The 461,373-nt window shown below is 56.3% G+C and carries 361 protein-coding genes, 2 tRNA genes and 1 other RNA gene (1 of these 364 only partly in view); 162 read left to right on the forward strand and 202 right to left on the reverse strand.

From position 1 onward, the window contains the following. The 3 genes from ABD890_RS14685 to ABD890_RS14695 all read left to right on the forward strand — a co-directional run. The coding region (locus ABD890_RS14685) for a hypothetical protein (protein ID WP_345090961.1) at positions 1–187 on the forward strand (187 nt) is incomplete at its 5' end. Positions 188–677: 490 nt separating this feature from the next. Next, positions 678–1,103, forward strand: a complete 426-nt coding sequence (aroH, locus tag ABD890_RS14690) for a chorismate mutase (protein ID WP_345090964.1) — start codon at positions 678–680, stop codon at positions 1,101–1,103. A 353-nt stretch (positions 1,104–1,456) separates the two neighbouring features. Beyond that, positions 1,457–2,368, forward strand: coding sequence for a cysteine peptidase family C39 domain-containing protein (locus tag ABD890_RS14695; protein ID WP_345090966.1), 912 nt, complete (start codon positions 1,457–1,459; stop codon positions 2,366–2,368). On the opposite strand, the gene ABD890_RS14700 is transcribed toward ABD890_RS14695, so the two are convergent. Together ABD890_RS14700 and ABD890_RS14705 are read right to left on the reverse strand one after the other, a co-directional pair. Beyond that, on the reverse strand, positions 2,365–2,961 hold the full coding sequence (locus tag ABD890_RS14700) for a 5-formyltetrahydrofolate cyclo-ligase (RefSeq protein ID WP_345090969.1): 597 nt from the start codon (positions 2,959–2,961) through the stop codon (positions 2,365–2,367). The two genes, ABD890_RS14695 and ABD890_RS14700, sit on opposite strands and share 4 nt — an antisense overlap. A gap of 3 nt (positions 2,962–2,964) precedes the next feature. Then, a complete protein-coding gene (locus ABD890_RS14705) occupies positions 2,965–3,393 on the reverse strand; it encodes a hypothetical protein (RefSeq protein ID WP_345090972.1) in 429 nt (142 codons plus the stop codon). A gap of 403 nt (positions 3,394–3,796) precedes the next feature. Here ABD890_RS14705 and ABD890_RS14710 point away from each other — a divergent pair, with 403 nt between their 5' ends. After that, complete coding sequence (locus ABD890_RS14710) at positions 3,797–7,132, forward strand: PVC-type heme-binding CxxCH protein (protein ID WP_345092412.1); 3,336 nt, start codon at positions 3,797–3,799, stop codon at positions 7,130–7,132. Between the two features lie 92 nt (positions 7,133–7,224). On the opposite strand, the gene ABD890_RS14715 is transcribed toward ABD890_RS14710, so the two are convergent. From ABD890_RS14715 to ABD890_RS14730, 4 genes are all read right to left on the reverse strand, one after another. Continuing rightward, complete coding sequence (locus ABD890_RS14715; RefSeq protein WP_345090975.1) at positions 7,225–8,193, reverse strand: CE1 family esterase; 969 nt, start codon at positions 8,191–8,193, stop codon at positions 7,225–7,227. Between the two features lie 157 nt (positions 8,194–8,350). Then, positions 8,351–9,127: an SDR family NAD(P)-dependent oxidoreductase gene (locus tag ABD890_RS14720; protein ID WP_345090978.1), complete on the reverse strand. Its 777-nt coding sequence runs from the start codon at positions 9,125–9,127 to the stop codon at positions 8,351–8,353. Between the two features lie 71 nt (positions 9,128–9,198). Beyond that, positions 9,199–12,498: an efflux RND transporter permease subunit gene (locus ABD890_RS14725; protein WP_345090981.1), complete on the reverse strand. Its 3,300-nt coding sequence runs from the start codon at positions 12,496–12,498 to the stop codon at positions 9,199–9,201. Between the two features lie 2 nt (positions 12,499–12,500). After that, positions 12,501–13,853, reverse strand: a complete 1,353-nt coding sequence (locus ABD890_RS14730; protein WP_345090984.1) for an efflux RND transporter periplasmic adaptor subunit — start codon at positions 13,851–13,853, stop codon at positions 12,501–12,503. 132 nt (positions 13,854–13,985) lie between these two features. Here ABD890_RS14730 and ABD890_RS14735 point away from each other — a divergent pair, with 132 nt between their 5' ends. Together ABD890_RS14735 and ABD890_RS14740 are read left to right on the forward strand one after the other, a co-directional pair. Further along, positions 13,986–14,660 carry a TetR/AcrR family transcriptional regulator gene (locus ABD890_RS14735; protein WP_345090986.1) on the forward strand — a complete coding sequence of 225 codons (675 nt, stop codon included), beginning with the start codon at positions 13,986–13,988 and terminating at the stop codon, positions 14,658–14,660. Between the two features lie 70 nt (positions 14,661–14,730). After that, complete coding sequence (locus ABD890_RS14740; RefSeq protein ID WP_345090989.1) at positions 14,731–16,020, forward strand: outer membrane protein assembly factor BamB family protein; 1,290 nt, start codon at positions 14,731–14,733, stop codon at positions 16,018–16,020. A gap of 6 nt (positions 16,021–16,026) precedes the next feature. On the opposite strand, the gene ABD890_RS14745 is transcribed toward ABD890_RS14740, so the two are convergent. The 8 genes from ABD890_RS14745 to ABD890_RS14780 all read right to left on the reverse strand — a co-directional run bounded on the left by ABD890_RS14745 (position 16,027) and on the right by ABD890_RS14780 (position 24,098). Continuing rightward, complete coding sequence (locus ABD890_RS14745) at positions 16,027–16,455, reverse strand: response regulator (protein WP_345090992.1); 429 nt, start codon at positions 16,453–16,455, stop codon at positions 16,027–16,029. Positions 16,456–16,620: 165 nt separating this feature from the next. Continuing rightward, entirely contained in the window at positions 16,621–17,538 is a 918-nt protein-coding gene (locus tag ABD890_RS14750) for an NAD(P)-dependent oxidoreductase (protein WP_345090995.1), read from the reverse strand. 96 nt (positions 17,539–17,634) lie between these two features. After that, on the reverse strand, positions 17,635–18,207 hold the full coding sequence (locus ABD890_RS14755) for a hypothetical protein (RefSeq protein WP_345090998.1): 573 nt from the start codon (positions 18,205–18,207) through the stop codon (positions 17,635–17,637). Between the two features lie 23 nt (positions 18,208–18,230). Continuing rightward, positions 18,231–19,292 carry a flotillin-like protein FloA gene (gene floA, locus ABD890_RS14760; protein ID WP_373356508.1) on the reverse strand — a complete coding sequence of 354 codons (1,062 nt, stop codon included), beginning with the start codon at positions 19,290–19,292 and terminating at the stop codon, positions 18,231–18,233. A gap of 72 nt (positions 19,293–19,364) precedes the next feature. Next, the gene (locus ABD890_RS14765; protein ID WP_345091002.1) at positions 19,365–19,943 is read right to left on the reverse strand and encodes an NfeD family protein; all 579 of its coding nucleotides are present in this window, start codon (positions 19,941–19,943) and stop codon (positions 19,365–19,367) included. A 27-nt stretch (positions 19,944–19,970) separates the two neighbouring features. Further along, on the reverse strand, positions 19,971–22,163 hold the full coding sequence (locus tag ABD890_RS14770) for an NfeD family protein (protein WP_345091004.1): 2,193 nt from the start codon (positions 22,161–22,163) through the stop codon (positions 19,971–19,973). Between the two features lie 172 nt (positions 22,164–22,335). Then, positions 22,336–23,385: a TIGR03009 domain-containing protein gene (locus ABD890_RS14775; protein ID WP_345091010.1), complete on the reverse strand. Its 1,050-nt coding sequence runs from the start codon at positions 23,383–23,385 to the stop codon at positions 22,336–22,338. Positions 23,386–23,480: 95 nt separating this feature from the next. After that, on the reverse strand, positions 23,481–24,098 hold the full coding sequence (locus ABD890_RS14780; RefSeq protein ID WP_345091012.1) for an HAD family hydrolase: 618 nt from the start codon (positions 24,096–24,098) through the stop codon (positions 23,481–23,483). Positions 24,099–24,131: 33 nt separating this feature from the next. Here ABD890_RS14780 and ABD890_RS14785 point away from each other — a divergent pair, with 33 nt between their 5' ends. Next, positions 24,132–25,127 (forward strand): 2-hydroxyacid dehydrogenase, encoded by a 996-nt coding sequence (locus tag ABD890_RS14785; protein WP_345091015.1) that lies wholly within the window; start codon positions 24,132–24,134, stop codon positions 25,125–25,127. Here the strand turns inward: ABD890_RS14785 and ABD890_RS14790 are convergent. Further along, positions 25,124–25,579 carry an EVE domain-containing protein gene (locus tag ABD890_RS14790; protein ID WP_345091019.1) on the reverse strand — a complete coding sequence of 152 codons (456 nt, stop codon included), beginning with the start codon at positions 25,577–25,579 and terminating at the stop codon, positions 25,124–25,126. The genes ABD890_RS14785 and ABD890_RS14790 overlap by 4 nt on opposite strands. A 203-nt stretch (positions 25,580–25,782) precedes the next feature. On the opposite strand from ABD890_RS14790, the gene ABD890_RS14795 reads away from it, so the two are divergent. Next, positions 25,783–26,691: a prefoldin domain-containing protein gene (locus tag ABD890_RS14795; RefSeq protein WP_345091021.1), complete on the forward strand. Its 909-nt coding sequence runs from the start codon at positions 25,783–25,785 to the stop codon at positions 26,689–26,691. A 3-nt stretch (positions 26,692–26,694) separates the two neighbouring features. On the opposite strand, the gene ABD890_RS14800 is transcribed toward ABD890_RS14795, so the two are convergent. From ABD890_RS14800 to ABD890_RS14815, 4 genes are all read right to left on the reverse strand, one after another. After that, the gene (locus ABD890_RS14800; protein WP_345091024.1) at positions 26,695–27,384 is read right to left on the reverse strand and encodes a 3-keto-disaccharide hydrolase; all 690 of its coding nucleotides are present in this window, start codon (positions 27,382–27,384) and stop codon (positions 26,695–26,697) included. Positions 27,385–27,469: 85 nt separating this feature from the next. After that, the gene (ilvE, locus tag ABD890_RS14805; protein WP_345092418.1) at positions 27,470–28,327 is read right to left on the reverse strand and encodes a branched-chain-amino-acid transaminase; all 858 of its coding nucleotides are present in this window, start codon (positions 28,325–28,327) and stop codon (positions 27,470–27,472) included. 263 nt (positions 28,328–28,590) lie between these two features. Further along, complete coding sequence (locus ABD890_RS14810; protein ID WP_345091027.1) at positions 28,591–29,226, reverse strand: adenylate kinase family protein; 636 nt, start codon at positions 29,224–29,226, stop codon at positions 28,591–28,593. A 331-nt stretch (positions 29,227–29,557) separates the two neighbouring features. Continuing rightward, positions 29,558–30,901 carry a PhoH family protein gene (locus ABD890_RS14815; protein WP_345091030.1) on the reverse strand — a complete coding sequence of 448 codons (1,344 nt, stop codon included), beginning with the start codon at positions 30,899–30,901 and terminating at the stop codon, positions 29,558–29,560. An 823-nt stretch (positions 30,902–31,724) separates the two neighbouring features. Here ABD890_RS14815 and ABD890_RS14820 point away from each other — a divergent pair. After that, positions 31,725–33,068 (forward strand): FHIPEP family type III secretion protein, encoded by a 1,344-nt coding sequence (locus ABD890_RS14820; protein ID WP_345091033.1) that lies wholly within the window; start codon positions 31,725–31,727, stop codon positions 33,066–33,068. Between the two features lie 60 nt (positions 33,069–33,128). Here ABD890_RS14820 and ABD890_RS14825 read toward each other — a convergent pair whose 3' ends face one another. The 3 genes from ABD890_RS14825 to ABD890_RS14835 form a co-directional block, all read right to left on the reverse strand. Further along, positions 33,129–33,593, reverse strand: a complete 465-nt coding sequence (locus ABD890_RS14825; RefSeq protein ID WP_345091036.1) for an FxsA family protein — start codon at positions 33,591–33,593, stop codon at positions 33,129–33,131. 106 nt (positions 33,594–33,699) lie between these two features. Further along, a complete protein-coding gene (bioF, locus tag ABD890_RS14830) occupies positions 33,700–34,863 on the reverse strand; it encodes an 8-amino-7-oxononanoate synthase (RefSeq protein ID WP_345091038.1) in 1,164 nt (387 codons plus the stop codon). Positions 34,864–34,952: 89 nt separating this feature from the next. Next, positions 34,953–35,732, reverse strand: a complete 780-nt coding sequence (locus ABD890_RS14835) for a hypothetical protein (protein WP_345091041.1) — start codon at positions 35,730–35,732, stop codon at positions 34,953–34,955. 177 nt (positions 35,733–35,909) lie between these two features. Here ABD890_RS14835 and ABD890_RS14840 point away from each other — a divergent pair, with 177 nt between their 5' ends. The 9 genes from ABD890_RS14840 to ABD890_RS14880 all read left to right on the forward strand — a co-directional run bounded on the left by ABD890_RS14840 (position 35,910) and on the right by ABD890_RS14880 (position 46,825). Next, a complete protein-coding gene (locus ABD890_RS14840) occupies positions 35,910–38,987 on the forward strand; it encodes a YCF48-related protein (RefSeq protein ID WP_345091044.1) in 3,078 nt (1,025 codons plus the stop codon). A 61-nt stretch (positions 38,988–39,048) separates the two neighbouring features. Next, the gene (locus ABD890_RS14845) at positions 39,049–40,017 is read left to right on the forward strand and encodes a hypothetical protein (RefSeq protein WP_345091048.1); all 969 of its coding nucleotides are present in this window, start codon (positions 39,049–39,051) and stop codon (positions 40,015–40,017) included. A gap of 111 nt (positions 40,018–40,128) precedes the next feature. Continuing rightward, complete coding sequence (locus tag ABD890_RS14850; RefSeq protein WP_345091051.1) at positions 40,129–41,376, forward strand: aminotransferase class V-fold PLP-dependent enzyme; 1,248 nt, start codon at positions 40,129–40,131, stop codon at positions 41,374–41,376. 98 nt (positions 41,377–41,474) lie between these two features. Next, the gene (locus tag ABD890_RS14855) at positions 41,475–41,942 is read left to right on the forward strand and encodes a twin-arginine translocation signal domain-containing protein (protein ID WP_345091053.1); all 468 of its coding nucleotides are present in this window, start codon (positions 41,475–41,477) and stop codon (positions 41,940–41,942) included. Positions 41,943–42,006: 64 nt separating this feature from the next. Further along, positions 42,007–42,870, forward strand: a complete 864-nt coding sequence (gene bufB / locus ABD890_RS14860; protein WP_373356514.1) for an MNIO family bufferin maturase — start codon at positions 42,007–42,009, stop codon at positions 42,868–42,870. 3 nt (positions 42,871–42,873) lie between these two features. Continuing rightward, positions 42,874–43,749: an HvfC/BufC family peptide modification chaperone gene (locus ABD890_RS14865; protein WP_345091059.1), complete on the forward strand. Its 876-nt coding sequence runs from the start codon at positions 42,874–42,876 to the stop codon at positions 43,747–43,749. A gap of 316 nt (positions 43,750–44,065) precedes the next feature. Next, positions 44,066–45,265, forward strand: a complete 1,200-nt coding sequence (locus ABD890_RS14870; RefSeq protein WP_345091062.1) for a BtaA family protein — start codon at positions 44,066–44,068, stop codon at positions 45,263–45,265. Positions 45,266–45,334: 69 nt separating this feature from the next. Further along, a complete protein-coding gene (locus ABD890_RS14875) occupies positions 45,335–46,069 on the forward strand; it encodes a class I SAM-dependent methyltransferase (RefSeq protein WP_345091065.1) in 735 nt (244 codons plus the stop codon). A 99-nt stretch (positions 46,070–46,168) separates the two neighbouring features. Further along, positions 46,169–46,825 carry a DOMON domain-containing protein gene (locus ABD890_RS14880; protein WP_345091068.1) on the forward strand — a complete coding sequence of 219 codons (657 nt, stop codon included), beginning with the start codon at positions 46,169–46,171 and terminating at the stop codon, positions 46,823–46,825. An 18-nt stretch (positions 46,826–46,843) separates the two neighbouring features. On the opposite strand, the gene ABD890_RS14885 is transcribed toward ABD890_RS14880, so the two are convergent. The 7 genes from ABD890_RS14885 to ABD890_RS14915 all read right to left on the reverse strand — a co-directional run bounded on the left by ABD890_RS14885 (position 46,844) and on the right by ABD890_RS14915 (position 54,455). Then, the gene (locus tag ABD890_RS14885) at positions 46,844–48,469 is read right to left on the reverse strand and encodes a phytoene desaturase family protein (protein WP_345091071.1); all 1,626 of its coding nucleotides are present in this window, start codon (positions 48,467–48,469) and stop codon (positions 46,844–46,846) included. A 146-nt stretch (positions 48,470–48,615) separates the two neighbouring features. Then, a complete protein-coding gene (locus tag ABD890_RS14890) occupies positions 48,616–50,736 on the reverse strand; it encodes a DUF1559 family PulG-like putative transporter (RefSeq protein ID WP_345091074.1) in 2,121 nt (706 codons plus the stop codon). A 202-nt stretch (positions 50,737–50,938) separates the two neighbouring features. Beyond that, the gene (locus ABD890_RS14895) at positions 50,939–51,352 is read right to left on the reverse strand and encodes a fluoride efflux transporter FluC (RefSeq protein ID WP_345091078.1); all 414 of its coding nucleotides are present in this window, start codon (positions 51,350–51,352) and stop codon (positions 50,939–50,941) included. 33 nt (positions 51,353–51,385) lie between these two features. Continuing rightward, complete coding sequence (locus tag ABD890_RS14900; protein WP_345091081.1) at positions 51,386–51,943, reverse strand: DinB family protein; 558 nt, start codon at positions 51,941–51,943, stop codon at positions 51,386–51,388. Between the two features lie 80 nt (positions 51,944–52,023). Continuing rightward, the gene (locus ABD890_RS14905) at positions 52,024–53,211 is read right to left on the reverse strand and encodes a phosphoglycerate kinase (RefSeq protein ID WP_345091085.1); all 1,188 of its coding nucleotides are present in this window, start codon (positions 53,209–53,211) and stop codon (positions 52,024–52,026) included. Between the two features lie 151 nt (positions 53,212–53,362). Beyond that, on the reverse strand, positions 53,363–54,115 hold the full coding sequence (locus ABD890_RS14910; RefSeq protein WP_345091087.1) for a DUF1700 domain-containing protein: 753 nt from the start codon (positions 54,113–54,115) through the stop codon (positions 53,363–53,365). Continuing rightward, positions 54,093–54,455 carry a PadR family transcriptional regulator gene (locus ABD890_RS14915; RefSeq protein WP_345091090.1) on the reverse strand — a complete coding sequence of 121 codons (363 nt, stop codon included), beginning with the start codon at positions 54,453–54,455 and terminating at the stop codon, positions 54,093–54,095. The genes ABD890_RS14910 and ABD890_RS14915 overlap by 23 nt, the downstream gene beginning before the upstream one ends. A 196-nt stretch (positions 54,456–54,651) precedes the next feature. On the opposite strand from ABD890_RS14915, the gene ABD890_RS14920 reads away from it, so the two are divergent. Then, positions 54,652–55,134: a hypothetical protein gene (locus tag ABD890_RS14920; protein WP_345091093.1), complete on the forward strand. Its 483-nt coding sequence runs from the start codon at positions 54,652–54,654 to the stop codon at positions 55,132–55,134. Between the two features lie 49 nt (positions 55,135–55,183). On the opposite strand, the gene ABD890_RS14925 is transcribed toward ABD890_RS14920, so the two are convergent. Further along, a complete protein-coding gene (locus ABD890_RS14925; protein WP_345091096.1) occupies positions 55,184–57,391 on the reverse strand; it encodes a heavy metal translocating P-type ATPase in 2,208 nt (735 codons plus the stop codon). Positions 57,392–57,581: 190 nt separating this feature from the next. On the opposite strand from ABD890_RS14925, the gene ABD890_RS14930 reads away from it, so the two are divergent. Continuing rightward, positions 57,582–58,523 (forward strand): ZIP family metal transporter, encoded by a 942-nt coding sequence (locus tag ABD890_RS14930; RefSeq protein WP_345091100.1) that lies wholly within the window; start codon positions 57,582–57,584, stop codon positions 58,521–58,523. A 29-nt stretch (positions 58,524–58,552) separates the two neighbouring features. Here ABD890_RS14930 and ABD890_RS14935 read toward each other — a convergent pair whose 3' ends face one another. Beyond that, positions 58,553–59,317, reverse strand: a complete 765-nt coding sequence (locus tag ABD890_RS14935; protein ID WP_345091103.1) for a hypothetical protein — start codon at positions 59,315–59,317, stop codon at positions 58,553–58,555. Between the two features lie 305 nt (positions 59,318–59,622). On the opposite strand from ABD890_RS14935, the gene ABD890_RS14940 reads away from it, so the two are divergent. Next, on the forward strand, positions 59,623–60,252 hold the full coding sequence (locus ABD890_RS14940; RefSeq protein ID WP_345091105.1) for a 3-keto-disaccharide hydrolase: 630 nt from the start codon (positions 59,623–59,625) through the stop codon (positions 60,250–60,252). An 82-nt stretch (positions 60,253–60,334) separates the two neighbouring features. On the opposite strand, the gene ABD890_RS14945 is transcribed toward ABD890_RS14940, so the two are convergent. The 5 genes from ABD890_RS14945 to ABD890_RS14965 form a co-directional block, all read right to left on the reverse strand. Beyond that, positions 60,335–61,555 carry a glycosyltransferase family protein gene (locus ABD890_RS14945; protein WP_345091108.1) on the reverse strand — a complete coding sequence of 407 codons (1,221 nt, stop codon included), beginning with the start codon at positions 61,553–61,555 and terminating at the stop codon, positions 60,335–60,337. 57 nt (positions 61,556–61,612) lie between these two features. Continuing rightward, on the reverse strand, positions 61,613–63,346 hold the full coding sequence (locus ABD890_RS14950; RefSeq protein WP_345091111.1) for an alpha-amylase family glycosyl hydrolase: 1,734 nt from the start codon (positions 63,344–63,346) through the stop codon (positions 61,613–61,615). A gap of 49 nt (positions 63,347–63,395) precedes the next feature. Beyond that, a complete protein-coding gene (locus ABD890_RS14955) occupies positions 63,396–64,676 on the reverse strand; it encodes a glycosyltransferase (RefSeq protein ID WP_345091113.1) in 1,281 nt (426 codons plus the stop codon). A 6-nt stretch (positions 64,677–64,682) separates the two neighbouring features. Next, positions 64,683–65,459: an HAD family hydrolase gene (locus ABD890_RS14960; protein WP_345091117.1), complete on the reverse strand. Its 777-nt coding sequence runs from the start codon at positions 65,457–65,459 to the stop codon at positions 64,683–64,685. A gap of 101 nt (positions 65,460–65,560) precedes the next feature. Next, on the reverse strand, positions 65,561–67,132 hold the full coding sequence (locus ABD890_RS14965; RefSeq protein WP_345091120.1) for a glycosyltransferase family protein: 1,572 nt from the start codon (positions 67,130–67,132) through the stop codon (positions 65,561–65,563). Between the two features lie 141 nt (positions 67,133–67,273). On the opposite strand from ABD890_RS14965, the gene ABD890_RS14970 reads away from it, so the two are divergent. Then, on the forward strand, positions 67,274–67,852 hold the full coding sequence (locus tag ABD890_RS14970) for a sigma-70 family RNA polymerase sigma factor (RefSeq protein WP_345091123.1): 579 nt from the start codon (positions 67,274–67,276) through the stop codon (positions 67,850–67,852). Between the two features lie 12 nt (positions 67,853–67,864). Next, complete coding sequence (locus ABD890_RS14975; protein ID WP_345091126.1) at positions 67,865–69,529, forward strand: serine/threonine-protein kinase; 1,665 nt, start codon at positions 67,865–67,867, stop codon at positions 69,527–69,529. Positions 69,530–69,607: 78 nt separating this feature from the next. Here ABD890_RS14975 and ABD890_RS14980 read toward each other — a convergent pair whose 3' ends face one another. From ABD890_RS14980 to ABD890_RS14995, 4 genes are all read right to left on the reverse strand, one after another. After that, positions 69,608–71,377: a hypothetical protein gene (locus tag ABD890_RS14980; RefSeq protein WP_345091129.1), complete on the reverse strand. Its 1,770-nt coding sequence runs from the start codon at positions 71,375–71,377 to the stop codon at positions 69,608–69,610. 98 nt (positions 71,378–71,475) lie between these two features. Next, a complete protein-coding gene (locus ABD890_RS14985) occupies positions 71,476–74,082 on the reverse strand; it encodes a PVC-type heme-binding CxxCH protein (protein ID WP_345091132.1) in 2,607 nt (868 codons plus the stop codon). Between the two features lie 365 nt (positions 74,083–74,447). Then, positions 74,448–76,454, reverse strand: coding sequence for an esterase/lipase family protein (locus tag ABD890_RS14990; protein WP_345091135.1), 2,007 nt, complete (start codon positions 76,452–76,454; stop codon positions 74,448–74,450). 396 nt (positions 76,455–76,850) lie between these two features. Beyond that, a complete protein-coding gene (locus ABD890_RS14995; RefSeq protein WP_345091138.1) occupies positions 76,851–77,285 on the reverse strand; it encodes a response regulator in 435 nt (144 codons plus the stop codon). A 144-nt stretch (positions 77,286–77,429) separates the two neighbouring features. Between ABD890_RS14995 and ABD890_RS15000 the strand changes: the two genes are divergently transcribed. Further along, a complete protein-coding gene (locus ABD890_RS15000) occupies positions 77,430–77,642 on the forward strand; it encodes a putative signal transducing protein (protein WP_345091141.1) in 213 nt (70 codons plus the stop codon). A 12-nt stretch (positions 77,643–77,654) separates the two neighbouring features. Here the strand turns inward: ABD890_RS15000 and folK are convergent, their stop codons facing one another. Then, entirely contained in the window at positions 77,655–78,617 is a 963-nt protein-coding gene (gene folK / locus ABD890_RS15005) for a 2-amino-4-hydroxy-6-hydroxymethyldihydropteridine diphosphokinase (RefSeq protein ID WP_345091144.1), read from the reverse strand. A gap of 668 nt (positions 78,618–79,285) precedes the next feature. Then, on the reverse strand, positions 79,286–80,101 hold the full coding sequence (locus ABD890_RS15010; protein ID WP_345091148.1) for a carbon-nitrogen hydrolase family protein: 816 nt from the start codon (positions 80,099–80,101) through the stop codon (positions 79,286–79,288). Positions 80,102–80,225: 124 nt separating this feature from the next. Here ABD890_RS15010 and ABD890_RS15015 point away from each other — a divergent pair, with 124 nt between their 5' ends. Next, positions 80,226–81,065, forward strand: a complete 840-nt coding sequence (locus ABD890_RS15015; protein WP_345091151.1) for a glycosyltransferase family 2 protein — start codon at positions 80,226–80,228, stop codon at positions 81,063–81,065. 33 nt (positions 81,066–81,098) lie between these two features. Continuing rightward, positions 81,099–82,634: a lipopolysaccharide biosynthesis protein gene (locus ABD890_RS15020; protein ID WP_345091153.1), complete on the forward strand. Its 1,536-nt coding sequence runs from the start codon at positions 81,099–81,101 to the stop codon at positions 82,632–82,634. A gap of 12 nt (positions 82,635–82,646) precedes the next feature. Here the strand turns inward: ABD890_RS15020 and ABD890_RS15025 are convergent, their stop codons facing one another. The 7 genes from ABD890_RS15025 to ABD890_RS15055 all read right to left on the reverse strand — a co-directional run bounded on the left by ABD890_RS15025 (position 82,647) and on the right by ABD890_RS15055 (position 91,395). Then, the gene (locus tag ABD890_RS15025; RefSeq protein ID WP_345091156.1) at positions 82,647–83,897 is read right to left on the reverse strand and encodes a class I SAM-dependent methyltransferase; all 1,251 of its coding nucleotides are present in this window, start codon (positions 83,895–83,897) and stop codon (positions 82,647–82,649) included. Positions 83,898–83,938: 41 nt separating this feature from the next. Beyond that, positions 83,939–84,730: a DUF1365 domain-containing protein gene (locus ABD890_RS15030; RefSeq protein ID WP_345091159.1), complete on the reverse strand. Its 792-nt coding sequence runs from the start codon at positions 84,728–84,730 to the stop codon at positions 83,939–83,941. After that, positions 84,652–85,992, reverse strand: coding sequence for an NAD(P)/FAD-dependent oxidoreductase (locus ABD890_RS15035; RefSeq protein ID WP_345091162.1), 1,341 nt, complete (start codon positions 85,990–85,992; stop codon positions 84,652–84,654). Before ABD890_RS15035 ends, ABD890_RS15030 begins: the two co-directional genes overlap by 79 nt. Before the next feature lie 10 nt (positions 85,993–86,002). Beyond that, a complete protein-coding gene (locus tag ABD890_RS15040) occupies positions 86,003–86,824 on the reverse strand; it encodes a DUF1295 domain-containing protein (protein WP_345091165.1) in 822 nt (273 codons plus the stop codon). A 90-nt stretch (positions 86,825–86,914) separates the two neighbouring features. Beyond that, positions 86,915–88,687 (reverse strand): DUF885 domain-containing protein, encoded by a 1,773-nt coding sequence (locus tag ABD890_RS15045; protein ID WP_345091168.1) that lies wholly within the window; start codon positions 88,685–88,687, stop codon positions 86,915–86,917. A gap of 102 nt (positions 88,688–88,789) precedes the next feature. Then, positions 88,790–90,094 (reverse strand): Glu/Leu/Phe/Val family dehydrogenase, encoded by a 1,305-nt coding sequence (locus ABD890_RS15050; protein WP_345091171.1) that lies wholly within the window; start codon positions 90,092–90,094, stop codon positions 88,790–88,792. A 128-nt stretch (positions 90,095–90,222) separates the two neighbouring features. Then, positions 90,223–91,395, reverse strand: a complete 1,173-nt coding sequence (locus ABD890_RS15055; protein ID WP_345091174.1) for a glycosyltransferase family 4 protein — start codon at positions 91,393–91,395, stop codon at positions 90,223–90,225. 223 nt (positions 91,396–91,618) lie between these two features. Between ABD890_RS15055 and ABD890_RS15060 the strand changes: the two genes are divergently transcribed. The 3 genes from ABD890_RS15060 to ABD890_RS15070 are packed head-to-tail and all read left to right on the forward strand — an operon-like array spanning position 91,619 to position 93,803. Then, a complete protein-coding gene (locus tag ABD890_RS15060; RefSeq protein ID WP_345091177.1) occupies positions 91,619–92,368 on the forward strand; it encodes a phage holin family protein in 750 nt (249 codons plus the stop codon). 18 nt (positions 92,369–92,386) lie between these two features. After that, positions 92,387–93,115 (forward strand): hypothetical protein, encoded by a 729-nt coding sequence (locus tag ABD890_RS15065; protein WP_345091180.1) that lies wholly within the window; start codon positions 92,387–92,389, stop codon positions 93,113–93,115. 7 nt (positions 93,116–93,122) lie between these two features. Then, positions 93,123–93,803 (forward strand): hypothetical protein, encoded by a 681-nt coding sequence (locus ABD890_RS15070; protein ID WP_345091183.1) that lies wholly within the window; start codon positions 93,123–93,125, stop codon positions 93,801–93,803. Here ABD890_RS15070 and rdgB read toward each other — a convergent pair. The 3 genes from rdgB to ABD890_RS15085 all read right to left on the reverse strand — a co-directional run bounded on the left by rdgB (position 93,800) and on the right by ABD890_RS15085 (position 97,607). After that, positions 93,800–94,417 carry an RdgB/HAM1 family non-canonical purine NTP pyrophosphatase gene (rdgB, locus tag ABD890_RS15075; RefSeq protein ID WP_345091186.1) on the reverse strand — a complete coding sequence of 206 codons (618 nt, stop codon included), beginning with the start codon at positions 94,415–94,417 and terminating at the stop codon, positions 93,800–93,802. The two genes, ABD890_RS15070 and rdgB, sit on opposite strands and share 4 nt — an antisense overlap. An 11-nt stretch (positions 94,418–94,428) precedes the next feature. Further along, complete coding sequence (locus tag ABD890_RS15080; RefSeq protein WP_345091189.1) at positions 94,429–96,963, reverse strand: U32 family peptidase; 2,535 nt, start codon at positions 96,961–96,963, stop codon at positions 94,429–94,431. Between the two features lie 203 nt (positions 96,964–97,166). Next, the gene (locus ABD890_RS15085; protein WP_345091192.1) at positions 97,167–97,607 is read right to left on the reverse strand and encodes a hypothetical protein; all 441 of its coding nucleotides are present in this window, start codon (positions 97,605–97,607) and stop codon (positions 97,167–97,169) included. Between the two features lie 441 nt (positions 97,608–98,048). Here ABD890_RS15085 and ABD890_RS15090 point away from each other — a divergent pair, with 441 nt between their 5' ends. After that, positions 98,049–98,945 (forward strand): DUF4261 domain-containing protein, encoded by an 897-nt coding sequence (locus ABD890_RS15090; protein ID WP_345091196.1) that lies wholly within the window; start codon positions 98,049–98,051, stop codon positions 98,943–98,945. Positions 98,946–99,067: 122 nt separating this feature from the next. Beyond that, on the forward strand, positions 99,068–99,616 hold the full coding sequence (locus ABD890_RS15095) for a carboxymuconolactone decarboxylase family protein (RefSeq protein ID WP_345091199.1): 549 nt from the start codon (positions 99,068–99,070) through the stop codon (positions 99,614–99,616). Between the two features lie 65 nt (positions 99,617–99,681). On the opposite strand, the gene ABD890_RS15100 is transcribed toward ABD890_RS15095, so the two are convergent. From ABD890_RS15100 to ABD890_RS15125, 6 genes are all read right to left on the reverse strand, one after another. After that, the gene (locus ABD890_RS15100; protein ID WP_345091202.1) at positions 99,682–101,733 is read right to left on the reverse strand and encodes a right-handed parallel beta-helix repeat-containing protein; all 2,052 of its coding nucleotides are present in this window, start codon (positions 101,731–101,733) and stop codon (positions 99,682–99,684) included. Positions 101,734–101,827: 94 nt separating this feature from the next. Next, complete coding sequence (locus tag ABD890_RS15105) at positions 101,828–103,645, reverse strand: serine/threonine-protein kinase (protein ID WP_345091205.1); 1,818 nt, start codon at positions 103,643–103,645, stop codon at positions 101,828–101,830. Positions 103,646–103,743: 98 nt separating this feature from the next. Beyond that, the gene (locus tag ABD890_RS15110) at positions 103,744–105,474 is read right to left on the reverse strand and encodes an FMN-binding protein (RefSeq protein WP_345091208.1); all 1,731 of its coding nucleotides are present in this window, start codon (positions 105,472–105,474) and stop codon (positions 103,744–103,746) included. 9 nt (positions 105,475–105,483) lie between these two features. Further along, the gene (locus tag ABD890_RS15115; protein ID WP_345091213.1) at positions 105,484–107,754 is read right to left on the reverse strand and encodes an FAD-dependent oxidoreductase; all 2,271 of its coding nucleotides are present in this window, start codon (positions 107,752–107,754) and stop codon (positions 105,484–105,486) included. 204 nt (positions 107,755–107,958) lie between these two features. Then, complete coding sequence (locus ABD890_RS15120) at positions 107,959–108,360, reverse strand: hypothetical protein (RefSeq protein WP_345091215.1); 402 nt, start codon at positions 108,358–108,360, stop codon at positions 107,959–107,961. 120 nt (positions 108,361–108,480) lie between these two features. After that, positions 108,481–109,494 (reverse strand): DUF1559 family PulG-like putative transporter, encoded by a 1,014-nt coding sequence (locus tag ABD890_RS15125; protein WP_345091217.1) that lies wholly within the window; start codon positions 109,492–109,494, stop codon positions 108,481–108,483. 350 nt (positions 109,495–109,844) lie between these two features. On the opposite strand from ABD890_RS15125, the gene ABD890_RS15130 reads away from it, so the two are divergent. The 8 genes from ABD890_RS15130 (at position 109,845) to ABD890_RS15165 (ending at position 123,773) form a co-directional block, all read left to right on the forward strand. Next, the gene (locus tag ABD890_RS15130) at positions 109,845–110,327 is read left to right on the forward strand and encodes a MarR family winged helix-turn-helix transcriptional regulator (RefSeq protein ID WP_345091220.1); all 483 of its coding nucleotides are present in this window, start codon (positions 109,845–109,847) and stop codon (positions 110,325–110,327) included. A 69-nt stretch (positions 110,328–110,396) separates the two neighbouring features. Beyond that, entirely contained in the window at positions 110,397–111,152 is a 756-nt protein-coding gene (locus ABD890_RS15135; RefSeq protein WP_345091223.1) for a glucose 1-dehydrogenase, read from the forward strand. A 12-nt stretch (positions 111,153–111,164) separates the two neighbouring features. Continuing rightward, entirely contained in the window at positions 111,165–111,863 is a 699-nt protein-coding gene (locus ABD890_RS15140) for a pirin family protein (protein ID WP_345091226.1), read from the forward strand. Positions 111,864–111,898: 35 nt separating this feature from the next. Beyond that, entirely contained in the window at positions 111,899–112,330 is a 432-nt protein-coding gene (locus ABD890_RS15145) for a DoxX family protein (protein ID WP_345091229.1), read from the forward strand. A gap of 161 nt (positions 112,331–112,491) precedes the next feature. Continuing rightward, positions 112,492–113,913, forward strand: a complete 1,422-nt coding sequence (locus ABD890_RS15150) for a sulfatase family protein (RefSeq protein WP_345091233.1) — start codon at positions 112,492–112,494, stop codon at positions 113,911–113,913. A 232-nt stretch (positions 113,914–114,145) separates the two neighbouring features. Next, positions 114,146–116,023, forward strand: coding sequence for a redoxin domain-containing protein (locus ABD890_RS15155; protein WP_345091236.1), 1,878 nt, complete (start codon positions 114,146–114,148; stop codon positions 116,021–116,023). A gap of 241 nt (positions 116,024–116,264) precedes the next feature. Then, complete coding sequence (locus tag ABD890_RS15160; RefSeq protein WP_345091239.1) at positions 116,265–120,155, forward strand: mechanosensitive ion channel domain-containing protein; 3,891 nt, start codon at positions 116,265–116,267, stop codon at positions 120,153–120,155. Between the two features lie 123 nt (positions 120,156–120,278). Continuing rightward, positions 120,279–123,773: an AsmA family protein gene (locus ABD890_RS15165; RefSeq protein WP_345091242.1), complete on the forward strand. Its 3,495-nt coding sequence runs from the start codon at positions 120,279–120,281 to the stop codon at positions 123,771–123,773. Between the two features lie 18 nt (positions 123,774–123,791). Here ABD890_RS15165 and ABD890_RS15170 read toward each other — a convergent pair whose 3' ends face one another. From ABD890_RS15170 to ABD890_RS15185, 4 genes are all read right to left on the reverse strand, one after another. After that, positions 123,792–124,142 (reverse strand): hypothetical protein, encoded by a 351-nt coding sequence (locus ABD890_RS15170; protein ID WP_345091245.1) that lies wholly within the window; start codon positions 124,140–124,142, stop codon positions 123,792–123,794. An 88-nt stretch (positions 124,143–124,230) separates the two neighbouring features. Beyond that, positions 124,231–124,554: a divalent-cation tolerance protein CutA gene (gene cutA, locus ABD890_RS15175; protein WP_345091248.1), complete on the reverse strand. Its 324-nt coding sequence runs from the start codon at positions 124,552–124,554 to the stop codon at positions 124,231–124,233. A gap of 122 nt (positions 124,555–124,676) precedes the next feature. Continuing rightward, entirely contained in the window at positions 124,677–126,224 is a 1,548-nt protein-coding gene (locus ABD890_RS15180) for a hypothetical protein (RefSeq protein WP_345091251.1), read from the reverse strand. A gap of 196 nt (positions 126,225–126,420) precedes the next feature. After that, entirely contained in the window at positions 126,421–127,323 is a 903-nt protein-coding gene (locus ABD890_RS15185) for a FliM/FliN family flagellar motor C-terminal domain-containing protein (RefSeq protein ID WP_345091254.1), read from the reverse strand. 362 nt (positions 127,324–127,685) lie between these two features. On the opposite strand from ABD890_RS15185, the gene ABD890_RS15190 reads away from it, so the two are divergent. The 4 genes from ABD890_RS15190 to ABD890_RS15205 are packed head-to-tail and all read left to right on the forward strand — an operon-like array spanning position 127,686 to position 129,582. Then, positions 127,686–128,021 carry an ArsR/SmtB family transcription factor gene (locus ABD890_RS15190; protein ID WP_345091257.1) on the forward strand — a complete coding sequence of 112 codons (336 nt, stop codon included), beginning with the start codon at positions 127,686–127,688 and terminating at the stop codon, positions 128,019–128,021. Next, positions 128,018–128,710 carry an MIP/aquaporin family protein gene (locus ABD890_RS15195; RefSeq protein ID WP_345091259.1) on the forward strand — a complete coding sequence of 231 codons (693 nt, stop codon included), beginning with the start codon at positions 128,018–128,020 and terminating at the stop codon, positions 128,708–128,710. Before ABD890_RS15190 ends, ABD890_RS15195 begins: the two co-directional genes overlap by 4 nt. Next, the gene (locus tag ABD890_RS15200; protein WP_345091261.1) at positions 128,707–129,120 is read left to right on the forward strand and encodes an arsenate reductase ArsC; all 414 of its coding nucleotides are present in this window, start codon (positions 128,707–128,709) and stop codon (positions 129,118–129,120) included. The genes ABD890_RS15195 and ABD890_RS15200 overlap by 4 nt, the downstream gene beginning before the upstream one ends. After that, positions 129,121–129,582, forward strand: coding sequence for an ArsI/CadI family heavy metal resistance metalloenzyme (locus tag ABD890_RS15205; RefSeq protein WP_345091263.1), 462 nt, complete (start codon positions 129,121–129,123; stop codon positions 129,580–129,582). Positions 129,583–129,615: 33 nt separating this feature from the next. Here the strand turns inward: ABD890_RS15205 and ABD890_RS15210 are convergent, their stop codons facing one another. From ABD890_RS15210 to ABD890_RS15220, 3 genes are all read right to left on the reverse strand, one after another. Continuing rightward, positions 129,616–129,876, reverse strand: coding sequence for a GlsB/YeaQ/YmgE family stress response membrane protein (locus tag ABD890_RS15210; protein ID WP_345091266.1), 261 nt, complete (start codon positions 129,874–129,876; stop codon positions 129,616–129,618). An 87-nt stretch (positions 129,877–129,963) separates the two neighbouring features. Continuing rightward, positions 129,964–130,812: a glycosyltransferase gene (locus ABD890_RS15215; protein ID WP_345091269.1), complete on the reverse strand. Its 849-nt coding sequence runs from the start codon at positions 130,810–130,812 to the stop codon at positions 129,964–129,966. 128 nt (positions 130,813–130,940) lie between these two features. Continuing rightward, the gene (locus ABD890_RS15220) at positions 130,941–132,353 is read right to left on the reverse strand and encodes a sulfatase (RefSeq protein WP_345091272.1); all 1,413 of its coding nucleotides are present in this window, start codon (positions 132,351–132,353) and stop codon (positions 130,941–130,943) included. A 200-nt stretch (positions 132,354–132,553) separates the two neighbouring features. Here ABD890_RS15220 and ABD890_RS15225 point away from each other — a divergent pair, with 200 nt between their 5' ends. Next, positions 132,554–134,617: an FAD-dependent oxidoreductase gene (locus tag ABD890_RS15225; RefSeq protein ID WP_345091275.1), complete on the forward strand. Its 2,064-nt coding sequence runs from the start codon at positions 132,554–132,556 to the stop codon at positions 134,615–134,617. Positions 134,618–134,643: 26 nt separating this feature from the next. Further along, complete coding sequence (locus tag ABD890_RS15230; RefSeq protein WP_345091278.1) at positions 134,644–135,444, forward strand: endonuclease/exonuclease/phosphatase family protein; 801 nt, start codon at positions 134,644–134,646, stop codon at positions 135,442–135,444. Positions 135,445–135,457: 13 nt separating this feature from the next. Here the strand turns inward: ABD890_RS15230 and ABD890_RS15235 are convergent, their stop codons facing one another. Beyond that, positions 135,458–135,982, reverse strand: coding sequence for a GNAT family N-acetyltransferase (locus tag ABD890_RS15235; protein ID WP_345091281.1), 525 nt, complete (start codon positions 135,980–135,982; stop codon positions 135,458–135,460). Between the two features lie 457 nt (positions 135,983–136,439). On the opposite strand from ABD890_RS15235, the gene ABD890_RS15240 reads away from it, so the two are divergent. The 18 genes from ABD890_RS15240 to ABD890_RS15325 all read left to right on the forward strand — a co-directional run bounded on the left by ABD890_RS15240 (position 136,440) and on the right by ABD890_RS15325 (position 148,665). Beyond that, positions 136,440–137,384 carry a DUF1559 family PulG-like putative transporter gene (locus tag ABD890_RS15240; protein WP_345091283.1) on the forward strand — a complete coding sequence of 315 codons (945 nt, stop codon included), beginning with the start codon at positions 136,440–136,442 and terminating at the stop codon, positions 137,382–137,384. 147 nt (positions 137,385–137,531) lie between these two features. Beyond that, the gene (locus ABD890_RS15245) at positions 137,532–138,026 is read left to right on the forward strand and encodes a transthyretin-like family protein (RefSeq protein WP_345091285.1); all 495 of its coding nucleotides are present in this window, start codon (positions 137,532–137,534) and stop codon (positions 138,024–138,026) included. A 164-nt stretch (positions 138,027–138,190) separates the two neighbouring features. Beyond that, on the forward strand, positions 138,191–138,625 hold the full coding sequence (locus ABD890_RS15250; protein WP_345091287.1) for a secondary thiamine-phosphate synthase enzyme YjbQ: 435 nt from the start codon (positions 138,191–138,193) through the stop codon (positions 138,623–138,625). Positions 138,626–138,629: 4 nt separating this feature from the next. Further along, positions 138,630–139,169, forward strand: coding sequence for a CbrC family protein (locus ABD890_RS15255; RefSeq protein ID WP_345091289.1), 540 nt, complete (start codon positions 138,630–138,632; stop codon positions 139,167–139,169). 43 nt (positions 139,170–139,212) lie between these two features. Then, positions 139,213–139,584 (forward strand): hypothetical protein, encoded by a 372-nt coding sequence (locus tag ABD890_RS15260; protein ID WP_345091292.1) that lies wholly within the window; start codon positions 139,213–139,215, stop codon positions 139,582–139,584. A gap of 85 nt (positions 139,585–139,669) precedes the next feature. Further along, positions 139,670–139,894 (forward strand): YjbQ family protein, encoded by a 225-nt coding sequence (locus ABD890_RS15265; protein WP_345091295.1) that lies wholly within the window; start codon positions 139,670–139,672, stop codon positions 139,892–139,894. A 712-nt stretch (positions 139,895–140,606) separates the two neighbouring features. Beyond that, positions 140,607–140,912, forward strand: coding sequence for a secondary thiamine-phosphate synthase enzyme YjbQ (locus ABD890_RS15270; RefSeq protein ID WP_345091297.1), 306 nt, complete (start codon positions 140,607–140,609; stop codon positions 140,910–140,912). 1 nt (position 140,913) lies between these two features. After that, complete coding sequence (locus ABD890_RS15275) at positions 140,914–141,342, forward strand: hypothetical protein (RefSeq protein ID WP_345091300.1); 429 nt, start codon at positions 140,914–140,916, stop codon at positions 141,340–141,342. 232 nt (positions 141,343–141,574) lie between these two features. Continuing rightward, positions 141,575–141,880 carry a YjbQ family protein gene (locus tag ABD890_RS15280; RefSeq protein ID WP_345091303.1) on the forward strand — a complete coding sequence of 102 codons (306 nt, stop codon included), beginning with the start codon at positions 141,575–141,577 and terminating at the stop codon, positions 141,878–141,880. A gap of 6 nt (positions 141,881–141,886) precedes the next feature. After that, a complete protein-coding gene (locus tag ABD890_RS15285) occupies positions 141,887–142,405 on the forward strand; it encodes a DUF6985 domain-containing protein (protein WP_345091306.1) in 519 nt (172 codons plus the stop codon). Positions 142,406–142,488: 83 nt separating this feature from the next. Continuing rightward, positions 142,489–142,821, forward strand: a complete 333-nt coding sequence (locus ABD890_RS15290; protein ID WP_345091309.1) for a hypothetical protein — start codon at positions 142,489–142,491, stop codon at positions 142,819–142,821. A 125-nt stretch (positions 142,822–142,946) separates the two neighbouring features. Further along, entirely contained in the window at positions 142,947–143,801 is an 855-nt protein-coding gene (locus ABD890_RS15295; RefSeq protein WP_345091312.1) for a hypothetical protein, read from the forward strand. Between the two features lie 95 nt (positions 143,802–143,896). Then, positions 143,897–144,313 (forward strand): hypothetical protein, encoded by a 417-nt coding sequence (locus tag ABD890_RS15300; protein ID WP_345091315.1) that lies wholly within the window; start codon positions 143,897–143,899, stop codon positions 144,311–144,313. A 100-nt stretch (positions 144,314–144,413) separates the two neighbouring features. Then, entirely contained in the window at positions 144,414–144,869 is a 456-nt protein-coding gene (locus ABD890_RS15305; RefSeq protein ID WP_345091320.1) for an SMI1/KNR4 family protein, read from the forward strand. Positions 144,870–145,039: 170 nt separating this feature from the next. Further along, positions 145,040–145,819 (forward strand): hypothetical protein, encoded by a 780-nt coding sequence (locus ABD890_RS15310; protein ID WP_345091324.1) that lies wholly within the window; start codon positions 145,040–145,042, stop codon positions 145,817–145,819. A 718-nt stretch (positions 145,820–146,537) separates the two neighbouring features. After that, positions 146,538–147,512, forward strand: a complete 975-nt coding sequence (locus tag ABD890_RS15315; protein ID WP_345091328.1) for a DUF1559 family PulG-like putative transporter — start codon at positions 146,538–146,540, stop codon at positions 147,510–147,512. 102 nt (positions 147,513–147,614) lie between these two features. Continuing rightward, positions 147,615–148,085, forward strand: a complete 471-nt coding sequence (locus ABD890_RS15320) for a carboxypeptidase-like regulatory domain-containing protein (RefSeq protein WP_345091331.1) — start codon at positions 147,615–147,617, stop codon at positions 148,083–148,085. 154 nt (positions 148,086–148,239) lie between these two features. After that, on the forward strand, positions 148,240–148,665 hold the full coding sequence (locus ABD890_RS15325) for a contact-dependent growth inhibition system immunity protein (protein WP_345091334.1): 426 nt from the start codon (positions 148,240–148,242) through the stop codon (positions 148,663–148,665). A gap of 113 nt (positions 148,666–148,778) precedes the next feature. On the opposite strand, the gene ABD890_RS15330 is transcribed toward ABD890_RS15325, so the two are convergent. The 4 genes from ABD890_RS15330 to ABD890_RS15345 all read right to left on the reverse strand — a co-directional run bounded on the left by ABD890_RS15330 (position 148,779) and on the right by ABD890_RS15345 (position 152,711). Continuing rightward, positions 148,779–149,924: a TlpA family protein disulfide reductase gene (locus tag ABD890_RS15330; RefSeq protein WP_345091337.1), complete on the reverse strand. Its 1,146-nt coding sequence runs from the start codon at positions 149,922–149,924 to the stop codon at positions 148,779–148,781. Between the two features lie 100 nt (positions 149,925–150,024). Beyond that, positions 150,025–150,516, reverse strand: a complete 492-nt coding sequence (locus ABD890_RS15335) for a hypothetical protein (protein ID WP_345091339.1) — start codon at positions 150,514–150,516, stop codon at positions 150,025–150,027. Then, positions 150,517–151,431, reverse strand: a complete 915-nt coding sequence (locus tag ABD890_RS15340) for a DUF1559 family PulG-like putative transporter (protein WP_345091341.1) — start codon at positions 151,429–151,431, stop codon at positions 150,517–150,519. Between the two features lie 332 nt (positions 151,432–151,763). Continuing rightward, positions 151,764–152,711 (reverse strand): helix-turn-helix domain-containing protein, encoded by a 948-nt coding sequence (locus ABD890_RS15345; RefSeq protein WP_345091344.1) that lies wholly within the window; start codon positions 152,709–152,711, stop codon positions 151,764–151,766. A 190-nt stretch (positions 152,712–152,901) separates the two neighbouring features. On the opposite strand from ABD890_RS15345, the gene ABD890_RS15350 reads away from it, so the two are divergent. Beyond that, a complete protein-coding gene (locus ABD890_RS15350) occupies positions 152,902–153,495 on the forward strand; it encodes a hypothetical protein (protein ID WP_345091348.1) in 594 nt (197 codons plus the stop codon). Between the two features lie 10 nt (positions 153,496–153,505). Here ABD890_RS15350 and ABD890_RS15355 read toward each other — a convergent pair whose 3' ends face one another. The 3 genes from ABD890_RS15355 to ABD890_RS15365 all read right to left on the reverse strand — a co-directional run bounded on the left by ABD890_RS15355 (position 153,506) and on the right by ABD890_RS15365 (position 156,292). Then, entirely contained in the window at positions 153,506–153,916 is a 411-nt protein-coding gene (locus ABD890_RS15355; protein WP_345091350.1) for a hypothetical protein, read from the reverse strand. Positions 153,917–153,967: 51 nt separating this feature from the next. Further along, positions 153,968–154,912 carry a DUF1559 family PulG-like putative transporter gene (locus ABD890_RS15360; RefSeq protein WP_345091353.1) on the reverse strand — a complete coding sequence of 315 codons (945 nt, stop codon included), beginning with the start codon at positions 154,910–154,912 and terminating at the stop codon, positions 153,968–153,970. A gap of 492 nt (positions 154,913–155,404) precedes the next feature. Beyond that, positions 155,405–156,292 (reverse strand): hypothetical protein, encoded by an 888-nt coding sequence (locus ABD890_RS15365; protein ID WP_345091356.1) that lies wholly within the window; start codon positions 156,290–156,292, stop codon positions 155,405–155,407. A 147-nt stretch (positions 156,293–156,439) separates the two neighbouring features. On the opposite strand from ABD890_RS15365, the gene speA reads away from it, so the two are divergent. Further along, positions 156,440–158,344 carry a biosynthetic arginine decarboxylase gene (speA, locus tag ABD890_RS15370; RefSeq protein ID WP_345091359.1) on the forward strand — a complete coding sequence of 635 codons (1,905 nt, stop codon included), beginning with the start codon at positions 156,440–156,442 and terminating at the stop codon, positions 158,342–158,344. Between the two features lie 131 nt (positions 158,345–158,475). Here speA and ABD890_RS15375 read toward each other — a convergent pair whose 3' ends face one another. Beyond that, a complete protein-coding gene (locus tag ABD890_RS15375) occupies positions 158,476–162,699 on the reverse strand; it encodes a c-type cytochrome (RefSeq protein ID WP_345091363.1) in 4,224 nt (1,407 codons plus the stop codon). Positions 162,700–163,055: 356 nt separating this feature from the next. Here ABD890_RS15375 and ABD890_RS15380 point away from each other — a divergent pair, with 356 nt between their 5' ends. Both ABD890_RS15380 and ABD890_RS15385 read left to right on the forward strand, forming a co-directional pair. Further along, complete coding sequence (locus ABD890_RS15380; protein WP_345091366.1) at positions 163,056–164,279, forward strand: FAD-dependent oxidoreductase; 1,224 nt, start codon at positions 163,056–163,058, stop codon at positions 164,277–164,279. Beyond that, a complete protein-coding gene (locus ABD890_RS15385) occupies positions 164,279–165,058 on the forward strand; it encodes an aldo/keto reductase (RefSeq protein ID WP_345091369.1) in 780 nt (259 codons plus the stop codon). The genes ABD890_RS15380 and ABD890_RS15385 overlap by 1 nt, the downstream gene beginning before the upstream one ends. Here ABD890_RS15385 and ABD890_RS15390 read toward each other — a convergent pair. The 3 genes from ABD890_RS15390 to ABD890_RS15400 all read right to left on the reverse strand — a co-directional run bounded on the left by ABD890_RS15390 (position 165,055) and on the right by ABD890_RS15400 (position 168,637). Then, on the reverse strand, positions 165,055–165,996 hold the full coding sequence (locus ABD890_RS15390; RefSeq protein WP_345091371.1) for a formylglycine-generating enzyme family protein: 942 nt from the start codon (positions 165,994–165,996) through the stop codon (positions 165,055–165,057). The genes ABD890_RS15385 and ABD890_RS15390 overlap by 4 nt on opposite strands. Positions 165,997–166,040: 44 nt before the next feature. Continuing rightward, a complete protein-coding gene (locus tag ABD890_RS15395; RefSeq protein ID WP_345091374.1) occupies positions 166,041–166,895 on the reverse strand; it encodes a rhomboid family intramembrane serine protease in 855 nt (284 codons plus the stop codon). A gap of 242 nt (positions 166,896–167,137) precedes the next feature. Next, the gene (locus tag ABD890_RS15400) at positions 167,138–168,637 is read right to left on the reverse strand and encodes a hypothetical protein (RefSeq protein WP_345091377.1); all 1,500 of its coding nucleotides are present in this window, start codon (positions 168,635–168,637) and stop codon (positions 167,138–167,140) included. Between the two features lie 466 nt (positions 168,638–169,103). Between ABD890_RS15400 and ABD890_RS15405 the strand changes: the two genes are divergently transcribed. The 7 genes from ABD890_RS15405 (at position 169,104) to ABD890_RS15435 (ending at position 178,453) form a co-directional block, all read left to right on the forward strand. Next, on the forward strand, positions 169,104–169,613 hold the full coding sequence (locus ABD890_RS15405; protein WP_345091380.1) for a MarR family winged helix-turn-helix transcriptional regulator: 510 nt from the start codon (positions 169,104–169,106) through the stop codon (positions 169,611–169,613). A gap of 14 nt (positions 169,614–169,627) precedes the next feature. After that, positions 169,628–172,402: a TolC family protein gene (locus ABD890_RS15410; RefSeq protein ID WP_345091383.1), complete on the forward strand. Its 2,775-nt coding sequence runs from the start codon at positions 169,628–169,630 to the stop codon at positions 172,400–172,402. A 438-nt stretch (positions 172,403–172,840) separates the two neighbouring features. Beyond that, positions 172,841–174,580: an efflux RND transporter periplasmic adaptor subunit gene (locus ABD890_RS15415; RefSeq protein WP_345091386.1), complete on the forward strand. Its 1,740-nt coding sequence runs from the start codon at positions 172,841–172,843 to the stop codon at positions 174,578–174,580. Beyond that, a complete protein-coding gene (locus ABD890_RS15420) occupies positions 174,577–175,320 on the forward strand; it encodes an ABC transporter ATP-binding protein (RefSeq protein WP_345091389.1) in 744 nt (247 codons plus the stop codon). Before ABD890_RS15415 ends, ABD890_RS15420 begins: the two co-directional genes overlap by 4 nt. Before the next feature lie 19 nt (positions 175,321–175,339). Next, on the forward strand, positions 175,340–176,683 hold the full coding sequence (locus tag ABD890_RS15425; RefSeq protein ID WP_345091392.1) for an ABC transporter permease: 1,344 nt from the start codon (positions 175,340–175,342) through the stop codon (positions 176,681–176,683). Positions 176,684–176,797: 114 nt separating this feature from the next. Further along, a complete protein-coding gene (locus tag ABD890_RS15430; RefSeq protein ID WP_345091395.1) occupies positions 176,798–177,958 on the forward strand; it encodes a DNA topoisomerase IV subunit A in 1,161 nt (386 codons plus the stop codon). 45 nt (positions 177,959–178,003) lie between these two features. Beyond that, on the forward strand, positions 178,004–178,453 hold the full coding sequence (locus ABD890_RS15435; protein WP_345091398.1) for an acyl-CoA thioesterase: 450 nt from the start codon (positions 178,004–178,006) through the stop codon (positions 178,451–178,453). Here ABD890_RS15435 and ABD890_RS15440 read toward each other — a convergent pair. Then, positions 178,450–181,491 (reverse strand): secretin N-terminal domain-containing protein, encoded by a 3,042-nt coding sequence (locus ABD890_RS15440; protein WP_345091402.1) that lies wholly within the window; start codon positions 181,489–181,491, stop codon positions 178,450–178,452. The genes ABD890_RS15435 and ABD890_RS15440 overlap by 4 nt on opposite strands. A 452-nt stretch (positions 181,492–181,943) precedes the next feature. Here ABD890_RS15440 and ABD890_RS15445 point away from each other — a divergent pair, with 452 nt between their 5' ends. Both ABD890_RS15445 and ABD890_RS15450 read left to right on the forward strand, forming a co-directional pair. After that, positions 181,944–183,380, forward strand: coding sequence for a hypothetical protein (locus ABD890_RS15445; protein ID WP_345091405.1), 1,437 nt, complete (start codon positions 181,944–181,946; stop codon positions 183,378–183,380). A gap of 426 nt (positions 183,381–183,806) precedes the next feature. Beyond that, entirely contained in the window at positions 183,807–185,162 is a 1,356-nt protein-coding gene (locus ABD890_RS15450; RefSeq protein WP_345091408.1) for an RNA polymerase sigma factor RpoD/SigA, read from the forward strand. Positions 185,163–185,174: 12 nt separating this feature from the next. On the opposite strand, the gene ABD890_RS15455 is transcribed toward ABD890_RS15450, so the two are convergent. Next, on the reverse strand, positions 185,175–186,287 hold the full coding sequence (locus ABD890_RS15455) for an HD domain-containing protein (RefSeq protein ID WP_345091411.1): 1,113 nt from the start codon (positions 186,285–186,287) through the stop codon (positions 185,175–185,177). A 691-nt stretch (positions 186,288–186,978) separates the two neighbouring features. Between ABD890_RS15455 and ABD890_RS15460 the strand changes: the two genes are divergently transcribed. The 4 genes from ABD890_RS15460 to ABD890_RS15475 all read left to right on the forward strand — a co-directional run bounded on the left by ABD890_RS15460 (position 186,979) and on the right by ABD890_RS15475 (position 191,142). Next, positions 186,979–187,845: a fumarylacetoacetate hydrolase family protein gene (locus ABD890_RS15460; RefSeq protein WP_345091414.1), complete on the forward strand. Its 867-nt coding sequence runs from the start codon at positions 186,979–186,981 to the stop codon at positions 187,843–187,845. Positions 187,846–187,884: 39 nt separating this feature from the next. After that, the gene (locus ABD890_RS15465) at positions 187,885–189,468 is read left to right on the forward strand and encodes an aldehyde dehydrogenase family protein (RefSeq protein ID WP_345091417.1); all 1,584 of its coding nucleotides are present in this window, start codon (positions 187,885–187,887) and stop codon (positions 189,466–189,468) included. 160 nt (positions 189,469–189,628) lie between these two features. Then, positions 189,629–190,582 carry a flotillin-like protein FloA gene (floA, locus tag ABD890_RS15470; RefSeq protein WP_373356648.1) on the forward strand — a complete coding sequence of 318 codons (954 nt, stop codon included), beginning with the start codon at positions 189,629–189,631 and terminating at the stop codon, positions 190,580–190,582. Between the two features lie 53 nt (positions 190,583–190,635). Then, the gene (locus ABD890_RS15475) at positions 190,636–191,142 is read left to right on the forward strand and encodes a PH domain-containing protein (protein ID WP_345091423.1); all 507 of its coding nucleotides are present in this window, start codon (positions 190,636–190,638) and stop codon (positions 191,140–191,142) included. Here the strand turns inward: ABD890_RS15475 and ABD890_RS15480 are convergent. The 4 genes from ABD890_RS15480 to csrA (ABD890_RS15495) form a co-directional block, all read right to left on the reverse strand. Continuing rightward, positions 191,139–191,732, reverse strand: a complete 594-nt coding sequence (locus ABD890_RS15480; RefSeq protein ID WP_345091426.1) for a pyroglutamyl-peptidase I — start codon at positions 191,730–191,732, stop codon at positions 191,139–191,141. The genes ABD890_RS15475 and ABD890_RS15480 overlap by 4 nt on opposite strands. Positions 191,733–191,740: 8 nt before the next feature. Then, positions 191,741–192,784, reverse strand: coding sequence for a ferrochelatase (locus ABD890_RS15485; protein ID WP_345091429.1), 1,044 nt, complete (start codon positions 192,782–192,784; stop codon positions 191,741–191,743). 148 nt (positions 192,785–192,932) lie between these two features. Further along, positions 192,933–193,005: transfer RNA gene (locus tag ABD890_RS15490), tRNA-Glu, on the reverse strand. Between the two features lie 196 nt (positions 193,006–193,201). After that, the gene (gene csrA / locus ABD890_RS15495) at positions 193,202–193,411 is read right to left on the reverse strand and encodes a carbon storage regulator CsrA (protein WP_345091432.1); all 210 of its coding nucleotides are present in this window, start codon (positions 193,409–193,411) and stop codon (positions 193,202–193,204) included. A gap of 465 nt (positions 193,412–193,876) precedes the next feature. On the opposite strand from csrA (ABD890_RS15495), the gene ABD890_RS15500 reads away from it, so the two are divergent. From ABD890_RS15500 to ABD890_RS15560, 13 genes are all read left to right on the forward strand, one after another. After that, positions 193,877–194,464 (forward strand): NuoI/complex I 23 kDa subunit family protein, encoded by a 588-nt coding sequence (locus ABD890_RS15500; protein ID WP_345091435.1) that lies wholly within the window; start codon positions 193,877–193,879, stop codon positions 194,462–194,464. 99 nt (positions 194,465–194,563) lie between these two features. Then, positions 194,564–195,193, forward strand: coding sequence for an NADH-quinone oxidoreductase subunit A (locus tag ABD890_RS15505; protein WP_345091438.1), 630 nt, complete (start codon positions 194,564–194,566; stop codon positions 195,191–195,193). A 27-nt stretch (positions 195,194–195,220) separates the two neighbouring features. Next, on the forward strand, positions 195,221–195,754 hold the full coding sequence (locus ABD890_RS15510; protein WP_345091441.1) for an NADH-quinone oxidoreductase subunit C: 534 nt from the start codon (positions 195,221–195,223) through the stop codon (positions 195,752–195,754). Between the two features lie 20 nt (positions 195,755–195,774). Beyond that, complete coding sequence (locus tag ABD890_RS15515; RefSeq protein WP_345091443.1) at positions 195,775–196,980, forward strand: NADH-quinone oxidoreductase subunit D; 1,206 nt, start codon at positions 195,775–195,777, stop codon at positions 196,978–196,980. 137 nt (positions 196,981–197,117) lie between these two features. Continuing rightward, positions 197,118–198,353: an NADH-quinone oxidoreductase subunit NuoH gene (gene nuoH / locus ABD890_RS15520; protein ID WP_345091446.1), complete on the forward strand. Its 1,236-nt coding sequence runs from the start codon at positions 197,118–197,120 to the stop codon at positions 198,351–198,353. After that, positions 198,350–199,075, forward strand: coding sequence for an NADH-quinone oxidoreductase subunit J family protein (locus ABD890_RS15525; protein WP_345091449.1), 726 nt, complete (start codon positions 198,350–198,352; stop codon positions 199,073–199,075). The genes nuoH and ABD890_RS15525 overlap by 4 nt, the downstream gene beginning before the upstream one ends. Beyond that, positions 199,072–199,407 carry an NADH-quinone oxidoreductase subunit NuoK gene (gene nuoK, locus ABD890_RS15530; RefSeq protein WP_345091452.1) on the forward strand — a complete coding sequence of 112 codons (336 nt, stop codon included), beginning with the start codon at positions 199,072–199,074 and terminating at the stop codon, positions 199,405–199,407. Before ABD890_RS15525 ends, nuoK begins: the two co-directional genes overlap by 4 nt. After that, positions 199,407–201,866 carry an NADH-quinone oxidoreductase subunit L gene (gene nuoL, locus ABD890_RS15535; RefSeq protein WP_345091454.1) on the forward strand — a complete coding sequence of 820 codons (2,460 nt, stop codon included), beginning with the start codon at positions 199,407–199,409 and terminating at the stop codon, positions 201,864–201,866. Before nuoK ends, nuoL begins: the two co-directional genes overlap by 1 nt. 32 nt (positions 201,867–201,898) lie before the next feature. After that, the gene (locus tag ABD890_RS15540) at positions 201,899–203,659 is read left to right on the forward strand and encodes a complex I subunit 4 family protein (RefSeq protein WP_345091457.1); all 1,761 of its coding nucleotides are present in this window, start codon (positions 201,899–201,901) and stop codon (positions 203,657–203,659) included. 17 nt (positions 203,660–203,676) lie between these two features. Next, positions 203,677–205,404, forward strand: coding sequence for an NADH-quinone oxidoreductase subunit N (locus tag ABD890_RS15545; RefSeq protein ID WP_345091459.1), 1,728 nt, complete (start codon positions 203,677–203,679; stop codon positions 205,402–205,404). Between the two features lie 22 nt (positions 205,405–205,426). Continuing rightward, positions 205,427–205,870 (forward strand): hypothetical protein, encoded by a 444-nt coding sequence (locus ABD890_RS15550; protein ID WP_345091461.1) that lies wholly within the window; start codon positions 205,427–205,429, stop codon positions 205,868–205,870. Positions 205,871–205,969: 99 nt separating this feature from the next. Beyond that, positions 205,970–206,752, forward strand: coding sequence for a TatD family hydrolase (locus ABD890_RS15555; RefSeq protein WP_345091464.1), 783 nt, complete (start codon positions 205,970–205,972; stop codon positions 206,750–206,752). 106 nt (positions 206,753–206,858) lie between these two features. Then, a complete protein-coding gene (locus ABD890_RS15560) occupies positions 206,859–207,452 on the forward strand; it encodes a thioredoxin family protein (protein ID WP_345091467.1) in 594 nt (197 codons plus the stop codon). 11 nt (positions 207,453–207,463) lie between these two features. On the opposite strand, the gene ABD890_RS15565 is transcribed toward ABD890_RS15560, so the two are convergent. From ABD890_RS15565 to ABD890_RS15660, 20 genes are all read right to left on the reverse strand, one after another. Further along, positions 207,464–208,615: a carboxylate-amine ligase gene (locus ABD890_RS15565; protein ID WP_345091471.1), complete on the reverse strand. Its 1,152-nt coding sequence runs from the start codon at positions 208,613–208,615 to the stop codon at positions 207,464–207,466. A gap of 15 nt (positions 208,616–208,630) precedes the next feature. Next, on the reverse strand, positions 208,631–209,893 hold the full coding sequence (locus ABD890_RS15570) for a M20 metallopeptidase family protein (protein ID WP_345091474.1): 1,263 nt from the start codon (positions 209,891–209,893) through the stop codon (positions 208,631–208,633). A 117-nt stretch (positions 209,894–210,010) separates the two neighbouring features. Beyond that, positions 210,011–210,874 (reverse strand): MqnA/MqnD/SBP family protein, encoded by an 864-nt coding sequence (locus ABD890_RS15575; RefSeq protein ID WP_345091481.1) that lies wholly within the window; start codon positions 210,872–210,874, stop codon positions 210,011–210,013. Positions 210,875–211,020: 146 nt separating this feature from the next. Beyond that, positions 211,021–211,578 carry a flagellar export chaperone FliS gene (locus ABD890_RS15580; RefSeq protein ID WP_345091483.1) on the reverse strand — a complete coding sequence of 186 codons (558 nt, stop codon included), beginning with the start codon at positions 211,576–211,578 and terminating at the stop codon, positions 211,021–211,023. A gap of 100 nt (positions 211,579–211,678) precedes the next feature. After that, complete coding sequence (gene fliD / locus ABD890_RS15585) at positions 211,679–215,443, reverse strand: flagellar filament capping protein FliD (protein WP_345091486.1); 3,765 nt, start codon at positions 215,441–215,443, stop codon at positions 211,679–211,681. A gap of 210 nt (positions 215,444–215,653) precedes the next feature. Continuing rightward, positions 215,654–218,875: a flagellin N-terminal helical domain-containing protein gene (locus ABD890_RS15590; protein ID WP_345091489.1), complete on the reverse strand. Its 3,222-nt coding sequence runs from the start codon at positions 218,873–218,875 to the stop codon at positions 215,654–215,656. Between the two features lie 704 nt (positions 218,876–219,579). Continuing rightward, positions 219,580–219,804, reverse strand: a complete 225-nt coding sequence (gene csrA, locus ABD890_RS15595; protein WP_105354695.1) for a carbon storage regulator CsrA — start codon at positions 219,802–219,804, stop codon at positions 219,580–219,582. A gap of 212 nt (positions 219,805–220,016) precedes the next feature. Continuing rightward, positions 220,017–220,457, reverse strand: coding sequence for a flagellar assembly protein FliW (fliW, locus tag ABD890_RS15600; RefSeq protein ID WP_345091497.1), 441 nt, complete (start codon positions 220,455–220,457; stop codon positions 220,017–220,019). Between the two features lie 114 nt (positions 220,458–220,571). Further along, entirely contained in the window at positions 220,572–224,312 is a 3,741-nt protein-coding gene (locus ABD890_RS15605) for a flagellin N-terminal helical domain-containing protein (RefSeq protein WP_345091500.1), read from the reverse strand. Positions 224,313–224,381: 69 nt separating this feature from the next. Further along, positions 224,382–226,082, reverse strand: a complete 1,701-nt coding sequence (gene flgK, locus ABD890_RS15610; RefSeq protein ID WP_345091503.1) for a flagellar hook-associated protein FlgK — start codon at positions 226,080–226,082, stop codon at positions 224,382–224,384. A 37-nt stretch (positions 226,083–226,119) separates the two neighbouring features. Then, positions 226,120–226,635, reverse strand: coding sequence for a flagellar export chaperone FlgN (gene flgN / locus ABD890_RS15615; protein ID WP_345091506.1), 516 nt, complete (start codon positions 226,633–226,635; stop codon positions 226,120–226,122). Between the two features lie 55 nt (positions 226,636–226,690). After that, positions 226,691–227,110 carry a rod-binding protein gene (locus ABD890_RS15620; RefSeq protein ID WP_345091509.1) on the reverse strand — a complete coding sequence of 140 codons (420 nt, stop codon included), beginning with the start codon at positions 227,108–227,110 and terminating at the stop codon, positions 226,691–226,693. Between the two features lie 46 nt (positions 227,111–227,156). Beyond that, positions 227,157–228,293, reverse strand: coding sequence for a flagellar basal body P-ring protein FlgI (locus ABD890_RS15625; protein ID WP_345091513.1), 1,137 nt, complete (start codon positions 228,291–228,293; stop codon positions 227,157–227,159). 32 nt (positions 228,294–228,325) lie between these two features. Beyond that, entirely contained in the window at positions 228,326–229,027 is a 702-nt protein-coding gene (locus ABD890_RS15630) for a flagellar basal body L-ring protein FlgH (protein ID WP_345091516.1), read from the reverse strand. Then, a complete protein-coding gene (flgA, locus tag ABD890_RS15635; protein ID WP_345091519.1) occupies positions 229,024–229,923 on the reverse strand; it encodes a flagellar basal body P-ring formation chaperone FlgA in 900 nt (299 codons plus the stop codon). The genes ABD890_RS15630 and flgA overlap by 4 nt, the downstream gene beginning before the upstream one ends. 17 nt (positions 229,924–229,940) lie before the next feature. After that, positions 229,941–230,741, reverse strand: a complete 801-nt coding sequence (flgG, locus tag ABD890_RS15640; RefSeq protein WP_345091523.1) for a flagellar basal-body rod protein FlgG — start codon at positions 230,739–230,741, stop codon at positions 229,941–229,943. Positions 230,742–230,795: 54 nt separating this feature from the next. Beyond that, the gene (locus ABD890_RS15645; RefSeq protein ID WP_345091526.1) at positions 230,796–231,563 is read right to left on the reverse strand and encodes a flagellar hook-basal body protein; all 768 of its coding nucleotides are present in this window, start codon (positions 231,561–231,563) and stop codon (positions 230,796–230,798) included. A gap of 228 nt (positions 231,564–231,791) precedes the next feature. Then, positions 231,792–232,730 (reverse strand): hydroxymethylbilane synthase, encoded by a 939-nt coding sequence (gene hemC, locus ABD890_RS15650; protein WP_345091529.1) that lies wholly within the window; start codon positions 232,728–232,730, stop codon positions 231,792–231,794. A gap of 269 nt (positions 232,731–232,999) precedes the next feature. Then, positions 233,000–233,959, reverse strand: coding sequence for a DUF502 domain-containing protein (locus ABD890_RS15655; RefSeq protein WP_345091531.1), 960 nt, complete (start codon positions 233,957–233,959; stop codon positions 233,000–233,002). A 222-nt stretch (positions 233,960–234,181) separates the two neighbouring features. Continuing rightward, entirely contained in the window at positions 234,182–234,952 is a 771-nt protein-coding gene (locus tag ABD890_RS15660; RefSeq protein ID WP_345091534.1) for a ComF family protein, read from the reverse strand. A 166-nt stretch (positions 234,953–235,118) separates the two neighbouring features. On the opposite strand from ABD890_RS15660, the gene ABD890_RS15665 reads away from it, so the two are divergent. Next, positions 235,119–236,258 (forward strand): LptF/LptG family permease, encoded by a 1,140-nt coding sequence (locus ABD890_RS15665; protein ID WP_345091537.1) that lies wholly within the window; start codon positions 235,119–235,121, stop codon positions 236,256–236,258. Here ABD890_RS15665 and ABD890_RS15670 read toward each other — a convergent pair. Continuing rightward, positions 236,255–244,441, reverse strand: a complete 8,187-nt coding sequence (locus ABD890_RS15670; RefSeq protein ID WP_345091540.1) for a tetratricopeptide repeat protein — start codon at positions 244,439–244,441, stop codon at positions 236,255–236,257. The genes ABD890_RS15665 and ABD890_RS15670 overlap by 4 nt on opposite strands. A gap of 317 nt (positions 244,442–244,758) precedes the next feature. Here ABD890_RS15670 and ABD890_RS15675 point away from each other — a divergent pair, with 317 nt between their 5' ends. Continuing rightward, entirely contained in the window at positions 244,759–246,549 is a 1,791-nt protein-coding gene (locus ABD890_RS15675; RefSeq protein ID WP_345091543.1) for an alpha/beta hydrolase, read from the forward strand. A 55-nt stretch (positions 246,550–246,604) separates the two neighbouring features. Here the strand turns inward: ABD890_RS15675 and ABD890_RS15680 are convergent, their stop codons facing one another. The 3 genes from ABD890_RS15680 to ABD890_RS15690 all read right to left on the reverse strand — a co-directional run bounded on the left by ABD890_RS15680 (position 246,605) and on the right by ABD890_RS15690 (position 250,056). Next, entirely contained in the window at positions 246,605–248,269 is a 1,665-nt protein-coding gene (locus ABD890_RS15680; protein WP_345091546.1) for a hypothetical protein, read from the reverse strand. A 299-nt stretch (positions 248,270–248,568) separates the two neighbouring features. Further along, entirely contained in the window at positions 248,569–249,009 is a 441-nt protein-coding gene (locus ABD890_RS15685) for a carboxypeptidase-like regulatory domain-containing protein (RefSeq protein WP_345091548.1), read from the reverse strand. A gap of 21 nt (positions 249,010–249,030) precedes the next feature. Continuing rightward, complete coding sequence (locus ABD890_RS15690) at positions 249,031–250,056, reverse strand: DUF1559 family PulG-like putative transporter (RefSeq protein ID WP_345091551.1); 1,026 nt, start codon at positions 250,054–250,056, stop codon at positions 249,031–249,033. A gap of 278 nt (positions 250,057–250,334) precedes the next feature. On the opposite strand from ABD890_RS15690, the gene ABD890_RS15695 reads away from it, so the two are divergent. Next, positions 250,335–251,534 carry an AraC family transcriptional regulator gene (locus ABD890_RS15695; RefSeq protein WP_345091554.1) on the forward strand — a complete coding sequence of 400 codons (1,200 nt, stop codon included), beginning with the start codon at positions 250,335–250,337 and terminating at the stop codon, positions 251,532–251,534. Between the two features lie 304 nt (positions 251,535–251,838). Continuing rightward, positions 251,839–253,905, forward strand: a complete 2,067-nt coding sequence (gene ftsH, locus ABD890_RS15700) for an ATP-dependent zinc metalloprotease FtsH (protein ID WP_345091557.1) — start codon at positions 251,839–251,841, stop codon at positions 253,903–253,905. 113 nt (positions 253,906–254,018) lie between these two features. Here ftsH and ABD890_RS15705 read toward each other — a convergent pair whose 3' ends face one another. After that, positions 254,019–254,420: a response regulator gene (locus tag ABD890_RS15705; RefSeq protein ID WP_345091560.1), complete on the reverse strand. Its 402-nt coding sequence runs from the start codon at positions 254,418–254,420 to the stop codon at positions 254,019–254,021. 511 nt (positions 254,421–254,931) lie between these two features. Here ABD890_RS15705 and ABD890_RS15710 point away from each other — a divergent pair. The 7 genes from ABD890_RS15710 to ABD890_RS15740 all read left to right on the forward strand — a co-directional run bounded on the left by ABD890_RS15710 (position 254,932) and on the right by ABD890_RS15740 (position 263,230). Continuing rightward, positions 254,932–255,735 carry a succinate dehydrogenase cytochrome b558 subunit gene (locus ABD890_RS15710; protein ID WP_345091563.1) on the forward strand — a complete coding sequence of 268 codons (804 nt, stop codon included), beginning with the start codon at positions 254,932–254,934 and terminating at the stop codon, positions 255,733–255,735. Positions 255,736–255,819: 84 nt separating this feature from the next. Next, positions 255,820–257,811 carry a succinate dehydrogenase flavoprotein subunit gene (gene sdhA / locus ABD890_RS15715; RefSeq protein WP_345091566.1) on the forward strand — a complete coding sequence of 664 codons (1,992 nt, stop codon included), beginning with the start codon at positions 255,820–255,822 and terminating at the stop codon, positions 257,809–257,811. 100 nt (positions 257,812–257,911) lie between these two features. Then, on the forward strand, positions 257,912–258,769 hold the full coding sequence (gene sdhB, locus ABD890_RS15720; protein ID WP_345091569.1) for a succinate dehydrogenase iron-sulfur subunit: 858 nt from the start codon (positions 257,912–257,914) through the stop codon (positions 258,767–258,769). A 154-nt stretch (positions 258,770–258,923) separates the two neighbouring features. Further along, the gene (locus ABD890_RS15725; RefSeq protein ID WP_345091572.1) at positions 258,924–259,733 is read left to right on the forward strand and encodes an SDR family NAD(P)-dependent oxidoreductase; all 810 of its coding nucleotides are present in this window, start codon (positions 258,924–258,926) and stop codon (positions 259,731–259,733) included. A 297-nt stretch (positions 259,734–260,030) separates the two neighbouring features. After that, on the forward strand, positions 260,031–261,086 hold the full coding sequence (locus tag ABD890_RS15730) for a DUF1559 family PulG-like putative transporter (protein WP_345091575.1): 1,056 nt from the start codon (positions 260,031–260,033) through the stop codon (positions 261,084–261,086). 139 nt (positions 261,087–261,225) lie between these two features. Then, entirely contained in the window at positions 261,226–261,534 is a 309-nt protein-coding gene (locus ABD890_RS15735) for a hypothetical protein (protein WP_345091578.1), read from the forward strand. A gap of 715 nt (positions 261,535–262,249) precedes the next feature. Then, the gene (locus tag ABD890_RS15740) at positions 262,250–263,230 is read left to right on the forward strand and encodes a c-type cytochrome domain-containing protein (RefSeq protein WP_345091581.1); all 981 of its coding nucleotides are present in this window, start codon (positions 262,250–262,252) and stop codon (positions 263,228–263,230) included. Positions 263,231–263,293: 63 nt separating this feature from the next. On the opposite strand, the gene ABD890_RS15745 is transcribed toward ABD890_RS15740, so the two are convergent. From ABD890_RS15745 to ABD890_RS15800, 12 genes are all read right to left on the reverse strand, one after another. After that, positions 263,294–264,076 carry an alpha/beta fold hydrolase gene (locus ABD890_RS15745; protein WP_345091584.1) on the reverse strand — a complete coding sequence of 261 codons (783 nt, stop codon included), beginning with the start codon at positions 264,074–264,076 and terminating at the stop codon, positions 263,294–263,296. A gap of 77 nt (positions 264,077–264,153) precedes the next feature. After that, entirely contained in the window at positions 264,154–265,308 is a 1,155-nt protein-coding gene (locus tag ABD890_RS15750) for an LLM class flavin-dependent oxidoreductase (RefSeq protein ID WP_345091587.1), read from the reverse strand. 226 nt (positions 265,309–265,534) lie between these two features. Then, positions 265,535–267,628 (reverse strand): elongation factor G, encoded by a 2,094-nt coding sequence (gene fusA, locus ABD890_RS15755; RefSeq protein ID WP_345091590.1) that lies wholly within the window; start codon positions 267,626–267,628, stop codon positions 265,535–265,537. 636 nt (positions 267,629–268,264) lie between these two features. Next, positions 268,265–269,326: a tetratricopeptide repeat protein gene (locus ABD890_RS15760; protein ID WP_345091592.1), complete on the reverse strand. Its 1,062-nt coding sequence runs from the start codon at positions 269,324–269,326 to the stop codon at positions 268,265–268,267. 142 nt (positions 269,327–269,468) lie between these two features. Beyond that, the gene (locus ABD890_RS15765) at positions 269,469–270,098 is read right to left on the reverse strand and encodes a hypothetical protein (protein WP_345091595.1); all 630 of its coding nucleotides are present in this window, start codon (positions 270,096–270,098) and stop codon (positions 269,469–269,471) included. Positions 270,099–270,188: 90 nt separating this feature from the next. Then, positions 270,189–270,782 (reverse strand): hypothetical protein, encoded by a 594-nt coding sequence (locus tag ABD890_RS15770; RefSeq protein WP_345091598.1) that lies wholly within the window; start codon positions 270,780–270,782, stop codon positions 270,189–270,191. A gap of 35 nt (positions 270,783–270,817) precedes the next feature. Next, entirely contained in the window at positions 270,818–271,258 is a 441-nt protein-coding gene (locus ABD890_RS15775) for a hypothetical protein (RefSeq protein ID WP_345091601.1), read from the reverse strand. 107 nt (positions 271,259–271,365) lie between these two features. Beyond that, complete coding sequence (locus ABD890_RS15780; protein WP_345091604.1) at positions 271,366–272,790, reverse strand: class II fumarate hydratase; 1,425 nt, start codon at positions 272,788–272,790, stop codon at positions 271,366–271,368. Positions 272,791–273,088: 298 nt separating this feature from the next. Next, on the reverse strand, positions 273,089–273,736 hold the full coding sequence (locus ABD890_RS15785) for a septation protein SpoVG family protein (RefSeq protein ID WP_345091607.1): 648 nt from the start codon (positions 273,734–273,736) through the stop codon (positions 273,089–273,091). Positions 273,737–273,768: 32 nt separating this feature from the next. Beyond that, positions 273,769–274,701, reverse strand: a complete 933-nt coding sequence (gene ispE / locus ABD890_RS15790) for a 4-(cytidine 5'-diphospho)-2-C-methyl-D-erythritol kinase (protein ID WP_345091610.1) — start codon at positions 274,699–274,701, stop codon at positions 273,769–273,771. 297 nt (positions 274,702–274,998) lie between these two features. Continuing rightward, positions 274,999–276,675, reverse strand: a complete 1,677-nt coding sequence (locus ABD890_RS15795; protein ID WP_345091613.1) for a tetratricopeptide repeat protein — start codon at positions 276,673–276,675, stop codon at positions 274,999–275,001. Positions 276,676–276,684: 9 nt separating this feature from the next. After that, positions 276,685–278,466, reverse strand: a complete 1,782-nt coding sequence (locus ABD890_RS15800) for a tetratricopeptide repeat protein (protein ID WP_345091615.1) — start codon at positions 278,464–278,466, stop codon at positions 276,685–276,687. Between the two features lie 214 nt (positions 278,467–278,680). On the opposite strand from ABD890_RS15800, the gene ABD890_RS15805 reads away from it, so the two are divergent. Next, positions 278,681–279,616 (forward strand): DUF368 domain-containing protein, encoded by a 936-nt coding sequence (locus ABD890_RS15805; RefSeq protein ID WP_345091618.1) that lies wholly within the window; start codon positions 278,681–278,683, stop codon positions 279,614–279,616. A 9-nt stretch (positions 279,617–279,625) separates the two neighbouring features. Here ABD890_RS15805 and ABD890_RS15810 read toward each other — a convergent pair whose 3' ends face one another. After that, a complete protein-coding gene (locus ABD890_RS15810) occupies positions 279,626–280,639 on the reverse strand; it encodes an MBL fold metallo-hydrolase RNA specificity domain-containing protein (protein WP_345091621.1) in 1,014 nt (337 codons plus the stop codon). Positions 280,640–280,813: 174 nt separating this feature from the next. Here ABD890_RS15810 and ssrA point away from each other — a divergent pair. Next, positions 280,814–281,173: a transfer-messenger RNA gene (gene ssrA / locus ABD890_RS15815) on the forward strand. A gap of 537 nt (positions 281,174–281,710) precedes the next feature. After that, the gene (locus tag ABD890_RS15825; RefSeq protein ID WP_345091624.1) at positions 281,711–282,394 is read left to right on the forward strand and encodes a hypothetical protein; all 684 of its coding nucleotides are present in this window, start codon (positions 281,711–281,713) and stop codon (positions 282,392–282,394) included. 575 nt (positions 282,395–282,969) lie between these two features. On the opposite strand, the gene ABD890_RS15830 is transcribed toward ABD890_RS15825, so the two are convergent. The 5 genes from ABD890_RS15830 to ABD890_RS15845 form a co-directional block, all read right to left on the reverse strand. After that, a complete protein-coding gene (locus tag ABD890_RS15830) occupies positions 282,970–286,170 on the reverse strand; it encodes a PAS domain S-box protein (protein ID WP_345091627.1) in 3,201 nt (1,066 codons plus the stop codon). 305 nt (positions 286,171–286,475) lie between these two features. Continuing rightward, positions 286,476–286,856: a putative PEP-binding protein gene (locus ABD890_RS25525; protein WP_373356571.1), complete on the reverse strand. Its 381-nt coding sequence runs from the start codon at positions 286,854–286,856 to the stop codon at positions 286,476–286,478. Between the two features lie 235 nt (positions 286,857–287,091). Then, positions 287,092–287,595, reverse strand: a complete 504-nt coding sequence (locus tag ABD890_RS15835) for a TIGR03067 domain-containing protein (protein ID WP_345091630.1) — start codon at positions 287,593–287,595, stop codon at positions 287,092–287,094. Positions 287,596–287,704: 109 nt separating this feature from the next. Further along, complete coding sequence (locus tag ABD890_RS15840; protein ID WP_345091633.1) at positions 287,705–288,031, reverse strand: nuclear transport factor 2 family protein; 327 nt, start codon at positions 288,029–288,031, stop codon at positions 287,705–287,707. A 100-nt stretch (positions 288,032–288,131) separates the two neighbouring features. Then, positions 288,132–289,016, reverse strand: coding sequence for an RNA polymerase sigma factor (locus tag ABD890_RS15845; RefSeq protein WP_345091636.1), 885 nt, complete (start codon positions 289,014–289,016; stop codon positions 288,132–288,134). Positions 289,017–289,265: 249 nt separating this feature from the next. Here ABD890_RS15845 and ABD890_RS15850 point away from each other — a divergent pair, with 249 nt between their 5' ends. Continuing rightward, positions 289,266–289,787 (forward strand): hypothetical protein, encoded by a 522-nt coding sequence (locus ABD890_RS15850; protein WP_345091639.1) that lies wholly within the window; start codon positions 289,266–289,268, stop codon positions 289,785–289,787. Between the two features lie 15 nt (positions 289,788–289,802). Here the strand turns inward: ABD890_RS15850 and ABD890_RS15855 are convergent, their stop codons facing one another. The 8 genes from ABD890_RS15855 to ABD890_RS15890 form a co-directional block, all read right to left on the reverse strand. Then, positions 289,803–290,423: an SMI1/KNR4 family protein gene (locus ABD890_RS15855; RefSeq protein WP_345091642.1), complete on the reverse strand. Its 621-nt coding sequence runs from the start codon at positions 290,421–290,423 to the stop codon at positions 289,803–289,805. A gap of 299 nt (positions 290,424–290,722) precedes the next feature. Beyond that, positions 290,723–290,995: a DUF6881 domain-containing protein gene (locus ABD890_RS15860; RefSeq protein WP_345091645.1), complete on the reverse strand. Its 273-nt coding sequence runs from the start codon at positions 290,993–290,995 to the stop codon at positions 290,723–290,725. 42 nt (positions 290,996–291,037) lie between these two features. Next, positions 291,038–291,451 carry an Imm70 family immunity protein gene (locus ABD890_RS15865; RefSeq protein ID WP_345091648.1) on the reverse strand — a complete coding sequence of 138 codons (414 nt, stop codon included), beginning with the start codon at positions 291,449–291,451 and terminating at the stop codon, positions 291,038–291,040. 782 nt (positions 291,452–292,233) lie between these two features. Further along, positions 292,234–293,436, reverse strand: a complete 1,203-nt coding sequence (locus ABD890_RS15870) for an HD domain-containing phosphohydrolase (RefSeq protein ID WP_345091653.1) — start codon at positions 293,434–293,436, stop codon at positions 292,234–292,236. Between the two features lie 41 nt (positions 293,437–293,477). Next, positions 293,478–295,640 carry a response regulator gene (locus tag ABD890_RS15875; RefSeq protein ID WP_345091656.1) on the reverse strand — a complete coding sequence of 721 codons (2,163 nt, stop codon included), beginning with the start codon at positions 295,638–295,640 and terminating at the stop codon, positions 293,478–293,480. Further along, a complete protein-coding gene (locus ABD890_RS15880) occupies positions 295,640–296,290 on the reverse strand; it encodes a hypothetical protein (protein WP_345091659.1) in 651 nt (216 codons plus the stop codon). Before ABD890_RS15880 ends, ABD890_RS15875 begins: the two co-directional genes overlap by 1 nt. Positions 296,291–296,579: 289 nt before the next feature. Continuing rightward, a complete protein-coding gene (locus ABD890_RS15885) occupies positions 296,580–297,044 on the reverse strand; it encodes a DoxX family protein (RefSeq protein WP_345091661.1) in 465 nt (154 codons plus the stop codon). A 69-nt stretch (positions 297,045–297,113) separates the two neighbouring features. Continuing rightward, a complete protein-coding gene (locus tag ABD890_RS15890) occupies positions 297,114–297,611 on the reverse strand; it encodes a cupin domain-containing protein (protein ID WP_345091664.1) in 498 nt (165 codons plus the stop codon). 352 nt (positions 297,612–297,963) lie between these two features. On the opposite strand from ABD890_RS15890, the gene ABD890_RS15895 reads away from it, so the two are divergent. The 4 genes from ABD890_RS15895 to ABD890_RS15910 all read left to right on the forward strand — a co-directional run bounded on the left by ABD890_RS15895 (position 297,964) and on the right by ABD890_RS15910 (position 301,462). Continuing rightward, complete coding sequence (locus ABD890_RS15895) at positions 297,964–299,562, forward strand: sigma-54 interaction domain-containing protein (RefSeq protein ID WP_345091667.1); 1,599 nt, start codon at positions 297,964–297,966, stop codon at positions 299,560–299,562. A 250-nt stretch (positions 299,563–299,812) separates the two neighbouring features. Continuing rightward, positions 299,813–299,971: a hypothetical protein gene (locus ABD890_RS15900; RefSeq protein WP_345091670.1), complete on the forward strand. Its 159-nt coding sequence runs from the start codon at positions 299,813–299,815 to the stop codon at positions 299,969–299,971. A gap of 130 nt (positions 299,972–300,101) precedes the next feature. Then, the gene (locus tag ABD890_RS15905; protein WP_345091673.1) at positions 300,102–301,028 is read left to right on the forward strand and encodes a DUF1559 family PulG-like putative transporter; all 927 of its coding nucleotides are present in this window, start codon (positions 300,102–300,104) and stop codon (positions 301,026–301,028) included. Beyond that, a complete protein-coding gene (locus ABD890_RS15910; RefSeq protein WP_345091676.1) occupies positions 301,025–301,462 on the forward strand; it encodes a hypothetical protein in 438 nt (145 codons plus the stop codon). The genes ABD890_RS15905 and ABD890_RS15910 overlap by 4 nt, the downstream gene beginning before the upstream one ends. A gap of 81 nt (positions 301,463–301,543) precedes the next feature. On the opposite strand, the gene ABD890_RS15915 is transcribed toward ABD890_RS15910, so the two are convergent. The 4 genes from ABD890_RS15915 to ABD890_RS15930 all read right to left on the reverse strand — a co-directional run bounded on the left by ABD890_RS15915 (position 301,544) and on the right by ABD890_RS15930 (position 308,945). Next, a complete protein-coding gene (locus ABD890_RS15915; RefSeq protein WP_345091679.1) occupies positions 301,544–303,457 on the reverse strand; it encodes a glycoside hydrolase family 97 protein in 1,914 nt (637 codons plus the stop codon). Positions 303,458–303,576: 119 nt separating this feature from the next. Next, positions 303,577–307,320, reverse strand: coding sequence for a sulfatase-like hydrolase/transferase (locus tag ABD890_RS15920; RefSeq protein WP_345091681.1), 3,744 nt, complete (start codon positions 307,318–307,320; stop codon positions 303,577–303,579). Positions 307,321–307,394: 74 nt separating this feature from the next. Continuing rightward, positions 307,395–307,862 (reverse strand): hypothetical protein, encoded by a 468-nt coding sequence (locus ABD890_RS15925; RefSeq protein WP_345091684.1) that lies wholly within the window; start codon positions 307,860–307,862, stop codon positions 307,395–307,397. 45 nt (positions 307,863–307,907) lie between these two features. Next, positions 307,908–308,945 carry a DUF1559 family PulG-like putative transporter gene (locus ABD890_RS15930; RefSeq protein ID WP_345091686.1) on the reverse strand — a complete coding sequence of 346 codons (1,038 nt, stop codon included), beginning with the start codon at positions 308,943–308,945 and terminating at the stop codon, positions 307,908–307,910. A 229-nt stretch (positions 308,946–309,174) separates the two neighbouring features. Between ABD890_RS15930 and ABD890_RS15935 the strand changes: the two genes are divergently transcribed. Next, a complete protein-coding gene (locus ABD890_RS15935) occupies positions 309,175–310,590 on the forward strand; it encodes a sulfatase (protein WP_345091689.1) in 1,416 nt (471 codons plus the stop codon). On the opposite strand, the gene ABD890_RS15940 is transcribed toward ABD890_RS15935, so the two are convergent. Next, positions 310,587–311,357: a GntR family transcriptional regulator gene (locus ABD890_RS15940; RefSeq protein WP_345091692.1), complete on the reverse strand. Its 771-nt coding sequence runs from the start codon at positions 311,355–311,357 to the stop codon at positions 310,587–310,589. The two genes, ABD890_RS15935 and ABD890_RS15940, sit on opposite strands and share 4 nt — an antisense overlap. Positions 311,358–311,705: 348 nt before the next feature. On the opposite strand from ABD890_RS15940, the gene ABD890_RS15945 reads away from it, so the two are divergent. Genes ABD890_RS15945 through ABD890_RS15960 form a run of 4 tightly spaced genes read left to right on the forward strand, consistent with a single transcriptional unit; the run spans position 311,706 to position 317,504 of the window. Beyond that, positions 311,706–313,259, forward strand: a complete 1,554-nt coding sequence (locus tag ABD890_RS15945) for a sodium:solute symporter family protein (protein WP_345091695.1) — start codon at positions 311,706–311,708, stop codon at positions 313,257–313,259. Positions 313,260–313,279: 20 nt separating this feature from the next. Then, positions 313,280–314,203, forward strand: coding sequence for a dihydrodipicolinate synthase family protein (locus ABD890_RS15950; protein ID WP_345091698.1), 924 nt, complete (start codon positions 313,280–313,282; stop codon positions 314,201–314,203). 6 nt (positions 314,204–314,209) lie between these two features. Further along, positions 314,210–315,841: an L-fucose/L-arabinose isomerase family protein gene (locus ABD890_RS15955; RefSeq protein ID WP_345091701.1), complete on the forward strand. Its 1,632-nt coding sequence runs from the start codon at positions 314,210–314,212 to the stop codon at positions 315,839–315,841. Between the two features lies 1 nt (position 315,842). Next, on the forward strand, positions 315,843–317,504 hold the full coding sequence (locus ABD890_RS15960) for an FGGY-family carbohydrate kinase (RefSeq protein ID WP_345091704.1): 1,662 nt from the start codon (positions 315,843–315,845) through the stop codon (positions 317,502–317,504). Here the strand turns inward: ABD890_RS15960 and ABD890_RS15965 are convergent. The 10 genes from ABD890_RS15965 to ABD890_RS16010 all read right to left on the reverse strand — a co-directional run bounded on the left by ABD890_RS15965 (position 317,501) and on the right by ABD890_RS16010 (position 328,502). Continuing rightward, positions 317,501–318,382, reverse strand: coding sequence for an STM4011 family radical SAM protein (locus ABD890_RS15965; RefSeq protein ID WP_345091707.1), 882 nt, complete (start codon positions 318,380–318,382; stop codon positions 317,501–317,503). The genes ABD890_RS15960 and ABD890_RS15965 overlap by 4 nt on opposite strands. Beyond that, complete coding sequence (locus tag ABD890_RS15970; RefSeq protein WP_345091710.1) at positions 318,379–319,719, reverse strand: STM4012 family radical SAM protein; 1,341 nt, start codon at positions 319,717–319,719, stop codon at positions 318,379–318,381. The genes ABD890_RS15965 and ABD890_RS15970 overlap by 4 nt, the downstream gene beginning before the upstream one ends. After that, on the reverse strand, positions 319,716–320,519 hold the full coding sequence (locus ABD890_RS15975; RefSeq protein ID WP_345091713.1) for an STM4013/SEN3800 family hydrolase: 804 nt from the start codon (positions 320,517–320,519) through the stop codon (positions 319,716–319,718). The genes ABD890_RS15970 and ABD890_RS15975 overlap by 4 nt, the downstream gene beginning before the upstream one ends. Then, on the reverse strand, positions 320,516–321,703 hold the full coding sequence (locus ABD890_RS15980) for an STM4014 family protein (protein ID WP_345091715.1): 1,188 nt from the start codon (positions 321,701–321,703) through the stop codon (positions 320,516–320,518). The genes ABD890_RS15975 and ABD890_RS15980 overlap by 4 nt, the downstream gene beginning before the upstream one ends. Then, the gene (locus ABD890_RS15985; protein ID WP_345091718.1) at positions 321,690–322,610 is read right to left on the reverse strand and encodes an STM4015 family protein; all 921 of its coding nucleotides are present in this window, start codon (positions 322,608–322,610) and stop codon (positions 321,690–321,692) included. Before ABD890_RS15985 ends, ABD890_RS15980 begins: the two co-directional genes overlap by 14 nt. Before the next feature lie 72 nt (positions 322,611–322,682). After that, a complete protein-coding gene (locus ABD890_RS15990) occupies positions 322,683–323,675 on the reverse strand; it encodes a DUF6745 domain-containing protein (protein WP_345091721.1) in 993 nt (330 codons plus the stop codon). A 21-nt stretch (positions 323,676–323,696) separates the two neighbouring features. Next, positions 323,697–324,023: a hypothetical protein gene (locus ABD890_RS15995; RefSeq protein ID WP_345091724.1), complete on the reverse strand. Its 327-nt coding sequence runs from the start codon at positions 324,021–324,023 to the stop codon at positions 323,697–323,699. Between the two features lie 294 nt (positions 324,024–324,317). Further along, on the reverse strand, positions 324,318–326,465 hold the full coding sequence (gene katG, locus ABD890_RS16000; RefSeq protein WP_373356650.1) for a catalase/peroxidase HPI: 2,148 nt from the start codon (positions 326,463–326,465) through the stop codon (positions 324,318–324,320). 562 nt (positions 326,466–327,027) lie between these two features. After that, complete coding sequence (locus tag ABD890_RS16005; RefSeq protein WP_345091730.1) at positions 327,028–327,456, reverse strand: transthyretin-like family protein; 429 nt, start codon at positions 327,454–327,456, stop codon at positions 327,028–327,030. A gap of 26 nt (positions 327,457–327,482) precedes the next feature. Then, positions 327,483–328,502 carry a DUF1559 family PulG-like putative transporter gene (locus ABD890_RS16010; protein WP_345091733.1) on the reverse strand — a complete coding sequence of 340 codons (1,020 nt, stop codon included), beginning with the start codon at positions 328,500–328,502 and terminating at the stop codon, positions 327,483–327,485. A gap of 560 nt (positions 328,503–329,062) precedes the next feature. On the opposite strand from ABD890_RS16010, the gene ABD890_RS16015 reads away from it, so the two are divergent. Next, complete coding sequence (locus ABD890_RS16015; protein WP_345091736.1) at positions 329,063–329,272, forward strand: hypothetical protein; 210 nt, start codon at positions 329,063–329,065, stop codon at positions 329,270–329,272. 3 nt (positions 329,273–329,275) lie between these two features. Here ABD890_RS16015 and ABD890_RS16020 read toward each other — a convergent pair whose 3' ends face one another. The 11 genes from ABD890_RS16020 to ABD890_RS16070 all read right to left on the reverse strand — a co-directional run bounded on the left by ABD890_RS16020 (position 329,276) and on the right by ABD890_RS16070 (position 344,084). Next, on the reverse strand, positions 329,276–331,282 hold the full coding sequence (locus tag ABD890_RS16020; protein WP_345091739.1) for a sugar transferase: 2,007 nt from the start codon (positions 331,280–331,282) through the stop codon (positions 329,276–329,278). A 38-nt stretch (positions 331,283–331,320) separates the two neighbouring features. After that, positions 331,321–332,511 carry a DegT/DnrJ/EryC1/StrS family aminotransferase gene (locus ABD890_RS16025; RefSeq protein WP_345091742.1) on the reverse strand — a complete coding sequence of 397 codons (1,191 nt, stop codon included), beginning with the start codon at positions 332,509–332,511 and terminating at the stop codon, positions 331,321–331,323. Positions 332,512–332,556: 45 nt separating this feature from the next. After that, complete coding sequence (locus ABD890_RS16030; RefSeq protein ID WP_345091745.1) at positions 332,557–333,519, reverse strand: NAD-dependent epimerase/dehydratase family protein; 963 nt, start codon at positions 333,517–333,519, stop codon at positions 332,557–332,559. Between the two features lie 33 nt (positions 333,520–333,552). Next, positions 333,553–334,290: a sugar phosphate nucleotidyltransferase gene (locus ABD890_RS16035; RefSeq protein ID WP_345091748.1), complete on the reverse strand. Its 738-nt coding sequence runs from the start codon at positions 334,288–334,290 to the stop codon at positions 333,553–333,555. Then, positions 334,278–335,651 (reverse strand): glycosyltransferase, encoded by a 1,374-nt coding sequence (locus ABD890_RS16040; RefSeq protein ID WP_345091751.1) that lies wholly within the window; start codon positions 335,649–335,651, stop codon positions 334,278–334,280. Before ABD890_RS16040 ends, ABD890_RS16035 begins: the two co-directional genes overlap by 13 nt. Positions 335,652–335,661: 10 nt before the next feature. After that, entirely contained in the window at positions 335,662–336,720 is a 1,059-nt protein-coding gene (locus tag ABD890_RS16045) for a polysaccharide deacetylase family protein (RefSeq protein WP_345091754.1), read from the reverse strand. A gap of 15 nt (positions 336,721–336,735) precedes the next feature. Then, entirely contained in the window at positions 336,736–338,169 is a 1,434-nt protein-coding gene (locus ABD890_RS16050) for an O-antigen ligase family protein (protein ID WP_345091757.1), read from the reverse strand. Beyond that, the gene (locus ABD890_RS16055) at positions 338,156–339,295 is read right to left on the reverse strand and encodes a glycosyltransferase (RefSeq protein ID WP_345091760.1); all 1,140 of its coding nucleotides are present in this window, start codon (positions 339,293–339,295) and stop codon (positions 338,156–338,158) included. The genes ABD890_RS16050 and ABD890_RS16055 overlap by 14 nt, the downstream gene beginning before the upstream one ends. Further along, the gene (locus ABD890_RS16060; protein ID WP_345091763.1) at positions 339,292–340,629 is read right to left on the reverse strand and encodes a lipopolysaccharide biosynthesis protein; all 1,338 of its coding nucleotides are present in this window, start codon (positions 340,627–340,629) and stop codon (positions 339,292–339,294) included. The genes ABD890_RS16055 and ABD890_RS16060 overlap by 4 nt, the downstream gene beginning before the upstream one ends. A gap of 81 nt (positions 340,630–340,710) precedes the next feature. Beyond that, positions 340,711–342,240: a GumC family protein gene (locus tag ABD890_RS16065; protein WP_345091766.1), complete on the reverse strand. Its 1,530-nt coding sequence runs from the start codon at positions 342,238–342,240 to the stop codon at positions 340,711–340,713. A 482-nt stretch (positions 342,241–342,722) separates the two neighbouring features. After that, complete coding sequence (locus ABD890_RS16070; RefSeq protein ID WP_345091770.1) at positions 342,723–344,084, reverse strand: carbohydrate porin; 1,362 nt, start codon at positions 344,082–344,084, stop codon at positions 342,723–342,725. Positions 344,085–344,398: 314 nt separating this feature from the next. Between ABD890_RS16070 and ABD890_RS16075 the strand changes: the two genes are divergently transcribed. From ABD890_RS16075 to ABD890_RS16105, 7 genes are all read left to right on the forward strand, one after another. After that, positions 344,399–345,574, forward strand: coding sequence for a XylR family transcriptional regulator (locus ABD890_RS16075; RefSeq protein ID WP_345091773.1), 1,176 nt, complete (start codon positions 344,399–344,401; stop codon positions 345,572–345,574). A 150-nt stretch (positions 345,575–345,724) separates the two neighbouring features. Continuing rightward, positions 345,725–347,020 (forward strand): Gfo/Idh/MocA family protein, encoded by a 1,296-nt coding sequence (locus ABD890_RS16080; protein ID WP_345091775.1) that lies wholly within the window; start codon positions 345,725–345,727, stop codon positions 347,018–347,020. A 35-nt stretch (positions 347,021–347,055) separates the two neighbouring features. Next, a complete protein-coding gene (locus ABD890_RS16085) occupies positions 347,056–348,003 on the forward strand; it encodes a sugar phosphate isomerase/epimerase family protein (protein WP_345091777.1) in 948 nt (315 codons plus the stop codon). A 1-nt stretch (position 348,004) separates the two neighbouring features. Next, entirely contained in the window at positions 348,005–348,580 is a 576-nt protein-coding gene (locus ABD890_RS16090; RefSeq protein ID WP_345091779.1) for a DJ-1/PfpI family protein, read from the forward strand. 433 nt (positions 348,581–349,013) lie between these two features. Further along, entirely contained in the window at positions 349,014–353,987 is a 4,974-nt protein-coding gene (locus ABD890_RS16095) for a beta strand repeat-containing protein (protein ID WP_345091782.1), read from the forward strand. 148 nt (positions 353,988–354,135) lie between these two features. Further along, the gene (locus ABD890_RS16100; RefSeq protein WP_345091785.1) at positions 354,136–355,677 is read left to right on the forward strand and encodes a putative Ig domain-containing protein; all 1,542 of its coding nucleotides are present in this window, start codon (positions 354,136–354,138) and stop codon (positions 355,675–355,677) included. Positions 355,678–355,804: 127 nt separating this feature from the next. Further along, positions 355,805–357,004, forward strand: coding sequence for an Lpg1974 family pore-forming outer membrane protein (locus ABD890_RS16105; protein ID WP_345091789.1), 1,200 nt, complete (start codon positions 355,805–355,807; stop codon positions 357,002–357,004). 234 nt (positions 357,005–357,238) lie between these two features. Here ABD890_RS16105 and gmd read toward each other — a convergent pair whose 3' ends face one another. The 5 genes from gmd to ABD890_RS16130 all read right to left on the reverse strand — a co-directional run bounded on the left by gmd (position 357,239) and on the right by ABD890_RS16130 (position 362,644). Beyond that, positions 357,239–358,240: a GDP-mannose 4,6-dehydratase gene (gene gmd, locus ABD890_RS16110; RefSeq protein ID WP_345091793.1), complete on the reverse strand. Its 1,002-nt coding sequence runs from the start codon at positions 358,238–358,240 to the stop codon at positions 357,239–357,241. A 115-nt stretch (positions 358,241–358,355) separates the two neighbouring features. Continuing rightward, complete coding sequence (locus ABD890_RS16115; protein WP_345091796.1) at positions 358,356–359,708, reverse strand: glycosyltransferase family 4 protein; 1,353 nt, start codon at positions 359,706–359,708, stop codon at positions 358,356–358,358. A gap of 111 nt (positions 359,709–359,819) precedes the next feature. After that, positions 359,820–361,109, reverse strand: a complete 1,290-nt coding sequence (locus tag ABD890_RS16120) for an NRAMP family divalent metal transporter (RefSeq protein ID WP_345091799.1) — start codon at positions 361,107–361,109, stop codon at positions 359,820–359,822. 107 nt (positions 361,110–361,216) lie between these two features. Beyond that, the gene (locus ABD890_RS16125) at positions 361,217–361,621 is read right to left on the reverse strand and encodes a hypothetical protein (protein ID WP_345091802.1); all 405 of its coding nucleotides are present in this window, start codon (positions 361,619–361,621) and stop codon (positions 361,217–361,219) included. 93 nt (positions 361,622–361,714) lie between these two features. Next, positions 361,715–362,644 (reverse strand): DUF1559 family PulG-like putative transporter, encoded by a 930-nt coding sequence (locus ABD890_RS16130; protein ID WP_345091805.1) that lies wholly within the window; start codon positions 362,642–362,644, stop codon positions 361,715–361,717. A 646-nt stretch (positions 362,645–363,290) separates the two neighbouring features. Between ABD890_RS16130 and ABD890_RS16135 the strand changes: the two genes are divergently transcribed. Then, a complete protein-coding gene (locus ABD890_RS16135; protein WP_345091808.1) occupies positions 363,291–364,040 on the forward strand; it encodes a glucosamine-6-phosphate deaminase in 750 nt (249 codons plus the stop codon). Positions 364,041–364,059: 19 nt separating this feature from the next. Then, positions 364,060–365,046: an N-acetylglucosamine-6-phosphate deacetylase gene (locus tag ABD890_RS16140; protein WP_345091811.1), complete on the forward strand. Its 987-nt coding sequence runs from the start codon at positions 364,060–364,062 to the stop codon at positions 365,044–365,046. On the opposite strand, the gene ABD890_RS16145 is transcribed toward ABD890_RS16140, so the two are convergent. The 3 genes from ABD890_RS16145 to ABD890_RS16155 all read right to left on the reverse strand — a co-directional run bounded on the left by ABD890_RS16145 (position 365,043) and on the right by ABD890_RS16155 (position 368,695). Then, the gene (locus ABD890_RS16145; RefSeq protein ID WP_345091814.1) at positions 365,043–366,080 is read right to left on the reverse strand and encodes a LacI family DNA-binding transcriptional regulator; all 1,038 of its coding nucleotides are present in this window, start codon (positions 366,078–366,080) and stop codon (positions 365,043–365,045) included. The two genes, ABD890_RS16140 and ABD890_RS16145, sit on opposite strands and share 4 nt — an antisense overlap. Positions 366,081–366,223: 143 nt before the next feature. Continuing rightward, on the reverse strand, positions 366,224–367,672 hold the full coding sequence (locus tag ABD890_RS16150; protein ID WP_345091817.1) for a Gfo/Idh/MocA family protein: 1,449 nt from the start codon (positions 367,670–367,672) through the stop codon (positions 366,224–366,226). A 63-nt stretch (positions 367,673–367,735) separates the two neighbouring features. Further along, positions 367,736–368,695, reverse strand: a complete 960-nt coding sequence (locus tag ABD890_RS16155) for a Gfo/Idh/MocA family protein (protein WP_345091819.1) — start codon at positions 368,693–368,695, stop codon at positions 367,736–367,738. A 440-nt stretch (positions 368,696–369,135) separates the two neighbouring features. Between ABD890_RS16155 and ABD890_RS16160 the strand changes: the two genes are divergently transcribed. The 3 genes from ABD890_RS16160 to ABD890_RS16170 all read left to right on the forward strand — a co-directional run bounded on the left by ABD890_RS16160 (position 369,136) and on the right by ABD890_RS16170 (position 372,010). Then, positions 369,136–370,323: an OmpP1/FadL family transporter gene (locus tag ABD890_RS16160; RefSeq protein ID WP_345091822.1), complete on the forward strand. Its 1,188-nt coding sequence runs from the start codon at positions 369,136–369,138 to the stop codon at positions 370,321–370,323. Positions 370,324–370,532: 209 nt separating this feature from the next. After that, positions 370,533–370,910: an Hpt domain-containing protein gene (locus ABD890_RS16165; protein ID WP_345091825.1), complete on the forward strand. Its 378-nt coding sequence runs from the start codon at positions 370,533–370,535 to the stop codon at positions 370,908–370,910. Continuing rightward, positions 370,907–372,010, forward strand: coding sequence for an HD-GYP domain-containing protein (locus ABD890_RS16170; RefSeq protein ID WP_345091827.1), 1,104 nt, complete (start codon positions 370,907–370,909; stop codon positions 372,008–372,010). The genes ABD890_RS16165 and ABD890_RS16170 overlap by 4 nt, the downstream gene beginning before the upstream one ends. A gap of 3 nt (positions 372,011–372,013) precedes the next feature. Here ABD890_RS16170 and ABD890_RS16175 read toward each other — a convergent pair whose 3' ends face one another. Further along, complete coding sequence (locus ABD890_RS16175) at positions 372,014–372,907, reverse strand: SAM-dependent methyltransferase (RefSeq protein ID WP_345091830.1); 894 nt, start codon at positions 372,905–372,907, stop codon at positions 372,014–372,016. 636 nt (positions 372,908–373,543) lie between these two features. Between ABD890_RS16175 and ABD890_RS16180 the strand changes: the two genes are divergently transcribed. After that, on the forward strand, positions 373,544–379,489 hold the full coding sequence (locus tag ABD890_RS16180) for an ATP-binding protein (RefSeq protein WP_345091833.1): 5,946 nt from the start codon (positions 373,544–373,546) through the stop codon (positions 379,487–379,489). Between the two features lie 12 nt (positions 379,490–379,501). Here the strand turns inward: ABD890_RS16180 and ABD890_RS16185 are convergent, their stop codons facing one another. From ABD890_RS16185 to ABD890_RS16200, 4 genes are read right to left on the reverse strand one after another with little or no spacing between them, the layout of a single operon-like run. Beyond that, positions 379,502–380,938, reverse strand: a complete 1,437-nt coding sequence (locus tag ABD890_RS16185; RefSeq protein ID WP_345091836.1) for a DUF1501 domain-containing protein — start codon at positions 380,936–380,938, stop codon at positions 379,502–379,504. Positions 380,939–380,953: 15 nt separating this feature from the next. Continuing rightward, complete coding sequence (locus ABD890_RS16190; RefSeq protein WP_345091839.1) at positions 380,954–383,296, reverse strand: PSD1 and planctomycete cytochrome C domain-containing protein; 2,343 nt, start codon at positions 383,294–383,296, stop codon at positions 380,954–380,956. Positions 383,297–383,320: 24 nt separating this feature from the next. Further along, entirely contained in the window at positions 383,321–384,934 is a 1,614-nt protein-coding gene (locus tag ABD890_RS16195) for a LamG domain-containing protein (protein ID WP_345091842.1), read from the reverse strand. A 15-nt stretch (positions 384,935–384,949) separates the two neighbouring features. Beyond that, entirely contained in the window at positions 384,950–385,486 is a 537-nt protein-coding gene (locus ABD890_RS16200; protein ID WP_345091845.1) for a sigma-70 family RNA polymerase sigma factor, read from the reverse strand. Between the two features lie 400 nt (positions 385,487–385,886). Here ABD890_RS16200 and ABD890_RS16205 point away from each other — a divergent pair, with 400 nt between their 5' ends. Both ABD890_RS16205 and ABD890_RS16210 read left to right on the forward strand, forming a co-directional pair. Further along, the gene (locus ABD890_RS16205; RefSeq protein WP_345091848.1) at positions 385,887–386,852 is read left to right on the forward strand and encodes a YybH family protein; all 966 of its coding nucleotides are present in this window, start codon (positions 385,887–385,889) and stop codon (positions 386,850–386,852) included. A gap of 44 nt (positions 386,853–386,896) precedes the next feature. Further along, positions 386,897–388,534 carry a chromosomal replication initiator protein DnaA gene (locus ABD890_RS16210; RefSeq protein ID WP_345091851.1) on the forward strand — a complete coding sequence of 546 codons (1,638 nt, stop codon included), beginning with the start codon at positions 386,897–386,899 and terminating at the stop codon, positions 388,532–388,534. An 81-nt stretch (positions 388,535–388,615) separates the two neighbouring features. Here ABD890_RS16210 and ABD890_RS16215 read toward each other — a convergent pair whose 3' ends face one another. Further along, the gene (locus ABD890_RS16215) at positions 388,616–390,064 is read right to left on the reverse strand and encodes a sulfatase family protein (RefSeq protein ID WP_345091855.1); all 1,449 of its coding nucleotides are present in this window, start codon (positions 390,062–390,064) and stop codon (positions 388,616–388,618) included. A 139-nt stretch (positions 390,065–390,203) separates the two neighbouring features. Here ABD890_RS16215 and ABD890_RS16220 point away from each other — a divergent pair, with 139 nt between their 5' ends. Then, a complete protein-coding gene (locus ABD890_RS16220) occupies positions 390,204–391,025 on the forward strand; it encodes a class I SAM-dependent methyltransferase (protein ID WP_345091859.1) in 822 nt (273 codons plus the stop codon). Here ABD890_RS16220 and ABD890_RS16225 read toward each other — a convergent pair. The 4 genes from ABD890_RS16225 to ABD890_RS16240 form a co-directional block, all read right to left on the reverse strand. Further along, entirely contained in the window at positions 391,002–391,712 is a 711-nt protein-coding gene (locus tag ABD890_RS16225; protein WP_345091862.1) for a potassium channel family protein, read from the reverse strand. The genes ABD890_RS16220 and ABD890_RS16225 overlap by 24 nt on opposite strands. Positions 391,713–391,776: 64 nt before the next feature. Continuing rightward, positions 391,777–395,106, reverse strand: coding sequence for an efflux RND transporter permease subunit (locus ABD890_RS16230; RefSeq protein WP_345091865.1), 3,330 nt, complete (start codon positions 395,104–395,106; stop codon positions 391,777–391,779). A 36-nt stretch (positions 395,107–395,142) separates the two neighbouring features. Continuing rightward, the gene (locus ABD890_RS16235) at positions 395,143–396,417 is read right to left on the reverse strand and encodes an efflux RND transporter periplasmic adaptor subunit (RefSeq protein WP_345091868.1); all 1,275 of its coding nucleotides are present in this window, start codon (positions 396,415–396,417) and stop codon (positions 395,143–395,145) included. A 354-nt stretch (positions 396,418–396,771) separates the two neighbouring features. Further along, positions 396,772–397,251 (reverse strand): FtsH/Yme1/Tma family ATP-dependent metallopeptidase, encoded by a 480-nt coding sequence (locus ABD890_RS16240; protein WP_345091871.1) that lies wholly within the window; start codon positions 397,249–397,251, stop codon positions 396,772–396,774. Positions 397,252–397,513: 262 nt separating this feature from the next. On the opposite strand from ABD890_RS16240, the gene ABD890_RS16245 reads away from it, so the two are divergent. The 6 genes from ABD890_RS16245 to ABD890_RS16270 all read left to right on the forward strand — a co-directional run bounded on the left by ABD890_RS16245 (position 397,514) and on the right by ABD890_RS16270 (position 403,977). Next, on the forward strand, positions 397,514–397,951 hold the full coding sequence (locus tag ABD890_RS16245) for a hypothetical protein (RefSeq protein ID WP_345091874.1): 438 nt from the start codon (positions 397,514–397,516) through the stop codon (positions 397,949–397,951). Between the two features lie 191 nt (positions 397,952–398,142). Further along, complete coding sequence (locus ABD890_RS16250) at positions 398,143–400,860, forward strand: hybrid sensor histidine kinase/response regulator (protein WP_345091877.1); 2,718 nt, start codon at positions 398,143–398,145, stop codon at positions 400,858–400,860. Then, the gene (locus ABD890_RS16255) at positions 400,857–401,312 is read left to right on the forward strand and encodes a chemotaxis protein CheW (protein ID WP_345091880.1); all 456 of its coding nucleotides are present in this window, start codon (positions 400,857–400,859) and stop codon (positions 401,310–401,312) included. The genes ABD890_RS16250 and ABD890_RS16255 overlap by 4 nt, the downstream gene beginning before the upstream one ends. Before the next feature lie 315 nt (positions 401,313–401,627). Beyond that, positions 401,628–402,707: a protein-glutamate methylesterase/protein-glutamine glutaminase gene (locus ABD890_RS16260; RefSeq protein ID WP_345091883.1), complete on the forward strand. Its 1,080-nt coding sequence runs from the start codon at positions 401,628–401,630 to the stop codon at positions 402,705–402,707. Next, positions 402,698–403,546: a CheR family methyltransferase gene (locus tag ABD890_RS16265; RefSeq protein ID WP_345091886.1), complete on the forward strand. Its 849-nt coding sequence runs from the start codon at positions 402,698–402,700 to the stop codon at positions 403,544–403,546. The genes ABD890_RS16260 and ABD890_RS16265 overlap by 10 nt, the downstream gene beginning before the upstream one ends. Before the next feature lie 104 nt (positions 403,547–403,650). Next, the gene (locus tag ABD890_RS16270) at positions 403,651–403,977 is read left to right on the forward strand and encodes a cupin domain-containing protein (protein WP_345091889.1); all 327 of its coding nucleotides are present in this window, start codon (positions 403,651–403,653) and stop codon (positions 403,975–403,977) included. Here the strand turns inward: ABD890_RS16270 and ABD890_RS16275 are convergent. Further along, entirely contained in the window at positions 403,972–404,859 is an 888-nt protein-coding gene (locus ABD890_RS16275) for an aldo/keto reductase (RefSeq protein ID WP_345091891.1), read from the reverse strand. The genes ABD890_RS16270 and ABD890_RS16275 overlap by 6 nt on opposite strands. Next, positions 404,856–406,364, reverse strand: coding sequence for a potassium/proton antiporter (locus ABD890_RS16280; RefSeq protein WP_345091894.1), 1,509 nt, complete (start codon positions 406,362–406,364; stop codon positions 404,856–404,858). The genes ABD890_RS16275 and ABD890_RS16280 overlap by 4 nt, the downstream gene beginning before the upstream one ends. A gap of 179 nt (positions 406,365–406,543) precedes the next feature. On the opposite strand from ABD890_RS16280, the gene ABD890_RS16285 reads away from it, so the two are divergent. Next, on the forward strand, positions 406,544–407,068 hold the full coding sequence (locus tag ABD890_RS16285) for a hypothetical protein (protein WP_345091897.1): 525 nt from the start codon (positions 406,544–406,546) through the stop codon (positions 407,066–407,068). Here the strand turns inward: ABD890_RS16285 and ABD890_RS16290 are convergent. Beyond that, positions 407,065–409,290, reverse strand: coding sequence for a glycoside hydrolase family 5 protein (locus ABD890_RS16290; protein WP_345091900.1), 2,226 nt, complete (start codon positions 409,288–409,290; stop codon positions 407,065–407,067). The two genes, ABD890_RS16285 and ABD890_RS16290, sit on opposite strands and share 4 nt — an antisense overlap. A 102-nt stretch (positions 409,291–409,392) precedes the next feature. Next, positions 409,393–410,367 (reverse strand): NAD(P)/FAD-dependent oxidoreductase, encoded by a 975-nt coding sequence (locus tag ABD890_RS16295; RefSeq protein WP_345091903.1) that lies wholly within the window; start codon positions 410,365–410,367, stop codon positions 409,393–409,395. A gap of 291 nt (positions 410,368–410,658) precedes the next feature. Here ABD890_RS16295 and ABD890_RS16300 point away from each other — a divergent pair, with 291 nt between their 5' ends. Beyond that, on the forward strand, positions 410,659–411,429 hold the full coding sequence (locus ABD890_RS16300; RefSeq protein ID WP_345091905.1) for a DUF4261 domain-containing protein: 771 nt from the start codon (positions 410,659–410,661) through the stop codon (positions 411,427–411,429). On the opposite strand, the gene xerC is transcribed toward ABD890_RS16300, so the two are convergent. From xerC to bshB1, 4 genes are all read right to left on the reverse strand, one after another. After that, complete coding sequence (gene xerC, locus ABD890_RS16305) at positions 411,426–412,364, reverse strand: tyrosine recombinase XerC (protein ID WP_345091908.1); 939 nt, start codon at positions 412,362–412,364, stop codon at positions 411,426–411,428. The two genes, ABD890_RS16300 and xerC, sit on opposite strands and share 4 nt — an antisense overlap. A gap of 18 nt (positions 412,365–412,382) precedes the next feature. After that, a complete protein-coding gene (locus tag ABD890_RS16310; RefSeq protein WP_345091911.1) occupies positions 412,383–412,688 on the reverse strand; it encodes a hypothetical protein in 306 nt (101 codons plus the stop codon). 49 nt (positions 412,689–412,737) lie between these two features. Further along, entirely contained in the window at positions 412,738–413,649 is a 912-nt protein-coding gene (locus ABD890_RS16315) for a hypothetical protein (RefSeq protein ID WP_345091914.1), read from the reverse strand. Positions 413,650–413,848: 199 nt separating this feature from the next. Further along, positions 413,849–414,553 (reverse strand): bacillithiol biosynthesis deacetylase BshB1, encoded by a 705-nt coding sequence (gene bshB1, locus ABD890_RS16320; RefSeq protein ID WP_345091917.1) that lies wholly within the window; start codon positions 414,551–414,553, stop codon positions 413,849–413,851. 84 nt (positions 414,554–414,637) lie between these two features. On the opposite strand from bshB1, the gene ABD890_RS16325 reads away from it, so the two are divergent. After that, complete coding sequence (locus tag ABD890_RS16325; RefSeq protein ID WP_345091920.1) at positions 414,638–414,910, forward strand: hypothetical protein; 273 nt, start codon at positions 414,638–414,640, stop codon at positions 414,908–414,910. 42 nt (positions 414,911–414,952) lie between these two features. Here the strand turns inward: ABD890_RS16325 and ABD890_RS16330 are convergent, their stop codons facing one another. The 5 genes from ABD890_RS16330 to rpmI form a co-directional block, all read right to left on the reverse strand. Continuing rightward, the gene (locus ABD890_RS16330) at positions 414,953–416,473 is read right to left on the reverse strand and encodes a carboxypeptidase M32 (protein WP_345091923.1); all 1,521 of its coding nucleotides are present in this window, start codon (positions 416,471–416,473) and stop codon (positions 414,953–414,955) included. 63 nt (positions 416,474–416,536) lie between these two features. Further along, a complete protein-coding gene (gene pheT, locus ABD890_RS16335) occupies positions 416,537–418,552 on the reverse strand; it encodes a phenylalanine--tRNA ligase subunit beta (protein ID WP_345091928.1) in 2,016 nt (671 codons plus the stop codon). 75 nt (positions 418,553–418,627) lie between these two features. Further along, complete coding sequence (gene pheS, locus ABD890_RS16340; protein ID WP_345091931.1) at positions 418,628–419,659, reverse strand: phenylalanine--tRNA ligase subunit alpha; 1,032 nt, start codon at positions 419,657–419,659, stop codon at positions 418,628–418,630. Between the two features lie 110 nt (positions 419,660–419,769). Next, positions 419,770–420,126 carry a 50S ribosomal protein L20 gene (gene rplT / locus ABD890_RS16345; protein ID WP_105355659.1) on the reverse strand — a complete coding sequence of 119 codons (357 nt, stop codon included), beginning with the start codon at positions 420,124–420,126 and terminating at the stop codon, positions 419,770–419,772. Positions 420,127–420,265: 139 nt separating this feature from the next. Next, the gene (rpmI, locus tag ABD890_RS16350) at positions 420,266–420,472 is read right to left on the reverse strand and encodes a 50S ribosomal protein L35 (protein ID WP_315853371.1); all 207 of its coding nucleotides are present in this window, start codon (positions 420,470–420,472) and stop codon (positions 420,266–420,268) included. Positions 420,473–420,760: 288 nt separating this feature from the next. Here rpmI and ABD890_RS16355 point away from each other — a divergent pair, with 288 nt between their 5' ends. Both ABD890_RS16355 and ABD890_RS16360 read left to right on the forward strand, forming a co-directional pair. Further along, entirely contained in the window at positions 420,761–421,294 is a 534-nt protein-coding gene (locus ABD890_RS16355) for a hypothetical protein (RefSeq protein ID WP_345091941.1), read from the forward strand. Positions 421,295–421,300: 6 nt separating this feature from the next. Then, positions 421,301–422,626, forward strand: coding sequence for a glycosyltransferase family 4 protein (locus ABD890_RS16360; RefSeq protein WP_345091944.1), 1,326 nt, complete (start codon positions 421,301–421,303; stop codon positions 422,624–422,626). Here ABD890_RS16360 and ABD890_RS16365 read toward each other — a convergent pair. The 3 genes from ABD890_RS16365 to thrS form a co-directional block, all read right to left on the reverse strand. Then, positions 422,623–423,465, reverse strand: coding sequence for a glycosyltransferase (locus ABD890_RS16365; protein WP_345091947.1), 843 nt, complete (start codon positions 423,463–423,465; stop codon positions 422,623–422,625). The genes ABD890_RS16360 and ABD890_RS16365 overlap by 4 nt on opposite strands. A 209-nt stretch (positions 423,466–423,674) precedes the next feature. Beyond that, positions 423,675–424,223, reverse strand: coding sequence for a translation initiation factor IF-3 (gene infC, locus ABD890_RS16370; protein WP_345092424.1), 549 nt, complete (start codon positions 424,221–424,223; stop codon positions 423,675–423,677). 291 nt (positions 424,224–424,514) lie between these two features. After that, positions 424,515–426,521, reverse strand: coding sequence for a threonine--tRNA ligase (thrS, locus tag ABD890_RS16375; protein ID WP_345091950.1), 2,007 nt, complete (start codon positions 426,519–426,521; stop codon positions 424,515–424,517). 434 nt (positions 426,522–426,955) lie between these two features. Between thrS and ABD890_RS16380 the strand changes: the two genes are divergently transcribed. Next, positions 426,956–427,029: transfer RNA gene (locus tag ABD890_RS16380), tRNA-Val, on the forward strand. A gap of 61 nt (positions 427,030–427,090) precedes the next feature. Here the strand turns inward: ABD890_RS16380 and bcp are convergent. Continuing rightward, complete coding sequence (bcp, locus tag ABD890_RS16385; protein WP_345091953.1) at positions 427,091–427,567, reverse strand: thioredoxin-dependent thiol peroxidase; 477 nt, start codon at positions 427,565–427,567, stop codon at positions 427,091–427,093. A gap of 473 nt (positions 427,568–428,040) precedes the next feature. Between bcp and ABD890_RS16390 the strand changes: the two genes are divergently transcribed. After that, a complete protein-coding gene (locus ABD890_RS16390) occupies positions 428,041–429,348 on the forward strand; it encodes a hypothetical protein (protein ID WP_345091956.1) in 1,308 nt (435 codons plus the stop codon). Positions 429,349–429,425: 77 nt separating this feature from the next. Here the strand turns inward: ABD890_RS16390 and ABD890_RS16395 are convergent, their stop codons facing one another. Then, entirely contained in the window at positions 429,426–429,647 is a 222-nt protein-coding gene (locus ABD890_RS16395; protein ID WP_345091959.1) for a SlyX family protein, read from the reverse strand. Positions 429,648–429,990: 343 nt separating this feature from the next. Between ABD890_RS16395 and tkt the strand changes: the two genes are divergently transcribed. From tkt to ABD890_RS16430, 7 genes are all read left to right on the forward strand, one after another. After that, a complete protein-coding gene (gene tkt / locus ABD890_RS16400) occupies positions 429,991–432,021 on the forward strand; it encodes a transketolase (RefSeq protein WP_345091962.1) in 2,031 nt (676 codons plus the stop codon). A 279-nt stretch (positions 432,022–432,300) separates the two neighbouring features. Continuing rightward, positions 432,301–434,892 carry a hypothetical protein gene (locus ABD890_RS16405; protein WP_345091964.1) on the forward strand — a complete coding sequence of 864 codons (2,592 nt, stop codon included), beginning with the start codon at positions 432,301–432,303 and terminating at the stop codon, positions 434,890–434,892. A gap of 144 nt (positions 434,893–435,036) precedes the next feature. Next, entirely contained in the window at positions 435,037–435,414 is a 378-nt protein-coding gene (locus tag ABD890_RS16410) for a (2Fe-2S) ferredoxin domain-containing protein (RefSeq protein WP_345091967.1), read from the forward strand. A gap of 12 nt (positions 435,415–435,426) precedes the next feature. Further along, positions 435,427–436,770 carry a Trk system potassium transporter TrkA gene (trkA, locus tag ABD890_RS16415; RefSeq protein ID WP_345091970.1) on the forward strand — a complete coding sequence of 448 codons (1,344 nt, stop codon included), beginning with the start codon at positions 435,427–435,429 and terminating at the stop codon, positions 436,768–436,770. A 297-nt stretch (positions 436,771–437,067) separates the two neighbouring features. Next, positions 437,068–438,735 carry a TrkH family potassium uptake protein gene (locus ABD890_RS16420; RefSeq protein ID WP_425548485.1) on the forward strand — a complete coding sequence of 556 codons (1,668 nt, stop codon included), beginning with the start codon at positions 437,068–437,070 and terminating at the stop codon, positions 438,733–438,735. 118 nt (positions 438,736–438,853) lie between these two features. Beyond that, complete coding sequence (locus tag ABD890_RS16425) at positions 438,854–439,504, forward strand: tetratricopeptide repeat protein (RefSeq protein WP_345091976.1); 651 nt, start codon at positions 438,854–438,856, stop codon at positions 439,502–439,504. Positions 439,505–439,524: 20 nt separating this feature from the next. Beyond that, positions 439,525–441,030: an SLC13 family permease gene (locus ABD890_RS16430; RefSeq protein WP_345091979.1), complete on the forward strand. Its 1,506-nt coding sequence runs from the start codon at positions 439,525–439,527 to the stop codon at positions 441,028–441,030. 65 nt (positions 441,031–441,095) lie between these two features. Here the strand turns inward: ABD890_RS16430 and sppA are convergent, their stop codons facing one another. Continuing rightward, complete coding sequence (gene sppA, locus ABD890_RS16435) at positions 441,096–442,178, reverse strand: signal peptide peptidase SppA (protein WP_345091982.1); 1,083 nt, start codon at positions 442,176–442,178, stop codon at positions 441,096–441,098. Between the two features lie 264 nt (positions 442,179–442,442). Between sppA and ABD890_RS16440 the strand changes: the two genes are divergently transcribed. Continuing rightward, on the forward strand, positions 442,443–443,192 hold the full coding sequence (locus ABD890_RS16440; RefSeq protein ID WP_345091985.1) for a sugar phosphate isomerase/epimerase family protein: 750 nt from the start codon (positions 442,443–442,445) through the stop codon (positions 443,190–443,192). On the opposite strand, the gene ABD890_RS16445 is transcribed toward ABD890_RS16440, so the two are convergent. Continuing rightward, entirely contained in the window at positions 443,189–443,932 is a 744-nt protein-coding gene (locus tag ABD890_RS16445) for an SIR2 family NAD-dependent protein deacylase (protein WP_345091988.1), read from the reverse strand. The two genes, ABD890_RS16440 and ABD890_RS16445, sit on opposite strands and share 4 nt — an antisense overlap. A gap of 171 nt (positions 443,933–444,103) precedes the next feature. Between ABD890_RS16445 and ABD890_RS16450 the strand changes: the two genes are divergently transcribed. From ABD890_RS16450 to glnA, 4 genes are all read left to right on the forward strand, one after another. After that, entirely contained in the window at positions 444,104–445,939 is a 1,836-nt protein-coding gene (locus ABD890_RS16450) for a GntP family permease (RefSeq protein WP_345091991.1), read from the forward strand. A gap of 484 nt (positions 445,940–446,423) precedes the next feature. Beyond that, positions 446,424–448,076, forward strand: coding sequence for a S41 family peptidase (locus ABD890_RS16455; protein ID WP_345091994.1), 1,653 nt, complete (start codon positions 446,424–446,426; stop codon positions 448,074–448,076). Between the two features lie 208 nt (positions 448,077–448,284). Then, on the forward strand, positions 448,285–450,903 hold the full coding sequence (locus ABD890_RS16460; RefSeq protein ID WP_345091997.1) for an MMPL family transporter: 2,619 nt from the start codon (positions 448,285–448,287) through the stop codon (positions 450,901–450,903). 167 nt (positions 450,904–451,070) lie between these two features. Beyond that, the gene (glnA, locus tag ABD890_RS16465; RefSeq protein WP_345092000.1) at positions 451,071–452,483 is read left to right on the forward strand and encodes a type I glutamate--ammonia ligase; all 1,413 of its coding nucleotides are present in this window, start codon (positions 451,071–451,073) and stop codon (positions 452,481–452,483) included. Between the two features lie 89 nt (positions 452,484–452,572). Here the strand turns inward: glnA and mtnA are convergent, their stop codons facing one another. From mtnA to der, 3 genes are all read right to left on the reverse strand, one after another. Next, positions 452,573–453,652: an S-methyl-5-thioribose-1-phosphate isomerase gene (gene mtnA, locus ABD890_RS16470; protein ID WP_345092003.1), complete on the reverse strand. Its 1,080-nt coding sequence runs from the start codon at positions 453,650–453,652 to the stop codon at positions 452,573–452,575. Positions 453,653–453,656: 4 nt separating this feature from the next. After that, positions 453,657–454,763, reverse strand: a complete 1,107-nt coding sequence (gene ald, locus ABD890_RS16475) for an alanine dehydrogenase (RefSeq protein WP_345092006.1) — start codon at positions 454,761–454,763, stop codon at positions 453,657–453,659. 326 nt (positions 454,764–455,089) lie between these two features. Next, positions 455,090–456,553, reverse strand: a complete 1,464-nt coding sequence (gene der, locus ABD890_RS16480; protein WP_345092009.1) for a ribosome biogenesis GTPase Der — start codon at positions 456,551–456,553, stop codon at positions 455,090–455,092. A gap of 348 nt (positions 456,554–456,901) precedes the next feature. On the opposite strand from der, the gene ABD890_RS16485 reads away from it, so the two are divergent. Next, positions 456,902–457,612: a uracil-DNA glycosylase gene (locus ABD890_RS16485; RefSeq protein WP_345092011.1), complete on the forward strand. Its 711-nt coding sequence runs from the start codon at positions 456,902–456,904 to the stop codon at positions 457,610–457,612. Between the two features lie 70 nt (positions 457,613–457,682). Here the strand turns inward: ABD890_RS16485 and ABD890_RS16490 are convergent, their stop codons facing one another. Further along, positions 457,683–459,221: a protein kinase domain-containing protein gene (locus ABD890_RS16490; protein WP_345092014.1), complete on the reverse strand. Its 1,539-nt coding sequence runs from the start codon at positions 459,219–459,221 to the stop codon at positions 457,683–457,685. A gap of 382 nt (positions 459,222–459,603) precedes the next feature. Between ABD890_RS16490 and ABD890_RS16495 the strand changes: the two genes are divergently transcribed. Then, the gene (locus tag ABD890_RS16495; RefSeq protein ID WP_345092017.1) at positions 459,604–460,356 is read left to right on the forward strand and encodes an NTP transferase domain-containing protein; all 753 of its coding nucleotides are present in this window, start codon (positions 459,604–459,606) and stop codon (positions 460,354–460,356) included. Between the two features lie 86 nt (positions 460,357–460,442). Beyond that, positions 460,443–461,373 carry the 5' portion of a ribose-phosphate diphosphokinase gene (locus tag ABD890_RS16500; protein ID WP_345092020.1) on the forward strand. Its footprint extends 26 nt past the window's final position, so the window shows 931 of its 957 coding nt (coding positions 1–931); its start codon is at positions 460,443–460,445; its stop codon lies off the right edge, out of view.

The raw sequence follows: 461,373 nt of genomic DNA on the forward strand, positions 1-461,373 counted from the left end.
TTTCTTCAGCCAGCAAGCTGGCCTCCAAAAGCACAACCACCTTCGTTCTCAAACAGAGGTCACTACCAAATTGTCAAAGATCAAAAGCTTTCGCTTCTCCCTGTCGGCGTCATTCCCTTCAGGTGAGACGGTATATCCTATAGCAACTTGGCCTCACGTCAAAGGGGCCAACGGGGTTTTTGTTTAGAATTCGTGAGTATCTGTTGTAAGTGCTGTGAGTGTAAAGGGTTCGGAGTTGTGGAATCTTTGCAGAATTGCTCTCTTTGGGGTCTTGGGATGTGGTTTTGAGGGTCTGAGAGTGGCCCTGGCTGAGGCAAATTAGCCATCCGAAGTGTGTTTGATTCAGGCGTCGGTAGCCCTGCGTAACCAAGTTCCTTTGAGGCATGGCCCAGCAGCGTAACCATTCACAAGGGTAAGGTCGTTTGTGGAGCCCCCTAGTAATACAGTTGGCTGGTGGGCATTTTGGATGCTGTATTACTTCACGTAATCGTTCGGCCCTGGGGGAGAACAATAGGGTGTCAGCCATTTCCGCGTATGTTTTCAGGGGCACCAGAATTTAGAGGCCGACTTTGCTAAACTGTCGGCGGACAAATTGAGCCATACTCAAGTAGTGACATCGATCGCGGCTCCCCAAAGGGTGCTGCTCAGTTTTCAGGTTACGGAAGAAGGCGACAGCCATGATTTGCCGAGGTGTTCGCGGGGCTACGACGGTTACCCATAACGATCGAGACGAGATTCTCGAGGCGACGCGGCAGTTATTGGCATTGATGATCCGCCAGAACGGGATCGATCCGAAAGACGTGGCCAGTGCCATCTTCACGATTACCAGTGACTTGAACGCCGAGTTTCCTGCCCTGGCCGCGCGGCAAATTGGTTGGATGGACGTCCCTTTGATTTGCACCCATGAGATCAGCGTTCCAGGCTCGCTGCCTCGGTGCGTCCGGATTCTTCTGCACTGGAATACCGACAAGCCCCAAGACCAGGTGCATCACGTCTATGTCCGCGATGCGGTACGGCTTCGCCCAGATTTGTGCCAGGTTCCAGAGATCGATTGGCAGGAACTTGAGCAGTGGATCGAGCAGCAGATGGTCCACATGAAGTAAGCGTTAAGGCTTAACTCGTTATCTCATAGATAGTTACTGGCGGCGTTCTGGATTCGTGCCGCTAGCATGCTTCTGGGTTTGGCACCCGACGTGCTCTCTCTTCGTCGGTCCTATGGCTTCGGTAGTACACCTCGGCACTAGGCGTTTTTTTCGATGCATTGCGATAGGTTCAACGGTTCGTAACCCCGCATTATCGAAGAGAACGGCGTTGAATGTCTATGGTCTTCATCAGATGTTAACGATACTATTATCGTTAACTCATCTGTCGTTTGATCGACGAGACAGTCGCCCCACTGTCAGGCATCCCCGTTTCAACCGTTTGTGGTTCTTCGACCACCAGGAGGGAGGCTCGTATGCAGGATGTTATCGCGGGCTACATCATTGTCGGACTGATCAGCCTTGGCGGCTTTATTGCCACAAGAGCCTGGACCAGGAACTGGTCTGTGGCCGCTTTGAATCAGTTGGCGATTGCCACTATTATCCTCGTCGGGCTTTACACTGCCTTTGTCTGGGAGAGTCTGTTTCTGACGGAGCTGCTTCCCTTCTCGAATCTGATCATCCTCAGCAATGTCTATCCTTTGGCCGCCTTGGTTCTGGCTGCCGTTGCTTCTAATCGCCTTCGAGACCAAGGTTGGCGCCGTGTCGTGCCGATGGCTGGATTGCTGGGCGTTGGTGTCTGGTCGCTGGTTTACCCGGTGATGGGAGACGCTCCGAAGTGTGATGTGTTGTGGGATAGCCGAGGCATCTGTTACCAGACCACAAATCAAACTTGTACGGCGGCCTGTGCTGCGACGCTGCTGAGTCACTATGGCATTCCTACCACTGAAGAGGAAATGGCCGAGCTTTGCCTCACGCGGGAAGGGACCTCATGGAAAGGTTTTTATCGCGGTTTGAAGCTGAAGACGGCCGATTCGCCCTATAAAGTGAAGATGGATTATCTGACCGCGGAAGAGTTGGCTGCGGCGGGCCGTCCAGTTGTGCTTCGCGTCGGAAAGCGAGATTGGCTAGGGACCGGTAACGCGGCTGGGCTTCCTTCCGGATGGCAGGCTGGTGAGATCCATTCGGTGGTCTGCCTTGGTCGCGTGAAGGGCTACTACATGATCGCCGATCCGAATCCGGAGATCGGAATCGAGTTTTGGAGCGAGAAAGAGCTGCATCAATTGTGGGATGGCCACAGCGCAATGCTGGTCCAAGACTACGAGGGACCGGCGTTCAAGAACAAGTCTTCGGCCTTGAGCAAGTTCCCTACACTCGCTGCCCGTTAATCGGCTGGCGAGCAAACGATCGTTTGCGTCTCGGTGATAATCTGATGCATGGGGATGTCATGCGTTTCCACCGGAATCTCTGCGAATAACTGGCAATCGAACGCCAGGCCAATCTGGCGGCAATCGTCGGGCAACTGCATCAACAGCCGGTCGAAATAGCCTTTGCCGTAACCGATTCGATTACCGGTGTGGTCAAACGCGACGCCTGGGATCAAGGCCAGCGAGATATCTTGTGGCCCGACCAATCGATTCGCCCGCAATTCTTCTCGTGGCTCTCGAATGCCGAACGCTCCCCGCTCGAGCTCGCCCAGATCTTCCAGACGAAACAGTCCGAGCTCGTTGCCTGGCAAGCAGTAAGGAACGACGACGTTGCCGAACTGATGAAGTGTGTGATCAAGGATCGAATCGGTTTCCACTTCATCGCGAACACCGACATAGACCAGTGGCGTTTGGTGGTGATGGTCAAGTTCTGGCAGAACGCGCTGGGCGATGGCGGCACTTCGCGCCGCTCGATCGGTCAGGCTGCGCCGCTGGGCTAGTGCCGTTTCTCGGATCCATGCTTTCGGCGATTGGCCAGGAGGGGGCTCGATCAAGATCTACGATCCGAAAAGAAATGTGTCGAGATGCATGGCAGTCGTCCACTCGAAAATCGTCGCGACCAGCCGGGTCAAAGCGACCAGCGCCGCCAAGATGGCGAGCACAAAGCCAGCCCAGCGTAGTTTCGACTGTTGTCGATTCAAAAGGAAGATCTGCAGCGTGACAGCGGCAACCGCCAGGAAGGCTCCGGCGATCGTGAAGTACGACACCAGCCCGGTAAGCAGTGCCAGGCAAATGCTTCCGACCTGGGGATAGTCGATCGAGAAGTTGCTGGGAACGGCCTTCGCTTTTGTGGGGGCGGAAGTGGATGATGTCTTGGTAGAAGCTATTTCTACAGCATCCTCTTCGACAATCGCTGCCATCACCGGCTGATCGTCGACCATTGGCGACAGTCGCAAATACTCGACCAGAACTGGTGATCTTCGCACCGGAGGAAGACCGGTGGAATGTTTGGTGGCGCTGGGCCTGGGGGTTATCCGGCCTCCATTCTGATTTCTGGTCTTCGAGAAACTGGTACCGCATTTCCAGCATCGATTGACCGCACCTATGAGTTCTTCACCACAGACGCTGCAAACAACGCTTATACGGGGGCTTTCCTCAACCATGAGCTTGTCGGGGGGCCTGGAATCAGAGGTGGAACAACAGATTCGCCGAATCTTGTGAATCTCGGTAAAACGGACTACCCTTAAAAGTTTACTGCGAATAGCGAACCATTTCCCTATCTCATCCCCCCTCGCCCGGATTTCACGGGAAAAGATCTGGTTCCAAGCCCCGTGTTGTCTGGCAAACTCCTCCAATCGACCCATCCGAAGGAAGTTGACCTTGAAGATCGTGACTTGCGCTGCCCATAAACTGTTGATGCTTGGCTTGCTGACCATTCCGGTTGGGAACGTGTGGGGCGAGGTACCAGAACCCGAGGTTCCGCAATTGGCCCCTGCTTCGGACGAAGGAGAAAAGGCCATCGCTGGCTTTAAGGTGCCGGAAGGGTTCGAGATGACCCTCTTCGCGGCCGAACCGATGATGGCCAATCCCGTCGCTTTCTGCCTCGACGATTTCGGCCGTGTGTACGTCGCCGAAACGTATCGCCAAGGTCAGGGGGTCGAAGACAATCGCAATCATAACTATTGGCTGGTCGATGACCTGGCCGCGCAAAGCGTGGAAGATCGTCGGGCCTATATCTTGAAGCATCATCCAGAGGCCGCACAGAAGTACACCCAGCACGACGACCGAATCCGAATGCTGGTCGATACCGATGGCGATGGCAAGGCAGACCAAGATACGGTCTTCTCGTCCGGCTACAACGACGTTGTCGAAGGGACTGGTGCTGGCGTGTTGGCCTTGGATGGCAGCGTTTACTACACCAACATTCCGAACGTCTGGAAGCTGACCGATACCAACAACGACGGCGTCGCTGACGAGAAGGTCTCGCTGAGCGAAGGCTATGGCGTGCGGTTCGCGTTTCGTGGGCATGACCTGCATGGTCTGACGCTGGGGCCGGACGGCAAGATTTACTTCAGCATCGGCGACCGTGGCTACAACATTGAAGTCAACGGAACGCGTCTGAAAGACCCAGGTTCCGGTGCGGTTTTTCGTTGCAACCCGAACGGTTCGGACCTGGAAGTGTTCTGCACTGGTCTGCGAAATCCGCAAGAGTTGGCCTTCGACGACTACGGCAACCTATTCACGTGCGATAACAATTCCGACAGTGGCGACCAGGCTCGTTGGGCTTACCTGGTGAAAGGCGGTCACACCGGTTGGAACATGGCGTATCAATATCTCAGCGATCGTGGTCCCTGGAATCGCGAGAAGCTGTGGCATCCTTATCACGAAGGTCAGGCCGCCTACATCGTTCCACCGATCATCAACATTTCGGACGGTCCAAGTGGTTTGGTGCACTACCCAGGCACTGGCTTTGGCAAAGAATACGACGGCACCTTCTTCCTGTGTGACTTCCGCGGCGGACCTGCCAACAGCGGTATCCGTACGTTCAAGATGAAGCAGAAGGGAGCTACTTACGAACTGGTCGACTCCGAACAATTCGTTTGGAAGATGTTGGTCACCGACGTCGATTTCGGACCGGACGGTGCCATGTACATCAGCGACTGGGTCGATGGTTGGACCGGTCTGAACAAAGGACGCATCTATCGTCTGACGAAGAAGAATCCGGAAGACGCCAAGCTGATCGCTGAGGTCAAAGCGTTGATGCCTTCCGATTTCAGCAAGAAGTCGGACGACGAATTGAAGGCATTTTTGGGCCACCCGGATCGACGCATCCGCATGAAGGCTCAGTTTGCCTTGGCGGCTGCCAAGAAGCTGGATGTTCTGGAATCAGTCGCGAAGGATACCGAGCAGCCTCAGTTGGCTCGCCTGCATGCGATCTGGGGCATCGGTCAGATTGCCGAGAAGGACTCGAAGATTGCCGAACGCGTTAAGACAGTCGAGATGCTTTCGACTCAACTGGTGAAAGACGAAGATCCTGAAGTGCGTGCCCAGGTCGGACGGGTGCTGGGTGAGTTGCGAGTTATCTACGGTCTGCCTCGCTTGCTGGAAGACGACAATCCTCGCGTACAGTACTTTGCGATGACCGCCTTGGGCAACGCAGGCCCGCATGGCGATCCTAATCAAGTGATCGATCGCGTGGCCGAAATCCTGGCAGCCAATGCCGACGAAGATCCGGTGCTGCGGCATGGTGGCATCATGGCGATGGCCGGGATGCGAAGTATCCAGTCGTTGGCCGACCTGGCGAACCATCCTTCGCCAAGCGTGCGTCTGGCAGCAGTAGTCGCTCTGCGTCGCCTGGAAAGCCCAACCGTGGTGCGTTTCCTGAACGATGGTAACGAACTGATCGTCTTGGAAGCCGTTCGTGCGATTCATGATCTTCCGATGGAAAACGCCATGCCTCAAGTCGCTCGCCTGATCGACTCGGGCTGGAAGAACGACGCCATGCTGCGACGTGTGCTGAACGCCAACTTCCGTTTGGGTGATCCTGAAAACGCGGAAGCCTTGGCACGTTTTGCCGCTCGTAGCGATGCGCCGGAAGCGATGCGTTTGGAAGCCTTGGCGATGCTCGAAGCATGGGACAAGCCGGGCCAACTCGATCGCGTGATCAACTTCTATCGCCCGCTGGAAGAACGAGATCAACGCCCTGCCCGCGAAGCGTTGGCGGCAGCCTTGCCGAAGTTGCTGACCACCGACGAGAACGTTCGCAACAAGGCGGCCAAGCTGGCCGCGACGTTCGGTATCAAGCAGGTCGCTCCGGTTTTGATGGGCTTGGCCAGCGATCCGAAGCAATCGGCCGAAACGCGAGCCGATGCCATCGCAGCCTTGGTGCGTGTCGATGCCAACAAGGCGAAGCCGGTTGTGGAAGAAGCTTTGAAATCGGATCAGGCCCTGGTCCGAGCCGCCGCGCGAGATCAGATGGCCAAGCTGGCTCCGTCGGAAGCTGCCGCGACGCTGAAAGATGGTGTCGCCGCTGACTCGACAATCGAACGTCAACGAGCCCTGGCAGCCCTCGCCGAGAGCAAGCCGAAAGGCTCGGAAGCGATTGTTGCTTCCGCCATGGAAAAGCTGATCGATGGCAGCTTGCCGGAAGATACTCGCCTGGATGCCTTGGAAGCGGCGACCGCCTTCAAGGATTCGGCCGAGATCGCCTCGCTGCTCGAGAAGTACCGCTTATCGCTTGATCCGTCCGACCCATTGGCCGAGTACCGCGTCGCCCTTTCTGGCGGCAACTTCGAGAAGGGCAAGAAAGTGTTCTTCGAGAAGACGGAGACCTCGTGTGTGCGTTGTCACCGGGCCATGGGGACCGGTGGTCGCGTTGGTCCAGAACTCGATGCACTGGGACAGACCAAACCTCGCGAGTATCTGCTGGAAGCTGTCGTGCAGCCGAATGCCAAGATCGCGGAAGGTTTCGAGTCAATCCTGGTGTTGACCGTCGATGGTCAGACGTACTCTGGCGTGCTGAAGGAAGAAACGGACGAAGCGGTCAACCTGGTCGATGCCGATGGCAAGCTGATCACGATTCCTCAAGATGACATCGAAGGTCGCAAGAGTGCCAAGAGCCCGATGCCGGAAGATGTTTACAAGCATCTCAGCAAATCGGAGCTTCGCGACTTGATCGAATTTCTGGCCAGCCTGAAGAAAGGCGAGTCGGCCGGTCACGAGTAAGCTCGTCGCCCCGAATTTAATCGAAGCTATGTAAACGAGGGGCACGACTATCACTAGGTCGTCGTGCCCCTTTCCCTTGCGCAGCGGGATCGTTACTTGGTGCTTGCCTCGAAGAAGCTCCAGATTTCGTCGGTCGCGTTCAGCTTGCTGGTGTTCGGACCGGTCAGTCGCGAAGGAACATTGCGTGAGGTCCCTGGCCAGGCATGCCCATGTCCCTTCAGGTACAGCACGGTCAGTTCCGGTCCGCCGTTCTTCGACGGGTATCGAACCTTCTGAATGGCGTCGTCTTCCGCAATCGTTTGCGGCTCGGTCTGGCATTGAATTGCCGTCGCCCATTTGGCCATCAAGCCCGCGATCGGCGGCGTGGTACGAGTCCCCCAAGGTAGCGTCGACTCGCCACCTTTGTACGGCAGCAGTGGATCTTCGAGGCCAAGGATAAAGAGCGATGGAAGTGACTTGGCTGGCTGCGGATTGTCGACCGAAACGGTTCCCGCCACTGTACCGATTGCCGCTAAGCGATCCGCCATTTCAGCACCCAGGCGAAAGGTCATCCCGCCTCCATTACTGTGTCCGGTGGCGAACACCTTGGATTCGTCGTAAGGGACTTTCTTTGCCAACTCGTCCAGCAACGTGCGAATGTAAGCGACGTCGTCGACTTTCGAGCGAGGGCCACCTTCCCGCAGTTGGCCCGAGTTCCACAGGTAAGGATTGCTCAGGAAGTTGCCCGGCAGCCGCGGTCGGGCCGGCAAGCCGTTCGGGGCGATCACGATAAAGCCCTTCTCGTCCGCTTTCTTCGCCCAGTTGTCGATGTTCAGAATCGAATCGCCTTGCCCGCCGGCGCCATGCAAGGCGATCACCAGTGGAGGCGGCGACTGCGGATTGTATCCTTTAGGGATGTGGATCGTAGCGGTCCGCTCATACCCGCCTGACTCAGTGGTTACCTCGAACTGCCCGGATCGGACCGGCGTCGGAAGTTCGGCGGCCTGAAAGTTTCGACCGTTGAAGAAGAAAAGCGAGGCTCCCAGCAGAAGCCCACATCCCAGCCAGCGACGACGAAGCATAATAACCCTCGCAAGATTTGATGATCGGTTACCCACTCTTACCTGAGAGCCGAGGCGAAGGTTTCGTCCGAGATGGTTTCCTGTGGCCAAGGAGACGCCGGGCTAGCAAGAAAAAGCCCCCTCTTCACCATCGCGGGAAATAGGGGGCAAGTTTGACTTAGGTGCCCAGGACCACGCCGCCATCGACGCGAATGGCCGCCCCGTTGGTGGCACTCGACAGAGGCGAGCAATAATAGGCGACCGTGTTCGCCACTTCTTCGACTTCCGCAAATCGCTGGATCAGCGAGGTCGGTCGGGCCGACGCGAAGAACTCTTTCTCGAACTCATCTTTGGACAAGTTGTTTTCCTTGGCCAGTTCGCCGACGAACTCCTCGACCCCTTCCGATCCGGTGGGGCCAGGCAGAACCGCGTTGACGGTGACATGCGTTCCCTTGGTGAGGCGGGCGATACCGTTCACCAAGGCGATGTTCGCCGCCTTGGTCATGCCGTAATGAACCATTTCGGCGGGGATTTGCAAGCCGCTTTCGCTGGAAATGAAAAGCACGCGGCCCCAGTTTCGCTCGAGCATGCCTGGGAAAACGGCTTGTGTCAGACGAACGCCCGACATCACGTTCACATCGTAGAAATGTTGCCAGTCTTCGGCCGGGATGTCGACGAATGCCTTCGGTTCAAAGATGCCGGCGTTGTTGACCAGAATGTCGACCTGACCTGCTTCCGCGATCAGCTTGGCACAACCTTCCGCAGTACCGACATCGGCGGCAATACCGCGAGCACCGTGGCCGATCGCTTCGGCGGCCTTCTTGGTCGACTCTTCGCTGCGGCCATTCACGATGACATTGGCTCCTTCTTGCGCGAGGACCTGGGCGATGGCATACCCGATGCCCTTGGTCGAACCGGTGACGAGGGCATTCTTATTTTTGAGCTGTAAATCCATGAGAAAACTCCCGAACCAAACGAAGCGTTAGTCGATACGTGAGTTATTCTCTCAGGATCCGCCCCAGGCAACTAGCTGTGGGACGGGGATGCGGGCATCCCGCTTGTCCCCGAGAACTGCTCGGTCGTGGTTGTGGTGACCAGTGTCCCGCCGGCAGGGGCCTCGGTTTCGCCATCGTGGTGACCGCCGTGGAACGAACCAGGGGCGATCGTTTCGAGGATGGTGACTTTGATCGAGTACCCGACCGGCACCAAAAACAACACCAGGACCGTCGCAAAGATCTCGCCGAAGGCAATGCTGGTCGCCATCGGAATGAGCAGCTGAGCTTGCAGCGAGGTCTCCATCAACAAGGGAAGAAGGCCCCCAACGGTCGTGATGGTTGTTAACAGCACCGGACGAAAACGCCGCGTGCCAGCCTCGAGCAAAGCCTGGTTGACCGGCAGTCCTGCTTGGACACGTTGATTGATGAAATCGACCAGCACGATCGAGTCGTTCACCACGATCCCGGTCAAAGCGACCAGGCCAAACATGCTGAAGAAGGTGAGCGGCATCCCCATGATCGCGTGACCGGCGACGGCACCGATGGCACCGAAGGGGATAATCGCCAGGATCAACAGCGGCTGGAAGTACGACTTGAACTCGAACGCCAGCAGCAGGAACATCGCGACCAACGCCACGACGAAGCCAAACCCAAGGCTGCCCATCGATTCCGAGCGTTGTTCGTTTTGCCCTTCCCACGACACGCTAATCGCTGGGTAATCGGCCAGCAGCTTAGGAATGAAATCGGTCTTCAGGCCGTTGACAATTTCCAGCTCGTTCCCCTTCCCTTCCGCGATGTCAGCCGTGATCTTGATCGCTCGCTTTTGCTTTACGCGGTTGATTTCAGAGTAGCCACGCACGATATCGACTTCGGCGAGCTCGGTGATCGGGCGTTCAATTCCGTCGTTCAAGCGAATACGGATGTCGTCGAACGAAGCCAGGCGGTGGCGATCCTCTTGAGGGTAGCGAACCATGATTTTGACTTCATGACGCCCTCGCTGCACCCGCATGACCTCTTGGCCATAGAATGCGGCCCGGACGGTTTCCGCCAGGTCAGCCGTGGTGACGCCCATGGCTTGAGCCTTCGGCTTCACGCGGAAGCGATATTCCCACTTACCGGGGATTGAGTCGTCGGCGATGTCGATCAAGCCAGAATACATTTCCATCTGGGCCTTGGTCTTCTCGACCGCTTCTTCCAACTCGTCCATATGCTTACCGTCGGCCAGCAAACGGAACTCGATCGGTGTGGCCCCTGGACCGAGGGCGAGCGAATTGATCGTCAGCGTTTCGGCGCCTGGGACCGAGCCTAGTTCTTTTCGCCAATGCTCGACGATCTCCATGCTGCTGATTTCCCGTTCTTCGGTATCTTGCAGCTCAATTTCTACACTGCCGACATGGCTGCCGTTGGCACCTTCAGTCGACGACCCAGGAGGGCCACCACTGGTGACCTGGGCGCCGACCGTGCGGAACGAGACCTGGCCGAGGCTTTCGCCCGGCGGCGAAAGGCGATCGTTAACTGCCCAGAAGGCATCTTCAATCCGCTTAGTCCATTCCTGGGTGACATGCTCTGGCGTGCCGTCTGGGAACGAGATCTGAGCCTGAACTGTATTGCCATCGAGCTTTGGCATGAATTCGATCGGTGCGAGGCCGGAGCGAACGATGGCGATCGTCACCATAATCGCACACACGCCACCTCCGCAGATGATGATGCGATTGTGCAGTGCCCAGTGGAGACATGGTTCGTAGACGTTCTTGATGAACCAGTCGAGGATCTTCGTCGTCGTGTTGCTGGCGAACGTCACCACGGGCAGCAGCCAGGAAACGACGAACAGCAAGTACTTCAGGATGCCCATCAGACGCGAGTTTTTGTGCGACAAGTGACACGGCAAGATCGTGACACATTCAAACAGCGACGCGAGCAGAATGGCGATAATCGCCATCGGCATCACCTTCATGAACTTGCCCATGATGCCCGAGACGAACAGCAGCGGAAGAAACGCCATCACGGTGGTCGCCGTCGACGAGGCCACCGAGCTCATCACTTCCGTGGTGCCATCGATCGCGGCGTCGGCCAATGGCTTACCCATTTGGCGATGGGCATAGATGTTCTCGCCCACAACGATCGCGTCGTCGACCACGATGCCCAGGGCCATCAGGAACCCGAACATCGAGATCATGTTCATTGTTTCGCCGGTCGCGTACAGATAGACGCCGGCCGCGAACAGCGAGAACGGAATCCCCATCGAAACCCACAGGGCGAGTTCCAGGTCGAGGAACAGCACCAGCAGCAAGAACACGATCATCAAGCCGTAGATGGCGTTCTCGATCAGCAGGTTCAAACGCCCGCGAACTTCGATCGATTGATCGCTCCAGGTCAGCAGTTCGTAGCCACTGGGCAGCTTTTTCTGGGCGACGTAGGTCTTCACCGCGTCGACCATCTTCAGCAGGTCTTCGTCCGAGCTTCTCGACACGGTCATCGCCATCGCCGGCTTGCCACCGATATAGGCCCGCGAGGTCGTATCGGCGAACTCGTCGCGCACGGTCCCCAGGTCGCCGATGGTCAGCACGGCACCTTCGGCCTGTTTGATCAGCGGCAACTCGGCCAGGTCGTCTCCCGAGGTGCGGCGATTGTTGCCGCGCAGCAGGACTTCCTGCGATTCGCCACGGATCGTACCGGCAGGCAATTCGCGGTTTTCACGGCGGATCACTTCGGCCACGTTGCCCAGCGTCAGACCATGCGAACGTAGTACAGATTCGCCGATTTCGACGTCGATCTGGTAGTCGCGTTCGTTGATGAAGTCGATTTGCGAAACGCCATCCAACTGCAGCATCTCGTCACGCACTTCTTCCGCGACGCTACGAAGCTGAAGCTGGGCTTCTTCGGTATCTTGTTCCGGACCAATCACGCCGACACGAATGGCCGGCCGGCGGCTCGTAACGCTGCGGACTTCAGGGTCTTCCGCTTCTTCGGGAAAGCTGGGGATGCGGTCGATTTCGGAGCGGACTTCATCGAGAACACGGTCCGGATTGCGAACCGAAGTTTCCAGTTCGATGATCACGCTGCCGGCACCTTCCGCCGCGATCGAGGTCACCTTCTTGATCCCGTCGAGCGAACGAACCGCTTCTTCGATCTTCTGGCAGATCCCTTCTTCCACTTCCTGCGGTGCCGCACCTGGATAAGGAACTTGGACCAGAATCATGTCGAGGTCGAAGTCAGGGAACGTCTCGCGTTTCATCTGCCAGAGAGAAAACGCACCTACGAGAATCGCCGCGACCATCAAGATATTCATGCCGGGCGCATTCGAGATCGCCCACTTCACGATGCCACGCATGGTTACTGTTTCACCTCCACCTTGGCACCATCAAAGGGTGCGGCCAAAGGAGAAACGACCACGCTTTCGCCTGGTTCCAGCCGGCCAGGGCCAGCATAGACCAGGGCGTTGGATCCTTCCGTCATCGCCACCGAAACCTGGCGGCGTCGCAGGACATCGCCATCGATAACCCATAAACGATTGCCTGGATAGACGGCCGAAATCGGCACGGCGACCAGTGGGGCACGAGGGGTCACGTGGACGTCGACTTGCACGTACATGCCCACCATCAGCGTCGGAACGTCGGCAACCAGGTCAACTTTGCCATCTTCTGAAATGCGACGAACCTGAAGTGGATTCTCTACCTGAACACGACACGGAATCATTCGCGTTTGCGGATCGATCTCGCCGCCGTCGTAACGCGACAGCTTGCCATCCCACAAATAAGTTTCGTTGCCGATCTGGTATCGCACAGTGACCGGAGTTTCTGGCAGTTCGTAGGCACCAAGCTGCTTCTGCTCGGTTGAACCGTTGGATGATTCCCACAGCCATTTCATCTGGTGAGCCTGCAGGCTGCATTTGATTTCGAGCTTCGAGGTATCGCGGATCGCGCAGATGGCGGTCCCTTGCTGCACGTAGCTGTCCTGTTCGACGTTGTCTTCCACGACAACCCCATCGATCGGCGAGGTAATCGTAGTACGGCTCAGTTTGAGCTGAGCCATGGCAATTTCCGACTTAAAGCGATCGCGGACATTTTCCAGTCGCGACTTCGAGGCACGCTGCAGGTTCAGTTGATCACGCTGCGATTGAAGCGAAGTCTTGGCAGTCAGTTCGGCACGCAAAGCTTCGTCGAGGCTGGCTTCGGTGGTGGCGTTTCGGCTGACCAGCGAACGGATTCGGTCGGCGGACCGGGTCTGGATGGTCAGGTTCTGTTCGGCGAGTTCGATCTGCCCTAAAGTCGACGCGATCTGAACGTCCATTTCCTCGATATTGCCGACCGCCTCGTCCAGGTCCTCTTGCAATCGCTCTAGTTCCAGTTCATAGTCGCGGCGATCGAGGAGGACCAATGGTTTGCCGGCAGAGACGACCCGGCCGATCCGCAACTGGTCCGATTTCTCGGTGACCCGGCCAGCAACCTCCGCCGCCAGTTGGATCTCTCGATACGGAACCACGACCCCGTCCACCTCGAAGGTAATGCCCGACTGGTGCGACTCGGCCGATTGGACCTCGACCAAGCGAATGTTTTCGTGTGGGGGTTGGTCCGATTCGGTCTTTGCCTCTCCCAGCAATAGAATGGCAGCAAAGCCGCCACCCACCAGACAGAGGGAGATGAGCGTCTTCAGAACCAAGCCCAGGATGCTAGAAAGCTTCGACATGAGCGACTTCTCGTGCAAAGATGAGGGCCGAAAAGGTGGCCAAAATTAGTTAGCTGCCTTAGAATGAAACACCTGTTTAACTCGATAGTATCTACCCAATCGGAAAAATTCAATCGCAACAATAGAGAATTCATGAGTTCGACGAGCACTGATGCGAAACAGCGCCTTTTAGAGGCGGCCATTCAGGAATTTGCCCTGCATGGATACGACCACGGAACGGTTCGCCGCATCTGCGGTAAGGCGGACGTGAACGTCAACGCCGTGAAATATTACTTCGAAGACAAGCGTGGCTTGTACATCGAAGCGGTCCGCGAAGCCCATCGAGCCCGGCATCAATCGTTCAAAGATGCGGGAAACGAAGCGATCGCGAGTGGCTTGATTCCCCCCGAGGATGATCCGGCAGCCCCTCCCCAGACTCGGCTGAAGGGCTTCATCCGGCAGATGGTGGCCCTGGCGATGTCGGCCCAGAATCGGGTCGACCATAATCACTTGCTGATCTTTCGCGAGATGACTGAGCCATCCGATGCGACACGCAACATCGTGCAAGAGTTCGTTCGTCCCCATTTTGAATTGCTGAATGAAATTCTGAAAGAACTTCTTCCGGAGGACACTCCGACCTGCAAAAGACACATGTTCGGGTTCACCGTGGTGGGTCAGTGCATGCACTACAAGTTGGCTGGCCCGATCATCGGCATGCTGATTTCTCAAGAAGAACGTCAGAAACTCACGGTCGAAGTAGTCTCGGATCATATCTTTCAGGTAGTGAGCTCAGCGGTCGAGCGTTTCTGTGAGTCCGATTCGGGTTGATTTTCCGAGTCCGATGCTGCACGCTGCTCGCTGGTTCCCTGCCCCTTTCTGATCTGTTGGGAGAGTGTTCATGCGCGGCGCGATTGTTGGTTGGTTTCTGTTAGCCCTGCTTGGCAATACGGCAGTCGCGGACGATTGGCCGCAATGGCTGGGCCCGGATCGCAATGGCGAGTGGAACGAACGCCGCATCGTCCGCAAGTTTCCGCGGAAAGGCCTTCCGCAAGAGTGGTCCGTTCCGGTGAGCGGCGGTTACAGTGGCGTGGCCGTGGCCGATGAGTATGCGTATGTCACCGATCGCGTGACCGAGCCAGAGCAGAAAGAACGCCTTCACTGCATCGACGTGAATACCGGCACAAAGCTGTGGACCTTCGACTATAAGTGCGCGTACGAAAACATCAGCTACACGGCCGGTCCCCGGGCAACGCCGCTGGTGAACGATTCCGAAGTCTACACCCTCGGTTCGATGGGCAACTTGTTTTGCCTCGATGCCATCACCGGCAGGAAGCTCTGGTCGCGCGACTTGGCGAAGGACTACAAGATTCGGATGCCGGTATGGGGCATCGCGGCCTCTCCCCTGCTCTGGAAAGACAATCTGATTCTGCAGATTGGTGGCGCGAAAGGGGCCTGCGTGATCGCGCTGGATAAAGATAGTGGCGAAGAAGTGTGGCGGAGCTTGAACGATCGGGCCAGCTATTCATCGCCGATCATCATCGACCAGGCCGGCCGGCCAACGCTGCTGGTGTGCACGGCTGACAGCGTCGCTGCGCTGAACCCACGTAATGGCGAGATCCGCTGGCGGTACCCCTGGGCACCTCGTGGCGAATTGATGCGCGTGGCGACGCCGGTGGTTCAGGGCGATCGGGCCTTTTTTACCGGGTTTTATGATGGATCGTTGATGCTGCGGATCAAGCAGGACGAGTTCGGCTACGAAGTGCTTTGGCAGCGGGCGGGCCGTTCCGAGAACGATACCGATGGGCTGCACTCGACGATCAGCACTCCGGTCTTCGACGGGAACTACATCTATGGCGTCGACAGCTATGGGCAACTGCGCTGCATCGATGCCGCGACGGGGGATCGCATCTGGGAAGACCAGACCGCGGTGCCGAAAGCTCGCTGGGCGACAATCCACTTCGTGAAGCACGGGGATCGCTACTTCTTATTCAACGAACGCGGCGAACTGATCATCGCGCGACTATCGCCGGAAGGCTTCGACGAGATCTCGCGAACGAAGATTCTTTCACCAACCCGGCAGCAACTATCGCGGCGTGATGGCGTTTGCTGGGCGTTTCCCGCCTATGCCGAACGCTGCATCGTGGCACGAAATGACGAAGAAGTGGTCTGCGTGAGTCTTGAGGACTAACGCAGCTTACCAGCTCTGCGAGTCTTGAATCGCTTGCTCGAGGATCGTCATCACCGTGTTAGGGTCGTATGGCTTGCGAACATAGAACCGAGCTCCGCTACGGCGAATGTCACGGATCGTTCCTTCGTTGCCGTTGGCACTCAGGATGATGATCGGGATCTCGCTAGTTTCGTCGTCGTCGGCCAGCTGCGAGCAAACATCCAGACCGCACACGTCCGGCAGATTTACGTCCAGCAAGATCGCGGCTGGGCGTTGTTTCAGCGCCAGACGAACGCACTCGCCACCTTTGTGGGTGACGATTGGATCGAAGCCGCGCTTCTGAACGAAGTGTGCAAGCGCTTCGCAAATATCAGGTTCGTCGTCGCAGATGAGCACCTCGCCTCGGTACTCCATTTCCGCGCACTGCTCTAATTCGGGAATCGCATCCGCAATCATATCCGGCCCCTGCCTGCGCATCACCCTGTTGGCTACAAAAAGATCTGGCTACCAGAAGCCTGCCTCATAAACGCGTGTTGTCAAAACGCATCGGTTGCGAAAAGACCACGTTTTGTAGCGGGGTGCGTGGAATAACCGGAAGACTCGGCCTGATCCGAAAACGGCTTACCGCTTGGTCCAGTCGATGTTGTTCAATTGACTTAAAGCCAATTGCAACGCGTGGGTTCCCTGACGACCGTGCCCTTGGGCTTTCACGGCCTGGTAGAGCTGTTCGCCCAATGCCAGGCCTGGCAGGGCGATTCCCATCTTACGAGCTTCCGACAAGGCGATGCCCATGTCTTTGATGAAGTGCTCGACGAAGAAGCCAGGGTCGAAGTTGTTGTTGATGATGCGTGGTCCCAGGTTGGAGAGCGACCAGCTTCCTGCGGCACCGGATGCGACGCTCTGCATGACCGTTTCCAGATCGAGGCCCGCCTTGTAGCCGTATAGCAGCGCTTCGCAGACACCGATCATGCCGGTGGCGATCAAGGTTTGATTGACCATCTTGGTGTGCTGCCCTGCCCCGGGACCGCCCTGACGGACGATCGTTTTGCCCATCGCTTCCCAGCAAGGTTGCAGCGCGGAAACCATTGCTTCGTCGCCGCCAATCATGATCGACAGCCGAGCTTCCTTCGCGCCAATGTCGCCGCCGGAAACGGGCGCGTCGATGCTGAACACTTCTTTTTGGCCGGCTGTCTCGGCGATCTCGATCGCCAGCGACGGCTCGCTGGTGGTCATGTCGACGATCACGTTGCCAGGCTTGCTGCCGGCCAGGACACCCTCTTCCCCCAGGATCACTTCGCGGACATCGGACGGGAAACCAACGATGGTGAAGACAACCTCGCTGGCCTCAGCCACTTGCTTCGGGGTGTCGGCCCATGTGGCTCCCTTGTCGAGTAAGCCTTGAGCTTTCGCTTGGGTCCGATTGTAGACCGTGGCCGCGAAGCCTTTCTCGATCAAATGGCCACACATGCTGCTGCCCATGACGCCGGTACCAATCCAGCCGATCTTGGTTTTTCCGGGAACAATCGTGGGGGCTGCCATGGTGTGATCTTTCATGCAAAGGGAGAACCGCGAGATCGATCCGCTCGAAACAACCCGCGAATAAATAGAAGGAACGCCGCGATCTGGTTGCCGGCGTTAGCGACGCGGAATTTTGGGGCGAGCCATGATTTCACCCAAGATGAACGCGTTGCGGACCTGAGCCGGATCGCGGAACATGGCGGCGATCGAGGCCGCGGCGTTCTGACCGGATGGCTTCGCGTCGGATTCGTCGTAGCTAAAGATTTCAGGTGTGTTTGCTTCTTCCGACTCGTGCACGTGATAAGGCTGGTCGCTGGTGGACGCAGGCTTCGCGGGAGTAGTCGGCGGCGTGGCTGGGCTTTCCAGCGTCGACTCCAGGTGGTGATCGCGTAACGATTCGTGAGCTGTCTGGGCCGGGACAATGTCTTCGTCTTCATCGTCAGCGGAAGTCGCCGGAGCATAGGCCGGTGAACCGCCACCGCGGCTTTGAGCGAGAAAATCGGCGATCTCGCGTTCCAGATCGGACTGAGGTTCGCGCTTACGTCGTCCGGGGTTCCCTCGGTCGTCCTGCACGGCTTGTCCTCCTAGAAACTTCAAGAGATAAGGTCCGAAGATAAACAGCACGACGATGCCGATTCGAATCAGCAGTTCGATCGCGTTCGCTTCGGCTATCAGATTCCAAAATCCCACAATCGGATCCCGGTATGTGGTGTTTACTTATTCGAGTTCGTCGAACCGCCGCTCGATATGGCGATCGACTTTCGCATGTCCGTGTCGGCCTGGACGTTTCGCAGCGAGTAGTAGTCCATGATGCTCAAACGACCGGTCTGGAAGGCTTCGGCGATTGCCTTGGGGACTTCCGCTTCGGCATCGACCAGCATCGAGCGAGCATTCTCGATCTCGGCCAGGTTCTCGCGTTCTTCCGCAACGGCCATCGCTCGGCGACCTTCCGCACGAGCTCGCGCGACCTGGGTATCAGCTTCCGCTTGATCGGCCTGCAAGCGAGCACCAATGTTTTCGCCCACGTCGATGTCGGCGATGTCGATCGAAACAATCTCGAAGGCCGTGTTGGCATCGAGGCGTCGCGAAAGCACCGCGCGAGAAATCATGTCCGGGTTTTCGAGCACTTCTGAGTGGGTCGCCGCTGAACCGATCGCACTGACGATCCCTTCACCAACGCGACCAATAATGGTTTCTTCGGTGGCACCACCGATCAGCTTCTGCAGGTTGGCCCGAACGGTAACGCGTGCCTTCACCTTCAACTGGATACCATTCTTCGCCATCGCATCGAGCGAAGTCTTCTTCGCGTTGCGAGGCGGGCAGTCAATCACCTTCGGATAGACGCTCGTTTGAACCGCTTCCAGCACATCGCGACCGGCGAGATCGATGGCGGTGGCTTCGCGGAAGGTGAGCTGAATTGTCTTCGCTTTGTTGGCGGCGATCATCGCTTTGATGACCTGCGGCACATTGCCCCCAGCCAGATAGTGGGCTTCGAGTGCTTTGCTGGTGATTCCGGACGAATCGCCCAGGCCAGCTTGAACGGCCATGATCTTGCCGCGAACGATCATCTTGGCATTCACGTTTCGGAACGACATCCCGATCAGATCGAGGATCGTGATCCCGGCACCGGTCCAGATCGACTGGATCCAAAGCCGGAAATAAAACGCCATGATGCCGATCATCAGCAACATGAACAGCCCGAGCGCGAGCAGCCCGAAGATGATCACGTTGTTCCACCAGCCGGCCATAAGTGGCATGTTTTCGAGGATGTGCATCGTGTGGGTCAATCTACCGAGGGGCGTGAGGTCGGATATCAGTCACTTGTTATGCCATTCTGACCGCGAAAGTCAAGCAAAGGGGTCGTCTTCGAAGATCGCATCGTTGCGGGAGGATAGCGACTCGGTTGGCTCTTCGACGACTGGTTTCTCTGGCTCGGCCGCGTCGTCGTCGACTCGGGAAACCATAATTCGGTTCCCTTCAACTTCCACGACTTCGATCAAATCACCCTGATCCGCGACAGGCCCGATGATCACGACGTCCCAGCGGCGACCATCGATCTCGGCGACGCCCCCAGGCAGCAAGCGACTTTGCGCGATCCCTTGGCGGCCCACGAGTTCAATCAGGGCATTCTTATTGGAATGAGCAATTTCATCGGTGGCAGAGTCGAGCAAAATCATCTTTCCAATTGGCGTGTGTGGCCAAACCTTCACCGCCAGGGCAATCACAAACGGAACGATCCCAACCGCAATGACCAGCAAGGCCGTCCCCATGCCGAAACTGCACTTCATGAAGCCATAGGTGACTGAACTGATCAGCATGACTGCCGCCAGAAAGCCCAGGACCCCAGCGGTTGGCAATAAGATCTCGAGGAATAAAAGTCCAAAGCCGGCCAGAAGCAGCAGCACGGCGATCATTTCAGGTGACATGGTCGCTCCCTGTTGGGTTCCTGGTCGTTAGGTTTTACGGCGCACAATCGCGTAGTTGCCGCGGACTTCGACAACTTCCACCTTGTCGCCAGGCTGGATGACGTCGCCATCGGAGGTCACGTTGACGATCTCGTGCCCGATCTTAGCTTTCCCGCCAGGTCGAAGCATCGTCACGGCCTGACCAGTGGTTCCGATCAAGTGCGTCAAATCGACGATCGTTTCACGTCGTCGAATTTCTTCCATGGTCTCTTCGTCAGGGGCTTCCAGAATCGATTCGTTCAGGTAAGGCGTTCTCGGCAGAATATGTTTCGCAAAGACTAACGCCGCTATGAACGCGGAGAACAGCACCAGGATGCTCGCCAGCGAATACGGAACTTGTTCCAGTTCGTAATCGGTGGTCGGCCAAATGAAAGTCTGCATCGCCAGGACGACCGCCGTGATCACCATCAATCCGCCCCCGAGTCCAAAGATGCCGAAGCCGGGCAGGACGAGCACTTCCATCAAGATGAAGACGATCCCGCCGACAAATAGCATTGCTTCCAGCCAGCCTGCGGTTCCGTTGAGAAAGCGGCTCCAGAAGAACAAGCCAAAGCACAGAGCGGCCACGAACCCAGGGACACCAATGCCCGGTGCCTTGAACTCGCTGATCATCGCAATCACGCCAATGAATAAGCAGAAGAACGCGAGGCTCGGACTCGCCAGGATCTCGACGAATTGATGAGCCCAGTTCTGCTTCGGTTCTTCCAGTTCGTCCGGCAGGCCATACCTGCGCGTGATGTCGGTAATGCTGGAAGCGTCGGAGTCAGCAATGCTCCAGTCGAGCGCTTGCTTGCCGGTCAGTTGCAAGGGAACACCTGCTTGGGTGATGAGCTCCCCTTGCTGCCATTGATCGGCATTGGGCAGTTTTTCAGCCTCAGCGACACTCAGGTATTTGGTCAGCGTCGTTCCGGGACGTTGGTAGCGGAACACTTCTAGGTTCGGATCGTTCATCGCTCCCCAGACCGACCACGATCGGCCTGCTTCTGGCGAGATCTTCGCCAAGTATTTTTCGAGGTCGCGACGTCCTTGATCGGTGTAAGCGTAGCTGCCGGTGCCCCCGAGCGAAGCGTTGGGAGCGATGGCGATCTCGTCGCAGGCCATGGCGATCAATGAGGCGTTCGAGGTCGCTTCGTCGGTGATCAAGGCCACGGTATGAACCGAGTCGGGCAGGCCCAGCAGGAAGTTGATCATGTTCTCGCAGGCAACCGGATCACCGCCAGGCGACTTCAGGTCGATCAGTACGAAGTTCGTGCCTTGACTGACGGCATCTTGAATCGAGAGGGCGGTCCGCTGAACCATTCGGTTGGAGATCTCGCCATCCATTCGGAATTGGGCCGCCTTCCATTCACGATCCAAGGCGATGTCTTGCGTCAGTTGGTTTTCAGGAATCCCCAGCAGCGTAGCGAGTTGCCGGGTGTCCTCGGTCACATGGCTGATCAACTGCAAGTCTTGCCGCAACTGATTGGCCGTCAGCAGCAGAAGCTGACCTTGGGCATTCAGTTTGTCGGAAGTGGCGACTTCACCATCCGCCTTCATGCGGGCGTACTCGGTGCCATCGACGAAGCGGCGACCGTTGACGCGATAGATCTCGAGCGCCGGGTCGAGCATGCCGAGCGCGAGTTCTGGCGGAAGGACTCCCCGGAAGCCGGCGATCTCTTGATAGGCCCGTCGCATGGTGTCGGAAATGATCGGCTCGTCGACGCCGGCATTGCCGAGCTGGGCATCGGGGTGCATCACAATCTGTTCGCACGCCAGAGGGATCAGGACTGCGTGTCCTTCGATCGGGCCTTTCAGGAAGGCGACCGTCTTCAGGCGGGTGGCTTCCTTCGAGGTCAGAAAGCGGGCCAACGCCAGGCTGCGTTCAAACTCGCTGCCGCGCGTCTGGCCGTTCGGCTTGCCTTCCAGTTCCAGAATGACGACCGGACGAGGATCTTTGTCAGTCAGCCGCGAGAGGAGCTTTTGCAGGCTTTGCTTGACGTCCGTATCGACCGTCCCCTTGATGGGCAACGGTACTCGAAGACGGACGCCAGTTAGCTTCGGGGCGGCTTCGTTGGCCTGGACCTCTCCCGCAGCCGGTGCGCCGTCTTGCTGAGACAGCCCCACCGAGGGGTAAAGAAAAGCGAGAATCGCCAGCAGAATGGCCTCTGCTCGCCAGATCCAGGTGCCGCGAGCTCTCAACATTCAGGGACCTATCTACGTGGGAAACGAACGCATGGTAACGCGTCGATATTTTCGAGTCACTGAATTATAGCGCGTAGCGAATGGGGGCAAAAGAAAATCCACCGTCCCGATTCATGAAAGAACCGAGAAGGTGGATATTAAGCGAATCGAGGCGGTTTAGGCGGAATACCGACTAGCGAGGCATTCCTTGGCCTGGACGGACCGCGTTGGCTGGGACCTGGCCGGGCTGTGCCATGCCGCCACCAGTCTGCTGAACGACACGTTGCCAGCCACTGGGTAGTTGAGGCTGGTAGAACGATCGCGAGAACATCTGACGCAGATTGTCCGAAATTCCACCTTCTTCGTAAGTCTTACGATTGTCGAACATGTAAACGGTACGCGAGTAGTTCGGCATGTTCGGCGGCTGAGCGTCTGGGTTGTAGTTCCGGTCGAACACTTCGATGGCGAACGGCAGGAACTCGGCTCGGTCGATCAAAATCGAAATGTAGCGATAGTCGGCCGCGTCTTGGGCACGCTTTGGCCAGGCTTCCAGCCAGTATTCGTTTGGATTGTTGGTCTGGTGAGGTGAAACTCGCAGGTAGAACCGCGACTTGATTTCGTCCTTCTTGGCACCGAACAGGAATGGCAGCGGACCGTTGGTGATCGCCTGGCCTTGCTGTTCTGGTGGGATCGGCCAGATCTTGAGTTGCTTGGCAGGCACATCGAACTCGAAGATCGACTTGCCATCGCACACCCAGTGCTCGTTCACTTCCGCTGGACGCAGGACGTAATCGGCTGGCTGGCCATCTTTCGGGGCGGCGTAATGCTTGATCGAAGTGACCTGGAACAAGCCTTTGTCTGGCTTTTCGTACTTCACGACCCCTTCGCTGATGCTTTTGAAGGTGTCTTTGTTCGGCGGACCAAAGACCGAGTCGTATTCCCAACGTTTGAAGTTGGCTTCGTAGTGATGAACCTTACTGCTGCGGAATTCCCAGTAGGCCAGGATTCCATCGATGTATTGTTCTTCCTGGGCGTTGATCTGGAACGGAGCCGGCATCATCTGAGGCTGACCGGCACCTGCGGCACCAACCACCATGCCAGGCTGTGGCTGAGCTTGGGGCTGCTGGCCATTCTGAGCCAAGCCAAGAGGCTGACCGTAGTTGTTCGGAGCTTGGGCGAAGCCGACGTTGCTGACCAGGCCTGCGAAGACCATGCACGCCGCGAGGAAGAGTCCATTCTTCATCGAGGATTTCCGCTTACGAGGGGGACCAATGAGGGCTGGTGGAGCCAGCCTTTGGAGATACGAGCCCGGATCGTAACAAATCGCCAGCAAGGGACCTAGATCGAATCTTCCACTGGGGCTAGCAACTGGTATAGCTGGTCAAAATGGGTTGCGATGTGCGTCGCGATATCAGCCCCTTCCACATCCTCGGGCGGCTTGCCTTCGGTGAAAAGAACACTGGGGCAACCGGCATTCTGGGCCGAGAGCAGATCCAGCAGATAATCCCCCACCATCACCACCTCGTCCACTTCCATCCGCCAGCGGCGACAGATTTCTTCGATCGCCCAAGGATCAGGCTTATGGGGACCATCCTCTCGGCAGATCACGATGTCGAAGTAATGCCCGATCCCCAGCCGTTTCAGCGTGTGCTCGGTGGTCGGGGTACTGTTACGCGTGACAATCGCCATGGGGCGACCTTCCCGAGCGAGGGCTTCCAGCAGGCGATCCGCCCCATCGATCAACGAGGCCCGATCGGCCCCTGCCATTTCGTGCCGATGAAGTATTTCTTCCTTGTGCCGTCGTTCGTCTTGGGGCAGCTCGACCAATTGCTCTAAGATGGGAATGCCAGCCTTGAGCCCCATTTCTGATCGCATGGCGGCAAAATCGAGACCGGAGTCGACTAAGGTTCCGTCCATGTCGAAGATGATGCCTTTGAGATGTGCCAGTGCGGTCATGGGTGCCTACGCGAAACAGAAAGTAAATAACGAATGGATGTCGCCGTCTTTGGAACCAAATCTTACGACCGAGAATTCCTGGAATCGGCTGCCGAAGGCTCGGAGATCCGATGGCACTATATCGAGCCACGTCTGACCGAGGCGACCGCCCCGCTCGCCCATCCCTTTCAGGCGATCTGCTGCTTCGTCAACGACGAGATCTCGGCCGATGTGCTGGAAGTGTTGGCCGCCGGCAAGACTCGCATGATCGCCATGCGATGTGCTGGCTACAACAACGTCGACTTACCGAAGGCCCACGAACTGGGAATTCAGGTCGCTCGCGTGCCGGCGTACAGTCCGTATGCCGTCGCCGAGCATGCCACCGGCCTTATCCTGACGCTGAACCGAAAGTACCACAAGGCTTACAACCGAGTCCGCGAAGGAGATTTCTCGTTGAGCGGCCTGTTGGGCTTCGATCTCAATGGCAAGACTGTGGGGGTGATCGGTACCGGCAAGATCGGGCAGTTGTTTGCCCGGATCATGCATGGTTTCGGCTGTGACCTTCTGGCTTACGATGTGAAGCCCGCCGACGACTGCGTCGCGTTGGGGGCCCAATATGTTCCGCTGGACGAGCTTCTCGCCAAATCCGATATCATTTCGCTTCACTGCCCGCTGCTGCCAGCAACGCGACATCTGATCAGCGGCGAGTCGATTGCCAAGTTGAAACCAGGAGCGATGGTGATCAACACTAGCCGTGGTGGTTTGATCGACACCCGGGCCGCCATTCAAGGTTTGAAGAACGGCCAGATCGGTTCCTTGGGGATCGACGTCTACGAAGAAGAGGCCGAGCTGTTCTTCGAAGACAAATCAGAAACGGTCATCCAGGACGATGTCTTCGCCCGGCTGATGACCTTCCCCAATGTACTGGTGACCGGCCATCAAGGCTTCTTCACGCAGAACGCCTTGCAAGCGATCGCCGAGGTCACCGTCGACAACCTGAAGCAATTTGATGCCGGCCAGCCACTAACCAACCAGGTGAAAGTGGACTAAAGCGTCACGCTCGCCAGTTTCAGGATGGTATCGAATTCCTTCTTGGTCACTGGCTGAACGGAGAGACGCGAACCTTTCCGCATCAGTTCCATGTCGGACAACGCTTTGACGTCTGCCAATTGCGGGCGTCCGAGTGCTTCGGGGAACTTCTTCTTCAGCTTGATATCGACCATGAACCAACGCGGGTTTTCAGGCGTGCTCTTGGGATCGTAGTGGTGATCGTTTTCATCCCACGAGGTGAAATCGGGATACGATTCCTTCACCACTTCGGCCACGCCCACGATCGACGGTGGGTCGGCGTTCGAGTGATAGAACAGCACCAGGTCGCCGTTTTTCATGTCGTCTCGCATGAAATTACGGGCCTGGTAGTTGCGGACACCGGACCAGAAGGTCGTCTTTTTCTTTTCTTTGGCCAGATCGTCGATCGAGTACGAATCGGGCTCCGTTTTCATTAACCAGTATTTCATCGTCGTTGCTATCACCGACTGCGGGGGTAGGTTTCGGGTGGACATTTTTAAGTTGCCGCAGCAACCGATAGAATAAACGACCTGGACGCTATCTGTCATGGGGCGGCAACCTGAGGTTGACTCGCGAGCGGCAATGCCCGACAACCTCCGCGTCTGCGCTTAGGTCCCTTGCGACGAGAACCTGGTTCGTGAAAAGCATTACGCGAAAATCCGACGAGTTTCTTGCCATCCCGATGTTTCTTGCGACGGTCGGGATGTTGACCTTCTTTGCGCTGACCGTTCAGCAGTACATGAGCGACGCCGATCAATCAGAAACGCTGCTTCTGGGATTTTTCTGGACGACACTCGCCTTCTTTCCCGTCTTCTGGCTGGAGGCGGTCTGGTACTTCTGGATCGATGCCCCCCGTCGCTGGCGTTCGCTGTTGACCTGTGTGGTGCCGCCGCTGCGACTGGCTCGGCGAGATATGCAGTCAGGCACGCGGATGTGGTTGCCGATCTTGGGGTGGCGGCATGTCGACGACGACTTTCACGAGGAAGTCGATCGCGCGTTGAGCGTTCCGATGATCATCATCGCGATTGCCATCTTGCCGCTCTTGGTGGTCGATTACGTCTGGTCGGCGAAGATGGAAACCAGTGTTCTATTGCGAACGATTGTCGAGACCGGCTTCAGCGTGACCTGGCTGGCGTTCACGATGGAATTCATTGTGATGTTCTCGATCGTCAGCAAGAAGATTCACTACTTGAAGAAGCACTGGGTCGATTTGCTGATCATCTGCTTGCCGCTGGTCGCGTTTCTGCGTGTCTTCCGGATGACCCATCTGCTGCGGCTGCAGCAAGTCACCAAGGTGACCCGCGTCTATCGGATGCGAGGCCTCGCCCTGCGGGTGTGGCGTGCTTTGCTGGCGATGGATGTGATCAGCCGATTAGCCCGCGTCTCGCCGGAAGCCAAGATCGAGACGCTTCGGCAGTTGATCCGCGAAAAGCGTCGCGAGATTGAAAAGATGGAAGAGGAGATCACTGAACTGCAAGCGACCCTGAAGACAAGCGACCGCCCAGAGAAATCGGCGGCCGCATATTCCGAAGGGGAAGCAGCGTAGTCGCTACTTCGTTTTCAGCGGCGAGCGATCGAGCTTCGCCGTGCCGTCGAGCGTCTTCAGCTTCAGCCCGCGATACCAGACCGGATCGCCGTGATCTTGCAGCTTCAGTTTGGCACCTCGCGAATCGAGCGTCGCGCCTCGCTTCTTCAGTTTCTCGATCTCTGCCGAGAGCTTTGGATCGGTGTAGTCAATATCGACGACTTTCTCGCCATTGAGCCAGTGCTGGATGATTGTGCCCTGGCAGACGATGCGGCCCGTGTTCCACTCGCCCGGTTCTTTTGTGGCGTCGTGCGATGGGGCGATGCAGTAGTAGAGCGAAGCAGCCGTGGTGTCGGCGACCTTTCCGTTGGGATGACGCTCGTTGTCGAGGATCTGGTACTCGTACTGACCTGGGCGATAGTAGATGCCGCTGTTGCTGCCTGGGGCAACCTTCCACTGGAAACGAAGCTCGAAGTCGTCCGGCACTGGCTTCACTTCGTAAACGACATCGCCACCTTTGCCGGTACGCTCGATCACGCCGTCGGTGACTTTCCAGTTGCCGTTGTGTTTCCAGCCGGTGAGATCGGCTCCGTTGAAGAGAAGTTCAAAGCCGTCGGCTTTCTCTTCCGGCGTGAGTTGGTTGACAGAGTCTTCGGCCAGCAGAGTCGAAGCGACCGAGGTCAACAGAAAGAACAAGCCAAGTCGTAGGAGCATCGGTGGGACCTTTGTGAAGTTGAACGAGCAGGCAGGATAAAAACCCTGGACCTGCTCGTGAATCATCACAATAGGCCCTGGGCAATTAGCCCATCGTATGTTGCTCGAAGAGCTCTTTCAACTTTCGCGTGATCGGACCTGGCTTGCCGTCACCGATCTTGCGGTCGTCAACCTTCACCACGCCGATCACTTCGGCGGCGGTTCCGGTCATGAAGCACTCGTCCGCGACGTAGACGTCGTAGCGAGTCATCGTCTTTTCAAAGGTCGGAATGCCAGCTTCGCGAGCCAATTCCAACACGACGTCACGAGTCACCCCTTCCAGGATGCCGGCATCGGTCGGTGGCGTCAGCAGCTTGCCATCGCGAACAATGAAGATGTTGTCGGCGGTGCATTCCGAGACTTCACCCTTGTGGTTCAACATCAACGCTTCCAGGCAGCCTGCCTTGCTGGCCTCGATCTTGGCCATGATGTTGTTCAAGTAGTTCAGCGACTTGATCCGCGGCGACAGAGCGGTCGGATGGTTGCGGATGGTACTGGCCGTGATGATTTCCAGGCCGTTGTCGTAGAACTCTTGTGGGTAGAGCTTGATCTTGTCGACGATGATAATCGTCTGGGGATCTTTGGTCCGTTCTGGGCCAAGTCCCAGCGTGCCGGCACCACGGGTGATCACCAGGCGGATGTAGCCATCGGTGAACTCGCTCTGGCGAACCGTTTCGTGACAAGCCTCGATCATTTCGGCCGGGCTCATCGGGATTTCCAGGTAGATCGCCTTCGCCGAGTCGTAAAGACGGCGAATGTGCTGCTCTAGGCGGAAGATCTTCCCGTTGTAGATTCGTAGCCCCTCGAACACCCCGTCGCCATAAAGCAGCCCATGATCGAAAACGCTGATCATGGCTTCATCCGGAGCGAAAAACTTCCCGTTGATATAGACTTTGGCGGACATGGGTATGTTACGAGTGTTATCGGTTTGCTGGGTGGAAACTAGCATTATACCCTATTTCTGCGGTGGAGCCCTAGTGCCCTCAGTCCGCCTCAAAAGACTCGTTTCGGAAATTTCATACTTCCAGCCAGACAAGCCGAAAGTGCCGAGGTTCAGATCGAAAAAGAGAATTTCGCAAGCTTCCGGCAGGGGCCCTCACAATGGTGGTGCGAGGTGGAAAGAAAAAGGCCATTCAACAACTAGAAGTTGAATGGCCTTGTGTCCTGCTAAACGATATCGAGGGCTCGCCGGATCTCGGCTTGGACGACGTCGACTGGTTGGGTGCCATCGACTTCGACCACCAGCTCTTTGCGGCGGAAGATCTCGAGGACTGGCTTGGTCTTCTCGTGGTATTCCGCCAAACGGGTTGCCAGGGCTTCTTCCGTGTCGTCGGCCCGGCGGATCAGTTTGCCGCCGCAGATATCGCAGCGCCCTTCAATTTTCGGACGGTGATCGATCACGTTGAAGTCGACGCCGCAGTCTTCGCACAAGCGGCGAGCCAGCACACGCTTCTTGATCACTTCGTCCGGCACCACGATATGGACGACGGCGTCGATGTCGTAGCTTTCCAGAAAGAAGCCAGCCTGGTTGGCGTTGCGAGGGAAACCATCCAGGATAAAGCCGAAGTTCCAGTCGTGCTCTTGCAGGCGACGCTGGACGATTTCCTCGACGATTTCGTCATCGACCAGTTTGCCCGCATTCAGAATACGTTTGATCCGGGCAGCCAGCTTGGTGTGGTTTTTGATATTCCATCGCAGAATGTCACCCACCCCGATGTGCGCGAGATCGAGGTGATGTTCCAGCAGTTTGGCCTGGGTTCCTTTCCCGGAACCCTGTACGCCCATGAACACATATTTGTGCATGGCGACGTCCTTGCGAAATCGAATCAGGAGTGGGGTTTGCGACGGTTCGACTTTGATTGTAGCCCTTGCCGTGGATCAACGGAATCGGCAAATGAAATGAAAGTCGACTGGAAGTAGCGGTTTTCGCGAGCGACCGCATCGGCGGCTCTTCCTTTCTAGCGTCGCGCTACGTCGTCGTTGGCTGTTGGGGGATCGGCTTCGGTTAGAGACAATCGTGCCTGGTATCATCAATTCTGGGAGCGTGAACTCATTTCGCACGGGGCATGCCATAAAAAAACGGTGCCCTCCCCAGGGGAAGGCACCGTCTGAATATCGAAATTCAGGCTGTCGCTTACAAAAGTTCGCTGGCAATGTCTGCCAATTCGGAACGTTCTCCCTTTTCCAGAGAGATGTGAGCGTACAGGTCCTGACCTTTCATCCGGTTAATCATGTACGACAAGCCGTTGGAAAGGCTGTCGAGGTAAGGATGGTCGATCTGGTTGATGTCGCCCGTGAAGACGACCTTCGTGCCTTCGCCTGCCCGAGTGATGATGGTCTTCACCTCGTGCGGGGTCAGGTTCTGAGCTTCGTCAACGATCATGTACATCCGCTGCAGGCTTCTTCCGCGAATGTAAGCGAGCGGCGTGATGACCAGCTTTTCCTGCTCGAGCATGCGGTTGATTCGCTGGGCCTCTTTGTCGGTGTCATTAAATTGATGACGAATGACCGAGAGGTTATCGAACAGCGGTTGCATGTAAGGGTCCATCTTCGCGGAGATGTCCCCTGGCAGGTAACCGAGGTCTCGATTGGACAGCGGCACGACCGGTCGAGCCAGCAAGATCTGGCGATAGGCGGACGAGCATGCCAACGCCGAAGACAACGCGAGCAGCGTCTTACCGGTGCCTGCCTTGCCGGCGAGGGTCACCAGTTTGATGTTGTCGTCCATCAACGCTTTGATCGCGAAGACTTGTTCGGCGTTACGCGGTTTGATGCCGTACGGACTGTACTTTTCGATCCGGCGTAAGACCTGGTCTTCGCGATTGAACGTAGCCAGGACCGACTTCGAGCCATTCTTCAGCACGAAGTTTTCGTTGGCGAGCGGCTGGGCGACTTCCGGGAAGTCTTCCAACTGAACGTTGCCGGTGTCCTGGTAAAAGCGATCGATCTGTTCGGTCGTGATGTTCTCGAGAACACGACGCCCCGAATACAGGCTATCGAAGCTTTCGATTTTATCGTTGATATAGTCCTGGGCTTGCAGGCCGAGGCTCTTCGCCTTCATGCGAAGATTGGTGTCTTTGGTGATCAGAATGACCCGGCGATCGTTCACGTAGTGCTGAAGATGCAGGGCCGTGTTCAGAATGCGGTTATCAGGAGAGTCGTGAAGAAAGACTTGATGAAGACGGTGATCGAGTTCATTGGTGATGATGACTCGTAAGCGACCTTGATTCTCGCCGAGAGGGGCCCCTTCCTCTGAAAGAAGATCGCCAGTCATCTGATCGATTTGACGAAGAAATTCACGAGCCTGGAAATTGATGTCCTCGTTACCCTTTTTAAATCGATCCAATTCTTCAAGGACGGTGATGGGTAAGCCCACATCATGTTCCTCGAAATGTCGGAACGACCTTGCGTCGTGCAAGATAACGTTGGTGTCGAGAACGAAAAGCTTCAACTGCGTTTGCGCCGACTGACTAATCATGCGTTCTCCGTTGCACGGACCATGGGCACGCTAGATATGAAATGCCGAGTCGAAGGGCAACAGTGCGTACCCTCGTGGTCACAGTCCATTGCTGTGGTGGATTTTGCCTGAGCCGAGATGCCGCGAAAACCCCGCTTTTTTGATCTTGCGCAATTTTCGGGAAAATAGGCGGGATGCAGACAATAGCCGCCTGGGAGCAATTTCGTGGTCTAAGGAATTATACGAGGACCCTTCCCCAAGGACAGTTCGCGCCGCAAAGGGTTCGGCCTGGGGACCCTCGGTCGGTGGACTGACTGCGGAAAGAGGCTCGGGAAAACCAGGGCTCAGCCGTTGTTGCTGCTGCCGACTGGGCGGCCTGAACCAGGCTGGCCAAGGACAACAAATATGTCCAATACGCCTGCCATGATTCTGGTGCCGATTCGGAAGCGAACGCGTGTTGTTCCGCTCCTGCATTGACGAACCTTCCTGGAACCTTCGCCAGAACTTTGCCTCTCCGGAAAGTCACCCCAGGTGGATACCGCATTCATTGAAAATCTCTTGTCTTTGAGTTGCCGCTGGAATGGGGCCCGGTCTACAATCGCACTTAACATGGAAGCGGTTTCGCGGATCGTTGCGAAGTCCAAGTCGTGCAACTTTGGGACAGTAGAGGTTCTCAATGGATTATGCGTCGATTCTGGCTCGTTACATCGGCAGGGAAGTTAATGTATCGACCTTCGGCCACGTTCGATTACGTGGCGAATTAGCGGCAGTCTATGAAGACTGTGTTCGCCTGATTAATGCCTCCACTTCGCAAGAATCGGAGGACTCGCCATGGTCTAGCTCTGTGGCAGATTACTCTGATCAAGCCGGTACCGGGGATGGTGCGGAAGCCCTGGTTCATTTTCACCACATCGTGGCGATTCGCTGCACCGATGGTGACTTACTTGATTTGCCGGTCTTACCTGATTTCCAGACTCCGTCGTCGTTGCCGATGGCCGAGATTCAGTCTGCGGCGGTCGAAGAACCAACCCACGAGCCGTGGGAACCATTCTTAGAGATCGATCGGCTCACGCTCGAGATGGGTGGAAAGCTGGTCAAGCTGGTGCATCCCGATACGTCGGAGATCATGCAGCGGACTTCCGCAATTCGTTGCCACCTGGCGGACACCCTGGGCGTGATCATTCCGCGGCTCCGATTACGAGACTCGCTGGAACTGGGGGATCAGGAATATCGCATTCTAATCGATCAGTGCGAAGTCGCTCGTGGTCGCCTCGGGCCTGGTCAGCATCTGGCGCTCGACATGGGGACCTCGAGCGGGACCCTCCAGGGTGTGCGAGGTATCGATCCGACCTTTGGTGGTCCTGGCATCTGGATCCCAGCCGAGCAGCGTCAGGAAGCTGAACAACTTGGTTACCTGGTGATCGATCCTTCGATGCTGATTGTGACCCACCTGCAAGAGACGTTGCGGCGTCATGCCCACGAGATCCTGACGCTGGGGGACGTTCGCCAAATGCTCGAGCGGCTACGCGACCGCAACCCTGGCGAGTTCGACGAAATCCGTTCCAGCCCTGTTTCTGTCTCAGTGCTGCATGCCGTACTGCGGCGACTGCTGGAAGAAGGGATCTCGATTAAGAACTTCACCCGCATCGTCGAGATTCTGGCACTGCATGGCAGCCGCAATCAGGATGTGGAAACGCTGGTCAGCATGGTCCGCGTTCGTCTCGGTCGGCAGTTGATTCAGAAGTTCCTCGATCCTGATGGCCGTGTGCATGGTGTCGGGCTCGATCGAGATCTGGAAACATCGCTGCAACAAATGACCGAAGAAGATGCCGGCCGACAAATTCGTGGCTGGATGGAACGCATGGTCGACATGCTTCGCGATACGTTCCAAAGTTTGGACGAACAGCAGCGACCGGTGGCCATGATTGTGTCGTCGACGATTCGCTCGCGATTGTGGCAGATCTTGTCGCCGCACTTCCCACAAATCACGGTGCTCAGTCTGGCCGAAGTGCCACGCAGCAACGAGATCTTCTGGCAGTCGTTGATTTCGCCAGAAGAAGTCGGGGCGCTGGAACCGGCTGCCAAGCGACCTGCTCATGCGGCGGTCGCATCGGACGCTTCGTATCGCCCGAAAGGGAAGATGAGCGAACACATCGCCGAGGAATTACCACCTCGTCGACCACGTTAAACAAATGACCTCGGTCTCCCTGAAAGGGCGGCTCCGATTTTGGGATCGGGGCCGCTTTTTTTATTCTTCCAGCTTCTGAGGCTCTTCTTTCGGAACGACATACGAATCGATCACTTGCGAGTGACCGGGCGTGTTGGTGTAGGTCGTCGTCTGCCCGTTGACCGTCGTCGTGGTCTGGATGTGCATGTTCGCCTTCGCCCAGGCCAGCAGTTTCGTCTTCAGCCACTGCCGGCAAGGCGGGATCAATAGTGCGAAGCCCAAGGCATCGGTCAGCAGGCCTGGCGTCATCAGCAAAGCACCGGCACTGAAGATCATGGCGGCGTCGGCGACGGCACTTCCAGGCATCTGTCCAGCCGCTAGCTGGGCCTGAATTTTCTGCCATGTCGTGAACCCCTGGCTGCGTGCCAGCAAGGTTCCCAGGATGCCGGTAAATAGCACCACGCCGATCGTGACCAGCCAGCCCTCGTAGTGCGACAGCCACAGCAAGAGCGTCAGTTCTACGATCGGAACCGTGACGAACAACACCAGTAAGGTCGCGAGAATACGAATGGTAAAGGCTCCTAGGCCAGAAATGGAGTTCGGTTACTTGGGAATGATATCCACCAGGGTATTCGTCCTCAACTCGCTTCCCTTAGGGACGAATCTGAGCCATGGCGTCGACCAACGTGTCCAGGTGCTGCTGCGTGTGACCAAAAGAAAGACTGATCCGTAAGAGACACTCCCCTTCCGGCACCGACGGCGGACGAATCCCAGGGACCATTATGCCCAGTTTCAGCAGGCGAGATGAAAGGTCCATTGCCAGGCCTTCCGTTCCGACGATCACCGGAATGATCTGCGTCTGACTATCTCCCAGACTCCAACCCAGTTCCCGCAGCCGGACACGCAGTTGATCGGCCATCGCCAAGACAGCGACGCGGCGTTCCGGTTCCTGCTGAATGATTTCAAGCGAGGCCAACATCGCGGCGGCATTCGCGGCTGGGGCTGCCGTCGAGAAGATATAGGGTCGCGATCGATTTACCAGCCAATCAACGAGGGCACGGCTACCGACAACGAAACCGCCATGTCCACCGAGTGCTTTGCTGAACGTTCCGACACGAATCGGCACGCGGTCTTCGATTCCGTACTGTTCGCACAAGCCACGGCCCCGTTCGCCGAAGACACCGGTGGCGTGCGCCTCGTCGACCATCAGCATCGCTTCATACTTGTCGGCCAGGTCGGCCAGTTGATCGAGCGGAGCGACCGTGCCATCCATGCTGAACAACGTATCGGTGACGATCAATCGCCGACGAAACGTGCCACATTGCTTTAACAGGTTTTCGAGGTAGGCGACATCGCGATGAGGATAAACTCGGACCGTTGCTTTCGAGAGCCGTGTCCCGTCGATGATGCTGGCGTGATTCTTTTCGTCGCTGAGGATGACGTCGCCCCGATCGGTCAGCGCGTCGATGGTGCCTGCGTTGGCGGCGAAGCCACTGGCGAACGTTAAAGCCGCTTCCGTTCCCTCGAACTTGGCGAGGGCTTCTTCCAGGGCCGTTTGAGCTTCGCCACGTCCAGTAATCAAAGGGCTTGCGCCACTCCCCCACCCTTCTCTGGTAATCGCCAACTGCGCCGCTTCTTGTAGTCGCGGGTCCGCGGCGAGGTTCAGATAGTCGTTGCTGCTGAAGTTGAGCAGCGTGCCATCCTTCCAGGTGATGGTCGCTCCTTGCTGAGTCGCTCGGGTATGCACAGCACGGCGGCGCTCGAGCGAATTCAGCAGTTCAAGCTGTTCAGGAATCCAGGAGAGTGGGTCAAACATGCGATGGCTCTTCGATAATAGGGACGCCCCTCATTATCTCGTTGCCTGGCAGATGCATAAAGCGGGGAGGAATTCGCGGCGGAAACTCGTTACGAGTCCTTCAGTTTGTCGCGTAGCAACTGCACGAGATCAATTTTCACTTTGCCATCTTCCAGCTGCTTGCCGATTGCCTTGTTGGCCTCGCGGACCAGCTTTTCCTGCTTGCCAGAAAGCTTCTTGGCCAGCGTTCCTTCGAGCTGCTCGCCAATTTGCTCGGCGACTTCGCCGTGAGCTTTGCCGATGCGGTGGACATAGAATCGCTCGAGATCAATCTGCCCGCCGGTGACGTGCGGAGTTAGTTCGGCCGAGCCGAGCAGGCTGGCCATGTTCCATTTGCTGTCGAGCTGCACATCGAGACGAATCTTGACGGTGCCTTCGGCGACAACGCTCACGCCCAACAGGCGAACGCCCCGGACCCACTGTTGGTATTCGGCTTCCCCCTGGAATTGAACGCGGGCATGGATCTGACAGGTCGACCGAGTCGGACCGACGTTCAACTGTTCGATCCAGATCTCGACATGCTGCTTCGGATCTTCGATATGCCCCAGGTAGCGGACCCAGTCGCCATGGTTCTTTGCTTCGCGGACCCGTTCCAGCCGCAAGTCGTTCCACTTGCCACGAACTTTCAGCCGCTTGGTGAAGTCGTGGGTTTGGTTCCAATCCGATTCATCTTTGAACGAATTGGGGAGCGACCGCCGGACTGCATCTTCCAGAATGGGGGACAGAAGTTTCTCGATATCGGCCTGAGGGGCAGCTTTCACGACAGCCGGAACGCCAGCGCTGATGCCGACAACAAGCATCGCCACGATTCCCCAATTTCGTGCTGGCATCGTCGGTTCCCCCAGAAAAGTGTGGTGACTTCTAACTGTTTATCGCACTTTTCTCGATTTGGTTCGCAAGAATTCTCTAAAGTCGGACGAACCGGATTGGCACGAAAATGCGAATTCTTCTAAGATTCCGTCCCAATCCTCGGACCATTTCTCTACTTAGCTATCGTGACCTGGCGAATGAACGGACTCATTCCAACCTGTAGTCGACGTTATTTCGCGGCATTGCTGGCGAAGACCATCGCGATGCTAGCAGTCGGTATGATGATCGAAGCGGCCGAAGGTGCCGTGCTGGATACCTGGTATTCGGACGCCCAATTGAACGACGTCGCGTTTGTCGACGATCGGCATGGGATTGCCGTTGGCGACCATGGCACTATCTGGCAAACCAGCGATGGCGGCGAGCATTGGGACACGATCGCTTCCGGCACCGACGCTCATCTGCATGCGATTCATTTCACCGACCCGCAACGCGGCTGGGTCGTGGGGGGCTTTCAGCAGCCTTACAGCTCGCAAAGTCGCGGTGTCGTGCTTCGCACTTCCGACGGCGGCATGACCTGGGAGTCGATGCCAGAGCAATCGTTGCCTAAGCTGACCGGTGTTCGCTTTCAAGATAGCCGGCATGGCTGGGCGGTCGGCAATCGATCGAACATGTTTCCGACAGGTCTGTTTGAAACGGCCGATGGTGGCCGTAGTTGGCGAAGTTTGCCTGGCACCCAGTCGACACGCTTCCACAAGATGGCCACCCTTCCCAGCGGCGAACTACTGCTGGCCGGGGCGGAAGGGAATGTCTCGCTGGCTGATCGCGGCGGGATCCGAGCTCCCAGCATCTCGGCCGATCCTCTGCGTGACTTGCAAGATATCGTCGTCGCCGGCAGCAGCAACGCGACCGCGGTTGGCGAAGGTGGTTTGATCCTCAACAGCACCGATTCTGGCACTACCTGGGAAGTTATCGCGCCGGACCCTTTGTCGCGAACCAACCGCCAGGTGAATTACTTCGCCGTCGAACGCTTGGGCAAGTTCATCTGGATTGCTGGCGACCCTGGCAGCTTCGTACTCCACTCGGCTGATGGCGGCGAAACGTTTTCAGTACAGAAGCTTCCGACCACGGCGACCATCAAAGGTTTCTTTTTCCGCGACGAAAATCGGGGCTGGGCTGTTGGCTCGCTCGGAACCATTTTGATCACGACCGATGGGGGCAAGACCTGGAAGCTCCAGCGGCAAGGGGGCGAACGCCTGGCCTTGCTCGGCTTGTTCCACGATCCGTCGATCGTCCCTTACGAACTGATCAGTCATCATGCCGGCACCCAGGGATACCTGACCGGTGTCGAGATCGTTAATCGACCGAAACACCAGACCGGCCAGAAGCGACTTCCGCTGCACGACGCAATGGTGCACAGCGGTGCTAACGTCGGCTACACCGCCTGGCAGTTTCCGACCGACGACGCCCAATTGATGGTCAGTGGCAACAAGCTGGTTGCCGGCTGGGATGCCGTGAACGACGGTCAAGGGCTGGCGGCAATCGAAAGCTACCTGGTTCAGCGGATTCGGCAGCTTCGACCGACCGTGGTCGTAACTGACTTCGCCGATCCGACTGGCAAGCAGCCTCTGGCGTACCTGGTGAATCAGATCGTGTTGCGAGCGATCGAGAAGGCTGCCGATTCGCAGAACTACCCGGAACAGATGGAAGAGCTGAACCTGTCGACCTGGGCGGTGCCTCGTGTTTGTAGCCTGGTGCCGGAAGGTCAGAACGGGTTAATCACCCTGAATACCACCCAAATTTCGCCGCAACTGGCGATGTCGATCTCAGAGCATGCTGGCGTTTCCCGAGGGATCGCCACCGGAAAGCTCTCCGATGGTCCCTCGACGGTGGAATTGAAGCTGATTCAAACCTCGGGGCTGCTGGAAAATCGTTTGAGCGATATTTTCTCCGGGCTTTCGGTTCCGCATGGCAAAGGGGCTCGGCGTTCTCCGCAGCAGATGCCGATCGTCGATCTCGCCAAGCTGCAGCGGACTTCGCAGAAGCGTCGCAACATGATCGAGATGATCAACCACGCGGCAAGCGATCCGGAACGAGGTGCCCTGTTGTTGGGGCAGATGCTTCGTTTATCGGAAGAACTTCCCCCGGCCCGGAGTGTTGAAGTCCTTTCGCATCTGGCGGCCAAGGCGAATGAAAACGGCAACTTATCATTAGCCGCAGACATGCATCACCAGATTGTCAGTAAGTTCCCAAGCCACGTGCTGGCGGAAAACTCGGCGGCATGGCTTTTAGGGTACTACGCCAGTGCCGAGATCCAACGAGCCCAGAAAGGGACCGTCGAGTTCGCCGCGCCGACGGCGACCGAAAATGAAGCCCCGCCGGAGGAAGAAGAGGCAGAAAGCGAAGTCGCCACGGTCTCGTTCAACGACCCGACCAACTTCACCAAGCCGACCAAACCAGGACAACGGGCAGGCGAGTTGATCGCCGAACTGAACCAAAAGATGCCTCACGTGCTGACCGATCCATCGCTGGCATTTTTGCTCGAACGATTGCATGCCGAGCAAGGCTTGTCGCGGCAGGGCGAGTCGTACGTTCGCCGGTTGTTGAATCTTGGCCAGGACAATGCCTGGTGTCGTCGAGCCCAGTGGGAGCTGGTCTTGGGACGCGGTAATGCCCGGATCGATGCTCCGATCATGGCGGCCAGTTACACCGAAGAAAAGCCGATCCTCGATGGCAAGTTAAATGATCGCCTCTGGCAGACTGGTCGGCCACAAGACTTTCTGGCGGGAACGACTTCGCCAGAGCGCGGGGCTCCTCCGGCAGCGATGATGGTGGGATACGACAACGAGTTCCTCTACTTTGCCGTTCGCTGCATGAAGTCGAAAGGCTTCACCTACGATCAAGCCGGCGACCAGCCTCGCCCGCGTGATGCCGAACTTGCCCAAAGCGACCGCGTGCATCTGCTGTTGGACCTCGACCGTGACTACGCAACCGCTTATCGCTTTACGATCGATTATCGAGGGATGTCGGCCGAATCGCTCGCGGGCAATCGAAGCTGGAATCCTCGTTGGTTCGTCGCGGCAACCCAGGATGCGAATACCTGGACTGTGGAAGTGGCGATTCCGTTGAGCGAACTTTCCGCTCAGAATCTGCATGCCGGTGATACCTGGGCGATGGCTGCGCAGCGCGTGATTGTCGGTGAAGGGACCGAAGCATGGCCATCCTCGGCGGTTTATGAACTGGGACCGAGCGAGTTCGGGCTCTTGCAATTTCATTAGATCCCCCTAGAACCAAGCGAGTAGGTTCTCACGTGTTTCCTTCTCGCAAATGGCAATTGGTGTGGCATATCTGATCGGTGTCGACGAAGCAGGCTACGGCCCCAACATCGGGCCGCTGGTGATCGCCGGCACTCTCTGGCGAATCGATGACACGCACGACGATCTGGCCAAGCTCGATCTTTACGAGTTGCTTGGCGACGTCATTGCCCGCAAGCCGAAGGCAACCCACCTGGCGATTGCTGACTCGAAGGCGATCTATGGCAAACGGAATGATCTGTCGCTGCTCGAAGAAGCGGTCCGGGCCACCGGTTCGCATTTGTCGCACACTTTTCCTATCTGGGATGGTGTGTGTGAGCCTGATTTGAGCGACGACCGGCCGGTCGGACTGGCTCCCTGGTACGAAGGCTGGATTCACGCCGCACCGAAAGAAGACGTCGCAACGCGAATTGCCGAGCGAACCTCAGGCTTCGCCGACTGCTGCGAGCGAACCCAGGTCGCCGTCGAAGAAGTCCGCACCGTCTTTCTGACCGAGAAAGCTTACAATGAGCGACTCCATGCGATCGGCAACAAGAGCACCGTTCTCTCGCATGCCTCGCTCGGGCTCGTGCGTCGGTTACTCGAGCGTGTCGCAGGCCAGGGGCCCCAGGCAGTGCGGATCGTTTGCGATAAGCATGGCGGGCGTGACTATTACGGCGGACTGCTGCAGCACTTCTTTCCCGAGACATGGTGGAAGATTCTGGAAGAGTCGCGCGGCGTGAGTCGCTATTACGGCGAAGTCGGATCTAGCGAGGTGACGATCGAGTTTCGTTCGAAAGGGGAAGGCTTTCTGCCGACCGCGCTGGCTTCGATCTACGCTAAATTCCACCGCGAAGTCGCCATGCAGGCGATCAACCGATATTGGGCAGATCAGGTGCCAGGGATCGTCGAAACGGCTGGCTATCCGGTCGATGCGGCTCGCTTTGCCAGTGATACGGAAAAACGCCGCCAAGAGCTGAAGATTCCGTGGGAAACCTTCTGGCGGCTCAAATGACGAGCGAACCGCTCGTTGTCCGAATGGGTCTTGGGTAATAAAATAACCAAAGTATGTGAAAAATCAGCCGCCTTCTTTTAGGCGATCGAACCCCAACAGAACCACCGATTCATGGCCACTTTCGACGTGGAGTCGCAATTGGATCTCGAACGCATTCGGGCCGATTTCCCCATCCTGCACCAGGTTGATGACGAGAACAATCTGCTCGTTTATCTCGATAACGGGGCGAGCAGTCAGCGTCCCAAGTCGGTGATCGATTGCCTAACCGATGTCTATCAAAGGTATTACGCGAATGTGCATCGCGGGGCGCATCGGCTCAGCGGTGAATCAACCGATTTGTTCGAGGTCGCTCGGAAGGCAACCCAGCGGTTTCTAAATGCCGCTTCCGAGAACGAAGTGATCTTCACCAGCGGGACCACGATGGGGATCAATCTGGTCGCGAGAAGTTGGGGCGACGCCAATCTTCAGACGGGCGATGAGATCTTGCTGACTGAGATGGAGCATCACTCGAACCTCGTTCCCTGGCATCAGTTAGCTCAGCGGACCGGGGCGGTCATCAAGGCGATTCCGATCACCGAAGATGGGCAGCTCGATCTCGACTTCCTGCCGAAGCTGCTGACCGAACGAACCAAGATGGTGGCCTTGGCGGCGGTCTCGAACGTTTTGGGAACGATCAATCCAGTGGGCCGCGTGGTGGAAGCCGCCCATGCGGTTGGTGCCAAAGTGCTGGTCGACGCCGCCCAGGCAGTCCCGCACGAAGCGATCGACGTCCAACGCTGGGACGCCGATTTTGTTGCCTTCAGCGGACATAAGATGCTTGGTCCATCGGGTGTGGGCGTGCTGTATGGCAAAGAGTCAATTCTCGACGAGATGCCACCATTTTTAGGTGGAGGCAGTATGATCGATATTGTCGAGATCGACCGCTTCACGCCTGCCATGTTGCCAGCCAAGTTTGAAGCCGGGACCCCTCCGATCGCCGATGCGATCGCAATGACGCCGGCGATTGAATACCTCGAAAAGGTTGGTCTTTCCGCTATCCTGCAGCACGAACAATCGTTGGCTGCATATGCCCATCAGTTGCTGGCCGATGTGCCAGGGCTGCGGATTCTGGGGCCTGACGTGACGAAGAAGGCTGGTATTGTCAGCTTCGTGATCGATGGTCTGGCGGCTAGTGACATTGCCACGTTCCTGGATGGGCGTGGAGTCGCGGTTCGCGAAGGGCATCACTGCACGTTGCCTCTGCATAAGAAGCTGGGAATCAGTGCCAGCGTTCGCGCCAGCTTCTATCTGTACAATACCCGCGAAGAGGTCGAGAAGCTGGCCGATGCCGTGCGGACCTCGGTCGATTTTTTTGGCTGAGAGTGGGTTGGCTTACCAGACTGACGTCGGTCAATCGGCTAGGATAAAGACTTAAGCAAAATCACCTTCCTCATTAAGGATCTGGGAGAACACCGCACATGGCTTCCAAGGATTACTCGCGTCGCGACTTCCATAAACTCTCTGCTGCCGCCCTGGGTGGCATGATGTCGATCGGAGCCTTGGGGTGTGGTGGTGAAAAGCCGGCGACCACCGGCGAGTCGGCCGAAACGACCGAACCCGCTTCGAGCGACGAAGTAACTTCCACCGTCGCCAAGCATGCCTGCCGCGGCTTGAACGAGTGCAAAGGCCAGGGCGTCAAGGGAAGCAATGAATGTGCTGGTGCCGGCACATGTGCCACCATCGAGCATCACATCTGTGGCGGCCGCAACGAGTGCAAGGGACAAGGTGGCTGCGGGAAAACGCCTGGCTTCAACGAGTGCAAAGGCAAAGGTGGTTGCCACATCCCAATGTCTGGTGGCATGTGGAAGAAGGCCCGTGAGTTGTTCGAAGAACGGATGAAGGAAAAGGGCGTCGAATTGAAGCCTGCTCCGGAAGCCGCCGCTTAGGAACCAAAGCAGTACCATGCCTCAGCCACGGCTTGGCTTCGAGAATCTAGGTTTAGGGGTTGGATTGCGCGCCCCGCATTTTCACCACATTCTCGAAACGCAGCCGGCCGTCGATTGGTTCGAGATCATCTCCGAGAACTACATCGACTCGCAAGGACGTCCTCGATACGTCCTCGATCAGGTCGCCGAACGATACCCCGTCGTCATGCACGGGGTATCTCTCTCGATTGGCAGCACCGACCCGCTCGATTTCGATTACTTGCGAAAGCTGAAGACATTGGCTAGCGAGATCGAAGCTCGCTGGATTTCGGATCATGTCTGCTGGACCGGAGTCGCCGGTAAGAACTCGCACGACCTGCTACCGATTCCGTACAACGAAGAAACGCTAAAACACGTCGCCCAGCGTGTTCGCCAGGTGCAAGAGTTCCTCGAACAGCCGCTCGTTCTGGAAGACCCCAGCAGCTACGTGACCTTCGCTAACTCGACGATGGCGGAGTGGGAGTTTCTGACGGCCCTGACCGAAGAGTCCGGCTGTGGACTGCTGCTGGACGTGAACAACGTCTACGTTTCCGCCGTGAATCACGACTTCGATCCGGTCGAATATATCGAGAATCTTCCGTGGGAAAGCATCGTTCAGCTGCACCTGGCGGGGCACACGAACATGGGGGATTACTGCATCGATACCCACGACGGTCACGTGATCGATCCGGTCTGGCAGCTCTATCGATTGGCCCATGAGCGCACCGGAGGCGTTTCGACGCTATTGGAGTGGGACGCCAATATTCCTGACTTCGACACGATGCATGCCGAAGTGCTGAAGGCCAAGCAGTTGATGCAGGGAAAGCCGATCACCGGCGATCTACCTGCCACGAAGCCTTCCACCAGCGTGCCCCATCCGCCTCACCGGATCGAGCACGAGGTGAACTAGCCCATGGCCTGCGATTCGCCGAAGCCTGTCGATCTGCCGGTCTTGCAGCAATGGATGCAGTCGGTCATCAGCCATGTCGGTGGCGTGGTCGAAGGAATTGAAGACAACGAAGCTCGCCGGCTGATCGATGTCTCGACCGAAGAGATTGAAGCGATCATCACGCCGAGCCGAAGGCGAAGCAGCATCCAGCGTTTGGAGGTTTACGCCAACGCTTACTATGCCCGGCTGGTTGAATGCTTGAAGTCGATCTTCCCTGTTTTCGCGCAGACGGTTGGCGACGAACTGTTCGACCAGTTCGCGATCGCTTATCTACAGCAGTACCCCTCGCGAAGCTATACGCTCGATCGCCTGGGAGATCACTTTCCGCAGTTCCTTCGCGAGACCAGTCCCGAGGCGGAAAGTCCTGGCTTCGAGCAGTTTCTGGTGGAACTAGCCACGATCGAACGTAGCATCGACGATGTCTTTGATGGGCCTGGCGTCGAAGGGAAAGAGGTCATCACGGCCGCTGATCTGGAAGGGATCTCGCCCGACGATTTCTGGCAGGCTCGGCTGATGGTGGTGCCTTGTCTGCGCTGGCATCGCCTGACGTTTCCGATCAACGAATTTCTCAGCCAGGCCCGAACGCAGCCTCAGCCTGATGTCCCAGAGGCGTCTCCTTCGTTCATGGCCCTCACGCGACGCGACTTCGTGGTGCGACGCGTTCCGTTGACTCACTTTCAAATCGAGTTGATTTCGAGGCTGGCCGCTTCGCTAAGCGTGGGGGAAGCGATCGAAGACGTTTTGAATCAGCTTGGCGAACCAGACGATTTGCCAGGGATGATAGCATCCGCCTTCCAGAAATTTGCCACCGAGCAGTTCTTTGCCGCGATAAGTTCTTAACGCCAGCGAATATACCGAAAGTGCATCGTCGCACTGGCGGTGATTTCGTCACGGTTTACCGGCCATATTGGTTCCATTGGGGGGCCATCGTTGGGCCAGAGAAAGCCGTCTGATCAGATCCCGACAATGGGTAAATCTTATGTAAGAAGCGGGAAAAGGGAGGGGGAATAGGCGGCACCGCTGCTTGTGATCGCCGGGTAAGCCCCTACAATCAATGAGTTACTTCGAGGTGTCGATTCGTAGACACCGAAGATTGGCGGGGTAAACCCTTTCGGTGAGCCCTTTCCTTGCCCGATCTAGATCTTCGAGGGCCGCAATGGCATTGGTTAGCTGGGTTCGAGGTCGCGTCTTTAACTTCGTTCACCGTAATAACTTAGTATATAACACCTGCTGGGAAGATCCGCGTCTTGATCGTGTCGCCCTGCAGATTCAACCACACCACAACGTGATGGTCATCACGTCGGCCGGCTGCAACGCTTTGGACTATGTCCTGGCGGGTGCGAACCATGTGTACGCCGTCGATATGAATCCACGGCAAAATGCGTTGCTGGATCTGAAGAAAGCAGCCATCCAGAACCTGGAGTATGAAGACTTCTTCTCCATGTTCGGCAAAGGCCAGCTGCTGAACTTCAAAGACACCTACAAAAATCAGCTGCGCAGCTCGCTGCCGGAGTGGTCGCGAAGTTACTGGGATCGCAAGATCAAGTACTTCCGCCCCCGCAAACGCCGCAGCTTCTACTTCCGCGGAACGTCGGGTGCTTTCGCCAAAGTGGTGAACATGTACGTCGACAACGTGCTGCGGATGCGCCCTCAGGTGCTTGAACTGCTCGACGCGAAGTCGCTTGACGAGCAGCGCGAGATCTTCGAGGTGATCGATCGCAAGCTGTGGACCGGTCCGCTGAAGTTTGCCATGAGCCGCGATACGACCTGGAGCCTGGTCGGTGTGCCACGTGCCCAGCGCGAGCATCTGGAAAAGCAGTATGCCAACGGCATCGTCGACTTCGTCCAGGACAACATGCGAGCGGTCTTCGCCGAGTTGCCAATCCACGATAACTACTTCTGGCGAGTCTACGTGACCGGCGAGTACACCGAGACTTGCTCTCCGGAATACTTGAAGCCTGAAAACTTCCAGAAGCTGAAGGACGGCCTGGTCCATAAGGTCAGCACGCACACCGATTCGGTACAGCACTTCCTGGAAAAGCACAACGACCATCCGATTCATCGGTTGGTGCTGTTGGACCACCAGGACTGGTTGACCGACAAGCTGTACTTCGCCCTGGTCAATGAATGGCAAGCGATTGCCAATCGCATGGAAGGTCAGGAAGATGCCCGCATCATCTGGCGTACCGGCGGTTTGAATACCGACTTCGTCGACGAAGTCGAGATCACCCACAAGGGCCAGAAGAAGCAGGTGGGCGAACTGCTGACCTATCACCAGGAACTGGCGGACGAGCTTCACGTCAAGGATCGCGTCCACACGTACGGTGCCTTCCGCATCGCGGACATCGCGGCCTAAGACCTAGCGGCCCTCGTCAGGGTGAAACGATCCAGGCGAGGGCATGACGAGCAACTAGTGGAGCATCGGATGAGCCTCGCTTCGGATCTCAAAGTTCTTTATCACCTGGCCGTGAAGCCGGTGCGTGGCGACAACCACGCCGAGCGCCTCGATAGCTTCTACAGCGGACAAGCGGGTGCCTACGACGACTTTCGTAAGCGTCTGCTGAAAGGTCGAGAGGAAATGTATCGCTCAATCGATCCGCCTCAGGACGGGGTCTGGGTCGATATGGGTGGCGGAACCGGATCGAACCTCGAATTCATTTCAGATCGCATCTCGAAGCTGAAGAAGGCCTACGTCGTCGACCTGGCCTCGTCGCTGCTGAAGGTGTGCGACGACCGCATTCAAGAGCGTGACTGGTCGAACGTCCAAACGGTGGAAGCCGACGCGACCACATGGACGCCGGAAGAAGGCTACGCCGACGTGGTGACCTTCTCGTACTCGTTGACCATGATTCCTGACTGGTACGCGGCAATCGACAACGCGCTGCGGATCTTGAAGCCAGGCGGAACCATCGGTGTGGTCGACTTCTACGTTTCGCGGAAGTTCCCCGACGATCAACTGACGCGACACAAGTGGTTTACGCGTAGCTTCTGGCCGGTATGGTTCGCGTCGGACAACGTGTTTCCGTCACGCGATCACCTTCCCTATTTGCGTCGTCACTTCGAAACGGCCAAACTGGAAGAGAACCGCGCCAAGGTGCCGTACCTGCTGTGGTTCAAGACTCCCTACTACATCTTCACCGGAACCAAACGCGAAGCGTAGGGTTGGTGCAAGTGAGCAGGTATCCTGACGCACCGCCTTGTTAAAAAGGCAATTCCGGGTCAGAGCAGCCGAACTTTAGAGAACGAAACAGCAAAGCTAATGGCGAAATCGGTCCTCTCTCCATCCTTCCTGTTTCAGTATTCGGTCCCCTTTACCTACCGGGAAAAGATCTGGCACGATCGACCGTTAGGTTACACCGATGACTATAAGCTGCGCGGCTTTGGCGAGCTTGATAGCCGGAAGCAATTCGCCGACGTCCGTGGCGGCTGGAACGAACGGGGCATTTCGTTCTCGGTCCTGGTTTCAGGAAAACGCCAGCCGGTTTGGTGCCGTGAAAGCCGCGTCGATGAAAGCGATGGCTTTCAGATCTGGATCGATACTCGGGCCACGCATAATGTGCACCGGGCAACCCGGTTCTGCCACCGGTTTGTCTTTCTGCCGATTGGCGCTGGCCCTAGCTATCGGAATCCGGTGGGCGATCAGTTGCTGATCAACCGTGCCCGCGAGAACGCCAATCCGGTTCGTCCCGGCGACTTGCGTGTCCGAGGAACACTCACCAAAGATGGTTACTTGTTGGAGTGCTGCGTCCCGGCGACCAGCCTCACCGGTTACGACCCGAGCGAATACGACAAGCTTGGTTTCTTCTACGCGGTGATGGATCGTGAACTAGGCTGGCAGACGCAAAGCGTCAACACGCAGTTCCCCATCGACGAAGACCCCAGCATCTGGTCGACGCTGGAACTGGTCGGTCGCTAAACAATTCGCCGGATGGTCTTAGAAGTCGCGTAAGATTTCGACCGCCGCGTTCTTTCCGCAGGCACCCATCACGCCGCCACCAGGATGACTGGCCGCACCGCAAAGGTACAAGCCACGCACTGGTGTGCGGTGATCGGCCCAACCTGGCACTGGCCGCATCGCGAAGAGCTGATTGAAGTTCATAGCACCCTGCATAATGTTGCCACCGGTCAACCCATAGGTTCGCTCGAGATCCAGCGGCGAAAGTACCTGGCGATGCATGATCGCACCAGGCACGTTCGGGGCGTACTCGGCAATCTTGGCGACGCACGTGTCGGCGAACGATTCTTTGATGTCGTCCCAGTTGGCATCGCGAAGTTTGTAAGGGGCGTACTGCACGAAGATCGACAAGATGTGCTTGCCATCAGGGGCGATTGTCTTGTCGACCGACGTGGGCATCGTCATTTCCAGGATCGGTGCTTGGCTCGGGCGACCATACTTTGCGTCGTCGTAGGCACGTTCGATGTAGTCCATCGTCGGCGAAATGTGCATCGTGCCATGATGCAGCGGACTGATGCCTTCGCCGGGGAATGCGGTGAACTGCGGAGGCTCGGCCAGGGCGAGGTTGATCTTCGCCGATGCCGAAGCGTAGTCGATGTTCGAGATCGCTCGCAGGAACTCGGGCGGCAGTTGATTCGGCGTCAGGAACTTGCGGAAGGTGAGATTCGCATCGACGCTCGACGCGACTACCTTTGCTTCGTAGCTGGTGCCATCGACCAATTGAACACCTTCCGCGCCGCGATCACCCACCAGAATCTTCTCGACGGGGGCTTCCCGCACGATCGTCACGCCGAGCTCTTCGCAAGTCTTGGACAACGCCGTGGCGATGCCACCCATGCCCCCTTCGACGAAGCCCCAAACGCCGCGTTTGCCGCCTGCTTCCCCCATCACATGGTGGAGCAGCACATACGCCGTGCCAGGTGCCGAAATCGAAGCGAACGCCCCGATGATCGCGTCGGTGGCAAGAGTTGCTCGCAGCGGTTCGCTCTCGAACCAGCGTTCCAGGATCGGCCGAGCGGCTCCTGAAAGCAGTTCGATCGTCTCCGGGATTTCGCCCCCCAGCTTGCCGAAGGTCTGATAGAAGTTCCACAGACGCGATGTATCGCGAAGCCGTTTGGTGAGTGGGATGCTCCGCCAATCTTTCGGCATCGGAAGCGGGTCTGGCGCCGTCTGCATCAAGATCGGTTCGACAACGGCCGCAATTCGCTCGAGCAGTTCGTTGTACTTCGGATACGCTTCGGCGTCTTTCTGGCTGAACTTGGCGATCTGCTGCGCGTTCGAGTTAACGTCGTGCCCCAGCAGCAAATAGCGGCCATCGTCCGTCGGTGTGAACGAGGCGGGATCACGCGGCAGAATCTTCAAGCCATTCTGCTTCAGCTTCAGGTCGCGGATGATCTCCGGCAGCAGCAAGCTGACGACATAAGAAGCGGTCGAGACCTTGAAGCCAGGCCAAAGTTCTTCCGTCGTCGAGCAGCCCCCCAGGACATGGCGGCGTTCGAGGACGGCGACTTTCTTCCCAGCCTTGGCCAGGTAAGCAGCGGTGATCAAGCCGTTGTGGCCTGCACCAATGACGATGCAGTCGAAGTACCCGCCGCGATGAACCATGCCGAATCAATCCTTTGCTGGGAAGCCTGAGATGGAATGCTACCAATCTAGACTTCGCCATCGGCGGCCGGAAAAGTTTACCGGCACACCGTCAGACGATGCGATCTGCATAATCGGGACAAGTGCCAAACGTTGCCAGGCGAAAGCTACAGCGAAGGAATGTCCCGGACTCCGGTCAGTCGGGTGAATTCCTGGAGTTGCTGTTGAGCGGTCACCTTTTCGAGGGAGTCGGTCATGTTCTGATCCGATTTCTTATACCACTGGGCGGCTCGTCCCAGGAAGCGGTTCCGCTCGGCTCCAGGTGGGCTGGCGATTCCAATTTCCCACCACCCTTCGGCAATCTTGAACTGGATACGAGGATCGGCCGGACTAGTTAGTTCCGTCTCGGCCAGATACTGCAGGCGATCGTCGTTGCTTCGCAGGAGAAACTCGAATCCCTTTTCCCAATTGTCGCGATGGATGCACCAGAACTTGCCAACCATCTGGTTGCCTTGTTCGTCGAGCGAAGGAACTTCCAGCGAAAGGAAGCGGGCCTGGATTGCTTCGTAATCCTTCTTGGCGGCGTTGTTCCGTGACTTGATGCGTTCCAGTTCCGACATCGTGCGTTGGTCGTTCTGGCTGGCCGCATAGAAAGTTCCGATACGAATCAGTTCGTCGATCGCTGGAAAGTTGTTGTCCGCCACCGCGCGGTTCAAGATCGTGCGGGCAATCGAACGGAACTCTGGCAAGCGATGTGCCGGGATCCGCTGAATGTTTTCGGATCCGAATCGAACGATGAACATATCGGAGCTGAACGAGTCGACCTGGTACTTTCGTTGTAGCTGCTCGAAGGCATCTTTCACCAGGACGGGGCTCTTGGCCAGAATCGCGAAGCGATAAGCAATCTGCAGGGCGGCACACTGTTTGACGGGATCGTTCTGCAGGTACTCGGCATGCTTCAGCAGCTTGCTGGCGATTTCGGCTTTCTTATGGTCCTGGTCTGCTTCGCGAACTTCGTTCTGAAAGAGGCGTCGCAGTTCGATCGCAGCCGCATCGATTTCCGCGGTCGGTGGCATCGGCATCTTGGATGGATCAAAGTCGTTGCGACTGACCGGGCCTGCCATCGGCTGCGTCGACGTCAACGAGGTATTTGTGCCGGGCGAAGCCATGCTGCCTGGCAGCGTCGGTGCCGAGGCGATCTCGCTAAGGTCGATCGGATTGCTCACGACGAATAAGCGGTTGAGGTGATCCTGGTTGGTGACCGGGACATCATGCACTTCGCCATCGGCGGTGACCGCCAGGAACTTCTTGTCAGGCCAACCGGTCAAGCCTTTAGAAGGGCTCGATGGATCGAAGGCCAGATCTTCCGGCTTGGTCCACACGGGACGAGCTTGCGGATCGGCGAGTTCGACCATTACCACGCTGTTGTAGAGGCTACGAGAGGTTAATGCACTGATTGGAGTTGCCCGGCGATCGTTCGCGGCGCAGGTTGGGCCGGTCAGCAGTACCAGGTTCGTTCGGTCGTCCTGGTGGCCTGGCGTCGCATAAACGAACGGGATCTCGGTGCTCAGCTTGATATTGGTCGGGCTGTCCCAAGGCTCGTTGAGTTGAAACTTCTTGTAGAGTTCTTCGTAGCCGAGGTAAGGCAGAAGGTGAACTCGCCAGCTTAAGAACTGCTTACCGGTCGCATCGACAGGAGCCGTGGCTGGAATGCTTTTCGTTTCCGCGATCTGCTGGGCTAAGGCCTGGCCGACGAGTGCCATCAGGCCGTGGCTACGTGCTTTGGTCGCTGCCCGGTCGCTGCCGCCGACTGGCATCAGCTTCATGGCTTCGATCACCGCCTGGCGTTTTTGTGCGCCTGCGATTCCAGGTTCGGTTGCTGCCACGGTCGTGGCTGGGGCTGGTGGCGTCGCAGGGGCAGCGGCAGGCTGCGCGGCTGGTTCGGGTTTGGGGGCTGGCGTGCTTGCCGCTGGCTCGGCAGCCGGAGCAGGTTCCGGGGTAGCCGCAGGCTGAGGCTTCGCTTCTTCGGCTGGTTTCGGCGGAGGTGTTTCCGCAGGCTTCTCCGGCTGAGCAGCATGTGCGGCGGGTTTGGCTTCCGCGGCAGGCTTTGCTTTCGCTGCTTGTTCGTCCGCATCAGGGGCGCGGGTAAAGTTGAATCGCGCGAGCTTATCACTCGGCGAGCTTCCGCCACAGCCACCACAACCACTGACCGAGATCAGCAGGAGAATGGCCAGAGGTACCGAAACGAGACGCTGAGAAGTTGCCCAATTCAGGAAGCCGCAAGTCATCGCTAACCATGGGGTTCAGGTTGATTACGACCAGCGCGCATCAACACGGTTTCAGATTTTCATTCCGACCAGATCGTGGGCCGGATTTCATGCCAAGCGCTGCATTGTAAGCAAGTTCCGATTTTGCCAATCCGAACTGAGGTGCAATTAGCGCATTCTTCACGCCCTCGCAACATAGAACTTGCGCAGCGTAAATGCTTAGCTAGTTACCGGTCGTTAACCGGCCGATTTGCAGACCTAAAAGAATCGCGCCGAGCCCTAGCGTCACATTCAGCAAGATGTTGGCGGCCGCCAGGTAGAGCTTGCCGTACGGCGCGTCTTCGTACAAAAGAATGGTCTCGAAACTGAACGTCGAGAAGGTCGTGAACGAGCCAAGGAAGCCCGACAAAAGAGCCGTTCGCCAGAACGGAGGGAGGATATCGTGATGATGCCCAAGGAAGCCAAGGTAACCGAAGATCAGACAGCCCAGTACATTCACCAGTAGCGTGCCGACGGGGAAGCGGATCGAATCGTATACCGGCACCAGGCCTTGAATGAACGTCCCGAGATAGACCCGGCCGAGTGCGCCGAGGGCTCCAAACAGAGCGATGGTCAATATCAGGTAAGCCTTGGCCATGACGGTGATCCTCTGCCAGTTGCTTTCTGGCGGTTACGATTGTTCCAGCGACTGGGTGCGTGCCAGGGTGATTAGCATCGACTGCGGCAGCGTTTCAACACCGACATGGCGTAGCATGTTGATGGCCTGGGCGGTGGTGTAATGGGCGTGCGTCGCGACGTGCAAAAGGACATCCATCGCGGAAGCGCCAATCGCCTGACCTTGGAAACTACTGGTGCTCTTTTTGTAGATCGTCACTGAAAGCAGCTCTGGCGTGAGCGTTGTTAGGTAAGCGTTCCAAAGTTGATCGAGCCGTTTCCAGCGGGCGAACAGTTCGGCCGAAGTGGTGACGGCACCCTCCCCTTCCTGATTGCCAGGCAGCTTACCAGGGACATCGCCGGGGCAAAGCGTTTCGACTTTGCCTTGCAATGCTTCCAGCCAAACATATTCGGCGGCATACATGTGGCAGAGCGTTTTCCAGAGCGTACCTTGCCCGATGGCGTGCTGCTGATGGAACTGCTCTGGCGTCAGCGAATGGCAAGCCTGGCGAAGGTTTTCGTTGACCCACATGCGATGTTCGTGCAGACGAACGATGGGCGTGGTTGCGTTCATTCGATCGACTTTCTCATAAAAAAAGCGGCCCTGCTATTCAGGACCGCTTCCATGGTATTCGATCACCGAAGTGATGGCGACTACTTGTCGTCGAGGATATCGACAGCCTTGAAGGCCTGGCCTTCGAGCATCGAGAGGCTGGCACCACCACCGGTCGAAACGTGGGTGACCTTGTCATCCAGACCGAACTGGCCAATTGCAGCGGCACTGTCACCGCCACCGATGATGCTGATGGCATCCGATTCGGCGATTGCGTCAGCGACTGCCTTGGTTCCGGCGTCGAATGGAGGCATCTCGAACACGCCCATTGGACCGTTCCAGACAACCGTCTTGGCATCCTTCACCAGGTCGGCATACAGCTTGGCGGTTTCTGGACCGACATCGAGGCCTTCAAATTCGTCTGGAATTTCGCCAGCCTTAACGACCTGCTTGTTGCAGCTTCCGCTAAAGTCGTCGCCGCAGTGGGTGTCGACGGGCAAAACCAACTTGTCACCACCTTGGGCGATCAGTTCCTTGGCCAGTTCAACCTTGTCCTTTTCGACCAGGCTCTTGCCAACCTTGCCGCCTTGAGCGAGCGAGAAGGTATAGGCCATGGCGCCACCGATGAGCACCTTGTCGCAGATACCCAGCAGATTCTTGATGACCATGATCTTGTCGGAAACCTTGGCACCGCCCAGGATCGCGACGAATGGACGCTTTGGGTTGCCGATGGCATCGGACAAGTACGTGATCTCTTTTTCGACCAGGAAGCCGACAACCTTTGGCTTGCTTCCCATCGCTTCTGGAACGGCAACCATCGAAGCATCGGTACGATGGCAGGTACCGAAGGCATCGTTGCAGTAGATGTCGGCGAAGGCGGCCAGCTTGCCAGCGAATTCGGCGTCGCCCTTCTTTTCGCCCTTTTCAAATCGCAGGTTTTCCAGCACGACCACGCCACCATCGCTCAGGGCGGCAACCTTGGCGGCGGCATCTTCGCCGACCGTGTCGCTGGCGAAAGCAACTTCCTTGCTCAACAGTTCGCCCAGGCGAGCGGCGGCTGGCTTCAGGCTGTAAGCCGAGTTGTCGGCGCCTGGTTCAGGACGGCCAAGGTGGCTCATCAGGATCAGTTGGCCACCACGGTCGACAACCGACTTGATCGAAGGAAGGGCCATTTCGATACGACGATCGTCGGTGATCTTGCCGCTGTCATCGAGGGGGACATTGAAGTCGACCCGCATCAAGACTTTTTTTCCACTGACGTCGACGTCGGCGATCGATAGCTTTGCCATTTTGGATTCAAGCTCCAAGAAAGGTTTTCTTTTCGTTTTCGTTTGAAACCGACAATGTAACGTCCTGGCGGGCATCGCAAAAGGTGCCGCAATCGGACGGGGCCAGCGACACCGCAGAGGGCCCCAAACGGGGAAAACGGTTCCCTAGAGGCTAATCGGCGTCGATCGTTCCGGCGGAATGGGGCATGCGTGGCCAGTGATTCAGGCCAAGGCAAACCAGGGCGACCAGCATCGGCAATGTCGCTTGCAAAGCCTGGATCGCGAAATCGGAAAGGGACTGCGGAGTACTCATCTGCAGGCTGAGCTGCATGTTCCGGCCCAGTTCGGACTGGACGCTTTGAATCCGCAAGGTGATCGTGCTGGCCAGGCAGAACGCCGCCACCAAGCCGGAAGAAAGCCAAATCCAGCCTTTCATCCAACCACCTTGATACGCGAGGCGAAATAATAGCAAAGCACACGCTATCGGGACGACCACTTCGCCGACCGTGTTGAGCAGCCCGGCAGAAAGATTGCCCAGCTGTTGGGCTTCTGGCGTATGAGGAATCAGCCAGCCATTTCGCGTCAGCCAAAGGAACGCATGCGGAATGATCGCCACGCTAACGAGGTAAAACAGAGCTGCTCCGAGAAAGCTCAACGGAATCGGCAGCAGGCCGAAGATCAACCTTGGGTGCCGACCTGCGAAGCTTTGCTGGCGATACTCGGCAATCAGCCGCTGCGTCAGTTGATCGATCGTGCCGAAGCGATCGAGGCACCGGGCCAATTGCACCGGCGATTGGCTGCTGAAGCGGAGCAGGTCCTCGAAATGGTCTTCCAGTTCGAGCACGGTGCGATCGACATAGTTGCGAGGCAAACCTTGATCGATCAGACGTGAGCGAAGCGAATCAAGAAATGGAAGCGTTTCCACGGTCATCCTCTCCGTGAAGAACTTTTTCAATGGCGAGCATTGTCTGTTCCCAGAGCGATTGTTGTTGCTCTAGTTTCTTACGACCTGCCGGGGTAACCCGATAGACGACGCGGCTGCGTCCGCCGACCGTTTCTCGCTTCGAGGCGAGCTTCTTGTCGCGTTCCAGACGATGCAGAATCGGATAGATGCATCCCTCGCCGAACTCCAATTCGCCATCACTGGCCAGGCGGATCGCTTGAACCAGCTCGTATCCATACATCGGACGACGAGCCAGCAGACGCAGCAAAAGAAGCTCTGGCACGCCATTGAGGAAATCGGGATTGCTACTTTTCGGGGCCATCCGTGACGACACGATCTCAGGCAAGAGATGTTCCAATCACGGGATGATACCTAGAACATCAAGGTATGTCAATCAAAACGCAAATCGAGCGGTTTCACATTGCCATACCTTGAACCAATAGGTATCGTCCTGCGTAGAGCAATCGAGTGTTGGTGTCACGGTGATTCCAACCAGTTTTGTGATAGGGAGATCCAAAATGATTCGAACGATGTTGTGCTGCGGCGTTGTCGCAGCGACCCTGATGTTGGCGAGTTCACTTCAGGCGGAGGGGCCAAACGGCATTCCTTTGGAAGGGAAATGGGTCGGGCAGATGGAGACGAGCTACGATCGTGTCGACGAAGTGCTGAAGCGAGATGGGATGTCATTGCCGATGCGATTGATGCTGGTGCCGTACGTGCGTTGGCAGATCAGCAAATGCCAGATGAGCGTCGAGTTCAGAGCAAACGGCGACGCGGCAATCGAGGTGACGGGCTCCGATTCAATCCAAGTCGAAGCCGAAGACCCGAAGTGGCTCGCCAGTCAGAATTCCCAAGGCCAATGGGAAGTGGCCATCGCTGGCAAAGCCAAGACGCATATCTGGCAGGCCGACATGGCCGACGACGGCGACACGCTGTTGGTTTCCGGAGATAGCTGGCAAGCGACGCCGTTTCAAGTGACCCGTTTCCGTCGCCAGCGGTAACAAAGTCAGTGGTGGACATCCACGCGAGTGAAAGCGTGAGGGCACGCTTTCACTCGTGCTTGGAATCGATCCGCAGCAGACGTAGGCTGTTGGCAATCACCGCCAATGAAACGCCGGTATCAGCCAGGATCGCCAGCCACAGATTGGAATAGCCAATCATCGTCAGTAATACGAAGACCGCCTTGATCGCCAACGCGGCGAAGATGTTCTGGCGAATCAGCGACAACGTTCGTCGGCCGTGATGGATCAGCCAGGGAAGCTTTTCGATTTCGTCCGACATCAAGGCGACGTCGGCCGTTTCAATTGCCGTGTCACTTCCCATCGCACCCATGGCAATGCCGACATCCGCCGCGGCAAGTGCCGGGCCATCGTTGATGCCATCCCCGACCATGGCGACTAGACCGTGCTCGTGATGCAGCCTGCCGATCGCTTCGATTTTTTGCTCAGGGAGTTGTTCGCCAAGCCAGGCATCGACGCCGACCGTTTCGGCAACGCTGCGAACCACATCGTTGCGATCGCCGGAAATCAATTCGATTTGAGTAACGCCTAGCCGATGCAGCGCAGCCACCGCAGCCGTAGCGGTCTCTCGTAATTGATCTTGTAAATAGAAGGCAGCGAGAAGCTGGCTTTCACTTCCTAGCAGCACGATAATGGTGCCTGGCGGTGGCGTGGCCTCTTGCAGCAGTGCCGCATCGACGGATTGTTCTTCCGCCAGTCGCATGCTGCCGAGCCAGATCGAGCGACCGTTCACCTCGCCTCGGATACCACGCCCAGGGATCTCTTCCACCTGGTTTGCGTCGGCGGAGGTGGCTCCCTGATCTTGGGCGAACTTCAAAATCGCTTTGGCGATTGGGTGAGTACTGTGCTGCTGAAGCGATGCAGCGATCGCGTTGGCTTCAGCCGATCCCATGTCGTTGAACGTGCGAATCGAAGTGACCGATGGCATGCCGGTAGTGAGCGTTCCCGTCTTGTCGAGGACGATCGCTTTGACCTTCGCCAAGGTTTCCAGCGAAAGACCACCTTTGACCAGCACACCGTTTCGAGCGGCTGCGGTCAGGCCCGATACGATGCTGACCGGAGTCGAGATCACCAGTGCACATGGGCAGGCAATCACCAGCAGCACCAGTCCGTTGTAGAACCAGGTCGTTGCGTTTTCGACGGTCCAGCCGAGGAAGGTGGGGGGGATCACCATCATGGCAACCGCCAGAAGCATCATGGTGGGGGTGTAATAACGAGCGAACTTGTCGACCCATTGTTCGCTTGGTGCACGGCGCTGATACGCTTGATCGATCAAGCGCACAATACGCGTGAGCAAGGTCGAGCCGGACGTTCCTTCGACACGGAACTCGAGGCTGCCGCTGCCGTTGATCGTTCCGGCGTAGACCGGATCGCCCGGTTGTTTCTCGACGGGAACCGACTCGCCAGTGATCGGTGCCTGATCGACGGCGGACAAGCCTTCGGTGATCGTGCCATCAAGCGGAATCCGTTCGCCAGGTCGAACGATACAAATCTGGCCATCCTGAACGTCGTCGGTCGGGATCTCTCGAATCTCGCAGCAACTTTTCACGCGAGCGATGTCCGGGGCCAGCGTCATCAAGGCCTGGATCGAGCGCCGCGCACGGCTCACGCTTTGTTGTTCGAGCACTTCCGAGAGGGTGAATAAGAAGACGACCATCGCGCCTTCAAACAGTTCGCCCAGGATCACGGCCCCGGCAACCGCCACGCACATCAGCACATTCATATCGGCGGTGAATCGCCAGACCGATTTGAGTGCCTTTGGGAAGATCCAACGAAGTCCCAGCCCGATCGAAATCAGGTAGAGGAAACTGGCGACGACCGAGACTGAGTGAGCCGATTCTTCGATGCTGAACAGAGCCCAGATCGAACCCATGTCCCAGGCTTGGACCGCGACGGCGACCAGCAAAAACGCACCGCAGCGGATCAAAGCTCGTTCGCGATCTCGCCCGGCCGAAGAGGGCGTGGCTTCGTCGGTTTTTGCTTTTGTTTCCTGAAAACGCTGAGCGGTCATCCCGAGGGTGCCGACCTCGTCGATCAGTTGCTGAATATTCCAATGATCGGAGTCGTAGTAGATATCCATCCGCCCGCGCATGACATCGAAATCGAGTTTTTCGATGCCAGGCTTGCTGGCGAGCCCCTCTTTCAGGATCCGAGCTTCTTCCGCGCAATCGAGTTCTGTCACTTTCAGGCTTACCTGCGAGGACGATTCGAGCGTCTTTTCTGGGGCTGGATTAGGCATCCGGAACTACTGTCGTAATATGGATTTATGAGAGGTTGTGGTCTTTGAATCGTAGCGTTCCAGACCAGCAGGTCAAAGCCCCGCATCCACTTGGCATGGGGGGAATGCGCGTCTAAGCTGAAATGTTTCCCTGGATTGTGCCGAAATCGGCTAGGGGAATCAGGTTCTTCCAACTGTGGAATCGTAGGTCATGTTTCCCCTGGCGCTGATTGCCATTTACTGCCTGCTGATCATCGCCGCCTCGCTGCTGGGAGGTTGGTTGCCGGTCGTCATGCGTCTGACGCATACCCGGATGCAGATGATGATGAGTGCGGTTGGGGGCTTAATGCTGGGAGTTGGCATCCTGCATATGCTGCCGCACGGCATCAGCGATTGCGGTTCGATCGACTGGGCGATGGGTGGTCTGCTGCTGGGCCTGCTAACCACCTTCTTCTTGATGCGTCTGTTTCATTTTCATGAACACGCTCCGGTCGAGAACGATTATCCTGGCACCGCGGCTGGCGACCATGAGCATGGCGGCCATCTGCACTGCGATCACGATCATGGTCATCACCATCATGGGCATGAGCATTCGCAGGACCCGGCCGAGTCGCGAATGCGATGGCTCGGGGTCTTTCTCGGGCTTTCGCTACACACGCTGCTCGATGGCGTGGCTTTAGCGGCTGGTGTTTCGGCGGCTGCTCATCACGATCCGAACGCGGTCGGAATCATGGGACTGGGGGTCTTCCTGGGGATCTTTCTGCACAAGCCGCTCGATGCATTGTCGATCACGTTCGTCATGCGACAAAGCAAGTGGCCGATCCAAACGATCAACATCGTCAACCTTGGCTACGCGCTGATGTGTCCGCTCGGTGTGCTGCTGTTTTATACCGGCTACAACGGGCTCGATACCTCGAAGCAGTTTATGGTCGGCATGGCACTTTGCTTCTCGGCTGGCGTGTTCCTTTGTATCTCGCTGGCAGACATCTTGCCGGAAGTGCAGTTCCACTCGCACGACAAAGTGAAGCTTTCGCTAGTGATGCTGCTGGGCGTTGGGGTCGCATATCTGATTGGTTTCGCCGAACCAGGCGGACTGCATAATCATGATCAGCCCGCCAAACCAGAGGCGACAGAAGTCTCTCAGCCTGAGTGATCTTCACGCGGCAAATTCTCACGACAGTTCTACGGCGAGCGTGGTACGCGGGCATCGATGCCGGGGCGTTTGCGAGGCTTCGGTTCGATCGGCACATTGATGAACCAGTTCAGAAACAAGCCAAGCAGGAAGCCGACAACCAGCATCGCCAAAAATGGATAAGGTGCGTTGGCGGTCTCGAAACCGTGGCGGAGCGACGAACCGAATACGGTGGCCAAGGTGACGATCGGAAAGAACAACGCCGCCAGGATGTTGAGGCGATGTGCTGAGACCGACATGCGGTGCGAACTGGCAGCTTGTTGTTCGCTGCGCTGGGCAATCAGGAAATCGAGTTCATTCTTTGACTCGTTGTAGAGCAGTTCGGCGGAACGTTCGAGCTCGTAACTGCGGTCGCGATAGTTGATCATCAGGCGATCGTTGCCGGACAGTTCGCGAGCCTTCTGGAGCGTCTCGTGCAGGTTTCTAGTGGCTCGCAGCAAGGGAGCCAACTCGCTGATGACGCGGAAGTATTCTTCGCTCGACTGGGCGTCGTTCTCTGCTTTCTCCAACTTCTCGATCGCGACAGCGTATTCGTCCAGATGCTTGAGCATGGCGGACGGTCCTTGGCCAAGATCGCTGCTGATCCATTTCCCTTCCGGCGACCTCCAGAAGTAACGACCGGCACGAACGTGTTCGCCCAGCTTCGGTGGCCGGTGCATGACCAGCAGCAGGTGCCCATTAGCCTCCATCACGCGCTGGCGACCAGGACCGTCGCCAAGTCGTTGCAGGAAAACCTCAGGGACTTCCCAACTCATAGGCAAAATCGAGGGGGTGGCCATAGCCGACTGCTCCAAATGTGGGGTGTGGAATGTTGGGGCAATTGAGATTGGTTCCCGAATGGGATTCGTTACAGACATCAAAAAATACAGGAATATCGCCACGAATCCATAAAAACCGCCCAGGATTGTTTGGGAATCTTGTCATCGCTCGGCGTTTCAACCAAAATCAGTTCTTGAATATCGCGTCGTGCCAGCCCCAGGGCATAGGTACACATTCCCTGAATGCCGACGTGAACCATCCCCGGTACAAGAAGACATTCGCACTTCGTAAAGGAAAACTCATGTTGAAACGTTTGGCCGCTGGTGCCGCTTTTTGTTTGTTGCTGACCGCTGTCGCAACCGCCGCTGAAGGCGAATGGAAGTCGTTGATGGACGGCAAGACATTCGACGGTTGGAAGATCAGCGAAAACCCACAATCGTGGGCAGTGGAAGACGGCGCTTTTGTTGCCAAGGGCGATCGCAGCCACCTGTTCTACGTGGGCGAAGATAAGCCTTTCAAGAACTTCGAGTTCAAGGCAAAGGTCAAGACCGACAAGACCAGCAACGGCGGTATCTACTTCCACACCAAGTTCCAGGACAAGGGTTGGCCAAAGTATGGCTTCGAAGCCCAGGTCAACAACACCCACGGCGATCCTAAGAAGACCGGTGGTCTCTACTCGGTGAAGGACGTCATGAACAACTCGCCAGCGAAGGATGGCGAATGGTTCGACTACTACATCAAGGTGGACGGCAAGCATGTCGTCATCAAGATCAACGGCGAAGTCACCACGGACTACACCGAACCAGAAGGTGCCAAGCCAGGCAATGACTTCACCCGCGTCCTCGACGAGGGCACCTTCGCCCTGCAGGCTCACGATCCAGGCAGCACGGTCTGGTTCAAGGACATCGAAGTCCGTCGTCTGGACGACTAACGCATCCGCGTTCCGCCGATCAACAAAAATGGCCGCGAACAAGTTCGCGGCCATTTCTATTTCTTGAAGTCGTAAGCGGTGACTAGGTGTATTCCATCATGTCACCTTCAACCATGCGGCGTAGCGTGCTTGGGAAGTCAGGCAACGCACTTCGAACACGCGTCCAGGTCGGCATCTCGTGGGCAGACACTGGGTTCTCGAAGAATTCTTGACCGCACTGCGTGATCAGCCGGGCGAAGCCCTCCACCGATTGTTCTTCGCTGTGACGATCGAACGAGAGGCCATTGATTACCGCGTCGGCGTGATACTGGCGGATGGCGTCCTGGGCGTAGCGCAGGTAAGCCGATTCCAGGGTATTGAACATCCCCATGCTGAATACGATCCCGCGACTCGACAGCGTGCGATAGATGCTGTGCAGAATGTCGGAGGTCATCTTCATCAGCCCGCTCTGAGCATCTTCCAGCGAGACCGGCTGATGCTTGTGTTCGTACGGATGTCCTAGGTCGATCTGGCAAATACGCTTGGGGCTTGTATTGCGGAACACTTCGGCCAAGGTGCCCACTTCCAGGCCCCAGTCACTGGGAATGCGATTGGCACGCACCAGCGTCGAGGTGATGGCAAACTCGCCTGAGAGGGGATAGCGAAAGCTGTCGAGGAAAACCAGGAAGTCGTCGTTACCGATGACGCCGATCAGCGATCGCAGCAGCGGTGTCATCAGCAAGCGAACCACACGGCCATGCATTCGGTCGGTGACTCGCGCGTAGTACGCTTTGCAGAAATCGAAGTCGAACCCGGGGTGGGCCATCGGCAAGCAAAGCCGCATCAGCATGTCGCGGTGGTAGTTGACGATGTCGCAGTCGTGCAGCGCCATCGCTTTGATGTCAGGATCGGCCAGCAAGTAGCCAAACGCGGTCCACACGGCTCGTCCCTTGCCGGGAACGGAGACGTTGAAGCCTGCATCGGTCAGTTGTTGGAAAGCGGCAATTCCTCGCGGACCATCGGTCCACAGCACGCGGGCCATGTTGCCCAGGCCGGCTGTTAAATGGCGGCACTCGCGATAATCGTCCACAGACTCTGCCCGGTTCAACACGATCACAATCGTCTTCAGAAACGACGTGCCTTCCAGTTCCTTCATAATGGTCGAGAAGGCCGGGGCTCGCATGTCGCTGGCCGTGACCGGCAAGATCAAACCCATCGGGTATTCGCTCGTAGCATCGACCAGCGTTTGTTCCAGCTGTGCCGAATCGACCGTGCCGAAATCGTGCAGTGTAGAGATTGGGCCTTGTTGGATAAAGTCGGACAAGTGGGGTTACTCCTCGCCGGGAACTGGGGTGTGGGATGGGCTGTTGAAAAGGGCCGCTTACGTTGCATCAGGCTCAGTCAGCCAGACGACCTGGTAAGGATCAAGTGTGATGCCTTGCGACTCGACGACGAACGATTCGCTGATCGCGTCGTACTTCAGCTCTTTCAGCTTAGGATCGCTCAGGGGCAAGCTTTGCAGTTTGTCGGTCAGGTTCGCGAGAACCAGAATCGTTTGGTCTCGCTCCGGTGACGTACGAAGGAAACCAAAGATTGCCGGATTGCCGGTCGCGTAGACTTCGCTCGGGCCATCGGGATGAAACGCTGGCTGGGCGATTCGCGCCTTCAGCAGCGCTTGATAACCGTGGAACACGCGCTGTTGCAGTGATTCAGGTTTCGAGATCTGGTTCTCAAGTTCCAGACGCTCGAACTTGCGACGATTAATGCGGCGTGGAATGCCGCTCTCTTCGACGCCGGTGATATGGTTCTGCGTGCCGACCAGGCTATGGAAGTAGATCCCTGGGATCCCCTTCATCGCCAACATGATGGCCTGAGTTGCCAGGAAACGGGCCGCATGCAGTTCAGGACCGAACCCTTCCGGTTCGCCCATCGCGTCGACGTAGGTGATGTTCAGCTCGTACGGCTTCTGCGATCCGTCCGGCATCGTTCGCATACCAACCAGTCCGCCACGATCGCGCGTCGCGGTGACCAGTTTATCGAGGCGTTCCGAAGGAACGAGCCCTTCCAAGGGGCGCACCCCAATGCCATCGTGCGAGGCGGTGAAGTTGAAGTAAGTCGTCCCAGCAGGAATGTCGTACAGCGACTGCATCCACTCGTTGAGCGAACTCGCATCTTCGTTCAGGTAGGCATCGTACAGCAGCGGTGGCAAGCTGAACTGATAGACCATGTGCGCTTCGTCCGCCAGGCCGAAGTAGCTGATGTTCTCGGCATGCGGTACGTTGGTTTCGGTGAGCAGCAGCACGTGCGGAGCGACCATCTCGGTTGCGGTTCGCATCAGTTTGACTGCCTCATGCGTTTCATCCAGATGCAGGCAATTCGTGCCGATTGTTTTCCACAGGAACGCAATCGCATCGAGGCGGACAATGCGGGCACCGTTCTCGATATAGAACAGCAGCACATCGAGCATCGCCAACAAGACTTCGGGACTGCCGAAGTTCAGGTCGACCTGGTCGGCGCTGAAGGTTGTCCAGACATGCTTCTCGCCAGATGCCGACGGAAACGGTGTCAGCAACGGCAACGCTCGTGGGCGGACGACGGCGCTTAGATCGGTGCTGGGATCAACGTCGATGAAGAACTCTTCGTAAGGTGTTTCACCGGCGAGGTACTTCTGAAACCATTCGTTCTTCTGCGAGCAGTGGTTTGTCACGAAGTCGAAGGCGAGATTGAAATCTTCCGCCAGGCCAGCCACGTCCGGCCAGTCGCCAGAACCAGGGTCGACTTGCTTGTAGTCGACGACAGAGAATCCATCGTCGGACGTGTACGGATAAAATGGAAGCAGGTGAACCGTGTTGATCAGGTCCTGATAGCCATGCTGCACCAGGAACTCGCGGAGCACGGCCAGCGGCGGCTTGTCGGGACCATAGACCTGGTCGGCATAGGTGATCAGCACGACGTCGGTCTCGTCCCAGCCGATACGTTTTGCGGCCGGGATCTTGGCGGTGTACGACTCCAGCAGTTCAACGATACGCGGCAGAACGACGTCGGCAGTTGACTCGCCATACATGCGAGTCAACTGCATCTTAAGAGTATCGTGCTGTTCTGACGTGCCGATCATGGAACCTCCCTATTCGATTGTCGCGTCTGGGGCCAACACACGACAAGCTTTATAAATCGTCCATACCGGTGAAGTTGGTCACCAGGGCCCGCAGTTTGCGTTTGAGCACCGAGTAGCTAAAGAAACGCTTGCCCAGTTCAAAGTTGTGCTCGACCACTTCCTGGCGATAAGCTTCGTCTTCCATCAGGTTGCGAACCTGGGTGACGACGTCCTTGGTGAGATAGCCATTCATCGTCACGACCTTGAAGCCCTTGGGCTCGATGTCGGTCACAAAGATCGAATAGCGATTCACCAGGATCGGTTTCTTGAAATAGAACGCCTCGATCAAGGCGTTTCCGAAACCTTCGTAAAGGCTCGGATAACTAATGAAGTCGGCGGCTGCGTAACAGTCGCCCAGCGTGTAAATCTTGCGGCCTTCGGAATCGAAGCCACGTTCTTCACCGACTCGGTCGGCAACGAAGCGAAGGTCGACGTTCTGGCGATCGGCCATCTCTTGCAAGGCATTCATGTACTCGTCACCCTCGTCGCCTGATTCGTGGGTCACGACCAGTTTGTACTGAGGATTGTTGAGCGAATTGACCAGCGAGATTGCATGCTCGATCCCCTTTCGCGGCACAACACGCGTCGGTTGCAAGATCACGTAATCGCTGGGCGAAAGGCCGATGTCTTCTTTGAAACTATGGGGATAGTCGTCGTTGACCGGAGGGTCTTCGAAGTTAAGGACGTTCGGGACCAGGATCGACGATTGACCTTTACGGTGCGACAGATCGGCCTGCCCCGGCAGGTTAATCGTCACATGCTGAATCGATGGCAGCGTCGGTGGAAATGCCATCGACAGGATGTCGCCCACCGCGTTCACCGAGAATCGATCGCGTTCCCAGTAGAAATCGTGATGGTGAGCGATGGTGGGGAAACCGGTCTCAGCGATGAACATGGTGATGGCAACACCCAGCGGAACATTCATCGGAATGCACAAGGCGTTCTGCACGATCATCACTTCGATATTGTACCGACGGGTGAACTCGTACAGCGTGTGCTTAAGGTACTCGGCCAGGGCGAAGATCCTTCGCGAGACCTCGGGATCGCGCGTAGTCGTACCGAAGATCCTTCGATTGATCCACTGGATATCGGGATGACCGAAATAGGCATGAGGTACCAGGCTGGTGATGTCTGGATTGGTATCCATCTTCCCACCGTACCAGTAGCTGACATGCTTGTTATCCCACAACACTTTGGCCCACTTCGCAGCTTCCAGCGACACACCGTCGGTGCCTGCGAAACGAGTCCCCACAAAGCCAATATTGTGGCCTGTGAATTCAGGAATGTTCATGATGAATTATCTCGGAAGACAGGCCAAAATGTCAGAAAGTCGTGTGAGGGTTACATCAGGGTGTATTGGCAACATTCGAGCGTCATCCTTCCGCAGCCTCAGGCTGCGCTGGTCTCCTGCGAAGAGAGCAGTTTTCATGCCAACTTGGGCCGCCGGTTGGACGTCGTTCAGCATATCGTTGCCAACATACAAAATATGACACACGTCGATTCCCTGGTCGGATAAACTCCGCGCTGCGGCTGAATAAAGGTCGGTCCCAGGCTTGGCAACGCGATGCTCGTACGAGAAAAAACAGTTCTCCGGGGGGAATCCATTTTCCTCAAGTGACGATTGCAGGAACGATTCCACAATTTTTGGCGTAAAGAACTGGGCGTTACTGATGATTCCCAAGCGATAGCCACGTTGGTGCAGCGTCCCCAGAACCTCGCTGAAATCAGGCATTGGCCAGGTAGGATTCACCCTGGTTTCAAACTCGACAGCGAATCGCTTTACGTCGAAATCGGGGGGGACCTCGATTTGTTGGGAAGCGATGGCGGCATCAAAAATTTTTTGCCAGATTTCCTCGATCACGACCTCGGGATAAGAAGTGCCTCTTTTGGTGGCAACTTCGTGATCACCTTTGATGGCGGCATATAGTCGCGCAACCAGATCATCCGCGGGAACCTTGCTGGTGATTCCACAGGCATCAAGTGCCGCCTCCAAGGCACTGCCCTTGGTCATGCTCATGGCGGTGCCGACATCGCCGCTGCCGCTAACCAGCAGCGTTCCGTAAACATCGAACAAGATCGCCTGAATATCAGGAAGGATCTTCAGGTTGGCAGAGAGTTCCGTCGGGATCGGTTCCAGGGGCTGACAATTACGCTGCAAGATATCCGAGAGCCAGTTCATCCGTTTTCCAATCGCACTGGCTGAAATCGTTTGATGTCGACCAGTTGTCGCAAGATCTTGTTGGCCCCATTGAACGAAGAGACAGGGCCAGGGTTTAGTTTCTTCAGCAGTTCGTAGCGCTCTCGCAAGCGTTGACCGGTCCCCTTGAGGCCGAACTTCGTCAACACGATTTGCGAGTTAATTTGAATCGTGGCATCGAAGTTCACGTTCTCTTCGGTCAGGGGACGCATGACGTGAGCGTTCTCTTGAACGATCGCCGCGGCAAGCTCTGGATCGCTGGCGACCTGACGAATGACTTCGGTTTGCGCTTCAACCGTCAGCAGTCCGAAGTCGATCCAGTCTTCCGCGAGTCGTTCGTCCAGCTTTTGTTCGAAGTCTTCCAGGTCAGGCTCTTCTTGGCCGAAGTCAACGAGTACCTGGCTGAACAGTTCCCGCATCCGCGTGCGATAGGCCGATTCCGAAAAGACCAAGCGGCCGTCGATTGGGCAGCGTTTGGGGATCCACATGGCGGACGACACGCTATCAAGCCGCAGGCCTGCTTCTTTGAAATCTGCCGAGATCTCGGGCAGGTCGCGACCAATCAAAAGGTTTTCGCTCAGCCATGCTTCCAGAAATACGAGACCAAATCCCTCGGCCACGCTGGTGTTGATAATCGCGTCGGCCGCGGCCAGGTTTTCGAGATAAGTCAAACCACCTTCGCCGCCGACATTAAACTTGCAAGGCAGCTTCAACTCTTCGGCGAGTGCCTTCCATTTTTCGTAGGGCTTCAGTTCCACCGGATTGACCGGAGCCAGTGTGATCGCGAACGTTGCCGGACCTGGTGTGAGCGCCGACCAGAGCAGCATCTCGCCGACGTTCTTGCGGCGGATCCCACGCACGGGATACAGGACATAACACTCGGTTGATTTGACCCCGAGTGTGTCCGCGAGTTTCTTGCGGACATCGGATCGATGCGGCAAAGCGGGGAATGGATCGACCGGATTTGGGAGCCAGGCCAACTTGGCTTCGTCGAGGCCTGCGTGATGCAGCAGTTCACGATCGCGCGAATTCAACACGGCGTAGTGGACGTGCGGTGCCTGGAAGTAAACGCCAGCCATGCCGCTTCCCTTTTCGGCATAGAACTCGACCTGGCGGCGATAGTTGTCGGGGCGAAAGTCTTCGGCGAAATCGTGCAACTGAAGCAGCATGCGATAGCCGTCGTTCGCCAGGTGGGCGAGTGCTTTCGGCCAGGCGACATTCTTCCCGAGCGTGTGATTGTGCACATGGAGGATGGTTTCATCCGGCGTAAGATCGAGCCGCTGAAGTGCTTCGCTGGTGGCGGTGTAAGGATCGGGGCTGCCTGCGGGGAGGACCGAGTCGTAGTCAATGCTCGGAACGACTTCCAGTTGTATGCCTTCCAAAGCAGGCTCGGAGTCCTCAGGCCAGCCAGTCTTGCGGCCGCCGTAAAGTACCACGATACGGTCGAACGCCTCAGTAGCCCCTGCTTCATGCAGGGCTCGCAAGTGATTCAATATCACCTGGGTAACGCCGCCGCGATTCAGGTGGTGGTGCACGATTACCAGGTTCATCGCGATCCTTCGATTTCCGGCTGGCCAACAAATCTCGGCAGAGCATTCTCGGCTGCCCTGTCGACTGTTAAGCTAGACGTGGTGGCCCTGAGAATCAAGCCGGGCCCCCCTTCTCTGCCCTAACAGGAAAACGAAAACTCCATGAGCGACGACGTTGAAAGCCTGCTCGCTTCCCTTTCTGAGGGGAATCCGGATGCGGCAGAACAGCTGTTGCCGGTTCTTTATCAGGAGCTGAAGGGGATCGCCAGTCAACATATGCGCAACGAAAGGGCCGACCACACGCTGCAAGCCACGGCCCTGGTGCACGAAGCTTTTCTGAAACTGGTCGATCAAAATCGAGTGCAGTGGAAGGGAAAGGCTCATTTTTGCGCGGTCGCCTCAAATATCATGCGTCGCATTCTGGTGGATCACGCACGCACGAAAAACGCTGCCAAGCGTGGCAAAGGTGCCCAGCGAATCACGCTGGAAGAAGGGCTCGTCGCGGGCGACCCGCAGGGAAATGTCGACCTGGTCGAGCTGGATGAGCTGCTGACCGAACTGGCCAAGTTGAATCCTCGCCACGCCAAGATCATCGAAATGCGATATTTCGCAGGTATGACCGTGGAAGAAACGGCGGCCGCACTGGACGTTTCGGTTTCGACCGTCAAAGGCGACTGGCGATTGGCCAAGGCCTGGTTGATGTCTCGCTTGGAAGGTGGATCGTCCGCCACGGAAGGTTAAGACGGACGACGCATGACCCCGGAAGACTATCAACGACTATGCGAGGCGTTCGAGCAAGCCTTGCTGCTGCCAGATGAAAATCGTGATCGCTGGTTAGAATCGCACTTCTCTGATCGTGCTGACCTGGCGAACGAACTTCGCAGTATGTTGGCGGCTGACGACAATTCGGCACTGGACAACTCGCCGGTGCACGAACACTTGAAGGTCGACGATCTGACACCGGCCACGGTCGACCTGGACGCCGATCCGGAAAAAACACGCACGACAAAGCGAAAACTCGATACCATCGACACACTGCCTGGCTACGACCTTCTAAAAGAGCTGGGGCGAGGTGGTATGGGCGTGGTCTTCAAAGCTCGGCAATTATCGCCCGATCGAACGGTCGCGGTGAAGATGATTCTGTCGGGCCAGTTTGCTTCGGCCCTCGAGATTCAACGCTTTCGCGCCGAAGCCGAGGCCGCCGCGAACCTCGCGCATGCCGGGATCGTGCCGATCTATGAAGTGGGGCACCATCAAGGACGGCACTTCTTTTCGATGGGCTACATCGAAGGACGGAGCCTGGCCGATGTTATCCGCGAAGGAGGTATGAGCCCCGAAGCCATCGCGGAATTGACGCTGAAGATTGCCTCGGCAATGGCGCACGCCCATGCGGTCGGGATCGTTCATCGTGACTTGAAGCCATCCAACATCTTAATCGATGCGGAGGGAAACCCGCACGTCACTGACTTTGGTCTGGCGAAACGAATGGATGGCAATTCCGAAATGACTTACTCCGGGCAGATCCTGGGCTCGCCTGGCTACATGGCCCCGGAGCAAGCCGCCGGTCGCAACGATCAGATCAATCACGCCACCGATATTTATGGCCTGGGAGCGATCCTCTACGCCTTGCTGACTGGCAAGCCACCCTTTTCGGGCAACAACATGCTGGACGCGATCGACCAGATTTGCACGGCGAATCCGGTTCCGCCTCGCAAGCTGAATTGGCATGCTCCCCGGGCACTTGAAACGATCTGCCTGAAGTGCATGCACAAATCCCCTGCCGCGCGGTACCGCAGCATGAAAGATGTTGCCGAGGATCTCGCGGCGTTTCTTCGGCACGAGCCTATCCGGGCCAAGCCGCTGGGCATCGGCGAACGGATTGTCTATTGGGCTCGTCGCAAGCCAGGCCTGGCCAGCACGCTGGCCTGCGTGATTTTGTTTTTCACCTATCACGCGATCAGCTCTTACATTTTGCAAGAGCCAATCTCGGCGAGGCCTTGGTTCCGCATCGCTTCGGTTGGTTTCGCGATCGCCTTTTCCGCGGCGGCCTGGTTTTTTCAGCGAATGTATGAACGCCCCAGCACGCGGAACGTGGCGATCTATTCGTGGATGACCTGGAATTTCGTGCTGCTGACCGGGCTGCTGTTCCTGGTGCATGGTGCGGCCAGCCCGTTGTCGCTGGTCTATTTGCTGCTGGTCGCGGCAAGCGCGACGCTCTACGAGAAAGGCCTGGTCGGTTACACGATGACGCTGGCTGGGATCGGTTACATGACGCATGTGATCGTCGGAGCGACCTTGCGACCGTTGGCGTTTGTCGACTTCTATCACGCGACCTGCATGATGTTGTCGATCGTAATCCTCGGGATGATTCAGTACTTCGTCGTGCGGCGAATTCGCCGCACGCTGGATGAAGGTTAGAAACGCAGCGCCTAAAAAAGCAGGCCATCCCCGGTTGAGATAGGCCTGCGTGTTGGCTACGGTTTTGCGTGAAGCAGTTTAGCTTCCGCCCACCACGGTGTACTGAGCCGTCGAATCACTTGGCTTGGTAACGACTGCTCGGAAGGTGTCCCCTTCCAACTTACGCTTATCCAAGCGGAACGTGATCTTGTGACGTCCGGGCAGAACATCGGCCACGATCGGTTCGCTGCCGTTGAACTCGTCGTCGATAATCCAGACGGTCACGCCAGCGGTCTGGCTCATCTTGACCGCGACCTTCCCGGCTTCGACCACTTCGATTTCTGCTTGCAGGAAAAGGATCGGACTCTCGATCTCGGCCAGGTCGGCCAGAGGAAGCTTGCCGTTCACCTTGCCGTAGACCGGCATCCAAGCGTCTTCGCCCAGGCCAAGAATCTGCGATTCGAATTCGCCGGTCGAAGGATTGGCTTCGCCTTGCAGGCCTTCGGGAACTTCCTTCAGCACACGCCAGCGCTGAATGGTCGGCTCGCTGCGGATACCGTAGGGACCCGGCTTACCCAGTTCCGCGACATAGCGAACCAGGTCGAGAAATTCTTCTTCGGTCAGGAAGTTCGCGAGGCCTTTCGGCATAAGCGAACCTCCCTCTTTTTCGAGATCGATGTCATTGGCCGGAATGATCAGTTCCTTGCCGTTGGCATCTTTCAGCACAACACGATCGTCGTTCTCGTCGACGACAACGCCTTGGTGCATCTTGCCGTCGTAGTCGACGATGGTCTTCATGATGTACGCCTCTTTGACGGCCATCTCTGGGAAGAGGATCGAGTTGATCACGTAGTCGACCGGGCTCGTCGCGCCGACAGGACTTAGGTCAGGACCGATCTGGCCGCCAGCGCCGCTGATCGCATGACATTTCAGGCAGCTCAGTTCCTTGCGGCGGAAGATGTCTTCGCCTCGGGCCGGATCCCCCTTCTCCAAAACCTTGGCGACCAGGGACTGAAGCTGTTCGTCGGTCAGCGGGTCCGGATTGTTATCGATTCCGGCTGCGGTGCTCAGCACATCGACCAGCGAGGCATCGGAACGCCCGACCGAGTACATCTGACGAAGGCACATCTTTGCAACGTCGCCATCGAGCATCTTGTCTTTCAGTGCCGCGGCCAAAGCATCGGGGCCTTTCGTGTCCGCGAGGAAGGCATCGATCATGTCGGCAGGGTCGGTGGACGTATCGGCGGAGGCCAGCACTTCGGCCGCGGCTTGGGCTGCCTGTTGAATGTCGATATTGGTCAACGCGGCAACGCCGACGTAGCGAATCGAAAGCGGCTGGCTGGCGTCGGTCAGCTTGGCGACCGTCGCGGCCGTTTGATCGCTGCCCGTTTCAATGAGCGAGTCGATCGCCAACCGACGCAGCTTCAGCGGCTGATCGTTGGCCAGGGCAATCGCTGCGAGAGTATCGGCGGTGGCTTGAACTTTCCAGAGCCCTGCCAGTTCGATACCGAGTGTTTTGAGCGTCGGATCTTCGCTGCTGATCATGCCGCTGATAGCGGACAGGTCGCCAGCAGGAACGAGATTGCGGCTTTCGCTTGCCTTCTTCAGGGCACTAAGAGCTTCCAGCTTCAACTGTGGATTAAAGCCATCGGCCTTGGTGGCTTCCTGAAACAAGATGCCGAGATTCTCTTCGTTGCCACGTTCGGCGATCATGCCGATCACCGTGCCGACGCGGGAATCAGGCAGCTTGCCACTTTGAAGCAGGCGTACCATCGCGTCGGTTGCTCCTTGAGCGAATGCCGCCTTAGGCGTGGCCAGAACAAGCGTCGCGGCGATCAAGAGACCAGGGAAAATCCATCGATTCAACATGGTGCAGTGTTTCATCGGAAATTGAGTTCCATCGAAAAAAAGAGTCATCCTCTTGGGCGAGGATGACTCGGAATGGGTTAGCCAATCAAGCCGCAGACTTAGTCCTTTTTGGCACGCTTGTCGAGCGTCTCGAGCGTTTCCTTGAAGGTGTACTCGAGGTACTCGTCCTGGTCGTGGACCAGCGACTGCAGTGCGATTTCCTGGGCTCGTTCAACATCGCTTCCATCGAAGAAGCTCAACGCACGAATCGCTTCCAGACGGACGCGTGGGTTTTCGTCGTTGACTTGAACTTCCAGCAGGTCGAGGGCACCTGGGACACGATCACGCCAGTAGCACAACACTCGTGTGGCAGCCGCACGAGCACGGAAGTCACCGTCGGTTAGCACTCGCTTCAGCAGGTCGGCGTCAACCAGGTCTAGGTTTTGCTTGACCCACAATGCTTCCAGCAGGTGATGGCTGTAGTTCGGATCGTTCTTGTCGAGTTCGGCCAACCAGCCTTCGAGGGCAGCGGAAACTTCCTTGCCATCGTGGCTACGCAGTTCACGGCGAACACGATAACGGGTGCGATACTCGGGTTCCTTCAGCAGGTCCAGCAGTTCGGGCACCGAGGCATCGGCGATCTTCGGCTCTTTGACCAGATCGTTGCCGGTGTAACGAATACGCCAGATACGACCATGATGCTTGTCACGCTTCGGATCACGCAACGAGTGTTGCATGTGACCAACTAGTGGGTTGTACCAGTCGACAATATAAAGCGCTCCGTCCGGGCCAAACTGAATGTCGACCGGGCGGAAACTGGTGTCTTCCGAAACCAGCAGCGGATCGACCGGGTCGGCATGGAAACCGCTTCCTTCGTCCTTCATCTTGTACTGCAGGATCCCTTGGAAACCGATGCAGTTGTTCAACAGGTAGTTGCCCTGGGCTGACTCTGGGAAGTTACGGCTCGAAACGATTTCGCAACCAGCGGTTGGACGCCACTGCTTGGTGAGGAACTGCTTCAAGCGACCATGCTTCTGTGGGTAAACCACGTCGCCGCTGAATGCCGCACCAAAGTAGTTGGCACCACCGGAAGCGTCAGCCACAAAGTTCTGGCCCCAGTCATCAAACGTATGGCCCCATGGATTGGCAAAGCCGTACGAAACGAAGATGTCGAGCTTCTCGGTCGACGGTTCGTAGCGGAAGATACCTGCGTTGGCGACTCGTTCTGGACCGTAAGGGGTTTCGACCTGCGAGTGATGGAAGGTCCCTTCCTGGAAGTAGAGATCACCGCCTGGGCCCCAGGTGAACGCACTGATCGAGTGATGCGAGTCGGCCGTATCGAAGCCGTGCAGAATCAGCGATCGTTCGTCCGCCTTGTCGTCGCCATCTTTGTCGGCGAGGAACATCAGGTTGGGTTGCTGGGCGACATAAGCACCCCCATCACCCAGTTCAATACCGGTCGGAACGTGCAGACCATCGGCGAAGACGATTTGCTTGTCTGCCTTGCCATCTTTGTCGGTGTCTTCCAGGATCAACACTTTGTCGTCCGGAGGCGTGCCTGGAAGGTACATCGGGTAGCTTTCCATCGTGGTGACCCACAAACGCCCCTTGGAATCGAATGCCATTTGAACTGGGTTTTCCAGATCGGGGAATTCAACTTCCGATGCAAACAGGTTGATCTCGTAGCCTTCCGGCAGCTTGAAGGTTTTCGCTTCGGCTTCCGGGCTGAAGATATCGACAGGACGGTTTACGTTTGTCTCGACCTGGGTGAAATCGCCCGTGTTGCTATCGTCGATCTCAGCAGGAACCGTTTCGCCGTTGGCAACCTTCCAGATCCGCTGATCACGGTTCTCGATCATCTTTCGCAGCTTGGCGAATTCAGCAGGGAAGTTGACCACGCCAAATGGATTCTTTCGGCCACCATAGATGTAGTAACCATTGACCGCGCGGTGATCGTAGAAGAACTGCAGGTCCTTCTCCTTCACTTCGGGATAGAGAGTCGCCAGATCGCACTTGTAAGCTGGGGCCGGGCCGAAGAGGGCTTCGTCCAGAACCTTGCCAAAGACCTGGTAACCTTCGTCATTCAAGTGAATGCCGTTGATCGTCAGATCGTCGTTGCCAGCCATTGGGTCGAGCATCGGTGCATAGACATCCGCGAAGACGACATTATGCTTGTCGGCCAGTTTCTTCATGCTCTCGGTGTAGAGGGCGATGTTGTCGTTGTTGGCTTTGCCATCCGGCAAAAACCGCGAGTGCAGGTCTTCGTGCGGGATCGGCGAAACGAGAACCAGCGTCGGGCTCTTGCCGTCGTACTTGGTGCTTTTGGTGTGGTCGATGAACTTTTCCAGTTCCGACTCAAATTTCGCCAGGCCTTCTTTGCCGGCGAACGATTCGTTGAAACCGAAGAACGCCATGATCACGTCGGGCTTGTGATCGTCCAGACGCGTGGCGTGATCGTTGAAGTCTTTGCTGCGAGGACGCAGGTCCAGTTCGTCGGCCGACCAGCCGAGGTCGCGAACCGTCAGGTTCAACTGCGGGAAACGTGCCTGAAGACGCGTTTCAAAGTGAGGGAAATACTGCATCCGTTCGGCCAGCGTATTCCCGATATAAACGATCTTGTCTCCCTTCTTCAGTTCCAGCTTGGCAGCCGCTTCCACTGAAGAGGAATGGATCAGCGACATACACAGACCCAAGAGCAGGGCCGCGGTACACGTTGGTCGAATCATGACGTTCCTGTGATGTACGGGTAACAGAGATTGGGGCGTTATCTAACGGGTGGGAAATCGAAGAGCGGGGCCGGTAAGGAGGCCCGTGACTTCGCCAGCGAAGCGAGGTAGGAAATTCGCAATGGCCAGGACTTACCCTGAGTGGGCGGCTCGGTGGCCATAGGCCTCCCGATTATAACCCGCTCGCCGCAACGGTTGGAAGTTTTGATGAGGATTTCGACTTTGTCCATTTCCGACATGTTAGAACGAATCGGACAAGAGTGCGGGAATCGGCGGCGTTATATAGTCGATGCGTGGGGCTAGTGGTTTCGGCGAGGGCAAATCTCAAGATACGTTTTTCAGGGGCTGAAGGGGTGGTACCGGACCTATCGAACCGATGCCGGCGGACCGGCGAAGGCCGGACGCGTTGCGTGCACGCGTAAGATGCGGAGCACTTCGCACACGGTACCAGCGTCTCGGTTGAGATGGGTGTGCTGCGTATTGACCATGATTTCAGTCTGCACGCCTGGGAGGCGAGCACTCGAAACCGGCACGACACCATCGCTGCGACCATCATGCACCGACCACCAACCGGAACCCAGGATGGTATGGCTGGGAACCTCCGGAGCAATCGGCAAGCGATAGATGCCCTTCAGCAGCAAACTGTCGGGATTGATCAAGTCGAGGCTGATCGGAACGCGATGGCGGAACTCTTTGCGGAAGGCGGCCGGGTTGTCGTCGATCAGTTCTTTGTGGGCTTCTTGCAGACACGAATCTTGATGCACCAGCTTCGCGCTGAAGTGGCCGACCGAACTGGAAGTGTGCGACGTCCCTTGATGCGGCGTACCAATAAAGACCAGGCGACCTACATGCGGCGAATGGGTGAAGTAGAACTGTCGCCGGAGATACTCATTCATCTTCGGTGTCGTGTCGAGCGTGTTGAGTGGCTGGAACGCGGTGTGTTCCCACAACACGTTGCCACTGTCGGTTGCTTGAAGCTTGGCGAGAAGTCCCCCCATGCTATGGCCGACCAGAACAACGTTTCGCAGTTCGCGATCAAAGCCGCTGGGGTCCATCTCCATGATGATCTGATCGAGTTGTTCGCGCAGAACCGCCGCGGTCTCCAGGAATGGAGCCCCGGTCGGATAATAGAATCCCCACACTTCGTAACGGGAAGAAAGGTCTGGATTGCTGTCGATCTCGTTGGCGATGCCTGCCCAGGTGTACGGAGCTGAAAGCAGTCCATGCACGAAGACCACCGGGATCTTACCTTTGCGGTGCGGCTCGAGAATGAACAAGCCGCGGTCGTCCAGGTTTCGGCTCGGATGCAAGGCAGCCAACTTCGATTCGCCACGCGTCTCGCTCAGCATGTAGGCATACGGCGCGGTGGTATCTTTCGCCAGTGGGACCTGACGGCACTTGAATTCAACATCGCCGGTGAAACGTGGATCGTAAAGTTCCAGCTTCGCCACGATTTGCTCGACGTGGGTTCCATCTGGAACGGGTGCTTCCGTCGTCGCATCGTAGAGGCAGACTTCGCTTTCCGGACGCAAGATACCCGTCACTGCGAAAGGGACTTCCGCGGGATACCATTTGTCCGCCTTCTTTCGGTCACGAATCGCCACCATCGGCACACCAAGTCCTGGCTGGCGATGCTTGGTGAGCAGATACTTCGATTGATAGTCGCCCACGATTTGCCAGTGATCGAAGTCTTCGGCCGTGCGTTGGAAGTTGGCGTACTCGAATTCCACAATGCGATAGCCGCCGTTGACCGGCAGCTTGATACCGACTTGCTTATCGATCATGCCGGTGCGATCGGCAATGAAGATCAGGCGTGCGATCGAGCTGTGATAAACTTCCCATGCCCGCGATGTACCTTTGCTCGTTTGCGGTTGAGGCGGGGCAAGTTCCATGTAGCGATAGGCGGAGATCGCCGCATCGAGATACATGTTCATCGCCGACTCGTCGTGCAGTTTGTCGGCATCGATGGCCATCGCGTAGTACGACTCGGCCTGGCGAAGCTGGATATCGGCAGGCTCCGATTGAGGAACTTCCTCGGTCAGCTCCGGCATGTATAGGAACTCGCCCTCTTGCAGATCGCTCTTGAAGAACTCGGGACCAGGTTCGAGCGGTTCGCCAATATATTGTGGGCCAGTTCCAGAAACCGGTGGTCGACCGATGTCTTCGCCGGAGTATGGGATGCTGTTGGGCATCTGCGTACCGGTAGTGACTGGCTGGCTGAGGATCGCTTCCGAATTGGGGCTGGTCGTGTTCAGCTTGCGCGGCGGCGCGGCGACTTCTTCCTCAAAGGCACAAAGCTGAATGAATGAAGCATCGGGACGCGCGTCGTCGAGTCGATCGGCAGCTTCTTCGTACGCTTCGATTGAAGTCATATCGCAGGGTCGCCAACCCAGGCCGCATGGATATTGCGATTTGGGATGGGCTTCGAGACACGGCGCGACAATTTCAGGCTCTTGCCATCGCCCTCGTTTACACCATGCACAGCCGGAGGCGATTTGGAGCATCGCAATCAGCGCGCACAGAGTCGCAATTGTCGGCTTCCAGCGGACCACGAGATTCGCTTCCTGCAGTGTTGAGAGTGGGGAGTTGCCATGCGAGCCTCCGTGGCTTGCGATGGACGCGAGGCGAAGTCCAATCCAGATTTCGCCGCGAAAGATTACCTCACCCCAAAGGTCCGCGCAGCCAAATGTCTCAGCGCAAGCAGGAAAAATCCCCGGCTGCGGTTCGAGTCGTAGCGGTCGCTCAGGTTATCAGGAGTTCAACCCCGATTAGGTGCCTGCCTGCGAGGCCTGGCGTGGGAACAAAGCCGACTGCCAGCGTGCGGCGCGGTCGATATGTTGCTGGACAATATTGCACAGTTCTTCCCGCTTGATGGGCTTCAGCAGGAAGTCGGAAGCACCATTTTCGATCGCTTCGGTGACGTGGATCCAGTTGGAATGGCCAGTCAAAAAGACGACCTGGGTCCAGGCATTCCGGTGCTTGGCGAACAACAACATGTCCATTCCGTTGATATCTGGCATTTCGATATCGCTGATCAGCAGGTCGCAGCAGTTGGACGAGATCCATCGCTTCGCTTCGTGCACGTCGGTAAAGTCGTGCAGGTCGAGTTCGTTGCTGAATGCTCCACGCAGGATCGTCTTCACCAAGCGCACGATGCCGGGGTCGTCGTCGAGAATGACTGTCTTCAGCGAGCGGCTCATCATGGTGAGAAATCCTAAATGCACAGAGAATGGACGTAACGGAAAGCTATTCTTGGCAAGCGTAGGTTACAATTCCGATGCCGGATTAGCTTGATGCGGGAGTCCGTGAAGCTTCGGCGTCCCCCAAAATTATGGAGTACCAGTCTTATGGATAACATCGATTTTGTGGCCGTGCGTACGTGCCAGAGTCACGAAGAAGCCACCATTATTAAGAGTGCCCTGGAAGAAGAAGGTATTCCTTGCGCACTTGATAACGACCATCAGGGTGGTCTGACCGGCGTACTGGCGATCCGGATTCTGGTGCCCAGCGACCGAAAAGAAGATGCCGCCGCCTTCCTGGGCAAGCATCACGAGAGATAAACGTCTCGATCGTCAATCGAGAATGGCTTGAATGGCAGCGGCAACTTCGGTCACGGCCGAATCGATGTCGTTGCCATCGAGCCAGAGTCTTGGGCCTCGCACCTTATCATCGACTTTCTGGGCGAGGCGATCCTGCAGCCGCTCTCGCTGCAGATTGTTCCACCAACTCCCTTCGATCTCTGAGAAGGTGCTATCAGGACGTTTCCAGAATATCACCAGTCGCGGGCCAGTGGTCTCTTCCGAGGGGTAAACCAGGTCGGGGGCGATGACCTCGGAGGTTGCCTGCCACCAGGGGACAATTCGAACGGCATGGCCTGGGGGTAAGTTCCTCAGATCCGATCCGCGATCGACGACCGATGGAAGTATTCCTTCGAGCGGCGTTCCTTCTTTTAGGTTCGCCCACAGATCGTTAGGGTGCGAAACGACGTCCTCGCCAAGCTCCGCCGCGACGCGTTCGCACAAAACGTGCAAAACGGGACCAGGCAGCGAAGCAATCTCGACGAGCGGCGGCGCGTTCTGTAGTTGCTGCCAAAGCTCGCCGATCGATGTGTGGAGTGTTGGGTGGATCATCTCGGCAGCGACTTCCGCGGAAGGCTGCATCACGAACTTGCGAAAGCTCATCCGAGGATGAGGCACCGTCAGGCTGGGCGTCGCGATGACCTGATCGTCGTAGAGGAGCAAGTCGAGATCGAGCTTGCGGGCACCCCAGCGTTGCTTCCGCACGCGGCCATGCTGTTGTTCGATATCGATCAGCTTCTGATGGACTTGATCGGGTGACAGCTCGGTCGCCAGCTTGGCGGCGGCATTCAAGAAGTCAGGCTGGCCAGAGGGGCCGCCCACCGGTTTGGTTACCAGCAGTTCGCTGCGTTGCAACAAGGTAAAAGCTGGATCAGCTGCCAACTCGTCAATCGCCTCGTGCAGCGTTTCGCCGCGATCCCCAAGGTTCGCGCCCAAGGCAATCAGGATCGTGGGCACGTCGGCTCTGCTTTAATGAACGGGGGAGCGAGAGAAATCAGAACCACTTTCCGATGATGTGTCACACTAAAAAGCAAGAAGGGATATCCATAAAACAGGCCCGAAGGTCTGTCGCGGTCGCTCCAGTCGGTCGTCGCCCTTCAAGTTTTTAGTGGGAGAGTTTGCCAACCTTTACGTGGCAAATCCGTTTGCCGGAAAGCAATGCTCTCGCACATATCGTGACCTCTCTCCGACGAGATCTTCTCGCTGGCCAGCACCTTCGTCGTTGCTGCTTTCCCGGCGCGCAGACCTTCCGTAGGGAAGTCTGTTTTTCTAGCCAGGAACCGGTTGGTCAGAACGACCAAATTGCAACAAATGACACGAGTTTTGGCGAGGAGGAGAGGTGATCAAGACGCGATTAGCGTCCCTTGGTTCCAATCAACATAGGGACTAATTTTGCGAAGCGAGCACGAGTTGTCAAGCAACCATGGGAATCTTTTTTCGACATTGCGGTTCCTACTCGAAAACCACCGAGGAAAAAACTTTTTCGATCCTCGTCGGTAACGCGCGTCGATAAATGGTATGTAAGAACTTGTGAAGAAGTTGCGTGTAAGTCGTGAGATATCGCGGCGATACTCATTGAAGAGTCTTCCGGGGCACACCGCAAATCGTTCGAACGTCAAGCGGTTCTACGCAAGGCGACGATGGGTCAAGGCGGGCAGCTCGGAGCGAATCCTACGTAGCTTAGCGAGATCAATCTCGGCTAAAATGATCCCTGGTTCGCGCGACGATCCGCGTGCCAGGACTTCGCCCCATGGATCGATGATCATCGAGTTTCCGTAGCACTGGATCGAGTCGGCATACAGCCCGCATTGATTTGCGGCGATTACATAGATCTGGTTTTCGATGGCACGGGCTCGCGCAAGGACTTCCCAGTGAGCCTGGCCCGTCTTGTCCGTGAATGCCGCTGGTAGAACACAGATCTGCATCCCGTCTTCTGTCAGGTGTCGAAACACTTCGGGGAACCGCAGGTCATAGCAGATCGCCTGGCCGACGTGCCCCAGCGGTGTCGCGGATACCGAAAGCTGCGATCCGGCACGAACATGCTCTGACTCCATCACCGTGACATCGGGCAGGCGGATATCGAAGCAATGGATCTTGTCGTACGTGGATAAAGTTTGCCCATGAGGACCAAAGACGAGGCTTCGATTTACCACCTTATTGGGATCGTTGCTGGCCTCGATCGCGATACTTCCGGCACACAGCACCAATTGATGCTTGATTGCCAGCTGCCGCATCCGTTCCAATGTCCCACCGTCCATGGTTTCCGCGTTTTTTCGCAGTTCGGTGACCTTTCCCAGGAAGGGGAAAAGCTCGGGCAAGACGACCAGTTTGGCTCCCTGTTGGGCCGCTTCGGCGATCAATGATTCCGCTTGTTCCAGATTGGCCGATTTTTCCGCGCCCGAAGACATCTGAATCGCAGCTGCGACGAAAGGGGGGATCATGAAGAACATCTCCTAGGTTTCGTTTTCTTCGGCCAGTGCACTATACTTGAAGGCGGACTTGGGCGGTCGCTGTGGCCATCAGCGGGTTCGTGCAACCATCTTCTCGGAATTACCCGAACACCAAATGAGCATCCATTCCGATAACGAGCAGTTCGAGTTGTCGCACGTACAGCAGGCCTTACTGGAGACCTCTTTGGACGATTCGCGTCGCGTTGAGTTGTTGCAGCAGTTGCTGGGGGAAGCCGCATGTTACCGGCTGGCGATCTACGAGATCCCGCTCGACTTCGTACTGTCGGTGGTGATTCCCATCTTCAACGAAGTGAACTCACTGCAACAAGTCATTGCAGCAGTTCGGCAGTGCGGTTTCAAGTGTGAAATCATCCTGGTCGACGATGGAAGCACCGATGGAACACGCGACCTGCTGGAATCGCTCCGTGGTCAGTCCGATTTGAAGATCATTCTGCACGAGAAGAACCAGGGCAAGGGTGCCGCCTTGGCAACCGGCTTCAAAGAAGCGACCGGCGATGCCGTGATCATCCAGGATGCCGATCTGGAATACACACCAAAAGATTATCGTGCGTTGTTGCAGCCGATTATCTGCGAAGGGGTCGACGCCGTTTATGGCAGTCGCTTCATCACCGGGCATCGCAACGTGCCGCGTGTCCGACATTACATGGCCAACAAGTTGGTGACCATGTGGTCGAACTTGTTCACAAATCTGTTGCTGACCGACATGGAAACCTGCTACAAGGTGTTCCGCCGCGAAGTCATCCAGGAAATTGCCCCCACCCTTCGCGAAAAGCGATTTGGTGTTGAACCGGAAATCACTGCCAAGCTGGCTCGTCGCAAGGGCCTGCGAATCCGCGAAGTACCGATCCGTTACTTTCCTCGCACGTTCGAGGAAGGTAAGAAGATCGGCTGGAAGGATGGGATCCGGGCATTGTGGTGTGCGATTCGTTACTAACAGCTCTCCCCTCCCACTCCCCTTCCCCGCCCCATGAATGATGCCCCGTCTTCGGAGATTGGTTCGTCTCCCGTCGATCCCAATCTCTTCAAGAAGACGCAGCGTGCGACGCGACTGACGATGATTGGTCAGATCGCCGGACAGGTGATCTCGCTAATTGTACTGGCCGAGATGTATCGTCTGGTCGATCCGGTCGAGTTCGGCCTGCTGGGGATGTTCATGCCGATCTTGCTGCTGGTCCGTTCGTTCGGATCACTAGGCATGGACATCGCGACTGTTCAAAAACGGAATCTTACCGACGAGCAGTCGTCGACGTTGTTCTGGTACCAGGTCATCACCGGTGTGATCCTCGTCGTTGTGTTGGCTGGGCTCAGTCCGCTGCTTTCCTATTGGTTTCATGCCGAACGGCTGTTGCCGGTGGGCATCGCCTTGTCGGGCACCGCCCTGCTCTACAACTCGTACTCGCAGCACAAATCACTTGCCGAAAAAAAACTGCGATTCGGTCGGCTGACCATCGTGCGCCTGCTTTCGCTGGTGGTTAGTGGTGGCCTCGGGATTGTCGCCGCGTGGTTCGACTATGGCGTGTGGGCGTTGGTGATTCAGCAGTACGCCGAGTTGATCGTTCTGAACATCGGCTTCTGGGCGATCGAGCCTTGGCGACCCGGTCGACGGGCTCACTTCTCGGAAGTTCGCAATCTGCTGCAGTTCAGCGGGTTCTATACCCTCAGCGGTTTGTTCTTCGCGGTCGGTCAGAATCTCGACAAGATCTTGCTGGGCGTGTTGATGGGTGGCACCAACGTCGGTCACGAATGGATCGGGTACTATACCCAGGCCTACAACCAGATGATTCGCCCGGTCTATTTGTTGACGTCGCCGGTCACTGCGGCCATGTTGCCTGCGCTTTCGCACGCGCGTGGCAATAGAGAAGTCTTCACGCGTTTGACCGGCAACTTCTATCGCATGGTGGGCATCATGCTCGCACCATGTTCAATCGGTATGTTTCTGGTGGGCGAGCGATTGATGCCGGTGCTCGGTGGTGACGAGTGGATCGAGTCTGGCGAGCTGCTGGCGGTGATGGGTCTGATGATTCTGGCGCAAGCGTGGATCAACATCTCTGGCAGTTTAATGAGCGCCGCTGGACGGGCCGATATGCTTGCCGTCGGTGCTTTCGGAACGCTGATTTCGTTGGGGGCTGCTTGCTGGTTCGCTCTGGCAACCATCGGTTCCGATCCATACGCTGTGACGCTTGAACTCGCCTTGGCGATGTCATTGGCGACGATCTTGATGTGCGGTCCGTATCTCTACTTCTGCTTCCACTTTGCCGGGATCGACGCCAGGGCGATCTTCTGGAAGCTTGTGCCCGCGATTGGTGCCTCGTTGCTGATGGGGCTGGTGGTGTCGCTCGTAGGCTATGCCGAAAGCTTTGTGCCTCAGGCCGTGGTCCTGGTCAAACAGGTCGTGGTGGGCGTGGTCGCTTACATGCTGTTCGCGCGAAGCGAGATTACCTGGCTGTGGCGGCAACTGCGTGGATTGAGCGCGGACGAAGACATCCACACCGTCATTGATTGAGCGTCGGCGTTTCTAGAAGCTGCCCAGGATCGAATCGCCTCGAAACTTCGGTCGAGCCAACACCATCTGGCTGACGCCGATCTGACGTTCATGAAATCCTGCTTCGCAGTAGGCAAGATAGTATTCCCACATCCGCAGGAAGTAGTCGTCCATGCCAAGCTTGCGAATGCGGGGCATGTTCTCGAAGAAGTTCATTCGCCAATCGGCCAGCGTGCGAGCATAGTGAGGACCGAAGTCTTCGGTATGCAAAATTCGCAGATCCGACTTGTTCGCGATCGATCGGGACAGCAAGTGGTAAGACGGCAAGAAACCGCCAGGGAAGATGTACTTCTGGATGAAGTCGACACCGCGCGAGTAACTTTCGACACGTTCGTCCGGAATCGTGATCACTTGTAGAGCCATCGTCCCCTCAGGCTTCAGCAGCGAGGCACATTTCTGGAAGTAAGTGTCGAGATAATCTCGCCCGACCGCTTCGATCATCTCGATGCTGACGACATGATCGAACTGCCCAGTAAGATCACGATAGTCCGACTTGAGCAGCGTGATCTGGTCGTCGAGACCAGCGGCTTTAAATCGCTTGCGAGCGAACTCGTGTTGCTGCTCCGAAATGGTGGTCGTCGTCACGTGACAGCCATAATGCTTCGCGGCGAACTCCGCGAAACCTCCCCAGCCCGTGCCAATCTCCAGGACGTGACTCCCTGGTTTGATATCAAGTTTCCGGCAAATGCGATCAAGCTTCGCAAGGGATGCCTCCGCCAACGGCGTCTGCTCGTTGCGGTAAATAGCCGAAGAGTACATCATCGACTCGTCCAGCATCAGACCGAAAAACTCGTTGCTCAAGTCGTAATGGGCCGCGATGTTTTTGCGGCTGCCAGACTTTGAGTTACGAGTCTGCCACTGCTGAAGCTTCCGCCACGGACCGAGCCAGAACGATGTTCGTTTCTCGATTCCTTTAAGTGATTCCAGATTGCGAGCCATGATTCGCAGCAGTGCGGTCAGGTCACTGCAAACCCACTTTCCGTTCAGGTAAGCTTCCGCAGCGGCGAGCGTGCCCCCGAAAATCATGCGGCGATAGACACGCAGGTCATCGATCCGCACGACCGCACGTAGCTCGACATCGCTGCTCGGCCCGAATTGATGCTGCCCCAGCGGGTCGACGATCAGGACGTGCCCGGCATCAATTCGTGAGAGAGCCTGGTGAAGCAGTCGGCGGCACTGCCGCGAAACCCAACAATGAAGCCCTGCCGCTACCTTGGCTTTCATGCCGCTGGCAGGCCGAACCGATGCTTGAAGTGCAATTTCACCTACAGCGGTTTGGTCGCCGGGGCAGCCATTTCGCTGCCGGATTGTTTTCGCGGGTGAGGATAGATGGGACATCGTTTCCACCAAAGTTTCCAGGCTTCCAAGTAGATTGCCGCGACGACCTTCAGGCTCATAGCCGGCACACTAGGTAGGAACCGTCGAGTACCCCTGGGTGCTAACAGCTTTTTTTCTAAATCCATCCCAGCCCCAAAGATGGGGCGTCCGGCGTCGATGTTCTCGAGCCCCACCGAAAGACGCTCGCCGAATGAGCGAAACGTCCAGCGATACCGCTGATCCATCGGCATGAAGGGGGAGACATGCATCTGCTTGGGATGCTCGCAGGTCCACGCCTTTTTTTCATCGTTCCAGCTCGGCTCGAGGAGATAGGCGTGCTGCTCGCCCCACGGGATGTTGTTCACTTCGGCGATGATCTGCGAAGGTGCCGCGGTGGGTGTTTTGCCTTCGATCAGAAACAAGTTCAGCGGGCTGAAGTAATAGCCGAAGTGCCGAAGCTGCGTGACCAAACGAATGGACCCCTCGGGCCGCTTACCCGATTGCTGCTCGACAAACTGCCGCACACGAGCATCCAGGCTTCCGGAAAGATGTCGGAGATGCACATCACGTGGAAACGAAACCCCGGCCCAGCGATGGTCACTCAGCAGTCGGTTCGGACCGACGATCTGATCGAGTTCGGCCAGATCGAAACAGGCCATCGTTATCCGATACCGGAAGTGATGAGGGACCGGCGTGTGTCGCGAGTGTGTGACAAGTCCTTCGTAGAGGCAGCTTCGCATGCGTCGAGGTTCTTTCCAAAATAGGCGGCGACCGCCAAAGCACTCTTCACGCCATCTTCGTGGAAGCCATACCCACACCAGGCACCACAGAAGTACGTGTTCCGCTTCCCTTGAATCTCAGGCAAACGCTGCTGCGCCGCAAAGGAATGACGGTTATAGGCTGGATGATCGTACTTGAGCGTCTTCAAGATCTTCGACGGATCAATCCGATCGGTAATGTTCAAACTGAGCAGGATCGGCCGCGGAGAATCGACGTTCTGCAAACGCGATAGGTCGTACGTCACGCTGGCGGTCGTCTGATGATTGGCCGGCAGGAAGTAATTCCAGCTTGCCCAAGCGTGCAGATGCGTCGGCAGCAAGCTGGTGTCGGTGTGCAGAATGGCTTCGTTGGGTTGGTAAGGGAAGTGCGACAGAAGCTCGCGCTCGGCCTCGGTCGGCTCGTCGAGCATTCGTAGCGATTGATCGGCATGCGTCGCCAGGATGACCTGATCGAAGGTCTCGGTGACGTCGTGAGATGTCGTGATGATCACCTGATCGTCGCTGCGGCGGATCGATTCGACCGGCGAACGCAAACGAACCCGATCGGCCAGCGGCGCGATTAGCTTCTGCACATATTGCTTCGATCCTCCCACGATCGTTCGCCACTGGGGACGATTGCGAATGGCCATCAGGCCGTGATTGTCACAAAAGCCGAGGAAAAATTCGGCGGGGAAGTCGAGGATTTGTTCGGGATCGGACGACCAGATGGCGGCTGCCATCGGGACCAGATACTTCTCGCGAAACATCGTGCCGACCTGGCAGCGGTCGAGGAATTGCCCGACCGTTTCATTCGGCCGGATGGCGTTCTCTTCGACTGCCTTCGTCCCATGCTGATTGAATCGCAGAATGTCCCGCAGCATGGTCCAGTAACGAAGGGAAGTGAGGTTTCGCCAACTGGGGAAGAGTCCCCGCAAGCTGCTCCCTTGATATTCAAGACCGCTTTGCTCGCAACGAACACTGAAGCTCATGTCGCTCTTCTGCGACTCGACTCCCAGCATGTCGAGCATGCGGCAGAAGTTCGGGTAGGTGCGATCATTGAACACCATGAAGCCGGTGTCGACGTCGTAAGGCTTGCCATCCAATTCGCACGTGACGGTGTTGCTGTGCCCGCCTGGGTAGTCGGCCGCCTCGAACAAGGTGACTTCGTGGTCGGCGTGCAAAAGTCTTGCGACCAGGTTTCCGCTGATGCCACCACCAACCACAGCAATTCGCTGACGACGCATCGACGGGCTCCTAGAGAGTTGGGAAATGATTATGAACCGCCGTCGATGACGACTTCGATTCCGGTGGCCAAGGGAAGAAGGCACTCGTACGGCGAATGTAATCGGCGTACTCAGGGCGACGATTCGGAATGCGTTTCTCGAGGTGGGCGACGCCAGAGAACCACAGCAGGCAGAAGGTCATCAGCGCCGGACCGATCGCCGTCCACCATGCCGATGCATCGACCGAGACCACCAGGAGGTAATAGCCCCACCAAAGCACGCAGTCTCCGAAGTAATTGGGATGCCGTGTGTAACGCCACAAACCCTGATCAAGCACCTTACCTTGGTTCGATGGATCGCTCTTGAAGCGGGACAGTTGCCAGTCGCCGATCGACTCGAAGGCGAGACCGATCATCCACAATGCGATGCCCAGCACCGAGAGGGCCGTGAACGAACCTTCCAGCGTGGGCATGATTTGCAGCGGTAAAGAAACGATCCACATAATCGTCCCCTGGAGGCCGTAAACGACCACCAGACTGAAGAGAGCGAAGTTCCGACCTGGCTTCTCCCGCATCTCGCGGTAACGGGAATCTTCTCCCTTGCCGATGTTCCGCCAAGCCAGATAGCCAGCCAGGCGGCAGCCCCACAAAGTGACCATCCCCACCAGGATCCACGCCAGAAGGCTCGGGGCTGCTGCATTCAGGATGGAGCTCCAGGCAATTACCACGAAGCCAAAACCCCAAAAGATGTCGACGATACTGGCATCCTTCAGGGCCAGACTCAGCAGCCATAGCAGCACCATGCAGCCCAGCACGATGCCGGCGTTGGTCAGAAGTAAGGTGCTGAAGTCCATAAAAAAAGCCGCGGTCGCGTACCAGGAAAAAAAGGCCTGATAACGCAAACCGCAGCTTTTGGATGCGATTAACGGGCGTAACGGAAGTTTTTAGCCCGCTTTCTTTTCGGCAATCCAGCGATCGACCTGCCGTTCCAGAATCGGGAGCGGGAGTGCACCGCTATCGAGAACCACGTTATGGAACTCGCGAAGATCGAAATCTTCGCCCAGTTCAGTCTCGGCCTTGGCTCGCAGTTGCTTGATTTTCAGCTCGCCAATCTTGTAGCCCAGGGCCTGGCCTGGCCAGACGATATAGCGATCGATTTCGACAGCAACTTCCAGGTCGCTCTTGCCGCTGTTTTCTTTAAAGAACTTGATGGCCTGGGCTCGGCTCCAACCCATGTTGTGGATGCCGGTATCGACCACCAGGCGGCAAGCTCGCCACATCTCGAAGGTGAGCTGGCCGAACTTGTCGTAAGGGGTCTGATAGAAGCCCATCTCTTCCCCCAGCGACTCGGCGTACAACGCCCAGCCTTCAACATACGCGGTGAAGTGCCCATGACGTCGGAAGTTGGGCAGGTCGGTCAGTTCCTGGGCACGAGCGATCTGCAGGTGGTGACCTGGAACCGCTTCGTGCAGCGTCAACGCTTCCATTTCGTACTTCGGACGGCTGTCCAAGGCGTAGGTGTTCGCCATGAAGAAACCGGCTCGGGCCGCTTCCGGAGCACCAGGGTAGTAGCGTGCCGAAGTCTGGTTTGGTGCTTCGTAGTCCGGGAAGGCCTTCACGCCGTAAGGAAGCCGAGGCAGTTCGACGAACAGCTTGGGCAGCTCGGCATCGACTCGCTTGGCGATGTCGCGGTAGCCAATCAGCAGGTCGTTGGGGTCGGTGTAATAGAACTGCGGATCGGTCTTCAGGAACTTGATGAAGTCGTCGAAGTCTCCTTCGAAGCCAGACTCACGAATGACCTTCTCCATCTCGCCGCGGATTCGTTTGACTTCACTCATGCCGATTTCATGAATCTCTTCTGGACTCAGATCGGTCGTCGTCGAGCTACGGCAGCGGAAGGCATAGTACTGCTTGCCATTGGGAAGCGCCGAAGCACCGATGATCTCGGCGGCGTTCGGAAGGTATTCGTCTTCCAGGAATGCCTTGAACTTCAATAGCGCGGGGAAGACCTGGTTGGCGATCGCTTCTTTCCCTGCCTTCTTCAGGCGAGCCTGGTCGTCGGCCGAGATCGAGTCCGGGAAGTCTTCGAAGGGATCGAACAGCGGGCTGTCGGTGGCGTCGGCCAGGACCTGACCACTGATCTGGCGAGGGATACTGCCCAGCGGACCGGGCGGCTGCACCCAGCGTTTTTCCAGCCCTTCCTTCAACAGGTCAACGTTCTGCTGGAGGAAGTTCGGATACTTGTTCAATCGCGAAAGATAGTTCTCGTAATCTTTGACAGTCTTGAACGGCATGTTCGTCGCCGTTTGTGCCATCGTGAATTGAGGGCCGTCGAGCTGATCGACCGCCAGGAGTTCGCTCGGGTACTTTTCGCCATCGATCGAGCGACGCAGGTCGTACTCGAACAGTTCGTACGAAAGCAGGTCCTCTCCAGTCAGTTGGCTGGCGTCGATCTTTTGCAGCTTCTCCAGCATTTCGTGCGGGTGCTGTTTCCGCTTATCGATCGCTTCTCGCGAAAGATCGGTCCAGCGATCGTTGCCGCGAGGATCCCCCAGCCATGTCCCCATGGTGGGATGATTATCGAGCTGCCACTCCCAGTCTTCGTCGAACAAGGCGTGGAGTTGTGTGGAGGCGGAGTTATCTTCCGCGGAAGCAACCGCCGGAGCGAACACGCTCAAGGCGGCCAAAGAAAGAGCCAACAGGCGAAGCGACGACATGGGAATTCCTTGCGTGGAACCAAACGCGAGTAAGGCAGACCAGGGGCAAGGTCCATTCTGAACGACGGTTGGGCAGTCGCCAACCAGTGAAAATGTACAAAATCACGAATCGTTGTCTGAAAAATACTGGACAGTCCCCAGCGATTCGATCGCTTCGCCGATTCTAGACAGGGCCACTGCATACGCGGCTGTCCGCATGTCGATCTTCTTTTCGACCATCCAGTCGTAGATGTGATTGAACTCTTGTCGCATCATCGCGTGGAGCCGCTGCTGCACTTCTTCGAGGCTCCAATAAAACCCTTGCTGGTTCTGGACCCACTCGAAGTAGCTGACGGTCACGCCCCCTGCGTTGGCAAGGATATCGGGGATCACCAGTTTCTCATTTTCATTGAGAATCTCGTCGGCCTCGCCGGTGGTTGGACCGTTGGCCACTTCCACGATCACCGGGGCCGTGATCCGCTGGGCGTTCTCGGCCGTGATCACATTTTCCAGCGCCGCTGGTATCAGCAGGTCGACGTCAAGTTCCAGAAGCTGCTCGTTGGTGATGGTCTTCGCTTCAATTGCTTCGCAAACCGAGCCGGTGCAGTAAACCGCTTGAAGCCGCCGCGACTCGTTTTTGATTTGAATCAAGCTGGGGATATCGAATCCGCCTGGCTTATAGATCCCACCGCGCGAATCACTGACGGCGACCACCTGGTATCCATCGGCATGCAGAAGTCGCGCGATGCTTTGCCCGGCGTTGCCGAAGCCCTGGACGGCGACCCGAGTTTGCTTCGGAATCCAGTCCCGCTTCTTGGCGAGCTCTTGAATGCAGTAGTAAGCTCCGCGTCCAGTGGCATCATCACGTCCCTGGCTGCCGCCCAATGGGATCGGTTTGCCGGTGATCACGCCAGGGGTGCGGCGACGATGGATCTTTGAATACTCGTCCATCATCCACCCCATGATCATGGCATTGGTATACATGTCAGGGGCTGGGATGTCGGTGTCGGGGCCGATGAAGTCGGCGATTTGTTCGATGAACCCGCGCGAGAGCCGCTCGAGCTCCATTCGCGAAAGCTCCTTCGCGTTCACGCAGATGCCACCTTTCGCGCCGCCGTAAGGAATGTTCATCACGGCGCATTTGAAGGTCATCCAGAACGCCAGCGCTTTCACTTCCGCGATGTCGACACTCGGTGAGTATCGCAGACCACCTTTGGTGGGCCCGCGTGTGTCGTCGTGCCGCACGCGATAACCGCTGAAGACTCGCAGCGATCCGTCATCCATACGAAGCGGGATCGAGACTTGCAGAATTTGCTTGGGGTGCTTCAGGCGTTCGAGCGCTTCGGCATCGATCTCGGCAAACTGGAATGCCTTGTCTAGCCGGGCGATCGCTCCTTCAAAAAGGTCGGGACTCGTGGAGGCGTTCATGGTGGGGTTCCTCACGGCGCGATGGGAGAGAGGTGTCTCAGCGGCAGATGGGGAGAATGCCGCGAGTGGTACTCACGCTTGTATTCTTCCCCTCGAGAATAGGGGAAGCAAGGAAAATAGGTCCGGTTCTACCGATGATAGACCATCGGAGGCAGACCGACCGTTGGAATCGATGCAGGCCGAGGTTCCAGCGGAACGCTAGGCCAGGCGACCTCGCGGCGGAGGACGCGACGGGCCACGTCGGCATAGATCTCTTCGTGTCGGACCACGTTGCGGTGGTTGTCGAACATATCGAGGAAACGGGCACGTCCGGCCTGGCCCATCTGCTGGGCCAATTGGTCATCGCCCAGAATCTTGACGATCGCCTCGCCCAAGGCAGCAGCGTCCTGGCTGGGGACCAGGTAACCGGTCTCGCCATCGGCGACACTTTCGATCAGACCGCCAACTCGCGTGGCGACCACGGGCTTGCAGGCAGCCATCGCTTCGGGAGGTGTCAGACCGAAGGCTTCCTGGGTGGGGCAAGCGACCAGAAGATCGATGGCCCGCATCACGTTGGGAATGTCGTTCTGGAAATTGATGAAGCGAAACGCATCGCGAACGCCCATCCGAATAACCTGGGAACGAACCCGCTTGATGTAAATCGGGCAGCGATTGCCGATCACAGCGATCTTCGCGTTGGGAACTTGCCGCAAGATCGCTGGCAACGCTTTGAGCAGCAGCAGGTGATTTTTGCGAGGACACACGTCACCGACGATGCCAACCACTTTGTCTTCTTCGCGGAAGCCATGTTCTTCTCGCCAGGCCTGGCGGAGTTCGTCGGCGTTGCGAGGGATCGGGGCATGATCGATCAGGGCCCGAACGGTCTCGACATTCTGTTGGCGAACGCGGTTCCAGTTGACTTCGACACTACGGGTATGATCCGAGTTGGCGATCACAAAGTCTTTCATCGCCCAATAGGCGTGGACTTTGGTGTGATGGGCAGTAGCGACGACGGGGACGCGGGTGAACATCTTCAGCATGATGCCAAAGAGTTGGCCACTGGTATTGTGCGTGTGAACGATGTCGACGTTTTCGTCTTCGATCCAGCGGGCCATATGCTTGACCTGCTTCAGCGGCCAGCGGCGAAGTGCGGAATCGACAAACTTGATGTTGGTCCCTTCGACTTGCTCTTGAATCCACGAGCCTTCCCGACCAATCAAAGTGACGTCATGACCGCGGCGCGCGAGGGCTTCGGTCAGTCTCAAGCACTGGATAATGGCTCCGTTGACGCCGAATCCGGAGATGAGTTGGACGATTTTCATGGGGGGCTGCAGGGTTTCATGGGGATTTCGACAAGTCGATCTGCCAGCACGGAAACAGTTCGAAGGGCGTAATTAACTAAATTCTCATACCAAGGCAATACGAACCCGCCTGGATTATTTCAAGATCCCCCAACGGCAAGGGATCGTCGCCCTAGCTTTCGCAGTTGTGGTAAAGTATCCCCATTGGCTTACCTCCCTGGATTGATAGCAGCGATAGCACCCGATGACGCAGTATTCTGGCAATGGCGGAACCGACGGCGCGAACATGGTGATGTTCTGGCCTGAGAATCTCCCGGAAGAAGCAGACACCATGCTCCGCAACGATCCGATTTCCTTCGTCGACACCATGCGCGAGGAAGGCCGGGTCATCTGGTTTTATTGTGATGGCGATGGCCAATATGCGGTGACCGTCTTTCTAGATGAAGACCCACCGGGCGAGCTCCGCAAGTTCATGGTCGATGAGGAGGTCTACCCTGACGTCCGGGTCCAAGGCACGACCTATTTCGGCGGGCTCGAGTACATGTACCAGGAAGATGACGGGATGATCCAAGAGTTCCCGGGCATGTGTAACACGATCGATCTGCCCGAGGGAACCTATCAGGGGGCGGTCTATCGGACCGACATTCCAGCGGCTTTCAGCCGGCAATGGCTCATGCAACGGATGGGGACCAGCCGGTATCGGATTCTGCACTGGCAACAACTGCTCAGCAAAGCGGCTGTTTTTGGGGCGGTGGGTGTACTGTTCGCCTTCTTTTTCCTGGTCTGGTATGTCTGGCTAGTTTCGGTGGGGGCTGTTGCGTTAACCTTTGTAGCCGCGGTCTTGCTGGCCCGGTCGGAATCGTGCCGGGAAGCGATCGTGGCGATCGACGAATTCACCGAGACCTTCCCAGAATACGTCGTCGTGCTTTCGTCGCAGTCCCCTGCCTCGCTGGAAGAACCCGAGTCCGAACAATTGGCAATGCCCGTCGGTTAGCCACCAGGAACACCATGCATGAAGCTGAGATGTCCTAATTGCGAGATCTACCTCCCTGCCCGGCAGATGAATGTCGAAAAAGACATTGTGATCTGCCACGACTGCAACGAGGCGTTTTCGATCTCGAACTTGTTGGGCGTGACGAAAACGCCGGCTGCCCCGATCGGCAATGGTTGGCAGTCCGAGACCGGGTATTCCACGACCGCGGTGTCGAACTTCCCCTTCGACATCAACATGCCCCCACGTGGGGTCGCCTACGATAACAGCGGCATGGGGTGGCGCATCGCGGCGACCACTCGGAACTGGATGGCATTGTTCCTGATTCCGTTCATGTGCGTCTGGTCTGGCTTCTCGCTCGGCGGGATCTATGGCTCTCAGATCGTCGAAGGCGAGTTCAATCCGTTCTTGTCACTCTTTGGCATTCCGTTCCTGTTGGGAACGTTGGTTATGGGGTGGATGGCATTGATGAGTCTCTTCGGCCAGGTCGTCGTGCGAGCGGACGAAATGGATCGCGACGGAGGGATTGTCTTTCAAGGAATCTGGCCACTGGGACGCACCCGCCGATTCCGTTGGTCCGACGTGCAGAACATCGACGAGACGCAATCGTTCACACGCAAAGGTGGAGCAACGACCCATATACGGCTGATGCGATCCGAAGGGGATATCAAGTTTGGTGGCATGCTTTCGGAAGAACGCCGCCGCTATATCATGCAGGCTTTGCTTCAATTGACAGGACGTCGCGGTTAGCAGGGATATGCGATTTTTCAATCAGCGTGTTTTGTGGTGCGACGACATCGCCTTGGTATGCCCGGAGTGGTCCCAGATTCCAGATCAGGACTCGCCGCAGACCAATCCGTTGACGGCGTTAGGAAAAGCAGAGCAGCAAGAACGAGTGATCTCGTTTGTTGATGTCCGCCGCAGCGCGTTTGCTCTGTACGTCGACGAACCGCTGCCAGCAAGCCTGGCCGAGTTTGCCCGCAAAGATCAGCCGCCAAGGACCATGCGCATCGAGCCGCCGATCTATCTGGGGCCGGCTGAGATGGAAACCAGCGAAGAGGAAGAGCTTCGCGACGAGTTCGAGGCCTTCGATATTCCCGCAGGCCAATACGTGGTTCAAGCGTCCCACATTCGGATTCCGGCAGGCTTCGAGCGGAAGACGATCCTTGGTCGGGCCGGTCTCTTGGGAAGCTGTTTGCTGCTGATGTGGAAGGCGTGGGTCTTCAGTCTCGCGATCGGCGTGCTGGCGATGACGATGGCCCTGACCAAGTTCTCGCTGATGGTCGGAATTGCTGTCACCTGCGTTGTGATGCTAGGGCTCGCGGTAACCTTCCTGGGACGGCGAACGAAGGCGTATCAAACCGCCTGGGAAACGCAGCTGGCGTTCGACCAGGAGTTCCCAGAGTTGGTCGTCGTGCTGAAGTCGACCAAGGGCTAGGTATGCTGCTGCCAGGCAGCCACCAACGCTCGGGCCGCATGCCCGCGGTGCCCGACCGCTGCGGTCTTGTCGTCGTTGAGTTGGGCCAAGGTTTGGTCGAGGCCTGCGACGAGAAACATCGCATCGTAACCGAACCCGAATTCGCCGATGGGGGCCGTGCCGATCTGCCCGCGACACTCGCCGCTCGATTCCAGCACTACGTTGCCATCCGGATCAGCAACACAGAGGTGGCAAATGAAGCGGGCCTTGCGATCTTCCTCGTCAACATCTGCCAGGTGTTCGATCAGCAGTGCCAGGTTCATTGCCATCGTGGCGTCGTCGCCGGCATAGCGGGCCGAGCGAACGCCTGGGGCACCGTCGAGTGCGTCGACTTCCAGGCCAGTGTCATCCGCTACGACCCATTGGCCGAGCTGCGTGGCATGGCCGATCGCCTTTTTCCGAGCGTTCTCTTGCAGCGTCTCGCCATCTTCTTCGACCGCGGTTAGATCCGCATCGTCAGGCAATGACCGAACCGGGATACCCAGCGGAATAAGCAGCGTCGACAACTCGCGAACCTTATGAGGGTTCGAGGTGGCGACGAAGATCTCGGAACAATCCGACAAGGGACGGGACATGCGGCACCTTTCTAGATGATCGCCAAGGGATCGCGGTCGTGTTCCAGGGTGCCACGCGTCACACCGACGCGGTTGAGTGCTTTCAGTTCTCGCCAGACGTCTTCGCCATCGACATTGCCTGCCAACAGGTCACGGTAAAGTTGGATAACCCGAGCGATCTCTTGCGGCGGATCGTCGTTTAGCAGTTCAATGCGGAAAGTGCGGACACCCAGGTCACGCAGCGGCTGAACGATCTCGGCACCACTTTGCGGAGTCTTGTTGAAGAGCGTATTGCGGCAGCCAACGTCCGCCTTCAACGGATGCTCGGCCCCGACTCGGTCGCGAAGTTTCACGTCGTGCTCGTCACAAGGACGACCACAATTGGTTTTATTCGTTCCGGGCGAAAGGACACTGCAGAAGACGCAGTGCTCCATATGGAACATCGGCATATGCTGGTGAATCACCGGTTCCAGCAAATGAGCAGCGCAGTTCTCGGCCATCACCAGCAACTGATCTCGATTCAAATCGTAGGACGGCGTGATCCGCTCGGCTCCACGCTTCCGCAGCCAATCGACCGTCAGTTGATTCGCGGCATTGAACGAGAAGTCTGCCACGCAAGCGGCACCCAGTCCCGTGAAGAACTTCAGCCCCGACAAGTTACGGACAACGTAGCCATCGGCACCATGCTTCGAGAGAGCCTTGAAGATGCCCATCTCGCCTGGCTTCTGAATCCGTGGAGTAACGATGTAAATGGTTGCCTCGAACTCGCGAGCCAGCGGGACCGCTAGTTTGTATTCGCGGATGTCTTGGAAGTCGACGTACACCGTCTTGATGTCGGCACGCAGCACCGCTTCCAACTGGTGCATGGTACGAGCCAGGACAATCAGCTTGGGATCACCAGGTTCGATCTTGGCCGGTTCGACTTCGGCTTGAATCTGCGGCAACACCAAATCCTGATCGATCACTCGGCGTCGCGTTGCCATCTGTTGGCGAGCTTCGTCGAGTTGGGTCACCATTTCTTTCCGCAGCTTACCAAGCACACTCAGCGGAACCATCGGGTTGCCGGCAATCTTGGCCGTCAACGTCTCCAGGCTGTAGCCGCTGCCACCTAGTCGCGAGAGTTGTTGCTGCAAACTCTCTTCGGTCAGCGAGTGCTTCTGAGCTTGTTCCAATGGCTGCTCGGTTGCCAGTTCCAGCTTGCCGAGGGCGGGACTTTGCACCCAGATTCGTAGCGGCTGGCCAACCTTCGCGGTGGCATCGATGGTCAACGGAATATCACGGCCATGAAGCTCTCCGCTAAAGCTCTTGCGAAGCTCACGCGTCAGGGCAGGATCGTCGCTCTTCCAGACTTGCAGGCCAGGCTTCAAGAATTGAAAGTCGACCGAGCCACGCGGGAAGTCCACTTCGACCACGCCGCGCGTCGCTTCGCCCGTGACGCGTCGACCATTCTGGCTGACGGTGAAGACGCGGCCACCTTGTTCGTTGCCGGCAGCACGGTCGCCCTGAAAGACGATTCCGTCGCCCGCTTTCAAACGACCGAGGAGTTCAAGCTTGACCCGTTTGCGACGGTCGTCGACCGAGACCACTTCGGCCACCAGAACACCCCGTTTGGCACTGCTGGTCGCCGGGACGAGCATCTTGTGGTCGCAGCCATGCAGCCAGCCTGGCGAGAACCCACGCGAGAAGCTGAGTTCCATCTCTTCGACTTGACGCTGTGTGAAAGTTACCGGCTTGCCGGCCAAGGCGGAATCGATGGCCTGACGATAGTGCCGGGTGATGTTGGCAACGTACTCAGGTGTTTTCAGACGCCCTTCGATTTTGAACGAAACGACACCAGCCTCGAGCAACTCCGGCACCAGGGAGAACGCGGCGAGATCTTGCGGGCTGAGCAGATACTTCTGATCCCCCAGATCAATGTCGGCTCCATCGCAGACAAGCTCGTACGGAAGGCGACAGGCCTGGGCACATTGACCACGGTTCGCACTACGGCCCCCCAACGATTCGCTAGTAAGGCATTGCCCGCTGTAGGCGACGCACAAGGCACCATGCACAAACGCTTCCAGGGGCATCTGCGTCTGGGCATGGATCTTCGAGATCTCGTCGACCGAAAGCTCGCGGGCGAGCACCACCCGTTCGATACCGGTGTCTTCGATTTCGGCGATGCACTCGGCACTGGTCAACGTCATCTGGGTCGACGCATGAATCGGCAACTCGGGGGCAGTGCGGCGGATCAGGTTAACCAGGCCCAAGTCTTGAACCAACACGGCATCGGTGCCGGCCTCCGCAATGCGGCGGATGATCGGTTCGATGGTCGACAACTCGTCGGCGAAGGTCAGCGTGTTGACCGTGGTATAGCCGCGGACGCCATGCCAGTGCAGCATTTCCATCAGGGCCGGCAGGTCGTCGAGCGAGAAGTTCTTGGCGCGGGCCCGGGCATTAAATCCGGTCTCGAGCCCGAAATAGATCGCATCGGCCCCGTTAGCAATGGCCGCGCGAGCGCAGTCCCAATCTCCTGCCGGAGCCAAAAGCTCTGGTCGCGTGGATGCGGCTGGCTGCGATTCGGTCATCAGTTTTCGTACTTTGCCCAGTAATGGATAAAAGGTGCCTCGGAATCGGTTGATTTTACCGGGGGATCAAGCAGGCGGATAGGGACGAAATCGCCTCGAATCCAGCCGAAAACAGCCAGGTACGGCCACAGAAAAAGATGGCATGCCGCCCAGGATATGGGGGAAGGCCATCTTATTGGACTGGCTCGTGAGATGGACCAGAGCTAATCGCCCACGCCGATGTCGTCTTCTAAAGCCTTCTGAACGACGGCATTTTCGTGATGCTCGTGATTCAAAAAGCGGGTGGTGAAGTCACGAAATCGAACGTGGAACGTCGACAGGGTTTCGTCCGGACTGTGATGCAGATCGTCGAGCATGGCATCGATGTCGCTCAGCAACAAACGGTGCTCGTGGCGAAGTTGCTCGCATTCGGCAGAGTAGCGGGGGGCGATGCTGATGGTGTCGCGGAGATAGCCGCCATACTCTTCCCGCGCGAACTGGTCATGCATCATGTCGCGCAGTTCAAGCAAGCCCAACAGCAGCGGTTCTGGTGAATCCCCTTCGGCGGTAATGCGATCTGCTTCTTCCAGCAGGTCGTAAAGAAGAGCGTGCTCGGTTAGAAGTTTGGTTACAGCGGCATCCGTCAATCGTTGCAGGTCGGGCATGGCATTCTCCTTCTCGTTGCGGAATGATCAGGCGGGTGCCCCTTCCAGGTCGAAGTGAGTTGCGAATCCTGCAATCATTTTGCTTCCCTTCATCTGTCGTTTTATGTCGGAAACTGGGGGTCGTCAATGAATTCCTGGCGCGTTTGGTTCAAAAAAGGTAGTCGCGATTTACCACGGAAGAGCTCGCCATTTTGATCGGCATTCATAGATGTGAAATGGCAAACATGAAGATTGAAAAGGGCGCGGAAATAGGAAGACCTTGACGGGGACGATCTGCCCGGATCGTAGCACTCGATCTATTCAATCTGGGGGGAGTCCAGTTGGTGGCTAGGTTTTGCTGGCATTCAGGACTGCTTGAAGATACTCTGAGGAGAGTGGAGTATACTGGTAGGAAATCCCCCAGAGGGGTTCTTGGGAATTTGCTCGGTCGAAGGAGCTTTTGTGGCTGACGACAACGACGTTTCGCGCGATTACCGCGTTCGACTGTTCTATAAAACGAAGCCAGAACCATCGAAGGCCGCCATCCTCGACAAGATGCAAGTCTTGTCGGAAGGATTCGCTCCGCGCGACGGTAAGCGCGATTCCGATCGTCTCGACTTTCGTCATCCACGCTTCGTCGCCAACATCGGTGGTAAGTCGGTCGGGGCGACCTGGAGCATTCGAGAAGAAGAGATCGAATACCCCGGCGATCTCACGCCATTTCTGCCAGCCTTGGAACAGTCGTGGTTGTGGGACGATGCCGAGCAAGTGGTGGGCGACTGTGAACATCAGTTGCTGATCACCGACCAGACGGCCGCCAACATGCGCCCCATCGAGCGACTGCAGATGATGCAGTTTCTCGTTTCCGCCGTGGTCGAAGCGACGGCCTGCGATGCGATCTACTGGGAAGCGACCGAGCAGTTTCTCGATCCGCAGAAGTTTGTCGAAGGACTTCACCAGTTCGGGGCGAAACCTTGGAAAGCACCGGGTGCTTTTAATGTCCGCGTGTCGCGCGTGATCGGTTATGGGGAACGTCGCGACGACGAGTCACGCGACATGATCATCGATAGCTTGGGGTTAGGTATTCTCGGCTGGCCCGATTTTCAGTGTCACTTCCGTGGTCTTGATTGGCGTGAGATCCAGCAGATCATCTACGAAAACGCCCTCGAGGTCTTCGAGAGCGGACCGAAGCTGCAAGATGGTCAGGCCTTCACCTCGGTGAAAGCCACCCAGGTTTGGAAGTGCCGTTACGAAGAGGCACTACTGGGACCACCCCGCAAAGTGATCGACATCGATCCGGGCATTCCTTACTGCGCTGGCCTGCGATATGCCGTCACCGCAGGCGTCTATGTGAAGTAGTTCACGCCCACATCAAGTTTCCGATCGAATCTCGTTTTCCTGCGTAACGCCCGAAAACGATGGGGAATCGTAGTGCACAGATTTGCCAGTTTTTGGTTCTTTCTGACACAAGGAAACTCCCCATGCCTCGCTTGCAACCTATCTCGATCGAATCGTCTGAAGGCAAAACCCGCGACCTCTTGGAAGCTGCCAAGAAGAAGTTGGGCAAGCATGTGAATCTCATCGCCACGATGGCCAACGCTCCGGCGGTCCTCGAGGCTTACCTCGGTTTCTCTGGTGCGTTGGGTCACACCCGCTTGCCGGCCAAGGCCCGAGAGGCGGTCGCCATGGCCATCGGCGAAAAGAATCATTGCCAGTACTGCGTGTCCGCTCACACGTTGGCTGGTCAGTCGATCGGTTACACCAAAGAGGAAACGGACCGCATTCGTCAGGGACAGGCCGCCGATCCGAAGGTTCAAGCGGTCATTGATCTGGCGGCAGCGATTGTCGACTCAAAAGGCTTGATCAGCGATAAGCAGTTTGCTGCCGCGCAGCAGGCTGGGCTGAGTGATGAAGAGATTTCCGAAGTGGTCGGCCTGGTCGCTTTGAATATCTTCACGAACTACTTCAACCACGTTGCCGAGACCGATGTCGACTTCCCGAAAGTCGAACTGTTCGCCGAAGCTCACTAAGCGGATGTTGGACGGAAGCGTTCCCTGCCGTTCATCAACGAGGCCGGCAGGGAACCTTCTTTTCTCTACTCGGCATGAACCGGAGGGTAACGACCGCTCTTGGCTTTCTTTATCCACTGCGGCTTGCCATATACGCCGACGTCGTCGGTGTTGAATGGCTTGAATCCCAGCTTCAAAGCCGGGGAGTCGCTGGCCAGGGTGAAGTCGTGATGTTCGGGATCAGCGAACTTCGGATCGGCGATGATCGAGCCTTTTTCGTGCCCGGTCTTTTGCCATTCCTCCAGCGACCTGCCTTCAAACGTGACTGGCCTGCCTGAGGCGTCGAAGTAACAGTTCCGGGCACTGTCGTGCTTCACCTGACTGAAACGACCATCGAGCAGCGACCCGGTGTCGTAATAAACAATGTTCTGCTCGAAGACAAACGAACGATGTTCTTCGGGGCGTGATCCACGCAACTGATAGAGCAAAGCGAAGGCGAGAATGTTGTTTCGCACGATGTTGTCTTTGCCGTAGTGCTGATGGAAGCCCCCGGTCTTGGTGTTATAGACGAGGTTGTTCTCGAACAGAATGTCGCTGCTGCCTTCGTCGGTATACAGCCCCCAGCCTCCATAGCTGTAGGCATGGATGTCATGGAATATGTTGCCCGTCACAACGGTCCCTTCTGATGGACCAAGCGTATAGATGCCTCCCATGTCGCTCAGCACGCCATATCCCAGGTGATGGACATGGTTCTTCGTGATCGTGTTGCGTTTCGCCAGCGATTCCGCATAACCCCAACGCCAGCCGACGGAGATTCCGCTGTAGAAGTAATCGGCGATCTCGTTGTGGCTGACGACGTTGTCGGGACTATGGCCAATCCAAAGTCCAACGGCACAAGGGAAAATGCGGCCGCCACTGTTCAAAATGTTGTTGTCGACCGTGATATGATGGGTCAGTAGGTTCGCTTCGTGATGAAGGGTTGTCTCACCGATCCGAACGCCCCCGGCGCCTGTATCGTGGACCCACGTTCGCTCAAGGCGACAATTGTGGCAGCCACGGCGAAACCAGATGCCGTAAATGCCGACGTGGCCAACCTCGCAGTCGGCGATGGTCAGATGCCGGGCCCCATCGATCTGGACGGCCGCTTCGATCGGCGAAGCGGCCTGACTCGGTTCAAAACCTTGCTTGGGTGTCGTCCAGCGACCGTGACAGAAGCGGAGGCCTTCGATGGTGACATGCTCAACAAACTGGTTTGCTTCCGGCTTGCCGGCAACAACCAAAAGCTTTTCGAGCCGCGGCACAATCATTTTCAGCTGCGAAGGATCTTCCCCTTCGCGTGGCAAGTAACGAATCTTACCATCGGGCGAAGCAAACCATTCGCCAGGCGTATCCATTGCGGCCGCGAAGTTCTCGAGGCGGAACTGCGTCTTTTCGTTGAGCGGATTGTGCCCCTTCATCTTCCGGCCTGAGCTGACCATTGCATGCTCTTCCGGGATCAGCTTATCGAGGTGACGGCGGGTGTTGTCCCACTTGTGATAAGCCAGAAACTGAACCTGCGAAAGCTCCTCTGCGGTAACCTTCGCCAACGTGGCTGCGTAATCTTCGGGAGTCAGACGCAGCGTTTGCGTGGCAGGCTTCTTGGGCTCCGCTTCTTCTGTGACGCCAACCAGGGTGAATAATCCTTCGTCCGGTTCGCATGCGAGCGTGGTTGGTTTCGTACCTGCAATCAGTTGTTCCGGCAGTGGCGAGCGAAGATCTTCCGGCAGCATCGCGACCCAGGCATTTCCTTCCTGCTTCCAGCCCGTCACCTGGCTGCCGCCACTTAATAATGGATTGGCACCTTCGACGGCACGGTAGCGAATGGGATGGTCAGCCGTGCCACTATCTTCAGGCGTTAGCTGAAAGGGAACCGACAATGTATAAGTGCCGTCGGCAACCCAGACGGTGTGCGACTGCGGCGGTCCTGCTTTCTTCGCCGAACGAATCGCATTGCGAGCCGCATCCAGAGATGCGAACGGTGCTTCCCTAGTGCCGGGGGCAGAGTCGTTGCCGCTTGTGGCGACATACCAATCGGCGGCAGAAAGCGTAGTGGTGAACAGAGCCAACAGGCCCAGCGAGGCAAGTCGCAGCGACTTCATCGAATGTATCCGGAGGTGGGAGGGAAGGCGGGTGGTGGGAGGTATCTTCTATGATAAGCCGCCACCCGCGAGAGTCCAACCTCTTTCGCGTCAGCTATCGATTCTGCAGCACGTTCAGTCGCTCGCGAGCTTCCTCTTGCAAGTGGGTTCCCCACGATTCGTTCTGCAGCAGTTGAATCACACCCACATAGATCCGCCGGGCCTCGTCAGGCTTATCGCCTGAGATCCGACGAGCGTAATCCAAGCGTTCGCGAAGCGAGGCGGTTTGTTGCTTGTTTTGATATGCGAGCGCTGTGTTCAATTGCTTCAAACGCCGTTCGGCCAGGACCAGACAACGGGCGATGTCCCCTTCTTGCGCATCGGCGGGACCATAAACCAGCAGGAGGCCCTGAAGCTTGTCACGGGCCGCTTGCGGGTCGAAGTCGTTTGTCTTCATCGCATCCAGATAAAGATGTTCAACCGGATGCATTCCCTGGCTGACACGACCGATTGCCGCGGCCAGGCGATAGCGGTTCTCTTGTCGACGAAGGTTCAACTCTTCGCGGAGCTGAGCGATATATTCCGAGCGTGGATCTTCAGGAAAGCGATCGAGGAACGAGTCCATCTCTTCCGCAACATCGCCCAGGTTACCTTCGTTGGCACTTGATTCGATGGTGCGGTAAACGTCGTCGGCATCTGGTTGCTTGGGCGCAACGAACATGATGCCGATGACCACGCTCAATGCGATCAGCAGACCACCGATCTGCAAGTAATTGATCCACGCGTTTCCTTTTTCCCGCTGCGATTCTTCCTCTGATTTTCGTTGCCGTTGTTCGGCTACGGTGGTGAAACGCGTTTGCGGTTCGTCAGACTTGGGACGTCGCTGAGTGATAATGGTCTTTGGTGCAGCGGTCTGATCGCCGTCGGCGACCGACTGAGCTGGATCCGATGTCCCTGGATTGGTGAGCTGCATCGTTGGTGCTTCGGCCAGCTTCCGAGCCGTAGGATCGACGGTCGGAAAGTCGTCGCCCCCATCTTTCAACTGGTATTCGTCGACCGGGGCAGAGGGGGCCTGGGTCGAGTAGTCGGCCAGGTTCATCTCAAAGTCCGTGTCTTCTGGCAGATCCAAGATGGCTTGCAGTCGACGGCAAAGTGCCCGAGCCGTTGGAACGCGATGCTCTGGATTCTTTTCCAGAAGCTGCATGATCAGTTGCGAGAGATCGTTGGGGATGGTGTCGACCAGGCGTCCGATTGGCGTGGGATCGGAATAACGAAGCTTGTCGAGGATCTCGGCGATCGTGTTGCCCCGAAATGGTGGCTGTCGCGAGAGCATGGCATACATCAGCGCGCCCAAGCTGTAGAGATCCGCCTTGGGCGTGACCCCTTCGCCGAAGGCTTGTTCCGGGGCCATGTAATCGGCGGTACCGACAATGCCGCCGGCCATCGTGACACCGGTCGCTCCGAAGAGACGTGCGATGCCGAAGTCGAGGATTTTGACTTTGTCGCCGCGGGTGATCAGGATGTTCGCCGGCTTGATGTCGCGATGAACGATCCCCATGTCATGCGCTTGTCGCAGTCCCGAGGCGATCTCCAGGGCATAGCGGACAACGGTTCGCCAGCTTTTGATCGGGGTCTTCACGATCACTTCGGCGAGGCTTCGCCCTTCGACCAGTTCCATGGCATAGAACAGCTCGCCATCCTCTTCGCCGAAACCAAACAGCCGCACAATGTTGGGATGCTTCAGCTGCAGCAGCGTCTCGATTTCACGCTGGAAGCGTTCGCGCAGGCCTTCGTTATGGGACATGCCGCTGGGCAGGACTTTGATTGCCGCCTGGTCGCCGGTACGTTCGTCGATGCCACGATAAACGGTCCCCATACCACCACTGCCAATGGTGGTTTCCAGCCGATAGGGACCCATCTTCTTTTCGGTCATGGGGAAGCTGCTTCCGTTACGAGAAGATTGCGCAGAGGAGAATTGCCAGATCACTGCGACCCATTATAGAGACGAATCGAGCAAACTTCGACGACCGCCTACAGCCAGAAACAAATCACCGCGAGGCCCAAAAGCAGGGTGGCGACACTGTCGCGAACGCTCCACTGGTCGCTCGAGGCATTCCAGCGGACATGCGAGATCACTGCTCCGGTCGGGCAAGCATAGCGGCAGAAGCCCATCGGAACGAACGCCGAGAAGATTAATCCACCGATGGCGATCGAAAGGGAGGCCCAGCCAGCGATCGTCGGAACATAGGCATCGAACGGCTCGAGAGCGGCCAGGTTGCCATCGATGATGGAGAAGGCGATCAGGATGACGACAGCCAAAAGAATGGCTGGAATTGCCGATAAGACGACACGCAGCTTCTTGGGGACTGTCCAGTGCCATTTCGAGAACCGCAGGATCATCATCTGGGCTGCACCATGCGGACAGAGGTGATTGCAGTAGACCTGCTTCTTGCTGAAAAGAGGCACGGCGAAGGCCGCAATCGCGACCGCCACCAGGCCGATGCATTTCTGCCAAGGGACTGGGTGACTGGCCCAGCCAACCAGCAGGGCCATCGACAGGATATCGCCCGCAAAGAAGCCGAGGTAGGCGATCACGATTAGCCCAAAACCAAACTGAACCGACTTCTTCCCACGCAAGTTCGTAAAGGCGATGACAAGAGCCGCGATCACAACACCAATCGTGGCCAGGTCACGCCAGCCGAGGCTGATCGGAGTAGTCGCGATTGCTGGTGTTTCTTCCGCCTCCATTTCCTGCAGATAAGCAGCCGCGGCAATTCCGATGGCGGCGGTTGCCGACTGGCTGGTCATCGTCGCGCCCGATACCCCTTCGATCTCGGACTTCTCGATATCAAAGTTCGCAAGCTGTGCCAGGTCGTAGCCAGCCAGGTATTCAGGAAACGACCAGTCTTCGCGAACGTAGCGGACATAGGGATCGTTGTCGTAGCTATGGCGAAGCGCGACCGCTTTCAACTTTGCTTCAGCATCCAAGACGACCAGAACATCGGTCGGCCCCTGGTAGCCTACATGCTGGTCCGCCTTGGGGCTGGTGCGCCAGGCGGTGCCGATCTTCTGCCCGTCGGCGTTCAGGACATCGAACCACCCGCGAGGGCTTTCTTGCGGGGCCAGGCTCTTCGCTTCCGACAAGATTTCGACGACTTCTTCCAACGTGATCTCTTCAGGGAAGCGGTAGTTGGGAGGATCGCTGCCGAGAACCTTCGTAACCGATTCGATAATCGCCAAACTGGTGAGCGTTGCCCCGGAGACGGCGTCGAGACGTTTTTCGCCGCCAAGTTGTGCGACCGGAACGCCTGAAAACTGTCGCGGAAACCAGGTCGCGTTGCGGACCGCGTCGAGATGTTCTGGCGTGTCTTTGCTCGAGAGGATCTCGATCCCGCAAAGCTGGTTGCTGCTGTCGACGACGACCAGTGTATTGGTTGGGCCTGAGAACCCAATGATCTTGTTAGCGGTCGGCAGCGTGGTGATCGCCCAGCCGATTCGCTTGCCATTGGCATCTTGCACATAGGCACCGTCCCGATCGGTCGCAGGCGTCAGCGAGGCGGCATCAGGCAAGAATGCCTGAACCGTTCCCAGCGAGATATCGATTGGGCCAACATCCGCCCGGTCTTCGCTTTGCACGTGCAAGCGTACGAGAATCGCAATCGCTGCGATCAGTGCGAAACGATAGCCATGCAGCAGGAAACGCAGGCCCGAAGACCTGCGTTTCTTTTTGACAGTGACGTGTTGATCCGAATCGTTCGGCATCGGTGCGGACTATTTCCCGTCCATCGGAATCAGTTGGACCGCATCAGCGTGAACGTTGCCGTTGCCGCTGGAGACAACTTCGACGTACGAATCCTCGCCTGGCTTGATGGTGAAGGTACCAAGCGAGACAAACCCACCTTCGATCGGCGGCTGCTCCTTCATGTTGACGATGGTCGATTCCTTCGAGGTTTCGATCACCAGCGTCACGTTGACCTGAGCACTGCGATTTTCATGTGGAAGGTAAGCGTAGCGGACTTCGTAGTTGCCAGCCTTCTTCACCTTAATCGGGAAGCGAACGGTGGCGCCCTTCTGTCCCGAGTACAGATAGCCGTGACCGACGTAACCTTTCAGGCCGGTCCCTTCCGACCACTGGCCACTTTTTTCGGCCTGACGATCGTCGATAACCATGCCAGCCATCTTGTTTGGATCGAGGCCGGTTGGAGGACCGTAAGGCGAAATTGGCTGAACGTTCTTCGGCATTTCGATTTCGGCATCGACTGTTTCGCGACGGGCCTGACCTGGAAGCTGGAGCAGCGTATCCATTTCAGCCCAATGCTCTTCGTACACTTCGCGTGGCGAGCAGTCGTGCAGTTTGCAGATCGAAACAGCCTTGCCGACCACTTCGCCCATCATGCCGCAGGTCTTCATCACGCGAACGGTACCGAGGGCTTCGTGCGTGACGCTAATGCAGCGACCAGCCATGAAGAGGTTCGGCACGTTCTTCGAGTAGAAGCAGCGGTAAGGGACCGGGTAACCATAGGCACGGTCGACACGCTGATCGTGAACGGCGATCGAGATGAACGGGTTCTCGGGGAACTTGTCGGCGAATTCTTTCTTCGGATAGTGAAGGTCGATCGACCAGGTGCTTGGCACGCAGCCATCTGGGAATTCACGCTTCGCGACGATGTCTTCTTGCGTCAGAATCACGTCGCCGATCAAGCGTCGCGATTCACGTGGACCGCCGACATACGCCAGCCAGGTCAGCTCGGCGTTCTTATGCTTCGAGGCACCATCACGGTTCTTCATCGCGTTGAACGCACCATACACCGCTCGCAGGTTCCAGTCGCGGATCGCTTCGGCGCCGCCGATCGGGTCTTTGTCGAAGCCGCTTTCCCAGAACCACTGGCCGTGATGGTCACGTGGATAAGGGAAGTCCTTCATCGTCAGGTCCAGCGCCCACGGAGTTTCCGGGAAGGTGGTGGCTTGATCGGCTTCGTCCCAACGCCACATGTTGCTCATGCCCATGCGGCCCTTGTCGGTTTGATCGTACAAAGCACCTGCCAAGGCACCAATCGAACCATGACCGGTCGCATCGCAGAAGAAGCTGCCTTCAAACTTGCGAACCTGGCTGGTGCGGGTATCGAAGGCGGTGACCGACGCGATCTCGCCATCCTTCATTTCCAGATCGTTGGCGTGGTGATTCAGGAAGAGGTCGATGTTTGGTTCGGCACGAACGAGGGCTTCCTTCTTGTCGTCACCGAACTCTTCGTAGGTGCCTGGCGACTTCTTCGCTTTGTCGGCGAATTCATCGATGATCTCGCCAATGCGTGGGTACTTACCACGGCGGATCAAACCCATCGCCCAGACGCGGACTTCGCTGCTACCGTTGCCGCCCAGCACCGGGCGATCTTGGATCAATGCCACTTTGCAGCCCATGCGAGCCGCACTCAACGCGGCACCCATGCCGGAGTAGCCGCCGCCGATCACGACCAGATCGTAAGGCCCTTCGGTCTTGATGTCTTCGACGATACCGAGCTGGTCTTTACGCCACTTGGCCAATTGCGAGCCGCCAGAAGGAGGCGTCGCAGTGGTGTCGTTGGTGAAGTAGATCGCGTCGCAACGACCATCGAAACCAGTCAGGTCTTTCAGGCTCAGTGTGACGGTTTCGTTTTCGATGTCGACCACGCCGCCATCGTGCCAGAACCAATCGGCACTCTTGGTGCCGAAGGTTTCTTCGAGCGGCTCGCCATCGATCGCCAGTTGAAACTTGCCAGGCTGCCCTTCGGCGTTCCAGCGAGCCACCCAATCTTTGGTGCGAACGAAGACGCGATAGCGACCTTTGGCAGGGAATGTGACTTCTGTCTTCGCTTCCGCAACCGGTTTGCCCAAGCCATGGGCCAGCAGATAGGGGGAACCCATCTCGCCGATGAACTGGGTGTCCAGCTTCCAACCGCCATGGTCAGTAAAGCTTTCGGCTTCTACCAACAGATCGGCAGCCAACAACGAAGAAGACCAAAGACACAACAAGGCCGCTAGGGCGGCGGAAGCAGCGTATTTCATAGAAGATTCGATGCCAGGGGTAGGAAAGGCGGGTATGGGGCAATGGAAAGAAAAAAATCTCACCGTAGTTGTTAGTTTAACACAATTTCCCTCGAATCAGGAAACTGGAACCAGCAAAGTGGGTTATGCAGAACCAGCCCCCACAATCGACAAAAATCGATGAGATAAGGGGGCTGATTGCTTGCATGTATCTCGCTTGGTGATCTATTTCGAGGTCACCGCGAATTGAAAATCTTCGAGTTGTTTGTCTGTACCGACATCCGCCGAGAGGGTGCTCTTGGTGTTGTACTTCGCAGGGATGAAGTTCTCTTCTCCCTCGCCCATGCCTGGCGTGGCACTCGGGACAGGACGGAACGCCGAGATCTCGACGCGGCGTTCGCCTGGCTCGGCTTCGCCGGAGAACTTGCCGTCAACAATATCCATGGCGTCGACCGAACCAGTCGCGATGGTCTTGAAGTAGATGATTCCCTTCGGCATCGGCTTCCCGTCGAGCGTGACGGTGCCTTGGACCGGGAACTTGGCAGCATCTTGCCGTTGTGGCTGGCAGCCGAGCGTGAGTGTGGCGAGAGAAACGATGGCAACGAGATAGGTGACATGACGAAGCATGAGTCGGGGCTTTCAAGAAATGGGGACGAGAGGTTGGGCCAATGCAGGAACGAGGCCAGGTGGACTCGCCAGGAATGCGAGCCCACCGTCAGAGAATGAAGCGATAGAAAGAATCGCGGACTAGAATTCGCCGATCGGCTGACCGTCGTCACGTGTGGCGAGACGGGCCAACGTTTCCAGCGGAATGGTTTCGGCCAGGAAGCGAACCGAACCATCACCCAGCAGAACATTCACACCGCCAGGATGGGTCGAGTTCAAAGGAATGTTGGCGCCACCATCGTTGCCGACCCCAGTGCCTCCTTCATCATCGGTCCAGCCGGTGGTGCGATTCACCACGTAGCGGATCGTCGTGATGTTGAACGGACGATTGTCGCCGTTGTAGGTCATGTTCGGTGGCGAGTCGGAGCTCTTGCAACCGATGGTCCAGCTCCAAGGCTGGCTGGCTCGCCAGTCTTGACGAGTGCCAGAGGTGTCGGTCAGCCAGTTGCCATGTTCGCTGGCGGCCAGGGTGTTGGTCGAACCATCGGTCATGTCGGCGAAACGAATCTTGCTGTTGGCAAACAAGATACCGCCAGCACTGAAGCTACCCCCACGCGCGTTGGTGGTGATGCGGCTTTCGGTGTAGCCCGGGATCGTTCCGTTGATGGCACCACTGATGCCAACGTAAGTGACTGCAGCGGAGTTGCCGCTGTTCGAGCGTGAGAAGCCAGGCAACGGGGTCGAGGGGCAACGATACTTCTCCATTTCGAGCCCTTTGACGACGGCATTGTTCGCAGAGTTGAACACACCGGACGAACCCTTCCAGTCCCACTTGTCGGCGATGGCAGTCTCTTCGACGTATGGCAAGATGTAGACCAGCCACGAACTGCCCCAATTCGTGGTTTTGGCCGCATCGACACCAAACGGAGGCTGATCCTGGGCGCCGCCTGGAGGGAAACGCTGGAAGGTATCGTGATGGTTGTGGAGTGCCAGGCCAATCTGTTTCAGGTGATTGGTGCACTGCATTCGTCGAGCCGCTTCGCGGGCTTGTTGTACCGCCGGAAGCAACAGGGCGATCAAGACGCCGATGATGGCAATAACGACCAAAAGTTCGACGAGTGTGAAGCCGCGTCGAAGGAGAGTAAGCGCGCGCATGTGTCTGCCTCTTCAATGTTGGACGAAAAGAGATGGATGGATGCAACGAAGTTTCGAAACAACCTTCGACCAGATAGCAATCACCGGAAGGATTAGTCAGGGAGCCGGAGAAAGGCTATTTGGGGAATAGTAGTTCTGGCGGGATGAGTTATTGGCCAGGGGGACTATGTGCATAATAAAAGCTAAGCCTGTTAAGGAAATGGGGTGTCGGGATAAAAATAAGAAAAATAGCAAAAAGAGGGCTCGGATCGCGGGGACTACCTTAAACTGATAGTTAGACAACTAAATTGCCAATTAGGACTTGCTTCCGTAATGATTTACATGTAAAGTAAATCTAGACGGAGGAAACCATGACCCCACCTGGACTCAAAGACGAACTGAAGAAACGCGACCCCTTCGGATCGAAGGAACAAGAAGCCATCCTCAATATCTTGCGGACAAGCGATCTGTTTCATAATCGATTGGGGCGACTTTTACGTGACCACGGTCTGACCGGGTCGCAGTACAACGTCTTGCGGATCTTGCGTGGTGAAGGGAAGCCTCTGCCGTCGCTCGAAATCGCGAGTCGCCTGATTCAGGTGGTGCCGGCGATTACTGGTTTGATCGATCGCCTGGAAAAGCAGGAACTGGTCAGCCGAGTTCGATGCGAGAAAGACCGTCGGGTGGTCTATGTCGCTATCACCGACAAGGCCCTCGAGATTTTGGCCAACATCGATCAACCGTTGATGGATGCCCACAAGCGATTGATGGGACATCTGACCGAAGCAGAACTGCAGCAACTGATCGATTTGTTAGAAAAATCACGTGCGGCTGTAACCGACGACGATTCGTAGCATCTCTTTTTTTAGTACGATAGTTGATATGTAAATAGTTTACGAAGTGCTTTTTGGGGAGTTCAAGCAATGAGTTTTCAAGACAAGGTCGTGCTGATAACCGGTGGTACCTCGGGCATCGGCGAAGCGACTGCCAAGTTGTTGGCAGGTCACGGGGCGAAGGTTGTCGTTGCTGGTCGCCGGACCGAACAAGGCAACGCAGTCGTCGATTCGATTAAGTCGGCCGGCGGAGAAGCATTCTTCGTGCGTACCGATGTGACGCAGGAAGAAGACGTCAAAAACCTGGTGGCGGAGACGGTCAAGAAATATGGTCGCGTCGACGTGGCCTTCAACAACGCAGGCGTCGAAGGGTCAGGGCCTGTGCATGAGGTTACCGTCGAGCAGTATCGGCACATCTTCGATATCAACGTGCTGGGTGTATTCCTCAGCATGAAGTACGAAGTCGAGCAGATGCTGAAGCAAGGGAGCGGGGTGATCATCAACACCTCCAGCATCCTCGGCCAGGTCGCGATGCCAGGGGCCAGTGTTTACAACGCGTCGAAGCATGCCGTCGAAGGGATGACCAAAACCGCCGCGTTGGAATATGCCCAGCAAGGCATTCGAGTCAATGCGGTCGCTCCGGCTGCCACGGCAACCGACATGATCGATCGCTTCGCCGGAAAAGAAGGAGCCGGGTCACGAGCCCAACTGGCCGCGTTGCATCCGATGAATCGGCTGGCCACGGTAGAAGAAATTGCCGGCGCTGTCGCCTATTTGGCTTCAGACGCGGCTTCGTTTACGACCGGCATCAGTTTGCCAGTCGATGGTGGTTTTCTCGCAAGGTAAAGGAATCGAGTCATGATCCAAGTCCGAAAAGCGGCCGACCGAGGCCATGCGAACCACGGTTGGCTCGATACGTATCACACGTTCTCGTTTGCCAGTTATCAGGACCGCAAGCACGTTCACTTCCGCTCGCTGCGAGTGATGAACGAGGATCGTGTTGCCCCGGGAGGAGGTTTCGGAACGCACCCGCACAACGACATGGAAATTGTCACCTACGTGCTCGAAGGTGCCCTGGAACATAAGGACTCGATGGGCAATGGCGAGGTGCTCCGTCCTGGTGAGTTCCAGCGGATGTCGGCTGGTACTGGGATCACGCATAGCGAGTTCAATCCGTCCAGCGACGAACCTGTTCACCTGTATCAGATCTGGTTATTTCCGGATCAAAAGGGTTTGACCCCTAGTTACGAACAGAAGCGATTTCCCGATGAAGAGCTGCAAAACAAGCTCCGGGTGGTCGCTTCGCCGGATGCAGAGCAAGGTGCATTGGCGATCCACCAGGACGCCAAGATCTTTCTCAGCAAGCTCGATGCCGGCTCCAGCGTCGAGTACCCAATCACCGAGTCGCGGCATGCCTGGCTTCAGGTCCTTCGCGGCAACGTCACGCTGAATGGCCAGCCGCTCGATACCAGCGATGGTGCGGCAGTCAGTGACGAAACCGTTTTGAAGATCGAAGCGGGCGACTCCGCTGAGATCATGCTGTTCGATTTGGCTTAAACCAACACCACTGAGTTTTCACGAAAGATAGAACCATGAATAACCCCGTAGTCCAAGGCGTTCTGGCAGTTGTTGGTCGACTGTTTATCGTCACCATCTTCGTCATGAGTGCCTTGGGAAACAAGATTCCGCAGTTCAGCAACGTGGCGCAGTACATGGCCTCGGAAGGTGTCCCGGCACCTCAAGTGATGCTGGCCGGTGCCATTGTGTTTTTGATCGTCGGCGGCTTGTCGGTCCTGCTGGGATTTTATGCCCGCTTCGGGGCGATCTTGCTGTTCACCTTCCTGGTGTTGGCAACCTACTTCTTCCACGACTTCTGGACGTTTGAAGGAGAGGCTGCCCAAATGCAAACGATCCAGTTCATGAAGAACCTTTCGATGATGGGAACGATGCTGTTCATCATGGCCGTGGGCTCTGGCCCATGGAGTCTGGACAAAGTTCTGGCCAAGGAGGAAATAGCCGCTTAGAGCTCCCCCAAGATCAATAGGCTGCTCTTCCTCCAGCAAAGGCACGTCTTCGCCATCGAGGGCGTGCTTTTGTATGCGCGGTTGGAATGGCTGTGGCAATTGAAGTATGCTGAACCTTCCTCGATTGCCCCCCTACCCTGCCCTTTTGCCTGGAGCCCCGCGTGAAACGCCTTTGCTGCCTATTGCCGATCCTGGCGACGTTGTTCGTATCGATGGCTCACGCTGAAGAGACCAGCAAGCCAAACCTTCTGTTCCTTTTCGCCGACGACCAAAGCTATGAAGCGGTCGGCTACCGTGGGATGACTCAGGTCAAGACACCGAACATCGATCGGCTTGCTGCCCGGTCACTCTCGTTCACGCATGCCTACAATCAGGGATCTTGGAGCGGAGCCGTTTGCGTCGCCAGTCGCACGATGCTCAATACCGGTCGCTTCGTCTGGCGAGCCAACGATGTCTATAAGACTGCCGAAGCCGAGCGGTCTGCCGGTCGGTTCTGGTCGGAGCATCTTAAGAAGGCAGGCTATCAAACCTACATGACCGGCAAGTGGCACGTGCCGGCCAATGCCGCCAAAGCGTTTGATGTGACCGGCCATGTTCGCGGAGGCATGCCGAAGCAAACGCCCGAAGGTTACAACCGACCGCAGAGTCGGGACGATAAGACCTGGCAGCCATGGGATCCGAAGTTCGGTGGTTTCTGGGAAGGTGGCAAGCATTGGAGCGAAGTGGTTGGGGATGAAGCGGTCGACTTCCTGCAGACCGCCGCCAACGATCCGCGTCCCTTCTTCATGTATGTCGCGTTCAACGCACCGCACGATCCACGACAGTCGCCCAAAGAGTTCGTCGACATGTATCCAGCCGACGAGGTAGAAGTGCCCGGCGACTTTCTGCCGGAGTACCCCGAGCACAAATCAATTGGTTGCCCACCGAGCCTGCGTGACGAGAACCTGGCTCCTTTCCCACGCACCAAATATGCGGTCCAGGTCAATCGCCAGGAATACTTTGCGATTATCACCCACATGGATGAGCAAATTGGTCGCATCCTGAAAGCCTTGGAAGAGTCGGGCAAGGCCGACAATACCTATGTCTTCTTCACTGCCGACCATGGCCTGGCATGTGGTCACCATGGTTTGATGGGAAAACAAAACTCGTTCGACCACAGCATCCGCGTGCCACTGTTGGTCTCAGGGCCGGGGATCAAGCCAGGCACGAATCCTGCCCCAGTTTATCTGCAAGATATCATGCCGACCACGCTGCAGTTGGCCGGTATCGCTCAGCCGAAGCATGTCGACTTCCATAGTCTGATGCCTTTGATCGAAGGGAAAGAGAAGACTTCGTACGACGCGATCTACAACTGCTATCTTGATCTGCAACGATCGATTACGGCTGATGGGTTCAAGTTAATGGTCTATCCGAAGGCAGACTGTGTGAAGCTATTCGATCTCGCAAAAGATCCCTCCGAAACAAAGGATCTTTCTGCGGACCCCTCGTACGCAGAGAAAAGGCAGCAACTTTTTGCGACCCTTCAGGACTGGCAAGCCAAGGTTGGCGACCAATTGAAGCTCGACCCGAAATTGCTCGACTAAACGTACTGCTGGGAGGGATGCTTACCAGAAGGCGAGTTGCCAAATTGGGGCGAAGCGATCAAAAGTCGCGAAACCTGGCAATCGTTTGATAGGTAAGTAGCCCATAGAGAAGGTACGCGGTCCGGTCGACCGCGATCTGCCTGCTTGCAAGCTAAAGTCGTCTTGGCGCTTCTGGCGGTCCCGTGCGACACTCAGCTTTTGATCTTGTGATTCAGCCCAGGAGTCTGTCGTCGTGAAATGGATCGTTTCTTGTTTGATCGTTTGCAGCCTGGTCGCCATTTCCTCCGATTCGACTTGGGCAGAAGAAGCCAAACTGACCGCCGGAAACGCTCTGACGCTGAACATGACTCGGCAAGACTCGCAAGGCAATGTGCATGCGATTTCGCCTAGTTCGCGAAAAGCAGCGCGAGTTTATGTCTTCGTTACTGGCGAATGTCCTATCTCGCGAACCTACTTCCCAGTCTTAAACGACCTCTATAAGTCGTGGGGAAAGAACGAGGAAGATGTCGAGCTGATCGGTATCTGGGCCGATGTGACTCAGTCGCCACAAGTCGTTGCCCAGTTTGCCAAAGACTTCTCGATCGAGTTCCCCATTCTGTTGGATCGCGATGCCAGCTTGGGCAAAGCTTTGAAGCCAACGACCGTGCCGGAAGCCTTCGTGCTGAACCATCATGGCGAAGTGGAATACCATGGCCGCATCGACGATCGCTTCCTGCAATTAGGGGCCCGAAAGCCGGAACCAAGCGAAGACACGTTGAAGCTGGCAGTCGATAACGTCGTTGCTGGCTTGAAGGTGGTGATCTCGGAAACAAAGCCAGTTGGTTGCTATTACGAGCTTCCCCCGGCCCGCAAGCCAGCGGAAGCCGAGCTAACCTTCAACCGCGATATTGCCCCGATCTTGAACGCCAATTGCGTTGTTTGCCATCGCGAAGGGGAAGTCGGCCCGTTTACGTTGACCAGTTATATGGACGCTGCCAAGCGTGCCCGGCAAATTGCCCGCGTGGTCGATCAGAAGTTGATGCCACCTTGGAAAGCGGCTCAAACACATGGCGAGTTTGAAGGACAGCGCACGCTGACCGATCACGAAATCGAAACGATCAAGCAGTGGGCGACCTCGGATCGAGCCGAAGGAGAACCAGCCGACCTGCCACCATTGCCGACGTTCGCCTCGGACTGGGCCTTGGGTGAACCAGACTTGATCTTGGAGATGCCGGTCGATTTCACCGTGCCGGCAGGCGGGCCAGATATCTTCCAGAACTTTGTCATCCCTTACGACGTGCCCGAGAACAAGCTGGTCGCGACGGTCGAGTTCAAACCGGGCGATGCTAGCGTTGTGCATCACTCGCTGCTGTTTCTCGATAACTCCGGTCGGGCTCGCAAGCTTGACGATAAGACTCCTGAGCCAGGCTACTCGACCTTCGGCGGACCAGGCTTTGCTCCGGCTGGCTCGATCGGCGGTTGGTCCCCAGGAAAGATGCCACGACGCCTGCCCGATGGCTTAGGGCGTATGATGGACAAAGGCTTCGACCTGGTGATGCAGATTCACTATCACCCCAGTGGCAAAGAAACGACTGACCGCTCGAAGGTCGGGATCTACTTCGTCGACAAGCCGAAGAACGAAGCCTTTGCCATCTGGACCTCGAACTTCGATCTCGACATTCCCGCTGGCGAAGCAAACTATCGAGCCAAGGCGGTCTATAAGCTGCCGACCGATGTCACCATGCTAAGCTGCATTCCGCACATGCACTTGTTGGGGCAGCAGATGACGGTGACCGCCCAACTGCCCGATGGCACCACCAAGCAGTTGATCGATGTGCCGCAATGGGATTTCAACTGGCAGGACGAATACATGTTCGCCGAGCCATTCAAGCTGCCGGCCGGGACCAAGTTGGAAGTGGTCGCGAGGTTTGATAACTCGTCTGAGAACCCCTCGAACCCGAGTACACCTCCGCAGCGAGTCACCTTCGGCGAAGAAACGACCGACGAGATGCTGTACTGCTTTTTTCTAGTGGCCACCGAAGATCCTAAGATGGTGCCACTTGTCGAAGGGGACGTGCTGACGCAAGAGGTCATGCGTCGTGCTGCCTACCGCCTGCGGAAGGGGCGATAGGGATCCCGCGCGCCCAAGCAAGCTCTGCTAGCAATCAGGAATCGTCGATCTATGCGGGGATCCTCATCATGATTGCTTCCCGATCTCGATTGACCCCCTGGCGGTCACCTTCTATTGTACGCGCCCCTTTCAAGCGGCATTCTCCGGAACGGATGCCGTTTTGAAGGTGGTTTTGATTCGCTGGGCCGTCATCTAATCATTAATTCGCGGCCCGTATTCAGGGATGGTACGGAAAGAAATCATGTTGCAGACAAAGCGCTTAGGGATGGGCGCCATCCTGGCCTGTTTGGCGGTTCTTTCGCTCACCACGGCTATGCTCGCTCAACAGCCGGGCACATCTGGCTATGGTCCGATTCCGTTGACCATTGAAGGGAATGATATCCCTGCGACGGCCTACGAAGGGCAGCCTCAGCAGATGCCGCCGCAACAACAACAGCAACAATACGCGCCAGCGCGGCCTGCTTATGGGCAACAGCCGATGCCGGGCCAATATGCTCCACAGCAAGCGTATGGCCAGCAGCAGCCAGTCTCGCGCTTCGCTCAGCAACCTCAAGCCACGCCGCCGATGCAGCCGGCCCCACAAGGGCAAGCTCCGTTTCAGCCGAACTTCGGACCTGCTTCGACCCCTCAGCCGAGTGCCTTTGCTGCTCCGCAAACAGGTCAGGAGCCAGCGGCGGCTCCGGGAGCGGCAGCCGTACCAGGGGCACCTTCACGTCCGGATCAAGAGTTGACGCTCGAACGTGTCGAATCGCTTCGCAAGGAAGCGGAAGAGGCTCCCAATGTCGACGAAGAAAAGAAAAAGAAGATCGCCGATCTCTACCGAGACGCGGCTGCCAAGGTAAAAGAAGCCCAGGACTATACCGCCAAGGCTGCTTCGTACGCCGGCGACAGCCAGCCTGAAGTGCTTCAAAAGCGGATGGAGACGATCAAAACCAATCTGGCCGAACTCCAAAAATTGAAGCCGGAATCTTTCAACGACCTGCCGCTGGCCGATCTCGAGCAACGTCAGGCCAAGCAGGAACTTGACAACACGGCAATCCAAAAAGAACGTTTCGCCGCTGAGAACGAAGCCAAGCGTCGCGCCGAACGACGCAAGGAACTTCGCCAGTGGATGGTCGAACTGCCCAACAAGTTCGCCGCCCTCCGTCAGGCAGGTGAAGCAGTTTCGCCAGACGAAAATCCATTACTGGCCCAGGCAATCAAGACGAACCTGACCGCTCAGAGCGGGGCGTTGTATCGCCAGTACGTCGCCGCGGAAGCGGAACTGGCCAAGTACGACGCCGAAGATTCGGTCGACCTGGTTCGCTTTGAACGTGATTTGGCAACTCAGCGATTGGCATTCGCCGAGCAGACCATGAAGGCGATGGCGGAAGAAGTCAAACGGAAGCGAGCCCAAGCCGCACAAGAAGCAGTTCGCCAGGCTCGCGAACAGCTGATCATGGTTCAGCCCGCTTTGCGAAGCTACGCCGAAAGCAATCAGCTTCTGGCCGAGACCTCGCAAGAGATCACCCGCAAGCTGGACGAAACGGAAAAGTTCGCCAAGAAGGCGGACGAAGATCTTCGCAAACTACAGAAGCAATTCCGCGAGACCAAAGAAAAGGTCGACCAACTCGGTTTGACAAGTTCGATTGGCGTGCTGCTGCGGAAGCAACGGACCGAATTGATCGAGATGTCGCCCTGGAGAACCGGTTCGCCCGATCGACAAGCGATGATCGACGAAGCGCAGTTCAAGCACTTTGAATACGACGACCAGCGTGACGCGTTGGCGAATACGGAAACATTCGTGCAGCAGGTGCTCGCCGAGTCGAAGATTGAAGATCCGGCAGAACGCGCCGAACTGGAAGCGGCGGCTCGCGATCTGTTTGAACGTCAACGCGACAACCTCGACGGCTTGCTGAAGAACAACACCAAGTACCTCGACAAGATGATCGCGCTGAATGCCACCGAGCAGCAGACGGCGAACGTGATTGCCGAGTACCAGAACTACATCGATAAACGTGTCCTATGGATTCGCAGTGGTAATATTCTGGCCACCGAACTTCAGATGGACTCTTCGGACAAAGAGTTCCTGGCACCGGAAAGTTGGACGGCTGTCGGCAAGGTACTGTGGACCGATATGAACCGCACGCCGATTATCTACGTGCTGGTTGTCGGTATCTTCCTTACGTCGATCGTCAAGCGAGGCAAGCTCCGCAGTGACTTGCGTCAGCTAGGCGAAACGGCCCAAAAGGCAGGCTTCTTCGGTTTCTGGCCAACGATTCATGCGATCTTCTATTCCATTCTGATGTCGGCCATCAATCCGGCATTCGTCGCTTTCATTGCCTGGCGTTTGATGGTCGCGGCACCCGATCAAACGTTCGCGATTGCAGTCGGTAACGGTTTGTTCTGGACGGCGGTCATGTGGTTCCCATTGGAACTGCTGCGGAACGTGTGCCGTGGCAAGGGACTGGGGGAATCGCACTTCAAATGGCCTGAATCGTCGCTTCGCCTGTTAGGCAAGAGCCTGGCCTGGCTGATCCCAGTGATCTTGCCGCTGACCTTTATTACCTCGACCTTCTACGCCAGCGATCCAACGCATGGTCACGATGCGATTGAACGCGTCTGCTTTATTGTGCAAGCGATTGTGCTGGCCGCTTTCCTGGGACGTATTCTGCACCCCAGCGGCGTGTTTCAGGAATACATTGCTTACAACCAGGGTGGTTGGTTCGATCGCTTGAAGTACGTCTGGTATTGGGGGGCCGTGTCGGCTCCGCTGGGGCTCGCCGTGCTGGCGTTCTGGGGTTACTACTATACGGCTCAAGTGCTGCAGTGGCGATTGTTTGCCACGCTGTGCTGCGTGATGGCGATGATGCTGATCCGTGCCACCTTGATGCGTTGGGTCATGTTGGCTCGCCGTAAGATGAGCATCGCCCAGGCCCGCGAACGTGCGGCAGCCGCGGCGGCTCAGTCAGGCGACTCCGCGGCCGCTTCGCTTTCCAATTCGATTCTGGCCGAACAAGCCAAAGAAGATCTTTCGGCGCACAGTGCCCAGACGCAACGTTTGCTGGCGACCGGCATGTTCACCGTCGCCCTGATTGGTTTCTGGGTGATCTGGGGACAAGTGCTGCCGGCGCTGAGTATGTTGGACCGCTACGGCTACGATATCGAATCCTCCGAGCAAGTCGCCGATGCCGAAATGCCGACGGCTCCGGGGATGCCACCAGTGCCGACCGATGGCGAAGCCAAGGCAGCCGCCGATCCATTGGCCGCCGTGACCACGAAGAAGAAGATCACGATCCTGACGATGGCGTTCTCGGCGTTGATCCTGGGGCTGACCCTGGTCTTCGCTCGCGATATTCCTGGTTTGATGGAGATGACCATCCTTCAGCGATTACCGCTAGAGCCCTCGGTGCGTTACGCGATTACGTCGCTGACCAGTTATGCGATCGTGATGATAGGGATCGTGTGGGCGTTTTCAACGCTCGGGTTACAGTGGTCTCAGATTCAGTGGCTGGCGACCGCGTTGACGTTCGGTTTGGCGTTCGGTCTGCAGGAGATGTTCGCCAACTTTGTGGCGGGCATCATCATTCTGTTCGAGCGTCCGATCCGTGTCGGCGACATCGTGACCATCCACGATGTGACCGGCGTTGTCTCGCGAATTCGTATTCGTGCCACGTCGATCACCAACTGGGATCGCAAAGAATACGTCGTCCCGAATAAAGAGTTCATCACCGGCCGACTCTTGAACTGGACCTTGTCCGACACGGTCAACCGCGTGGTGATTAACGTCGGTGTTGCTTACGGCACCGATACCGACAAGGCCCGCAAACTGCTGGTCGAGATTGCCGAACGAAACCAGTTCCTGCTGAAGGATCCGGCGCCGATGGCGACCTTCGAAGGCTTTGGCGACAGCACGCTGAACTTGACGCTGCGAGCCTATCTGCCAAACCTCGAGAACCGTATGCAGGTCATCACTGACTTGCACACGCAGATCGATCGAGCGTACCGCGACGCCAAGATCGAGATCGCTTTCCCACAACGCGATTTGCATATTCGCACCGCTCCTGGTTCCTCTGCCGCCCTGGGGATTCCAGAGCAGAAAGAAGTCGCCAACGAGATGGAAAACAAAGAAGGCAAACGAGGTGCGGCCTGAAGGGGACGCACCGAGGCCTAAGTCAGGTCGCTAGCATCGAAGTCGCTCTGGCCCGAAATTCCGCAATGCGATACAAACCCCACGAAGGTTTGCGCGCAACGCGGAAAAGTAAAGGTTACGGCGATGAAGAAAGATCAAAACGAATCCACCGGCTCTGCCCAGGGACTGTCGAAATGGCGTCCCCTGATCGTCGTGGTTGGCTTGATTTTGCTGGTGGTTATGTTGCCATCGATCGCGGCACAAACGCCTTTACTTTCGTGGGGCGTTTCGCAAGCTGCTTCCGGCGTGAATGCCAATGTGAATGTCGGTTCAGCCTCGCTCGGTTGGTTCTCGCCGATTGTGCTTCGCAATGTGACCGTTACCGATCTGGAAGGGGAACCGGTTGCCGAAATCCCGTCGGTTCGCGTGAGCAAATCGCTGCTCGGGCTGATTTCTAACCCGAGTGATCTCGGAACGATTGAAATCAATCAGCCAACCCTCCACGTTGTGGTCGGGGAGGGAACCAGCAATCTCGAAAATCTGATCGTCCCAGAGACGCATGACGAAACCGATCATGACCATGGGACGTCGACTCCCAAGATGTATCGACTGGTCATCCGGGAAGGAACCGTTCAACTGGCCGACTCGAATTCTTCGCGGACCTGGACGGTCGAAGACTTCTCGGCCGATGTCGACTGTCGCGATCCCAATATTCCGGCACCTTGTTCGTTGTCGGCCAATATTCGCGATCAACAGCAAATGGGCGTCGTCCAAGGACGAGGCACTTTGCCCGGAACAACTGGCGACTCGAATCTTTCGATTGTGACGAAGGGGTTGCCGATCGGTGTCGTCGAGCTGCTCGGGGCGCGAATGGCTTATCCGGTTGTGGCACGCGGTGAACTCAACGGCCAGGTCGATCTGGTGTCAACGGAAGCCGGCCCGACGCTGCAGTGCAATCTAGAAGCGAGTGGCGTGAATGTTCGCTCGATTCGTTCGACTCGCGGCAATGGCTGGGCCAATGGAACGTTGCGATTGACTGGGCAAATCGCCTGGGTGGGATCGCACCTGCAAGCCAACCAGTTCACGCTGACAACCGACTGGGGGCAGCTTCTCGCCAATGGAAATATTCCGGTCCAACTTGGTGCCAGCCCGAACGCTTCCCCAGCTCAACTGCTGGGTGACCAGCCATGGCAAGTACGGGGAACCTTGGATGTCGCCCGCCTGGCGATGGCTTTTCCCGACCTGCTACAGATCCGCGAAGGCGTTCAAATTCAGGAAGGCCGCATTTCGGTCGGGCTCGAGAACATTCAGGGCACGGCCACTCCGGAAGTTCGAGGTGCTGCGAACGTGTCGAACATTGTTGCTTCGGTCAATGGCCGACGCGTCGACTGGAATCAGCCGCTGGAAATCGCCTTGATGCTTTCGGCACCGGGCAACGAGATTCAACTCGATTCGATCGCGTGCCGTTCGTCCTTCTTGACGGCCGAAGGCAGGACGAATGGTCCCCAGACCGATGTTCAATTCACTGTTGATGGTAATCGCCTGGCGGCGGATCTTTCGCAATTGGTTGACTTGAGTGGGAACCAGTTCGCTGGCACGCTGCAGGGATCGCTGCAAGTTCAAAACCTGGGTGGCGGACGGATCGCATTGTCGACGCTCGCCAACGGTGTCGATTTGAAATGGGGCAGAAACTCGCAGGTTTTATTGTCGGAACCGAACCTACAAACGCAGTGCCAGGCAACAATTGTCTTCGAGCAAGGTCAGCTTCGCCAGGTCGAGTCCGCAATTGCCTCGCTGAAGACTTCCACCACCACGCTATCCGCACAAACAGCGACACCGGTCGTCATTGGCGAGCCCACCGTGTGGCCAATCAAACTGCAACTGCAAGGACCGGTCGATTCGATCTGGACGCAGATCCGCAGTTCGATTGGCTTCGGCGACTTCCAGTTGGGTGGCAATGGTCTGATCCTTGCCAAGCTGACGATCAGCGATCAGCTCTGGAACCTGGAAGGTGTCAACGTCGACATCAACAACTTCGCGATCGTCGGCCCGATGACTCAGGTTTACGAGAACCAACTCAAAATCGAAGGTGCCGGTTCGATCGACTGGGCCAAGGGGCATTTCGCTTCGCCACAATTCACCGTGGTCGGAACGACGATTTCGGCTCGCGGTACCGATGTGGCTGTTCCGCTGGGAAGTGGTGGCACGGCATCGGGAAAGCTTGCTTACCGTGTCGACCTCAGTCGTGGGATTCACTGGATCTTACCTGCTCAATGGCTAGGGCAAAATCGCGTTGGGGGCGAACTCTCTGGCTCGATGACCCTTTCCAATGAAGAGCAAGGTTTTGTGTTGCAGAACAACGGCCAGATCGCCAACTGGGAACTGGTCGTTCCAGGCCAGGTCGCACCCAACACCGGACCGGTAACGCAGCCTGCCGCAGCAAGTCGTCAGCAGATGACCTGGCGAGAACCGAACCTTACCTTTGCACAAGCGATTAGTTTGAATCGGCAAGAAGACTCACTGGCACTTCACTCGTGCACGATGCAGTCGTCCGCGCTCAAACTGGCCATCGAAGGGGGAGTCGGTCAATTATCTTCGGTCGGAAATCTCTCGATGCAAGTTCAAGCCGAATACGACTGGGCGAAGCTGGCTCCCCTGGTCAGTGCCATCATGGGACCAAAGGTGTCGATCGACGGACAGCAAGTTTCCAAGTTCCAAGTGGCAGGCCCAATCTGGAATAGTAACCCGGCCAGTGGGACTTCACTGACCATCGCACCAACCTGGCAAGGTGTCGGCGATCTTTCGTGGAAGCAGGCCAACTTGTATGGCATTCCGGCAGGGGCTTCCACGTTGAACGCTCAGCTGCGCCAAGGTGCGTTACAGTTAACGGCGAACAGCCCCGAGATCAGCGGTGGCAAGCTTTCGCTGCAAAGTCAGTTGTTGCTCAACGCGACACCAATGCAGTGGCAAGTGGCCCAAGGCCGGGCGATTGATAATGTTGCAATCACGCCGCAGATGTGTCAGTCTTGGCTGCAGTACGTGGCACCAGTTGTGGCCGACGCTACTCGAGTGGAAGGTCGATTCTCGTTGGACTTCGACGGTGGCAACTTCCCGCTTGCCGATCCGATGCAAGGCGAAGGAAGCGGTATCTTGACGATTCATGGGGCCGAGGTGCGCTCAGGTCCGTTGTCGCAAGGGTACGTGATGCTAGGACGCAATGTCGAAGCATTGGTCAAGGGAAAGCCGGCGACGGCGATCGATCAAGGATCGGCTTCGCTGCTAACGCTGCCAGCGCAACAGGTACGGTTTCGCGTAGTGCGAGGTCGCGTCTATCACGAGAACTTGATTGTCCAATCGGGTGAAGTGCAAGTGGTGACGTCGGGTTGGGTTGATTCCAACGAGCAGATGCAATTGATGGCGGCGATTCCAATTCGCGATAGCTGGATCGAAAAGGCACCCTGGCTTGCTTCGATGCGAGGGACGGCGCTCAATGTTCCGATCACCGGCACGATGCGTCAGCCCAAAATCGATAGCAACGTAATCGAGCAACTGACGCGCGGTATGCTTAACAATGCCGCGCAAGGTGCAATTCAGAATGGAATCAATCGAGGCCTGCAAGAGCTGTTCGGTCCCAAGTAGCGGGGCCGAGGCAGACGTTTAGAGCTCGTATTCCGGCTGCAGGGCAAAGCGACGAAATTCACCTTCGTCGATGAAGACACCCTGATCGGAAAGCTGGAATACCATATCGGTGCCCGGCCATCCCATGGCGGTCAGCAGCGTATCGAGGGCGTCTTCCGAACAAGCCCCTTTCAGTTCCGCCGAGTGCAGACGTCCGTTGCGATCGAAAAGCACGCCATCGACCTGCCAGCCATCTTCGCTGGTCCAGACAAACGAACCATCGGGTTCGAAAAGCATACGTGGCAAATCGACCAGGCGATCTTGAGCGGCTTCAAACGATGCTGCCATCGGCTCGCCAAGCGTGATTGGCGAGATCGCAAGGGTCTGCAAACGAAGTCCTCGTACATGACAAAGAGGACCCAATTGCATCGACCGGGGGCGGGCATGCACCGAGACGTTAAATCGATACATCGAGTTACTATTGCGTATTGACCTGATCCGCAACCCAGCTCAGATAGTCATGCCCGCCATCAATGACGGGAAGTGCGATGATCTCTGGCACGTCGTACGTGTGGAGTTGGCGAATCAGTTCGACCAGTAGGGATAATGCCTGATCCGTGGTTTTCACCGAGACCAGGTACTCTTCTTCTTTCTGAATTTTGCCTTCCCACTTATAGACCGACATGATCGGGGCGGCGATCTGAACACACGCGCCTCGGCCTTCGTGGATAATGGCTTCCGCAAGCCTCTCGGCAGCCGCGCGGGAGTCGATCGTGGTTTGCACAACGATGACCTGCGGCATACTGGAGGTACCTGATAGAAAGACTTGCTTTTACGACGTTTCTGCCCCGCTCGATAGTCTACAAGAATCACAGGTGTTTCGGGGGACCCTCGTGGCTGTGGGTTCCCGCAAAGGAAACGCTCCTACGGATTCTGTGGAACTCTCTCGTTCGCTGGACGAACTGGGGTGCTTGGAATTGATGGTACAGCAGTCGGTGGCGCTGGGATGGAATGACCGCCAAGATTCATCGACTTCGCGGGATAACGCAGGGGCGCGGATTGCACGTGGCGCGATTTTGGCGTCATCGCGGACTGAGCCGAATCGACACGAATCCTTCGAATGGGTGACGGAGCCGTGCCCAGAATACCGCTCCATACTTCGTAAGCTGCGCCCTGCCGCTCGTCGTCGCAGTAGAAGGTCAGGTAAGTCATCTTCTCCGAAGGCAGGAACTCGCGCCACGATTCCGTGCCACATGTCGGCGTGTAAACACGACGCCATGTACCACTGTTGAAATACAATTGGCTCAGCATAAAGCCATCGGCGAAACTGGCATCTAGTGGGACCGTTTCATCGCTATGTGTATGGCCGAAAACAATATGCTTCGCCCGGCGGTTACGGAATTCGCTTTCGTCGAGCGCACGTTTGGAGAGCGACTTCTGGACTCCCTGTTTCCGGATCCAGTTCATCATACGTTCGCCCCAACCGTCGTTGTCCTGGCAACGGAACTTCAGCAGCGATCCCATCTCTTCCAGGTCGCGGACTCCCAGTGGGCTCTCGCGATCAATGCGATAGATCAGTGGCATCATCTGTTCGATGACTCGGTCCCAGCAGTTCTTGATCTCGAACTGTAACGAGGTCACCGGGCACGAGATCTTCATCATCTGGCGTAAGCAGATTGGTGCCATGACCAGCGGACGGACATGATCCAGTTCCTGGATTCCTAACTGGCACGAGGCCGGCAACTGTTGCCCCAGCCCATGTTGGATCTCGAAACGGAACCGGGTCAGGCCTTCGATCAAAATAATATCGGCCAGGCTGCACCGGTCGCGTTGCCCAGTAAAGCAAAGGGGATCGAAGACATCGCCATGTCGCGCGAAGACTCGATGTTGCTGGAGCACGGCTTGAATGGTGGTATCTTCAAGCGGTTCGTGAGCGAACGGTTTGCCCGGCGTGTTGTTCAGCCCGAACGCTTCAATGATCGAGCCTCGGACGCGGCTCATTTCTGGATCGGCCAAATGCAGGGGCCAATCGGCATTGCCGACCATGTAGTGGATGCGGACCGGGACCGGTTGCAAGTCGTCTTCAAAGGTAGGCTTGCCGTCCGACGCCATGGCTGGGACGCGAATGGTTTGCCGTCGACTAAGACTCTTCAGGATGGCAGCCGTCTCGAGATTGCGTGTGAGGATTCCGGAAACCACCGAGCCAACACGTTGAGTGAACTCAGCGGTCGAGTCGCTGCCCCATGGCTTCGCTCCATCGATCAGCCAACGCGATGAACGCATGATGTCGAGAACATCGCCCAGCAAGACGATGTCGATTCGGGGGATCGGGCGATACTGCCCGTCACTTCGCCACGACGCGCGTACTGCAAGATCTTGAAGGCGCTCGCTGAAGATTCGGAAAGCTCCCGAATCCAAGGTTTCACAGCTGGTGCCATCGGTCAGGTGAAGATCGCTAAGTACGACTAACATTCCAGTACCCCGCGGATAAAAACGACCTGGGGCGCGCACCGTTCCGCGTACGGCGCGTCTCAACCCATATGGGTCATGAATCGGTTGCGCCGAATGCGTAGCGTTAGTTTTATCGCGACTCGCGACGACAACTACTACGGGGAATACGGTAGAAAGGCAGAAAATGCAGTGCTGACACTATCGATGATAGCGACTGCTAGCGAACGCGTTTGCGGGCTTTCAATGCGATGTAGCGTTCTTCCGGCATGGTCATGCTGGTGACACGGACACCGAACTTGTCGCCGATCTTCACTGCTTCACCTTCGGCGATCTTCTGGCGACCGATTTCGACATCGAGTGTGTCTTCGCACGACTTGTCGAACTGAATGATCGTGCCGACCCCCATATTCTCGATGTCGTGCACTTTCATCTTCTTGGCGGCCAGAATCACACGAATGGGAACCTGGATATGCAGTAAGGTTCGGCTGTAGCTCGGCAACTCTTGGAAGTTTGAGATGCGGCTACGATGGGCACCGATGCCAGCGGGGCTTGGGGCTGCACTTGGTGCCGGAGCGGCAGGTGTCGGAGCAGGTTCTGCTGGCCCTGCCGGTTCGCCTTCGAAGACACCAGAAGGATTGGTCAATGGCCAAACCATCATCGCTTCGCGAGGTTTACCATCGGCGGTGAGCTGAAGCATCAGCTTGGCCGGTTGCGAACCGACAGCACCGCCAACGCAAGCCTCGGCTAAGTTGTCGACCGCTTTGACTTCGAACTCCATGGCCATGAACTCTTCGGGAAGAAGAGTCATACCGAGTTCCTGACCGAGCGTCGCTAACTTGCTTTCGCCTGTGGGATCGGGCGTGGTGTACCACGACGGTAGAAGGCCGCTCTCTTCCGAAATCAACACGAGGGCCGCTTCCGATTCGACATTCAGCACGATCGCCAAACCAGCCGTGTTCCACGAACTCAGGTCGGCGGCGGCATCGAAGGCACTACCTTCCTCGATGCTAAGCTGAATCGACTTGTCGAACGCCCGCGACATCGCATCGGCAGCTTCCACTGCCGTGGCTTCGCAGGCACTTTTGACGTCGTTGATGGCATCGGAGTTGAATGCAGGCATGGCTTCAAGATTTGCTGGTGCGCACGGAGAGACAGTTGTTCGTCTTCTTTCTGGATATCGACGCTATAGCCGTTAAACTTGACACATTCGGCGTATTTTTCTGCTGTCAGCTAGCGCGATACAGACCCCAACCTTGATGGATATCTTCGAGTGGTTCGGCATGTTAGGCTGCCGTAAGATATTTCCTGGCCTGGGTTTCCTGATGGATGGCTCGTGCTTTCTAGCGGAGTCTATGATTGCGATCCTGCTGGCCAATTGCCTCGAACCCCGCGATTTCCACAGCGTACCCTCTCCACCATTGCCTTCCCCGTTGAGTATGGCTATATTGCCATGAAGCCATGAGTGAAGCAGCCCCCCAAATCGTGACGAAGTCGCCCCAGCAGTACGAAGCACGTGCGAAAGTGGCCAAAGCGATGGCTCACCCCAGTCGCTTGTTCATTTTGGACCTTCTAGGTCAGCAAGATATGTGCGTGCAACAGCTAACGCAGCAGATTGGTTGCGACCAATCGACGGTCTCGAAGCACCTGGCGGTGCTGAAAGATGCCGGGCTGATCGAGTCGCGAAGGGAAGGCACGTCGAACTTTTATCGTGTGACGTGTGGTTGCTTGGATGGCTTCTTCCAATGCCTGGAAGCGGTGGTCCAACTGGACGTGGAGAAGAGAGTCGAAGCGGCCTGCGAGGTCAGGTGCTCGCCATGAGGAGCTTCCTTGCGGAAGTCATCGGAACGTTTTGCCTGGTGTTCGCCGGGACAGGTGCGATCGTCATTAACGATGTCGTGCCAGGCTCGGTCACACACGTTGGCATCGCGTTGACCTTCGGCTTGATCGTGATGGCCATGATCTATTCCCTGGGAGATATCTCTGGGGCACATCTCAATCCGGCAGTGACTGTCGCATTCTGGGCGGCGAAGCAGTTCGATCGGAAGAAGATTGTTCCCTACGTCATCGCTCAATTGATCGGTGCCATTTTGGCGAGTTGTCTGCTGCGGGTGTTATTTCTGGAACACGATCACCTGGGAGCGACGCTGCCGCGTGGTCCGTGGTGGCAATCGTTTGTTCTAGAGTTCGTACTCACGTTCCTTTTGATGTTCGTGGTATTGAACGTGGCAACGGGGTCGAAGGAAACGGGAATCATGGCAGGTGCCGCGATTGGCGGAACGGTTGCCCTCGAGGCAATGTTCGCTGGTCCGATCTGTGGCGCCTCGATGAATCCGGCTCGTTCGATTGCTCCGGCACTGGTAAGTGGACAGCTTCAGCATCTTTGGATTTACATCGTGGCTACGACGGCAGGCGCATTGTTTGCCGTGGTGGCGTATCAACTGATTCACGTTGAAAGGCAGCGGGCGGTTCTTGCTGCCGATCAAGCTATCGAGGAAGAAAGCCCGTGAAGCGAGTATTGATCCTATGTACCGGGAACTCGTGCCGGTCCCAGATGGCCGAGGCACTGTGGGCCACGCTGGGTGAAGGAGCTTGGGAAGCCCTTTCGGCTGGCTCGAAGCCATCCGGTTATGTCCATCCATTGGCGATCCGTGCGATGCAGGAACTGGATGTCGACATCGCCGACTATCAAAGCAAATCGGCCAGCGAGTTCCAGCAGCAGCCATTCGACCTGGTGGTTACTGTTTGCGATAACGCCAAGCAAGATTGCCCTGTCTATCCCAACGCGAAACAAACCTTGCATTGGCCGTTTGACGATCCGGCCGATGCCACCGGCACCGACGAAGAAAAGTTGCCAACGTTCCGTCGCGTGCGTGACGAAATCAAAACCAAGATCGCCGATTTTTTGGGAGCCAGCTAAATGGAATCCGCCGTTGAATTTCCCGGAGCCTTCCGGGTGCATGTCGCTTTGAATGTCTCGAACCTGGAAGCCTCGCAGAGGTTTTACGAACTGCTGCTGGGAACCGCTCCTTCGAAGGTGCGTCCCCGTTATGCCAAGTTCGAGCCAACCGATCCTTCGGTGAACTTGTCGCTCAACGAGATCGACGAAGCCTTTGAAGTCGAAAAGGGTTCGGCCCACTTTGGCATTCAGGTGAAGTCGATTGCCGATGTCCATGCGGCCGACAAGCGTTTTCAAGACGCCGGTTATAAAACTTTCCACGAAGAAGCGACCACGTGCTGTTATGCCGTGCAGGATAAGGTCTGGGTTGCCGACCCAGATGGTCACAAGTGGGAAATCTTCGTCGTGCTGACCGCCGATGCGAAAGATCAGCTCTTTGCCGAGTCGGGCTGTTGCAGTCCAAACCTCACGCAATTGAGCTGATCTTCAGGCATTCACATTGACGATCGGCGGCGTTTATTCTGCCTTGCCGCCGATCAATACGCGGTAGATCGCCAGCACGACCATCGAACCCAGGATCGCAACCAGCAGACTGTACAGGTTGAATCCAGAGATATCGCCGTAGCCCAAACCGGTGGCAATGAATCCGCCCACCATGGCACCGACGATACCAATGATGATGGTCACAAAACAGCCACCCGGATCTTTACCGGGAAACAGAAACTTAGCCAAAGCACCGGCAATTAAGCCGAAGATGATCCAGGTCAGAATACCCATGGTTGTTGCTCCTCTGGGAAATGGTTGTCACATTCTTTCCCGGCAACAAAGTGCATTTGGCGTGCCAATCGGCAGCAAGTCCTGGCGTTAAGCGTTCGGGCCTGGCAGCGTCTTCTGGAACGTCATTCTGCCAAAGAGCCACAGTACCCAACGACTCGGTAGCCACAATAGTGTCCGCTCGGCCATCAAGCGAACCTGGTCGGCCGTGGTTAGTTGCCCTCGAAAATGCGCTTCCTTCATGCGGATCGTTTCGCCAAGTTGTTTCTTCAGCCGTGTACTTTTCATGCCTTCCGGATGGATCCGATACCTCAACAGCGGTTCCGGATAGTTGGCGAACTTCGCGCCTGCCAAGGCAAGGCGACACCACAGATCGTAGTCTTCGACGAAGAACTCTTTCTGGTAGCCACCCAGTCGCAGCACTTCTTCGCGGCGGAACATCACCACTGGCTGGGCAATCGGATTGTAACGCCGCATCGCTTTGACGATCGCCTCGTGCGAACGAGGATAGTCGCGATAGCCCAGCGGATTGCCTCGATCGTCGATCACGGTCAGGGTGCTGCCCAGCACCACCAGTTCTGGGTCTTCTTGAAAGATACGAAGCTGTGTCGCGACGCGATGTGGCTCCCAGATGTCGTCGGCGTCGCCGCGGGCAATCAGTTCTCCTTCCGCCAAACGTAGCCCCTGATTCAATTGATCCGGCAAGCTGGTCCGATCGACGTTGCGAATGTGAATGAGACGCTCGTCCTGGATATCGCGAATCATCTCGCGACCGTCGCGCTCGGAAGGGTCTTCGATCAGAATGATCTGCAGGTTCTGGTGCGTCTGTGCCAGGATGCTCTGCACCACTTCCGGGAAGTGCAGCGGGTGCGGATTCCAGACGCCCATCACAACTGAGACAAGCGGCTGCGATGACGAGAACGAACCAGGATCAGACATCGCTCGAACAACACAAACCAGGGATCAGGCAAAGCAAACAACCGAGTATAAGTTGCTCGGTTTCGCTTCCCAAGACGCGCGAGCCGCTGGTTTGATTAGCATTTGATGAAGATCGACCCGGCTGCCGATCAATTGCGAAGGTTTGTTAACTTCACGCTCAATTCCTTCATCAATTCCGCATGCTGGGGATCGTTGGCCAGATTGTGCAGTTCATGCGGATCGGTCTCGTAGTCGTACAGTTCGAGGCCGTCGTCGCCCCATTTCGTCAAGCGATAACGCTCCGTCCGCAAGCTGTAGCCCATCATCTTCGGGCCACGGATGGTCTGCGTCAGGGCTGGCTTGTTCCACGTTGCTTCGGGATCGTTGAGCAGTGGTACGAGGCTATCGCCCGCGAGATTTCGTGGAGCTTCGATTCCGCACAGATCGGTTAGCGTCGGATAGACATCGACCAGTTCAACGGTTCGTCCGCTATGCGTTCCGGTTTGCTTCTGGCCAGGAGCCGAGATGATGAAGGGCACCCGGGTACTTTGCTCGAACAGGCTTTGCTTCTTCACCAGGCCATGGGCACCAAAGTGATAACCATGGTCGCTCCAGAAAACGACGACGGTGTTCTCGCGCAGTTCAAGCCGATCGAGGGCATCCATCAGGCGACCGACCTGGGCATCGACAAAGCTGATGGTCGCCCAATAGGCCTGCTGAGCTTCTTGCAGTTGTTGTGGATTCACGCCCAACCACGGCCACGGCTTGTTGGATGCCAGAGCCCATTGCGGAACCTGTTTTACTTCTGGGAAGTCGTTGTTCCAGACCGGAACCTTGCCAATCGGATAGTGTTCGAAGTATTTCTTCGGGGCGATGTAGGGACAATGGGGACGATAGAAGCCGGCGGCAATGAAGAACGGTTCGTCGCGATGTTCTTCCATCAGGCGAATCGCTTCGGTCGCGACGATGCCGTCGGTCTGTTCTTCATCGGTTCCTTCGGCTGCCATGAAGCTGAGCGAACTACCGAGGCCACGTTTCGGTGTGTGATTGGTGAGGAGGTTCTCTTCCTTCTTATCGCGTCCACTCGGGTTGATGCGGACTTGCCACGACGGGGCATCGTCTAATCCGTTGGTGCCGATCTGGCCTGGGTTGCCGTAGTGATAGATCTTGCCAACGCGAGCGGTGAAGTAGCCTGCCTTGGCGAAGGCCTGCGGCATGGTCACCACATCGGGCAAAACTTTGCGAAAATGTTTCCTCAGGTCGTAGACCGTCGTCGCGTCGGGACGAAGCCCGGTCATGATCGAAGTTCGACTGGGCGAGCAGAGCGGGAACTGGCAATAGGCTCGATCAAAGCGAGTTCCCGATTGGGCGAGACGATCGATATTGGGGCTAAAGACATGATCGTGCCCATAACAGCCTAAATCGTTGTTCATGTCATCGACGGCGATAAACAGCACATTCAGCCGTTTTTCAGCCGCATCAGCCGACGAGATCACTCCGAATGCGCAGAGTGTGAACGTCACGGCCAAAAGGCAGATTGGGCGGATGGGAGTCGTCAGCATGGTTGGACTCGGCAGAATAAGGCGATTGTGGCAGGGATGGGAGGAAGCAGACGGTATTTTGCCCTGTGGCAAATCGCGAAGCAAACGCTTTCTGGTGTATAAGCCTGCGCAAGACGCCTTCCAGGGCGGATTGATCCGCCTTACCTTTGGGCTACGATAGAGGGACCTCAGATTTCCCCACCCTATTCGGAGTTCTCCCTGTGATTCGCTATTTCGCTTCGTGCGCGATTGCCTGCGCCATGTTGGTTTCGTCGTTGCAGGCTGCCCCACAGCAATACGACATCGTGATATATGGCGGTACATCTGCTGCGATCACGGCTGCCGTGCAAGCCAAGAAGATGGGGAAGTCGGTTGTCATTGTTTCTCCGGACAAGCACCTCGGCGGGTTGTCGAGCGGTGGCTTGGGTTGGACCGACAGTGGCAACAAGTCCGCGATCGGTGGTCTCTCGCTCGATTTCTATCAACGAGTGAAGAAGCATTACGATCAGCCAGAAGCCTGGCGGGAGCAGAAGGCAGAGCAGTACAGCCGCTACCGTGCTAACGAAGACTCGATGTGGGTCTTTGAGCCGCACGTTGCTGAAAAGGTGTTTGAAGAGATCGTCGACGAATACAAGATCCCTGTCGTTCGCGACCAGTGGCTCGATCGTAAGAACGGCGTGAAAGTGGTCGATGGCAAGATCGTCAGTATTACCACCCTGGATGGCAACACCTACGCCGGTAAGATCTTCATGGATACGACCTACGAAGGTGACCTGATGGCCGCCGCCGGGGTTTCGTTCCACGTCGGTCGCGAAGCAAACGATGTCTACGGCGAATCGTTGAATGGTGTTCAGGCCGGTCGTGCCCACAGCCATCAGTTCGACTACCCGGTCAGCGCTTACGTGGTCGAAGGCGATCCAAGTAGCGGCATTTTGCCACGTGTTTCGGCCGAGCAACCAGGTCCGGACGGCAGTGGCGACGACAAGATTCAGGCCTACTGCTTCCGTATGTGCCTGACGACTGCCAAAGAGAATCAGGTCAAATTCCCCAAGCCAGAAGGCTACGATCCTAAGCAGTACGCACTGCTGGCTCGCTACCTGCAGGGTGGTTGGAAGGGTGTCTTCAACAAGTTCGATCCGGCCCCCAACTTCAAGACCGACACCAACAATCATGGTGGTTTCTCGACCGACAACATCGGGATGAACTACGACTATCCCGAAGCGACCTACGATCGTCGTCAGGAAATCATCAAAGAGCACGAGCAGTACCAGAAGGGCTGGCTCTACTTCATCGCCAACGATCCTTCGGTGCCGAAGGATATTCAAGACCGTATGAACAAGTGGGGGCTGGCCAAGGACGAGTTCGTCGACAACGGCAACTGGCCTCACCAGATCTACGTCCGTGAAGCTCGCCGCATGGTCGGCCCAGTTGTCATGTGCGAACCAATGCTGCGTGCCGTTCAGCCAACGCCCAAGAGCGTCGGCATGGGTTCGTACAACATGGACTCGCACAACGTTCAGCGTTATGTCAACGACAAGGGTTTCGTCCGTAACGAAGGGGATATCCAGGTCAATCCAGGCGGCGCTTACCCGATCAGCTACGACAGCCTGACGCCCAAGAAGAGCGAATGCACGAACCTGTTGGTTCCGGTTTGCGTTTCTTCTTCGCACATCGCTTACGGTTCGATCCGCATGGAACCTGTGTTCATGATTTTGGGCCAATCGGCTGCCACGGCTGCTTCGATGGCTCTGGATCACCAGATCCCCGTTCAGGACGTCGACTATGCCGAACTGAAGGATCGTCTGCTGAAGGATGGCCAGGTTCTGGAAATGGAACGCAAGCCAGCCCCGGCCCGCAACGTGATCGACGCCGCCAAGCTGAAGGGCGTTGTCATCGACGACCATGAAGCCACCAAGTCAGGCACCTGGCTGGAAAGCCATTCGCTGGGTGGCTACGTCGGCAAGGGCTACGTCCACGACGACAACAAGCAGGGTGGCAAGAAGATCGAATTTCATGCCAGGGACCTGAAGCCGGGCAAGTACGACGTTCGCGTTGCCTATTCGAGCAATGCCAACCGTGCGACCAACGTTCCGGTTGTTGTTTACTCCGGCAGCGAAGCCATTTACCAGGGGAAGCTGAACCAGAAGAAGCAGCCGAAAGTTGACGGCGTGTTTGTTTCGCTGGGGCAGTTTGACCTTGCCGATGATGGTAAAGTGGTCATCACCAACGAAGGTGTCGACGGCTATGTCGTGGCCGACGCCGTGGTGTTTGTCCCTGTGAAATAGCCTGCCAGCCGCAAAGGTTTGCCATCGTGATACGATCGACGCTGCTACCGGTAACTTGGATTCTTTCGGTTGTTCTTCCGGTAGCAGCGATCGCGAGCGAGCCGATCCAAATTCGCGTGGTGAGTTACAACATTCACCATGGCGAAGGGACCGATCGCAAGCTCGATCTGAAACGAATCGCCGACACCATCGCTGCGGCTAAGCCTGACATCGTCGTCCTGCAAGAGGTCGATCAGAATACGTCCCGCACCGGCAAGGTGGATCAAGCGGCCACGCTTGCCGAGATGCTGAAAATGAATAGCGTCTTTGGCGGCAATCTGAAACTGCAAGGCGGGCAATACGGCAACGCCATTCTGACCCGCTATCCATCGATCTCGATGACCAATCATCGGCTGCCCCAGGTCAATCCAGGTGAACCGCGGGGCGTGATCGAGGCTGACATTCGCGTCCCTGGAATGCAGCCTTCGCTCAAGGTCCTGGCAACCCATCTCGATCATCGTCCGCACAATGCCGACCGCATCGCTTCGTGCGAAGCGATCAATAAGCTGACCAAGGACTGGGGCGACCGCCCTGCCCTGCTGGCTGGCGATTTGAACGATGTGCCAGAGAGCAAGGCACTGCAGATCTTGGCCCTGCACTGGGCTCAGGCCAACGCCGAGCCGGTCGCCACGATCCCCAGCGACGACCCAGAGCGGCAAATCGATTTCATCCTGCTACGTCCCGCCAGCCAATGGAAGGTGGTCGAGTTCCAGGTGCTGGACGAAGCGGTCGCGTCTGATCATCTGGCGATCCTGGCGGTACTCGAGTGGACCGGCTCAAGCGAATAGCCGGGCCCTGCCATCACCACACCTTCGCGAAAAGCACGCCGTCGATGAACCGGCCATGCTTTCGGTAGTGCTTCCGCAGGGTGCCTTCACGTTGGAAACCGCATTTCTCAAGCACCCGCATCGACGCCGGATTGTTGGCGAACACGGTCGCCGTGATCCTTACCAGCGAAAACGTTTCGTGCAAATACTCGCAGAAGGGCCCAACCACGGTCGGCATCACACCTTGTCCCCAGTAAGGCTTGCCAAGCCAATAGCCAATCTCGCAGCGGTGTCCCAGCACCAGATCTTTCGTTCCGATGCCCCCGAGGAATCTGCCTGGCGATTGCCGAATCGCCAACTGGCCAGGGCTCTGCAGCAAGGCCGTTTCTTCCGCGACGAACGAAACCCACGCCTCAAAGTCGCTGGGACCATAAGGATAGGGCATCAGCAGCAGCCCTTCGTGCACATCCTTCTCCTGAAGCAACTCGACACAAGCGGTACTGTCGCTCGGCTGGAACGGCGAAAGATAGATATCAGGACGGGTGGTAGCGATTTGCATCGAGGACCTCGCTCAGCGGGATGACGGTAAGTGTCGTATCCGACATTCTTTAACGCCGTTGGGTTCACGCCTTGGTCTTGCGCAATACAGACTACGCGACCGTTATCTCCTTTCAGAGCTTTTCTAGCGGATTATCGCTTCCCTTCATGCCAAAGCCTGAAAACGGCCAGTACCAGCTGGTTTGGTTCAGGAATAGAAATATCCACTCTCGTAATCGCGCACACGAATCTTGGTTTTGCGAACTCGTGTACCCCCAGAAGTCGCATGTGATCGGGGTCCTCTATGAGGTTTCGATGAATTGTCGCCTGTCAACAAAATTGAACCCTGGGCACTATTTCAGATCGTGGTTCTACTAACGCTCGTCGGGCCGAACAAGGGCGATGTCCCGGGTCGTCCGTAAGGTCTTTTTAATCAAATATGTACGAATTGATTTAGAGTGAAGTTGATGAGCTGTCCAATGTCATCGAATCCTTCCAACAGCCGGCGTGGTTTTACGCTCGTGGAATTGCTGGTGGTCATCGCCATTATTGGCGTGTTGATCGCCCTGCTTCTGCCAGCCGTTCAGCAGGCTCGTGAAGCTGCTCGCCGCATGAGTTGCCAGAACAACTTGAAGCAATTGGGACTGGCCTTGCATAACTATCACGACACCAACAAGTGCCTGCCATATGGCTGGAATAACCTGGAAGCCTCGTGGCACGCTGCGATTCTGCCGCAGATGGAATTGAACAATTTGTTCGAGACCCTCATCTGGCAGGAAGGTGGCGATGGCAACTGGAACTCTGGTAGTGCCAACGAAGCGGCCTGTGCGACTTACATCGATGGCTATCGCTGCCCCAGCATGGCGATTCCCAAGGCGGTCGACAACAACAGTATTGAAGGTCGCGTGCCTGGTTCGTACCTTTGCGTGGCATCGTCGCTGGCCCTCGGCAACACCAATTCCAATGTATCTTCGGGGGAAGTCCACCTCGGCATGTACAAGCAAGACGGTGTGATGTACGGCCTGAGCTCGACTCGTTTCGCCGACGTCGTCGACGGGTTGTCGAACACGGTTGCCATTGGCGAAACCTATACCGATCCGGACGAAGCCCGCGACGGCAACGCCATGGACCACTGGTACATCGGCGCCCCTCAGACAGGTGGCTGGAACGCAACCGACACGGGCCAGAACAGCGGTACCGAATTCTGCGAAGTCGCCGGTTCGATGAACGTGGTGATGAACGCCGCGCTCGATCCTTCCATCTCGGGCGTGGTCGCTCAGCTCGCTTTCGGCAGCTACCACCCAGGCGGAGCTCAGTTCGTGTTGTGCGATGGCAGCGTTCGCTTCGTGCCACAGACCATCGACTTCAACACCTACCGCGCTCTCGGCAGCCGCAATGGTCGCGAAGTGATTGGGTCGTACTAACGCTACCCAGTCTCGCGAAAACGGTTTGGCGGATCGATCCTGCTCCGCCAATCTGCGTCAGGCGAAACTCGCTTGGAAGCTTTCGCCTTTCGATTGTTCCCCACGAACCATCGACTGTGATTTAGAAGAACGAAACCGATAAGAACGATGACAAACCCTGCCCCTCTCAAGTTTTTGTTCGGTCTTTTGATCGTCGCCGCGATTTGCGGATGCGATCCACGCCCACGGCCCAGCTACCGCGGACTTGAGTTGATTCCGGTGTCCGGCACTGTGACTCTCGACGGCCAGCCATTGGTCGATGCCATTATTACGTTCTCCGACACCGAGACTCGAAAGCTCTCGTACGCCAAGACCGATTCCAGCGGCTATTACGAACTGCACTTCGACAAGCGTGCCATGGGGATTATGGCTGGCGAAAAGATTGTCGAGATGAGCATGAATCGCAAGATCCTCGGCTTCAACGCGGATGAAGAAGGGAACGGCGAAGTAACGCAAGAAGGCGTTAAGCCTGCCAAACTTCCGCCCGACGCCATTCCGGCCTGCTACAACCGTAAATCGCAACTGCGAGTAAACGTCAGCGGTGACCGCAACGAATACAACTTCGACCTGAAGTCCGACTGCTCGACCACCTCGCCCTCGTAAGCCCGTCGGCAGCAGCGAAACAATCAACCGAAAAAGGCTCGCCCTGGGCGAGCCTTTTTTTATGCGCCCTGCGAACTAGCGGCAATTCATGTGGCGTTCCCCAGGCACGCCTTCGAGATGTGTCTCGGAGATTTGCCCGCTACAATGGGCAACCGGAGGAAACCATGAAGTCACTGACAAAAGAACTGTGGATGGATGTGCCCAAGCGTCGGGCGATCATTTCGATTCATAACGAGGTTGAGCAATTAGTTGCTGAGAGCGGAGTATCCGAGGGCCTGGTCCTTGTGAACGCGATGCATATCACGGCGAGCGTTTTCATCAACGACAACGAAAGCGGCCTGCACCAGGACTACGATCGCTGGCTGGAAGAGCTCGTCCCCTTCAGCCCCGGCACCGACCCGGCCAGCGGCGGTTACCTGCACAACCGCACTGGCGAAGACAACGCCGATGCTCACCACAAACGGCAGATCATGGGTCGTGAGGTGGTGGTAGCGATAACCAAAGGCAAGCTGCACCTGGGGCCGTGGGAGCATATCTTCTATTACGAGTTTGATGGACGGCGGCGGAAGCGGGTCTTGGTGAAAGTGATTGGAGAGTGAAGGCATGGGAACGACTTTTCGCTTCATTTGTGAAGATGCAATGTTTCCATGCGGCGGAACTGTATGCCATTTCTGTGAGTCGGATGAGTCGCCGATCTACAACTACAACGGTTTGATTCTGAATCCAGACCAAGCGGCGAATCCCGATCTCGCCAAGGAAGACCCCGAAATCTTTGAACTGTGTGCAAAGTGCATTCTCGGCGAGAATGTGGAAAAGGACATCGAACCGAGGATTCAGAAGACCATCAACCGTTTTGCGAAGGACAAGCAGGCTTCTTTGGAAGAGTTTCACAGGACACCGGACATCCCACTCTTCTTGCAGGGGCAAGACTGGCCGATGTGCTGCGGAGGGTGGTGTGAGTTCGTTGGAGTGCCGACATCATGCGAAGAGTCAAAAGGAGTTCCTCAGTCATGGCACTACTGGGAGCATGAACCCAGAGCGTGGGAGGCAGACTACGAGTTAGTGCCAGAGTCCCTGCGAGAAATCAGTCTCTTCAAGTGTATCAGTTGCGAGAAACAGCATTTCACTTGGCAGTTCACTTGAGATACAACCTTGATCGTGCTGGACAAAGTGCTTGGAAGGCGGCATGGCGAACCCTGAACATGAAGAAGTCATCACGGTGGCCTATCGGAGTCATCAGTTTCGATTTGCCGTGCAAGAGCAAACGGAGGAGACGCTCCGTGGGTGCTTTCGATGGACTGCTGATGAAAAAGCACAGATTCTTGCACTGCTTGAGAAGGAAGACGAAGACGGAAGACAGCCGTGGTATCTGGATGATGACGGATACAGACTGGACGACGAGCAACTCTTCCAAATGAGTCCTTGGACTATCGTCGATGGAGAAACATGCAGGAGAACTGTTCAGCGGATGATGGACTGTGATACCGGAGAGGCATGGTTCTGCTTCACTCCTTGGTTTCGGATTGGAGACGAGTTGAATCGTCGGCCCTCTGAGTAGGAGCGAATGAGCGGAGCAACTTCACGATCCTGCTGAGGATGCCGCCAGAGCTTGCCGGTACGGGGCCTGAATCCAAGCTCAGGCAGTGCTTCACAGACTTCCATGTGGGGCATCTCCTCAGCGATACGCCCACAACCGCACCGGCGAAGAAAACGCCGATGCTCACCATAAACGGCAGATCATGGGGCGTGAGGTGGTGATAGCGATAACCAAAGGTAAGCTGCACCTGGGGCCGTGGGAGCACATCTTCTACTACGAGTTTGACGGTCGGCGGCGGAAGCGTGTGCTCGTGAAGATCATTGGAGAGTGAGGTGGCATGTGATTTCCAATATTGAAGACCTTGTCGCTTTCCTTCACGAATTTCACGCACCTTGGGGCGAACACCGTCCATCCCCTGATATTCCGGATAATTTGCCACGCGCGCTTACCATCCTGTATGCGGAATTCGGGAACCTGATCGACATGGATCCGCATGATCCACGCATCCCGTTTGCGACCCAAGACGGGTTGATGCCGGCAAATCGTCTGCAGTACATCGACGGAATGTGTGAGTTTGCGTGGGAGAACCAAGGCAATTGGTCGTGTCGTTTTCCAATCGATGGGGATGACCCGCCAGTCTTCTCAAACTCCAGGGATGTCTGGGAAGAAGGGCCCCCCAAGGGGTTTGTTCAAGCCTGTGACTCGCTAGAGCACTTCTTGATAACATTGTGCCTCCAAGAGGCCGTGATGAGTTGTCCCAAACTAATCGCATGCAATGGGCAAGACGTCGGCAGCATTTTCCGATCACCCCCCATCCCGCTTTGGATGGACGGAATCTATGTCGATGGAGAGCCCTCGCATGACTTCTACATGTACGAAGGCTCGAAGATGCTAATAATGAACTGTGGCACTGTTTGGGTTGGTTCGCACGCGGACGACATCGAGCCACAGTTTGCGAACAGTACGAAATTTTCAACGATTTCCGACTATTAACCACTACTTGGCTCTCCGAGTCTTTCCCGAAACCATGAAATGCAGTGTGATTGGGGCACGCAATGCATATTACAGCGTCTGTTTTCATCAATGATGACGAATCGGGACTCCATGACGACTACAAGAAATGGTTGGAAGGTCTGGCCCCGTTCGATGCCTCTCCCCAACGATACGCCCACAATCGAACAGGCGAAGACAACGCTGACGCTCACATGAAGCGGCAGATAATGGGGCGGGAAGTTGTGGTCGCCATCACAGATGGAAAACTGGACTTCGGCCCTTGGGAGCAAATCTTCTACGGTGAATTCGATGGTCGTCGGCCCAAGCGGGTCTTGGTCAAGGTAATTGGGGAATAACATGGCTCGAACATCTGCCGAAATAGCTGCTGAGATCGACGAATTTCAACCAGTTGATGGTGAATGGCTCGGTTTGGATGAATTGCTTGAAGAACTGTTTCAAACCGATTCTCCTGAATCGGCTCTTGGTTCCCTGTTTAGGGTTTTCGAGAGGTATCCTACTGACGACGGGGCTGGTGTTTTTTGGGGCATCCTACACGGCGTAGAAAGCATTCCGGGCTACGAACCCCATCTTGTGAGGTCGATTCAATCGAATCCCTCCGAATTCTCTGTAATCATGGTTCATCGATTGTTGAATTCCGGTATTGAGCAAGTGGCTGGAATTGATGGTCAATCCTTGCTTGAAGAGGTTGTACAAAACCAGTCAGTTCCAGAGGCCGTTCGGACAACTGCCCAAAGGCTGTACGACAAGCACAATAAATCTACCTAGCATCAATCGAAAGACCGCAGCAGTTTCACAATCTGCTGGGGATGCCGCCAGTGCTTGCCGGTGCGAGTTCTGAACCCAAGGTCGTTCAGGGCTTCGCAGACTGCCATGTGGGTCTTCCCCTGATCTCGAAGTTCAGCGGGTATGATGTTCTTTGGTCGTCGTGGTTTTGGTGTCGGCGGGGTCGGTTTCCGGGTGGAGATCAAGAGTATCCCAATCGGGGATGGGCAACGCGATGCATATCACCGCCAGTGTGTTCATCAACGACAACGAATCGGGCCTGCACCAGGACTATGATCGTTGGCTGGAAGAAATCGTCCCCTTCATTCCCGGCACCGACCCGGCCAGCAGTGGCTACTTGCATAGCCGTACAGGCGAAGACAATGCAGATGCTCATAAGAAGAGACAAATTATAGGGCGGGAAGTTGTGGTGGCGATAACCAAAGGCAAGCTGCACCTGGGGCCGTGGGAGCATATCTTCTATTATCAGTTCGACGGGCGGCGGCGGAAGCCGATTTTGGTGAAGATTATTGGTGGGTGAGACCATATGAATATTGAACCATTGGGATCAATCTATCGTGATGATGACATTGAGGAGTGGTTTGAAAGTGAACCCATCTCGATACCCTTCCTCGATGGAAGACAACTGACATTTATTTTAGAGAATGTCGAAGAAGACGGACGACTCGAAGAATTCTCTTCGGCAGTTACTAAGTTTCTTGCGTTGACTGTCCAAGACCGCGACTCTGTGACTCCTTACGTATTCCGGTATTACTCCAACTACGTGGCAGCAGTGGGCACTGACGAGTTGGAGATTAAGATCGAAAACCCTGCGCATGTTTGGCGGCACGTACAGCTTTTTCAGATTCATGTTTCGAGACGTCCGTTTGGCGACGCTTCAGTCCATATTCAGATATGTGGTAATTGCGATTGGGACCGAGAGCATGGCATCCAAATTGTGTTTCGCGAAGGCAATGTGCTTCGCCGGGTGAGTATGCAAGACGGTCATCTCACGTATTGTGATGCTTTTAATGTGCCCGAGAGTGAAGACCGAATCGTCCAATAGACTGTGGTAACCATCGCCGATGGAAAACGGGTCGCAGGCCAACGCGGGGAGAAGTGAAGATCATCGGGAACTCGACTGCTCCAATGAAATCAGTTAACAAGATTCTCCGTGAGAATCCGTCATTTGTTGTTGGGGCTGAGGCAGCAAGAAACGAGATCGCTGATGATCGTCTCGGATGGAGGGAACATGGGAAGATTGTTCCTTGGTGGAATGAAGCGGCTGACCAGTTGTCGCAGCGATATGCAGTTCATTTTTCTTTTGTAGGTGAGTGCATAACACCTATTGACGTAGCTGCCGAAGCTGCTGGCTACAACGAGGAAATGGAGGCGGAGTTTGCCCGAAGGTTTGGAGCGAATGTCGTAGAGGAAGTGTTTAGAGAATTGGAACGAAAAAAGAAGAAGCAAAGGCACCGATGAGCTTCGACGCCGTTCACAATTACGAAGATTTGAATGCGAGCTTGCTGGGCTCTAAAACGATCGTGGTACAGTTCGACGGGCGACAGCGAAAACGGGTTTTGGGCAAAGTGATTGGAGTGTGACGCATGGGCCTTGACGCCACTGTGATGTGTAACTGCTTCCGAGATGGGAAGACAAAGCCTCCTCCATTTCCAAGTGAATGGCTTGAAGTCGATAACGAAGGTTACTTCAATCTCAAAAAAGAGCATAACTCTGATGATAACTGGGCCAAGCATTACGAATGGGAGCAGTCGTGCTGTGGGCATAAAGGCATGGACTTTGCTCGCGAACGCATCTCCAACTGGACAGGCTACCGTCAGTTCCAAGAGGCCCTTGGTGAAGTCGGCTGGCAGCACTTCCCAGTTCTGAAAGAGCAACTCCCAAATGCGAACGGCGGTTTGACACCATCAGTAGCGAGTGCCAAAGCTCTTGAGGAATTGGAATGTTTTGCCTCTGCCGGAGGGATCGGAGTAAAGACCGTCCTCGTAGAAACAGCATCTGGTAAGGGGCTCTATGAATATGTTGCCGCCTACGGAGGTGTCTTCATTCTTTCCCGAAGTTATGAAGTCAATGCTGGCTTAAGTGAGTTTGAGTTCGTTGCAGTCGATGCGACTTCGGGCGAAGACTTGTTTCGTGCGACAAGATTCAGGCAGTTTCATAAGAGCGGGCAGAAGGTTTACGGGCACTGTGACGGAATTGCTTGGGAGAATTTGGATACCGGAGATGTCTACGAGTCTGGAATCGCAATTCGTGGCCAGCAAATTCCTTGGGAAGATGGCAGTTGGGAGAAACCAAACGGGCAATGTCGATTTGAGTATCCCTCTGAATTCCAGGTAGAGCAGCGTCCAAGGCTTGTTTCTGATTTTGATGACATCGTGAAGGCTCTGCGAACGGTATTCGAGGCGTCAGTACAAACTGGCAATCCCGTCAGGTGGTGTTAGCGTCAATTTCTGGATCGAGATCAAAAGGGTACCAGCGTGTTCATCACCTACAATGAAAGCAGAGTTAGGTGCAGACCACTGCGGAGGAAATACCAATGGGGCTATCCCATGGCGGAGAATTAGACGGCCACGAACTCTTGAGGAAATACTCTCGTGTGCCAGTCGACCAGATCGAGTTTGTCGCCAAACCAACACTCGAAACCATTGCAGGTATCAAGCGAGGTCTGCTGTTCCTCGTCGCGTTCTGGAGCGGCCCGGCCATGCGGGCATTTGGAACCTTGACGGAAGAACTGGCTGACTTGGACTTCTATAAATACCGTTTCGTTGCCGGCGACATCGATGGGGCAGAGGAGCTTCGCGAGTTGCAGGAAGTTGGAGACTCTTTAATGACCGGCGATGGCAAGACCCTTTGGATTCATGAGGGTACCGTACAAGGCACTCTGACGCCCATCGATGGGCGATGGGACCGTTGGGAGCTTGAGCGGCGTGTGTCGAATTTGGGGGTTGGTTAGCGTACGATGAGATCTTGAAACACACGTAGATAAACGACAACGAATTCGGATCTTGGTGAAGATCATTGGGGAGTGAGCAGAAACACTGGGGGCCCGTGCGATGTGTAATTTCGAACACAGCATCGACGAGATTGCTGCGGTTCTTGTAGACCGAGGAGTCGCCAGTAAACGCAATCTTGTTGGGTGTTTGCCTTCTGAAATCGAAGCGATTGAGAACGACGTTGGCTTGCCATTGCCTGATGCCTACCGCGAGTTTCTCGCAAGAATGGGGCGAGAAATGGGAGACTTCTATCGTGGAACGGATATGACTTACCGCTGGCTGCCTGGAATGACCCAAGCGGCACGTGAGCTTGTCCAGGAGGATGAATCCGACATTGAGCTGCCGGCAGATGCAATCGCATTTGCGATGCATCAGGGATACCAATTCATGTTCATCCGTGCGAGCGAAGGGGGTGATCCGCCTGTGTACTACTACATGGAAATGAGCGGTGAATTCATACGGAAAGCGGATCACTTGACGGAGTTCCTTTTTCGGGACGCACATGATAATTGGTGAATAGGGCGTAGAGTGGCCCCACGTACACTAAGAGACAGATCATGGGCCGGGAAATCTGTAGTCATCACCGAATGATAGCTGGACTTCGGCCTTGCGAACAATTCTCTCACGGCGCGTTCGACGGTCGCAGTCCGAAGCACGTGTTGGTAAGAGTCATCGGAGAGTAACCAATGGCATCATTGCCCTTGCACCCACTGGCACGTCAATCCTTGATCGCCTCGACCAATCCAGCCTGTCACGGTTGGGCCTTTGGCATGACGAAGTATCTGGCGCATGTTGACCCCAGAGGGTGCGTGCAGTGGGCTTTGGGCGTCGTCCGTCTTTATTTGAGCAAAGAGGGTGAGCATGGGGGTGTTGTCCTACGAAGTTTACAGTTTCTTTGTGATGTGCTTGACGACCCCTTGGCAGCAGACTTGAAACAGATGGATGAGTTTGTGTGGGAGCCGTGGAATCACAGGTCTGCGACATGTGGTGGAGGGGCTTTGGCACGATTGATCTGGGCAGCAATGGGCGTTGTTGAGCAGGCAACACCGGGAAAGGCTGCCCTGGTGCTCGGTGCCTATATGTTTCCACAGGAAAAGAACCATCTTGAAGTCGCACGGGTGTTGGTCTGGGATCAGAGTGCGAGGGCGATTCAGATGATTGCCCACGACAACCCCGAAGTTCCACAAGCACCGACGGAGGCATTCACACACAAAGCTTGCAATCCCAAACGTCCCCTCAACTGCGAAGTTGAGAGCCGTGTCGAATGGGTGTGGAACGAGCTCGTCTACGAGGTAGCCACGTTGAGAACGCTAGAAGGCTTCTATTTCGAGTTCACCGACAGCACAGTGGATGGGAGTATGTTTTCTGGGCCATTTGCTTCCATGAAAGATGTGAACGACCACATGGACCTTCTAAGGCATCAACCAAAAGACATAAGGATCATGCCTGTTGAGCACGATGAATGACAATCCAAAGGCAGCCTTCTCCTGTGGGAGATAAGAGCACGATGGTATGGCGCGACTTGGTGCGACCATGGCGAGGACCAAATCAGCAGCGAAGCAATGCGTCGGGTAGTGTTGGTTGTCAATTTGGCGATCATCGGTTGATGTACTTGCTCGAACCAGTTCCGAGTTTCTTGAGAATCTTTTCGCGGCATACGATCGCCTGTGTGAGGCAGGCAGACAGTCTTCCAATAACCTCTATCTCTAGCCGTGTCGGGCGCGGCGAAGTGCTGCCTGTTGGGCTCAATCGCGACAGGGTTCATCGGGTTTGGGGGGCTTCACTGAAGTTGCCTGGTTGGTGCTTTCGGTACGAGCCGAATACCTCTTTGGGTAGGCAATTCTAAAGATGGCGTTTATTGTTAAGAACCCTTGATTTGCCGAGGAGTTGAGCGAGTTTGCCTCGGAATTCAGACGTAGCGGGGGTTCGCAGTGGCCATTCTGGTGCCTCGCTTTTGCGCAAGAGAATCTCTCATGTGCGAGCCATTGGTCCCTGTTAGAACTGGGGAAAAAGCACCTTTGTTTAGTTTCGATGAATTGTCCAAAGGCTGCGGGAAATGACCCTGGGCACACGGAAACATGGCCGTTCTATTATCCCCGTCAACGCGGCAAGGTTTTGAGTCGCGAGCCTGAAAACTTGATGTTTTCAATCAATGTTCCCTGTATTGATTTAGAGTTGTTTGAGATGAGCCGTCCAACGTCAACGATCGTTAATCCTGGCCGACGTGGCTTCACCCTGGTCGAGCTTTTGGTGGTGATCGCCATCATCGGCGTTTTGATTTCGCTGCTTCTGCCGGCTGTCCAACAGGCACGAGAAGCTGCTCGACGAATGCACTGCCAGAACAACCTGAAGCAGATCGGCCTGGCACTTCACAACTATCACGACACGTATCTGAGCTTGTCGGCAGGTAACCAAGGGATGCCGAACTCGTCCGGTACCAACTACAGCGGTCATGGTTGGACCTGGCACGCAAACATTCTGCCTTACCTCGAACAAAAGAACCTTTACGAAGCAATTCAAGGTTCGGACGGTTTCGGCAATGAATTGGGCAGCCAAAGTTCTGGTAAGCCACTGGTTGTGAAAGAAACGATTGTCAACGTGTTCTGGTGTCCTTCGCAGGAAGACGTCAGCAACAATACGCAGAAGAATGGTTATCAGCCATCCAACTACAACGGCAACATGGGTACCCGCATCGGTAATGGCAACGACGACTGCAAATGCACTGGTGTCCTCGACCTGACCGACATGCGGACCAATGCGTGGGGTTGCGCGAATGGCAACGGTATCTTCTACGTCGACAGCAAGACCCGCTTCGCGGACGTGCGCGACGGACTTTCCAATACGATCTTTGTTAGCGAAGTCCCAGACACCGGTGGCGATGCGATGGGGCACTTTGGTGGTGGCTGCGACCGACGCGCGATCTTCTCGAACGGTGCCGACGGCAATCCACCTTATGAGATGACCGAGTACCTGATCGCCGCGGAAGGCAACGACCCAATCAATGGTGGTGCCGAAGAAGCTGCCGGTAGCTGGCATCCAGGCGGAGCTCACTTTCTGATGGGAGACGGCAGCGTCCGCTTCCTTTCGGAAAACATGAACATGTCGACCTACCAGGGGCTGAGCACTCGCAACGAGGGCGAAGTCCTGGGCGCCTTCTAAATCGAAGTCGCGATAACGAACGAGCCGCGTCGCCAACGGTAGGGCGACTCGGCTGCCAAGCCAAGGAATCCATGACACTTGAGCCCCAATCGGAGTTGTACCGTGAAATCAATTCAAGCTGGTTACCTGGTGGTGGCCTTGTCGGTGGTGCTTCTGACTCTGTCTGGCTGTGGTGGTCCTAGCGATCAACCGGAGCTCGGTCAGGTCACCGGAACTGTCACGTTCGATGGTGCCCCGCTAAGTGGCATTGTCGTTGTCTTCCAGCCAGATGATGGTCGACCTGCCCGTGGTCGAACCGACGCGAATGGTAATTACGAGCTGACCTACATCCGCGATACGCGGGGAACGAAGATTGGTCACAACCGCGTTGAAATCGCCCCGAGCGAAGAAGACGCCGATGAAGAACCAAGCGAAGCTGAAGCGGATCCCGATGGACGCGCACCGAATCGGCCCACCAGGTTCAAGTCAGGCAAACCAAGAATTCCTGCTCGCTACAACACTAAGAGCGAACTCGAAGCCGACGTGGTACCAGGCGAGAACACCTTCAACTTCGACCTGACCTCGAAGGCGTAACGTCTTTCGGTCGACGAAGGTAGTGTAACAATCCAAAAGGCTTGCTAACTGGCGAGCCTTTTTTCATGCGCGATGTCTATCGCATATCATGCAAGAGGAGCGACACGGGGAAATTCGCTTCCTAGGCCGGTTTCAGCGAGATAGCGATAGACGCATGATGATAAATTTCGACCGCCAGAAGAGCCTGCAAGAGCTCGAACAAAACGACTGGGGAGAGTCGAGCGGCGACACTTACATCATGCGAACGTGCCACCGACTGCGCCGCGTTCCGCTGTCGGACTTCACGGATGAAGACTTGCGAGTGATGCTCAGCCAACAAGTCAGCTTGCCGTTCCTGGTGCCGCTCGCTTTGGAGAGACTGCAAGTCGATCCGCTACTTGAGGCTGAACTCTATCCTGGAGACTTGTTGGGCGTGGTGCTGAAGGTTCCAGAGAGCCACTGGAAGAGGCATAGCGACGCGAGCGAGGTACTGCGGGCGATTGTTGCCAGGACGAATGAGATGCTTCCGACGTTAGATGAAGCGGATGCCAGCCTGGTGCGCGAAAACTTGTCGAATGCTCCGGCGTTCGTGCAACCTTAGTCGTGTTGCCAAAGAAGACCGCGCAAACACTGAGCCCGGCAGAAAGTCAGGGAGGCAGTTCCTGATCTTCCGGTCGGGCTCAGAATAGGGGACTTCGGAATGGTCGCCGAAAGCTACGACTGCGAAGTCGATTCTTCGGGGAACAGCGTTTCCATCAGTTGTTCGAGTTCTTCGCCCCGGGCATGGGTCGTGATTACGTTGCCATCGCGGCCAATCAACAGCATGCAGGGAATGGCACTGATGCCATATTTTTTCGCCGCAGGATGATCCCAGCCGCGATCACCTTCCTTCAAGGCTTCGTGCAGGATGGTCCATGGAACCGGATTGATCTCCATGTACTTCACCAGGTGTTCGTGATTGTCGTCGAGGCTGATGCCGACGATCTCGAAGCCTGCGTCGTGGTGTTTGACGTAAAGCTCCTTCATCTTCGGGAACTCGGCGATACAAGGACCACACCAGGTTGCCCAGAAGTCGACCAGGACAACTTTGCCTTGCAGGTCTTTCAGGTCGAACGTTTCACCGGCGATGGTAGTGCCGGTCAGTTCGAGTGGCTTGCCAGGCAGGTCCAAGCGAAGCCCGGTCGCACGCAGTTTCTCGGCGGCCGCCTTCAATTTCTCGTCGTCCGACTTGGCCAGATGCTCGGCAAACTGTTGGTGTGCCAGCGCGGTCTCGTGTGGAACCTTGCTGGTGCTGATCTGTCGACTGATCGTCATCATGGTCAGGTTGGTTTCCGAGTTGGGCTCGAGCGACGTGACGTATTCGACCGAATCGCTGAGTAGTTGTTGCTGACGTTCCGGCGGGGAAGTGCTGAACGAATCGAGTGCGTACATCAGGCCTTCGCGACGAGCCACTTCTCGCAGGGAGGCCAGTTCCGAGGCCTTCAACTCCGCGAGTAACGCTTCCAGCTTTTCGCCAGATTGAGGAACACTCAGCCGGACGCCATAGCGAAATAGTTCGGTCTTGAACTTGTAGAGCTGGATCTGGTTGGCCTCGGGCTGCGGTTCTGCGAGGTAGTCATCGACCTTCACAAACGCTTCAGCGAGCTTCTCGCGAAAGGCATTCTGGCGATCTTCCAGGGTTTCGCCTTCGACGTTGAACATCTGTCCGCGGATCGAGCCGAGTTCGCGATCGAGCTTTTGGCTGGAGATCGGTTTCTCTTTGGCGTTCGGCGCATCGGCCGAGTCTTCGGCTGCGTAGGAAGTGCTCACCGTGAGAAGCGAAGCCAGGCAAAGCAGCCAGGCAGTCAGTTTCTGATTCATGGTTTTCTTTTTGGAAACGTCTAAGGGGGTGGAAGGCCCGCGCAGCGAACGCTTCGGAATCGCGAAGTCTGTTAGTGGTTTGCTGCGCAGAGTCGAATTCTTAGTTCACGTCAAGCGGATTGCCGGACGGACCTGTGGCAGGCGGAAGCACTGGAATGTTCTCCAGTTCGATCGGCGGCAGTTCGTTCGTGCCACGTTCGACCGTGACACTCATCACCGCTTTGTCAGGCGAGGAGTAAGCTCCCTTCAAACGATCGGCTCGATCCCCCATCGGGCTCTTGGGCCAGTAAAGGGTCAGGTCGTACGTGCCGACCGGAGCGCCGTCGCCTCGTTCATAGGTCGTCATGCGGAAGGTGCCATCCGCTTCGACAATTGCCCATGGCTGCGAGCCACGGACGTCGACCTTGCCTTCGCTGGAATAAAGAACGACAAACGCGTTCTCTGCTTTCTGACCGTTGATCGTGACGGTGCCGGTGACGGGATAGGTTCGCTCCTGCCAGTTGCTCGACGAGTAACAACCGGAGGTTCCCAGTGCCAATAGAAGCAGACCGACCGCGATGGTGTTTGGGCGTGTGTTCAATACCTGAGGCATTTAGAACTCTCCTAGAACCTGACCGTCGGCTGGATCGGACAGACGAACCGAAGTATCGAAGTCGATGTATTCCGGAATGAATCGCACCGAGCCATCGCCAAGCAGACCGTTCATGCCGCCTGGGTGGAAGCTGTAAGCACGTCCCAGCAGGTTCGAGTTGTTGATGCAGTTGCCGGTGTTCACATAGCTTTGCAGCGCGGTCTCGGTCGAGTTCAAGATCCAAGTCGTCGGCATCAAGGTGTAGCCTTGCGAAAGGCCGAGCCAGCCAACCGAGAAATTTGCATCGAGCGACTTGCCCCAGTTCAGCGTCGTTTCATAGGAATCAGGCATCCGCGTTTCATGAATGTAGATATGGTTCTTACCGGCGGCTTCGAAAACGAAGAGCGAGTTCGACAGGCCATCGGTGATCTTGCGGAATGGCATCCAGGTACGGAAAGGTCCATTGCCAGTCAAGCTAGAAGCCGACGTCGGCGAAGCGTAGATGACGTAGTGCGTCATGTAGTTGTAATCGGAGGTCTGCCAGCCGGTCAGTGCGAGCGGGGCGTCTCCGTCTGGCGTCGTCGGGCAGCGGAACGCATCGGGGCGTTTGTCTTTCAGGTAGTCATTGGGGGAGTTGAAAAACCAATCGGTGTGGACGTAGTCGGCCTCGATGTTGCCTTGTTCCATGAACGGAGCCAGGGCGATGTTGATCGGCGTGTAAGGTGTCACCAGGTTCGGCAACTGACGTGGCAGCGCGCCCTGGGTGTCGTGATAGTTGTGAAGGGCGAGCCCGATCTGCTTCATGTTGTTGGTGCATTGCATGCGGCGAGCAGCTTCGCGGGCCTGTTGCACGGCAGGCAAGAGAAGGGCGATGAGGACTCCGATGATCGCGATGACGACCAGGAGCTCTACCAGGGTAAAACCACGCTTTTTCATGGATGCTCCAAAAGAAAAATATGGGAAGGGATGTATGAAAGAATTGTAGTTACCAGCAAGCAAAGTCAGTGCCGGGAAGCTGCTGGCAGGCGGCGTAACCCCAATTGGGTGTTGTCGTAAGTGCTTGAAATGGAATTGCTTGCGAAGAGCGTGGTAGCCGCCGGAGCACCACTGCGGAGAACCGAACCACTAAATCGATATCACAAAAGATGCGCCGGTTGAAATTGGTTGGCGGCCGCCGAAGAGAGATTGCGGGCCTTTTGCCCAAACCGTAGGCAGGCATCCGAATAGTTTCGATGCAACTTGCCTGCGAACCGAGCCAGTGGGAGGGGCTAAGAGTACGTTCGATAGAGATTCGGCGTGGTGCCGACCTGGCGGCGGAATTCTCGCCCAAGATGGGACGGGCTATAGAAACCGCACTGCTGAGCGATCTCGGTCATGCTCAGATCCATACTCCCATATCGCAGCAGTTGCTTGGCGTGGTCGATGCGGATCTTCAACAGATAACGCTTGGGCGTTTCCCCCATGGTTTGGCGGAATAGCCTTGTGAAGTGACACGGATCGACGCCGGCGACACCGGCGATTTGATCGCGGGAAAGATCGTCGGCGAAGTGAGCGTGCATGAAATCGAGGGCACGCTGAATCGAATCAGGCCGCAGGCGATCTCGTTTGCGAACGTTCGGCAGCTTGTGCTTCGAGATGACCAACAGACGCCGGACGATGTCGTCGACCACATCGCCAGCCGTCATCCGCTGACCAGCCGCCGGAGAGGCCTGGTATTGATGGAGCAAACGCTTCATCAGCACTTCCAGAGCATCGTCACGGAAGAAGTTGCTGTGCAGTACGTCGAGCGACTTGAACTCTTCCCCCAATAGGCGACTGGCCCGCGAGTTGAGGGCATCTTTGTCGATGTAGAAGGTGATGCTGTGGAATGGCCCTTTGCCTTTGATTTCGGTCGAGACGCCTGCCGAGGTCAAAATCATGTTGCCGGGTTCGTTGGGACGCAGGTACCTGCCGAACCCCATGTCGAGTTCCAGTGGGCTTGTCGCGGCACTGTTTACCAGCAACGAGAGCAAGTGCTGGTCGGCCGCGTCGCCATCGTCGATCGCCTCGGAGAGCAGGACTTCCGCGATCTCGAATCCAACCACGTCGTCCTGAAAATGATTGACCGCCAACATCCTCTCACGCATCCAATTGGGCGTAGTGCGATACATCTCCCAGCTATCGACGCTCATCGATAGCTTGGGACGTTTCGACAGGATTTGGTTCAGTGCGCTCATACGAACAAGATATTCGAGGTAAATCGATTTCTTGAACAAAGGTGTTATTATAGCTACCGGCTCGCTTTCAGCAGGGGATAAAATCGCCGAAGATTTCCTCTGAAGGACTTCCCATGGCGGGGTTGATCGGCCAAAGATGAGTGGCGTCGATGCCTGTCGAATACCACATCAAAGCTATCCACGAGGGATTATGTCTGGTTTCATCCATCGTAAGCAGCAGTCGCCTACGCTGACGCAGCAACTCGAAACACTGCAGAAACTTGGGATCGAGCTGGCCGAAGGGATCACGGTCGACGACCTGTTGGTCTCGTTTGATCAGGCCAGCTTCGAGGCTGACCCTTATTCGCTGCTGCTGTTTGTGCTGGGGATTGAAGCCGAGGAAAGGCCGTACGGTCGCCGGATCAGCCAGGACGTCTGGAACTTCGATACCGAGTGCATCACCGGTACCGGCAGCTATGTGCCGATCGTCCAGAATCTTGCATCGCTGGCTGGGCAGAGCGAGCGTATCACCGAGATCGAAGACTTTGTCGATCTGGAAGAAGGTCAGGCCTGGCTGAAGTATCGCCTGGATGGCCAGCCTCAGACGTGGGATGTCGAGGTAGACGACGACTGGGCCGATCCGATGGTGGTCAACTACGTGATGGGCGATCTGGAGAAGCCCAACCAGCATTTCTATGCGTTGGACAACGGGCAGTCCGCAATCCTGTTGTTTTTGGAAGATAGCACCGCGAAGGAGCTCGGCAAGTTAGTGTCAGAGCCCCTCACACGTGCGATTCCGGAGTAATAGCGGAAGCTTAGAGCTCCCAGCTAAGGCCAGTGTTGGCTTCCGGTTTGACATCGAGTTCGTGCTTGCTGTGCACGTTGCATTCTGGAGGAAGCGTCGCCGAATCGGGGACCTGACGGCCATCTTCCAGCGTGATCATCTTGCCGTTCGGCCAACTTGCGTAGAACTCGACCCGCTTCATGCCGGGTGTCGAGTCGCCATCGAACTGGCCATCGACGATTGGGATAACCTGGGTTGGGCCGGAGCCGACTTCGCCGGTCGCCGGCAGCAGAACCAGCTTGCCTTCTTCGATCGGCTTGCCATCGAAGGTAACGGTACCAGCAACCTGGAAACGATTTAGGCCGTCACCGGCAGTACCGCATCCAACGAGCAAACAAGCGGCGACCAGCATGCCTGTCGCCGCGAGAAAATTCAGTTTCATTTTTACCAACCGCGCGAGAATAAATGGAATAAGTTCCGAGGGCCGAGCTGCTTATTGCAGGCCAGCAGTGACTTCGCCACCGTCGCGAGTCGCCGCCGCTCGCCAGATGACGCTGTCGATCGTTTCTGCAACGAAGCTCACCGAACCATCGACCTTCAAAGCCTGAACACCGCCTGGGTGGTGGCTGCGAGCATAAGTCGCATAGACGCCGCCAGAACCAGCGCTGACGGCCGGGGCGTACTGGTCGTTGTTCACGAAACGGCCTGCCTCTTGGACGTCTGGGGTTGGCGAGTTCGGAGTGACGTTGGCCGAGATCGTGGCGTTTCCGGTGTAGCACATGTTGTACATCCCGCGACGATCGGTGACCGAAGCGTCGACACCACCTTCCGGGATCAAGTTGATTTCGCTGACCAGCAACGTGTGGCTGGTGCCGTCGGTCACGTCACCCATCCGCACCTTCGACAACGCGAAGAACATGCCGTTCATCCGTTCGTCGGCGTTACCACCCTGATCGTAGTAACGGGAGTTACCATGCACGCCGAGGTAGTTACCGCCGAAACCTTCTTTGGAAACCTTCGGGCCGGCGCCATCCGATGGGCACATGTAGCCTTGGACAACCGTCCGGGCCGCATCAATCTGCCACGAACCTTGGTTGATCTTCTGACCGGCGTCCAGTTGTTCCCACAGGGCCTGTTGTTCCATGTAAGGCAGGATGCTGCGGGCATAGCAGTAACGGAACTGATGTCCCGAAGTGTTAAAAGGTCGAACTTCGTAGCCCAGTGTCTGGAAGTAACCAGGAGGGAACTTCAGGTGGGTGTCGTGATAGGTGTGCATCGCGATCCCGATTTGCTTCAGGTTGTTGCTGCACGACATACGACGTGCCGCTTCGCGAGCCTGCTGCACCGCTGGTAGCAGAAGGGCGATCAATACACCGATAATTGCAATCACCACCAGCAGTTCAACCAGGGTGAAACCGAGACGAGAATGAGTACGCATGACCGCGCGTCCTAAAAAAGACTAAGAAATATTTCGCAAAGTCAATGGTAGGCGTCGAAAACTGCGCAGGCCATGAGCTATTTCACAGGCAGCTGTGTTAATGAACGGTGAAGTCTGAGGTGATATCCCCTATGTGGAGTATTTTAGGGAATTGCTACCTGCATTCACGGCATCTACGGGGGACCTGCTCAACATCTTGGGGGTATGAACCACGAGAAGGGAGTGACCCGGGACGATCGAAGAGCTAACAAACATGGTGGATTCGATCCTTATTTCTTTCCGCTAGAGTGGGTGGTAAGGTCTTGGTAGGACTGCGGGATTCGTTCTTCGAGGTCGAAAACGACTAAGGAGGAAGATGGTTCCGTTAGGCGATTTTGGACTGGCTGAAAGAGAGGTTGTTCCGAGCGAGATACGTCGCCACGAATCGGCGTTCAAAGCGATCGTCGGCAACTCGTGTTCAAGTCGCAACGAAATTGCTAAGCCCGAATTGCGCTAGCCTAGCATTCGGTCCAAGGCGGTCAGGGCAACCGGCCAGGGAGCCTGCCGCGCCTCTTGAACTTGCCACCACTGTTGAACGATTTCCGCCAATGCTTCGTGCCCTTCCCGCGCGACTTGCCAAAGCTTAAGAGCATCGGCCAATGAAACGGTGCCGGGGCGAACCAGTTCGACTTCTTCAGCCGCATAGAGAATGCCTGGCAATGTGGCGAGCCGAGCCACCATCGGCAAACGATCGCGTGCGATGTTCTCGCTGTATTTTGGTAGATCGAGATTCAACTGCGAGAAAAGCCAACCGAGCCGGGCCACCTCGGGCAATTGTGGGTAAGGATCGTACAGAACCGCTTCGACTCGAACGCTATTGTAGTCGAGATGGGCCGTGCCTCGTCCGCCGGAGAAAGGCAGGATGAGGATGACGTCGGCACTCTCTGGCAGAAAAGCTTCCGGCAAAACCCGTTGTAGAAAATGCAGCAGGCCTGGGCCGCGAGCTTCCCAGGCTTCTCGCAGAGGTCGACGTCGCAGCGGCAATTCCTCTTCCGCCTTTGGCATGGCCGTGTGATAGGCATGCGAGAGATCGGTGAAGATTGCTGTCAGGTGCTCGGCAGTGCCACCGTTTTCGTACTCGAGACCTCGTGTCTTGCGGAGAATCACGCCAGCGAGCTCATGTTTCCCGGTGAGCTGCGCCGAAAGTGGCAAAGCGTGCCGCCAGAACGGTTTGAGGGGAACGCCAGCCGTCTTGAGGACGTTAATCAGTCGGTCGACGACCGGTTGCATCGACTCGACCACCATGTCGGGGACCCCTGGTGGCCGCTGTTCCGACAGGATCTGGGCCGCGTGCAAGCAACTTGTCCACGTACTTTCTTGCCAGCGAACTTCCAGATTCATCCTTGGGTTCCTTCCGTTAGGGTGGGAATTTGTTCTAAAATCATCTCTTTCATCGCGAACGATTGCAACCGATAGGGAGAACTGTTTCCCTGTGGAAGAGCTCGCGGCCCGTTTTTATGTTCTACACGCCTCAGGAGAGTGGAACTCATGCTGAAAGAGAATGGCAACCGGTGGTCTGCCGCCGACTCGACCGAACTGTACGAAGTCGATCGTTGGGGGAAGAACTACTTCAGCATCAATAGCGACGGGCACGTCATGGTGCACCCTTCCAAGTCGCCAGAGAAGGGAATTGATCTGAAGATGGTTGTCGACCGCCTCGAGGCTCGTGGTGTCGACCTGCCGATCTTGCTGCGATTCAGCGAGATCCTGCAGAACCGTCTGCAAGACATCAATAACGCTTTCGCCTCGGCCATCACCGAATACGAATACCAGAACAAGTATTCCTGCATCTACCCGATCAAGGTGAATCAACAGCGGCACGTTGTCGAAGAAGTGCTCGACTATGGTCGCCCTTACGGCTTTGGTTTGGAAGCTGGTAGCAAGCCGGAACTTCTGGCCGTGATCGCGATGACCGACGAAGCGACGCCGATCATCTGCAATGGCTTCAAAGATACCGAGTACATCGAAATCGCCATGTACGGCCAGAAGCTCGGCCGCACCATTATTCCGGTTGTCGAGAAGTACACCGAGTTGGCCTTGATCTTGAAGACCGCCGAAGAAATTGGCGTTCGTCCGAAGATTGGTTTCCGCGTGAAGCTTGCCTCGCGCGGTAAGGGACGCTGGTCGGCCAGCGGTGGCTATCACAGCAAGTTTGGTCTGACCGTAACTGAAGTGCTGCGAGCCCTCGACGAACTGAAGTCGCGCGGCATGGAAGATTGCTTCCAACTGCTGCACTATCACCAGGGAAGCCAGGTCAGCAACATCCGCTACGTGAAGACGGCCTTGATCGAAGCGGCCCGAATCTACGTCGACCTCGTCAAACGCGGCGCCGGGCTGAAGTACTTGGACGTCGGTGGTGGGCTGGGCGTCGACTACGATGGTTCGCAGACCGACTTCCATTCCAGCATGAACTACACGCTGGAAGAATATGCTCGCGACGTTGTGTCGCACGTTCAATCGATCTGCAACGAAGCCGAAGTCCCGCATCCACACTTGCTGTCGGAAAGTGGACGTGCGGTGGTCGCGTTCCATAGCGTGCTGGTATTCGGCACGCTGGGCGTCGCGGAGCAAGGCTTGGGCGAGCTGAAGCAAGAGATCGACGAAGATACGCCGACGCCACTTCGCGACCTGAAGGAAGCCTACGCATCGGTTAGCCCACGCACCGTGCTGGAAAGCTTCCACGATGCTCAAATGGCGCTCGATATGGCGTTATCGATGTTTGGCAACGGCAACTTGACGCTGGAAGAACGCAGTGAGGCCGAAACGCTGTACTGGAACCTTTGCTTCAAGATCCGCGGTCTGATCTCGGAACTGGATCACGTGCCAGAAGAGTTCGAAGGTTTGGATCGCATGCTGTGCGATACCTACTTCTGCAACTTCTCGCTGTTTCAGTCGCTGCCAGACAACTGGGCGATCAACCAGTTGTTCCCGATCATGCCGATCCATCGGCTGAACGAAGAACCGCAGCGACATGCGGTGATTGGCGATATTACCTGCGACAGCGATGGCAAGATCGATCAATTCATCGATCGTCGCCACGTCAAGCGAACGCTGCAGCTCCACCGTTACGACGGCGAACCTTATTACATGGCGGCGTTTCTGGTGGGTGCTTACCAGGAAGTGCTGGGCGACCTGCACAACTTGTTCGGCGACACCAATGCGGTGCACGTGGAACTCGACGACCAGGGCGAGCCTTCCTTCACCCACATTATCAAGGGTGACACCGTTCAGGAAGTATTGCACTACATGCAGTTCAACGAAGAAGAACTGACTCGCCAGATGCAGCGAAGCGTCGAGCAATCGATCAAACGCGGTGCCATCGAACAGAAAGACGCCGGCACGATTATGAAGTTCTACGAATCGGGGCTGCGAGGTTATACCTACCTCGAGTAAGCCGAGCTTTCATAAAGGCGATACAAAAACACCCTGCGAAGTGCAGCCAAATGGCCCAACTTCGCAGGGTGTTTCTTTGCGCCGATCGATTATGCCCACGCCATGATGTTCAGCGAGGGGTCGCGAAAGATCTAAAAATCGCGGATCGCCTTACGCATGGTGTAGTGGGCTTCCTTCGGCCAAAGGGTCTTGCCGGGGCCGGCAATCTCATCATCCAGGAACAACTCGTAGACGAATCCCTCGCGGATCGGAGCTTCGAGCGTGACGGTCGCTTCCAGGCGGTCATCCGAAACGACGACCGAAGTGACCGATTCCAAACGCCGCTGTTGATCGTCGCCACCATATGCCGGCGTCGACGTGCGGGTGTAAGAGGCAATGCTATAGTTCGACGCCAGGTTGCCATACCCGGAATCGATTTGATCGGTAAAGCGAATCTTAAAGCCGGTCGGTGTCGCACGGACTTCGTCGATTCCCAATGGCAAGTGCACCGAGTTCGGACGAAGGCGTGTGAACGTCCCGACATTATTTCCCCCGCCCCAGCCGGCATCGCGGAGGTTGCCAACATAAAGGTCTCCGTCTGGTGCCACCGCGCAACTGATGGGTCCCAACAGGCCTTTCTCGACATCTTGAGGAGGATCGACCGTCAATGGATACGCAGCACCTTGGATCGTGTCGCCTACCTTTTCGAGGCTCATGCGGACGAGCCGGCGGGTGTCGTATTCGCAGCCAACGAGGTCGCCTTCCCAGGGACCAAACAAATCGTAGCCTAGTTTCTTGCGAACATCGGTAGGCGTTTCGAGAAAGCAAATCCCATTCACGCTTCGGGTCCATGGATGTGGGATCGCGATCGACGGAGGCGTCTCAGGTGGAGCAAACCCCGGCTTCCGATCAACGGCATTGATGAAGCCGTACCGCAGACCAGGGACGACATGGTTCAACTCGTTGAATGGGTTCCAGTTGCCTTGATTGTCGGTGACAAACAGTTCCCCCTGATGATTCCGGGCGATCCCCATGGGGAAGCGGTGCCCGGCAGTCAGTTCTTCGATGCGATATGTTTGCTTGTGAGGATCGTTGGAAGTGGGGGTCAGTTTCACGACCGTGCCACGCAGTTTGGCAGCCTCTTTCGAGCGACCATCTTGCTGGCAAGGAATCGCTGCGTAGTAATTGCCTTCGGCATCTTGTGGCAACCCCACGACCCAGTCGTGATAGTCGTCGGTGTGGCCCCAGCCGTTGGAAAGGTTGGTCACCTTCTCGACGATGCCGTCGCCATCTTCATCCCACAGCCGCAGCAGCGCGTACTTGTTGACAATGTCGACATACTTGCCGTGAGCCTTCAGACCGTAAGGGGCCGCGTATTCGTCGCCGAACTGCTGGTAGGTATCTTCCAGGCCGTCGCCATCGGTGTCGGTCAGTTTCCAGACGCGACCCTTCAGCGAAGCGGCCATCAGGCTGCCGTCGGGTTGCCAGTCCATGGCGATCGGCATCATCTCGGTGGTGATCGGTAAACGGGTCGCCGACCAGCCAGGGATGATGTCGAGATCAACTGCCTTCGACATTTGTGGAGGCACCGGGACCGCCGCGGCGATCGTTTCGCCCGGCAGACGCAGCAAATAGGTCGCCGTCAGATTCTTCTCGTTGGCGGCCAGCCAGACAAGCTGATCGGCATCGGGCGAAAGCGTTTCAGCGTGATCGAGCGCGATCAGCATATCGCCCGAGCTGAACTGGATCTGGTCGTCGACCTGGCCTGCCAGTTGGACCGGACCGGCAAGCGTTTCGCGAGGAAGTCGGAGGCCGATCGAATAGCCTTCCGGAAGATTGGTGACCGTGATCGATCGCGTGAAGCCATTTCTCGGCGAACCTTCCTGCGTCCAAAGTGGCGTCAGCGTTTGACGGACTTCCAGATCGATGGGATCTGACTTGCCGAAGTGCAGTGTCTGCGTCCAGGTCAGCGCGTCGCCGTTGTAGTCGATCTCTCCGAATCGCGTGAAGAACTGACCATCGCGGCGCGGCGAGATTGGATTGTCGTCGCCATCGCGAAGGACAATTTCAGGAGCTGGCGAATTGGGATCGAACAGCCCGCGACCGCCGATTTCCCAGTGCCAGGTCTTTCCTTCGCTCCGTTGCCGAGCAACATCGCCGACCCACCATTGGTAAAGCGAAGCCGACTCGAGGTCGTACAGCACGTTGTTCCGATTCGGCAGACCAACCAGCAGCGGCTTGATCAGCACCTTCTTGTCGGCCAGCTTGATAACATCGGTCAACACGATCGCTCGATCAGTGGCTGACTTCTCGCCTGTTTGTCGCACGATGCGAAGCGGGTCAGGCTTCGGCGGCGTAAAGTCTGGCGTATTGAGCACATGCCACACGGCGGCTAACTGGGTATCGACCTGGTTGTCGAGCACGCCTTGGACCGGCAGTTTCACGCTGGGCATTTCCATCCGCGGAACGATGCGGGCAGGATCGTGGACCCAGCGATAGAACCAGGGCTCGCGGATGCGATCCCCCAGCATCGACAGGTCAGGTCCTTTCGCATTCAGCGGCGCCTTCGGAGGGATCATCTGCCCGACCTGATGGCAACTGGTGCAGCCGAAGCCATCGGTCGTGACCAGCCGCGATCCAGCGACGGTTGCCGCCAGCCCTTCGACTTCACGAATGGTGGGAATCGCCGGCGCTTTCTCTGGAATGCGATCCTGAGCGACGAAGTGATTGACGAGGGCCTGTTGTTCTTCGGCCGTCAGATCGAACTTCGGCATCTGCACGCGTAGCCATGGCCGGTGATTGCCTCCGCTACGGCGAATGGCGGCCAGCAAGGCTTGGTCGTGCAGCTTATCGCCAACACTGTTGAGCGACGGAGGTACCATCGCTGGAAGCAATGAACTAAGGCCTGAGTGGGCATCGACGACTTCTTTGGCTGTTTCCGAAAGGCCTTTCCCGGTGCCACGAGGATGGCAGGCCAGGCAGTTGTTTTCTTTCAAGATCCAAGCGGCATCGGCACTCGCTTGCGGCGACTGCTTCGCGCGGGCAACTTCGCGAATGTACGTCTTGATCGCTTCACGGTCCGATTCGGGCAGGTCGTAGCCAGGCTGTCCCTTGGCGGCGACGGGCGCTGCCATACAGGCATCTTGCCAGAGGTTGCCAGGGCCAAGCTTCGGCAGCGAAGGACGAACTTGCTTGGCGGCATCGCCAGGCAGCGTATGACACGACTGGCAGCGATTGTCCGCGATCAGCTTGCGGCCTTGCTCGATCAGCAGCGGATTGAATTTGCGGACAGGCGTTTGGGCCAGGGTTTTGTCTTCGGTTAGCGTAGCCAGGTACGAAGAGATGTCGTCACGCTGTTTGTCATTCAAATCGTAAACCGGCATCCTATGGTCAGGGTTCAGCTTGGCGGGATCGGCCAGCCAGGTCTGAAAGAAGCCTTTGGGGCGTTTCGCGGCGATGTTGGTCAGGTCTGGGCCACCCATCACGCTGGCCGTGCCGAGCTCGCCAATCGTATGGCAGGCCGTGCAGCCGAGGGTCAGCACCAGGTTCTTTCCACTGGGTGCCGAGCCTTTCGTGGGCAGCTCGCTTTTCTTTTCGCGCGGCTTCGATTCCGACAGAAGATACTCGACCACCGCATCGACGTCGTCGTTCGATAGCTCGAAGTGAGGCATGCGGCGAAGCGTGTCCGAATTCTCTTCGGACGGCTTGCTGGCGAGCCATTCACGAAGCCATGGCTCGGATAGGTTGCCATCCAACTGGGCCAGCGAGGGAGCCTTGGCGGCTAGTTGCTGTTGCTGAACATCGTGACACGCGGTACAGCGATAGCCGGCAATCAGTTCGCGGCCTCGTTCAAAAGGCTGTTCGATAGTTTTGTCGATGTCGTGATAGAAGTACTCGGCAGGGATCGGTTCAAGAGGGAAGTCAGGTCCTGACCAGAACAGCTTGAGCTCGGCATCGGGCTGAGTTCTGGCGAAGTCGACCTGAAACGGATGCCAGTCAAACTTCATCGACACCGGCTTCCCGGTCACCCACTGCGGCGTGGTCGTGTTGGCTTCCAGCACGACCTGGTCTTCAAGCTGAACGCGGACTTTGCCACACACATAGGCGTAGATGGTGTAATCGCCAGAGGTGCGGCTGAGCAGCAGGCCGTCCCACCTTGCACTGAACTTCCCTTCGCTGATCCGAAGATCGGGCGATGCTTTGCCCCAATCGAACGACACGGTCGGATCGATGCGAACGCAGCGTGTGCCGTCGGTCGCCTGGATCGTGGTGATCAGCCCAGAAGCGAAGTCTTCTTCAAATTGAGCTAGCACGACGCTGGCGGAAGCGAAAAACCAGGCAAGGGCGATGGTCAGGGCCGAGGTGATAGGGCGCATGCACAAAGTCCTGATGAGGTAGGCAGTGGTGGGAGGTTTGCTGGTTCCGTCAGGGACGCCAGGCCCCGCAGATAACCGATCGACTGAGGAGGCATGCCGGCGAAAAGGCACGTTAATACGTTAGATATAACGTGGAATCAAGTCGAAGGCAATCAAGTTCCCGCCTCGGCGGCTGGACATTCGCTGGGCGGAAAACCGAATCCAGTATAAGGTAACCCTAACAGTCGTGCATGCTATCCAAATCGGGGTAGGTCATGGCGAATCGGGGAGCCGCTTTGATCTTGCTTGCATCAGGCCAAACTTCCTAAACTACTGCCCGCCACGGATTCGGCATGTTCAGAGGGGGGAGAGGTTAGATGGAAACCATACAAGTCAACGCACTGATCATCGGGGGCGGAGCCTCCGGACTGTGGCTACTCGATCAACTGCGGCGCGAACGTCGTTCGGCCCTGCTCGTCGAATCGCACGCCTTGGGAACCGGCCAAACGATTGCCGCCCAAGGGATTCTGCACAGCGGACTGAAGTACTCGCTGCAAGGTCTGCTGACCGCCTCGGCTCGTGAAGCACGCGAAATGCCCGCGATCTGGCGGAAGAGCCTGGAAGGCAACGCCCAGCCGGACCTTTCGCAGACCAGCATCCGTTCGCAATCGTTCTATCTGTGGGGCACGAATTCGGCATCATCGAAGCTCGGCATGTGGGGGGCCCGGCTGGGGCTTCAGGTCACACCGAAGGCTGTCAGTCCGCACAACGCCCCTGCCCTGCTCAAAGGTTGCCCAGGGGCAATTTTCAACGTGGCGGAACAAGTCATTTCGTGCGGTTCGTTTTTGCAGAATCTGGCGGAAACGAATCAGCAAGCCACGTTTCAGGTCGATACCAAGTCCGGCACCGAGATCGTGCGAGATGCTTCCGGCAAGGTTCAAGCCGCGATCCTGACATCGGCCGACGGTCGCCAGGTACGCGTGGAAGCGGACTGGTATGTCTTCGCGGCGGGCAAAGGGAATGCGGCCCTACGTGTTGCGGCGGGCCTCGATCCTCGCAAGCAGCAGACACGACCACTACACATGGTGATGGTGCGCGGCGGACTGCCGGAGTTTTACGGTCACTGCGTCGATGGTGCCGCGACACGGGTCTCGATCACCTCGGCACGTACTGCCGAAGGAGAAGTGGTCTGGCAGGTCGGCGGGCAACTGGCGGAAGAAGGCGTTGGCATGGAGCGTGCCGAACTGATCGCCAAGGCTCAGCAGGAGTTGCTGGCTACATTGCCTGGGATCTCGCTCGATCGTGCCTGGTGGTCGACCTATCGCGTCGATCGCGCCGAAGGGACGACCATGACCGGCGGTCGCCCGGAATCGTTCAAAGTTGAAACGGACGGCAACGTCCTGACCGCGTGGCCTACCAAGTTAGTTCTGGTGCCGCAGTTAGTTGCCAGTCTCACGCAAACGATCAAACAGGCACCGATGCGCCCGGCATCGTTTGACCCTGCCATGACCGGTTGGGCGAAGCCAAGCGTCGCCAAGACGCCGTGGGATCGCGAGCAGTTCTGGACTCCGCTCAATGCATCTCAGGTAGCAGCCGCGTAATGTTGGATACACAGACCCGGCCTCTTGGGCAGACAGGCTTTACGGTCGGACCGATTGGTTTCGGTGCGTTCAAAATTGGACGCAATGCGAAGATCAAGTATCCGCAGCCGTACGATCTCCCTTCCGATGCGGAAGTCGCCGATCTGCTGGATGGTTTGATCGACTTGGGAATCCAGCACTTCGATACCGCGCCTGCCTATGGCATCAGCGAAGAACGGATCGGCAACTGGTTGGCTGGTCGTGATGTGCCGGTGTTGGTATCGACGAAAGTCGGCGAGCTGTTCGAGGATGGCGAGTCGCGATACGAGTTCGGCGCTGATTCGATCCGACGTAGCGTTGCCACTAGTCTTCGGCGGCTGCGGCGAGATGTGCTCGACATTGTTTTGATTCATACACCGCACGATGATGTGCGGATTCTGAAGGAATCGCCGGTCGTTGAGACGCTTCAGTCGCTCAAAGATGCAGGCGACATCCGTGCGATTGGCTTGTCGGGCAAAACGGCCGCAGGTGCCGAGATGGCCTTGGCGTGGGCCGACTTGTTGATGGTCGAGTTCAACCCAGACGATCTTTCGCATGCCGATGTGATCGCCAAGGCGGGGAAGCAAGGGCTGGGTGTCTTCGTGAAGAAGGGACTCGCTTCCGGGCATCTGCCACCCCTAGGAGCAATTCCGTTTGTGCTAAGCCAATCAGGCGTGAGCAGCCTGGTGGTTGGAGGTCTCAACCTGCAGCACATGGCCGAGAACTTGCGTCTGGCGACATCGGCGCTGCAAGGCTCTTAGTTCTGCTCGATACAGCGGAAGCCGGTGAAGTTGTTGCTCATCTCTGGCGATAGTTTGCTGCGATACCACACCATCGCCTCGCTGGTTCCGGTCTGATCGGAACTCAGCCAGCTCCCGCCTCGCACGACTTTCAATTCCCCGGTTCGCGGTCCGAAAGGATTGCGTGGCTCGATCCGGACGAGGCTGTCTTCCGCGTACCAACTGCTGGTCCATTCGGCGACGTTGCCGGCCATGTCGTACAGCCCGTGAGCGTTGCTCGGAAAAGTTGCGACCGGGGCTGGTTCGGCGTAGCCATCGGCGGCTTGATCACGTAGCGGGAAAGCGCCTTGCCACAGGTTCGCATGCGACTCGAGCGGCCGTGGTGTGGTCGTTGGCCAGGGATAGTCTTGTTCCAACTGCTTGCCTCGTGCTGCCGCTTCCCACTGGAACTCGGTCGGCAGGCTTTTGCCGGCCCACTTGGCATAGGCGTTGGCGTCGTACCAGCTGACATGAACGACCGGGTGATCATCTTTGCCGAGAATCGACGAGCCTGGGCCGGCTGGCTGACGCCAATGGGCTCCCTGCTTCTTCATGAACTGATGGGTCTGCTTGTCGAAGCAAAGCGACTCGCCTCGCCGTTCGGCGTCGGTCTGATAGCCGGTTTGCTCAACGAACTGGCCAAACATCGCGTTGGTGACTTCGGTGCGTTCGATCGAGAATGGATCGAGGTGAATCTGCTGGGCAGGCTGGGCGTGGCGAGGCCCCGAGTCCTTGCCAACCAGGTATCGCCCGCCTGGAATGGGATGCAGCACCGATAGTGGCTGAGCGGTCGTTTCCGGGCCGTCGATCGCCAAGGGAGGCGGTGTCGGCGCGAGCGCTTGCCCCATCGAGAAGTAGATAGCACCGCCAGCGATCAGGCAGATGATGCCGAGGCCGAGCGTTGTCTTCGATTGTTTCATCCCGAAGTTCATCCTTGCACTTGGGTGACAGGCAATGCGGTGCGTTACTTAAGCTTTTGCCGCATACGGCGGCTGTAAGCTTCCAGCTTGCGGCGTTCGGCTTCCGAGAGCGACTCCATCCCGGACTGGTTCACTTTTTCCAGGATGCGTTCCGCTTCTTCGTCCGAGTCATTATAGGGATCGTAGTCGTCGTCTTCGGTATGGATCCGAAGGCGTGGCGACCGCCGCGGCCATTTGGGCAGAGCCAGCTTGCTGGGGATGAATTGTCCGAAGCGAATTCCGCTGAAGAAGTAAATCAGACCGAAGCCAATCCCTGCCAGGTGAGCTGAGTAAGCGACATCTTCCTGACGACCAAAGATATTAGTCACCAGCATCAGCACGCCGATCGCCCAGGCGGGGACCGGAATGAGAAAGCCGAGGTAAACGGTCATCTTCGGATAGAGGCAGACGAACAGGATGAAGATCGTCGAGACGGCACCTGAGGCCCCAGTCATGACCGCATTCAAGCCCAGTCCGACCGTCACGACATTCCAAGCGATACCGCACAGCACAACACTGATGAGGTAGATCTTCAGGAACTCGGCCTTGCCGTAGCGATCTTCGACAAACCGACCGAACATCCACAGCAGGAACATGTTCGAGAAGATATGCCAGCCGGCACTCGGACCGCGGATGGCATGCAGGAAGCCATAGGTCAGGTATTGGTACCAATACTGTGGCTGATACAACGTTTGGGTATGCACGCCAAACCATTGGGCCAGGTCGAGCTGCAGCAGCCAATCAAACAGGAAGATCCCCACGTTGATGTAGACCAACAACATGGTGGCTGATTGATTGCTCGCCGAGAAGGACATTGAATCGTCCGGCTCGCGATAGTATTCCCGATCGTAAAGGCCCATTTCCTATCCGTAACACAAAGACCGAGGCGACTGCGGAGCGTGTTCCAACACGCTTCCACTCAAACTATCTTAGGTGCGCCGTACAGAAAAGTGCAGTGTAGCCTCGATTCCTCAGAATCGGCGGCAAGCTGCAACGTGTTACTAGATGATAGCTTAAGACACCGAAATAGGTGGTAAATCGGTGCCATGCGACTGCCCGTAATCCAGGGCAGCCAGGAAGAATACGGTGGGATGCTCGCGATTTAGAGGGCGAGCGTCAGCGAATCTGGGTCAGCCTTGTCGAGTTCTTCCTGACCCAGTTTACGCAAAATCGCGTCGCTGGCTCGCTGAAGTTCTTCGACCAGGGCCTGATTGGTGCGGTAAAGCTGGCTGTTCAATTGCAGGGTTTCAGTCAGATACTTCAGCAACTTGTCTTTGTAGACAGCGATCTGTTCCTGCTCGTAAACAACCTTCTGCTTATCGTCCTGCAGCTTCTGCTTTTCCTGGGTGCGATAGGAGACGACATCCTTGGCGATCGTTTCCGAATCGGTCAGCATCTTGATGTCTTGTTCCAGGGTGTACTTCATGTCGCGGAGGTCTTCGACCCGTGTCTTGAAGGCGTGGAACTGAATCACGAAGTCGCTGAGCGGACGAACATAGACCTGCTTGTCGACCGTCACGATCCCCTGATCGACCAGCGATTTACCCGGTTCACGCGAGGTGAGCAGCACGACCTGGTCTCCCTTGCTGAACTTGGTCGGAGCGCCCTGCTTCAGGTACTCGGCTGCGGCCAAACCGGTCGCCGGCTCGAATTCCTGGGTGATGCCCGAGGTCGCCACCTGGGCGTCGACCGGCACTTCATGGTCTTGCTGGAATGTGACCATGCTCAGCACGGCCAGTTGAGGATCGTCAGCCTGGGCATCTTGCCCGGTACGCTGGATGTCGGTCACCAACTGGTTGACCATGGTATCGGTCAGGCCACCGGTGCGAGAGGCAGCGCCAATGATCAGGGCGGCGACTTCATCGTTGCCCATATCGGCGAACAGCTTGTGTTCGTCGACCGGCATCTTGTCGTACAGCATCCAAGGGGTTTGGATGTTCAGCACGCTTTGCTGACCGCCGTCGAGCTTAGTGGTAGGTTCGACCGTGACGTTGTTGTCTTGAATGGTGCGAACGACGAATTCCCCGATGAAGAACGCCGGCACAGCGATCGAAGGATCGTTGGGGTAATCCATCTGGCCGAAGGCATAGACGATGTCATCCGGAGCGAGTGACCGCTGACCAGGGGCAGCCGCCGGAGCTGCTGCAGCACCGCCAGCCGCTGGAGCCGCAGCATTGGTTTGGATTGGTGGCAGGATCAAGTTGATCTGCTTGCCATTGATGGCGCCACGGGAAACGTTGCGCCACACGCGACCACGATCGTACATGGCACGTTTCAGCTCCGCTTCGGCGCCGACGATGCTATCGACTGGCTTGGCGGCCGTTTCTACGTGGCCTGACATCGGATTAATGGCGCGGCCATATTGCAGCATTTCAACCTGCATGGTGGCCTGGGCGAGTTCTTTTTCGCGTTGCTCTGCCAGCTTCTTCCACGACGTCTCGGTCTTCAGCACGGCCGAAGCGATCACCAAGTAGGCGAAGGCAGCGCCGAACGTCAAGAACAAGCTCAACACATGCAGGACATTCCAGTTCGCCGCGTTCAGATACGAGAAGATCCCGAACAAAAGTACGAGCACGGCAATGACAATGTAGAAGACGGTCATGTGGTCTTTGGTGCTGAGATTTGGCGGTCGTGACAGTGACAGAAAAGGTTGTGCATGGACCTGGGTTTACGGGGGAGAGAACCAGTAGGTACTGGGCACTCTGCGCAAATCCATCGGTGTATTGTACTTCAGGCCCAAGGCTTTTCACGGAAAATGCCATGGCATTCCAGAGAAATCACCCTGAGATCATAAATTGGGTATTTTGGGGAGTCAATAAGCTCTTTCAAACGACAAGTGTCGTAAAGCCTTACTGCAGTGAATCTTAGGTTGCAGTTTGAGAATAGGTCGGACGGAATAACCGGCAAATTCGTTCAAGTCCGAACGGTTTCCGGGCCGAAATGATATCGAAAGCGGAACGTTCTCCCCCGGAATGATTCGCTGCCGAACGATTTCACATGCCCGAGCTGAACAAGGCTTATGCCCTGTTCGGGGAGGGTACGACCGCTGAACTCAGGGAAGGAATCCCATGGCAGACTCGGAGCGAACCTCGCCACAGCTTGTGGTGGAATTGATTCGCATGGCCATTGAAATGGCTTCGTGCGAGAAGACGATGCGAGCCGCGATCGCGGAAGTGGTTTCGCCGTTTTCTTTGTCCGAGAACGCCTTCTTCGTTCTGGTTCTGTGCCAGCAGAACTTGGAGAAGCCTTTGCCCCAGGCTGCCTTGGCCAGGACGGTGGGCCTTTCTCCTGCTCAGCTTAGCAACCTCGTCGAACAGCTAAGGCAAGATGGCTGGATCGAATCGAGTCGCGATGCCAACGATCGGAGGCGTCAGTTCTGGACGCTAACGCCAGATGGCAATCGCCGCTTGGGCGAGATCCTTCCCAAATTTCACGAAGCCTGGCAATTCGACCAACTTCCCGTCGATCCGCGAACGTTGCTGGACGGATTCCGGCAACTTGTCGCGCTGCTCGGGTCTTCGTTGAAATCACGACCGACCACGATGTCGGTTCACCCAGCCACATCCCAAGCCGCATAGGGACATGGGTCAGCATGCGTTTCCGAACAACTTTCCAACGAACTAAAACTCGACAACCAGCCGCCGCCAGTTGTTGGTTCTCGCTCGCGTTGCTGATGAGCGGGCTCTTTCTGGTGGGCTGCCATTCGCCGGCGTTCTATCGCGTTCAAGCCGATGACGACGCCTACGGGCTGGTTCAAGAGAAGAACTACGACCCGCGCTGGCATCTGAACCGGATCACCATCGATCCGAATCCAGCGTCGCGTATGTACGATCCGTTCAATCCCGATTGCCCACCTATGCCGCTGGATGATCCGGCCGCGAACCAATACATGCACGTGGTCGACCACAAGCAGGCCTATTGGGGCTGGGAACGGGATGGCGTCACGACCGACGTGGCGAACCCTGATTGGTTAGCCCATATGCCGTTGAACGACGAGGGCGAACTGCTGCTGAACGTCGACAAGGCGGTCGAGCTGGCTCGGCTTAACTCGCCTACGTATCAGCGCGAACTGGAAGACCTGTACCTTTCGGCTCTCGATGTGAGCTTCCAACGCTTTCAGTTTGATGCCCAGTTCTTCGGGGGTTACGAAACATTCTTCACCGCTGATGGACCGATCCGCGGGGGTGGTTCTTCCTCCAGTGTCCTGGAAGCGAATACGCGCAACATTCAAATGGAAAAGCTGTTCGCCACTGGTGGCCAGCTTGTCGTTGGCTTTGCCAACAGCTTGATGTGGGAGTTCTCGGGACCGAATCGCGACTCGGTGAACAGCGTGATCGACTTCTCGCTGGTGCAACCTCTGCTGCGAGGCGGCGGTCGCAAGGTGGTCCTCGAAAATCTCACGCAGCAAGAGCGTAACCTGCTGGCCTCGGTTCGTGATATGGAGCGATTCAATCAGTCGTTCTATCTCGATATCGTGGCTGGCCGCGGCCTCACGCCGGGACCTCGGCCTGGCGGTGGCTTGCCGGGCACCGGACCGAACGGTTCGTTTGGCGTGGGTGGTTACTACGGACTGCTGCAGCGTCAGCAAACGATCCGCAACCAGGAAAGCAACATCGCTTCGCTGCGTAGCAGTCTTTCGCAATTGGAAGCATTTTTTGAAGCTGGGCGTATCGACTCGTTCCAGGTGGAACTTACCCGTCAGTCCCTCTTCCAGACACAAAGCTCGCTGCTCTCGAACAAGACGCAGTTGGCCAACTCGCTCGATCAGTTCAAGATCGACATGGGTTTGCCGCCAGAGTTGAACGTGGCGATGGAGCGTGACAACTTCTTTGACCAGTTCAATCTGATCGACCCAGCATTCACGCCGGTGACCAACAAGCTGAACGATATTCAGTTGACCGTGGGCAACTCGCTGCTGGAAGTCTTGCCCGATCCGGAAGGTATTGATCCTACGCAACCGATTGAACCAAACCTGGTCTGGAACGAAGACGTCGAAACACGACTTAAGGCAGTTCAAACGTTAACGCAGCAGTTGAAGGTGATTCTGCAGTTGGTTCACGAAGACTTCTTTCCGCTGGTCGAACAAGACGTGCAGCGACTGGAAGACAACCTCCCCAATCGCGTTGCCGACCTGAGAGAGATTCAAGAGAAACTGGCCGGCTACAGCGAGAAGGTGCCGGACGAAGCGGTCTCGGAAGGAGTGCTCAGCACGCGTCGGTTGCAAGAGCTGCCTCCGCAGTTACGTACCGTGTTGGCCGATCTGAAGACTCGCTTCGCTCAGCACGAACAGATCCTCGATCAGATCAACAACAACGTCAGTAAGGTCATCCAGGATGGTCCGACGTTACCGCCAGGTCAGCTTTACGGACAAGCCAAGGCTGCGGTCTTCGATCCGGTGCCGGATGAAATTCAAACGTTGATTGCCGATGTGCTCGGACTGTCGCTGGTCCAAGCCCGGGCACGTGCTGAAACCGTTTCGTTGGTGCCAGTCGATATCTCGTCGGATACTGCACTCGATGTGGCTCGTGTTTATCGACTCGACTGGATGAACGCTCAGGCCGCCTATGTCGACTCGTGGCGAAACATCCAAGTCGTCGCTAACGACCTGTTGAGCGATCTCGACATCGTCTTCACGGGCGAGCTTGGCAACGTCGGTGATAACGGTGTGAAGTTTAATAGTGACAACGGTCGATTGCGGGCAGGCCTGGAATGGGACGCTCCGCTGACGCGACTGGTCGAGCGAAACAACTATCGGGAAGCCCAGATCGAATACCAGCGAACGCGTCGTGCGTATTATCAGTATCGCGACCAGATCAGCCAGGGGCTTCGCGATGTGATTCGTACACTCGACTTGAATCGCATCAACTTCGAGCTGCGACGAGCCGCCGTTCAGGTCGCCATTTCGCAGGTCGAACGGACCCAGCTTCGCTTGCAAGAGCCTGCCAAGCCGAACCAAACCAATCAGCAGTTCGATTCCAGCACGGCTCGAGACTTGTTGAATGCGTTGGATAGCTTGCTCTCGGCTCAGAACGACTTCCTGTCAGTCGGCGTGAACTACGAAATTCTCCGCCGCGGGCTTGATATCGACATGGGAACGGTTCAGCTTGACGACCGTGGTATCTGGATCGATCCAGGCCCGATCGATGGCACCTACTGGGAAGATCAGTTGGCCAACATGCAGATTGGTGGCGAGATCCCAGAACTGATCGACCTGCATCCGATTCCAGAGCCGATTGAGGCACCGACCGACATCGATCCAAGCGAATCGGAGATCACCGCGCCGGGCGAACTCCCTCCGCCAGCGGTCGAGCTTGAGCCAACGCAGGCACGTCCCATCATGCCGCCGGAACTCGAGCCACCCAAATGAGCCGGCAATGGATCAAAGGCAAGTGGCCTACATTGTCTATCCAAGCTGCTTGCCGCAAACTGCCAAAAGGAAAAGTCGTGGTCGTAACTCTTTTTAGAACCACGATTTAGTTGACTGCCCGAATGCCGTTCTAACAATGTTTTCCGGTATAAGGGAATCCTTCGGCCATTTTCGGGGTTTCATCGAGCATGAAGTACTTCGGGAGTCGATGAACTTTGCAGGGTATCGGCTACCAGCCCCCAAATCCTAGGTAACTTGCTGCTAACCAAAGGGTTAGATGCATAAACCAACGTGGAATTGTGATGGTTTTCGCGTGATTGTGAACGCCTGGGCTGTTAGAATGAACCAGTGCTCTCGGGCATACTCCCATCCTTTCTATTGCTGTGCATGGAAATCCATGGTTAGGTCCATGCATCCTACCTTCGACGAGAAACGTCCATGGCTAGCATGAAGCCTAGTTTGCTGAACACTCTCCTTTCGCGCGGATCGCTTACTGCTCGTCGCCAGTCGATGCGTGGTGGTTACTTTGCCAAGGCGGCCATTGTCTGTCTGGTGATCGTCGGTGCTGCCGGCTACTACTACTTCGGAATGGCGAAGAAGGGACCGAGCCTCCATGGTGCGACTTTTCACGAAGTCACCAAGGGAGATTTCGTTCACGATGTGGTCGAGAAAGGGGAAGTCGAGTCGGCTCGAAACGTCGATGTGATGTCCCTGGTCCGTAGCTCGCGCGAAGTGAACAGCTTCGAGATCTTGTGGGTCATTGAAGAAGGCAAGCAAGTCGAAGCTGGGGATGTGTTGGTGCGTCTCGACTCTTCGGCTTTGGAAGAAGAAGCAAAGCTTCAGCGTCTAGACCTCAGTGGTTCGATCGCCGGCCTGGCCAAAGCCCAGAACGAACTCGAAGCTGCCCAGATCGCCATGACGGAATACGTCGATGGTCTGTTCGTGCAGGAACTGCGAGAGATCGACGCGGAAATCACGTTCGCTAAGGAAACGCTCCGCCGTGCGGAAGAGTACTATGCCTACAGTTCGCGTCTGGCGGCCAAAGGCTTTGTGACTTCCTTGCAACTGGAAGGGGATCGGTTCGCCGTCGATAAGGCGAAGATCGAGCTTGAAAACGCGACCCACAAACGGGGCGTGCTGATCAACCAAACCAAGGAAAAGAAGATCAAAGAGTTGGAAAGCGCGATCGGTGTCGCCACGGCAGACCTCGAGTCGGCCAAGGAACGCAACTCAATCGAGCAGAAACGCCTCGATTTCTTCCTCGAACAAATCAAGAACTGCACTATCACCGCGCCGGCAGCGGGCCAGGTGGTCTATGCCAACGAACGTGGTAACCGCGAAGCATCTGAATTCATCGTTGAACCTGGCACCTCGGTCCGCGAACGTCAGACGATCATTCGCCTGCCAGACTACAGTGCGATGCAGGTCCACGTGCTGATTAATGAATCACGTGTGGCGATGGTTCAAGCTGGGATGCGTGCCACCATCTCGCTCGACGCCTTCGACGACGTCAAACTGGAAGGTACCGTCACCAAGGTGAACGAGTATCCAGAACCAATCAGCCGTTTCGGTGCCCAGGTCAAGCGTTATGCGGCGGTCGTTTCGATCGACGGTTCGCCTCGTCAGATCAAGCCGGGGCTGACGGCAAACGTTGCCATTCACGTCGAAAAAGAAGACAACGCCACGTTGATCCCCGTTCAGGCGGTGCTTCCTTACGGGGACGACTACTACTGCATGGTTCAGGTCAGCCCTGAAGAAGTTGAACCTCGCAAGGTTGACCTCGGCTCGAACAACTCGCGATTCGTGGTCGTGCGAAACGGTGTTTCGCCAGGCGACTTTGTCTCGCTGAGTCCGCGTGACCTGGTCGAACAGGTCGAAATGCCAGAGCTACCGCCAGAACAGTTGAACTCGAAGGGACCGCAAAAGGGTGGAGCTCCTGGAGAAGGTAAGCCTGGTCGTCGCGGTCCGCAGAGCCCTGGTGAGGGAGACGACTCTCAGGCCGATACTAAGCTCGTTGAACGACCGTCGCGCGATATTAGCGCCGATGTTCCGCCGAAAGGCTCGGATAAGCGTCCGGAGGTGACTGAGACTTCGTTCACTCAGGAAACCACCATTGAGAAAGACCCGGTGCGGATTGCTGAAGATCAGCCTCCGCAACCAGCGGGAGGTGCTCAGTGAATTACGCCACGCGCGTAGTTGACCTCAAGAAGATCTACCACCTCAAAGGCGAAACCGTTCACGCGCTGCGAGGGATAAACTTCGATGTTCCCGAGGGTGACTACGTTTCCATCATGGGGACGTCGGGCTCTGGCAAGAGCACGCTCCTCAACATGCTCGGTTGTCTTGATCGTCCTTCATCAGGCCAGGTGGTCTTGGGGGGACGCGATACCAGCACGCTTACCGACGATCAGCTTTCGCAGCTACGTGCTTCTCGCATCGGGTTCGTGTTTCAGTCGTACAATCTGATTCAGCAACTGACGGTGATCGAGAACATCGAGGTTCCACTCTTCTACCGAGGTCAGGTCACCGCTGCCGATCATCATCGTGCCCGCGAGTTGGCCAAGATGGTCGGCCTGGGCGACCGTATGGGGCACCGTCCGACTCAGCTTTCTGGTGGTCAGCAGCAGCGCGTGGCGGTGGCTCGCAGCTTGATCAACAATCCAGACTATATCCTGGCGGACGAACCAACTGGTAACCTCGACTCGCGCACGACCGAAGAAATCTTGCATTTGTTCGAGACTCTCAACGACGAGGGACGAACGATCATCCTGGTGACGCACGAAGACGACGTTTCGCATCATGCCAAGCGGTCGATTCGTTTGATGGATGGTCTGATTAAAGAAGATCACCCGGTCGAAAGTCGCCGCTCGGCGAAGGCCAAGGGTGGTATGAATACTTCGGCACTCAACCTGACGTAAGCAAGCGAGAACCTATCCCATGCTCGGGCTCCGTATCTGGAAACTTGGAATCAAAAGTCTGCTGCTGCACCCGATGCGGTCGCTGCTGACGATTCTGGGTATCTTTATCGGCGTGGCGAGTGTGATCTGGCTGCTGGCGATCAGCGAAGGGATCAGTGCCAAGGCTCAGCAGCAGATTGAAAAGCTGGGGGCTGAAAACATCATCGTCCGCACGGTCAAACCGCCATCGGAAGCGATCTCGGAGCAGCGTGGTCCATTGACCTATGGATTGACCCGCGACGACTGGCAGCTGTTGGATGAAACGCTGCACTCGGTCGAGACCGCCACCCCAATTCGTGAGATCCGACGGCAGTTTCGGCATGGCACCAACGCGGTTCATGGTCGCCTGGTAGGTTGCACGCCGGAGTATGCCCGGCTGAATCATTTGGAAGTACAGCCTCGCCGCGGGCACTTCATCTCGCAGGTCGAAGTCGCTGATCGCTCGAATGTTTGCGTGTTGGCGGCAGAAGTCGCGGACGCGCTGTTTGGATTCGAGAAGCCAGTCGGCAAGACGATTCGCGTCGACGACGATCTTTACACGGTTGTCGGTGTCTTGAAGCCGAAGGCCGCAACTGCAGCTGTTGGCGGCAGTCTTTCAGGTCAAGCGTACGATAAAGACGTCTATATCCCAATCACCACGCTCTGGCAGCGGATTGGCGATCATGTGGTGACGATCGAAGGGGGAACGTTCTCCGGCGAGATCGTCGAACTGAACCAGATCACGCTGAAGGTTGTCGCTGCTAATCAAGACATGTCGAACCAGGTCATGGATACGGCCGAGCTGGTCCGGCAGAGCCTTGCCCATCACGATCGCCTCCGCGATGTCTCGGTCGTGGTGCCATTGGAACTGCTGGAGCAAGCCAGGCAGACCAAGTTTATGTTCATGGTCTTCATGGGGCTGATCGCGGCGATCTCGTTGCTGGTGGGTGGTATCGGCATTATGAATATCATGCTGGCAACGGTGACCGAACGCACCCGAGAGATCGGGATTCGCCGGGCCCTGGGCGCCAAACGAGGCGACATCATTCGCCAGTTCCTGGTCGAAACGATCGTGCTGTCGGTGGTTGGTGGGCTGACAGGCGTTCTGGGTGGTTTGCTCTGTATTCCAGCGGTCGACCTGGCTCGCTTCCTCGCATCGACGTATGATCCGGCGGTGATTGAAACATTGCCAGAGTCGATTCGGGACGTGCGTCCCCAGATCGTTCCACTTTCGATTCCACTTGCCTTCGGGATCTCGGTGGTCGTGGGGGTTATCTTTGGGCTTTACCCCGCCAGTCGTGCGGCCGATCTCGATCCGATCGAGGCTTTACGGGCTGCCAATTAGTGGCCTGCAAAGATGCCCATTCTCGCCAGGGGCGAAGCGCGTTATTCTGATACGTTCTTCGCGATACGGATATTTTCCCTAAGTCCCTCAACTTCAATCGATCAGGCGCAGCGGATGGCCAAGAAAAAAGCCCCCAAAAAGGTGGCTCCGAAAACGGATGCAAAGGAAAAGGTCGAGTTGACCAAGAAGGATGTGAACACGCTGAACCAGCTTGTCGGTTTGGCCGACAGTGTGGTGGCGGCAGCCGGTCGGGTACGCGACCCGAAGATGGACATCCCGACCCGTTCGCTCTCGAATGTGCGCTACAACAAGACGCAGCGTATTATCGAAATGGGGAAGAACACTACCGGTCGCCAGCTCTTCAATCTGAACCAGGCCAAGAGCTACATGCAGACAATGCTTGTCGGCAGTGGCTGCAAGCGGTTGATCGACGAAGGCAAGTCGACCAGCATTCGAGGTCTCTACTATTTGCTGAAGCACACGATTGCCGGCACCAAGGAAGAGACTTTCGCCGATCAGGCCGAAAGCGACCCGATCATTGAAGATGTCGAAGTGCTGTTGAACGTCCTTCGCGAAGAGTTGCACTTGTACGCCCAGAAAAAGGGCGACATGGTCGGCCCCCTGGTCCTGCGTGATAAGGGAGACGAGATCGACTGCTCGCGCATGGGGAGCGGTGGCTACGGGATTCCCTCGATCGTCGAGCCCGACACGATCGAGTTTGTGAAGTGCGAAGCCGACTTTGTTCTGCATGTTGAAAAAGGTACGGTCTGGCAGCGCTTCAACGAAGACAAGTTCTGGAAGAAGCACAACTGTATTCTGACACATGGTGGTGGTCAGCCATCGCGTGGTGTGCGTCGTCTGCTGTCGCGGCTCAACAACGAACTGAATCTGCCGATCTACTGCGTGCTCGATAATGACCCGTGGGGGTATTACATCTACAGCGTGATCAAGCAGGGCTCGATCAACCTGGCCTATGAATCGAAGCGTATGGCGGTGCCCGACGCGAAGTTTATCGGGCTGCGTTCGATCGACTACGAACGCTGTAATCTCTCGCCAAGCGTGCAGATCGCGCTCAACGATTCCGACCGGAAGCGTGCCAAGCAGATCGCCAGCTATCCCTGGTTCGAGCACAAAAAGAACTGGCAGAAAGAGATCCAGAAGATGCTGGACAACGGCTTCAAGCTCGAAGTGGAAGCGTTGATCAGCCAGGGTGTGAGCTATGTGACGGAAGAATACGTCCCGGCTCGTTTGGCCGAGCGAAGCTGGCTCGATTAGGCCCCTGGTTGTCCCGTTGAAGAATCTGAGTACCGAGAAGGCAAGATGGCAAATCCAGAGCTACCACCACAACTGGCCAACTTTCCCGCCGTTGCGAAAGTGCCGGTTCAGTGGGGAGACATGGACTCGTTTCAGCATGTAAACAACACCGTTTACTTGCGCTGGTTCGAGACCTCGCGTGTTCGTTACCTGGAAGTTTCCGGGCTGAATCCCATCATGGAAGCCACCGGATGCGGACCGATTCTCGCTTCGGTGCATTGCAACTATCGCAAGCAGTTGCGTTATCCGGACGAGGTGCTAATCGGGGCCCGGATGGTCAAGCTGGGCGGAACCAGCATGAAGGTCGAGCACGTTGTCTATAGCGTCCAGCAGCAACAACTGGTGGCCGATGGCGAATCTGGCGTGGTCTATTTCGACTACGCCAACCAGCGGCCGATTGTCATTCCGGATGACGTCCGCAAGCTGATCACCCAGGCCGAAGGCCGAGAAGTCTAGTTCTCGGCTGAGACAGCTCCCTGGAAGTCTTGCATTCGCATTCCACGCTGACCGCGAGGACCATTCTGATCTGGCTGGCCATTCGCGTTCGGTTGGCCGTTGGGATCCTGCGGCGGCTGTTGTGGCTGCGGATTCTGGTTTTCCAGCAGCCGCGTCAGCAACTCCTTCATTTTCGTCCCGTTGACGCCCGTCTTCAGGTTGACGATGCGGACCGTCGAAACCGGCTTGGCCGACTCGTCGATCCGTTTCACCATATCCATCACCAGCGACATCAGGCTCTCGCCTTCGGTCGAGATGAGCAGCGTGTTCGAGATGTCGTCGACGCCGATCGAAAGCTTCCCTTTGAAGCCCGTTCCGGAACGTGAAACGTAATCGCTGGCGTAACGGTCCGGAGCCTTGTCGCGATCGCCTCCGCCCCCTTGCTGCGGCTGCTGAAGCGATTTGTCATTCGACGAAAGCAGGTCCCGGAAAACTTCCTTGACCGACTCGGCGATGGCCGATGCTCGCGAGTATCGAACGGCGTAGGTCGCATTGAGTCGCTTTGATGCCTCGACCACCGGCTCAGGCTTGTCGTATAGTTCGATCAAGTCTTTGATCGTGGCCAACTGCGCGGCATTGGCATTCTGCACGACGATTGTGTTGGTATCGGTGTCCGAAAGAAACTTGAGCTTCTTCCGCTGTGACAAACGCAGCGGATCTTCTTTCTTCTCTTCACGACCATAGTCCCAATACCAAGGAGTCGGACGCGTGTCTTCCTCTTCTTCCTTCTCTTCAAAGAAGTCTTCCAGGTTCCACGCCACCCAGTAAGCCGAGGCGTACTTCAGCTCGAATACTTCCCAGTCCTTTGGCTCGGGGGTCAGGTCGATCAACAGGTCCTCCAGCAGATCGAGGGCGGCAGGGTCATCCGAGGCGAGGGTAATTCGCCCGTTCTCGTCGACTTGGATCACGACCGGTGGCTTTGACCCGTCTGCGTTGTTTGCCGGCTTTGATTCTGGTTTGGGAAAGAAGCGATTGCGTAGTTCTTCTTGAGAAAGCTCTTCCAAGGGACGCTGCTCGGACGCTTCGTCTTCCGCGGGATTCACCGCAGCCAGGTGAACGGGCACCGTGATACGGGAACGGGCCTGGGCTGAGTTTTCTTTCTTGGGGGGCTCTGCCTTCGACGGCGGAGGAGTTTCTTCTTTCGGCTTGCTTTCCGGCAGCTTGATCTGCAGCGGTGCTGGCGAGACTTGGGGCCAGAGTTCCTTCAATCGCTTTAGCATCTCTTCCGCTGAACCACTGGAGCCTGCTTCGAGCGTGCGAAGTTTGCCTCGCTGCGAATCGCCGCCTGGGGGAATCTCGCCGAGTTGAACCAGCAGGTTTTCGATCGATGCCATTTCCACTTCGTTGGCGCGAAGCAAGAGCCGATTGTTGATCACGTCGGCATCGACGCGAAACTTGTCCTTCTTATTGTTCTGTTCCGGCTGACGACCATATCCGTACATCGAGTAATAGCCTCGACGCGAGTTGCTGTCGTCTTCCTTCTCTTCTTCACCCATCATGAAGCGGATCGAGCCCGCGACGTAGTCGGCCTGCAGACGACGCAGGCGAATCACTTTAAACTCGCGACCGGCGCCGTCGAGCTTATTGATCAAGGCCTGGATCGTGATTTGATCGGCCGCTCCGGCATTGGCAATTAAGGCGTTGTTTTTGTCGTCGATCACCAACTGCGTGGTTGGATCGAGATTACCAGACTGAAGTAGCATGGCCTGAAGCGACTTCGGATCGAGCTGAGCCAGACGATAGACTTCCACTCGCTGGAAGTTCGCCCCCAAAGGCGAGCCTGATTGCGAAGGAACATCAAACAGCTTCACCGCTTCGGCGATCACCACCAGCTTGTCTGGAGGGGCGTTGGCAATGATGCTGTTCTGCCGCGAGTTGATCACCAGGTGAATGTCGTCGCTACCGGCCGGTTTGCGGCGTGGTTTGCCTCCACCTTGCGGTTGTTGTTGCTGCATCTGTTGCATCATTTGCTGCTGCATTTGTTGTTGCATCTGCTGCATCATGTTCGGGTCCATCATCCCCATGCCCCCGCTCGCCTTGCGGATGCCCAGCAGCGATTCGAGCTTGGCCAGAACGTCTTCGGCTCGAGTGTATTCAAGGTAGAACTCGTGCACTTTGGTCGAACGGACTTCGGACGATTGCTCTTCCTGCAGCACGTGTTGAATCTGCCGAAGGTTGGTAACCACGTCCATCACTTCCAGCCGGTTCGAGGTCGGCAGTGCGGCCATCGTGCCGTGCGGACCTAGCATCGGCTTCAGTTCTTCGACGGCGTCTTCGGCCAGCAGCCAGCTAAGCGGGAACGAGACCTTCACGAACTCGTGGGCATCGCGATGACGAAGGTCTTCCGAATGGACGCGTGGAACCCGGGCCGTGTTGAGACCTTCCAGCTTGGCGACGACCAGGCCTTCTTGCTGCTGCAGAATGGTATAGCCACGCGTCATCAAGCGTTCGTTGATCAGGTCGCGAACTTCGTCGATCGAGTAGGCACGCTGCGTCGTTAGATTGAGATAGTCGCCTGGCAGTTCTTGCCAATCGAGACTGGTTTTCGAGATGTCTGCCAGCCAGTCGAGAACATCGGGCCAGGCCTGGCCCCGGAAGTTGAATCGAACCATCCCTTTCTGATCCGGGCGAACGTTCAGCTCTTCGGGATCGGCAGCTTCGCTCGGCTTGTCTTTTCGCTGGATCGGACCTTTGGGACCCTCGGGTTTGGCTTCCGCCGGTTTGGACCCATCGTCAGGCTTTTCGGACTTGCCTGGCTTCTTATCGCCTGCCTCTGGTTTGGGGCCTTCTGTAGCGGGCGTCGAGTTTACTTCCATAGAAGGTCCAAAACGGTTCGGCATCTGCGAGATGCCAGGCCCAGGGCCTTGGACGCCTGGCCCGATAGACGGCGCTTGAGCCATTGCCTGGGGGTATAAGGCAGAGTTGAAAGCTGGCATTTCAACTGGCAAGGCGAACGTCAGTGCGGCACACAAAAGTGGGCCGACCTTCCGAAAAGTCATGGGGCTTCCTGTTCGGATGAGGAGATCGAAGGGACAATGCTCTGTACTACGTCTGGCATGATTATCTTTGTTCAGAGGGGAGGTCGCAACGAAATGTCCGAAATTTCCCCCGGACTTAGCGGATTGGCAAACTCCCCGAGAATGGGCCATCTAACCAGACGACGGAAAATATCCTTTGGTTTCTTGGATCTCTCTTGTTTGTCGTGCTCCAGGCTTTACCTTGGGGGCAAGCTGGGTAATTGATAGCAACACGGTGGAATCGATGCTGGCTTGGCAATTCTTTTTGAGAAATAAGTTTTGCCCTGGATTTGGGGAACTTCCGTGGTTAAAAGGCCATCTACTTCTCTACACAACCGCATCCTGCGGCACGTAAACGTGATGTGAAGTGTTTAAGTGCTTGAAGGACAATGGCTTGGACGTACTGTCCGGCTCTGCTAAGTAACGATCGACCGATGAATTTGCAGCTTAATGACGAACTTCTTTCGGCTTTCCTAGATGGGGAAGTCTCGCAAGAAGAACGCCTGCAGATCGAAACGATCCTGGCAGACTCCCCTGAATGGCAAAAGCGTTACCGCCAGATGGTGGAAACGGTCAACGCCGTGCGGACCATGCCTGAGCAACCGCTGCCTCGCGACTTCTCGCAAGATATCCTGGCCCAGATCGCGGCTCGCCAACAAAGCGAAGCTCCGACTGCCGAAATCGCGCAGCCGCAAGTCAGTATCAACACCAACTCCGATCGCAGTAGTGGCCGTCGGCTGCGTCACAAGCCAGACCGATCGATTCAGATTTGGATCTCGGTGGCGGCTTGTCTTCTGGTCGCTGTCGGCGTCGGGCTGGCTTATCAGGCCGGTATCTTCGGCGGTGGTACCGAGCAAATCTTGGCTCAGAACGATCCGCAGACCGTAGGGCAGCCGAAGGGGACGGAAGTCGTCGAGGTGAAGCCTGAGGTCAAATCCGCGACCGATACCGATGTGCCGGATGGCAATCCTTTCCCGTCGGTCGAGCAGCTTGCCAACGATCAAAACAACCTGCCGATGGAAGTGATTCCTTCGGACAATCCAGAAGCTGTCCGCAGCCCGATTGGTCTGCGAGTGAATGTTCGTACCAAGCCAGGTTCGGAAAAGCCGGAACCGATGATGGTTCGCCCGAACTCGTTGGCTCGTTCAGTGTTCAATCTCGATCCTCAGCAAGATCCTGGCCTCGATCGCCGTCAGTTGTTGTCGTTCGAGCGTCCGGAAGTTGCTCAAGAGCTGCTGGCCTGGGTCGATATGGACCAGGACGGCAAGATCTCGGACTTTGAAACACAGCAGGCCTGGGGACGCTTTACGCAGACCGAAGGCGCCGTCGCTGCCGTAAGTGAAGAAGTTTTGCTGGCGGTCGATCATGATATGAACCAGCAAATCTCGATTGCCGAGCTGAATCTGGCGATCGCTTCGATCCGCTGGAACAGTTCGGAAACCTTGCGTCGCTACTGGTTGCGACTTGATGCCAACGGCGATGGCGTGTGGACCAGCGAAGATTTCGCCGCGAACGCTCGCTTTGCCTCGATGGGTGGCCCTGCTCTCTCGCAGCAGTTGGTTCAGTGGCACACGTTGTTGGATCGTTCCCGCGACGGCAATGTAACTCGCTTAGAGTTTGCTCTGTCCGCCGATCACATCGAGATGGTGATGAAGACCTGGGAGCAGAAGATTCTCAATCCGCATGCCTACGAGCAGACGAAGTCGCTGATGACTCAGTTCGATCGGGATGGCAACGGTCAGCTCGCTGGTCGTGAGTTGATGCGTCTGAAAGAGAAGCAGGAAGACCTGGCCGCTCGTCTCGAGAACGCGGGTCCTGATGGCATCTCGGCTTACGAGCTCTATCTGGCGATCGAATCGGACCAGCTCTAACGAGCCGGTCCTGATCTCGCCCTCCCCTGCCCCCAGATCTGCGGTTAGTGCCATCTGGCTTTCGGGAAGTCTCAAACATTCGGGGGGTGAAATTCCTTCCTTTGCCGAAGTTGATGCGTAGAATGGTTTGGCTCAGGACGGAAGCCGCCAGCATTCCTCCCTGGACCACAAGGGCAGTCGAGTTGATCTGAAAGGTGAAGCCTATCTTTATCAGGCTTGTCGCTTGCGCGGATCGACCAGAGGGAGCAGCGAGGAAGCATGAGCAGAGGAGGCGGCAGCGCAAGTCCCGACCGGAAACAATCCGGTCGATTGGGCTCTGGCGTAGCCATAAAGGAGAAAGCGGTTTCCCCGGTTTCTAGACGGGGCAAAGGAGCGCGGACCAATGCTAGCGACGCAAGTGAGCTTTCGTCGGGTGAGCCTGAGTCGTTGCGTTCGTATCTCCAGCAAATGGGGAAGATCCCGCGTCTCACGCCGGAAGAAGAAATTGAAATCACCCGTCGCGTCGCGCGCACTCGCACCAGTTTTCTGCGGCGATTGTTCGGTTGCGGGGTCGTTACGGCCCGCATTGCTGACGTGCTGGTCGAAGTGATTGAAGGCGATCGTCGTCTCGATCGTACGCTGGAAGTCACAATCACCAGTCCGGCCCAGAAAGAAAAGCATCGGCAGGCGGTCATCGAGATGATCGAGTATCTAGCCGAGTCGGCGCATCGCGATCGATACGACTTCAGCGTGGCTATGGAGGGGGAAGCAGACGGCACGCAGCGCCGCGACCGGGCAATCCAGCGTTTGATGCGACGTCGTCAAGCAACCGCGTGTCGGTTGGAAACAATCGGCCTGCGTGAGAAGTTCCTTCTCGAGTGGATGCAAAGCGTCGGGCAAACGCTCGAACGATTAGAGGCCAACCAGCCCAGCGGCGAGCAGTTCCCAGGGCCGATCTTCCTGATGCCTTTATCGCCCGATGCGTTGGAGGTGTTCGAGCTTTATCACGAGACACCTGGCTCGCTCGCTTTTCAGTGGCCGAAAATTGTCGAAGCCTATCGAGCCTATGGCGAGGCGAAGCAGAAGCTGGTCGCAGCGAACTTGCGGTTGGTGGTCTCAATCGCCAAAGGTTTCCGCAACCGAGGGCTGAACTTTCTCGACCTCATTCAAGAAGGCAACCTGGGGCTGATCCGAGCTGTGGAAAAGTTCGATCAAACGCTGGGCTACAAATTCGCAACCTACGGCACATGGTGGATCCGCCAGGCCATCATGAAGGCGATTTCGGATCAATCGAAGCTCATCCGGGTGCCAGTCCGGATGCAGGAGCGAATCCAAACGGTTCAATCATCGAAGGCACAATTCCGTCAGGACGAGAACCGCGATCCTACGCTCGAAGAGACCGCCAAGCTGGCCAAGGTTGCTGAACGGGATGTCTTGTTAGCCGATGCCCTTACCCGCAGTCCCTTGTCGCTGGATGTCCAGCCGTACGATGACGAAGACTTCGCCGACCTCATTCCTGCCCAGGCTAATTTCGCCGGGCTTTCCGAGGCGGATCATCAGTCGGTCAAAGCATTGCTCGCGAAGGTCTTCACGATTTTGAATCCGCGCGAACAAGAGATTTTATGTCGACGATTCGGCATCCACGACGGTCAGCCTCAGACACTGGAAGAAATCAGCCAGGCATTTTCGTTGACCCGTGAAAGAATCCGTCAGATCGAAATCGCAGCCCTGCGCAAACTTCGCAAGTCGAGTGTCTGCGCCGGGCTGGAAGAATGGATCGACGATCCGGTTTCGTCGTCTTAGTTTGAGCGGCAACTACCAGCCATCGCATTCGTACGATAGTTGTCGCAAGTAATCGATTGCCTCTTCCAGTTCCGAGGCTTCGACCCCCTGACGTCGTCCTTCGCGGTCGCAGCGAGCCAGCAAGATCAGTTCTTCGTAGTCTTCGGACTCTTTCAAGCGTCTCTTGGCCCGGGCACCTAAGGTGCCATCTAAGATCTGGCCGGCGTCCATGTGGTGGGCAATCAGCCAGTGGGTTCGCTGGGTTATATCGTCCGCCAGCATCTGGAGCCCCACTTCGACATGGTTCAGCGGATCAATCCCCTTCCCCACGTCATGCAGCAGAGCCGCCAGCAGAAACTCTTCGTCGTACGGTAGCTTCTCCCGAGCCAGATCGAAGACCTGCAAGCTGTGATAAAGGGCATCTCCTTCGGGGTGCCACTTGGGGCTTTGCTTGACGTTTTCAAGCGGCAAAAGTAACGCTTCGTACTGCAGAAAGCGGTCGATCTGGTTCTCGACGACCGCCATACCTTCTGTGTACTCGGCTTCCTCGTAGGTCTCGTGGAGGAACAAATCGAACTCGGCCAGACTCATGCGTTCCTGGGGCTTCCCGGTTATTGAACTCTTCGAGACGATCGAGACCTCCTTCGATCCGCGAACGGTCAGCTCGAACGGGAACTGCTCGCGGATGTGGATATGGACGTAAACGCCCTCGGCCCCTGGTTTGTTGACGTGCTTGCGTTCGACGTCGTAGCGAATGTTCTCGGCTTCCAGGGCGGCGGTAACGGCCGAGATGCTATCGCTGAAGACGTGAATATCGATGTCCGATCCTTTGCGAACGTGCCCAGTCAGCACACTGCCGACGATGCGAGGGCGGAAGCGTTCAAGGATCAGCATCATTCGCCGCGCTTCCAGCCGCATGGCCAAGAGATTTTCGAGGCGATTGTCTCCCTCGAACATTCGGGCCATCGATTGGACTTCGTCGCGGATCTCGGCGTTGGAAGGAAGATCGGCCTCTTTGACCCATCCTCGCTGAACCCGCCGGGCAGCTTTCATTTTGGCGTGGTAGTACTCCGACTCTTGTCGGTCGTACAGAAGACGTGCGGCCTGATGGGTAATCTGGCGTCGCAGTTTCGACGGTTCGGTCATAGAGAAGCCAGGCAATTCGCTGGCAAGTCGACAAGTGAAAATGAGGTAGAAAGCGTCCTGGTCGACGGCAGAACGATTAGAAAGATTATACACATACCAGAGAAAAAGGTTCACCCATTGGCAGAATGGTTGCCCACGGGCGCGGCAATGGCCCATGAGGGAGCGAATCAAGAGGTTTGAGGTAGGCTACGTCGCACCGCGCCGATCCGGCAACCAGGTGCCCTCTCCCGACAACCAAATCACCGGCCGGCAACGGTGCGCACGTCAGCCGCAAGATAGCTCCTCGCGGCTTCAAGGGCGGCAACATCCTTGTTGGATTCTCACAGAAATGACCCGAGAGCGAACTCAATGGTCCATTAGGGTGGTGCAGACAACGAGTAGGAGGTTGAAACCTTTGGGCCGCGGACAGTTCTCTCTATTTGCAAAACGCATGCCGCACCCCTTAAACCCTTGAGTGATCATAGTTTGGCCACCTGTCGTAGGCACTGACTGTAGCGAGGGTTAGATTCGGTCACCTTCCATTTTCGCGGAGGGAATGCCTCATTTCTGTATCGGCATTGCTACGGATGCGCGCCTCTGTTGCCTATTTCCGGGGCAAGCCTGGCGGCGGTCTTTGCTATCTACATTTGCCAATGAGGCAGGGGTAGAATACGACGAAAGCATCCCCATCCCCAAGCGAGAGTATTCAGTTATGCGTCTGGCGAAGTTTATCGGTACCCACGGAACACCTGCGGTCGGTCTGGTTCGCGAAAACGAAGTTGTGCAGTTCTCGCGTCACGACGTTACCTCGTTGTTCGAGATCCTCGATGCCGAAGACCCCGCTGCGAAGGTCGAGGCCCTGCTGCAGGGCGAAACCCAGGCAATGCCATTGGACCAGGTTGCCCTGCTTCCGCCGATCGACCAGCAGGAAGTCTGGGCGGCTGGGGTGACCTACAAGCGAAGTCAAACGGCCCGCATGGAAGAATCGGAAGCGGCGGCCGATTGCTACGACCGGGTCTACGGTTCCGATCGGCCCGAGCTGTTCTTCAAGGCGACCCCCAACCGAGTCACGGGAACCGGGCAGACGCTGCGAATTCGAAAAGATTCTCAGTGGAATGTGCCAGAGCCTGAGTTTGCATTGGCCCTCAATTCCCGAGGTCAGATCGTCGGCATGACGATCGGTAACGATATGAGCAGCCGCGACATCGAAGGGGAGAACCCCCTTTATCTCCCGCAGGCAAAAGTTTATGACCAGTGTTGCGGATTGGGGCCCTGGGTTGTTTTGGCTTCGGAATTCTGGAAGGAATTTTCTGAGCTTTCCCAAGTGAAAGTTCAGTTGCAGATCGCTCGCGACGGCAACGAAGTATTCCAGGGAGAAACGAGCCTCGACCAGTTAGCTCGCTCGTTGGAAGGATTGGTCGAGTATCTCTTCCGTGATCAACATTTTCCGCGTGGAGCGTTCCTGCTGACAGGAACCGGTATCGTGCCGGATAACGACTTCACGCTTCAGCCACGCGACGTGGTAAGTATCCAGATTTCCGGCATCGGCACCTTGGTCAGCGAGATTGTCCAGGGCTAGTCGGTGTGCAGTTAGTATTGGCGAAAGGTTTTCGAATTCATGGCGGTTGAACAGGTTCTTATTGGCGGACAATGGCGCGAAGCAAACCACGATGGGACGTTTCACGCGGACAACCCAGCCTTGAAGCAGCCCTTGCCGGCTCAATATCCGGTAAGCACTTGGGCCGATGTCGATGAAGCCCTGGCAGCGGCAGCGGTCGCATTTCAAGAGATGCGACAGATGGCGGTCGAGAAGCTCGGCTTGTTCCTCAATCGCTTCGCCGAACTGCTAGACGAAAACAAGCAAGCGTTGTGCGAACTGGCCAACCAGGAAAGTGGTTTGCCCGTCTCGCCTCGTCTGCTCGATGTCGAAATGCCGCGAACCATCAACCAGCTTCGCCTGGCTGCTGCGGCTGCCGTGGAAGGTAGCTGGCGCATGGCCACGATCGATAGCAAGGCTGGAATTCGATCGTACTACGCCGGTATCGGTCCCGTCGCGGTCTTTGGCCCGAACAACTTTCCGCTCGCTTTCAGCGGTGCCGCTGGTGGTGACTTTGCGGCGGCCATCGCGGCTGGCAACCCGGTGATCGTGAAGGCAAATCCTGCCCAGCCAGGCACCACGCGTGAACTGACCAAGCTCGCGTTTCAAGCGGTTCAGGATAGCGGACTGCCGCCGGCAGCGGTTCAGTTGATCTATCACATGCCGAATGAAGACGGCTTGAAGTTTGTCGCGGACCCACGCCTCGGAGCAATCGGTTTCACTGGCAGCAAGGGCGCTGGCTTGAAATTGAAGGAAGCCGCGGACAAGGTTGGCAAGCCGATCTACCTGGAACTGTCGAGCATCAATCCTGTCGTGATCCTGCCGGGTGCTTTGGCCGAACGTGGCGAAGCACTGGCAACGGAATTTCAAACAAGCTGCTTGATGGCGGCTGGCCAGTTCTGCACAAACCCAGGGCTGGTGATCTTGCTGGACGATGACAAGTCGGCAAAGTTCGTGGACACCGTGAAGGCAGGCTTCGCGGGTGCTCCGAGCGGAACGCTGCTCGACAAAGGCGTGGAAGCCAATCTGACGCAGAATCTGAAACTGCTGATCGACGCCGGTGCCGACGTCGAAGCGAGTGGCAGCGGCGAAGGTTCGTCCCAGGGCTATACCTGTCCGAATACGTTGCTGTCGACTTCTGCCGAGAAGTTTCTCGCCAATCCGGAAGCATTCCAGACCGAAGCTTTTGGCAATAGCTCGTTGATCGTCAAAGCGGCTAATCTGAACGAAGTTTGTGCGGTGATCGATTCGCTGGAAGGGAACCTGACCGGCACGATCTACTCGGATACCGCTGGCAGTGATGACCCTGCGTACGACCTGGTGGCCCTTCATCTGCGGGTGAAGGTGGGGCGTTTGATCGACGACAAGATGCCGACCGGCGTTGCCGTGAGTGCGGCGATGAATCATGGCGGTCCATTTCCAGCGACCGGCCACCCTGGCTTCACTGCCGTGGGGATTCCGGCGTCGATCCATCGTTTCGCCATGCTTCAGTCTTTCGATAACGTCCGCCCGAGCCGTTTGCCACGAGAGCTTCAAAACGAAAACCCAACTGGCAGCACCTGGCGTCTGGTGGACGGAGTCTGGACGACCGAAAACCTGGCTTAGGCCTGATCGTAGTCCGATTGCTGGAGTCTGCTCTGGCAATCGGCTATCATTGTGGGAATTGACGGATCGCTAAGTCCCTTTCGTGCATCGAACCGCAGCCGGGATCTCCCCCATGATTGACTCACTGTTGTTGCTTGCTCAGCTCGGCGAAGACAAATGGATGTATGTCTATGGCGTTGCCATCTTCATGGCAGCCGTCTTTGGCTTCATCTTTTTGATTATCGTATTGAACTACGGGCAGTTGTGGTTCCAGGCATGGATGTCGAGTGCCGACGTCTCGCTGTGGAGTCTTGTTGGCATGAGCCTGCGCCAGGTCAACAGCCGCCTGATTGTGAAGGCGAAGATCATGGCCAAGCAATCTGGGCTCGACATCGATCGGCGAAGCGGTATTAGTACCAAACGCCTCGAGGCCCATTACCTGGCCGGGGGCAACGTGATGAACGTGATCCACGCCATCATCGCCGCTCAGCGTGCTGAGATCGACCTCGACTTCGACCGAGCCGCCGCGATCGATCTGGCAGGGCGTGACGTGGTCGACGCCGTCAGGACAAGCGTGTTGCCGAAAGTGATCGACTGCCCTGACCCTCGCCGCAGCGGCAAGAGCACGCTGAGTGCCATCGCTAAGAATGGTGTCGAACTGCGAGTGCGAGCCAAGGTGACCGTGCGAACGTCGCTCGACCAGTTGATCGGCGGAGCGACCGAAGAGACCGTGATCGCTCGCGTCGGTGAAAGTATTATTTCCGCGATCGGATCTTCAGAGCATCATACGCACGTGCTGGAAAATCCCGACGTGATTACCCGCGCGGTGATCTCGCGTGGCCTCGACGATCACACCGCCTACGTGATTGTTTCCATCGACATTGCCGACATCGACGTCGGCGAGAACGTGGGGGCCCGCTTGCAGAACGATCAGGCTGAAGCTGATACGCGTGTTGCCCGAGCCAAGGCCGAGCAGCGTCGTGCCGAGGCCATTGCATCCGAGCAGGAAAACAAAGCCAAGGTCGCGCTGAACCGAGCGAAGCTTGTCTTTGCCGAAGCGGAAGTTCCCAAGGCCATGGCCGAGGCTTTCCGAAATGGCAAGATGCATGCCTCTGCCGAGAATGGTTCGAATTAGTTTTCCTTTTTCGCGAGTGCCCGCTTCCCCATCCGTGAAGCGGGATGACCACCATGAAACAAGCCATTCCCGGGCTTACTCTAAGTTCTGAAAACGAGTCGACGGCGCTAATCGTTTGGCCATCGGTTTCGGCAACTTCCTGGGGCCAGTTCCTCGGGCGACTCTACGAAATCAAAACAGGCATTCCCGTTTTCAACGTCGGGAATCTGATGGTTCTCGCGTCGATTCCCGTGGCGATACCACTTTATCTGTGGAATGTGTTGCCGGTGGTCGGTACCCGCTATCGGATCACCAATCGGCATATCAATGTCGAGCGTGGTGTCAGCGGCGTAGTCGAGCGGCAGATCGCTCTCGATGAGTTCGATCGAATGGAAATTGACGAGCAGCCGGGGCAGGCCTGGTTTCGTTCGGCCGATCTGATCTTCTTCCTGAAGGATGAAGAAGTCTTTCGCCTGGCAGGCGTTCCCTATCCGAAGGCGTTTCGCGCTTCTTGCCAGAAGGCAATGATGACCTATCGCGGGTTCAAAGAAATTCGCGAACGCCAGGCAGCCGCCGGTTAAGCGGCGTCGAGGTGATCTTCAATCAATCGCGTTAGCCGCGTGAGCATCTTCGAGCCTAGTCGAATGGCTTCGTCCGGATTCTCCGATTCCATATCAATTAACGGCACGTGGACGAACAGACTACGATCGGTTTTGCCACGGCGAAGCTGCGCTTCGGTCGACCAGAAGTAAGTCGCGTTGCACAGATAGGTGCCGGCATGAAAACTGACGGTCGCCGGGATTTCGCGTTCGGTCAGATCGCCACTCCACTGCTGCAGCGGCAGCGCCGAGGCATACGCGGCCGGGCCTTCGGGATTTAAAGGACTGATATCGATTGTTGGATCGCTCTTCACGTTCAGCGCGATCATTTCCAGGTTGAAACGATCGATCCGCGGCGCTTGCCCCAGGTGCAAGGCGAAGTCGAACGACTGGTTGTGCAGTTCTAGCAGTCGCGGTTCCGTGCGAACGTACTCGACCGGGAGGATCTCGGTGACAAAGGTCGAGCGGTCTGAGCCAGGATGATCTTCCAGCCAGTGCGACAGAATCTGCTGCGATGCATTGGTTGGATATTGCAGGAACGGCTCGAAGGCGGTGATCAGGATTCGATGCATCGCTAGTTCTAGGAAGTTGGTTGCGGTGGACCAGGGCGACGTGGTTCGTAGCGGCAGCAATCGCCGGGGCAGACATCGTGTGACGGACCATATTCGCCGATGGCTGGCTTTTCGATAGTTAGTCCGAGACGTTCTTCGACCAATTGGCGAATCATTTTGATGAAGGTCGGGTGCACGCCGGCCGTCTTCGCCCGGGCCATCGGCAAGTTGAGTTCCGCAGCGAGCTTGGCCGCTTCGTCATCGAGGTCGTAAATGACTTCCATGTGATCCGAAACGAATCCAACCGGCACGATGACCAATTGCGAAGCCGATTTCTGGTCTGCGATTTCCTGAATGGCATCGCAGACGTCCGGTTCCAGCCAAGGCTGTTGAGGGGGGCCGCTGCGGCTTTGATAGACCAGGGCCCAGTCTTCGACGCCGACCGCTTCCGCAATGAGACGCGAGCTCTCTTGCAATTGCTTTTCATAGGCACAGTTTTCTGCCATGCCATTGGGGATGCTATGTGCGGTGAAGAGCACTTTACGCTGGTCCGCACCTTCCCTAGGAAGCTCGGCAATGGCATCGCGAACGCGATCGGCCATCGTGGCGATGAATTCTGGATGATTATAGAAGGTACGAATCTTGGCGAAGACCATCTCTTCCAGGCCGAGTTGAGCCTGGGCTTTTTGGATGTCTTCGCGATATTGGCGGCAGCCGGAGTACGAGCTGAAGATCGACGTGACAAAAACAAGCACGCGGCGATGCCCGTCGTCGTGCATCTTCTGCATGGTATCGGCCAGCAGTGGGTGCCAGTTCCGATTGCCCCAATAGATCGGCAAGTCGATCTGATGCTGGGCCAGTTCTTCGGTCAGGGCGGCGATAAGTTCGCGGTTCTGATCGTTGATCGGGCTTTTGCCGCCAAAGTGATAGTAGTGCTCGGCGACTTCCAGCATTCGTTCGCGAGGAACGTTGCGGCCGCGAAGTACGTTCTCGAGGAACGGGATCACATCGTCCGGCTTTTCTGGGCCACCGAACGAAAGTACCAGCAGAGCATCGAAGGTTGGTTGTTGCATGTCGCTTGGCTTTAGAGGCTAGGCAGTTGGGATAACTCGAGGTTACCCGCAACGACGGCTCGTTTTCAACTCGAGGTCACCACGAGGGTGGTTTGAGTGCATGCATAAAAAAAGCCTTTCGCAAGTTGCGAAAGGCTTTTGTTGGAAGTGACCCCAACGGGGTTCGAACCCGTGTTACCGGCGTGAAAGGCCGGTGTCCTAGACCACTAGACGATGGGGCCGTTTGTTGAAGGGCTTAAGTATACGAGAGGTCGGAAGCGTCTGCAACGGGGGACGGGGCGATCTACGCAAAAAATTATTCCGACCCGGAACAGGCGACAACAACCTTCGAAATTCACGACCGCAACAGAATACGGCAGAGGCGTGCGAATTCAGTTGAATCAGGTTGAGTTCAGGTACGAAACAGCAGGATCGCGACTATTCGGATTCCATATTCGCCGAAGCGTCCGAAGCTTGACCGTTTTCGTTTCGCTTGATCGCATCGTAAACTTCGCGACGGTGAACCGGCACTTCCTTGGGGGCTTCAACCCCGAGGCGGACCTTATCGCCACGGATCTCGACAACGACAATAGTGATGTCATTGTTGATTACAATGCTTTCGTTCTTCTTCCTCGATAGTACCAGCATGTTATGCTCTCCACGCAACCGCCAAGGGGGAAATACTCTCTCATAATTTTGGCGGCACTGCCTTGTCGAATGCTTGAACCTTCTTGGTGCCTTCGTTAGACTTGAGCAGAAATCAAAAGGTTCAGTCGCACCTGACGATTAACAGCGACATCCTCGAAAATCTCCCCAACGCAACAAGAACAGCCTGTTGTGCGCGAGGAAACTCTCACTTCACTCTACGCGCTAAATTAGCCGCGTCAAGCAAGCAAATCTCGGACTTTAGCGAAATCTGATACGCTTGGCGAGGAATGTGCCGAAAAAACGGGAGCATTTGCCTTGCCCTCCTGGCTTGTCTAAAGCTCCTGTTGTAGTGGGTTAGTGCCCCTCCATTTGGTCACTTGGTTTTCTAATTGTTTGCCAGGGATCACTTGCCATAACGAGCCAAATTGCCGTTAATGGATTTTCATACTGCTTTAAGGGGATCGCATGCGACGTTCGGTCCCAAGCGGAGAGCGTCGTTCCGCACGGAAGGTGGCCATGGTTCAGTGGTGGAAAAACCTGATTCGAGCCGTAGTTACGGTGGCCCAGGGGCTCTGGGTGACTCTGAAGGTTTGGAAGTCGACCTACGATCCGAATCGCAAGACGTTTACTGAGCATTTCGAATATCCTGAGCTCCCCGCCCAGGTGGCTCCCCGCTATCGTGGGTTTCATCGCTTCGATGTCACGACCTGCATTGCCTGCGACCAGTGCGCGAAAGCGTGCCCGGTTGACTGTATTTATATAGGCAAGGAACGTGTCGAGAACGGCAAGGGTTTTCAGCTCACCCATTTCACGATTGATTACACCAAGTGCATGTTCTGTGCTTTGTGTGTCGAGCCTTGCCCGGTCGACTGCATCTTTATGGGGGGAACGCTCGATCTGAGTTCCTACAGTCGAGATGGTGCCCTGGTCGATTTTTCGCGACTGCCAATCGATGTCGCTTGGGGCCGGGCCACGCTCAACCCAACGGCGGTCGCCGAATCAAAAGCGGTGATCAGCCCGGTTCATGGTGGCCCAGCCAGCCCTGAAGGGTAATGGAAGGCCCGTTGCATGGTTGGCGGCTGACCTCTTAAATGAGGGCTCGACCGATAATGCCGAATTTGACGGACATGTTTAGCTTGAGCTTGCGGACCTATGAGTTTTCCAACCACGATCGTCGCCTATTTACTGCTGTTTACGGCAGTCGGGTTTGGCTTCGTGTTGGCGAACCTTCTTCTAGGTAGCTTTCTGCGACCGAAGGACCCGCACGAAGAGAAGCTCGAGATCTACGAATGTGGCGAGCCAACGATTGGTTCCAGTTTCGTGCAGTTCGACCTGCGGTTTTACGTTGTCGCCCTGCTGTTCATTATCTTCGACGTCGAAGTGGCCTTCTTCTTTCCATGGGCGGTGGTCTTTGGTAAGGCAACCCAGTTGGCCAGTCCGGATGTGCCTGCGATCGTGCAGATGGACGACGGCCAGCGGATGATTGGGCCTGGGTTTGAAGGCCTGGTGACTGAACTTGGTTTGCCCGTCGACGAACAAAATCTGTTGGCGGCCGCCGATCCGGAGGCCCAGGGCGAGGAAGTTAAGGCCGCGGCCTCGAAGCTGGTCTGGACCTGCGTGGCGGACATGATGTTGTTCTTCGCGGTGCTGATGGTTGGCTTCGCTTATGTCTGGAAGCGAGGTGACCTCGACTGGGTTCGCTCCACGGCGGGGCATTCGAAGCAGCCGGCCGATGCGTCTAGTTCCTGGCGGCGATCCCCTCAGACCACCTCCACTCCGTAATTCAACCTCGAAAGAAAACGTTCAGTTATGGTGATCGACGAGTCGCTGCTACAGAAATTGCGCGAGCGTTTTGGCGACAAGATCGCAGGTGCCTCTCTTCAGAGCATCGACCCCTGGATCGAGATTGCGCCGGAAGGCCTGGTCGAGGTTTGTCGCTATTTGAAAGACGAGCCGTCGGTCGCGTTCGATTGCCTGAACTCGATCTGCGTGGTCGACTACTGCGAGACCGATCCGAAGAAGGCGGCCAAAACTTCGTGGCAGCCACACCTGGAAGTCGTTTATCACTTGACCAGCGTTCAGCGTAAAACCAGTGGCGTTATCAAGGTGATGCTGCCGCGTTGGAAAGATGGCGTCGAAGGGGAGATCCCTGAACTGGCATCGGTTTCGTCCGTGTGGATCGCGGCCGATTGGCACGAGCGTGAAGTGTACGACTTGTCAGGCGTTTACTTTGTCGGCCATCCGAATCTGCGACGCATTTTGTGCCCGGAAGACTGGGTCGGGCATCCGCTGCGAAAAGACTATGTCATGCCGCTTGAGTACCACGGCATCCGAGGACGCTAGGTACAGAAAGCCAACCGCGAATGAGCAACTCGAACCCCACAGAGATTGTCGAACTCGACGTTCGCACCGACGAGATGCTGGTCAACATGGGACCGCAGCATCCGAGCACCCATGGTGTGCTGCGTCTGGTGCTACGGACCGATGGCGAGGTCGTTTCTGAAGCGGTTCCGCATATTGGCTATTTGCATCGCTGTGCCGAGAAGATCGGCGAGAACCTGACGCCGCGGCAGTTCATTCCCTATACCGATCGAATGGACTACCTCGCCGGGATGAACATGAACCTCGGTTGGGCGCTCGCAGTCGAAAAGCTGCTGAACTACGACCTGCCTGACAAGGTTCGACATACCCGCGTCATGATTTCTGAGTTGAACCGGATTGCCAGTCACCTGGTTGGCATGGGAACGTACGGCCTCGACTTGGGAACGTTCAGTCCGTTTCTGTACGCATTCCGCGAACGCGAGAAGATCCTCGATCTGCTCGAATGGGTGTGCGGGGCCCGGCTTACTTACAGCTATATCACCCCTGGCGGCGTAACGGCCGACCTTCCTTCCGATTGGATTGGCAAGTGTCGGACCTTTCTCGATCAGTTCGAGCCGCAGATTCCAGACTATCACACGCTGCTGACGACCAACGCGATCTTCATCAAGCGGACCGCAGGCATTGGTTTGATGCCAGCAGAGATGGCCATTGCCTATGGGTGTAGCGGCCCTGTAATTCGTGGCTCGGGTATCGATCACGATTTGCGTCGCGACGGCGATCCTCGCTACAAGGCGATGTACGAAGGTTACGACTTCGAGGTCATCGTCCAGAAGAATGGCAGTTACCCTAAAGACCAGGTCTACCCGGCCGTGCCGGACGAAGCAATTCTTGGCGACTGTTGGCACCGGTTTTATGTTCGCATGCTGGAAGTCATTCAGGCGATCAAGCTGATCCGCCAGGCCATGGACTTCTATGAAAAGGCGAGTGGCGATTGGGGAACGCCCATCAAGTTGAACACCAAGTTGCCTGCAGGGGAGGCCTATTTAGAGACCGAAGCGCCTCGCGGGCAGATGGGTTTCTACGTGGTAGCCGACGGGGGCGATTCGATTCCGCGTCGCGCTCGAGCCCGTAGCAGTTGTTTCAGCAACTTGTCGGTTGTTGAAGAGCTTTGTCGCAACTGCCTGATTGCCGACATTCCGGCGATCGTTGGTTCGCTCGATATTGTGATGGGAGAGATCGACCGCTGAGTCGGTCGTGATTACCGGGTTGAAACCGGCAAGATTGGCTTTCGAGTAGTTCACGTCGCAGGCGTGGACCAGTATTATAAAGGCCGGAAAAACAGGGTGTTTTTCCGGTATTTACAACGCACAAGGGACGCGCACACGTGGGTGAGTACTTCGCAGGCTGGCTTCCCTCAGGATGGGATTTCCTGGGGTACACCTTGGCTGCGTTCGTCCAAGCCTTTTTGCTGGTCAACGTGATCGCGCTGGGTGCGTTCGTTTTCATCTGGGCCGAACGAAAGGTCTCTGGGCGAATTCAAGACCGCTTGGGGCCAACCCGAACTGGCGGTGCTTTCGGTTGGCTGCAGTCGCTGGCCGATGGGATCAAGCTTCTTTCCAAAGAAGACCTGATGCCAAAAGATGCCGATCCAATTCTCTTCCGGATCGCTCCTTACGTATCGTTTGCTGCCAGCTTCGCCGCGTTCATGGCCCTCCCCTTTGCGTCGGGCTGGGTGGCGTTGCCGTTGAATATCGGCCTGTTCTTTTTAATCGCAGTGCTCGGACTGGAAGTGTTCGGCGTCATCCTGGCAGGCTATTCGTCGGGATCGAAGTGGTCGCTCTTCGGAGCGATGCGACAAGCAGCCCAGGTCGTTAGCTACGAAGTTCCCCTCGGGATCTGCGTTGTTGTTCCGCTGATGATTTGCGGCACGATGGATCTGGTGGCGATTGGCGATCAGCAGCGTGGTTGGTTCACCAACTGGTTGATCTTCCACGATCCATTCATTTTTGTCGTCTTTTGGGTCTACTTCACCTGCGCCGTGGCTAGTGTGAATCGCGCTCCGTTTGACTTGGCGGAAGCGGAAAGCGAACTGGTCGCTGGCTTCCTGACGGAGTATTCCGGGATGCGGTGGAGCTTGTTCTTCATGGCCGAATATGGCTCGATGATTCTGGTTTCGATCCTCGCCGCCATTTTGTTCTTTGGCGGATGGAACGGACCGATACCGGTCTTCAGCAGCATGATGGATGCGTACCCGAACTACTTCGGGAACTGCTGGTGGTTCACCACCTTCGCCAACGTGGCTGGCGTGTTGAACATTCTGATCAAAGCATCGGTCGGCGTGATCGCGATGATGTGGATTCGCTGGACGTTTCCTCGTTTGCGAGTCGACCAGGTGATCACCATGTGCTTGAAATACTGCGTGCCGATTGCCGCGGTTTGTCTGCTGGGCGTGATGTTCTGGACTGCCTTGGGCGTTCCGTTTTTGAACGACCTGGTCCCTGCACAAGATCGTTCTTTGGTGCGAGAAGAATGGTTGGATGAAGGCGATCGTCGGGCTGACCGGCGCATCGAAATGATCGAGCAGAAGATCGCCACGAGCCAGGAAGGAGGCGTCGAATGATCGGCCTGCTTGCCGCCGCTACCGAAGCCTCGATCAACTGGCATACCGTCATCTTCTATGTCACGGCACTGGTCGCGTGTGGCTTTGCCGTTTTGGTTGCCACCACCAATAACATCGTTCGGATGGCCTTCGCCCTGATCGTTTGTTTGGCGGCTGCCAGTGGATTGCTGTTCCTCGCTGGGGCTTACTTTGTCGGGGCGATGCAGTTAATGATCTACGTTGGCGGCACCGTCGTGCTGTTGATCTTTGGCGTGATGCTGACAGCGCAAAAAGCGTTTATCACCATGCAGACCAAAGGGGGCGACTGGATCCTCGGTTTGCTGGTGGGCGGAACGCTGTTAGCGATTCTGGTGCAGTTGGCTTTTCTAGTCCCGCAGTGGCAAAGCTCCGATTACCAGGCCAAGGCCGATATGAACCTGGCAACCTACGTCGATAAGCTCGAACAACAGCTCACCGAGGGCCAAGAGATTACGCAGCCACAGCGTGACGAACTTGCTCGCTTGGAAATCTTGGCGACCGATGGCATGCCGCAGCGAACCGGCGAAATTGGTTTGGCACTAGTCGGCGTTCGGGCCGATCAAGGAACGCGGCCCGATGAAAAAGGCCTGGCTGGTTACCTGCTGCCGTTCGAGATCGTTTCCATTCACTTGCTGGTGGTGCTGGTTGGAGCCGCCTTTCTGGCTCGAGCCAAACGGCATCACGCAGGAGGAGCTACACGATGAGCTTTCTGTGCGAACCGATCGGACTTTCGCATTACCTGGCAGTCGGGGCGTTTTTGTTTGTGACCGGCATCGTTTGTATGGCCACCAAGCGGAACGCTCTGGGGATCTTGATGGGGATTGAACTGGTTCTCAACGGAGCGATCCTGAATTTCGTCGGATTTGCGAGTCCTTATTTTCGTGACGAGAATCTCGGGCTCGATGGCCACATGATCGCCCTGTTCGTGATCGTGCTGGCCGCCGCCGAAGCTGCGGTGGCACTGGCGATTGCCTTGAACTTTTACAATAACCACGCCACGATCGATGTCGATCGTGCCAACGAACTGAAGGGTTGATGGAAGTCTTTCTCCCGTACCTTCCGAGCCTTCTGGCAGCCGCGGTATTGCTCCCGTTGGTTTCGTTCTGCGTGATCCTATTGTTCGCCATGCAGCTTGGTCGTCGTGGCAAGGGAGCCGCGGCGGTGGCCACGATTGCCATCCTGGCGTCGACCGTACTTTCGTTTTTCTCGGCAGCCGTTTGGTTCTCTGCCAATCCGCCGGGTGCAGTCCATCATGTGGCCGAGACAGAGGACGCCGGGCACGAAGATGCCCATGCCGCCGAAGCGCACGCGACCGACGAGCATCACGGCATTCCGCACGAAGTGCCGCCGGTGCTGGTAGGAGAAGGCTACACGCTGGCCCGGTTTGCTGGTGCCGAGGTCACGATCAACTATTACATCGATGCCCTGACGATCGTGATGTTCTGCCTGGTGACGTTCATCGCGACCTGCATCCACTTCTATTCGACCGGCTACATGCACGACGAGTTGCATGACGTCGTCGATCACGAAGCATTGCTGGCCAACGGTGATTCGGTTGAACGACCTGGGCGATTCGCTCGTTTCTTCCAAGCGTTGTCTCTGTTCTGCTTCAGCATGCTGGGGTTGGTAATTTCAGGCAACTTCCTGATGACGTTTGTCTTCTGGGAACTGGTCGGGCTCTGCTCGTGGTTCCTGATTGGCTTCTACGTCGAACGCCAGTCCGCCTCGACCGCGGCCAACAAAGCGTTCATCGTCAATCGTGTCGGCGACTTCGGCATGCTGATTGGCTTGATGACCTTATGGGCGAGCCTCGGGACGTTTAACTACGGCGAACTCTCGGCTGACTCGCCAGGCGTCTTCCAGCAAGTCCGTAGCGAGAAGAACGCGTATCAGCTTCAGGTTCCCGATGGCATGGTCCAGTTGTCGGCTGCCTCACGAATTGAAGAATTGGCCCTGACCGCCAGCGAACCCCTTTCGCGCGAACAACTCAGCAAAGAGGTGGCAGCGGCGATTCCAGCCTGGCGCAATGGAACCACCGAAGGGGACACGACTCGCTATGGCTACACGCTATTAATTATCGCCGGTATCGGCATCTTCTGCGGCTGTGTCGGCAAGAGTGCTCAATTTCCACTGCATGTCTGGTTGCCCGATGCTATGGAAGGTCCCACGCCGGTATCGGCATTGGTGCACTCGGCAACGATGGTCGCGGCCGGTGTGTTCCTGGTTGCCCGCTCGTATCCGATCTTCCTGCCAGAAGTGCTGCTGACGATCGCGGTGGTCGGCTGTATCACCCTGTTCCTGGGCGCGACGATCGCCATGGTCGCAACCGACATCAAACGAGTGCTGGCCTATTCGACGGTCAGCCAGCTTGGCTACATGATGTTGGCACTGGGCGTTGGTGGCTGGGCGGCAGGCGTTATGCACCTCGTAACGCACGCGTGTTTCAAGAGTCTGCTGTTTCTTTGCTCGGGCTCGGTGATCCACGCGGTCCATACCAACGAGATGCCGCAGATGGGCGGGCTGCTCCGCAAGATGCCTTGGACCGCCTATACGATGTTGATCGGCTGTCTGGCGATTGCCGGGATTGGTTTGCCTTCGATATTTGGCCTGTCTATCGGCTTGAGTGGTTACTACTCAAAAGACGCGATTCTCGAGCAGATCTATGCGTTCCGCATGATGAATCCGGCTTGGGGAAATGTATTCTTTGCGGCTGCGGCTGGCGGGGCAACGTTGACGGCGTTCTATATGTTCCGCATGTGGTACCTCACGTTCGCGGGCGAGCCTCGTTCAGCCAAGAAGTTCGAGCATGCCCACGAATCGCCACGCGTGATGGTGGTGCCGTTGGTGTTGCTGGCGATCCTGGCGGTTGTGGTGGCTTGGCCCATTTATGGTTGGGTTGGCTTGCCGACGTTGGCTTCATCGGTGGAAGAGGCTCGGCCGGCAGGCATCTGGCAAGACATGCCGGGCGTTTATCTGAACGTGACGATGCCGGAAGAATCCAAAGGCCATGCTCCGGAAGTTAAAGGTCCTGTCGGACTGATTGCCTTCGGTGCGGCGATTGGCGGGATTCTGTTGGCGTCGGTGTTTTACCTGTGGAAGTCGCTCGACCCGGAAGACGTTCGTCGCACGTTCAATCCGATTTATCGCTTGCTGGTCGGAAAGTGGTTCTTCGACGAGATCTATCAGGCCGTCTTCGTCAAAGGAACGTTGGCGATCGCGTCATGTATCGCCATGTTCGATCGACGCGTGATCGATGCGTTCCTTGATTGCCTGGCCTGGCTGATGGTTCGCATTGCTCGGCTTTCCGATACGTGGCTTGATCGCCGCGGGATCGATGGCCTGGTGAACTGGTGCTCGCTGCAAACCTGGCGACTGGGCGACCGAATGCGAGGGCTGCAAACCGGTGGCCTGCGGCAATATGTGATGTTGATTGTGGTGAGTACGGTGGCCTTGTTTGTGCTGCTGAGTTTTTGGACTTATTCGCTGGCTCGATAGCGAGCCGACCTGGATGCCTTCGAGGCGATCGCATGGATAACGTGGCATTTTTAATCGTGATTTCGCTGATCTTCACTCCCGTGGTGGGAGCGATCGCGCTGTTGTTCCTGCCTGCAGAGAATAAGTCGCTGCTGCGCTGGTTCACGCTTGCCGTCACGCTGCTGGTTCTGTTGCCAACGCTGTATATCGCCTTGCCAGGGAGTAGCGTCCTTAGCTTCCAGACCGATACCGCCAACATTCAAGACGTCATCCAGGTGGCCTGGATTCCATCGTTCGATATTCAGTTCTTCCTGGGGATCGATGGCATCAGTTTTCCTCTGTTGCTGCTGACTGCTCTGATCGCGTTTCTGGCGATGGGAGCAAGCTGGACGATCGACAAGCATGTGAAGAGCTACTGCGTGCTGTATTTGCTGCTGCTGGCCGGGATGATGGGCGTCTTCATGTCGCTCGACTTCTTCCTGTTCTACATTTTCTGGGAAGTCATGCTCTTGCCGATGTACTTCCTGATCGGTGTCTGGGGCGGACCACGCAAGGAATACGCGGCGATCAAGTTCTTTTTGTACACGCTGTTTGGTAGCGTGCTGATGCTGATCGCCCTATTGATGCTGTACTTCAACAGCGATCTGCGACAGCTTTCCGCTCCTCAGTTGGCGGCAGCACACGTTGCCGCATGGGACGACGCAGGCGAACGTCTTTCGCCGGAAGCTTTCAAGACGAGGATCGACGCCAGCGAGTATCCGGTCCACACGTTCAATATTCTGGCGTTGCAGCAATTAGGGCAGCATTCGGAAGTCTTCGATCAAGCACTGCTGTGGGGCAAATCGATACAGTGGTGGGCGTTTTTGCTGCTGTTCATTGGCTTTGCGATCAAGGTGCCCAGTGTGCCGCTGCATACCTGGTTGCCTGATGCTCACGTCGAAGCCCCCACGCCGATTTCGATGATCCTGGCTGGTGTGCTGCTGAAGATGGGGGGCTATGGCATCGTGCGAATCTGCTATCCGATTTGCCCCGACGCAGGCTACGACCTGGTGTGGGTGGTCTGTTCGGTCGGTGTGTTCAGCATGGTCTACGGAGCCTTCGCCGCATTGGCTCAGAAAGACTTCAAGCGGATGGTGGCTTACAGTTCGGTGAGCCATATGGGCTACGTCGTGCTGGGGCTCGGCGTGTGGAGTGCAACCGCAGGCAACGTCTTCGATCCGATCTCCTGGAGTATGGGTGTCAAAGGTGCCCTCTTCCAAATGATTGGCCATGGCATCAGCTCGGCGGGCATGTTCTTCATGGTCGGAGTGATCTACGATCGCGTGCATCATCGCGACCTGAATCAATTCGGCGGATTGTATGGCAAGATGCCGATTTACACGGCGATGGCTATGCTGCTGTTCTTTGCAGGTTTGGGCTTACCAGGGCTGTGTGGTTTCATCGGCGAAGCGTTCGTGGTGCTTTCGGTCTGGAAGCTCAGTGGAACGCTGGCGGTGATCTCTGCCGCGGTGGTGATCCTGACGGCAGCTTACATTTTGTGGGCGATCCAGCGGGTCTACCTTGGCCCCGAATACAAAGGCCCTCATCCCGAGGCCCTAACCGAGATCACCTGGCGCGAGACCCTCATCGCCCTTCCCTTGTGCGTATTGGCGGTGGTGCTGGGGGTATTTCCTTCGCTCATGTTCCGCTACTTGGATAAGACCGTCGATCAGCAAGTGGCTGATTTGACCGAGTGGACCGAACAGGTCAAGCTTCCCCAGCTTCGGGCTCAGCAAGCCGAAGCCGACCAAGACGTTGCCGCGAACCAGCCGTAGACACGCGGCCTGCCAATATGTTTTTCACCCTTGTGAATCATCTGACGACCGACACACTGACCAGCCTGATTGGCTTTGGGGCAGAGTTGGTCCTTTGCGCGACGATCGTGGTGATTCTGCTCGCGCGGATGTTCCACTTTACCGAGCGAATCGATTCGACCTGGATCGCGTTGCTGGGAAGCCTGGCGGCGTTGGTCGTTCTTTCGCCGCTCGCTCCTTGGGATATCTCGCAGCAGCCAGCTCAGATGGTTGCCATTGGCAATCTGCCACGTGTCGAACTGTTTACCGGCATGTTGGTCTACGATGGATTCGGCGTGGTGATCAAGACGCTGATGATCGTGTTCCTGCTGCTCTTCTTTGTGCTGACGAAGTTGACGTCGGCGCATCGTTCGCAAGACAGTCCCGACTTCACCACGCTTGTCCTGGGGGCAACCGTGGGGATGTGTTTGATGGTTTCGGCCAACCACGTTTTGATGGTGTTTCTGGCGATTGAAATGGCCTCGGTTCCATCGTACGCGATGGTCGCGATTCGCCGCGTCGATCGAAAGGGATCGGAAGCCGCGCTGAAATATGCCGTGTACGGGGCAGCCGCCGCTGGGGTCATGCTCTATGGGATTAGCCTTCTGTGTGGCGTGCTGAATTCGGCCCACATCCCAACGATGGCGATGAAGCTTTCCGAGATGTCGGCCGCAGGGATGACTGGTGCCGAGATCACGATCCTGGTGATGGCGTCGTTGATGATCCTTGTCGGACTGGCCTTCAAGCTGTCGGCTGTGCCGTTCCATCAGTGGTGCCCAGACGTCTTTGAAGGGGCCACGGCAGAAGTGGGTGCCTTCTTGTCGGTGGCATCGAAGGCGGCGGCACTCGCGTTGTTGATTCGCGTCGCGGTTGGCCTGGGCTGTGTCGAGAGTGCTCCCCTCCCCTTGGCTGCTAACACCCATGGCGAGGCGAAAGCGGCGCTGTTCAACGTAGCGGATGAGAAACAACCGGCGGTGGAAGAAGCCGCGGAAGTCACGAGTGAGACCAAGTCGCTTCAGCCGGTGCAAACGTTCCTCGGGCTGATCATTGCCATCATGGCAGCCGTGACGTGCACGTTCGGCAACCTGGCTGCCTTCGCTCAAACCAATATCAAACGGCTGCTCGCCTATTCCACGATCGCCCATGCTGGTTACATGATGATGGCCGTTCCACCGATCCTGGCGTTGGCATCCAAGGATGTTGCGGCGGCCGGAGAGTGTGCTGGCTATCTCGCACTGTATATCGCCGTCTATCTGCTGATGAACCTCGGTGCGTTTGCGGTCGTGGCATACGTTCGCGACTGCACCGGCAGCGAAGAGATCCGCGACTATGCCGGGATGATCTATCGGAATCAATCGATCGCGATCTGTATGACGATCTTGCTGGTGAGCCTGGTCGGTTTGCCGCCGTTGGCAGGCTTCGTTGGTAAGTTCGCTGTTTTCGCAGGGGTCGCGCGCGGCTACCTGGCAACCGGCGAAACCTATCTTGCCATCTTGTTAGCGGTGGGCTGCGTGAACACGGCGATCAGCTTGTTCTACTACTTGCGAGTCGTAAAGGTGATGACCATCGATCCTGTCGATGAAGAGACCGCACCGATGCATCGCTCGCCAGGGATCTTACAGCTTGGGTACTTGTGGTGCGTGACGGCACCAGTGCTGCTGTTGATTGTCGGCTGGGATTCGCTGAATGTCTGGATCCAGGCCGCCGTTCGCGGTTTGATTTCGTGATGAATCAAAGGAGTCGCCGCGAATGTTAACTTGGAAACAGATGGAGCTACTCAACCGAGTCGCCGCGCTGCACCATCGTTCGTTGCCAACCTACCTGGCGTATGCCCGGCCGTGGGTCGCGCTCGGGGGCGAAGCGAATGCCCATGTGATCGAAGACATCGCCGCCGATCATCACGATGTGGTCGAACGTGTGTTGGAGGTACTCGAAACGGCCGATCGCCCGGTTTCCCTGGGCGATTTTCCGATGGAGTACACCTCGCTAAACGATTTGTCGCTCGACTTCGTGCTAGGAGAGGTCACGCGGTTCGAACGGCGGCTCCTTCATTCGCTGGAAGACATCGCGACCTGGCTCGATCGCGAAAGTACCGCGACGCGACTGGTTAATCTGGCGATTGGCATGGCGAAGGGGCATCTGCAAAATCTAGCCGAACTGACGAAGAGCTCGTCGAGCCGCTCTGCATCGTAGCGGGTGCTTCTACCTAGGGGCCGTTTTGCGACAGCGGCCGGAACGCTACGATGAACGGCAGCGGTTCTGTTTTTCTGGTCGTCTTAGTGAGTTCTTATTGTGGAATGGTTTGATACCCACGCCCATTTGTTTGAAGAAGCGATCCTTTCGCAAATTGACGATGTGCTCGATCGTGCGGCCCAGGCCGATGTCAAAACGATCGTAGCGGTGGGGACGACGCTGGAAGACAGCCGGACCTGTATCGAACTGGCGGAGAAGTATCCGCAGATCTATGCGTCGGTCGGGATCCATCCCAACCACAGTGCCGAGGCGCAGCCTGGCGATCGCGAAAAGGTTGAAGAGCTGATGTCGCATCCCAAGGTGGTGGCGATCGGCGAGACCGGGCTCGATCGTTATTGGGACTTTGCTCCGTTCGATCTGCAAAGAGAATACTTGGATTGGCACGTCGAAAAGTCGCGGCAGTATGGGAAGCCGCTGATCATTCACATGCGTGAGTGCGAGCAAGACATTGTCGATTGGCTGGAAGCCTCGAAGGCGGACGGTCCACTCAACGGGATTCTTCACAGTTACACCGGCGATGCCAAGCTGGCCGAACTAGGTGTCGACTGTGGCATGCATATCAGTTTCGCAGGCATGCTCACCTTCAAGAGCAACCAGGTTCTGCGTGATGTGGCCAAGACCATTCCGGCCGAGCGATTGCTGGTGGAAACCGATTGCCCATACCTCAGCCCAGAGCCTTGTCGCAAGCAAAGGCCCAACGAACCGGCGTTAGTGGTGCATACGGGAAGTTGCCTGGCGTATGAACGGGGACTCGATCCTGCAGAGATGGCTCAGCAAACCACGGCTAATGCGAAGAAACTGTTTGGAATTGCCGAGGCGTAGTCAGCGGAACTTGGCTGGCCTCGGTTGAGAGGTGAGCCCCCTACGGTAGAATACCGGTAACGCACACCTGATTTTTTGCACCCAATACCCCCAGGAAGAATTTCTGATGGTTAAGACCGCAAGCACCATGCTTCCCTTGGGAACGCAGGCCCCCGACTTCTCGCTGTTGAATGTCGACTCGAAGACGGTCTCGCTTTCCGACTTTGCCGACGCCAAGGCATTGGTCGTGATCTTCATGTGCAATCACTGCCCGTTCGTCAAGCATCTGGCACCAGCCCTGGCCGAGTTCGGTCGCGAGTGTCAGGCCAATGGCGTTGCCGTGGTTGGCATCAGCTCGAACGATGTCGCCAACTATCCGGACGACTCGCCAGAACAAATGGTGCACGAAGCTGAAAACCGTGGCTACACGTTCCCTTACCTGTACGATGAAGATCAAAGCGTTGCTCAGGCCTACAAAGCTGCCTGCACGCCAGACTTTTATGTCTTCGATAAAGATCAGAAGCTGGCTTATCGCGGTCAGTTCGACGCCAGCCGTCCTGGGAACGACGTGCCTGTGACCGGCGACGATCTGCGTAAGGCTGTTCAGGCGGTCGCCGCTGGTGAACCAGTGCCAGAACCACAGATGCCAAGCATCGGCTGTAACATCAAGTGGATTGCTGGGAAGGAACCTTCCTACTTCAATCCAGCCGGTACCGCTTAGTTCCTGGCGAACTAATTTGCTGCCGATTCCGCGGAACCAGCGGCCTTGGATAGTCGAGCACCTTCAGAAAGGATGCGGACCATCTCGGCCGCTGATCCTGTTTCTTGGAGAAGCTTTCGCTGCTGGTCTGCCCAACTCGGCCGATTGGCAATCACATTGCAGTGCTCAAGCTGATCGAGGCACTGCAACCGTTTGGCGAGCGGCGAAAGCGTTTCGACCAGACGCCGCGTCATCTGCGGAACGGTCTCGACTTCAAACGAGTACGAGTTCACCAGCCGGGCCGACGTGCCGAACCGCGCTGCTCGCCATTTGTTCTGGCGGACCATCATCGGATGGCAATCGTATTGATAGGCCCCTTCGTCGATCTCTCGCGAGAGATGCACGATCAAGCACTGGGTCATCGCGGTCAACGCCATGACATCTTCCAGGCTGCCAGGCATATCACAGATGCGAATCTCGACAGTGCCGAAGTTATGATGCGGGCGAACGTCCCACCAGATCTCGCGAATCGTGTTGATGAAACCGGTATCGACCATGTGATTCACGATCCAGACGTATTCGCTCCAGTTTCGCATTAATGTCGGAATGCCAGCGGTCGGCAAGCCTTCCATGATCTTGCTTCGGTGCGAAGAGAGGCCTGTGTCGCGACCTTCCCAAAAGGGGCTGGATCCTGAAAGCGAAAGGAGCAGCGGCACGTACTGTAAAATACGCTCGCACAGCATCACCGCTTTATCGCCTGACTCTACCCCGACATGAACGTGCAGGCCTTGGGTAACCAGACGGCGAGCCATCTCTTGCAGCAGCTCGAGCAGATCGAGGTAACGCTGGTTCTCGGTGACGTTTTGATCTTTCCACAGCGAGAACGGATGCGTGGCAGCCCACCAAAGTTGAACGCCCAGCTTGTCCATCACTCCTTCGATCCGCTTGATCTTGGCGGACAAGTCGTCCTCTGCTTCAGCGACGGTCTGACAGATGCCGGTATTGATTTCCAGGCAGCACTGCATCAGCTCGGGCTTGTACTGCGTGCGAAGGTCTTCCGGCAACTCGGCCAGAATGTTTTGCACAGCCGAGCGAAGCTCCATGGTCTGGCTGTCGATCACGCCCAGTTCTAATTCGACGCCGAGTGTGGGGTAGTGGTTGGCGCGAAATTCGATTTTCGACATGGGGTCGTCCTCGCCTTAGGTCGAATCGGGATGAGTAGTCGTTCGAGGCTGCAGCAGTTGTTGGCTCCAACGCGAACCTGGCTCAAAGCAAGCGACCGCGCTACGGGCCAACAGGTTCGCTCCGAAGGGAAGCACGCGTTCGTCGATGTCAAATCGCGTGCTGTGGAGCATGGGCCATGTATCCGACCCCGGCGTTGCACAGCCGAGCCGGAGCATTGCCCCTGGGATGTGATCCAGGTAAAACGCAAAGTCTTCGCCGCCCATGCTGGCTCGCGGAACTTCGTGCACGCCAGGCATGCCGGTGATTTCGACACAGGTCTCTTTCAGCAGATCGATCACGTTCGAGTCGTTCCGCACCGCATCGGTACCGAGTTCGAAGCTGACTTCCATCTTGGTTTGTGTCGCCATCGAGATGCCGTCGGCGATACGGTGGATGTGATTGATCGTTTCGAGCCGGGTCTGGGGAAGCAAGGTGCGAAGCGTACCTTGCAGCTCGACCGTTTCCGGGATGACGTTGGGGCTCGAGCCGCCATGGATCTGGCCGAAACTAACCACGACTGCTTCGTGTGTGTTGGTCACGCGCGGAAGCGTCAGGTAGATGGTGTTAACAAGCTGCGCGGCGGCAGCGATCGGATCGTTGGCTTCGTAAGGCCGAGCGCCATGGCCGCTGGAACCATGAATGCGAATACGGATCTCTTCGCAACTGGCCGTGAGTTCGCCCTTGCGAAAACCAACCTTGCCAAACGGAAGGCCCGGTTCCATATGGGTCGCGAAGATCGTCGAGACATCTTCCAGTGCCCCGGCTTTAATCATCGCCTTGGCTCCGACGCAAGTTTCTTCGGCCGGTTGAAAGATGAAGCGGGTGCGAATCGGCCAGGGAAGTTCATCCTTCTTGGCCATTGCCTGAAGAGCTTGAGCGGCACCTAGCACCAGCGTGGTATGGGCATCGTGACCGCACGCGTGCATCACGCCATCGACTTGGCTGCAGTAGTCGACCGACTTGCTGTCGTGGATTCGCAGAGCGTCGATGTCGGCACGCAGCGCAATGGCGGTGCTGCCTTCGCCGTCGAATGTATCGAGGTCGGCGATGACGCCTCTGCCATCGGGACCCATGCGAACCGAAAGACCCAGGTCACCTAGAACCTGATAGAGCAACAGGCTGGTCTGGAACTCTTCGCCCGAGACCTCAGGGTTGCGATGGAGATTGCGACGGAATTCGATGAGATGATCGCCAAGCTGGTCGATCTCCGCACTAAGTCGCGATTGCCAGGCTGTCATGCTGCGGGGACTTTCCTTACAAAATCGGCGGACGACGGTACTCCAATCCTACCATGCAATTGGAGTACCGTTCATTACCAATTTGGCTTGGAAGCCGGTCCCGCTCTAACGGGCGGTTTAGCCGTCGACGAACTCTGGCGTGATCAATTCCGGAATGGCACCCAGTTCGTAGCCTTCCTTCAGGAAGCGGGTGACCGATTCACGGCCCTTGTCGCCGAAGTCGATCGTCCAGTCGTTGACATACATGCCAACAAATTTGTCGGCCAACTGGTTGTCGAGACCGCGACCGAACTGCAAAGCATATTCGAGGGCTGGCTGACGATGTTCCAGGCCGTAAACGATGCTTTCCTTCAGCAGACGCGTGACGTCTTTGATCACTTCAGGACCGAGATCCTTGCGGATACCGTTGGCACCCAGTGGCAATGGCAAGCCATCGGTACGATCGTGCCACCAGACGCCCAGGTCGACGATCAACTGGCAGTCTTGGCGTTCGTAGGTCAACTGACCTTCGTGGATGATCAGACCGGCGTCGATCTGCTTGCCTTGGTATTCGCCTGCTTCGGTGACGTCGATGATTTCGTCGAAAGGAACGACGACGTGCTCGAACTCTTGGCCGAGGTACATCCGCAAGGCCAGGAACGCCGAGGTGAGCGTGCCAGGAACGGCGATCGTCTTGGTCTTCAGTTCGTCCTGAGTGAACTGCTGCTTGGCGATCACCATGGGGCCATAGTTGTCCCCCATGCTGGCACCACAAGCGCAGATGGCGTATTTGTCGTGCAGGTGAGCGTAAGCATGGATGCTGATCGCGGTCAGTTCCAGTTCGCCTGAGAACGCACGGCGATTGAGGGTCTCGATATCGACCAGTTCATGCTCGAACCGGTACTTGCCGGTATCGATCTTGTCGCAGGCCATTGCGTAGAACATGAAGGCGTCGTCCGGATCGGGGCTGTGCCCGACGCGGATCAGTTGTTTCTCGGCCAAGATTCTTAGTCCCTGGTTGGGGTGGAAATTGGAAAGCGAAACCATCCATTGTTGCGTGGATCAGCGTTTTCCATCAACCAGGGAACCGCCGCGATTCCCCCCCAATAACACCCCTTTTCCGGGGCAAGCCTGGAGAAACAGGCGTTTTAGGCGTCGAACGAAATGCCGCTACCACCACCAGAGTAGTAGTCGGAGCCAGAATCGTAGCCGTAAGAGCTTTGCGGACGCGTCGGTGCGTCTTCTTCTTTGACGTCGAGCGAGCTCATAATTTCTTCCGCATCGGACGAGGTAATTTCACGTTCGGCCTCGCTCGGACGCTCTGGAGCGTCGGGCATGATGCGGCAAAGCTCTTCCCAGGTCTCGCGTTCTTCGTTCAGAACTCGCAGGACCCCTTCCAGACGCGAATAGTCATTGGCCGCGTGCAAGTCGCTCAGTTCCTGAAACAGGAACAAATAGATGCCCGCCACCCTTCGCAGCAGCTCGCTGCCGTCAGGCTTCATGTTGCAGAGAATCTGAGCAATGATCTCGCGACAACGCGCCAGTCGATCCCAAGCCTCTTCCGGTTCCTTCTGTTCATGTAACTGCTGCGCTTGATAAGCGAAACGGATCGCTCCGTTGATCATCATCAGTTGCAGTTTTTGAGGAGTTGCCGTGAGGACTTCGGTTTCAAGATAGCCGTCGGTCGATTCGCTGTGAAAGCTCATGGTCACTTCTGGGCTTGGGCAATGAAAGACTAGCGGGTCTACGCCTGTTATCGACCGACGCGTGCGTGAACGTGCAGCGAATCACCTAGGGGTGCGGTTTTTACGTTCCGTCAGGCGAGATATAAGAGATGCCGTTGATGGCAGTTAAGTTGCTTTGCAGCTTGCCAATTGTGGTTTCGAGGTTATAGAACTGCTCGAGCAATTGCTTCGAGCGACGTTCCAGTCGCTCGGTCATCGCCTTAATGCGATCGGTGTTGACGTCGGCTCGCGCTTGCAGCGTTTGAGCACGACTCACCAGCAGCGAACGCCCAGCACCTGCGAAGGTTTCAGTCAGATCGAATACCTTCTTCGCAAAGCCAGTCGTTTCCTTCAGGAAGAAGTTCTCGACCGCGTCAGGATCTTGTTCGAATGCCGATTTGAGCTTCGTGGAGTTAAAACTCAGCTTGCCGGTGTCGTTGAACTCGAAGCCGAGTTGTTCTAGCGACTGGAATTTACCGAGACCGGCGAAGCGGGAGGTAATCAGGTTGCCCAGTTCGGTATCGATACGGAGCGCTTCATTCGAACCGAAAAGCACGCCGGTGCTGTTGTCCGATTCGTTGAAGAACGTATGCTCGTCGAGCTTGGAACGGAGGGCGTTGTATTGATCGACGAATTCTTGAGCCGCCTTCACTAGCGGTTCGTCCGAGACCGCCACGTTCACGTTCACAGCGGTAGTACTGGCCTGGTTGACGGTCAGCGTGACTCCGTCCAGCACGCCGGTAAAGCGGTTTGAGCTGGAAGAGGTCAGAATCCCGGCCGAAGCGTTGCTCGTCGAACCGAACAGCAGCAGTGCGTCCTGGGCTTCGACGATCTCCTCGAACGAGAACTGTGAATCGCTCGAATCGAGGATTACACGTCCCTTCTCACCAGATTGGGTACTCACCAGCGACAAGCGATACGGAGTCGAGCCACTGCCAGTGTTCAGGGAGGTGGCCGAGATCCCGACGTCGGCGTCGTTGATCTTATCGATCAAGTCTTCCAACGTGTCGCCCGTCTCGATCTCAATGGTCGTGACTTCCGAGCCTTCCAGCACGTAGCGATTGACGCCGTCGATCTCTTTCTCGACGCCAGTCCCCAGCAAGCCGAGCCCTTCGGCGGTCTTGGTCGAACCACCTTCGGTAACCGTCAGTTTGCCAGACCCGGTCGACTTGTCGATCAGCACGATCCCGTCGCCATTGTCGTTGATGCGAGCCTCAACGTTGAGCGTCAGTTCCGAGTTGATCAGGTCGATCACGTCGCCGATCGTTTGGATGTCTTCGGTATTGGTCAGGTCGAACAAACGCGTGTTGCCGGTGCTGTTTTTCACCAGGAACTTGCCTCGTTCGATGCCGCTGCCACCCTTAAGGTCGTCGAGCTTCGTGTTCTCGTTGACGAACTGACGGTGCAGGCTGCCCGAGTTGGTTGTCAGCTCCGACGAATCGTGTTCGATCCCCAGTAGGTCAGCCGTATTGGTTGCGTCGGCACTTTGGATGACGAAGTTACTGGCGAACGCACCACTGTTATCGGTGATCGAGATCCCGTTGCCAGCCGGGTTCAGCGTTGCCTCGACCGCGAGGCCAGAACCATTGATCAGTTCCAGGATGTCTTCCACCGTTTCCGCGCCTGAGAGATCGACACTGGCCGAAGCTCCGCTACGGTCGGTGATCGAAATGGAGCCGAGCGTTCCCAGGCCATTGCCCCCACCCAGCGAGGTGAGCAGCGTTGTCTTCAGGCCAGCTTGCAGGCGACGACTGGTGATGGTACTTCCCGATGCCGAACCGGTCAGGCCTAGGTCTTCGGCAGTCGAGCTGTCGTTGATGCTACTGACCGAGAAGGTGCCGCCGTTATCGGTACTGAGATCGAGCAGCTCAATGTGATCGCCATCGGCACTTAGTTGAGCCCGTAGCTTGGAAGGATCCGCAGCGTTGATTGCGTCGATCAATTCCCCCAACGTCTGAGGTTCCGACTCTTCGGAAGCAGCCCCTTTCGTCGTGGTGCCGGTGGCGGTCGCGTTGACGATCCGGTCGCCGGTGGCACTGGCCGGTTTGCCGGCGGTGAAGTAGGCAGCCACCGAAGTGTTGCCGTTCAAGGCGGCCACGACATCTTGAGCGGTCGTGGCACCTTCCGCGATGCGGACCGTGATGGTCTTGGCTTCCTGGTCGAACTCAACGACTTCGCTGCCCTGAGTCACGGCTCCGTCGGCAACGTAGCTCAAGGTATAGCCGTCGTAGTCGGCCCCTTTCACTTTGGCGGTCAGGTTGACCTGGCCATTGGCGGAGTCGTTGGAAGTGGTAGCCGAGGACTGCTGCACCCCGCCGGCGGTGACACCGGTGTCGGTGACATCGACCAGGCCGCTTCCGTCGCTGCCAGAGCCATTCGAGGCCGAGAACAACGCACTGGCGGTCGGGTCGTTGTTGATCGCGTCGATCACATTCGTGCCGGTGCTGTTGCCGGCGTCGATGTGAATCGTCAGCGTCTTGTTGCCTGGATCGGAGTCGTCGTAGACCACCGTTTCCGAACCAGCCGTCACGCCAGCGTCATCCACGAAGACGATCGTCACGTCGTCGTAGTCGCCCCCTGCGGTCGCAGCGGTCAGCGTGATCGCGGCGTTCGGATCGACTGAGGTCGTCGTCGCGGTCGCATTGGCGGTGGTGGCCGATGTGGTCACGCCATCTTTGGCAGGATCGATGATGCCACTGCCGGTACCGCTGTTCACCGTATTGGCGGTGAAGTATTGGCTGGCGGTTGGATCGTTGGCCAAGGCAGTGATGATGTCGGACGCGGTCGTCTTGCCGGAGTCGATCTGGAAGGTCAGCGTCTTGCCGGAGCCATCGAAGACGACGCTCTCGTTGCCCTTGGTGACCGAGGCGTTGTCTTCAAAGATGATCTGCACGCCGTCGTATTCGCTACCGCTGAGAACGGAAGTGAAATTGAGCCGGGCATCGCTAGGTGTTAGCGAGGTGGTGGCGAAATCTTCCGGTGCGGCGGCACTGCCAAGATCGATTTCGAGGGTGGTGCCATCCTTCAACGCGACGGACAAGTCGGCTCCGTTGCGATTGCTGCTGATGCCGTTTCCGTCGTTGAGCTGCGAAAGCTGCGTGTTGGTGTGCAGACGCAGGATGTCGTTACCAGTCGCCGAATCGGAGGCCGTATTGATGCCCGCCAGGCCAAGGTCGGTAGCCGTGCTTCCGCTGCCAACCCCTTGGACAATCAGATTCGACGTCGTCTGACCCGAAGTGTCGGTCAGCTTGATGCGGTCGCCATCGACCGAAGCGGTGACCTGGATATCGTCGTTGCTATTGATGGCATCCAAAACGTCGTCGATCGTCTGCGCATAGCTCAGGTCAATCGCGGCACTCGAACCACTGCGGTCGGTGATGCGGATCTTGCCGCGCTGAACCCCCTGGCCGCCGTTCAAAGCGTCGAGGGAAACGCCATCGTCGAGTTTCGGTCCGTGGCTGATTTCGAACTTACCAGGCGTCAACGCTTGCGTCAGCGAGGCGACGCCGGAGCTTAAAAGCTGCTGCGACTGGGCCGTTCGAATCGGAGTGAATTGGTAGTTGCCAGCTTTGGGGGTACCGGTAACCGTGGTCGACAAGAACGTCGTGTTCGCACTGGTCGCCTTGGTGGTATTGAATAGAGAGCTAGCTTGAAACTTTTTCGCAGTGAACTGGAAGCTCAGAACCGAAGCGGTGAGTTCCGCGATGGCGCTCGCTTCGTCGTTGATCAATTCGGTTCGCGAAACCAGCAGATCTCGCGGTTGGGCTTCGACCTCGATTAATTGTTTCACCGTTTCCGTAATCGGAATGCCGGTAATGAGACCGTTTGTTGCCTGAATGCCAACCATGAAACTTCACTGTGATGGGTGAGCCGAAGCTCACGCAATAGGACTGCACAGGGCGTCCGCGCGTATTCGTGTTATCGACCACGAAACGACAGCGACTGGAGGAATTTTCCGGTTAGGTAAAATCGTCGGCTGCTTAGGGGTGAACGTAAAAACGCCCGGCCTTTGGGGGCCGGGCGTCTTCTACTTCTAAACTATAGCCCGAGGTCCCCGTTATCGGAGGAGACTCAGAACATTTTGCGGGTTCTGGTTGGCGATACCCAACACCGAGGTACCCGACTGGACCAGAATCTGCGAGCGAGTCAGCTTGGCCGATTCCGCGGCGAAGTCCGCGTCACGGATCGAGCTTTCTGCTTCGGTCAGATTAGCCAGCGTGTCGTTCAAGGTGTAGATATTCGATTCCAGAGTCGTCTTCTGGAAGGCACCCAGTCGACCGCGAAGCTGCGTGATGACCGAGATCGTTTCGTCAACGATCTTGGCTGCACCACCAACGTCGGCAGTCAGGCTCTTGTTGCCACCGGAACGCAGCTCGAACAAGCGGCCGCTGACGCCACCCAGAGTCGCCGTGCTGACGCTCTGAATACCGAGGCGAGCCTGCTGGTTGCTGACCACGTCTGGACCGAGTTGGAACAACGCACCACCACCAGAGATCTGGAAGTTGTAGGTCGAGCTGTCCGAGACACCCGAATTCACCGAGAAGCTCAAGTCGAGCGAAGAGGTGTTGATCGAGGCCTTCAAACCGTCGCCGATTGCCTGGATACCGTTGATACGGACGTTGACGTCCTGGCCTTCCGAACGATCGGTGGCGTTGCCATCGACGTCGGTCAGGTTGAACGTACCGCTGAGAGCCTTCACGCTGACAAAGCTGTCCGAACCGAAGCGGGTAGCACGGAAGGTGAGGCCCGTGTTTTCCAGGTCCGAGTTGCCTTGCAGAGCGGCACCGTCGGTGCTGCCGTTATCAACCACACCACCGGTCAGGGTAGCCGTGTCATCAACGGTGACCACACCACCACCACCCGAGACAATAGCACCGGTAAACAAGCCGGCGATGTCTGCGTCGTAGTTAGGGTCGGCCGAGTTGAAGATGTCGGCGATGTTCTGAGCCGTCGTTGCACCTTCATCGATGAAGAAGGTCAGCGTCTTGTTGGCGGCATCGTATTCGGCACGTTCATCCGTACCGGCGGTGACCGTACCATCGGCGACGAACTGCACCTTGACATTGTCGAACTCTTCGCCACCGTTGATTGCGGTGAAGCTGAGCTGTGCGGTCTGGCCATTGACCGAGAAGGTCGTGCCAGCAGCCTGAGCGTCTTCCAGTTCGGTACCGCTGGTGCCAAACGTGATGTCTTCGGTCGAAACAGCCAGAACGCCCGACCCATCGCTACCGCCAGAGTTGGTAACGCTGATGCCACGATCAGTCAGGTAGTTCAGCGTGTTGGTCGCTTCGGTCGAGTCGCTGATGAACTGGCTAGGATCATCGAAGAAGGCGATCAGGTCGTCCGCCGTGGTCTTGATGATACCGTTTTCGTCCGTTTCCAGGTTGACGATCAGCGTGCCTTCCGAGACAACACCGCCCGTCGTGTCGACCGATGCTTCAAAGTTGGCGATCGTGACCACACCGGCACCGGTGCTGGAACCGAAGTTGTCGGCACCGAAGTAATCGCTGGCGTAGGTGTCGTTGTTGAGTGCATCCACAACGTCCTGAGCCGTCGAAGTACCATCGTTGATGTACAACTTCAGGGTCTTGTTTTCTTTGTCGAGGACCACGTATTCGTCGCCGTTACCAGCCAGGTCGGTATCGTCGACAAACGAGATGGTGTAGTCATCGTATTCGCTGCCCTTCAGCTTAGCCGAGACAGTGAACGATGCGTTGGCATCGTCGCTCTGCAGCGTAGCCGACGACAGACCTTCGACGCGTGGGTCGGTGGTCGTGTCGATGCTCAGGCCGGTGCCTGGGTTCGAGACGAAGCGAATGTTCGGAGCTTCACCAGGTGCCAGGAACTGCAGACGGTTGTTCTGTTCAGCAACGCCCGAGTAAGCGAAGTCGCTGAATTCCGAAACGACACCGTAGCCGTTGTTGCCAGCTTCAAGCGAAGCGGTGACTTTGTCATTGCCAGTGGCATTGTTGATGGCCGTGACAACGTCGTTGGCGGTTGCGATCACGTCGCCACCGTCAACACCACCTGCGAAGGTGCCAGCAGCACCAGCCGAGGCAACCACACCCGCACCCGTACCACCGGTCGTTTCGACCAGAGCTGCGGTGAACAGTTCCGAGACCTGATCGTTGACGGCGGTGTTGTTGATGGCGGTGACCAGCTGAGCAGCGGTCGAGGTAGCTGCCTTGTGGATCGTCAGCGTACCAGCGTCTTCGTCGAAGTCGACCGTTTCCGCACCAGCGGCACCGTCGTTCGCGAAGATAACCTGGATACCGTTGAAGTCAGCACCCTTGATGTTGGCCGTGATGGTGAAGTCGTTGTCCGTACCGGCGTCGTCGACGGTGACGGTTGCGGCTTCGTAGTCACGAACACCCAGAGCAACTTCGATCTTGGCTGGATCGTCACCGACAGCTTCGGTGTAGGTTGCACTGGTGGTCGAGCTGGTGCCCTTGACGTACTTCACGCGGACGTCGCCAGCATCGAAGCCAGCATCGTTAGCGGTGAGCAGGACGTCGTTGTTCTCGCCGAAGCTCGAAGCGACGATGGTACCCTTGGTAGCAGCCGTTTCGACAACAGCTTCCACGCCGGTAGCGTCCGAGACCAGGTTGACGGCCGAAGCGACTTCTTCGATGGTCGAACCCTTGGCGAAGTTGAATGCTTCCGTACCGTTGCCGCCGCCAATTTGCAGCACGAGATCTTCAGCGATGGCACCGAAGTTGTAGTTGAGCTGACCACGGGTCGCTTGCTTGACGACGTTGACCTCGACGCCGATCGCACTGAACGAACCAAAGTTGGCTTGATCGATACGCAGACCTTCAATCGCCGAGTTGTCGACGTTGTCGGTGATGAAATCCAGGTTACCGTCCAACAGACGCTTGCCCTGGAAGGAAGTGATCTGAGCGATACGGTCGATGGCTTCCAGCGACGAGTCGATCTGCAACTGGTTAGCTGCGATCTGGTCTTCGCTCAAAGCACCCGTATTTGCGGCTTCAGAAGTCAAACCACGGATGTCGTTCAACAGCTGGCTGACCTGGCCCAGAGCACTGTCGGCGGTAGCAATCAGCTGGTTGGCACGTTCACTGTTCGTGATCGCCTTTTCCACACTGATGATGTCGCTTCGCAGAGCTTCACTGGCGATCAAACCTGCTGGATCGTCTTTACCGCGGTTAATCCGCAGACCGGTGCTCAGTCGACCCAGTGCGGTTTGCAAGTCGTTATTCGACCGCGCCAAGGTATTCTGGGCAACAAGTGAGCTGACGTTAGTATTGATTCGGGTCATTGTGAGACACCCCTCCTAGTTGAGGACTACGTTTGGTTCCAACCGAGACGGGGAGTCGTGACTCAGCTGGTGCGGCTGCAAAACGCAGCCCCGAAATTTTGGGAACGAACGATTGTCAATCTCGAGTTTGGCCACGCTTTGGGTCGTACGAAGTTCGTAGCCGTTTCTAGGCCTGCCCCGCTTAATGCTTAAGAACCGAGCTAGCTACGTGGTCAGCGCAGCTTGTGCGAGGAATCCGAAACATCTAAATGGGAAGATCGTCACACTTTGACAGTACCTTGAGATAAAGCATTGCTTTTTCATGGGGGTATCACTTCGCCGAAGTTGTTTGCCTTGTCTATTCATCACGGTGCGTACAGTCCGCACGACCGCACATGGATAAACCGTATCCGATCGATGGAGTAAGACGTCAGAAGGCAGCTTTTCGAGCTGTTTTCACGCGTTCGTTAAGCAAGAAAACGCCGCGTTTTACCGAGAGAATCTCGTTGGAAAGAGTATCGCCGACCCTGCGCATTGTCCGCAGGCAAAGCGGATTGGAACCGATCGCAAACATTACGGTTCCTGGCTTCGATCGGCGTGCGGATTGCCGAATGTGCCAACGGCGTTAGGTGGGATAATGCCGTAGGAACCGAGTTTGGCGGGATGATACCAGGAGGCCGCCTGGCAGAATTCAGGAAGTTCGACCTCCTTGTAGCGGATCGCGACTATTTGCGACCCTTCTTCATCATGGCCGTATCTTCCGGCTGCATGCCAGAGGCCTGCATGTTTTCGCGTTTGATCGCTTCATAGACTTCCTGTCGATGGACGGGAATGTCTTGAGGGGCGGCAATGCCCAAGCGAACTTTGTCTCCACGAATGTCCACAATCGTGATGACAATGTTGTCGCCGATCATGATGCTTTCGTCACGGTGCCTCGAGAGTACCAGCATCTCTGGCTCCTTCCTACTTTTATTTCAATCAGGGTATAGGGCATTTGGTGCTTTTAAGATTCCGTCCAGCCCCGAATGACTGTCTTGAGCAGTCGCTCGCCAGCAATGATAGCAGTGCATTGCTATGACTCGACGTGTTGAGTATCGGACACCTAGAGAGACGGATTCAGTTTTCGATCCGCGGATACTGTTCTGACGGCAAGTCCGGATGTTCAAGCACTGCGACGCAGAGGGATTGTTTCAGTCGCAATGACATGCCGCAGAGGCTGTTCGTCGGTCGTAATGACCTGACGGCCCAATTGAAGGGAAAGATTGATCAGCAATGGAGCACGCAGGTTCACCGTCACGAAGTCCTCTTCGCGGCTGACGATCACCAGCACGAAGGTCTCCATTCCGGCGTCAATCTTCAAAGAAGTCGCCTGTTCAGGGCTGATTCGCACCTTGTAAGACGGAATATAGCGACGCGGGCTAACCACCGCGAACGCCAGGCTGGGGTCTTCCAGCGACTGGAGCCAGCCTACCGATTCGTTTCGTTCGTCCGCCAAAATCGCCCATTTGGTGTGATTGTCGAATCCGATCAATCCAGCCGAGAACACGATAACTTCGTCATCGTGAATGTTGAGCTTGCCGAAGCGAGTGGTTTGGATCTCCATGGCCCATTGCGTCCTTGCACGGTCTTGGCGGCTGTCTGGTTAAGAGCGTGGAATCGCCCCGTTCTCTTTATCGACTCTTCGTTTGGCAGAATCCACAAAATCGTCAAAGTCGGATCAGATAAAATCAAGCAAACTGAATTGGTAAAGCTGGCCGGCGGCTTGTAGCGAAGCCTGGAACGAGGCCTGCTTCGCGGTCATCTCGGTAATCGCTTGCACGATATCGACGTCGATTTCGAGTGACAGCGTGCTCTTCAGCTCCAGAATTTCATCTTCGCCGCGTGCTTTCAGCACGTCGACATGCTGGTCCCGGGCACCCAGTTCGCCACGTGTGAAGCTCAGCCGCTGAAGGTCTTCTTCCAGCAGCCCTGCCACACGCGAGACTTCCAGGACGTCTTTGTTTTCGATCGCCTCTTTCAGCCGCAGCAGCGAATTAAAGATCCCTTTGGTCTCCATCGGGTTCACATTTCGGCCCGAAAGGACTTCCGCGGTGCCACCCGAGGTGGTTCCGACCGTCCCGCCTGATTGAATAATGCCTGAGCCGTCGTTGGTGGTGTCGGTGGTGCGATTGACGTAGGCGTCGAAAGTTCCTTCCTGGTCGATCGCGGCGATCACCTGGTTGGCAGTCGTCACGCCTGCCTCGATTTTGACGGTTAGCGTCTTGGTGGCCGAGTTGTACAGTGCACTTGGGGTTCCGCCCGAAAGACTGTCGTCGAGCACGACCGTCACGCCATTCATCCGGGTACCAGGCGTCTTGGCCGAAACCGAGAACGAGCTGTTGAGATGGTTGGGAGAGGCAAACGAGATGTCGGCGGTCGCCGGCTCGGCATCTGCGACCGGCAAACCGCCCGTCGTGCTGGCCAGAACGCCTGTCTGGGTGATTAAGCCGGTGCCAGAGTTCGTGGCGTCTTCGGTCGAGTACAGTTCGGCGTTGAAGGTGCCTTCCGCCTGAATCGCGGCAATGACCGTATTCGCCGAAGTCAACGTCGGATCGACGTCGATGGTCAACTTGCCGGTGGCGGCGTCAAACGAAACCAAGGCCTGGTTGCCACTGGCGACGTTGTTCACGATTTCGACCTGAACGTTGTTATAGGTTGTCCCTGGCTGGCTTGCTGTCAGCTTGAAGGCGTTGTTGACATCTTCTGGCTCGGCGAACTTGATCACTGCCGTCGCTGGGCTGGCATCAGGCGAGTCAGAAACGGTTGTTTCGATTTCACCGGGGGGGATCAGCCCCAGATCGACACCGGCCTGGCTGAGCACCCCTTGCGAAATCGTCAAGCGATTGAAGCCTGGGGGATTGTCGTCGACGATTTCGATCCCGTTGCCGAATTCCGACAAACGGGCGACGATCGCGTTCGCGCCATCCAGGTTCTTCGGATGATTGTTGATCAGGTTCAGCACATCACCGACCGTCTTGGCCGTTGCCAGGTCGATCTCGAGCTCGACACCGTCGTTGCGGGTGATGGTCAGGTCGGTTCCATCGGTGCCATTCACGCCGCGGCCAAAGTTCAGGTCGGAAAGCACCGTGTCCGAAGTAAAGCTGCGGAGACCAAGCTGGGTGGCCGTTTGTCCACCGTTCTCTCCGATCGAAAAGTCTCCGCCGCTTACGTTCGAGCGGACGTTGATGCCATCGCCGGCGGCATTGATCTCGGCGACCAGACCGATCCCAGCTCCATTGAAGACATTCAGCAGGTCTTCAACCGTTTCAACATCTTCAAACGTCAGCGTTGTTGTCTCGTTGCCGTTTTGAATTTGAACACCCGCGTCCGCGTCGAACGTCGTGCCGGAACCGCCGTCAGTTTCGCCGAGAACGGAGACATCGACCGCACCACTCCCGGAAAGGAACTCGGCGGTTGTATCTTTCGGGTCGATCGAAGCGGAAAAGTCTGCCGAGAAAACGGCATCGTCGTTCAAGGCCCGTGCCAAGTCGGCACTGGTTGTCGTGCCTGAGGCGACCTGAACAAAGTACGTGCTGGTATCGCCCCCGGTGTTGCCGGTATTACCAATGGTGCCGGCACTGGCTGTGTTGACCACAGCAGCTGGATTGAATGATTCCCCATTGTCGTTGTCGTATGTGACCGAGAACGTTCCTTCGGCAGCGATGGCGTTCATGATCGACTGGACCGTCGTTTCGTTGCTGTCGTCGATCTGAATCGTCAATCGACGCGTGGTGCCGTCGTCAGAATAAGATGCCGTGGCCGAGTCGCCAATGTCGCCCGAAGCATCAATGACGATCTCGACGTTGTTATAAAGGTCGCCTGCTTGATTGGCGATCAAGGTCAAGTCGTTGCTGCCACCCACCAGCGGAAGCGAGGCTCTGGCTTTTACGGCTTGGGCGGTGACTCCGGTGACTGCGGTGGCGCCATCGTTCGACGAGGCGACAATGCTGGCAGGGTCGTACCCTTCCCCGCTCGAAGTCGGTGTACCGACGGCAAATCGACCATCGGCGGCGATGGCGTTCACCAGCGACTGCAGCGTGGTTTCGTCGCTGTCGTCGACTTGGATCGTAATTGTCGGCACGCCATTCACATCGGTCACGGGACCGATCACGGCGTTGTCGCCGATGTCGTTCGAGGCATCGATGACAATCTCGACACCATCCAGGCTGCCATCGGTCAGGTTCGAGGTCAGCAGCAGGTTGTTGTCCGCCCCGCTAAGTGCGAGCGTGGCTTGAGGACGAAGAAGTTCCGACCCCTTGGTAACAATTTCGTTGCCACGCAAAATGCCCGATCCTGCCTTCAGCAGGTTGTCGTTGACCAATTGAATCTTGGTGCCATTGAGCGATTCGCCGTTGTTGTTGGCTTTGATCAAAATGTCGTTGTTGTCGCCTGGGTACTCGATCACGGCGTTCGACTTGGTGCCCAACAGTTCGGCCACCTTGGTTGTCAGTGTGATGCGCGGATTCAGGTCCTTGCCGACAATTGGGTTGGTCAGATTGCCTTCGGTTTTCAGAATCCCTAATTGAGCGGCAACGCGGCTGCCACCCACTTCGCGGATGGTCAGGTTGCCGCCGCCAGCGTCGTCGATGTCGACGGTTAGCCCAGTATCGGTGACTCGAACCTTGAGTTCTCGGCCGGCCGGAGGATTCGCTTCGATCAGGCGGACCACATCGTCGACCGTGTTGGCCGAGGAAATGTCGATGGTCACGGCTGGCGAGAGCCCGTCTGAGATCTGGAAGCTCCCCTTCTGGATCCCCTTCCCTGCCCTGAGATCGGAAAGTTTGGTCGAACCAGAAAGAACCGGGTTCAAGTCGGTCAGCCCTTTGACTTCCTGGCTGATCGCCCCGAAGGCTTCGTCGCCGTTTACCGTGGTATCGAACAGCAGGTCAATGTCGGCGAAGCTTTGCAGACCGTTCGTATTGCCCAGATACTGGATCAAGCCGTTTTCCAGCGTCTGGTAAGGACGCGTCGTGGTGTTCGAACCTGAGAATAGATACCGACCACGAAACTGCTGATTCGCCAGGTCCATCATCTGCTGGATGGCACGCTCGACTTGTTCGCCGGCAGCGGCCAGCTCGGTGTCCGAGAACGTCGTGTCAGCCAGACGCACTGCCAGGCCTTTGACGTCGTTCAAGGTATTCTGAGCATTCGCCAAGGCCACGTCGGTCGCGGCCAGGTAAGACTGGCTGGTGATGAGGTTGGTTTGGATCTGGGTCTTTTGTTCCAGCAGCGATTGCAGCGTGACACCCCGGATCGCGGCAGGGGCATCGTCACTCAACGAAAGCACGCGACGACCGGTGCTTAACTGCGTTTGCAGTCGTAACAGGTCGAGTTGATCGGACGTCATCTGATTCGTCAGACGCGCCGACAACAAGTAGTCGCTGGTTCGCCCAGTGGGTACTGGAATGATACGTGTCATGGTTCGATTTCCGTGGCCGCGAGGCTGAGCGTTCGCCCAGTATCAAGGACTCGCGACAAAAGGCCCTCCTTACAGGTTGACCAGAATCTCTAACAGTTCGTCGAGCGTGGCAATCATTCGCGACGATGCCTGGAAGGCCCGCTGATACGAGATCATGCGGACCGCCTCTTCATCCAGGTTCACACCACTGACGCCCAGCTTCTGCCCTTCCAGCGTGTCTTTGAACACGCGGAAACCTTCCGTGATCCCCGTGGTCACAGCGGACGATTGGGCCACGCTCCCAACCATGTCTTTGTAAAAAGTCGTAATCGAAGTGCCACTGATCGAATCGAGGGCACGATCGGCGAACGCCGCAAGTTCAACCGCGTTGTCAGTATCGATTCCGATCCCCGATTTACTCGCCGCGAACTTCGAGGGATCGGTGCTAACCAGTTCGCTCACACCCAGATCGAGGGCCGAACTACCAGTGAAAAAAGTACCAATCCCCAGGGCTGCCAAGGCACCGCTAGTATCGTTCGCAAAGGCGAACTCGATGTTGGGTTGGTCCGCTTCGATATGCAATTGCCCTTCCAGGCTGATCGTAGCCGAGATGCCGTCGATCGCGTCGAGCTGCGACCGTAAGCCTTCCAGCGACGTATCTTCATTCGTGCCATTCAGCTTAATGAAGATGTCGTGCGTCTCGGTCACGCCGGTCTGACGATTCAGGAGCTTGACCTGGAACGAGCCGTTCTCAGGCGTGAACGGCAAGCCGACCTGATCGAGTGGTTCGGTCAGCGAGTCGGAATCGACGAAGTGTTCGGCATCGATCGAGTCGTAACCGGTCAGACCCTGACCACTGCTGAAAACCTTGTTGAACTCGAAGGCAAACGACTTGGCAAACGTATCCAACTGGTTCAGGAAGTTCCCCAGGATGTGATCACGCGAGTTGACCAGCCCTGCCAGTTTGCCGGTGTCGGATTGAATAGGAGACTCGAAGTCTTTGATTTTGACATCGACGAAGTTATTGCCGTCGCCGGTCTCTTCGTCGGCGTAGACTTCGCGGGCAATGCCATCGAGCACCAGGTATTCGCCCCCGGCAAACACCGAAACCGAGCCATTTTCCTGTTCGACGGCCCGGACGCCGATCAGTTCCGAAAGAGCAGTCAGCTTCTGTTGGCGTTGATCGCGGAGACCGACGGCGTCGCTCTTGGTGACGCCACCTTCCATGTTCGTGATCTTTTCGTTCAGATCGGCGATATCGGCCAGAAGGCCGTTGATATCGGTTGCGGCGTTACGAATGCGATCGTCGGTATCTTGCTGAACCTTCTGCACACGCTCGTACAGACGGGTGATGTCCTGGGCGAGGGTCTCGCCGCGCAGGATCGTCAGGTTTCGCACACCCAAGTCTTCGGGCTGGTTGAGGATATCGTTGATCGAGCCGAAGAAGTTGTTGATCGAGGTACTCAGGTCGGTATCGCTGAGTTCGCCAATGAGGGCATCGAGCTGTGTGTAGGTGTTTTCTTCCGCTTCGCCTTTGGCCAGATCGCTCCGCGAGCCACGCAGGCGTTCTTCCAGAAACTGGTCGACCTGCTGGACAATGGCGGTGACTTGAACACCAAGGCCCAGACGTAGATTACCTACGGCCTGCGTCGGCGCAGGCGTATAGATAACACGCTGCCGGAGGTAATCCGGAGTGTTGACGTTGGCAATGTTATTCCCGGTGACTTGCAACCCGATCTGGGCTGCCTGCAGGGCATTGCTGGTCTGTTGTAAGGTGCTAAATAGAGACATCCTTGTTACCTCGCTCGGCTAGCCGCGATAGCACGGCCTAAGCATCCTGGTCCACCAGGGTCCCACCCTGATTCGAGGCATTCTCCGCTTCATATGTCGGTTTAATCTTTCCCCCCGTCGCAATGATTTGTAGCAATTGCGAAAGATGTAAGACGGTTTGCTGGGCTAGCACGAAGTTGGTCAGCGTTTCGTTCTGAATATGCCGCATCGCATCCTTCGCATTGTGAGCCTTCTGCGCCAACTCGCTACTTTCGCCATCAGTGAAGACCTTGGCGAGTGAATGCAAGCTATCTGCTGGCAACCCTTTGCCACGAGCGTTTTCGAGCAGCACCTTGCGCGAGTCTCGCAGGTTGTCGAGTCGCTCGACGAGGGCCTGTTCGCTCTCGGCCGTTTGTTGCATCGCTTCCAAGTCATTCGCGACCATCTGCTGCCGTTTCAGGTGCAGCACACTCAGCAGGTCGGACTGAACGTCAGAAAGCTCTTGCAGAAACGTGGCTGTTTCCCGCTCGAGATCGATAGCCAGAGGCGTTTGAATTTCGGCGGTGGTAGTCATCGGGGCAGTCATAACAGCTAAAAACCACTGATTGCGGAGTGGGACGTAGTGGGAACTAAATGGACAGATCGAGTCGCGACATGGCGGCCGAATCGGTCTCGTTGCTCTGGGCCTGGTTGCGACGCTGCAGTTCTTCCAGTTGACCGATCGCCTCTTGGGCTTCTTCGGCAGTGGAAGTGTTGGCAGCGGACGACTGGCCCGCATTCATGTTGGCGGTGAACAACTCGAACATTGGGTCCGAGATCTGTTCGGCACTGGCTTCCGAGATCTCGCTGACCAGCAACTGATCGAGCTGCGACTGGAACACTTCTTCGGCTCGGCCACCATGGAAGTACGCTGGCTTGCCGGTTGATTCCCGCATGCTCTTCAGCATTTGGCCGAACATCGATTCGCCCACGAACTGATCGAACTTCGCACGAAGCTGACCGTCGGCGGCCTGATTCGAGTTGGTCGGATTAAGCGAGGTGACGTTCATGGGATCGGAAAACCTGGGGAAGGATGGTTCGAGCTAGTCGCAGTCTCTAGTTGATGTAAATCAGTTCGCCGTAAACTTTGCCCTGGTGATGCAGTGCTTCGACGATGTCGATGATGTCTTCGGCCGGCACTTTCAAAGCGGTGAGGGCGTCTTCCAGGTCTTTCAGACGAGTCGCGTACTGCTTCTGAGTGTCGATCGAAACAAACTTCGATGCTTCCGGGTTGGCCGTTTCAACCTTGATGCCGTTGTGGTTGATCACTACCGGGCCGATTTCGACATCGCTGCCGATCACAATCAGGTTCTGATAGCGGTTGATCACCACTTTGTTATTCAGCAGGCTGTCGACGATCGGCGTCTCCATCAAAATCGAGACAAAGAAGACCGGCTCTTGCTTGTATTGCGGTGGGATCGTGACTTCGATTGTCTTCTGATCCAAAGCTCGAGCGATCTGGCCACTGTTGCCACGGCTGATGTTCTGTTCGAGATTGTTCACGCCGAAGACGATTTCCTGGGCCATTCGCCAATCTTTGTGGCCTTCTTTGATCACCAGGAACACCTTGCCGTCGGCGGTGACGAATGGATTGCGAATCGTGCGTTCGATACGGCAACCCTTCTGGACGTAACCGCGAGTTGGAATCTTGTCTTGGTAGAGCTGAACTGCACCGCTGGCCAAAGCCCAGACCGTCTTGTCGTGTGGGTTCGGGCCTTGCAGAGTCGAGATGGCGAGTGTGCCACCATCGAGGCTTTTGGCCGAGATCGCACTCACTTCGCAGTCGATGAAGTCGCCTTCTTCCGCACCCTCGGCAGGCACATTGGCTCGCACGATCACCAGGGCGGTGTTCTTGACGTTCTTCAGTTCTTCCGGAGTGTATTCGCCACCAACACCATTGCCCGAGTTGCTGCCCATGTGTTTCAGCATCAGGGCGAGGGCAGCGTGAGTTGGCGTCGAGTTCGCGTCGCCAGTGCCCTTCAAACCGACCACCAGGCCAACGCCTTGCAGGTAGTTCCCTTCCTGACCTTTGACACGCACGAAGTCGGACAAAGGACGGTTGATCTGGAATCGCTGCGAATCGATCGAGCTGTACTGGCTGCGAGCGACTTGAGCTTCAGCCGAACGGCCTGCCGAAAACAACAGGGCGATGGCGATCAGCAGGGTCAGCATGTGAGTCGTGATTTTGTTCATGGCGTTTTCCTCGCGTGCGGTTGGATTAGGGTTTAGAACCAGTGGACTTTGTCCCACAGGTTCAGTAACCAGCCGCGGCGATATGCGTCGCGAACCGAGCCCTGATCTTCCTTGGTGATGGTCAGATCAGCCAGGTGTTCACTCAGGACCGTGTTGCTTGGGTTGATGTCTTCCGTGCGGCAGGTGCCACGCAGGTGATAGATCCAGATTTCGTCGTTGACGGTGATTGTCTTGCGGGCTTCCAGCTTCAAGGTGCCGTTCGGCAGGATCTCTTGAACTTCGGCGGCGATCGTGAACTTGAGGCCTTCAGTCGTTTCCATTTCGGCCTGCGATTTCAGACGCTGGTTGAGCGTGCCGACGATTCGTGGATCGCCATCGGCTTGCACGGCTGGCTTGATCGAATCGAGCCCATCCAGGCGAAGCCAGTCAGTCAGAATAGCCGCGTACTGGCCACTCTTCTTGCGATCGATTTCGCCGTCGGAGAAGGCCTGCGAACGTTCGTCGACGCGGATATGAATCAGGTCGTGAACTTGAACCTGGCGAGGTGGTGGCAATTCGCGGTAGTACCAGCTCATGTTTTTGGTGGTGTCGTTAAAAGGCGTGCCGCTGGCGGCCGAGGCAGCTTCGAGCGAGCGTTGGCTCAAGCTCGAAATCGGTCCACTTTGCTGGGCCGATGCGACGCTGCCGACCGAAATGGTCAGCAGCAAAGCAATGATGATTGGGGCGGATTTCATCGTTGAATCTCCGACTGGGGAACAGGCATCATTGGCTTCGAGGTTGGGACGGTCACATGACCGGTCATCACAACCGCTTCGCCAGGGCCTTTGACTTGAGCTTGGAAACGTTCGGCCTGGCGAGCACGACCGAACAGGGTGGGATCGATCGGCTGAACTTCGATCAGTTCGCCCAGGCCAGCATCGGTAAGGGCCATCATTTCGCGTCGAACGACAATGTTGCCGGCGTAGGCGTAAACGGTGACGACTTCGTTGCGACGCACGATGACTGGCTCGCGAATGTCTTCCGATGCGATCGGACGATCGGCAGCGATGCCGCGAGTGACTTCTTTGCCGATGACGTTCGACAAATCAGTCGGATACGAATCTTCGCGACGGACAACGCTCAGGTCTCGCATTTCGACGTCGTCGTGACGAAGGACTTCGCCACGGCGAACATTGCGAATGACGTGGGCGACCGTCATGATTTCCGACGATGGTTCTGGTTGAACCTGGCCGCGGAAAGTGCGGCGTGGGATTCGCTTCGGTTCGACGGTGGCGTGCTGGATGGTTTCGGTAACCGATCCACGCTGCATGCGAACGCGATTCGATCCGGTGACTTCCAGCACACTGGACGAGATGCCGCGAGCTGCCAGGATAGAGCGAATGTCGTTGATGGTCAGGTAAGCAGCCGTGTCGATGCTGGGGGCCGGCATTAGTTCCAATTGCTGCAGTTCCGTTTGCATGGCGGCGTCGGCGACTTCGATCGAAGCGACATCGCCCAATCGCACGATCGGACCGCCAACCGTGGCCGACGTGTTCAGCACCACCTTGCCCGATTGGGCCATTGCCGGAGCGGCAACGACGACCAACAAGGTCAGGCAGAGGATGAATCGAATTGAGGATGCAATCGTCATGGCTTAGAAGTTGTTTCCTATCGACGCAGGTTCGAGATAAGTTGCAGGATCTGATCGCCGGCTTGAATCGTTTGCGAGTTCAGCTCGAACGCTCGCTGGGTGGTGATCAGGTCGATCAACTCTTGGACAGGCTCGACGTTCGAGGCTTCCAGCATGCCGCTGCGAATCTGGCCGAGGCCGTTGGTTTGTGGGTTGCCGGTAATCGGAGCACTCGAAGAACCGGTCTCGGCGTACAGGTTTTCCCCGATCTTCAGCAGACCTTCTGGATTGATGAAGGTTGCCAGTTGGATCTGACCCACTTCGTTCAGCGTGCTCGAGCCTGGCTGCTGAACCGAAACGATGCCGTCGGGGCTGATCGCAACGGCGGTGGCGTCTTGCGGAATGACCAGGGCAGGTTCGATCGGGCGGCCAATCCCGGCGGAACCGGTAACAACCTGACCGTTGGAGTTGATTGCGAAGTTGCCGGCTCGGGTGTAATAAATTTCACCGGTTGGATCGAGCACTTGAAAGAAGCCTTCTCCTTCGACCAGCAAGTCAAGCTCGCGCTCGGTCGTGGTGAAAGCACCTTGCTGGAAGTCGGTCTGAACGCTGGAAACGCGAACACCAAGACCGACCGAGGTGCCGGTTGGGGTAAGGTTACCAGTCGAGTCCTGTTCGCCGGGTAGGACGATGTGATCGTAGAACAGGTCTTCGAAGTTGGCCCGGTCTTTCTTGAACCCTGTGGTGTTCACGTTGGCCAGGTTATTGGCGATGACGTCGAGCTTGGTTTGCATCGACTGCATGCCGGTGGCTGCGGTGTAGAGGGTTTGAACGCTCATGGCTTACTTCCTTGTTCGCCTCGAACTGACGTGTTTCAAATCTGGGGGGAGTATTTACGATTGACGCAAGACTCGGCCGAGCAGGTTGCCCAGGGCTTCGTCTTGGGTCTTGATCATGTTGACGTTCGACTCGTAGGCTCGCGTCGTTTCGATCATCGCCATCATTTCGGTGATCGGGTTCGCGGCGGAACGTTCGAGCATGCCAGGGGCAGCACTTCGTTCTTCTTCCGGAATCTGATCCACCGGACCAAGCGACCGGAAGAAGTTCTTCCCGAACTTCACCAGGTCGGCATTCGACTGCGGGCGAGCGATACCCAGCGGAATGGCTTCTCCGCCGATGATCACTTCGCCGCGATCGTTGAAGTATTCGCCTGGCTGGACTGCCTTGGCTTCCGGATCGACTTGGATCGGGGTGCCATCGATGCCCAGCACGGGATAACCTTCTTGCGTGGTCAGGTTGCCATCAGGCGTGAACAGGAAGTTACCGCCGCGGGTCAACAAGACCTGATCGCCATATTGAACCTGGAAGTAACCATCGCCGCGGATGGCCAGGTCTTCGCGGTTGCCGGTTGGGGTGATCGGACCAGGCTCGAAGCTGGTCTTGGTTTCGCGAACCATCACGCCACCACCAATGTTGTTGATTGAGCCGGAACCAGGGGAGTCGAGATATTCGTTGATCGCTTCGGAATCGCGAGCTTCGAGGATCGCGAATTCACTCTTGAAGCCTGGGGTGTTCACGTTCGCCAGGTTATTCGCAATCACCTCGAGGCGACGCGACTGGGCTTGAGCACCCTCTGCCGAAATGTACAGGCCGTAAACCATCGTGAATCGTTCGTCGAAAACATGCCCCCCCGGACACGCTCTCTCCTAAGGCAATGGTTGTGCCAAACGATGGAACGACTCAAAAGAAAATTCGCGAGAAGCGAGAAGTCGTTAAGCGGTATAGAGTTAATCCGCTGATAGCAGAACCTGCCAGCACGCAGGCAGATTTTGCCGAATGCCCGGCAACCGGAAAAAGGTGCCGGGCATCGATCGGCAAAGATTGCGGAACTAGCCTCGGCCGCCGGTCGAGCGGGCGTAGCTGATGATTCGCTGAGCGCCTTGAATGATCAGTTGCGATGCAACCTGACGACCGATCTCGATCGCCTTCGTTGGTGGACCGCAAGCATAGGCCGAGATCTTCTGCACGCCGTCGCCGCTGATGACAATGCCATCCAGGTGCAACAGATCGCGTTCGACTTCAATGCGAGCCCAAGCACCCACCGGAGCAAGGCAGCCACCACGAAGCTCTGCCAGCAGAATGCGTTCCGCTTGGACGCAGTGGAAGCTATCGGGATGATGTAGCACGCTGACGGCTGTCTTGGCACGATGATCGGTCTCGCGAACTTCGATGCCCAAGGCGCCCTGGCCAACGGCTGGCAGCATGACGCGCTTGTCGATGACGTGCACGATACGTTCAGCCATTTCGAGACGACGCAGCCCTGCTTCCGCCAGCACGATTGCTTCGTACTCGCCTTCGTCCATCTTCCGCAAACGTGTTTCCACGTTGCCACGGATGTCACGGATATCGAGGTCCGGACGAGCATGCAAGAGCTGCGCACGACGACGAACACTGCCCGTGCCGATCACGGCACCCTGGGGCAAGGTGTCGACATGAAAGCCGCCGCGCGAAACAAGAACGTCTCCGCAAGCTTCACGAACCGGAACCGCTGCCAGAGCAAGCCCAGGCGTTGGTTCGGTAGGCAGATCTTTCAAGCTATGCACGGCGATGTCGACGCGCTTGTCGTATAGAGCGGCCTGGATCTCTTTGGTGAAGAGACCTTGTCCGCCGATGTCGCCGAGCGGGCCGGATGTCACGTCACCGGTGGTCGAGACATGGACGATCTCGACTGCCTGGCCGCTACGTTTTAGTTCTTCGGCGACGAAGTTGGCTTGCCATAAAGCCAACGGGCTGCTGCGCGTGCCGATACGAAGAGGCTCACCATTCATACGTGCTATTTCGTTCCATGAATCGAAGGCGGGATGAGATGGAGGTCGCCTTGTTGCCAGGACGGTGTCCCGGTGAAGGCTGCCAATCTGGTGGTGAGTTCAGACGTTCGCTCTCTGAATTGAATCAGCGCCGCTAGAGCGATGGGGTCGCTAATGGTCTGAACGACTCATTAGCATACAAAATAATTGCGCAAGGGGGGAGTTGGGGTAACCAATCGGAGATAAGATTTAAAAAAGTGACGATTCGATCAATCAAAATCTAACAACTCTTAACCATTTTCTTGGTGTGGCATAGCGCCTTGCGGCTCTTCTTCGCGCTGCTTCAAGCGTGATTGAATTTGCCCTGCTACCGGCGACACCGAAGTCTGCTGATGGGACGGAACCACCACACCACAGCTGACAATGAATTGGAACGCCTGGTCCAGCGTAATGTTCAATTCGATCGTTTCGCTCTTCTTCGCGTTAATGGTAAAACCAGTAGCCGGCATCGGCGAGGTTGGAACCAGAATGGTGACGACCGGTTCGCCCGCTTTGTCTTTGATATCGAGCAGGCTTTCGCTGGTCACAAAGCCGAGCGACCACATCCCCTTACGTGGATACTCGACGGCAACCACTCGGGTGAATTGGATTTCTTGTTCGTTTAGCAAAAAGTCGGTGACCTGTTTCACCGAACCATAAACATTTCGAATGATAGGGAGCCGATGCATGATCTGTCGCTCCGAGGCATTCCATAGAATTCGACCGAGGCCTGCTGCCATAAATTTTCCGGTGAAATAGAGTGCCAGCAAGCAGACACACAGCAGCAGAGGAATCGTGAACCGTCGTTGCAGGTACCGATACTGCACATACTGTTCGTAGATGCCATAGCCTGAGGCTGGCATCGGTTGATCACGCAGGTTGTCGTAGACGAAGTCGTAGATCTTGCCAGGGACCCACTGACCATTGGCGGTCTTACGATAGATGATCGATTTGTATTCGGCGCGGGTCGCTTCCGGGGCGACGTTGGGAAGTTCCCGGTGGACATCCTGGATGCTCCAGGCGATCGTCGTGCGAGCGGTCGATTCGATCGGGGCCAGAATGTAATTTTGGACTGTCGAAAAGATCCAGATAAAAATCACGAAGGTCAGCAGCGGCGGAGCGGCAATCGCCAGTCCACGAAGCAACGCGCGACGGAAGGCAGAGAAGCCACTGACCGGGGCTGCATTCTTTTTCGACGATTCAGGGTCCATAAGGGTGGATTCTCTTCGGCTCGTTACTGTCGCGATATTAGTCGGGTCGAGGGAAGGCCATCCTTGTCGGGACGAACCAGGTCGGACGCATCCAGCTCCCTGCGAACCACACCATCAAGAAGGGTTCGATAGTTCATCCCACCCTCTTGCTTCGATTCTTTCTACGCGGACAAAACAGTCAAATCGGTCGGTTTTTTCTGAAAATCGGCTGGCAAGGTCTGCTTAAGCGTTAACGTAGTCGGGAGTCGACCTTGCCACGATCGCTACGTAAACCTGCTGGGCGCCTGCCTGGCGGAGGACACGCCCTAGCTCCGTCAGAGTCGCTCCGGTGGTCATAATGTCGTCAACCAGCACAATCGGTCGATCTGTCGGAACGGTTCCTCTTACGGTGAATGCCCCACGGACGTTCGCCTTGCGGCTAGAGAAAGGTAGCTCACTCTGTTTCGCGAGTGGCCTTTGACATGAAACCAGCGGAAAACAGGACCAATTGCCAGCCGAGGCCAGGGATTTTGCCAGAAGCTGCGAGGTATGGATTCCCCGACGAAGGCGACGCGACCAATACATCGGCACCGGGACCGCCACCGGAGAAGCATCCTGCAGCGAGTCACACCGACCTGCCACAAGTTGCCCCAGATCCCATGCCGCGGCCGATCCACCACGCAGCTTCGCTTGCAACAACGTGTCGCGAAGCGAGCCCTCGTAATTGCCCACAGCAAAGATGGCATCGAACGGCAGCTTCAGATGATGGCACCAAGGGCAGCCCCCGTCAGGCAATACCTGGTCGTGAGCTAGCACGGCACTGCAGCGCGAACAATGACGCTGTTGGGCGAGGCGATGCTGACAACAATCGCAGACGACGTGGGAACTGCGATAGTCCGCAACTTCGGCCCGGCATAGACAACAGGTCCCTGGCAATAGCAGTCCAGCAACCTGGCGACCAAGCATCTGAGTCCAACCGCTGAATCGACGCATCTTGACGACCGCTTTTGCCACGAGGTGTTCTTGAGGAATCGAACTGGGCAGCATGCTTTATCGTGGTTGAGCAGCCCCTCGTCAAATTGTGTGGGGCTTTTCGTCTTTGGGGATCGGAGCCGAATCGGTATAAATCGCATCCGAACCCATTTCACGATGCTAGCAAGCCGGGCGGACTTTCTATCCCATGCTTCTAATCGACCGATACCTGTTATTTCAGTTCCTCAAGTCGTTTCTGATCTTCTTTATCAGTTTCACGGGACTGTTTATTGTCATCGACTCGTTCAATAACCTGGACGAGTTCTTGAAGTATGGCGACCAGACAGGCAGTACGTTCGGCGTGTTGTGGGATTACTACAGCCCGCGCGTGTTCACCTTCTTCGGGATGACCAGCGGCATCTTGACGCTGATCTCGGCGATGTTCACCGTGACATGGATTCAGCGTCATAATGAAATGACTGCCCTCATGGCGGCAGGGATTTCCCAGGCCCGTATCGTGCGACCGATTGTCATCGCGGTGATCGTGATCGCCGTGCTTGGTGTGCTGAATCGTGAACTATTGATTCCCCATTACATGGATCGATTGACACGTAACGCTCAGGACTGGCTGGGCGAATCTCGCAAGACTCTTCAGCAGCAATTCGACAATCGGACCGACGTGTTGATCAACGGGGCGGCGACCTTTGCCAAGGAACAGCGGATCGAGTCCCCTGTGTTTCGCTTGCCGCGAGAGTTCGATGGCGTGGGGAAAGAAGTCATGGGCGCCACAGCGGACTACATGCCCCCAACGGCCGATCGCCCTGGCGGATTTCTCGTCAGCGGAGTTACCAAGCCAGAAACAACCGCGGGAGTAGCCTCGGTCGAATTGCCGGACGGACCACTTCTGTTGATGCCGGACGACCATCCCTGGATGGAGCAAGGTCAGTGCTTTCTGGTGACCGACCTTACCTTCGAGCAACTGACGGCCAGCAGCCAATGGCGCGACTACGCTTCGACGTACGCGTTGATCTCGACGCTCAGCAATCGCAGCCTCGATGTTGGCGCGGATGTTCGGGTCGAGATTCATAGCCGCATCGTGCAGCCATTCCTCGATATCACGTTGCTGTTCCTGGGGCTGCCCATTGTCTTGCGAAAAGAGAATCGCAACATCTTCATTGCGATCGGCTACTGCTTGTTGCTGGTCGTTTGCTTTTACGCAGTGACCCTGGCCTGCAAGGCCATGGGAGCGAATTACTGGATCATTCGCTCCCCGGTTGTCGCGGCGTTCATGCCTTTGATCGTGTTCGTTCCCATTGCCACAGCAATGTCGTCACCGCTGCGTGACTAGAACTTGAAGTTCTTGATGCCGTCTTTCACATCGTTGCGATAGAAGCGATCGAGGTTGCGGCGCTGTTCCTCTTGGATCAGACCGTTCCCCGATTGAATCCCTTTCAACAGTTCCTGACGAGAGTCCATCTGCTTACTTTGCGGCACCGCTTGCTGAGCAGGCATCGGCGGTGCGTTGGAACGCATCCGCTTCGATTCCTCGGCAGTCAACGCAAGCTCTTTGTCGCCACGGAAGAAGGCGTATTCCCCTTTCTTGGCCTGGGCGATCACCGTCGTACGGCCTTGGATGCCATCGCCGATGAAGATACCCCGTAGATCGGTTTCACCCGAAACGAAGTCTGGGTTTGCCGTGCCGATCACTTTCACATGGACGTCGTCGACATAGGTGTCGGCCACCTTATTCTTGACGGTCACGCGGACACGGCCGGAGACCTGGTCTTCGTTAACATCCAGCTTCAACGGACTGATCAGGACCAGGCCGCTGGCGTGCAGATTGTCGGCACGGGCCACGATCAGGTAGGCCCCTTCGTCGGACAGTGGCAGAGGAACCTTGCGGTCCTTGTTCTGATAGTCCTTGCCATTGCCAAGCGGAATGGTCGTTTCATGAAGCGGCTGGATGCCGGCCAGGTTGATCGTCGTGATCTTCTGCAGGTTGCGTTGCAGCAGACCGAACTTCATCAGGTCGATGCGATAAACCTTCACTTCGCACTGCTTCACGTTGCGATAATCAAGTTGCAGTTCAACCTTCTCGTTCGGCAGGAAGCTGGTGACTTCCTCCAGCGAGATCGCCTGACGGGTGAAGTACTCGATGGCCTGCGAAGCATCGACGAACCGATCTTTCACCTGGGTATAGTTCTCGATCGCTTCCGCCGCCTGATTCAGCGAGTGGTGGATCTGACCCATGATGTAGATCGCTCGCCAACGATTCTGAGCGGCAACGGTGTCTGCATTTTGCTGACCAGCGGCAACGCTCTGGGCGACCTTCTCCGACATCTCCAAGGCCTGTTTGGGCTGGCTCAAGGCGAAGTGGCAGAACGCCGTCAGGTACCAGTAGCTGCTCAAGTGTTTGCTCTGGGGATAGCGACTGGTGTACTGTTCGCACAGATCGATCGTTTGCTGATACTGTTCCAGTTCTGTCATGCCAGAAGCCAACGCGAAGGCCGCTTCATCGGCGGAAGGATCTTCCGGATGGGTCGTCAGGAACTGCTCGAGCATCTGGAGCGACTTCTTCTGGAAGTGAACACGCGAGAACTTGCGAAGCTTTCCTTCACGAGTTTCGGCGGCCTGAGCGGCGTTGCTGTAAACATCGGTCGCCAAGGCATATTCGGCAATCGCTGCGTACGGTTCCTGAGGCGAGTCGTTCAGCAAGGCTTCCATCACCTTGATGCTGCGAATGATTTCGCCCTGATCGACGAGGAAGCCTGCCACCTGGCTTTCGACCATGAAGTTCGCTTCCACGGCGGCGCGGAAGACGAGGTAGCTTCGTTCGTATTCGCCCAGTTCGTTGTAGGCATCGCCCACCTTCAACAGCTTGACGAATGGGATCTTTTCATCAGGGAACTTTTCGATCAACAGCTCGAAGAATTTCACCCCTTCGGCGGAATGGTTCTGTTGCAGATGGATGTCGAACAACGTCTTCACCGTCTCGCGAAGCGGGTTGTTGTCGAGCGACCAGTTGCTGAATAGTTCGGTCAGGTGCGCCTCCGCCCCAGGAATGTCTCCCTTGGCAAACTTGCGTCGACCCAGTTCGTACAGTTCAACCGGTGTTAAACGATACTGGTCAGAGCTGTCTTCGCCATCGGCCAGGACCTTCAACGATTTGGCTTCGCCGACGGCCAGGCTTTCGGGACGGTAGACATCTTGCACCAGCGTTGGCCCGGCGTAGTAATCGCCAGGCTGAATGCCGACCAGGTCGTACTGCAAGTAACGCGATCCACGACCGGTCCCCAGATAGAAAACGATAAAGCCTGGGTGGATCTCGTAACGTTCGTAAGGGCCCTTCAGCGATGAAGGATCGATTGTCGTGCCAGATGGAATCGGCTCGGTCACGACCAGGTACTCGACCTGTTGTTCGTCCTCGTCGTTTCGCACATTGCTGCGATGAATGTGGAGGCGAACCTTGCCGCGTTCACCGGCAGCGAGTTGCTTGAGGTCGTTGCGGAACGATTGGTAACTACCACTGACGATGCCAAAGCCACTGGGGATCTCTTCCCCATCGAAGCGAATCGGGGCCGGGTCGTAGTTGCGGTTGACGTACCAACGTGTCGTATTCGACTTCAACTTGTCGAGCGGGACGTCGGCTGAAAGTTCGCAGCGGTAAGTGAACTCGCCGCGGCCAGTCAATTGGAAGCGGACAGTTTCCTGCTTCTCGCGTTTCAGGAAGTCAGCCGGAATGGTCACCATCTGCGTGAGTGACTTGGCGTCGATCTTCAGCGTCTTGACTGCCTTGCCATTCACCAGGATCGCGAGCTGATACTCTTCAGCGGCGAGGGCCTGACCAGAAGTCCATCCGCAGATCGCCAGCATTGCCGGGCCTGTCGCTTTGTCGGGATCCCAGCGATGACCTTGACGTGATTGAAGCACTTCCTGAGCAACCCGGGCCAACTCCGGCGACTTTGGCTCGGTCTTCAGGACACACAAGGCATACAGCGACTTCGCTTCCACGGCGGAACTGTTCCAGCCGGAGATGCCCTTTTCGCCGAGCTTGGTCTTCGCCAGAGTGGTCAGTTCGCGGGCCGTGTCATTGCGGTTCATTTCCGCGAACGTCAACGCCAGATAGGCACAGCCGGAAGCGGTCAGCGATGGACGGTTGCGATGCAATTGGTTCGCCAACGAGAAGTCGCCAGCGTCGGCGACCGTCAACGCATGCAAGATCGTCGCCTTGCTATCGTAGTCACCCACGGGAAGCTTCGGCACTTCGTTCTTCAAGGCATGCACCGTCTTCTGGATCAGGTCGGCATCGACTCGGTGCCCTGCCTTGCGTGCCGCGGCCAAAGCCCACAAAGCACGTGCGGTCGAATAACGATTCGTGTCGCGAGCCGCACCACTCCAGCTAAAACCACCATCATCTTTCTGCATCACAATCAACGATGCGATAGCGGAATCGACTTTGGCTTTCACCGAATCGAGCGAAGGGCCACCTTGATCAGGGCTTTGCTGCAGCAAACCTTCCAACGCGAGCCCTGCCAGAATGTCGCTGGTCAGTGTATCAATCGGCGTCGCGGTGATCGTACCGCACCGGTATAGCGGCATGATCGGAGGATCGAGGACATTCAGCAGATCGGCTCGGACGTTCGGGCCGATAACAACGGTCAACTGCGGATCTTCCCAAGGCATTCCTTCCGGATAGGCAACCGTAGCAGTCATGTCGCTGGAAGCCTTCCCACCGGCGGAACGCACAACGCGATAGCTGCGTTCTCGGATCGGCACCGTCTGACGTTGGATGTCGACCATCTCGCCTGACTTGACCATTAACTGGAAGCTGGCCGAAGAAGTATCGGACGACTTCACCGAAGCGGGATCGATCTCGAGTGGAATCAGCAGTTGCTTTTCGTTCTCCGTCTTGAACTCGACGGTCTTGGTTTGCGTGACCTTCTTCTCGCCAATCGAAATTTCGAGCGTCAGTTCCACGTTGCCTGGCTGGCCATCACGTTTGAAGATCCGAACGGGAACCTGAATCTTGTCGCCACTTTGCAGGGCCATCGGCAGCTTCACGTCGGCAAACAAGGGTTTCGAGACTGTCAGCTCCGCCGCAGCTTCCCCGGCCAGCGTTTCGACTGTGATTCCGTTGGCAAGTAATTTCCAGGTCGTCGACTTGGGAGGCAGCGTGATTTCGACACTGGCCACGCCTTTGTCATCCGTCGTCAGGTTGGGTGCCCAGAAAGCGGTTTCCTGCGGTGGAAGACCTGGCAGAACGGTTTCGCCTGGTTTGGCAGCGCGGTTGAGCACACCGAAGAGGTTCGTATTGCCGTCGGGTTGAATGGCAGCCAAAGTAATAAATCGATTCGAGTACTGACCATTCTGATCGATCACCTGGTAGCCGAGCCCTGGCTGTCCCTTCGAGTCGAAGTACCAGTTGGTGTCATCAGCATCGATATCCCAGCGGCCATTTTGAAGTTGTGGAATCGCACTATTCACGCCTCGATCGGCCGAACCGACGAAGAACGAAAAGACCTGGCTGTCAGGCTTTGAAGAGAGTCCGCTGGCTTCCCTTGCCGACTTTCGGCCAGGCATTGCCAGTTGAGCCATCTGTTGCTGCTGAATCTCGCCAAATTGCATCTTGTCCCCGCCAAAGCCGCCCATGCCCCCGGTCGGACCGCCATAGTCTCCGTTGTAATTGCCATCCATCGCCATCGGCTCTTCCGCAGCCACGACCGGCATGTCGAAGTCGCGCCGACGCGCGTCGGCGAAGTCGCTCAGCTCGAGGCGAATCTCTTCGATCTCTTCCAAACGCTCTTCTTCGGCCAACAAGCGGCTGTCTATTTCCTGGGTCGCAGGCTGGTAGAAGAAGTCGATGCTGGAGCTGGCCCGCATGGCGAACATGCGTGGGTTGCCTTGCCAGAACTGATTCGGCTTGGCCAGCGTCGATGGGAACTGGTCGAGCAAACTCTTCTCGATCAACGCCAGGCTCAATTCGGCCGCGACCGGGTTGCCCAGGGCATCGGTTGTGGTTAGTTCCGCTTTCACGGTGTCGCCAGGACGGGCCGATTCAGGCAACTTCAAGGCGATGTTCAAGTCGCGTTCGACCTGGAATTCACTTTCCGCAGAATGGAAGCGAATTGGCGATTCTTCGTCCTTCTTCTGCTTGGCGTCGGTCATCGCTGCGATGGCCAACTGGAAGTTCGGTGCCAGGAACGTGTCGACATCGAACTTCAACGCGTTCTTTCCAGTCTTCAATTCGACCAGGCGATAGTCCAGGATCTTCGAGCCTTCGAAGGTCACCAACGCCATCGTTGGTTTGCCTCGCCAATGGACATCGACCGAAGTCTTCTCGCCTGCTTTCAGCAAGTGGCGATCGGCCAGGATATGCAGCCGAACACGATCGGTCTCGTCCGAGATGCGGACGTCGGACTGGGCAGAGATATCGTGCTTGAAGCGATCGATACCGGTGAAGCGAAGAATGTAGCGGCCACCTTCTTCAAGCTTCAACGTTTGACGTGCCTCGCCCTGGTCGTTTGACTTCAGTGTGTGCTTGGCGACAAGTACCTCTTGATCTTGCGATGGAACCGGTGCCGATTGCGACGAGTGCATGTTCGGCACGCGTTCTGGCAAACGAAGGACCGAAAGCGTAAGGTCGGTCGCTAGCGGTTCTCCTTCCAGGTCTTTCACCGTGGCGGTCACGTCGAACGATTCTCCGGCGAGGTAAGTATCGCGGAGAACCTTCGTGCTGAGCGAAAACCCGACCGACGAAATGAAGACGTTGTGTGACATCGTCGCTTCTTCGCTGGGGATACGAGCCACGATCTGAACCGTACGCGAGTCACGCAGTTCACGCGTCGGGAACTCGAATTCGACCTGACCTTGTTGATTGGTTTGGGCCTGGACTTGTTTGCCATCGATGAAGTATTCAAGGTTCCGCTTGATCACAGGGTCGCCGTGATAGTAGCGAGCGGTGATCTTGCCGCGAACCGTTTCTCCTCGGTAATAAACGTTCTCGTCGGTCTCGACTTCCAGGAAGATGCGAGGGAGTTGGAACTCGGCGACCTGGAAGTTGCCGTAGTACGCTTCCGAACGATCCTTCGTCGACTTGAGCACCACCTGGTACGAACCGATGGCGGCTTGAGCTGGCAGGATCAAGTGACCCCCAGCGGTACCGAAGTCAGAGAGTTTGACTTCTTCATACAACAAGGCCCGGCCACGTGGGTCGAGGACTTCCAACTCGTAGGTTGCCCCCGATGGAATGGTATAGCGGTCGTCTTGGACGTGGCGAATGATGCCCCGGACATGCACCAGTTGCCCTGGGCGATAGGCGGGACGATCGGTGTAAAGGTAGCCACGACGTTCGAGGCCACGTGCCATCTGCAAGCCGTTGAGGCTAACGATATTGGCGGCCGAGTGTCCGTCGATCACGCCGAGGACTCGGATGTCGCCGGAGCCATGCAGTTCGTCGCGTTTGGCTCGATAGACACCATCAGCACCGGTCGTTGCTTCGGCAAAGACTTCGCTACCGTTCGAGAGCAACAAACGCACGTTTTCCCATGGCTTGCCGCTCTGCATGTTCTGGGCGTAAACGAACACCTCGTCACGCGAACTCTTCACGATCATGTCCAAGTCGCTTTGCAGGACGATTGTGGTCGACTCTTTACGTTCGCCGGTCACGGTCACGGCGACGACGCCAGCTTTCGCCAATTCGTCCCCTTCCTTGGCACCAGGGGCCGGAATTGGGATGTCGATCGTGTGGGTATCGAGGCGGTATTTTTCGTAATCGGGGATCTCGAAGGTGAAACTCTTGGCCGGATCGATCAGGGCGATATCGAGGTTCTCGATGCCGCCGGTGGTCTGCATCTTGCGGAAGTAAGTTTCCAGATCGATTGGATAGATCTGCACGGTTACCTTTTCGAGGTTCCGCGTTTCGAGCTTGATCGAAGGCTTTTCCTGTGAGCGAAACTTCCGCAGCGTGCTGACGGCCAGTTCTTCGCCGGTCAGCAGGTTGATCCGCTGCTGGGCCTGGGATGCGAACGGCGTGTTGGCCAATTGCTTGTAAAGTTCGAGGGCGTCGGCCAGCTTGCTCAGCTCTTGTTCGGTCGTCAGGGCGATGCGGTACTGAGCCTGGGCGGCGATGTGACTGCCAGGGAACTTACTGGCGAGCTGCTTCCAGGTCTGGATCGCTTCGTCCCAGTTCTTTTGTTCGTAGAAGCTCTGGCCAATCTGAAATTGGATCTGCTGGGCTCGCGAGTCGACCGGGTATTTCGCCAGGAACTCTCGCCACAACTGACGGGACTGATCGTAGTCTTCCGCGTTGTAGGCGAACTCGGCCTTCTGGTACTGCGTGTTGATGATCCGCTGCTGAGCCTCGCTCCACTTGGAATGAGTCGGGTGCTTCGAGAGGTATTCGCTCCAGGCAGCGATTGCCTCGTCGAACTTGTTCTGCTGAGCGTAGATCGAGCCGAGCAGGAACCGGGCCTCGGCATAGGCATCGGTGTTGGCGAACTGATCGATTTTCAAGAACGACTGCAAAGCCGCGACGGCATCGTCTCCGCGGCCACGATGCGAGTAAGCTCGTGCAAGTTGGAAATGGGCTTCCGGCACATCTTCATGTTCCGGGTATTTGGCCAGGTAAGCTTCCAACGCGGAAACGCCTAGTTCCAGGTCCTGATCGCTAGGAGGATTGGGGAACTGATAGGTCTCGGCCAGGCGGAAGGCGGCTTTAGGAAGCAGTTTGGACTTATCTTCTGTATGCAGGGCCAGTAGGTCTTCCCAGGTCTTACGGGCCGCAGTCAGTTGATTCGTTTTCCGATACGTGTCCCCCAGTTCGTAACGAGCGGTCAGCATCGTAGCTGAGTCGGTGCCATCGGCGACCAGGCGATCGTACACTTTGATCGCTTCCCCCTGCTGGCCGATCTGATTCAAGCTGCGGGCGATCTGAAGATTGATACTATCCTGTGTTGCAGGCTTCGGTCCCACCTCCAGAGCCTTTCGATAGAACTGTAACGCCTTGTTGAACTCGGCCTGATCTTTGGTTTCTTCGCCGCAATCGAAAGCCACCCCGGCCAGGCTCAGATAAATCTCGGCGACTTCTTCTTTCCGATCGAGCGATAGCAGGTAGCGAGCCTGTTGACGATAAGCGGCTTCGGCGCTGCGATAATCGCCCCGGCGAGCATGGGCCAGGCCAATTCCGAACCGAGCCTTGCGGCTCCAATGCGAATCGGGGAATCGCTTAAGCTGTTCTTCCAGGGTGCGCACGGCATCTTCGTATTTACCGGCGAAATGGAACGCACGCCCTTTCAGGTAGAGAAGCTGCTCGGTGTCCCCTTCCCCTTTGGCCAGTTCAGCATCGATCTTTTGGATCGCTTCGTCGTACTTGCGATCTTGCAGCGCCTCTCGGATTGGGGTCGGTGCCAGGACATAGGCCCGTTCATCCTCTTTGGTGACCGCGTCTGGTGCTGGATCGGCGGCGTAAAGCAGCGTAGGGAGAAGCAGTAGTACCGAAAGCGTCCAGGGGAACGTTCGAGAGTTGGGCAACATCGCATGTTTCCGGGGGTAGAGGGGGAAGAAGAGTGTCGCGACTCGCTCTTGGATCTTAAAGGATATGACGAAGGTCAGGGGGAAATGGTTTTCAGCCCCCAAGCATTTTTCGCGCAGCCTTGCGATCCTTGGTTCTAGGTTGTAAGTGGATAAATGGCAAACAGTTAGTCGTTGTTGGTTAACTGGCTACAGACTTGCATTTCGTGCTAGCAAAGGCGAAAACCGATCTTTCACTCCCCTACCTGGCTCGCTAATATCCACCCCCTATTTGACTTGAAATGGTCAGGGGCTACGTGGAATGGAGTCGGGGGAAAGCGATGCTTTTGACAACGCGGTACCGGGCACAAGGGAATCGAATTCTCGATCAGTGCATGGGAATGTTCCTGGTGATTACGTTCGCCATTGGGTTGGTGGGCTGTAGTAACAAGGAAAGGGAAACGGAAGTCGGACATGCCGATGCTCCGCAAAACGGGCCCGTGGTTGACCATGGCGTGCCGATGGATCCCCCGGTTCAGGTCGCTCCGCAAGCGATGCAGCAGCAGAGCCCGCCTCAGTTGGCTCCGCAGTTTCAGCCCGTTCCCCAGTTCCAGTCACAAGCGGTCCAACCACAGGCCCCGCTCACTTCCCCAGAAATGAAGCAGCGGATGTCGGGCGAGATGAGTCGATTCTCGCAGCCGCAAGGGTTGCCACTCGAAGGCCCTGTTGTTCAACAGCAACGGTCGCTTCAGCCGCAGGCCATGCAGCCTCAAATGATGCAGCCCCGCATGATGCAGGCTGCCCCCGAACAAGCGGCACCGATGCTTTCGCCAGAAGCTGCTCCGATGCAGTCGATGGCCGCCCAATCCCCGGCGGATGTTCGACCACCGAGTGACGACCCATTCGACGTGGTCGAGGTGTTCTATGGAACCGACCGGGCACCGATGGTTTGGCCAGGCGGTGTTCTGCCACATAAATATCACGCGCTGCTCCCAGCGGCGACCTGCGTTCTGCTCGGGATCGCGGTAGCTTTGCTGCTGACCAAGTTCCAGCAATATATTGTCGCCGGCTTGACGGTCGTCGTGGCCATCACCGGGGCGATCGTCGTGGGGCAAGAGGGTTGGGTTCAGTACAACAAGTACGATCGTTTCTTAACGAACCAGTCGGTCGTTTACGGAAAAGAGCAAGGCGACCTAGAACTCGGGACCTGTAAGGTTAGCATTCCGAAGTCGCATCAGGCGGGCAAACTCGAATCCCCCTCGGTGCTGCACTGGGAATTTGAAGAGAAGCCGGAAGACCACGTGATGCTGATGGAAGTAAAGTCTGAGGAAGAACAACAGTTCCTCGATTTGCTTAAGCAGCGTGTAGCCGAATCGCCTAACCAGGACCTGCTGATCTTCATCCATGGGTACAACGTTAGCTTTGAAGATGCCGCTCGCCGGACGGCCCAGATCGCTCACGACCTGGAGTTCCAAGGCGCTCCGGTCTTCTTTAGCTGGCCATCCCAGGGCGAACTGCTCGGGTACGTCGTCGATCGAAATAATTCGTTCTGGACCGCTTCGCACCTGCGCGAGTTCCTGCTGAAGATTCATTACCACAGCGGGGCCCAGGCCGTTCACTTGATCGCCCACAGTATGGGCAATCGTGCCTTTGGTGCGGCGGTCGAAGCATTGGCTCAGGATCTGAACCAGCAAGAGAAGATGTTCAACGAAGTGATCCTGGCGGCACCAGACGTTGATGCTCGGGTGTTCCAGGAGCAGATCGCGCCACAACTCAGCAGTTTGGCCCACCACGTTACGTTGTATGCTTCGCAGAACGATTTGGCGTTGAAGGCTTCGCGAGCCGTGAATGGTTATCCGCGAGCCGGTGACGTGGGAGCCAGTATCCTGGTGCTTTCAGGCATTGATACGATCGACGTCACGCAGATCGATACGAGCCTAATGGGACATGCCTATTACGGCGACAACACGACGGTGATCAGCGATATCTATGCGTTGATGCAGAACCATCGCTTCCCGAAACAGCGCGAGTGGCTGCGAGACATCTCGAGCCCGGGCGGCATGTATTGGTACTTCGATCCGCAGTACAACAACTCGGTGACCCGCGCACCTTCCTCGGTTCCGCTGCGTTAAGTCGGAACCGAGAGATCAGAAAGAAATCACTGGCCAAAGTAAGCTAGGCCAGTGATTAAAGCTTTTGCGACTCGAGTTCAACGAGTCGCTTAAGTTGATCGACGCTCTTTTCGTCGGCAACCAACGGCAGATTGAGGGCCAGGGCACGGCGTTCGAGCCAGTACTTGAGCCGTTCGAGCTTCACGATATCGACTTCCAGTTGTTCCTGGTCGGTTTGAAGCTGATGCAGTTCTTCACTGACTTCGGTCAATTCGCCATACGCTTTGTGCTTCGTGATGAAGTCTTCGAGCGTTGCTGGTTCGTCGGCAATCATCTGAGCAACCTTGGGATGCCAGGGGCTGACGATCTCGGGCCAACGTTCCTGTAACGCTCGTTTGATCTCGCCTCGCTTGCCATTGATGGTTTGCTGCTTGCGACGGACGTCACCATCGACCTTCCGCTTGTCGCTGCGTTTATTGCGGATCGCTTCGTCGACTTCTTTGCCGCGATCTTGTTCTGACAGGCCGAAGTGTTGACTGAGCCCTTCGATGACGGCTCGCTCACATGGATCGGCTTCCGCCAGAAGCAGTTCGACCGGCGTGTGAATCGTTAGCAGATTCTTATCGCCATCGACGGACGAAAGCTGTTGCAGGAAGAAGTCGGACGTGCGGGTCGGGATGTCGATCGTATCGGCAGTCAGCACCGTGTAGGCATGGGCTTCGAGTAACGACGTCTGCCCATCGTTGTCGTAGTCGGGCATTGCAACAATTTGACCGGTGCGCGTGGTGCCACTGAGGGCTTCCCAGAAGTACGAAGAGTACTCGCGGTATTCGGCCTGATCGACATTCGGCGTACAGCCTGCGGCAACACGGTCGGGCACGGTCGAGAAGAACCCGCATCGAGGCAGCGACGTCAGGCCGTTCTTCGGTTCGCCCCCTTCAAAGATCAAGTTGCCGAAGCCGCCGCTGTAGCATTGCACCATCACCACCACCACGGGCATGTCTGGCGGAAGCTGATCGAGCTTCTCGGCCCAGGCCGGCACGGTCATCGTCTTGTGGTGCCAAAGATGCGTGTGGTTGCCAACGTAGGTCGGGCGACTCGGGCGACGGCGTACCGATCGGCTGTTGTCGTCTTCCTTCTTGTCATCCTCGGTCGAAGAATCTTCTTCCTTGGCCGACTCTTCCTTGTTGTCAGAGTCGTCGCTTGCTTCTTTCGGATCTTCTTCGATCGCGGCGGTCGGCCGGCCGGAACGAGACGAGCGTCGCTGCGGGGCAGGCCGTTCGCGACCACCATGACCGGTGAAGTAGAGAATCAAGCGGTCGCCGTCGGTGAGGCGATTGCTCAGCTCTTTGATGCGTTCTTCGATCACTTCCGGTCGAGCCGCACCTGAAATCCCTTCGATGGAACTGCTGCGGTAGTCGAAGCGAATCCCGGTCGATGGGCCAACGATCTCGGCCAGCATTCGGCGAAGGTCTTCGGGGCCTCGGTCAGGATTCTCGACTTGCAGATCGATGCCGGGATCGTTGCCGTCGGCAAACAGGATCTGATGTTCTTTCTGGTTGAGTCCCAATTTGTTGAGCGTGCGCTGGAAGTAGAGCACGTTGTTTTCGAGCGAGACCTGGTTACCGTCTGCCGTGGGGCCACCACCAATGGTGAGAAAATGGTCTTCGGCTAGCAGCGACGAAGAGAGACCGGACATGCAAAGCAGCAGGGCAATACCAGGGAGGTACAAGCGACGCATCGCGGAACCTTTCAGGACTGTGCAAAGGATTGGGAATCACGACGGCAGATCCTTCGCCGCAGAACGAGCATTCCTAAACAAGCATGAAACCCTGAGCTCGGCCGGAGGTGGCGTGAAAAAGCTCAATTCGTGGTGTTGAATGAACCCTCAATATAGGGCTTGCGCGAAATCGTTTCACGCATTCGTTCCCCAAACCGAAGCAAATTATCCATCGAGAGCGGTGGATTAAGAAAGCCCGGCGGCCATCTTCGTGGGGGAGATGGTCGCCGGGCAAACATGTTTCGCGATGCCGTTTCCGCCTATTGGTTGGTCACAATATCGTACTGAAAGTCGCTCACCGGCACCGATGCATGGACCGGCGACTTGTCTGGATCGCGAAGACTTTTCGGTGCCAGATCGATCGTGGCGACTTCCGAGGCTTTGATGTCCGGCGGAATATCGCTGCCGTTCTTCAGAGCTGGTTTCGAGAACGTCACCACACATTCGCGAACACTTCCCAGGAAGATGTTCTCGACCAGAAATCGGCCGTCGTCACCGGTGGTCGTCGAGAAGACCATCTGCTGGTGATCGTTCTCGTTCCAGAAGGTGACCTCGATGCCACTACGAGGTTGTCCGTCGAGCGAGACCAGGCCTTCGATCGAGGCCCGGCCTGGCTCGGAGTTGCAGCCAAGCAGCAGAAGCATCATCAAGGCGAAGCCGCCGAATCTTGCGTGACGAGGCGGCGGGAATGGAGTGTTCATCAGCGTGTCCTTGCCTGGTCGTTAGTTGGAGATGACTTCTTCACCGTTGCGGGTGCCATACGCTTGCCGCGTGTTGGCGTCGATCGTTTCTGCCAGGAACGTGACCGAGCCATCGGTCAGGCAGAACATCGCTCCGCCAGGATGCTGACTGCTGTAGCCGAACTCATAGGCGGCGAAACCGGAACTGCCGGGGTCGACCTTGGGCAAGTTGATGCCGACACCCAGCGAGCCCCACATCTCGGACCAGTCTTCCGGCACGTCGGCATCGTCGCCACCGATATACCAGTGATCTTTTTGCGCGGCCGAACCGTTCGCTTTGTCTTCCCGGGCTCCGGTGCTCTTCGGATCAGGAACGGCTTCGCCAAAAGCAACCGTATTGGACGTTCCGTCGGTGACCGCCGAGAAGTTCAGTGCTCGGAAGTTCTGAAAGACACCATTCAAGCCGCTGCCAGGATTCTTACCCCACCAGTCCTGACCGCCGCCAGAGTTGTGGCTCGAATCGTAGTCGGAAGTTAGCGTGCCAGAGCAGTTTGCCAGGTAGCTTGCCGGAACGCGATTCTGCACGGTCCAGTTGTCTGTCGACGTATCTTTGACGGACTTCGGAATGGGGGCCGATGGACAGCGGAGGTTCTCGATCATCGTTTCGCATGCCGCGATGTTGCGATGCGAGGTGTTCGTGCTGCCAATCGAGGCTCCGCTCACGCCACCACCACCAGCGGCAAAGTTGGCCGAGTCGGTGGTCAACGTGAGGGCTTCGTACAAATTGTTTTGCTCGATGAAAGGCAGTATCCGGGCACTCCACATCGCCCCGGTTTCGTCACTGGTCGAATCGTTTTCGTCGTTCGCTCCGGCTGGGAATGCCCCGAATGTATCGTGATGGTTATGCAAGGCGAGGCCGAGTTGCTTCAAATTATTGGTGCAACTGATCCTTCGAGCCGCTTCACGTGCCTGCTGCACGGCCGGCAATAACAACGCAATTAAGACGCCGATAATCGCAATGACGACCAGCAATTCAACGAGCGTGAATCCGTCAGGTTTCCGCGACATGAGAGTTCTCTCCAAACAACCAAACAGAAGAACGAAATTGGAATGGATTTCAGGTCGTTCGGCAGGCGGCAGAGACCAGGTTGGATGCTGTCCTGCGTAACGATGGGCCGATCATATCGCGGGCCATTTTCGGGAGACATGACAAATAACGCATAAAGATTGATATAATGCACCGGCCTTTCGCACGGTTTTAAAATAGGCTTTTTCATACCATCGCTTGCACGCAGAACCTTCATGAAAATGGTCGATCTGCGAGGCGGTTCTTAACACAACGAGTCATGAATACATCGTTACTAGGAGTGCCAGCGCGAAGGTCGATCGCGTTGATGGTGCAGACTGCCACTGAGTGGAGTCGTGACGTGCTGCGCGGGGTCGCGGACTTCGCCAACGAGCAAGGTGGATGGGACTGCTTTATCGAGCCGCATGGCTTTTGGGATGTGTTACAGATTCCCAAAGACTGGCAAGGGCATGGGGTGATTGGCCGTTTAACCCATGCGTCGCTGTTGCGATCGATCGCGGCACGGAAGATCCCAGCGGTCAATGTGTCGTGGACGCGAACCCATTCCCAGCGTTACCCGAACGTCGTTTCCGATCAACGAGCTTGCGGACAGATGGCAGGTCAACACTTTGTGGATCGCGGCTTTCGTGACGTCGCGTTCATCGGAGCGGCTCCACATATGCGCTATGGCACCTTCATGGAGGAAGAGATTCGCCGTGTCGTCGAATCGGAAGGATCGCGACTGCACGTCTTTCATTTCAGTGGAAACTCGCAGATCGTGAACGAACATGGCCTGCGTTCCGAGTCGTACGAACTGCAGCGATGGCTATTGGAATTGCCGAAGCCGATTGGCGTGATTGCCTGGAGCGCGATGGTCGGGCGAACGGTCATTACGCACTGTGCCAACGCGACGATCGAGGTGCCCGACGATCTAGCGGTGTTGTGTATTGAAGACGACGCATTGATGTCGGCATTGGCCCCGGTCGAGATCTCGAGCCTTGACCAGGCAGGCCGAACGGTCGGCTATCGAGCGGCCGAACTTTTGGAAGCGATGATCCAGGGAAAGCCAGCCCCGAAAGAGCCGATCGAGATTCCTCCGCACGGGGTGATTGCCCGGCGATCGTCCGACGCGACCGGCTTTCAAGACGATGTTGTAACGGCCGCGATCAAATACATTCGGGATCACGCCGACGAGCCGATTCGGATAAGCGATGTCGAAAAGGCAGTCAGTGTTTCCCGGCGAGTGCTCGAAAATCGTTTCGAGCGGCACGTGGGGCGTTCGCCGGCCGATATCTTGCGAAGAGTCCGGATTGAACGAGCTGCCGTGCTTCTTCGTGAGACCGACCTGCCGATGCCGGAAATTGCCTATCGGTGTGGGTTTAACCATGCCGAGTCGTTCATCCGTTGCTTCAAGCGGACGATGGGGCATGTGCCGAGTCAATTTCGCCGGAAAAAACGACACGACGCGTCTGGTTCTTGATTAATGGAAGGAATCGCCCCTGAAGCGTTTGACTGCCCTGGCGCGTACGGCATTCTTTTCGCAATCGGATGCTGGGATCGCTTCGTCTGCTAAGTCACCCGCAGGGCGGTACCCAGGATCGAGGTTGGTCGGCATAATCGGACCAACCCTCATCCCCTGGTCGGCACGCTAGCAGCTTGCCCTGTTTTGCCAGTTGGCAAAGATAGTCGTAGAAGCGGGGCCAGTATACGATGAGATTCACTTCAGGCGGTTCGCGCCGCTGGGCAGTTACACATTCTTCTCTGCAACTCAAAGCAAAAAGCTCATGGATAACAACGACGAATCTCCTAAACGGCGGGGAGAAAAGGGAAGTCCCGGCAATCTGTGGTACATCCTGGTAGCCTGTGCGGTCGTCTTCCTGGTCGCAATGTATATCCTGCAACCAGGTTCCGATGAATTAACCCAACCTGATCTGGAACGCCTGATCGCTTCGATTGGGGACGATAAGAAGTCGGATACCGACCCCGGCGTGACTGTCCAGCACAAGGACAGCGAAGGCAAAGTTTCCAGTATCCGCTATTCCAATCTGCGAAATGTGGAAATCGGTCCTTCGTCGGTTACCGGTAAGGTCGATCGCTACGACAATGATTCGAAAGATCCGAGCAAGGCGAAGACAGAAGGCCATAAGATCGTCACTTACCTGGTTCGAACCGAGAATGCCGCCGGCAAGATTCAGGCGATGTTCGATAAGGTGGGCTTCACCGATTACAAAGCGACTGGTCCGCCGAACTTCTTTGAGATTTACGGTGGTCCCCTGTTGATGATTGGTCTGGGGATCGCGTTCTGCTATTTGATGATTCGCCGAATCGGCGGAACCGGCAGTGCTATTGCCTTCGGCCGAAGTCGCGGCAAGCTGCACATGCAGGACGATCTAAACATCAGCTTCGACGACGTTGCTGGCATCGAAGAAGCGGTCGAAGAAGTTCGCGAAATCGTCGACTTCCTTCGTTCGCCAGAGAAATACCAAGAGCTAGGTGGCCGCATCCCAAAAGGCGTGCTGCTGGTGGGACCTCCCGGAACGGGGAAAACGCTGCTTGCCAAGGCAATCGCCGGCGAAGCTGGCGTCTCGTTCTTCAGCATGAGCGGTTCCGACTTTGTCGAAATGTTTGTCGGTGTGGGTGCGGCTCGTGTCCGTGACCTGTTCCAGCAAGCCGCGGCGAAGAGTCCCTGCATTATCTTCATCGACGAGTTGGATGCCCTCGGTAAGACGCGTGGCGGCAGCATCGTCGGTGGTCATGACGAACGGGAGCAGACGCTCAATGCACTGTTGGTCGAAATGGATGGTTTCGAGGCGAATGCCGGGATCATCATCATTGCCGCCACCAACCGTCCTGAAATGCTCGACCCTGCCCTGCTCCGTCCAGGCCGATTCGATCGCCAGGTGTTGGTCGACCGACCCGACGCGGGCGGACGCGAAGACATCCTGCGTGTCCATGTTCGCAGCGTGAAGCTCGACGAAACGGTCAACTTGAAAGGTGTCGCCGCGATCACCACCGGTTTCTCGGGGGCTGACCTGGCAAACCTGGTGAACGAAGCGGCCCTGCTGGCTGCCCGTAAGGGAAAAGCGGCGGTCGGGATGATTGAATTCGACGAAGGGGTCGAACGTGTCACGGCTGGTCTCGAAAAGAAACAGCGTGTCATGCATCAAGACGAGAAGCTGCGCGTCGCCTATCACGAAAGTGGCCACGCACTGGTGGCTTACTGCTTGCCGAATACCGACCCAGTGCACAAAGTCTCGATCATTCCGCGTGGTCTGGCCGCGCTTGGCTACACGATGCAGCGTCCGACGGAAGATCGCTTCCTGATGACCCAAAGCGAACTGGAAAGCCGCATTCAGGTGCTGTTAGCCGGAACGCTGGCCGAAGAGATGGTCTACGACGAGATTTCGACCGGTGCCCAGAACGACTTGGAACGTGCAACCGAAATCGCTCGCAGCATGGTGACCGACTTCGGCATGAGCCGGCTTGGTCGCGTGAACTATCGAGCCAGTGGGCGTTCGGCGTTCATTCCTGAGCAATCGGAAGAACGAGCTCGTTCGCACAGCGAAGAGACCTACCGCGAGATCGATCTGGAAATCAAGCGAATCATCGACGAACTTCTCGATCGCACGAAACGCATGATGGAAGACCGCCGCAGCGCCCTGGTATCGCTGACCGAGCGTTTGATGGAACTGGAAGTGGTCGACGCCGACGAACTGAAGAAGGTGATCGAAGACACCTCCGACGGTCCACGCATTGTCCCGGGTACCGAGACCAAACGCCACGGCACGCCGAAGGAAATCAACGCCGACGATATTCCACCGACCTCGGGTTCGATCGATCAGGGAATCTAGGCGTCAGATCTTAGATCAGAAAACTACGCAATGGCGAGCTAGAGGCTCGCCATTGTGCTTGATGTTCTGAGTTATTTACGAACGCTGCCAACTCGTGGCAATCGATTCGCGTCTTAGCGTTCCAATTCGTACCAAGGGTAATGGCTCGACATCGCTTCTTTCACGACGCCAGTGACGATCTGGATGCTGACCGGTTTCTCGAGAAGTGAGAAGATCTCGATGCTCTCGGCTTGGGTCGCGATCGTTTGATCGAGCGCCCCGGTGAGCAAAATGTACGGAATGTTGATGCCCATGCTGCGGCACGCAGTGATCGACTCGAGACCGGTCCGCTGCGGCATGTGAAAATCGAACAGGGCGACATGGACCGTCGTATTCTGGGTGACCTGAATCGCCTCTTCTCCGCTGGCCGCCAAGATCGGCTCGAAACCACGACGCTCGAACACTTCCGCCAACGTCTCGCGGAACGAGCGATCGTCGTCGGTGATCAGCATGACGGGTTGGGAACTGTTACGCATGGCACTGAGAGAATATTAATCACGCTTAAAGTGTTGGCAGAACATGACGTTCGACGGTTAAGTATGCAAATGTAGTTCCCATTTTTGGCCAACTTTGCGTGCTGGAGCAATACCGATCGGTAAAGGGCGTCCAGGGCGCGGTAGAACGCACAATTTGCCATAAATTCTTTGCAGCCCCTTATCGGGCTTCATGAAGATACCTGCCAAACTGGCAGGGGAGACGGATCAGATTGCCCACTTTATCAGCAAAGGTGATATTGCACGCGAAATTTCGCCAGTTACAGCAGGGGTACTTATAACTAAGTGCTGATTCCGCTATAACTTGCAACATGCGAGCGGCCCCCTTCGATGGTTGGTCGGAGTAGCGGCCGAGGGGTGCATTTCGCGCCTTAAACCGATCTAAAGACAACACTTGCAAGCGAGATTCTGCCCAACCTGGCAGTCTACTCGATTTCGGAAAGGGTCTGTGGTGAGCTCGGCACCTAGTTTTTTGGAACGCAATGAATTTTTATTGCGCCGCCTGCACTCTTTGTCCGGTCTGGTCCCAGTCGGTGCCTACATGGTGGTCCACCTTTCGGTGAACGCCAGCGTGTTTGGTGCCCCGCTGCTCTTCCAGCGACTGGTGTTCCATATCCATTCGCTGGGGCCGATTCTGCCGCTGGTCGAATGGGCCTTCATCTTCCTGCCGATCATCTTCCACGCTGCGTATGGGCTGCTGATAACCAGTGGCGGCAACCCCAACACCCAGGCATATCCTTACAACAGCAACTTCCGCTACACGATGCAGCGGGCGACCGGTCTGGTGGCGTTTCTGTTTATTGCCTGGCACGTGTTCCATATGCACGGCTGGATCCATGCAAACTTCTGGATCAACAATGTCGCGCATCCGCTCTTTGGTGCCCAGTTCTCGCCTTATAACGCGGCGAGCAGCGGGGCCCTGGCGATGCAGGCTTCGATTATCGTGCCGATTCTCTATACCATTGGTGTGCTCGCGACGGTCTTCCACTTCTCCAACGGTCTGTTCACCTTTGGGATTACGTGGGGGCTTTGGATCAATCCGAAGGCTCAAGAACGTGCCAAGCTGGCTGCCAACGTTGTCTTTGTTTTGTTGGCTGTCGCCGGGATGGCTGCGATTGTCGGTCTCTACTCGATGAGCTCCGAGAAAATCGCGGAAGTGCGTGTCGAGGAAGACAAGGCCTACGAGATCCTGGTCGAGACCGGCGATATCATGCCGAATCCGCACAAGCATTCGGAAGAGTCGAAGTTTTCGCATGAAGAACACGACGAAGCCCCCCAGGCCGAGTCGGAACGTTAAAGCTACGCGACTTCCTTCGGTTAAATAAAGCAGAGGGAAGCTGACGCCGCCAAATGAAAACCCAAGAGCCAAAGGTGGATGGGAATGGCAGATAAGCGAGTTCTGGTTGTCGGTGGTGGTCTGGCCGGTTTGGCTGCTACCATGAAATTGGCCGAGTTGGGCATCGGGGTCGACCTGATGAGCCTGACGCCGGTCAAACGCTCGCACAGCGTGTGCGCCCAAGGTGGGATCAACAGCGTTAACGACGCGACCCGGCAACTGGGTGATGACGAATACAAGCACTTCGACGACACCGTCTATGGTGGTGATTTTCTGAACCACCAACCGCCGGTTTACGAAATGGCCATGTGGGCCCCGAAGGTGATCGATCTGATGGATCGCCTTGGTGTGACCTTCAACCGGACTCAGGAAGGCTTCCTCGATCGCCGCCGTTTTGGTGGAACGCTCTACAAGCGAACCGCCTTCGCCGGGGCGACTACAGGTCAGCAGCTTCTGTACGCCCTCGACGAGCAAGTTCGCCGCTGGGAATCGGAAGGTCTGGTCAAGAAATACGAGATGTGGGACTTCCTCGGCCCCATCACCAATGATCAAGGTGTGTGTGTCGGTGCCGTTGCTCAAGATCTCTTCAGCATGGAAATCCGCTCGTTCCGAGCCGATGCCGTGGTGGTTGCGACCGGTGGTTGCGGGCTGATCTACGGTCGCTCGACGATGAGCATGACCTGTAACGGTTCGGCTGCCAGCCGCTGTATGCAAGCCGGAGCCAAATACGGTAATGGCGAATGCATCCAGGTGCACCCAACCGCCATTCCAGGTGCCGACAAGCTGCGGCTAATGAGCGAATCGGCTCGTGGTGAAGGTGGCCGCGTTTGGGTTCCTCGTACGCCACAAGACAGTCGATCTCCTTCCGATATTCCAGAAGGCGAACGTTACTACTTCCTGGAAGAACGTTACCCGCAGTACGGAAACCTCGTTCCGCGTGACATCGCGACGCGCGAGATTTTCAACGTCTGCGTGAACGAAGGTTTGAGCGTCGAAAAAGACCGTCAGTGCGTTTACCTCGACCTGACGCACATCGAAGCAAGCGAACTGAACCGCAAGCTCGGTGGTATTCTCGACATCTACCGCAAGTTCCAGGGCGTCGATCCTTGCTACACGCCGATGCGTATTTTCCCGGCGGTTCACTACAGCATGGGTGGGCTCTGGACGAATTACGAAAAGAAGACCAGCGGTCCAGGTCTTCAGCCAGGTTCGCCAGCTAACCAGCAGACCAACATCCCGAATCTCTATGCAATCGGCGAAGTCGATTACCACTATCACGGTGCCAACCGTCTTGGTGCGAACTCGCTGCTGAGCTGTATCTTCTCGGGGCTGTTCGTGGCACCTGGTCTGGAAACGCTGCTGAACAACTTGAAGCCAGGTGCGGCCGCCGCCGATCAGCCTGCTTCCTTGTACGAAGCCGCTTCGAAGCAGCACCAGGAGCGTCACAACAACTTGCTGAAGCAGTCGGGCGACGAAAACCCATACCTGATCCATCAGGAACTGGGCAACATGATGACCAGCGCCGCGACCGTGGTGCGTGTCAACTCGCAACTCGACGAAGCGATCGGCAAGCTGGCCGACTTGAAGGCACGGGCCTGGAAGTGTGCTTTGAGCGATACCGGTAGCTGGTCGAACCAGAACGTGTTGTTCACCAAAGCGATGCAGGACATGTTCCCAATCGCGGAAGCAATTTTGAAGGGAGCTCGAGCTCGCGACGAATGTCGTGGTGCTCACTACAAGCCAGAATTCGAATTGCCAGGTTTGACCTCCGACGATCCAACCGAACGTCATCATCAAGCGGAAGCCTGGTGCGATAAGTTCGAGGCGAATGTCGATAAGTACCTGAAGAGCACGATCGCGACCTGCGAGGGAGACGACGTGAATATCAGCTACGAAGATGTCGATATCAGCATCGAGCCACCCCGTCCTCGTTTGTACGGTCTGGTCGGCGCTGAAGAGATCAGCAACGTCTGGAAAGAACGAACCAAAAAGAAGAAGGAAGCCGCCCAAGCGGCCGCATCCGCTTCGAATAACTAAGGTGTTGTGGGCTGGGCCTGGTCCCAGCAGACTTGGTACGCGGGAACAAGTTGGGTCGTGACCCAGCCTACTGAAAACTGAGCACTGAAGACGAAATATCATGATCGCTCACGCAAACAAGCCGAAAACGTTCTTCGTGAAAATTCTTCGCCAGGATGGCCCGGGCAAACCGAGCTACTGGGAACGATTCGAGCTCGATTACGAGCCAGAATTGAACGTGATCAGCGTTCTGCAGAAGATCGCGGCGAAGGCTAAGACTGCCAACGGCCAGAAGACCACGCCGGTCTGCTGGGACTGTGGTTGCTTGGAAGAAGTTTGTGGTGCGTGCACCATGGTGATCAACTGCAAGGTTCGCCAGTCCTGCTCGGCTCTGGTCGACAAGCTGCTGGAAGACAGCCGCGAAATCGAACTTCGCCCGATGACCAAGTTCCCGGTTGTCCGCGACTTGTTCGTCGATCGTAGCCGTATGTTCAACGCCTTGAAGAAAGTCAAAGCTTGGATCCCAGTCGACGGTTACTACGATCTGGGACCTGGCCCGAAGCAGTCTCGCGACGCTCAGGAAATGGCCTACCCGCTCAGCGAATGCATGACCTGCGGTTGCTGCGTGGAAGCTTGCCCGCAGTACTCGAAGATCGAATTGCTGCAGCACTCGGGTGAATCCAAAGACGCCTACGAAGCTCGCAAGACGGAAGTCTTCAATCGCAATTTCGTTGGCCCGGCTGCCATCAGCCAGGTGGCTCTGTTCAACCTGAACCCAACCGGCAAAATGATCGCCTCGGAACGCCTCGATGCGTTGACCGAAGAAGGTGGTATCCAGGTTTGCGGGAACGCTCAGAACTGCGTCGCCGTTTGCCCGAAGAAGATTCCGCTGACCATGAGCATCGCTCGAATGGGTCGCGAGACCACCTTCAACACGCTGCGTAAGTGGTTCGATCGCCGCGGCGACAGCAAGCACTAAACCGAAGCTTTGCTTCTGCGATGCACCAAAAGCCCCAGCAGCGCGACATTGGCATTTATTGCCTGGCCCGTGTCGCTCTGTTGGGGCTTTTGCATTAAAAATGATCGAGTCCTCTGGTTCGATCGCCTGGCCATTTCTTTGAAGTAATCCACTGATGTCGACTCCTTCAGAATCTGCTCCGCTTCGTTTCTCTGGTAAAGTTGCCTTGGTGACCGGGGCCAGCGATCGTGGAATCGGAGGTGCGATTGTCGAACGGTTATCGAAAGAAGGGGCGTCGATCGTGATCGCTAATCGGCACGAACCGAAACGCGTTTTGAAGCGACTCGAGCGGCTGGGGATTCCGTTCCTCTATCAAGAGTGCGATGTCACCAAGCCTGGTCAGATCGAGGCCCTTAAGGAAGTGGTGTCCAAGAAGTTCGGCAAGGTCGACTTCCTGGTCAATAACGCCGGGATCGAACTTTGTCAGAACCTGGAAGACTACGCAGAAGGTGAGTGGGAGCAACTGCTCGATATCAATCTCACCGGCGCGATCCGAATGACGCGTTCGTTTTTGTCGCTGCTTCCGTCGCCCGGCGGAGTCGTGCTGAATGTCGCATCGGCCCTGGGGCTGGGGGGCTGTGTAGGCTTCTCGGTTTACAGTGCGAGTAAGGCAGGCCTCAATGGCTTTACGCAGTCGCTGGCCTGGGAACTGGGGCCGAAGAAGATCCGCGTCGTCGCGGTGGCCCCAGGGATCGTCACGACGCCGATGGCAATGCGTTTTGCTGAAGAGTGTGACTCGCGGGAAGAAGTCGAACAGCTTCGCAAGGACATCGATGCTTGCCATCCGCTGGGTGTTGGTGCCCCTCACGACGTGGCCAACGCGGTCGCATTTCTGGTCTCGGATGACGCGAGCTGGATTACCGGTGTGACCCTTCCGCTGGGCTGGGCTCCGCATTACGACCTGCCTATGCATCGCTACGTTTAGACCAGATTTCGTCTGAGCGATCGTTCTGATTGCGTGAATAAGCGGAAATGGATGCCAGGAAATACTGGCGCAAGGGCGTAACCGTTTCTTAATTCGGCTATTGCCTAAAAGAGGGGGAGTGCTTGCGAACTCCTTCGCAGGCCAGCAATTGCCGGTCAGGCAAACTAGCTCGGAGTAATTATTAAATTCTCCGTAACTTTCCGGCACTCTCGGCTATTTGCCTAACCCATGGAATTATCGGTACTGCTCTGGGTCGCGCGGGCCTGACAGCACTTTTCTCTCATAGGAGCCCCTTAAATGCATTTCCCCCAAGGTCAGCCATTGGCTGGCTCAATGCCCGCCGCGCGCCGCGCTTTCACGTTGGTTGAACTGTTGGTCGTGATTGCGATCATCGGTGTCTTGATCGCCCTGCTCTTACCTGCCGTGCAACAGGCACGTGAAGCCGCTCGCCGCATGAGCTGCTCAAATAACATGAAGCAGATGGGTCTCGCGTTCCACAACTATCACGACACCTACAAAACGCTGCCAGCGTCGAGCTATCTTCCATCCGGCGACCCGACCAGTGTTTACCGCAGCTACAGTTCTCTGGCGATGATCTTGCCGTTTGTCGAACAAGCTCAGCTTTTTGAATTGGTTCAGCAGCAGTCGCAGAACTTCCGCGACAACTACTACAACATTGCCGCCGGTCGCACGAAGGTCTCGGCCTTCAAATGCCCTTCCGACCGTGAATACCCAGGCGACTACGCTGGGGTAAACTATGCCGTCAGCCACGGCGCGACGACACGTTTTTCGCGACTTGCCAGTCAAAACGGGATGTTCCGCGGCGAAGGAGGAGCGACCGGTGACGAGCTCGCCTTCAAAGATGTCACCGATGGTTTGAGCAACACGCTGATGGTTTCGGAGCACCTGGTGGGCGATGCCAATGATGATGCGTTGATCAACGGCAACACTTCCGAGCCAATCTTCTATACCGGCGGCAACCCAAGCTGGGATCAGTTCCCGACTCAGGCTCAGATTGATGCCATCGGAACGGCGATTCCGACTGGGAGCGCCGCTCTGGGAAACGATCAGCAAAACAGCATCAACGGCCGTGACTGGCTTTCGGGTTTGTATACACAAACCGTACTGAACACGGTCGCTCCACCGAACTGGAAGTACGCCACGTGCGAGTTCGGGAGCAGTGGTTTTGCCGCTGATCGCGATGGGATTTACCCGCCCCGCAGTCGTCACCCAGGCGGCGTCCTGGTGACCGCCGGTGACGGTTCGTCCCGCTTCGTTTCGGAAACGATCGATCTTCCGACCTGGCAATACTTCGGTGCTCGCAACGACGGCAAGCCGGTGCAGATGCCATAAGCACCCACTTCCCTTCCAAGCAACGCGACCGTCCGCGGACGATTCGCTGGCAATCCTCTGTCGGCGATCGGTCACGGAGGCTGTCGCTCCCGCAGTTCTCCCTCCGCTTCGTTCATCAATTTTCAAATCTGGAGCCACCATGCGTGCTCTTTATCGCGTTTCGTTTTTACTGTTGATGTTTGCCATGTTGATTGGTTGTGGCGATACCTCATCGACCGAGAAGCCTGCCCCGCCGACCGCCTCCGATGCTATCCGTCGAGACCTTGATTACATCGTTCAGAACAAGATCGTCGGCAGCGAAGTGATTAACATTCAAGAGAACATCGAGCGTCTGAAAGAGACCGAACCAGGCAAGGCGGCCGCCCTTCTGGTCGAATTTAAGAAGCTGGACTCCGCTCATGGGGCGAAAGCTGCGGCAATTGCCAAGAAAATGCTTGAGATACTTTAATTGGCGATCCGCCCCTGAAATTACCCTCGATCTTAAAACGACAAGGGGCACTTCTTCACCCAAAGAGGAAGTGCTCTTTTCTTTTGCCAGGTTCCAATCACGGAACCTCGAGTTTTAGATCGCCTTTAAGGGTGAGCCACTCTTTTGAACGCAGTACTATCTTCCTGGGCTGAATGGCTGGAATATCTCGCGTTAGTGGTGTCGATTGTTCTGAGTAAGTGTCTTTGTAACGGAGCTTACCAAGCGACGCGAAATTGTTCTGCTGGCTGATATCGATCCCTTTGGTAAGGTGCTTCACCAAGCTAGGGGAAAATCAGGCCCTTCTTACTTCCGTGGGACTAGCCCCTTCTACGCCGGAATGCGTGGGCATATCTAAGTGGGATTGAGAATTAAATCGTACGGGCAAAATAGCAATTGCCTTGATGGACCAGGGCAGAAAAAAATAGAATAGGGCGGTCGGGCAGCACCCGTCAGCGAATTTTTCCCCGCCTTTCCGACCCTCCTTGGATAGAGCTCGCGTTTACGTCTTGCTTATCGGTTTGGATCGATGAGTGTGATTCAGTTCGTCGCGAGTAATTTCCGTCATTGGGCCTTCCCCTGCCGAATGACCGCTGGTTTCCGTCCTTTACTTGGGATGGTACCTTTCGTGCATTACTGGCAGTGCCTGCCCCATCACACCTTACATAGCGGCACCCTTCGACCTTAGTGAGCTTCCATGTACCTCCGCATTGTTTTGGGAATCTTGTTCAGCTTCAGCACTTCACTCGTAGTCGAAGCTCAGAACGTGGTGGACTTTCATCGAGATGTGCAGCCAATCCTCGAGTTTCGTTGCCTGGAATGTCACGGGCCAGAGAAGGCCAAGAATGACTTCAGGGTCGATTCGGAAGAATCGTTGGGCAGCTATATCGAGCCAGGCGATTTCGAGAACAGCTATCTTTGGACCGACTACCTGGTCACCGAAGATGAAGACATGAAGATGCCGCCGGTTAATTCGCGTCATTCCGACGGGATGACCGCTGCCGAGTTGGCCACGATCAAACTGTGGATCGAAGAAGGTGCCGACTTCGATTGGCAGAACGATTCGACGGAGGAAGGTGCAACCGAAGCGAATATGCCGGTCGCCGACATGTCGACCTCGTACAAGGCCTTGATCTTCCAAGGGCTGTTCCATCCGGCCACGGTTCACTTTCCGATCGGTCTGCTTTCGATCTCGATGGTCTTCCTTGTCTTGTCGAAGATCTTCGGCAAGTCGTTTGAGTCAGCTGCGTTCCACTGCTTGTGGGTTGGCGCCTTGGGGGCGGTGGGCGCCTGTTTGACTGGTTGGGGCTATGCGTTGCACGAAGGTTATGGCGTGGGCTACTCGGCCGAAGCGGCGATCGATCGGCATCGCTGGTTGGGCATTATTGTCGCGGCAGGCGCGCTTTGCCTGATTCCGCTTGCCTACGCGGCCTACAAGAAGGAAAGCTCAGGCGCCAAGGTTGGTTGGCTTCTCGGAGCGATTGTGCTGGGCATGGCCGTTTCGCTGGTCGGATACCAAGGTGGAGAGCTGACCTTTGGTGAAGACCACTACGAAAAAGAGTTCGACAAGCTGTTTGTTGACGATCAGCCGAAGATGACCGAAGAGGTAAAGGCCGAGCAGGCCAACACGCCGGAAGCAACTGGCGAGACGGCTAAAGCAGAAGAGACCGCGTCCTAAGCAGCGATTGCCAGGACGAGGTCTCTCGAGTGGTCGATCGAAAAGTCGTCGAGCTACGGCGACTTAGGCGGACGCCAGGAAGTCGAGCGTCAGCTTGGCGGTTTCCTCAGTCTTTTCGTAGGGAACCATGTGCCCGCATTCTTCCAGGATCGTCAGCTTCGCGTTGGGCAAATGCTCGACGTAGTACTCGCCATGAGCCAACGGAATCAGCTTGTCCTGCCGTCCCCAGATGATGTGGATGGGACTGTCGAGGCGATGCAGGTGGCCTGCCAGCTTCGGGTCGTGCAGATATGGATTCCAGCCGACACGTGCCGTCGCTTCTCGAGCACGCAGCCATAGCAAGATTCGCGGATCGTTCACGTCCGAAGGAGTTAGATCGAACGCAATCTGGCAGTTCGGATCGAAGAACAGTAGCTCGCGAAGTTCATCGAAGCTATCGAGGAACAGCTCGGCCATCGGAGCGCCGTCGACGTGCAGACCGGCCGCGGCGATCATCACCAGTGGGCCGATCAGGTTCGGGCGAATCAGTTTGATCTCTGCCGCCAGCCAGCTTCCCAGCGACCAGCTAACGACTGGAACGTTCTCCAGGTTCAGTTGCTGCATCAGGTCGACATAATGCCAGGCCAGGTCGTGAATGTCGTCGATCTGGTCGAGCCCTTCGCTGAGGGCGAAGCCGGGGTGGGCCGGCAAGTAAACGGTGTACTTCTCGGCCAGCTTCTTGTGAAAATCGATCGGTTCGGTCTCGCCGCCTGCCGAGTGCAGGTAAAGAAGCGGTGGCCCTTCGCCTAGGATCGTAAGCTGAATCTTCTTGCCGGCGATGTTGAGGGTTTTGTTTTCGGTTTTCATCGTGATGAACTTGGGTGCGTGGGCCTACGTGGTCCCTTGCCTGACCGGCGAAGGGTTGGATAGCGGCGGAAACAGCGTTAGCTGGTCAGCGCCGCATTCATTTCTTCGCGGAGGCCTGGCATGACCTTCTCGGCAAACAGTTTCATGCTTCGGCAGGTCAGGTCGTGCGGAAGAGTTCCGAGCTGGAACAAGCCCAGCAGGTTACCAACGCCGAGCTTCGTGATGCGTTCGGCCAACTTTTGGCGAACCGTGTCAGGGCTGCCCACGATCGCGTAGCCACCCTTCTCGATGTCTTCGCGGGTTTCGCAGGTGCTCATGAACTGCTGCAGGCCCTTCTGGATGCCTGCGATCGAGCGTGCCGAGGTGTAGCCCGGTGGGAAGACCACGAGCCCCTTCAGCAGCTTCTTCACGAAGTACCACAGATGCTTCTCGTATTCGGCCCAGGCCTGTTCGTCGGTCTCGGCACAATAGATCGGCAATAACCATCCAAGCTGTTCTGGGTCGGTGGTGTAACCGCACTTCTCGCATTCGTCGCGGAACATATCGAAGTTCCGTTGGAAGAAGTCGAGGTGGAAGTACGGGATCCCCATGTAGGCAAAACGCCGCTGTGCCACGAACTGAATCGTTTCGCGGCTACCAGCCCCCGGGATCCAGATCGGCGGGTGAGGCTGCTGGATCGGACGTGGCCATGGATTAACGTACTTCAGCTTCCAGTGCTTGCCGTAATGCTCGAACGGTCCCGGTTCGGTCCAAGCTCGAATGATCAAGTCGAACGCTTCGCGGTACATCTCGCGAGCGAAGGTTGGATTCTTCGAGAAGCTGTAATATTCTGGGCCACCACCGACGACCAGACCGGCGATCAAGCGTCCACCGCTGATACAGTCGATCATCGCGAACTCTTCGGCACAGCGAGTCGGCGGATCGTAGAACGGGATCGCATTGCCAACGACAGCGATCTTACAGTTCTTGGTCTGGCGAGCCAGGATCGACGCCATCAGGTTCGGGCTGGGCATCGTGCCATAGGCGTTCTGGTGGTGCTCATTGACGCATACCCCATCAAAGCCAAGCTGGTCGGCCAGGACCAATTGATCGAGGTAGTTGTTGTAGAGTTCCCCGCCATGCACCGGGTCGAACATCTCGTTGGGCAGCCAGGTCCAAGCGGTGTCGTACTTCTCGGTAAAGTCGTCTGGGAGGCGATCCCATGGCATCAGGTGGAAGGCGAAGAATTTCATGGCTTGCTTGCTCGGCAATCTCTGGTTCCCTCGTCCCGAATGAACGAGGGAGGAAGTAAGGGAGCGGAACTGGTCGATTCCGCTGATCCCTATAAAGTCGCTAAATCAGCCATCTATCGCAACCCGAGATGTTGAGACGTTTTGTCGCAGGCATAAAAAAAGCCCCCGGTCGATCGCTTGGATCTGACCGGGGGCTTTTGGTTAATCATCGGAAGAAAGCCAGGGCTTACTTGTTGGCTTCCAGTTCCTTGCGGCGTTCGGCAACGACTTCTTCCTGGATGTGCGAAGGAGTCGGCTTGTAGCTACCCAGTTCCATGCTAAAGGTACCCTGACCTTGGGTCATGCTACGCAGTTCGGTAGCGTAACCAAACATCGAGGCCAGTGGAATTTCAGCCGAGATGACAGTGGTGTCACCGTTCATGTCGGTCTGGTTGACCATCCCGCGACGAACGATGATGTCGCCGGTGACTGGACCCTGGAACGATTCTGGAATTTCGACTTCCACGTTCATGATTGGTTCCAGCAAAGTTGGCTTCATCTTCATGAAGTTCTCACGGAAGCAGCCCTGAGCGGCGATCTTAAACGCCATTTCCGACGAGTCGACGTCGTGGTACGAACCGTCCGAAAGGGTCACCTTCAATCCCACCACTGGGAACTCGGCCAATGGGCCCTTGCTCATGCAGTCTTCAAAACCACGCTGAACGGCTGGGATGTATTCCTTAGGAATACGACCCTGGCTGATCTTGTCGTCGAAGACGAAGTTTTCGGCGCCTTCGGTGTCCTGCGGCAGGGGTTCCATGCTGCCCACGATATGGGCAAACTGACCGGAACCACCCGTCTGCTTCTTGTGCTTGTAGTTGTACTCGACCATCTGGGTCGGGCTTTCGCGGTACGAAACCTTTGGTGGGCCGGTGACGACTTCCACCTTGTATTCGCGCTTGATTCGCTCGACGTAGACGTCCAGGTGCAACTCACCCATGCCTGCGATGATCGTTTCGTTCGTCTCAGGATCGGTGAACACGTGGAAGGTTGGGTCTTCCTTACGAAAACGCTGCAGGGCCTTGCTCAGCTTGTCGCTGTCGTCTCGGCTCTTCGGGGCGACCGAAATCTTGATCACCGGGATCGGCACGAAGATGTTTTCCAGCGAGCAGAACTCACGTTCCTTGGCATAGGTATCACCGGAAGCACAGTCGATACCGGTCACGGCGATAATATCACCGGCAACTGCGTTATCGATTTCTTCACGCTTGTTCGAGTGCATTCGGACGATACGAGCAAAACGTTCGGTCTTGCCGGTACGCTGGTTCACGTAAGGCTGACCCTTTTCGATCGTACCCTGGTAGATACGCATGAAGGTCAACTGACCGTAAGGATCTTCGACGATCTTAAAGGCCATACCGACGAACGGTGCCTTCGGATCGCAAGCCAGCGGGATCTTCTTTTCCGAGTCATCGAAGCTATTGGCGCTGTACTTCACTTCCAGTGGCGAAGGCAAGTAACGCACGATCGCGTCGAGCAGCGTCTGGACGCCCTTGTTCTTGAAGGCGGTGCCCATGAACACTGGGGTGATCTGCAGACCGACGACGGCGTCGTGGGTGGTCTTGTAGATCAGGTCCTTAGGCACTTCTTCTTCGCCCAAGAGCAGTTCCATGATCTCGTCGCTGTAATTCGACAGAGCTTCGAGCATGTCGTGGCGAGCGACTTCAGCGGTTTCCTGCAGGTCGGCTGGAATCGCTTCCTTGCGGACCGTTTCGCCCTGGTTGCCGTCGTAATAGATGGCTTCCATTTCGATCAGGTCGACCACGCCCTTGAAGTTGTCTTCTTTGCCGATCGGAATCTGGAAAGCGATGGCGTCGACGCCCAGCTTGTCACGCATCTGCTTGATGACGCTGTCTGGGTTGGCACCGGTACGGTCCATCTTGTTGATGAACGCCAGACGCGGAACCTTGTAACGCTTCATCTGACGGTCCACGGTGAGCGACTGAGCCTGCACACCACCGACCGAGCACAAAACGAGGATGGCACCGTCGAGAACGCGGAGCGAGCGTTCCACTTCGACGGTGAAGTCAACGTGCCCAGGGGTGTCGATCAGGTTGATCGGGTGACCATTCCAGGAAACGCTGGTAGCGGCCGAGGTAATCGTGATACCGCGTTCCTTTTCCAGTTCCATGTGGTCCATGGTCGCGCCGTCGCCACCACCGCGAACTTCTTCGATCTTGTGGATACGACCACTGTAGAAGAGGATGCGTTCGCTCAGAGTCGTCTTACCGGAGTCGATGTGAGCCGAAATACCGATGTTTCGTAGTTTCTTCAGGTCCATAATGTCACGATTGAAATGAAAAACTGGTGTAAGGGTGCAATGGGTTCGGGAGGTCTCGGTGGGTAAGGAGAGAGAACCCGAACCGTAAATCGGAAACAGAATCCGGTAAAACCGCTACTGACTCGTCTCGGACATCGGGCCTGGTCTGCCCCTGAAGGGACCGGCTAGGCCAGCATATAGTGATCCGCCATCTTACTCGTTTTGGTTCTTCCCGCTAGATCACTTGGGGAGAACCGGCGCATATGTCCAGAGGGGAACGTCAGCCTACGCGGCGGCTGAAATTCCTGGTCCCACCACAATGGGACGTTGCGTCGGAAGAATGAGAAGAAAGATGGTCTTCATAAAGGTGAGGGATCGGAATCCCTGTAAAGGCTTAACTGACCAATAGTTAACACCGAATGGCAACTCCCTATCGTCACTCAAGTGCCCTTAGGCCGAATGACATTGTCTTAAGGGATGGCAAATCGCCCTAGTTACCAAGCTTCTTATTTGTATACCAAGGGCATCACCTCGGGAAGGTGAAAATTTGACTGAATTTTGTCTCTGCGGGATACCCTGAGGTTCAGAGCAGTTCGCTCGTAGAAAGGTTCACTTCGGCCATAGCCAAAGTCCTTCCCTAATTCTTAATACGCCCGGTTATCGCTTCGGTTCGCGATAGGGCTGGCGGCTTTCGTAGAGAGCCAGTCGATGCTGGAGAAACGGCTTCTCGGACTGCGGGGCCCCTTTCATCGCTTCGCTCATCCGCTGCTTGGCGACATCGAACTGCCCCATCGCAGCTTCCGCCGCGGCCAGTGTGTCGTAGTAGCGGAAGTCGGCCAGATCGTTCTGGGCAACGGCTGCTTGGGCGAATCGCAACGCGAGTTCTGGGTTGCGATAGCCATCTTCCGGGCACGTTGCCAAGATCCAGGCCAGCCCTTGTTGGGCACGCGGCAGGTCTTTCTCGAACGTCAGCGCCTTCTTGTAGTCGAGGATGGCTTGCTTCCAGAGGCCCAGGTCGCTGTAGGCATCGGCCCGGTTGGCCAGGACGAGGGCGTTTTCAGGCTCCAGCTTCACGGCCTGGTTGTAGGCGGTCAAAGCGGCCTCGAAGTTCTCGAGCCGATAGAAGCAGTGCGCCTGACCGGTCATGGCCCCGATATCCTTCGGGTTGATCTTCAGGACGGCCTGATAGTTCTTGAGGGCAGCCGGGAACTGGCCGGCTTCGTAAAGCAGTTCCGCCTTGTTGTACAACGCGAGCTCGAACTTCGGGTTCAAACTCAAAGCCGAATCGAGATCGGCCAGGGCTTTCCCGTTTTCCCCGATCATCGCGTAGGAAACGGCCCGATTGTGGATCGCTTGCCAATGCTTGGGGTTCAGTTTGATCGCTGCCGAAAAGTCTTGCAGGGCAGCGGCTTCCAGCATGCGGATCTTGTCTTCGTCGTCGGTCATCAGCGACGTTTCGGCGTAGATTTCGCCCCGCTTGTTCCGTGCCCAGGCCTCGAGCTGGATGAAGTAGTCGACCTGGGCTTGCGTCATTTCCAGTTGCTTGGCTTCGTCGCAGACCTGGATGACCTGGGTCAGTTCGTCCTGCGATTGAGCCGATTCGCTGAGTTCGGCGGCTTGAGCAACAAGAGTTTTGACGTCCTGAGCCGACGACGGCGCAGCCCAGGCCAGAAGGATGCAACACGCTAAACCAGTTTGGACGAGCGTTGTTTTCAACACGGCGAATCTCACTCCAAGACATCGAACCCTATGGGGTTTCCCACATAGCTACCGGTCGGGAATGTAGCGAGTTCGCCAGAACAGCAATAGAGCGATTCGCGATAGCAGTGCTGGTACGTGGCCGCGACCAAGCAACGCTTGACTAACGCCCTGAGTGTTGGATGGATTCGGAGAACTGGATTACCGACGTCGTGGTTTGTTCCATTTCCCGCACCAATCGCAAGCGGATCGACAGTTGCAGGTTTTCCACTTTCAAGCGATCGAGCTCTTTTGCCGGGTCGGAAGGTAAAGAGTCAGCCAGGCTTTGCAGCCGTTTCAGGCGATTTGCGTAGCTCTCGAACCGAATTTTCCCCACATAGGCTTCCGTAGATGCCAGGTCATTTTCGGCCGCTAAAAGCGAATCGATCCCCAGCTTGCCATCGCGGTAGCTGGCCTGGGACAGTTCGTAGATCTTTTGGGCAGACTGATGCCGTTGAGGGTATAGCGAAGCATCGGCATCGCGGCATTCCTGGCGGAATTTCTGGGCATCTTCTTTAAGTATGGCTGCCTGTTTCTTTTGTTCTGGTGAATATTGATAGTTCCTGACAGGGCGTGGACTCAACTCTCTGGACTGCTTGTAGATTTGCTCGACGCGAGTAATTAGCTTCTGATAGTCGATCGGCTGGCTGCCCACCTCGGAGGCCTTTACCGGCGACTCCGGTTCCTGGGCCAGGCAGAAGGGAGAGGCAGCCAACAGGAAGCCTGCGGAAATCAGGACGGGGAAAATCTTCATCGATCATTCCTTGAGGCAAATTGAATCTTGAGATCCGCGCTGGTGAAGAGTGGGTTGGAGAACTATGTTTCCCCTAGGAAGTTACGGGCTCTATTTCCTGCCCTGATAGCCACCATGGTTGAATTGCTCAATCGCGACCAAGTTATCGATGGCGGTTTTCAAGTACCGCTCTTTCACCTGGATCAGGTCGACCTCGAATGAATCCGTGTCTTGCCGCTTCTCTTCCAAGAACTCCTCGATACCTTTCAGTCGCTTCATGCGGTACCGATACCCATGCCAGGAATGGTAGCCATATTCGGCATCCGCAAGCCGCCCTTCAAATTTGAGAAGTACATCGATACCAACTTCCGCCGCGTCGAATTTGGTTTTGGTTTGATCGTAGAGTTTTTGGAGCATTTCCAGACGCTCCTTTTTCACCGTCTTGATCTTGTCTTGATTCTCCTTGCTGCGTTGCTCTCGAAGCTTCTCCTGTGCTCGTCGTTCGGCGAGTTGCCGCTCGATGTCGGCTTTTCTCGCCTCCGACAGCTTACGTTGCAGGCCGTCGATTTCTTTTCGGATCGCTTCGGGGTCAACTTTGGCGTTCGGAGCATTCGGCTGTGGTTCGGGGTTCGTTTCTTGGGCGAATATTGGGGCAGCGAGCAGAACCAAGAGTGGCAACGTCAGGCAGAAGGGTTTTAATGTCATAGGAGGCTCCATTTCCGTTGGGAAGAGAGTTGCTTTTACCGCTTCGATTCGTCATCGGTATCACGCAGCATGTCGATTTCGGCCTGGAGGCGAGCTGCTTTGGCGGCCAGGTAGTTATCCAGAGTTTGGATGCCTGACTTGAAGCCCTGGTCGAGGGCTTGCTCTTGTTTGCGAAGCGACTCGATTCGGCGTTTGTGGATTTCCATTCGGGCCGCTGCTGTCGGGGTCAGTTCGAGATCGGCCACCGCTAACTTTTCTTCGGCGGCAAGCATCTCTTCAAAGCCACCTTGTCCCGACTCGAATTTTTGGGTGGCGTAGTCCAAGGCGGACTTGAGGGTGGCTCGACGCTCTTTTTGAAGCTCCATGATCTTTTCCGCTATGTTCATCTTGGGGGCAGGCATCGGTTCTTCTGAGAAGACCAAGAGCGAGCCTGACAAGATCGAGACCAGTGCAGCAATCGCGACGAGATAACGCATCGTTCATTCCTTTCGAGGTTCTAGAACGAAAAAGCCCTCAGGCAAGAAGGTTTCTGCCTGAGGGCCAGTCTATCGCTGCGTTTGTTAGTGAGCAAACTAAATTGTGCTTACTCGTGCGGGAAGGTCATCTTCCACGGATCGAGGGCGTCTTTCAGTTCGCCAGGTTCGATCTCGCCTTGTTCCTCGGCCAGTTCGCGAATGGTCTTGCCGCTCTTGAAAGCGTCCTTGGCCATCTTCGCAGCTTTGTCATAACCGATCAGCGGGTTGAGGCTAGTGCACATCGACAAGCTTTGCTCGACGGCGGCGTTGCACTTTTCTTCGTTCGCTTCCAGACCATCGATGCAGAAGTCGACGAACGCGTTGCAAGAGTTGGCCAGCAAGTGAATGCTTTCCAAAGCGGTGTGTCCCATGATCGGCATCATGATATTGAGCTGGAAGTTGCCACCGGCGGCACCGCACAGCGACATGCATCCATCGTTGCCAACCACTTTGGCCGAAGCTTGCATCATGCTTTCGCTCATGACCGGGTTCACCTTGCCAGGCATGATGCTGCTGCCTGGCTGACGATCTGGCAGGATGACTTCAAAGAAGCCGCAGCGTGGACCACTGCCTAGCCAACGAATGCTGTTGGCCAGACCGAACAGCGTGGTGGCGATCGTCTTTAATTCGCCGTGGCACTGAACCAGGCCATCCCGGTTGGCGTTCGCTTCAAAGTGGTCGACCGCTTCGATGAACGGAATGTCGAGTCCTTCGGCCAGAGCCGCACAAACCTTCTCCGAGAACTGCGGATGGGTATTGATGCCGGTACCAACAGCCGTGCCACCAACCGGTAGTTCGAGCACCGATTCCAAGGCGATCTCGGCACGCTTGATCGACAAAGCAATCTGGCGAGCGAAGCCGCCGAATTCCTGGCCCAAGCGAAGGGGCGTGGCGTCCATCAAGTGCGTGCGACCGATCTTGATGATCTTGTCCCAAGCCTTGGCCTTCTCGTCGAGTGCGCCGTGCAGCTTCGTCAGGGCTGGGATCAGGTTCGACTTGATCTGCATCGCGACGGCAACGTGAATGGCTGTCGGGAACGTGTCGTTCGTGCTTTGGCCCATGTTGACGTGATCGTTCGGGTGAATTGGCTTGGCGGCTGCGAGGCGATCGCCACCGATGATTTCAATCGCACGATTGCTGATCACTTCGTTGACGTTCATGTTGCTGGAAGTACCGCTACCGGTCTGGAAGACGTCGATCGGGAATTCTCCGTCCATCTTCCCTTCGCGGACTTCGATACAAGCATCGAGCAGCGCTTTGACCTGGGCGTCGCTCAGAGGGTTTTTGCCGGTACCGGTCAGCTTGCCGAGATCACGGTTGGCGATCGCACAGGCATACTTCACCCAGCCCATGGCGTGGACCAAGGCTGGTGGCAACGTCCATCCGCTGATCGGAAAGTTCTCGACGGCTCGCTGCGTTTGAGCGCTGTAGTAAGCATTGGCGGGAACTTGAACTTCCCCCATCGAGTCTTTTTCAACACGAAATTCGGACATGTCGTTGGGCCTTGATCAAACGGGTGCTAGGTGGAAGATTCGCCGCAGAAGCGAGCGAGTGCCCAGGTCACCATGGAATCACACGATTCCATCTAAGAAAGGAACGTCCATTGGAGAACGTTTCGTCCGTGCTTCCCGAGAATCCCTGCTTCTGTGGTTTCTGTCGCGGAGGCCGGTCTTCCGCCTCGCTTTTCGTGGTGTAAAGCAGCAGGAAAACAGGCCAGCGGCATCTGGATGCCGCAAGGGTTCATTTTAGAGAGGTTCCCCAGAAGGCGAAAGAAGAGGCCGAGGCGGCGGTCTAGTCGTCGAAGATGCCTTCCCCGAACTTGCGGGGGCGAGAGCTCGCGGAGCGATCCGAATTGCTGGAGGGGCGGGAATGCGGGCCTTTGAGCGTCGACGAAGCTTCGCTGCGGGGTGGATCCAGCGGCTCGGCCGCTTCAGACGCCTCAGGCGTTGCTTCGGATTTGGGGGCCGAGCGGTGCGTCGGCGAGTGATCGTGATCCTCGTCGTGATCGTAATCTTCGCCCGCGTCGCTGAAGTAGTCGTCGTACTTCGATCGGTACCCAGGCCGCTTCGCCTCTTCGATTTCGTTGTGATATTCGGTGATGACTCGGGTCTGGATCTGTTCGCGACATTCCGAATTAATCGGATGGGCGATGTCGGCATAAAGCTTCGCCCGTTGATCTGAGCCACGTTCGATCGACGGCTGTTTCAGCTTGATGCCACACTGGTTGCAGTACGCCGCGCGAAGATGGTTTTTGCAGCCGCAGTTCGAGCAGTGCCCTGTGAGTTTACGACTGGGCATGGCGACAAACGGTCCGTTGGCTCCTTCGATGATCTTGAGATCACGGATGACGAAGGCATCGTCGAAGGTGATGGAGCAGAACCCTCGCAACCGATCGCTGGAATCTTCCATCAGCTTGATGCGGACTTCGGTGATCTTCACGGTTGCATACTCCCGGACGTTAAAACGCGGTGTCAGTTTCTCAGCGTACGAATCCCACACGTTGTCACTGGAAATACCATGCCGACTTTCTGAGCCTTCAGGCGGGCAGCCACCTGGCGGGCGTGTGTTGAACTACGACAGATGGCAAAGTATCCAGAGCCGCTGCCTGACATTTGATGGGCAACGACATCCAATTGTTCGCATGTAGTGGCCAGTTGGTCGACTCTCGAAGAGATCTCCCGGGCCGGTGCGATGAGGCGATTGGTCAAATTTCGAGGGATCGACATTCGTTGATCCGACTTCAAGCTGGCCAAAATGGGATCAGCCGAATCGGGAACTTCCGGGATTCGGCAGCGGCGATAGGCCTCGGCGGTCGAGACGCCCCCGGGGGGACGGATCAAAACCAGATCGAGACGTCGCCCAGGGAAGGACTCGATTTTTTCTCCCCGGCCGGTCGCCATCGCCTGGCCACTTCCAAGCTGGCCGGCATGCAGGAAGAACGGAATGTCGCTTCCCAGGCTCGCGGCTAGTTCGCTTAGACGATCGATCGACAGGTTCAGCTTCCAAGCCAAATTCGCCGCAAACAAGGCAGCCGCGGCATCGCTCGACGCGCCACCGAACCCCGAGGCGGATGGAATCCGTTTCTGTAAAACAACTTTCGCGCCTTGGCGAACGTTCTCTTCCGTTTGCAGCAACTTGACGGCGCGATAGACGAGATTCGTCTCTTGGGGAGGCAAATCACCCAGCAATTGACCGGCATCGCCGATTTGCTTGGCCTGCGCAACTTGCCCTGCATCCCAGGCACAATCCAAGGTGATCTCGGGATGATCGCTCGTGGGGGTGACTTCCAGGCGGTCGAACAGCGAGACGGCAACCATCACCGTTTCGAGTTCATGAAATCCATCCGCACGCTTCGCGAGCAACTCTAGAAAGAGATTGATCTTCGCGGGAGCGAGGACGGACACCTTGGAAGCCAATCGCTGGAACAACATCCGTGCCAACCTGCTGATGCCTTGGGAAGCTTCTTCCGCAAAATCACAACGCTGCGCAAAGACGCGTGCCAGTCGAACCTAGATGGGAAGAGCCACTTGAAGCGAATACAAATGTTTCGATACTGCGCGCACTACGACCAAGACGGGCGAGTGTTAACGCAATTTATCCCCCCCTCTCGGTACGGTCAAGGTAATTCGCTAGCGGATTCGACGGGGGCTAAGAAGAACCGAGAATCGTACACCTTTCGCGCGGAATCATGCGCGATGCCCTTACGGCCGAAGCTGGGAAAGCAACTCCCGAGCTTCCAGATAGTCCGGGTCGAGTTTTATCGCCGCCTTTAAAAGTGCGACACTCTGTGCTGGGCTATGCTGCTGAAGAATCTGAGCCATCAAAAAGTAAGGCTCCGGGTCGGAAGGGTTCAAGCGGATCGACAGGTCGAGCAATGTGATTGTTCCCTCCACATTCCCCTGAGCGATCGAGAGCTGGGCCGCATGAAAGAGCGATTCGCCGTAGTAGGGATCAAACGGGTAATTGGGGTTCAACGCCATCGTCTTCTCGAGAAACGGAATCGCCGCTTCCCAGTCGCCCTGAAGGATGTAAGCATGGGCGAGCCCGTGGTAACCCCGTTCATGCATCGGATTCTTGGCGATGACATCCAGCCACATCGCTTCGTCCGAGCGGTAAACTTCGTTCCGTGCCAACGTTACGCCACCATAGATCACCACGAGGAATGTCATCGCGGCGATCAGCTTTCGAGATCGCGCTGGCACATCGTCCCTGGGGGCCAGCCGCCGAATCGCTTCCCATAGTCCCAGCACGATCAACGTCAAAGGCGCTGCCAAGGGAAGATACATCCGGTGCTCGAAGACAATATCCTTGATCGGCAGAATGCTCGAGGTGGGGGCCAAGATCAAAAAGAACCATCCACCCACGAAGCTAAGCTGAGGGGAACGAACGACTGCCCAGCCAGTGAGCCCTAGCGCAGCCATGACTACGAGCCCTGGCAGAATCGCTTCCGTGAGGGAATAGGTACCACGCCAGCCATGATCGAGCGACTGCCCATCAGGAACGAGCGTCAGCCGTAGGTAGAACGGAATCGCCTTGGCCTGACTGAAGAGATACTCTTTCGGGCCGATCACATGGCGGATCGGTCCCTGGGCGGTGTATTCGATCTCTTCAACTTGAACAACGCCGCTGGCTGCATGCTGGGACCTCGGTACCCAGATGACCTGGGCCAGGATCAGCCACGAAGCGAAGACGCCTACATAAACCAAACCACGCTGCCGTAAGATCTGTCGCCAAGACGAGGCCAGGAAAGCACGGTCATACCAAAGCATGACCAGTGGCAACACGATCGCAACTTCTTTGCAGAGCACCGCCGCGAAGCTGGCAACGATCCCGCCGGCATACCATGGCCAGCCCCGCGTGGACGAAGCTCCCCATGGCAGGCAAACCATTGCCAGCAGGAAGAACATTCCCATCAGAGATTCGTAACGCTGCACGATGTAAGTGACAGACTGAGTCTGCAGGGGGTGCACCACCCAAAGAATCGCGATGGCAGCCGCCAACAGCAGACCAGGTTCGCGGTAACGTGTAGGGACCGAGGGAAGTTGAAGCGTGCGATCGACGAAGGCGAACAAAAGCAGGCCGGCAAAGACGTGGATCGCGATGTTCACCACGTGGTATCCGACGAGGCTTCCTCCGTCGGCAACATAGTTGAGTTGCCAGGTCAGGTCGACCAACTGCCGCGTCTGGGTAGGAACGCTGTCCCAATCGAGTTTCTGGAAATCAGGATTGGCTTGAACGGCGACCTGACCGTCGAAGTGGAACGGATAGTTGAACGTGCGGTGGTAAGAAACCAGCGTGGCGAGAACGATCAATCCGCATGCCAGCGAGTAGTGCAGCCAATTCGCGTTTCGAGTTTTCGGGATGCTGTCCGGCTTCATCGAGTGAACTCACTGCGGCTTGGCTTTCGCTTCCAGGGCCATCTGCCGGACGATATTCAAGTTGCTGGAGGCAAGTGGAAAGTCAGGGCGAATCTCGATCGCGACTTCATAGTGCCGGATCGCCTCTTCCAGATTGCCTTGGCGTGCCAGCAAGTTCGCCAGATTGTTGTGGGCATCGGCGTTGTTGTCATTTAAAGCGATGGCTTGCTGGTAGTGCAGCTGAGCCAAGTTCGGGTTCGATTGGGCCAGCATGGCACCCAGGTTGTTGTGAGCCTCGGACATTCCAGGATCGACCGCGACGGCCTGGGCGAAGAGTCGCAAGGCGAGCTCGGGGTTTCGGCCTCGTTCCAGCCGGCCGAGTGCTACGCATGCTTCGGCGTAAGCAGGATCAAGCTGAACCGCCTTCTGTAGATAGGGCAGCGCGGCATCTGGTTGTTCAAGCTCGAGGTAAGCCTTAGCAACGCCATACTGCGCCCGGGGGTAGTTCGGAGCTTTCGCTGCCGCGTCACTCCATAAGGCCAACGCCGATTGATAGACCTCGTTCCGCGAGATCGTGATTCCACCGAAGGTAATCGCTAGCAGGGCAACCGAAGCAACGGCATTGCGGGCCGCGACACGTGAGTTATTCATGCTGGCGGACGAGAGATGCCGAAAGCCCTCGAACAAGCCCAGTACCAGCAAAGCAGCGATCGCCGCCAGGGGGACGTACATGCGATGTTCGACGGCGATATCCTGGATCGGCAGAATACTTGAGGTCGGGGCCAGCACCAGAAAGAACCAGCCACCCAGAAAGCTCCAGCGAGGAAAACGGAAGATCGCCCAGACGGTTAGACCCAGCAGGAACAACACAAGCAATCCTGGCAGAATGGCTTCGCCCAGAGACCGGGTCGCTTTCCAGCCATGGTCGATCGATTGGCCCGCGGGAAAGATCGCCAGTTGTAAGTAGAAGACAATCGCCTTGGCCTGACTAAGGAGGTATTCCCAGCTTGAAACGGGTAGGCTTTGGACCTGATCGCCGGCGAGCGTGGTTTCGGTGACGTAGACGGTGTTATGAGTCTCGAAGTTTTCCTTGCTCAGCGTCAGGAAGCCGGCGTACAGCACCCAACTGCTGAGCGTGGCCAGATGCAGCCACCAGCGATGGGAAAGCAGCGATCGCCAAGACTCGCTGACAAAGGCCCGGTCGTACCAGATCAGCACCAAGGGAAGGACAACCGCGACTTCCTTGCAACAGCCTGATAGGTACGTCGCCGCGATGCAGCCGGCATACCACCAAACTTTCCGGGAAGACTCCGCACTCGCGGCCAGGCAATAAACAGCCAGCAGGAAGAACATTCCCATCAGCGATTCATAACGCTGGATGATGTAAGTGACGGCCTGAGTTTGCAGAGGGTGCAGGGTCCACCAAAGGGCAATCGCACCCGAGAGCATCGCGGCGTTCTCTCGGTAATATTCTGGAATCGCTGGCAAGCGTAGCGTTCGATAGCTCAGTCCAAGCAGGGCTAAGCCGGACACAACGTGAATGAAAAGATTCACCACGTGATAGCTGACCGGGGACGTACCGAAGCTGTGCCGATGGAGCTTCCAGGTCGTGACGATCAATTGACGAGTACGCGTCGGGAAGTCGTTCCACGAGAGGGAATCGAGCTGCGGGTTGTCGGCGATCTGCGTGGTGCCATCGAAATGGAACGGGTAAGCGAGCGTCCGGTGATAGAGGACGGCCGTCGCGATCAGGATGGCGAAGATAAACAAGGCCAGTATCCTGCGCTCGGAACTGGCGAATGCCGCGGACATGGGAAACGCTTCAAGAAGTTACCGCTCTGAATGGATGCCGAGAAAGGCCCATCCTAGCCAAGAGAACTTCCATTCCCAGAAATCGAGCCCTGCAATTCAGGCGATTTCTTGAAACCTTAATCTCGCAAAACTCCCAAGCTGCCCTGCCCTCACCTGCCGAGGTTCTCTAAAATCCACCCTTTGCAGTATTTGAGCATCCTGGGACCGAGCGGCTATGAAACTGTTGAAAATCGATGCGATCAGGCACTTCCTCTGTGGGATTGCCATGGGAGCGGCCGATGCCGTCCCTGGCATCTCTGGGGGAACCGTTGCGTTGGTTCTGGGGATTTATCGGCGGCTGGTTGACGCGGTGAGCCAGGTCAACGTCGACGCCGTCAAGCAATTGCGTGACCGGCAATGGAAGACGCTGGCGACCCGGTTTGATATTTGGTTCCTGCTCTGCTTGCTGGCAGGAATTGCCTGCGGCTTGCTGACGTTTGTGGTTCTACTGCACGAACTGATTGGAGAAGCAGATCATCCCGCCACGACGCGCCCATTTGTGTATGCCGTGTTCTATGGAGCGATCGTCGCTTCTGGCTACCTGGTAGCGAAGATGGTCAAGCCAAAGGACACTGGTCACATGGTCCTCTGCATCGGGTTGGCAATCGGTGGAGCGGCCTTTGCGTGGTGGCTGACTGGGCTGCCGGCGCTGAAAGCCTTCGACTCCGCGCCCAACCCGATCGTTTCGTTTTTGCTGGGGGCGATTGCCATCTGTGCGATGATCTTGCCAGGGATTAGTGGCTCGTTCCTGCTGCTAGTCTTCGGAGCTTATCACTACTTCAGCGGCGTTCCGAAAGCGCTTTTGAAGGGGCAACTGGTGTGGGAGGACCTCGTTGCGTTCAGCGTGTTCGCGGTGGGGTGTCTCGTGGGACTTCTGTCGTTCAGCAAGCTTCTGCGATGGATGCTTCATCACCATGAAGCGGTCACGCTCTCGCTGATGGGCGGCTTCATGATGGGCGCCCTTCGCAAGCTGTGGCCATGGCAGATCGACAACGTCCCCTCTCCCTATGCGGCCGAGGTGCCGATCTGCATCGGATTGATGTTTGCAGCGGCAGTGGTTGTTGTCGTCGTCGACTATCTGGCACGCCCGAATGTCGAAGAGCAGATCTAGGCGGGGCGTTCATTCCAGCCACCGGGCATCGTGACCGCGGCTGCGAAGTTCTTCGACAAAGCTCTTTGGGCCGTGGGTACAGAACACTGCCTTGGGCGAAACTTGTTCGACCGCGGTTAGCAACTGATCAAAGTCGGCGTGATCGGAAAGCGGGATCCAGTGATCGTTCGGCGCGGTCCGTTGCCGGCGCGGATCCATGGCCCAGCCGGTCACATGAAATCGTTCCACATGCAGCGCTCCTGGCAGACCGCCTGCGGTAACGGAACGAGGGGGAACGATCACGGCGCAGCCCGGGACTGGTCGACCGGAGTAAAGTCGGAAGTCTCCCAGATCGCAGCCTGCCTCTTGATAGATCTGGCTGATTTCGTAAACCGCCGGATCTTGCAGCACCGGTATGCCGGCCGAGGTCAGAATCTTGGTGACTTCCTGCGACTTGCCCAGCACATAAGCAGAGATCACTGGAGTCGCTCCACGGCTGATCGATTGCGTGACCTTCTCGATCAGCATTTCGATCACCGTCGCGCGAGGCGGCAATCGATAGCGTGGGTGGCCGAACGTGCATTCCATGATCAGGTAGTCTGCCTGGCACAACTCGGCTGGTTCTGCTGTGGCCGATTCCTCCAGGCGAAAGTCCCCGGTGTAGAGGACCGAGCCGCGCTGGTGCTCGGTATACAACATTGCCGAGCCAAAGATGTGTCCGGCCGGCAAAGCTTTCAAGACGTGACCAGCGACCTCGATGGGCTGGCCCCATGGCATGACCTTAGTGGTGACGTTGCCGAGCCGATGCCGAACGAGACGGGCCGTCGTTTCCGTGCAAAGAGCCAAGGCATGATGGGCTGCATGATCCATATGGGCATGCGAAATGAACCCAATGGCCTGCCGGCGTGTCACATCGACGGCAATTCTTGATGGAAGTAAGAATAATCCCCGATCGATGCCAAACAGCCCGGAAACGTGCCCTGGCGGCTTCGGAAGTGGGGTCATTTCAGGCGACAGCCACTGCTGGCGGGAATTTTCTGCCACGTTGGTCGCTTTTCTTTAGGGCAAGGACAACCTAAGATTAGGTGAAGGAAATTGGTTACCACTGCGGTACCCATCTTCCTTTCTACCCAATTCTTGAAGCTCAGTGGGATAACTGCCGATAAGCAGAGAACTTCCACACGCTTGTGATTGGGTGTGTAAGAACAACTTTACACCGGGGGCGAACTGGTATCGACCGGATAGTCTGAAGTGTAAGTTGCGTGTCGTGGTTGGTCAGCAGGCCACGTAAAAAGCAGACCAAACAATAATTGCAAACGATAACTTTGCACTGGCTGCCTAATTAGTTGTAGCCCCGACTGAGGGTCTTTGTCGGAGAGACCTGAAAGTCGGACGCCAATTCCGACTCGCTGATGGTCACGTGGAGCACGCCTGAGGCCAAAAACTGTTCTCCTCTAGCTTTCTAGGAATCCTGCCGATTGGAGTCCTGGTTGGCGAAATTTAAATAATCGAATACACACGTAGACGCTTGCATGGAAATATCGCGGCACGCGGGTTCAATTCCCGCCGCCTCCACTCAAAGGCACCTTGTCGATTTCGGCAAGGTGCCTTTTTCTTTGGACTTATTGAAACGCTCAGTTAGGTCCATCTGACGTGACGTTGTGGTGTGTCTGATTTGCATTGCTGGCGGAGAAGTTCTTAAGGCCACTTCTGTAGATCTCCGACATTTCTCCCTTGGTCGGGCTGTCGTTATATGGCTCGCGTCTCCTACATCCCGTCACTCGTTCGCCAACCATCTGATCGAGGTGGCTATCGCATTCGCAAGGTGAAGGAACAGCTTGGTCAAAAAGTGGCGTTAGGACGACAATGATTTATACTCATGTCTTGACCCAGGGAGGCCGTGGTGTCCGCAGCCCGGCTGACGGTCTGACGCGTTGTCACGGTGAGTGATACGATGAAACACTCTATCAGGCAGCGAAAGTCTTGAAAAAGATGCAACCACCGAGTACGGAGAGCCTAGCAACGATTGGCCTCCCTTGCGTTAGGCTGACAAAGTTGCAGCCTACAGGTGATACACTGATCATCCTATAAACAAGTTAGAGCCAGCAACCAAGAATGGACGAAGACGCGTTTCTCAATCGTTGCAAACAACTCGCTGGCGACACATCCGACACCCGTTGGACTGACGACCATCTGGCGGGGTTCTTTCAGAACTTTCGCCCGCATGGGAAAGCACTCGAACCTTTCTTTCAAGAGATCCCAGTCGGCACAGAAGTTTATGATCGGCTGAAAAACGTATACTTAGCCACCGCAACTGGGTATCAACGTGGACCTCGGACTGATGCATACTTCATCGTTCGCAAGCCGGCAACGATCGGCAACGACACTCTGATTCAATGCGCGACTCAACAACTCGCCAACTGGCGTGCAATGGCTGAACACGATAATGAATCCGAGCTTGTTGATTTGCTGACTCCGCTGCCTCGAATCAGGATTAGCACGGATGAGCCACCAGAGGTCGATCCGAATGACTATTCACTCGATATCTACATATATGACGTGCAGACTGACTGGTGGCATGGTCACCTCTCTTCAGTCTGTCCTCACGCACGTTGGTTGCGAGAGGCATTTTACTACCTTAACTGTGACTACTATCTGGCACGCTACGTAATGTGGCCGTGGTATCGAGACTCTTCGTCCATTGACGACCCCTACAAACCATATTTCACCATGTGGTTGCATGGGGCAGACCTTCATTGCAAATCGCCAGATGATGTGACGTTATATGTGAAACCATAGATCTGCCTAATAATGCGTTCCACACGGAGCCGCGGCCCAGTGAACTCGATCGTTGTCTTGCCAGCTTCTTGGCTGATCGCTGTGAGGTCCGCCTTTCAAAATGTGTAAGGTGGGCCTGTCCTTTTTGAGATGACAAATAAGACGAATCTAGTCGCGGAAAGTCTCTTGGTTGGTTTCTAGCTACCACCGAACGCTTTCCGATGGCCCCGATAGATGTTCCGATAAGAAAATTATTCAGCTAGAGGCCGTTGTTGTAAGTCGCTGATAATTAGTCGTTTGCGAAAATCGTGTGCAACGAAATCGCCCGCTTCCCACCGCCTCCACTTTGAGCCGACCTTGGCCGTTTCGGCAAGGTGGGTTTTTGTTTGGAAATAGAGACACCGACTAAAAGGTAAAACTTACCTGAGGTACTGGTGTGTCTGTTCTGATCGGGTGACTTTGGGTTCTGGAAACCGCTTTTGAACAGCGATAGTTCCTCGTTGCGGCAGGCCGAAATATGACGCGTATGACGTACAGAGGCGAGCGACAAGATCCCAGGACGGTTCGTGCGTCTACTGATAAACAATTGTGGTTTCTTAGGCTTTGCCTGATCGCGAGAGTTCGTCGAACAGTTGTTCCAGATCTCGAATATCCACAGGCTTAATCATATAGCCATCGAATCCGGCAGACTTGGCGATGTCCCGATCGGCTTCTTGACCGAATCCGCTCAAGGCAACGATGTGTGTTTTCTCATCCGATTCTCTTAGCTTTCGGACCATTTCATAGCCGTTCATCAAAGGCATGGAAATATCGCTGAGAATCACTTGCGGTCGAAACTCTTCGGCTTTAACGAGGCCATCAATGCCATCGACAGCTTGTTCTACTTCGTGTCCCAATCTTCTCAGCAGGCTCACTAAGACAGCACGATTGGCCCGCGTGTCTTCCACTACGAGCACCCGCAGTGAACGCTGTTGATGACTGCGATCGTTGATCCTAGCTACTGGCGGAGATAGAGGAGTTCCTTCAGGCAGTGAAGGCAGTCTCACGACGAAGGTCGAACCTTGCCCTCTTCCTGGACTATCGACGTCTATACTACCGCCATGCAGCGTCAACAAAGACTTCACTAGCGACAAGCCGATTCCCAAGCCGCTTTGTCCTCGTTGCTTTTCATCCTTAACCTGGTGAAACATATCAAACACTTTGGTCAGGTCGGATGCATTGATTCCAATCCCGTTGTCCCGTACCGTCACTAGAATCTGATTGCTTTCCATGCGAGCGGACAGCCAAATATCTCCTGGTTCGGTTGTGTATTTGGAAGAATTATTCAATAGGTTAACGATGACCTGGGCCAGACGGGTAGAGTCTCCTAATATCATTAACGGCTCGGAACTGACATCAACGTGAAGCTGGTGTTGTGATTGCTTTATAAATGGAGTTGCTGATTCGACAGCTGTCCGGACAACGTTTCTAAGGTCACATGGTTCAGACTTTAGCTCGATTTTTCCGCGACTGATACGAGAGATATCCAGAAGGTCGTCAATCAAGCGGACCATTTGCACGACTTGCCGGTCGATCAATTCGCTTAGTTCGCGGTACTGAGCAGGATCATCTTCGATAAGCTGCATCAGCTGGATGGCAGACTTAATCGGTGAAAGTGGATTTCGAAGCTCATGGGCGAGCGTTGCCAGGAACTCGTCTTTTCGTCGATCGGTTTCCGATAAGTCTGCAGCGATTCGCCGAAGCTCTTCCTGAAGTTGGTACTGATCACTGATATCGGTATTGGTTCCGAACCACCTTGTGATCCGACCTTCCGAGTCCACTATCGGCACGACTTTCGTGAGGAAGGTCCGGAACTCACCATCAGCCCCACGGATGGGAAAGGCCATATTGAACGGCTTTCCGCTTTTAAGAGATGCCTTCCATCGTTTCAGAACTTTGGGTAGCACTTTGGGATCTTGGACTGATTGCCAGCCCCAGCCTTTCATCGCTTCTTCGGTTGTCCCCGTGAATTGATACCAACGTTGGTTGTACCAATTGATTTGTCCATCGGGGTCGGCGGTCCATGCAAGCTGAGGAATCGCATTGGCAAGTTGTCGGAAGCGTGCTTCGCTTTCACGCAGTGCTTCCTCAGAGCGAATCCGATCTGTAATGTCGATGACTGTGCCATCAAAACTAACGATAGTCCGCTTCCCTGAACGCTGTTCAAAACTAGATCGACCTTTGGCATAGACCCATCGAACTGTACCATCAGGATGAACGACCCGATATTCGGCTGTGTAGGTTTTGGGATCGTCCGGATTGGTCGCAGCGGTCACCCCATCTTGGACGAAATCACGGTCATCAGGATGAATTGCAGCAATAGCCTGTTCATAGTCAATTGGATCATTTTTGCCCGTGAAAATAATCCTGAACCGTTCGTCCGTCGTCATGGTGAAGGTTGCGGGATCTATATTCCATGATCCAAGCTCGGCCGCTTCCAACGCCAATCGCCACCGAGATTCACTGATGCGCAATTGTTGTTCGGCACGACGTTCTCCCGTCACGTCGACGACAACTCCGGGAAGTCGCACTGCATTTCCTTTGTGATCTCGCTCGACTTGGCCACGTGCAATTAGCCAGCGAGTTTCTCCTTCTCGGTTGATCACTCGATAGGACAACTCGAGCTCATCATCATCCTCCAGAGCTTTGGCGATTGTGGCGGTCACTTCATCTCGATCATCGGGATGAATCGCATCAATATATTCCGACAGCGCACCTCCATTGGCCGCTAAATCGCTAACGCCAAAGAGGCGAGCCAAATTGGGATCAGCAGAGATTTGATTGGCAGTGACGTCAAATTCCCAAGTTCCGATTTCACCAGCTGCAAGCGTAGAATTAAGACGAGAGCGAGCGGACCGAATCGCTTCTTCCGCCTCGCGCCGTTCTGAAATATCACGAAATACGAGTACGGCTCCCAAGACTTCGTTTTGATCGTCTCGAATCGGAGCGGCACTATCATCGATCGGGTAGATACTGCCGTCTTTGGCAAGAAGGATCGTGTGATTCGCCAATCCGACAACGCGTCCTTCGCGGAGGCAGCGACTGATTGGGTTCTCGACTGCTAATCCCGTTGTCTCATTCACAATTTGAAAAACGGTTTCCAACGGCTGTCCATGGGCTTGCTCATTCGACCAGCCAGTAAGTTTCTGAGCGACAGGGTTCAGAAAAACGACTCTTCCGTTGGCATCGGTCGTAATAACCGCATCCCCAATGCTTTCCAAAGTAACCTGGAGAAGCTCAAGCGTGTCAATCCGCTCATTTTGAAGGAGCTCGTTCGTAATGTCCGTGACAAGAATGCTGGTCGCTATTCCACCTTGATAGGGTACACCTTCGAGAACCAAACGCGTCGGTTTAACAGAACCATTCGAGCAGAGAAACCCGACACCGCCATGCCGTCTGGCCTCGAGTTGTTGATTGACAATCTTGTCGTAGGTCGCATGATCGTGTTGGGTAACGAAAGCCCGCAAGGATTCTCCTACGACCTCCTGCATACTGCGGCCAATCATCTGAGCGAATCGTTCATTGGCAAAAACGATGCGGCCTTGATGATTCAAGCTAACCGCCCCTTGCGGCATCTCGTCTAGAAATAGCCTGAATAGTTGACTATCGTCTCCTGCGGAACCCGTAACCGTTGCATTTGCGGGGGTGTGGCCATCCGAGCCAAAAGGATCTCGTTTTAACGCTTGAAGATCGGCCTGAGCATCAGCGAGCTGGCGTTTCAACTCTTCATATTGAACTTGTAAACTGTCATCCGCCATGTCCGAGATCTGAGGCTCCGTATTTCTAAAGTTGGCCGGAAGGGAATTCCAGGCCATTGAGCCTGAAGAGTTTAGGGCGACGCGTTCTTACCACAAACTGCAGCATTGTAGGTGTTGGGCCTAGGAAAAAGGCCTCGCGTAATCCTACCGGGGGCCAGAAGAGGCTAGAAGGGACAAACTTCGTTAGACTGCTATTTATTCGGCATCTTGGCGACTCGATAGGAGTTTTGGGTCTTTCAGGGGCGTCTCGTTTCGCCAGCACTGAGAATTGACGATAAATTCAGCGAGGATGAGATGTTTGGAGATTAAAATTGGGCATTTACCGAAAAGAGTGGACATCTAAGTCTTCGAGTAGCCTTGCACCAATCTCGCACCTCTTGCGGAGTGCGGCATTTGAGGGCCCTGGCCGCGATTCTGTCCAGGTCATCAACACGGATCTGTCTAGCCGTCCGCCTCACTGCTGCCGCCCGATTCGGACTCTGGATTAATCCTCGAATTCCGAGACCAATCAGAAGGCAGGCAAACTCCCCTTCTCCTGCCTCTTCTCCACACCCGCGGACAGACCCATTTTGCCTATCAGACGCGGCAATAATCAACTTGATTGCGCGATGAACCGCTGAATGCCAACGTATCCGGTTGCCCTTGCGACGGCGCTGATCGCCTGAAAGAGAATTGGTTTTTGTCACTTGGCGACGCCAACGAGAAGATAGAAGCTTGGCGTCGGACTACTACGAGCACCAACCACACAGTGCCCTGGGCACCTGAGAATTCCCTTCATCTGGCCAGACTAGCCTGGCCAGATGAAGGTCTCAGATTTTCTCACTTCGATTGGTGCGGAAAAGGGGAGCAGGTCAAAGGGGCGGATGACATTTCTTCCATGCTCGCGGCTGGCGATTCGCTGCCTTCACCCGCTTGACGTATCTACTGCCTGCCATGGTCCCGTGACCCGCCAGCAAATACTCGCCGCATTTCTAGTACGACATCGGCTGCTGGGAGCTTAAATTCCGTTGGGCGAGGCTTCCCGTTCCACTGATTGTCCTTCCAAATACCGACGACACAGCAGACCTTCAACCTGTCGCCATCAAGTTCGTAGATCCCTAGGGCATCGCCACCTTTCCTCTGCGATTCGTTTGACCGGTGATCCCATACGCCTGGCGACGTAGTTGGATCCAGGTCAAACGTTCCGGCCCAAAGTTCCTGGTCTTTAGCGTCGAGTGCCGAATATGTGCGATCCTTTCGAAAAACCAATTGTGTGGCGTTCTTCGTGCTTCCTTTCGGTTGGACGTCGATGATCTCCCAGGTGCCAGCGAACGACTCCAGTGACGTCTCAATGGCCTTCTGCTTGGTATCAGTCTGTTGGGGTTCGTCAGCTGTCGCCACGACGCACAAGGCGAACACGACCAGCACTGATATCGTGCGTTTCATAGCTTTCTCCTTCAGAGATGTTGTTCTTGGAAAATAAGGGGGACGATAAGCCGCGAGAAGTGTGAGAAGTGGGACGCAGCCGGCAGTCGTCCCTTTCTTCTATTGGAAGTCACGGTGCAATTTCAAGCGACGCGATCCGATCGCCTTCCAGCTTGAAATGAAACCTCAGGTCGGCTGGGCTTCCGGGAAAGTTGCCCGTCAAGCGGCATGTGACAACGACTTTGCCATCGTGCTGTTCACTGCTCAGCGGCTGGCAAGTGTAGTCGTATTTCGCCGAGGCGTTTTCTTTCCACTGCTGAATTGCTTCGCGACCGATGTGGGTTTGACCCTCGTCCTTCACGACAGCGTTGTCGGTAAAACAACTCGCAATGGCGGCGCCGTCGGACGTATCGGCGGTGAAGTAGTTGTTTATGGGCTGTGGAAGTGTCGCAGTCATGATCATCTCCTTCTGGTCTGTGTGATTTGAGGAACGTTTGTGCCTCTATCTCATGGACTCCAGGAAGGATCGACTGTGACAACCTGCGGCAAGAATTTCTTCAGATTAACCGCAGTGTTCGCTGCAAGTCTTCTCGCTGGAGTATCCGCTGTAGCCAGTGGATCTCGTCGGTGGGATGCAAGAAGGGGTGGTCTTGGTAGAGGTCCATGTGCTGCCGCTGGACGACATCATCAATCTCGCTCGCTGTGTGACCGGCGACGTCGCGAACCTTTTCGACGTGATCGGCAGCGAATAGCAGGCGATTGGGATCGACGTGCCCATGTTCGATAAAGCCACGCGTCTTCTTTGGGCAGCGACAGGGATTGGCACTGTTTACCAGGCCGCACTGGTTATTCAAAAAGTTATGCAGGTCACGGCGTGCCCGAGCCAAGCATTGGCGGAAGTTAGCAGCCGTCATCTCCAACACTTCCCCGCCGATGGTATCGGTAGCACCGAGGATCTCCCCGAGCGTAAAGACCAGGCGTTGCCGGCGATCCAGGCAAAGCAGCATGCCCATCGTGCAGCTATGCTTGGCTTCCTCAACAAGAATCGGAAGGGAGACCGGCACACTTCGAGGGTCAGGCAAGTCGGCGTCTGCAATACTGTCGATCGCTGAACCATACTCGGTAAAACTCACTTCGTGCGACTCGGCACTACGGCGATTCATGTTCAGGACATGATTGGCCGCGATGCGGTACAACCAGGTGCGAAACTTGCTCTCCCCCTTAAATGTGCTCAGCTTGGTGATCACCTTAACGAGCACTTCCTGGGTCACCTCTTCGGCGTCGTGTGGGTAGAAAACCATCCGTACGGCAATGTTGTATATCCACGCCTGGTGGCGTAATACCAACTTCTCGAGTGCCGCTCGATCTCCATTCTTAGCGAGATCGATAAGTTCCATGTCCTCGGCATTGTCCTGGGCAGATTCCCTAAACGGATTGATCATGACCCGACTCGCGTTATCCAAAAGTGATGAAATGTGCAGTGCCTCTGGGACTCAGACACGTCCGAGACAGCGGTGTGACAACCCTCGTAAAACAAAATGGAAAATAACATTTTGACGGATCGGAGGTTTTTTAGGGACGAGGTTCTGCCATTTACTATCCGTCGGGCGGGAAAGGGTTGCAATCGGGCTGACGCTGGGTAAGTTTTCCAGCTATCCGATTGATGCCTCTTCGGAATTGAGGAACCTGACATGAGTGAACTTCGCGACCACTTATTGAAGAATCTTCCACGTTGCCTGGCAGACGTGATGGCGACTGCTGTGGAGCCAATTGATCCTCGGGACTGCACGGTGGCGGCGTTCGCGTTGTCGCAAAAGGACGCAGCGAATGATTCCGCGAAGATCTTGGGCTATCAATTGTCCGACTACAATCCGGCATGCCGGGATGACCCGGACTTCATTTCACCATTGAGCCTCCGCTGGCCAGATGAGACCGAGAGCCTCGTGTTCGACAGCGACGTGCACGGATACCATGGCGAGATGGATTCGTCCGCGAAGCTGCATGGCGAAGGTACGCCGAAGGAGTTTCAGTGCCCCCACTGCAAACACAACGAATTCAACGTCCAAGTGCAGTTCGACTACTGGGACGCTTGCGACGATCTATGGGAAGACGAATCTGATTTGCCGATCCAAGACTATTTCACCAACATCATCTTTTCAGGTCGGTGTCTGAAGTGCGAAACGCGAACCAATGTGTTGAAGATGGACCTGTAGCGACGGGCAATTGAATCACGATTGCGTTGCGGTCCGTGGCCACTCGTGGTAGTGAAGGTCGCCACGCTGGGGATCTTTGATAATCCAGCCATTGGTCGAGTCGAGCGTCCAATCGATGGTGGTCAACTCCTCGACAATCATGTCGAGGAAATCGGTGAAGGAGTTTGCGATCAGCTTCTTTTCGTCTTCGTCGCGACCAAACGCGATGACCTGGCCAACGACGCCATCGGGGCCTGGGTCGAAGTCGAGACCAATGTGGTTGCCACCTTGGTCGTGGGTGAGTGGAAGCCATTTCAGATTGACATAGAGCGGCTTGATGACACCCGGTGGCTGGGACGACATCGAGTCGGCCAGATCTTCATTCAGGCCATGGTCGACAATAGATTCCCATGTCTGCCAGTTTTGAATGACTCGACTGGTCGATAAGAGCTCGATTCCAAACAGAACTCCGGGGCCTGCCAGCCGTTGACCGTTATGGATTCGGAAGAACGACTCGACTTCCGCAGGAATGGGCAAGCCGGTCGTGGAGGCGACCAGGCCAATTTCATCATCGGTTGCAGGGGGAGCAAATAAATCCGACGGCTGTAAACCTTTCGCGGAAAAGGCTTGTTCGATCAACTTCCAGCGGTCATCCATAATGGTCTCAATCTTCTAGTAGCTGACGTGCCAAGTGCGTTGACTACGATGAATATCTTCTCGACCTTTCAGCCGCCAAACAAGTCCAGGTTGATTGGGAGGCATTCCTGAACACTCCGATCACAAACCAGCAGCGCCAGAAACTCTATCACAAGAAACAGCCAAAGCCGAAATCAGCAATACCAGAAGTGCCGGTCTTCAAGCCGTATCAGCCAGCGAAGCCGCCTCGCATCGTCCCCTACAGACCTGCTCAACCTGCGAAGATTGTAATGGCGAAGTCGCAGGCGCGAGACATGCGGCTACCCCCGCCCACCGCAACCCATCCACACTTCCTCGAACTCTTGGTGCGTGATTCGTGTCGGAAGAAACTCAGGATCGGAGGAAATATGTTCAATGGATGGTAATGGCTCGATGCTGAGCTGGGTGTCGCCGGTTGCTCTCTCATGGTCTGCAAAACCGACGTTGCCATCTCGATATTGTTCGACCTTTCTGATTTCCATGCGATCTTCGTCGAGTTCTGAGAAGAGCAGGATCGGGTATTGATCGTTGCTGTGAAGCCACTCGACTTTCAAGTATTCCATCGATTGCCTCTGCGGTCATCTGTCGGGAACAGTCTACTGGAATAGAATCGGGCATCCACGACTAATCGCCACGTCACAAAGAGCGATAAGTCGCTCCACCAGCGGTTCGCCATCAACGTCGATGAACGAGTCATTCAGTGAAGATGCAGTTAGCCCAAGTGAGTCTCCCACTTGCTTTTGCCATTCGGCACGAAAGCCCTGACTTGGCAACTGCCGGAATTCCTGCTCGATCATTTCCAACTCGGTTCTCAAAGTCTCGCACTCGGCAGGTGACCATTCTCCGTCTGAATCGGAATGGTCGATGAGTGTGGGACACCGACTGCCAGCGACTCTCCCCTCAAGCTGCTCCGTGACCGTATTACGAAAGAACTCAAAGTCTGCATAGCTCCCAACTTCTACGCCGTCTAACTCGTCGTCGCCATCAAATACGCACAGGTAAAGCCCCATTGGTCAAACCTTCTCGATTCGGATGAACTTGGTGTTTTTCTTTTGGAAATCCGTCAGCGACGGATGCAGTTTGCATCTCGATGGAATCCGAATAATCAACCTGCGTCCGCTCTCCTGAGCATTGAATGCAAGAAGGCGTATCTGGTAGGTCAGTCTCAGGTGAGATACGTTCTTCAACAGGAAGACCGCATCTTGACGCTCAGCATCAGGCTTCGAGCCTCGTGCGACCTGATGCTTTGTGTATCGGAAGTTCATGCTCATCAGTTTCTTGTTCGGTATCGAGTCTGACAAATAGGGTGCTTGCCATAAGAGCATTGGAAAGCACGGTAATTCCAATTCAGGAATCTCACCGCAGCAATGTCAAAAAGACTTTATCCGACACCGCGACCCACGGATAGAAAGCCTATTGCAAGTAAGCCCTAATTCCATCGCCGTGCTCTGGCGGAAAATCGTATGGAATGGGAATTGGAAACCGATAGGATGCAGCGAGGGGTCGGTATCGTTGAATTCTTGGATAACTCACCACTCGCGTAGACTTCCATGAATGGGGTTTTGAACGCCAAGCTACCAGGTATGACCAGAAATTAATATTGTTCCACGCGCAGGGGCTATACCATGAAGAGCGTGTTGCCCTGGCTGTGGCGGCCGCACGCAGATGTTGTTGGTCCCCTGAAATATGAAACAGCGGAGAGTCACAATGTCGAATCTGTCTGTTTCTCGGAGCGGTCCATTTATAAATGCGACCGTGGGTTCGACTGCGTTGGCACCGGCTCTTGGCCGATCTACTCGTCGTCGGCGTATTTCATTTGGATTTCGACAATCTCTTTGCGTTTCGCGAAGAAGGCGTCGAGGACCATTGGGTCGAAGTGGCTACCTTTTTCGTCCGTCATGATCTCGAAGCATTTCTCGATCGGGAAGGCGTTCTTATAGCAGCGACGCGTGCTGAGGGCGTCGAAGACGTCGGCCACGGCGGTGATGCGTCCTTCCAGCGGAATATCTTCCCCTTTCAGGCCGAGCGGATAGCCAGTCCCGTTCCACCACTCGTGATGCGTCAACGCAATCCGAGCCGCCATTTCCAGGATCGGCGAGTTGGCGGCACCCAGCACGTTGGCACCGATGCTGGCATGATCGCGAAGGGCCGTTTCGACCTGTGGCGAAATCCGCTGGAGCACACGTTTGCCGAGGTTCGGGTGCTTCTGCATCAAAGCGAATTCTTCTTCGGTCAGCTTGCCTGGCTTTTTGAGCACGTCGTCCGAGATGCCAATCTTGCCGACGTCATGTAGCTGGGCCGCTTGTTCGATCGCGGTCACATAATTCGGATCGAGTCCCAAGCCTTCGGCGATGATCCGAGCGTAATGACCCACACGCAGCACGTGATAGCCGGTGTCGTCGTCGCGGAACTCGGCGGCCCGAGCAAGGCAGTGCAGAATATCGCGTCGCGAAGCTTCAAGCTGGGCGGTCCGTTCACGAACGGCCAATTCCAGCTCGCGTGAATAATCTTCCAGCCGATCTTGATGACGCTTCAGCACCAGCAGGTTGCCGACGCGTGGAATCAGTTCGCTCGAGTCGATCGGCTTGTTGAGAAAATCGTTCGCCCCGGTTCGCAACGCTTCAACTCGTGTTTCGCGGTCGGTCGTTGCCGTGAGGATGATCGTGGGTGTGTGCGCGAGCTGTTCGTCCTGGCGAATCTGTCGCAAGATATCGAGACCACTGACATGCGGCATCATCAAGTCGAGCAGCACCAGGTCTGGGCGTTCGTCTTTCACCAGTTGATACGCTTCGGTCGCGTTGCTGGTCGTGACGAAGTGGGCGTACCCTTCGATCCGCAGCAAACGCGAAACCACCTTGATGTTGACCGGCTCGTCATCGATGACGACGATCTTGGCATCTCGCGTAGACGCATCGAACTTCGGCGTGGAGGAATTCGTGGAGCCAGGTGCGACTTGGGTGTTTTCAGTCTGCTCTGCGAATGGCGTGAGTGTCATTAGGCTTCTCAATCTATTTCAAGGTGTCGTGCTTGGGGTAATTACAGCACGATCCTGCGTTGCAGTTCACAAATCGTCTCAAGCGAGCTCGCGGTGCTCGTAAGGCACTTCTCGCGAGCCCCCAGTTCCAGTTTCGAGGCAGGTTCTGTGAAGCAGTCGTAACCGACCGTGCCTGCGGCGCCTCGTAACCAATGGGCCAGGTGTTCCAGGGCCTCAAAATCTTCTTCTTCCATGGCTCGTTCCAATTCAACAATTCGAGCTTCGAATCGTTCCAGGAACTCTTGCACGATCTCGCGGATCTCTTCATCGTCGGTTGGCAACAACGAAGGAATCGACGAATCGGGAACCGGGAAATCGCTACGCAACTCCAGTACGGCAGGCGGGGGTGAAATGACGCGTGGCGTCGTGACGATCTTGCCGAGCGTCCGATACAGTTCGTCGGCATCGATCGGTTTCGACAGATAGCCGCTGCAGCCTGCTTGCTCGCAGTTCTCGCGATCCCCTTTCATCGCGTGGGCTGTCAGGGCGATGATCGGCAGCGTGAAACCAAGCTCGCGTAGTTTGGTCGTGGCCGAATACCCATCCAGAACGGGCATCTGCATGTCCATCAGAACCACATCGAACGATCGCTGCTGGGCCATGTCGACGGCGACCTGGCCATTCTCGGCGAGGCTAACCTTGGCACCGCCACGTTCCAACAGCAGGCGAATCAACTTGCGGTTGGTGTCCCCATCGTCGGCCACCAGAACGTTAAGATGGCTCAGATCGCTTGGGATCGCCTGATCGCGACGAACATCGGCACCAGGCATCTGTGATGGAGCAATGAACTTAAGCTCGGAAATATCGCCGAGTGCAATCTGAGCGGTAAACGTACTGCCACGCCCAACGGCACTGGTGGCTGTCAGCTGACCGCCAAGAGCCTCGGCAATCTTACGACTAATCGCCAGGCCCAGGCCCGTTCCGCCGTATTTACGGGTCACCGTATCGTCGGCTTGTACGAATGGCTGGAAGACTGAGTCGAGTTTGTCTTGAGGGATCCCGACGCCCGTGTCGCGAACTTCGACGGCCAGGTACGATCCGCTTTCGGAAGGAACGACTTCCGCCACCACGACCACTGATCCCTGGTTCGTAAACTTGATCGCATTGCCGACCAGATTCAGCAGCAACTGCTTGATGCGATATGGATCGCTCATGATCGAATGTGGGACCTGGCCTTCCCAGCGATAGTCGAGGCCAATCCCCTTTTCGGTCGCCCCGACTCGCAAGACCGAGACCACGTCGGAAATGATCTGATGGGGCGAACAGGCGATCGCTTCAACTTTCAATTGGTCTGCTTCAATCTTCGAGATGTCGAGAACGTCGTTTATGAGGTCTAGCAGATGTTTACCACTACGCTGAATCGTGGTGAGGTACTCGTCCATCTCTTCGGCCGAGATGTTCTCGCGATCGCGTCGCAGCACTTCGGTGAACCCGATAATACCGTTGAGCGGCGTGCGGATCTCGTGACTCATGTTCGCCAGGAACTTGCTCTTGGTGCGGTTGGCTCGTTCGGCAGCTTCCGTCGCATGTTTCAATTGCTCTTCCCGCTGCTCGAGCTCGTCGGTGTGGATGGCCAGCTTCACCATTTCCAGTCGGCTTTGCATGATGATCAGCAGCAGTACGATATCTTCAAAGATCACCCACGAAGCATGTTCCAGCCAACGCCATTCCGATGCTGTCGCAATGCCGAACACCGACGCTGGCCACCAGATACCACGCACCAGGTGGTCGGCAGCAACAATCGCCGTGGCCGGAGCAAACACCCACGGATCGCGATATGCGGCCAAGAACGCCAACGATACGAAGACGTGAAAGTGTGTTTCAATTCGACCGCCGCTCAGGTGAATCAGTAGCGAAGAGAAAATTACCTGGCTACACGCGATGACCATTCGGGTCGAGACTTTGCCAGGGCGGAAGATCGCGAGTGCGATCGGCATTGCCGCCAGGAACGCTCCGCCAAAGACAGCCATCAAGATATGAGGATGGACTGCGCTTTGCGTACCAGCCCAGGTACGTGGCGAGATGAACACCGCCATAGCGATTCCACCAAGCCATTGCAGCACCATCAGAACGGCGAACATGCGGTCCGTTCGTTCATGAATCGATTGATATTGTTCGTCCAGTTTCTTCCGAACCGACGGCGACTGGATCTTGCGAAAAGGCATTATTTCACTCCGGAGACCATCGCAGAAGAATCCCCGTCAACCATAGGGGTGGCGTCGTTATGAATGCGGCATCCGAATACAGGAGCAGTGATTGGCCGACTGGTTATCGGGTCGACCAATCGCTCTCGCAGAGCTTCACAGCCGCGATTGTCTCCTTCGTGTCCACGTGAAGCGGTCACTCCACCGGAGAAGAGCAGCTTGCCGTCACGACCATACAGTCGAACGGCTCCGCTGGTCGATGCACCAAATTGGGCTGACACCACGCCGTCCACATCCCAGAAGACTTCTGATCGAGGTAATTCGTCGGCCTGACGCAGAGTTGCACTCTCGGTCCATTCGGCTGAAGGCTGGTCAGGTCCGAAGGCAACCACGAGTAGATCAGGATATTGGGTTTCGGATAGCCCGGAGCCGGTTAGCATGCGGGCCAACTCATGCACCGACGCACTCGTGCAAGGGCAGCGAGGATGCATGAAGAAAAGGAGCGTTGGTCGATCTCCCGAGTGTGGCAATTCCGAGTCGGTTGGCCATTGCATCGGAATTGCCGATGGATTCTCAGGGGCGGTCGCGAACTCGTAGTTCGTCGCCCAAACCCAGGCACCAAGCGTGCCGATCCCCCACAGGACGATCGCCAATCGCCAGGATAGTTGCATGAGATGCCGTCGAGGATTCATTAAATACGCAATACCAATCGGACTTTGCTGTCTTCGCCGCGCGACCCGAAAAATGAGTCGTGAAAACATAAGCCAGTTGCCCGATCGCAAATCGAGTTGTTCCCGACATTTCGGTAATCAGCCGAACAGGTTATCCGCTTTATAGCGATCAACGGAATTGATCGGTGTTTGCCCCGAGGGGACCGTACCAACCGAGAAAAGGGGGCCTGCACGCGTGGTGCATCCCCCTGGAGGCTAGATTGAATGCCCGGGGTGTTCGATCCGATCGTTAGTCGACCGCAGTTGCTCTCGGAGGGAAGTTCACCGCGAAGAGCAGATAGGCAGCACTTGCTGCCGACAAAACTGAATAGTCGAGCGGCGGTTTCGGGCCGAAGGCTCCCGTCATGGCGGTGGCGAAGATAGTCAGCAGCAGTCCGGCTGCCAGGGCGAACCAGCGAAGCTGAAATCCAACCAGCAGGCCAATGGCAATCACGACCTCCGCTCCAGTTGCGACCCAGCCGACCGGCGAGATCAATCCCGAAGGAAGAAACCAGTTCAGCATGCCGACGTAGGCATCGTAGTTTTCAATACTTCCCCACGCGACTCCTTCGGCGCCGGGAGGACCCCACAAACCAAAACGATCGCCGACCGCAGAAAGAAATGCGGCGGCGAGTGCAAAGCGAACGAACCAGCAAGCGATGGTAATGGATGTGGTGTTGCCTGGTGGTGGCCCAGGCGTTTCAAGGCTTGTCATGGGAGCCAAAATTCTTCACAGCAAGATTTTAACCAAAGCTCGGGATCGTTATGGACAACGACACGCGACTTATTTCTGGGGTTCAGGAATTACGAGTTGCTTCGCATCGGACGGATGAATGATGGTGGCCAAAACACGGGTCTTGCCTTCTTGATTCGGATTGCGGCCAACCAGATGCAGGATCATTTCTGGCTCGAAGAAGGTATCTCCCTCGTTCAGGACTTGTTTCTCCTTGCCTTCGATCTGAAACTCGAACGTTCCTTCCAACACATAGCCGCAAACAGGGCCTGGGTGACGATGCGGTGGACTGCCTGCGAGGGGATCGATCACGACCTCGACCATCGTCGCGGTACGAGGCTGCTTACTCTGGATTGCCTTTAGCGGATCTACCTTCAACACGTTCACAACGACGCCAGGGCTTGGCGACATCGTCATCAGCGGAGCCGACTTACCGGCTGGCTTGGCGACTTCCTGATGTGGGGCATCTTGAGCAGCCACCGGACTGAGGACCGAAAGTCCAACAACGAGAGTAGCAATGGTGAAGGTCGAGGTGTTGGTCCAACGCATGGTGGTGGTCCCTTCTTCTGGTTAGGGCAAAGAGTCAATCGTCAAAAAACGGGGCTTCACCAAGCAGGACGACTAAGTCCCGGCAGAAGTGACAACTCGACATGAAAAACTTTGGATTACCTTGTGATCGCTGGCTAGAGCGTGGCAGATCATTCCCTCGAAAGGAGTGGTAAACGCCAGGCAACTTGAGTTGTAACGTGAAGACGGCAGGGGCAACGGTCTGCCAATTGCATTTCACGGAAACCTAAGATCGTCCAGCACTGTTTGCTGGATGGAGCGGCCCTAGGCCGTTATATTTCATGGATGTCCGGGAATTGCGATCGCGATGGCCACAATATTTGATGGGTCTGGGATGTCGAAGCTAAGCCAAATTCTGTTGGACGTCTGGCAACAGGCCTGTCGGCATATTGAAATCGGCGAGTATGTCGAAACGATCGCCCAGATGCTCGAGCAAGAGCTGCCCTTAGCACAGTTGATCGTTCGCCGTTTCGATTTCGAGCATGCCAGCATCTCGACCGTGGCGGCGGCGCCTCAGGAAGGGGGGCAACCACTTTCGGAACATCGCCGAACGTATACCCGGCCTGAGATGACAAAGCTGAAGGCATGGCTGCGCCGTGGTGAGATCGTCCAACTTCATCAGAAGGCGACCTCGCCGATAGCACTGGTTACCCCGGAGTATCTAGCGGGAGACGTGATCGCGATTCCGCTGGCAGGCGATCACCCCAGCAGCGGTGTCTTGCTGCTGGCGGCCAGCAACGCGCAGAAGTTTTCCGCGAAGCAAATGCAAGTCGCCGAAGCGATCCAGGAACCCTTTTCTGTTGCACTCGAAAACGATCGGCGACTGCACGAAATGGCAGCGCTGCGGGAAGCGGCCGAGGCGGAGCGAGGAGCGTTGCTGCGAAGGCTCGGGCGGCAGAATCTCGACGACAAAGTTGTTGGCGAAGAAACCGGTCTGCGGCTGGTGATGGAACGAGTTGCCTTGGTCACCGACTCGGATGTTCCGGTGCTGATTCTCGGCGAAACAGGAACTGGCAAGGAAGTTGTGGCCCGGTCACTGCATGTTCGCGGCGATCGTCACGATGGTCCCTTCATTCGCGTGAACTGCGGGGCGATTCCATCCGAATTGATCGACTCACAACTTTTTGGACACGAAAAGGGAAGCTTTACAGGGGCCGATCAATCGCGACAAGGCTGGTTCGAAAGGGCCGATGGCGGCACGCTCTTTCTGGATGAAATCGGCGAACTGCCACTTGAAGCCCAGGTTCGATTTTTGCGGGTACTCCAAGATGGTTTCGTCGAGCGAGTTGGTGGCAACACACCGATCCATGTCAACGTCCGGGTCGTCGCAGCAACGCATCGTGATCTTGCCAATATGGTTCGTGAAGGCAAGTTCCGTGAAGATCTTTGGTATCGCCTCGCGGTGTTTCCACTTCTTTTGCCGCCGCTGCGAGAACGGGTGGACGATATTGAAGAACTGGCGAACCACTTCGCCGACCGGGCCGCGCTGCGGTTTGGCCTGGCCCCTGCCCTGCCCGATCAAGAGTCGCTCGAATTGCTGCGAGCGTACGATTGGCCAGGTAACATTCGCGAGTTGGCGGCGGTGATTGATCGGGCTGCCATCCTGGGTGATGGTCAGCGACTGGAAGTCGCCAAGGCACTCGGCTGGAGTGGGGATAGAACGTTGCAGGTTTCGGCTGCTCCGAATCCTTCCCCGGCAAGCCTTGCCCCGGCCTGGAGTCCTCCTGCTTCCCGTTCGCCACATAAGACAAGCGAAATTCCGTCATTGGACGAAGTCATGAAGCAGCACATCGAAAGTGTGTTGCGTTTCACCGAAGGGCAAATCGAAGGGCGACGTGGCGCGGCGGCGATTCTCAAAATCAATCCGCACACGCTGCGAGCTCGGATGCGAAAGCTGCAACTCGACTGGTCACAGTTTCGTCCGCAAGACTAAGCCAGATTATTTCACGGGTCGCCGGTAAATGAGCGCGGCCTCTGCGATACGTTCTGGCCTGTCGCGTTTCTCCGGTGAATAGGAAGAGAACGAGACGGGATCGCAAAAATTTTTTCCCGCTTCTCTCCCCGAGGAATCGCTGGTCTCGTAAGGAAATGTCTTTTCTTCCTGTGGAGTGGTCCGTTCTTTGCTTTTGATCCCGGCACACGTGATCGGCGTTAGCTGATTGCGTGTGCGATGGCGCTTAAGGATGAACGTCATTCGCCAGCTTGTGTTGCTGGCGAAATGGAAAACTCAAGGTGGAATGTGGAACGATGAAGACAATCTCTCAGATCGATCGCCCGGCTCTCTTGGCCTGCTGGCTCGCTTCGGATCGCTCGTACTGTTGCTGATGCCAACGCGAGGCTGACTGCTGCGGGCCTCGGATAACGGATTCAACTCTCTCGCAATTTGCGGCCCCTGTCGGATGTCCTGGAAGATGCTATGCGCAGGACGAAGCGGAGCCAAATCGAAGTACTCTTACTTTCAAGATTCAAGACATGAAACATCAACAAACGATGGTCCGAAATCCTTTCCTACGCCATGGATTTACGTTGGTCGAACTCCTGGTGGTGATCGCCATAATTGGTGTGTTGATCGCGATGCTCTTGCCTGCGGTGCAACAGGCCCGTGAAGCTGCTCGACGCATGCACTGCACCAACAATTTGAAGCAGATTGGTCTGGCCGCCCATAACTTTCACGACACCTACGGCAACCTACCGCCAGCGTTTATTGGGGACAACTCCGAAACGGAAAACAGTTGGGCGACTTGGGGTGCGTTGTTACTTCCTTATTTGGAAGGAGGCAATCAGCTTGCGCTGTGGGACATTCACTACCTTGCGGCCGAGCAGCCGAAGGAAGCGTATCAAACCCAGGTTCCAAGCTATCTCTGCCCTTCTCGGCCTGAAGCGACCTTGAGCATCGGTGACTTCACTTCGGAAGGAGCGGCACTGACCGATTATGCGGCGAGCTTTGGTACCGGGGCTCAGTACGTTCAATCGAATGGGGCCATCATCCCTGCCGTACCTCGCGTAACCAGCGACCGGAGCGGGAAGCCTTACCTGGCGACCTGGAAGAATCAGATTCGCTTCGCCGATATCACCGACGGCACGACCCATACGACGATGTTTGGCGAAAAAGCGATTCGGCCAAAGTCGCTCCGCGGCAAGAATGAAGATCGAAGCATCTTCAGCGGAATTCGCAATACGCATCGTCGTATGCTCGGGCTCCATCCCAACGGGGATCGACGACCTCTCTTGCCGACGAATAATCAATCGGTACCGCTGGCCAACAGTAGTTTCGGTGGTCCGCATCCTGGTGTGACTTTGTTTGTATTTGTCGATGGAAGCGTTCGTCCTCTGCCGCTGACCACCGATATCGAAACGTTGACAGCGTTTGCTACACGAGCAGGCGGTGAAGTCCGATGAAGAATGCCATTGTCAAACCAGGATCGGTCGCGAGCTTCTTTCTGGCAGTGATGCTTGCGGCCGGTTGTCGCGGTGGTGATGTCCCACTTACCGTAGCTGTTCGCGGGATTATCGTGGTAGAGAACGAAGACTCCGCCGCATTGGCGGGGCATCAGATTGAATTCGTGTCGGTAAAGGACTCCGCGGTACGAGCCTTCGCCGAAATTCAGCCAGGCGGCCATTTCGCGTTGAGTACGATGCACGATGGGCACGTCTGGCCAGGAGCTTTGCCGGGAGATTATCGTGTCATGCTAATCCTTTCTGACGACGACCCGACGGCACGAAAGCTGGTACTGCAAGTGTACGACCGGAAGCCCTTGGACTTGAAAACAACTCCCCGGAAGGCAGCGATTCCGACTCGTGACCCGCTGATTTTTCGTCTAGATCGCCAATAGGTGGTAGTCGACTATCGCAAGCGATTGCAGACGACGCTCGTCTTTAACGGACGAGTGTCGCAATTGCTACCTGCAAAGCGGCTACTTCGCCGGGAACAGGGAAATCGCTTCGCCACCGTTGGAACGCAATTCGGTCTCTAGAACCGTGTTGCTGTCGACGATTTGCTGATCGATCCGTACTTTGGTCGGACCGTCGAGCGAAGGATCGTCTCGATAGATCGTGGCTTCATACTTCGTGTCACGATCAAGAAAGTCGAGCGGGACGGTCAGGGTACGTGGTTGATTTCCATTCATAGCCCCGATGAACCATCGTTCGCCGCTTCGACGAGCCGTGACAACAGATTCGCCGATTACACCATTCAGCACGCGGGTATCATCCCACACCGTCGGAACCTCGGCGAAGAACTTCAATTCGGGGGAATCGATGATGCGGTTTCGCGTGGTCTTCCCATCCTGCAGCGGAGAAAGCGGTGTGTCGTACCAATACATAAACTGCCACGGCGAATAAGTGCAAACCGCCTTTGCCAACTGGTGGGCGTGCGACCAGTTCGCTCGTACGCGAGGATCGTAATAGCAAATCGTATGGTCGGCGGCACCCGCCAGGTTACGTGTGAAAATCGTGGTGATCGCGAGGTTTGCGGATGGCGTCGCCTCGTCGCCTCGCACGCCTTCCTGAGTCATCAGATTGGGATAGGTACGAGAATAGCCGGTTGGCCGGTATTCGTCATGGACGTCGACCATCAACTGGTGATCGGCTGCTTTGCGAACTGCCTCGTGCAGCCAGGCGGTCCATTTCTGGGAACCCGTTTGTACGAAGCCATACTTCACGCCTGCGATTCCCCACTTCTTGTAGAGCGGTAAGATCTCGTCCAGTTGCTTTTCGAGGGCTCGTCGATTGACGTAAACCAAAATGCCGATATCACGCTGCCGGGCGTACTCGATCACGCCTGGCAAGTCGAGCGGGCCTGGCGAACGTTTGGCATCCACGGTGACGGTCGTCGCGTCCGAGGTATCGTCATACTCGTGTCCATACCAACCTGCATCAAACTCGACGTATCGGAAATTGTTCTTCACGGCGAAATCGATACAGGCCTTTGCGCCGTCGGTCGTCAGGCTGATTTCGCGAATGACTTTGCCGGGTTGGATCCACGAGGTATCCGCGATCGCACAAGGCTCGTTCAAGTTCAACAGCAGGTCATTTCCTTCTAGTAACTCCCCTGGCGTATCGGCGACCATCACAAAACGCCACGGCGTCGTCAACGGCGTAGGGCTGACGATTTCACTTTGAAGCTGCGACACAACACCAGGTCCACCGTCTGTGACGGTTTGCAAACGCATCACGGCGTAGTCGACCAGTTGCGCTTCGCCAATGGCGACCACCTTCTTTCCAGCTTCGATTGTCAGCGGGCGTTCGACGTTCTTGCCAAGCTGGCTCAGCGGAACTTTGTCGTAGGTTCCCTGGGCACTGGTCGTTCGCCAGGCAGGGTAATCTGTGGGAAAGCGAAACTCCGTTTGTTCCCGAGCCAGTGAAATAGTCGCGCCGTTGGCATCGCCTAGCGTCGTCCGAAATGCGATGCCAGTGTCGTAGCAGCGAACTTCCAGGACGAACAGGCAGTTCGCTTTCGTATCGCGGTAGCGGAACGTTTGAGTCGTGTAGTGATCGCGGATCGAGCTTCGCTCGCCGTAGACGGGATTCCAGGTCGAGTCGTGACTCGAAGCAGGTTCGACCGAGACCATTTCGAGGTGGTCGCCTATTACCACGCCATCTTTCCGAACGAACGAAATCGTCGAGTCGGTAACGATGGTGTCTTTGGGCGTAGTCACCTGATAGACAAGTTGCGACTTGGAGCCTGCCGGGCGCAGTTCGATTTGAAACGTCAGTTGGCCGTCGGGAGACTTCAGCGTTTCCGCCGAGGCAATCGCAGGAATGAAAGTCAGGACAATTAACATTGCTGCCAGACGCAGCGAAGCAGGGTCAGTAGTAATGTGCGACATGAATGGGCTTTAAGGCGAGGGTGAAATCGGGAAGGTATCGACGCGCATTCACTAAGAACACGCGTCTCACTTCATCATAGCCCAAACTAGCCAACCTTGTCGCAGGTCGGTGCAAGCCTCTAAGGATTGGTGTTGCTGATCCGGCCTTGGAGCAGTTTCGCCAGGTGACTTTGGATCTGAGCGGTCTGCTGCTCCCCGGCCAGATTGGAATTCTCTGCGGGATCTTCTTGGTGATCGTAAAGCTCGGTTGCTTGAACCTCACCATCAGCAAAATCACGCCATTCGGTGTACCGATACTGCGGGGTGCGAATCGAGTAACCCATTACCTCCGGTTTCCCTTTGAAGTACGCAGGCCGAGGATGCTGCGTCAGGGCTGTCTCGCGAATTGTCGCCTTCGGATCCTCAAGCACTGGACGCAGACTTGTACCGTCGAGGCGTTTGGCGGCGGGAAGTTCACACAGATCGACCAGCGTTGGGTAGAGGTCGACCAACTCGACCAACGCATCGGTTCGCTCGCCGCGATGCTTGTTGCGTGGGTCAGCGATCACCAAGGGAACGTGGGCATCGAGCTCGAAGTTCGACGTCTTGCACCACAGGGCATGCTCGCCGAGATGAAAGCCATGATCGGACCAGAGCACGACGATCGTGTTTTCCGCCTGGCCTGATTGTTCGAGGGCATCGAGGACCTTGCCGATCTGGGCGTCCAAAAAACTGATCGCTGCGTAGTAGCCGTGATGCAATTGTTGGTTTGTTTCGGTAGGAATCGGACCTGCCTTGGCGACATCGGTATAGCTTCGGACTTCGCGGCTATCATGCCGGGCAATCTCAGGAGCGGTCCCAGGTGAGGCAGTCGAAGCGTGCTCGGCCATCACGTTCGGATCGTACAGATCCCAATATTTCTGCGGAGCGTTGAAGGGAAGATGCGGTTTCCAGAAGCCAACGGCCAGAAAGAACGGCTGATGGGACCGTGCTTGCTGGCGGATAGCTTTTGCCGCCTCTTCAGCGATACGTCCGTCGAGATACGCTTCGTCAGGAACATCGACCTTTTGAATCGCAGGGCCCTTGGGACCTTTGTGCAATTCGAAAGGCTTGCCTGCGACGTACCAATCTTGCGAGTGGGCTCCCCAGTCGAACATCGGAGGAACGGACCATGCCTGAGGGTCGTTTTGAATCTTCTGGCTATAGTTGTGAAACACCTTGCCGATGTTTCGGGTGTAGTAACCCTGATTCTTGAAGTGCTGCGGTAAGGTCACCACGTAAGGTTGGACTTCGCGAAAGTGAGTCGGCAGATCCCAGATACCGAGTGAGTCGGGATACTGGCCGGTCATGATCGAAGCCCTCGACGGATTACAGAGGGCTTGCTGGCAGTAAGCGTGCTCAAAGAGCACGCCCCGACTTGCCAGTCGATCAATGTTGGGAGTCTGAACGATCGGATCGCCGTAGCATCCCAGTTGAACACGAAGATCATCGACTGCAATGAACAAGACATTCGGACGATGGTCCGAGATGTCGTTGCTCTTGGCTTGCGGCGCTGGCGAAGCGTCTTTCGCAGGGGGAAGCAGCAACATGCCACCGGTCCACGTGGTTTGGGGAATGGGAACACGTTCCCCTTTATTGGCTTCGCGCTGATAGACCTGCATGGCGGTCTTGCCTGCGTCGCCATATTGGAACTTGCCATCTTCGACAGGCTTCCAGCCGCTCAGCTCCGATGGTTTCACCGACGCCGAAGTTGCCATGTAAATGGTTGTCGGTACGTTGGCGGTGGCGAAGACGTAGTCGGTTTCGCCGCCGTTGCCTTGTACGAACTGCCAACCATCGAAGGCGGCTGGGACCGAGATCCAGGTATAGGGCCGATTACCGTAAGCGAGCTGCCCCTCGGCGAGCGTGCCGAGTTGGATCGAGCGACGTTCGATCTTCAATGAACCGACCTGGCGAGAGTCGAACGGCTTCCAGTTGTTTTCGATGGTATAGAAGTGACCATCCTCGGCACCAACCAGGAGGTCCGGACGATCGTCGTTGTTCCAGTTCACGATGGTCGGGCTGGTGGTATGACCGGCCAGACGATGCGAGTGAACTTGAACCGGAGAATCGAAAGCCCATGGATGTTCGTCGGTCGAGACATTCAGAAACAGATCGACGTTGCGGCTGTTGGCCAACAGGTCAAGCTTGCCATCCCCATTCCAATCGGCGAAGCACAGCTTGCGGCGACCACTACCCCCGGCCGTTTTTGCATTGAGCTGGAGTGGCTTGCCTTTGCGGTCGGTAAAGATTCGCTTGCCTGGCAGCAGAACGAGCTGATCGCCTTGCTTCTTTCGCTCGAAGAACGACGGGTACCCTTCGTGATCGAGGCAAACCAGATCGTTCAGGTCATCTTGATTCAAATCGATGACGACCGGCGTGGTGCGCCACTGGGTAACCAGTTCTTTTGCTTTCGGATCCCACCAGTTCCAAGCGGGCTTCGGAGGATTGCCGGGCCATTCGACTTCCACCGGCTGTGCCGCGGCAAGTTCTTCAAGCGATCCGGTATTGCGGTACCATTCGACTTTGCCCCAGATCGAGTTGACGATCAGGTCCTTGCGACCATCATGATCCCAGTCGGCAACGCTAAGCGTGGTGTAGCCCCACTTCGCTTCTGCCGGGCCTTGGATCGATCCACTGGGACCTGCTTGCGGGCGAATTGGCTTGCCGTTGACTTTCAACAACTTGATGGCATCCCACTTCGGAGGATTGCCGCCGTCGAGATTCTCGAACCAGCCGATGTTTCCGGCCGAGTTCCCTACGACCAGGTCTTCGTCACCGTCGCCATCCCAGTCCACACTAACCGGCGTTGCCAATGCACCGAACTTGAGGGCGTTCGCCTCTTGCTGGAAATAGCGTGGCGGCAAGAACTGCGGCACGCCGTCGACGAACTTGCCAGTATGTTCGACCAAGGCAACGCGACCATCTTCATCGCCGACGATCAAGTCGATGTCGCCATCGCCATCCCAGTCGAACGCAGTTGGCGTAATCATCTGCAGGTCCATCGCGATCGGAGCGCCTTCGTAGGTCAGACGGCGACCGGCCGCGAACTTCGGCTGCTTGCGGGTGCCTTGATTTTCAAAGTAGGTGAAGCCATCGAGGAACTCGCCACACAGCAGGTCCAAGTCGCCGTCGTTGTCGAAGTCGGCCAGGTTAGGCGAAGGCATGCCGAAGACGTCGATCGGTTGGTTGCCGGACATCAACTTCTCTGGCGAATCGTACTTGGGATCTTCAGTCGTGCCGGTATTTCGCAGCCAATAGACGTAGCCCCGGAGTGGCCCACGGGTCCAGTTTCCTTCGGCATCGAAGGCATCGTCCCAGCCATATTCAGTCCAGTCACCGACACCCACCATCAAGTCGGTCAGGCCATCGTCGTCGTAGTCGACGTAGCGCCATTGGTTGGCCCGGACGCGATTGGGGTGGATGTTCTTCTGCGAGTGAATCGTTTTCGAGTCGGCCAGTTTGTCGCCGAGGAAGTTCACCCACTCGGTCCCTGGCGAGAGAATCCGCGGCTTGCCATCGACATACGAAACATGAATCGAGTGCAGACCACCACCGACTTTCACAGGTGGCTTGAAGATTGGGAACTTGGCGTCGCCGCCTGGGTTCTCGAATAGATAGGTCCCGTTGAAGGGGACATCGGGGCACGAAACCAGCAAGTCGGTATCGCCGTCCGAATCCCAATCAATCGGCATCGGCCAGGCCCATAGGCCCACGCCCATATCGACCTTCAAGCCGGGGTTGCGATATTTGACTGGCTGCAGCGTTTCGTCGGCGGAAGCCGAATGCCAGGCAAGAAATACCAACGGCACCATCAAGCACCAGATTCGAGAGAATGACTTCACGGTCGATTTCCTTACTTCAATCATCGGGAGGCATCACGGGGGTGAATGGGAAGGATTCTCGTTGGCTGAACCGGTCAGGGAACCAGCGAAAGTTTCATTTGTGACTTGCCACCTTGGGTGGTGACGTGGGCGTCGATAACCGCCGAATCAGGCGGCAAATCGATATCCCCTTTCAACGAGCCGAACAGCGGTCGACCTTCTTCGACCGTCATTTCAGCATCTTGAAAAGCAACCCCATCGAAGGCACGCAGCTCGACGCGATGAGGTCCGCCGACTACACCACGGCCATCGCCACGCGTGGTGAACTTGCCATCAACAATCTTGGCTTTGCCTTGGGGGCCTTTGTTTCCCCGGCTGGTGTCTGGCGTGAAAACAAGTTCGCCAGCCGGGATCGGCTTTCCATCGTAGGTCGCATTGCCGGTAATCACAAAGCGATCCGACTCTTCCGCCGTGCAGCCACCCAGCATAGCAAGACACAGTAGGGTGCCTGCCAAATTCCAGGATGCACGACGACCAGGGATCAGGTCAAAAGTTTCTTTCATGTTCCTCTCCGCCTTGCTGGAATAAGAGGGTGAACGTTGCCAAGGCTAAGGAAGCGAGACCGGTTCGTTGCCGCTGCGACTTGCCAGCGATAACAACACGTCGAAGTCGGTCGTTTCCGGAAGGAACGAGATCGAGCCATCCCCCAGGGCAAACTGGGCTCCGCCAGGATGGTTGCTCGAGAATGGGCGGGAATTGGCGTACGAGCTACACGATTCGTTTGGTCCACAAAAGTTGATACTGTATTCCAGGTTTTTGAAGGCGGCCGCATCGCATGGCCAGCCGATGCTGTTGCTCGTTCCGGCAACCCAGCTTGTTTCTCCCTCGAAACGTTCGCCAATTACCAGCGTGTTCGAGGTGCCATCGGTGATGTCGCCGAAGCGAACGTTCGAGTCGACGTACAACACGCCACCGGTTGCCATGCCACGGCGTTCGCTCGATCCGGTACAGCCGGAGTGATAAGCAGTTCCGAGCAAGATCGGGTAATTGGTTCCGGTTTGTGGATTTTGTCCGATCGGACCGGCCACGCCGTTGTAGTGCTGAGTGTACGTGTTTTGGCCGCTGACCTGGCCGCTGGACCAGACGCCTCGCTGTTTGTCGCTCACATTACTTGGGCAATGAAACATGGGCGGAACGATATCGAGCGAGAGCGGCTTGTTGGCCGGATAGCCTTGGGCCTTCCAGTTGATCTGATCTTCGATGGCCTGCTGTTCGATGAACGACAATATCCGGGTATGCCAACTCAGCTGATTGGCAGCCTTGTACCCGCCCGGTGGGAACGCACGGTAAGTGTCGTGATAGTTGTGCAGGGCCAGGCCCAACTGTTTCAGATGGTTGCTGCATTGCATCCGCCGAGCCGCTTCGCGAGCCGCTTGAACCGCAGGCAAAAGCAACGCGATCAAAACACCGATGATCGCGATCACCACCAACAGTTCCACCAGCGTAAATCCGTGTCTGCTCCGGGGTCGATCTAAGTTTGGGGCCATACGAGAGATCCTTGTAACGAGGGGGAGTGGCAGAGCGAAAGAGTCGCGACTGCCGATGAGGGGGAGTCGAATGTCTCGAGTTGGTCGACGGGGATCCATGGCCTTGGACCCGATCCACGAGGCCTGCTACGGAGCTTAACCCATGAACACGGTGCCGTTGAATCCCACTGGGATCCCAGGATAGGATGTTCTGCTGAGGAATGCAAATTTTTTTCTGACGGCGGAAAGAATGTTCGCCGTGGAATGGAAAGTCAGGCAGACTAATCAAGCCGGAGTGTCGCTACTCCTGGGCCTTGGGCGTCGACCGAAATCGTTGGGAGCAACCATCATGAAGCAAGTTGCAGCTTGGATCGTCTGGTGTCTGATGGCAGGCACTGCCCTGGCCGAGTCCCCGAACATTGTGTTCATCCTGGTCGACGACTTGGGGTGGTCCGATCTGGCGTGCTACGGACAGCCATGGCATCGGACTCCGAACATTGATCAGATTGCGAAGCAGGGAGTCCAGTTCACCGACGCCTACGCATCGGCACCGATCTGTTCCGCATCCAGGGCCAGCATTCTCACCGGCAAGACAACCGCGCGTCTCGGGTTCGAGTTCGTTACCAAGAACACGCCTGGCCATCAGGCGATCGATGGGCCAACGTTGCTGAAAGCTCCGCCGTACACGATGAACCTTCCGCTGGAAGAGGAGACCATCGCCGAGCTGCTCTCGACCGAGGGGTACGAGACAGCCTTCTTTGGTAAGTGGCATTTGAACCAGCACTACCGGCGCTACCTCGGCTGGAGTCCAACGCATGGTCCGCAGCAGCAAGGTTTCCAGTTTGCCGAGGAAGACTTCGGGGCGCATCCGTACGTCTGGAAGAAGACACCGCCACCCAGCATCGATCAGGAAGGGGAATTCCCTGACGACTCGATGGTCGATCGCGTCTGTAAATACATTCGCCGTGATCACGATCGACCGTTCTTTGTCATGGCGTCGTCATTCTATGTGCATACGCCAGTCCGGAATCAAACGGCATGGTTACTCGATTACTACGACGCGACCATCCCGACGGGCGAAGTGAACCGTACCAAGCGAATCGAGTACGCCGCTTTCCTGGAAACGTTGGACCATCACGTCGGGCAAATCATGAAGGCGGTTGATGAAAGCGATCAGGCCGACAACACGCTTGTCGTGTTCTTTTCCGACAACGGCGGCCATCCCGAGTACACAACGAATGCTCCCCTGCGAGGATCAAAGTGGAATCTCTATGAAGGAGGCATCCGCATCCCGATGTTGGCTCGCTGGCCAGGCAAAATTACACCAGGGATTACTAGCCGCCAGCCAGTGGTTGGATATGACCTGCTGTCAGGATTTCTTTCGGTCGCAGGCAACACGAACATAGCAACCGATGGAGCAGCCATCGCCTGGGAATCGCTCGAAAGTGAATCGTCCGCTGACCGGGATTTACTATGGCATTTCCCCTATTATCACCCGGAAACGGGCTATGCCGCCGCTTCCCAGTCTATCGGCATCGGAGACTTCGAGGTCAGTCAGACGCGTCCTCAGTCGGCTCTGCGAAGTGGCCGTTACAAGCTGCTATGGTTCGCAGAGGACGATCGCTGCGAACTGTATGACTTGCAGAATGATCTGGGCGAACAGCATGACCTCAGTCACGATCTGCCGGAGAAAACAGCGACGCTAAAAGCACGTCTGAAGGAGATGCTTCGGGAGCAGCATGCCCGGTTGGCGACGCCTCGTTAAAGTTCGTTCGCTTCGATGCGGTTGATCTCTTCCAGCAAGTCTTGTGGAAGCGCGAGCGGAATGGCGTTGCGTGCTTCTCCCATTGCCTGGCGTCGATCGAACGACTCGAGTGCCAAGCGTCGGCTCTCGCGAATGTGTTCTTTCATCCAGTGTCGAGCCGCTTCGCCATCTGCCTTCCGAAGTGCTCGCAAGATTCGGCGATGAAAGCGATAGACGCTGGCGACAATCTTTAGGTTATGGGGCTCACGTTTGGCGGTGAAGATTCGCGACAGGACGCGAAGGTCAGACACGATCTTGATCATGCGACGATTGCCACTCGCCCGCAGAATGATCATATGAAAACCCATGTCCGCAGCCAGGAAGCTCTGGAGCTGCTTGGGCGAAAAGGTCTTCTCGCCACTCGCTTTCAATTCGCGAGCGATTTCCATGAGCTTCTGACAGAGCAGCAGTAAGATCTGCTTGTCTTCGTTGGAAAGATACTCGGCGACCGATTCGGCCGCGTGACTTTCCAGTGCTTCGCGAACTTCGTACAACTCGGCCATCTCGGAGCGATCGAGCGAATGAACGATCGTCCCGAACCGGGGAACCTGCCGAACGAGCCCTTCTACTTCCAACTGACGAATGGCTTCTCGAATCGGCATCCGGCTCATGCCAATCTCTTTGGCCATCGCCAATTCCGAGATTTGCGAACCGCCGGGAAGATCGCCTGACAGGATCCGTTCCTGGATGTAGTTATAGGCTTGCTGTCGCCGCGGAATCTTTTCCATGGAATTCCAGTTTGGAAGCGCGCTTGATGGGCCGGTACGGGTCTGGGATACAGGAACTTGCAGATTGAACCCTACTCCATTCCCCTGGTTTCTTCCAGGGCAGGAGGTTTTCAACTGGCCTTCACGGGGCCATCCAATTGCAGATCTTCGCTGGATGTGAAAGTCCTTGGTTTGGCCAGAGTTCTCTTGTGGAACGGCTGGTATCCGTCGTTCTGGTTTGAAGGAGAAAGGAGGAAAGGACTTGCAAGTCGTTTGGCGGCTAGCCATACTGCTGGGATACCAGTGGTATTCCAAGTGCCCCTTCTCACCTCGTCATGCCGATTCTCCCGCCCCCAGGAGACCTGCCTCGTGCATCAATTCGCGACCGCCGACATCACCGTGCTTGTCATTTACTTGATTGGTGTGGTTGGTCTGGGCATGTGGTTTTATCGCAAGAGCCGCAGTCCTGAAGGTTACATGGCGGCCAGCCGATCGATGTCGGGTTGGGTGGTGGGGCTTTCGATCTTCGGAACCTACGTCAGTAGTATCAGCTTTCTCGCGCTGCCTGGCAAAGCGTTTTCTTCGAATTGGAATGCACTGGCATTCAGTCTTTCGTTGCCGTTGGCTGCGTGGGTCGCGACCCGCTGGTTCGTGCCTTACTACCGACAAGGAAACGCGATCTCGGCCTATCAACACTTAGAAAATCGCTTCGGTGTCTGGGCTCGGAGCTACGCGGCGATCTGTTATCTGCTGACCCAGGCCGTCCGGATGGGATCGGTCATGTACTTGTTGGCATTGCCGCTGCATCAGTTGTTGGGCTGGGACATTCCGATGCTGATCATGGTGACGGGCGGTCTGACGACGCTTTACACGTTGGTTGGTGGTATTGAAGGGGTGATCTGGACCGATGCCTTGCAAAGTGTGGTTCTGGCGATCGGGGCGATTGCGTGTGCGATTCTTCTGCCGCTGAGCATGCCTGACGGTCCGCAGCAGATGATCGACATCGCGATGGCGAACAACAAATTCAGTCTTGGTTCGCTCGGCCCCAGCCTTGTGCAGCCGACCTTTTGGGTGATCTTGATTTACGGTTTGTTCATCAACCTGCAGAACTTCGGGATCGATCAAAGCTACGTCCAACGTTACATCGCCGCTAAGTCCGACAGCGAAGCCCGCAAGTCGGTTTGGTTTGGTGCGCTGATCTATGTGCCGATCACGATTGTGTTCCTGTGGATCGGAACGGCGCTGTTCGCGTACTACTCGGTTCAGCCAGAACTGCTTCCAGAAACACTGCGCAATCCAGAGCCCGGCGGCAGCTTTGTCGCGGAAGGCAAGGGAGACGACGTCTTCCCGTTCTTCATCATCGATGGATTGCCGATCGGGATTTCAGGACTGTTGGTGGCCGCAATCTTTGCCGCCGCGATGAGCACCCTTTCGACCAGCTTGAACGGGGCGGCAACCTTGACCCTGACCGACTTCTATCAACGATTCATTCGGCCGAAAGCCTCGTCGCGTGAATCGATGATCGTCCTCTATGTCGGCACGATGGTCTGGGGCCTGATTGGTACCCGCGTCGCGATTGCGATGATCGAGGTTAAAAGCATTCTCGATGTCTGGTGGAAGATGGCAAGCATTTTCAGTGGTGGCATGCTGGGGCTCTTTCTGCTGGGCATGTTGTCGCGGCGGGCAGGCAACCTCGCAGCGATCATTGGTGTGATCCTTGGCGTGCTGATGATCTTGTGGATGACGCTGACGCAGATGGCTTTCTGGCCGGAAGCGTGGGGCATGTTGGCCAGTCCATTCAACAACAACTTGGTGATTGTCTTCGGAACGCTCACCATTCTTCTGGCAGGCTGGCTCCTCGCGCAGATCGGGCCGAGTGATCGAAACAATACCAATGAACAACAATCGCCCAGGGGCGAATAAAACCTTTTTGAGGTAATACGGTGAGTACGAATTCGGAATCATTTCACGGCATCATTCCACCTCTGGTGACACCACTAACTGGTCGTGATCAGTTGGATCAAGCCGGACTGGAACGCCTGGTCGAGCATGTGATCGAGGGGGGCGTCCATGGAATTTTCATTCTGGGAAGCACCGGCGAAGCACCCAGTCTCAGCTATCGCCTGCGACGCGAACTGATTGATCAAGTGTGCCGATTAGTCTCTGATCGAGTGCCGGTTCTCGTTGGGATCACTGACACCGCATTTGTCGAATCGGTGAACCTCGCCAAGCATGCGGCCGACGCCGGGGCGACCGCCGCCGTGCTGACCACGCCTTACTACTTCCCGGCTGGGCAAACTGAACTGACAAGCTACGTTCGCAATATTGTGCCGGAACTTCCGTTGCCGCTGATGTTGTACAACATGCCGCAGCTCACCAAGGTGTGGTTCGAGATCGAAACGCTGCAGAAGTTGGCCGACATGGAAGGGATTGTTGGGCTGAAAGATAGCAGCGGCGACCTCGCCTACTTCGAGCAAGCGGTCGGTCTGAAATCGCTACGTCCCGATTGGTCGGTGATGATTGGCCCGGAAGCCCAGTTGCCACGTGCTGTGGAGCTCGGTGGCGACGGGGCCGTGGCCGGTGGGGCCAACGCGTTGCCGCGATTGTTTGTCGATTGCTATGAAGCCCTGCGATCCGGCGATCAGGTCAAGATGCAAGAGCTGCATCAACGTATCGTTCAGTTTCAGCAGGTTTATGATGTTGGCAAGTATGCCTCGAAGTACATCAAGGCAACCAAGTGTTGTTTGTCGTTGATGGGAATTTGCGATGACTTCATGGCGGATCCGTTTCATAATTTCCTTGCCCCACAGCGACGTCAGGTCGCCGAGATTCTCAACCAACTCGATGTCCCCGTTTCGCAAAGTTGAAATCTGATGCCCCGCGAACACTCCCCTGTGCAACTGGTCGCAAGCGGCGACTCTCGCTTGTCGGCGAACCAAATGTGCTGGCCAGCCCAGGCCGCCTTAGAAACCGCGTTAACGGCTGCCGTCGAAAAACTCGGCTATACGATTCATCGTGCCCACGAAGTGACCGAAGAAGGCCACGGCTTTATCGACAGCCAGAAACGTGGCATCGAGATATTTCGTTCGATCCCGAAGGATGCTCCTCTGATCGTAGCGGAAGCTGTCTGGCAATATTCGCATCACGTGCTCGCCGGACTGTTGAGCCATCAAGGGCCAATCCTGACGGTGGCGAACTGGTCAGGGCAGTGGCCAGGATTGGTGGGAATGTTGAATCTAAATGGTTCGCTCACCAAAGCAGGCAAGCCTTACAGTACGCTGTGGAGCGAAGACTTTACCGACGACTACTTCCTCGACAAGCTTAAAGCCTGGCTCGAAACCGGCACCTGTGAGCATACGGCGGACCATGTCAGCCCACTGAATGCCGAGAGCATTCCTGCCTCGGCCGCAGACCTTGGTCAGCGGCTGGCCGACGAACTGCTTCAGCAGAAGGCGATCATGGGAGTCTTCGATGAAGGTTGTATGGGAATGTTCAACGCGATCATTCCAGATCATCTGTTGCATCCGCTGGGCGTGTTCAAAGAACGCCTCAGTCAGTCGGCACTGGTCGCGGAAATGCGAACCGTCACCGATGCTGAAGCTGCAGCGGTGATGGCCTGGTATCAGCAGCAAGGCATGCAGTTCCATTTGGGGACCGACGAATCGACCGAGCTGACCGAAGCCCAGATTCTAGATCAGTGTCGAATGTATATCGCTGCCGTGCGACTGGCCGATCATTTCGGTTGTGAGACGATTGGCATTCAATATCAACAGGGGCTCAAAGATATGACCCCGGCCAGCGACCTGGTGGAAGGAACGCTCAACAGCACCAGCCGTCCTCCGGTGATGGATCGCAGTGGAGCACGCGAACTCTTTCCCGGGCGAAGCATTCCTCACTTCAACGAAGTGGACGAGTGCGCTGGGCTCGATGCGATTTTGATTCAGCGAATTCATCGGGCCTTGGATCAGCCTGTCGAGACAACTCTGCACGACTTGCGTTGGGGCTGCTTCGATCAATCAGGCACCACGGACGAATACGTCTGGGTGTTCGAGATCTCCGGCTCTGCTCCGGCCGAGCATCTTGGCGGCTGGAACGCATGCCATGGTTATCGTCAGCCACCGATGTACTTTCCCAAAGGTGGTTCGACATTGGCTGGTGTTTCCAAACCGGGCGAAATCGTTTGGTCGCGAATTTACGTGGTCGACAACGCGTTGCATATCGATCTAGGACGTGGCAAAGCGATCGAACTTCCGGAGGCCGAAACGCAGCGTCGGCTGGACAGCACAACACCGGTGTGGCCGATCATGCATGGTGTTACGTACGGGGTGACACGCGATCAAATGATGGCCAAGCATCAGGCAAACCATGTTCAGGTCGTGTATGCTGAAAACGCCGAAGCGGCTGACGAGGCATTGTGGACACGGGCCTCGATGGCGAATGCCTTGGGACTGAAGGTGAATTTGTGCGGCACCAAGAAGGATGGATCGAGCTGGGAAGGCAATTAGGATGAGCGGCAGTTATTTCATTGGCGTTGATGTCGGAACCGGAAGTGCCCGAGCAGGCGTGTTCGATGGCAACGGCAAACGGCTTGGCGCGGCGATCCATCCTATCAAGCTCTTTCGCCCGAAGCCGAACTTCGTGCAGCACTCGGCGCACGATATCTGGCAAGCGGTTTGTCTCGCGGTTCGCCAGGCGGTGTCGGAATCTGGTATCGATGCCAAGCAAGTTCGCGGCATCGGTTTCGATGCGACCTGTTCGTTGGTGGTTACCGATGAAGAAGGTCGCCCGGTCTCGGTCAGTCCCGATGGCGAAGAAGAACAAAACGTCATCGTCTGGATGGATCACCGTGCTGCCGAGCAAGCTCACCGAATCAATGGCGGACAGTACGAAGTCTTGAAGTACGTTGGCAACGCGATCTCGCCGGAGATGCAAGTCCCCAAGCTGTTGTGGTTGAAAGAGAGCATGCCGGAGACCTGGTCGAAGGCTGGCAAGTTCTTCGATCTGCCCGATTACCTGACGTACCGTGCGACCGGTGACGAGACGCGCTCTTTGTGCTCGACCGTTTGCAAATGGACCTACCTCGGGCACGAAGGGAGCGGTGACGAAATCGGCCGCTGGGATCGTTCGTTCTTCGATGCTGTCGGCTTAGGCGATTTGGCCCATGAAGAGTTTCGCCGCATCGGCCAGCGTGTACGGCCCATGGGCGAGGCGATCGGTCAGGGAATCTCGCGTCAGGCTGCGAATGATCTGCGGCTGCCGGAAGGCACTGCCGTCGGTGTGTCGATCATCGACGCCCACGCGGGCGGTATTGGGATGATCGGAGCCAGCCTCGAAGGCCGGGCCTTGGATGCCAACGAACTGAATCGTCGCCTCGCGCTAATTGGTGGGACGTCGAGCTGCCACATGGCAACCTCATCCGAGGCTCGTTTCATCGGCGGGATTTGGGGGCCGTACTATTCGGCCATGATCCCTGGGATGTGGCTCACGGAAGGTGGTCAATCGGCGACGGGCGTGCTGATCGATTTCATCATCGAGAACCATGGTGCGAGTCCGCAACTGAAAGAAGCCGCCAAGGCGAGTGGCAAGAGCGTTTACGAAGTGCTCAACGATCGTCTCGATTCGCTGTCGTCGGACCGCCGCGTTCCGGCTTCGCTGACGAAAGACCTTCATGTCTGTCCCTATTTTCATGGCAATCGTTCGCCTTGGGCCGATCCGACGCTGCATGGCATGGTCAGCGGATTGACCCTTTCGGCAACGCTCGATGATTTGGCTCGTCTTTACCTGGCCACCATCCAGGCAATCGCCTACGGTACCCGTCACATCATTGAAGTGATGAACGAGAAGGGCTACCAGATCGATACGATCCTGGCCTGCGGTGGTGGAACGAAGAATCCGGTCTTCCTGCGAGAGCACGCCGACATCACCGGTTGCCGCGTGGTGCTACCCGCCGAGCCGGAATCGGTCTTGCTGGGAGGTGCGATGCTGGGTGCGTTGGCTTCGGGCGAGAAGGCCGACTTGATGGAAGCCATGTCGACGATGAGCGGGGCCGACCGCATCTTGGAACCGGCCAGCGGCCCAGCGGCTGTTTATCATCAAGCCAAGTATCAGGTCTTCCGCAAGCTGTATGACGATCAGATGGCGTATCGCGAGATCATGACGCGGCACTAAGTCGAGCGAGCGTTTCGCGAAGGAGACCAATCCGCAGGGATTCGTTCCGCGAGTCCCTCTTGGTACAGCGGATAAAGCTGTAGCCGCTTCATGTGCACGTAACCGATATGGCAACCGCAGGTCGCGTTCGGGCAGCTTCTCGCACGCAGGCAATCCTCCCAGTCGGTATCCTCGATCGAGCCGATGACTTCGCCGACAAAGTGACAGCGGCGAATATCTCCCTCGCCATCCACCGTGAAACTGGCTTCGCCTGCGAAACAGGCCTCGCCGAGGCTTGCGTGCCGGTTGTTATTCGTTGCGAAGTGGGGATCGATAGCGATAAGACGCTCGACATCGGCCGGACTATAGTAGTTGGTCTCGCGTTTGTAAGCATTGATCCAGACGTAAACTTCCCGTGGGATCGCCTCCCGAAGTTGCTCGATCAAATCGAAGTGCTCTTTCAGGCCAACGCACCCGACGCTAATTCGTGTGCCGCTTTGCAGCACTCTCAAAACCTGATCGCCAAACCGTTCAATCGAAGTTTCTGTTGGATGAAAGGTCGACCACAAGCCAACGCGATCGGGCTGGCAATCCTCGAGCCAGGAAAGTCGTGAGGCAAGATTCGTTTGGATCGCAACGCGGCGCACATGCGGCATCCAGCTTAGGCGCGTGATTGCCTGCTGGTACCAGTTCCGCACGAGGGCTTCACCCCAGGGGGTGAACAAGATGCTGAGGGAACGATCTTGCTGTTCGACCCAGTTCACGAATCGATCGAGAGACTGGCGGTCCCCTTCCAGTTGAGTGTACGTTTCGTCTCGCTTGGCGAACGGACAGTAGGTGCAGCCGTAGTTGCAACTGCTGAGTGGGCCACGATACAAGATGTGATAGTGCGAGATCACGGGGCAGAAAACTCCCGCAGGCGGGCACGGCTTGATTCGGAGTAGAGGGCCGGTCCGATCGCATCGGAAAGGCTTACGCCTTTTTCGGTAAGTCGCAGCACGTTATCCGATTCTTCGATCAGGCCTGTCTCGGTCATGCCGGTAAGTTCAGGAATCGTCTCTTCAGGCTGCGATTCGAACGTTCGGGCAAAGCTGGTCCGGGAAAGTCCGGTGTAGTGAAGCAGCGACTGGATGATGAACCGTCGACGCCGTTCTTCGTCGTTCAGCACGATCCCCCAGTCGGCATAGCCAAAGGTCTCTTCGCTACGCTGGGTCCACTCTTCGAGAATCGACTGCACGCCTGAAGAGTTCACCGCGAAACGGCTCGAGTAATGCAACCGCGAGGTGTAAGATCGAGCCCCTGCCCCCAGTCCCAGCATTCCATCACTCTGGCAGCAATAGGCGGGACCGGTATCGACCTGGGAAAGATCGCGCGTGAAGCACCGCATCGAGAGCTGTCGATACCCGGCCGCCTTCAGCTTGTCGCGGCCAGCACGATAGAGGTCAATCGGTTGCAAAGCCGAGGACTCCAAAGTGCGGGCACGTCTGCCGAGGCCTGTTTGCGGACGCACATACAGTGGGTAAAGAAAGATCTCTTCGGGTTCGTATTGCAGGGCCGCTTCCAGTGAATGATTCCAGGTTTCCAGCGTTTGATTGGGCTGCCCATAAATCAAGTCGATGTTCAGGATCGGAAAACCAAACGTTTTGATCCGGGCTAGTGCCTCGCGAACTTCGATCGCTTTCTGCGGGCGACCAATCCCGTGGGCTTCTTCCTCTAGGAACGATTGCACGCCGATGCTAACGCGCTGAATGCCCCGTTCATGCAGCAGCTTGAGGTGCTCTTCGGTGGCCGTCTTGGGAGACGTTTCAATCGACGTCGGAACGTTCGCCGGATTGAAGTCGAAGGACTGCGAAACGAGATCAAACAGTCGCTCGAGTTGGGCAACGCTCAATACCGTCGGCGTGCCACCTCCTAGGGCGAATCGCGTGACGGTTCGCTTGCCCGAGGTGGCTTCGCTGAGGCGACGTGTTTGACGCTCGATGCTATCCAGGTAGGTGTCGATCGCCGCAGAGTCGCTGCCTGCCTTGGCGAACAAATTGCAGAACCCACAACGCATTTCGCAAAACGGCAAGTGCGTGTAGAGAAACAGGCTCTGGCGATTCTCGCGTTGCCAGACCTCGTCGAGCGAAACCGGTGGATCGAGCGGGCCGTAAGCCGACTTGTGCGGATACGAGTACGAGTAAGCAACATAGGGAGCGGCCAGTGGATCGGATCCGAGGATCGGCAATTGGTTCATGGTTGGTGCTCCCAGGTTACTTCGGCATAAGGGACATTCCACACAACCGGATGCGAAACGCGATGCCCCCAGTACCCTTCTTCACCATAAGCGGTACCGTGATCAGAGCAAACGATTCCCCAACCAGTGCCTCGTGCTCGTAAGGCATCCAGGAGAGGCGGCAGTTGGCTGTCGACATATTGTAGTGCAGCCATTTGCGTGGCGCAGTTGTCTTCGTAGTGCCCCGGCAGGTAATGGCAGTTCGGCTGATGAAGTGCCGAGATGTTGATGAACAAAAACGCACGCTGTTCATGCGGTAAGCGGGCCAGGGCATCACAGGCCACGCGGACCTGGTTTCGTGTAGAGTCGCGATCGGTCACACCCAACTCGACCGACCAGTGGCTTTCGTGGAACATGCCTGGCAGAACACAGCCAAGCGGCGTCTGCTTGTTGAAGAAGCCCACACCCCCGATGCAGATCGTGTGGTAGCCTCGATTGGCGAAACCTGAAATGAGGTTCTCCCCTTCGAGGATGCACGTGTCAGGCCCAGTCGTTTCACTGCCTGCGAAGCGAAGTGCAAAGGGGCGGAAGTGTTTGCCAGGCATGGCTGGCGTTGGAAAAAAGCCGGTGAAGAAGGCACTGTGGGCGGCGAACGTGAAGTTGCCAGGCGTATGCCTTAGTTGCCAGCCGGTGCCAGGCAGCAGGCGAGAAAGATTCGGCAGAAGGCCATCTTGCCAGGCGGCCTGGGCGACATCGTAACGCAGGGTGTCCAAGGTGATCAGTAAAAGATCGGCATGCCCGACAATCTGGTTCATGTTCATGCGACGGCGATTCCAGTTGTGGAGAGGTCACCGCTTCGCGATGGAATCCAGGCCTCGGTGGCCGCAATCTCGGCGGCGTAAGGATCTTGTCCTTCCGAAAGGACATTCAGCAGCAAATCGCCGAACGCATTGACTTCCAGGACGTTCAACTGACCGGTCGGTGTCAGCAGTAGATCGAGCCCGAACGAAAGCGTCTGCGGGAAGCAGTTGGCGACCTTAGCCGCCATGGATTCGACTTGCGACCAAAGGTTCACACGTTCGGAGCCGTCCAATTGATCGAGACCGAGGCGTTGGCCTCCAAGATTCAAATTTGTAAACGGACTACGGCCGACTCGGGCAATCGCATGACGAGGACGACCTGCGATGACGACGACCCGCAGATCGAACGGATTGCCCTGGTGCTTTGCTTTCGCAAGCCAATGTTCGAGATGGATCTGCTCCGGGACAAGTTGTTCGATGACATAAGCCAGCGACCGTTCGTCACTGAGTACTTGAATCGGAACGCTCAAATCAGCAAGCTCCGGCGCGGCCATCGCCAGCGTTTGCGACGACATGAAGGCACGCACACGCCCGTGTGACCAATGTAGCGCAATGCAGCCAACGCCGCCGGAGCCGTGTGCCATCTTCACCATGGTGCGGCCATCGTTTCCTGTGAGTTCACGCAGATGGTCCCACGACTGTATACGACCCAACAGCTTTGGTACGGCAATGCCTGCTGCCGCCAGCAGTTGCTGACAATGCCACTTGTCGTACATGCAAGCGATATCGGTCGGAGCTTGAACGGGAAGACATCCAGACGCCGCGCAGACTTCATCGACTTCCTGTAGCAATCGCTGAAAGCCGAGGTAAAGTTGCCGTGGCTTGAACTCAATCGAGGCTGCGGAAGTGTGCCGCTCGATCTGCTGCGGGCTCGCTGCCTGATAGCCTTCGGCCATGGCTCGATCGTAACCGTAAGCCAGCAGCATTCGCCGCGTCGAAAAGCTTTCGGCGGCGGACTCAATCCGCAGCAGCGTTCCCGAGGCAAGACTTTCCGTCAGACTAGAGTCTCCGCCGAGTACCGAAGCATAGTCGATCAATTGAGCAGAAAGCTGGCCTCGCTGGTTGAGGGCCGCCTGGAATCGGGCAACCCGGCGACAGTCGGGGTTGCCCAAAATGTTCCAACGACGCGGCTCATTCCGAGACATAAATATTCCGCCATTCGTCATCGGCTTCCTGGGGATCGTTGGCAACGACCTCGAACGGCAATGCGGCTTGCAGTTCCTCGACAACTTCCGGGGCGATGTAGTGATGCGAAAGATCGAGCTTCTTCAGGTTGCCTGCCGAAGCTAGTGCCAGCAGCGGTCGGGCACCCACGTCCGAGAGCGAGCCAAGTGAAAGGTCGAGAACTTGCAGTTGGCTGATTAAAGGGGCATTGGGAAGAACCGGTGCAATTTCGTCGATCGCGTCCGAATTGCGAAGCCCAAGATAGCTTAGCTTCGGAAAGAGTTTGCCGGTGAGGATTGGCTGCAAATCTTCGACACCACCATCCCATCCATATTCACCGGTTCCGAGCCACAGCTCCAGGTGTTCGAGATTAGGAAAGCTGCAGCGTGAAATATCTCGCAGCACCGATCGTGGCATGCCGCCGGTTTCGATGATCAGCGATTTGAGGTTCTCGTGCGTGGTCTGCGAAATCGAAAGGCTGTTACCGCCGCGGGCCTGAAGCAGTTCCAGGCCTGGGTAGGCGGCCAGTAGCGGAGCGAGATCACTTTGCTCGATCCACGACATTTCGTTTTCTTCGTACGTGATGTCCCCGACGAAGATTGCCTTGAGGGCCGGAAGCTTCGGAGCGAGCGCGACCAGATGCTGAATCACGGTCGAACTGTCGTTGCTGCTGTCGTCCCCCATCCAGGCACCGACGATGATGGCGGTTAGCTTGTCGGAGTCGGCCTGACTGCCCAGCAGTTCATAACGCTTGCCCATCTCTTCCGTCGACGTGTCCCAGTCGACACGGACGCGATACGCTTTGCTCGGGCCTTTCCAATCTTCAGGCTTTTCGAAATCGACGACCGGCAGGCCAAAGAACTTGACGTAATTCTGGTCAATTGTCATGGAGTGATTCCTGGTTTCACATAAAAGGGGCAAGCAGGTCAGCAATATATCGAAGACGAAATCGGGAAGCGACTATGTCTCGATTTCGGGGGCGTAATCGTCGGGGTTATCGTAACCCGCCATCCACGCGGCGGCCTGGCGGCACGATTGCATGTTGGGTGGCACCCTCAGGAAGTAGTCGCGGCCGGTCGATGGGCAACGGCACGAGAGTGTCACCAGGGGCTCGTCCTCTTGCAGAGGAACTCGCAGTAGCTTGCGGTCGCCACCGGCATCTTGATCTTCGTCGAGGACTTCGGCGTTCGCCTCGGACATGAACCGGGACTGGCCGTAACGATCGATCAGCACTCGGCGACGTTCCGCGTTATCTTCTTTCAAGATATCGTGAATCTGAATCGACCCAGGGTCAAGCCACAACTCGTGACTGATTCGCACACCTTGCCAGCGAATCTCGACGTTCTTGAGCGACTCGGGAATCGACTTTACATTCGCCAGGCCACTCTGGGCGATGTCGATCCAGCCGGTGATCTTTAGATTGTCCGGAAGCGTTTCGAGGTTCGAGCAATCGCGAACATTCAGCGAGGCCAAAGGACCAAGATAGGCTGGCAAGTTTTGCAGTGCGGTGCAGCCGCGAATGTTCAAATTGCCTGCCCAGATGTTGGCATGCTTCGGCCAGCCTTGGAAGGCCCAACATCCCGACATATCGAGGAACCAAACATCGAGGTCCTCTGGCAGTCGAGTCAGTGAATTGCAGCCTTGTAGAAATAGCGATCCGGTCGAAAGCCCTGCGGGCAGCGAATGGAGTTCGCGGCAGTTGGAAAGCCGGATCGCCATCTCGACCTGGATATCGTCCGGCAGCGATTCAATTGCGGTCCCTTCCAGCAACAGTTCGTAAAGTTTCAGGCCTGCTGGAAGCTGGATCGTCCCTTCGCACCTGGTCAGGTCGAGCACCTCGCATTGGAACCCAGGCGGGATTTGTTCCCACTGATGGCCTTCGAGCTGCACGATACCATCGGCGTTGGGACGAAATAGATCGGCGGAAGACGGGGGCGTCGTTGACTGGTTCATCGAATCCATTCCTGGGAAACCTTAGTCGCGTACAATGCGGATCTCTTGCGGTGAGTATTCGCGTTGTTGCCAGACGAGATAGCAACCGCGGGAAAGGGTGATCGGACCATGCTCTTCGTGGACGAGCGTTGCCTGGTCTTCGGTGACTTCCAGGAAGCGTTGTCCGCGAAGTTCATACAGCTTGGCGGCTTTGGGCTCGGCGATTCGGTGGGAGTGCCCCGTGATTTCGCCTTCGGCCAAGGTGAGATGAAGTCGCTTCTTGGCATCTTCCGGGATGGCAGCCACGCGGCGTACCAGGACGTCGCCGTGACGATAGAGCGGCATCTTTTCCGACTTGCTTTGCGACATAAGACGTTCCTTCATGCTGGGCATGCCCGAAAGGCGGCACGCGCGTCTTGTTCTGACGAAAGATTTAACATAGCAGACCGATGTACACTTCGCTTCCATTTCCTGGGAAATCTGTAGCGATGCCAATACGAGTTGTATTCGAGTGAAATTTCGGCAAGTTTCTTGAAACAAAGTTGCTATCAGAAACAAGGTTCAATTTCGGAATGGAAAGGTTCGGTTCGAAATAAAAAACGGAGCCTGCCCCGAGGAAGGACAGACTCCGCACTACTTGCACAGTAGTTGTTGATTGGTCGATTACAGCTCGAATCGATCGAGGTTCATCACCTTGTCCCAAGCGGCAACGAAGTCGTTGACGAACTTGGTTTTGCCATCTTCGCTGGCGTAGACTTCCGCGACGGCTCGCAGTTCCGAGTTTGATCCGAAGATCAAGTCGACACGGGTGCCGGTCCACTTCACGGCTCCGGTCTCACGGTCGGTTCCTTCGAAGACCTGAGGATTGTCCTCGCTGGCCTTCCAGGTTGTGCCCATGTCGAGCAGGTTCACGAAGTAGTCGTTGGTCAAGGTGCCAGGACGATCGGTGAAGACGCCATGGTTTGACTCGTCGACGTTGGCGTTCAAGGCTCGCATTCCACCCACCAAAGCGGTCATCTCAGGTGCGGTCAGCGTGAGCAGATTCGCACGGTCGACTAACATCTTCTCAGCCGGACGATAGTTGCCTTCGCCCAAGTAGTTGCGGAAACCATCGGCCGTTGGCTCCAGGACTTCGATGTTTTCGATGTCGGTCATTTCCTGCGTCGCATCGGTTCGACCTGGGGTGAACGGAACTTCGATGTCGTGGCCCGCTTTCTTCGCGGCATCTTCCACGGCGGCACAGCCACCCAAGACGATCATGTCAGCCATCGAAATCTGCTTGTTACCAGTCTGAGCCTTGTTGAAGTCTTGCTGGATCTTTTCCAGCGTCGACAACACTTTGCTCAACTGCTGCGGTTGATTGACTTCCCAGTCTTTCATCGGCGCCAATCGAATGCGAGCACCGTTGGCACCACCGCGGTTGTCAGAGCCACGGAACGTGCTGGCCGAAGCCCAGGCCGTCGAAACCAATTCAGCCGTCGTCAGGTCGGAAGCCAAGATCTCTTGCTTCAGCGTCGCGATGTCTTTGGCCGTAACCAAATCGTGTTCGACTGCCGGGATAGGATCCTGCCAGATCAAAGCTTCCGGCACATGAGAGCCCAGTAATCGCGAATGAGGTCCCATGTCGCGGTGGGTCAACTTGTACCAGGCCTTGGCGAAGGCCTTCTCGAATTCTTCTGGGTGTTCGTGGAAACGCTTCGAGATCTTGCCGTATGCCGGATCCATCTTCAAAGCGAGGTCGGTCGTAAACATCATCGGAGCGTGCGACTTGTTCGGATCGTGGGCATCGGGAACGGTCCCTTCCCCTGCTCCGTCTTTGGGCTTCCACTGATGGGCACCGGCTGGGCTCGTGGTCAGTTCCCATTCGTAGCCATACAGGTTTTCAAAGTAGCTGTGCGACCACTGGGCCGGCGTCGACGTCCAAGCACCTTCCAAACCACTGGTGATCGTGCTGTCGGCGTTGCCTTTACCCAGCTTGTTCTTCCAGCCGAGGCCCTGTTCTTCGATGCTCGCACCTTCTGGTTCGGGACCGACATATTCACTTGGTGGTGCAGCACCGTGGGCCTTGCCGAAGGTATGACCGCCTGCAATCAAAGCGACCGTTTCTTCGTCGTTCATGGCCATTCGACCGAACGTCGTACGGATGGCTTGGGCGGCGGCCAGTGGATCTGGCTTGCCCTTGGGGCCTTCAGGATTGACGTAGATCAAACCCATTTGAGTGGCCGCCAAAGGATTTTCGAGATCGCCATGCCCCTTATAACGTTGACCGCCAAGCCATTCGCCTTCCGGACCCCAGTAGATATCGTTTTGAGGTTCCCAGACATCTTCACGACCACCAGCAAAACCGTAGGTCTCGAAGCCCATAGATTCCAGGGCACAATTGCCAGTCAAAACCATCAGGTCGGCCCACGAGATCTTCTGGCCATACTTTTGCTTGATCGGCCACAGCAGGCGACGTGCCTTGTCGAGGTTGGCATTGTCTGGCCAACTGTTAAGTGGAGCGAATCGCTGAGCACCATCCGAGGCACCACCACGACCATCGGTCACACGATAGGTACCAGCGCTATGCCAGGCCATACGAATGAAGAGCGGGCCATAGTGACCGTAGTCGGCAGGCCACCAGTCTTGCGACGTGGTCATCAAGTGCTTGATGTCCTTCTTCACTTCGTCGATATCGAGCGAGTTGAACTCGGCAGCGTAGTCGAAGTCTGGCCCCAGTGGATTGCTCTTGTTGGTATTCTGGCGAAGGATGCTCAGGTCGAGGTTGTTCGGCCACCAATCTTGCACTTTGTTTTCTGGATCGTGATCCATGTACGCTTCAGGGCTCTTCCTCGCTTCCCCTGCGGCAGCATCGGCAGCCGTCATGAAAGCGTTCAGAGCTCCGGTAATGGGGCACTTGCTAACGCCTCCGGTTGTTTGAGGATGTCCGGCAGGAGCCTGGGATGGTGTCGCAGGATGCTGCGCGAACACCGACGACGCGAAGCAGAGCACCGCCATGCTCGCGATCGTTCGCGGAAATTGAAGTGCGTGAGTCATGATCATCTCCGATGATTGAGGTGGTGGTTTGCCGAAGGGGGAACCTGTCATTCGTTGCTGCGTCTCAATTTTGGGGTATAGAGAGCAATACATCCAATGCATTTTCGTTATCCTATCTATGCACGAAACGCATAAATGGGATTGCATTGGTTAACTCACTCGTGACGACCAATTGTCGAGTACGCCCATTGACGATCCGAGAATTGCGAGGGCTGCGGTAGAGTTCTCAGCGGGTGACAGAAAGCGTCCTGAGGCTGAAATTCGACGGCCGCGCAGCAAAAGACGCGGCTGTCGAAACGGCCGCGTCTTGCAGTGGTGGTGGGCTGGGTCGGCATGCCTATTTGCCGGTAATGTGGAAGTCGATCGTGTTATCTCCTGCGGCAACTTCAGCAACTTGCGTGGTTGCCGAGTTGTACTCTTTGGGGAGCATCTCTTTTCGACCTTCGTTCTTCACAACACCTTCGTCATTCACCACGCGCTGGACGGCGGTAAACAACTCGACGCGATGTTGCCCCACCAAGGCACCCATCGTCGAGATCGTGTACTTCAGTTCGTAGTTCCCTTCGGCATCGGTCATCGCGCTGGAACTGCGACCGCCTGCTTTGGGCGTGAACACGACCGAACAGCCTTCGACAGGTTCGTTGTTGTAAGTGACCTGACCATGGACTTCGCCGGTTGGTGGTCCATTGTTACTGCCACAACCAACGGCGCTAATGCTGATCAAGGCGAGTGCCAACACTTGGCTGAATTGCAGGATACGTTTCATACGAGATTCCTTATCGTTACCAGGTGTTACCACGACCCGAGGTTTTGGCCATCGTTTCGCGACAGCAGGCGTTCGTAAGTTGAATCATCAGGACCACCGAAGTTGTTATCGATCGTTTCGGCGATGAAGTGGACCGAGCCGTCCACGAAGGCAAACTGCGAACCGCCTGGGTGGAGGCTCGAGAAGCCTTGGCGTCCGTCGCGATCGTCGCAACCTGTTCCGCAGGTATCGTTGTAGTTAATCGGAGTCTTGCCCGCGCCGACGACGGCAATGAAGCCATCTTCGTAGTTGTGGCTCGTCTCGATGTCTTCGTTTCCGGTATGACCATAAATCAGGCCGGCACCCAGTTCGACGCCACCCAGCATGAAGGGACGTTCACCGACGAATGCGGTATTGCTCGTACCGTCGGTCACGTGTCGCATGCTGATCACCATCAGGTTGTTGCTCTGCACATTGGTGCCGGGGACAAACATGCCGGTGATCCGGTAGTTCCGCGAAGAGGTGGGCGTGTTGGTTCGGGAGATGTCGCCGCTATGGTTCACGCCGAGGTAATTAGCCGTTGCAATTTCGACATCTTGCGACTGGTTACCGGAGCCATTGTTGATCGTGTAGTGGCTGTTCAGTGTCGGGCCAGAGTCCGACGGACAACGCCACGAACTGATTGGGGTTTGCAGAACTGCCAGCTTGGTCGAGTTGTTGACCGCTTCGTGCAAACGATCAGGGCTGCTTGGAGCGAGGATGTCGTAAGCGGCACCTTGTTCCATTTGAGGAAGAATGCAGGTTCCCCAACTCCAACTCGCGTGACGTGTTTCGTCGCCGCCGTTCACTTCGTGATCGTAGCTGATCGCTGGAAAAGCGAGGTAGGTGTCGTGGTAATTATGCAGTGCCAATGCCAACTGCTTGAGATGGTTGGTGCACTGCATACGACGAGCCGCTTCGCGGGCTTGCTGAACGGCAGGCAACAACAAGGCAATCAGCACACCGATAATCGCGATCACCACCAACAGTTCCACCAGCGTGAAACCCTTCTTGCTACGGATAGCCATCAATTCAAACTTCCTGAATAAAACAATAAGAAATATGTAGTTGCTCGTGCGGTCGAGATTCCGTCGTCAAAGACAATCAATGTCCATGCAACGTGAATCGAAGCGTCACTAGCACTCCACGAAATCCCATCGAATTGGCCTCAATACTTTTGAGGTTTGTCCAATATGTAGAAATCTGAACACAAGTCATTTTCATGGCGAGCAGCGTTAGTCGTACCTGTCGACGAAAGATCATTGTCCAGGACGAAGGTCAGAAAATTGGTGCGGTAAGAATCGCCCCCAAAAGAGATTGCCTGGCGTGGTCGATATGAAAATGAGAGAGGCGGCAAACATCGACTGGGCGTCTCGTGAACAGACTGTCAAAGCTCGATCGACGTCCCATCACGCGGGTAGCGCAAATTCTGCTCTTTGTGCGGATTGCGACGTACGATTTCTTAGAAGAACCTCGAACGATTTGTTGCTCCCACCATAGCGGGGTGATAGATTTGGGGCGGTAAGTATCTTCGCAGGGCCAGCCCAACTCATCCCATGGCACCGCAAGGATTAGGAAGTATCAGTCGATGATGGCTACTCCTCACCAAGAAGCACGACGCGTATTTTTCGAGCGGATCTCCCGTGTCGACACGCCAGAAGAACGCGAGGCAATTGTCGCCGCAGCGATGGCAGAAGGGATTGATCTCGCCGTTTTAGAAGAATGGCTCGATTGGCTCGACAATCTTCCGCGAACCGATTCCGCCCGAGCGGACGGAATCGATCTCACGAAAAAGTGATCGCTACTCGGCAACCGATTCGACCGGAGAATCTTCCAGCGAAGCTTCGGTCGAGGTTGGTTCGGCAGCCGCCAAGGGCATCGGCGGCAACTGCTCACCGTCGATATACAGCTTGAACACCCCACGAACGCCTGGCCCTCGCAGACCAACCATTCGCAAGCCGGTCAAAGCCAGAATGCCGAAGTCCATCCAGAAACTTGCTTGTTGGATGTAGGCTCGATCGAGCAGTAGCTTCCGCCAGACGCTTTCATTGTCCGAGTCCGGGGGCAGGTTGATCTGGGCCAGGCCCGTAATCCCAGGCAAGACTTCCAGGCGATCGAGATAGTGCGGAATCGACTTCTCGAGAATCGCCACGAACTCTGGTCGTTCTGGTCGAGGTCCGATCAGCGACATGTCACCATTGGCGACATTCCAAAGTTGTGGCAGTTCGTCCAGATGCGATGCTCGCAGGAACTTGCCCAATCGCGTGACCCTTGGGTCACCGGACTGAGCCCAGACCGGACCGCTCTTGCTTTCGGCGTCGCTTCGCATGCTGCGAAGCTTGTACAAGGTGAAGATTCTTCCCCCCTTGCCAACCCGCTTCTGGCTATACAAGCCAGGGCCAGGTGACGAGAGCTTAACAATCGCGATCAATGCACCCAACAGCGGAAGGCAGCCAACCAGGGCGATGCCTGCGGCTAGCCGTTCCAAAGGTCCCTTCCAGTTAAGGTAGCGTGGAGCAACTGGCTTTCCGGGAGTCACTTCTGGCGAGTCAATTCGGATCACTCGTTTGTCGATCTCTCGACCAGGCTCAGATGAGGGCGTGCCGTTCGTCTTCTTGGCGGGGTCGCTCCCTTGCCCAAGTTCGTCGTAAAGTTCCAGATACTGGTTCATCATCCGTTCTTCGCCATAGTGATCCATTGCGATCTGCTGGCCGGTTTGTGCCAGGTCGAATCGCTGTTCTGGAGAGTCGATCAGGTCTGCAATGGCATCTGCCAGCGCAGTCGAATCTTTGGGTGGCACCAATCGCACGGCATCACCTTTAGCACAGACCTCGCGGTTGCTGCCGATCTCGGTCGAGATGACTGGCTTGCCAACCATCATCGCTTCAAGCAACGCAAGCGAGAGTCCTTCCCACAAACTTGGAAGGACCACGACATCGCAAGCGGCCAACAGATCGCCGACATCATCGCGGAATCCAAGGAAGCGGAACTTGTCTGCAACACCGAGCGACTCGGCCTGCTCCTGAAGCTCTTCCTTCAGCGGGCCATCGCCAGCGAGCAGAAACAGGTAGGGCAGCGAGGCTCGCCCTTCCAGCTTCTGGGCGGCTTCGACCAGATATTTCAGTCCTTTTTGCGAGGCCAGCCGACCAGGAGCGAGCATCAGGACCGTGTCCTGACATACGCCCAGTTCCTCACGAACTTCTTCCGGAGTTCGTTTGGCCTCGGCACACTTCGTGGAAACGCCATTCGGGATGGCGACCACCTGGTGCGACTTGCCGATTTTCAGATCGCGAGCCCAATCGCGATGGTATTCACTGACGGTGACGATGCGATGGCACCAACGTGCCGCCATACGTTCCGCATTAGAATAAATCCAAAGCTTCGGTGGACTCGACTCTTCGTGAAACGCAAAGCCATGGACAGTATGGAGCACGAAAGGAACGCCTGCTTTCCAGGCGGCCCAGCGACCCACGATACCTCCCTTGGACGTATGCGTATGAACAATATCGTAACCGGCCGTCTTCAAGTACTTCGCCAGCTTGCGAGCTCCGCTGAGATCCTTCAAAGGACGGATCTCGCGCCAGATCACATCCAGGTCAACGACCCCGATGCCTGCGGCTTTTAAAGTGGCTTGAAGTTTTGGATCGGTTGTCAGGACATCGACATGGTAGCCATGACGCTGGCAGAATTCTGCCAGCCGCGACACGAAGATAGAGGCTCCGCCGAAGCCAGAACCACCAACAACGTGAAGAATACGCAGGGGACGAACGTTTTCCGTGTCGTTCGTCTCGCGGGTCAGAGCTGCCATCTGACGTCCATTGTAGTTTGTCGGGGGAAACGCGACGCTCATGAATGGTTAACCTGCGAAGGTGTTAAGGCCCCCAGTTCTTCACAAATGACATCACAAATGGCATCGACCATCTCGACCGTCATCCGAGCATGCAGCGGCAACGTGACTTCACGATTGGCGGCGTCGCATGTTTGGGGAAGCGGAGGAGTGTCAGGACATGCCTTTTGATAATGTGTGAACAAATGGACTGGAGGATAGTGGAAAGTTGTTTGCACACCGCGCTGGCCAAGGCGGCTGCGAAACTCGGCCCGAATTTCGGAGTCTTCGAGCAGAATCGGAAAAACGTGGTGAGAGCTATCGTCGAGTCGATCGGCGAAAGGAATCGAGATGCCTGGCAGCCCTGCCAAACGTTCGCGATACCGGGCAACGCATTCACGTCGTCGTCGATTTCCCTCGGGTAGCTTCTCGAGTTGAATAAGCCCGAGCGCGGCGGTTAATTCCGTCGCCCGGTAGTTAAAGCCGACATCGATCAAGTCGTAGTCGGTTGCACGCCCGGCAGCCTTGTCCCAACTGCTTTTGGTCATGCCATGCGAACGTGCCAATCGAACTCGTTCCGCAATTTCAGGATCGTCGGTCACCACCATCCCCCCTTCGCCTGTTACCAGGTTCTTGTTGGCGAAGAAGCTAAAGCAACCGACGGTACCTGCCGTGCCAGCCATCTTTTGCGATAGCGGGCTGGCAGGATTGTCGTTGTAGCGAGCACCCACCGCGTGACACGCATCTTCCACAATCACCAGGTTGTGCTCGCTGGCGAGCAGCAAGATGGCGTCCATGTCGGCAGGGAATCCAGCCATGTGTACGACCACCGCTGCTTTGGTGCGCGGCGTAATCTTCGCGGCCATATCAACCGGATCGATATTCAAATCGTGCGGCCCCACAATATCGACGAAGACTGGCTTCGCTCCGACGTAGAGCACGGCATTCACCGAGGCGACAAACGTGAAGCTGGGAACCAGGACTTCATCGCCAGGACCGATGCCACTGGCAAGCAGTGCCAGGTGCAGCGCCGCCGTACCGTTCGAGACGGCCAAAGCTCGTTTCGAACCTACGAACTCCGCGAAACGGTTCTCGAACTGTTCGATCTTCGGTCCTTGCGAGAGCCATTGGCTCTTGATGACCTCGACGACGGCGTCCAGTTCCTGCTGATCGTAGTCCAACTCGGAGATGCGAAATTGTGGTGTTGTCATGATGCTGAATCGGTGGAGGGTGCAAATCTCAAAAGGATCTGTCGACTAGTTGAAGTGGCGAGCGTCCTTCGGATCGGACCAACGGTTCTCTTGCAGGCACGCATGCACTTCGGTCACCCCATCGCGGACCGACCACTGTGGGACGAAGCCGAGACGCGACTTGGCCTTGGTGAAGTCGACGCGGTAGCTGCGAGGATCGGTACCAGCCGGGATCGTTTCGATCTCGGTGCCATTCACCTCCTGCTGAACCATTTCGCCCAGTTGCATCTTCTGGACGTTGTTCTCGTCGCCACCGATGTTGAACACTTCGCCCGAGACCGTTTCTGGTTCGCTGTCGAGCACCATCTGAATCGCCCGGGCGATGTCTTGCGTATGCACGAATGGCCGCCAGAACTGACCGCCGTAGATCACTACTTTCTGTTCGCGATACGCGGCCAGTGTGAAGTCGCTGACCAACAGGTCGAAACGCATCCGTGGCGAGATACCAAAAGCAGTGCTCAAACGCAGCACGGTCGGATGGAAAGTCTCGCTGGCCGACGCGAGGATCTGCTTTTCAGCTTCGACCTTCGAGCGGCTATAGACCGACAAAGGATTCAGCGGCGAGGTTTCCGTCGCGGGGGCATTTGGATCCGAGATGCCATAGTTGCTGCAAGTGCTGGTGAAGACAAATTGCTTCACGCCATGCCTCTTGGCCGACTCCAGCACCTTCATCGCGCCGTGATAGTTGATGTCTTCGGCGTTCTTCTCGTCGCGGTTGCATGCCGGTTCGCCGACAATGGCTGCCAGAAGACAGACCGCGTCATGGCCGGGGATCGTGCTGTCGAGCAAGTCTTGATCGCGCAGATCGCCTTCGATCAACTTAAAGCGTTCTTTGCCGAACAGCGGTTCGAGCGATTGCGAGCCGAACATCAGCGAATCGAGCACAGTCAGCTCGTGCCCTTGTTCGTAAAGATGCGTGGTAAGGACTGAGCCGACATAGCCGGCACCGCCAATGACCAGGATTTTCATGGATAGGGTTCCTAGGTGTAGGTTGCGTCGGTGTTAGTTCTTCGGAGTGCCGTTGGCCAGTTGGGGCTCTGGCAGGAACAAGTCGCGGTGTTCTTCGAACACGGCGCTCGCGCTGGCGTAGTCTTCGACTCGACCGATGTCGAGCCACATCGCGTCCGACATATAGACCTTTACCTTGCGGCCCAGTTCGATGAACTTCAGCACCAGCGTCGGCAGGTCGTAGTATTCGCCGGCAGGCACGATATCAAGTGCCTTGCGATTGAAGGCGTAAACCCCCATCGAAACGTCGTAAGGAAGACGCGGCTTTTCGCGATAGCCGGTCACTTCAAGTCGTTCGTCGAACTCGACGATCCCAAGATCGATCTTGGTCGAGCAGCGATGGCAAGCGATCGTCAGATCGCACTCGTTCTGCAAGTGGTACTGGTACAGCTCGCGGTAATCGAGCGTCGTCAGCACGTCACCATTCATCACCAGGAAGTTCTCTGGCAGGTCTTCCATCAGTGCCAAAGGCCCGACGGTGCCGAGAGGTTGCTTCTCGCCGGAGTACTGCAGGTCGACTCCAACCTGCTCGCCTTTGCCGAAGTAGGCCATGATCAGTTCCGCCAGGTGACCGACGGCAAGGGTTGCCGTTTCGCAGCCGGCGATCTTGAGTTGACGGAGCACGATCTCGAGGATCGGCATCTCTCCGACCGGGACGAGCGGCTTAGGGAAGTTAATCGTGTAAGGGGCCAGGCGTCGGCCGCGACCACCTGCCATAATTACGGTGTGCATGATTTAGCACCTTGCCATGTTGAAGTTGCGGCGGATTGTGCACTTTCCGCAACTGGGGAAACTGTGTCATTCGCTTGCATCGACACTCCGTTCGTGGCGAGCGAATGCGTAACCATCCTGCTACCGGTTGGCGGTCGTCCATCCGCTGCAGTAACAGGATTCCGCGCACTCGATCCATCAAGCCATTGTTGGGTGGCCTGACGAACCGCGTTGTAGTATTGATCGCGCCGCTCTCGCAGCACTTGATCGGCATATTGTTGAGCCAGCGGCAAATTCCGCTGTGACATCGCGTTGAGCTGCGAACGGTCGCTGGCCAATTCGCCGATGCGACGAGCGAGGGCTTCGGCATCGTTGGGGGCAAACAAGTTCTCTTCGGCAAGCAGTTCTGGAATGCCGCCCACGGTGGTGCCGACGCAAGGGAGTGCTCGAGCCATCGCTTCGATCATGGCACGAGGCAATCCTTCCTGGCGGGATGCCAAAATGAACAGATCTGCCTGGTCGAGTTCGGCCCGAACGGGCGGCCCGCTGGTTAGTGAACCTGCAAAATGAATCACGTCGGCACAATTCACACGACAAGCTTGTTCTTCCAGTTCACCACGATGCTTGCCGTCGCCCACGATGGTCAGGGCAACGTCGGCACCTTGCTGGCGAGCCATTGCCACGGCATCGATCAGCGTGTCGACCCCTTTGTACATCTGAGCCAACGCACCCACCGTGATCAGCTTCAATGGTCCGTTTTGCGGATCGAATTCGCGAGGCGCTTCGACGAACGACTCCGGCGGCAACTCGACACTGGAGTAATGCGTTTGAAAGCTTGCGTTGGTCGCTGGGTAGCGTCTCTGCAACGCATGCTGCGTGACATACGATGCCGCGACGGCGTTATGGCACTGTCGCTTGGTTTGTGCCGACAGGCTGCGACGGAAGTACCAACGCAAAGGATGATGAAACGCACCGGGAGCGAACACATCCCAGGGATCGCTGACCACTTCGACGCCATACGGCTTGTTCTCGCCGCGCATGCGGCGTTCTACGAGGGCCGCAATTGGCGAGTGCACTCGCATGATGATGGCATGTTCGGTTCCGGCTGCTTCGGCCACGGCTCGACGAACCGCCTTGGCTTTCTTCAGGTACTGCCAAGGTCCTTGGTAATACGGAAGGGCATGGAACGCAACCTTCGGACCGTCGACTCGGTTCCAGTGAGAAAGGGCTTCCGCGACGGGCTGGGCGCGAGCCACAATCCGCACACCATCAAACACATGCAGGTACCGTTGCCAGAACGCGTTTGGGAACTGCGTTTCGGTCCACGTGGCACCATCTGGCGTGCGGAAGAATCGGTGTTCGAGAGTGACGACAACGTCCATGGTGTACTGCTTATGCCTCCTGTGCGGTGGTGGAAGAGGACATCGCAAGCCGATCGGATACCATGCGGTCGTGGTACTCGGTCAACGTTAGGCCGACGTATCGCCCCTGGGCCGCGGCGAAGAGTGCCTCGAACCGCTCGTACAGTTGTTCGATCGAACGTTCATTCGGAAACGATGGGCTTCCGCCGGGCATCAGTTCCGACGAGTGGAACGCCATCTCCAGATAATCGCAGCCTTCCACGGGCCCTGCTTCGACCAACTTGGGCAGCAAATGGCGGTTGTTGCGGAAAGGTCGGAACCAAACATCTTGCGGTGCGATTCGATTAGCAACACGATTCAGCAACCGGGACGAACGGCCTAGTTGATGCATACACCGCGTCCAGAAAGTTTGATCGCCACGGACGATCGTCATCGGCAGTTCCAGCAGCGGCGAATTGCCGGGACGCTGGATGTCTTTCAGATCGATCCAATAGGCGTGGCTCGGAAACTCGCGGTAGTCGACCCCGGTCTCTTGGTACTTGCCAACGTACGCGTAGTTCCAACGCACGCCCGGTGTTACCGAGCAGTCGACCTGGTAACCGAAGTCGACCAGCAACTGGGCGTATGCTTCGTCGAAGCCCCAGCGGCCAGCGCGATGGCTGCGCATTTTGACCTGAAAGATTTCTTCCAGACGGTCGGTCATGCGAGCGACTTTGTCTCGCATGTCGTTTGCCGGATACTCGATCAGGCAAGGCTGTCGCTGGGCATGTTGATCGTCGAACGCCGTCAACGGTGGATTGTTCCACGCATGCAGGTGCATGCCGACTTCCCCCGTGTTTCGCGCAAGCAGATCACTAGCGAACTGCTGATAGATAGGGCACTCGACCATCTCCCAGTTCGTCAGCCACGTCGGCCGGAAACCATAGCGTTCGCACAGCGCTTGAAAACGAGGAAGGTATTCCGCATTCCGCGTGGTGATCGTGGTCGGGTTCGACCAGAGATCGTCTCCCTCGGTATCAATCGTGATCAACAGAGCAGGGCGTTGGCCGCTGTCTGGCGTTCGATCGAATTGCGGGTGGTTGTTGATCATGAAACGTGAAGGAATCTATGAAGTCGTAGCGGGAGTGGATGTCGATTGCGGAAGCTCTGGCGTTGGTGGCAAGTCAATTGCCAGCCGTAAACAAATCGCCAGGCCAAACAGGTAAAACCCAGGGAAATGCCCCATCGCCGCTACGGGATAAAAGGTCTCTTGCGTGAGCGAAGTGAACAGCAGTGCCAGGCTTCCCCACAGGTACGGATGCCCCGGCGGTTCCATCTCCCAGAGAGTTTTCAAGACGATCACCATCAGCACCAGCCCGACGCCAAGACCAATCAGGCCCATCTCGCTGACCATATTCAGCGGCTGCATGTGGGCCTGGTTGCCACGTGTGATGGCGGAACCAAAGCCATAGCCAACAACCCAGGTCCATGGCCGTTCTTCGAGCGAGTCGAGATGCCATTTCCAAATGTCGGTTCGGCCTGCCAGGTTGTCCGATTTGTAGCCCTCAAACGTGCTCGTTTGCCGAACGACGAGGTCTTCAATCTGCTGTTTGAAATCGGTCAGTCCGCGAACCTTAAAGAAGCTCGGGGCAATCAGCATCGTGGCAAAGATCGTGCAGCCAACGGTGCCTGCCCAGACCAGCGGCAAGATGCCTCCGCGGCGAACCCATGTCCAAAGACAAGGAGCCACAAGGACCAACATCGCGGCGAAACCAGCTCGGCTACCCGAAAGGAAGACGCCCAAGCTGACCGCAACCAACAGAAGCAGGTTAGCCGTATTGAATTGGCAACGCGTCAAACTCAAGTGCAGGCTGAACAGCAGCACCAACTGCACGGCAGTGTAGGCATGGTTATAACTGATGTAGCCAAGACCATCGAACGATTCGCCGAACGAGGCCCATGGTCCGCTGACATCGGGGGACTCGGGCAGGTGCGCGACGACAGATTCGTAAGTGATCGTTCCGGTATAAGTCAGCAGCACGGTGATGATCACAAACCACAGGACCGTAGTCGAAACGCCGACCAGCCAGCGTCGTCGTGTTTCGGTCAGGGGCGTGTATGCCGCACAGACAAACAAAGCGATGAATTGAATCAAACGTGCCAACTGATAGATGCCCCACTGGACCGCTTCACCCATGCGAGGACCATTCCAGTACAGCTTCGGCGAAATGATCGTTTGGGCGATCAGCGAAATTGCTGACAGCCAAAGGAAGACCATTAACCAAAAGGTGATCGTCGCCAGTGGTTTGGGAAGTCGCTCGGCTTGACGCCATTGCCAGAGACATGCTCCGGCCATAAATAGGCCTGCGAAGTCAGCGATACGCGGCCAGATCGCCCAAGACGGACCGATCGCCGCCAATGGCACCAGGTAGCCTTGGCTCAGGAAATACAAGCACAGCCCAACGAAGCACAGCGGAAGTGGCGACGAGTGATCAGTCGCTTGGGTCCGCACTGCCGGCAGCGATGCATGATGTTCCAGGGGAAGGTTACTGGCCTGCATACAACGCCTCCAACTTGCGGACGGCATTGTCGACATTGAAGCGGCTCGCTTCGATTCGTGCGAGTGCTTCGGCAGGCGTAAACTCACGAGGTCGCTGGGCCATCGTCATCAACGCGTCGGCCCAATCATCGGCCGAATCGTCGAGCGACTTTTGTTGCACCAGCGAAGGGATATGAGCAATTTCGTTGGTGACGGCCGTCGACATCAACGTTGGAATGCCGGTCGCTTGGGCTTCGAGCACCGCCAGCGGTGCCCCTTCCCACAGCGAAGGAAAAACAAACGCATCCATCGCACCACGCAGCACGGTCGTCACGTCTCGGACGATACCGGTGAACACCACTTGTTGTTCGACGCCAGCCTCGCGAACATGGGCTTTGATCTCAGGACGCAGGGGGCCGTCGCCTACTAGCAGCATTCGGATCGACGGATCACGCTTCTTTAGGGCGGCGGCGATTTCAACCAGGAACCGATGGTTTTTGGGCTCGCGGAAACCACCGATGTGTCCGAACACGAAGGCATCTTCGGGGATTCCATAATGTTGGCGAAGTGCCGATCGGTCGACGGGGTGATGGAAACCAGCAGTATTGATTCCGCAGTGCAGCACATCCCAGCGATCGTCGTTTCCCCAGCGAGGGAACAGCGAAGCACCTGCAACGTCGGACACGGCCAAACCAACCGTCGCCGAAGTACGGATCCAACGCTTGGCCGAACCTAAATAAATCCGACGGAACATGCCTGCTTTGGCCTGGTTTCGCGTCGTGTTGCTGTGGCTATGCGTGATGCGGGTCTTCACCCCGACGCTCTTCGCCAACCGCATGACAAAGCCGCTGTAATGATCGACGTGGGCATGGACGACGGAATAGCCGCCTTGCTTGATAATCTTGCGGAACGCTGGGCCATAAATCCAAGGCTTGCGCGGCGAAGGGCAGAAGTGAATCTGAGCACCGAGGGCACGCACTTCGTCGTCGTAATAGCAAGGCTCAGGGCGACTGGTGATGAAGTCGACCTGAAAGCGATCGCGATCGATCCGCTGCAGGACGTTGACCAGCCAGCTTTCGATTCCGCCCACGACGAGACCATGCACGACTTGAACGACTCGGATACGTTTGTCGTTGGAAGCAATCATGCCGATTCCTTTCGTCGCTCGCTGACCGCCCACAAGACAACCAGGGCCGAGCCAATGAATTGAGTAAATGCCCCAATGCCGGTCGCAATCGCGGCACCCATCAATCCGTACGGCGGAATTAACAGCACACAGCTCACGGCGGCAGCGATCAGAGCGGCCAGCAGCACCGGCGTTTGCACCTTGAACTTACGAGTCGCCGTCATTGCTTCCCCCAGGAACGACGTGGCAGCTTCGATCCCCAGCACCACCGACAAGCAGATCAGCACTGGCGTGTGCTGGGCGTATTCTGGCGTGAACAACAGCGAAAGGACCGTCGAGCCAAGCGTCGCAGTCAGAGCGAATGCCAACGCACCACCAGCCACAGCGATCCCGAGCAGGCGGAAGATGATGGCGAAATACTGCGAGAACTCAGCTGCTGCAAAGTGCTTGGCAAGTCGCGGCGTCACCGCTTGCCCCATCGCCAAGCTGACCATGTGACCGGCCAGCATCAGGTAGGCAATCGCGGCGTAGATCCCCAGCAGTTTGTCGTCGAGATAGTGTTCGATGAAGTATCGCGGTGCGTTGATCTGCAACGAGCCGAGCATCATCACCACGCCCATTGGCAAGGCCAAGAGAGTGAGCTGGCCGAGTTGACCCCAATCGAACAGCGGACTGAAAAGTCGCGGCTGCTCGCTTGTCTCGTCTTCTTGCTTCAGGATGTCGTCGCCAACCCAACCTCGGGCAGCCAGGGTAACCACGCCATGGCCGGCGGCCCAACCGATCGCGGCCCAGAACAGGCTTCCGGTACACCACAATAAAATGCCGAGGCCAGAAAGCGTCGCGATGCCGGCGGTAACACGAGCCATGCCACCACGATCGAGGCGTTCATGTTTCTGCACGAGGCCATACATAACATCGTTCAGGGCATCGAACGACTTACCGATTCCAATTACGAAGGCGACCGCCGCGAAGCTCCACGAGTAGCCAGCGACCAACAAGATGATTGGTAAAGTGGCCAGAGCGGCGACCGTGGTCAGCAGACGCAACGCCAGGTAATGGCCGAAGCGGTAGTGCCCCAAAGCATCGGTCGCTTGGACGGCTCGAAGCTGAAGGTTGGTCAGCAGAAACAGGGGCGCGGTGATCGCGAGCGCCAATGCGAATCGCCCGACCATGGCAGGATCGGTGGCCTTCGCTAATAAAACCAACACCGCACCTTGGCAGGCGGCAAAGGTCACGTTGCCGCCGAGCGCCCAAACAAAGTTGTGCGACAGCGACAAGCGCCGAGCCGGTGCCGGTGTCGATACCGGTGGCGAGATCGCCTCTTCGGCGGTTTCAGGGCAAAGCAAGTTGGTCATAGTGCGTATTGGCTATTGGACAACGTCGTCCAAGTGGCGGAAGCAGATGGTGAAACCAATTGCTGCGATCGCCAATTCAAGTCAGTGCGAGTTACTAGAAGCGGTATGGGGGCCTACGCCGTTTCCGTTGACCGTGGCACTTCCGTTGAGTTGTGCGGTACTGTGGCCGTTGCGCGGGGGCGATTCGAAACCATTCGTTTCGGCACCGTTGCGAGCTGCTTGGCTGTCGCGTGGATTACCGTGGGGCGGCTTGGCAGCCGACGATGGTTTGCTGGGGTTGAACTGTTCAGAGGTCAGCACGATGCCAAGACCGGCAAGCATGCCAATCACGCCAGCGAGCAGCAGAACGGTTGCCTTTTGAGGGCGAATCGCCAGCGGCGAGATTGTGGCTTCCTGCAGAATGCTGACATTGGTGATCTGGTCGGTTCGCAGGGCCTCGTCGAGACGGGCCTGTTCACGATCGCCAACGTAAGCCAGGTACTTCGATTCTAACTGGGTAACCTCGTCGGAAAGCGATCCGATCAAAGCTTCGTTTTCGTTCAATTGCTTCAGCTGGCCGGTCAGCTGAACCAACTGGCCTTGGAGCTTTCCTTGCTGGACCGTCAGCGAAGCTTCGTCCGCTTGTTTGCGGGCCAGAACGGCCTGCATCAGATTGGCACGGTTGTGCTCGGCTTCGGAGAGTGCCTGTTCGACATCCGAGACCAATTGTGAAATGGCAATCGCTTCGGGATGCGAAGAAGTGAACTTCGAGAGGATTTCTTTCTCCTGGGTCCGTAGTTCAAACAACCGTTGACGCATCGCCGCCAGGCCATCGTTCGGGGTGCCCTCGACAAACTGAGCCAACAGTTCTTCGGGGACATCTTGCAGCGAGGTCTCGAGCGACTCCACTTCTGCGGCGACGGCCGAGAGCGAGACTTCGACTTCCTGCAACCTGAGTTCCGCTTTGTCGATCTGACCTTCGACCGTATTGCGTTTCCCATCGATCGAAGCGATTCCGGCGTTCGTCTTGGCGTCGCGAAGGGCATTGCGGGCATCGGCCAATTGATGCTTAAGCAGCGACGACTGCTCTTCAAAAAAATCGTGCGAGCGAAGGTTGCGATTGATGCGGATGTGGTCCGCCAGGTAAGCATCGACGAACGTCTGCAGCTTGGCCTGAGCGTCGGTCGGGCTGAAGTCTTCCAGGTGAATGATGATCACGGTTGAGCCACGAGGCGAGTCGACCGAGATTGACTTGTCGAGATTGTTCAGAGCGAGTTGACGATCGATAGGATCGAGATCCTCGAAACCGGGTGATGTCTTCGAGAGGACTTCTTCCAACAGCTTGGTGCTGTGAAGGTGCTCGAGAATCGAGTTCATTTCGGTGTCGCGGGTCGCGGTGATGGCCACGGTGCCACCGGTCGTGGCTGTCGGATCCAGCCCCATGTTTTCGCGACCGAGACGGACGAAAAGCTTCGCTTCAGACGCGTAGACCTTCGGCAAAATCAACAGGGCGGCGATGGCCAATCCAATCACGACAGAACCGGCTAGAATTCCGCGCCACTTGAATCGCCAGCAAGCCGACAAGATGCGTCCGAACGACCATTCATCGGTAGACGTCGATTGATGCATCATGTGCTCCATGAGAACGGGGGCTGCCTCGCTATGCCTTCCCATGCTGTGACTGCTCTAGGAAGAAGAGGGGGTATGGTGTGTATGCGTTGTGCGGGTTGGATGCACTGTTCTAGTGCTATGCGTAAAGTGGGTGCATTCGATTATGCTTACGCGGTTTTCCACAATCAATAAAAACCACGCAGATTGCCCAGGAAGAGGCCTGTAGCGGGGGCCAGAGGCACGTCATTTGCCCGCGGTCAGGGCAGTGTGGCGAGTGTGGCGAAATTGAGCAGTTGAGAGAGCGTTTGGAAAACGAACTGCATTTAAAGCGAGAGATCGGGCGTTTTCTGCACGTTACGCTTTCGCCAGAATAGTTATCTTTGTGATACGGTTTTGCGATATTTCGGGTGAGGTTTTTTTCCTGGTGGAAGCCAGATTTCTTCCCAACCGAATGTGGATTCGGTCAGTGGTTTTCGGCAGTGGTCACCTGGGCAGGGGCTCGTTTAGAAGATCACCTGGCCACGCAGACCCACCACAATTGCGGTGTCCACCCGTTCGCGAGCGGAGTCGATAATCTGAATATCTGGCGTCAGCCGGAACCACGGGGTGACTTCGATGTTGTAGAAGAGCTCGGTCGTGTTTCCCGCCCCGAGCGGACCAGTGACTGCCTGGAGCAGCGGGCCAATCTCGTCGCTCGTCGAGCTGTAGTACCAACCAATACCAAACGTGTCGGCTTCACGGCCATACAGCCAGCTGTTACCCCCCAGACCGGTACTCAGGAACCAGGCGACTGGGTTCGTGCGATCGTCGGTGATCGCGGCACGGCCGAAAACGCCCCACCCCTTCGTCGGATCGCAGGCATCGACCGACAAGTATTGGTCGAAGTTGTAATACAACGCCCACGAGCCGGACTGCTGATTGATGGGGACATCGGGCAGGATGATACGTGGGTCTTGGCCAAGAGTGGTGTATTCGCGACTGTTCCACGTCCCACCAAAGGTTTGATGGCCAGGCAGGCCATAAAATTCAGTCGGCAGACGCAACTCGGCGATCAGGGCCACCCCTTCTTCGAACAATTGATTGAAACCCGCTGAATTCGCGGTATCGGTGGCGTTCATGGCCGTGAAGGTGAAATAGGGAAGCCCTTCGTCCATCAGCACAAACCCTGCCCCGAGCGTCGAATAGGGAACCGTCCGGATCAAAGCTGGGTTCACAACAAAGCCCAAGTTCGAGAACTGCGTTTTCCCGCGTCCGTGGGCGAAGGCATTCTGGTCGCCGTCGAACGTATCGAGCTTACCGGCAAACAGGGCGAACGATTCTGACAAAGCCTGCGTGAATAACACGTTCGTCAGATACAAGTCGTTGCTGTCGCTGACTGGCAGATTGGCCGAAATCGTTGGCGGAAAGAATGAACCGGTATCGTTGGCAATCGTTTGGCCAAAACGATGTTCGGCGCGAAGCTTCACGAACAAGCCTTCTCGGTTGGCGAGTTTGCCCATATCGATATTGACGACGTAGTCTCCATGCCCGCCGTAATCGAAACGCTGGTTGAGGCCGCCACTGGCTACGCCAAAGTAAAACTGCGTGACGTCGGCATCCAGCGTGATGCCATGCTGGGCAAGGCTCGAACGCCGGCCGAACCAGTCGCCGGTGAGTTGTTGCCGGCAGCACAATGATTGGCAACTTCCCGGATGACAACCAATCAGGTCGTCGCCACAACTCAGATCTTGAGCACACGAATCGTCGAATAGCAGATAGTCGACCGCTTCCCCTGCAGCGACTTCAGGGACGCCGATCCCCGGCATGCCAACGGCAGCGATCCAGAGCAGTACGTAAGACGCTCGACGAAAAGTGAGACCATCCATGGAACTCGTCCGTCCTGGCTGAACCAGGCGATTGATAGATTTCGAAGGTAACCAGCTCTCCATAGCCGGTATCCCCAAAGGCTGGGGATCTTGCTAGTGGCTTCATCGACGACCCTGGCTCTGGTTCTGCATCGAACCGCTAGCGATTGCGGGTTCAAGGAAACCTTATTCTGGCATAGGCGATGCGTCTGCTAGGAACGTAAGAATCGTCAAAACCTGTCCTACCGGCTGGCAGGTAAGCAGATTTCAATTTGTTTCTACCACGGCTAGAATCGGGCGGCTGGTCCCGCCTCTCCTCTCTATGCTTGCCACCCATGCCCGCCCAAAACACCACGCCGCACGTTGCCTTGCTGATTGAAACGTCGCGCACCTATGGTCGCGAACTGCTGCACGGCGTGCGGAAATACGTCACCGAGCAAGGTCCTTGGTCGTTGTTTGTCGAGTCGCGTTCCCTTCAGTCCCCTGCCCCGCCCTGGCTACCGGGATGGCATGGCAACGGAATCTTGACCCGCAGTGGCTCGCAGGCCATGGTCGACGCCGTCAAAGGGGCCCGAGTTCCGACGGTCGAACTGCGAGCTACGCGTCTGAAGCATTCCTTTCCCTTTGTTGGCGTCAACAACTGCTCGCTCGGCAAGCTGGTGGCCGAGCATTTTCTGGAACGTGGCTTTCGCAACTTCGCGGTCTATCAACTGGGGGAAGAAGAGTACTTTCAGCAGCGTTGCGAGAACTTCGTGCAAACGGTCGCGGACCACGGGTTTGAAGCGACAAGCTATCATCCCCGCAATCGTCGCGAACAACCAACGCAGTGGGAACGAGCCCAGCAAGAGTTGGCCGACTGGATTCATGCATTGCCCAAGCCGGTCGGCGTGATGGCGTGTACCGACCAGCTTGGCTTCTGGCTGCTGGACGCGTGCAAACGATGCGGCGCGAGCGTACCTGAAGAAGTCGCCGTGGTCGGGGTCGAAAACGACGCTTCGCTCTGCACAATGGCTTCGACACCTCTTTCCAGTGTTGAACTAAACGGCACCGCGATTGGTTACCGCGCTGCCGAGTTGCTCGATCATTTGATGCAAGGCGGAAAGCCTCCGAAGACTCCGGTCCTGGTCGAACCGCTGGGAATTGTCACGCGGCTTTCGTCCGATATCGTGGCTGTCGACGATCCAGAACTAGCCGGGGCATTGCTCTTCATGCGAGAGCATGCGTGCGAAGGGATCTCGGTTTCTGATGTCTTGAAAGCGGTGGCAATTTCACGCAGCTCGCTGGAACGCGGACTACGGCAACTGCTCGGGCGATCTCCTAACCAGGAACTGATTCGCTTGAAGCTTTTGCGAGTGGAGGAAATGCTGACGCATACCGACTTGAATTTAGCCGCCATCGCGACCAAGTGCGGCTTCCGACGCACGCAGCACTTGGCCGAAACGTTCCGGCAATGGTACGGCATGCCGCCTGGCAAGTTCCGGCTGGAGCGAAAGCATGCGACCGAGGTCTGATCGCGTCTGACAAAATAACGGAGAGCGAATACGCATTTGCGGATTGCTTGCCGTGGGCTGGTTCGCGAGCATAGGGGCACCGCATCGCGATGCACGCGATCAACACTCCCCCAATTATTCTCCTCGCCCTTCCCTGCCCTGGAGCCAATCATGCGTTCTTATGCCCTGAATCGACGTCAGTGGATTTCTCAGGTCTCTGCCGCGGCGTCGACCTCGATGGTGTTCGGTGCCCTTTCCTCGACCCAGGCCGAAGACAAGCCACGCGATGCCAATAGCCGGATCGGTGTGGGTGCGATTGGCCTGCGTTATCAAGGCGCGGTGATTACCGAGAAGGCGGCGGCTCATGGCGATATCGTGGCATTGGCCGATGTCGATCGCGAGATCCTTGAAAAGGCGAAGTCCGACTTCGGTGGTAAATCGGCCATCATGGAAGACTACCGCGATCTTTTGGCCCGCGACGATGTGGATGTGGTAATGATCGGCACGCCAGATCATTGGCACACGAAGATGGTGATCGATGCCTGCCGAGCCGGGAAAGATGTTTACTGCGAAAAGCCGCTGACGCTTACGATCGACGAAGGCAAGAAGCTGCGTGAGGTCGTGAAAGAAACGGGCCGCGTCGTCCAAGTCGGCTCGTGGCAACGCAGTGATATCCGTTTCCGCACGGCGGTCGAAATGGTTCGCCAAGGCTGGGTCGGCAAGCTTCAAAAAGTGGACGTCGTCCTAGGAAAGAACAAGACCGGCGGTCCATTTGCGACGCAACCCGTTCCGAAGATTTTGAACTGGGACATGTGGCAAGGGCAGACGCCTGACGTTCCCTATATTCCGGAACGCTGCCATTACACGTTCCGCTGGTGGTACGAATACAGTGGCGGGCAGATGACCGACTGGGGGGCACACCATATCGACATTGCCCAGTGGGGTGCCGGCGGAACGCCTGTCGAGATTGAAGGCACCGCCAAGATGCCATCCGTCGAAGATGGTTACAACGTGGCGGTCGACTACCACGTCACCTATCGCCTTGATAATGGTGTCGAGATGACGGTCGCCGACAACGGCCGCAACGGGGTGATGTTCACCGGCGACAAGGGACGCATCTTTGTGAATCGGGGGACGCTTGACGGAGCACCGACCGAGCGAAAGCTACCGCGCGAAGACTTCGTGCTGTACGACTTCGATAATCTCGAACGCCCGGAGCGGGCCGGCAAGCTCGATGCGATCGTGAATCATATGGGTAACTTCTTCGACTGCGTTGCCTCGCGAAAAACTCCGGTTTCCGACATCGAAAGTCAGCACCGCAGTGTGAGTACCTGTCACTTGGGTAACATCTCGATGCGGCTTGGTAAAAAGTTGACATGGGATCCGAAGGGAGAGATGTTCGTGGGTGATGACGAAGCGAATCAGCATCTCAGCCGCCCTCAACGTGCCGGTTACGAGACGGTCTAAGCTTCCTCTTCCCTTTTCACGGCAAGGTAATCCCGATGACTTCTTCTGACAACAACGCCATCACTCGGCGAACCTTCCATGCCCTGGCCGCCGGCGCGGTAGGTTCGCTGTGGACTGGATCCGTCCAGGCCGCCGGCGACACGTTCCAATGGAATTACATGCTGCCGTCGTGCATGTATGGCTACAGCAAACTAGCCGAGATTCTGCCGGAAGCCAAAAAGATTGGGGCGACCCACATTGATATCTGGCCGAAGGTGCATGGCGACCAACGAGAGCAAATCGAGGCGATGGGGGAAGATAAGTTTGCCAAATTGCTGGAAGAGAGCGATGTCAAACTTGGCTGTTTGACTCACTACGATCTCGGCCCGTTCGGTTTGCAGAAAGAGTTCGCCTTCGCCCAGCGTTTGGGTTGCCCCCTGATGGTGACCGGAGGCTCGGGACCGAAAGGGCTTAAAGGGGCCGAACTGAAACAGGCCGTGGCGACCTTCGTCGAGAAGATGAAGCCGCACATCGAAATGGCAGAGCTAAGTGGCGTGACGATCGCGATCGAGAATCACGCTAACAACCTGATCTTCTCGCCAGACTCGCTGCGATGGCTGCTGGAAATGCGACCCTCGAAGCACCTGGCCATCGCTCTGGCTCCCTACCATTTGCCACAAGATCCTCAGCAACTGGCGCAACTGATTCGAGAGCTGGGGGAAGGAATGGTTATGTTTTATGCATGGGAGCATGGCGAAGGGGCCCACGACCCCCTACCGATCGAGCGGCAACTGAAACAGATGCCAGGTCGCGGACCACTCGACTTCCAACCAATTGTCCAGTCTCTGGTCGATATCCGGTACGAAGGTTGGACCGAAGTTTTCATGCATCCGGTGCCACGTGGCATTCCCATTCTTCCAACCTTGGCTGAAACTACCGCCGAGATCGTTCGCGGTAAAAACTACCTCCATCAATGCGCCTTGAAGGCTCAACAAGGAACCTAACGTGTCGGATAAAGTGTTGATCATCGTCGGCGATGCTTCGGAAACCTTGGATACGCTGTATCCCTTTTATCGCCTGCAAGAGGCCGGGTTCGAGCCGGTCGTCGCTGGTCCGCATCGCGGGCCATTTCAGATGGTGATGCACGAGGTAAAGCCAGGCTGGACCATTACCAAGGAGTGGGAAGGGTACACGATCGAAGCCAAGATCGCGTTCTCGGAAATCGTGCCGGAAGAGTATGCCGGCATCATGATTAGCGGTGGCCGGGCCCCTGAATACATTCGCTACGACGAGCACCTGGTCGAGGCGACTCGCTGGTTCGTAGAGAACGGCAAGCCAGTCGCTTCGGTCTGCCATGGGGTCGAGATTCTGGCCTATGCCGACTGTGTCCGAGGTCGGCGGATGGCAACCGTCCCGAAGTGCAAGTTCGACCTGGAGGTCTGCGGCGGGATCTTCGTAGACGACGCTTGCGTCGTCGATGGCAACATCGTCAGTGGGCGAACCTATCACGACAACGGCCGCTATTTTGGGCCGTTCGTAAAGATGCTGGAAGAAGCTCGGCTTGGTGCGCAAGTTGGGTAAGTTTGCCGATTTCTGGGATTTGATCGGATTCTCTTAAAGTTTAGCGCGTCTAATCGTAACCCTTCGCCTCGTGTGGTGTTTGTGGCTATAACGTACACAGACGAGGCGGCATGGGTAAAAAATAACGCGCATGCCAGGCAAGGAGGTCATGCAGGAGTTTTCCTGGTCTTCCTATATTGCCAGGTTGTGTTGAAGTTGAGGCAAGCATTTGCGAGATCCGCGCAATCTGATCTGCGATGTTCGACTTCAATTCTGCGACCCGTAGAATTTCCGCCAATGGCCCAAATTTCCGTCAAACCCCCACTAACGGTTCGGCGCCTAGTCTCAGGACCCTGGCACCGCATGGAAGCATTTCTCAATGTCGAAACGATCGTTTGCTCGATTTCTGCGCTCCGACTCCAACCACACCCGTAAATCCCGCCGCCGAGCCAATGTGGCTCGATCCTCGCAACTCGAATCCCTGGAAGCCCGCGTCGTGCTGACCGCTTCGGGCGTTCCTGGAAACGACAATCCCCCTGACCTCAATCTCTCGGCGATTTCCGAGCAGAACATTGTCGTTGGTCAGGCCTACACCATCGACCTCTTCGCCAACGGAGCGACCGTGGTCGACCTGGACGCGAACGATAACCCCACCGGCGACGCGATTCGTTTGCTGCTCGATCCGGATATCGGTACTGATACGCCGGTTGGAGCCAAGATCACGACCGATGGCGTCTTTACCTGGACCCCAACCGCCGATCAGGTTGGTACCTACCGCATCATCGTAATCGCCGTTGACCGAGGAACGACCCCGCTGGCCGACTCGGAAGTCTTCACGATCGTCGTTTCCGCGACCGGTAATCAATCCCCTTCGGTCGACCTGAATGGTCCCGATGCCGGCACCGGCTATAACGGAACCTTCACCGAAGATGGCGGCGCGGTTCCGGCCGTTGGTAGTAATCTGACGGTGACCGATGGAGACAGCGCGAATCTCGAATCGGCGAAGGTCGTTCTGACGAACCATCCTGATGGCACGGCCGAAAGCCTGGCAGTCGATGTCACCGGAACGAACATTACCGCCAGCTACGATTCGGCGACCGGCGAACTGACGCTTACGGGTACTGATTCCCTGGCCAACTACCAGGCCGTTCTGCGAACGCTAACCTACAACAACACTTCCGATACGCCGGACGAAACGGTTCGCACGATCGAAGTCACCGTGAACGACGGTAACAGCGACAGCGTGAAAGCGGTTTCAAAGATCTCGGTCGTAGCCGTCAACGATGCCCCAACGGTCGACCTGAATGGCGAAGATGTCGGCACCGGCTTCGAGTCGACCTTCACCGAAGATGGGGGCCCGGTCGCGATTGTCGATACGGACGCCATCGTCGACGACGTCGACAGCACCACGCTGACTTCCGCCACGGTGACCATCACGAACCTATTCGATGGCGATGCCGAAGTGCTGGCCGTCGATACGACAGGGACTTCGCTCGTTGCTTCTTATGTGGGTGGTGTGCTGACCATTACGGGCAACGGCACGTTGGCCGAATACCAGCAAGTGCTCCGCACGCTGACCTACGACAACACGTCGCAGAACCCGAACGAAACGCAGCGTGAAATCTCGGTTGTTGTGAACGATGGCGAAGATGACAGCATCGCCGCGATCGCGCTGGTGAATGTCGTCGGTGAAAACGATTCGCCTGACCTCGAACCAATTAGCGACCAGGTTGCCACCGTCGGCGAACTGTTCGAAATCACGGTCACCGCAACCGATCCGGATGGCGACGTGCTGACCTTCCAGCTCGATCGCGACGACCCAAGCGGCAACATCCCTGCCTCGGCCACAATCACGAAGACCAGCGACACCACGGCAGTGATTTCGTGGACTCCATCGGAAAGCGATGGCCCTGGCCCGTTTGTCTTCGTGGTGCTGGTGACCGACGATGACGCAACGTTACCACTGAGCGATCAGGAGAGCTTCACCGTCACCCTGGAAGCTAACGAGTCACCAGTCGTCGACCTCAACGGTGAGGACGAAGGTGTCGACTTCGAATCGACCTTTACCGAAGATGGCGGCCCAGTCGCGATTGTCGACACCGATGCGGTGGTGACCGATACCGACAGCACCGAGCTGACCTCGGCCACCGTGACGATTACGAACCTCTTGGACGGCGACTCCGAAGTTCTAGCGGTCGACACGACCGGTACTTCGATCACGGCCAGCTACGACACTGCCACCGGCGTGCTGACCCTCTCGGGCACAGCCAGCCTGGCAGATTATCAGCAAGTACTTCGTACGCTGACCTACGACAACAGTTCGCAGAATCCAGACGAAACGCAGCGTGAAGTAACCGTCGTTGTGAACGATGGCAACTCCGATAGCGTGGCCGCGACCGCCTTCGTGAACGTCGTTGGCCAGAACGATCCACCAAACCTCGAACCAATCGCCGATCAGCAAGTTGTTGTTGGCGAACTGTTCGAGATCACCGTCACCGCCACCGATCCGGATGGCGACGTACTGACCTTCCAGTTGGATCGCGACGGGGTTGGCAGCAACATCCCTGCTTCGGCGACCATCACGAAGACCAGCGACACGACCGCCGTTATCTCGTGGACTCCAGCGGAAAGCGACGGTGCCGGCCCATTTGTCTTCGTGGTGCTGGTGACCGACGATGACGCGACCTTGCCGCTGAGCGATCAGGAAACCTTCACCGTTACGCTGGCAGCCAACGAGGCCCCAACGGTTGACCTGAATGGCGAAGGTACCGGAGTCGATTTCGAGTCGACCTTCACCGAAGATGGCGGCCCGGTCTCGATTGTCGGAACTGATCTGACGGTCGACGATACCGATGGCACCGAACTGACTTCGGCAACGGTGACCATCACCAACCTGCTGGATGGCGATGCCGAAGCCTTGGCGGTCGATACGACCGGCACTTCGATCACGGCCAGCTACGACACAGCCACCGGCGTATTGACCCTCTCAGGGACGGCCAGCCTGGCGGACTATCAGCAGGTGCTGCGCACGCTGACTTACGACAACAGCTCGCAGAATCCGGACGAAACGCAGCGTGAAATCTCGGTCGTGGTGAACGATGGCGAAGATGACAGCGTTGCAGCAACTGCCCTGGTGAACGTTGTCGGCACGAACGATTCGCCAGACCTCGAACCGATCGACGACCAGAGTGCCCAGGTTGGTCAACTGTTCGAGATCACGATCACGGCGACCGACCCGGACGGCGACTCGCTCACCTTCCAGTTAGATCGCGACGACCCGAATAGCACCATTCCTGCTTCGGCCACCATCACCAAGACGAGTGATACCACCGCGGTTATTTCGTGGACGCCGGCCGAAAGTGACGGTGCCGGCCCGTTTGTCTTCGTGGTGCTGGTCACCGACGACGATGGCGACCTGCCGCTGAGCGATCAAGAGTCGTTTACCGTCACGTTGGCAGGGGCTCCGCCAGCCGTTGATCTGAACGGTGATGAGACGGGCATCGACTTCGAAGCAACCTTCACCGAAGAAGGTGGTGCCGTTGCAGTCGTCGATAGCGAAATGACCGTCACCGACAGTGACAGCACCAATCTGGAATCGGCGACGGTCCAGTTGGTCAACTTCCCGAATGGCACGGGCGAAGTCTTGGCCGTGGATGTCACCGGAACCAGCATCACCGCCAGTTACGATTCCGCCACAGGCATCCTGAGCCTGACCGGTACCGATACGGTGGCCAACTACCAGCTCGTTCTGCGAACGCTGACCTACAACAACACCGCGACCGAAATCGACGCCACCCTGCGAACGATCGAGATTACGGTGAACGACGGCGATTCCGATAGTGCCGTGGCAACCACGTCGCTGACCATCGAGTTGCTGGTGACCGAAGCTCCAGTCGTCGACTTGAATGGCGGCGATAGCGGAACTGGCTTTACGGCCAGCTACACTGAAGAGAGCACGCCAGTCGCGATCGTCGACACCGATCTGTCGATTACCGATGCCGATTCGACCGAACTGGAATCGGCAACCGTGACGATCACCAATCTGTTGGATGGCGACGCCGAGACCTTGGCGGTCGATACGACCGGCACCTCGATCACCACCAGCTACGATTCGGCCACGGGCATTCTGACCCTGACCGGTACCGGCACGCTGGCCGATTACGAGGCCGTCCTTCGCACTCTGACTTACTTCAATGGGTCGGAGAATCCAACCGAGACCGATCGTTCGATCGAGATCGTGGTGAGTGACGGAACGAACGACAGTCTTTCGGCAACGACCGTCGTTTCGGTAATCGGTGTCAACGATCCACCTGTATTTGACGCAATCGCCGATCAGACGGCGAATCTCGGCCAGGAAATGGTGGTGAATATCACCGCGACCGACCCCGACACGGCATCGCTGACGTTCTCGTTCGATCGCACCGATCCAAGCGGCAACATTCCCGCTTCGGCAACGATCACCAAGACGAGCGACAAGGGAGCCCAGATTACCTGGACTCCTTCCGAAAGCGACGGAGCCGGGCCATTCGTCTTTGTAGTCGTGGTCGGCGATGACGACGCCACGACGCCGCTGACCGCCCAAACCACCTTTACGGTGACCTTGGGTGGAGAAGCCCCGGTTCTCGACCTGAATGGTGACGACGCCGGCACTGGCTTCAGCAATACCTTCATCGAAGGTACCGGAGCGGTGGACGTGGTTGATACCGATCTGTCGATCACCGACAGTGATAGCACTAACCTCGAATCGGCCACGATCGTTCTGAGCGATCACCAGATCGACGGAACGGAGCTGTTGGCTGTGGTCACGGACGGCACCAACATTACGGCCAGCTCGTACGACGATGCGACCGGAACGCTGACCTTGACCGGTACCGATACGCTGGCGAACTACGAGTTGGTTCTGCGAACGCTGACCTACGACAACGCCTCGGAAGATCCTGATACGACTGATCGAACGATCACGATCATCGTCAGCGATGGAACCAACGATAGTGTTGCTGCGGTGTCAACGATCATCGTTGTGCCTGATAACGACTCGCCAGACATGGTTCTGCCAAGTCCTTACGATACCGGCACGGCTGTCGAAGTGAACTTGAATGAAGAGTTCTCGTTTACCGTCAGCGTGACCGATCCGGACAACACGTTCGACGAGTTCACCTTCCTGATCGATGCGGAAGCGAGCAACATTCCGGCGCAGATCGCTCAGCCGACCATCAGCAATCCAAGTGGTGGTACACCAGGCGGAACGTTTACCTGGACTCCGACCCAGGCCGGCACCTACACCATCACGTTACTGGTGGCCGATGGTGGTGGCCTGGCCGACTCCGAAACGTTCATCGTGACGGTGGTCGACAACTCGGCGGCATCTCTGGAAGGGGAAGCAGTCGACCAGGCCCTGAACGACGTCCTCGACGAGTCGTTCATGTAATTTCACCGATGTGCCCACGAAGACTTCCCACGCGGTCGTCTTCGTGGGGCCCTGCGGGGAAACTGGCTAATTCAGGATGAATGCCAGCAAACGGTAATTATGATGGATCATCAACGTCTTTCATTCATCCTAACTCACCCACGCCCTCATGCTTTCTCGATCTCGAATCTTCTCGTGCGAGCCGCTGGAAACTCGCCGCGTCCTTAATGCGACGTCGATTGTCGCGGATCAATTAGTCAACGATCCGACGATCGGTAATCAAGTCGGATCGGAAGGGGACTCGGCCGCGTATCTCGAAAGTGGTGAGCTCGTCGCCGTCTATTCCGGACGTGGCTTGGGCGATTCCGATGGTATCTATCTCCGCAGGACCGATTCCGGCGGCCAGGTCGTTGGCAGCCCGCAGTTGGTTAACCAAACAATCGCTGGCGAGCAAACCAATGCGTCGGTCGCTCAGTTGCCTTCCGGGGGATTCCTGGTGGTGTGGGAAGGTCGTGGCGCTGGCGATCGGGCCGGGATCTTTGCCCGCTGGTACGATGCGGCCGGCACGGCGATCACGGGTGAAGTCTTGATTAATCAGACCACCGGCGGATCGCAGCAGAACGCCAAGGTTGCCGTTGCCGAGGATGGGATCGCCACGTTTGTGTGGGATGGCGTCGGCAGTGGAGACTTCGACGGCGTGTTTCTCCGCCAGTTCACCAGCAGCGGTCAGGCCGTCGCCGGGGAAGTTCTCGTCAATACCGCCACCATCTACCAGCAAGCTTACGCCGACGTGGCGATTAACGACTCTGGGAAGATCGTGGTGACCTGGAGCAGTCGTCATCAGGATGGCAGCGACTGGGGAATCTATGGTCAGGCATTCACGGCCTCCGGAGCCAAGTCAGGAGCTGAGTTCCTGGTGAACACCGAGACCGAGCTCAGCCAATCGAATGCCAGTCTGGTCGCGGTCGGTGACGATTTCGTGGTTGCCTGGCAAAGCCGTTCGCAAGGTGGCAACGACTGGGACCTGTTTGGTCAGAGGATCGACAGCAGCGGAGCCGCCATTGGAGACGAGTTTCAAATCAACGCCGCCTCGGAAGGCAACCAGCACGAAGTCAAATTGGCCGCGACTTCCAATGGTTCGGTTGTGGTGGCCTGGACTGACGGGATTGAAGATGGCACTGGGTGGAATGTAAAGGCCCGGGAAATTGATCTCTCGGAAACGACTCCGGCGTTGGCGGACGAGTTCTTCGTGAACGAGTCGACCGCCAACGGAGCGTTTGGCCATCAACGGGCATCGAGCATTGCCGCCACCGACGAGGCTTTCGCCATCGCCTTCAGCGGAGATGGTGCCGTCGACCACGATGGGATGTACCTGGCATGCTTCGTCGGAGACTTCGAGCCCAACCTTTCCCCCGACATGGAACCGATCCCGGATCAAACCGCTCAGGTCGGTGTCGAACTGGTGATTCAGATCACCGCCACCGATCCCAACGCAGGGGACACGCTGACCTATATCCTTGATGCCGAGGACTCTCCGGCTGGGGCCACGATCGAGAAGATCGACAATAACCATGCCGTCATTCGCTGGACCCCGACGGCAGACGACTTGCCGGGGCCGGTCTCTTTCCGTGTGCTGGTTATCGACGACGGCGAGCCACCGCTAGCCGATGATGAGGCGTTCGTTGTGACACTGACGGCAGCCAGCAGCTAGCGGCCGCACAAAGATTATAATCGGAATAGTTGGAATAACCTGCGCAGTTTACCGATAACCGATACCAGGGAGATTCTCTGGATGGATTCGGAGCGATGTCCCCAAGTCTGTTTGTGGAGATTGCAGGATGCGTATCGTTCGTTTCACGGTTGCTTTAGGTCTGACCCTTCTCATTTCGCCGTTGGCGATGGCACAGAAGGCGACATCGAAGAGTGAGTCGGTGCTGGCCGCTGCTCCACGACGGTTGCAGGTCTCGGCGAATGCGCGACCGGCGGCAACACGCGTGGCAGCCAAGGAAACTCGCCCGACGACGGCGTCTCCAGCGAAAGTCATGCAGACCAGCCACGTTCAACATCAAGTCGTTGGCGAGACCATCTATTCGCCAGGCGAGATGATGGTCGACAACGACGGCGTGCCGGCCGCTGGCTGCTACAGCGATACTTGCAATCCTTGCGGCAAATGGTTCGCTGGCTTCGAGGCGACTTTTCTGATGCCATCGTTCAGCAGCAATGTTGCGTACACGCTGACCGAATCGGATGGCACCACGTTCGAGAATTCCACCCAGGTCGAGTTCGACTCAGGGCTGCAGTTCTCGCCACGTGTTTACGCCGGCTTCGAGATGAACGACAACCTCTCGCTGCAAGTTACCTGGTGGCGATACGATCACGATCCCGACGCATTGACGGTCAATCCACCGGCCAACGGCTTCGGAACGATAACGCCACCTACGTTTCAGAATGTCGATATCTCGACGACGGTACCTGGCAGCTCGTTCTCTGCTAGCTCAGGCCTCTCGGCTTATTCGATCGACGTCGAACTGATGAAAGAAGGCTGCATCTCGTTCTGGAAGATCGGCGTCGCAGGCGGCGTTCGCTATGCCGAAGTCGATCAATCGTACTTCGCCCAAACACGGAACGTCAGCAGCACTTTGAGCGGACAGCTTGACTATTCGCATCGAAACAGCGGATTCGGCCCTACCATGTCGCTGTATGCTTCCTTGCCGCTGAATCAGTGTCTCACTTTCTACACGAAGGGACGGGGGTCGCTGCTGTTTGGGGAAGCCTCGAGCACGCTGTCGGCAGGTGAAGACCTCGATCTGACAACCAGCTACGTCACGAGCAGTTCGACCAGCCGCGACGACCTGTTGACGGTCGGCGAGATTCAACTCGGTCTGGCGTGGGAAAGCTGCTGTCCCACCAACGTTTGGCAGCCCTATGCGACCGTTGCCATGGAAGGGCAGTTCTGGAATGGCGTAGGCAATGCCAGCAGCGAAGAAGGCAATCTCGGCTTCTTTGGTGTGGTTACCTCCGCCGGCGTTCGCTTCTAAGACGCAATCGCCACGCTAAACGCATACAAAGCCTTCGGCTAATCGCCGGAGGCTTTTTTCGTGTACGGAGTCATCTTGAAGGCGGCATGCAGGAATGAGGCTCTGACGCGTTCTGGCGGGCAGCGGGCCTAACGCGGGGATCTGCTTCGATCGATGCCATGTCCGCGCATGATAAAAGCCAGCAAGTCGAAACCTGCTGGCTTTGTGATTGTTGTATTGGCGTTGTAGCGTGGACTAAGCCGACTTGCGAACAACCTTCAGGTCGGGCTTGGCAACCAGCGAGAGGCGAGCCAGGTCGTGATCGACCATGGTTTCGACCAGTTCGCGGAATGGCATCTTCGGCGTCCAGTTCAGTTCGGCCTGGGCTTTGGCTGGATCGGCTAGAAGCAGATCGACCTCCGCAGGACGATAGAACTTTGGATCGATAACGACGTGATCTTCCCAGTTCAAGCCGACTCGCTCGAAGGCGATCTGGACGAAGTCACCCACACGGTAGGTTTCGCCGGTGCCGATCACGTAGTCGACCGGGGCGTCTTGCTGCAGCATCAGCCACATTGCTTCGACGTAGTCGCCGGCAAAGCCCCAGTCGCGGCGGGCTTCGAGATTGCCCAGGCGAACTTCGTTGGCCATGCCCAGCTTGATGCGAGCAACGGCGTCGCTGATCTTGCGGGTCACGAATTCCAGGCCACGGCGAGGCGATTCGTGGTTGAACAAGATACCGCCGCAAGCAAACATGTCGTAGCTTTCGCGGTAGTTGACCGTCATCCAGTGGCCGTAAGCCTTCGCAACGCCATAAGGGCTGCGTGGATGGAACGGAGTTGTTTCACGCTGTGGGGTTTCGTGAACCTTGCCGTACATCTCGCTGCTGCTTGCCTGGTAGAAGCGAATCGAGGTGTCGACCATGCGGATGGCTTCCAGCAGGCGAGTAACGCCCAGGCCGGTGACTTCACCCGTCAAGATTGGCTGATCCCAGCTGCTTCCAACGAAGCTTTGGGCGGCCAGGTTGTAAACTTCGGTCGGTTTGACCTTGGCAATCAGACGCTCCAGTGATGCTTGATCCATCAGGTCGGTGCAGTGCATTTCGACCTGGTCGAGCAGATGCTCAATACGCTGGAACGAGTTGGTGCTGGTGCGGCGATAGCAACCATGGACCTGATAGCCCTTTTCCAGCAGGAGTTCGGCTAAGTACGAACCGTCCTGGCCCGTGATTCCGGTAATGAGCGAGATGTTCGCCATGATTTGTGGTGCTCTTTGTCGTTCTATTTCTCTTAGAAACGGGGGTCCCATCCTTAGGACACGAGAGAATAGCCAATTTCGCGATATCAGAAAATGCCAATCAAGCCCTTACAGACTAGGCTGCTTTCTCGGCGGAATTATGCGCTTTAGAGGTATCTCCGCAGAGCCGACCGACCGTTTCAACCAGCTTCGGAAATACCTGGCTCCAAGGCTCGTTGACGACATCCACTTTCGGTTCTGTGGTCCAACCTTGTTGGCTCTCGAACTGCACGATTTGCCGGCTGAGATCGCCAGGTTCGTCCAGCGAGAAGAAGTGAGCTCCGCTGCCGGCGACCTCGCGGAAGATCGGGATGTCGCTGGCGAACACATGCAGGCCGTGGTGCTGGGCCTCAACAATCGGCAAACCAAATCCTTCCGCCTTCGACGAGAAGAGAAATGCCTTGCTGTTGTCGTAGAGGTAGTTCAGTGTGTTGTCGTCGATATCGCTCAGCAGATGGAGCCGTTTGCCGGACTCGGGGTGGTTGAGAATCCGCTGGATCAGATCTTTGCATTTCCAGCCGATGCGCCCTACCAAGGCCAGCGAAACATCGTGCCCGTCCGCCCACAAGCGGTCGAAGGCATCCAGCAGGTAAGTGTGGTTCTTACGAATCTCGATGGTCGAAACCATTAGATAAGGTGCCTTCGATCGGTCGGCGAACAGGTGCCGCAAGTTGGCTCGCACCTTTTGGGCATCCCCCTTCTTTCGCGGACCGATATCACAACCGAGGCGGACATGTCCGACCTGATTGCGAGAAAGCGGAGAGCCTTGTTCCTGATTGAACAGCCACAGATCGTCTTCGGCGGCCTGAGCGTCACCGACGAGGAAGTCGATGGAATGGAGCAAACGGGTGACCCACTCGGTGAAGTTGATCCGCATCCGTTCGTCGAAGAACTCGGGATGACGAATCGGGATCAGATCGTGGACCATCGCTCCGACGCGGGCACCGTTCTGACGAGCGTCTTGAACGACGTCGAACATGTGCGGTAGATCCCACCAGCCATCCGGCATCAAGATCGCGTCCCCTTCGCCTGGATTCACCGGGACGTGCGGAGGCCGGGTCGATTGGACCCACTCGCGGATCTTGCGATCGATGGTACGGGGATAGAGTAGTTTTTCGAGACGATTGCCGAGGCGATTGAGACGAATTCGATACGGGCTGGTCGGTCCGAACAGGGGCAGCTTCTGCAGCAGTTCCCCTAAATCGAGCTTCGCTTTCCGATAGCCACGGGCCGCACACCAACGATCGACTTCGACAAACTTGCCATCGACCACGATCACCGGCAGGCACTCGACCTGGGTATCGTGCCGCTGGCTAAAAGCGATTGCTTCCTTCGCCAGGCAGCGCGCAACACGCTGAATTCCCGTATCGCTTCCTTGCAAAGCGGTGTGGGTGATGTCAATCAGCAATCGGCGGAGGGGCGAACTCATGGGTGGTACCTGTCCTTGGCATCGCACGCTGGCAACTAGCGTGGAGCGATATTACCAGACTCGATTCGCTTCCCGAACCCCAATCCCCGTCGAAACGCCTTGTTCAGGGGCCTATCCGAGGCGTTCCAGCAGCGACCAGATCATGCGCCCCGACAAAATCGTTGCCAGAACCAGCGAGCACGATCCAATTGAAATGGCGACCACCTTCAGGATCGAGGTGGGCAGGTGAATCGCCAGAAAAAGCATCGCGAATGCTAGCAGTGGAACTCCCAGCACAGTCAGGGCCTGGGCGGTGACAATCAGGCTGACACTCGACATGCCGAGCCAGTTGATTGCAATCGCCACGAGCATGCCAATCGCCAGGCCAGCCACCGTGAACAACTTGACTGGGGCATCGCTGACACTTGCCGAGTAACCAAAGCTGTCGCTTAGTGCCGTTCCACCAATGAGGGCATTCACCAATAGCGAACTAAACGCGCCGGCCGAAATCCCGAGGCAGAACATGATCTTCGCTCTCGGTCCGATCAATGGCTCGAGTTGCATGGCGACATCGGTGATGCTGCTTAGTTGGGTCCCTTTCAGGACCGCCGCCGAGGTAATCATGATGATGAAGCTAATCCCGCCGAGGACTGCGATCCCGGCGATCGAGTCGATGATGCCGTTGGCGAGGTCGTCTTTGGTCCACTTTTTTTCGCGAACTGCGTAAATCTGATAGAAGGCCCCAGCAACAGAAAACGTGGTGCCGAACATCCCCAGCAGCATCACAATGTTCTCGGAAGAATTTCCGCCGGTCGGCATCGAAGGGACCATTCCCTCCAGGATTGATGGAATCGAGGGACTGACGAAAAGCAGGTTCACGACAAAGCCGATAAGCATGAGGCCCACCATCAGCATCATTAACTTCTCGATGAAGCGGTAAGGGGCACTGCTGCCATATAGGGCCCAAACCAATCCGCAGTTCACTAGAACGATCGCGATGAGCGGGATCAACCAGGAACCTTGGACGGTAACGCCTTCGGAAGTCGTTGATTCGGTCGCGATGTTGATCACATCGATGATGGCGAGGTTATTCGTGAACTGGAAGCAGCTTGTGATCAGAAAGAACACGACGCCGATGATGAACGAAACAGGACGTCCCAGGCGAGCGGCGATCTCGGTGAAGGGGGTTCGCTGGTAGCTGGTACCTAGAACGGCCGCAAGAAATACAGTCAATGCCATGAATAGCGAGGCCAGTCCCAGCACCCAGATCATGCTGTAGCCATAGGCGGCACCGACTTTGGAATTCGAGAGAATGCTGCCAGGACCGAGGACCACCGAAGCGACGACGATGGCCGGCCCAATCGCTTTGACGACTCGAAATAGAGAGATTTGGCGTTGGGGTTCCGCTGCCGCTTCAGACATGAGGGACTCGCTTTCAGGCGAAACGAGCAACAGCCATGGGCGATCGGCGGTTGCTCGGGGGAGGGCTAGGATAGGGACTGCATTATCGCCGGCAAAGGGGCGAGATTTCAAAGAGAAAAGTTAACGGTGTTTTCGCCAGGGGCCACGTCCGCAGTCAAGCCAGATTGTCGATCGCTACTGAACTTGGGAGGTAGGAGCGGTTCGACCTGTTGGTTGGGGCCATGGTCGATAACGGCCGAGATCATCACCCGATGCTTACCCAGCGGAATGCCACGGCCATAAGGTCTGGTCTCTGCCACGTAAGTGCCATCTTCTTGGATTTCGGCCGATGCTCGTGGCATGCCTTCGGTCTCTGGGATGAAGGTGATGGTACCAGTCGGCAAAGGCTTTCCTCGATACGTGACTTTACCGGAAACTTCACCCATTTCAGGGCCACGGGGGCTGCAGCCGGTCAGGGCCAGCGTTGCCGAAAGGACCCCCACGGTCCACAAGCTTATAGTTTGATGGTTCATTCGGAAGATCGCCATACAATGGAAATAAGATCGAAAGAGAAGAGCCGGCCACCGGCAGAGAAACCGGTAGCCGGCTGAGGGTTCCTGGTTCGGTTATAGGCTTGGGACCACTTCGCCATGCTGACGCGAAGCAACCGCTTTCAGAATATCGAGGTTCATCGTTTCCGGCAGAAACTTGACGCTGCCATCGCACATGACAAACATCGCCCCGCCTGGGTGATGGCTGCCGAACGGCGTCGAACTGGTGGTGAAGCTACCGAAATAGTTGATCGGAAACTGGACCATCTTGTGATCGATCATCAGCCACTCGGTAGCGTTGTATCGGTACGACCCCCAGGTCCATGGCTTCAAGCCACCAAAGCCGGTGACCATATTCGACGGCCAGTTTTGCGAGCTGGAGGTTTCGCCCAGCAAGAAGGTGTTCGTGGTGCCGTCGGTGATGTCGGCGAAACGAGTTCGGCTTTCGGGATAGAAGATACCGGAAGACGAATAGCCGACGCGTCCGGCAGTGGTCGCGTTGTGATAGTCGAGATCGTAAGAGCCGCCATTGCCGCGGTAATGCAGCGAACCTTGTAGGTGCTGATAAGGATGATTGGTGTTGCCCGTCTGATCGGAGGCAAGCTCCCCCTGAGGCGACGATGGGCAACTGATATTCGGAACGGCTCCCCAGATCGGATTGTCCATGTCGTCGTAGCGATAGCTGCTACGTGTGACTAGGTAATCTTTGTTGAGCGATTCCATCGCTTCGTAGCGGGCATCTTGTTCGATGAAAGGGAACAAACGGGGAACCCAGCCCATCGGATAGGCCTTCGCCGTCTGCATCCCGCCGGTCATGAAGCGACCATGGGTGTCGTGATAGTTATGGAAGGCCAGCCCCAACTGCTTCATGTGGTTGCTGCACTGAATACGACGGGCAGCTTCCCGGGCCTGTTGCACGGCCGGCAACAGCAAGGCAATCAGCACACCGATGATGGCAATCACTACTAACAATTCAACCAGCGTAAATCCGCGATTCTGTTTCATCGAAAGGCCTTTAAAAGGAAAAGAAGAGATAATGAATGGGAACCGCCTGACAAGGTGATACCAGCTGATATCACCCAGGCCAAAAAAACTCCGAATGATGGGGCCGGAAGGGAACTCGACATCTTTTCGCCTCGAGCAGCACGCGGCCCCACAGGGATGAGGCGGTGTGATGCAAAGCTTGCGCCGATAATGTCCATTTGTTGCATCGATGGGGTGGTTTATCGCGAAACCGTGAAGGTCCACGCTCGAAACCATCCGAAGATGGGGGATCGATCTGCGAAAAAGCTCGTTGGCATTGCACAGCAATTGCTCGATTCAAGAAATCAATCGCTCAAAAATTGGGCTGATATTTCTTGCTTCTTCGCATCGCAACAGTCAAAATGATATCAGCTGACATCAGGCTGGCAAACAGAAAAGCGAAGCGAACGTCCGGATTTCCCGGAATGCTGACAAATGATGTCCTGATTGGGGGAGGCAGACCTCCTTCTCAAGAGAATACGAGCATCCCTTACAATGCACAAACTCACGCCAGGACGATTCGATCATTATCGGTTGACATCACCTTCGAGTGTGTCAAGATGATGTCACGAGGCATCATTGCGCTGCTTCAAACCATCAAATACAAGTAGGACGCTGAAGGCAAGCGATGGAAATACAAGTTCTGGAAGATGCGAAGAATTTAGGCCTGGCAGCCGCTCGGCAAGGAGCCGAAGCCATTCGTCAGGCAATTGCCCAGCGTGGATCGGCGAACATCATTGTCGCGACAGGGGCTTCGCAGTTTGAAACCTTGGCGGCGTTGATTGTTGAGCCTGATATCGACTGGAGCCGCGTGACCGGTTTTCATCTGGATGAATACCTGGGAATTAACGATCAGCATCCAGCCTCGTTTGTTCGCTACCTGCGAGAACGATTCGTGCAGCGTGTCTCGCTTAAGCAGTTTTACTATGTGGATGGCATGTCAGAGTCGCCACGAGAAATGTGCGATCAACTGGGGGCGATCATCACGGATCATCCGATCGATGTTGCCTTCGTCGGGATCGGGGAGAACGGTCACCTGGCGTTCAACGATCCTCCGGCCGACTTCGAGACCGAAACGCCTTATCTGGTTGTCGAGCTGGATGAAGCTTGTCGCCAGCAGCAAGCAGGCGAAGGCTGGTTCGCATCGATCGACGACGTGCCGAAACAGGCCATCAGCATGTCTTGCCGCCAGATCCTGAAAACCAAGACGATCATCTGTAGTGTCCCGGATCAACGCAAAGCGCAAGCGGTACGTAATAGCCTGCAGGGCTCGGTGACTCCGGACGTGCCTGCTTCTATTTTGCAGACGCATGGCAATACTTGGATGTATCTGGATAATGCCTCCGCTTCACTCCTTAGCCCTTCCCCGCTCTCCTGATATCCCACCGGAATCCAGCATGTCGCGCGCGAAATTCATCGATGTTCAAATCAACGGCTATTACGGCGTTGATTTCAATCAGGACGATATCTCTGAGGAAGACTTACAGGCAGCCTGCCTGGGCCTCGAGCGAGATAACGTGGAAAGCGTGTTGATCACGATCATCACCGACGACGTCGCTCGGATGTCGGCTCGTATCGCACGGATCACCCAGTTGCGAGCGAACGATCCGCTGTTACAGCGGATGATTGCCGGATTCCATGTGGAAGGTCCATTCATCAGTACTGAACCTGGTTATGTCGGCGCTCATCCGGTGACCGCTGCCTGTCAGGCGACATGGGATAAGACCGCCCCGCTGCTTGAGGCAGGCGAAGGACTCGTTCGCGTGTTTACCTTGGCACCCGAGCAAGACGTCGATCAGTTGGTGACGCGTCGTCTGGTCGATGAAGACGTGATCGTTTCCGCAGGGCATACCAACGCGACACTCGATCAGTTGGATGCTTCGCTGGATGCTGGTTTGTCGATGTTCACGCACCTGGGGAATGGTTGCCCTCGGCTGATGGATCGTCACGACAACATCATTCAACGGGCCTTGAGTCGGTCTGATCGATTGCACTTTGGTTTTATTGCGGATGGGGCCCATGTCCCCTTCTTCGCGTTGAAGAACTACCTGGAAATCGTCGGCCTGGAACGGGCCTTCGTCGTATCCGATGCGATCGCCGCCGCAGGTTGTGGTCCGGGTGTCTATGCCTTGGGCGACCAAGAGGTCACCGTAGGCGAAGATGGAGTCCCTCGTGCGGAAGACGATAGTCACCTGGTCGGCTCGGCCACTACGATGCAGCAAATGGCCAAGAACCTGCGGTTCCATCTTGGACTGACCACTTCACAGGTCGAGTCACTGACTCGCGTCAATCCGCTTCAGTTCCTGGGGCTGTATATGCCCCCTGCCCCGCTACGCGTCAAAGTCCCTTCGCAGAATGGTGGTCATCAAGCGACGACCACTTAGCTCGATTCGCGAACGACCAGTTTCGGGCGAATGACCCGAAGCTTCTTCGCCGGGGTCAGCGTTCCGGCGAGCGATTCTTCCACCAAATCGAGTGCCTGCTTGGCGTACTCGGCATGGCATTGGTCGATAGTGGTAAGCCCTGGCTCGATCACGTCGGCAATGTCCAGGTTGTCGTAGCCCGTCACGGCAACATCTTTCGGCACTGCATATCCGTGTCGCTGTAGCCCTTGAATGATGCGCACGGCCCATTCGTCATTCGAAGCGATGATGGCGTCCGCCCCGTTCTTCACGACCAGCTTTTGAATACAGTCGTCGATCGCTTCACGCGATGGCTTTTGGGTCGCCTCGGGGTTGGTCCAGATCAGGGAACTCGACGAGGCCAGCTTGCGACGTTTGACGTTCTCTTTCCAGGCCTCGCTGCGGATCGACATCAAATGGTCCGTAGGGGACCAAAGCTGGATCGCAATCTTTTCACGTCCGCGATCGGCCAGATGGTCTACCAGTTGTTCGATCGCCGAAGAGGTTTCGACACGAACGCAGGCCTGCGTCTTCAAGATCGGGCTCGAGTGCAGAATGATGTGCTCGCGATTGCGAAACACCTTCTTCAGTTTCGGACGGATGTCTTGCATCACGTCGAACATGCACAGAATGGCATCCATTCCGTGATCGATGAAGTCGTCCAGGTAGGTTTTAATTTCGTCCGGATCGTGATGCACCTGGCCAATCATCAAGCGATAACCGCGTGTATGGGCTTCCGCTTCGATCGCTGCCAGGCGAGCCGAGAAGACCGCCATGTTCACCGTGTCGAGGATCACGCCCACAATCTTGGTCGGCATGCCACGCAGTCGCTGAGCGGCCCGGTTGGGGCGATAGTCCAGTTCGGCCGCAATCTTCAAAACCTTTTCGCGGGTCGCTTCCGAAACGCGAACGCAGTCCGCTCCCGAGTTGTTCAAGATGTGTCCGACGGCCGCGCGGCTTACGCCCGCCTTGTTGGCAATATCAAGCAGTCGGACTTTTCTCGGTTCATCGGTCATGAGTCTTCGTTCATCCGCGAGGCCCAGCCGCTTCCCGCTAAGGACACGAAGCTACTGGTTAGTAAGGTGCAGGTCTGGCTCTCCAGAATACGGAAAGCCCCTACGCCTTATCAAGTCCCGCAGGCTGAACGAAGTAGTTTCGACTAAACCAATTCCGGCACCACGTAGGGTGCCCGGTATTCCCGTTTGAGGAGGCCGTTGGCGGCTTCGCTCTGCGGGAACGACTCGGTTTTCGGGGCGATCGCCAGCGTCGGGCCGAATTCAACCTGGGCCGAGGCCAGATCGACTCCGTTCGCTTCGAGGTGGGACTCCATTCGTTTCGCAGCTTCCTGAACGAGCGGTTGATCTTGCAATTGATCGTTCAAAGATGAGAGCGAAACTGACTCGCCCAGGCGGTGCGAGATATTCCCCAGGTGGCACAACGCGGTCGAAAGGTGCCCGGTGCGAACGTCGCAGTTCAGCTCGCTGGCGTTTCGCGATCGAACCGCTTTCACGAAGTTCTCGCGATGAAGTTGACGCCCTCCATCGCTACCTGTGTTGCCGGTGATCTCGCGAATGACCTTACCGTCGGGATCGATCACCTTGCCGGTATCGAAGCCGACATAAGTCGCGTCTTCCCCTTCGACAACGATCCCGTAGCTGATGTCCATGTACTTACAGGTATCCTTCTTGCCGGTCGCGGTGGGTAAATCGCGGATCTCGAATGTGATTGGGGCCTTGGCATATTCGTATCGCAGAATATGCGTGTTCGGAGTCTGACCGTTGTCGTCCCAGACATAGCGACCGCCGACGCTGCTTACTGCGGTCGGAAATTCTTCAGCGCCGATCGACCAGCGGCAGAGGTCGAGAATGTGCGGGCCGTTGTTGCCAAGTTCTGCGTTGCCATAATCCCAGAACCAGTGCCAGTCGTAGTGGTACTTGGCTCGTTCCAGTTTGGTTGGAGCTGGGCCGCACCACATATCATGATTGACGGTGGCAGGTGGTTTGAGGGTTCCGGTTGGCTTGCCGATCGAATCGCGGCGAGTCAGATAGACCCCTTTGACCTGCTTCACTTTACCGAGGGCACCTGCCTGAACTTCCTGGAAGAAGTCTTGCAGGTGGGTAAAGCTGCGACGCTGGATACCGACTTGCACGATACGCTCGTACTTGTCGGCCGCCTTTTTCATTTGGCCAGCTTCCCAGATGTTGTGCGAGCAAGGCTTTTCGGTGTAGACATCTTTGCCTGCCTGGCAGCCCCACACGGTGCCCAAGGCATGCCAATGATTTGGAATCGCCAAAACGACCGCATCGACATCTGGATCGTCCAATACCCGACGCATGTCGTTGTAGGTCTTCAGCTTCTGCTGGAACTTCTTTTGGTGCTCTTCGGCACGTTGACCGAGAACCGCACTATCGACATCACATGCCCCCACGACGCGTACGCCCGAGATCTGAGAGAAGCCGTTGAGGTGGGTTCGGCCGATACCGTTCACACCTACCACGACGACGCGAAGTTCGTCGTTGGCGGCAGCGAAGCTGGGACGTGACGTCAACGTGGTCATCGCAGTGGCGGAAGCGGCAGCCAGGAAGGAGCGTCGATTCAATTGCGTCATAGGGAAAACCTTGTGCGGTGGATCAGTTGTTTTAAGGGAGAACCGGCAAGCGAATCGACCTGATTATTTCAGCAGCGGAGCCATGGAAATCGCTTCGCCATTGGCGTCACGGCTTTGGTCCGCGGCGGTCATAAAGGCGATGATTTCCAGCGTTTGTTCTGGGGCAATTGGTGGCTGCTTCGTTTCAAAGAACTTGAGGATCTCGACCACCAGCAGGTCGTACTTGGCTTTGATCTTGGTGAGCTGGATGTCTTTCTTTCCGAACACGACGACGCCGTAACCATACGAGCCATCGCGAATTCCACGGAACGTACCGACACGGCCATCGGCCCAGACGCCGGTCACGACTTCGACACCTTCGACCTTGGTCCGCTGGACGGTCTGACAGCCTGGACCCATAACGGTGAACAGCGTCTCGACGCCGTGGATCCCATACCAGAACAGGTCGGGATGTGTGGGATCGGTCTTGCTGGGGCTATAGGCGACGCAGCCGACGACATCATCCTTGTTGATGTCGATTACTTCCTGACAGTAACGGAGAGTCGATGCCGAGAAAAAAGGCGTGCCTGTCTTTTTCGAAAGGGTGATCAGTTGTTTCGTTTCTTCGAGCGACGCGGTCAGCGGCTTATCGATGAAAACCGGAATCCCTGCTTCGAGTACGGGCGTCGCTTGCTGCAAATGAATACGACCGTCGACGCTGTTGATGATGACCGCATCGACCTTCTTCAGCAGTGCGTCGATCGAAGGAACGATCTCGATTCCCATCTGCTCGATCTGCTTGGTAAACCCTTCGATGCGATCGGTACTTGTCGAAAGGTCGGGACTTCCGCCTGGATATGCGGCAACCACTTTGGCTTTGGCCAGCGAGGCCGGGGCGTTATCGGCGTTGATCGTTTTGCTGAAGGCAACCGCGTGCGAGCTATCTAAGCCAATTAATCCAATCCGGATGGGATCGGCAGCTTCAGCAGAAGTCAGGCAAGACAGAAGTAACAGCAAGCCAAGAGCGAGCGACCAGGTTTTCACGAGCACGACCTTTGCGGAATTTCGGTGAGAGCGAAGGGAAGGAAGTTTCGGGATGTGTTGATGCAACGGCCTCAAGATACCACGTGACATCATTCGGGTAAAGCTTTTTCTTTGGGACCCGATTGGGGATTCGCTCAACCACAGACAGGGCAGCAGATTACGGCTTGATTCACCCCTCGGAAAAGACCTACTCGCGACCTCGGTGAAACCCCTCTGTCGCATGCCAATGCCAGCATGCCAGGTGATAGCACATGGCGTGCTCAACGGGTTTGATCGTGCAAACTTACACTGCTTGCGGGAAGTCGCCGCTTTTTCCCTGACAGAGTCGACGAAAAACCTGAGGAAGCGCTAGTGATTTCGTCGATGGCATCCCGCGTACAGATTAGATCCTCACTTCTCGCATTACCCATTCAGGCGAGTCGGACTATATGGCGGCAGGCATGCGAAATCTTCTCTCTGGTTCGGTGGCGGCATTTCTAATTTTGACTTCGATCACGACGGCATCAGCCCAAGGGATCGCGGTGACGGGCGTTGGCCCGGTGAATCGTTCGATGGGCGGAGCTGGTACGGCGGCTCCTCTCGATGCGATTGGTGCCCTGCACTGGAACCCAGCTTCGATTAGCTATCTCGAACACGACGAAGTCTCGTTCGGCATGGAAGGGCTGCTGGCCGATATTGAACTTTCTTCGACGGTAGGTGGCTCCACGCATACCACCAATGGTGAAGCGGGCGTCGCCGTGATTCCATCAGTTGGTTGGGTCGATCACCTGGAAGGCACGCCGATCACAATCGGAATGGGTGTGTATGGGATCGGCGGTTTTCGCAACAACATGCCAATGGATGCGAGCAATCCACTGTTGGCTTCAGGCCCGGTTTTCGCCGACGCAGAAATCATGCAGATCGCACCGACGATCTCGATGCAACTTGGCGAACGCTGGTCGGTCGGAATCGCGCCGACGATCACTGCCGCTCGTATGATGTTCGATCCGCTCGGTCCTTCGGCAATCACGCCCACCGCGACCGCTGGTTCTGGTAACCGCGTTCACTGGGGCGGTGGTATCCAGGGTGGTGTTTACTACGCGAGTCCGAACTGCTGGCGAGCTGGTTTTACGGTGAAGAGTCCGCAGTGGTTTGAAGAGTTCCGTTTCTTCACTTCGTCCGGCGTCGTGGGCTTCGATCTCGATTACCCACTGATCCTCTCCGGCGGTCTGGCTTACTACGGCTGGGAGCGATGGGTTTTTGCCGCCGATGTGCGTTATTTCGATTATGCCAATACGGCCGGTTTTAAGGACCTCGGTTGGCAAAGCGTCTTCGCAGGGGCAATCGGCGCTCAGTACCAATTGACCGATCTATGGAAGCTGCGTGCCGGTTATAACTTCAACCAGAACCCGATTGGTTCGGAAGACGTGTTCACGAACATCGCCAGCCCATTGATCCAGACACATAACATCGCCTTGGGGGCTGGCTGTCTGCTAACCGACAACGTCGAGCTCAACCTGGCCTATGTCTACCTGGTGAACTCGGAAGTTTCGGGGCCACTGCCGTCGCCTCCGTTCGGTGCCAACGACACGATGTCGCACCGCATCAATGCCCATTCGCTGCTCTTGGGCGTCCAGATTCGCTACTAGTGAAACCGGAGTCTGTTGCGTCATTCGCGCGGAACTCATAAGCGGTTACTTAAGTAATCGCATGGATTTACGGCAAATATGCTCGAATTGCCATCGAATTGCGTATCATTTTGACCCTCGGGAAAATGTAACCTATCTTTCGGAAGATATCCGGAATTTTGCACGCCAGCTCTTATCGGTGCACAGGTTTTATCCCGGGGAGACTGCGAATGAATTGGCAATCAATGCCCACTTTTTCTACTGACCAGTCCATCAATTGGGAATCATTGACGTCCCGTTGTATTGGCCGAATCGATCTGGTTGAAAAAGCATTGGATCGATTCCAGCAGACCTTGGTGGGCGATCTGGAAGCACTCGAAGCTGCGGCAGACGAGCAAAATGCGGAAGAAGTTGCGAGAATAGCGCATCGAATCAAGGGAACTTCATTAACGGTTTCCGCAGACCGCCTGGCCGAGTTTGCGACGAAACTTGAGCAGAAGGCGGAAGGGAGTCTGCAAGACGTCGACGGATCGCTTTCAGATATTCGCGAAGAGTATGGTCGTTTGACGGACATCATCTCGCAGCGACGAGTAGGGGACCGCCGATGATCATCCATGACCGAGACACAACGCAAGCTCCCATTTTATTGGTAGACGACGATCCGGCATGTCTTGGCATGCTACGGGACGTTCTCGAAGCGTTGGGTATTCCGGTCCTGACTGCCAGCGACGGAAACGAAGCGCTGGAGATGATCTGCCAAGGTGACATTCGCATTGTATTGTCCGACTGGCAAATGCCAGGTATGTCCGGCGTAGAACTTTGCCGCCGCGTACGACAACGCCCTCTCAGCGGTTACGTCTATTTCATTCTACTGACCTCGCTCGATCGCAAACACAATCTGGTCAGTGGTCTTCGAGCAGGTGCCGACGACTTCATCAACAAGCCATTCGACCCAGAAGAACTCCATATCCGGCTCCGCACCGCGAACCGCATTGTGTCGCTGGAAAGCCGAAACGTCATCATCTTTGCGTTGGCCAAGCTCGCGGAATCTCGCGATCCTGAAACAGGCGCTCACCTCGAACGGATGCGAGAATACTCCCGTCTGTTGGCCGAAGATCTCGCGAGCCAGCCCAAGTACGCCGACATCGTCGATGCTGACTATGTCCGTACGATCTACCTGACCAGTCCGCTGCATGACATCGGCAAGGTAGGCATTCCCGATCATGTGTTGCTGAAGCCAGGCCGATTGACGCCGGAAGAATTCGAGATCATGAAGCAGCACACGCTTGTAGGCTTCCACACGCTGGATGCTGCCGTCCGCGAGCAGCCAGAAGCGGCTTACCTGCGATTTGCTCGAGACATCGCCGCATCGCATCACGAGAAGTGGGATGGCAGTGGCTATCCGCACGGCCTCAAGGGGGAAGAGATTCCGCTGTGCGGCCGCATCGTTGCAGTGGCGGACGTTTACGACGCCCTGACCACTGCTCGCGTTTACAAAGATGCCTTCTCACATGAAAAGGCTTGTGCGATTATCCGCGAGGGAAGTGGATCCCATTTCGACCCCGATATCGTTGAGGCGTTCTTCCGTCACGAGGAAGAAATCGTCAACATCAATCAGCGTCTGAACGATGCACTCGAATATGCCAGTCTTCCAGAGATGGCACCCGGAGTGAGCATTCCGGCAGGGACCTGTTCCGCCGCGAACTAGGTTTTAGTTCTCGACGATCTGACCGTTCTTCGCGATCCGAGTATTCTTCGCACGTGCCGAGCGTGGCATTTCAGCCAGGTCGATACGACGAATGCAATCCGGAGCACTGCGGCTCACGTAGTTGACAATGATGCCCGTACGATCACGGGTCAGTACCATCTTGTCGGTATTAAAACCGGCTTGTTGGTATACGTTCAAGACATCATCTACGGTTCGCTGATAGAAGAACCAATCGAGATGCCATTGATACGGCGTCTCGTCATACTGTTCGGTATCTTTGAAGGCGATGACCAGGCAGCCCCCTTCATTTAGCGATTCACCAAGACCGGCGAAGATGCCGACCAGGTGCTCATCGGTCAGGTAGTCGGCCAAGCCAACACTGTAGATGATATCGAACGTACCGAAGTTCTTCTTGGTCGCTTCCGAGTTCCGCGCACGCATCGCGTTGTAACGGACCGGTTTGAGCGTTGTCGATGGCGGGAGTTGCGAGGCAACTGTGGCTTCGATGTATTCAAGCGCGACGGGATCGTTGTCCATGGCGATCACTTCGATGTTACGACCGGCATATTCCGGCCAATCGAGAAATTCGCGACATGGACCGCAAGCGATATCGAGGATACGAAGATCGCCCTCGCGAGATCCGATTTCATTTTCCAAATACTCACGGACAAGGTCTTTACGACCACGTACCGCGTTGGCCAATGGAAGTTCGGAAATACAGAGGTCGATGTAGGCACCTAAACCTCGAGCAGGAGTGGCTTCTTCGTATAGTTTGACCAGCATCTCGTAGTCGCCAGCAAAGCCACTAGGCTTCGTGCGAGCACGATTACCGATCCAACTAAGCGAGAACCACGGATTGGTCTCCTCACGGAAACGCGCCTGAACTTCCTTGATCAATTCAGGATCGTCTTCGTGGGCGCATTCGAAATTGCGACAAGCGGTTTGAGATTGTTGAAATGCGGCAAGCGTTCGCTTGTGAAACTCATCTCCACGTTGCGGGATTGCATCCTTGTCAATCTCGCTTTCAAGTTGAGCAAGCTGTTGCTTGAATTCCGCCACGTCCTTTGAAAAGAATTCGATCACGCTAGGTAATCGAGACGAGCTCGACTCGTTCGGCTGAATCATGGCAAATACCCAGAAAATCAGGTGTCCAATTGGGCAGATAAGGTCGCACGTGAATTGGTACGACGCGACTCGAGTATTTATCAGAATGGTCCTGTTGCAGGAAATCAACCAAGAAACGTAGCAATTAGACATAAGGGGGGGTGTGCTTGCGTAAGATTCGCCAATTACGTGCCCCTTATGACCCATAAGTAATGCGCGTCTTGCGCTTAACGCGTGATCTTAGAAGCGGGCGCATGGGGGCAAGCTAAGTTTCCAGTGTTTCAGCGCACCGATCTGCGCCTACTTATGTGGAGGGGGCAACCAATCGCTCCATCTACTAATCAAGGGCATACATGATGTCAGGCAGGGAGCTTCCCAGGCCGCATGAGTCCTTCATGTATTACCTGCAATTAATAACGATAAGAACACATGGTGGACCGAGAACCAGGTGACGTGGCCGACGCATTCAAACCAAAGTTGAATGTCGCTGAGGAGATCAGTTCGCGCTACGAGATCAACGCAGCGAGCGGTGAGCCTACGTATGGTCAGACCTTCTGGGGAATCGACAAGGCGAACGGCCAACTTGTTGAGATCCGCTCAGTAAATCTTTCTTCCATGTCCAGCGGAACGCGGGCTCGTGTCGAGTTTGAAGCCGCAATCCGTCGCGATCATCATAACGAGCAGCTTGTTCCCATTCTGAACTTCTTGCGCAGTGACGATGATTTCTATATTGTGATGCCGCGCGAAGATCGAAAGACCCTCTCGCAAGTTCTGACGGAAGAGCCTCTTTCGATTAACGAAGTCCTACAGATTGGTAAGGACCTCTTTACCGCGCTCGACTCGTTGCATCGTCGTGGTTCATTGCACCGCGACGTGATGCCTTCCAGTATGGTGGTGACCGTGGATTCTCGCGATGATGCGAAAATCACAGGGATCAAACTGGGTGGATTCGGAATTGTGAAACGTTTTCATCCAGATCAACTCTGGGGTGAACGTGAGTGTGAGACGGTTTCGTACATGTCGCCGGAGGAAGCCGGTTCGATCGATGCGGACGTGGGACCTCCGTCCGATTTATATGCGGGTGGGATCTTGTTATTCCGCTTGTTAGCAGGACGCTTGCCATTTCTGGGAAAGGGGGCTGGTGAGATTCTATTTGAACATCTCACGGCGCCGGTGCCTGACTTGCCGAGTATCAATGCAGAAGTGTCGCGTGACCTGGACGAGCTTGTTCAGCGTCTGCTACGCAAGGATCCACGCGATCGCTACCAGTTGGCCAGTGCAGTCGTGGCGGACCTGTTGGCGATTGAAGAAGCCTTACAAACGGGAGGCGATGGATCGCACATCACCATCGGTTCAAGTGATCGTCGCTGCACACTGACCGAGCCCGCCTTCGTCGCGCGTGACGAAGAACTGAATCAACTCAACAACTTCATCAAAGAGACTCGCCAGGGCAATGCCTCGGTGATCCTGGTGGAAGGCGAGTCAGGTGTCGGCAAAAGCCGTTTGATGGTCGAAGCGGTCCGTGTCGCCCGTCGTAATGGCAATTGGGTGTTGCGAGGTCAAGCGACTACCAATGTCGGCCAGAGGCCTTATCGAATGCTCGAGGGGATCGTGGATGGATTCCTTTCGATGGCCCAAAAAGATGCCTCTTTATTGCATCGCGTGCGGGAGCAGGTCGGCGACATGGTCGACGCCTTGTGTGCGGCGTTGCCTTCGCTCGGGAGTGCCTTGCGGCCCAGCGAACGGCTGACGGAAAAGTCTCCGGCAGCATTTGGTGAAAACCGAACGATCGACTCCTTGATCAAGTTTCTGGGAGCCCTGGGAAGTCGCGAACGTCCTGCGATTATTATTCTGGACGACTGCCAATGGGCAGACGGTCTAACGCACAATTTAATTCGACGGTGGCACACGCAGCCGCGCAACTCCAAGCGGCATAGCTCGCTGGTCTGCTCGTTCCGGACCGAAGAGGTGGACGAGAATCACTCGTTGCGTGCGATCCCACGGTGCCCACAAATCGCACTCAAGCCACTCCGCTCGGAAGAGATCAAACAACTCGCTGAGTCGATGGCAGGCTCGCTGCCCGATGAAGCGATTGAGGTTGTCACGCGTCTGGCTGGTGGTAGCCCGTTCATGGCGTCAGCGGTCGTTCGCGGCCTGGTTGAATCGGGAGCGTTGGAATCTGGCGAAGGTTGCTGGAAAGTCGATCTGCAGCGACTGAACGATATTCAATCTTCGCAGGAAGCGGCATCGTTTCTCACTCATCGAATCGAGATGCTACCTGCCGAGACGATCAATCTACTCTCGGTCGGTGCCTTGGTGGGCAAAGAATTCAGCCTCGATATCGCTTCGTCCCTCACACGGATGAGTGTTCCTGAAGCGGTCGCTGCGCTGTTGCATGCTCGCGATCGTAACTTGATCTGGGAGCGAGCCGACGGCGGACAGTTTGTTTTTGTTCACGACAAGATCCGCAGTTCGTTGCTCGACCGGCTCGACCCGCACGAACAACGACAGTTGCACCTGCGGGCCGCCTTGCATTTGCAAGAGCAGCATCCAGGACGCGTTTCTGAAATCGCCTATCACCTCGACGAAGCTGGCGCGGCCGAAACCGCGCTGGGATATGCCCTGCAGGCCGCCGAACAGGCACGCAGCCAGTTCTCGCTGGAAATTGCAGAAAAGCAATATCGCATCGCTCAACGTGGTGCCCAGAATCAATCGAAGTCGATTCGCTTCCGTATTGCGGAAGGTTTGGGTGATGCGTTGATGTTGCGAGGGCAATATCCGGAAGCCGCGCCACAATTCGAACTGGCGGCGGAACTGGCTGAAGGTGATCTCGATCGCGCGAAGATCCAAAGCAAACTCGCCGAACTCTCCTTCAAACGTGGCGACATGGAGGCCGCGACGAAAGGGTTTGAAACGGCGCTACGATCTCTCGGTTGTCTTGTGCCACGGAACCGCGTGTTGGTGGTCGTGTTGTTGATGTGGGAAGCTCTCAAGCAGGTCATGCATACCTGTTTTCCGGGCTTCTTCCTGCAGCGGAAGCGACGTCCGCCAAATGACTCAGAACGGCTGGCCATTCAGCTGTTTGCTCTTTTGACACATGGTTGCTGGTATTGTCGTAGCAAAGTCGAGTGTCTTCTGGCTCACTTGCGTGGTTTGAATTATGCAGAAGACTTTTTGCCAAGCCCCGAGCTCGCGAGTGCCTATTCGTTGCATGCTCCGGTGGTTTGCCTGGTCCCGTTGTTCAAGCGGGCGATCTGGTACGCTCGACGGTCTCTGGAGCTTCGACGCGGCTTCAACGACGTGTGGGGGCAGGGCCAATCATTGAACTACTATGCGTGTGCTCTGTATGCTGCTGGCAACTATCGAGAGTGCATCGAGAAAGGGCGTGAGTCGATCCAGCTTCTGGAGCGTACCGGCGACTATTGGCAAGTGCATATTGCGCGCTACCAGGTTGCGGCATCGCTTTACCATCTTGGCAACTTCCGCGAAGCAATCGCCGAAGCGCAGAACAATCATCGATCCGGGATCGAACTGGGCGACGAACAGGCCTCCGGGATTATTCTCGATGTCTGGGTCCGAGCGACGCGTGGTGATATTCCCGATTCGCTGTTCGAGGCAGAACTCGAGCGAACCCGTCACGATGCCCAGGGAAAGACGCAGCTCTATTTCGCGGTGGGTGTGCGCGATCTTTACCAAGGCAAATTGAATTCGGCGATCACGGCATTGGAAACTGCTGTCGAAACCGCCAAGGTCGCAGGTATCGAGAATGCCTACACGGCCCCTGCCCTTGCCTGGTTGGCAACGGCCTTCCGAATGCAGGCCGAGACAACGCCACCGCATGCTCCGCACTTGCGAAACGCCATGCTTCAAAATGCGGAGCGGACAGCCAGGCGAGCGATTCGTGCTGCCAAAGTGTGCCCGAACGATTTGCCACGAGCAATTCGGGAGAGGGCCCTGGTGGCCGCGATGCGCGGAAACTATCGCACGTCGCGAAAGTTGTTCGATCAGTGCCTGGCGATAACGACGCAACTCGAGGCTATGTACGAACAAGCCGTTACCCTTTGGCATCGTAGCCAGGTGGGGCTCTCGGCAAACTGGCAAAACGCGCGAAACGACGAACGGGAAGCACAACGCCTCTTCGACGAACTAACCATCGAAGACGATCGGGCCAATCCTCGCGAAGGGGAGCTGGCAACGTTGTCTCTGGTCGATCGATTCGACACGGTGCTACATGTGGGGCGCCGGATCGCTTCCGCACTCACGACCGAAAAGATCTATGAAGAGTCGTGCGGTGGGGCAACCCGTTTGCTCCGCGGCGAGAACAGTCTGCTGCTGGAATTCGACCGCGATGATGATCAGGCTCGGCCAACAATCAAGATGGGCGTGCCGGAGGTGACCTACGATCAGAAGAACCTGCAACTGGCGATCGATGCCGGTCATGCGATGGCATTTGTCGAGTCAGGCATCGATGGTGCCATGCATCGCGAAACGGCTGCCAGCCGGTCGACGATTTACATTCCCATCTTTGTCCGCAATCGCCTTGCTGCCTGTTTGTATGTCGAGCATGCGCAGGTCGTCGGTCTGTTCGGCTCGGACGAAGAACGCCTGGCCGACTTTGTCGGAACCATCGCGGGAGCTGCCCTCGAGAATGCTCAAGGCTTCCAGGATCTGACGCGTCTGAATACGACACTCGAACAACGTATCGCCGAACGAACCGCGGCAGCTGTCTCGCGAGCGGCAGAACTGGCACGGTCGAATCTCCAGTTGGAGCGGACGGCCAAAGAACTGCGCAAGACCGAAGAAGAACTGCGAGTTGCTAAGGTCGCCGCCGAAACGGCCAACGAGGCCAAGAGCCGCTTCCTGGCGACCATGAGTCACGAGATCCGCACACCACTCAACGGGATTCTCGGTATGACCGAGTTGGCCTTGCGGACCGAGTTGACCTCGCAGCAACGCAACTGTCTGACCGTGATCAATCAGTCGGGTGAGAGCCTCTTGAACTTGCTGAACGATGTCCTCGATATCTCGAAGATCGAGGCAGGCAAGATGGAACTCGAAGCAATTCCGATGGATCCACAGATGGTGGTTAGTTCGTCGGTTCGTCTTTTGGCGGTCAACGCGGCGAACAAGGGGATCGAATTACTTTGTCGTACGGGCCCCGAGGTTCCAGCATTGGTCGAGGGAGACCCGTGCCGCTTACGACAGGTAATCTTCAACCTGGTTGGCAACGCCATCAAGTTCACCGAAAAAGGAGAAGTGCTGGTCGACTGCCGCATCGATGGGATCGGTAAGCAGCGACAGATACACTTCGCCGTGCGAGACTCTGGCCCAGGCATTCCGCCGGAAAAGCAAGCGGCAATCTTCGAAGCGTTCGAGCAAAGTGATAGCTCGACGACCCGTCGCTACGGCGGTACCGGGCTCGGTCTGGCGATCTCTTCGCAGATTGTCAGCTTGATGAACGGCAAAGTTTGGGTCGAAAGCGAAGTCGGCGTGGGAAGTACGTTCCATGTGACTATTCCGATCAAACAGGTCCAAGAAGAAGCAACACCGCAAGCACCCGTGCTCGAGGGGCGACGGATTCAAATTATCTCGGAAAATCAAACCGCTCGTAACTTGTACCAAGAGATTCTCTCGGGTGCCGGTGCTACATGCGAGGTGACGACGTTAGACGAAGCGTTTGCCGCTGTCGTTGACGACGACGAAACGGAACGTAGCGATTTGCCATTCGTGCTGCTCGATTGGAACAGTGGATCAGAGACCTTGGCGCAGTGGTTCATCAAGCCTGACTCGGTCGACTTGTTCAAGTTGCCGCACGTCGTGCTGATTCCGCCAACGGGCGTGCCGGATGGAATCGATCATTGTGCAATGGCGACCTTGTCGAAGCCTGCTTCCAGCGAAGAATTGATTAGTGCCATTCTCGCCGCCATTGATTCAGTGCCGTCTGAAGATCGTGCGAGTGTTCCGACGACGCCCACCTGCGAGCGTTCGCTGCACATCTTGCTGGCAGACGACGCTCCAGTGAATCAGGAAGTCGCATCCGGAATCCTGGAACTGTTCGGGCACACCTGTGAAGTGGCTAGTACCGGGCGGGAAGCACTTGAACGCTACCAGGAAGGAAAGTTCGATCTCGTGCTGATGGATCTCGAAATGCCAGAAATGGATGGCTCGCAAGCGACCAATGCGATTCGGCAATGGGAGCAAGAGAACGGGCGTCGCACGCCGATCGTGGCGATGACGGCGCATGCCTTGGCCGGGGCTCGAGAACAGTGCCTGGCGGCTGGCATGGATGACTACTTGTCGAAGCCAATTCAGCCGGATCGCATCAAACAACTTCTCGACGAAATCGCCGTCGGAAGTCACACGTCTGGTGTTTAACAGGGCACGGCATCAAGCGATGATGTCGTGCACCACGCGAGCTGGTTTCACTCCGGTCAAACGCATGTCGAGACCCTGGAACTTGACACTGAAGTGCTCTGGATCGATTCCCAGCAGATACAACATCGTCGCGTGCAGATCACGGACGTGAACGACGTTCTCAACCGCGTTGTAGCCGAGGTCGTCAGTGGCACCGTACGTTGTGCCCCCTTTCACCCCGCCGCCAGCCAGCCACATGCTGAAGCCTTTGATGTGATGGTCGCGGCCGATGTCTCCTTTGCCTGACTGCGACATCGGCGTACGACCAAATTCGCCACCCCACACGATCAGTGTATCGTCGAGCATGCCACGCTGCTTCAAGTCGGTCAGTAAAGCGTAAGTCGGCTTGTCGGTCAGTCCGGTGCAGACATCCATGTACTTCTTCAGCCCGCCATGATGGTCCCAGCCACGATGATACAGGTGAATGAAGCGAACGCCTCGTTCGGCCAAACGACGAGCGAGTAAACAGTTTGACGCGAATGAACCATCGCCTGGCTTGGCCCCATACATGTCGAGGATATGCTGTGGTTCATCCGAGACGTCGGTCAGTTCCGGGATCGACATCTGCATGCGAAACGCCATTTCATAAGCGGCAATGCGACTCGCGATTTCAGGATCGCCATTGGCTTGTTGGCGATGGCGATTCAAGTTGCTGATCGCATCGACCAGGTTCCGTTGCTGACGAACATTCACGCCAGCTGGATTGCGGACATAGTTCACCGGATCGCCGGTCGAACTGAATTCCACTCCTTGGTAACGGCTTGGCAGGAATCCGCTGGCCCATTGCCGCGAAGCGATCGGCTGTGGGTTACGACCACCGACGCTCGACAGCACCACGAAGCCGGGCAGTTCGTCCGTTTCGCAGCCGATGCCATAGTTGACCCATGCTCCCATCGAAGGACGCCCGCTGATCGCCGTACCGGTGTTCATAAACGTATGAGCCGGATCGTGGTTGATCTGTTCGGTCACCATCGAACGAACGATACAAATGTCGTCCGCCATCTTCGCGTGCCAGGGAAGGTAGTCGCTGATCTCTTGCCCATTGGCTCCGTACTTCTGGAACTTCGAGATCGAACCAAGGCACTTCAACGCCTGGCCTTGAAGCTGGGCGATCGGTTGGCCAGCGGTGTATGACTCAGGAAATGCTTGGCCGTTCATCTTCGACAACACCGGCTTATTATCGAAGGTCTCCAGGTGCGATGGTCCGCCGGACATGCACAAGAAGATCACACGTTTGACACGCTGCGTCAGATTCGGCAGCCCTGGCTGACCAGGGACGCCATTGGTCGAGGACGAAGCCCCGAGGCCTTCGCGGGCAAGCAAAGAACCAAGAGCGGCCGAGCCGAGACCGATTCCTGTTTGCGACAGGAACGTGCGGCGATTGAGTTGCATCGGATGGAATTCAGACATGATCGACTCGGTAGGTTAGTTGCGTGTGATGAATTCGTCGAGGTTGAAGATCACACGCGAAACGTGCGTCCAAGCGGCGAGTTCGGCCGCATCCAGGTTGCTTTCGGTTGGCTTGAGCCCGATGCCAACCAGCTGACTGGCGGCTTTCGGATCTTGCTGGTAAAGCTCGCGATTCTCGTTCAGGATCTTCGTCAGAATCTCGCGTTCGTAGCTGTCGGGCTCACGCGAAAGAGCCAGCAGGTAGGCCTTGTTCAGACGAGCCTCGTCGGTCGATTCGGCCTCGGTCAAGACACGTGCCGCGAAGACCCGGGCCGCTTCGATGTAGGTCGGATCGTTCAAAAGCACCAAGGCGGCGACCGGCGTGTTCGACTCGGGACGTTCGACCGTACATTCTTCGCGGCTCGGTGCGTCGAACGCCTTCAAGCTCGGGTGCAGGAACTGGCGTTGCCAGTGCACGTACACAGCTCGTCGCCATTGCTGATCTTTCTTGTCGGCGTGGTACTTTCGCTGCGGGAAGTTCAGATGACGGAAGTAACCTTCTGGCTGGTATGGCTTCACGCTCGGCCCGCCATAGGTCAGGTTCAGCAGGCCGCTGACTGCCAGGGCGTTATCACGAATCATTTCGGCCGGAAGGCGATGGCGGGATTGATGGGTATACAAGCGGTTGTACGGGTCACGTTGCCGGATTGTTTCCGATTCGTCCGATGCTTGTTGATACGCAGCGGTCATGACCAATCGTTTGATCATGCGCTTCACGTCCCAGTCGTGTTCGTAGAAGTCGATCGCCAAGGAATCGAGTAGCTCTGGATGGACCGGTGGCTCACCTTGGCCGCCGAAGTCGCCTAGGCTGGCAGATAGGCCCACGCCATACAGCAAATACCAAAGACGATTGACGAATACCCGCGACGTTAATGCCCCAGAGCCTGACTTGGCATCGACCAGCCAGTTCGCCAGATCGAGACGCGTTGCCCGGTCTCCTGCGGTATTGATCGTTCCCATAAAGGTCGGAATCGCAGGCTGGACAACAGGGCCGCTGTCATCTTGCCAGTTACCTCGAGGCAGCACCCGCATCTCACGCGGCGTGATTGATTCGGTGACCATGGTTAGGCGGGCGGCATCGTTCAACGCTTTGATCTGCTTCTGAAGACGCTCTGTCGTGGCTGCGTCATCGTCGGCGACTTCAGCCAGTTTCGCTTTCAGCGAAGTCAGTTGAGCACGTTCGCGTTGCGAGTGAACCTTGATTTCGGGTGGCCTCTTCGTTGGCAAGGCGTTGGTGCCAACCTTGAAATGCTCCGCCTCGTTGACGTCAGCAAAGAACGCCGCCAGGCAGTAGAAGTCTTCGATCGTGTAAGGGTCGTACTTGTGTGTATGGCATTGGGCACAACCGACTGTGGCACCCATCCAGACCTGGGAAACATTCCGCACGCGATCCGCCGCATAGATGGCCAGGTATTCTTTTTCCTGCAAACCCCCTTCATGCGTCGTCTGCAGCAGGCGGTTGTAGCCTGAGGCGATCTTCTGATCGATCGTCGCATCGGGTAACAGGTCGCCAGCGATCTGTTCTCGGGTGAACTGATCGAACGGCATGTTGGCGTTGAACGCGTCGAGAACGTAGTCGCGGTAAGGTGAAATGTTATGGTCCTGGTCGCCGTGATAACCAACCGTGTCGGCGAATCGCACCATGTCGAGCCAATAGGCGGCCATGCGTTCGCCATAACGATCCGACGCCAGCAGACGATCGACGACCTTCTCGAACGAATCAGGCGAATTGTCCTGAACGAAGTCGGCGACTTCTTCGGCGGTTGGTGGCAAGCCGGTCAGGTCGAACGTCACGCGGCGAATCAACGTCACCTTGTCCGCTGGCGGAGCAGGCTGTAGGCCTTCCTCTTCCATCCGAGCGAGTAGGTAAAGGTCGATGTCGTTCTTGGCCCAGTCGGTGTTTTTGACGGCAGGAACTTCGGTCGATTGCGGTGGCACGTAAGCCCAATGCTGCTGGAATTGGGCTCCTTCTTCGATCCAACGCTTTAATGTTGCGATTTGTTGGGGCGTAAGCTTCTTGCCAGATTCGACCGGTGGCATTCGCGTGTCAGCGTCGGCAATCAGTCGCTGAAAGAACTCGCTACCCTCGATGTCGCCCGGTACGATTGCGTAGTCCTTCGCCGCTTCTTCGTCGTCCAGACGCAGGTCGGCCTGGCGATGTTCCGGGTCGGGACCATGGCAATAGAAGCAGTTTTCCGACAAGATCGGCCGCACGTCGCGGTTATAGTCGAGCGGCTTCTCGGCATGGGCCTGACTGCTGGCTAGTAAGGCCAACAGCAAAGCAAACGTTGCCGCCGTGCGGGCAGGGATATAGGACATGACTCGTTTCTTGGGAAGGGAGTTTTAAGTCTTGGGTGGGCCAGCGATCATTTCGTAGTGGCGACGGATCTGCGCTTCGCTAAGTGCCTTCAGGTAGATCGCGACTTCGTCGATCTGACCTTCCAACTGGCGTTGAGGTCGCACCGAATCGAGTTGACCGAGCAGAACCGAATAGGCGGATTGATCGTCGAAGTCGAGGGCATCGAGGATGAACTGAAGCTTGCCGTTGCAGTACAGATAAATTCCATCGGTCCGACGAACAGCAACCACATGCGTCCAGATGCCGGGGGCACACGACTGCGCACTGAAGACGTTCATGCCGCCGGTGTAGGAAGTGGGCGGGTAACGATACAGCATTCGCACGGTGGCCGGGCGATGGACGACGTTCGTCTTGTTGGCATACTCCAGAACACAAAGGTGACTCTCTCGCTGACGATCGTTTTGGTCAACAGGTAAGATCCCGAAGAACGTCCCCCAGTGCATCCGGTCGGTCCGAACCCAGAACTCGACGGTGAATTCGCCGCGGTTCAAGCCTTCGATCGGTTCGCTAATTCCGAGATAGCGTGACTCCGGGCTTTCGCCGAATTGAACTTTGCCAGCGGCGACAACCAGCGAACCATCCTGTGGTCCGTGCAGCGTTGCGGCGTAGCGATCGGACATATGATTGCGTACCTGATTGCCAATCAGATCGTCCTCTTCAAACCGCCAATAGACGAGCGGTCCGTCTTCTTTCACCAGGTTGGCGTAGCGGGCATCGGTGCTCAATGTGGCATCGTCGACCGGAAGCTGATCGACGCGGTTCTCTGGCGAGAAGGGCTTGTTGGCAACCAGCAAGTTGCCTGCGGCAAAGGTCGCGGACTGCTGAGAGGAAACGAGTTCATTTTGTAGGGTATCGCCCGAAGGTCCCAGCAACGAAGCCATTACCTCACCCTGGTAAACATCGATCGTGCCTGTTTGCTGATCGGTCACGTTGTAAACGAATTCACTCGAACCGGATGCAATAGCCGACACAGGGCCGTTGAGCGAGAACGAGCGAGTTTCGGGCGGGGTGACGATGGCGGCGTGCCCATGGACAAGCGTTGCCTCTTGATCGGAAAGGAGATGGATCTCGCTGGGGCCTTCCAGTTGCAATCGGACCCCAGAGAGGAACTCGAGCTGCATCTCGCCACGACTCAAACGCAGGACACCTGGCTTCACGCGGTCGCCCACATCGAGTAGCGAGTCCGCAGCAGAAGACTCACTCCGCTGCACGACAATCGCCACAGGACGTTGTCCCAGCAGTTGCGTCTCGGTGAAACGTGCGGCGAGCGGATCTTCCATTGGCGAAGTGAAACGCTCGATGCCAATCAGATTCCAGGCACCCAGCAGTAGCAGAAGGGAAAGGGCGATGGCGAACGGAATTCCCCACGAGCGATGCGATGAAGAACGGTGCGAGGTAATCGCAATCGATTCGCTGCCGAGGCGATGTTCCAGTTCCGTTTCCAGGTCAACTTGTTCGACGTAGGCCTGGCGGAACTCTGGGTCGGCCAAAATGCGAGCTTCCAGGGCAGCGAACTGCTCGTCGGTCAGTTGGTTGCTGACGACGGCATCGTATGCCTGACGGGCTTCGCGTTCGAGTTTGAGCGTTGGGGAATTCATTAGAAGCGTTTGGAACTACTCTTCTGCCAAGGCGACGCGGCGACGGACACACTGGGCCAGTTTGTCTCGGATTCGATCCAACCGGCGGTAAAGGGTTTTGGCGGTGGTTTGCATTCGCTGGGCAAGTTCGCCGATCGTGACTTCCGATTCATACCGGGAACGAAGCAGCGAAGCGTCCTGGGCGGCCAGTTGCTCGACGCAGGCTTGAAGGGCTCGGCTGCGTCGATTCAGATGTTCGCGCGAGGCATCGTGCGTTTCTGCAAGCGACTGTAGGACGCTTTCGGAGAACACCATGCGATCGCGAGCGATCTTCCGCCGACGCTGCAGCCCCTCGAAGTACGCAAAGCGTTGAGCCCAAGGCAGAAAGTCACGCTCAGGATCAAACTCATCGAACTTCTCCCATAAAACGATCGCAGTCGATTGCCACACTTCTTCGGCGTCGTCTGACCGCGGAAACATCGACCGGATGTAACGCATCAGCGCACGTTCATGCTTCACGATGAGCTCGACAAAAGGTGTCGGATCGCCTTTGGAAGCACGCGACTGGGACATTCTCGCCTTTAAGTGCCGTGGGAAAGGGTTTGTGGTTGTTACTAGCTATTCTACCGCGACCGTCCCGATTCCCCTTCTATTTTCGGGCCAACCTTCGGATTCCCCGATTTCAACCTTCTGTGGAGGAAAAACTTCGACCGACTGGCTTGCCAGAGGGGAAAAGGCGGCAGGAAGGAGGTACCTGGATCGTACCCGGCGACCCATCTTGCGGACGATCGACGCAATAAGAGCAAACGGAAAATGCAGGAGGTGAAAAATGGGTGAATATAGCGCAAGTCGTGGTTTTCGGTATTCCGTAGCGGTATGTTGAACTGTGGAAACCATTTGGCCTAACGCTGGTTCTGCTCTGTGTATGAACCGCCGCCGAGGCTTGTTTTCGTCCCATCCTGCAAGGTGCGTTATGAAACGAATTGCTTTGAGTTGGCTGCTGGCCTTTGGAATTGCCGGTACAGGCTGGGCCCAGGAAAAGCCGCCTGAGGCTCCCATGCCAGAGACTGAAGTCGCTGCCGAGGCGGACAGTCCGGAAGTAACGGTTGAACTGGTTTTAACCGAAGATGAAACGGCCATCCTGGCTGCGGTCGATTCTTACGTCGCCGCGTTCAACAAAGGAGATGGCAAAGCCCTGGCTCAACACTGGACCGAGGATGGCGAGTTCGTCATGGAGTCGGGCGAAGTGCTCAAAGGTCATGACGCGATGATCAGCCAGTTCTCCTCGTACTTCGAGTCGAACCCTGGTGTGAAGCTGGAACTAACCAACACGCAAATCAAGATGATCTCGCCACGGGTTGCCTCGGAATCGGGTTTGGCCCGGGTGCTTGCCGAAGGCCAAGAGCCGAGCGAGACCGTTTATGAAGCGATCCATGTGAAGACGCCTGAGGGCTGGCGGATCGATAGTGTTAAAGAAGAGGCAGCCCCGGAAGCGGCTCCCTCGCACTACGATCATCTGCAGTCGCTGGACTGGATGATTGGCAAATGGGTCGACAACGCCGAAGAAGGCATGACAATCGAAACGACCGGACGTTGGACCACGAATCAAAACTTCATCGTGCGTACCTTCCGGGTGTTCATTCAAGATCAGGTCGATTTTGAAGGAACGCAGGTCATCGGCTGGGATCCGAGCAACGACACGATTCGTTCGTGGACGTTTGATTCGGACGGAGGTTTCGGCGTTGGCCGTTGGTCGAACAATGGGAGTCGCTGGACCGTTCAAGCCTTGAGCGTGCTGCCGGATGGTCGCCGCGCGTCTTCCACCAATATCTATGACGTGGTGGACGAGAACACCGTTCAGTTCAAGTCGATTGGCCGCCAGGTGGATGGCCAGTTGATGCCAAGCATCGAGACACTGACGATCATTCGCGCGGAATAGTCCCGCTTCCTGCACACCCCCACAAAACATCGAGGATGGTTCCCATGAAAATCAATTTGACGACGCTGGTAGTCGCGATCATGGCAGGCACGCTCCTTACGGGTGATGCCTTTGCCCGCGGAGGTCGCGGTGGCGGAGGAGGCGGCGGTCACTCGCTTGGTGGCGGCGGAGGAATCTCGCGCCCCGGTGGTGGTGGACACACGCCGTCGATGAGTCGCCCATCGGTCAGCCGACCTTCGATGCCGACAAGCCGTCCATCGCTTGGCGGTGGCGGTTCGTCACGGCCATCGATTCAAGCTCCTTCCATCAATCGTCCAACGTCCAGTCGACCGACGATCAGTCGTCCTTCGACCGGCAGCCGACCGAACATTTCGCTTCCTTCGACCGGTGGATCGAGTCGTCCAAGCTTCAACCGTCCCGACACTGGAAGTCGACCATCGATCACCATTCCTGGAAGCGGGAACAGTGGCAATCGACCTGGGATCACGGTCCCTGGCAGTGGTGGTGGAAGCGGAAGTCGCCCTGGCATTACTCGTCCAGGCACCGGCGATCGCCCTTCGTTCACGCGACCTGGTGGCGGTGACTCGAGTTTCTCGCGACCTAGCCGCGATGACCTTCAAGACTTCTTGAACCTGCCAGGCCGCCCAAGTGGTGGTGATCGTCCGTCGATCACGATTCCTGGAGGAGGAAACACCGGCGGAACGCGTCCTGGAACTGGCGACCGACCTGGAATTATTGATCGCCCTGGTACTGGTGATCGCCCTGGTATCGGAGATCGACCAGGCAGTGGCGACCGACCTGGCACCGGAGATCGTTTTCCCAATCGCCCAGGCAACGGCGGTGATGGAGATCGGCCGGGCAACGGCGATCGCTTCCCGAACCGTCCCGGCGGCGACCGCCCCAACATTGGGAACGGCAACAATAACAACATCAACATTGGCAATAAGGTCACGATCGATCGTGACAAGAATATCAACAACATTCGCAACAAGTGGAACAACGTCAACATCGATCGTCCTGGCAACCGACATTGGTGGGATGGTGGACGTTACCCGAACAATCCCAACTGGCGTTGGCACACCGGCTGGAATCGCTATCCGCCACACTGGTGCTGGCGACCGGCTGCCTGGGGTGCGTTTGGTGGATGGTTCGTTTGGAATGCGTGGACGCAACCGGTGATCTATGACTACGGCTCCAACGTTGTCTATCGAGACAACTACGTGTACGTCAATGATCAGCAGTACGCGACCGCCGATCAGTATTACAACCAGGCCGTTACCATTGCGGATAGCATTCCGCAGAACGTTGACGATCAAAAAGTTGAATGGATGCCGCTGGGCGTGTTCGCTATCGCCGATGAATCGGGAACCGATTCTGGCATGGTGATGCAGTTGGCTGTCAGTAAAGAAGGCATCATCGCCGGTACCTTCTATAACGACGTCACGAAGTCGGACCGACCGCTGGAAGGAATGGTCGATCAAAAGACGCAGCGTGCTGCCTGGAAGTTTGCCGATGACAAAGATCAGGATATCGTCATGGAGACGAGCATTTATAACCTGACACAGGACGAGGCCACGGCTCTGGTCCATTACGGCGAATCCGATACGCAGACCTGGACGCTGGTTCGTCTGGAAGAACCTAAGGATGACGAGGCCGCGGCTCCTGCGGGAACGAACTTCTAGGAACGCTTCGATCGAAAACCAATAGAAAAGGCGACCTATCGCAGGTCGCCTTTTTTGTTGTTGGTACCGAAAAGGATCTGACTACTCGGCCGAGATCGTTCCGAGAACCGGGTCGTTGATCGCCTTCATATGCTGCTGGATCTTGGCGTCCAGTTTGGCAATCACAGACTTCACTTCTGGCGAATCGGAATTTATCAGGTTGTTCGCCTCGGCCGGATCGTCGGTCAAGTGATACAGTTCGTCACGGCCTGCGTTCAAATAGTCGCGAATCAACTTCCATTCCGGCGTGCGGTACATCCGCATATGTGTGTGCGACTGATGCTTCGTGCTGTATTCCGCATAGAAGTCGTTGTCCCATTTCACGTCTTTGCCTTGCAGCAGCGGAACGAAGCTCTCGCCATGAATCTTCACTTCGGCTGGTAGCTTGACGTTCGCCATTTCCAACACGGTTGGGAACCAGTCGAGATTCGAGACCGTGTTGTTGATTTTGATGCCTGGTTTCACTTTGCCAGGCCAACGAACGATCGTCGGGATTCGCAGTGCCAGGTCGTACATGTTAGGACGCTGACCCTTCGGGATGTTCTCGGTGGCGGGTGGATTCTCCGTCAGAACCCAGTGACCGTTCCCTTTATGCCAGATTCCGTTGTGACCCATGTTGTAACCGTGGTCGCTCGAGAAAATCACGATCGTGTTGTCCTCGAAGCCCTTCGCCTTGAGTGTCTTGAGAATACGACCCACATTGCGGTCGACCCCAGCCACGCTGGCCAGGTACTCACGCGTCATCTTCTTCACGCGTGGAACGTCGAGCTTTGGGTAATCCGGATTCGGGATCGTGGGATCGAGTTCCGCAAACGGAGCCCAATCTTCTTCAGCGACAGGGAGCCATGCGGTGTGAGGGGCACGGAAATGAACCGACAGACAGAAAGGTTGATCCACCTTCTGTTCCTTCAGAAAGTCGATTGCGAAGTCAGCCAGGATGTCGGTAGTCAGGCCCTCGAATTTCTGGTTCTTGCCATCCTTTTCAAGCGTGGGATTCTTCGTCGGGGCACCCCCAGTGCGAAAACCGACGAAGTGGTCGTAGCCGAACTGAGTCGGGTGCATCGCATCAGGTGTTCCAAGATGCCATTTACCAACCAGGCCGGTATGGTAACCAGCATCTTTCAGCAGTTGCACCCAGGTAACGGTTTCCAGGGGTAAGCCAAGATCTGGTTCGCGCTGCGGATGAATCCAATCCTGGATACCGAGTTCCGTTCCGTAACGCCCGGAAATTAATGAGGCCCGCGACGGACTGCAGACTGGGGTCACCGTGAACGCGTTCGTCAGGTACGCTCCGTCCTTCACCAGGTTGTCGAGGTTGGGTGTCACTGCATGTGGGTAGCCCGATGCCCCCAAAGCCCATCCTGCCTGATCGTCAGTGAAAAGAAATAAAATGTTGGGCTGTTCGGTTTCGGCTGCTTCGATTGGCGAGAACCACGACGCTGCGAATGGGACGAGACATAAGGACAGAGCAAGTCTTGCAAGTTGGGGCATGGCAATACCTGGGGTCGAGAAGTGATATCTTTTTGCGCTGATAGGCTGGAAATGGGAAACGAGAATTCCCAAATACGCTAAGGTAGGACTGGGACCCCATCCTACTAAAAATCGATTCTGTTTCCCAATTGATTCTTTCGTGAAACCTTTGTCGGCATCTGATCTGACCACATTGCAGCAAACGCTGCTCATTACGCTGCGTGGCAAGGCATTGGAAAGCCAGTTTGCCGACTCAGTGCTCGAAGATCGATTCGCGGCGGATGCAATTGAAAAAGTCGACTTCGATTTCCAGCAAATCCCGCTTACGCACGAAGCGATCGTCGCGATGGCCGTCCGAGCCAAGGTGCTCGACGTGTGGACCAGCCAGTTCCTCAATCAGCATCCCCAGGCCAACGTAATCCATCTGGGATGTGGCCTCGATAGTCGTCTGTTTCGCGTAGATCCGAATCTGGAAACGGCCTGGTGGGAAGTCGATTTTCCTGAGGTCATCCAGCTTCGACGGCAGATCTATCCGTCGCGCACTGGTTGTACGCTCGTTGGTGCCTCGATGCTGGAAGATGCGTGGCTACAGCAGATCCCTCGAGAGCATCCCACGTTGATCGTGGCGGAGGGAGTCCTGGCCTATCTGCACGCTGACGAGGTTCAGCAGATTTTTCGCACCATGATCTCGCACTTCAAGTCCGGTGAATTGGCATTCGATGCCTACAATACCTGGGGCGTGTGGTGGCTGAACCAATTGCCGATCATGCGGAACTCGAAGGAGCAGCTTCATTGGCGACTGGATCATCCACGGCTGCTTGAACAGTCGGTGCCAGGGCTTCGACTGCAGGAAGAGAATACCGACGGCATTGCCCAACAGGCCGCCCGCGTCGGATGGTGGATGCGAACTGCGTTTCTCACGTCGCGTTGGGTTCCACCGCTTCGTCGAATGGGGCAGCTACTTCGCTTCGACTTCGGTTGATTCTCGCTGACTGCTTTGCGGCAACACGCTCACCAGGCGAGCCACCAGCACCGCCAGGTAGAACTGCCCGGTGACCGATTGCGTCCAGGTCAGCGTTCGCGAAAGATCGGTCTGTGGTGTGATATCTCCATAGCCGAGCGTCGACATCGTCACGAAGCTGAAGTACAGCAGTGTGGCTAGATTTTGCCTGGGCATGGCTTCTTCGCCTGCGATCGCCTTGGGATAAGCGAACGGCTCGGCTTCAATGTAAGTCAACGCTTCGTAGCCAAGTGCCCACATCAGGCCCATGATCAAATAGATGCAGATCGATCCCAGGATCGCATTGGGAGTGGCCTGGTGTTCGACGATGATCGAACGCATCAGAAGTGACGCTGTCAGCGCCAAGAAAAGGAACCCGCCAACGAACCGGGCGATCGAAACTTCACTGCCGGTGAACACGAGCGAGGCCCAGTGCAGCGAAAGCCCGACGATTGCCGCGGTGCCAACCACCGAGAAACGAACGCGGCTTCGCCAATTGACCAGTACCGCCGCTAGAAAGACGAGCGATAAACAGGTGACCTGGACGATCTCGCCGAGTTGGGTTTGTTCCAGCAGCGGACCGATGACAACGGCGATCACCAGCGAACCGAGCAAAATGGAAAAACGAATTTGCTCGCCATGTTCTTCCGACTGTCTGGTGAGAAACATTGCATCCCCCTCGGGATTTTAATTGCGATGATATGGAGTGGTGACCGATCGCGTCGCCTGGCAGTTACTTCTCCGCAGGCTGAGGTTCTGGCTTGGCTTGAATGCCGAGCCACTCGCCGAGTCCTCGAAATATGACGAAGAACGACGGGACGAATAACAACGAAAAAATCGTCGCCGCCATCATACCACCCACTACCGCATTGCCCACCGCCTGACGACTCGCGGCACCTGCCCCGGCAGCGATCAACAGCGGCAAAAAGCCAAGAATCGAAGAGAACGCCGTCATCAGAATCGCCCGGAATCGAAGCGTAGCGGCCTCGACCGCCGAGTCGATTAACGACTTGCCATCACGGCGCAGTTCCGCGGCGAACTCAACAATCAGAATGGCATTCTTACTAGCGAGGGCAACCAACAGCACCAAACCAATTTGCGTGTAAACGTTGTTGTCCGCGCCGCGTGAAAGTAGGGCGATCACCACCCCCAGCGCAGAGAGCGGAACGACTGCGATCACGGCCATGGGACTGGTCCAGCTCTCGTACTGCGCGGCCAGCACCAGGAACACCAGCAAGATCGACAGAAACAAGATGAACGAAGGATTCTCGGTCAACGACTCTGATTCGCTCAGCAGCTTTTCCTGATACGACATCCCGGTCCATTCATACGAGATCGAAGGTGGGAACTTGTTGGCGGCCATCTGTTCCATCAAGGTTAAAGCTTCGCCCGAGCTATAACCTGGGGCCGGTTGACCATTGATCTGGGCTGATGGGTAAAGGTTGTACCGTTGAATCACCTGCGGCCCAACCGTGCGTCGAACCGTAGTAAAGGCTCCCAGCGGAATCATTTCGCCAGCCTTGTTCCGCACTTCCAATCGCAGCAAGTCCTCCGGTTCAATACGGAATCGTTGATCGGCTTGCACGCGAACTTGCCATGTTCGCCCGAACTGATTGAAGTCGTTCACATACGCCGAACCCATGAAGGCCTGCATTGTTTCAAAGACGGAGTTCAGCGGAATATCGAGCGACTTGACCTTGGTGCGATCGATCTCGGCATACAACTGGGGCACATCGGCGCGGAACGTTGTATTGAGACCTTGCAGGCCAGACTGAGCGTTGCCATCGGCGACCATTTCGTCGGTGATCGTTTGCAGTGTGGTCAGCCCTGCCCCGCCGACGTCCTGGACTTGCATTTGGAAACCACTGGCATTTCCCAGACCATCGATCGGTGGCGGAGGAAACACGATGCAGCTTGCTTCCTTCAACGTTCGTAGCTTGGCGTTGATCCGGCCAAGAATGGCCATCTGGCTTAGGCTGGGCGATTTGCGATCTTCCCATGGATCGAACACAACGGCGACCAGACCGCTGTTCGAGCCTGCGGTACCGCTCAAAATCGAAAAGCCTGCGACAGAAACCCAGTCGGCGACTCCTTCCGTCTCGGCAATGATCTTGTCGATCTCTTTCACCACTTCGACGGTCCGGCTCTGCGCCGAGGCATCGGGCAGCTGAATATTCACGAATGCGTAGCCCTGATCTTCTAGTGGCAGGAAGCCGTTCGGAATCGATTGCAGGCCATAGCCGGTTGTCACCAGCAAGATCGTGAACAAGACGATCGCAATCGAGATCCGCCGGACCAAAGCGGAGACGATCCATTCGTACCTTTTCGTGCCGAAGTCGAAGGCTCGGTTGAATACTCGGAAGAAGCCCCGCAAAAGGCCGTTCAAAAAGGCCGCGCAGAACCAGCCTGCCAGCGCTGCGATGATCGGAGCGGCAATCGCGGCGACCGTCGTCGTCCAACCAAGTCCGCCGACAAAGCGAAACGCCAACCAGCAGCCAATTGCGGCCAGCAGTAACGCCACTAAAGTCCGTGGGAGGAACTCGCCTCGCTGAGCCGTTTCCTGTGTGGGGCGAAGCAGCAGTCCACACAACGCTGGACTCAGCGAAAGTGCATTCACAGTGCTAAGAGCCACCGCCGCGGAAATCGTCAACGCAAACTGACGATACATTTCACCGACGATCCCGCCCATGAACGCGGTCGGTACGAACACGGCCAGCAGCACCAGCGTCGTGGCGATCACCGGGCCGGTGATTTCGTCCATCGCTTTGACGGCGGCTTCTTTCGACGACAGCCCAGCATCGATGTGACGCGAAGCGTTTTCAACGACCACAATCGCATCGTCCACGACGATCCCGATCGCCAACACAATTCCGAACAGCGTGAGCATATTGATCGAGAAGCCGATGCCTGCCATCATCGCGAACGTACCGATCAACGCAACCGGGATCGCTGCGGTCGGCACAAGCGTGGCTCGCCAGTCTTGCAAAAAGATGAAGATCACCAACACCACCAGCAGCACGGCGATAAAGAGCGTCGAATAAACTTCGGTGATCGAGGCCTCGACGAAGCGAGTGGTATCGAACGGAATGGAATACGTCATTCCCTGCGGAAACTGCCGCTTCATTCGCTCCATCTGTTCTTTAACCGCCGCGGCCAAATCGAGAGCATTCGCCCCCGGCAGCTGATAGACGGCGATCGCCGCGCAGCTAGAACCATTGGAATAGGCGCTGAAGTTGTACGACTTCGCTCCCAGTTCGACCGTGGCGACATCTTTCAGTCGGGTGATTCCGTTTCCTTCGCCCGTCTTCAAAATCAGGTCTTCAAACTGGCGAACTTCCGCCAAGCGTCCCTGGGTGTTGATTACCATCTGGAACGCCGTCGCGTCCGACGTGGGTGGTTCACCAACTCGGCCTGCGGCGACTTGAACATTCTGTTCCTGGATGGCTGCGATCACATCGGCGGTCGTTAGATCACGTGTCTTGAGTTTTGTTGGATCGAGCCAGACGCGCATGCTGTAATCGGCCGCTCCGAAGATATTTAATGCCCCAACTCCATCGATACGCCCGAGTTGGTCCCGCAGATTGATCGTCGCATAGTTGCTGAGAAAGAGGCCGTCGTGGTCCGGGTTCTCCGAAGTGAGCGTGATGAACTGAACAATCTGCGTCGACTGTTTCTTCGTCGTCACGCCTTGCCGCCGGACATCTTCCGGCAGCTTGGGATTCGCAATGGCAACACGGTTTTGCACGAGCACGGTGGCCATGTCCATGTCGGTCCCGGTTTCGAACGTCACGTTCAACGTGTAGGAACCATCGTCCGCGCAGGTCGACGACATGTAGAGCATGTTCTCGACGCCGTTGACTTCCTGTTCGATCGGGGAAGCCACCGTTTCCGCGATCACGTTCGGATTCGCACCTGGGTAAAAGGCGGTGACCTGAACCGTCGGAGGTGTGATCTGAGGGAACTTGGCCACCGGCAACGTGGTTTGTGCCACCGCACCAGCCAGTACGATGACAATCGAAATGACCGTAGCAAAGATAGGCCGATAGATGAAGAAGCGAGACATACGTACGATTCCATCGCGTGGGAGAACTTGGGTGAACTACGACTGCGACGACTCTGGCTCACCCTCTGTACGAGGTGGCTGATCGTTCATCGGCCGCGATGGGACATCGGCATCAGGCTGTGAATCGGTTGACTTGGGCTTTGGACCCGGAGGGTTCAACAGTGACTCGTCCATGGTGAGCGTGGTTTCTTTTGGATCGACCACTGCCCCGGGACGCGACTGCTGAATGCCATCGATAATGACGCGGTCAGTGGGTTCAAGACCAGCTAAAGCCACGACCATTTCGCCGAACTTGTTGCCGACTTCGATATTGCGGCGTTCGACTTCATTCTCGGCATTCACAATCAACACGTACGTTCCGGTTTGATCGAAGCCGGTCGCTCGTTCTGGAATCAGCAACGCATCTTTCTTTACTTCAATAGGGGCTCGAATCCGGACGAACAACCCAGGAACGATCTTCTGATTCGGATTGGGGAAGATCGCTCGAACTGCAAAGGTACCAGTGCTTTCGTCCACGGCCAGGTCGGCGAAGTTAAAACGGCCTTGGAATGGAAAGTCGTCGTCCGTTGCTCGGGCCAGGTAAAGGGGCACGTCGCTGGCTGTGTCGGCCCCCATCGATTCCTTGGTGTCGAGGAACTCCAAGTAGTCCCGTTCCGTAATCGAGAAGTTGGCGTAGATGTTGTCGTACGAGATGACCGTGGCCAGATGAGTCGAAGGAGAACCGGTGACCAGATTCCCTTTCTTCACCAGGGCTTTGCCGACCTGGCCTTTGATGGGCGTCCGGACTTCGGTGTAGTCAAGGTTGAGCTGGGCTTCGTCCAGGTGGGCTTCGGCTGAGAGTACAGCGGCTTCGGCTCCATCCATTTCGGCTCGCGCCGCGACCAGGTTCGTTTCCGGCGTCGCCTTCTTGTCAAACAGTTCTTTCTGGCGAGCGTACTCGATCTTGGCTTTCTCCAGCGAGACTTTCTGGGCATCGAGTTCCGCACTCGCCATATCCCGAGCGGCCTGGTATCGGCGTCGTTCAAGGACGAACAGCACTTGATTCGCTTCCACGATCTCGTTTGGCTCGAACTTGATCTCTTCGATGAACCCTTCGACGCGAGCTCGAATCTCGACCCGTTCGACAGCTTCAGTCGTCCCGGTCTCTTCCATGTAGATCGTCACGTCGCGTATCAGCGGTGTCGCCACGTTCACCTCAACCGGCGGTGGTGGCTGGTATTCGTTGGTCTTGGCACAACCAATCGCCACGGTCGAGAGCATCAAGAGGAGGCATCCGCAGACACCAAGGCGAGAGTAAGAATGACTGAGCATGGGTGAATCCTGGTTGCGTACGTATACTCACTCGTGGTTCGTGCTTGACTGCCATCCGACAGAACTCGCCGCTGAACAACGTTCAACTACCAGGAAGAAGTTCGCTGCTACTCAACTAACAGCGAACAACGGCACAACAGGCTTCGATTTCGTATCGAACGTTCCAGAAATATGTACCGATCAGTGCCGCTTTTGGGGAGGTGGTTGTTGAAGTTGGCGACGGCGATCGCAAATCCACGCGGGATTGGCTTCACTGTAACACTTTCGTCCATAACGAACACCATGATTTACGCGACATCATTGAAGAAGTCTTCATGATGCGTCTGGGCCGTTTGTTGGCAGAGGGCCAGACACTCAGAGCCATGCTTGGACGATCTCTTCTACGACTTCGCCGTCGAGCGTTTCATGGGCGATCAGGTTGTCGACAATCGCCGCCAAGGCTGCCCAGTGATGATCCTGGCCAAGGAGGTCGTAGATCGTCCGCGTTGTCGATTCGAGATAGACAACACGCTTCTGATTTGAGTATAGAAAGTTGCCAGTCGCGATCCAGGCCGCTTCCCAATCGCCAGCCCATTCCGCCACGAAGCCAGGATGTAAGGGCTCTTCGTTGTGGATCATTTCAGCGACGGGGCCTGCCAACGCAACGAGAACCATCTTTTCGTACAGTTGTTTGCGAGTGAATCGGTCGAGTGGCCATTCGACTCGAATTTCTGCAAAACGATCGGGGCCATCGTCCCATTCCGGTTCCAAAGTAACGTAACGAACCCGAGCTCCCACCATCAGAGCCATCAGGGCATGACCTGCTTCGTGATATGCGTTGACTTCTTCGTCCATCAAGATCTCATCAGAGAAATAATCGGCGCTACCGAATCTGGTCTGTTGCGCGTTTCGGACATCGCAAATCGAGGCCCCTGGTGGCAGGACCGTTTCGATCGTTACCAGCGAATACAAACAATGGGGGATGCCATTCTATTCCCTGGATTTACTGATGTTCCGGTTGCCGGGGCAATCGGAGACCCCAGGGTAGTAATGGGCCCACAACTTGACACCGCTTTATTGTCGGCGGTGATTCAATCTCATCAAGGACCTACTCGTCATGCACTTCGGACTCTATCTCCTTCGGCAAGAAAGAATTTCCGGTCCGCAATTTATCCAGGCAGTCTCGCACCAATTGCAGACGCGTCCCCAGATTGGCGCCCTGGCGATTGAAACGCGACGACTCTCGATGCGAGACCTTTTTAAGATCCTCAGCATGCAAAGCACGGCGAACAAGTCGTTTGGACAAGTTGCCGTCGAACTTGGGGTGCTGTCCAGTGATGATGTTCGCGACCTACTTGCCATTCAGCTGGAGCGAACTACCCCACTAGGTGAGGTGCTGGTCGAGCTAGGAGCTATCTCTCCGCAGGCGTATCAGCGCGAGATGAGAGCATTCCGTGTCGGAATGGCCGAGGGCGCGAACCCGGCTCACAACGTTGCCTTTCTCGAGATCGAAGCGATCGAGGCCGCCTTTGCGAACTATGAGTTGATCGCCTAGTTCTGCAGTTGGGGCTGCTCTTTGCCCCCTCTCAAATGCGCCTCGTACGTTGCTTGTAATCGGCGCAACCGGAAGTGTCGCAGTGCGCTAAGCCGTATTTCACCGCTCCCACGGACGGTTCATTCTCTCGTCCCCGACGCTGCAACCTAAATCTATGCAAACCAATTACCGCCCGAGGGAGAGACATCAATATGTCGTTCGATGATCCAGCACTCCTAGCCGAGTTTGTTACCGAGTCGCGAGAGCACCTTGCCGACATTGAAGGGCAACTCCTTGAAATTGAATCCAATGGCGCAGATATCGACGTCGACCTGGTGAACCAGGTCTTCCGAGCGATCCATTCGATCAAAGGGGCGGCCGGGTTCATGGGGTTAATTCGTATCAACGAACTAGCCCATGCCTTGGAAAACGTCCTCGGTAAGATGCGGACCAAGGAGCTGGCTCCCAACTCGCGCATCGTCGATGTGATGCTGAAAGCGGCCGATGCTCTGTCGGGGCTGATCAACGACATTGAAGCGTCGAACGATTCCGATGTTACTCACCATGTCGAACTGCTGAACGAGATCTACGAATCGTCGGACGTGGCTGTCCACGAGGACGAACCTGTCGCACCGGTTGTTGAGCAGGTGGAAATTGCTCCGGTCGAAGAAACTGTGGAGCCTGTGCAAATGCGCGAAGAGATCGCACCGGAACCGGTTGACGAAGAACCAGTCGTGAAGAAGCCTGCCGCCTCGAAAAAAGCCGCCGCTGCCGATCATCCAGCTACCAGTCGCAACGCTTCGACGCCGCAGGTCGAGTCGAGCATTCGCGTCCAGGTGGGCGTCCTCGATCGTTTGATGAACCTGGCCGGCGAACTGGTGCTCGGACGTAACCAGCTTCTGCAGACCGTCAATAATGCCGATGGCAACAGCATGCAAGCGGTCGCGGCTCGCCTCGATCAGGTGACCAGCGAACTGCAAGAAGCCATCATGCAGACTCGCATGCAGCCGATCGGCAACGTTTTCAACAAGTTTCCCCGTGTCGTGCGAGATCTGTCGGCCAAACTTGGCAAACAGTGCAACGTGGTCATGGAAGGGGGCGAAGTCGAAGTCGACAAGACCATCATCGAAGCGATCGGAGACCCGCTGACCCACATGGTCCGCAACTCGGTGGATCATGGTGTCGAAATGCCGGACACCCGGGCTAAAAACAAGAAAGATCCTACCGGAACAATTACCCTGCGTGCATATCATCAGGCCGGTAAAGTCCGGATTGATATCTGCGACGATGGCGGTGGTATCGACACCCGTCGTCTGAAAGACAAGGCCGTTGAACGAGGAATCATCACCAAAGATCGCGCCTCCCAAATGTCGGATCGCGACGCAGTCTGGTTGATCTTTCATCCTGGCTTCTCGACTGCTGAAAAGATCAGTGACGTCAGTGGTCGTGGCGTGGGAATGGACGTGGTCCGAACCAACATCGAAAAGATTGGTGGCTCGGTCGATATCGAGTCGGTGCTTGGCAAAGGAACGACGGTCCAGATCACGTTGCCATTAACCCTGGCAATTATCCCTTCGATGCTGATCCGAACTTGCGGTCGTCGCTTCGCGATTCCACAAGTCAACATCGTCGAACTGGTTCGTGTTCGCAGCAGCGAGGCTGCCCAGCGAATCAGCAAGGTGAAGGGAGCTCATGTTCTTCGTCTGCGAGGAACGCTGCTGCCGCTGGTCGAACTCGATCGGGCTTTGAATTTCGCCGATTCCGAGGAAGGATTGGATCGCAAGGATCGTCCACGACAGATCGTGGTTGTCGAAAGTGGTCAGTTCCGTTACGGACTGGTCGTCGACGAAATCGACGACTCGGAAGAAATCGTCGTTAAGCCGCTCGGTCGTCATCTGAAGTCGTGCGTCTGCCTGGCAGGAGCAACGATTCTTGGCGATGGCCACGTCGCACCGATTCTCGATGTCTCCGGCATCGCGGCGAAGACGGAACTGCGAACCCACGAACAAGAAGATCTGGAAGATGTCAACCTTGCTGAGGTCGCCGGTGCTGCCGAACGTCAATCGCTGTTGTTGTTCACCAACGCACCGCAAGAGATGTTCGCGGTCCCGATGAGCCTGATTTCGCGAATCGAACGAATTCGTATCGATCAGATTGATACGGTTGGTGGCCAGGAACTGCTGCAGTACCGTGGCACTTCGTTGCCGCTGCTGTCGATCGATCGCTATATCAAGGCCCAGGCACGACCCGATATGGCCAACGTTCACGTGGTGGTGTTCCAGATCCACGGCCGTGAAGTTGGTTTGATTGCCGCCGATTTGAATGATATCCGCGAAGTTGCTGCCGAAATTGACGGAACCACCTTCCGGGAACCAGGCGTGGCTGGATCGATCGTGCTCGACGACAAGACGATCCGCATGATCGACCTTTACGAACTGGCCTTTACGGCCCACCCGAAATGGTTCGAGGACAAACCAACGGCTCCGGTCGATGAAGAACGAGTCTACAACATTCTGCTGGTGGAAGACTCGTCGTTCTTCCGCAAGCAAGCTCGAGAGTATCTCGTGAGCGAAGGCTTCACCGTCGTGGAATGCGAAGATGGCCAGCACGGCTGGGAAACGCTGAATCACGAAGGGCACGGAATTGACCTGGTGATCACCGATATCGAAATGCCGCGAATGAACGGATTCGAGTTGACGACCCGGATTAAAACCGACCCGGAACTGTCGAAGTTGCCAGTCATCGCGTTGACCTCGCTGGCCAGCGACGAGGATCAGCATCGTGGTGCTGAAGCTGGCGTCGACGATTACCAAATCAAAATGGATCGCGAGAAAGTCTTGTCGGCTGTTTGGCGCTTGGTGGCTCCAAAGCAGAAGGTTCGCAAGAGTGTCTCCGCAAAGAATGCTAAGCCGGAAGGAATTTTGTCATGAGTTCTGCGACTCTGAAGAAGTCGGCTCCAGCCGATCTGCAACTGGCGACGTTTTACGTCGGAGACTTGTTGCTCTCGTTGCCGATTGACTTCGTGCAAGAGATCAACCGGAACCTTGACCTGACCGAGGTTCCTCACGCACCACCTCACGTCCGCGGTGTAATCAACCTGCGGGGTGACGTCGCGACCGTGATCGATCTCCGACGGATCCTTGGCTTGGGGGCTGCCGAAGTGACTCCTCAAAGCCGCAACTTGATCGTTCGCTGTGGCGATGAATCGATTGGGCTGTGGGTCGACCGGATCGCCGACATCATTTCGATTACCCCCGATGGAATTACGCCTTCCCCCGCGAATATCTCGGGCGCTGATGGACGTTACTTCAAAGGAGTGTACCGCACAGACAGCGAAATCGTCGTGATCCTCGACGTCGACGAAGTACTGTCGGTCGAATAGTTTTCCGGATTAGCTTCATCGACGCAATGTTTGCTGTCGAAAGCTGCACCGGAAAGATCGCGACGTATATTTGAGACGGTGCAAGAGGTGACAACGAATCGTCAGTCGTTCGGTGCCTGTTGAAATGGATCGAACGGCTGGTCCTGCCTGCTTCGATACTTGTACCACTTCGTCGCACGATTGGAAACGCGAAGCCAACGTCCTGCACGGTCGCACCGTCACTGGCGAACGGAATCGTACTGCAACAAAAGACCCCAACCGCTTGGATAGCATCCTGTTGAGTTGGACGCTGGAGATGTAAAGGAAGCGGAAGCGATGCGTGTTTTGATTGTGGACGATTCAACCTTGTTTCGGAAAGTAGTCCGAGACACGCTGGCTGAATGTCCTGGCGTAGAAGTCGTCGGTGTCGCATCGGACGGCAAACATGCGCTCGAAAAGATCGAACAGTTTCATCCAGACCTGGTAACGCTGGATGTCGAGATGCCGATCCTCAACGGGATCGAAGTGCTCCGTCAGTTGCACATGCGTCCGGTGAAGCCTGATGTGATTATGCTGAGTGCGATGACCGATCACGGCGCGCTCGCAACCACGCAGGCACTCCGGCTGGGCGCATTCGATTTTGTGCTCAAGCCAAATCACTCGAAGCTGGAAGACAGTTGCAACCAGCTTCGCAATGACCTGCTCCCGAAAGTAAAGGTGCTGCAGGAACGTCGCCACAAACAAGCGTTCCCCGAGACGAACCGGATCGAAGCGGCCCCACCGATCCATCCGACCTCCATCGCTCCGACGGTCGTTGATCCCTCCAAGGCGAAGGTCGTGGGGATTGGTGTTTCCACCGGGGGACCGGCGGCACTTTCCCAATTGCTGCCAAAGCTTCCAGCAAACTTGCCAGTTCCGCTGCTGATTGTGCAGCACATGCCTCCGATGTTTACTAAGTCGCTGGCGAACGATCTGGATCGTGCTTCGAATATCTCTGTACATGAAGCGACCGATGGTCAGGTGGTTCAGCCTGGCAATGCTTACCTTGCCCCTGGTGGCAAGCAGATGAAAGTGGTTGTGCACGACGGCCAAAAGAAGATTCAGATTACCGACGATCCAGCTGAACGAAGCTGTAAGCCGTCGGTCGACTATTTGTTCCGCTCGATCGCTCACGTATATGGGGGCGAAGCCATGGCGATGGTGATGACCGGCATGGGAGACGACGGAACGATGGGTTCTCGATTGATGAAGCGGAATGGATGCATGGTTGTTGCTCAGGAAGAGAAAAGTTGTGTTGTGTTTGGAATGCCACGTCAGGTGATTGCCGCCGGACTGGCGGATAAGGTTGTCCCGTTGGATCAGTTGCACGAGATCATTCAAACTGCCGGTGTGAGAGGAGTCACGCGATGCCGTTAACCATGGGCGATATCGATGCGGTGTGCGACCTGGTAAACGACTTGTGCGGGATCTGTCTTGATTCCAGCAAGTCGTACCTGATCGAAAGCCGACTGGGGCAGATCGTGGAAGACCATGGCTGCACCAGCTACGAAGACCTGGTCCGCAAAGTGCGTCTGGGCGCCGACTCTCGCCTGAAACGGCAGGTGGTCGACGCCATCACGACCAACGAAACGCTCTTCTTTCGCGATCAGTACATGTTCGAGGCACTACGCCATAAAGCGTTGCCAGAGCTGATCGATGCAAAAGAAAAGACGGCGTTTCCAACTCGGCTGCGCATCTGGTCGGCGGCCTGTAGCACCGGGCAAGAGCCTTACAGCCTGGCGATTACGTTGTCGGAATTGATTCCAGACGTTCACCGCTGGGATATCCAAATCCTGGGGACGGATATCTCGGATAAGGTGGTCGCGAAGGCGAGTCGTGGCTGGTACGCCAAGCACGAGATCGAGCGTGGCATGTCGCCGGAACGCCTGCAGAAGTACTTTGTTCCCGAAGATAATGGATGGCGTATCCGGGACGAGATTCGCGCGCTGGTTTCGTTCCAGCGTCAGAATCTGCTCGAGCCGTTCGGCATGTCCGCACGGTACGACATGGTCTTTTGCCGAAACGTGGCGATCTACTTCACCCGCGAAGTGCGACGCGACCTGTTCCATCGGTTGGCTGCGACGATGATTCCCGATGGATACCTGTTCGTTGGTGCTCAAGAATTTTTGGCTGACGTCGGCCCGAACTTCACTCCGCAGCATCATTGCCGTGGAACGTTCTATCGGCCCAACATGCGAATTCCCTCGTACGTTTAGGCTAAGCCTGCGTTGGCTTGGACGATCGACTCATTATCCGCTACGCTTGAGTCGCGGCGTTGTCGAAGAACGACGCTGTGTTCTTCGCAAGCCAAGGATAGATCATGTCGTCAGGCAATTTGTTCGCTTCGATCCCAGAGAGCCTTCCAGAAGAGCTTTTCGAAACACTTGCACAAGCAGACGGCGTCAAGATTGAACGGATCGTCTCAGCCGCGCATGCTTCGCCTGAAGGCTTCTGGTACGATCAGCCGCAGCACGAGTTTGTGCTGCTCGTCGAAGGAGAAGCCGTGTTGCGATTGGAAGGGGAAGACGAGTCCAGGCATCTCAAGCCTGGCGATTTCGTGAATATTCCCGCCCGGAAGAAGCATCGCGTTGAATCGACTTCCGCCGAAGAAAAGACAATCTGGCTGGCGATCCATTACGGATCATAGGGCAGCCACACGCTGCCGAATCTCTTGAACCAGATCATCCGGCAATGCTCCCTTCGCAGCGGCGGCGATATTCTCTTGCAGATGCACCTCGTTACAGGTACCGACAATCGCGGTATCACAGTGCGGATGCGAGAGTGTGTATCGCAGAATCAATTCAGCCCGCGTCATTCCATCGGAAAGAAGCTCTTCCAACTTCGCCGCCGTCCAGACATCGTTCAGGGCAGGTCGTTGAATCTCGGCATCAGGACCACCATGGGCGATGCCACCACGAATGATGATCCCGGCACCTGCTTCTGCGGCCTCAGTGATAATATCGTGGTGAACCGGATTCAGGCACGAGTAGGCGACCTGAAATGTTTCGAAGACGCTCAACGCCAGCAAGTCGGGAAGATCGTCTAGTTTAGTGGAAATGCCAATGTGTCGGACGAGGCCCTCGTCGCGAAACCGGAGAAGTTGATCGATAAGCCCTGCCTGCTGGAGAGACTTGGCATCGCCGCCATGGAATTGCAGTAAATCGACATAGTCGGTCTGCATGCGTTTCAGGCTCGTTTCCAGGTTCCGCTGAACGACATCGGGACGCCATTCATGTTTGATCTCGATGTGATCTTCGTGCTGGATGTAAGCGCACCCGCACTTGGTCGCGAGGTAGTATTCGCTTCGCCGCGAACTGATAGCCCGGCCGATTCGCTCTTCCGCCGCACCATAGTCTGGGGCCGTATCGAGGAAGTTGATTCCCGAGTCGAGCACCAGGTTCAAGAAGCGTTCCGCCGCGTCATCTTCCACGACACGCACGCCCCAGGTATTTGGACCTCGCAAACCCATCGTGCCGTAGCCGAGTTGCGTTATTGAAAGACCTGTGTTGCCGAGAGTTCGATAGATCATGCTTCTGGTGCCGGAGATGTTGTCGGTGCGGTTTCTGTTTCGTGCGGTGCGGAGAAGATGGCGTTGGTTCCCTCCCCTGCCCCGGTGCGAACCACGACGATGACATGGTCACCGGCAAGAATTTGAGTCTTGCCGCGTGGTGGGATGAACTGCTCGTTGCGGGCAATCAGAGCAATCGTAATTCCGTCTGGCAGATTCAATTGACTGACCAGTTTGCCCGCGGCTGGCGAAGTCTCTTCGATGGTGTAATCGAGGATATCGCCTTCAACGTTCCGCAGCGAATTGATTTCAAGTTGAACCGGTGCACTGGGTGGCATGGGTTGATCGAGTCCCAGCTTCTTCGCTGCCCAAGGCAACGACCAGCCTTGCACCAATGCGGACAGCACCACCACAAAGAAGACGACATTAAACACGAGCGAAGCTTCGTCGATATCGAATAGCAGAGGGAAAGTTGCCAGCGTGATCGGGACCGCTCCTTTCAATCCGCCCCAACTTGCCAGGGCCATTTCGTTCCAGCGGAATCCAAACGGAGCCATGCACACCGCCACGGCAATTGGGCGTGCGATCAGGATCAGCACGATTGCAATACCGATCGATTGCCAGCCAACGGCAATCAAGCTGCTCGGAAAGCTAAGCAGCCCCAGCACAATAAACATCGCGATCTGAGCCAGCCAGGCCAACGCGTTATGAAAAAGTAGCGTGCCACGTTTGAATACAACTTTGCTGTTTCCAATCACGATCCCTGCCACGTAGACCGCCAGAAAACCGCTGCCACCCAGGTACGATGCCAGGCCAAAAGTAATGAGCCCCATGCCTGTTGCCAGAAGTGGATAGAGCCCGGCCGTATCAAGATGTAACCGATTGGTGAGCCAAACAGCAATGTATCCAAACGCAATCCCAACCAGACCGCCCACAATCATCTGAGTGAAGAACATCAAGATTAGTCCCCCGCCCCAGCCGACGTCAGCCCCTGGCTTTAGCATCTCGATGCAACCAATGGTCATGAAGATGGCCATCGGATCGTTCGATCCACTTTCGATTTCCAGCGTGGAACCAAGCTTCGGTGGCAAGGCAAATCCACCGGAGCGAAGGACTGAGAAGACCGCCGCGGCATCGGTCGAGCCGACGATACTTCCCAGCAGCATGCCATGCAGGATGGGGATATTCAAAATCCAACTGGCGGCTAAACCAGTCACGATCGAAGTGATCAATACACCGAGCGTGGCCAGCACGAGCGATGGTTTCCAGGCCGAGCGAATCGAGGTGGCCGTCGTTTCCAGGCCACCATCGAAGAGGATGATTGCCAAGGCGAGCGAGCCGACCGCGTGGGCGAGTTCGTAGTCTTCAAACTCGATCCCGCCGAACCCTTCCGAACCGGCCAGCATGCCGAGTCCCAAGAAGAGGACCAGCATCGGTACTCCGTAACGCGCAGAGATCTTGCTGGTGATCACCCCCAGAAATAGGAGGATTCCGCCATCGAGAATCGCGTCGTCAATCCAAAACATGAAAGCTTCTTCCGTGATAGTTTCCCTGATACGCGTTTCAACTTACCGGGTTTCCCAGGGCGAGGGAAAGGGCTCGCCGCTGGTTTCACGAATTACTCTCCGAAATGGTTGTCTTCTCGAAAGTTCAGCGGTCCATCAGAAGGTAGAAACTGCCTTTGGCAGCCTGGATAGAAAGTAACATGGCAACTAGCGTGGTAATCGCGTACGGAAATTTTGGCGGGGGGATCCTCTTCCTGTTGTTCCTGTTTGCCATGGGGATGGCGACGCTGTTGTGGTGCCTGATTTGGGCCTGTTTCGGGTTCCGGGCGAGGGTGCAACAGTCGTTCCAAGGAGGAGCCAAGCGGGTGCGGAGCGGAGCCATCGCTAGTCTAATGCTGGCACTTGCTACCATGGTCGCTTTTGCACCGATGCGGACCGCTGGCATCTGGGAAGGATACGTCGGTGGCCGTTCGGCGAATTCAGTTCGATACGAAGCGGACCGAAGTTACTTTGGCTATATCCCGCAGTATCGCCCGTTCTGGGAATTGAACCGAACGACGCTCGAGCCTGGCAACGTCCATAATTGGATCGGTTTCGAGACCGGACAACTTCGCCTGAAAGGAAGAAAGCTCCGCGTCGATTGGTTGGCGGCCAGCGTGCAGGTGGTTGTTCTGCTGTTGGTGGCCGCTCCTTTTCTACTGGCGATCGACCGCAAGGAAGATTAACGAGTTCGCTTGAGCTCGAACTGCTTGCCATCCAGGGCTTCCTTGGCGAACTTACCCCAGAAGGGCGTTGGCGTGTACTTCCAGTCCGAGATCATCACAGGCGTTGCACGCGGATGGAAGCACCAACCGGTCCAGTGAATGTGATGCTTCTGAATGAAGCCCAGCATGTCAGGCACCCACGTGTAAGGGCTTTCCTGATCGGCAGCCGGGATGAAGTCCATCTTGTTGATGTCGGCACCCACTTCGCCCAGGAAGATTGGATGCTTGGCAGCGGTTGGCAGAACCTTCTTCTCCCAGTCGGTATGCCAGTTGTAGGTGTGCCACGAGTACATGATGCCGTTACCGCTGGGGTCTTCCAGGGCGTAACCTTCGGCGATGCCGGTCAGGTCGTTACACCAGAAAACGCCCCCGGCGATGACGATGTTCTTCGCACCGGTTGATCGGACCGCTTCGACCATGGCCTGCATTCCGATCGACTCGAATCCCTGGTTTGCTTTCTTTTCAGCATCGTCCAGAAACGCCGATTCGTCGTTGCCATTCTTCGTGCCGACAAAGCCACCGTTTCGCCAGACTTCCCACGAAATCCCATGCGGCTCGTTCAGCAGATCGAACAAGACGGCCGGGTGATTCTTATAAACCGTCGCACAGTCTTTCCAGAAATCGGCGTGCTCTTGCTTGGGGGCCCGGTAGCGATGCAGGTCGAGCACCACGTACGCGCCGCGATTGGCGGCCAGGTTCACAATACGATCGATCGTTTCGCGATATTCTTTGCCGCCATCTTTTTGATACGGACTTTTGCCGTACCAGAACTCGTCTTTGATTGGGACGCGGACACAGTTGGCATGCCACTCGTCAATCGCCACGACCGCGGACTTAATTGGCTGCTTATCCTGGGGCAAGGTTTCCAAGCCACCAGCGTTGACTCCCTGCAACCAGACGTCGTTTCCGTCGGTATCTTGCACGCGGTTACCAACCACCTTCAGCATCTTCGGCCACTTGGCACGATTCGGTTCTTCCACTGGGACGTTTCGCATCTGAGCTTCTTCTTCGCGAAGCTTGGCTGCCGCAAACAGTGGAGTGGGATCGGCCGGACGAAGTGCGATGTCATCGAGATCGAGCGTTCCAGACTTCACCTGAAACAAACTCGGCATGACGATCAACGTCAAGGCATCGTCTGGAACGAGGAAGGTCTTCGACTTCTCGACCCAGTCGTTGCTGTTGCGATTGGTGTAAGGCGGAGCAGGCTTACCAGAAATCTTCTTGCCATCGATCCCCTGGAACTCGAGCATGATGCGAGCATCGAACCACGGCATCTCGCCAGTCTTGAGGTTTGAGGTTCGCTGTTTCCAGGTCAGCTCAAGAGCCTTCGTGCCTTCGGGGATGTCGTAGGTACGGTAGAGCATTGCCAGCTTTCCAGGCTCTTGCGACTCGATCCGCAGGAAGGTGTTGTCCGATTCGTTTTCCCAACGTACGGCCCCAGACATCTTGCCCCAATGCAGCGGCAAGTCCCCCTTCTTTTCCTCGAACGAACCGTTGAGGATCAGCGAGCCTGTTTCCTCGAGTGTCTTCTGCGCCTTAGCCCGGCGTTTGGCGGCATCGGCGGTTTGTTTCGCAAGGCGTTCCTTGTTGCGTCGATCCATCTCTGCGCGAAGCGGGGCCGGGTCGACCGCTTGCAACGAGATGTCGTCGAGATCGAAGGTGCCTGACTCGACCTGAAATAACGCTGGCATAAACTGAAGCCAGTAGGCACCTGGCGGAACCAGGAACTCGACCTGACGTTCTTCCCAGCCATCGGTGTCTTTTCCGGTGGCGGCCGGCTTCGGAGCAGGCTTCAGTTTCTGGTGTTGGTCGTCGACGAATTCGATCATGATGCGAGCATCAAACCACGAGCTCTTCCCCTTCTTCAGATCGCTGACCCGCTGTTTCCAAGAGAGACGCAGAGCTTCGGTCCCAGGGGGAAGCTTCAGCTCTTGATACAGCATGACCATCTGGCCAGGCTCAGGGCTTTTCAGGCGAATGAAGTGGTTACCTGATTCGCTTTCCCAGCTACCGCCTGATTTGACTTGTCCCCAGTCGGCTGGCCAGGTCGAATCGGCGTTGGGAGTTTCCAGATTACCGTTTGGTGCCAATTCAGCCTCAGACGCGGCGAGCAACGGCGATGCAGCAGCAAAGATCAGAAAGCATGCAATCAGGGCAGGTGTGATCAGGGGGCGGAGCAACATGGGCCTCGAAATTCTCTGTCCAAGAGGAGCAATCGGGGGATCGAATGGGGTCTAACTTCATTATGACCCCACCTCCTGAAATGGTTACGAAATCGACCGGAATTATTCGAGAAGTTGCGCGGCCAGCGAATGACCGCTGAATAACGCCCCTTCCACCCGGGCACCAGAGCACCAATCGCCGCAAATTCCCAGACGAACGGTGGGGTCCCAAAGGTAAGAACGGTCGAGAGGTTCGACAGGGGCACTGTACCGCCAACGGTGACTGGCGGCGTAAATCGGTTCAGGCAGGTTCGCACCAGTGGCTTTGGCAAATGCCTCAAGCAGACGTGGGGTGATCTCCTCTGGCTGGCACTCAAGGTTTTCTCGCGACCACGATCCCGAGGCATGCAACACCCAGCACTCGTGCTCCGCGTTTCGGCCAGGCTTGCTGTTATTGCGGCAGATCCAACGCAAAGGGTTTTCGTGAACGAAGGCGGCGTCGAAGTCGACATCGATTCGACTTGGGAAATGGACGAGCGTCGCCCAACAAGGATCAAACTGCTGATCGACCAGCGTTCCACGGAAGGGACTGGTCGCTCCCAGGATCGCATTGGTTTGCTCTGGCGGCGCTGTGCAAACCAGCACATCAAATGGACCGAATTTCTGGCCATCGGTCGAAGTTAGAACCCAACCGGAAGATGAATGTTGTGCCGATTCAATGCGGGTGTTCAGCCGAATATCGAGCGATTCGGCCAGGTGCTTGCCGAGAGCATTCATTGCAGGAACTGCGACGTAACGCGAGGTTGGTTCCACTTCGGGTAACTCATTTGGCCGAAGTACAACGACCTTGCCATCCCACGGAGCAACGATGCCTGCGGATAACCACTTCTGCAGGTGCTGCTCAATGGGTTGGCTGCGAATGGTAAAGTACTGAGCCCCGTGATCGAAGGCGATGTCATGTTCGGGAACCCGTCGCGTCGCCATACGACCAGACACACCGCGTGCCTTCTCGAAAAGCGTAATATCGAACTCGTGCGCGAGTTCACGGGCACACATCAAACTGGAAACGCCGGCACCAATAATTGCTACTGTTTGCATAATAAAAAACCAGTTAACCGTTATGAATCGCGCAGGAATTCGTTAAAACCTGATCTCATGTTGAAGGTAGGAATCGAAAACCAAGCAAATCGAAAACATGCCGGAATTGCGTTGTCAAGAATGTAGTCGAGAACCTTTTTTGACCGCTCACAATTTTAGGTTGCTCCGTTGATATTTTCATTGGTTTCGCAATTGTCAGCGTTTAGAATCCAAAGCAGCGTCCTCCCCAATGAGTTCATGATTCGCGGTTATTAGCCAGAGAGGAAGGTGCTTGTGGGAGTCTCACTTTCAATGATCGCATTGAATCGCGGTTCCAAAGTTGCATGGAAGGCGTTTCGCGAAAACCTTGCGGAATCGTGGCCCATATTGCCGGCCCCAACGGATGTCCGAAAGGAAGAGAACACGCTCTCTTTCGACTTGGGGCAGATGAGTATCGCCATGGGAATGATGCCTGGCCCGATACCAGAAGATAGCTGGGCTCCACCGGAACGTCAGACTTGGATCTGGCCTGAAGCGGTGGAGCAACTGCAAGAACATCGTTCCCATTTGATTGTAACCGTCGTCGGAGACGTCGCGCCACTGCTGCAGGCGCAATTATTGACGATGGTCACCGCATCGCTTCTGGCAACATGTGGACAGCCGGCAGGTGTGCTGTGGGGAGAGTCTGGCTTGATGGTTTCGCCAGAACTGTTCCACGATATTGCTATTGAATCCCTGCCAACGGAAGTTCCACTGTGTTTGTGGGTCGCCGTTTACTTGGGAAAGAACGATGACGGCACGACGGTCGGTTTTACACGCGGGCTGCAGTCGCTTGATGTGATGGACTTCGTAACCGAGAACGCGACCGATCAGCCTGGCGACTTATGCGAGCGGTTTTATGGGCTGGCCGACTACTTGATTGCCAATGGTCCCGTGATTGGTGATGGGCATACGATCGGCGAAGATGACGACGAGCGTATCAAGATCACCTATTGCAGTTCCCCGTTCGGGCATGAACATCAGGTCATGCGACTCGACTTCGCACCGCAAGCTGGCCAGTCCCGTTTCGGCCTGCAGTACTAAGCCTTCGCTCGCGGATGAGCTTTCTCGTACACGCCTTTCAGCGTGGCGGTGCTTAGGTGGGTGTAGATCTGCGTCGTCACCAGACTCTTGTGCCCCAGCAGTTCCTGCACGCTACGAATGTCGGCACCTGCATCGAGCAGATGGGTAGCAAAACTATGTCGCAGCGTGTGCGGACTCGTTCGCAGATCGAGCCCGGTTTCTTTCAGATATTTTTCGAGCATCCGTCCGACGCTACGCGTGGTGATGCGGTTGCCGAACTTGTTTAAGAAGATCGGACGTTCCGTCAGCTTCTCGCTCTTTGGGCTCAAACGGCGAATATTCATCCAGTCGGAAATCGCATCGAGCGCGTACGAACCGAGGGGAGCGAGTCGTTCTTTGCGACCCTTTCCACGAACGCGAACCAGGCCATCATGCATGTCGAGATCGTTCTCGTTGATCCCGACCAGTTCGCTCACACGCAGACCGGCGCTGTAGGTCGTTTCAAGCATCGCCCGATCGCGGATGCCAGCGGCGTCGACCCGGGACGGAGCGTTGAGCAGCGTGCCGATCTCAGTCGTGGTTAAAAAGTGCGGAAGCTTCTGGCTTTTGCGAGGGTTACGCAGCGGTTTGGCTGGGTTCTTATCAACCAGTTGCTGCCGCTGGGCAAACTTGAAAAAGCTTCGCATCGAGGCGAGCCGGCGAGCCACGGTACTGCCGGAGTAGCCTGCTTCGGTGACAGCGGACACGTACCCCCGCAGATCGAGGGTCGTGATTTCATCGGGCGAAGGCTCCAGGGCAAAGCTTTCTTCCAGATAGCCCGCCAAGGCGTCGAGATCTTCGCCATAGCTTTTGATGGTCAGATCGGATGCATTGCGTTCGACCTGGAGATAGCGAAGGAAGCTATCAATGACCGTTCGCAGACCCTGGGTGGATGAACTTAAGGCTCGATCGATCACCCTGCTGGCTCCGCCTGATTAGCTGAACTCGTCGAAGTCGAGATGGTCGGCGTCGAGGCTTCCGATATCAATCGGCCCGTTAGCGGGGAACTCGAAGCGTGGCTTCACGGAAGCATCGTTATCGACCGGTGCGTTCTGATCGGCAGCTTGAGCGCGAATTTTTTGGCTTAGCACTGCGGCGTCGTACCAGGTGAAGCTCAGCTCCGGATTGCTCGCGTATCGGCCCAGCGTGCGGAGGGCTTCGGCCCGTCGCTGATCGCTGAACAAAAATACGTAGCGTTCTTCACCCTTGACCAGTGCTAGTACGTTAATCTCTTCCGTCACGTGAGGCAGCCTCCCAGACAATTCCAAAACTCATCCGTGGTAAAGAACGTTATCGGCTTTCGCCCCACCGGATCGCCAGTTGAGATTCACCGGCACCGCCACGAAGAGAGAGCATTTCTGTGATATGCGAGTAGCAACAGAAACGAATGAAATCGTTGCTACGATCGAGAAAACCCTGCCAACCCCCATTACGCGCATCGTCGAGAAAAAAGTAATACTGCTCGGCACGTTCTGTGAAGTCGGAATCATTTTCGCTATAGCTTCGAATCTGTGAGATGATCGGGCTGTCCTGCGCCATCATCATCGGGCGATTCGCTTTCGGTGCATCGGGGATGAAGCCGCTTGGATCGGGCCAGTCTGGTGGCAAGCCTTCGGCGTCAATACGGGCGTTTTTCTCGGGTGTTTCGCCGAAATCAGGCTGAACGGGCGTTTGTGTTTCGAGCTGGGCTCGGGCCAGCGCGAACTCTGCTTCCCACAAGTGCGACTCTGGAATGAACTCTTCATCTGCAGTGCCCCACGGCAGTCCATAGCCAGGCGGAATCGGATGGAATCCAGGGTTCGTCGCGTACCAGTTGACGGCCAACGTCATGCGCTTGGGGTAGTAAGGCGAGTAGTCGGTAACCGAACCCACCACGATGGCGTCGACACCCAACATTTTTCCGAGTGCTCGCAGTTGTTCGATATCGGTGCCATTGTTGCCGCTTGCTTGCATCGCCCGCATCGTCACACCAATTGGTACGACTTCAAAGCCGCGGATGGTTTGCAGTTCGCCGTAGTAGGCCAACGTCACGTCATCCATATCGAGCGTAGGGATGTCGCTCTGGTTATTGAATGGAATCACCGCGACCCGTGCCAACTGCGGGAACGGGTTGTGAAAGATCGGCTTCTCGCGCATCTCGGGGATGGCGGCGCAGCCGCTGCACAACAGAGTTAAACAGGTGATGACAAACCAGTAGCGCACGAAAATGACAATCGTAGCAATTCAGGTAGCCCCCCCGAGCTGCTTGGTACGCCGAACGAATCTTTCGCGGCGCACTTTGTCCGATGGGTCAGTCATCGGCCTGGCGAAGAAGATCGCTTCAGAGGAATCGTGCCGATTTCGCGATTTGGATAAACTTTGCGGCCGCTAGCAATGCTGCTAAAGTGCCACCGTCAGGCGGTCAAACCAGCGAATCCATGCTGCTCAGGCCAATCGGCTCGCGCGAGGTGAACGGTTCGCCGTAACGAGTTCCGATCACTTTGCCCCAGTACGAGGCCTCGTCGTGAAGCTTATCGAGGAAGGTGGGATACTCGGTGGGGCGACCTTCGATAAATTGACTGTGATAGCATCGAATCGACGCCAGCTTCTCTTCCCAATGCTCGCTGATGTCGAGCACGAATGCCGGCTGGGCCGCCATTTTCAAATGAACACAGTAGTAGTTGTAGATACGCTGCGGGTGGAATGGCTCGCCGGGCATTTCGGTCTTGCTGAGCTTCGACCAGAAGCGGGCCGCGTCGACAAGTTGCGTCGCTGCCAGGTGATCGGGATGGGCATCTTCCCAGTAAGGGGCAAACAGCCACTTCGGCCGCAGCAAGCGAAAGACCGATGCCAGCTTCTCGCGGGCAGCTAGCGTTGGCTCGAGGCTTCGATTCGGCAGGCCCAGGTTATCTCGCCAGTCGACTTTCAAGATGTCGGTGGCAGCAGCTGTCTCTGCAGCTCGTTTCTCGGGACTACCGTAGGGTGTGGGCTCGCCGGAAGTCAGATCGAGAATGCCGACCTTCTTCCCTTCCGCTTTGAATTTCAGAATCGCGCCTCCCATGCCAAGTTCGGCATCGTCGGGATGGGGGGCGATCACCAAGATATCAAGCGGAGTGGGCGTTTTCATTTGCTCTAGTACCGACATTGAATTTCAGGTATTTAGCGACGTGATTCGACTCTCATTTTCTTGGTCCCGGCTTGAACTCCGCTGATGTCCACCCGCTCAACAATTGCTTTGCTGATCTTGCTCTTGGTTGCCCCTGGTTGTCGTACCTGGGGATGGGGACGTCATCGGGAAGAGCCAGAACCTAGACATCATGTCGTCGACAACTTCTCCGATACGAAGCCAAAGGCCGAGGATGAAGAGGAAGACGATATGACCGATACCGGATCGTTCGCCAAGAAGAACGGCCGAAGCACCGACCTGGGGTCAGGCTGGTCGGATCGTTCTCGTGAAATCGAACGTAGTCTAGGGTATCGCTAAGGTTGAGCGAGTCGCCGTGGCGACTCGCTTCCGAGACCTTCTTTAATGTTCGATGCCGTAAAGCGGCCCAAGTTTCGAACGCAGATAGCGAATTAGCGGGGCCGAGTCGATCGGATCGCCGCAAACACGTTCCACCAATTGATCGCCGGGATAGCATTGCCCCAGTTGATGAACGTTCTCTCGCAGCCAATCCAGCAGTGGCATGAACTCGCCCGACGCGAACATGGCGTCGAGATCGCCCAGGTCTTCGCGAGCTTGTTCGATCAATTGCGCCGAGTAGATGTTGCCGAGACTATAGGTTGGGAAGTAACCCATCAGGCCGGCGCTCCAATGGACATCCTGCAAACAGCCATTGGCATCGCTCGTGGGCGTGATGCCCAACTGCTGGGTGTACTTTTCGTTCCAGGCCCCTGGCAGGTCTTTCACTTGCAGGTCGCCGGAAAGCAGAGCTTGTTCCAGCTCGAAGCGAATGATGATGTGCAAATTGTACGTTGCTTCATCTGCTTCCACGCGAATCAGCGAAGGGGAAACTTCGTTGATGGCGAAATGGAAGTCGCCGATCGGGACGTCGGACAACGCCTCGGGGAACAGCTTCTTCGCTTCAGGATAGAAATGACTCCAGAAGGCATAGCTGCGGCCGACAATGTTTTCCCACAGCCGCGACTGCGACTCATGCACGCCGAGCGAAGCCGCCGCACCCGGTGGCAGGCCGAACCATTGATGCGGCAGGCCTTGTTCGTAGATGCCATGGCCAGCTTCGTGCAAGGTCGAGAAGAACGCTGACGGGAAGAAGTTCTCGTCGTACCGCGTAGTGATACGAATATCGTAAGGGCCGATGGTCGTGCAGAACGGATGGTGCGTTACGTCGAGTCGACCAGCCGAGAAGTCGAAACCGATCTTCGATGCGGCGGACATACCAAGCTGTTCCTGCTGAGCGAGCGGGTATTTTCGCTTCAGCACTTCCATGTTCGGAACGCGGCCGCTGTCCTTGATCTCTGCGACCAGAGGGACCAACTGCTCCTTCAAGGTTTCCAGAACCTGACGAACCTGAGCGGTCTTGGCTTCTGGTTCGTAGAAGTCGAGCAGGGCGTCGTATTGTTCCCCTTCGTAGCCAATTGCCTCGGCCATTTCGCGGCTGAGACTCACCAGTTTGTCGAGGATCGGTTCAAAGGTGGCGAACTTGTCTTCGGCTCGTGCTTTGACCCAGGTTTGTTGGCCGATGATTCGCGAGTGACTGAACTCCTCCACCAGACGTTTCGGCAACTTCACCTGCTTTAAGTAGTCTCGCTTGAGGCGACGAATGGTGGCCTCGGCGGGGCTATTGGCTTCTTCGGTCAGTGGCGAATCATGAAGTTGTTCCAGCCAGTCGCCGACCTTGGGATCGGTATTGCGATCGTGAATGATCCCCGACAGAAGGGTGACCTGATCAGCACGATAGGCTCCGGCATTTTCTGGCAGCAGAACCCGTTCGTCCCAGCCCAACAACGCGCTGATGTTTTCCAGCTTGGCAGTTTCTCGATAGTGGTCGCAAAGTTGATCGAAGATTTGTTGGTGGTCGGCCATAGGTCTCGCTAATCAGAGAAGGGAATTGCGGTTGTTAATCGAGTGGGCCTGCCATCGGCCAAACTAAGCTAGTAGCTTGGCTCCCGTTTCCTTACCACAGGCAGCCAGGATTTGCGAAATCGTGGCGTCGGCTTCTTCGCCGGTCAGGGTACGATCGTAGGCTTGAAGCGTGATCGTGAAGAGGACGCGTTTCTTGCCAGGACCATCCTTCTTCGGATCGCGGAAGATCTCTTGGAAGGTGACCTCTTGAACCAGTTCGCCCCCAGCCGTCGTGCTGATATCTTGCAGACGTGACCAGCTGACTTCTTCGTCGACGACCAGGTTCAAGTCGCGGTTCATCGCAGGGTGGGTACTGAAGTCTTGATGTTGTGGAACGAGCACGGCTAATTTCATCAACGCGGTCAGATCGAGCTCGGCAACGGTTGCTTTCTGCTGCAGACCGAACGCCTTGGCGGCCGACTTGCTAACCACACCCAGGTAACCGAGCGTGGTGCCATTGATGGTCAGGTGACTCCCCTGCCCTTCTTCAAACAGCGGATCGGTATAAGGAATGGTCGTAACCATCGCTCGTGGATTGAGCGAACCAACCAAAGCTTCGACCGCCCCCTTCAGTTCGTAGAAGCCTCGACCGCTCGTAATACCCACCATATAGCGTTCGTCTGGCAGTGCCTTCGACTTCGGCAGATAAACCTTGGCGATCTCGTACAGATCGATTTCAGGATAGCTGAACTTTTCGTTGTTGCGACGGGCCCCGAGCAGGCTTGGAATCAAGCTCACCCGCAGGCGATCTTCCCCCTTTACCATCGGCATGCTGGTGGTCAACGGTTCCGAGAGCGACCAACCCTGAAACGCCTTCGACCAGACATCGCTCACGATGCTGCGGGTCAAGGTCTCGTCGAAGCCCATGCCGAGCATAGCCGTGCTAACTTTGTTGCGAATCCGATCGAGATCGCTCTGGTGCGAAGCACTCAGCGAAACGCCGGCTCGTTCTGGAATCTTGTCATAGCCATGGATACGTGCGACTTCTTCGATCAGATCGACTTCGCGATCGAGGTCGCGTCGCCAACTCGCTGGGGTAATCGTGATCGAGCCGGCCGACTGATCGACGACTTCATTCCCCAGCTTTTCGAGGATGCGGCGCACTTCCGCTTCGGGAACTTCGATACCCAGGATGCGTGGCAACTGCGAAAGGCGAAGTGTCACGCTCGAGCGAGAGTGTGGCTGCGAACCAGCGTAGACACGGCCTTCGCACACTTCGCCACCTGCGGTTTCAACAATCAGTTCGCAGCAGCGACGGCTTGCCCAATCGATCATTTCGGGATCGACGCCACGTTCAAAGCGGTACGACGAATCGCTCTTCAGCTTTAACCGACGCGAGGTCGTGCGGACTGGTAGCGCCGCGAACTGGGCCGCTTCGATTAACAGGTCAGTCGTCAAATCGCCGACTTCGGTTTCTTTGCCACCCATCACGCCTGCCAGAGCAATCGCCCCGCGGCCATCGGCGATGACGTAGTCGTCCGAACTGAGAAGGTACTCGCGATGGTCGATCGCCATGAACTTCTCTTCGGCGGCAGCCTTCCGAACCGAGATGACGTCCCCTTCGATTTTCGCGAGGTCAAAGGCGTGCAGCGGCTGGCCGATTTCCATCAACACGTAATTGGTCACGTCGACTACGTTGTTGATCGATGGTAGGCCAATCGTGTTCAAGCGATTGGTGAGCCAGGCCGGACTGGCGCCGACCGTGACGCCGGTGATGCTGCGGGCGATATAGCGTGGACAGAACTTTTCGTCTTCGAGCTGAACGATCTTCGAACAGGCTCCCCCGTTCGAGATCGCCGAGATATCCGCCGCCGGAACCTTCAGGTCGAGATCGAACAGCACGCCCACTTCGCGAGCGATGCCGACGTGGCCGAGCCAGTCGGGGCGATTGCTGGTGACTTCCAGGTCCAGGCAACGATCGTTATTCACCGTCGAAGCGCCATCGAAGTTCAACCCGGCCAGGGTCAAACGATCGCAGACTTCCGCTTCGCTGATGTTCAGGTCGAGGTACTGCTTCAGCCAATCCCAGGAAACGAGCATGATTCAAATATTCTGTGCGAGTGCGTGGATTCGGATTTCGTAACGATGCAAGAGGAAGCGAGGTGGCAATGTGTTTTAGAACTGTGCCAGGAACTTCGTATTGCTGTCGTACAAGTAGCGAATGTCGTTGATGCCATGACGACGCATGCAAAGTCGTTCGACGCCCAGGCCGAAGGCGAACCCGGTGACTTCTTCAGGATCGTAGCCAACCGCTTTGAGGACGTTCGGATCGACCATGCCGGCTCCGCCGAACTCAAGCCACGTGTCTTGCCAGCGCATGTCGACTTCCACGCTCGGTTCAGTGAACGGGAAGAACGAAGGACGAAAGCGAATCTCGACGTCGCCGCCAAGGTAGCTCGAAGCGAACAATCGCAGCACGTACTTCAGGTCGGCCATGGTTACGTTGGTATCGACCAGCAGGCCTTCGATCTGATGGAACATGGCATAGTGCGTGGCGTCGATTTCGTCGGGACGGTAGACACGTCCGAGCGAAACGATGCGGATCGGAGGCTTGGTATTCTCCATCACGCGGATCTGCACGGTCGAGGTCTGGCTTCGCAGCAGTTGGTTGCCACCCCCGGTGCCAGCCGCGGCAACGTTCAGGTAGAAGTTGTCCAGCGGATCGCGGGCAGGATGTTCGAGCGGAATGTTGAGCGCTTCGAAGTTGTGCCAGTCATCTTCGATTTCAGGACCTTCGACGGCCGAGAAGCCGAGCCGGCCCATGATGTCTTTCAGCTCGTCGATCGTCTGGGTGATCGGGTGAATATGCCCCAGGCGTGGTCGCTTGCCAGGCAGGGTCACGTCAATCGCTTCTGACTTCCCCTTACTGCTGCTTCCACCGGTGATGGTGTCGGCGGCCGATTGGAAGAGCTCTTCCAGGCGGGTCTTCACTTCATTGAAGCGTTTGCCGGCGACTGGCTTGTCTTCTTTCGAGACCTTGCCGAGCCCCTTCTGCGCTTCTTTGAGCTTTCCGCTCTTCGCCCCGAGGTACTCGACGCGGGTGTCTTCCAGGATCTGGGAGTCGACCTGTTTGATAGCTTCTTCGAAGCGATGCGAAGCGGCTTCGACCAGATCGTCCAACTGTTTGATGAAATCGTTGAGTGACATGATGCCTGTTGATTACGTGCGTTCATGAAACAAGCCGCCGAGTTGATACTCGGCGGCTTGTATTATTGCATCTGGGTTGCGGGCTGCCCATCCACGGTGGGCAAGCCGACTTAGGCGGCGAGGGCAGCCTTGACTTCTTCAGTCACCGCATCGAATGCGCCCGGATCGTGAATCGCCATCTCGGACAGAACCTTGCGATCCAGGGTGATGCCAGCCTTCTTCAGGCCGTTGATGAATTCGCTGTAACGCAGACCGCGTTCGCGAGCAGCGGCATTCAGACGGATAATCCACAGCTTGCGGAATTCACGCTTACGGACCTTACGGTCGCGATAAGCATAGACGCCAGCTCGGACCAGCGTTTCCTTGACGGTACGCAGCAAATTACCACGACCACCGCGATTACCACGTGCCTTCTTGAAAAGACGCTTCTTGGAACGGTGGCGAGCCTTGCCGTAAGTAGTTCTCATCGTATTACCTTAAACCTTCGTCCACTGGGCCCCCGTTTCGTGGGAAACGGATGTTTGGTACCCGCGTACAGAAAATCGCACTCGGTTGCCTGCTTACCCAATGTGAAGCAGATCGGAGTGCTGTCAGAAATTTACCGCTTTAGTAGCTGTACTTGCCCAAAGCCAAACGCAGAGCCACCGATTCGGCTTCCGCCAGAACGGTCGTACCGCGGAGATTACGCTTCCGCTTGTGGCTCATGCGGTTTGCCAAGTGGCTTGTTCCGCACTGACGGTGCTTGATTTTGCCGTTTCCGGTGATGCGGAAACGCTTTTTAGTACCCTTGTGGGTCTTCATCTTAGGCATGATGCCAATCCCCAATGAGTATGTGGGACACGTTGTCCTATACGGACATGGTTCTTATCCGTGGAAACCCAATATTCTAGGGACAATCCCCGCAGAGCGGTAGGGGGAAGCAGGTGGATTTGGGAAAACTGGCTAGTCCGCCATGGTATCGGCGTAACCTATTGTACTAATTGGTTTTACCGATACAGTTTTCGGCCCCTTCCACCCTGGCGACGGTCGAATTCCTGAGTGACACCATCTAAAATAACGGCAGTCATCGCTGATTGCGTTCCCATTACCCCAAGACACTGGATGGATGGTCCTCTGATCACGGCCTGGACGATACGTCTGGCACTAATCGCCATGGCGTCGAGTCTGGTGCTCAGGATGGTTCATCCCTGGTGCCCTTTGTCGGAAGGTTTTCGACGGGGCATCTGGACCGCTGGGTGTGCCCTGTTTCTGGCCCACATCGCGGCCGGAATGCAGTTCTATCACCATTGGAATCATCAGCACGCCTATGCCGAGACCGCTCGGCAGACCTACGAAGTGCTGGGCGTCCGTTTCGGAGGCGGTATCTACGTCAATCACCTGATGGCGATTGTCTGGCTGGCCGACACCGTCTGGTGGTGGGTAGCTCCGCAGGCCTATCGCCGGCGAAGTCCCTGGTGGGAACGGGGGATGATTGGCTTCTTCCTGTTTATTGCCTTCAATGGATTGGTGGTATTCAAGTCCGGAGGACTAAGAATCGCTGGAATCCTTGGCTTCGTGCTACTCGCGGTAGTGTGGGGCATGACTCGCCATTGGAGTCCAGCCGTTGTTCCGCATGCCAAGCCTGCGGATCGCTAGGTTGCTATGTCGCAAACACCAAGTTCGACCGATCGCCTGACGATCGCCTATATCACTGCCGGCGGAGCAGGCATGTTCTGCGGTAGTTGCATGCGCGACAACACCGTGGCTCGAGCGATGCACCATCTGGGGCAAGATGTGCACCTGATTCCGATGTACACGCCCATTCGCGTCGACGAAGAAGATGTCAGCGAGAAAACGCTCTTCTACGGCGGCATCAATGTCTATATGGAGCAAACCGTCCCTGGCTATCGCTTTCTGCCTGCCTGGCTGACCCGCTGGCTCGATCAGGAATGGATCATTCGGTGGGCGACGTCGCGTGGTATCGAGACCGACGCAAAACAGCTCGGAGCTTTGACGCTCTCGGTTCTCAAGGGGAAAGACGGTAACCAGCGGAAGGAAGCTCTGCGACTGGCGAAGTGGGTGTCCAAAGACCTGAAGCCGCAGATCATCAACTTCAGCAACATGATGATTGCTGGGACCGCTCCGCTGCTGAAGGAGAAGGTCGGCTGTCCGATTGTCGCGACCCTGCAGGGAGACGACATCTTCATGGACGAACTGCCGGAACCGTATCGAACACAGTGTTTCCAGCAGATTAAACAGCTGGTTCCGCATATCGACCGGTTTATCGTCTTCAGCGAGTACTACGCCGATTACATGGCCGAGTATTTCGGAATCCCGCGCGAAAAGTTCTGCCTGGTTCCGTTGGGGATCGATCTTTCTGACCTCCCCACCCCTTCCTCAGGGAAAGATCACACAAAGCGGCCCCCGACGATTGGCTATTTGGCCCGGATGGCCCCGGAAAAAGGGCTGCATCTGTTAGTTGACGCGTTTCTGCATTTACGGACCATCGAAGGCATGCAGGATGTTCAGTTGAAAGTCGCTGGTTGGGCCGGCAAGCAGCAAGAGGCCTATGTCAACGAACAGATGGAGAAGTTGGAACAGGCCGGCCATCGCGAAGGCTGCGAGTACCTCGGCACGGTGGACCGGACCAGCAAGTTGACCTTCCTGCAGTCGATCGACGTTCTGTCGGTGCCGACAACCTATCGCGATCCGAAAGGTTTGTTCGTCCTGGAAGCACTCGCCGCCGGGGTTCCGGTGGTTCAGCCAGAGCACGGGGCGTTTCCCGAATTAATTCGAGCCACCGGAGGGGGACACCTGGTTCCACCTCATGATCCAATTGCCTTGGCCGAGAAATTGGCACACGTCCTTACAGATCGCGAGGCAGCTCGGCAGTTGGGGGCAGACGCAGCGGAATCAGTCCGCACGCGATTTAATTCAGAGCAAGCCGCGCGAGAGACCGTCGAAATCTATCGTTCGCTGGTGAGCTAAGCCGCTTTGGCTTGGCTGGTGGCCTGAGGCTGCTGGAACGAGATGGCTGTCGGCCGAGGGGGCGGCATCATTCCCTTTTCGATGAAGACAGGTCCTGTCTTCGAGGCTTCCCACAAGGCGTTGTTACGATCGAAGTCGGCCTCGATGAAGAACTTCTCGTGTTCCATGTGGAAGACAACTGCCGAGTAAACGGCGTTCAGACGTTTCACGCCGCTTCGCATCAGTCGGGTCACGAACTCGCTATCTTCTCGCCAGAACCCGACGAATGCTTCGTTCCAACCGTTGATGTTGGCCACATCGCTCTTCCAGACGGCCAGGTTGCACGATCGCACGCCGTGGGTGGTGTTGCTTCGTGTGGCAAAGCCTGGGATGCGAATCGTGAGATGTAGCTTGGTCAGGTGACCCTTCATCCAGGCCTTCACCAGCTCCCAGCTTGTTTCCGTTCCCTTGAAGGAATCGAAGCCTTTGTACTGCAGGAAGTTTCTGCGGCCTTGGACGAAGTGCCCAGGGCGAGCGATCCGCCGATGATCGGCCACGAACTGTGGGCCAGGGATGCAGTCGCCATCGGTGTAGATCAGATAGTCGCCGGTTGCTGCCCGCGTGGCGTTGTTACGGGTCTTGCTGATCTGGGGCATGCCGCCGAATGGGTGCCAGGCATGTAGGATCGGGAAATCGGCCTGTTGTCGGTACTTCTCGATGATCTCGGGTGTATTGTCGGACGAGCCATCGTCCGCGATGACAACTTCGTGCGGCTTCTCGGTTTGGTGCATGAAGCCGTACAGGACCTTATCGAGATAATAGGGCCGATTGTGAGTGGTGATAATGACCGAAGATCGCATGGCTTGGCTTTCTGGGGTTTTCTGGATCCGTCTCACAGGAGCCAGTGCCGCGAGACGATAACAGAGGTCCTCTTGAGCCAACAAGGTCATTTCGCGGGATGTCGCGGTGCTAGCACGATGCCGCTGCGCATTAAAAAAGCCATCCCAGAATTGGAATGGCTTTTGAATCGATGGCTGTTGTAAGGATCGTCTCTCGATCCTGGCCGAACCTATCCTGCTTTCGGCGAAACGGTGGCCATGATGCGGCGCCCCATTTGCTTCGGTGGCGATTCAAGCTTGCCCACTTCGGCCAGCAGTTCAATCACTTGGGCCATCACGCGATGACCTTCTTCAACGTGGGCCATTTCACGACCCTTGAACTGCACCGAGACTTGGACTTTGTCTTTGTGCTTCAGAAAGCCAATCGCTTGCTTGACCTTGAACTCGATATCGTGATCGCCCGTCTTCGGACGGAGACGAATCTCTTTGGTCTTGGTGTGGTGCGACTGATTCTTATGTTGTTTTTTGCTTTGCTGGTACTTGTACTTGCCGTAGTCCATGATGCGGCAGACCGGCGGTTTGGCTCCGGGCGCAACTTCGACTAGATCCAGGCCTGCCTCTCGGGCAATGGACATGGCTTCGTCGGTGGGCAGAACGCCCAACTGTTCACCTTCAGCAGAAATGACTCGAATTGGGCTGACGCGGATTCGTTCGTTGATTCGAGTCTGGTCGCGATTCTGATCGCGTTCCCGTTCGCGAGACGTATTACGCAGGGCGATGGCTAGTGATCCTTTAAATGCTAGGAAACGGGTAAGGTGTCTTTAATGATTCAACCATGTGGACAACCCGTAAAATCGTACCACATCGTTAATATTTTATCGTCAAGTTTCCGCTTCGTTAACGCTCGAAAATCGGAATCGTTAAATTTTGCCACCTTTCCGGGTGGTAATGGCGTTTCAGATTCCATCAGGAGGGTTGGTGATGGTCAGGCGGAAACTGGTCACTTGGGTGACCATAGCACGCCTGCCCCCATAAAAGGAGGGCAGGCAATGCCTCGAAAACCGGCCGGTTTAGTATTCATCGCTGGACGACGCGGCTGAGGTACCCAGGCCCGCCGAACCTTTGAACACTTGTCGCACGACACGGTTCTTGACTTCTTCTTTTAGCTTATCAATTGCCTCTTGGATCTTCATGGAACCCAAGTCGCCATCGATTCGGTCGCGAACCGCAACCGATTCTTCTTCCATTTCCCGTCCCCCGATGATGAACATGTAGGGGATCAGTTCCAATTGGGCGGCTCGGATCTTGGCTCCAATTTTTTCCGGTCGATAGTCGCCACTGACGCGGAAGCCGGCCAGTTGCAGTTCTTTTTCGACCTTGCGGGCATACTCTTCGAACTTCTGGCTGACGACCAGGATACGAACCTGTTCTGGAGCCAACCACAGTGGGAAGGCGCCGGCAAAGTGTTCGATCAACACACCCATGAAGCGTTCCAGCGATCCAAACGGAGCGCGATGGATCATCACTGGGCGATGCGGCTGATTATCAGGGCCGATGTATTCCAGGTCGAAACGTTCGGCACTCGGCAGGTTATAGTCGAGCTGAACGGTACCCAGTTGCCATTCACGTCCCAGGCAGTCGTTCACCACGAAGTCGGCTTTCGGGCCGTAAAACGCGGCTTCGCCTGCTTCGGCAGTGGCGGTGATGCCCATGTTCTTGCAAACACGAACCAGAGCCGCTTCGGCCGCATCCCAAACTGCTTGCTTGCCGACGTACTTCGAGTTGTCTGGGTCACGGAAACCGAGACGAACACGATAGTCGGTCAGGCCCAAGCTGCTGAGAACGTACTGGGTCATCTGGATGCACTTGCGGAACTCGTCTTCGACTTGTTCGTCGGTGCAGAAGATGTGGGCGTCGTCCTGAGTAAAACCGCGCACGCGGGTCATGCCGTTCAATTCGCCCGATTGCTCGTAGCGATAAACGGTCCCGAACTCCGACAAGCGGTACGGCAACTCACGATAGCTGCGAGGCCGCGACTTGTAGATCATGATGTGATGCGGGCAGTTCATGGGCTTGAGGAGATATTCTTCGTCCTCGGCCTGATGAATCGGCGCGAACTGGCTGTCTTTGTAGTACGGGTAATGTCCCGAGATCTTATATAGATCGACCTTGCCAATATTGGGGGTCACCACCGGGAGGTACTCGAACTTCTTCAACTGCTCGCCGACGAACTCGGTCAGCAGGTTGCGGATGATGGTTCCCTTAGGGGACCACAAAATCAGACCCTGCCCCACAAGCGGATTAATCGAGAACAGATCGAGCTGCTTACCCAGGACGCGATGATCGCGCCGTTTGGCTTCTTCGATTTTAGTTAGGTGGGCTTCCAGGTCTTCTTTGTTGAAGAAGGCGGTTGCGTACAAACGCTGGAGCTGACGATTGTTGGAATCGCCTTTCCAGTAAGCGCCGGCAACCGACAGGATCTTGTAAGCACCAATCGCCTTCGGCCGCGGAATATGCGGGCCACGGCAAAGGTCGATGAACTCGCCCTGCTGATAGAACGACATCGAGTCGTGATCTTTCAGGCCGGTTTCGATATGTTCGATCTTGTATTTCTGGCCCAGATCTTTGACCACTTGCAGCGAACTTTCGCGATCGCGTTCGATCCGTTCAAAAGGTTCGTCCTGCTTGATGATCTTCTTCATCTCGGCTTCGATCGCCGGGAAGTCTTCTTCGGAGAGCTTATGCTCGAGATCGAAGTCGTAGTAGAAGCCGCCGTCGATCGTTGGTCCGAATGCCAACTGCACGCCATCGAACAGTCGCATCACGGCGCGGGCCATGATATGGGCACAACTGTGACGCATCACCCCGAGGGCTTCTTCGTCCTTCTTGGTTAACAATCGCAGATTGACACTGCCTTCTTCAGGCAGCTTGGTATCGAAGCCGACGACCTTGCCGTCGATTTCCCCTGCCAGGGTCGCTTTGGCCAGACCTGGTCCAATATCAGCGGCGACCTCCATGGGGGTAACAGCGTGATCGAATTCTTTTTTAGATCCGTCGGGAAGAATGACCTCGAGCATGATGTGTTTGTATTCTCATCCAGATGGCGATTTCCAATTTCGCGAGGACATCGAAACAAAGGATGTCGCTGAATCCGCAAAATCGGGCGGGGTGATGCTGCTTCCTCGGAAACCGCAAGCACCCAGGGCGAACCTTGCGAGACTTCCGCGGCTCTCCCTGATTGGTAAGGTGGAAGACGCCTGATTCGGTGTCGGGGTTCGCAGCTAGAAGGGTATAGATTGACGGAAGTTACGACTTGAGGAAAGTCCAGGTTGGCCTGAATTAAGGGATCGTAAGAGATTCGCGTGGGGGTGGCGTAATGAAACAGACAGTCAAAATCCTGTTTTTCGTTGCAGCCACTTGACGAGATAGGCGTCTCGATGGCAAACTACGCCTTTGGTTAATCCTTCCGGGGATCAACCACTGATAAATGCTTGCAGAAAAAGCATCTTTCGGGCGATTGGCTCAGTTGGTTAGAGCACTACCTTGACATGGTAGGGGTCACAGGTTCGAATCCTGTATCGCCCACTCAAAAATGAAAGCGGAACCCAATTTGGGTTCCGCTTTTTTTATGCGCTGACGCCAGGTACTAGCCGGCCAGCTTGGCGACTTCTTCCAGAACCTTGGCATCGTGGCCGTCGACGCTGACGCGTTTCCAGACCTTGGCTACCTTCCCTTCCGTGTCGATCAGGAAGGTGCTGCGTTGAATGCCCATCGTCACCTTGCCGTACATGTTCTTTTCTCGCCAGGCGCCATACTTCTCGGCCAGCTTGTGGTCTTTATCGACCAGCAGAGGGAAGTTGAGCTGATATTTGTCGCGGAATTTGCCGTGGCTTTCCTTGTCGTCGGGGCTTACCCCAAGCAGCTTAACGCCGTACTTTACCAGCTCGCTCTTTTGGTCTCGAAACGCACACGCTTCCTTCGTGCAGCCTGGGGTATCGTCCTTGGGATAGAAATAGAGCACGACGATCGATCCCTTCAGGTCCGCTAATTTAACCTTACTGCCGTCGTCAGCTGTCAATGTAAAAGCAGGGGCTTTTTCACCTGCTTCAACCCAATCTGCCATAAAGTCTTCTCCTTGGGTGTGTTATGGGGCAAACGGCCCCGTCTCTGGGTGGTTGGGAATATGAGATAAGGCGCCGGATCAACCGCAAAACATGCCGAGGGCTCAACAGGCTCCCGCTAGGTCAAACGCGATGTCGGGATTTGCGACAAAAATCTTGAGGGAATCTGACACCAATTGGTTTTTTCGGGGTTGTACCTTGTATATAACAGGTAAAGCGATGGTTCGGCAGTTACCCATCGTGCGGGCTTCGTTGGACAAAAGCTGTCGGTGAGCCACCAAGGGCGGATTGGTTGGCGGCTTATCACCTCTGCTTATCCTAGATGGATGGGCTCCAATCCCCTCCAGGGCTTGATTACCCGTGTTCAAGTCCCCACATTCCAACACATTTTTCCGATGGCGGTTGTCTGGTAGCCAAATACCAGAGCAATTCGGATCTCCGCCGTCAGGATTTGAAATCACCCCATATGAGGCGGATGAAATCTCAGTATCGCAGTCTGAATGGCCTCGCTCGTCGAGTTGCCAACCCTCAGCATTTGGAACGCCGCGATCTCTTCGCTGGCGATTCTGCGATTGTCATTGAGTACTCCGTTCTAACCGAAGACTCTCGGCCCGATGATCAAGGGTTTGATCGAGCTTTCGATCTGCCTGAGAGCATGCATCAGACGCACGAATGGGATCAGTTCGTCGTGGAAGTCTGGGTGCGTGCCGAAGGTGATCAGCCGATTGAGATGCAAGATCTCACGCTCGATCTTGGCTACCGTACCGATCTCACCTCGGCCGTGGCAGTCGATTTCGGTCGCTCATTCGAGGGCCATTCGTCGTTCATGCTCAGCGACGCCACCGGCGAAGTTCAAGGCATTCATGGCTCCACCGAAGGTGTTGAGCTGGTTGCCGGCGACCGGGTGCTGTTCGCTCGCGTTCGATTTCAGGCCGTTGCCGAGCAGGGTGATAACGTTCTGCTAGACCCTGATACTGGCCTTGTCGGCCCTTATTCGCTGGAGTTGGTAACGCAGAACGTGGCTGCCACGTTGGCCGATTCGTCAATCGGCTTGCGAGAAGCACCGATGCCTGAAATGGGCATTTTTCCGGTGATTTACGATTTCGACGACGATCAAAAAATCGGGCTGACCGATTTCGCTGTTTTCACGCAGCAGATGGGACGAACGTCTGACTCGCCTGACGACGGCATGGCATGGCTGGCTGACTTCGACAAGTCGTCGAAGGTAGGCGTTTCTGACTTTGCTTACCTGGTCCAGAACATGGGTAAGCGATCGACTGACGAGCACGTCACCTTCCCACCGGGCTATCCTGATCTGTGGCAGATTCCTGACACGGATGAAGGTGGCGGGAACGAAGGTGGCACGACCGGCGGAGATGGTTCGTCAGGTAGTGGTGGCAAAGATACCAACAACGGTGGTCAGCAGCCGGCACCAATTTTTAATCTGAACATGTTCCAGGTCGGTATCGTTTTGCCCGGCACGATGGACGTTTTCCAGATGATGCTGCCGGCAGTGAACTGGATGAATGGTTTCCAGATCGACCGCCTGACCGGCAATGCTTCGATGAGTGAAGATATCGAAGACGAGCCTGGCGACGTGATTCTGTCGATCGTCCTCCAGGATGACGAAGTCTACGAAACCGAGATCGAAGTGCTTCTCGATGGCGACTTGATCGACACGATCGGGGAATTCAACGAATACTCGTCGCTGATCACGGTCTATGTCACGGAAGTCATGGCTTCCATTCGAGGCATGCTTTCCGACGCTCTCGATTCCGACTAAGCCTTCGAGAACTGCGTTTCTAGCCCTTTTCTTAGTTGGCTGCCGGCGTCTCCCGCAGTCTCTTGACGCCATCACGATTAATAATGGGGCGGGCGTTCTTCCGAAGCCGAGCGTGGCGTATCGAGGGCCGCATGTAGATGGTCGATCCGCTCGACGGTCCGCGACATGTATGCTTCCATCCGTTCCAGTCGCCGTTGTTGATCGAGGATAACTTCGTTCAAGTCGGCAACGACCCGCTCAAGATGGGCATGTTTTTCTTCAAGCGTCGTAATTCTTTCGACAAGTCTTTCTTCTGGCATCTCGCGCACCCTTTCAGCATGGGGGCATTTTGCTACTTAAGCAGGTGTTTTGGGGATCGGGATATCCGCCTGGGCAATTTATGCTCATGGAAACTTCATTCAAGTCGATTTTAGCCCAGCAGGTAAGGGGGAGCCGAGCTTTCGCAACTCCAACGCCCCGCAACTGTTGCGTTGACTTCTAAGTTCTTTTGGACTTAAAATGCTTGACTTAATGTGTCTAAGCCGCGACAGGTTCTTCTGGGGAAATTGCATTTCCGGGAACAGGATCTTCGCTTCCGCTGGGAGTCGTCCCTGAAGCCGCGGCCACTGTATGTAATGTTGGCAAGAGAGTTCTGAACGAAATATGTCTATCTCCACAAGCAGTATCGAGCAATTGTCCATCAACGCCATCCGTACGTTGTCCATGGACGCCGTCCAGCAGGCGAACAGCGGGCACCCTGGCACGCCGATGGCCCTGGCACCAGTCGTCTACACCTTGTGGAACAAGCACCTGAAGTACGATCCTGCCAATCCACACTGGCAATCGCGAGATCGTTTCGTTCTTTCGTGCGGCCACGCTTCGATGCTGCTGTACAGCACCCTGCATCTCGCCGGCGTGAAGAAGGCTGACGGCGCAAGCGAACCTTCGATCACCATCGACAACATTCGTAACTTCCGGCAGTTGCACAGCCCATGTGCTGGTCACCCAGAAGTTCACGAAGCAGCCGGTATCGAAACCACCACGGGGCCTCTCGGTCAGGGCGTTGCCACGAGTGTTGGTATGGCGATCGCCGCCAAGTGGCAGGCCGCTCGTTTCGACGAAATCTTCGACTACGACGTCTACGCTCTGTGCAGCGACGGCGACCTGATGGAAGGGGTCTCGTCGGAAGCCGCTTCGGTCGCTGGTCACTTGAAGCTGTCGAACCTGTGCTGGGTCTACGACGACAACAAGATCACCATCGAGGGCGACACCGACCTCGCTTTCACCGAAGACATCCCAGGCCGCTTCCGTGCCATGGGTTGGCACGTGATCGAAATCGCCGATGCCAACGACATTGAAGCATTGGATGCGGCGTTCACCGAATTCAAGACCATCACCGACAAGCCAACCTTGATCGTCGTTCACAGCATCATCGCTTGGGGTGCTCCGACCAAGGCTAATACCCACGGTGCTCACGGCGCCCCACTGGGTGATTCCGAAATCGAAGGTACCAAGGCGGCTTACGGTTGGACCTATGGCAAGTTTGAAGTTCCTGCGGAAGTGTACGAACACTTCAATGCGAACCTCGGTGCCCGCGGTGCGGAAGCCAAGTCGCAGTGGGATGCCAGCTTTGCCAAGTACAGCAAAGATAACGCAGAGAAGGCCGCGACCTGGTCGTCGATCATCAGTGGCGAACTGCCAGCCGGTTGGGATGCCGAACTTCCGGTCTTCCCAGCTGATGCCAAGGGAATCGCTACCCGCGCATCGGGCGGTAAGGTTTTGAATGCGATTGCCGCAAAGGTTCCAGGCCTGTTGGGCGGTTCGGCCGACCTCGAGCCATCGACGAAGACGGGCCTCACCTTCGAAGGCGCAGGTGACTTTGAGGCCGGGTCTTACTGCGGTCGAAACTTCCACTTCGGTATCCGCGAACATACCATGGCTGCCATCGGCAACGGCATGGCTCTGAGCGGTCTACGTCCTTACATTTCGACCTTCTTCGTGTTCAGCGACTACCTGCGTCCATCGCTCCGTTTGTCGGCGATCATGAAGGCTCCGGTCATCTACATCTTCACTCACGACTCGATCGGTGTCGGTGAAGATGGTCCGACCCACCAACCAGTCGAGCACCTGTCGGCAATCCGTGCCATTCCGAATGTGGCCGTCTTCCGCCCTGGCGACTCGAACGAAGTGTCGCAGTGTTACAAGACCGTCATGGAACTGACCGATCGTCCTTCGGTGTTGGTTCTGACCCGTCAGAACCTCCCGACTCTCGATCGCGATAAGTACGCTTGTGCCAGCGGCTCGGCCCGTGGTGCGTACGTTCTGGCGGATTGCGATGGCACTCCGGAAGTGCTGCTGATGGGTACCGGTAGCGAATTGTCGCTGGTGGTCGAAGCTTACGAAAAGCTGACCGCTGAAGGTGTCAAGGCTCGTGCGATCAGCGTCCCTTGCTTGGAACTGTTCTACGAGCAAGACGCCGCCTATCAGAAGGAAGTCATGCCTTGTGACGTGGCTGCCCGTGTTGCTGTTGAAGCGGGCATTCGTCAGTCGTGGGATCGCCTGCTGGGCTTGAAGGGCGAGTTCGTCGGGATGAGCAGCTTCGGTGCCAGTGCTCCGGCTGAAGAGCTGTTCCCGTACTTCGGTATCACCGCGGATCACGTGGTTGAAGCCGCGAAGAAGTCGATCGGCAACTAAGCTTAGTCGCTACAATCGGAATAAACCGGAAGCCCCTCTCTGGCTGTAGAGAGGGGTTTTTCATGCGCCGACACAATCGTTGTAATCGTCATAGGGCGGACGATCCCAGGCAGTTGGCCCCTGCACTTTGCCGCAGTCTCTCAGCCACTTTTGACCCGTCCCAGGTCCTAACCTATAGAACAGTAGGCCATTCCGCGCAACAGATTATGGCAGCAGCGGATTGGCCGTGAGAAACGCATGAAGTAGTGGACACGTCTCATTTAGTGAAATCGACCGGACATGGACGGCGTAAATTCCCAATCTCACGACATCGCGAACTTGGAAGAGATTGCGAGTAAAGCGTCATTGCAGCGGGAACGTGCACGAGATTTCCTGGAGCGACATCGCCAGGGAATCAACGAAATCGAGCAGCGAATCAGCGCGCAATTGAAGCAGATCTCGCAAGGACTTGTAGAGAAGCAAGGGCAACTCCACAACCGTTCTTCTGAAATCGAGGCGTCGGCTGAACAACTGGAAAGCCAGGCTTCCGAGCTGGCCGCGTCGATTGATGCGCTGCATGCTCGTGAGGCGGCGATCGAGTCCGAGTTCCAGCGTTTCGAGCAGGAAAAAGGGAATCGACAGCAGTGGGAAGCAGAACGACAAAGCCTGGTTGAAGCCCAGCAGTCGCTGCAGGCCCAGATTAATGCGGTACAGAACGAAAAGGTATCGCTGCAGCAAGAGCTTGCCCGGCAGCAAGCCAGCCATAACGAAGCCCTGCAAAGTCTTCAGGCCGCCCAGGCAGGCGATCAGGCCGCTCAAGAGATTCAGAATCAACTCAACGCTCGCATCGGCGAGTTGCAGTCGCAGCTCAACCAGACCTTGGAAGAGCGATCTCGCCTCCAGTCCGAGTTGAGCGACTCACGCCAGACCCAGCAAAGCGATCAGGGGCAACTGGCTCAGCTTCAGCAGCAACTTGCCAGCCAGCAAGATCTCTCGGCTAGTCTGCAAAAACAAATCAACGACTTCCAGGCTGCCAAAGCACAAGTCGATCAGCAGTTGGCTTCAGCCCAGTCACGATCGAGCGAACTGGAAGGCACCCTGCAGCAGCAACAGCAGCGAGCTACCGACCTGGAGGCTCGTCTGAAGGCGGCCGAACAGCAGCGCGATCAGGCGAACGCTCAACTGACAAATGTTGGTGCGGAACAGTCGGAGCAGGTTGCACGTCTTCAAGCGGAACTGCAAACCGCCCAGGCATCGTTGCAAGGGCTGGAAGGAGAGCGGCAAGGTCTTAGCGGCCAGATCGCGACCCTGCAGAATCAACTTCAGCAGCTGCAATCGTCAACGGTCAACAAGTCGGAAGTCGATGCCCGTCAGGCCGAGTACCAGAACACGCTGTCGGCCAAAGATCAGGAACTCGAGTCACTACGCCAGCAGTTGACACTTGCCAATCAGCAGCGGGATGAAGCGCAGTCGCAGCTGTCGAGTAGCGATTCCGAGCAGGCCGCACGCACCGCGGAACTGCAAAGCCAACTACAGAACACGCAAGCTTCAATTCAGCAATTGCAAGGCGAACGCCAGCAACTCAACGATCAGGTCACTCAGCTGAAGGGCGAATGCGAACAGCTGAAGGCGAACTCGATCGAAAAGTCAGTGCTCGACTCGCAGCAGGCCGAACACCAGGCCGCTCTGGCAGCCAAGCAGCAAGAGCTCGTCTCACTTCAACAGCAACTGCAATCGATCAGCCAGGAACGCGATCAGGCACGACAGCAGCTGGAAAAGGCCTGCCAGAGCTCTGAAGCTTTGGAAGAGTTAAGCCAAGAGCTGGAAAGCCTGAAGCAAGAACGCGACGAACTTGCCGCGAAGCTGGAGCGTCGTCAGGCCGAACATGGCGACTTGAGCGATGCTCAAGAAAAGCTGCGTGTTGAAAACGAGTCGCTGAAAAAACAAATCGAGGATGCCCAGGGAGAGCTTGAAAGCCAGTTGGCTGCTTCCCAGGTCGCTTTGCATCAGGCTCGGTCTGATCACGAACAAAGCCGCGAACAGGTCAGCAACCTCCGTCGCCAGGTCGATTCGCTGCAGGAAGAAGCGGAGCAGCTGCGTCAGGAAAACGAAACGCTCAAGACCTCAGGCAGTAGCGCAGGTGCCGACGACGAAGCGTTCCATCAGCTTCGCCAGGAACGAGATACGCTGCTGGAGAAGATCGAAGATCTCAAACAGCAGGTCGAATCAGGCGGAGTCCCAGACGACGAACGTGTCGAATCGCTGGAAGGTCGCTTGCGGATGACGCTCGACGACCTGAAGGAGCTCAAGAAAGAAAACGCCAAGCTGGCTCGCGACTTGGAGAATGCGAAGAAGTCTTCCAGTAGTGCGGTCGACGATTCCGGCAGCGACTGGGAGGCAACCAAGCGGCGCATGTTGGCCCAGCTCGAAGCCGAGTTCAACGACGACGACGCAGAGGAAATAGCCGAAAAGCTGTCGATTCAGGAAGCGATCGAAAACAGCAACAAAGCCATCGAAGCCAAGCAACGTGAAATCAACGCCCTGCAAGATCAGCTTGAGCAAATGGAATCAAACGCCAACGAGTTTGGAGTTGCTCATGGTGCCAACGCGATTGCTCAGATGTTGGATCAGGACGAATTGATCGCCCAGGAGCGTGAGAACCTGAAGACGCTGCAAGAGCAGTGGAAAGAAAAGCTGCGTAAGGCTGAGGTCGATATTTCAGTCGAACGCGCCAAGATCGCCCGCGATCGAGCCGAGTTGGAAGAGAAGATCGCTCAACTCGAATCAGATAAAGCTAAATTCTCCAAGGCGTCGCCAGCGAAGCCTGGCAACGAGAAACAAGCCAAGGGTAACTGGCTGTCACGGCTCGGATTAAAAGAAGGTGACTCGTAGTGGCGTCTCTGCCCCCGTAGATATCGTGTTAGCGGTGGACGGGCGGTAATCGGGGCTGGCATCCTCGTATTGAAACCGTAGGATGGTAAGCTTTCCGCTGCTGAAAAGTACCGGCAGCGTCAGAGTGACTTCCCGTAGAGCTCTATGTCCAAGTTTACCCATCACATCTTTGTTTGTGGCAAATGCAAGCCTCCAAAGCATCTTCGAGACGGCAAGCACGATCCTGGCAAATTACGTGCAGCCCTGAAGAAGGAAATCAAACAGCTTGGTTTGAAGGCGGATGTCCGGGCCAACGACTCGGGCTGTCTCGATCAATGTGATGACGGTCAGGTCATCGTCATCTATCCCCAGGCCATCTGGTACGGCGGCGTGACCGAAGCTGATGTCGACCGAATCATCCACGAAACGATCCTGGGTGGAAAGATTCTGGAAGATTTGGTCATCTCGAGCGAACGACTTAGATGTGGCAAGAAAGCCAAGGCGTCTGATTCGGCTTCCTCTGAATCATCCCCTTCGAGCTAAAGGCGGACTTCCATGCGAATCGTGATTCTAGGTGCGGGGACCGTGGGAACTTGGATTGCGGACCTGCTCTGCCGCAACAACCACAGCGTGACGGTCGTCGAGTCAAACTCCGACCATGTCCGCGCGATCAACGCCGAGCTTGATGTGCGTGCCATTCATGGTTCAGCCTCTGAATCGGCGATCTTGTTTCAGGGAGGTATTATTGGTTGCGACTTGTGCCTGGCTGTGACTGGCGACGACGAAGTAAACATTGTCGCTGCGAGCATGGCCAAAGCGATGGGAGCACGTCGAGCGGTGGCCCGCGTATATGGCCGCGTCTTCCGCGATCTGAGTACGTTCGATTACCAGCGGCACTTTCGTATTGATCGCTTTCTGAGCCTCGAACATCTTTCGGCAGTCGAGTTCGTTCGCGCGATTCGTTCGCCTGGCAGTGCCGTGCTTGAGAACTTTGCCCGCGGGGAGCTCGAAGTCCAAGAGATCATCTGCGATGATCCCGCGCCTGCGATCGGCAAACCACTGAAAGAAGTGAAGCTGCCCAAAGGTGTGCGTGTCGGAACGATCCAGCGGCAAGGGAAGACTTGGATCGCCGGTGCTGGCAACTCCATTGAAATCGGCGACCACATAACGTTGATCGGAACGCGTGATGAAATCGACGCGGTCAAAGCAAAGTTCCAGGTCAAAGCGACGCCGATTCGTTCGGTGGTGATTGCCGGTGGCGGTGAAACTGGTTTGGCCCTGGCACGTATGCTGGAAGGTCAGCGGTACCATGTCACGCTGATGGAAGAGAATCTGCAGCGATGCGAGTTTCTGGCGAGACTTCTGGAGCACACCACCGTGGTGCATGCCGACGCGACGCGAAGAGCCATCCTGGAAGAAGAACGTGTTGGCACGACCGACGTGTTTGTGGCTTGCACCGGTGAAGATGAAAACAACATTATGGCCTGTGTCGAGGCTCGAGAAATCGGGGCTCGCGAGTGCATGGCGATCGTGCAGCGGCCAGACTACGCCAATGTGGTCGAAAAGCTAGGTATCAACCTGACGGTCAGCCCGCGTAACGTGGTCGCCCGGCAAGTGCTTGGTTTGCTGAACAGCGGGCCAATCATCTCGAAGAAGAGTTTGCCTGGCGGTGGGATTTCGATTGTCGAATTCGAAGTCATGCCAGGCGTGATCGCGACGGAGCATGTGATCGCAAACTTGAAACTTCCACAACACTGCCTAATTGCGGCGATTATGAGTTCCGATTACGTCCGCGTGGCGTCGGCCGACGACCGCTTGACCCCGGGCGATACGGTCGTTGTGCTGGTCGACGAAGCGGCACTCGATGCCGTGGTCAAGTTGTTCGAAGAACCTTCGTAGTTACATCCCATCGTTTCGTTTTCTTCCCTGTGGCAACACCTTTCAAGTAGCATCATGAACTATCGCCTGGTGTGCCGACTTCTTTCGATCGTCTGCCTGATCATTGGCGTGACGATGGTCTTCAGTCTCCCTTGGGCGTGGCCTGCGATCGGGCACCGCACCGACGAGAACTTCCAGCAGTTTGAAACGCATGGATTTCTGGGACTCGTCTATTCGATCCTCTTGAGCATTATTTGTTGGGCCATTCTTTGGCGAATCGGGCGCAAGGCCAAGGGGGAACTTTATCGCCGCGAAGCGATGGCAATCGTGGGGTTAAGCTGGATCGTCGCGACCGTGCTGGGGGCCCTGCCCTACCTGCTGAGTGGTTCCAGCAATAAGATCGCCGTTCGGCTCTTTGAACATCAAGACCATGCGCCGCAAATCTACGGAGATGAAGTCAGTCCGCTAACGATGGCCGAGTACGCCGTGGTAAAGCCGCTGGTTCGTGCCGGGGCGAAAGGTCTATCGCGCGAGGCGTTAAAGGAACAATACCAGGCCACCTACGCCGTGATCACCAAGGGGGAAGCACCTAAGCAAAACTATGGCGAAGTCTTCGAGGAACTGCGCGAGCTGCCCCATTGGCGAAGTGCCCTGATCGCACCGGGCGAAGATCCGCATGCTCCGCTAGACCGTTCCGAGCACTATCGCATTCGACCGGTGCCGATGAATATCGCCGACGCGATCTTCGAATCGCAATCCGGCTTCAGCACGACTGGGGCCACTGTGATTGCCGACCTGGAAGATCCGATCTCGTTGCCACACTGTGTGTTGTTCTGGCGAAGTAGTACGCACTTCCTTGGCGGCTTAGGCATTATCGTGCTGTTCGTGGTGATCCTGGGACAAGGCTCGGCTGGCAAAGCGCTGATGCGAAACGAGATCCCTGGGCCGAGCAAAGAGGGGTCCCACTCGCGTATGCAGCACACCGCGTGGACGTTTGCTGGTTTGTATTGCGGTTTGAACCTGGTACTGACGATCTTGCTGTGGATCTTGGGAATGAACGTCTTCGACGCTATCTGTCACGCGTTCGGTACGTTGGCCACCGGGGGCTTTAGCACGTATAACTCAAGCCTGGGGCACTTCTATCAGGTCGATCCGGTTAGTGGTGCATGGATCGAATATGTCGTCATTCTTTTCATGACGGTCGCTGGTACGAACTTCACGTTGCTCTTCTTCTTGATGATTGGTCAGGCACATCGCCTGGTGGCCGATATCGAATGGCGCTATTACATGGGCATCATCGTCGGAGTGACCATCATCGTGATGGCCTTCGGCATGGTGTACGACGACTTTATCGTTGATCCCGAAACGTCGGCGGTTTCCGAGTTCTTCTTTGCACTGCGATATGGTTTGTTCCAGGTTGTCTCGGTCATCACCACAACTGGCTACGGAACCCATGACTTCGATCAGTGGAATAGCTTCGGGCGTGGTGTATTGTTCTTGCTGATGTTTGTCGGTGGATGTGCAGGCAGCACCGGCGGTGGCGTGAAAGTGATTCGCCACATCCTGTTTCACAAAATTCTGTTTCTGCAGCTTGAAAAGTCGTACCATCCGTCAGTCGTGCGTCCATTGCGACTGGGGGGCAAGCCGGTCGACGACCCCGATCTGCAGAACAACATTCTGATTTACTTCAGCTTGATCCTGGTGCTGTTTGTGTTTGGCTGGATGGCCGTGGTGACTTTCGAGCCCGATTTGACTTGGGGAACGACGGAAGAGCATATCGAGCACAAGCTGATCGATAGCGCCACCGCTGTGGCCGCCACGCTTAACAACGTGGGCCCAGGCCTTGGCATCATTGGCGCAACGCAGAACTACGCCAACTTCACCTGGTGGACGAAGCTACTGTTTACTGCCCTGATGATGATCGGACGACTGGAAATCTTCGCGGTCCTGGTCCTCTTTATGCCCCGATTCTGGCGGTCGCGCTAGTTAGAGAACGAAAGTTCGCACCAAACCTGCCTGCGTTCATCCAAGTGCTTGCATGGGATTCGTGCTAGAACTTTAATAGTGACTGACCTCCCATGCGCTTCTCTCGGAGAATCCTTTCATGCGATATGCCCCCCTCATATTCTTGCTTGGCCTGGCCCTGCTACCGGCTGAAGCATCTGCCCAGCGCCGACCTCAGAAGCCAGAAAAAGAAGAACCGCTCGCTCTGCCTGCCGATCCGCGCCTGGTGGAACTCCATCGCGAGTTCGTCACGAAGGCCGAGAAGCTGGGAGACGAGTATGCTCGCAAAAAGGATTGGGAAAAGGCTCGTATCGTGTTTGGTGAAGTGCTGAAGCTGGTGCCCAACTATCGACCGGCTGTCGAAAAGTTGAAGGTCATCAACGGCGAACTATCGAACGCCAACAAAAAGATCGTTACCGTCGAGGCCAAAGACAGCTGGGTTGATACCGGGATCGATCTGACTGAAGGAAGCCCAATCGCATTCCGTGCGGAAGGGGAATGGATGATGGTGCACATTGGCGATGCCAACGGCCTGGAAATCCCTCGCGAAATGCGCGACTACAAGCTTGGTTCGTTAATCGGTGTCATCGCCCAGTCGACGACTCCGGACAAGGACACCGTGCCGTTCACGATTGGCGCCCAGCGCCAGATGAACGCACCTCGTTCTGGTCGCTTGTTGCTGAAGATGCACGACATCAACAATGAAGATAATCGTGGTCAGATGCGTGTCGAAATCTCCGGCAACTTCTAGTCAACCGAAAAGGCATTCCATTGACGGAAGCAGAATCTTCGCAGCCAACCCTGGCCGCCAGGGTCGGACTATGGCTTGGTCCTGGCTTGGCCATCGTACTATGGGTTTGTGGGTACTACGGTTACCATTTAGATCCCGAGCAGCCGCAGCTGAACGCGATGGCAGGGGCCTTCGTGTGGATGGGCGTTTGGTGGCTAACGGAAGCGATTCCGTTGGCGGCGACGTCCCTCTTGCCACTGGCCCTGTTTCCATTGCTGGGGCTGCAGTCGGTGAAGCAAGTTGCCGCGGCATATGGCGACCACAACATCTTCTTGTTCCTCGGCGGGTTCTTGATCGCGCTGGCGATTGAACAATCCGGTCTGCATCGACGTTTGGCGCTCTCCATCGTCTACGTGATGGGAGACAACCCAGGCCGGATCTTGCTTGGGTTCATGGTCGCCACCGGACTGATGTCGATGTGGATCTCGAACACGGCGACGGCGCTGTTGATGTTGCCAATCGCTGGCAGCATCTTGAATGTCGCCGATAGTCGACTGGGTAACGAAACGGCCCGCCGCAATATGGGAATCGGTTTGATGCTGGGGATCGCCTACTCGGCCAGTATCGGCGGCGTCGCGACCTTGGTGGGAACGCCACCAAATATCGCGTTCGCGTCGTACTACCGCGAGAACTTTCCTGATTCGCCGGAAGTCTCGTTCCTTGCGTGGATGGTAATGGCCCTTCCCTTCTCCGTGGTCTTCATGCTGATCACCTGGGGCGTGCTGGGTTACCTGCTGTTTCCGGTTCGTGGTACCGATTCGCTCGGTGGTCGCGACCTGATGGCGGAAGAGCTTCGCAAGCTGGGCAAGATGAACTCGGCCGAGTGGCGCGCAGGGCTCATTTTTCTCGCGACCGCGCTCCTGTGGATCCTTCGTGAACCGATCGATGGCTGGGGCTGGGGGATGTTCTTTGTCGACGAAAAAGGGAACACGCTCGTTAGCGATGCAACCACGGCGATGGCAATGGCGGTGCTCTGCTTCATCGTACCGAAAGGCAAATCAGGCCTTGGACCTCTTTTGACCTGGGAGGCCAGCGTGAAAGTTCCTTGGGGTGTGCTGCTGCTGTTTGGTGGTGGTACTGCCTTGGCCCGCGCGGTGAATAGCTCGCACTTCGACTTGTTCCTCGGCTCGCATATGGCCAGCGTCATGAGCAACATGTCGGAGTCGATGATGGTTGTCGTCACCGCCACTGGCATGGTTTGGTTGACCGAGTTCACCTCGAACCTGGCCAGTGTGCAGACCTTCAACCCGGTGCTGGGGAGTGCCTCGAAGGAATTGGGAGTCCCTCCCCTGCTCTTGCTGGTTCCGGCTACGTTGGCAGCAAGTTGTGCGTTCATGATGCCAGTCGCTACACCGCCTAACGCCATTGTGTATGGCTCTGGCCGGGTGCCGATCGGAAGTATGATCCGAGCAGGCGTCGTGCTGAATATCCTCTCGATCATCCTGGTCTCGATCACCGTGCTGGTGCTCGGGCGGATCTTGATTTGATCGAGCGCATGAAAAAAAGGAGGCCCCTGTTGAGGCCTCCTTTTCGCGTAGGTTCGCGGCTCTTTCTAGCGTGAGCCGAACGGGAACGAGCTCATTACTGGTGGCAGGTAGCTCGAGATGTAGTAGGCCTTGGGAGCCGACAGTTCTAGCATCTTGTCCCAGTTCATCGCTTTGCCTTGGGCCAGACCCAGATCGAACAACGCGGTTGGTTGTTCGTAGGTGACGACGCGCGAGGTCTTCGGATCGATACTGGCCAGCTCGGCTGCCCGGGCGACGGCTTCTTCGACGAAACCAATCTTGTCGACCAGGCCGTTATTGAGTGCCTGGTTGGCGGTGAAGATCTCGCCGGTGGCCAGGACGTCAAGCTTTTCAGGATTCGCGGCGAAGTCTGGACGCCCTTCTTTAACGATGTCTTTGAAGCGACCGAATGCCTGATTGACGTATTCCTGCAAGATCTCGCGATGTTCTTCCGGCATCTCACGAGTCATGGTCAGCATCTGCTTGCGAGGATGGCTCATGATCGAGTCATCTTCGACGTTGTACTCTTTCATCAGGCCCGAGATGTTGTAGTGAGGAATGATCACACCGATCGATCCCGTGGTGGTGGTCGGTTCGGCGAAGATCGCATCCTTTTCGTTTTCGACCGCCATGGCAACGTAGTAGCCACCCGAGGTTGCCATCGATCCCATGCTGACCACCAGCGGAATGTCGCGTTCTTTCTTCAACTCCTTCAAGTGGTGAAGGATGTAGTCCGATCCGGTGACCGTCCCGCCGGGGGAATCGACCCGAACGACAACCGCTTTCACGTCCTTGTCTTCCTTCACCAGGTCGATCTGCTTCCGGATGTAGCCCTCCCCTTCCATGATCACCCCTTTGACGTTGATGATCGCGATCTTGTCGTCCGCAGACTTGCTGCCTGAGACATACTTCTCGGAAACGCCCTCGGTGGTGTCGTAGTAACTAGCCGAAGTGATGGCCTGGCCCAGGATGATCGGAACGCACAGGAAAACGCCCATCCAGCCGATGGCAGCCAGAATCCGCCAGCCGAGACTGCTGGATGGATAGTTCTGAATGACGATTGGCTGAGGAGCCGTAGGAGATTGTTGGGAGATCGGTTGTACGATGTCCGAGGGGTCCGATTGGGCCATAGCTTGCAATTCCTGCCGGGTAGAAGGGAGAGAATAAGATTTTAGGATCTGCCCGAACGGGTCGTGCAGTTGCTGATATTTTACGTTTCGCCGGGCATGGGGCAATTTGGTCGAGGCAAACCCTCGGTAATTGTGGCAAATTGGGTTCCGGTTGTACTCTGGTGTTGTCAAATCAGGGCAAATCTCGGTAAGCTACGCCCGATTGTCCGCCGGACCTTCTGATTCAATTTGTGAACACCCTAAGGCATGTGAAGGAGTCGAGCCGTGTTCGTTTCCGCTTCGACCGAGTGTTTTCCCGACTTACCCTTGCGTGATTGCATGGAAAAGCTGGTCGACTTGGAGTTTAGCGCCGTCGATATGACGCTGGACGAAAATTCACACCATCTGCGTCCATCTGACGTGGTAAACAACCTGCAACATGCGATCGACATTTGTCACGATACGCAGCGGTTGGTGATCTCGAACTTCCGTCTGCTGTCCAGCGCCCAAGGTAACGACCGCTATCACGAATACGAAGCGATCTGCAAGCTTGCCAAGGCGGTGAAGGTTTCGTCCATCACCATCCCTAGCGGCGAGTTCGGCACTCCCTTCAACGAAGAAGTCGAACACCTTCGCGAGATGGTCGCCATTTCGGCAACGGAAGGCATTGTTACCAGCATGCACACGCATGTGGGCTGCCTCTCGCAAGACTGCGACACGATCCAGGTCCTTTGCGACAACGTCAAAGGCCTGGGCATCACGCTTGATCCAAGTCACTTCATCTGCCGTGAAGATGGACCAAAGAGCTACGACAAAGTGTTGAAGTACGTTCGGCACGCCTATCTTCGCGACACGCGAAAAGACGCGATGCACGTCCGTGTTGGTCAGGGCGAAGTCGAATATGGCCGCCTGATCCAGCAGTTCGAGCAGATCGGTTACAACCGCGCTCTGACGGTGCACATGCCACCTCTGCCTGATACCGACCAGATGGCCGAAATGCGGAAGATCCGCCTGCTGCTGGAGAGCTTGCTCTAAAGAGCAGCATCCATCGCGGCGAGTGCTTCGCCGCAACTGCCTGGGATGGTCATATCCGCAATCGAATCCAGGCCGGTCTCGTCGCGATTGACGATGATCAGCTTGGCCCCATTTTGCTTGCCTGCTTCCGGCAAGCCTGCCGCTGGATAGACAACCAGCGACGAACCAATCGTCAGGATGACATCCGCTTCCAGGCACCAGCGATGCGCCCGATGCAGAACAAGCTCGGGCAGCGACTGGCCAAACGAAACGGTCGCATGCTTCAGCCGCCCTCCGCAATCAGGACAGGGCGGAACCTCGTTCGTTTCCAAAAACTGATCCACGAACGGATCGACCGGGAAGCGAGCCTGGCAATCGAGGCAGCCAACTTCCCGCGCGGTTCCATGCAGTTCTAGCACGTCGCGGCTTCCGGCAATCTGGTGTAGCCCGTCGATGTTCTGGGTAATGACGCCTCGAATGGTCCCCTGCTCTTCCCACTTCGCGATGATTTGATGGCCGATGTTGGGATCGGCTGCGGCGAACTGCTTGTGGGACTCGGCCTTCTGCGTCCAGTACTCGTGCCGGGCCTCGGCGGACTGACAGAACTCGTCGAAATAGACCGTGCGATACTTCGTCCACACTCCCCCTGGCGATCTGAAATCGGGGATGCCGCTTTCGGTGCTGATCCCGGCGCCCGTGAAGACAACCGCTGATTTCGCCTTGCGAAGCCATAGTGCTGCGAGCTGGATTCCGGAAGTCATGAAGGAAGTCCTTTAAAAGTTGGCCATATTGCGAACATCGTACCACCGAAATGCAGGGGAAGACTTGTTTTTGCCATCGAGTTATGGCATCTTCAACCCAACTCTTTCTTGTAGAAAAGAAAGCTTTTCGTGTGACTCCCCTCCCCTGCCCCGCGATTTGAGCCTCCCGGAATGATTCCGTTTGATATGTGCTTTCTCGGTCAGTCGGTGATTACCGCCGATCAGTATTCGCTTCTTTGCCTGCTGGTGGGCATGGTCACGGTGTTGGGCCTGATCATTATCTGCAAGGCAAACGCCTTCCTCGCGCTGATTACCGCCGCGATGGTAGTCAGTTTAATGGCGGATGGTGCGATTCAAGACAAGTTCTCGCGGGTGGCCTCGTCGTTCGGTGGAACGGCTGGGGGCGTGGGGATCGTGATCGCGCTGGCTGCGATCATCGGGAAATGCATGTTAGATAGTGGCGCCGCCGACCGAGTGGTTCGCACCTTCATGGCGATCTTCGGCGAAAAGCGTTCGCCCGTCGCGCTGATGGGCAGTGGTTTTGTTCTGGCGGTTCCGGTCTTCTTCGATACGGTCTTTTATCTGCTCGTACCGCTGGGCCGATCGATGTTTCGCAAGACGAAGAAGAACTATTTGCTGTACATCATGGCGATCGCCACTGGTGGTTGCATCACGCATACCTTGGTTCCACCAACCCCTGGCCCGCTGGTCGTGGCGGATCAATTGAACGTCGATAAAGGATTGATGATTCTGGTCGGTGCGGCGATCGCTTTTCCGGCAGCTTGTGCGGGACTGTGGTTTTCGTCGCTCATGAATCGCTTGATGCCGCTGGAAATGCGTCCCTTGGGGAACGAGCCAGAACCAGAAGCAATTCCGGACGACAAGCTTCCTTCGCTTTGGCTTTCGTTGGCTCCGGTTCTGTTGCCGGTGCTGTTGATTTCTACCAATACGGTCTTAACGACCATGGCCGATGCCGAGCGGGCAGCCCAGCTTCGGCCAGGCGACATCGTGGACTGGGGCACGTTCCGCGATCGCATCCAGCAAAATATGGCCGCGGAAGATGAGACCAACTTCGGCAAGCATGTCATCGCGACGATCCAAGGCAATGGCGTCGATGCCGAACGAGCACGTATCGCGGAACTGATGCTTCAGTCAGGCGATCTCAATGGCGAAGAACAGGAAGAAGTCCGTGCCGGGCTGAATCGCTACTTGCTGCTCGATAAAGGATTCCCGAAGAATCCCGATGCATTCTTGGGGATCAAGCTCTCAGGCACGGCAAGCTCGCTGGCTCGCTCAAACCCCGCGCGAATGGCCCCGGTGACTGCCGAACGGATGAACCGAGAAGTGTTGGAATCGGCTTACGCGCCAGAAACGCTCGCTCGCTACGAGTGGGAAACCGCCAAGCGAAAAGCAGCGAACGTGACGTCGATGCTCGGCGATCCGAACTTCGCACTGCTGATCTCGGCCGTGATTGCTATGTGGACGCTTGCAATGCAGCGTTCGTTGTCGCTCAAAGAACTGGCTTCATCGGTCGAAGTCTCGCTCATGAGCGGTGGCTTGATCATCTTGATCACTGCGGCTGGTGGAGCATTCGGTGCCATGCTGACGGTGGCCAACGTTGGAGAAGCGATTCAGCACCTCTTCCCGATCGGCTCGGAAGCTTCGTCGGCGAAGCTGTTGATTCTGTTCCTTGGCTTCGGCATCTCGGCCGTTTTGAAGATCGCTCAGGGCTCGAGCACCGTGGCGATGATCACTTCCAGCGGCATGCTCGTGAGCCTCGCTTCGCCAGAAGTGCTCGGGTATCACCCGGTTTACCTGGCGGTCAGCATCGGGGCTGGATCGCTGATTGGATCGTGGATGAACGACAGCGGTTTCTGGATCTTCGCCAAGATGGGCGGGCTGACTGAGGTCGAAGCGTTGAAGAGCTGGACGCCCCTTTTGCTCGTTCTGGGGACGACCAGTTTCTTGTGTGCCGTTCTGATGGCTTTGGTCCTGCCACTGGTTTAATGGCGACCACGGCCCTGGGCGAATCGCCATCAGTGCTGGCAGATTTAGGCATTTCGCACGGTTTTTGGTCCGAATCTGAACCAATTCGGGACCATCTGCATACAATACAGTGCGATAGGAAGCCCGATGTAGGATCGGTTCAGGAAGTACCGCAGCGCCAGGAAGCGCGATCGACGTAATCTTCGAGACTAGGCTTAACCCGATTCACCGGAACCGTGAGTTCGGGCTGTAGCGTTTCTAGGGAAGATATCCCGCCAAAAACGGCCGTCGAATTTTTGACCAGGGCATTTTCGTGATCTATAGTGGACTGGGTCGAATTAGTGGCCCGTCCTTCACGAGATTCACTCCCCCCAATTGCCGGTACTTCGACCCTTGCTTGGCGCCATGCCATCTCTTTTGGCGCTGAAATTGCTGTGTCATTCCCGGCAACCACGGACACTGGACGCTGCGACGGATTATGCACACAGTAAACAAACCATATAAGTTGGCGATCGCTCTTCTGCTCGCCCTCGTGACGCTCGCTCCGGCAACCGTTTTCGGTCAAATCCGGATCCCCGACGAAGCTCGCATTGATGAAACGGCCGTGCGTGAAGTGCTTGCCAACGGCGAGCAACTGGAACGCCAGGGTCGTTGGGGCGAAGCGTTGACCTTCTATGAAGATGCTTTGCGACTGCACGGCTTCGATTCCAGCGTTCAGCGTAAAGCGAACCTGGCTCGTCTGCATTACGACGTCGGCCGTCGCTACACCGATCAGAGCTTTGTTCGCTCGGTCCAAACGATGACCCGCGACGACGCCTTGCGTCTTTACGACGAAGTGCTGAAGAAGATTCAGGCCAGCTATGTAGATTCGCCACGCTGGAATGAAGTCAGCCGCGAAGGTGTGAAGCAGTTGGATGTGGCTCTGAAAGAAGAGATCTTCAGCCGCAAGAATCTGCAGAACGTCGATCGTAATCGCATTGAACAAGTTCGTCGCCTGTTGAACGAAAACGTCAACTGGCAGGGCGTTACCACGCCGCAGCAGGCAGTCGAAACGGCCAACTACGCGGCTGAACTGATGTGGCAGAATCTGGGTGTTTCGCCAACCGCGACCATCCTGGAATTCGCTTGTGGAACGGCCGCTTCGCTCGATCCTTATACCAGCTTCCTGACTCAAGATCAGTTGACTGAAGTTTACTCGCAGATCGAAGGCAACTTTGTCGGTCTGGGTGTGGAACTGAAGGCGGACGAAGGCAACCTGTTGATTGTGCACGCCATCGATGGCAGCCCAGCCCACCAGGCCGGGATTCGTTCAGGCGATCGCATCGTGGCTGTCGAAGGTCAGCAGACCGAAATCATCTCGACTGAGAAAGCCGCCGATATGCTGAAGGGCCCGATCGGCTCGTCCGTTCGCGTCACGATCCTTAGCCCAGGCCAGCCAGCTCGCGACTTGCAAGTTCGCCGTGATCGTGTCGAAGTGCCTAGCGTCGACAACATCCACATCATGGATCATGAATCGAAGATCGGCTACTTGAAAATCACCAGCTTCCAGAAGAACACGCCGGCCGACCTGAGCTCGGCACTATGGAAACTGCACCGCGATGGGATGCGAGCCCTGGTCATCGACCTGCGAGGCAACCCAGGCGGTCTGCTGACGGCTTCGGTCGACATGGTTGATCTGTTCGTCGAACAAGGAACGATCGTTTCGACTCGCGGTCGCAACGCTCGCGAAGACTTTGACTATACCGCTCACATGCCAGGTACCTGGCGAGTGCCCCTGGTCGTGCTGATCGACTCGAATTCGGCTAGTGCCAGTGAAATCTTCGCCGGTGCGATCCGAGATCATCGTCGCGGCACAGTTGTCGGCCAACGCAGCTACGGTAAGGGTTCGGTGCAGGGGATCTTCCCACTGGCAACCGGCGGCACCGGGCTTCGTTTGACCACGGCCAAATTCTTCTCGCCAAGTGGTCGGGCCATCAGCCGAAATGGAGTGACGCCGGACGTCAGTGTTCGCATCGCTGCCAAGCCAGACCTGGAAGAGATGAAGCAAGCCTTCGAGGCTGCTCCCAAAGGAGACCCGGTGATGGAAGCAGGCGTTGTCGCCGCTCGCCAATTGCTGGGCGTGCCCGGGCTTTCGACCCGTACTCAAGATCAACGATAAGCTACGTCACTCCCGGTTTCGACGTAAGTTTGCCGAGGCTCGATCAGTTCGCCTGATCGAGCCTCGGCTTTTTTTGTCTCCCCCAACAGCGGGAAGCAGACTGGTTGGCGACCTGTGGGGCAACCGTTACGATGAATCGGTTTAGGTGGTCTGTATCGATGAAGACTACCGTCCGTTGTTCTCTTGCCCATGGCCAAGGCACCACGTTTTGTTTTTCGAACAGCTAGGGAAGTTCGTTGTTCGCTTCTCGCTGGTAATCATCGTTTTCTGGACGGTGTTTACCCTGGTGGCTGCCGTGACGCCCCCACATTGGGACGATGTTACCCTGGATGGCGATCTGGCGTTTCTTCCGGCAAACATGCCAAGCTCGATCGCAGAAAAGCTTTATCGCGACGCGTTCCCGCAGCGGCAGGCCAAAAGCCAAATCGTGTTTGCGATCTCTCGCGAGGACGAGCCCCTGGATGAAGAAGATCTGCGGCTCGCAGATCGAATGGCGTCGCCGCTGCAAAACGCCCAGGGAATGTTTCTGTTTCGCGATGTGAAACCAGCCAGCGAAGAGAAATCGGACGAAGCAGGGGAGGATGATAATCCTTATGCCGGAGCCATTGCGGCCTGGGAAGAAGCGGCGCTGTTGGACTCGAAAAGCTGGCATCCGCTGTGGAATCTCGCGTTGGCCAACAAAGCGCTGGGGAACGAAGCAGGGGAGCAGCAGTTTCTGGAGCAAGCCACGACGCTGAACCCCGAGTTAAAAGAGAAGTCGCCGCAGCTTGTGCCGGACGATCCATTCAACTGGAACCAGTTCGACGTGTTGACGCGTCACACGCCGGTCCGTGGAGACATGCTGACCAGCAAGGATGGCCACGCGGTGCTAGTCGTTGTCGAGTCGCGGAATGAGTTCATGGCGACCGATAACATTCGCGTCCTGCAAGAGGCCAGCCAATACGTCGAGACCTGGCGAAAGAAGGCGGACGAGGTAGGGCTTAAGCATCTGCAGATCGGCGTGACCGGCAACGCTGCGATCGGTGGCGAGATGCTGCTGGCAGCGAAAGAGAGTATCGCCAACACCGAGCTCTATACGATTCTGCTGGTCATTGTCATTCTGTTGGTCATCTACCGGACTCCGATGATGTTGACCGTTCCGCTGCTTTCGATTGCGGTGTCGTTCATCATTTCGTCCTGGCTGGTCGCCCTGCTTACACAAGTCCATTTACTGCCAGGCATGGACTGGTTCGATTTTAAGGTCTTCAAGACATCACGCATCTTTATCGTCGTGATCTTGTTTGGGGCAGGGACGGACTTCTGTCTTTTTCTTATCGGACGTTACCGCGAAGAACTGGCCGCTTGCCGTGATCATCAACTTGCGATCAGCAAAGCACTGGCAGGGGTTGGCGAAGCGTTAACCGCGAGCGCCATGACCACCGTCGTTGGACTTGGCATGATGTTCTTTGCCGACTTCGAGAAGTACCGCAACAGTGGTCCGGCGATCGGTTTGTGTTTGCTGGTAACGCTGCTGACATGTTTGACCTTGGCACCGGCGATCATGAAGTTTCTCGGTCCGCTACTGTTCTGGCCGTGGGGAGGCACCGACCAATTCGTCGAGAAAAGCCGTCCCGTGTCAGCGGCCTGGTGGGATCAGATCTCGCACTGGATTTGTTACCGACCTGGGCTAACGCTGACGGTTGTCGTGCTGCTTCTGGGGATTGTCGGCGTCCCGAGTATCTATCGCCGAATCACCACGGGGGATGCGATACCGGTTTCGTACGATTTGTTCGGCGATCTCGGAAACGATCGCATGGCCAAGCAGACTGCGCTGCAGATTCGTAATCATTTTCCCCTCGGCGAAAGCGGCCCGATGACCATCCTGCTGGTCAATCCGACCGGGCAGTTCAGTAAGTGGGAAGGGAAGAAGTTCATTTCCGACATCGCGACAACCATTCATGGTTCGGACGAAGATATCGAGCGGGTCTTCACGAGCGAGCAGCCGCTGGGCGACGCTCCGACTCGCTATTCATTTTCATCGCGTGGTATCGGCAAACTGATGCGGAAGAGCCACCGCGGGACGAAAGATTTCTTTCTGGCGGAAAACGAGCAGTTAGGGGGGCAGATTGCTCTCGTTCGGGTCCTGTTCGATCGCAATCCTTTCTCGAATGAAGCAATCGAATTGCTGCAGAAAATTCAGCAAGACATCAACGCCAAGATCGAAACGATGCCGCCGCCATGGAACGAAACGAAGATCTTCGTCCAGGGAACGACGCCATCGATTCGGGACCTGATGACCGTCACGCGGCGCGATCAAAAACGAATCGAGATTGGCGTCATCGTGGCGGTGTTTCTGGTGCTCCTGGTGATTCTGCGAAGGCCGATGGTTTGTGCCTACATGATCCTGTCGGTGCTGTTCAGCTATTACGTGACGCTGGGTATTACCGAGACGTTCTTCCGTTTTGTTTATGCTGACACCTATCAGGCACTCGACTGGAAAGTGCCGTTGTTCCTGTTTGTGATTCTGGCAGCCATTGGCCAGGACTATAACGTTTACCTGGCGACGCGGGTGTTCGAGGAACAGAAGCGGCTTGGCTTACGGCAGGGGCTCTTACGCGGGATTTCGACGACCGGTGGCATCATCACAAGCTGCGGCCTGGTCATGGCAGGTACGTTCGCTTCGATGTGCATGGGAACCTTGCTGGGCGTGATTGAAATCGGATTCGCCCTGACGGTGGGGGTTCTGCTCGATACGTTTGTCGTGCGAACCGTGATGCTGCCATGCTTCCTGGCGCTGATGAATCGGTACACGAAAGAGCCTGAATTGGAATCGATCGCGTCCGAATGACCCCAAGAAATTCGGTGGGTCCAATTGAATAGCCTGCCTGAAAGCGCCATATTGTGGATTCGCTCAGGAATCGAATCACCACTTGAGTTCTTGCAGCGTCAGGTGGTTTCTCGGTTCCCTCCATCAGACTGCCCCGCGTCCACATCGAATAGAAAGGGAGCCCCCGCATGACGCCAAAAGAAGTCTTGGCTCTATGCCGAGAGAATGACGTGAAAGCCGTGGATTTTCGCTTCATGGACTTTCCCGGGATCTGGCAGCATTTCACGATTCCGGTCAGCCACCTCAGTGAAGACACGTTCGAGGATGGCCTCGGTTTCGACGGCTCAAGCATTCGCGGTTGGCAAGCCATCAACGAGAGCGACATGCTGGTTGTTCCGCAGCCTGATACCGCTTTCGTCGATCCTTTCACACAGTTGCCGACGCTGGTCTTGATTTGCAACATCCAAGATCCGATCACCCGTGAGGATTACTCGCGTGATCCTCGTAACGTTTGCCGCAAAGCGGCGAACTACTTGAAGAGCACTGGCATCGCCGATACCTGCTTCATCGGTCCCGAAGCAGAGTTCTTTGTGTTCGATGACGTACGTTTCGATCAACGGGCCCAGCACGGGTTCTATTACGTCGACAGCGTGGAAGGGGAGTGGAACCGGGGTCGCGACGAAGGTCCAAACCTTGGCTACAAGCTGCGTCACAAGGAAGGCTACTTCCCGGTTCCTCCGGCCGACTCGTTGATGGATTTGCGGAATGAGATGATGCAGACCATGATCGAGTGTGGTCTGAATGTCGAAGCCCAGCATCACGAAGTCTCGACGGCAGGGCAGTGCGAAATCGACATGCGGTTCAACGAGATGGTCCGCATGGCCGATGACCTGTTGATCTATAAGTACGTGATCAAGAACGTCGCTAAACGCAATAACCGCACCGCGACCTTCATGCCAAAGCCGATCTTCGGCGACAACGGCAGTGGGATGCATACCCACTTTTCATTCTGGAAAGACAACGAGCCGCTCTTCGCTGGCAACGGCTACGCAGGTCTCAGTGAAACGGCTTTGCATGCCATCGGCGGTTTGCTGAAGCATGCTCCGGCGGTCTTGGCGTTCACCAACCCAACGACCAATAGCTATAAGCGATTGGTCCCAGGCTACGAAGCACCGGTGAATCTGGCTTATTCGCAGCGGAATCGTTCGGCCTCATGTCGCATTCCGATGTACAGCCCAAGTCCAAAAGCGAAACGCGTCGAGTTCCGTTGTCCCGATCCGACCTGCAATCCTTACCTGGCCTTTGCCGCGATTACCATGGCTGCCATCGATGGAATTCAGAACAAGATCGATCCTGGTCAGCCGCTCGATAAAGACATCTACGACTTGCCACCGGAAGAAGCGGCCGCCGTGCCAAAGACGCCCGGCTCGCTCGACGAAGCGCTCGATGCGTTGGCAGCCGACCACGATTTCCTGCTGCGAGGGGATGTCTTTACCAAAGACGTGATCGAAACGTGGATCGAATACAAGCGAAAGAACGAAGCAGACGCCATCCGATTGCGTCCGCATCCTTACGAGTTCTGCTTGTACTACGACATCTAATTCGAGTCGTAAGCTAAAGACAAAAAAAGGCCCACGTTCGATTGCGAACGTGGGCCTTTTTCATGGTTCGATATTGTCGAGGAAGCTGCCTAACTGGCGACAACCTGGGCCACGTTTTCAGGCGTGACGGGCGAGATCACGCCTTTCTCGGTGATGATGCCAGCAATCAACTCGGCAGGGGTGACGTCGAAGGCTGGGTTGTAGACCTGAACGTTGGCAGGTGCTGTTTGCTTGCCCATGCCATGGATGATTTCCACGGCATCCCGTTGTTCGATTGGAATCCCTTCGCCGGTTGGCAAAGTGAGATCGAACGTGCTGATCGGAGCGGCAATGTAGAACGGAATCCCGTGGGCTTTGGCCAGCAAGGCGACGCCGTAGGTTCCGATCTTGTTGGCCGAGTCGCCATTGGCGGCGATACGATCGGCACCAGTAATCACCGCGTTGACGCGACCTTCTTTCATGACCTGGGCGGCCATGTTATCGCAGATCAGCGTGGCGGGAATCTCGCGCTGTACCAGTTCCCAGGCCGTCAAACGCGAGCCCTGCAGAAGCGGACGCGTTTCGTCGACGTAGACATGAATGCCTTTGTCTTGGTCGTGGCACGTGAACATCACGGCCAGCGCGGTACCATAGTCGGCCGTTGCCAGGCCCCCTGCGTTGCAGTGCGTGAGAATACCGAATCCTGGTTCGATCAACTCGGCACCATGGCGGCCGATGGCTCGACAAACCTGGCGATCGTCTTCATGGATGAAGCGAGCTTCGGCGAGCAAGGCCGTGTGAATGTCGGCAACCGACTTGCCTGCTTCCTTCTCGGCGGCGAAGGTTGCCTTCAAGCGATCGAGTGCCCAGAACAAGTTAACCGCGGTTGGGCGGCTACCAGCCAGGTACTCAACCACTTCGTGAAAGCGAGCCTCGAAATCTTCCAGCGACTTCTCGGTGGCGGTCTGCATTCCAACCACCACACCATAAGCCGCGGCAATGCCAATCGCCGGTGCTCCTCGAACACGCAGCATCTTGATCGCTTCCCACACGGTCTCTACATCGCGACAGTCGATATAGATCAGGTCGACCGGTAGCTGGGTCTGGTCAATCAAAACAAGGTGACCATCGGTTTCGCCAACGAAACGGATCGGATCAGGAGCAGCAGTCTGGGGATTGGCAGTTGTCATCAGTTCAGATCGAGAGTGGTTCGAATGGAAGGTCGAACGTGTCTGCGACCGGCTTGTTGGTTACGCGACCGGTATGAACATTCAAAGCCGTTTGAAGTTCCGGCGATTGAGCCAGCGACTTCTCGATGCCTTGATTCGCGACACGCAATGCCCATGGCAACGTCACATTGCACAGGGCGAACGTACTGGTTCGGCCGACCGCACCAGGCATGTTGGCCACGCAGTAGTGTAACACATCGTCAATCATATAGGTCGGGCTGCTGTGCGAAGTTGGCTTCGAGGTTTCGATGCAGCCACCTTGGTCGACGGCGACGTCGATGATCACGCTGCCTGGCTTCATCAGCGAGAGGTCTTCCCGCGAAACCAGCATCGGAGCCTTGGCTCCGGGGATCAGCACGGCACCGATCACGAGGTCAGCCAGTTGCAACTGATGACGAATCACGTGGCGATCGCTGAACAGAACATTCACATTCGGTGGCATCACGTCATCCAGGTACCGCAGGCGGTCCATGTTGATGTCGAGAATATTCACGTCGGCGTTGAAACCAGCTGCGATTTTGGCGGCGTTCGCACCGACGATGCCACCACCCAGGATCGTGATATGAGCAGGAGCCACACCAGGAACACCACCCAGCAGAATCCCTTGACCCATCTGCGGCTTTTCCAGGTACTTGGCACCTTCCTGGATGCTCATGCGTCCGGCAACTTCGCTCATCGGCGTCAGCAGTGGAAGCGTTCCCCTGGCATCCCGCAAGGTTTCATACGCCAGGCAGATGGCGCCCGAGTCGATCATGCCTTGGGTCAGTTCCAGGCTCGCGGCAAAGTGGAAGTAGGTGAAGACGATCTGACCCTTGCGAATCAGTGGAAACTCTTCTGGCTGAGGCTCTTTGACCTTTAAGATCATGTCGGCCTGCGAGAAGACCTCTTCCGCCGTATCGACCAGGATCGCGCCTGCTTCGATGTATTGTTCGTTGGTCAGCCCTGATCCAATCCCGGCGTCCTTCTCGATAATCACTTTATGGCCAGCGCGGACCAATTCTTCTGCCCCAACCGGCAAAAGGGCGATGCGGTATTCGTCCCGCTTCACTTCTTTAGGAACACCAACGATCATTAGTCAGCCTTTTTAACTTCACGAACCTGTGGAAAGTAAAATGCACGATGATGGGGCAGTTCGTATTGAAACATTTCCTCGCGAATTAGGACATGGGCTCCCCGCGCGAAATTGTTCATTATTCGGCCCCCTTTTGGCTCAGAAAGACGGGAATTTGACTAGACCGTTGGCAATGTCTTCAGGAGCGAATCGCGCCCGACGGAACGAGGTAGGTCATTCTAGGTTCGGTTGCGCCGCATTCCTGGATGGGGCTGTTCGCCAATGCGGTTGGGCAAAGGCATCCGACCAATAAGAAAGGCTGCCGAGAGATTCGGCAGCCTTGATGATTATGCTTCTTCGTTGACGTCGTCGAGGTGGTCTTCCGACGCCTCGTCGCCAGTGTCGGTTTCTGGTGCGTCGAAGTCGTCTTCATGCGGTTCCAGGGCAGCGGAGCGAGCAGAACGTCGCGATCCGAAGTCGTCGCGTTCGTCTGCGGATTCCCGCTTCTTGAGGTAGATCTTGATCGGCACCTCGGGGAAGGGGACCGCGTCGCGGAACGACGAGATCAAATACCGCTGATACGAAGGGGAGAACGCCTTGGGCATGTTCACCATCAGCACAAACGTTGGCGGCTGCACGCCGACCTGGGTCGCGTAGTAAACCTTCGGCTTGCGGTTCTTGTACAACGGTGGGGGATGTCGCTCGATGATCTCCTTCAAGATCCGGTTCAGCTCGCCGGTGCCGATACGCGAGAGCGACTGCTTGTACAGCATCTGGGCGTGGTTCAGCAGCGTCTTCACATTCTTACCGGTCTGACCGGTGATAAACGCGATCGGCACATGCGACATCATCGGGAACGTTTCGTGCAGATACGTTGCCCAGCGGTCGGTCGGCATCTGCGTGTGATACAGATCCCATTTGTTAACCACGAAGATACATGGCTTGAATTCGTCGCTGATGTAACGAACGAGTTGCTTGTCGACTTTGCTGATTTGCTGTGACGCATCGAAGAACATCAGCGTCATGTCAGCATGACGAATACTTCGCTCAGCACGGTGGGTGCTGTAGTAGTCGATGTCGGTCTTCACGCTCACGCGGCGACGCAAACCAGGTGTGTCGATCGCCACGAACGACTTGCCATCGAGCTCGAAGCGAACGTCGACACTGTCGCGAGTCGTTCCGGCGACTTCGCTGACGATCATTCGCTCTGCCTGGGCCAATGTATTGACGAAGGTGCTTTTGCCGACGTTTCGACGTCCGACGATCGCTACCTTCATCTCTGGATCGGACCCGTCAGTCGCTGTCAGATCGCTTTCTGGCAGGCGATCGACAATCACATCCAACAGGTCGCTCTTGTTGCGATTCTGCAGGGTACTGACGGCGACTAGCTTGCCACGACCAAGTCGATAGAACTGGTCGGCCTCGGCGTCCATCTGCGGAGCGTCCGACTTGTTGGCGACCAGCACGACCGGCTTGTCGATCTTGCGGAGACGCTGGGCCACCTTCTGATCGAGAGGAAGCATGCCGCTACGAACGTCGACAACGAACAAGATCACGTCAGCCGAATCGATGGCGATTTGAATTTGACGTTCGATTTCGTCGGTCAGGTTATCGACGTCATTTACGCCAATCCCCCCGGTGTCGACGATTTCGAAAAAGCGTTCGTTCCACTTTTGAAGGTGGACCATACGATCGCGGGTCACGCCTGCGACGTCGTCAACGATGGCCAAGCGACGCCCGGCCAGCCAATTGAAGATGCTGGATTTACCGACGTTCGGTCGACCGATGATTACTACTTGGGGTACCGCCATTGGGGCAGAATTCACTCAGGGTGCGTGTGTGGATGACAGGAAAGCATGAATTACTTACCCTAATATGCTTGAACTTCATTTTACGTGCCAGGGCACGCCTGAGTAAGGGAAAACTTCCTCGCCTTGCCCAAGCGACGTGATTTCTCGGCACGATTCCGACTTTCTCACTGCAAATCGACTGGCATGGATCAGCCCGAAATTCGCCGAGTATTGCTACAACAGGCCCAAGCCTGGCAGGCCTCGGGTGTTTCTTTCCTAGCCAAACAGGCTGGAATGGTGTTGCCCAAGGCAACACCTGAATCGCCGGTCGTAGCGTCGGAAACTCCTGCCCCGCAAGGATTGAGCGAGATGCCGAAGCCTAAAAAGGTCGCCGATGCCCCGGCTTCCAAGCCAGCGCCACGGACGGCGGCACCGATGCCTGCCAAGCCAAGTTCGCCCGGCGAGCCATGGCCCAAAGAATTTGCCACATTGTCGGTCGAAGAACGCCAGGAGCGGCTCGATACCCTCCGAGCGACGGTGGCAGGCTGTACGCTTTGTGCGGAATTGGCAAAAACGCGAACCCAAACTGTGTTCGGCGTTGGCAACGCGAAAGCTCGCATCGCCTTCTTTGGCGAAGCCCCAGGTGCAGACGAGGATCGACTGGGCGAACCGTTCGTCGGTCGTGCAGGGAAGCTGCTGACGCAGATCATCGAGGCTTGCTCGTTCCAGCGGAGTGATGTTTACATCCTGAATACGCTGAAATGCCGACCCCCTGGCAATCGCAATCCCACGACGGAAGAAAACGAGAACTGCCGCCCCTATTTCGAGCGACAGTTGGAAATCATTCAGCCGGAATACATCGTCTGTCTAGGAAGGTTCGCGATTACCAATCTGTTGGAGTCGGCGGCACCAATCGGCAAGCTGCGGGGGCAGTTTCATCCTTATCGCGGAAGCAAGGTTGTGGTGACCTATCACCCGGCTTACCTGCTGCGGAATCCTTCGGCCAAGAAGGATGTTTGGGAAGATATGAAGATGATGCTCAAAGACATGGGCATTCCGATCCCGCGCCCCTCGAAGTAGCAGCGAACTGACATGAAAAAAGCCGCTCGAATTGGAGCGGCTTTTTTTAAGTAGTTCGATCGACAATGCCTTAGGTGGCACTGGCCCCTGTTTCGGCATCTTCTTCTTCGGGATCGAGCGGATCCTTCAATAGCTCGTGGATCAGCTTTCGAAGTTCACGAACCTTGATCGGCATGGTCATCATGGCTCGGTTCTCGCCCAGTTGGGCAGCTTCCCGAATCGCCGTCTGGCGTTCCTTCGCGATCAGCACCGCAGGCTTGTCCTTGGTGTGCGTCCCTTCAGCGAACTGATTGAAGCCTTCCAAAGCCGCCGCACCCATATCGATCGCACTGAAGACGATGATATCGGCCGGGTTCGAGTCTTCCGCGAAACGGGCAAGTGCCCGTTGCGGATCGCTGATCACCAGGACGCGGTAGCCATACTTCTTTAAACGGTCGCGAAGCATGTCCTGCATGTCCATGTTCGATTCGACGATCATAATCGTCTTGTTGTAACCCTCGAACTGTTTGGCGATGCGAGCTTCATTTTGGGCTTCGAGCTTGCCGCGGATCTCGCCTGCGGCGGACTCATCCCCCATTTCCAGGCGTTTTGCGGCCATTTTCAGGTCCATCAGCATATGGCCAGTGGACTGATAACGTCGATCCGGATTCGTATCCATCGCCTTCATCACCACGCTGGCGACCGAACGAGGGAGATCCGGCGCAACTTTGGCGATCGGCTCGATATTCAAGTAACGAGCCGCTGCCAAACGCTTCTGACGATCGCGAGTTTCGTACAGCGGAAGCTCACCGGTCAACATGTGGTAATAGATCGCGCCGGCGAAGTAGATATCGCTGCGAGGATCGTCTCGCGGAGCGCCCGTCGCGATTTCGAGACCGGCGTAGTCGACCGTTCGGGGGTTGGTGGCCTGGCCATCTTCGCTGACTTGTTCTGCGAATGCCGCCAGACCGAAGTCGACCAGCTTGGCACGTCCCTTCGACGAGATCAGCACATTCGAGGTCTTCAGATCACGGTGCGTCAATCCACGTTCGGCAGCGTAAGCCAGGCCCGACGTAATATCGATCATCAACTGCGTCGCTTCCTTGGGATTGAACTTCCCGCGGATCCGCAGCAGATCACGAAGGTTTTGCCCTTCGATGAATTCAATGATCAGAAAGTAATTGGTGCCCTGCTGATACATCGAAGTCTCGGAGTGGACTTCATAAATCGGGCAGATGTTCGGGTGACGAAGCCCCTTGCCGAGTTCCCCTTCGGTCATGAACTGGGAAGCACGTTTCGGGTCTTCACTGAACCGACGTCGAAGCACCTTGGCCGCCACGACTTTTCCGGTGTCTTTATGAACGGTTCGGAACACGCGCGCGAACGTACCCGTTCCTATCATGTAGAGCGCCTTGTAGTCACCATAGAAGTAACCGGTCCGAAGGCCCTTGATGACACGTTCGACCTGGTAGTTGGTGAGGAGCTCTTTGCGGAGCATTAAGTTCTGGAATTCACCCAGCGATACTTCTCGAGTTCCAAGCTCGCTCCAGACCTGTTCGACCTGGCGATGTTCTAAGAGATTGAAGTCGATTACGCGCTGCGCGAATTCTTCAGCGGTGAGATCAGCCATATAACTTCCGGGCCTGACCGTCCAGCAGCGACCAGGGCACCTCTTCCGTCTGATTGAGAATGCAAGGATGAGACGATTCTGTTCCGCCCTCCATGGTATTCGACTTCGCAGTCGAAAGCAAATTGTGAAAACGGGAATTATTTCACTTGAAAGGGCTCTATGGAGGGGATGGGAATGTCGTTGGGCGATTGCTCCGCAAATTTCTTGTCGATCTCGTAAGTGATTTCCACGTCAAAGATTCCGTCCGCTTCAATGGTTGAACCGGCATTCGAAGCCCCTGGAAACTGCTGGCGAAAAATGCCAAGATACGACCGTTTGCGGACGGCATTCAGCCCTGTCCGGTGGTGGTTGCGAGCTTCATGGCCTCGAGCGAGTAGGCAAAATGGGAAAACGGATTGCGGTTGTTCTGGCTGCCGGTAAGGGAACCAGAATGCAATCGGAGATGCCGAAGGTGCTGTTCCCGGTTCTGGGACGCCCCATGATCGAGTTTGTGCTCGATGCGCTGCGTGAAGTTGGGGTCGAGAAGATTGTTTGCGTCGTCGGCTATCGCGCGGATGATGTCCGCCAGGCTCTGGCTGGCCATTCGGATGTCGTCTTCGTCGAACAAACCGAGCAGCTTGGCACCGGTCACGCCGTTCAGATGTGCGTTGACGAACTAAAGTCGGTCGACGGCAATGTGGTGGTCCTGGCAGGCGATTCGCCGCTGGTTCAACCATCTTCTTTAAAAGAACTGTTCGAGGCGTTCGAGTCAGGCGGACATGCTTGCCTTCTCGGGACCCTTAAACGCGAAAACCCCACGGGATTGGGGCGTATCGTGCGTGATGCTGACGGAATTTTCGAGGGGATTGTCGAAGAGAAAGATGCCACCCCTGAGCAGCGTGCGATCAACGAAGTCAACATGAGCACTTACGTGTTCGCCGCTCCGCGCCTGGTCGAGGCGCTGGGCCGCTTGAGCAATGAAAACGCTCAGGGAGAGTACTACCTGACTGACTGCCCGAAGATCCTCAAAGGTCTGGGGGATAAGGTCGATGCATTGCCGGTGCTCAAAGCGTGCGAAGCATATAGCATCAACTCTCGCGAGCAATTGGCCGAAGTAGAGCGTGTGATGAGCGAAATTGGTTACAATGCTTCGTGATGAAATTATTTGAGGGGCAGATTGCCCCTTTCTTTGTTCGTGGCGTCTTTTTTCGATAACTTCCAGCCGGTTGCCCAATTTACGTCATGCGTGAGATCAAAATCTTTAGCGGTCGCGCCAATCCCAAACTTGCCGAAGATGTTTGCAACTTCTTGCATCTGAAGCTGGGTCGTGTGACGCTGGGTGAGTTTCCGGACGGTGAAATCCAGTGCAAGATCGAGGAAGACGTGCGTGGTCGCGATGTCTTTCTGGTTCAGCCGACTTGCCCACCAGTGAACAACAACCTGATTGAGCTGCTGGTCATGATCGACAGTTGTCGACGCGCCAGTGCCGAGCGAATCACCGCCGTGATTCCGTATTACGGCTATGCCCGTCAGGACCGTAAAGACGAAGGCCGTGTGCCAATTACCGCCAAGCTGGTGGCCGACCTGATCACCAGTGCCGGGGCGGATCGCGTGCTGACGATGGATTTGCACGCTGCTCAGATTCAAGGTTTCTTCAATGTTCCGGTCGATCACCTGAATGCTTCACCGGTGCTCAATCATTATTTCCTGAGTCTTGGGATTCCGACGGAAGAGCTTGTCGTCGTGAGTCCTGATGCGGGGAGCATCAAGCGCGCGGTCAACCATCATCGACGCCTTAACGGCGAGCTGGCAATCGTTGATAAACGCCGTACAAGCGCTCATGAAACCACGACCAAGAACATCATCGGTGGTCCGGTCGAAGGCAAGACAGCCGTGATCTTCGACGACATGATCAGCACCGCTGGTTCGATCTGCGGAGCGGCTAAGGTGGTCCATAAGGCCGGGGCAAGAGAGATTTACCTGGCCGCGACCCATGGTGTGCTGTGTGGACCTGCGGTGGCTCGGCTCCAAGCGGCTCCGATCAAAGAGATCATCCTGACCGACACCATTCCCCAGAAGTCACAAGAGCTGCTGGGCAACATGCGGGTCTTGTCGGTGGCACCCCTGCTGGGGGAAGCGATCAAGCGTATCCACAACGACGAGTCGATCAGCG

It is taken from the genome of Bremerella cremea (assembly GCF_039541315.1).
GTDB lineage: Bacteria > Planctomycetota > Planctomycetia > Pirellulales > Pirellulaceae > Bremerella > Bremerella cremea.

Bases quoted from the DNA above. Each gene is read 5' to 3' on its own strand.
- aroH (WP_345090964.1), top strand. From the start codon at position 678: ATGATTTGCCGAGGTGTTCGCGGGGCTACGACGGTTACCCATAACGAT.
- ABD890_RS14695 (WP_345090966.1), top strand. From the start codon at position 1,457: ATGCAGGATGTTATCGCGGGCTACATCATTGTCGGACTGATCAGCCTT.
- ABD890_RS14715 (WP_345090975.1), bottom strand. From the start codon at position 8,193: ATGCTTCGTCGTCGCTGGCTGGGATGTGGGCTTCTGCTGGGAGCCTCG.
- ABD890_RS14720 (WP_345090978.1), bottom strand. From the start codon at position 9,127: ATGGATTTACAGCTCAAAAATAAGAATGCCCTCGTCACCGGTTCGACC.
- ABD890_RS14725 (WP_345090981.1), bottom strand. From the start codon at position 12,498: ATGCGTGGCATCGTGAAGTGGGCGATCTCGAATGCGCCCGGCATGAAT.
- ABD890_RS14730 (WP_345090984.1), bottom strand. From the start codon at position 13,853: ATGTCGAAGCTTTCTAGCATCCTGGGCTTGGTTCTGAAGACGCTCATC.
- ABD890_RS14735 (WP_345090986.1), top strand. From the start codon at position 13,986: ATGAGTTCGACGAGCACTGATGCGAAACAGCGCCTTTTAGAGGCGGCC.
- ABD890_RS14740 (WP_345090989.1), top strand. From the start codon at position 14,731: ATGCGCGGCGCGATTGTTGGTTGGTTTCTGTTAGCCCTGCTTGGCAAT.
- ABD890_RS14745 (WP_345090992.1), bottom strand. From the start codon at position 16,455: ATGATTGCGGATGCGATTCCCGAATTAGAGCAGTGCGCGGAAATGGAG.
- ABD890_RS14750 (WP_345090995.1), bottom strand. From the start codon at position 17,538: ATGGCAGCCCCCACGATTGTTCCCGGAAAAACCAAGATCGGCTGGATT.
- floA (WP_373356508.1), bottom strand. From the start codon at position 19,292: ATGCACATCCTCGAAAACATGCCACTTATGGCCGGCTGGTGGAACAAC.
- ABD890_RS14765 (WP_345091002.1), bottom strand. From the start codon at position 19,943: ATGTCACCTGAAATGATCGCCGTGCTGCTGCTTCTGGCCGGCTTTGGA.
- ABD890_RS14770 (WP_345091004.1), bottom strand. From the start codon at position 22,163: ATGTTGAGAGCTCGCGGCACCTGGATCTGGCGAGCAGAGGCCATTCTG.
- ABD890_RS14775 (WP_345091010.1), bottom strand. From the start codon at position 23,385: ATGAAGAATGGACTCTTCCTCGCGGCGTGCATGGTCTTCGCAGGCCTG.
- ABD890_RS14780 (WP_345091012.1), bottom strand. From the start codon at position 24,098: ATGACCGCACTGGCACATCTCAAAGGCATCATCTTCGACATGGACGGA.
- ABD890_RS14785 (WP_345091015.1), top strand. From the start codon at position 24,132: ATGGATGTCGCCGTCTTTGGAACCAAATCTTACGACCGAGAATTCCTG.
- ABD890_RS14790 (WP_345091019.1), bottom strand. From the start codon at position 25,579: ATGAAAACGGAGCCCGATTCGTACTCGATCGACGATCTGGCCAAAGAA.
- ABD890_RS14800 (WP_345091024.1), bottom strand. From the start codon at position 27,384: ATGCTCCTACGACTTGGCTTGTTCTTTCTGTTGACCTCGGTCGCTTCG.
- ilvE (WP_345092418.1), bottom strand. From the start codon at position 28,327: ATGTCCGCCAAAGTCTATATCAACGGGAAGTTTTTCGCTCCGGATGAA.
- ABD890_RS14810 (WP_345091027.1), bottom strand. From the start codon at position 29,226: ATGCACAAATATGTGTTCATGGGCGTACAGGGTTCCGGGAAAGGAACC.
- ABD890_RS14815 (WP_345091030.1), bottom strand. From the start codon at position 30,901: ATGATTAGTCAGTCGGCGCAAACGCAGTTGAAGCTTTTCGTTCTCGAC.
- bioF (WP_345091038.1), bottom strand. From the start codon at position 34,863: ATGTTTGACCCACTCTCCTGGATTCCTGAACAGCTTGAACTGCTGAAT.
- ABD890_RS14835 (WP_345091041.1), bottom strand. From the start codon at position 35,732: ATGCCAGCACGAAATTGGGGAATCGTGGCGATGCTTGTTGTCGGCATC.
- ABD890_RS14840 (WP_345091044.1), top strand. From the start codon at position 35,910: ATGAACGGACTCATTCCAACCTGTAGTCGACGTTATTTCGCGGCATTG.
- ABD890_RS14850 (WP_345091051.1), top strand. From the start codon at position 40,129: ATGGCCACTTTCGACGTGGAGTCGCAATTGGATCTCGAACGCATTCGG.
- ABD890_RS14855 (WP_345091053.1), top strand. From the start codon at position 41,475: ATGGCTTCCAAGGATTACTCGCGTCGCGACTTCCATAAACTCTCTGCT.
- ABD890_RS14865 (WP_345091059.1), top strand. From the start codon at position 42,874: ATGGCCTGCGATTCGCCGAAGCCTGTCGATCTGCCGGTCTTGCAGCAA.
- ABD890_RS14870 (WP_345091062.1), top strand. From the start codon at position 44,066: ATGGCATTGGTTAGCTGGGTTCGAGGTCGCGTCTTTAACTTCGTTCAC.
- ABD890_RS14875 (WP_345091065.1), top strand. From the start codon at position 45,335: ATGAGCCTCGCTTCGGATCTCAAAGTTCTTTATCACCTGGCCGTGAAG.
- ABD890_RS14880 (WP_345091068.1), top strand. From the start codon at position 46,169: ATGGCGAAATCGGTCCTCTCTCCATCCTTCCTGTTTCAGTATTCGGTC.
- ABD890_RS14885 (WP_345091071.1), bottom strand. From the start codon at position 48,469: ATGGTTCATCGCGGCGGGTACTTCGACTGCATCGTCATTGGTGCAGGC.
- ABD890_RS14890 (WP_345091074.1), bottom strand. From the start codon at position 50,736: ATGACTTGCGGCTTCCTGAATTGGGCAACTTCTCAGCGTCTCGTTTCG.
- ABD890_RS14895 (WP_345091078.1), bottom strand. From the start codon at position 51,352: ATGGCCAAGGCTTACCTGATATTGACCATCGCTCTGTTTGGAGCCCTC.
- ABD890_RS14900 (WP_345091081.1), bottom strand. From the start codon at position 51,943: ATGAACGCAACCACGCCCATCGTTCGTCTGCACGAACATCGCATGTGG.
- ABD890_RS14905 (WP_345091085.1), bottom strand. From the start codon at position 53,211: ATGGCAAAGCTATCGATCGCCGACGTCGACGTCAGTGGAAAAAAAGTC.
- ABD890_RS14915 (WP_345091090.1), bottom strand. From the start codon at position 54,455: ATGGCCCCGAAAAGTAGCAATCCCGATTTCCTCAATGGCGTGCCAGAG.
- ABD890_RS14920 (WP_345091093.1), top strand. From the start codon at position 54,652: ATGATTCGAACGATGTTGTGCTGCGGCGTTGTCGCAGCGACCCTGATG.
- ABD890_RS14925 (WP_345091096.1), bottom strand. From the start codon at position 57,391: ATGCCTAATCCAGCCCCAGAAAAGACGCTCGAATCGTCCTCGCAGGTA.
- ABD890_RS14930 (WP_345091100.1), top strand. From the start codon at position 57,582: ATGTTTCCCCTGGCGCTGATTGCCATTTACTGCCTGCTGATCATCGCC.
- ABD890_RS14935 (WP_345091103.1), bottom strand. From the start codon at position 59,317: ATGAGTTGGGAAGTCCCTGAGGTTTTCCTGCAACGACTTGGCGACGGT.
- ABD890_RS14940 (WP_345091105.1), top strand. From the start codon at position 59,623: ATGTTGAAACGTTTGGCCGCTGGTGCCGCTTTTTGTTTGTTGCTGACC.
- ABD890_RS14950 (WP_345091111.1), bottom strand. From the start codon at position 63,346: ATGATCGGCACGTCAGAACAGCACGATACTCTTAAGATGCAGTTGACT.
- ABD890_RS14955 (WP_345091113.1), bottom strand. From the start codon at position 64,676: ATGAACATTCCTGAATTCACAGGCCACAATATTGGCTTTGTGGGGACT.
- ABD890_RS14965 (WP_345091120.1), bottom strand. From the start codon at position 67,132: ATGAACCTGGTAATCGTGCACCACCACCTGAATCGCGGCGGCGTTACC.
- ABD890_RS14970 (WP_345091123.1), top strand. From the start codon at position 67,274: ATGAGCGACGACGTTGAAAGCCTGCTCGCTTCCCTTTCTGAGGGGAAT.
- ABD890_RS14975 (WP_345091126.1), top strand. From the start codon at position 67,865: ATGACCCCGGAAGACTATCAACGACTATGCGAGGCGTTCGAGCAAGCC.
- ABD890_RS14980 (WP_345091129.1), bottom strand. From the start codon at position 71,377: ATGTTGAATCGATGGATTTTCCCTGGTCTCTTGATCGCCGCGACGCTT.
- ABD890_RS14985 (WP_345091132.1), bottom strand. From the start codon at position 74,082: ATGATTCGACCAACGTGTACCGCGGCCCTGCTCTTGGGTCTGTGTATG.
- ABD890_RS14990 (WP_345091135.1), bottom strand. From the start codon at position 76,454: ATGACTTCAATCGAAGCGTACGAAGAAGCTGCCGATCGACTCGACGAC.
- ABD890_RS14995 (WP_345091138.1), bottom strand. From the start codon at position 77,285: ATGATGAGCCGCTCGCTGAAGACAGTCATTCTCGACGACGACCCCGGC.
- ABD890_RS15000 (WP_345091141.1), top strand. From the start codon at position 77,430: ATGGATAACATCGATTTTGTGGCCGTGCGTACGTGCCAGAGTCACGAA.
- ABD890_RS15010 (WP_345091148.1), bottom strand. From the start codon at position 80,101: ATGATCCCCCCTTTCGTCGCAGCTGCGATTCAGATGTCTTCGGGCGCG.
- ABD890_RS15015 (WP_345091151.1), top strand. From the start codon at position 80,226: ATGAGCATCCATTCCGATAACGAGCAGTTCGAGTTGTCGCACGTACAG.
- ABD890_RS15020 (WP_345091153.1), top strand. From the start codon at position 81,099: ATGAATGATGCCCCGTCTTCGGAGATTGGTTCGTCTCCCGTCGATCCC.
- ABD890_RS15025 (WP_345091156.1), bottom strand. From the start codon at position 83,897: ATGAAAGCCAAGGTAGCGGCAGGGCTTCATTGTTGGGTTTCGCGGCAG.
- ABD890_RS15030 (WP_345091159.1), bottom strand. From the start codon at position 84,730: ATGCGAAGCTGCCTCTACGAAGGACTTGTCACACACTCGCGACACACG.
- ABD890_RS15035 (WP_345091162.1), bottom strand. From the start codon at position 85,992: ATGCGTCGTCAGCGAATTGCTGTGGTTGGTGGTGGCATCAGCGGAAAC.
- ABD890_RS15040 (WP_345091165.1), bottom strand. From the start codon at position 86,824: ATGGACTTCAGCACCTTACTTCTGACCAACGCCGGCATCGTGCTGGGC.
- ABD890_RS15045 (WP_345091168.1), bottom strand. From the start codon at position 88,687: ATGTCGTCGCTTCGCCTGTTGGCTCTTTCTTTGGCCGCCTTGAGCGTG.
- ABD890_RS15050 (WP_345091171.1), bottom strand. From the start codon at position 90,094: ATGAACGCCTCCACGAGTCCCGACCTTTTTGAAGGAGCGATCGCCCGG.
- ABD890_RS15055 (WP_345091174.1), bottom strand. From the start codon at position 91,395: ATGAAAATCGTCCAACTCATCTCCGGATTCGGCGTCAACGGAGCCATT.
- ABD890_RS15060 (WP_345091177.1), top strand. From the start codon at position 91,619: ATGACGCAGTATTCTGGCAATGGCGGAACCGACGGCGCGAACATGGTG.
- ABD890_RS15065 (WP_345091180.1), top strand. From the start codon at position 92,387: ATGAAGCTGAGATGTCCTAATTGCGAGATCTACCTCCCTGCCCGGCAG.
- ABD890_RS15070 (WP_345091183.1), top strand. From the start codon at position 93,123: ATGCGATTTTTCAATCAGCGTGTTTTGTGGTGCGACGACATCGCCTTG.
- rdgB (WP_345091186.1), bottom strand. From the start codon at position 94,417: ATGTCCCGTCCCTTGTCGGATTGTTCCGAGATCTTCGTCGCCACCTCG.
- ABD890_RS15080 (WP_345091189.1), bottom strand. From the start codon at position 96,963: ATGACCGAATCGCAGCCAGCCGCATCCACGCGACCAGAGCTTTTGGCT.
- ABD890_RS15085 (WP_345091192.1), bottom strand. From the start codon at position 97,607: ATGCCCGACCTGCAACGATTGACGGATGCCGCTGTAACCAAACTTCTA.
- ABD890_RS15095 (WP_345091199.1), top strand. From the start codon at position 99,068: ATGCCTCGCTTGCAACCTATCTCGATCGAATCGTCTGAAGGCAAAACC.
- ABD890_RS15100 (WP_345091202.1), bottom strand. From the start codon at position 101,733: ATGAAGTCGCTGCGACTTGCCTCGCTGGGCCTGTTGGCTCTGTTCACC.
- ABD890_RS15105 (WP_345091205.1), bottom strand. From the start codon at position 103,645: ATGACCGAAAAGAAGATGGGTCCCTATCGGCTGGAAACCACCATTGGC.
- ABD890_RS15110 (WP_345091208.1), bottom strand. From the start codon at position 105,474: ATGCCGAACGATTCGGATCAACACGTCACTGTCAAAAAGAAACGCAGG.
- ABD890_RS15115 (WP_345091213.1), bottom strand. From the start codon at position 107,754: ATGAAATACGCTGCTTCCGCCGCCCTAGCGGCCTTGTTGTGTCTTTGG.
- ABD890_RS15120 (WP_345091215.1), bottom strand. From the start codon at position 108,360: ATGCTTCGTCATGTCACCTATCTCGTTGCCATCGTTTCTCTCGCCACA.
- ABD890_RS15125 (WP_345091217.1), bottom strand. From the start codon at position 109,494: ATGCGCGCGCTTACTCTCCTTCGACGCGGCTTCACACTCGTCGAACTT.
- ABD890_RS15130 (WP_345091220.1), top strand. From the start codon at position 109,845: ATGACCCCACCTGGACTCAAAGACGAACTGAAGAAACGCGACCCCTTC.
- ABD890_RS15135 (WP_345091223.1), top strand. From the start codon at position 110,397: ATGAGTTTTCAAGACAAGGTCGTGCTGATAACCGGTGGTACCTCGGGC.
- ABD890_RS15140 (WP_345091226.1), top strand. From the start codon at position 111,165: ATGATCCAAGTCCGAAAAGCGGCCGACCGAGGCCATGCGAACCACGGT.
- ABD890_RS15145 (WP_345091229.1), top strand. From the start codon at position 111,899: ATGAATAACCCCGTAGTCCAAGGCGTTCTGGCAGTTGTTGGTCGACTG.
- ABD890_RS15160 (WP_345091239.1), top strand. From the start codon at position 116,265: ATGTTGCAGACAAAGCGCTTAGGGATGGGCGCCATCCTGGCCTGTTTG.
- ABD890_RS15165 (WP_345091242.1), top strand. From the start codon at position 120,279: ATGAAGAAAGATCAAAACGAATCCACCGGCTCTGCCCAGGGACTGTCG.
- cutA (WP_345091248.1), bottom strand. From the start codon at position 124,554: ATGCCGCAGGTCATCGTTGTGCAAACCACGATCGACTCCCGCGCGGCT.
- ABD890_RS15180 (WP_345091251.1), bottom strand. From the start codon at position 126,224: ATGTTAGTCGTACTTAGCGATCTTCACCTGACCGATGGCACCAGCTGT.
- ABD890_RS15185 (WP_345091254.1), bottom strand. From the start codon at position 127,323: ATGCCTGCATTCAACTCCGATGCCATCAACGACGTCAAAAGTGCCTGC.
- ABD890_RS15195 (WP_345091259.1), top strand. From the start codon at position 128,018: ATGAGGAGCTTCCTTGCGGAAGTCATCGGAACGTTTTGCCTGGTGTTC.
- ABD890_RS15205 (WP_345091263.1), top strand. From the start codon at position 129,121: ATGGAATCCGCCGTTGAATTTCCCGGAGCCTTCCGGGTGCATGTCGCT.
- ABD890_RS15210 (WP_345091266.1), bottom strand. From the start codon at position 129,876: ATGGGTATTCTGACCTGGATCATCTTCGGCTTAATTGCCGGTGCTTTG.
- ABD890_RS15215 (WP_345091269.1), bottom strand. From the start codon at position 130,812: ATGTCTGATCCTGGTTCGTTCTCGTCATCGCAGCCGCTTGTCTCAGTT.
- ABD890_RS15220 (WP_345091272.1), bottom strand. From the start codon at position 132,353: ATGCTGACGACTCCCATCCGCCCAATCTGCCTTTTGGCCGTGACGTTC.
- ABD890_RS15235 (WP_345091281.1), bottom strand. From the start codon at position 135,982: ATGCAAATCGCTACCACCCGTCCTGATATCTATCTTTCGCCGTTCCAG.
- ABD890_RS15240 (WP_345091283.1), top strand. From the start codon at position 136,440: ATGTCATCGAATCCTTCCAACAGCCGGCGTGGTTTTACGCTCGTGGAA.
- ABD890_RS15245 (WP_345091285.1), top strand. From the start codon at position 137,532: ATGACAAACCCTGCCCCTCTCAAGTTTTTGTTCGGTCTTTTGATCGTC.
- ABD890_RS15250 (WP_345091287.1), top strand. From the start codon at position 138,191: ATGAAGTCACTGACAAAAGAACTGTGGATGGATGTGCCCAAGCGTCGG.
- ABD890_RS15255 (WP_345091289.1), top strand. From the start codon at position 138,630: ATGGGAACGACTTTTCGCTTCATTTGTGAAGATGCAATGTTTCCATGC.
- ABD890_RS15260 (WP_345091292.1), top strand. From the start codon at position 139,213: ATGGCGAACCCTGAACATGAAGAAGTCATCACGGTGGCCTATCGGAGT.
- ABD890_RS15275 (WP_345091300.1), top strand. From the start codon at position 140,914: ATGGCTCGAACATCTGCCGAAATAGCTGCTGAGATCGACGAATTTCAA.
- ABD890_RS15280 (WP_345091303.1), top strand. From the start codon at position 141,575: ATGCATATCACCGCCAGTGTGTTCATCAACGACAACGAATCGGGCCTG.
- ABD890_RS15285 (WP_345091306.1), top strand. From the start codon at position 141,887: ATGAATATTGAACCATTGGGATCAATCTATCGTGATGATGACATTGAG.
- ABD890_RS15290 (WP_345091309.1), top strand. From the start codon at position 142,489: ATGAAATCAGTTAACAAGATTCTCCGTGAGAATCCGTCATTTGTTGTT.
- ABD890_RS15295 (WP_345091312.1), top strand. From the start codon at position 142,947: ATGGGCCTTGACGCCACTGTGATGTGTAACTGCTTCCGAGATGGGAAG.
- ABD890_RS15300 (WP_345091315.1), top strand. From the start codon at position 143,897: ATGGGGCTATCCCATGGCGGAGAATTAGACGGCCACGAACTCTTGAGG.
- ABD890_RS15305 (WP_345091320.1), top strand. From the start codon at position 144,414: ATGTGTAATTTCGAACACAGCATCGACGAGATTGCTGCGGTTCTTGTA.
- ABD890_RS15310 (WP_345091324.1), top strand. From the start codon at position 145,040: ATGGCATCATTGCCCTTGCACCCACTGGCACGTCAATCCTTGATCGCC.
- ABD890_RS15315 (WP_345091328.1), top strand. From the start codon at position 146,538: ATGAGCCGTCCAACGTCAACGATCGTTAATCCTGGCCGACGTGGCTTC.
- ABD890_RS15325 (WP_345091334.1), top strand. From the start codon at position 148,240: ATGATGATAAATTTCGACCGCCAGAAGAGCCTGCAAGAGCTCGAACAA.
- ABD890_RS15330 (WP_345091337.1), bottom strand. From the start codon at position 149,924: ATGAATCAGAAACTGACTGCCTGGCTGCTTTGCCTGGCTTCGCTTCTC.
- ABD890_RS15335 (WP_345091339.1), bottom strand. From the start codon at position 150,516: ATGCCTCAGGTATTGAACACACGCCCAAACACCATCGCGGTCGGTCTG.
- ABD890_RS15340 (WP_345091341.1), bottom strand. From the start codon at position 151,431: ATGAAAAAGCGTGGTTTTACCCTGGTAGAGCTCCTGGTCGTCATCGCG.
- ABD890_RS15345 (WP_345091344.1), bottom strand. From the start codon at position 152,711: ATGAGCGCACTGAACCAAATCCTGTCGAAACGTCCCAAGCTATCGATG.
- ABD890_RS15350 (WP_345091348.1), top strand. From the start codon at position 152,902: ATGTCTGGTTTCATCCATCGTAAGCAGCAGTCGCCTACGCTGACGCAG.
- ABD890_RS15355 (WP_345091350.1), bottom strand. From the start codon at position 153,916: ATGAAACTGAATTTTCTCGCGGCGACAGGCATGCTGGTCGCCGCTTGT.
- ABD890_RS15360 (WP_345091353.1), bottom strand. From the start codon at position 154,912: ATGCGTACTCATTCTCGTCTCGGTTTCACCCTGGTTGAACTGCTGGTG.
- ABD890_RS15365 (WP_345091356.1), bottom strand. From the start codon at position 156,292: ATGAATCTGGAAGTTCGCTGGCAAGAAAGTACGTGGACAAGTTGCTTG.
- speA (WP_345091359.1), top strand. From the start codon at position 156,440: ATGCTGAAAGAGAATGGCAACCGGTGGTCTGCCGCCGACTCGACCGAA.
- ABD890_RS15375 (WP_345091363.1), bottom strand. From the start codon at position 162,699: ATGCGCCCTATCACCTCGGCCCTGACCATCGCCCTTGCCTGGTTTTTC.
- ABD890_RS15380 (WP_345091366.1), top strand. From the start codon at position 163,056: ATGGAAACCATACAAGTCAACGCACTGATCATCGGGGGCGGAGCCTCC.
- ABD890_RS15385 (WP_345091369.1), top strand. From the start codon at position 164,279: ATGTTGGATACACAGACCCGGCCTCTTGGGCAGACAGGCTTTACGGTC.
- ABD890_RS15390 (WP_345091371.1), bottom strand. From the start codon at position 165,996: ATGAAACAATCGAAGACAACGCTCGGCCTCGGCATCATCTGCCTGATC.
- ABD890_RS15395 (WP_345091374.1), bottom strand. From the start codon at position 166,895: ATGGGCCTTTACGATCGGGAATACTATCGCGAGCCGGACGATTCAATG.
- ABD890_RS15400 (WP_345091377.1), bottom strand. From the start codon at position 168,637: ATGACCGTCTTCTACATTGTCATTGCCGTGCTCGTACTTTTGTTCGGG.
- ABD890_RS15405 (WP_345091380.1), top strand. From the start codon at position 169,104: ATGGCAGACTCGGAGCGAACCTCGCCACAGCTTGTGGTGGAATTGATT.
- ABD890_RS15410 (WP_345091383.1), top strand. From the start codon at position 169,628: ATGCGTTTCCGAACAACTTTCCAACGAACTAAAACTCGACAACCAGCC.
- ABD890_RS15415 (WP_345091386.1), top strand. From the start codon at position 172,841: ATGGCTAGCATGAAGCCTAGTTTGCTGAACACTCTCCTTTCGCGCGGA.
- ABD890_RS15425 (WP_345091392.1), top strand. From the start codon at position 175,340: ATGCTCGGGCTCCGTATCTGGAAACTTGGAATCAAAAGTCTGCTGCTG.
- ABD890_RS15430 (WP_345091395.1), top strand. From the start codon at position 176,798: ATGGCCAAGAAAAAAGCCCCCAAAAAGGTGGCTCCGAAAACGGATGCA.
- ABD890_RS15435 (WP_345091398.1), top strand. From the start codon at position 178,004: ATGGCAAATCCAGAGCTACCACCACAACTGGCCAACTTTCCCGCCGTT.
- ABD890_RS15440 (WP_345091402.1), bottom strand. From the start codon at position 181,491: ATGACTTTTCGGAAGGTCGGCCCACTTTTGTGTGCCGCACTGACGTTC.
- ABD890_RS15445 (WP_345091405.1), top strand. From the start codon at position 181,944: ATGAATTTGCAGCTTAATGACGAACTTCTTTCGGCTTTCCTAGATGGG.
- ABD890_RS15455 (WP_345091411.1), bottom strand. From the start codon at position 186,287: ATGACCGAACCGTCGAAACTGCGACGCCAGATTACCCATCAGGCCGCA.
- ABD890_RS15460 (WP_345091414.1), top strand. From the start codon at position 186,979: ATGCGTCTGGCGAAGTTTATCGGTACCCACGGAACACCTGCGGTCGGT.
- ABD890_RS15465 (WP_345091417.1), top strand. From the start codon at position 187,885: ATGGCGGTTGAACAGGTTCTTATTGGCGGACAATGGCGCGAAGCAAAC.
- floA (WP_373356648.1), top strand. From the start codon at position 189,629: ATGTATGTCTATGGCGTTGCCATCTTCATGGCAGCCGTCTTTGGCTTC.
- ABD890_RS15475 (WP_345091423.1), top strand. From the start codon at position 190,636: ATGAAACAAGCCATTCCCGGGCTTACTCTAAGTTCTGAAAACGAGTCG.
- ABD890_RS15480 (WP_345091426.1), bottom strand. From the start codon at position 191,732: ATGCATCGAATCCTGATCACCGCCTTCGAGCCGTTCCTGCAATATCCA.
- ABD890_RS15485 (WP_345091429.1), bottom strand. From the start codon at position 192,784: ATGCAACAACCAACCTTCGATGCTCTGCTGGTACTTTCGTTCGGTGGC.
- csrA (WP_345091432.1), bottom strand. From the start codon at position 193,411: ATGCTGGTACTATCGAGGAAGAAGAACGAAAGCATTGTAATCAACAAT.
- ABD890_RS15500 (WP_345091435.1), top strand. From the start codon at position 193,877: ATGCGACGTTCGGTCCCAAGCGGAGAGCGTCGTTCCGCACGGAAGGTG.
- ABD890_RS15505 (WP_345091438.1), top strand. From the start codon at position 194,564: ATGAGTTTTCCAACCACGATCGTCGCCTATTTACTGCTGTTTACGGCA.
- ABD890_RS15510 (WP_345091441.1), top strand. From the start codon at position 195,221: ATGGTGATCGACGAGTCGCTGCTACAGAAATTGCGCGAGCGTTTTGGC.
- ABD890_RS15515 (WP_345091443.1), top strand. From the start codon at position 195,775: ATGAGCAACTCGAACCCCACAGAGATTGTCGAACTCGACGTTCGCACC.
- ABD890_RS15525 (WP_345091449.1), top strand. From the start codon at position 198,350: ATGATCGGCCTGCTTGCCGCCGCTACCGAAGCCTCGATCAACTGGCAT.
- nuoK (WP_345091452.1), top strand. From the start codon at position 199,072: ATGAGCTTTCTGTGCGAACCGATCGGACTTTCGCATTACCTGGCAGTC.
- nuoL (WP_345091454.1), top strand. From the start codon at position 199,407: ATGGAAGTCTTTCTCCCGTACCTTCCGAGCCTTCTGGCAGCCGCGGTA.
- ABD890_RS15540 (WP_345091457.1), top strand. From the start codon at position 201,899: ATGGATAACGTGGCATTTTTAATCGTGATTTCGCTGATCTTCACTCCC.
- ABD890_RS15545 (WP_345091459.1), top strand. From the start codon at position 203,677: ATGTTTTTCACCCTTGTGAATCATCTGACGACCGACACACTGACCAGC.
- ABD890_RS15550 (WP_345091461.1), top strand. From the start codon at position 205,427: ATGTTAACTTGGAAACAGATGGAGCTACTCAACCGAGTCGCCGCGCTG.
- ABD890_RS15560 (WP_345091467.1), top strand. From the start codon at position 206,859: ATGGTTAAGACCGCAAGCACCATGCTTCCCTTGGGAACGCAGGCCCCC.
- ABD890_RS15565 (WP_345091471.1), bottom strand. From the start codon at position 208,615: ATGTCGAAAATCGAATTTCGCGCCAACCACTACCCCACACTCGGCGTC.
- ABD890_RS15570 (WP_345091474.1), bottom strand. From the start codon at position 209,893: ATGACAGCCTGGCAATCGCGACTTAGTGCGGAGATCGACCAGCTTGGC.
- ABD890_RS15580 (WP_345091483.1), bottom strand. From the start codon at position 211,578: ATGAGCTTTCACAGCGAATCGACCGACGGCTATCTTGAAACCGAAGTC.
- fliD (WP_345091486.1), bottom strand. From the start codon at position 215,443: ATGGTTGGCATTCAGGCAACAAACGGTCTCATTACCGGCATTCCGATT.
- ABD890_RS15590 (WP_345091489.1), bottom strand. From the start codon at position 218,875: ATGACCCGAATCAATACTAACGTCAGCTCACTTGTTGCCCAGAATACC.
- csrA (WP_105354695.1), bottom strand. From the start codon at position 219,804: ATGCTGGTACTCTCGAGGCACCGTGACGAAAGCATCATGATCGGCGAC.
- fliW (WP_345091497.1), bottom strand. From the start codon at position 220,457: ATGGAGATCCAAACCACTCGCTTCGGCAAGCTCAACATTCACGATGAC.
- ABD890_RS15605 (WP_345091500.1), bottom strand. From the start codon at position 224,312: ATGACACGTATCATTCCAGTACCCACTGGGCGAACCAGCGACTACTTG.
- flgK (WP_345091503.1), bottom strand. From the start codon at position 226,082: ATGTCTCTATTTAGCACCTTACAACAGACCAGCAATGCCCTGCAGGCA.
- flgN (WP_345091506.1), bottom strand. From the start codon at position 226,635: ATGACTACCACCGCCGAAATTCAAACGCCTCTGGCTATCGATCTCGAG.
- ABD890_RS15620 (WP_345091509.1), bottom strand. From the start codon at position 227,110: ATGAACGTCACCTCGCTTAATCCGACCAACTCGAATCAGGCCGCCGAC.
- ABD890_RS15625 (WP_345091513.1), bottom strand. From the start codon at position 228,293: ATGAACAAAATCACGACTCACATGCTGACCCTGCTGATCGCCATCGCC.
- ABD890_RS15630 (WP_345091516.1), bottom strand. From the start codon at position 229,027: ATGAAATCCGCCCCAATCATCATTGCTTTGCTGCTGACCATTTCGGTC.
- flgA (WP_345091519.1), bottom strand. From the start codon at position 229,923: ATGACGATTGCATCCTCAATTCGATTCATCCTCTGCCTGACCTTGTTG.
- flgG (WP_345091523.1), bottom strand. From the start codon at position 230,741: ATGAGCGTTCAAACCCTCTACACCGCAGCCACCGGCATGCAGTCGATG.
- ABD890_RS15645 (WP_345091526.1), bottom strand. From the start codon at position 231,563: ATGGTTTACGGCCTGTACATTTCGGCAGAGGGTGCTCAAGCCCAGTCG.
- hemC (WP_345091529.1), bottom strand. From the start codon at position 232,730: ATGAATGGTGAGCCTCTTCGTATCGGCACGCGCAGCAGCCCGTTGGCT.
- ABD890_RS15655 (WP_345091531.1), bottom strand. From the start codon at position 233,959: ATGGACCCTGAATCGTCGAAAAAGAATGCAGCCCCGGTCAGTGGCTTC.
- ABD890_RS15665 (WP_345091537.1), top strand. From the start codon at position 235,119: ATGCTTCTAATCGACCGATACCTGTTATTTCAGTTCCTCAAGTCGTTT.
- ABD890_RS15670 (WP_345091540.1), bottom strand. From the start codon at position 244,441: ATGTTGCCCAACTCTCGAACGTTCCCCTGGACGCTTTCGGTACTACTG.
- ABD890_RS15675 (WP_345091543.1), top strand. From the start codon at position 244,759: ATGCTTTTGACAACGCGGTACCGGGCACAAGGGAATCGAATTCTCGAT.
- ABD890_RS15680 (WP_345091546.1), bottom strand. From the start codon at position 248,269: ATGCGTCGCTTGTACCTCCCTGGTATTGCCCTGCTGCTTTGCATGTCC.
- ABD890_RS15685 (WP_345091548.1), bottom strand. From the start codon at position 249,009: ATGAACACTCCATTCCCGCCGCCTCGTCACGCAAGATTCGGCGGCTTC.
- ABD890_RS15690 (WP_345091551.1), bottom strand. From the start codon at position 250,056: ATGTCGCGGAAACCTGACGGATTCACGCTCGTTGAATTGCTGGTCGTC.
- ABD890_RS15695 (WP_345091554.1), top strand. From the start codon at position 250,335: ATGAATACATCGTTACTAGGAGTGCCAGCGCGAAGGTCGATCGCGTTG.
- ftsH (WP_345091557.1), top strand. From the start codon at position 251,839: ATGGATAACAACGACGAATCTCCTAAACGGCGGGGAGAAAAGGGAAGT.
- ABD890_RS15705 (WP_345091560.1), bottom strand. From the start codon at position 254,420: ATGCGTAACAGTTCCCAACCCGTCATGCTGATCACCGACGACGATCGC.
- sdhA (WP_345091566.1), top strand. From the start codon at position 255,820: ATGGCAGATAAGCGAGTTCTGGTTGTCGGTGGTGGTCTGGCCGGTTTG.
- sdhB (WP_345091569.1), top strand. From the start codon at position 257,912: ATGATCGCTCACGCAAACAAGCCGAAAACGTTCTTCGTGAAAATTCTT.
- ABD890_RS15725 (WP_345091572.1), top strand. From the start codon at position 258,924: ATGTCGACTCCTTCAGAATCTGCTCCGCTTCGTTTCTCTGGTAAAGTT.
- ABD890_RS15730 (WP_345091575.1), top strand. From the start codon at position 260,031: ATGCATTTCCCCCAAGGTCAGCCATTGGCTGGCTCAATGCCCGCCGCG.
- ABD890_RS15735 (WP_345091578.1), top strand. From the start codon at position 261,226: ATGCGTGCTCTTTATCGCGTTTCGTTTTTACTGTTGATGTTTGCCATG.
- ABD890_RS15740 (WP_345091581.1), top strand. From the start codon at position 262,250: ATGTACCTCCGCATTGTTTTGGGAATCTTGTTCAGCTTCAGCACTTCA.
- ABD890_RS15745 (WP_345091584.1), bottom strand. From the start codon at position 264,076: ATGAAAACCGAAAACAAAACCCTCAACATCGCCGGCAAGAAGATTCAG.
- ABD890_RS15750 (WP_345091587.1), bottom strand. From the start codon at position 265,308: ATGAAATTCTTCGCCTTCCACCTGATGCCATGGGATCGCCTCCCAGAC.
- fusA (WP_345091590.1), bottom strand. From the start codon at position 267,628: ATGGACCTGAAGAAACTACGAAACATCGGTATTTCGGCTCACATCGAC.
- ABD890_RS15765 (WP_345091595.1), bottom strand. From the start codon at position 270,098: ATGAAGATTTTCCCCGTCCTGATTTCCGCAGGCTTCCTGTTGGCTGCC.
- ABD890_RS15770 (WP_345091598.1), bottom strand. From the start codon at position 270,782: ATGACATTAAAACCCTTCTGCCTGACGTTGCCACTCTTGGTTCTGCTC.
- ABD890_RS15775 (WP_345091601.1), bottom strand. From the start codon at position 271,258: ATGCGTTATCTCGTCGCGATTGCTGCACTGGTCTCGATCTTGTCAGGC.
- ABD890_RS15780 (WP_345091604.1), bottom strand. From the start codon at position 272,790: ATGTCCGAATTTCGTGTTGAAAAAGACTCGATGGGGGAAGTTCAAGTT.
- ABD890_RS15795 (WP_345091613.1), bottom strand. From the start codon at position 276,675: ATGAAGCCGGACAGCATCCCGAAAACTCGAAACGCGAATTGGCTGCAC.
- ABD890_RS15800 (WP_345091615.1), bottom strand. From the start codon at position 278,466: ATGTCCGCGGCATTCGCCAGTTCCGAGCGCAGGATACTGGCCTTGTTT.
- ABD890_RS15805 (WP_345091618.1), top strand. From the start codon at position 278,681: ATGAAACTGTTGAAAATCGATGCGATCAGGCACTTCCTCTGTGGGATT.
- ABD890_RS15825 (WP_345091624.1), top strand. From the start codon at position 281,711: ATGGACGAAGACGCGTTTCTCAATCGTTGCAAACAACTCGCTGGCGAC.
- ABD890_RS15830 (WP_345091627.1), bottom strand. From the start codon at position 286,170: ATGGCGGATGACAGTTTACAAGTTCAATATGAAGAGTTGAAACGCCAG.
- ABD890_RS15835 (WP_345091630.1), bottom strand. From the start codon at position 287,595: ATGAAACGCACGATATCAGTGCTGGTCGTGTTCGCCTTGTGCGTCGTG.
- ABD890_RS15840 (WP_345091633.1), bottom strand. From the start codon at position 288,031: ATGACTGCGACACTTCCACAGCCCATAAACAACTACTTCACCGCCGAT.
- ABD890_RS15845 (WP_345091636.1), bottom strand. From the start codon at position 289,016: ATGATCAATCCGTTTAGGGAATCTGCCCAGGACAATGCCGAGGACATG.
- ABD890_RS15850 (WP_345091639.1), top strand. From the start codon at position 289,266: ATGAGTGAACTTCGCGACCACTTATTGAAGAATCTTCCACGTTGCCTG.
- ABD890_RS15855 (WP_345091642.1), bottom strand. From the start codon at position 290,423: ATGGATGACCGCTGGAAGTTGATCGAACAAGCCTTTTCCGCGAAAGGT.
- ABD890_RS15865 (WP_345091648.1), bottom strand. From the start codon at position 291,451: ATGGGGCTTTACCTGTGCGTATTTGATGGCGACGACGAGTTAGACGGC.
- ABD890_RS15870 (WP_345091653.1), bottom strand. From the start codon at position 293,436: ATGACACTCACGCCATTCGCAGAGCAGACTGAAAACACCCAAGTCGCA.
- ABD890_RS15875 (WP_345091656.1), bottom strand. From the start codon at position 295,640: ATGCCTTTTCGCAAGATCCAGTCGCCGTCGGTTCGGAAGAAACTGGAC.
- ABD890_RS15880 (WP_345091659.1), bottom strand. From the start codon at position 296,290: ATGCAACTATCCTGGCGATTGGCGATCGTCCTGTGGGGGATCGGCACG.
- ABD890_RS15885 (WP_345091661.1), bottom strand. From the start codon at position 297,044: ATGACAAGCCTTGAAACGCCTGGGCCACCACCAGGCAACACCACATCC.
- ABD890_RS15890 (WP_345091664.1), bottom strand. From the start codon at position 297,611: ATGCGTTGGACCAACACCTCGACCTTCACCATTGCTACTCTCGTTGTT.
- ABD890_RS15895 (WP_345091667.1), top strand. From the start codon at position 297,964: ATGTCGAAGCTAAGCCAAATTCTGTTGGACGTCTGGCAACAGGCCTGT.
- ABD890_RS15900 (WP_345091670.1), top strand. From the start codon at position 299,813: ATGAACGTCATTCGCCAGCTTGTGTTGCTGGCGAAATGGAAAACTCAA.
- ABD890_RS15905 (WP_345091673.1), top strand. From the start codon at position 300,102: ATGAAACATCAACAAACGATGGTCCGAAATCCTTTCCTACGCCATGGA.
- ABD890_RS15910 (WP_345091676.1), top strand. From the start codon at position 301,025: ATGAAGAATGCCATTGTCAAACCAGGATCGGTCGCGAGCTTCTTTCTG.
- ABD890_RS15915 (WP_345091679.1), bottom strand. From the start codon at position 303,457: ATGTCGCACATTACTACTGACCCTGCTTCGCTGCGTCTGGCAGCAATG.
- ABD890_RS15925 (WP_345091684.1), bottom strand. From the start codon at position 307,862: ATGAAAGAAACTTTTGACCTGATCCCTGGTCGTCGTGCATCCTGGAAT.
- ABD890_RS15930 (WP_345091686.1), bottom strand. From the start codon at position 308,945: ATGGATCCCCGTCGACCAACTCGAGACATTCGACTCCCCCTCATCGGC.
- ABD890_RS15935 (WP_345091689.1), top strand. From the start codon at position 309,175: ATGAAGCAAGTTGCAGCTTGGATCGTCTGGTGTCTGATGGCAGGCACT.
- ABD890_RS15940 (WP_345091692.1), bottom strand. From the start codon at position 311,357: ATGGAAAAGATTCCGCGGCGACAGCAAGCCTATAACTACATCCAGGAA.
- ABD890_RS15955 (WP_345091701.1), top strand. From the start codon at position 314,210: ATGCCCCGCGAACACTCCCCTGTGCAACTGGTCGCAAGCGGCGACTCT.
- ABD890_RS15960 (WP_345091704.1), top strand. From the start codon at position 315,843: ATGAGCGGCAGTTATTTCATTGGCGTTGATGTCGGAACCGGAAGTGCC.
- ABD890_RS15970 (WP_345091710.1), bottom strand. From the start codon at position 319,719: ATGAACCAATTGCCGATCCTCGGATCCGATCCACTGGCCGCTCCCTAT.
- ABD890_RS15975 (WP_345091713.1), bottom strand. From the start codon at position 320,519: ATGAACATGAACCAGATTGTCGGGCATGCCGATCTTTTACTGATCACC.
- ABD890_RS15980 (WP_345091715.1), bottom strand. From the start codon at position 321,703: ATGTCTCGGAATGAGCCGCGTCGTTGGAACATTTTGGGCAACCCCGAC.
- ABD890_RS15985 (WP_345091718.1), bottom strand. From the start codon at position 322,610: ATGACAATTGACCAGAATTACGTCAAGTTCTTTGGCCTGCCGGTCGTC.
- ABD890_RS15990 (WP_345091721.1), bottom strand. From the start codon at position 323,675: ATGAACCAGTCAACGACGCCCCCGTCTTCCGCCGATCTATTTCGTCCC.
- ABD890_RS15995 (WP_345091724.1), bottom strand. From the start codon at position 324,023: ATGTCGCAAAGCAAGTCGGAAAAGATGCCGCTCTATCGTCACGGCGAC.
- katG (WP_373356650.1), bottom strand. From the start codon at position 326,465: ATGGATCACGATCCAGAAAACAAAGTGCAAGATTGGTGGCCGAACAAC.
- ABD890_RS16005 (WP_345091730.1), bottom strand. From the start codon at position 327,456: ATGAAACGTATCCTGCAATTCAGCCAAGTGTTGGCACTCGCCTTGATC.
- ABD890_RS16010 (WP_345091733.1), bottom strand. From the start codon at position 328,502: ATGGCTATCCGTAGCAAGAAGGGTTTCACGCTGGTGGAACTGTTGGTG.
- ABD890_RS16015 (WP_345091736.1), top strand. From the start codon at position 329,063: ATGATGGCTACTCCTCACCAAGAAGCACGACGCGTATTTTTCGAGCGG.
- ABD890_RS16020 (WP_345091739.1), bottom strand. From the start codon at position 331,282: ATGGCAGCTCTGACCCGCGAGACGAACGACACGGAAAACGTTCGTCCC.
- ABD890_RS16025 (WP_345091742.1), bottom strand. From the start codon at position 332,511: ATGACAACACCACAATTTCGCATCTCCGAGTTGGACTACGATCAGCAG.
- ABD890_RS16030 (WP_345091745.1), bottom strand. From the start codon at position 333,519: ATGAAAATCCTGGTCATTGGCGGTGCCGGCTATGTCGGCTCAGTCCTT.
- ABD890_RS16035 (WP_345091748.1), bottom strand. From the start codon at position 334,290: ATGCACACCGTAATTATGGCAGGTGGTCGCGGCCGACGCCTGGCCCCT.
- ABD890_RS16040 (WP_345091751.1), bottom strand. From the start codon at position 335,651: ATGGACGTTGTCGTCACTCTCGAACACCGATTCTTCCGCACGCCAGAT.
- ABD890_RS16045 (WP_345091754.1), bottom strand. From the start codon at position 336,720: ATGATCAACAACCACCCGCAATTCGATCGAACGCCAGACAGCGGCCAA.
- ABD890_RS16050 (WP_345091757.1), bottom strand. From the start codon at position 338,169: ATGCAGGCCAGTAACCTTCCCCTGGAACATCATGCATCGCTGCCGGCA.
- ABD890_RS16055 (WP_345091760.1), bottom strand. From the start codon at position 339,295: ATGATTGCTTCCAACGACAAACGTATCCGAGTCGTTCAAGTCGTGCAT.
- ABD890_RS16060 (WP_345091763.1), bottom strand. From the start codon at position 340,629: ATGACCAACTTGCTTTGCCCTGAAACCGCCGAAGAGGCGATCTCGCCA.
- ABD890_RS16065 (WP_345091766.1), bottom strand. From the start codon at position 342,240: ATGATGCATCAATCGACGTCTACCGATGAATGGTCGTTCGGACGCATC.
- ABD890_RS16070 (WP_345091770.1), bottom strand. From the start codon at position 344,084: ATGGATGGTCTCACTTTTCGTCGAGCGTCTTACGTACTGCTCTGGATC.
- ABD890_RS16075 (WP_345091773.1), top strand. From the start codon at position 344,399: ATGCCCGCCCAAAACACCACGCCGCACGTTGCCTTGCTGATTGAAACG.
- ABD890_RS16080 (WP_345091775.1), top strand. From the start codon at position 345,725: ATGCGTTCTTATGCCCTGAATCGACGTCAGTGGATTTCTCAGGTCTCT.
- ABD890_RS16085 (WP_345091777.1), top strand. From the start codon at position 347,056: ATGACTTCTTCTGACAACAACGCCATCACTCGGCGAACCTTCCATGCC.
- ABD890_RS16100 (WP_345091785.1), top strand. From the start codon at position 354,136: ATGCTTTCTCGATCTCGAATCTTCTCGTGCGAGCCGCTGGAAACTCGC.
- ABD890_RS16105 (WP_345091789.1), top strand. From the start codon at position 355,805: ATGCGTATCGTTCGTTTCACGGTTGCTTTAGGTCTGACCCTTCTCATT.
- gmd (WP_345091793.1), bottom strand. From the start codon at position 358,240: ATGGCGAACATCTCGCTCATTACCGGAATCACGGGCCAGGACGGTTCG.
- ABD890_RS16115 (WP_345091796.1), bottom strand. From the start codon at position 359,708: ATGAGTTCGCCCCTCCGCCGATTGCTGATTGACATCACCCACACCGCT.
- ABD890_RS16120 (WP_345091799.1), bottom strand. From the start codon at position 361,109: ATGTCTGAAGCGGCAGCGGAACCCCAACGCCAAATCTCTCTATTTCGA.
- ABD890_RS16125 (WP_345091802.1), bottom strand. From the start codon at position 361,621: ATGAACCATCAAACTATAAGCTTGTGGACCGTGGGGGTCCTTTCGGCA.
- ABD890_RS16130 (WP_345091805.1), bottom strand. From the start codon at position 362,644: ATGAAACAGAATCGCGGATTTACGCTGGTTGAATTGTTAGTAGTGATT.
- ABD890_RS16135 (WP_345091808.1), top strand. From the start codon at position 363,291: ATGGAAATACAAGTTCTGGAAGATGCGAAGAATTTAGGCCTGGCAGCC.
- ABD890_RS16140 (WP_345091811.1), top strand. From the start codon at position 364,060: ATGTCGCGCGCGAAATTCATCGATGTTCAAATCAACGGCTATTACGGC.
- ABD890_RS16145 (WP_345091814.1), bottom strand. From the start codon at position 366,080: ATGACCGATGAACCGAGAAAAGTCCGACTGCTTGATATTGCCAACAAG.
- ABD890_RS16150 (WP_345091817.1), bottom strand. From the start codon at position 367,672: ATGACGCAATTGAATCGACGCTCCTTCCTGGCTGCCGCTTCCGCCACT.
- ABD890_RS16160 (WP_345091822.1), top strand. From the start codon at position 369,136: ATGCGAAATCTTCTCTCTGGTTCGGTGGCGGCATTTCTAATTTTGACT.
- ABD890_RS16165 (WP_345091825.1), top strand. From the start codon at position 370,533: ATGAATTGGCAATCAATGCCCACTTTTTCTACTGACCAGTCCATCAAT.
- ABD890_RS16170 (WP_345091827.1), top strand. From the start codon at position 370,907: ATGATCATCCATGACCGAGACACAACGCAAGCTCCCATTTTATTGGTA.
- ABD890_RS16180 (WP_345091833.1), top strand. From the start codon at position 373,544: ATGGTGGACCGAGAACCAGGTGACGTGGCCGACGCATTCAAACCAAAG.
- ABD890_RS16185 (WP_345091836.1), bottom strand. From the start codon at position 380,938: ATGTCTGAATTCCATCCGATGCAACTCAATCGCCGCACGTTCCTGTCG.
- ABD890_RS16190 (WP_345091839.1), bottom strand. From the start codon at position 383,296: ATGTCCTATATCCCTGCCCGCACGGCGGCAACGTTTGCTTTGCTGTTG.
- ABD890_RS16195 (WP_345091842.1), bottom strand. From the start codon at position 384,934: ATGAATTCCCCAACGCTCAAACTCGAACGCGAAGCCCGTCAGGCATAC.
- ABD890_RS16200 (WP_345091845.1), bottom strand. From the start codon at position 385,486: ATGTCCCAGTCGCGTGCTTCCAAAGGCGATCCGACACCTTTTGTCGAG.
- ABD890_RS16205 (WP_345091848.1), top strand. From the start codon at position 385,887: ATGAAACGAATTGCTTTGAGTTGGCTGCTGGCCTTTGGAATTGCCGGT.
- ABD890_RS16210 (WP_345091851.1), top strand. From the start codon at position 386,897: ATGAAAATCAATTTGACGACGCTGGTAGTCGCGATCATGGCAGGCACG.
- ABD890_RS16215 (WP_345091855.1), bottom strand. From the start codon at position 390,064: ATGCCCCAACTTGCAAGACTTGCTCTGTCCTTATGTCTCGTCCCATTC.
- ABD890_RS16225 (WP_345091862.1), bottom strand. From the start codon at position 391,712: ATGTTTCTCACCAGACAGTCGGAAGAACATGGCGAGCAAATTCGTTTT.
- ABD890_RS16230 (WP_345091865.1), bottom strand. From the start codon at position 395,106: ATGTCTCGCTTCTTCATCTATCGGCCTATCTTTGCTACGGTCATTTCG.
- ABD890_RS16235 (WP_345091868.1), bottom strand. From the start codon at position 396,417: ATGCTCAGTCATTCTTACTCTCGCCTTGGTGTCTGCGGATGCCTCCTC.
- ABD890_RS16240 (WP_345091871.1), bottom strand. From the start codon at position 397,251: ATGGACGAAGAAGTCAACGCATATCACGAAGCAGGTCATGCCCTGATG.
- ABD890_RS16245 (WP_345091874.1), top strand. From the start codon at position 397,514: ATGCACTTCGGACTCTATCTCCTTCGGCAAGAAAGAATTTCCGGTCCG.
- ABD890_RS16250 (WP_345091877.1), top strand. From the start codon at position 398,143: ATGTCGTTCGATGATCCAGCACTCCTAGCCGAGTTTGTTACCGAGTCG.
- ABD890_RS16255 (WP_345091880.1), top strand. From the start codon at position 400,857: ATGAGTTCTGCGACTCTGAAGAAGTCGGCTCCAGCCGATCTGCAACTG.
- ABD890_RS16260 (WP_345091883.1), top strand. From the start codon at position 401,628: ATGCGTGTTTTGATTGTGGACGATTCAACCTTGTTTCGGAAAGTAGTC.
- ABD890_RS16265 (WP_345091886.1), top strand. From the start codon at position 402,698: ATGCCGTTAACCATGGGCGATATCGATGCGGTGTGCGACCTGGTAAAC.
- ABD890_RS16270 (WP_345091889.1), top strand. From the start codon at position 403,651: ATGTCGTCAGGCAATTTGTTCGCTTCGATCCCAGAGAGCCTTCCAGAA.
- ABD890_RS16275 (WP_345091891.1), bottom strand. From the start codon at position 404,859: ATGATCTATCGAACTCTCGGCAACACAGGTCTTTCAATAACGCAACTC.
- ABD890_RS16280 (WP_345091894.1), bottom strand. From the start codon at position 406,364: ATGTTTTGGATTGACGACGCGATTCTCGATGGCGGAATCCTCCTATTT.
- ABD890_RS16285 (WP_345091897.1), top strand. From the start codon at position 406,544: ATGGCAACTAGCGTGGTAATCGCGTACGGAAATTTTGGCGGGGGGATC.
- ABD890_RS16290 (WP_345091900.1), bottom strand. From the start codon at position 409,290: ATGTTGCTCCGCCCCCTGATCACACCTGCCCTGATTGCATGCTTTCTG.
- ABD890_RS16295 (WP_345091903.1), bottom strand. From the start codon at position 410,367: ATGCAAACAGTAGCAATTATTGGTGCCGGCGTTTCCAGTTTGATGTGT.
- ABD890_RS16300 (WP_345091905.1), top strand. From the start codon at position 410,659: ATGATCGCATTGAATCGCGGTTCCAAAGTTGCATGGAAGGCGTTTCGC.
- bshB1 (WP_345091917.1), bottom strand. From the start codon at position 414,553: ATGAAAACGCCCACTCCGCTTGATATCTTGGTGATCGCCCCCCATCCC.
- ABD890_RS16325 (WP_345091920.1), top strand. From the start codon at position 414,638: ATGTCCACCCGCTCAACAATTGCTTTGCTGATCTTGCTCTTGGTTGCC.
- ABD890_RS16330 (WP_345091923.1), bottom strand. From the start codon at position 416,473: ATGGCCGACCACCAACAAATCTTCGATCAACTTTGCGACCACTATCGA.
- pheT (WP_345091928.1), bottom strand. From the start codon at position 418,552: ATGCTCGTTTCCTGGGATTGGCTGAAGCAGTACCTCGACCTGAACATC.
- pheS (WP_345091931.1), bottom strand. From the start codon at position 419,659: ATGTCACTCAACGATTTCATCAAACAGTTGGACGATCTGGTCGAAGCC.
- rplT (WP_105355659.1), bottom strand. From the start codon at position 420,126: ATGAGAACTACTTACGGCAAGGCTCGCCACCGTTCCAAGAAGCGTCTT.
- ABD890_RS16355 (WP_345091941.1), top strand. From the start codon at position 420,761: ATGGATGGTCCTCTGATCACGGCCTGGACGATACGTCTGGCACTAATC.
- ABD890_RS16360 (WP_345091944.1), top strand. From the start codon at position 421,301: ATGTCGCAAACACCAAGTTCGACCGATCGCCTGACGATCGCCTATATC.
- ABD890_RS16365 (WP_345091947.1), bottom strand. From the start codon at position 423,465: ATGCGATCTTCGGTCATTATCACCACTCACAATCGGCCCTATTATCTC.
- thrS (WP_345091950.1), bottom strand. From the start codon at position 426,521: ATGCTCGAGGTCATTCTTCCCGACGGATCTAAAAAAGAATTCGATCAC.
- bcp (WP_345091953.1), bottom strand. From the start codon at position 427,567: ATGGCAGATTGGGTTGAAGCAGGTGAAAAAGCCCCTGCTTTTACATTG.
- ABD890_RS16390 (WP_345091956.1), top strand. From the start codon at position 428,041: ATGAAATCTCAGTATCGCAGTCTGAATGGCCTCGCTCGTCGAGTTGCC.
- ABD890_RS16395 (WP_345091959.1), bottom strand. From the start codon at position 429,647: ATGCCAGAAGAAAGACTTGTCGAAAGAATTACGACGCTTGAAGAAAAA.
- tkt (WP_345091962.1), top strand. From the start codon at position 429,991: ATGTCTATCTCCACAAGCAGTATCGAGCAATTGTCCATCAACGCCATC.
- ABD890_RS16405 (WP_345091964.1), top strand. From the start codon at position 432,301: ATGGACGGCGTAAATTCCCAATCTCACGACATCGCGAACTTGGAAGAG.
- ABD890_RS16410 (WP_345091967.1), top strand. From the start codon at position 435,037: ATGTCCAAGTTTACCCATCACATCTTTGTTTGTGGCAAATGCAAGCCT.
- trkA (WP_345091970.1), top strand. From the start codon at position 435,427: ATGCGAATCGTGATTCTAGGTGCGGGGACCGTGGGAACTTGGATTGCG.
- ABD890_RS16420 (WP_425548485.1), top strand. From the start codon at position 437,068: ATGGCAATCGTGGGGTTAAGCTGGATCGTCGCGACCGTGCTGGGGGCC.
- ABD890_RS16425 (WP_345091976.1), top strand. From the start codon at position 438,854: ATGCGATATGCCCCCCTCATATTCTTGCTTGGCCTGGCCCTGCTACCG.
- sppA (WP_345091982.1), bottom strand. From the start codon at position 442,178: ATGGCCCAATCGGACCCCTCGGACATCGTACAACCGATCTCCCAACAA.
- ABD890_RS16445 (WP_345091988.1), bottom strand. From the start codon at position 443,932: ATGACTTCCGGAATCCAGCTCGCAGCACTATGGCTTCGCAAGGCGAAA.
- ABD890_RS16450 (WP_345091991.1), top strand. From the start codon at position 444,104: ATGATTCCGTTTGATATGTGCTTTCTCGGTCAGTCGGTGATTACCGCC.
- glnA (WP_345092000.1), top strand. From the start codon at position 451,071: ATGACGCCAAAAGAAGTCTTGGCTCTATGCCGAGAGAATGACGTGAAA.
- mtnA (WP_345092003.1), bottom strand. From the start codon at position 453,652: ATGACAACTGCCAATCCCCAGACTGCTGCTCCTGATCCGATCCGTTTC.
- ald (WP_345092006.1), bottom strand. From the start codon at position 454,763: ATGATCGTTGGTGTTCCTAAAGAAGTGAAGCGGGACGAATACCGCATC.
- der (WP_345092009.1), bottom strand. From the start codon at position 456,553: ATGGCGGTACCCCAAGTAGTAATCATCGGTCGACCGAACGTCGGTAAA.
- ABD890_RS16485 (WP_345092011.1), top strand. From the start codon at position 456,902: ATGCCGAAGCCTAAAAAGGTCGCCGATGCCCCGGCTTCCAAGCCAGCG.
- ABD890_RS16490 (WP_345092014.1), bottom strand. From the start codon at position 459,221: ATGGCTGATCTCACCGCTGAAGAATTCGCGCAGCGCGTAATCGACTTC.
- ABD890_RS16495 (WP_345092017.1), top strand. From the start codon at position 459,604: ATGGGAAAACGGATTGCGGTTGTTCTGGCTGCCGGTAAGGGAACCAGA.